General features: G+C 65.3%; 353 protein-coding genes, 1 tRNA gene, 1 other RNA gene and 64 pseudogenes (2 of these 419 running past the window's edge). 204 read left to right on the top strand and 215 right to left on the bottom strand.

The features are described from left to right. The 33 genes and pseudogenes from flgG to ACZK2V_RS10295 form a co-directional block, all read left to right on the top strand. On the top strand, positions 1 to 379 hold the end of the coding sequence (gene flgG / locus ACZK2V_RS10455; protein WP_005409571.1) for a flagellar basal-body rod protein FlgG. 407 nt of this gene lie to the left of the window's left edge; 379 of the gene's 786 nt are visible here — the last part of the coding sequence; the start codon falls outside the window, past its left edge; the stop codon is at positions 377 to 379. A 22-nt stretch (positions 380 to 401) separates the two neighbouring features. After that, the gene (gene flgH, locus ACZK2V_RS10450; RefSeq protein ID WP_010485899.1) at positions 402 to 1,094 is read left to right on the top strand and encodes a flagellar basal body L-ring protein FlgH; all 693 of its coding nucleotides are present in this window, start codon (positions 402 to 404) and stop codon (positions 1,092 to 1,094) included. Between the two features lie 2 nt (positions 1,095 to 1,096). Continuing rightward, positions 1,097 to 2,232 (top strand): annotated as a pseudogene (locus ACZK2V_RS10445) (flagellar basal body P-ring protein FlgI). Position 2,233: 1 nt separating this feature from the next. Next, positions 2,234 to 3,433 carry a flagellar assembly peptidoglycan hydrolase FlgJ gene (gene flgJ / locus ACZK2V_RS10440; RefSeq protein ID WP_486323242.1) on the top strand — a complete coding sequence of 400 codons (1,200 nt, stop codon included), beginning with the start codon at positions 2,234 to 2,236 and terminating at the stop codon, positions 3,431 to 3,433. 8 nt (positions 3,434 to 3,441) lie between these two features. Continuing rightward, positions 3,442 to 5,322, top strand: a complete 1,881-nt coding sequence (flgK, locus tag ACZK2V_RS10435; protein WP_486323241.1) for a flagellar hook-associated protein FlgK — start codon at positions 3,442 to 3,444, stop codon at positions 5,320 to 5,322. Then, entirely contained in the window at positions 5,319 to 6,527 is a 1,209-nt protein-coding gene (gene flgL, locus ACZK2V_RS10430) for a flagellar hook-associated protein FlgL (protein WP_486323240.1), read from the top strand. Before flgK ends, flgL begins: the two co-directional genes overlap by 4 nt. An 86-nt stretch (positions 6,528 to 6,613) precedes the next feature. Beyond that, positions 6,614 to 7,309 (top strand): annotated as a pseudogene (locus ACZK2V_RS10425) (flagellin N-terminal helical domain-containing protein); the annotation flags it as partial. Between the two features lie 249 nt (positions 7,310 to 7,558). Continuing rightward, complete coding sequence (locus ACZK2V_RS10420; RefSeq protein WP_428993308.1) at positions 7,559 to 8,200, top strand: flagellin; 642 nt, start codon at positions 7,559 to 7,561, stop codon at positions 8,198 to 8,200. A 221-nt stretch (positions 8,201 to 8,421) separates the two neighbouring features. After that, the gene (locus ACZK2V_RS10415) at positions 8,422 to 9,963 is read left to right on the top strand and encodes a flagellin N-terminal helical domain-containing protein (protein WP_125429333.1); all 1,542 of its coding nucleotides are present in this window, start codon (positions 8,422 to 8,424) and stop codon (positions 9,961 to 9,963) included. A gap of 183 nt (positions 9,964 to 10,146) precedes the next feature. Next, a complete protein-coding gene (gene fliD / locus ACZK2V_RS10410; protein WP_049421909.1) occupies positions 10,147 to 11,487 on the top strand; it encodes a flagellar filament capping protein FliD in 1,341 nt (446 codons plus the stop codon). Between the two features lie 125 nt (positions 11,488 to 11,612). Continuing rightward, the gene (gene fliS, locus ACZK2V_RS10405; protein ID WP_049398118.1) at positions 11,613 to 12,032 is read left to right on the top strand and encodes a flagellar export chaperone FliS; all 420 of its coding nucleotides are present in this window, start codon (positions 11,613 to 11,615) and stop codon (positions 12,030 to 12,032) included. Next, complete coding sequence (locus tag ACZK2V_RS10400; RefSeq protein WP_125429337.1) at positions 12,029 to 12,319, top strand: hypothetical protein; 291 nt, start codon at positions 12,029 to 12,031, stop codon at positions 12,317 to 12,319. Before fliS ends, ACZK2V_RS10400 begins: the two co-directional genes overlap by 4 nt. Beyond that, positions 12,316 to 12,894, top strand: coding sequence for a PilZ domain-containing protein (locus ACZK2V_RS10395; RefSeq protein ID WP_486323239.1), 579 nt, complete (start codon positions 12,316 to 12,318; stop codon positions 12,892 to 12,894). The genes ACZK2V_RS10400 and ACZK2V_RS10395 overlap by 4 nt, the downstream gene beginning before the upstream one ends. 91 nt (positions 12,895 to 12,985) lie before the next feature. Then, positions 12,986 to 13,618, top strand: a complete 633-nt coding sequence (locus ACZK2V_RS10390; protein ID WP_032970105.1) for a response regulator — start codon at positions 12,986 to 12,988, stop codon at positions 13,616 to 13,618. A 285-nt stretch (positions 13,619 to 13,903) separates the two neighbouring features. After that, positions 13,904 to 15,313, top strand: coding sequence for an RNA polymerase factor sigma-54 (gene rpoN, locus ACZK2V_RS10385; RefSeq protein WP_049398121.1), 1,410 nt, complete (start codon positions 13,904 to 13,906; stop codon positions 15,311 to 15,313). Positions 15,314 to 15,327: 14 nt separating this feature from the next. Further along, on the top strand, positions 15,328 to 15,705 hold the full coding sequence (locus tag ACZK2V_RS10380) for a response regulator (RefSeq protein ID WP_010485922.1): 378 nt from the start codon (positions 15,328 to 15,330) through the stop codon (positions 15,703 to 15,705). Beyond that, a complete protein-coding gene (locus ACZK2V_RS10375; RefSeq protein WP_132810057.1) occupies positions 15,702 to 17,207 on the top strand; it encodes a sigma-54 dependent transcriptional regulator in 1,506 nt (501 codons plus the stop codon). Before ACZK2V_RS10380 ends, ACZK2V_RS10375 begins: the two co-directional genes overlap by 4 nt. Positions 17,208 to 17,392: 185 nt before the next feature. Continuing rightward, a complete protein-coding gene (locus ACZK2V_RS10370; RefSeq protein ID WP_486323238.1) occupies positions 17,393 to 17,809 on the top strand; it encodes a hypothetical protein in 417 nt (138 codons plus the stop codon). Between the two features lie 462 nt (positions 17,810 to 18,271). Continuing rightward, positions 18,272 to 18,637 carry a flagellar hook-basal body complex protein FliE gene (gene fliE / locus ACZK2V_RS10365; RefSeq protein WP_005409552.1) on the top strand — a complete coding sequence of 122 codons (366 nt, stop codon included), beginning with the start codon at positions 18,272 to 18,274 and terminating at the stop codon, positions 18,635 to 18,637. 12 nt (positions 18,638 to 18,649) lie between these two features. Then, positions 18,650 to 20,295: pseudogene (fliF, locus tag ACZK2V_RS10360) on the top strand (flagellar basal-body MS-ring/collar protein FliF). A gap of 7 nt (positions 20,296 to 20,302) precedes the next feature. Next, positions 20,303 to 21,289: a flagellar motor switch protein FliG gene (gene fliG / locus ACZK2V_RS10355; RefSeq protein ID WP_024958226.1), complete on the top strand. Its 987-nt coding sequence runs from the start codon at positions 20,303 to 20,305 to the stop codon at positions 21,287 to 21,289. Beyond that, positions 21,286 to 21,927 (top strand): FliH/SctL family protein, encoded by a 642-nt coding sequence (locus ACZK2V_RS10350; protein WP_486323237.1) that lies wholly within the window; start codon positions 21,286 to 21,288, stop codon positions 21,925 to 21,927. The genes fliG and ACZK2V_RS10350 overlap by 4 nt, the downstream gene beginning before the upstream one ends. Beyond that, positions 21,924 to 23,307 (top strand): annotated as a pseudogene (locus ACZK2V_RS10345) (FliI/YscN family ATPase). The gene ACZK2V_RS10350 and the pseudogene ACZK2V_RS10345 overlap by 4 nt, the downstream one beginning before the upstream one ends. Before the next feature lie 3 nt (positions 23,308 to 23,310). Then, the gene (gene fliJ / locus ACZK2V_RS10340) at positions 23,311 to 23,778 is read left to right on the top strand and encodes a flagellar export protein FliJ (RefSeq protein ID WP_005416437.1); all 468 of its coding nucleotides are present in this window, start codon (positions 23,311 to 23,313) and stop codon (positions 23,776 to 23,778) included. Next, positions 23,778 to 24,912, top strand: a pseudogene (locus ACZK2V_RS10335) (flagellar hook-length control protein FliK). The gene fliJ and the pseudogene ACZK2V_RS10335 overlap by 1 nt, the downstream one beginning before the upstream one ends. 223 nt (positions 24,913 to 25,135) lie before the next feature. Beyond that, on the top strand, positions 25,136 to 25,651 hold the full coding sequence (locus ACZK2V_RS10330) for a flagellar basal body-associated FliL family protein (RefSeq protein ID WP_049421892.1): 516 nt from the start codon (positions 25,136 to 25,138) through the stop codon (positions 25,649 to 25,651). Positions 25,652 to 25,661: 10 nt separating this feature from the next. After that, the gene (fliM, locus tag ACZK2V_RS10325) at positions 25,662 to 26,666 is read left to right on the top strand and encodes a flagellar motor switch protein FliM (RefSeq protein WP_032129211.1); all 1,005 of its coding nucleotides are present in this window, start codon (positions 25,662 to 25,664) and stop codon (positions 26,664 to 26,666) included. Continuing rightward, entirely contained in the window at positions 26,663 to 26,998 is a 336-nt protein-coding gene (gene fliN, locus ACZK2V_RS10320; protein WP_012510967.1) for a flagellar motor switch protein FliN, read from the top strand. Before fliM ends, fliN begins: the two co-directional genes overlap by 4 nt. Next, positions 26,995 to 27,414: a flagellar biosynthetic protein FliO gene (fliO, locus tag ACZK2V_RS10315; protein ID WP_032129212.1), complete on the top strand. Its 420-nt coding sequence runs from the start codon at positions 26,995 to 26,997 to the stop codon at positions 27,412 to 27,414. The genes fliN and fliO overlap by 4 nt, the downstream gene beginning before the upstream one ends. 1 nt (position 27,415) lies before the next feature. Continuing rightward, complete coding sequence (gene fliP / locus ACZK2V_RS10310) at positions 27,416 to 28,195, top strand: flagellar type III secretion system pore protein FliP (protein WP_071229206.1); 780 nt, start codon at positions 27,416 to 27,418, stop codon at positions 28,193 to 28,195. An 82-nt stretch (positions 28,196 to 28,277) separates the two neighbouring features. After that, entirely contained in the window at positions 28,278 to 28,547 is a 270-nt protein-coding gene (locus ACZK2V_RS10305; protein ID WP_012510965.1) for a flagellar biosynthetic protein FliQ, read from the top strand. 13 nt (positions 28,548 to 28,560) lie between these two features. Next, positions 28,561 to 29,352, top strand: coding sequence for a flagellar biosynthetic protein FliR (gene fliR, locus ACZK2V_RS10300; RefSeq protein ID WP_012510964.1), 792 nt, complete (start codon positions 28,561 to 28,563; stop codon positions 29,350 to 29,352). Between the two features lie 164 nt (positions 29,353 to 29,516). Next, a complete protein-coding gene (locus ACZK2V_RS10295; RefSeq protein WP_486323236.1) occupies positions 29,517 to 31,649 on the top strand; it encodes a putative bifunctional diguanylate cyclase/phosphodiesterase in 2,133 nt (710 codons plus the stop codon). A gap of 45 nt (positions 31,650 to 31,694) precedes the next feature. On the opposite strand, the gene ACZK2V_RS10290 is transcribed toward ACZK2V_RS10295, so the two are convergent. Next, a complete protein-coding gene (locus ACZK2V_RS10290) occupies positions 31,695 to 32,120 on the bottom strand; it encodes a hypothetical protein (RefSeq protein WP_223224720.1) in 426 nt (141 codons plus the stop codon). Between the two features lie 206 nt (positions 32,121 to 32,326). Here ACZK2V_RS10290 and flhB point away from each other — a divergent pair, with 206 nt between their 5' ends. The 26 genes and pseudogenes from flhB to ACZK2V_RS10160 all read left to right on the top strand — a co-directional run bounded on the left by flhB (position 32,327) and on the right by ACZK2V_RS10160 (position 64,194). Continuing rightward, complete coding sequence (gene flhB / locus ACZK2V_RS10285; protein WP_107432403.1) at positions 32,327 to 33,457, top strand: flagellar biosynthesis protein FlhB; 1,131 nt, start codon at positions 32,327 to 32,329, stop codon at positions 33,455 to 33,457. A gap of 44 nt (positions 33,458 to 33,501) precedes the next feature. Further along, entirely contained in the window at positions 33,502 to 35,562 is a 2,061-nt protein-coding gene (gene flhA / locus ACZK2V_RS10280; protein ID WP_201119332.1) for a flagellar biosynthesis protein FlhA, read from the top strand. Between the two features lie 145 nt (positions 35,563 to 35,707). After that, a complete protein-coding gene (gene flhF, locus ACZK2V_RS10275) occupies positions 35,708 to 37,330 on the top strand; it encodes a flagellar biosynthesis protein FlhF (protein WP_486323235.1) in 1,623 nt (540 codons plus the stop codon). Then, a pseudogene (locus ACZK2V_RS10270) lies at positions 37,317 to 38,202 on the top strand (MinD/ParA family ATP-binding protein). The gene flhF and the pseudogene ACZK2V_RS10270 overlap by 14 nt, the downstream one beginning before the upstream one ends. Further along, a complete protein-coding gene (locus ACZK2V_RS10265; protein WP_049401180.1) occupies positions 38,199 to 38,942 on the top strand; it encodes an RNA polymerase sigma factor FliA in 744 nt (247 codons plus the stop codon). Before ACZK2V_RS10270 ends, ACZK2V_RS10265 begins: the two are co-directional and overlap by 4 nt. 57 nt (positions 38,943 to 38,999) lie before the next feature. Next, positions 39,000 to 39,392, top strand: a complete 393-nt coding sequence (gene cheY, locus ACZK2V_RS10260) for a chemotaxis response regulator CheY (protein ID WP_006365466.1) — start codon at positions 39,000 to 39,002, stop codon at positions 39,390 to 39,392. Continuing rightward, complete coding sequence (locus ACZK2V_RS10255; RefSeq protein WP_006442968.1) at positions 39,392 to 39,997, top strand: protein phosphatase CheZ; 606 nt, start codon at positions 39,392 to 39,394, stop codon at positions 39,995 to 39,997. Before cheY ends, ACZK2V_RS10255 begins: the two co-directional genes overlap by 1 nt. A gap of 2 nt (positions 39,998 to 39,999) precedes the next feature. Further along, the gene (locus ACZK2V_RS10250; protein ID WP_132810051.1) at positions 40,000 to 41,832 is read left to right on the top strand and encodes a chemotaxis protein CheA; all 1,833 of its coding nucleotides are present in this window, start codon (positions 40,000 to 40,002) and stop codon (positions 41,830 to 41,832) included. A gap of 101 nt (positions 41,833 to 41,933) precedes the next feature. Then, on the top strand, positions 41,934 to 42,674 hold the full coding sequence (locus ACZK2V_RS10245) for a flagellar motor protein (RefSeq protein ID WP_010482457.1): 741 nt from the start codon (positions 41,934 to 41,936) through the stop codon (positions 42,672 to 42,674). 1 nt (position 42,675) lies between these two features. Then, positions 42,676 to 43,690, top strand: a pseudogene (gene motD / locus ACZK2V_RS10240) (flagellar motor protein MotD). A 4-nt stretch (positions 43,691 to 43,694) separates the two neighbouring features. Beyond that, a complete protein-coding gene (locus ACZK2V_RS10235) occupies positions 43,695 to 44,477 on the top strand; it encodes a ParA family protein (RefSeq protein WP_005413243.1) in 783 nt (260 codons plus the stop codon). Further along, a complete protein-coding gene (locus ACZK2V_RS10230) occupies positions 44,474 to 45,676 on the top strand; it encodes a chemotaxis protein CheW (RefSeq protein ID WP_486323234.1) in 1,203 nt (400 codons plus the stop codon). Before ACZK2V_RS10235 ends, ACZK2V_RS10230 begins: the two co-directional genes overlap by 4 nt. 285 nt (positions 45,677 to 45,961) lie before the next feature. Then, positions 45,962 to 46,270, top strand: coding sequence for an STAS domain-containing protein (locus ACZK2V_RS10225; protein WP_014037092.1), 309 nt, complete (start codon positions 45,962 to 45,964; stop codon positions 46,268 to 46,270). After that, positions 46,267 to 46,632, top strand: a complete 366-nt coding sequence (locus ACZK2V_RS10220) for a response regulator (RefSeq protein WP_005409521.1) — start codon at positions 46,267 to 46,269, stop codon at positions 46,630 to 46,632. The genes ACZK2V_RS10225 and ACZK2V_RS10220 overlap by 4 nt, the downstream gene beginning before the upstream one ends. Positions 46,633 to 46,677: 45 nt before the next feature. Further along, complete coding sequence (locus ACZK2V_RS10215) at positions 46,678 to 48,666, top strand: chemotaxis protein CheA (protein WP_032129224.1); 1,989 nt, start codon at positions 46,678 to 46,680, stop codon at positions 48,664 to 48,666. A gap of 352 nt (positions 48,667 to 49,018) precedes the next feature. Beyond that, the gene (locus ACZK2V_RS10210; RefSeq protein ID WP_486323233.1) at positions 49,019 to 51,265 is read left to right on the top strand and encodes a methyl-accepting chemotaxis protein; all 2,247 of its coding nucleotides are present in this window, start codon (positions 49,019 to 49,021) and stop codon (positions 51,263 to 51,265) included. Positions 51,266 to 51,423: 158 nt separating this feature from the next. Beyond that, entirely contained in the window at positions 51,424 to 52,197 is a 774-nt protein-coding gene (locus tag ACZK2V_RS10205; protein ID WP_049401200.1) for a flagellar brake protein, read from the top strand. Positions 52,198 to 52,440: 243 nt separating this feature from the next. Next, positions 52,441 to 52,932 carry a chemotaxis protein CheW gene (locus tag ACZK2V_RS10200; protein WP_049401162.1) on the top strand — a complete coding sequence of 164 codons (492 nt, stop codon included), beginning with the start codon at positions 52,441 to 52,443 and terminating at the stop codon, positions 52,930 to 52,932. A 136-nt stretch (positions 52,933 to 53,068) separates the two neighbouring features. Next, positions 53,069 to 53,452 carry a hypothetical protein gene (locus ACZK2V_RS10195; protein WP_107432923.1) on the top strand — a complete coding sequence of 128 codons (384 nt, stop codon included), beginning with the start codon at positions 53,069 to 53,071 and terminating at the stop codon, positions 53,450 to 53,452. Between the two features lie 101 nt (positions 53,453 to 53,553). Continuing rightward, positions 53,554 to 55,932, top strand: a complete 2,379-nt coding sequence (locus ACZK2V_RS10190; protein WP_132810048.1) for a methyl-accepting chemotaxis protein — start codon at positions 53,554 to 53,556, stop codon at positions 55,930 to 55,932. 890 nt (positions 55,933 to 56,822) lie between these two features. Further along, positions 56,823 to 59,099, top strand: a complete 2,277-nt coding sequence (locus tag ACZK2V_RS10185; RefSeq protein WP_486323232.1) for a methyl-accepting chemotaxis protein — start codon at positions 56,823 to 56,825, stop codon at positions 59,097 to 59,099. A 37-nt stretch (positions 59,100 to 59,136) separates the two neighbouring features. Next, entirely contained in the window at positions 59,137 to 60,006 is an 870-nt protein-coding gene (locus ACZK2V_RS10180; protein ID WP_050509861.1) for a CheR family methyltransferase, read from the top strand. Continuing rightward, positions 60,003 to 60,599, top strand: coding sequence for a chemoreceptor glutamine deamidase CheD (gene cheD / locus ACZK2V_RS10175; protein WP_008264676.1), 597 nt, complete (start codon positions 60,003 to 60,005; stop codon positions 60,597 to 60,599). The genes ACZK2V_RS10180 and cheD overlap by 4 nt, the downstream gene beginning before the upstream one ends. Beyond that, positions 60,596 to 61,660 (top strand): annotated as a pseudogene (locus tag ACZK2V_RS10170) (protein-glutamate methylesterase/protein-glutamine glutaminase); the annotation flags it as partial. The gene cheD and the pseudogene ACZK2V_RS10170, both read left to right, overlap by 4 nt. A 423-nt stretch (positions 61,661 to 62,083) precedes the next feature. Next, positions 62,084 to 62,722: a hypothetical protein gene (locus ACZK2V_RS10165; RefSeq protein WP_071229331.1), complete on the top strand. Its 639-nt coding sequence runs from the start codon at positions 62,084 to 62,086 to the stop codon at positions 62,720 to 62,722. Next, entirely contained in the window at positions 62,719 to 64,194 is a 1,476-nt protein-coding gene (locus tag ACZK2V_RS10160; RefSeq protein WP_486323231.1) for an XVIPCD domain-containing protein, read from the top strand. Before ACZK2V_RS10165 ends, ACZK2V_RS10160 begins: the two co-directional genes overlap by 4 nt. A gap of 144 nt (positions 64,195 to 64,338) precedes the next feature. On the opposite strand, the pseudogene acnB reads toward ACZK2V_RS10160, so the two are convergent. The 3 genes and pseudogenes from acnB to ACZK2V_RS10145 all read right to left on the bottom strand — a co-directional run bounded on the left by acnB (position 64,339) and on the right by ACZK2V_RS10145 (position 67,599). Further along, positions 64,339 to 66,929 (bottom strand): annotated as a pseudogene (gene acnB, locus ACZK2V_RS10155) (bifunctional aconitate hydratase 2/2-methylisocitrate dehydratase). Between the two features lie 40 nt (positions 66,930 to 66,969). Further along, a complete protein-coding gene (locus ACZK2V_RS10150; RefSeq protein WP_008267153.1) occupies positions 66,970 to 67,368 on the bottom strand; it encodes a type II toxin-antitoxin system VapC family toxin in 399 nt (132 codons plus the stop codon). A gap of 6 nt (positions 67,369 to 67,374) precedes the next feature. Next, the gene (locus ACZK2V_RS10145) at positions 67,375 to 67,599 is read right to left on the bottom strand and encodes an AbrB/MazE/SpoVT family DNA-binding domain-containing protein (RefSeq protein ID WP_005409505.1); all 225 of its coding nucleotides are present in this window, start codon (positions 67,597 to 67,599) and stop codon (positions 67,375 to 67,377) included. A gap of 302 nt (positions 67,600 to 67,901) precedes the next feature. Between ACZK2V_RS10145 and acnA the strand changes: the two genes are divergently transcribed. Further along, the gene (gene acnA / locus ACZK2V_RS10140) at positions 67,902 to 70,655 is read left to right on the top strand and encodes an aconitate hydratase AcnA (protein WP_071229327.1); all 2,754 of its coding nucleotides are present in this window, start codon (positions 67,902 to 67,904) and stop codon (positions 70,653 to 70,655) included. A gap of 110 nt (positions 70,656 to 70,765) precedes the next feature. Here the strand turns inward: acnA and ACZK2V_RS10135 are convergent, their stop codons facing one another. After that, positions 70,766 to 72,316, bottom strand: coding sequence for a BCCT family transporter (locus tag ACZK2V_RS10135; RefSeq protein ID WP_032129837.1), 1,551 nt, complete (start codon positions 72,314 to 72,316; stop codon positions 70,766 to 70,768). Positions 72,317 to 72,486: 170 nt separating this feature from the next. Between ACZK2V_RS10135 and betI the strand changes: the two genes are divergently transcribed. From betI to rpfF, 5 genes and pseudogenes are all read left to right on the top strand, one after another. Further along, positions 72,487 to 73,077: a transcriptional regulator BetI gene (betI, locus tag ACZK2V_RS10130; RefSeq protein ID WP_005416394.1), complete on the top strand. Its 591-nt coding sequence runs from the start codon at positions 72,487 to 72,489 to the stop codon at positions 73,075 to 73,077. Between the two features lie 38 nt (positions 73,078 to 73,115). After that, on the top strand, positions 73,116 to 74,588 hold the full coding sequence (gene betB, locus ACZK2V_RS10125) for a betaine-aldehyde dehydrogenase (protein ID WP_486323230.1): 1,473 nt from the start codon (positions 73,116 to 73,118) through the stop codon (positions 74,586 to 74,588). A gap of 101 nt (positions 74,589 to 74,689) precedes the next feature. Continuing rightward, positions 74,690 to 76,371: pseudogene (gene betA / locus ACZK2V_RS10120) on the top strand (choline dehydrogenase). 222 nt (positions 76,372 to 76,593) lie between these two features. After that, the gene (locus ACZK2V_RS10115) at positions 76,594 to 78,270 is read left to right on the top strand and encodes a long-chain fatty acid--CoA ligase (RefSeq protein ID WP_032129834.1); all 1,677 of its coding nucleotides are present in this window, start codon (positions 76,594 to 76,596) and stop codon (positions 78,268 to 78,270) included. Between the two features lie 199 nt (positions 78,271 to 78,469). Beyond that, positions 78,470 to 79,339 (top strand): diffusible signal factor synthase RpfF, encoded by an 870-nt coding sequence (gene rpfF, locus ACZK2V_RS10110; protein ID WP_012480080.1) that lies wholly within the window; start codon positions 78,470 to 78,472, stop codon positions 79,337 to 79,339. Between the two features lie 12 nt (positions 79,340 to 79,351). On the opposite strand, the gene ACZK2V_RS10105 is transcribed toward rpfF, so the two are convergent. The 8 genes and pseudogenes from ACZK2V_RS10105 to ACZK2V_RS10070 form a co-directional block, all read right to left on the bottom strand. Continuing rightward, positions 79,352 to 82,075, bottom strand: coding sequence for a response regulator (locus ACZK2V_RS10105; protein ID WP_107432705.1), 2,724 nt, complete (start codon positions 82,073 to 82,075; stop codon positions 79,352 to 79,354). A 1-nt stretch (position 82,076) separates the two neighbouring features. Then, on the bottom strand, positions 82,077 to 83,216 hold the full coding sequence (rpfG, locus tag ACZK2V_RS10100; protein WP_006364528.1) for a cyclic di-GMP phosphodiesterase response regulator RpfG: 1,140 nt from the start codon (positions 83,214 to 83,216) through the stop codon (positions 82,077 to 82,079). 205 nt (positions 83,217 to 83,421) lie between these two features. Next, a complete protein-coding gene (lysS, locus tag ACZK2V_RS10095; RefSeq protein ID WP_486323319.1) occupies positions 83,422 to 84,918 on the bottom strand; it encodes a lysine--tRNA ligase in 1,497 nt (498 codons plus the stop codon). A 442-nt stretch (positions 84,919 to 85,360) separates the two neighbouring features. Then, the gene (locus ACZK2V_RS10090; protein WP_486323229.1) at positions 85,361 to 87,001 is read right to left on the bottom strand and encodes an acetolactate synthase large subunit; all 1,641 of its coding nucleotides are present in this window, start codon (positions 86,999 to 87,001) and stop codon (positions 85,361 to 85,363) included. A gap of 63 nt (positions 87,002 to 87,064) precedes the next feature. Next, on the bottom strand, positions 87,065 to 88,450 hold the full coding sequence (locus ACZK2V_RS10085; RefSeq protein ID WP_486323228.1) for an NAD-dependent succinate-semialdehyde dehydrogenase: 1,386 nt from the start codon (positions 88,448 to 88,450) through the stop codon (positions 87,065 to 87,067). Positions 88,451 to 89,137: 687 nt separating this feature from the next. Further along, positions 89,138 to 89,921: pseudogene (locus ACZK2V_RS10080) on the bottom strand (helix-turn-helix transcriptional regulator). Positions 89,922 to 90,073: 152 nt separating this feature from the next. Then, positions 90,074 to 91,199 (bottom strand): peptide chain release factor 2 gene (gene prfB, locus ACZK2V_RS10075; protein ID WP_097048047.1). Its coding sequence is split into 2 segments (ribosomal slippage): positions 90,074 to 91,123 and positions 91,125 to 91,199, totalling 1,125 coding nucleotides; the frame shifts between segments, so codons are not numbered across the junction. 70 nt (positions 91,200 to 91,269) lie between these two features. Further along, positions 91,270 to 92,154, bottom strand: a complete 885-nt coding sequence (locus ACZK2V_RS10070) for a LytTR family DNA-binding domain-containing protein (protein ID WP_422347502.1) — start codon at positions 92,152 to 92,154, stop codon at positions 91,270 to 91,272. Positions 92,155 to 92,307: 153 nt separating this feature from the next. Here ACZK2V_RS10070 and ACZK2V_RS10065 point away from each other — a divergent pair, with 153 nt between their 5' ends. From ACZK2V_RS10065 to ACZK2V_RS10055, 3 genes are all read left to right on the top strand, one after another. Next, complete coding sequence (locus tag ACZK2V_RS10065) at positions 92,308 to 93,513, top strand: acyltransferase family protein (RefSeq protein WP_197655772.1); 1,206 nt, start codon at positions 92,308 to 92,310, stop codon at positions 93,511 to 93,513. A 78-nt stretch (positions 93,514 to 93,591) separates the two neighbouring features. Then, on the top strand, positions 93,592 to 94,572 hold the full coding sequence (locus tag ACZK2V_RS10060) for a phosphatase PAP2 family protein (protein WP_486323227.1): 981 nt from the start codon (positions 93,592 to 93,594) through the stop codon (positions 94,570 to 94,572). A 127-nt stretch (positions 94,573 to 94,699) separates the two neighbouring features. Further along, on the top strand, positions 94,700 to 95,857 hold the full coding sequence (locus tag ACZK2V_RS10055; protein WP_107432699.1) for a hypothetical protein: 1,158 nt from the start codon (positions 94,700 to 94,702) through the stop codon (positions 95,855 to 95,857). A 91-nt stretch (positions 95,858 to 95,948) separates the two neighbouring features. On the opposite strand, the pseudogene ACZK2V_RS10050 reads toward ACZK2V_RS10055, so the two are convergent. Beyond that, positions 95,949 to 98,856 (bottom strand): annotated as a pseudogene (locus ACZK2V_RS10050) (VIT domain-containing protein). A gap of 130 nt (positions 98,857 to 98,986) precedes the next feature. On the opposite strand from ACZK2V_RS10050, the gene ACZK2V_RS10045 reads away from it, so the two are divergent. Beyond that, entirely contained in the window at positions 98,987 to 100,021 is a 1,035-nt protein-coding gene (locus ACZK2V_RS10045; protein ID WP_071229310.1) for a DUF1176 domain-containing protein, read from the top strand. 64 nt (positions 100,022 to 100,085) lie between these two features. Here the strand turns inward: ACZK2V_RS10045 and recJ are convergent, their stop codons facing one another. The 6 genes and pseudogenes from recJ to ACZK2V_RS10015 form a co-directional block, all read right to left on the bottom strand. After that, positions 100,086 to 101,843 carry a single-stranded-DNA-specific exonuclease RecJ gene (gene recJ, locus ACZK2V_RS10040; RefSeq protein ID WP_486323226.1) on the bottom strand — a complete coding sequence of 586 codons (1,758 nt, stop codon included), beginning with the start codon at positions 101,841 to 101,843 and terminating at the stop codon, positions 100,086 to 100,088. Positions 101,844 to 102,003: 160 nt separating this feature from the next. Next, positions 102,004 to 102,921, bottom strand: coding sequence for a phosphoglycerate mutase (locus ACZK2V_RS10035; RefSeq protein WP_486323225.1), 918 nt, complete (start codon positions 102,919 to 102,921; stop codon positions 102,004 to 102,006). A gap of 4 nt (positions 102,922 to 102,925) precedes the next feature. Then, positions 102,926 to 103,386 (bottom strand): annotated as a pseudogene (gene greA / locus ACZK2V_RS10030) (transcription elongation factor GreA). 8 nt (positions 103,387 to 103,394) lie between these two features. Further along, positions 103,395 to 106,636: pseudogene (gene carB / locus ACZK2V_RS10025) on the bottom strand (carbamoyl-phosphate synthase large subunit). A gap of 148 nt (positions 106,637 to 106,784) precedes the next feature. After that, entirely contained in the window at positions 106,785 to 107,912 is a 1,128-nt protein-coding gene (carA, locus tag ACZK2V_RS10020) for a glutamine-hydrolyzing carbamoyl-phosphate synthase small subunit (RefSeq protein WP_486323224.1), read from the bottom strand. 308 nt (positions 107,913 to 108,220) lie between these two features. Then, positions 108,221 to 108,901, bottom strand: coding sequence for a 4-hydroxy-tetrahydrodipicolinate reductase (locus ACZK2V_RS10015; protein WP_486323318.1), 681 nt, complete (start codon positions 108,899 to 108,901; stop codon positions 108,221 to 108,223). Between the two features lie 261 nt (positions 108,902 to 109,162). On the opposite strand from ACZK2V_RS10015, the gene ACZK2V_RS10010 reads away from it, so the two are divergent. Then, a complete protein-coding gene (locus tag ACZK2V_RS10010) occupies positions 109,163 to 109,624 on the top strand; it encodes a DUF4304 domain-containing protein (protein ID WP_486323223.1) in 462 nt (153 codons plus the stop codon). A 69-nt stretch (positions 109,625 to 109,693) separates the two neighbouring features. Here the strand turns inward: ACZK2V_RS10010 and ACZK2V_RS10005 are convergent, their stop codons facing one another. From ACZK2V_RS10005 to ACZK2V_RS09995, 3 genes and pseudogenes are all read right to left on the bottom strand, one after another. Continuing rightward, positions 109,694 to 109,948, bottom strand: a complete 255-nt coding sequence (locus ACZK2V_RS10005) for a DUF6587 family protein (RefSeq protein WP_486323222.1) — start codon at positions 109,946 to 109,948, stop codon at positions 109,694 to 109,696. After that, positions 109,948 to 111,811, bottom strand: a pseudogene (feoB, locus tag ACZK2V_RS10000) (ferrous iron transporter B). The gene ACZK2V_RS10005 and the pseudogene feoB overlap by 1 nt, the downstream one beginning before the upstream one ends. After that, the gene (locus tag ACZK2V_RS09995; RefSeq protein ID WP_032128790.1) at positions 111,808 to 112,062 is read right to left on the bottom strand and encodes a FeoA family protein; all 255 of its coding nucleotides are present in this window, start codon (positions 112,060 to 112,062) and stop codon (positions 111,808 to 111,810) included. The pseudogene feoB and the gene ACZK2V_RS09995 overlap by 4 nt, the downstream one beginning before the upstream one ends. Before the next feature lie 119 nt (positions 112,063 to 112,181). On the opposite strand from ACZK2V_RS09995, the pseudogene ACZK2V_RS09990 reads away from it, so the two are divergent. From ACZK2V_RS09990 to ACZK2V_RS09965, 6 genes and pseudogenes are all read left to right on the top strand, one after another. Beyond that, positions 112,182 to 112,949: pseudogene (locus ACZK2V_RS09990) on the top strand (enoyl-CoA hydratase-related protein); the annotation flags it as partial. A 21-nt stretch (positions 112,950 to 112,970) separates the two neighbouring features. After that, complete coding sequence (locus tag ACZK2V_RS09985; RefSeq protein ID WP_459002435.1) at positions 112,971 to 113,372, top strand: VOC family protein; 402 nt, start codon at positions 112,971 to 112,973, stop codon at positions 113,370 to 113,372. After that, positions 113,369 to 114,265, top strand: a complete 897-nt coding sequence (locus tag ACZK2V_RS09980; protein WP_459002433.1) for a hydroxymethylglutaryl-CoA lyase — start codon at positions 113,369 to 113,371, stop codon at positions 114,263 to 114,265. The genes ACZK2V_RS09985 and ACZK2V_RS09980 overlap by 4 nt, the downstream gene beginning before the upstream one ends. A 100-nt stretch (positions 114,266 to 114,365) precedes the next feature. Beyond that, a complete protein-coding gene (locus ACZK2V_RS09975) occupies positions 114,366 to 115,136 on the top strand; it encodes an SDR family oxidoreductase (RefSeq protein ID WP_132810025.1) in 771 nt (256 codons plus the stop codon). Between the two features lie 49 nt (positions 115,137 to 115,185). Beyond that, on the top strand, positions 115,186 to 115,752 hold the full coding sequence (yeiP, locus tag ACZK2V_RS09970) for an elongation factor P-like protein YeiP (RefSeq protein WP_005409468.1): 567 nt from the start codon (positions 115,186 to 115,188) through the stop codon (positions 115,750 to 115,752). Positions 115,753 to 115,988: 236 nt separating this feature from the next. Continuing rightward, positions 115,989 to 116,273, top strand: coding sequence for a hypothetical protein (locus ACZK2V_RS09965; RefSeq protein WP_486323221.1), 285 nt, complete (start codon positions 115,989 to 115,991; stop codon positions 116,271 to 116,273). A 47-nt stretch (positions 116,274 to 116,320) separates the two neighbouring features. Here ACZK2V_RS09965 and ACZK2V_RS09960 read toward each other — a convergent pair whose 3' ends face one another. The 4 genes and pseudogenes from ACZK2V_RS09960 to ACZK2V_RS09945 all read right to left on the bottom strand — a co-directional run bounded on the left by ACZK2V_RS09960 (position 116,321) and on the right by ACZK2V_RS09945 (position 121,811). Further along, complete coding sequence (locus tag ACZK2V_RS09960; protein WP_486323220.1) at positions 116,321 to 117,022, bottom strand: COG3650 family protein; 702 nt, start codon at positions 117,020 to 117,022, stop codon at positions 116,321 to 116,323. Positions 117,023 to 117,105: 83 nt separating this feature from the next. Beyond that, positions 117,106 to 117,498, bottom strand: a complete 393-nt coding sequence (locus tag ACZK2V_RS09955; protein ID WP_032128783.1) for a nuclear transport factor 2 family protein — start codon at positions 117,496 to 117,498, stop codon at positions 117,106 to 117,108. Further along, the gene (locus ACZK2V_RS09950) at positions 117,479 to 120,628 is read right to left on the bottom strand and encodes a multidrug efflux RND transporter permease subunit (protein WP_486323219.1); all 3,150 of its coding nucleotides are present in this window, start codon (positions 120,626 to 120,628) and stop codon (positions 117,479 to 117,481) included. The genes ACZK2V_RS09955 and ACZK2V_RS09950 overlap by 20 nt, the downstream gene beginning before the upstream one ends. 36 nt (positions 120,629 to 120,664) lie before the next feature. Continuing rightward, a pseudogene (locus ACZK2V_RS09945) lies at positions 120,665 to 121,811 on the bottom strand (efflux RND transporter periplasmic adaptor subunit). A 129-nt stretch (positions 121,812 to 121,940) separates the two neighbouring features. Between ACZK2V_RS09945 and ACZK2V_RS09940 the strand changes: the two are divergent. Together ACZK2V_RS09940 and ACZK2V_RS09935 are read left to right on the top strand one after the other, a co-directional pair. Continuing rightward, the gene (locus ACZK2V_RS09940; RefSeq protein ID WP_020424480.1) at positions 121,941 to 122,657 is read left to right on the top strand and encodes a response regulator; all 717 of its coding nucleotides are present in this window, start codon (positions 121,941 to 121,943) and stop codon (positions 122,655 to 122,657) included. Continuing rightward, a pseudogene (locus tag ACZK2V_RS09935) lies at positions 122,657 to 123,731 on the top strand (ATP-binding protein). Before ACZK2V_RS09940 ends, ACZK2V_RS09935 begins: the two are co-directional and overlap by 1 nt. Here ACZK2V_RS09935 and ACZK2V_RS09930 read toward each other — a convergent pair. The 3 genes and pseudogenes from ACZK2V_RS09930 to ACZK2V_RS09920 all read right to left on the bottom strand — a co-directional run bounded on the left by ACZK2V_RS09930 (position 123,709) and on the right by ACZK2V_RS09920 (position 127,292). Beyond that, positions 123,709 to 125,503, bottom strand: a pseudogene (locus tag ACZK2V_RS09930) (DUF7844 domain-containing protein). The pseudogenes ACZK2V_RS09935 and ACZK2V_RS09930 overlap by 23 nt on opposite strands. A 40-nt stretch (positions 125,504 to 125,543) precedes the next feature. Beyond that, on the bottom strand, positions 125,544 to 125,843 hold the full coding sequence (locus tag ACZK2V_RS09925; protein WP_014037036.1) for a DUF2388 domain-containing protein: 300 nt from the start codon (positions 125,841 to 125,843) through the stop codon (positions 125,544 to 125,546). Positions 125,844 to 125,905: 62 nt separating this feature from the next. Beyond that, a pseudogene (locus ACZK2V_RS09920) lies at positions 125,906 to 127,292 on the bottom strand (FAD-binding oxidoreductase). 169 nt (positions 127,293 to 127,461) lie between these two features. Here ACZK2V_RS09920 and serA point away from each other — a divergent pair. Further along, a pseudogene (serA, locus tag ACZK2V_RS09915) lies at positions 127,462 to 128,701 on the top strand (phosphoglycerate dehydrogenase). 78 nt (positions 128,702 to 128,779) lie between these two features. Here serA and ACZK2V_RS09910 read toward each other — a convergent pair. Then, complete coding sequence (locus ACZK2V_RS09910; protein WP_486323218.1) at positions 128,780 to 129,394, bottom strand: NUDIX hydrolase; 615 nt, start codon at positions 129,392 to 129,394, stop codon at positions 128,780 to 128,782. A 133-nt stretch (positions 129,395 to 129,527) separates the two neighbouring features. Here ACZK2V_RS09910 and ACZK2V_RS09905 point away from each other — a divergent pair, with 133 nt between their 5' ends. The 5 genes from ACZK2V_RS09905 to mtnC all read left to right on the top strand — a co-directional run bounded on the left by ACZK2V_RS09905 (position 129,528) and on the right by mtnC (position 135,049). Further along, positions 129,528 to 131,003: an amino acid permease gene (locus ACZK2V_RS09905; protein WP_049400146.1), complete on the top strand. Its 1,476-nt coding sequence runs from the start codon at positions 129,528 to 129,530 to the stop codon at positions 131,001 to 131,003. Positions 131,004 to 131,084: 81 nt separating this feature from the next. Then, complete coding sequence (locus ACZK2V_RS09900; protein WP_486323217.1) at positions 131,085 to 132,512, top strand: amino acid permease; 1,428 nt, start codon at positions 131,085 to 131,087, stop codon at positions 132,510 to 132,512. Positions 132,513 to 133,058: 546 nt separating this feature from the next. Continuing rightward, positions 133,059 to 133,700: a methylthioribulose 1-phosphate dehydratase gene (locus tag ACZK2V_RS09895; RefSeq protein WP_032130340.1), complete on the top strand. Its 642-nt coding sequence runs from the start codon at positions 133,059 to 133,061 to the stop codon at positions 133,698 to 133,700. A 92-nt stretch (positions 133,701 to 133,792) separates the two neighbouring features. Continuing rightward, positions 133,793 to 134,350, top strand: coding sequence for a 1,2-dihydroxy-3-keto-5-methylthiopentene dioxygenase (locus tag ACZK2V_RS09890; protein ID WP_014037028.1), 558 nt, complete (start codon positions 133,793 to 133,795; stop codon positions 134,348 to 134,350). Positions 134,351 to 134,353: 3 nt separating this feature from the next. Further along, positions 134,354 to 135,049: an acireductone synthase gene (gene mtnC / locus ACZK2V_RS09885; protein WP_049398495.1), complete on the top strand. Its 696-nt coding sequence runs from the start codon at positions 134,354 to 134,356 to the stop codon at positions 135,047 to 135,049. Between the two features lie 86 nt (positions 135,050 to 135,135). On the opposite strand, the gene ACZK2V_RS09880 is transcribed toward mtnC, so the two are convergent. From ACZK2V_RS09880 to ACZK2V_RS09855, 6 genes and pseudogenes are all read right to left on the bottom strand, one after another. Beyond that, a complete protein-coding gene (locus tag ACZK2V_RS09880) occupies positions 135,136 to 137,754 on the bottom strand; it encodes a beta-mannosidase (protein WP_486323216.1) in 2,619 nt (872 codons plus the stop codon). Positions 137,755 to 137,845: 91 nt separating this feature from the next. After that, a pseudogene (locus tag ACZK2V_RS09875) lies at positions 137,846 to 139,070 on the bottom strand (AGE family epimerase/isomerase). Beyond that, complete coding sequence (locus tag ACZK2V_RS09870) at positions 139,067 to 140,062, bottom strand: carbohydrate kinase family protein (RefSeq protein WP_032130344.1); 996 nt, start codon at positions 140,060 to 140,062, stop codon at positions 139,067 to 139,069. Before ACZK2V_RS09870 ends, ACZK2V_RS09875 begins: the two are co-directional and overlap by 4 nt. 7 nt (positions 140,063 to 140,069) lie before the next feature. Next, positions 140,070 to 141,326: an L-fucose:H+ symporter permease gene (gene fucP, locus ACZK2V_RS09865; protein ID WP_373695424.1), complete on the bottom strand. Its 1,257-nt coding sequence runs from the start codon at positions 141,324 to 141,326 to the stop codon at positions 140,070 to 140,072. A gap of 117 nt (positions 141,327 to 141,443) precedes the next feature. Then, on the bottom strand, positions 141,444 to 142,493 hold the full coding sequence (locus ACZK2V_RS09860) for a LacI family DNA-binding transcriptional regulator (protein WP_049424705.1): 1,050 nt from the start codon (positions 142,491 to 142,493) through the stop codon (positions 141,444 to 141,446). Between the two features lie 96 nt (positions 142,494 to 142,589). Then, entirely contained in the window at positions 142,590 to 145,055 is a 2,466-nt protein-coding gene (locus ACZK2V_RS09855) for a GH92 family glycosyl hydrolase (protein WP_486323215.1), read from the bottom strand. A 1,127-nt stretch (positions 145,056 to 146,182) separates the two neighbouring features. Here ACZK2V_RS09855 and ACZK2V_RS09850 point away from each other — a divergent pair. Next, entirely contained in the window at positions 146,183 to 149,260 is a 3,078-nt protein-coding gene (locus ACZK2V_RS09850) for a TonB-dependent receptor (RefSeq protein WP_486323214.1), read from the top strand. Positions 149,261 to 149,460: 200 nt separating this feature from the next. Continuing rightward, the gene (locus ACZK2V_RS09845; RefSeq protein WP_021204511.1) at positions 149,461 to 149,655 is read left to right on the top strand and encodes a heavy-metal-associated domain-containing protein; all 195 of its coding nucleotides are present in this window, start codon (positions 149,461 to 149,463) and stop codon (positions 149,653 to 149,655) included. 80 nt (positions 149,656 to 149,735) lie between these two features. Here ACZK2V_RS09845 and cueR read toward each other — a convergent pair whose 3' ends face one another. From cueR to hisS, 20 genes and pseudogenes are all read right to left on the bottom strand, one after another. Further along, the gene (gene cueR, locus ACZK2V_RS09840; protein ID WP_486323213.1) at positions 149,736 to 150,191 is read right to left on the bottom strand and encodes a Cu(I)-responsive transcriptional regulator; all 456 of its coding nucleotides are present in this window, start codon (positions 150,189 to 150,191) and stop codon (positions 149,736 to 149,738) included. Between the two features lie 11 nt (positions 150,192 to 150,202). Continuing rightward, positions 150,203 to 152,702 (bottom strand): annotated as a pseudogene (locus tag ACZK2V_RS09835) (heavy metal translocating P-type ATPase). A gap of 128 nt (positions 152,703 to 152,830) precedes the next feature. Then, positions 152,831 to 155,786: pseudogene (locus ACZK2V_RS09830) on the bottom strand (TonB-dependent receptor plug domain-containing protein). 282 nt (positions 155,787 to 156,068) lie between these two features. Continuing rightward, positions 156,069 to 156,626 carry a hypothetical protein gene (locus tag ACZK2V_RS09825; protein WP_486323212.1) on the bottom strand — a complete coding sequence of 186 codons (558 nt, stop codon included), beginning with the start codon at positions 156,624 to 156,626 and terminating at the stop codon, positions 156,069 to 156,071. 215 nt (positions 156,627 to 156,841) lie between these two features. Then, positions 156,842 to 157,573, bottom strand: coding sequence for a copper homeostasis protein CutC (locus ACZK2V_RS09820; protein ID WP_486323211.1), 732 nt, complete (start codon positions 157,571 to 157,573; stop codon positions 156,842 to 156,844). Beyond that, positions 157,570 to 158,568, bottom strand: a complete 999-nt coding sequence (locus ACZK2V_RS09815) for a glycosylasparaginase (protein WP_486323210.1) — start codon at positions 158,566 to 158,568, stop codon at positions 157,570 to 157,572. Before ACZK2V_RS09815 ends, ACZK2V_RS09820 begins: the two co-directional genes overlap by 4 nt. Before the next feature lie 51 nt (positions 158,569 to 158,619). Continuing rightward, a pseudogene (locus ACZK2V_RS09810) lies at positions 158,620 to 159,640 on the bottom strand (glucokinase). A gap of 84 nt (positions 159,641 to 159,724) precedes the next feature. Continuing rightward, positions 159,725 to 160,009, bottom strand: a complete 285-nt coding sequence (locus ACZK2V_RS09805) for a hypothetical protein (protein WP_005409434.1) — start codon at positions 160,007 to 160,009, stop codon at positions 159,725 to 159,727. Positions 160,010 to 160,044: 35 nt separating this feature from the next. Continuing rightward, positions 160,045 to 161,634 carry a calcineurin-like phosphoesterase C-terminal domain-containing protein gene (locus ACZK2V_RS09800; RefSeq protein WP_486323209.1) on the bottom strand — a complete coding sequence of 530 codons (1,590 nt, stop codon included), beginning with the start codon at positions 161,632 to 161,634 and terminating at the stop codon, positions 160,045 to 160,047. Between the two features lie 154 nt (positions 161,635 to 161,788). Next, on the bottom strand, positions 161,789 to 162,409 hold the full coding sequence (hisIE, locus tag ACZK2V_RS09795; protein WP_182267717.1) for a bifunctional phosphoribosyl-AMP cyclohydrolase/phosphoribosyl-ATP diphosphatase HisIE: 621 nt from the start codon (positions 162,407 to 162,409) through the stop codon (positions 161,789 to 161,791). Beyond that, the gene (gene hisF, locus ACZK2V_RS09790) at positions 162,399 to 163,175 is read right to left on the bottom strand and encodes an imidazole glycerol phosphate synthase subunit HisF (RefSeq protein WP_486323208.1); all 777 of its coding nucleotides are present in this window, start codon (positions 163,173 to 163,175) and stop codon (positions 162,399 to 162,401) included. Before hisF ends, hisIE begins: the two co-directional genes overlap by 11 nt. After that, positions 163,169 to 163,903 (bottom strand): 1-(5-phosphoribosyl)-5-[(5-phosphoribosylamino)methylideneamino]imidazole-4-carboxamide isomerase, encoded by a 735-nt coding sequence (hisA, locus tag ACZK2V_RS09785; RefSeq protein ID WP_486323207.1) that lies wholly within the window; start codon positions 163,901 to 163,903, stop codon positions 163,169 to 163,171. Before hisA ends, hisF begins: the two co-directional genes overlap by 7 nt. Continuing rightward, positions 163,900 to 164,502: an imidazole glycerol phosphate synthase subunit HisH gene (gene hisH / locus ACZK2V_RS09780; protein WP_008268504.1), complete on the bottom strand. Its 603-nt coding sequence runs from the start codon at positions 164,500 to 164,502 to the stop codon at positions 163,900 to 163,902. The genes hisA and hisH overlap by 4 nt, the downstream gene beginning before the upstream one ends. Continuing rightward, positions 164,499 to 165,570, bottom strand: a pseudogene (hisB, locus tag ACZK2V_RS09775) (bifunctional histidinol-phosphatase/imidazoleglycerol-phosphate dehydratase HisB). The gene hisH and the pseudogene hisB overlap by 4 nt, the downstream one beginning before the upstream one ends. After that, positions 165,567 to 166,659: pseudogene (hisC, locus tag ACZK2V_RS09770) on the bottom strand (histidinol-phosphate transaminase). Before hisC ends, hisB begins: the two co-directional pseudogenes overlap by 4 nt. Beyond that, positions 166,656 to 167,949: pseudogene (hisD, locus tag ACZK2V_RS09765) on the bottom strand (histidinol dehydrogenase). The pseudogenes hisC and hisD overlap by 4 nt, the downstream one beginning before the upstream one ends. Continuing rightward, positions 167,946 to 168,857, bottom strand: a complete 912-nt coding sequence (hisG, locus tag ACZK2V_RS09760) for an ATP phosphoribosyltransferase (protein ID WP_010482592.1) — start codon at positions 168,855 to 168,857, stop codon at positions 167,946 to 167,948. Before hisG ends, hisD begins: the two are co-directional and overlap by 4 nt. Positions 168,858 to 168,891: 34 nt before the next feature. Further along, positions 168,892 to 169,200 (bottom strand): YerC/YecD family TrpR-related protein, encoded by a 309-nt coding sequence (locus tag ACZK2V_RS09755; protein ID WP_088025802.1) that lies wholly within the window; start codon positions 169,198 to 169,200, stop codon positions 168,892 to 168,894. A gap of 409 nt (positions 169,201 to 169,609) precedes the next feature. Further along, positions 169,610 to 169,876 (bottom strand): hypothetical protein, encoded by a 267-nt coding sequence (locus ACZK2V_RS09750; RefSeq protein ID WP_486323206.1) that lies wholly within the window; start codon positions 169,874 to 169,876, stop codon positions 169,610 to 169,612. Between the two features lie 26 nt (positions 169,877 to 169,902). Next, complete coding sequence (gene hisS, locus ACZK2V_RS09745; RefSeq protein WP_049398516.1) at positions 169,903 to 171,300, bottom strand: histidine--tRNA ligase; 1,398 nt, start codon at positions 171,298 to 171,300, stop codon at positions 169,903 to 169,905. 127 nt (positions 171,301 to 171,427) lie between these two features. On the opposite strand from hisS, the gene ACZK2V_RS09740 reads away from it, so the two are divergent. Next, on the top strand, positions 171,428 to 172,180 hold the full coding sequence (locus tag ACZK2V_RS09740) for a Crp/Fnr family transcriptional regulator (RefSeq protein ID WP_043397202.1): 753 nt from the start codon (positions 171,428 to 171,430) through the stop codon (positions 172,178 to 172,180). A 101-nt stretch (positions 172,181 to 172,281) separates the two neighbouring features. On the opposite strand, the pseudogene thrC reads toward ACZK2V_RS09740, so the two are convergent. From thrC to thrA, 3 genes and pseudogenes are all read right to left on the bottom strand, one after another. After that, a pseudogene (gene thrC, locus ACZK2V_RS09735) lies at positions 172,282 to 173,564 on the bottom strand (threonine synthase). Positions 173,565 to 173,593: 29 nt separating this feature from the next. Then, positions 173,594 to 174,508: a homoserine kinase gene (locus ACZK2V_RS09730; RefSeq protein ID WP_164161438.1), complete on the bottom strand. Its 915-nt coding sequence runs from the start codon at positions 174,506 to 174,508 to the stop codon at positions 173,594 to 173,596. Beyond that, positions 174,505 to 177,007 (bottom strand): annotated as a pseudogene (gene thrA / locus ACZK2V_RS09725) (bifunctional aspartate kinase/homoserine dehydrogenase I). The gene ACZK2V_RS09730 and the pseudogene thrA overlap by 4 nt, the downstream one beginning before the upstream one ends. A gap of 27 nt (positions 177,008 to 177,034) precedes the next feature. On the opposite strand from thrA, the gene ACZK2V_RS09720 reads away from it, so the two are divergent. Next, positions 177,035 to 177,355: a hypothetical protein gene (locus tag ACZK2V_RS09720; protein WP_162489745.1), complete on the top strand. Its 321-nt coding sequence runs from the start codon at positions 177,035 to 177,037 to the stop codon at positions 177,353 to 177,355. A gap of 9 nt (positions 177,356 to 177,364) precedes the next feature. Here the strand turns inward: ACZK2V_RS09720 and ACZK2V_RS09715 are convergent, their stop codons facing one another. Together ACZK2V_RS09715 and ACZK2V_RS09710 are read right to left on the bottom strand one after the other, a co-directional pair. Further along, on the bottom strand, positions 177,365 to 178,315 hold the full coding sequence (locus ACZK2V_RS09715) for a DMT family transporter (protein ID WP_486323205.1): 951 nt from the start codon (positions 178,313 to 178,315) through the stop codon (positions 177,365 to 177,367). A 160-nt stretch (positions 178,316 to 178,475) separates the two neighbouring features. Further along, positions 178,476 to 179,172: pseudogene (locus ACZK2V_RS09710) on the bottom strand (helix-turn-helix domain-containing protein). Between the two features lie 81 nt (positions 179,173 to 179,253). Between ACZK2V_RS09710 and ACZK2V_RS09705 the strand changes: the two are divergent. After that, the gene (locus ACZK2V_RS09705; protein ID WP_486323204.1) at positions 179,254 to 180,033 is read left to right on the top strand and encodes a DUF6491 family protein; all 780 of its coding nucleotides are present in this window, start codon (positions 179,254 to 179,256) and stop codon (positions 180,031 to 180,033) included. Here the strand turns inward: ACZK2V_RS09705 and ACZK2V_RS09700 are convergent. The 3 genes and pseudogenes from ACZK2V_RS09700 to ACZK2V_RS09690 all read right to left on the bottom strand — a co-directional run bounded on the left by ACZK2V_RS09700 (position 180,030) and on the right by ACZK2V_RS09690 (position 181,996). Next, positions 180,030 to 181,081: pseudogene (locus ACZK2V_RS09700) on the bottom strand (linear amide C-N hydrolase). The gene ACZK2V_RS09705 and the pseudogene ACZK2V_RS09700 sit on opposite strands and share 4 nt — an antisense overlap. Before the next feature lie 67 nt (positions 181,082 to 181,148). After that, positions 181,149 to 181,562: a DUF6691 family protein gene (locus tag ACZK2V_RS09695; RefSeq protein WP_248860424.1), complete on the bottom strand. Its 414-nt coding sequence runs from the start codon at positions 181,560 to 181,562 to the stop codon at positions 181,149 to 181,151. Continuing rightward, a complete protein-coding gene (locus ACZK2V_RS09690) occupies positions 181,559 to 181,996 on the bottom strand; it encodes a YeeE/YedE family protein (RefSeq protein WP_071228892.1) in 438 nt (145 codons plus the stop codon). The genes ACZK2V_RS09695 and ACZK2V_RS09690 overlap by 4 nt, the downstream gene beginning before the upstream one ends. A gap of 86 nt (positions 181,997 to 182,082) precedes the next feature. Between ACZK2V_RS09690 and ACZK2V_RS09685 the strand changes: the two genes are divergently transcribed. Continuing rightward, the gene (locus tag ACZK2V_RS09685; protein ID WP_486323203.1) at positions 182,083 to 182,403 is read left to right on the top strand and encodes an ArsR/SmtB family transcription factor; all 321 of its coding nucleotides are present in this window, start codon (positions 182,083 to 182,085) and stop codon (positions 182,401 to 182,403) included. Positions 182,404 to 182,406: 3 nt separating this feature from the next. Here the strand turns inward: ACZK2V_RS09685 and ACZK2V_RS09680 are convergent, their stop codons facing one another. From ACZK2V_RS09680 to ACZK2V_RS09660, 5 genes and pseudogenes are all read right to left on the bottom strand, one after another. Beyond that, positions 182,407 to 182,835, bottom strand: a complete 429-nt coding sequence (locus tag ACZK2V_RS09680; RefSeq protein ID WP_486323202.1) for a BLUF domain-containing protein — start codon at positions 182,833 to 182,835, stop codon at positions 182,407 to 182,409. Between the two features lie 83 nt (positions 182,836 to 182,918). Beyond that, a complete protein-coding gene (locus ACZK2V_RS09675) occupies positions 182,919 to 184,052 on the bottom strand; it encodes a hybrid sensor histidine kinase/response regulator (protein ID WP_032127426.1) in 1,134 nt (377 codons plus the stop codon). Continuing rightward, positions 184,049 to 184,624 (bottom strand): chemotaxis protein CheB, encoded by a 576-nt coding sequence (locus ACZK2V_RS09670; RefSeq protein ID WP_032127501.1) that lies wholly within the window; start codon positions 184,622 to 184,624, stop codon positions 184,049 to 184,051. The genes ACZK2V_RS09675 and ACZK2V_RS09670 overlap by 4 nt, the downstream gene beginning before the upstream one ends. Continuing rightward, positions 184,624 to 185,448, bottom strand: a complete 825-nt coding sequence (locus tag ACZK2V_RS09665) for a CheR family methyltransferase (protein WP_032127427.1) — start codon at positions 185,446 to 185,448, stop codon at positions 184,624 to 184,626. The genes ACZK2V_RS09670 and ACZK2V_RS09665 overlap by 1 nt, the downstream gene beginning before the upstream one ends. Then, a pseudogene (locus tag ACZK2V_RS09660) lies at positions 185,445 to 188,554 on the bottom strand (response regulator). Before ACZK2V_RS09660 ends, ACZK2V_RS09665 begins: the two are co-directional and overlap by 4 nt. Before the next feature lie 151 nt (positions 188,555 to 188,705). Here ACZK2V_RS09660 and ACZK2V_RS09655 point away from each other — a divergent pair. Further along, on the top strand, positions 188,706 to 189,869 hold the full coding sequence (locus tag ACZK2V_RS09655; RefSeq protein WP_423162771.1) for a two-component system sensor histidine kinase NtrB: 1,164 nt from the start codon (positions 188,706 to 188,708) through the stop codon (positions 189,867 to 189,869). Continuing rightward, positions 189,859 to 190,218 (top strand): response regulator, encoded by a 360-nt coding sequence (locus ACZK2V_RS09650; protein ID WP_010482617.1) that lies wholly within the window; start codon positions 189,859 to 189,861, stop codon positions 190,216 to 190,218. The genes ACZK2V_RS09655 and ACZK2V_RS09650 overlap by 11 nt, the downstream gene beginning before the upstream one ends. Positions 190,219 to 190,249: 31 nt before the next feature. Here the strand turns inward: ACZK2V_RS09650 and ACZK2V_RS09645 are convergent, their stop codons facing one another. Further along, a complete protein-coding gene (locus ACZK2V_RS09645) occupies positions 190,250 to 190,816 on the bottom strand; it encodes a TetR/AcrR family transcriptional regulator (protein ID WP_071228897.1) in 567 nt (188 codons plus the stop codon). 171 nt (positions 190,817 to 190,987) lie between these two features. Between ACZK2V_RS09645 and ACZK2V_RS09640 the strand changes: the two genes are divergently transcribed. Beyond that, positions 190,988 to 191,818 (top strand): universal stress protein, encoded by an 831-nt coding sequence (locus tag ACZK2V_RS09640; protein ID WP_032127431.1) that lies wholly within the window; start codon positions 190,988 to 190,990, stop codon positions 191,816 to 191,818. Here the strand turns inward: ACZK2V_RS09640 and ACZK2V_RS09635 are convergent. Next, positions 191,766 to 192,659 carry a helix-turn-helix domain-containing protein gene (locus ACZK2V_RS09635; protein ID WP_049421337.1) on the bottom strand — a complete coding sequence of 298 codons (894 nt, stop codon included), beginning with the start codon at positions 192,657 to 192,659 and terminating at the stop codon, positions 191,766 to 191,768. The genes ACZK2V_RS09640 and ACZK2V_RS09635 overlap by 53 nt on opposite strands. 146 nt (positions 192,660 to 192,805) lie before the next feature. On the opposite strand from ACZK2V_RS09635, the gene ACZK2V_RS09630 reads away from it, so the two are divergent. Next, positions 192,806 to 193,363 carry a GNAT family N-acetyltransferase gene (locus ACZK2V_RS09630; protein WP_132809997.1) on the top strand — a complete coding sequence of 186 codons (558 nt, stop codon included), beginning with the start codon at positions 192,806 to 192,808 and terminating at the stop codon, positions 193,361 to 193,363. Between the two features lie 7 nt (positions 193,364 to 193,370). Here ACZK2V_RS09630 and ACZK2V_RS09625 read toward each other — a convergent pair whose 3' ends face one another. After that, a complete protein-coding gene (locus ACZK2V_RS09625; protein ID WP_486323201.1) occupies positions 193,371 to 193,835 on the bottom strand; it encodes a GNAT family N-acetyltransferase in 465 nt (154 codons plus the stop codon). A 117-nt stretch (positions 193,836 to 193,952) separates the two neighbouring features. Between ACZK2V_RS09625 and ACZK2V_RS09620 the strand changes: the two genes are divergently transcribed. Next, positions 193,953 to 194,843, top strand: coding sequence for a dihydrodipicolinate synthase family protein (locus tag ACZK2V_RS09620; protein WP_486323200.1), 891 nt, complete (start codon positions 193,953 to 193,955; stop codon positions 194,841 to 194,843). A gap of 36 nt (positions 194,844 to 194,879) precedes the next feature. Here ACZK2V_RS09620 and ACZK2V_RS09615 read toward each other — a convergent pair. Then, positions 194,880 to 194,956, bottom strand: a tRNA-Arg gene (locus ACZK2V_RS09615). A 109-nt stretch (positions 194,957 to 195,065) separates the two neighbouring features. Between ACZK2V_RS09615 and ACZK2V_RS09610 the strand changes: the two genes are divergently transcribed. From ACZK2V_RS09610 to ACZK2V_RS09580, 7 genes are all read left to right on the top strand, one after another. Next, positions 195,066 to 195,656, top strand: a complete 591-nt coding sequence (locus ACZK2V_RS09610; protein ID WP_486323199.1) for a phosphatase PAP2 family protein — start codon at positions 195,066 to 195,068, stop codon at positions 195,654 to 195,656. A gap of 109 nt (positions 195,657 to 195,765) precedes the next feature. Beyond that, complete coding sequence (locus ACZK2V_RS09605) at positions 195,766 to 196,068, top strand: hypothetical protein (protein ID WP_423174732.1); 303 nt, start codon at positions 195,766 to 195,768, stop codon at positions 196,066 to 196,068. 88 nt (positions 196,069 to 196,156) lie between these two features. Continuing rightward, the gene (locus ACZK2V_RS09600) at positions 196,157 to 197,263 is read left to right on the top strand and encodes a polysaccharide biosynthesis/export family protein (protein ID WP_486323198.1); all 1,107 of its coding nucleotides are present in this window, start codon (positions 196,157 to 196,159) and stop codon (positions 197,261 to 197,263) included. Between the two features lie 13 nt (positions 197,264 to 197,276). Continuing rightward, on the top strand, positions 197,277 to 197,969 hold the full coding sequence (locus tag ACZK2V_RS09595) for a YjbF family lipoprotein (protein WP_486323197.1): 693 nt from the start codon (positions 197,277 to 197,279) through the stop codon (positions 197,967 to 197,969). A gap of 104 nt (positions 197,970 to 198,073) precedes the next feature. Continuing rightward, positions 198,074 to 198,739, top strand: coding sequence for a capsule biosynthesis GfcC family protein (locus ACZK2V_RS09590; protein WP_486323196.1), 666 nt, complete (start codon positions 198,074 to 198,076; stop codon positions 198,737 to 198,739). Next, positions 198,739 to 200,856 (top strand): YjbH domain-containing protein, encoded by a 2,118-nt coding sequence (locus ACZK2V_RS09585; protein ID WP_486323195.1) that lies wholly within the window; start codon positions 198,739 to 198,741, stop codon positions 200,854 to 200,856. The genes ACZK2V_RS09590 and ACZK2V_RS09585 overlap by 1 nt, the downstream gene beginning before the upstream one ends. Positions 200,857 to 200,929: 73 nt before the next feature. Continuing rightward, complete coding sequence (locus tag ACZK2V_RS09580) at positions 200,930 to 202,126, top strand: glycosyltransferase family 4 protein (RefSeq protein ID WP_486323194.1); 1,197 nt, start codon at positions 200,930 to 200,932, stop codon at positions 202,124 to 202,126. Between the two features lie 470 nt (positions 202,127 to 202,596). On the opposite strand, the pseudogene ACZK2V_RS09575 reads toward ACZK2V_RS09580, so the two are convergent. The 11 genes and pseudogenes from ACZK2V_RS09575 to ACZK2V_RS09525 form a co-directional block, all read right to left on the bottom strand. Beyond that, positions 202,597 to 203,558 (bottom strand): annotated as a pseudogene (locus ACZK2V_RS09575) (IS5 family transposase). A gap of 32 nt (positions 203,559 to 203,590) precedes the next feature. Continuing rightward, positions 203,591 to 204,877, bottom strand: coding sequence for a colanic acid biosynthesis pyruvyl transferase WcaK (wcaK, locus tag ACZK2V_RS09570; RefSeq protein WP_486323193.1), 1,287 nt, complete (start codon positions 204,875 to 204,877; stop codon positions 203,591 to 203,593). Then, positions 204,877 to 205,530, bottom strand: coding sequence for a glycosyltransferase (locus ACZK2V_RS09565; protein ID WP_486323192.1), 654 nt, complete (start codon positions 205,528 to 205,530; stop codon positions 204,877 to 204,879). Before ACZK2V_RS09565 ends, wcaK begins: the two co-directional genes overlap by 1 nt. A 538-nt stretch (positions 205,531 to 206,068) precedes the next feature. Then, on the bottom strand, positions 206,069 to 206,872 hold the full coding sequence (locus tag ACZK2V_RS09560; protein WP_486323191.1) for a lipid II flippase MurJ: 804 nt from the start codon (positions 206,870 to 206,872) through the stop codon (positions 206,069 to 206,071). Further along, positions 206,797 to 207,546, bottom strand: coding sequence for a lipid II flippase MurJ (locus ACZK2V_RS09555; RefSeq protein ID WP_486323190.1), 750 nt, complete (start codon positions 207,544 to 207,546; stop codon positions 206,797 to 206,799). Before ACZK2V_RS09555 ends, ACZK2V_RS09560 begins: the two co-directional genes overlap by 76 nt. A gap of 41 nt (positions 207,547 to 207,587) precedes the next feature. Further along, the gene (locus ACZK2V_RS09550) at positions 207,588 to 208,760 is read right to left on the bottom strand and encodes a glycosyltransferase family 4 protein (RefSeq protein WP_486323189.1); all 1,173 of its coding nucleotides are present in this window, start codon (positions 208,758 to 208,760) and stop codon (positions 207,588 to 207,590) included. Continuing rightward, complete coding sequence (locus tag ACZK2V_RS09545) at positions 208,757 to 209,902, bottom strand: glycosyltransferase (RefSeq protein ID WP_486323188.1); 1,146 nt, start codon at positions 209,900 to 209,902, stop codon at positions 208,757 to 208,759. The genes ACZK2V_RS09550 and ACZK2V_RS09545 overlap by 4 nt, the downstream gene beginning before the upstream one ends. A 43-nt stretch (positions 209,903 to 209,945) precedes the next feature. Then, the gene (locus ACZK2V_RS09540; protein ID WP_486323187.1) at positions 209,946 to 211,175 is read right to left on the bottom strand and encodes a hypothetical protein; all 1,230 of its coding nucleotides are present in this window, start codon (positions 211,173 to 211,175) and stop codon (positions 209,946 to 209,948) included. Between the two features lie 170 nt (positions 211,176 to 211,345). Continuing rightward, a pseudogene (locus tag ACZK2V_RS09535) lies at positions 211,346 to 213,554 on the bottom strand (polysaccharide biosynthesis tyrosine autokinase). A gap of 54 nt (positions 213,555 to 213,608) precedes the next feature. Beyond that, positions 213,609 to 214,043, bottom strand: a complete 435-nt coding sequence (locus tag ACZK2V_RS09530; RefSeq protein WP_486323186.1) for a low molecular weight protein-tyrosine-phosphatase — start codon at positions 214,041 to 214,043, stop codon at positions 213,609 to 213,611. Positions 214,044 to 214,192: 149 nt separating this feature from the next. Next, positions 214,193 to 215,560: an undecaprenyl-phosphate glucose phosphotransferase gene (locus ACZK2V_RS09525; RefSeq protein ID WP_486323185.1), complete on the bottom strand. Its 1,368-nt coding sequence runs from the start codon at positions 215,558 to 215,560 to the stop codon at positions 214,193 to 214,195. A gap of 431 nt (positions 215,561 to 215,991) precedes the next feature. Here ACZK2V_RS09525 and galE point away from each other — a divergent pair, with 431 nt between their 5' ends. The 8 genes and pseudogenes from galE (at position 215,992) to ACZK2V_RS09485 (ending at position 223,984) form a co-directional block, all read left to right on the top strand. Continuing rightward, positions 215,992 to 217,029 carry a UDP-glucose 4-epimerase GalE gene (gene galE, locus ACZK2V_RS09520; protein WP_486323184.1) on the top strand — a complete coding sequence of 346 codons (1,038 nt, stop codon included), beginning with the start codon at positions 215,992 to 215,994 and terminating at the stop codon, positions 217,027 to 217,029. 158 nt (positions 217,030 to 217,187) lie between these two features. Beyond that, positions 217,188 to 218,720 (top strand): L-piperidine-6-carboxylate dehydrogenase, encoded by a 1,533-nt coding sequence (gene amaB / locus ACZK2V_RS09515; protein ID WP_486323183.1) that lies wholly within the window; start codon positions 217,188 to 217,190, stop codon positions 218,718 to 218,720. A 40-nt stretch (positions 218,721 to 218,760) separates the two neighbouring features. Continuing rightward, positions 218,761 to 219,570, top strand: coding sequence for an SDR family NAD(P)-dependent oxidoreductase (locus ACZK2V_RS09510; RefSeq protein WP_486323182.1), 810 nt, complete (start codon positions 218,761 to 218,763; stop codon positions 219,568 to 219,570). A gap of 301 nt (positions 219,571 to 219,871) precedes the next feature. Then, positions 219,872 to 220,156 (top strand): DUF4190 domain-containing protein, encoded by a 285-nt coding sequence (locus ACZK2V_RS09505; protein WP_010484694.1) that lies wholly within the window; start codon positions 219,872 to 219,874, stop codon positions 220,154 to 220,156. A gap of 5 nt (positions 220,157 to 220,161) precedes the next feature. Continuing rightward, a complete protein-coding gene (locus ACZK2V_RS09500; RefSeq protein WP_049398543.1) occupies positions 220,162 to 220,932 on the top strand; it encodes a class I SAM-dependent methyltransferase in 771 nt (256 codons plus the stop codon). Positions 220,933 to 220,940: 8 nt separating this feature from the next. Continuing rightward, positions 220,941 to 221,994: pseudogene (locus ACZK2V_RS09495) on the top strand (quinone-dependent dihydroorotate dehydrogenase). A gap of 8 nt (positions 221,995 to 222,002) precedes the next feature. Continuing rightward, entirely contained in the window at positions 222,003 to 223,064 is a 1,062-nt protein-coding gene (murB, locus tag ACZK2V_RS09490; protein WP_107431775.1) for a UDP-N-acetylmuramate dehydrogenase, read from the top strand. Between the two features lie 32 nt (positions 223,065 to 223,096). Beyond that, entirely contained in the window at positions 223,097 to 223,984 is an 888-nt protein-coding gene (locus ACZK2V_RS09485; RefSeq protein ID WP_032129732.1) for a DMT family transporter, read from the top strand. A gap of 141 nt (positions 223,985 to 224,125) precedes the next feature. On the opposite strand, the gene ACZK2V_RS09480 is transcribed toward ACZK2V_RS09485, so the two are convergent. The 3 genes and pseudogenes from ACZK2V_RS09480 to ACZK2V_RS09470 form a co-directional block, all read right to left on the bottom strand. Further along, positions 224,126 to 225,130, bottom strand: coding sequence for a phosphotransferase (locus ACZK2V_RS09480; protein WP_486323181.1), 1,005 nt, complete (start codon positions 225,128 to 225,130; stop codon positions 224,126 to 224,128). Between the two features lie 99 nt (positions 225,131 to 225,229). Beyond that, positions 225,230 to 226,262 (bottom strand): annotated as a pseudogene (locus tag ACZK2V_RS09475) (DUF418 domain-containing protein). Continuing rightward, complete coding sequence (locus ACZK2V_RS09470; protein WP_189719572.1) at positions 226,259 to 226,849, bottom strand: TetR/AcrR family transcriptional regulator; 591 nt, start codon at positions 226,847 to 226,849, stop codon at positions 226,259 to 226,261. Before ACZK2V_RS09470 ends, ACZK2V_RS09475 begins: the two are co-directional and overlap by 4 nt. 143 nt (positions 226,850 to 226,992) lie before the next feature. Between ACZK2V_RS09470 and ACZK2V_RS09465 the strand changes: the two genes are divergently transcribed. Next, complete coding sequence (locus tag ACZK2V_RS09465; RefSeq protein ID WP_164079689.1) at positions 226,993 to 227,418, top strand: DoxX family protein; 426 nt, start codon at positions 226,993 to 226,995, stop codon at positions 227,416 to 227,418. Here the strand turns inward: ACZK2V_RS09465 and ACZK2V_RS09460 are convergent. Beyond that, positions 227,391 to 228,194, bottom strand: a complete 804-nt coding sequence (locus ACZK2V_RS09460; protein ID WP_486323180.1) for an APH(3')-II family aminoglycoside O-phosphotransferase — start codon at positions 228,192 to 228,194, stop codon at positions 227,391 to 227,393. The two genes, ACZK2V_RS09465 and ACZK2V_RS09460, sit on opposite strands and share 28 nt — an antisense overlap. Positions 228,195 to 228,235: 41 nt before the next feature. Then, positions 228,236 to 228,672 (bottom strand): annotated as a pseudogene (locus tag ACZK2V_RS09455) (DUF2938 domain-containing protein). A 118-nt stretch (positions 228,673 to 228,790) separates the two neighbouring features. Here ACZK2V_RS09455 and ACZK2V_RS09450 point away from each other — a divergent pair. The 3 genes from ACZK2V_RS09450 to ACZK2V_RS09440 are packed head-to-tail and all read left to right on the top strand — an operon-like array spanning position 228,791 to position 230,944. Beyond that, entirely contained in the window at positions 228,791 to 229,456 is a 666-nt protein-coding gene (locus ACZK2V_RS09450; protein ID WP_032129739.1) for an ArsR/SmtB family transcription factor, read from the top strand. Positions 229,457 to 229,470: 14 nt separating this feature from the next. Beyond that, positions 229,471 to 230,199 carry a GNAT family N-acetyltransferase gene (locus ACZK2V_RS09445; RefSeq protein WP_486323179.1) on the top strand — a complete coding sequence of 243 codons (729 nt, stop codon included), beginning with the start codon at positions 229,471 to 229,473 and terminating at the stop codon, positions 230,197 to 230,199. A gap of 28 nt (positions 230,200 to 230,227) precedes the next feature. Next, positions 230,228 to 230,944, top strand: a complete 717-nt coding sequence (locus ACZK2V_RS09440) for an SDR family NAD(P)-dependent oxidoreductase (protein WP_486323178.1) — start codon at positions 230,228 to 230,230, stop codon at positions 230,942 to 230,944. Here the strand turns inward: ACZK2V_RS09440 and ACZK2V_RS09435 are convergent. Then, entirely contained in the window at positions 230,938 to 232,404 is a 1,467-nt protein-coding gene (locus ACZK2V_RS09435) for an MFS transporter (protein WP_486323177.1), read from the bottom strand. The genes ACZK2V_RS09440 and ACZK2V_RS09435 overlap by 7 nt on opposite strands. A 141-nt stretch (positions 232,405 to 232,545) precedes the next feature. On the opposite strand from ACZK2V_RS09435, the gene ACZK2V_RS09430 reads away from it, so the two are divergent. Both ACZK2V_RS09430 and ACZK2V_RS09425 read left to right on the top strand, forming a co-directional pair. Then, positions 232,546 to 233,472 (top strand): LysR substrate-binding domain-containing protein, encoded by a 927-nt coding sequence (locus ACZK2V_RS09430; RefSeq protein WP_486323176.1) that lies wholly within the window; start codon positions 232,546 to 232,548, stop codon positions 233,470 to 233,472. Between the two features lie 63 nt (positions 233,473 to 233,535). Beyond that, a complete protein-coding gene (locus tag ACZK2V_RS09425) occupies positions 233,536 to 235,482 on the top strand; it encodes an EAL domain-containing protein (RefSeq protein WP_486323175.1) in 1,947 nt (648 codons plus the stop codon). Here ACZK2V_RS09425 and ACZK2V_RS09420 read toward each other — a convergent pair. After that, positions 235,479 to 236,090 (bottom strand): TetR/AcrR family transcriptional regulator, encoded by a 612-nt coding sequence (locus ACZK2V_RS09420; protein ID WP_049398557.1) that lies wholly within the window; start codon positions 236,088 to 236,090, stop codon positions 235,479 to 235,481. The two genes, ACZK2V_RS09425 and ACZK2V_RS09420, sit on opposite strands and share 4 nt — an antisense overlap. Before the next feature lie 104 nt (positions 236,091 to 236,194). On the opposite strand from ACZK2V_RS09420, the gene ACZK2V_RS09415 reads away from it, so the two are divergent. Further along, positions 236,195 to 237,271, top strand: coding sequence for an MBL fold metallo-hydrolase (locus ACZK2V_RS09415; protein ID WP_486323174.1), 1,077 nt, complete (start codon positions 236,195 to 236,197; stop codon positions 237,269 to 237,271). An 80-nt stretch (positions 237,272 to 237,351) separates the two neighbouring features. Here the strand turns inward: ACZK2V_RS09415 and ACZK2V_RS09410 are convergent, their stop codons facing one another. Beyond that, complete coding sequence (locus tag ACZK2V_RS09410; protein ID WP_071228931.1) at positions 237,352 to 237,648, bottom strand: hypothetical protein; 297 nt, start codon at positions 237,646 to 237,648, stop codon at positions 237,352 to 237,354. Between the two features lie 198 nt (positions 237,649 to 237,846). On the opposite strand from ACZK2V_RS09410, the gene ACZK2V_RS09405 reads away from it, so the two are divergent. Continuing rightward, on the top strand, positions 237,847 to 240,966 hold the full coding sequence (locus tag ACZK2V_RS09405; protein ID WP_486323173.1) for a galactose-binding domain-containing protein: 3,120 nt from the start codon (positions 237,847 to 237,849) through the stop codon (positions 240,964 to 240,966). An 89-nt stretch (positions 240,967 to 241,055) separates the two neighbouring features. Here ACZK2V_RS09405 and ACZK2V_RS09400 read toward each other — a convergent pair. The 9 genes and pseudogenes from ACZK2V_RS09400 to ACZK2V_RS09360 all read right to left on the bottom strand — a co-directional run bounded on the left by ACZK2V_RS09400 (position 241,056) and on the right by ACZK2V_RS09360 (position 251,778). Next, a pseudogene (locus tag ACZK2V_RS09400) lies at positions 241,056 to 242,029 on the bottom strand (ABC transporter substrate-binding protein). 16 nt (positions 242,030 to 242,045) lie between these two features. Further along, positions 242,046 to 243,791 carry an amino acid ABC transporter permease/ATP-binding protein gene (locus ACZK2V_RS09395; RefSeq protein ID WP_486323172.1) on the bottom strand — a complete coding sequence of 582 codons (1,746 nt, stop codon included), beginning with the start codon at positions 243,789 to 243,791 and terminating at the stop codon, positions 242,046 to 242,048. Beyond that, a complete protein-coding gene (locus ACZK2V_RS09390) occupies positions 243,788 to 244,339 on the bottom strand; it encodes a GNAT family N-acetyltransferase (protein WP_486323171.1) in 552 nt (183 codons plus the stop codon). The genes ACZK2V_RS09395 and ACZK2V_RS09390 overlap by 4 nt, the downstream gene beginning before the upstream one ends. Next, positions 244,336 to 245,554 (bottom strand): annotated as a pseudogene (locus tag ACZK2V_RS09385) (M20 aminoacylase family protein). The gene ACZK2V_RS09390 and the pseudogene ACZK2V_RS09385 overlap by 4 nt, the downstream one beginning before the upstream one ends. 4 nt (positions 245,555 to 245,558) lie before the next feature. Continuing rightward, positions 245,559 to 246,902: an LLM class flavin-dependent oxidoreductase gene (locus ACZK2V_RS09380; protein ID WP_049421303.1), complete on the bottom strand. Its 1,344-nt coding sequence runs from the start codon at positions 246,900 to 246,902 to the stop codon at positions 245,559 to 245,561. Further along, positions 246,899 to 247,897, bottom strand: coding sequence for an MsnO8 family LLM class oxidoreductase (locus tag ACZK2V_RS09375; RefSeq protein ID WP_486323170.1), 999 nt, complete (start codon positions 247,895 to 247,897; stop codon positions 246,899 to 246,901). Before ACZK2V_RS09375 ends, ACZK2V_RS09380 begins: the two co-directional genes overlap by 4 nt. A 14-nt stretch (positions 247,898 to 247,911) precedes the next feature. Continuing rightward, entirely contained in the window at positions 247,912 to 248,289 is a 378-nt protein-coding gene (locus ACZK2V_RS09370; protein ID WP_219626372.1) for a DUF3088 family protein, read from the bottom strand. Positions 248,290 to 248,431: 142 nt separating this feature from the next. After that, positions 248,432 to 249,011, bottom strand: a pseudogene (msuE, locus tag ACZK2V_RS09365) (FMN reductase). Between the two features lie 190 nt (positions 249,012 to 249,201). Then, the gene (locus tag ACZK2V_RS09360; RefSeq protein ID WP_486323169.1) at positions 249,202 to 251,778 is read right to left on the bottom strand and encodes a TonB-dependent receptor plug domain-containing protein; all 2,577 of its coding nucleotides are present in this window, start codon (positions 251,776 to 251,778) and stop codon (positions 249,202 to 249,204) included. Positions 251,779 to 252,095: 317 nt separating this feature from the next. Here ACZK2V_RS09360 and ftrA point away from each other — a divergent pair, with 317 nt between their 5' ends. The 3 genes from ftrA to ACZK2V_RS09345 all read left to right on the top strand — a co-directional run bounded on the left by ftrA (position 252,096) and on the right by ACZK2V_RS09345 (position 254,462). Beyond that, entirely contained in the window at positions 252,096 to 253,097 is a 1,002-nt protein-coding gene (gene ftrA, locus ACZK2V_RS09355; RefSeq protein WP_486323168.1) for a transcriptional regulator FtrA, read from the top strand. Positions 253,098 to 253,219: 122 nt separating this feature from the next. Further along, the gene (locus ACZK2V_RS09350; RefSeq protein ID WP_486323167.1) at positions 253,220 to 254,305 is read left to right on the top strand and encodes a hypothetical protein; all 1,086 of its coding nucleotides are present in this window, start codon (positions 253,220 to 253,222) and stop codon (positions 254,303 to 254,305) included. Beyond that, on the top strand, positions 254,271 to 254,462 hold the full coding sequence (locus ACZK2V_RS09345; RefSeq protein WP_486323166.1) for a hypothetical protein: 192 nt from the start codon (positions 254,271 to 254,273) through the stop codon (positions 254,460 to 254,462). The genes ACZK2V_RS09350 and ACZK2V_RS09345 overlap by 35 nt, the downstream gene beginning before the upstream one ends. Before the next feature lie 43 nt (positions 254,463 to 254,505). Here the strand turns inward: ACZK2V_RS09345 and ACZK2V_RS09340 are convergent, their stop codons facing one another. After that, positions 254,506 to 256,275 carry an oleate hydratase gene (locus tag ACZK2V_RS09340; RefSeq protein ID WP_486323165.1) on the bottom strand — a complete coding sequence of 590 codons (1,770 nt, stop codon included), beginning with the start codon at positions 256,273 to 256,275 and terminating at the stop codon, positions 254,506 to 254,508. A 235-nt stretch (positions 256,276 to 256,510) separates the two neighbouring features. Next, the gene (locus tag ACZK2V_RS09335) at positions 256,511 to 256,939 is read right to left on the bottom strand and encodes an N-acetyltransferase family protein (protein ID WP_486323164.1); all 429 of its coding nucleotides are present in this window, start codon (positions 256,937 to 256,939) and stop codon (positions 256,511 to 256,513) included. A 166-nt stretch (positions 256,940 to 257,105) separates the two neighbouring features. Between ACZK2V_RS09335 and ACZK2V_RS09330 the strand changes: the two genes are divergently transcribed. The 3 genes from ACZK2V_RS09330 to ACZK2V_RS09320 are packed head-to-tail and all read left to right on the top strand — an operon-like array spanning position 257,106 to position 258,365. Beyond that, complete coding sequence (locus ACZK2V_RS09330) at positions 257,106 to 257,561, top strand: SRPBCC family protein (protein WP_049445797.1); 456 nt, start codon at positions 257,106 to 257,108, stop codon at positions 257,559 to 257,561. Between the two features lie 10 nt (positions 257,562 to 257,571). After that, complete coding sequence (locus tag ACZK2V_RS09325) at positions 257,572 to 257,904, top strand: ArsR/SmtB family transcription factor (protein ID WP_049445795.1); 333 nt, start codon at positions 257,572 to 257,574, stop codon at positions 257,902 to 257,904. 2 nt (positions 257,905 to 257,906) lie between these two features. Further along, the gene (locus tag ACZK2V_RS09320) at positions 257,907 to 258,365 is read left to right on the top strand and encodes an SRPBCC family protein (protein ID WP_486323163.1); all 459 of its coding nucleotides are present in this window, start codon (positions 257,907 to 257,909) and stop codon (positions 258,363 to 258,365) included. Positions 258,366 to 258,437: 72 nt separating this feature from the next. On the opposite strand, the gene ACZK2V_RS09315 is transcribed toward ACZK2V_RS09320, so the two are convergent. Then, complete coding sequence (locus tag ACZK2V_RS09315) at positions 258,438 to 259,220, bottom strand: 3-hydroxybutyrate dehydrogenase (RefSeq protein ID WP_486323162.1); 783 nt, start codon at positions 259,218 to 259,220, stop codon at positions 258,438 to 258,440. Between the two features lie 152 nt (positions 259,221 to 259,372). On the opposite strand from ACZK2V_RS09315, the gene ACZK2V_RS09310 reads away from it, so the two are divergent. Next, the gene (locus ACZK2V_RS09310) at positions 259,373 to 260,791 is read left to right on the top strand and encodes a M1 aminopeptidase family protein (protein ID WP_486323161.1); all 1,419 of its coding nucleotides are present in this window, start codon (positions 259,373 to 259,375) and stop codon (positions 260,789 to 260,791) included. A gap of 12 nt (positions 260,792 to 260,803) precedes the next feature. Here the strand turns inward: ACZK2V_RS09310 and ACZK2V_RS09305 are convergent, their stop codons facing one another. The 3 genes from ACZK2V_RS09305 to ACZK2V_RS09295 form a co-directional block, all read right to left on the bottom strand. After that, positions 260,804 to 261,304, bottom strand: a complete 501-nt coding sequence (locus ACZK2V_RS09305) for a hypothetical protein (RefSeq protein ID WP_486323160.1) — start codon at positions 261,302 to 261,304, stop codon at positions 260,804 to 260,806. 64 nt (positions 261,305 to 261,368) lie between these two features. After that, positions 261,369 to 262,100 (bottom strand): hypothetical protein, encoded by a 732-nt coding sequence (locus ACZK2V_RS09300; protein WP_486323159.1) that lies wholly within the window; start codon positions 262,098 to 262,100, stop codon positions 261,369 to 261,371. 98 nt (positions 262,101 to 262,198) lie between these two features. Next, on the bottom strand, positions 262,199 to 263,038 hold the full coding sequence (locus ACZK2V_RS09295) for a type 1 glutamine amidotransferase domain-containing protein (RefSeq protein WP_486323158.1): 840 nt from the start codon (positions 263,036 to 263,038) through the stop codon (positions 262,199 to 262,201). Between the two features lie 96 nt (positions 263,039 to 263,134). Between ACZK2V_RS09295 and ACZK2V_RS09290 the strand changes: the two are divergent. Both ACZK2V_RS09290 and ACZK2V_RS09285 read left to right on the top strand, forming a co-directional pair. Beyond that, positions 263,135 to 264,059, top strand: a pseudogene (locus ACZK2V_RS09290) (LysR family transcriptional regulator). Positions 264,060 to 264,603: 544 nt separating this feature from the next. Continuing rightward, a complete protein-coding gene (locus tag ACZK2V_RS09285; protein ID WP_486323157.1) occupies positions 264,604 to 264,960 on the top strand; it encodes a hypothetical protein in 357 nt (118 codons plus the stop codon). 335 nt (positions 264,961 to 265,295) lie between these two features. Here ACZK2V_RS09285 and ACZK2V_RS09280 read toward each other — a convergent pair whose 3' ends face one another. The 10 genes from ACZK2V_RS09280 to moeB all read right to left on the bottom strand — a co-directional run bounded on the left by ACZK2V_RS09280 (position 265,296) and on the right by moeB (position 281,378). Beyond that, positions 265,296 to 266,357 carry a hypothetical protein gene (locus ACZK2V_RS09280; protein WP_486323156.1) on the bottom strand — a complete coding sequence of 354 codons (1,062 nt, stop codon included), beginning with the start codon at positions 266,355 to 266,357 and terminating at the stop codon, positions 265,296 to 265,298. 55 nt (positions 266,358 to 266,412) lie between these two features. Next, positions 266,413 to 267,600 carry a GIY-YIG nuclease family protein gene (locus tag ACZK2V_RS09275; RefSeq protein ID WP_486323155.1) on the bottom strand — a complete coding sequence of 396 codons (1,188 nt, stop codon included), beginning with the start codon at positions 267,598 to 267,600 and terminating at the stop codon, positions 266,413 to 266,415. After that, positions 267,593 to 269,647: a DEAD/DEAH box helicase gene (locus ACZK2V_RS09270; protein ID WP_486323154.1), complete on the bottom strand. Its 2,055-nt coding sequence runs from the start codon at positions 269,645 to 269,647 to the stop codon at positions 267,593 to 267,595. Before ACZK2V_RS09270 ends, ACZK2V_RS09275 begins: the two co-directional genes overlap by 8 nt. Next, entirely contained in the window at positions 269,644 to 272,424 is a 2,781-nt protein-coding gene (locus ACZK2V_RS09265) for a class I SAM-dependent DNA methyltransferase (RefSeq protein ID WP_486323153.1), read from the bottom strand. The genes ACZK2V_RS09270 and ACZK2V_RS09265 overlap by 4 nt, the downstream gene beginning before the upstream one ends. 269 nt (positions 272,425 to 272,693) lie before the next feature. After that, positions 272,694 to 274,259: a glutamine-hydrolyzing GMP synthase gene (gene guaA / locus ACZK2V_RS09260; protein WP_486323152.1), complete on the bottom strand. Its 1,566-nt coding sequence runs from the start codon at positions 274,257 to 274,259 to the stop codon at positions 272,694 to 272,696. After that, positions 274,256 to 274,732 carry a hypothetical protein gene (locus ACZK2V_RS09255; protein ID WP_195763274.1) on the bottom strand — a complete coding sequence of 159 codons (477 nt, stop codon included), beginning with the start codon at positions 274,730 to 274,732 and terminating at the stop codon, positions 274,256 to 274,258. The genes guaA and ACZK2V_RS09255 overlap by 4 nt, the downstream gene beginning before the upstream one ends. 107 nt (positions 274,733 to 274,839) lie before the next feature. Next, positions 274,840 to 276,297, bottom strand: coding sequence for an IMP dehydrogenase (gene guaB, locus ACZK2V_RS09250; RefSeq protein ID WP_005409308.1), 1,458 nt, complete (start codon positions 276,295 to 276,297; stop codon positions 274,840 to 274,842). A gap of 323 nt (positions 276,298 to 276,620) precedes the next feature. After that, a complete protein-coding gene (gene folD / locus ACZK2V_RS09245) occupies positions 276,621 to 277,499 on the bottom strand; it encodes a bifunctional methylenetetrahydrofolate dehydrogenase/methenyltetrahydrofolate cyclohydrolase FolD (protein ID WP_005409307.1) in 879 nt (292 codons plus the stop codon). 166 nt (positions 277,500 to 277,665) lie between these two features. Then, positions 277,666 to 279,498 carry a monovalent cation:proton antiporter-2 (CPA2) family protein gene (locus ACZK2V_RS09240; protein ID WP_486323151.1) on the bottom strand — a complete coding sequence of 611 codons (1,833 nt, stop codon included), beginning with the start codon at positions 279,496 to 279,498 and terminating at the stop codon, positions 277,666 to 277,668. 743 nt (positions 279,499 to 280,241) lie between these two features. Further along, complete coding sequence (gene moeB / locus ACZK2V_RS09235; RefSeq protein WP_486323150.1) at positions 280,242 to 281,378, bottom strand: molybdopterin-synthase adenylyltransferase MoeB; 1,137 nt, start codon at positions 281,376 to 281,378, stop codon at positions 280,242 to 280,244. Positions 281,379 to 281,467: 89 nt separating this feature from the next. Here moeB and ACZK2V_RS09230 point away from each other — a divergent pair, with 89 nt between their 5' ends. The 3 genes from ACZK2V_RS09230 to ACZK2V_RS09220 all read left to right on the top strand — a co-directional run bounded on the left by ACZK2V_RS09230 (position 281,468) and on the right by ACZK2V_RS09220 (position 283,864). Continuing rightward, positions 281,468 to 282,283 (top strand): helix-turn-helix domain-containing protein, encoded by an 816-nt coding sequence (locus ACZK2V_RS09230; RefSeq protein WP_486323149.1) that lies wholly within the window; start codon positions 281,468 to 281,470, stop codon positions 282,281 to 282,283. 74 nt (positions 282,284 to 282,357) lie between these two features. Next, the gene (locus tag ACZK2V_RS09225; RefSeq protein WP_486323148.1) at positions 282,358 to 282,987 is read left to right on the top strand and encodes a LysE family translocator; all 630 of its coding nucleotides are present in this window, start codon (positions 282,358 to 282,360) and stop codon (positions 282,985 to 282,987) included. Positions 282,988 to 283,123: 136 nt separating this feature from the next. Continuing rightward, positions 283,124 to 283,864 (top strand): lysine transporter LysE, encoded by a 741-nt coding sequence (locus ACZK2V_RS09220; RefSeq protein ID WP_486323147.1) that lies wholly within the window; start codon positions 283,124 to 283,126, stop codon positions 283,862 to 283,864. A gap of 137 nt (positions 283,865 to 284,001) precedes the next feature. Here ACZK2V_RS09220 and der read toward each other — a convergent pair whose 3' ends face one another. The 7 genes from der to ndk all read right to left on the bottom strand — a co-directional run bounded on the left by der (position 284,002) and on the right by ndk (position 290,633). Beyond that, positions 284,002 to 285,399, bottom strand: a complete 1,398-nt coding sequence (gene der, locus ACZK2V_RS09215; RefSeq protein WP_032130495.1) for a ribosome biogenesis GTPase Der — start codon at positions 285,397 to 285,399, stop codon at positions 284,002 to 284,004. Positions 285,400 to 285,416: 17 nt separating this feature from the next. Then, positions 285,417 to 286,625: an outer membrane protein assembly factor BamB gene (bamB, locus tag ACZK2V_RS09210; RefSeq protein ID WP_032130494.1), complete on the bottom strand. Its 1,209-nt coding sequence runs from the start codon at positions 286,623 to 286,625 to the stop codon at positions 285,417 to 285,419. Then, on the bottom strand, positions 286,625 to 287,263 hold the full coding sequence (locus ACZK2V_RS09205; protein WP_049399466.1) for a YfgM family protein: 639 nt from the start codon (positions 287,261 to 287,263) through the stop codon (positions 286,625 to 286,627). The genes bamB and ACZK2V_RS09205 overlap by 1 nt, the downstream gene beginning before the upstream one ends. 65 nt (positions 287,264 to 287,328) lie before the next feature. Further along, a complete protein-coding gene (locus ACZK2V_RS09200; protein WP_032130492.1) occupies positions 287,329 to 288,201 on the bottom strand; it encodes a RodZ domain-containing protein in 873 nt (290 codons plus the stop codon). Positions 288,202 to 288,219: 18 nt separating this feature from the next. Then, positions 288,220 to 289,005 carry a type IV pilus biogenesis/stability protein PilW gene (gene pilW, locus ACZK2V_RS09195; RefSeq protein ID WP_032130491.1) on the bottom strand — a complete coding sequence of 262 codons (786 nt, stop codon included), beginning with the start codon at positions 289,003 to 289,005 and terminating at the stop codon, positions 288,220 to 288,222. Continuing rightward, entirely contained in the window at positions 288,992 to 290,197 is a 1,206-nt protein-coding gene (rlmN, locus tag ACZK2V_RS09190; protein ID WP_005409296.1) for a dual-specificity RNA methyltransferase RlmN, read from the bottom strand. The genes pilW and rlmN overlap by 14 nt, the downstream gene beginning before the upstream one ends. A 10-nt stretch (positions 290,198 to 290,207) precedes the next feature. Further along, a complete protein-coding gene (ndk, locus tag ACZK2V_RS09185; protein ID WP_008265389.1) occupies positions 290,208 to 290,633 on the bottom strand; it encodes a nucleoside-diphosphate kinase in 426 nt (141 codons plus the stop codon). 325 nt (positions 290,634 to 290,958) lie between these two features. Between ndk and ACZK2V_RS09180 the strand changes: the two genes are divergently transcribed. The 3 genes from ACZK2V_RS09180 (at position 290,959) to ACZK2V_RS09170 (ending at position 295,338) form a co-directional block, all read left to right on the top strand. Then, positions 290,959 to 291,612, top strand: a complete 654-nt coding sequence (locus ACZK2V_RS09180) for a TetR/AcrR family transcriptional regulator (RefSeq protein ID WP_032130490.1) — start codon at positions 290,959 to 290,961, stop codon at positions 291,610 to 291,612. Between the two features lie 39 nt (positions 291,613 to 291,651). Next, entirely contained in the window at positions 291,652 to 294,024 is a 2,373-nt protein-coding gene (locus ACZK2V_RS09175) for a 3-hydroxyacyl-CoA dehydrogenase/enoyl-CoA hydratase family protein (RefSeq protein ID WP_486323146.1), read from the top strand. Positions 294,025 to 294,129: 105 nt separating this feature from the next. Continuing rightward, positions 294,130 to 295,338, top strand: coding sequence for an acetyl-CoA C-acyltransferase (locus ACZK2V_RS09170; protein ID WP_049399460.1), 1,209 nt, complete (start codon positions 294,130 to 294,132; stop codon positions 295,336 to 295,338). Positions 295,339 to 295,772: 434 nt separating this feature from the next. Here the strand turns inward: ACZK2V_RS09170 and ACZK2V_RS09165 are convergent. The 9 genes from ACZK2V_RS09165 to cmk all read right to left on the bottom strand — a co-directional run bounded on the left by ACZK2V_RS09165 (position 295,773) and on the right by cmk (position 305,551). Then, positions 295,773 to 297,124 (bottom strand): IS3-like element ISStma2 family transposase gene (locus tag ACZK2V_RS09165; protein WP_486323145.1). Its coding sequence is split into 2 segments (ribosomal slippage): positions 295,773 to 296,677 and positions 296,677 to 297,124, totalling 1,353 coding nucleotides; the frame shifts between segments, so codons are not numbered across the junction. Between the two features lie 140 nt (positions 297,125 to 297,264). Continuing rightward, positions 297,265 to 298,143 carry a UTP--glucose-1-phosphate uridylyltransferase GalU gene (galU, locus tag ACZK2V_RS09160; protein ID WP_019336276.1) on the bottom strand — a complete coding sequence of 293 codons (879 nt, stop codon included), beginning with the start codon at positions 298,141 to 298,143 and terminating at the stop codon, positions 297,265 to 297,267. Beyond that, positions 298,140 to 300,053, bottom strand: a complete 1,914-nt coding sequence (locus ACZK2V_RS09155; RefSeq protein ID WP_032130079.1) for a polysaccharide biosynthesis protein — start codon at positions 300,051 to 300,053, stop codon at positions 298,140 to 298,142. Before ACZK2V_RS09155 ends, galU begins: the two co-directional genes overlap by 4 nt. A gap of 3 nt (positions 300,054 to 300,056) precedes the next feature. Then, positions 300,057 to 301,046, bottom strand: a complete 990-nt coding sequence (locus tag ACZK2V_RS09150; RefSeq protein ID WP_049399455.1) for an MraY family glycosyltransferase — start codon at positions 301,044 to 301,046, stop codon at positions 300,057 to 300,059. 3 nt (positions 301,047 to 301,049) lie between these two features. After that, positions 301,050 to 302,228 carry a lipopolysaccharide assembly protein LapB gene (gene lapB, locus ACZK2V_RS09145; RefSeq protein WP_486323144.1) on the bottom strand — a complete coding sequence of 393 codons (1,179 nt, stop codon included), beginning with the start codon at positions 302,226 to 302,228 and terminating at the stop codon, positions 301,050 to 301,052. A gap of 6 nt (positions 302,229 to 302,234) precedes the next feature. Continuing rightward, complete coding sequence (locus tag ACZK2V_RS09140) at positions 302,235 to 302,519, bottom strand: LapA family protein (protein ID WP_049423675.1); 285 nt, start codon at positions 302,517 to 302,519, stop codon at positions 302,235 to 302,237. Positions 302,520 to 302,596: 77 nt separating this feature from the next. After that, entirely contained in the window at positions 302,597 to 302,902 is a 306-nt protein-coding gene (locus ACZK2V_RS09135; RefSeq protein WP_005409286.1) for an integration host factor subunit beta, read from the bottom strand. Positions 302,903 to 302,989: 87 nt separating this feature from the next. Further along, a complete protein-coding gene (rpsA, locus tag ACZK2V_RS09130; protein WP_005416230.1) occupies positions 302,990 to 304,675 on the bottom strand; it encodes a 30S ribosomal protein S1 in 1,686 nt (561 codons plus the stop codon). 198 nt (positions 304,676 to 304,873) lie between these two features. Continuing rightward, a complete protein-coding gene (cmk, locus tag ACZK2V_RS09125) occupies positions 304,874 to 305,551 on the bottom strand; it encodes a (d)CMP kinase (RefSeq protein ID WP_032130077.1) in 678 nt (225 codons plus the stop codon). 197 nt (positions 305,552 to 305,748) lie between these two features. On the opposite strand from cmk, the gene ykgO reads away from it, so the two are divergent. The 6 genes and pseudogenes from ykgO to ACZK2V_RS09095 all read left to right on the top strand — a co-directional run bounded on the left by ykgO (position 305,749) and on the right by ACZK2V_RS09095 (position 310,245). Then, positions 305,749 to 305,874 carry a type B 50S ribosomal protein L36 gene (gene ykgO / locus ACZK2V_RS09120; RefSeq protein ID WP_005409283.1) on the top strand — a complete coding sequence of 42 codons (126 nt, stop codon included), beginning with the start codon at positions 305,749 to 305,751 and terminating at the stop codon, positions 305,872 to 305,874. Positions 305,875 to 306,050: 176 nt separating this feature from the next. Then, positions 306,051 to 306,350: a hypothetical protein gene (locus tag ACZK2V_RS09115; protein ID WP_227837998.1), complete on the top strand. Its 300-nt coding sequence runs from the start codon at positions 306,051 to 306,053 to the stop codon at positions 306,348 to 306,350. Between the two features lie 39 nt (positions 306,351 to 306,389). Then, the gene (locus tag ACZK2V_RS09110) at positions 306,390 to 307,427 is read left to right on the top strand and encodes an agmatine deiminase family protein (RefSeq protein ID WP_005413039.1); all 1,038 of its coding nucleotides are present in this window, start codon (positions 306,390 to 306,392) and stop codon (positions 307,425 to 307,427) included. Between the two features lie 162 nt (positions 307,428 to 307,589). Continuing rightward, positions 307,590 to 308,477: a carbon-nitrogen hydrolase gene (locus ACZK2V_RS09105; RefSeq protein ID WP_005409280.1), complete on the top strand. Its 888-nt coding sequence runs from the start codon at positions 307,590 to 307,592 to the stop codon at positions 308,475 to 308,477. Positions 308,478 to 308,491: 14 nt separating this feature from the next. Then, a pseudogene (locus ACZK2V_RS09100) lies at positions 308,492 to 309,020 on the top strand (N-acetyltransferase family protein). Positions 309,021 to 309,024: 4 nt separating this feature from the next. Then, positions 309,025 to 310,245, top strand: a complete 1,221-nt coding sequence (locus tag ACZK2V_RS09095) for a TraB/GumN family protein (RefSeq protein WP_107432021.1) — start codon at positions 309,025 to 309,027, stop codon at positions 310,243 to 310,245. Between the two features lie 185 nt (positions 310,246 to 310,430). Here ACZK2V_RS09095 and ACZK2V_RS09090 read toward each other — a convergent pair. The 4 genes and pseudogenes from ACZK2V_RS09090 to ACZK2V_RS09075 form a co-directional block, all read right to left on the bottom strand. Next, positions 310,431 to 311,665 (bottom strand): IS3 family transposase gene (locus ACZK2V_RS09090; protein WP_223224739.1). Its coding sequence is split into 2 segments (ribosomal slippage): positions 310,431 to 311,314 and positions 311,314 to 311,665, totalling 1,236 coding nucleotides; the frame shifts between segments, so codons are not numbered across the junction. A gap of 150 nt (positions 311,666 to 311,815) precedes the next feature. Further along, entirely contained in the window at positions 311,816 to 314,896 is a 3,081-nt protein-coding gene (locus ACZK2V_RS09085; RefSeq protein WP_049423679.1) for an efflux RND transporter permease subunit, read from the bottom strand. Next, positions 314,893 to 318,412, bottom strand: a pseudogene (locus ACZK2V_RS09080) (efflux RND transporter permease subunit). The gene ACZK2V_RS09085 and the pseudogene ACZK2V_RS09080 overlap by 4 nt, the downstream one beginning before the upstream one ends. Continuing rightward, positions 318,409 to 319,556: pseudogene (locus tag ACZK2V_RS09075) on the bottom strand (efflux RND transporter periplasmic adaptor subunit). The pseudogenes ACZK2V_RS09080 and ACZK2V_RS09075 overlap by 4 nt, the downstream one beginning before the upstream one ends. 206 nt (positions 319,557 to 319,762) lie before the next feature. Between ACZK2V_RS09075 and ACZK2V_RS09070 the strand changes: the two are divergent. Further along, positions 319,763 to 320,152 (top strand): c-type cytochrome, encoded by a 390-nt coding sequence (locus tag ACZK2V_RS09070; protein ID WP_005413034.1) that lies wholly within the window; start codon positions 319,763 to 319,765, stop codon positions 320,150 to 320,152. 9 nt (positions 320,153 to 320,161) lie between these two features. Then, positions 320,162 to 320,623, top strand: coding sequence for a c-type cytochrome (locus tag ACZK2V_RS09065; protein ID WP_006361215.1), 462 nt, complete (start codon positions 320,162 to 320,164; stop codon positions 320,621 to 320,623). A 287-nt stretch (positions 320,624 to 320,910) separates the two neighbouring features. Here the strand turns inward: ACZK2V_RS09065 and ACZK2V_RS09060 are convergent. Further along, positions 320,911 to 322,789: pseudogene (locus tag ACZK2V_RS09060) on the bottom strand (ATP-binding cassette domain-containing protein). Positions 322,790 to 323,117: 328 nt separating this feature from the next. Further along, positions 323,118 to 323,991 (bottom strand): annotated as a pseudogene (locus tag ACZK2V_RS09055) (LysR substrate-binding domain-containing protein). A 102-nt stretch (positions 323,992 to 324,093) separates the two neighbouring features. On the opposite strand from ACZK2V_RS09055, the gene ACZK2V_RS09050 reads away from it, so the two are divergent. After that, complete coding sequence (locus tag ACZK2V_RS09050; protein ID WP_201118797.1) at positions 324,094 to 325,173, top strand: YeiH family protein; 1,080 nt, start codon at positions 324,094 to 324,096, stop codon at positions 325,171 to 325,173. Between the two features lie 84 nt (positions 325,174 to 325,257). After that, positions 325,258 to 326,634, top strand: coding sequence for an ATP-dependent RNA helicase DbpA (gene dbpA, locus ACZK2V_RS09045; protein WP_164081474.1), 1,377 nt, complete (start codon positions 325,258 to 325,260; stop codon positions 326,632 to 326,634). 174 nt (positions 326,635 to 326,808) lie between these two features. Here dbpA and ACZK2V_RS09040 read toward each other — a convergent pair whose 3' ends face one another. The 3 genes and pseudogenes from ACZK2V_RS09040 to ACZK2V_RS09030 form a co-directional block, all read right to left on the bottom strand. After that, entirely contained in the window at positions 326,809 to 327,345 is a 537-nt protein-coding gene (locus ACZK2V_RS09040) for an adenine phosphoribosyltransferase (RefSeq protein WP_087803547.1), read from the bottom strand. A gap of 679 nt (positions 327,346 to 328,024) precedes the next feature. Next, positions 328,025 to 329,586: pseudogene (locus tag ACZK2V_RS09035) on the bottom strand (protein adenylyltransferase SelO). Positions 329,587 to 329,618: 32 nt separating this feature from the next. Beyond that, positions 329,619 to 330,308 carry a glutathione S-transferase gene (locus ACZK2V_RS09030; protein WP_201118794.1) on the bottom strand — a complete coding sequence of 230 codons (690 nt, stop codon included), beginning with the start codon at positions 330,306 to 330,308 and terminating at the stop codon, positions 329,619 to 329,621. A 388-nt stretch (positions 330,309 to 330,696) separates the two neighbouring features. On the opposite strand from ACZK2V_RS09030, the gene ACZK2V_RS09025 reads away from it, so the two are divergent. Then, the gene (locus ACZK2V_RS09025) at positions 330,697 to 331,602 is read left to right on the top strand and encodes an IS110 family transposase (RefSeq protein WP_486322547.1); all 906 of its coding nucleotides are present in this window, start codon (positions 330,697 to 330,699) and stop codon (positions 331,600 to 331,602) included. A 99-nt stretch (positions 331,603 to 331,701) separates the two neighbouring features. Here ACZK2V_RS09025 and ACZK2V_RS09020 read toward each other — a convergent pair whose 3' ends face one another. Further along, positions 331,702 to 331,911: a cold-shock protein gene (locus ACZK2V_RS09020; protein ID WP_004153307.1), complete on the bottom strand. Its 210-nt coding sequence runs from the start codon at positions 331,909 to 331,911 to the stop codon at positions 331,702 to 331,704. Positions 331,912 to 332,212: 301 nt separating this feature from the next. Here ACZK2V_RS09020 and ACZK2V_RS09015 point away from each other — a divergent pair, with 301 nt between their 5' ends. Then, positions 332,213 to 332,701, top strand: coding sequence for a YaiI/YqxD family protein (locus ACZK2V_RS09015; RefSeq protein WP_059034065.1), 489 nt, complete (start codon positions 332,213 to 332,215; stop codon positions 332,699 to 332,701). A 6-nt stretch (positions 332,702 to 332,707) separates the two neighbouring features. On the opposite strand, the gene ACZK2V_RS09010 is transcribed toward ACZK2V_RS09015, so the two are convergent. Next, positions 332,708 to 333,586 carry a pseudouridine synthase gene (locus ACZK2V_RS09010; protein WP_201118793.1) on the bottom strand — a complete coding sequence of 293 codons (879 nt, stop codon included), beginning with the start codon at positions 333,584 to 333,586 and terminating at the stop codon, positions 332,708 to 332,710. Positions 333,587 to 333,710: 124 nt separating this feature from the next. Between ACZK2V_RS09010 and ACZK2V_RS09005 the strand changes: the two genes are divergently transcribed. The 3 genes and pseudogenes from ACZK2V_RS09005 to ACZK2V_RS08995 all read left to right on the top strand — a co-directional run bounded on the left by ACZK2V_RS09005 (position 333,711) and on the right by ACZK2V_RS08995 (position 337,599). Then, positions 333,711 to 334,259, top strand: coding sequence for a YaeQ family protein (locus ACZK2V_RS09005; RefSeq protein ID WP_486323143.1), 549 nt, complete (start codon positions 333,711 to 333,713; stop codon positions 334,257 to 334,259). After that, complete coding sequence (locus ACZK2V_RS09000) at positions 334,256 to 335,440, top strand: BaiN/RdsA family NAD(P)/FAD-dependent oxidoreductase (RefSeq protein ID WP_180845369.1); 1,185 nt, start codon at positions 334,256 to 334,258, stop codon at positions 335,438 to 335,440. Before ACZK2V_RS09005 ends, ACZK2V_RS09000 begins: the two co-directional genes overlap by 4 nt. A 91-nt stretch (positions 335,441 to 335,531) precedes the next feature. Continuing rightward, positions 335,532 to 337,599: pseudogene (locus ACZK2V_RS08995) on the top strand (GGDEF/EAL domain-containing response regulator). A gap of 107 nt (positions 337,600 to 337,706) precedes the next feature. Here ACZK2V_RS08995 and fabV read toward each other — a convergent pair. From fabV to queA, 6 genes and pseudogenes are all read right to left on the bottom strand, one after another. Then, positions 337,707 to 338,966 (bottom strand): enoyl-ACP reductase FabV, encoded by a 1,260-nt coding sequence (gene fabV, locus ACZK2V_RS08990; RefSeq protein WP_201118792.1) that lies wholly within the window; start codon positions 338,964 to 338,966, stop codon positions 337,707 to 337,709. 653 nt (positions 338,967 to 339,619) lie between these two features. Continuing rightward, complete coding sequence (gene secF, locus ACZK2V_RS08985; protein ID WP_201118791.1) at positions 339,620 to 340,600, bottom strand: protein translocase subunit SecF; 981 nt, start codon at positions 340,598 to 340,600, stop codon at positions 339,620 to 339,622. A gap of 15 nt (positions 340,601 to 340,615) precedes the next feature. After that, the gene (gene secD, locus ACZK2V_RS08980; protein WP_049400105.1) at positions 340,616 to 342,472 is read right to left on the bottom strand and encodes a protein translocase subunit SecD; all 1,857 of its coding nucleotides are present in this window, start codon (positions 342,470 to 342,472) and stop codon (positions 340,616 to 340,618) included. A gap of 61 nt (positions 342,473 to 342,533) precedes the next feature. After that, entirely contained in the window at positions 342,534 to 342,878 is a 345-nt protein-coding gene (gene yajC, locus ACZK2V_RS08975; RefSeq protein WP_049425164.1) for a preprotein translocase subunit YajC, read from the bottom strand. A gap of 134 nt (positions 342,879 to 343,012) precedes the next feature. Beyond that, a pseudogene (tgt, locus tag ACZK2V_RS08970) lies at positions 343,013 to 344,141 on the bottom strand (tRNA guanosine(34) transglycosylase Tgt). 177 nt (positions 344,142 to 344,318) lie between these two features. Next, positions 344,319 to 345,347: pseudogene (gene queA / locus ACZK2V_RS08965) on the bottom strand (tRNA preQ1(34) S-adenosylmethionine ribosyltransferase-isomerase QueA). A 244-nt stretch (positions 345,348 to 345,591) separates the two neighbouring features. Between queA and ACZK2V_RS08960 the strand changes: the two are divergent. Beyond that, positions 345,592 to 347,088, top strand: a complete 1,497-nt coding sequence (locus tag ACZK2V_RS08960; protein ID WP_032128302.1) for an aminotransferase class III-fold pyridoxal phosphate-dependent enzyme — start codon at positions 345,592 to 345,594, stop codon at positions 347,086 to 347,088. 218 nt (positions 347,089 to 347,306) lie between these two features. Further along, positions 347,307 to 347,900 (top strand): LOG family protein, encoded by a 594-nt coding sequence (locus ACZK2V_RS08955; RefSeq protein ID WP_032128301.1) that lies wholly within the window; start codon positions 347,307 to 347,309, stop codon positions 347,898 to 347,900. A 19-nt stretch (positions 347,901 to 347,919) separates the two neighbouring features. Here ACZK2V_RS08955 and ACZK2V_RS08950 read toward each other — a convergent pair whose 3' ends face one another. Further along, positions 347,920 to 350,760, bottom strand: a complete 2,841-nt coding sequence (locus ACZK2V_RS08950) for a bifunctional diguanylate cyclase/phosphodiesterase (RefSeq protein WP_486323142.1) — start codon at positions 350,758 to 350,760, stop codon at positions 347,920 to 347,922. A 247-nt stretch (positions 350,761 to 351,007) separates the two neighbouring features. Between ACZK2V_RS08950 and ACZK2V_RS08945 the strand changes: the two genes are divergently transcribed. From ACZK2V_RS08945 to ACZK2V_RS08925, 5 genes and pseudogenes are all read left to right on the top strand, one after another. Then, on the top strand, positions 351,008 to 351,526 hold the full coding sequence (locus tag ACZK2V_RS08945; protein WP_229301232.1) for an RNA polymerase sigma factor: 519 nt from the start codon (positions 351,008 to 351,010) through the stop codon (positions 351,524 to 351,526). Then, positions 351,523 to 352,492: pseudogene (locus tag ACZK2V_RS08940) on the top strand (hypothetical protein). Before ACZK2V_RS08945 ends, ACZK2V_RS08940 begins: the two are co-directional and overlap by 4 nt. A 40-nt stretch (positions 352,493 to 352,532) precedes the next feature. Next, positions 352,533 to 353,129 carry an IMPACT family protein gene (locus tag ACZK2V_RS08935; protein WP_486323141.1) on the top strand — a complete coding sequence of 199 codons (597 nt, stop codon included), beginning with the start codon at positions 352,533 to 352,535 and terminating at the stop codon, positions 353,127 to 353,129. After that, positions 353,122 to 354,894, top strand: a complete 1,773-nt coding sequence (locus tag ACZK2V_RS08930; protein WP_049425150.1) for an ABC transporter transmembrane domain-containing protein — start codon at positions 353,122 to 353,124, stop codon at positions 354,892 to 354,894. Before ACZK2V_RS08935 ends, ACZK2V_RS08930 begins: the two co-directional genes overlap by 8 nt. Before the next feature lie 70 nt (positions 354,895 to 354,964). Next, the gene (locus ACZK2V_RS08925) at positions 354,965 to 355,159 is read left to right on the top strand and encodes a hypothetical protein (protein ID WP_005409247.1); all 195 of its coding nucleotides are present in this window, start codon (positions 354,965 to 354,967) and stop codon (positions 355,157 to 355,159) included. A gap of 268 nt (positions 355,160 to 355,427) precedes the next feature. On the opposite strand, the gene ACZK2V_RS08920 is transcribed toward ACZK2V_RS08925, so the two are convergent. From ACZK2V_RS08920 to ACZK2V_RS08910, 3 genes are all read right to left on the bottom strand, one after another. Further along, the gene (locus ACZK2V_RS08920) at positions 355,428 to 356,552 is read right to left on the bottom strand and encodes a prephenate dehydrogenase (protein WP_486323140.1); all 1,125 of its coding nucleotides are present in this window, start codon (positions 356,550 to 356,552) and stop codon (positions 355,428 to 355,430) included. Further along, positions 356,549 to 357,457 carry a pyridoxal kinase gene (pdxY, locus tag ACZK2V_RS08915; RefSeq protein ID WP_032128295.1) on the bottom strand — a complete coding sequence of 303 codons (909 nt, stop codon included), beginning with the start codon at positions 357,455 to 357,457 and terminating at the stop codon, positions 356,549 to 356,551. The genes ACZK2V_RS08920 and pdxY overlap by 4 nt, the downstream gene beginning before the upstream one ends. 564 nt (positions 357,458 to 358,021) lie before the next feature. After that, the gene (locus tag ACZK2V_RS08910) at positions 358,022 to 359,221 is read right to left on the bottom strand and encodes an MFS transporter (RefSeq protein ID WP_049424303.1); all 1,200 of its coding nucleotides are present in this window, start codon (positions 359,219 to 359,221) and stop codon (positions 358,022 to 358,024) included. 72 nt (positions 359,222 to 359,293) lie between these two features. Here ACZK2V_RS08910 and ACZK2V_RS08905 point away from each other — a divergent pair, with 72 nt between their 5' ends. Beyond that, positions 359,294 to 360,091: an AraC family transcriptional regulator gene (locus tag ACZK2V_RS08905; RefSeq protein ID WP_049424305.1), complete on the top strand. Its 798-nt coding sequence runs from the start codon at positions 359,294 to 359,296 to the stop codon at positions 360,089 to 360,091. Positions 360,092 to 360,190: 99 nt separating this feature from the next. Here ACZK2V_RS08905 and dnaJ read toward each other — a convergent pair whose 3' ends face one another. From dnaJ to hrcA, 4 genes are all read right to left on the bottom strand, one after another. Beyond that, positions 360,191 to 361,315, bottom strand: a complete 1,125-nt coding sequence (gene dnaJ, locus ACZK2V_RS08900; protein ID WP_049424307.1) for a molecular chaperone DnaJ — start codon at positions 361,313 to 361,315, stop codon at positions 360,191 to 360,193. A gap of 154 nt (positions 361,316 to 361,469) precedes the next feature. Then, the gene (gene dnaK / locus ACZK2V_RS08895) at positions 361,470 to 363,395 is read right to left on the bottom strand and encodes a molecular chaperone DnaK (RefSeq protein ID WP_486323139.1); all 1,926 of its coding nucleotides are present in this window, start codon (positions 363,393 to 363,395) and stop codon (positions 361,470 to 361,472) included. Between the two features lie 182 nt (positions 363,396 to 363,577). Further along, positions 363,578 to 364,093, bottom strand: coding sequence for a nucleotide exchange factor GrpE (grpE, locus tag ACZK2V_RS08890; protein WP_032128290.1), 516 nt, complete (start codon positions 364,091 to 364,093; stop codon positions 363,578 to 363,580). Positions 364,094 to 364,156: 63 nt separating this feature from the next. Next, a complete protein-coding gene (gene hrcA / locus ACZK2V_RS08885) occupies positions 364,157 to 365,221 on the bottom strand; it encodes a heat-inducible transcriptional repressor HrcA (protein ID WP_010484463.1) in 1,065 nt (354 codons plus the stop codon). A 116-nt stretch (positions 365,222 to 365,337) separates the two neighbouring features. Here hrcA and recN point away from each other — a divergent pair. Continuing rightward, positions 365,338 to 366,995 (top strand): annotated as a pseudogene (gene recN, locus ACZK2V_RS08880) (DNA repair protein RecN). Between the two features lie 121 nt (positions 366,996 to 367,116). Here recN and ACZK2V_RS08875 read toward each other — a convergent pair. Continuing rightward, positions 367,117 to 368,034, bottom strand: coding sequence for a LysR family transcriptional regulator (locus ACZK2V_RS08875; protein ID WP_049424313.1), 918 nt, complete (start codon positions 368,032 to 368,034; stop codon positions 367,117 to 367,119). Positions 368,035 to 368,131: 97 nt separating this feature from the next. On the opposite strand from ACZK2V_RS08875, the gene ACZK2V_RS08870 reads away from it, so the two are divergent. Next, positions 368,132 to 369,376 (top strand): SGNH/GDSL hydrolase family protein, encoded by a 1,245-nt coding sequence (locus ACZK2V_RS08870; RefSeq protein ID WP_049424316.1) that lies wholly within the window; start codon positions 368,132 to 368,134, stop codon positions 369,374 to 369,376. A gap of 58 nt (positions 369,377 to 369,434) precedes the next feature. Here ACZK2V_RS08870 and fur read toward each other — a convergent pair whose 3' ends face one another. Further along, complete coding sequence (fur, locus tag ACZK2V_RS08865) at positions 369,435 to 369,842, bottom strand: ferric iron uptake transcriptional regulator (RefSeq protein WP_005409235.1); 408 nt, start codon at positions 369,840 to 369,842, stop codon at positions 369,435 to 369,437. A gap of 103 nt (positions 369,843 to 369,945) precedes the next feature. Between fur and ACZK2V_RS08860 the strand changes: the two genes are divergently transcribed. Beyond that, positions 369,946 to 370,338 (top strand): outer membrane protein assembly factor BamE, encoded by a 393-nt coding sequence (locus ACZK2V_RS08860; RefSeq protein ID WP_010484453.1) that lies wholly within the window; start codon positions 369,946 to 369,948, stop codon positions 370,336 to 370,338. A gap of 37 nt (positions 370,339 to 370,375) precedes the next feature. Here the strand turns inward: ACZK2V_RS08860 and ACZK2V_RS08855 are convergent, their stop codons facing one another. After that, positions 370,376 to 370,633 carry an RnfH family protein gene (locus ACZK2V_RS08855; RefSeq protein WP_032128285.1) on the bottom strand — a complete coding sequence of 86 codons (258 nt, stop codon included), beginning with the start codon at positions 370,631 to 370,633 and terminating at the stop codon, positions 370,376 to 370,378. A 3-nt stretch (positions 370,634 to 370,636) separates the two neighbouring features. Continuing rightward, positions 370,637 to 371,062 (bottom strand): type II toxin-antitoxin system RatA family toxin, encoded by a 426-nt coding sequence (locus ACZK2V_RS08850; protein WP_486323138.1) that lies wholly within the window; start codon positions 371,060 to 371,062, stop codon positions 370,637 to 370,639. A gap of 57 nt (positions 371,063 to 371,119) precedes the next feature. Here ACZK2V_RS08850 and smpB point away from each other — a divergent pair, with 57 nt between their 5' ends. Next, positions 371,120 to 371,623 carry an SsrA-binding protein SmpB gene (gene smpB, locus ACZK2V_RS08845; RefSeq protein ID WP_010484447.1) on the top strand — a complete coding sequence of 168 codons (504 nt, stop codon included), beginning with the start codon at positions 371,120 to 371,122 and terminating at the stop codon, positions 371,621 to 371,623. A gap of 125 nt (positions 371,624 to 371,748) precedes the next feature. Here smpB and ACZK2V_RS08840 read toward each other — a convergent pair whose 3' ends face one another. The 3 genes from ACZK2V_RS08840 to ACZK2V_RS08830 all read right to left on the bottom strand — a co-directional run bounded on the left by ACZK2V_RS08840 (position 371,749) and on the right by ACZK2V_RS08830 (position 373,207). Next, a complete protein-coding gene (locus ACZK2V_RS08840) occupies positions 371,749 to 372,321 on the bottom strand; it encodes a hypothetical protein (protein ID WP_032128284.1) in 573 nt (190 codons plus the stop codon). A 141-nt stretch (positions 372,322 to 372,462) separates the two neighbouring features. After that, on the bottom strand, positions 372,463 to 372,894 hold the full coding sequence (locus ACZK2V_RS08835) for a GNAT family N-acetyltransferase (protein WP_049462621.1): 432 nt from the start codon (positions 372,892 to 372,894) through the stop codon (positions 372,463 to 372,465). An 85-nt stretch (positions 372,895 to 372,979) separates the two neighbouring features. Then, the gene (locus ACZK2V_RS08830) at positions 372,980 to 373,207 is read right to left on the bottom strand and encodes a hypothetical protein (protein WP_486323137.1); all 228 of its coding nucleotides are present in this window, start codon (positions 373,205 to 373,207) and stop codon (positions 372,980 to 372,982) included. Between the two features lie 197 nt (positions 373,208 to 373,404). On the opposite strand from ACZK2V_RS08830, the gene ssrA reads away from it, so the two are divergent. The 3 genes from ssrA (at position 373,405) to ACZK2V_RS08815 (ending at position 375,520) form a co-directional block, all read left to right on the top strand. Continuing rightward, positions 373,405 to 373,797, top strand: a transfer-messenger RNA (tmRNA) gene (gene ssrA / locus ACZK2V_RS08825). A gap of 300 nt (positions 373,798 to 374,097) precedes the next feature. Next, the gene (locus ACZK2V_RS08820) at positions 374,098 to 374,757 is read left to right on the top strand and encodes a hypothetical protein (protein WP_486323136.1); all 660 of its coding nucleotides are present in this window, start codon (positions 374,098 to 374,100) and stop codon (positions 374,755 to 374,757) included. After that, the gene (locus ACZK2V_RS08815; protein ID WP_486323135.1) at positions 374,723 to 375,520 is read left to right on the top strand and encodes a site-specific integrase; all 798 of its coding nucleotides are present in this window, start codon (positions 374,723 to 374,725) and stop codon (positions 375,518 to 375,520) included. Before ACZK2V_RS08820 ends, ACZK2V_RS08815 begins: the two co-directional genes overlap by 35 nt. Positions 375,521 to 376,006: 486 nt before the next feature. Here the strand turns inward: ACZK2V_RS08815 and ACZK2V_RS08810 are convergent, their stop codons facing one another. Further along, positions 376,007 to 377,578: a MobA/MobL family protein gene (locus ACZK2V_RS08810; RefSeq protein WP_486323134.1), complete on the bottom strand. Its 1,572-nt coding sequence runs from the start codon at positions 377,576 to 377,578 to the stop codon at positions 376,007 to 376,009. A gap of 403 nt (positions 377,579 to 377,981) precedes the next feature. Here ACZK2V_RS08810 and ACZK2V_RS08805 point away from each other — a divergent pair, with 403 nt between their 5' ends. Further along, the gene (locus ACZK2V_RS08805) at positions 377,982 to 378,467 is read left to right on the top strand and encodes a hypothetical protein (RefSeq protein ID WP_486323133.1); all 486 of its coding nucleotides are present in this window, start codon (positions 377,982 to 377,984) and stop codon (positions 378,465 to 378,467) included. Continuing rightward, positions 378,457 to 379,212, top strand: a complete 756-nt coding sequence (locus ACZK2V_RS08800; RefSeq protein WP_486323132.1) for a hypothetical protein — start codon at positions 378,457 to 378,459, stop codon at positions 379,210 to 379,212. The genes ACZK2V_RS08805 and ACZK2V_RS08800 overlap by 11 nt, the downstream gene beginning before the upstream one ends. Before the next feature lie 86 nt (positions 379,213 to 379,298). Here ACZK2V_RS08800 and ACZK2V_RS08795 read toward each other — a convergent pair whose 3' ends face one another. Beyond that, positions 379,299 to 379,451, bottom strand: coding sequence for a transposase (locus tag ACZK2V_RS08795; RefSeq protein WP_486323131.1), 153 nt, complete (start codon positions 379,449 to 379,451; stop codon positions 379,299 to 379,301). 87 nt (positions 379,452 to 379,538) lie between these two features. Between ACZK2V_RS08795 and ACZK2V_RS08790 the strand changes: the two genes are divergently transcribed. Then, positions 379,539 to 379,880 (top strand): hypothetical protein, encoded by a 342-nt coding sequence (locus ACZK2V_RS08790; RefSeq protein ID WP_486323130.1) that lies wholly within the window; start codon positions 379,539 to 379,541, stop codon positions 379,878 to 379,880. Positions 379,881 to 379,882: 2 nt separating this feature from the next. Here ACZK2V_RS08790 and ACZK2V_RS08785 read toward each other — a convergent pair whose 3' ends face one another. Further along, positions 379,883 to 380,182, bottom strand: a complete 300-nt coding sequence (locus ACZK2V_RS08785) for a hypothetical protein (protein WP_486323129.1) — start codon at positions 380,180 to 380,182, stop codon at positions 379,883 to 379,885. Positions 380,183 to 380,192: 10 nt separating this feature from the next. Continuing rightward, positions 380,193 to 380,651: a hypothetical protein gene (locus ACZK2V_RS08780; RefSeq protein WP_486323128.1), complete on the bottom strand. Its 459-nt coding sequence runs from the start codon at positions 380,649 to 380,651 to the stop codon at positions 380,193 to 380,195. On the opposite strand from ACZK2V_RS08780, the pseudogene ACZK2V_RS08775 reads away from it, so the two are divergent. The 3 genes and pseudogenes from ACZK2V_RS08775 to ACZK2V_RS08765 all read left to right on the top strand — a co-directional run. Continuing rightward, positions 380,632 to 380,925 (top strand): annotated as a pseudogene (locus ACZK2V_RS08775) (helix-turn-helix domain-containing protein); the annotation flags it as partial. The gene ACZK2V_RS08780 and the pseudogene ACZK2V_RS08775 sit on opposite strands and share 20 nt — an antisense overlap. Beyond that, complete coding sequence (locus tag ACZK2V_RS08770) at positions 380,926 to 381,105, top strand: helix-turn-helix domain-containing protein (protein WP_486323317.1); 180 nt, start codon at positions 380,926 to 380,928, stop codon at positions 381,103 to 381,105. Between the two features lie 110 nt (positions 381,106 to 381,215). Beyond that, a complete protein-coding gene (locus ACZK2V_RS08765) occupies positions 381,216 to 382,313 on the top strand; it encodes a hypothetical protein (protein ID WP_486323127.1) in 1,098 nt (365 codons plus the stop codon). Here the strand turns inward: ACZK2V_RS08765 and ACZK2V_RS08760 are convergent. The 6 genes from ACZK2V_RS08760 to ACZK2V_RS08735 form a co-directional block, all read right to left on the bottom strand. Next, positions 382,293 to 382,811 carry a PIN domain-containing protein gene (locus tag ACZK2V_RS08760; protein ID WP_486323126.1) on the bottom strand — a complete coding sequence of 173 codons (519 nt, stop codon included), beginning with the start codon at positions 382,809 to 382,811 and terminating at the stop codon, positions 382,293 to 382,295. The genes ACZK2V_RS08765 and ACZK2V_RS08760 overlap by 21 nt on opposite strands. Before the next feature lie 4 nt (positions 382,812 to 382,815). Beyond that, on the bottom strand, positions 382,816 to 383,943 hold the full coding sequence (locus ACZK2V_RS08755; protein WP_486323125.1) for an ImmA/IrrE family metallo-endopeptidase: 1,128 nt from the start codon (positions 383,941 to 383,943) through the stop codon (positions 382,816 to 382,818). Continuing rightward, positions 383,943 to 384,533 carry a hypothetical protein gene (locus tag ACZK2V_RS08750; RefSeq protein ID WP_486323124.1) on the bottom strand — a complete coding sequence of 197 codons (591 nt, stop codon included), beginning with the start codon at positions 384,531 to 384,533 and terminating at the stop codon, positions 383,943 to 383,945. The genes ACZK2V_RS08755 and ACZK2V_RS08750 overlap by 1 nt, the downstream gene beginning before the upstream one ends. Positions 384,534 to 384,771: 238 nt before the next feature. Further along, a complete protein-coding gene (locus ACZK2V_RS08745; RefSeq protein ID WP_486323123.1) occupies positions 384,772 to 385,146 on the bottom strand; it encodes a hypothetical protein in 375 nt (124 codons plus the stop codon). Positions 385,147 to 385,531: 385 nt separating this feature from the next. Next, positions 385,532 to 386,653, bottom strand: a complete 1,122-nt coding sequence (locus ACZK2V_RS08740) for a DUF4062 domain-containing protein (protein WP_486323122.1) — start codon at positions 386,651 to 386,653, stop codon at positions 385,532 to 385,534. 129 nt (positions 386,654 to 386,782) lie between these two features. Next, positions 386,783 to 387,172 carry an H-NS histone family protein gene (locus ACZK2V_RS08735; RefSeq protein WP_481467987.1) on the bottom strand — a complete coding sequence of 130 codons (390 nt, stop codon included), beginning with the start codon at positions 387,170 to 387,172 and terminating at the stop codon, positions 386,783 to 386,785. A 216-nt stretch (positions 387,173 to 387,388) separates the two neighbouring features. Here ACZK2V_RS08735 and ACZK2V_RS08730 point away from each other — a divergent pair, with 216 nt between their 5' ends. Next, positions 387,389 to 388,384 carry an ankyrin repeat domain-containing protein gene (locus ACZK2V_RS08730; protein ID WP_486323121.1) on the top strand — a complete coding sequence of 332 codons (996 nt, stop codon included), beginning with the start codon at positions 387,389 to 387,391 and terminating at the stop codon, positions 388,382 to 388,384. Positions 388,385 to 388,400: 16 nt separating this feature from the next. On the opposite strand, the gene ACZK2V_RS08725 is transcribed toward ACZK2V_RS08730, so the two are convergent. After that, positions 388,401 to 389,557, bottom strand: a protein-coding gene (locus tag ACZK2V_RS08725; protein ID WP_087944427.1) for an IS3-like element ISStma5 family transposase whose coding sequence is annotated in 2 segments (ribosomal slippage) — positions 388,401 to 389,317 and positions 389,317 to 389,557 — 1,158 coding nt in all. Because the reading frame shifts where the segments join, the coding sequence is not laid out codon by codon here. 488 nt (positions 389,558 to 390,045) lie between these two features. Between ACZK2V_RS08725 and ACZK2V_RS08720 the strand changes: the two genes are divergently transcribed. The 4 genes and pseudogenes from ACZK2V_RS08720 (at position 390,046) to ACZK2V_RS08705 (ending at position 393,276) form a co-directional block, all read left to right on the top strand. Next, positions 390,046 to 391,443, top strand: coding sequence for a site-specific integrase (locus ACZK2V_RS08720; RefSeq protein ID WP_486323120.1), 1,398 nt, complete (start codon positions 390,046 to 390,048; stop codon positions 391,441 to 391,443). A gap of 154 nt (positions 391,444 to 391,597) precedes the next feature. Next, positions 391,598 to 391,714, top strand: a pseudogene (locus ACZK2V_RS08715) (hypothetical protein); the annotation flags it as partial. 159 nt (positions 391,715 to 391,873) lie between these two features. Then, entirely contained in the window at positions 391,874 to 392,425 is a 552-nt protein-coding gene (locus tag ACZK2V_RS08710; protein WP_236509669.1) for a hypothetical protein, read from the top strand. 80 nt (positions 392,426 to 392,505) lie between these two features. Beyond that, positions 392,506 to 393,276 (top strand): NYN domain-containing protein, encoded by a 771-nt coding sequence (locus tag ACZK2V_RS08705; protein WP_236509671.1) that lies wholly within the window; start codon positions 392,506 to 392,508, stop codon positions 393,274 to 393,276. 149 nt (positions 393,277 to 393,425) lie between these two features. On the opposite strand, the gene ACZK2V_RS08700 is transcribed toward ACZK2V_RS08705, so the two are convergent. Continuing rightward, positions 393,426 to 394,013, bottom strand: coding sequence for a hypothetical protein (locus ACZK2V_RS08700; RefSeq protein WP_236509673.1), 588 nt, complete (start codon positions 394,011 to 394,013; stop codon positions 393,426 to 393,428). A 769-nt stretch (positions 394,014 to 394,782) separates the two neighbouring features. Between ACZK2V_RS08700 and ACZK2V_RS08695 the strand changes: the two genes are divergently transcribed. The 4 genes from ACZK2V_RS08695 to ACZK2V_RS08680 all read left to right on the top strand — a co-directional run bounded on the left by ACZK2V_RS08695 (position 394,783) and on the right by ACZK2V_RS08680 (position 400,364). Continuing rightward, positions 394,783 to 396,624: an ATP-dependent nuclease gene (locus ACZK2V_RS08695; RefSeq protein ID WP_486323119.1), complete on the top strand. Its 1,842-nt coding sequence runs from the start codon at positions 394,783 to 394,785 to the stop codon at positions 396,622 to 396,624. Further along, positions 396,621 to 398,330 carry a UvrD-helicase domain-containing protein gene (locus ACZK2V_RS08690; RefSeq protein WP_486323118.1) on the top strand — a complete coding sequence of 570 codons (1,710 nt, stop codon included), beginning with the start codon at positions 396,621 to 396,623 and terminating at the stop codon, positions 398,328 to 398,330. Before ACZK2V_RS08695 ends, ACZK2V_RS08690 begins: the two co-directional genes overlap by 4 nt. 530 nt (positions 398,331 to 398,860) lie before the next feature. Further along, complete coding sequence (locus tag ACZK2V_RS08685) at positions 398,861 to 399,478, top strand: hypothetical protein (RefSeq protein WP_486323117.1); 618 nt, start codon at positions 398,861 to 398,863, stop codon at positions 399,476 to 399,478. Then, positions 399,375 to 400,364, top strand: coding sequence for a S8 family serine peptidase (locus tag ACZK2V_RS08680; RefSeq protein ID WP_486323316.1), 990 nt, complete (start codon positions 399,375 to 399,377; stop codon positions 400,362 to 400,364). The genes ACZK2V_RS08685 and ACZK2V_RS08680 overlap by 104 nt, the downstream gene beginning before the upstream one ends. A 48-nt stretch (positions 400,365 to 400,412) precedes the next feature. Here the strand turns inward: ACZK2V_RS08680 and ACZK2V_RS08675 are convergent, their stop codons facing one another. After that, positions 400,413 to 401,846 carry an MFS transporter gene (locus ACZK2V_RS08675; protein ID WP_486323116.1) on the bottom strand — a complete coding sequence of 478 codons (1,434 nt, stop codon included), beginning with the start codon at positions 401,844 to 401,846 and terminating at the stop codon, positions 400,413 to 400,415. 108 nt (positions 401,847 to 401,954) lie between these two features. On the opposite strand from ACZK2V_RS08675, the gene soxR reads away from it, so the two are divergent. Together soxR and ACZK2V_RS08665 are read left to right on the top strand one after the other, a co-directional pair. Beyond that, positions 401,955 to 402,425: a redox-sensitive transcriptional activator SoxR gene (gene soxR / locus ACZK2V_RS08670; RefSeq protein ID WP_154352304.1), complete on the top strand. Its 471-nt coding sequence runs from the start codon at positions 401,955 to 401,957 to the stop codon at positions 402,423 to 402,425. 91 nt (positions 402,426 to 402,516) lie between these two features. Next, positions 402,517 to 403,002: a hypothetical protein gene (locus ACZK2V_RS08665; RefSeq protein ID WP_049400322.1), complete on the top strand. Its 486-nt coding sequence runs from the start codon at positions 402,517 to 402,519 to the stop codon at positions 403,000 to 403,002. Positions 403,003 to 403,016: 14 nt separating this feature from the next. Here the strand turns inward: ACZK2V_RS08665 and ACZK2V_RS08660 are convergent, their stop codons facing one another. Further along, positions 403,017 to 403,481, bottom strand: coding sequence for a methyltransferase family protein (locus ACZK2V_RS08660; protein ID WP_486323115.1), 465 nt, complete (start codon positions 403,479 to 403,481; stop codon positions 403,017 to 403,019). A gap of 153 nt (positions 403,482 to 403,634) precedes the next feature. Here ACZK2V_RS08660 and ACZK2V_RS08655 point away from each other — a divergent pair. Next, positions 403,635 to 405,653: pseudogene (locus ACZK2V_RS08655) on the top strand (esterase/lipase family protein). Positions 405,654 to 405,727: 74 nt separating this feature from the next. On the opposite strand, the gene ACZK2V_RS08650 reads toward ACZK2V_RS08655, so the two are convergent. Next, on the bottom strand, positions 405,728 to 406,420 hold the full coding sequence (locus ACZK2V_RS08650) for an alpha/beta hydrolase (RefSeq protein ID WP_125895148.1): 693 nt from the start codon (positions 406,418 to 406,420) through the stop codon (positions 405,728 to 405,730). A 79-nt stretch (positions 406,421 to 406,499) separates the two neighbouring features. Between ACZK2V_RS08650 and ACZK2V_RS08645 the strand changes: the two genes are divergently transcribed. The 7 genes and pseudogenes from ACZK2V_RS08645 to ACZK2V_RS08615 all read left to right on the top strand — a co-directional run bounded on the left by ACZK2V_RS08645 (position 406,500) and on the right by ACZK2V_RS08615 (position 411,060). After that, positions 406,500 to 407,450: a helix-turn-helix domain-containing protein gene (locus ACZK2V_RS08645; RefSeq protein ID WP_486323315.1), complete on the top strand. Its 951-nt coding sequence runs from the start codon at positions 406,500 to 406,502 to the stop codon at positions 407,448 to 407,450. Positions 407,451 to 407,520: 70 nt separating this feature from the next. After that, positions 407,521 to 408,393, top strand: coding sequence for a glyoxalase III HchA (gene hchA, locus ACZK2V_RS08640; RefSeq protein ID WP_423163439.1), 873 nt, complete (start codon positions 407,521 to 407,523; stop codon positions 408,391 to 408,393). A 5-nt stretch (positions 408,394 to 408,398) separates the two neighbouring features. Beyond that, positions 408,399 to 409,101: pseudogene (locus ACZK2V_RS08635) on the top strand (PA1136 family autoinducer-binding transcriptional regulator). Positions 409,102 to 409,188: 87 nt separating this feature from the next. Beyond that, complete coding sequence (locus tag ACZK2V_RS08630) at positions 409,189 to 409,422, top strand: hypothetical protein (RefSeq protein ID WP_032128272.1); 234 nt, start codon at positions 409,189 to 409,191, stop codon at positions 409,420 to 409,422. A 135-nt stretch (positions 409,423 to 409,557) separates the two neighbouring features. Beyond that, positions 409,558 to 409,797, top strand: a complete 240-nt coding sequence (locus ACZK2V_RS08625) for a hypothetical protein (protein ID WP_329810771.1) — start codon at positions 409,558 to 409,560, stop codon at positions 409,795 to 409,797. Positions 409,798 to 409,821: 24 nt separating this feature from the next. Beyond that, positions 409,822 to 410,067, top strand: a complete 246-nt coding sequence (locus ACZK2V_RS08620) for a hypothetical protein (protein WP_121503703.1) — start codon at positions 409,822 to 409,824, stop codon at positions 410,065 to 410,067. Between the two features lie 138 nt (positions 410,068 to 410,205). Then, positions 410,206 to 411,060 carry an endonuclease/exonuclease/phosphatase family protein gene (locus ACZK2V_RS08615; protein ID WP_329810772.1) on the top strand — a complete coding sequence of 285 codons (855 nt, stop codon included), beginning with the start codon at positions 410,206 to 410,208 and terminating at the stop codon, positions 411,058 to 411,060. A gap of 19 nt (positions 411,061 to 411,079) precedes the next feature. Here the strand turns inward: ACZK2V_RS08615 and ACZK2V_RS08610 are convergent, their stop codons facing one another. Beyond that, positions 411,080 to 411,343 carry a hypothetical protein gene (locus ACZK2V_RS08610; protein ID WP_329810773.1) on the bottom strand — a complete coding sequence of 88 codons (264 nt, stop codon included), beginning with the start codon at positions 411,341 to 411,343 and terminating at the stop codon, positions 411,080 to 411,082. A 140-nt stretch (positions 411,344 to 411,483) separates the two neighbouring features. Here ACZK2V_RS08610 and ACZK2V_RS08605 point away from each other — a divergent pair, with 140 nt between their 5' ends. Next, positions 411,484 to 411,861 carry a VOC family protein gene (locus tag ACZK2V_RS08605; protein ID WP_049400330.1) on the top strand — a complete coding sequence of 126 codons (378 nt, stop codon included), beginning with the start codon at positions 411,484 to 411,486 and terminating at the stop codon, positions 411,859 to 411,861. A gap of 41 nt (positions 411,862 to 411,902) precedes the next feature. Here the strand turns inward: ACZK2V_RS08605 and ACZK2V_RS08600 are convergent, their stop codons facing one another. The 6 genes from ACZK2V_RS08600 to ACZK2V_RS08575 all read right to left on the bottom strand — a co-directional run bounded on the left by ACZK2V_RS08600 (position 411,903) and on the right by ACZK2V_RS08575 (position 419,730). Further along, the gene (locus ACZK2V_RS08600) at positions 411,903 to 413,324 is read right to left on the bottom strand and encodes an efflux transporter outer membrane subunit (protein ID WP_329810774.1); all 1,422 of its coding nucleotides are present in this window, start codon (positions 413,322 to 413,324) and stop codon (positions 411,903 to 411,905) included. Next, positions 413,318 to 414,055 carry an SDR family oxidoreductase gene (locus ACZK2V_RS08595; protein ID WP_012510730.1) on the bottom strand — a complete coding sequence of 246 codons (738 nt, stop codon included), beginning with the start codon at positions 414,053 to 414,055 and terminating at the stop codon, positions 413,318 to 413,320. The genes ACZK2V_RS08600 and ACZK2V_RS08595 overlap by 7 nt, the downstream gene beginning before the upstream one ends. A gap of 64 nt (positions 414,056 to 414,119) precedes the next feature. Next, entirely contained in the window at positions 414,120 to 417,290 is a 3,171-nt protein-coding gene (locus tag ACZK2V_RS08590) for an efflux RND transporter permease subunit (RefSeq protein ID WP_032128264.1), read from the bottom strand. 127 nt (positions 417,291 to 417,417) lie between these two features. Next, positions 417,418 to 418,644: an efflux RND transporter periplasmic adaptor subunit gene (locus ACZK2V_RS08585; protein WP_032128263.1), complete on the bottom strand. Its 1,227-nt coding sequence runs from the start codon at positions 418,642 to 418,644 to the stop codon at positions 417,418 to 417,420. A gap of 91 nt (positions 418,645 to 418,735) precedes the next feature. Then, positions 418,736 to 419,506 carry an SDR family NAD(P)-dependent oxidoreductase gene (locus ACZK2V_RS08580; protein ID WP_049423570.1) on the bottom strand — a complete coding sequence of 257 codons (771 nt, stop codon included), beginning with the start codon at positions 419,504 to 419,506 and terminating at the stop codon, positions 418,736 to 418,738. Next, entirely contained in the window at positions 419,503 to 419,730 is a 228-nt protein-coding gene (locus ACZK2V_RS08575) for a hypothetical protein (RefSeq protein WP_486323114.1), read from the bottom strand. Before ACZK2V_RS08575 ends, ACZK2V_RS08580 begins: the two co-directional genes overlap by 4 nt. Before the next feature lie 147 nt (positions 419,731 to 419,877). Here ACZK2V_RS08575 and ACZK2V_RS08570 point away from each other — a divergent pair, with 147 nt between their 5' ends. Further along, the gene (locus ACZK2V_RS08570) at positions 419,878 to 420,909 is read left to right on the top strand and encodes a LysR family transcriptional regulator (protein WP_005409107.1); all 1,032 of its coding nucleotides are present in this window, start codon (positions 419,878 to 419,880) and stop codon (positions 420,907 to 420,909) included. Positions 420,910 to 421,245: 336 nt separating this feature from the next. On the opposite strand, the gene ACZK2V_RS08565 is transcribed toward ACZK2V_RS08570, so the two are convergent. Both ACZK2V_RS08565 and ACZK2V_RS08560 read right to left on the bottom strand, forming a co-directional pair. Then, positions 421,246 to 421,941, bottom strand: coding sequence for a YiaD family glycine zipper/OmpA-like lipoprotein (locus ACZK2V_RS08565; RefSeq protein WP_008267948.1), 696 nt, complete (start codon positions 421,939 to 421,941; stop codon positions 421,246 to 421,248). Between the two features lie 139 nt (positions 421,942 to 422,080). Beyond that, a pseudogene (locus tag ACZK2V_RS08560) lies at positions 422,081 to 423,494 on the bottom strand (cryptochrome/photolyase family protein). Between the two features lie 109 nt (positions 423,495 to 423,603). Here ACZK2V_RS08560 and ACZK2V_RS08555 point away from each other — a divergent pair. Continuing rightward, complete coding sequence (locus ACZK2V_RS08555) at positions 423,604 to 424,188, top strand: hypothetical protein (RefSeq protein ID WP_486323113.1); 585 nt, start codon at positions 423,604 to 423,606, stop codon at positions 424,186 to 424,188. 19 nt (positions 424,189 to 424,207) lie between these two features. On the opposite strand, the gene ACZK2V_RS08550 is transcribed toward ACZK2V_RS08555, so the two are convergent. From ACZK2V_RS08550 to ACZK2V_RS08535, 4 genes and pseudogenes are all read right to left on the bottom strand, one after another. Next, positions 424,208 to 424,822: an inorganic diphosphatase gene (locus tag ACZK2V_RS08550; protein ID WP_486323112.1), complete on the bottom strand. Its 615-nt coding sequence runs from the start codon at positions 424,820 to 424,822 to the stop codon at positions 424,208 to 424,210. 10 nt (positions 424,823 to 424,832) lie between these two features. After that, positions 424,833 to 426,180: pseudogene (locus tag ACZK2V_RS08545) on the bottom strand (purple acid phosphatase family protein). 14 nt (positions 426,181 to 426,194) lie between these two features. Next, a pseudogene (locus ACZK2V_RS08540) lies at positions 426,195 to 427,306 on the bottom strand (phytase). Further along, on the bottom strand, positions 427,306 to 429,819 hold the full coding sequence (locus tag ACZK2V_RS08535; protein ID WP_486323314.1) for a TonB-dependent receptor: 2,514 nt from the start codon (positions 429,817 to 429,819) through the stop codon (positions 427,306 to 427,308). Before ACZK2V_RS08535 ends, ACZK2V_RS08540 begins: the two are co-directional and overlap by 1 nt. 215 nt (positions 429,820 to 430,034) lie before the next feature. Here ACZK2V_RS08535 and upp point away from each other — a divergent pair, with 215 nt between their 5' ends. Together upp and ACZK2V_RS08525 are read left to right on the top strand one after the other, a co-directional pair. Continuing rightward, positions 430,035 to 430,667, top strand: a complete 633-nt coding sequence (upp, locus tag ACZK2V_RS08530; RefSeq protein ID WP_005409099.1) for a uracil phosphoribosyltransferase — start codon at positions 430,035 to 430,037, stop codon at positions 430,665 to 430,667. Positions 430,668 to 430,813: 146 nt separating this feature from the next. Next, on the top strand, positions 430,814 to 431,107 hold the full coding sequence (locus ACZK2V_RS08525; RefSeq protein WP_032130275.1) for a PsiF family protein: 294 nt from the start codon (positions 430,814 to 430,816) through the stop codon (positions 431,105 to 431,107). 85 nt (positions 431,108 to 431,192) lie between these two features. Here ACZK2V_RS08525 and ACZK2V_RS08520 read toward each other — a convergent pair whose 3' ends face one another. The 6 genes and pseudogenes from ACZK2V_RS08520 to rsmD all read right to left on the bottom strand — a co-directional run bounded on the left by ACZK2V_RS08520 (position 431,193) and on the right by rsmD (position 436,006). Beyond that, on the bottom strand, positions 431,193 to 432,080 hold the full coding sequence (locus ACZK2V_RS08520; RefSeq protein ID WP_019338337.1) for an MBL fold metallo-hydrolase: 888 nt from the start codon (positions 432,078 to 432,080) through the stop codon (positions 431,193 to 431,195). A 120-nt stretch (positions 432,081 to 432,200) separates the two neighbouring features. Further along, positions 432,201 to 433,929, bottom strand: a pseudogene (gene ggt / locus ACZK2V_RS08515) (gamma-glutamyltransferase). Continuing rightward, on the bottom strand, positions 433,926 to 434,207 hold the full coding sequence (locus tag ACZK2V_RS08510) for a YfhL family 4Fe-4S dicluster ferredoxin (protein ID WP_004153175.1): 282 nt from the start codon (positions 434,205 to 434,207) through the stop codon (positions 433,926 to 433,928). Before ACZK2V_RS08510 ends, ggt begins: the two are co-directional and overlap by 4 nt. Before the next feature lie 132 nt (positions 434,208 to 434,339). Then, positions 434,340 to 434,831 (bottom strand): hypothetical protein, encoded by a 492-nt coding sequence (locus ACZK2V_RS08505; RefSeq protein ID WP_004153167.1) that lies wholly within the window; start codon positions 434,829 to 434,831, stop codon positions 434,340 to 434,342. A gap of 60 nt (positions 434,832 to 434,891) precedes the next feature. Next, entirely contained in the window at positions 434,892 to 435,401 is a 510-nt protein-coding gene (gene coaD, locus ACZK2V_RS08500) for a pantetheine-phosphate adenylyltransferase (RefSeq protein WP_032130277.1), read from the bottom strand. A gap of 26 nt (positions 435,402 to 435,427) precedes the next feature. Beyond that, the gene (gene rsmD, locus ACZK2V_RS08495; RefSeq protein WP_486323111.1) at positions 435,428 to 436,006 is read right to left on the bottom strand and encodes a 16S rRNA (guanine(966)-N(2))-methyltransferase RsmD; all 579 of its coding nucleotides are present in this window, start codon (positions 436,004 to 436,006) and stop codon (positions 435,428 to 435,430) included. A 664-nt stretch (positions 436,007 to 436,670) separates the two neighbouring features. Between rsmD and htpG the strand changes: the two genes are divergently transcribed. Beyond that, positions 436,671 to 438,560, top strand: coding sequence for a molecular chaperone HtpG (htpG, locus tag ACZK2V_RS08490; RefSeq protein ID WP_486323110.1), 1,890 nt, complete (start codon positions 436,671 to 436,673; stop codon positions 438,558 to 438,560). A gap of 207 nt (positions 438,561 to 438,767) precedes the next feature. Here htpG and ACZK2V_RS08485 read toward each other — a convergent pair whose 3' ends face one another. Next, on the bottom strand, positions 438,768 to 439,067 hold the full coding sequence (locus ACZK2V_RS08485; protein ID WP_201118746.1) for a hypothetical protein: 300 nt from the start codon (positions 439,065 to 439,067) through the stop codon (positions 438,768 to 438,770). Positions 439,068 to 439,196: 129 nt separating this feature from the next. On the opposite strand from ACZK2V_RS08485, the gene ftsY reads away from it, so the two are divergent. From ftsY to ACZK2V_RS08470, 3 genes are all read left to right on the top strand, one after another. Then, entirely contained in the window at positions 439,197 to 440,525 is a 1,329-nt protein-coding gene (gene ftsY, locus ACZK2V_RS08480) for a signal recognition particle-docking protein FtsY (RefSeq protein WP_486323109.1), read from the top strand. Between the two features lie 82 nt (positions 440,526 to 440,607). Then, on the top strand, positions 440,608 to 441,732 hold the full coding sequence (gene mutY / locus ACZK2V_RS08475) for an A/G-specific adenine glycosylase (RefSeq protein ID WP_423175361.1): 1,125 nt from the start codon (positions 440,608 to 440,610) through the stop codon (positions 441,730 to 441,732). Positions 441,733 to 441,737: 5 nt separating this feature from the next. Then, complete coding sequence (locus ACZK2V_RS08470) at positions 441,738 to 442,007, top strand: oxidative damage protection protein (RefSeq protein WP_049423664.1); 270 nt, start codon at positions 441,738 to 441,740, stop codon at positions 442,005 to 442,007. 74 nt (positions 442,008 to 442,081) lie between these two features. Here ACZK2V_RS08470 and ACZK2V_RS08465 read toward each other — a convergent pair whose 3' ends face one another. From ACZK2V_RS08465 to ACZK2V_RS08420, 10 genes are all read right to left on the bottom strand, one after another. After that, positions 442,082 to 442,531, bottom strand: a complete 450-nt coding sequence (locus tag ACZK2V_RS08465) for a DUF6491 family protein (protein ID WP_049423541.1) — start codon at positions 442,529 to 442,531, stop codon at positions 442,082 to 442,084. 204 nt (positions 442,532 to 442,735) lie between these two features. After that, complete coding sequence (gene lolD / locus ACZK2V_RS08460) at positions 442,736 to 443,449, bottom strand: lipoprotein-releasing ABC transporter ATP-binding protein LolD (protein ID WP_005409083.1); 714 nt, start codon at positions 443,447 to 443,449, stop codon at positions 442,736 to 442,738. Beyond that, positions 443,442 to 444,683 (bottom strand): lipoprotein-releasing ABC transporter permease subunit, encoded by a 1,242-nt coding sequence (locus ACZK2V_RS08455; RefSeq protein WP_049423538.1) that lies wholly within the window; start codon positions 444,681 to 444,683, stop codon positions 443,442 to 443,444. Before ACZK2V_RS08455 ends, lolD begins: the two co-directional genes overlap by 8 nt. A gap of 23 nt (positions 444,684 to 444,706) precedes the next feature. Continuing rightward, positions 444,707 to 445,156, bottom strand: coding sequence for a hypothetical protein (locus ACZK2V_RS08450; protein ID WP_032128867.1), 450 nt, complete (start codon positions 445,154 to 445,156; stop codon positions 444,707 to 444,709). Continuing rightward, complete coding sequence (locus ACZK2V_RS08445) at positions 445,107 to 445,355, bottom strand: FAD assembly factor SdhE (protein ID WP_005409080.1); 249 nt, start codon at positions 445,353 to 445,355, stop codon at positions 445,107 to 445,109. Before ACZK2V_RS08445 ends, ACZK2V_RS08450 begins: the two co-directional genes overlap by 50 nt. Before the next feature lie 98 nt (positions 445,356 to 445,453). Next, positions 445,454 to 446,239, bottom strand: a complete 786-nt coding sequence (locus ACZK2V_RS08440; RefSeq protein WP_005409079.1) for a succinate dehydrogenase iron-sulfur subunit — start codon at positions 446,237 to 446,239, stop codon at positions 445,454 to 445,456. Between the two features lie 66 nt (positions 446,240 to 446,305). Continuing rightward, a complete protein-coding gene (gene sdhA, locus ACZK2V_RS08435) occupies positions 446,306 to 448,096 on the bottom strand; it encodes a succinate dehydrogenase flavoprotein subunit (RefSeq protein ID WP_049423536.1) in 1,791 nt (596 codons plus the stop codon). Positions 448,097 to 448,127: 31 nt separating this feature from the next. After that, complete coding sequence (sdhD, locus tag ACZK2V_RS08430; protein WP_005409077.1) at positions 448,128 to 448,514, bottom strand: succinate dehydrogenase, hydrophobic membrane anchor protein; 387 nt, start codon at positions 448,512 to 448,514, stop codon at positions 448,128 to 448,130. Further along, positions 448,511 to 448,903 (bottom strand): succinate dehydrogenase, cytochrome b556 subunit, encoded by a 393-nt coding sequence (gene sdhC, locus ACZK2V_RS08425; protein ID WP_005409076.1) that lies wholly within the window; start codon positions 448,901 to 448,903, stop codon positions 448,511 to 448,513. The genes sdhD and sdhC overlap by 4 nt, the downstream gene beginning before the upstream one ends. Before the next feature lie 56 nt (positions 448,904 to 448,959). Beyond that, a complete protein-coding gene (locus ACZK2V_RS08420) occupies positions 448,960 to 449,130 on the bottom strand; it encodes a DUF1674 domain-containing protein (protein ID WP_005409075.1) in 171 nt (56 codons plus the stop codon). Between the two features lie 39 nt (positions 449,131 to 449,169). Here ACZK2V_RS08420 and ygfZ point away from each other — a divergent pair, with 39 nt between their 5' ends. Next, positions 449,170 to 450,045: a CAF17-like 4Fe-4S cluster assembly/insertion protein YgfZ gene (gene ygfZ, locus ACZK2V_RS08415; RefSeq protein ID WP_486323108.1), complete on the top strand. Its 876-nt coding sequence runs from the start codon at positions 449,170 to 449,172 to the stop codon at positions 450,043 to 450,045. Positions 450,046 to 450,206: 161 nt separating this feature from the next. Here ygfZ and ACZK2V_RS08410 read toward each other — a convergent pair. Continuing rightward, positions 450,207 to 451,277, bottom strand: a pseudogene (locus ACZK2V_RS08410) (ABC transporter ATP-binding protein); the annotation flags it as partial. A 352-nt stretch (positions 451,278 to 451,629) separates the two neighbouring features. Here ACZK2V_RS08410 and zwf point away from each other — a divergent pair. The 5 genes and pseudogenes from zwf to eda all read left to right on the top strand — a co-directional run bounded on the left by zwf (position 451,630) and on the right by eda (position 457,654). Further along, a pseudogene (gene zwf / locus ACZK2V_RS08405) lies at positions 451,630 to 453,064 on the top strand (glucose-6-phosphate dehydrogenase). Next, the gene (gene glk, locus ACZK2V_RS08400; RefSeq protein ID WP_049400948.1) at positions 453,061 to 454,068 is read left to right on the top strand and encodes a glucokinase; all 1,008 of its coding nucleotides are present in this window, start codon (positions 453,061 to 453,063) and stop codon (positions 454,066 to 454,068) included. The pseudogene zwf and the gene glk overlap by 4 nt, the downstream one beginning before the upstream one ends. Further along, positions 454,065 to 454,788, top strand: a pseudogene (gene pgl / locus ACZK2V_RS08395) (6-phosphogluconolactonase). The gene glk and the pseudogene pgl overlap by 4 nt, the downstream one beginning before the upstream one ends. 58 nt (positions 454,789 to 454,846) lie before the next feature. Further along, positions 454,847 to 456,763, top strand: coding sequence for a phosphogluconate dehydratase (gene edd, locus ACZK2V_RS08390; protein ID WP_049423525.1), 1,917 nt, complete (start codon positions 454,847 to 454,849; stop codon positions 456,761 to 456,763). Positions 456,764 to 456,994: 231 nt separating this feature from the next. Then, a complete protein-coding gene (eda, locus tag ACZK2V_RS08385; RefSeq protein WP_005409068.1) occupies positions 456,995 to 457,654 on the top strand; it encodes a bifunctional 4-hydroxy-2-oxoglutarate aldolase/2-dehydro-3-deoxy-phosphogluconate aldolase in 660 nt (219 codons plus the stop codon). A 334-nt stretch (positions 457,655 to 457,988) separates the two neighbouring features. Here the strand turns inward: eda and ACZK2V_RS08380 are convergent, their stop codons facing one another. From ACZK2V_RS08380 to ispG, 3 genes are all read right to left on the bottom strand, one after another. Continuing rightward, complete coding sequence (locus ACZK2V_RS08380) at positions 457,989 to 458,636, bottom strand: response regulator (RefSeq protein WP_004153112.1); 648 nt, start codon at positions 458,634 to 458,636, stop codon at positions 457,989 to 457,991. Between the two features lie 201 nt (positions 458,637 to 458,837). Beyond that, positions 458,838 to 459,587, bottom strand: coding sequence for a phosphatase PAP2 family protein (locus ACZK2V_RS08375; RefSeq protein WP_032128858.1), 750 nt, complete (start codon positions 459,585 to 459,587; stop codon positions 458,838 to 458,840). Then, a complete protein-coding gene (ispG, locus tag ACZK2V_RS08370) occupies positions 459,568 to 460,833 on the bottom strand; it encodes a flavodoxin-dependent (E)-4-hydroxy-3-methylbut-2-enyl-diphosphate synthase (RefSeq protein WP_049423521.1) in 1,266 nt (421 codons plus the stop codon). The genes ACZK2V_RS08375 and ispG overlap by 20 nt, the downstream gene beginning before the upstream one ends. 114 nt (positions 460,834 to 460,947) lie before the next feature. On the opposite strand from ispG, the gene ACZK2V_RS08365 reads away from it, so the two are divergent. After that, a protein-coding gene (locus ACZK2V_RS08365; protein WP_032128856.1) for an ATP-binding protein crosses the window boundary here: on the top strand, positions 460,948 to 461,373 show its start. 801 nt of this gene lie beyond the right edge of the window; the window shows 426 of its 1,227 coding nt (coding positions 1-426); it begins with the start codon at positions 460,948 to 460,950; the stop codon falls past the right edge of the window.

The following is a 461,373-nucleotide window of genomic DNA, read 5'->3' as shown; positions in this document are numbered from 1 at the left end:
GCAGCCGGGCATCCAGATTCCCGAAGGCGCGCAGTCGGTGACCATCGGCACCGATGGCACCATCAGCGTGAAGATGGCCGACGGCGCCGCCTCGGTGGAAGTCGGCGCACTGACCCTGACCGACTTCGTCAATCCCGCTGGCCTGCAGGCACGTGGCGAGAACCTGTTCCTGGAGACCACTGCGTCCGGCCCGGCACAGAACGGCAACCCCGGCCTCAACGGCCTCGGCACTGTGGTGCAGGGTGCCTTGGAAGGCAGCAACGTCAACGTGGTGGAAGAGCTGGTGTCGATGATCGAAACCCAGCGCGCCTACGAGATGAACGCCAAGGCGATCTCCACCACCGACTCGATGCTCGGTTATCTCAACAACAAGCTCTGACCGGCCAAACCGGGAAACCGCCATGTCGCCCATTTCCAACTTCGCCCGCACTGCTCTCGCCTGCGCCGTGGCCGCCCTGCTCGGTGGCTGCGTGATCGCGGGCGACGTGCGCCCCTACCCGACGATGGCACCGATCCAGCCGATCATGCCGCCGCAGGCACAGCCGACCGCCGGCGCGATCTACGCTGCCGGCCCGACCCTGCAGCTGTATTCGGACCGGCGCGCACGCGATGTTGGCGACCTGTTGACCATCACCCTGCTGGAAAACACCACCGCGCAGACCAGCGCCAACACGGCCACCAACAAGGAATCGAACCTGAGCCTGGGTACACCGTCCATTCTCGGTGCTCCGGTCACCCTCGGCGGCAAGGACATCCTGAGTGCCACGGCCAAGGGCGCGCGTGACTTCACCGGCAAGGGCAACAGCGCGCAGAGCAACCGCCTGCAGGGCAGCGTCACCGTCACCGTGGTCCAACGCCTGCCCAACGGCAACCTGGTGGTGCAGGGGCAGAAGAACCTGCGGCTCAACCAGGGCGATGAACTGGTGCAGGTGCAGGGCATCGTGCGCCCGGGCGACATCAGCCAGGACAACACCATTCCGTCCAGCCGCGTGGCCGAGGCCCGCATCGTCTACGGCGGCCGCGGTCCCGTCGCGCAGTCCAACGCGATGGGCTGGCTGAGCCGCTTCTTCAACTCCGGCCTGACGCCGTTCTGAGTATGGCCATGAAACTCTTCTCCTCTTCTTCCTGGCAGCGACGCATGGCGTCGTTCGTCGCGCTGATGCTGCTGGTCGTGGCTGCCCCGGCCAGCGCCGAGCGCATCAAGGACCTGGCCCAGGTCGGCGGCGTGCGCGGCAATGCGCTGGTGGGTTATGGCCTGGTGGTCGGCCTGGATGGCAGCGGCGACCGCACCAGCCAGGCACCCTTCACCGTGCAGAGCCTGAAGAACCTGCTCGGCGAACTGGGCGTCAACGTGCCGCCGAACGTCAACCCGCAACTGAAGAACGTGGCCGCCGTGGCGATCCACGCCGAACTGCCGCCGTTCGCCAAGCCGGGCCAGCCGATCGACATCACCGTGTCCTCGATCGGCAACGCGGTCTCGCTGCGGGGCGGTTCGCTGCTGATGGCGCCGCTGCGCGGTGCTGACGGCCAGATCTATGCCATCGCACAGGGCAACCTGATCGTCGGCGGCTTTGGTGCGCAGGGCAAGGATGGTTCCCGTGTCTCGGTGAACGTGCCCAGCGTCGGCCGCATTCCCAACGGTGCCACCGTTGAACGCGCCCTGCCCGACCCGCTGGCCAACGGCGGCGACATCACCCTGAACCTGCACAACAACGACTTCACCACGGTCTCGCGCATGGTTGCCGCGCTCAACAACGCCTTCGGCGAAGGTTCGGCGCGTGCGGTCGATGGCGTGACCGTGGCGGTCACCGCGCCGACCGACCCAGGCGCCGCATCGGACTGCTGGCACGCATCGAGAACCTCGAACTGACCCCCGGCAGCGCCCCGGCCAAGGTGGTGGTCAATTCGCGTACCGGCACCGTGGTCATCGGTCAGCAGGTGCGCGTGGGACCGGCTGCGATCTCGCATGGTTCGCTGACCGTGACCATCCAGGAAAACACCAACGTCAGCCAGCCCAATGCGCTGTCCGGCGGCCGCACCGTGGCCAGCCCGCAGTCGACCATCACCGCCACCAACGACGGCAGCCGCATGTTCAAGTTCAGCGGCGGCACCACCCTGGACGAGATCGTGCACGCGGTGAACGCCGTGGGCGCGGCACCGGGCGATCTCATCGCGATCCTGGAAGCCCTGAAGCAGGCCGGCGCACTGAGTGCCGAGCTCGAGGTGATCTGATATGCGTATCACTCCCGCATTCGATCTGCACCCGGCGCAACAGAACGATCCGGCCAAGATCGACAAGGTCGCGCGCCAGCTGGAAGGCCAGTTCGCACAGATGCTGGTCAAGAGCATGCGTGACGCCAGCTTCGGCGACTCGCTGTTCCCCGGCGAAAACAAGATGTTCCGCGAGATGTACGACCAGAAGATTGCCGAGGCGATGACCCGCGGCAAGGGCCTGGGCCTGTCGGGCATGATCAGCCGGCAGCTGTCCGGCCAGGCCGCCGACGGCCCGGCGCTGGATACCCGCGTGGACCCGGCCAAGGCCAGTCGTGCCTACCAGCTCAATGCACCGGCCAAGCCGGCACCGTCGCTGCCGCTGGAAGACGGCAGCCAGGCCGTGCGCCTGCTGCAGCAGATGGCCGCCGGTGCACAGCACGGTGCGCAGGCGGCGGTCGCACCGATGGAACAGGCCCTGGACCTGATCGCCGGCCGCGAGAGCAGCAGCATGCACCGCTCGTTGGGCACCGAGGATCCGTACATCGGCAGCCTGCAGGGCGAGGACTGGGCCGCCAACAGCGACCAGTGGTCGGCCACCGTCAGCAACCGCGGCACCGCGATCAGTCCGGCCGATGCGATGGCTACCCGCACCGCCGTCGCCCAGCTGGGCGAGCACACCCCGGAAGGCTTCGTTGCCAGCATCTGGCAGCACGCGCAGAGTGCAGCCAAGGAACTGGGCGTGGATGCCCGCGCCCTGGTCGCCCAGGCGGCGCTGGAAACCGGCTGGGGCAAGCGCCACATCAAGCATGCCGACGGCAGCACTTCGCACAACCTGTTCGGCATCAAGGCCAATGGCTGGAACGGCCAGCGCGCCGTGGCCGGCACCCACGAATATGTCGATGGCGTGCGCCGCAACGAGACCGCCAGCTTCCGCGCCTACAGTTCGCCGGCCGAGAGCTTCGCCGACTATGTGCGCCTGCTGAAGACCAGCCCGCGTTACCAGCAGGCCCTGCAGGCCGGCACCGACGTGCAGGGCTTCGCCCGCGGCCTGCAACGCGCCGGCTATGCCACCGATCCGCGTTACGCGGCCAAGATCGCCGCGATCGCCGGCGGCCCGACCATCGAGCGCGCCGTCAGCGCCGTCGCCGATGCCGGCTCGCGCCTTGGCCAGACCTTCGCCAGCACCGCAACCGCGGCGCTGGGTATCACTCGTCGTTGAGGAACCCCATGTCCAGCGTACTTTCCACCGGTACCGGTGCCCTGCTCGCCTTCCAGCGTGCGTTGGCGACCACCAGCCACAACGTCGCCAACATCAACACCCCTGGCTACAGCCGGCAGAAGGTCGACTTCGCCACGTCTGATCCGCAGAACTACGGCTTTGGGGACGTTGGCAGCGGCACCCGCATCACCGATATCCGCCGTGCTGCCGACCAGCTGGCCATCTCGCGCCTGCTCGACAGCAGCGGCGAGCTGGCACGCCTGAAGCAGCTTTCGGGCATGGCCGACCGGGTGAATGCCCTGTTCTCGGACCCGGCCACGAATGTCGCCGGCTCCTGGTCCAACTTCTTCGACGCCGTCAGTGGCCTTTCGTCCAACGCGGCCGGCACGGCCGACCGGCAGAGCCTGCTCGATGGCGGCAAGGCCCTGGCGAGCCGCTTCGTGCAGCTCAACACGCAGATGAACAACCTGAGCAGCGAGGTCAACAACGGGCTCATTGCCGGCGCCACGGAAGTCAATCGCCTGGCGCAGGAGATTGCGCAGATCAACGGCGCCATTGGCAGCAACGTGGCCAACGCGGCGCCGGACCTGCTCGACCGTCGCGACCAGCTGATCTCGCAGCTGATCGGTTACACCGGTGGCACTGCCGTCGTCCAGGATGGCGGCGTGATGAACGTCTATACCGCAGGCGGCAATGCGCTGGTGGTGGGCACGACCGCGTCCAAGGTCACTACGGTGACCGATCCATACCAGCCCGAACGCCTGCAACTGGCGCTGGAAACCCAGGGCAACACGATCACGCTCGACCCCAAGGCAGTGGGCGGAAAGATCGGCGGCATGCTCGAGTTCCGCGATACCGTGCTGACACCGGCCCAGGCCGAACTGGGCAAGCTCGCCGTCGGCCTCGCCGAGAGCTTCAACCAGGCGCACCACCAGGGCGTGGACCTGTACGGCAAGATGGGCGGCGACTTCTTCACCATCGGCAACCCACGCGTCACGCCCAACGCGAGCAATACCGGTACCGGCAGCCTCACTGCGACCTATGGTGACCTGTCCAAGCTGGAGGCACAGAACATCGTCCTCAAGTTCGACGGCACCCAGTGGCAGGCCACCCGCGCCGACACTGGCGCCACCGTTGCGTTGACCGGTACCGGCACGACCGCCGATCCGCTGGTGATCAATGGCGTCAAGCTGGTGGTCGGCGGCACCCCGGCCACCAACGACCGTTTCCTCCTGCAGCCGACCGCGGGCGTCGCCGGAAGCCTGGGAACCGCCATCACCGATCCCTCCCGCATCGCCGCAGCGGCAGCGGTCAAGGGTACGGCTGCACTGGCCAACACCGGCACCGGGAAGCTGACCGGAGTCACCGTCAGCGATGTATCCAATCCGAACCTGCGCGATCCTGCCGCAATCGTGTTCACGTCGGCGACCACCTACACCATCAACGGTGGGCCGCCGCAGACCTACACACCGGGCCAGACCATCAGCGCCAATGGCTGGAGCTTCGTGCTGGACGGTGCACCGAAGGTCGGCGACACCTTCAATATCAGCCCTACTCCGGCAGGCTCGTCGGACAACAGCAACGCGGCAAAGCTGGCCAAGGTCGAGGACGCCAAGGCGTTCAACGGCGGCACCGTCACCCTCAACGGTGCGCTGGGGGGGTTGACCACGCAGGTCGGCGCGGCGGCACGTTCGGCTGAGTACTCGCTGGACGCGCAGCAGGTCATCACAGACAAGGCGCAGGCAGCCCGCGACGAGATCTCCGGCGTCAACCTGGATGAGGAAGCAGCCGACATGCTGCGGTTGCAGCAGGCCTATCAGGCCGCCTCACAGCTGATCTCCACCGCCGACAACATGTTCCAGACCATCCTGGGAGCCGTCCGTCGATGAGCAGCCGAATTTCCACCGGGATGATGTTCAACCAGTCCGTGTCGCTGATGCTCGCCAAGCAGTCGAAAATCAGCCACCTCGAGCAGCAGATCGCGACTGGCAGCAAGATCACCTCCGCCAAGGACGACCCGGTCGCTGCAGGTACGGCCGTTGGCCTGGACCGTGTCGTGGCCGGGCTCGAGCAGCTCGGCAAGAACGCCAACAGCGTGCAGAACCGCCTGGGCCTGCAGGAAAACGCCTTGGCCCAGGTCAATGAGCTCATGTCGCGCGCCGTGGAGTTGAGTATCCAGGCCAACAGTCCGGTGCCCAAGGCCAGTGACCTCAAGGCTATCGTCAGCGAGCTGAAGACCATCCAGGAAAGCCTGCTGTCGCTGGCCAATTCCAGGGATGGCAGCGGACGCTACCTGTTCGGTGGCAGCAACGACGCTGACGCCCCGTTCCAGCGAAGCGGCGGCACCGTGACCTACAGCGGTGACCAGAACCAGCGGCAGGTGGAGGTGGCACCGGGCCAACTGGTCTCCGACGCCCTGCCCGGCAGCGAGATCTTCATGCGCATCCCCACCGGCGATGGCCGTGTGGATGCCAGCGCGGCCGCCGGCAACACCGGCAGTGGCCTGTTGACCTCAGTCAGCCGTGACGGCAGCGGCAGCTGGGCCGGCGGCACGCTCAATGTCCGCTTCACCGGCACTGCCGAAGGTGCCTATGAGGTGGTTGATGGCACCGGCACGGTGGTCGGCAGCGGAACCCACAAACCCGGCGAGGACATTGTCGTTGGCGGCGTGCGCATGCGCATCGAGGGCAAGCCAGCCGCCGGTGATCAGTTCAACGTCAGCGACGCGGGTAGCCGCGACATCTTCTCCACCCTGGACAAACTGGTCGCCGCACTGGAAACCGACCCGTCCACCGAAAGCCAGCGCACGGCGCTGCAGAACACGCTGCAGTCCAGCATCCGCGACCTCAACAGGGCCTCGGAAACGATGATCGACGCCCGCGCCAAGGGCGGCGCCCAGCTGGCCGCCATCGATATCGCGGCCAGCGCCCGCGAAGCCACTGCCGTCACCGTCAAGAGCACGCTCTCGACGATGCGCGACCTCGATTACGCCGATGCCATCGGCCAATACAAGCTGGAGACCGCCGCCCTTCAAGCCGCCCAGACGATCTTCAGCCAGATGCAGGCGATGTCCCTGTTCAACAAGATCCGCTAGTCCCTTTCCCCGTTCCATCCGTCTTCCAGCACGGCGCGTCCCGCGCCTTCCACACCGAAACAACCGAGCAACCACGGAGAAGCACCATGGCACAGATCATCAACACCAACACCATGTCGCTGAACGCTCAGCGCAACCTGTCCACCAGCAGCAGCTCGCTGGCCACCTCGATCCAGCGCCTGTCCTCGGGCATGCGCATCAACAGTGCCAAGGACGACGCCGCCGGTCTGGCGATCTCCGAGCGTTTCACCACCCAGATCCGTGGCATCAACCAGGCCGCACGCAACGCCAACGACGGCATCTCGCTGGCGCAGACCGCTGAAGGCGCACTGGGCGAAGTCGGCAACAATCTGCAGCGCATCCGCGAACTGGCCGTTCAGGCCCGCAGTGCAACCAACTCGGCCTCGGACCGCCAGGCGCTGAACGCCGAAGTGCAGCTGCTGAAGCAGGAAATCCAGCGCGTTGCGGAGCAGACCAACTTCAACGGCACCAGCCTGCTGGACGGCAGCTTCACCAACCAGGCCTTCCAGATCGGCGCCGACCAGGGCCAGACCATCAACATCTCGCAGATCACCAATGCGAATGTGCACATGCTGGGCAGCTGGACTACGGCTTCCCGCGCTGCCTCGCTGGTGGGCGCCACGCCTACCGGCGCAACCGCTGCGGCTGCCACGCCGGCCACTGTGGGCATCGGCACCATTACGGCCGGTACAGGTGGCACCTCCACCAGCACCCTGGCGACCACCTTCACCGCCAACAACGGCAAGTCGGTCAGCATCAACATCACCGGCACGGTCGACAATGCAAGCGTCACCACGGCCCTACAGGGAACGTTCGGCGCGGACGGCAAGAATGAAGTCGACGGCTTCACCCTGGACCTCGGCGGCAGCGCTACCGTCGCCGCGGCGGTTACGGCAGGCAGCCTGAAGGTTGTTCGTACCGACGGTTCCAACATCAATGTAACGGAGACGGCTACGGGTTACACCACGCCGGCCAGCCTGGGCTTCGACGCAGCGAGTACGGATGGCAAGGTGGCCGTCGCAAAGTATGACGCGATCACTGCCGACCAGTTCACCATCAACGGCCAGAGCATCGAAGTTGGCGCGGCCAAGGACGCAAGCGAGCGTGCCACCACGCTGGTCAATGCAATCAACGCGCAGACCCACAAGACCGGCGTCACTGCCTCCCTGATTGACGGCAAGCTGCAGCTGACCTCGCCGGACAAGGACTTCATCGTTGGCGGCACCCTTGCCGGTGGCTTGGCAGCAGCAACGGGTCTGACTACCGGCACCACCGACGCTGCTTCGGCAACGCCGATCGCCGGTGCGACCTCGTTCAAGCCCGGCGAGCCCGCGACCGGCTTCGCCGAACTGGATATCTCCAACCAGGCCAACGCCGACAACGCCATCCTCGCCATGGATGCGGCACTGCAGTCCGTCAATTCCGCCCGTGCCGACCTCGGTGCAATCCAGAACCGCTTCACCTCGACCATCGCCAATCTGAACACCAATTCGGAGAACCTGTCCGCCGCACGCAGCCGCATCCGCGACGTTGACTACGCCCAGGAAACCGCCGAACTGACCCGTGGCCAGATCCTGCAGCAGGCTGGCACGGCCATGCTGGCCCAGGCCAACCAGGTACCGCAGAACGTACTGCGCCTGCTGCAGTCGTAACACCTGCACCACTCGAGCTGGAGCCGGGCCCCGCCATGCAGATGGCGGGGCCTTTTCGTTTGACCAGAAAAAAAGGATCGAAACTCAGCTAAAGGCCGGAGGGGTAGTGCCGTTATTGATTTCAGCAGCGGTAGCACACCCCTTGGGGGGAAGCCAGCCACTGCCCCCCGAAACCGGTCAGGCTGCTCTGCCGGACACACTGCCTACAAGGAAACCGCACCATGGCACAAGTCATCAACACCAACACCATGTCGCTGAACGCCCAGCGCAACCTGGGCACCAGCGGCGCCAACCTGGCCACCACCATTCAGCGCCTGTCCTCGGGCATGCGCATCAACAGCGCCAAGGACGATGCCGCCGGCCTGGCGATCTCCGAGCGCTTCACCACCCAGATCCGCGGCGCCAACCAGGCCGCCCGCAACGCCAACGACGGTATCTCGCTGGCCCAGACCGCTGAAGGCGCCCTGGGTGAGATCGGCAACAACCTGCAGCGCGTCCGTGAACTGGCCGTGCAGTCGCGCAGCGCCACCAATTCCGATTCCGACCGTCAGGCCCTGAACGCTGAAGTCCAGCTGCTGAAGCAGGAAATCCAGCGCGTCGCCGAGCAGACCAACTTCAACGGCACCAACCTGCTGGACGGTACCTTCACCAACCAGGCCTTCCAGATCGGCGCCAACCAGGGCCAGACGATCAACATCTCGCAGGTCGCCAACGCCAATATCAGCAAGCTGGGCAGCTGGACCACCGCTACCACCAGCGCTTCGGTCGCTGGCGCGATCCCGGCTTCGGCAGCCACCGATGGCACCGCCAGCAGCACCCCGCTCGCCCTGACGGCCTTTGCTGACGGTACCGACAACACCGGCTCCGGCGGTACTTATGATATCGCCGCTTCCACTTTCACCATCGCCGGCCAGACCCTGAATGTTGGCGCCCAGACCGGCGCTGACGGCGATGCCGCAAAGACCAATCTGCGTACCGCCCTGGCTGCGCAGATCAATGGCAATGCCGAGCTGAAGGCTGCTGGCATCTCCATGAATGCCGCCACCGGCGCGATTGCGAATCTCGGTGAAGAAGCTACCCTCGCCTCCACGGCTCTGACCACGAGCGTCACCGTCGCTGAGGCAACCGCCCCGGCCTCGCCGGCCTTCGCTGCAATCGAAGCAGGCGGTCTGCAGATCAACGGCGTCGACATCACTGTGGGTTCGGCGAAGACCTCAGCGGACCGTTCCACCGCTCTGGCCAATGCCATCAACGCCAAGACCCACGAGACCGGCGTGACCGCTTCCCTGATCGAAGGCAAGCTGCAGCTGACTTCGAAGGACAAGGACTTCACCATCAAGTCGGATCTGTCCGCGGATGCACTGCTGAAGGCCACTGGCCTGGCGGCAGTCGACACGTCCAGCAGCACCGCAGCCGGCGTGGTCAAGTTCGACAAGGGCACTGCCACTGAAGGCTTTGCCGCTCTGGACATCTCCTCGGTCAACGGTGCCGACAACGCCATCCTGGCGATGGACGCAGCCCTGAACTCGATCAACTCCGCCCGCGCCGACCTGGGTGCGATCCAGAACCGCTTCACCTCGGTGGTTGCGAACCTGAACACCTCGTCGGAAAACATGTCGGCTGCCCGCAGCCGCATCCGCGACGTGGACTACGCTTCGGAAACCGCCGAGCTGACCCGCAACCAGATCCTGCAGCAGGCCGGTACCGCCATGCTTGCCCAGGCCAACCAGTCCAGCCAGAACGTGCTGAGCCTGCTGCGCTGATCCAGCGGTAGTACAAGGCAACAACGGGAAGGGGGCGCAAGCCCCCTTCTTCGTGCCCGGTGGCGGATTGGCATGGGCCTTGCAGAAGGCTGGAGAGCGTTTCCACGCTCAAGCTCGCCCCTCCCAGGCCGATAGCAGGTGCAGGACACCCGCCCGGCCCGTCCAAGAAAAAGGATTCCCCTCATGGCCATCGGCACGATTGGTTCCGGCCTCGACATTCCCAGCCTGGTTGCACAGCTGACCGCCAAGGAACGCGAGCCCCGGGAAAAGCAGATCAACTCGGCGGGTGTTGCCGCCAGCGCCAAGCTTTCGGCGCTTGGCACCATCAAAAGCGGAATGACAGGTCTGCAGAGCGCGCTGAAGACCCTGGTCAAGGGTGTGGCCACCCCCGGCCTGAAAGTCAGCACGCCAACCGAGTCGAACTTCACTGCGACCCTGGACACCAGCACGACCGCCGGCAAGGCCGCTGCGGGCAGCCACCAGGTGGAAGTCAAATCCCTGGCACAGAACCAGAAGCTCAGCTCCAAGGCGTATACAAAGGACGCCGTGGTTGGCGACGGAACGCTGACGATCGCATACGGCGACAAGTCCATCAGCGTGAACATCGAACCCGGCGCGACGATGGAGAAGATCGCAGCCGAGATCAATTCCGCCGCCGAGAGCAAGGGCGTCACCGCGGCCGTGGTGACCGCCGACGATGGCATGCACCTGGTATTGACCGCCGTTGATTCCGGCAGCAAGGGCGCGTTGAAGGTCAGCGCCAGTGGCGGCAATGGCGGACTCTCCGAGCTGGCCTATGACGGCACATCCGCATCGAAGATGACCGAGATGGTGCCCGCCAAGGATGCAGTGGTGGTGGTGGATGGTTTCACCCGCACCAGCAGCTCCAACACGATCACCGACCTGGTACCCGGTATCAGCCTCACCCTGACCAAGGCGAAGGAAGGCGAGACGCAGACGCTGACCGTCACTCCGGACAACAGCACGCTGAAGACCAATCTCACGGCCTTCATCACCGCCTACAACGGCATCCAGACCACGTTGAAGAATTCCAGCGCTTACAACGCTGAGACGCGCACGGCCTCGACCATGACCGGCGACGCCATGGTCCGTGGCCTGCAGCAGCAGCTGCGCGCCCAGCTGAGTGCCAACGTCAACGACCTCAAGGATCTGGGCATCACCATTGCCGCCGACGGCAGCATGAGCCTTGATGGCGCCAAGCTCGACACCGCGCTGGCGAAGAACCCGGAGGCCGCCACCAAGCTGTTCGGTGCAGAGGGCGCGCTGGGCAAGCCGATGACCGAACTGCTCAAGAGCAGCCTGGACGCGACCACCGGCACGATCACCCAGCGTACGGCGACCTTGAACAAGCAGATCAAGGCACTGGAAAAGCAGCTGGACGAGCTGGACAAGAACATGGAAAAGGTGGCCGACCGCTACACCAAGCAGTTCACCGCGATGGAAAAGATGGTCACGCAGATGCAATCGGCCGGCGGCTCGCTCATCCAGCAGCTCGGCAACTGATTTCCAGGCATTTTTCCGGCGCAGTCGGTACTCAAGTAGAGCCCCGGCTGCGCCGATAACCCGTTAGACCCGTGCCGAACCCCTCAACCCACGCGGATGGGCAGGCATTCCAGGAGACTTCCCCTATGTACGGTTCCAATCGGCAGTTCGCCGAGCAGTACCGAAAAGTCGGCGTGACCACCTCGGTCGTCGATGCCGATCCACACAAGTTGGTAGCGCTGCTGCTGGCCGGTGCCTGCGAGCGCATCCGCACCGCTGAAGCCTCTTTGCAGCAGAATGACCAGGCGCGCAAGGGCAAGGCCATCGGCGAAGCCTGCGCCATCGTCGGCCACCTCAACGGCTCGCTCGATCACGAAGCCGGCGGCGAGATTGCCGGCAATCTGTCGGCACTGTACGACTTCGTCATCATGCGCCTGACCGAGGGCAACCTGCACAACGATCCAACCGCACTGAAGGAAGCCCTGGGCTTGATGGTGGAGATCGATTCGGCCTGGAACGCGATTCCGGCAGACCAGCGCCAGGTCACCAAAGCGGTGGCGCCATGAACCTTCAAACTATGCACGACGCCCTTGATACGCTGGAAACCAGCCTCCAAGGCGAGGACCACGACACCAGCGAACGCCTGATGGCCGAACACCTGGAAGCCGTGGCTGCCCTGTCGTTGGTTGTCGAGCGCCCCAGTGATGCCGCCATCCTCGCGTTGCGTGACCACCAGCAACGCGTACTGGCGCGCATGATCTCCCTCCGCGATGAAGCCGCAGCTCACCTGAAGCACACCGGCCGCTCCCTTCGCGCGGCGCATGCCTACCTGCAGGCAGAATCACTCGCATGACCCAACTGCCGACCACGTCGCTGCACCACCCCGCCGAAAGCGAGCTGTTCGACGAAACGCTCAGCTGCGAGCTGGCCTTGCCGGCCGAGTTCCAGGCAGGCAGCGCCGCCGGTCGCACCAGCAGTGCCGAAGGTCTGCTGCGCAGCCTGGCCCTGGTCGAGGACAGCCGCGTTGACGAGCACGACGACCGCAATGAGTCCAGCCTGCAGTTGCAGCGGCTGGAAGCCAAGGTGGATCTGGCGATGGTGCTGCTCGGCCGCCTGGTACGCCAGCAGGGCCAGGAACTGACGCTGCGCCCCGTGCGCTGGTCACGCCGCGGCATCCGCCTGCAGCTGGCGCCGCGCAGCGGCGCCAGCCCTGGTCAGGCCGGCCTGGTGCGTCTGCAGCCCAGCGACTGGCTGCCTGACCATATCGACCTGCCCGTGGAAGTGATCGCCGAAGCGGCGGACGGTGGCGGTGGTCATTACCTGTGGCTGCGTTTCCAGCGTCTTGGCGATGGCCTGGAGATGGCAATGGAGCGGCATCTGTTCCGCCTGCATCGCCGCCAGGTGGCCGAAGCACGCCGCGCCCGCTGAAACCTGCCACCATGACGCCGGATGGACAACCCTTGGCGCGCCCGTTCAGCTAAGTTAAGGTGGACTCCCCTCACGGACCTCCAACGTGCCTGTGCGAGTTCTCATCGTCGACGATCACACCCTGGTCCGCGCCGGCCTGGCGCGGCTGCTGCAGGGGTTTGCCGACGTGCAGCTCGTCGCCGAGGCCAGCAATGCCGAGCAGGCACTGCAGCTGGCCCTGCAGCACGCCCCGGACGTGATTCTGATGGACCTGTCACTGCCCGGCCGCACCGGCCTGGAAGCCCTCAGCGACATCCGCCTGCGCGCCCCCGGCACGCGGGTGGTGATGATGACCATGCACGACGACGCCGCCCACGTGCGCGATGCACTCGATCGCGGTGCGGTCGGGTTCCTGGTCAAGGATGCCGCACCGCAGGAGCTTGAACTGGCGCTGCGTGCCGCGCACGCCGGCCAGGTGTTCCTGAGCCCGCAGATCTCCGCCAAGATGCTGGCACCGATGCTCGGTCGCGAGAAACCCACCGGCATCGCCGCACTGTCGCCGCGCCAGCGCGAGATCCTGCGCCGCATCGGCAAGGGTGAGAGCAACAAGGAAATCGCCGCCGACCTCGGCATCAGCGTCAAGACGGTGGAAACCCACCGCGCACGCATGATGGAGTCGCTGGGCTGTCGCCGCGCCAACGATCTGCTGCTGCTGGCCGCGCGCCACCAGCACGAGCTGGAGTGATCCTCTGCGAAGGAGGCCAGATCCGCACTGACGACGAATTCCCGTCACCCCGACACGCCCTGACAGGAATCCGTACACGGCGCAGCCCGATCAATCCGGGACCCACACCGGAAATCAGCAACTTAGCGGCGATCATCGTCAACATTCCGCGACAATGTAGGGAATACCCCTACACCCTGTCAGGACATTCACGAAGCCCCTCAGGAACCCCCTGATTCCGCCCCCGCCGGATCAAAAGCAAGATGCGTTCCACAAGGCGCCGGGGAGCGGTGCCGGGGAACCACGATGAAGGCTGCACTCTCGGCCCAGCTGGGCCAACAACTTCACCTCACCCCGCAGTTGCTGCAGTCGATCCGGCTGCTGCAGCTTGATGGACTGCACCTGGAACAGGAAATCCAGCGCCTGCTGGACTCCAACCCGCTGCTGGAGATCGAAGAGGCTGAAGCACCCACCGCCGAAGCCACCGAGGCCGGCGCCACCACGCTGGAAACCGCTGCGTTCGACGAACTGCCGGAGTCTTCCATGTGGGACGTGGCCGGCGCCAGCTGGCAGGACGGCGACGACGACCGCATGGCGCGCATCGCCGCCGGCGAATCGAGCGACCCGCAGCTGCGCGTGCTGCAGCGCCTGTCGCTGGACATGGATGACCGCGAGCTGGCCGTGGCCGCCTTCTGGCTGGACCATTGCGATGAGGCAGGCTACCTGCAGGCACCGCTGGACCAGCTGCAGCTGCTGGCCAGCGCCCAGTTCGACATCGCCGCCGACGGCGTGGAAGCCATCCGTCAGCAGCTGCTGCATGGCGAGCCGGCCGGCATGGCCGCTCAGGACCTGCGCGAAGGCCTGCAGGCACAGCTGCGCAGTCTGCACGGCGTAGTCCCCGCCCGCCACCTGGCGGCACGCATTCTCGATGGCGCGCTCGACGCGCTGGCCGCGCACGACTACCCCGCCCTCGCCCGCCTGCACGACGCCGAGATCGACGACGTGCGCGAAGCCGTGCGCCTGATCCTCTCGCTGCAGCCGCGCCCGGGTGACAGCCTGCTGCCCGAACGCAATGCCGTGGTGGTGCCGGACGTGGTCGCCTGGCACGCCGACGACCAGTGGAAGGTGGCGCTGAATCCGGCGACCAGCCGCCGCGTCTCGATCAACAGCCAGTACGAACAGGCCCTGGCCGAGACCAGCGAGGCCGCACCGGCGCTGCGCGAAATGCTGCAGGAAGCGCGCTGGTTCAGCCGCGGCCTGTCGATGCGCTACGACACCCTGCTGCGCACCGCGCGGGTGATCGTCGAGCGCCAGGCCGCGTTCCTGGTGCGTGGCGAGGAGGCCATGGCGCCGCTGACCCTGAAGGAAGTGGCCGAGGAAATCGGCATGCACGAGTCCACCGTCTCGCGCATCACCACCGGCAAGTTCCTGCAGACCCCGCGCGGCACCTTCGAACTGAAGCACTTCTTCGCCGTGCGCCTGGAAGGCGCCAGCGTCTCCGGCCAGGCCGTGAAGGCCATGGTCCGCCGCCTGATCGACGCCGAACCGGCCGGCCGGCCGCTGGCCGACGAGGCCATCGCCGGCCTGCTGTCGCGCCAGGGGGTGAACATTGCCCGCCGAACCGTCGCAAAATACCGAGAACAACTGGACATCGCCCCGGCCCGTGAACGGCGCCGGCTGGGCGCCAGGCAACCGCAGCTGGCCCGGGTGGGCTGAAAAGGATGTTGGACATGAACAAGCTCACGGTCCTGCTGGTCGATGACCACGAGGGCTTCATCAACGCGGCGATGCGCCATTTCCGCAAGATCGACTGGCTGCAGATCGTCGGCAGCGCCGGCAACGGCCTGGAAGCGATCGAACGCTCGGAAACGCTGCGCCCGCAGGTGGTGCTGATGGACCTGGCCATGCCGGAAATGGGCGGCCTGCAGGCCACCCGCCTGATCAAGTCGCAGGACGATGCACCGTACATCGTGATCGCCAGCCACTTCGACGACGCCGAGCACCGCGAACACGCGCTGCGCGCTGGCGCCGACAATTTTGTCAGCAAGCTGTCCTACATCCAGGAAGTCATGCCGATCCTGGAAGGCCTCAGGGAGGATCGATCGTGAGCGAATCGCGCATCCTGGTGCTGGACAACGACGCCGTGCGCGCAGAGCGCACCGTTGCCCTGCTGGAATTCATGGATTTCAACCCGCGCTGGGTTTCCGACGCGGCCGACTTCGACCTGGGCCGTCAGCGCCAGAACGACTGGATGGCCGTGATCGTCGGCAGCCTGGACGACACCGCTGCCAGCACCGCGCTGTACAACTGGCTGGGCGGCAGCAGCCTGCCGCCGCCGGTACTGCTGGCCGACGGTGATGCCGCAGCCTTTGCCCATCAGCACGGCCTGCACGAAGCCAACATCTGGCCGCTGGAAACGCCGCTGCGCCATGCGCAGATGGAAGCCCTGCTGCGCCGCGCCAGCCTCAAGCGCCTGGATGCCGAGCACCAGGCCGGCGCCGCGCAGGACCAGGGCCCGACCGGCAACGGCCCGGCGGTGACCGAACTGCGCACCATGATCGAACAGGTGGCCGCATTCGACACCACCGTGCTGGTGCTGGGCGAATCCGGTACCGGCAAGGAAGTGGTGTCGCGCGCGATCCACCAGCGCTCGCCGCGCCGCGACGGCCCGTTCGTGGCGATCAACTGCGGTGCCATTCCGGCCGACCTGCTGGAAAGCGAACTGTTCGGCCACGAAAAGGGTGCCTTCACCGGCGCACTGACCGCGCGCAAGGGCCGTTTCGAAATGGCCGAAGGCGGTACCCTGCTGCTCGACGAAATCGGCGACATGAGCCTGCCGATGCAGGTGAAGCTGCTGCGCGTGCTGCAGGAACGCAGTTTCGAGCGTGTCGGTGGCAACCAGACCATCCGCTGCAACGTACGCGTTGTGGCCGCGACCCACCGCGACCTGGAAACCCGTATTGCCGAAGGCAAGTTCCGCGAGGACCTGTTCTACCGCCTCAACGTGTTCCCGATCGACGTGCCCGCCCTGCGCGAGCGTCGCGAAGACCTGCCGGCGCTGGTGGAAACCATCGCCGCACAGCTGGCGCGCACCGGCCGTGGCGAAGTGCGCTTCACACCGGAAGCGCTGCAGGCACTGGCCGGCTACGAGTGGCCCGGCAACGTGCGCGAACTGACCAACCTGGTCGAGCGCCTGGCGGTGCTGCACCCGGGCGGCTCGGTGCGCGTGCAGGACCTGCCGGCCCGCTACCGTGGCGACGCTGCACTGGCAGCGGTGGCCGCACCGGCACCGGTACAGCCGACGGCCAGCGAAGAACGCCTGGACCTGCGCAGCTTCTCGTTCCACACCCCAGGCGGCGGCAGCCAACCGGCGCTGGAGCACGGCATTGCCGTCAATCGCGCCGCAGCACCGGCGGCGCTGCCCGATGAAGGCATGGACCTGCGCAACCACATGGCCAACATCGAACTGGGCCTGATCAACGAAGCACTGGAACGCACCCAGGGCGTCGTCGCCCACGCCGCCCAGCTGCTCGGCCTGCGCCGCACCACCCTGGTGGAAAAGCTGCGCAAGTACGGCATCGAACGTGAGCAGGCTGAACTGGCCGGCTGAAGCTCGCAACCAGCATGAAGGGGGCACGAACGCCTGGGCTAGCCCAGGCGTTGGTGTTTCCAGTACCAGGGGTCAGATCCCTTTCCTGCGGGAAGAGATCTGACCCCATTGCATTTGCACGTTTTCCTAAAGACATCACCGCCGCAGTGCGGAGCATGGCAAGGACATCCCAAGGAGCTCCGACCATGCATCGCCTCACCCTGCTCGCCGCCTTGCTCTGCCCGCCCCTGGCCAGCGCCGCCGACTGCACCCTGCCCACCACACTGGACCAGTGCCAGTTCACCAACCTCAGCGACCCGCTGTACGCACCGGACAACCCCAATGCCGGACGCATGGTGCAGGTCAGCTTTACCGGCAGCCAGTACGTGCTGGACATCCTCGGCACCGACCTCCGCATCGGCGGCAGCTACCGCTACCAGCGCCTGGCCCCGCATATCGCGGAAATCCAGATGACCGAAGCCCACCCGGCCGGCCCTACCCACTACACCCTGCTGCTGACCTGCCAGACCGACCACCAGGGCCGTTTCACCTACACCCAGCACGACGGCCCCATCGCACCCCGCCAGCGCCAGAATTCCGGCCGCTGGACCCTGCAGCCATAGGCCAGAAAACCGACGCCGGTTAAATGGCGCCTCGCCGACACCTCGTCCACACATGACCATGGGGTCAGAGCCCGTTGCGCAGCAACGGGATCCGAGGTCGACACCCACCAAGAGCAGCCCATGCAATTCCGACAGATCGCGGGAAACTGTCGAAGGCGGGGTGGGTCCGGTTGCGGGGGCGTGAGCCGCATGGATGCGGCGACCGAGCTTACATGGACGTACTTGCAGCGCCCCCCGTAACCGGACCCACCCCGCCAACCATCAGTAGCCCCGCTTTTGCTGTTGCTTCGGCCGTTGCCGCTGAGGTTGCCGGCCAGCGGCCGGCACTACCGCGGGCAGCGGGGTGCAACCCCGCACGCACATCCAACCTCCTCACTTCACTGAATCGAAAACCGGTTTCGGCACGGCACTTGCACCTGCTCCAGCAGACAACCCCATCCCCTGTTTCTGGAACCGTTGCAGATGTCCCACTCCGTCACGTCGATCCTTTCGCAGATCCGCTCCTATCAGACCCAGATGGGACAGCCGGCGCTCAACCCGCTGGGCGAAACGCCGCGCAGCAACGCCCTGCCGGGCACGGTGCTGGATGCACCGCAGGCCCAGCCGGCCAGCTTCACCGAAACCCTGCGTGGTGCGATTGCCGGCGTCAACGACGCGCAACAGAAATCCGGCGCCCTGGCAAAAGCCTTCGAAATGGGCGACCCCAGCGCCGACCTCGCCAAGGTCATGGTCGCCTCGCAGCAGTCCCAGATCGCCTTCCGCGCCACCGTGGAAGTCCGCAACCGTCTCGTCCAGGCCTACCAGGACGTGATGAACATGCCGCTGTAAGGATAGAACCGCATGGCCCTGTCGCTCTCCAAGGAATCCCTGAACGCCGAAAAGGCGGGCCAGTGGTTCGATCGGCTGCAAAGCCTGCAGATCACCCGTCGGCTCGGACTGATGGCGATGATCGCCGTGGCCGTAGCGGCCGGGCTGTTCGTGTTCTTCTGGTCGCAGAAGCCCGGCATGGTCCCGCTGTATACCGGCCTGGACCAGAAGGCCACCGCTGAAGCGACCGACCTGCTGCGCGCCGCGCAGATCCCGTTCGCGCTCGACCCGGCCACCGGTGGCATCACCGTGCCGGAAAAGAACCTGCACGACGCCCGCCTGAAGCTGGCCGGCTCCGGCCTGACCGACAGCGGCAAGCTCGGCTTCGAGCTGATGGAACGCGACCCGGGCTTCGGCGTCAGCCAGTTCGTGGAAAGCGCCGCTACCAGCATGCGTTGGAAACCGAGCTGTCGCGCACCATCAACACGCTGCGCCCGGTGCGCGATTCGCGCGTGCACCTGGCCATTCCCAAGCCCAGCGCCTTCACCCGGCAGCGTGACGTGGCCAGCGCCTCGGTCACCCTGGAACTGCGTGGCGGCCAGCAGCTGGAACGCAGCCAGGTCGACGCCATCGTGCACATGGTCGCGGCCAGCATTCCGGACCTCGCTCCGGAACGGGTGACGGTGGTCGACCAGAGCGGGCGCATGCTCAGCATCACCGACCCGAACAGCGAAGCGGCAGTCAATGCGGCCCAGTTCGAGCAGGTCCGCCGCCAGGAAACCTCGTTCAACCAGCGCATCCGCGAGCTGCTGGAGCCGATGACCGGTCCTGGCCGCGTCAATCCGGAAGTGAGCGTGGACATGGACTTCTCGGTAACCGAGGAAGCCCGCGAGCTCTACAACGGTGAACCGCAGAAGCTGCGCAGCGAGCAGATGAGCGAGAACACCACCAGCACCCCGGGCCCGCAGGGCGTGCCGGGCGCGACCAGCAACAGCCCGCCGGGCCAGCAGGCCGCACCGGCCACTGCGCAGGCCCCGACCGAAAGCAGCAAGAACGCGACCCGCAACTACGAGCTGGACCGCACCCTGCAGCACACCCGTCAGCCGGCCGGCCGCATCAAGCGCGTCTCGGTGGCGGTGCTGGTGGACAACGTCCCGCGCGCCGGTGCCAACGGCAAGATGAGCCCGCAGCCGCTGTCGGCCGCCGAACTGACCCGCGTCGAGGCGCTGGTCAAGCAAGCCGTCGGCTTCAACGCCGAGCGTGGCGACACCGTGTCGGTGATGAACGCCCCGTTCGTGCGTGACACCACGCCGGTCGAAGGCCCGGCATGGTGGGAGCTGCCGTGGGTGCACGACGCCGGTCGCATGCTGCTGGGTGCCGTAGTGGTGCTGGCATTGCTGTTCGGTGTGCTGCGCCCTGCACTGCGCGCGATCACCGGCCAGAACAAGAAGAACGACGAACAGGCACTGGAGCCGCATACCGCGGACGTGCAGCTGGTCGATGACGATGGCATGCCACTGCCGGCGCTGGGCGCCGACCGGGCCAGCCTGGGCGGGCCGGATGCATTGGCCCTGCCGGTGGATTCATATGAGGAACGACTGCGGATGGCGCGTGAAGCCGTGAAGACCGACTCCAAGCGCGTGGCCCAGGTGGTCAAGGGCTGGGTGGCCAATGACTGAGGCCGCACTGACTGGCGTGCAGCGCGCCGCCGTACTGCTGCTTTCGCTGGGTGAGCTGGATGCGGCCGAAGTGCTGCGTCACATGGAACCCAAGGAAGTGCAGAAAATCGGCATCGCCATGGCCACCATGACCGACATCACCCGCGAACAGGTGGAACGGGTGATGGACCAGTTCGGCCAGGAGCTGGGCTCGAAGACCTCGCTGGGCGTGGGCTCGGACGATTACATCCGCAACATGCTGGTGCAGGCACTGGGCAGCGAGAAGGCGGGCAACCTGATCGACCGCATCCTGCTCGGCCGCAACACCACCGGCCTGGACGCGCTGAAGTGGATGGACCCGCGTGCTGTGGCCGACCTGGTGCGCAACGAGCACCCGCAGATCATCGCCATCGTGATGGCGCACCTGGAAACCGACCAGGCCGCCGACGCGCTGAAGCTGCTGCCCGACCGTACCCGCGTGGACGTGCTGCTGCGCATCGCCACCCTCGACGGCATTCCGCCGAACGCACTCAATGAACTCAACGAGATCATGGAGCGCCAGTTCGCCGGCAACCAGAACCTGAAGTCGTCCAACATCGGCGGCGTGCAGTGCGCGGCCAACATCCTGAACTTCATGGACAGCGGCCAGGACCAGGCGATCCTGGGCGAGATCGCCCGCATCGATGCGCCGTTGAGCAACCGCATCCAGGACCTGATGTTCGTGTTCGACGACCTGGTCGACCTCGACGACCGCGAGATGCAGCTGGTGCTGCGCGAAGTGAGCGGCGAGCGCCTGGGCCTGGCCCTGCGCGGTGCCGACATCAAGGTGCGCGACAAGATCACCCGCAACATGTCGCAGCGCGCGGCCGAAATCCTGCTGGAAGACATGGAAGCCCGCGGCCCGGTGCGTCTGTCCGACGTGGAAGGCGCACAGCGCGAGATCCTGGCCATCGTCAAGCGCATGGCCGATGAAGGCACCGTCACCATCGGTGGCAGCGCGGAGGCCATGCTGTGAGCAACGTCGTGCGCTGGCTTGCCCCGGACCTGCTGGCCCAGCCCGAACCGGTGCTGGATCAGGCGGATGCGTTCGAACTCACCGAGCCGGACCCGGAACACGAGCCGGAGCCGCCGCTGCAGCTGCCGACCCTGGAGGAAATCCAGGCCATCCAGGACAGCGCAGAGAAGGAAGGCTTCCAGCACGGCCATGCCGAAGGTTACGGCCAGGGCCAGGCGGAGGTGCGTCGCCTCGCCGCGCAGATCGAAGGCATCCTCGACAACTTCAGCCGACCGCTGGTGCGGCTGGAGAACGAAGTGGTCGGCGCACTGGGCGAGCTGGCGGTACGCATCGCCGGTGCGCTGGTCGGCCGCGCCTATGAAGCCGACCCGGCACTGCTGGCACAGCTGGTCGGTGAGGCCATCGACGCGGTGGGTGGCAGCACCCGCGAGGTCGAAGTGCGCCTGCACCCGGACGACATCGCCGCCCTCGCCCCGCTGTTGAGCCTGCCGCCACAACAGCGCCTGGTGCCAGACACCAGCCTCAGCCGCGGCGATCTTCGCGTGCACGCCGAAGCCGTGCGCATCGACGGCACCCTGGAAGCCCGCCTGCGCGGCGCGCTGGACGCGGTGATCCGCCAGACCGGAGCCAGTGCATGAACCCCGATCAGCAGCCGACGCCGCCACCGGCCGACTGGGCCATTGCCCGCAACCTGCGCCTGGCCCGTCGCCTCGATGGCCTGCGTGTGGATACCGCCCATGGCCGCGGCCTGATCCGCGAGGGCGTGCTGCGCCGCGCGGTCGGGCTCACCCTGGAAGCGGTCGGCTGCGAGGCGCCGCTCGGCGCCAGCTGCAAGGTGGAAGTGGTTGATGGTGGCTGGGTCGATGCCGAAGTGGTGGGCTTCGCCGGCGAGCGCACCTACCTGATGCCCAGCGCCGAACTGCACGGCCTTCTGCCCAATGCCCGGGTGGTGCCGTCCGCGCGCCGTGGCGGCGTGGAAGTGGGCGAAGGCCTGCTCGGCCGCGTCATCGACAGCGACGGCGTGCCGCTGGATGGCAAGGGCCCGATCCGCGCCGAGGGCCATGTCGGCATGGCCGGCGTGTCGATCAATCCGCTGGCGCGTGAACCGATCACCCAGCCGCTGGACGTGGGCGTGCGCGCGATCAACGCGCTGCTGCCGATCGGCCGCGGCCAGCGTGTCGGCCTGTTCGCCGGTTCCGGCGTCGGCAAGTCAACGCTGCTGGGCATGATGACCCGCTATACCGCCGCCGACGTGATCGTGGTCGGCCTGATCGGTGAACGTGGCCGCGAAGTACGCGACTTCGTCGAGACCACGCTGGGCGAAGAAGGCCTGCGCCGCGCCGTGGTGGTCGCCAGCCCCGCCGACCGTCCGCCGCTGGCGCGCCTGCACGGCGCCTACCGTGCCACCGCCATCGCCGAGTGGTTCCGCGACCAGGGCCTGAACGTGCTGCTGCTGATGGATTCGCTGACCCGCTTCGCCCAGGCGCAGCGCGAGATCGGCCTGTCGGTGGGCGAACCGCCCACCACCCGCGGCTACCCGCCGTCGGTGTTCGCCAAGCTGCCGGCGCTGGTCGAGCGTGCCGGCAATGGTGCCAAGGGCCGTGGCTCGATCACTGCGTTCTACACGGTGCTGACCGAAGGCGACGATCCGCAGGATCCAATCGCCGATGCAGCGCGCGATCCTCGACGGCCACATCCTGCTGTCGCGGCGCGTGGCCGACAGTGGCCTGTACCCGGCCATCGACGTTGAATCGTCGGTCAGCCGCGTGGTCACGGAAATCGCCGACGAGCCGTGGCGCCTGCGCATCCGCAAGCTGAAGCGGCTGGTCTCGGCCTATTCGGCCAACCGCGACCTGATCGCCATCGGTGCCTACCAGCGCGGCAACGACGCGGCCACCGACGAAGCCCTGGAACGCTGGCCGGAAATCATGGAGTTCCTCGGCCAGGACGTCGCCAAGGCCGCAGATCTCCCGCACAGCCAGGCGGCACTGCAGCGCCTGGTGGAACAAGAGAGTTAAGCCATGAACCAGTCCAAGCGCATCGATCCCCTGCTCAAGCGGGCCCAGGAACACGAGGACGCAGTCGCCCGCGATCTGGCCGAACGCCAGCGCGTGCTCGATACCCATCTATCGCGACTGGACGAACTGCGCCGCTATGCCGAGGAATATGCGAACGCGCAGATGGCAGCGACCAGCCCGGCGCAGCTGCTGAACCGGCGCGCCTTCCTCGACCGTCTCGACAGTGCGGTGGAGCAGCAGCAGGCCACGGTCAACGGCAACCGCGAAAAAGTGGAAGCCGAGCGCGCCCGCCTGATCCTGGCCAGCCGTGACAAAGCTGTGCTGGAACAGCTGGCCGCCAGCTACCGCGCACAGGAAAAGGTGGTGACGGACCGCCGCGACCAGCGCGAGATGGACGACATTGGCGCGCGTCGCGCCCGCCTGGTACAGGCCGAAGATCAGGACGGCGCCGAGCAGGGAGGCCGCTCGTGATGCCCGCGCCATTGGCCAGCAGCGCCAACGCGCAGCCACAGCATTCCGGCAGCAGCGCCCCCCGCGCACCACGCGGTGATGGCAACAAGGGGTTCAGCCAACTGCTGCAGGGTGGCTCGCCGGCTGCCGATGCACCCTCGAAACCCTCGAACTCGCCCATGCCGTCCACGCAGGGACCGGCATCGGACAGTACTGGCCAGGCCGGCGCCGAGCGCAGGCCGGACAGCGCTGCCGCCCCCGAAGAGACCGCCGCCACGGTGCCCACATCACCGGCCAAGCCGGTTGCCGAAAAGGACACCCCGGCCGCGACCGAGGAAGCCCCGTGGCCGCCACTCGGCCTGGCTGGGCTGGTGCTGGCGGTACCGGCGCCTGCCGATCCTGCCGCCGCTCTGCCAGCAATGGCTGCAACGGCTACCGACGCAGACGGCAACGCACTACCCGCCCCCGCCGCACTACCGGCCGCCGCAGCCCTGCCATCCACAGCGGCGGCTGCCACATCGTCCACCACCAGCAGCGGCACCGACCAGACAGCCACATTGCCGTTGCCTGAACTGGTGCTGCCCGGCAAGCGCAACGAGCGTGGCGAAGGCAGCGACGCACCCCTCATCGGCGACCGTGCCGCAGCGCCGCTGCTGCATGCGCCGGGCAACGCGGCTGTGCAGGATCTGAAAGCCGCACTCGCTACCGGCAACGCCATCTTCAATGGCGAGCCGACTCCGAAGCCGGTGCTCGGTGACGATGGTTTCGACCAGGCCGTCGGCGCGCCTTGGCTGGCTGGCCGACCAGAAGATCGGCCACGCCCACATCCGGTTGAGTCCGGACGACATGGGCCCGGTCGACGTGCGCCTGCAGTTGAACGGCGACAAGGTGCATGCCAGCTTCAGCAGCCCACACGTGGATGTGCGCCAGGCACTGGAAAGCAGCCTGCCGCGCCTGCGCGAACTCCTCGGCGAGCAGGGCTTCCAGCTGGCTCATGCTGATGTTGGTCATCAGGCGCCCGGTGGTGACGGCAATGCGTCAGGCCAGGCCAGTGGCGGCGGCATCGCGGGTGACGGAGAACCGTCGCCGGGCGAGGCCAGCGTGTCGTCCGCGCAGTTGATCCGCCAGCGCGGGTTGCTGGACGCATACGCCTGACAAGCGTGCCAACCAAGGTTGGCACCCACCAGAGCGGGACGGTTGGCACCCACCAGGGCACCGGGGCAATAGAGCAGCAGCTCCAAGTATCGCGTTGGTGGGTGCGGAGCGTGCTCCGCACGGCCCCACCGGCACCCCGACGGAATTCCGTCGCACCCCTCTGCCCCGGCTCCGGCACACCCCTTGCATATCCCGGTGAAGCAACCCTCAGGAGCTTCACCCCGTGGCCGCAGCCGCTGACAAAACCAAGAAGACCGCCGAGAAGGACAAGGCCGCCAAGCCGCGCAGTCCGATCCTAATCACCGCACTGGTGGCCGTGCTCGCCGCCGCTGCCGCCGGTGGCGGCGTCTGGTTCTTCACCCAGTCCAAGCACGAAGAGAAGACCGCGCAGGCCCCGAAGAAGGCCAGTACTCCGGCACCGGCGCAGTACTTCGCGCTGGACCCGGCCTTCGTGGTCAATCTCAACGGCCCGGTCGACGGCCCGCGCTACCTGCAGCTGGAAGTGCAGCTGATGACCCGCGATCCCGCCGCACTGGAAGCGATCAAGACGCATGCGCCAGCCATTCGCGCACGCCTGCTGATGCTGTTCTCGCAGGTCAGCCCCGACCAGATCGCCGACATCGCCGGAAAGCAGAAGCTGCAGGCCGCTTCGCTGGCCGAAGTGCAGAAAGTGCTCAAGGCCGAGACCGGCAGCAACGGCGCCGACGATCTGCTGTTCACCAGCTTCGTGACCCAGTAAGGGCCCACCGATGAATGATCTGCTGTCCCAGGACGAGATCGATGCCCTGCTCCACGGCGTGGACAGTGGCGCGGTCGAGACCGATGCGGAACCGCCGTCAGGCGAAGCACGTTCGTACGACTTCGCCAGCCAGGACCGCATCATCCGCGGTCGCATGCCGACCCTGGAAATGGTCCATGAGCGCTTCGCGCGCCTGTGGCGGATCGGCCTGTTCAACCTGATCCGCCGTTCGGCCGAACTGTCGGTGCGCGGCATCGAGCTGATCAAGTTCAACGACTACATGCACTCGCTGTATGTGCCGACCAACCTGAACCTGATCCGCTTCAAGCCGCTGCGCGGTACCGGCCTGATCGTGTTCGAACCGACCCTGGTGTTCGCCATCGTCGACAACTTCTTTGGCGGCGACGGGCGCTACCCCACCCGCATCGAAGGCCGCGAGTTCACCGCCACCGAAATGCGGGTGATCCACCTGCTGCTGAAGCAGACCTTCGCCGACCTGCGCGAGGCCTGGGCACCGGTGATGGACGTCGACTTCGAATACATCAACTCGGAGATCAACCCGCACTTCGCCAACATCGTGACGCCGCGCGAGTACGTGGTGGTGTGCCGGCTGCACGTCGAGCTCGACGGCGGTGGCGGCGACATCCATGTGACCCTGCCGTATTCGATGCTGGAACCGATCCGCGAGCTGCTCGACGCTGGCATCCAGAGCGACCGCAATGATCGCGACGAAAGCTGGGGCCAGACCCTGCGCGAACAGCTCAACATCGCCGAGGTGACCCTGTCCAGCGTACTGGCCAGCAAGCGCATGACGCTGCGTGACCTGACCCAGCTGAAGGTCGGCGACATCCTGCCGATCGAGCTCAGCCCGCAGGTGCCGCTGTGCGTGGAGAACATCCCGGTATTCACCGGCGAGTTCGGCATCGCCAATGGCATGAACGCCGTGAAGATCACCGCTACCCATCCGCCGGGCACCCGCCCGCGCGCACCCGTCATCCAGGAAGACCCGCAATGAACGATATCGACGCCCTCGAACCGACCCCGGCCCAGTTCGGCACCCTGCAGGCCGAAGAAGGGGCCGGCGCCGACCTCAACCTGGACGTGATCCTCGACGTGCCGGTGACCCTGTCGCTGGAAGTCGGTCGTGCCCGCCTGCCGATCCGCAACCTGCTGCAGCTCAACCAGGGCTCGGTGGTGGAACTGGAACGCGGCGCTGGCGAATCGCTGGATGTGTTCGTCAACGGCACCCTGATCGCCCACGGCGAGGTGGTGGTGATCAACGACCGCTTCGGCGTTCGCCTGACCGACGTGGTCAGCCCGAGCGAGCGGATCCGGAGACTGCGTTGAGCCTGCTGGCCTCCACCCTGCTGGCGGTCGGCAAGACCGCCGCTCCGGTCGGCCCGCAGATCGGCCAGCACGCAGCCGCCGCACCGAGCCTGTTCGGCGCGGTGCTGGCGCTGCTGGCAGTGCTGGCGCTGGTCATCGGCCTCGGCTGGCTGCTCAAGCGCCTGCCCGGCAGCGGCTTCCGCCCGGCCGACGGCATGAAGGTGGTGGCCAGCCTGAGTGTCGGTGCCAAGGAGCGCGTGGTGGTGGTCGAGGTCAACGGCCAGCAGCTGCTGCTGGGCGTCACCGCCGGCGGCATCAACACCCTGCACACCCTGCCCGAACCGCTGCCGCCGCCCGCGCCGGTGCGCGTGCCGGACTTCAAGAACCTGCCGAATTTCGCCCAGCTGCTGCAGCAGCGGCTGCGCAAGGACCCCTGACATGCGTGTCACCCGTACTCGTCTTGCCACCCTGATGCCGTGGCTGCTGATGCTCGCCCTGTGCCTGTTGCCGGCACTGGCCTTCGCCGCCTCCGGTGCCCCGACCACGCCGCTGCCGGACATCAATGTCGGCAAGATCGGCGGTGCACCGGTCAGCCTGCCGCTGCAGACCCTGCTGCTGATGACCGCGATCACCCTGATCCCGTCCATGCTGCTGGTGCTGACCTCGTTCACCCGCATCATCATCGTGCTGGGCCTGCTGCGCCAGGCACTGGGCACCGGGCAGACGCCGTCCAACCAGGTGCTGCTGGGCCTGGCCCTGTTCCTCACCGCAATGATCATGCTGCCGACCTGGGACAAGGCCTGGAGCACCGGCATGGCGCCCTACCTCAACGGCGAGATCGACTTCCAGACCGCCTGGACGCTGACCACCACGCCGCTGCGCGGCTTCATGCTGGCGCAGATCCGCGAGACCGACCTGATGACCTTTGCCGGCATCGCCGGGCATGGCACCTACGCCAGCCCCGATGCGATCCCGTTCCCGGTTCTGGTCGCCTCGTTCGTCACCAGCGAGCTGAAGACCGCCTTCGAAATCGGCTTCCTGATCTTCATCCCGTTCGTGATCATCGACCTGGTGGTGGCCAGCGTGCTGATGTCGATGGGCATGATGATGCTGTCGCCGATGCTGGTGTCGGCACCGTTCAAGATCCTGCTGTTCGTGCTGGTGGATGGCTGGGTGCTGACCGTCGGTACCTTGGCGGCGAGCTTCAATCCGGCGTGATCGAGAGGCAGTCGAGCATGGCTCGACTCTACAGAAGCACAGTCGAGCATGGCTCGACGCTACATGAGCAGATGGAACCCGAATGACTCCCGAACTTGCCCTGACCGAACTGCGTGGCGGCCTGATCACCGTGTTGTGGGTGGCCGGCCCGCTGCTGCTCACCGTGCTGGTGGTCGGTGTGGTGGTGGGCGTGGTGCAGGCCGCGACCCAGCTCAATGAGCCGACCATCGCCTTCGTCGCCAAGGCGGCGGCGCTGACCGCGGTGCTGTTCGCGCTGGGCAGCCTGCTGATCGGCCACCTGGTGGAGTTCACCACGCTGCTGTTCCAGCGCATTCCACACCTGATCGGCTAGGACACGCGCTTCGATGGACGCCGCCACCCAGATGGCTGCCGACGGCCTGCAGGCCTTCGGCATGATCGGCACCGTGCTGTGGACCATGCTGCGCATCGGCGCAGTGGCCATGGCCATGCCGATGGTCGGTACCCGTGCCGTTCCCGCGCGGGTGCGCGTGGTGCTGGCTGGCACCCTGGCCATCGCACTGGCGCCGCTGCTGCCGCCGGTACCGGACTGGACCGGTTTCGATGCCGCCACGGTCCTTACCATCGCCCGTGAACTGGCCATCGGCGTATCCATCGGCTTCCTGCTTCGGCTGGTGTTCGAGGCCGGCGCGATGGCCGGCGAACTGATCGCCCAGGGCACCGGCCTGGCCTTCGCGCAGATGAGTGACCCACTGCGTGGCGGCACCTCCGGCGTGATCGGGCAGTGGTTCTATCTGCTGTTCGGCCTGCTGTTCTTCACCGCCAACGGGCACCTGGCGCTGATCTCGCTGGTGGTGGACAGCTACCGGGCGCTGCCGATCGGCGCCCCGCTGCCGGACCCGCACGCCTTCTTCAGCATCGCCCCAACCTTCCTGCTGACCGTACTGCGCGGCGCATTGACCCTGGCGATCCCGCTGACTGTGGCAATGCTGGCGGTGAACCTGGCGTTCGGCGTCCTGGCCCGTGCGGCGCCGGCGCTGAACCCGATCCAGCTCGGCCTGCCAGTGTCGCTGCTGCTGGGCCTGTTCCTGCTGGCGCTGCTGGCCGGGGAAATGGGTCCGCCGGTACAGCGCCTGTTCGATGCCGCCTTCCAGGCTGCGGACACGGTCACACACTGACCGGATCATCACGTTTTACTGCTTGCCCTTCCCCCGGGTCTGCGCGTTAGAGTGAATACGCGGCAACCGGGGGGATGCCGCACGTGGCCGGCGCCATGCGTCGGCCTGCCTCATGCATGCCCCACCGTGGTTTCCGTCGACAGGCAGGTCCGGGAGACTGACGAATGCTGGTAGGCACGTACAACCCGTGGCTGGTGGCGATCTCGCTGCTGGTGGCCGTGATGGCTTCGTACACCGCGCTGGCGATGGCCGGGCGCACGGTCACTGCACCCGGCAAGGGCGCGGCGTGGTGGTGGCGCCTTGGTGGTGGCTTCGCCATGGGCCTGGGCATCTGGTCGATGCACTTCATCGGCATGCTCGCCTTCGACCTGCCCATTCCGCTCGGCTACGACCTGCCGATCACCCTGCTTTCCCTCGCATTGGCGATCGCCTCATCGGTGTTCGCGCTATGGCTGGTTTCGCTGCGTACCCTGCCCCACCCGCGGTTGGCCGGTGGCGCGCTGCTGATGGGCACCGGCATTGCCGGCATGCATTACGTTGGCATGGCCGCAATGCGCATGCAGCCGGGCATCGACTACGACCCGGGCTGGCTGCTTTTTTCGCTGATGGTGGCGGTGGCCGCCTCGTGGACGGCGCTGTACGTGGCGTTCCGCCTGCGCGGGCAGCGCACCCGTGTCGGCGACCGGCTCGCGGCTGCCGGCCTGCTCGGGCTGGCCATCGTCGGCATGCACTACACCGGCATGGCCGCCGCACGCTTTCCGGAAGGCAGCATCTGCGGCGCAGCCGTGGGCGATGGGCTGCAGAGCGAATGGCTGGCCATGCTGGTGGTGATGCTCACCGTGGCGATCCTGGCCGTGGTGCTGGTGGTCTCCTGGCTGGATCAGCGGGTGGAGGCGCAGCTGCTGCGCCTGCGCAATTCCCTGTTGAGTACCTCACTGACCGACGCACAGCAGGAACTGACCCAGGCCGCACTGCACGACCCGCTTACCCGCCTGCCCAACCGCCTGCTGCTGCAGCGTCGCATCGTGCAGGCGCTGGCCGAGGCCGAACAGGGCGGCAGCCGCTTCGCGGTGATGTTCATGGACCTGGATGGCTTCAAGCAGGTCAACGATGCCTACGGCCACCAGGCCGGCGATGCACTGTTGGTTGCGGTGGCCGAACGCACGCGCCAGCTGCTTCGGCCCAACGACATGCTGGCCCGTCTGGGCGGTGACGAATTCGTGCTGGTGGTGCGCATCGAGCACGACGAGGACCTGCCGACGCTGGCCCGGCGCATCCTGCAGGCGGTCGGCAGCGGGCCGTTGCTGGCCGACAACGAACTGCAGGTCACCGCCAGCATCGGCGTGGCGATCTGTCCGGACCACGCTGCCAGCGAGCGGCAGCTGATGGCCTTTGCCGATGCTGCGATGTACCAGGCCAAGGAATCCGGACGCAACGCCTTCGTGCTGTTCGCCGACTGGATGAATGACAGCGCCGAACAACAGTTCCGGCTGCTGGCCGACCTGCGCCGGGCCATCGGCAGCGAGCAGCTGTTCCTGCACTACCAGCCGAAGATCCAGGTAGCCACGCAGAAGGTGGCCGGTGCCGAAGCGCTGATCCGCTGGCGCCATCCGGAGCATGGCCTGATCCCGCCGGACCGCTTCATCCGGCTGGCCGAACGCAGCGGTGCGATCAATGAGATCGGGCGCTGGGCGCTGGACCAGGCCTGCCAGCAGCTGCGCCGCTGGCACGATGCCGGCCACGAGGGCTGGTCGATGTCGGTGAACCTGTCGCCGGTGCAGTTCAGTTCGCCGCACCTGCTGCAGGATGTGCGTGAAGTGATCGAACGCTACGACATTGCCCCACGCCACCTGGTGCTGGAGATCACCGAAAGCACGGTGATGCGCGATACCGATACCAGCCTGCGCCTGCTGCAGGCGCTCTCGGCACTGGGCGTGGGCATCTCCATCGATGACTTCGGCACCGGCTATTCCAGCCTGCTGTACCTGAAGCGGCTGCCGGCCACCGAAATCAAGATCGACCACGCCTTCGTGCGCGATCTGGAGCACAGCGCCGAGGACGTGGTGATCGTCTCGGCGATCGTGGCGCTGGGCCACGCGCTGGACATGGACATCGTGGCCGAAGGCGTGGAAACCGCCGCGCAGCGCGCCTACCTGGAGCGGCTGGGCTGCGATTACCTGCAGGGCTACCTGCTCGGCCGCCCGGTCGATGCGGCGCGCTTCATGCAGCTGCATGACCTGCCCCGGCCTCGGGTGGAACTGGCCAATGGCTTCAAAGCACCCGAAGGTGGGGGTTAATGAACCCACACGGCCGCGCGCCTGGGCAAGCCCGGCGTGGGCAAATCACTCCAGCGTGACCGGGTAGGGAGGAGTGAGCCTCGAGTTGTCGGAGACCGCAAAAGCGACTGACTGCAACCGCTGGCAAAGTGTTGAAAGCAGGGCCATGAACTCAGCATTGGCTGCCTCAGACCATGCTCGACCGAATCTAAGAGTAAGGTGTATAGAGCTCACCGGATCTCCATTCAGAGCGGACTCGAGCGAGTAGCGCTCACCATCCGAGAACGCACCTTGGACACATCCGGGGAACACCAACTCCAAGGATGCGATTATGGCCTGGGGACATCCAATATCCTGCACAGCCTCAACATTGGACAGGTCTTTTTCACCGAGGTCCTCCAGCTTCAAAACGACAATGTCAAAGCTCATTGCTGCGATATCCCATCCTGCAATCCATTCAGCATCGCCCTTCTCTTCTGCGTGTGCTGCCATCATGCCTCATGTAGCTGCTAGCTGCCCCCTGTACAGCAGCAGTTGAACGATCTTCCCCGCCCGCTAAATGCGATAGCGCGGCAGCGCATACAGCACTGCGAACGCCAGAATGAGCAGGAGCAGACACACAGTGCTGCCGCTCGCGACTGACGGCTAGCGGCACGGTTCTTGCACGCACCCCGGCATCCCCTGCCGCAGTGCCCGTGATGTCCGAGAACGAATCCGCCGGCGAAAAGACCGAACAACCTACCGAAAAACGCCTGCGCGACGCCCGTGAACAGGGCAACCTGCCGCGCTCGCGCGAGCTCGGCACGGCCGCCGTGTTCGGCGCCGGCGTACTGGCGGTGATGGCCATGAGCGGCTCGATCGGCCGCGGTGCAAGCGCCTGGATGAAGCATGCACTCAGCCCGGAACAGAGCCTGCGGCAGAACCCGAAGGAACTGTTCGGCCACTTCGGCGACCTGCTGCTGCAGTTCATGCTGGTGATCGCGCCGCTGGTGCTGGTCTGCCTGCTGGCCAGCTTCGTCGCCCCGCTGGTGATGGGCGGCCTGCGCTGGTCGCAGAAGGCGATGATGCCCGACTTCAACCGCATGAACCCGATGAGCGGGCTCAAGCGCCTGTATGGCCCGGAAGCCATCGCCGAGTTCACCAAGTCGTTGTTGCGCGTGGCTTTTGTCGGCGTTGCCGCCGGGCTGGTGGTGTGGACCGGCTTCGACACCCTGCGCGGGCTGATCCACCACCCGCTGGAGACCGCCATCACCGACGGCCTCGGCTTCACCCTGCGCCTGCTGCTGGCCACCGCCGGCGCCATGCTGGTGCTGGCCGCCATCGATGCGCCCTACCAGCGCTGGAACTGGATGCGCAAGCTGAAGATGACGCGTGAAGAGCTGCGCCGGGAAATGAAGGAAAGCGAGGGCAGTCCCGAGGTCAAGGGCCGCATCCGCCAGTTGCAGCAGCAGATGGCCAACCGCCGGATGATGGAGGCGGTGCCCACTGCCGACGTGGTGGTGGTCAACCCCACCCACTACGCGGTGGCCCTGAAGTACGAAGGCGGCGCCATGAACGCCCCCAAAGTGGTCGCCCTGGGTGTGGACGAGACCGCGCTGCGCATCCGTGAAGTGGCCGACGGCAACAAGGTCGCTATTGTCTCCGCCCCGCCTTTGGCACGCGCCTTGTATCGGGAAGGCCAACTCGGAAAGGAAATCCCCGTGAGACTGTATTCGGCCGTCGCCCAGGTCCTGTCCTACGTCTACCAGCTGCGCGCCTGGCGCACTGGCCCGATGCCGGACGCCCCGCACATCCAGGTGGATGAATTCGGCAAGGGAGGCCGCCCGTGAGCGCCCAGCCCTCCACCGGTTTCAACACCCGCCGCGCGCTGGAAATGATCCGCCAGGGCCTTGGCGCACCGCTGATCGTGCTGGCCCTGCTGGCCATGGTCGTGGTGCCGCTGGCCGCACCGGTGCTCGATGCCCTGTTCACCTTCAACATCGCCATCTCGCTGATGGTGCTGCTGGCGGTGGTCTACGTGAAGCGCCCGCTGGACTTCACGATCTTCCCGATCGTGCTGCTGATCACCACCATGCTGCGGCTGGCGCTGAACGTCGCCTCCACCCGCGTCATCCTGCTGAACGGCCAGAACGGCCATGACGCCGCGGGCAAGGTCATTGCCGCCTTCGGCGAGTTCGTGATCGGCGGCAACTACGCGGTCGGCATCGTGGTGTTCGCGATCCTGACCATCATCAACTTCGTGGTCATCACCAAGGGCGCCGGCCGCGTCTCGGAAGTGACCGCGCGCTTCATCCTCGACGCGATGCCCGGCAAGCAGATGGCGATCGACGCCGACCTCAACGCCGGTTTGCTGACGCGTGAAGAAGCCAAGCTGCGCCGCGAGGAAGTCCGCGAGGAAGCCGATTTCTACGGCGCGATGGACGGTGCCAGCAAGTTCATCCGTGGTGATGCCATTGCCGGCATCCTGATCCTGTTCATCAACATGCTCGGCGGCCTGGCCGTAGGCGTGCTGCAGCATGGCATGCCGTTCGGCGATGCCGCTGCCACCTACACCCTGCTGTCGATTGGTGATGGCCTGGTGGCGCAGCTGCCGGCGCTGCTGGTCTCCAGCGCCGTGGCCATGCTGGTCACCCGCGCCTCGCGTTCGCAGGACATGGCCCAGGCCATGACCGGCCAGGTGTTCGGCCAGTACCGCGCGCTGGCGATCACCGCCGGCATCATTGGCGTGGTCGGCCTCGTGCCGGGCATGCCCAACGTCGCTTTCCTGACGCTGTCCGCGATCCTCGGCTTCATCGCCTGGAAGGTCTACCGCAAGGGCAAGGCCGCGGCCACCGATCCGGCAGCCGCAGGCAATGACGCTGCCGCGCTCAACGCACTCGGCCGCCCGGCCGCGCCGGCTCCGACTGCCGAACTGAGCTGGGACGAACTGCGCCCGGTCGATCCGCTGGGCCTGGAGGTCGGCTACCGGCTGATTCCGCTGGTGGACAGCAACCAGGGCGGCGAACTGATGGCACGCATCAAGGGCGTGCGCCGCAAGTTGACCCAGGACGTCGGTTTCCTGATCCCGTCGGTGCACATCCGCGACAACCTGGAACTGCCGGCCAACGGCTACCGCGTGCTGGTGCACGGCGTACCGGTGGCCACCGCCGAGATCCACCCCGACCGCGAACTGGCGCTGGACCCGGGCAGCGCCCTCGGCGCACTGGAAGGCATCGCCGGCAAGGACCCCGCGTTCGGCCTGGACGCGACCTGGATCCAACCGCACCAGCGTGCCCAGGCTGAAACGCTGGGCTATACCGTGGTCGATCCAGCCACCGTGGTGGCCACCCATCTGTCGCACCTGATCCGCGAACACGCGCCCGAGCTGCTCGGCCACGAGGAAGTGCAGCACCTGCTGGCCAACCTGGCCAAGAGCGCACCCAAGCTCGTCGAAGATCTGACGCCGAAGGCGCTGCCGCTGTCGGCGGTGGTGCGCGTGTTGCAGAACCTGCTGATCGAGCGCATTCCGATCCGCCAGCTGCGCAAGATCGCCGAAGCACTGGTCGAACACGCTCCGAACAGCCAGGACCCGGCCGTGCTGACTGCCGCCGTGCGCACCGCACTGGGTCGTTTCATCGTGCAGGAGATCGCCGGAATGTCGGCGGAGCTGCCGGTGTTCACGCTCAACCCACAATTGGAACGTGTCTTGCAGGAGTCCACGCAGGGCAACGGCGCCGCGCTGGAACCCGGACTCGCTGAGCGACTGCACCAGAGCCTGGCCGAATGCGTCAGCAAGCAGGAAGCCCGCAACGAGCCCGCGGTCGTGCTGGTACCTGGCCCGGTGCGTGCCGCGCTGGCCCGCCTGGTCCGCCACAGCGTTCCGTCGCTGTCGGTCCTGGCCTACAGCGAGGTGCCGGAGGACAAGCGCCTGAAGCTGGTCGGAACGATCAGCTGACGCCGCCCTCCGATGCGCCAGAAAACAGACACCACTTTCGAACCAACGCAACAGACAGATACCAAGGGGAACCCGCACCGTGCAGACCACCGACCACCCGAGTTCTCCGACCGCCACCCCGCCGTCTTCGTCCCGTGACCACAGCATGAAAATCAAACGATTCGTCGCCGCCGACATGCGCTCGGCCATGAACCTGGTGCGCAAGGAACATGGTCCTGACGCCGTGATCCTGTCCAACCGCCGGATCGAGGAAGGCATCGAGATCGTCGCCGCCGCCAACTACGACGAGAGCGCCGTGCAGCGTGCACTGGAAGCCTCGCGTCGTGACATCGCTCCGCCGCCGGCGCCGAAGCCGCGCACCGCCGCCGACGCGGTGATCGCCGCGGTCACCCGCCGCCGCAGCAATACCCCGGCACCGGAACCGGTCGCCGCAACCACCTCGGCCGTGGCTGCCCTCGCCCGCGCTGCGGTCGGCGCCACCGGCCGCACCCTGGACAGCGCCGACGAGATCGTGCCGACCCGCGGCAGCACCGGCTTCGCCGCCACCCTGGCACGCGCCGCCGTCAACGAACCGGCGCTGCCGGATCAGATCTTCGCTCCGTTCGCCGAAGCCATCGTCGCACCGGCGCCCAGCACCGCCGCACCGGCCAACCGCGCCCGCTTCCAGATCGACCCGCCGCACGAGACGCATCACGAAAGCGCGGCGTCGGCCGTGCAGCCGCCGCCGCTGCCGACCGCTGCCGTGACCGAAGCGCAACCCGGGATCGTCGCCAGCGAACCGGCACCGGTCGAAGCCAGCGACGAAACCGGCGCTGCCCCCGTGCTGGCCCCAGCCCCGGCACTGACCCTGGTGGCCCAGGACGACGCCGAGATCCGCCAGCTGCGCCAGGAAGTGGCCGGCATGCGCCATGTGATCGAGCGCGAGATGAACCGCTTCACCGACGAGCGCCTGCGCGGCTGCCCGGTGCGCGCCACCGCGCTGGACCTGATGGACGAGTATGGCTTCGATGCCGGCCTGGCCCGCGACGTGGCCATGCAGATCCCGCTGGAGACCGAGGCCCATCGAGGCCGCGGCCTGATGCTGGGGCTGATTTCGCGCAAGCTGCCGATCGCCCCGGTCGACCCGCTGGAAGAAGGCGGTGTGATCGCACTGGTCGGCCCGACCGGCGCCGGCAAGACCACCACCATCGCCAAGCTGGCCTCGCGCTTCGCCGAGAAGCACGCGCCGCGTGACGTGGCCCTGGTCACCACCGACACCACCCGCATCGGTGCCCGCGAGCAGCTGTACGGCTACGGCCGCCAGCTCGGCATCGCGGTGCACGAGGCCAACAGCGGCACCGATCTGGACCAGCTGCTGGAACGCCTGAAGGACTACAAGCTGGTGCTGATCGACACCGCCGGCCTGGGCCCGCGCGACCGCGCCCTGGCCGCCCAGCTGCAGTGGCTGCGTGCCGCCTGCCAGGTCCGCACCCTGCTGGTGCTGCCGGCCAACACCAGCTTCGGCGACATGGACGAGGTGGTCCGCCGCTTCGGCGCCGCCAACCTGCAGGGCCTGGTACTGAGCAAGCTGGACGAGACCGGCCGCTTCGGCAACGCCCTGTCGGTGGCCGTGGATCATGCCCTGCCGATCACCTGGGTGACCGATGGCCAGGACGTCCCGGAGGACCTGCACCGGGCCAGTGCAGCCAATCTTGTACTTCGCCTTGAAGATTTGCGCCGCGCGGCCGATATGCCCTGCAACCCGGAGTTGAACCATGCCGTCGCGTGAGTACGCCAAGCTGACCAAGACCTTCCCGCTGTCGGCCACCCGCAGCGAGCCGCTCGGCCCTGTGCGCACCATTGCAGTCACTGGCGGCAAGGGCGGCGTGGGCAAGACGAATGTGTCGGCCAACCTGGCCGTGGCACTGGCTGGCATGGGCAAGCGCACGCTGCTGCTGGACGCCGACCTCGGCCTGGCCAACATCGACGTGATCCTGGGGCTGAACCCCACCTTTACGCTGGCCGACCTGGTCGCCGGCCGCTGCACGCTGGATGACGTCATCGTCGAAGGCCCCAACGGCGTGCTGGTGGTCCCGGCCGCATCCGGCCGCCGCCACATGGCCGAGCTGGCCCCGGCCGAGCACGTTGGCCTGGTCAACGTGTTCTCCGAACTGGAGCGCGAGCTGGACATCATGGTGGTGGACACTGCCGCGGGCATCACCGATGGCGTGCTGACCTTCTGCCAGGCCGCACAGGACACCGTGGTGGTGGTCTGTGACGAGCCGGCCTCGATCACCGACGCCTACGCACTGATCAAGGTGCTGTCGCGCGAGCGCGGCGTGGACCGCATCCAGGTGGTGGCCAACATGGTGCGCGACCCGAACGAGGGCCGCGTGCTGTACGAAAAGCTGACCCGCGTCTGCGAGAAGTTCCTTGCCGATGTCTCGCTGAACTACCTGGGCTGCGTGCCGCAGGATGACTGGCTGCGCCTGTCGGTGCAGCGCCAGCAGCCGGTGGTGAAGGCCTATCCGTCCAGCCCGGCGGCGCTGGCGATCACCGAGATCGCGCGCCGTACCGCGCTGGCAGGCGCCGACCGAACCGCGTGGCGGCGTCGAGTTCTTCCTCGAACGCATCCTCAAGCAGCGTGGGGTGACGGCATGAAAGGCGCAGCCCAGTACAGGGAAGTGCAGCGCTCGGCGGCGAACGAAGTCATCGCCCAGCATTCGGACCTGGTGCGGCGCATCGCCCACCACCTGGCCGCGCGCCTGCCGGCCAGTGTCGAGGTCGACGACCTGATCCAGGCCGGCATGATGGGACTGATCGAAGCCTCGCGCAGCTATGACGCCGACCAGGGTGCTTCTTTTGAGACCTACGCCTCGATCCGCATCCGTGGTTCGATGATCGACGAGATCCGCCGTGGTGACTGGGTCCCGCGCTCGGTGCACCGGCGTGCACGTGATGCCGCCGCCACCATCCGCCGCCTGGAACAGAGCAGTGGCCGTGCCGCCAGCGCCACTGAAGTGGCCGCCGCGATGGAGATGCCGCTGCCCGAGTACCTGCGGCTGATGGAAGACGCTGCACGTGGCCAGGTGCTGAGCCTGGAATCGCGCATCGAGGACCAGGGCGAGCTGGACACCGTCGCCCAGGGCGGGCCGACCCCGCAGCAGGTACTGGAGCGCGGCGAGTTCGGTCGCGAGCTGGGCAAGGCCATCGGCCACCTGCCCGAGCGCGAACAACTGGTGCTCTCGCTGTACTACGAGCAGGAACTGAACCTGAAGGAGATCGGCGCGGTGCTCGGCGTGAGCGAGTCGCGGGTCTGCCAGATCCACGGCCAGGCGGTACTGCGCCTGCGTGGCCGGCTGAAGCTGTTCGAGGCTGCCGACGCAGGCCTCGAAGAATGAACATCCCCGAGGCGGCTGCCCCCGGTCGTCCGGAATGAACAACAAAGGAATTCTGCTTTGAACAAGAACATGCGCATCCTGATCGTCGACGACTTCTCGACCATGCGTCGAATCGTCAAGAACCTGCTGGGCGATCTGGGCTTCACCAATACCGCCGAAGCCGAGGACGGGCATGCCGCGCTGTCGCTGCTGCAGAGCCAGCCGTTCGATTTCGTGGTCACCGACTGGAACATGCCGGTGATGACCGGCATCGAGCTGCTCAAGGCGATCCGTGCCGATGCCAAGCTGAAGACCCTGCCGGTGCTGATGGTCACGGCAGAAGCCAAGCGCGAGCAGATCATCGAAGCCGCCCAGAGCGGTGTGAACGGCTACATCATCAAGCCGTTCACCGCGCAGACGCTGGAAGAGAAGCTCGGCAAGATCTTCGAACGCCTGGCGGCCAGCGCCTGATGGATACCACGGTCGACAAGAACGCCCTCGCCCTGCGCCTGCAGGAGGCCCTGGACGCGCTCGAATCCGGTGACGAGGCCGCCTGGCGGCAGCGCATCGACGGGCTGGTCGCGCTGCGCACGCAGCCGATGATGAGCGGCCTCTCGCGGCTGGCCCGCGAGCTGGGACAGGCGCTGGGCGAACTGCCGACCGTGCCGAGCGAAGCCGGCGAACTGGACGACGCCTGCGCGCGACTGGACCACGTGGTGGCGATGACCGAACAGGCCACGCACCGCACCCTGGACCTGGCCGAGGAATGCCGCAGCCTGACCGAACAGCTGCGCGCTGAAGGCCTGCAGCCGGGCCAGGACGCGCAGCTCGAGCGCATCCGCCACAACCTGACCGAGATCGCCCTGACCCAGAGCTACCAGGACCTGACCGGGCAGATCATCCGTCGCGTGGTCGGCATCGTCCGCCGCGTGCACGAAGGCTTCGGCGCGCTCGGCCTGCCGCCGGAACAGCATCGCACCGACCCGGAACTGGCCGGGCCGGCACTGAAGGGACTGGACCGCCACGCGGTCTCGCAGAACGACGCCGACGACCTGTTGTCGGATCTGGGGCTGTAAGCATGAGCGCGGTATCCGACGACATCACTGCCGATTTCATCATCGAGGCGCAGGAGATCCTGGATCGCCTCGGCGAACAGCTGGTGTCGCTGGAGCAGGCACCGCAGGACAGCGACCAGCTCAACGCGGTGTTCCGCGGCTACCACACGCTCAAGGGCGGCGCCGGCTTCCTCGGCGTCACCGCCATGGTAGAGCTGTGCCATGCCGCTGAAGAGGCGCTGGGCGCCGCACGTGCCGGCCAGGCCGTGCTGCAGGCCCACCACTTCGACGCGGCCCAGCAATCGCTGGACTACCTGCAGTCGATGCTGGACGCGGTTTCCTCCGGCACCGAGCCGGGCTATGCGCCGCCGGACCTGATCGCACAGTTCGACGTGCACGGCGGTGCCGTGGCTGCACCCGCCGCCGCAGCAGCACCCACCGCGGGTGGCAGCGACCTGATCACCGACGACGAATTCGAGGCGCTGCTCGACCAGCTGCATGGTGGCAACGCGCCGACCGCGGTCGCGCCAGCGAAGAAGGCCGACGACGGACTGATCAGCGAAGACGAGTTCGAAGCCCTGCTCGACCAGCTGCACGGTGGCGCCGCACCGGGCACCAAGCCTGCGGCCGTGGTGGCACCGGCACCGATCGCAGCGCCGCGCCCGGTCGCCGCACCGGCACCGGTGGCGAAGCCGGCCGCCAAGCCGCTGGCCGAGGCCGAACATACCGTGCGCGTGGACACCAAGCGCCTGGACGCGATCGTCAACCTGATCGGCGAACTGGTGCTGTCACGCAATCGGCTCAAGACCCTGCGTGCACGCCTGCGCGATGAAGAGCTGGACCGCGCCGTGTCCACGCTGGATATCGCCACCGCCCGCCTGCAGTCGGCAGTGATGCGCACCCGCATGCAGCCGGTGGGCAAGGTGTTCTCGCGCTTCCCCAAGGTTGCCCGCGACGTCGCCCGCTCGCTGAAGAAGGAAGTGGACCTGGAACTGATCGGCGCGGAGACCGAGCTCGACCGCAACCTGGTCGAAGCGCTGGCCGACCCGCTGGTGCACCTGGTCCGCAACGCCATCGACCATGGCGTGGAAATGCCCGACCTGCGCGAGGCACAGGGCAAGCCACGGATGGGCCATGTGCGCCTGTCCGCACAGCAGGAAGGCGACTACGTCAGCATCGAAGTGCAGGACGATGGCGCCGGCATCGACCCGGAAAAGCTGCGTGCCAAGGCGCGCGAGAAGGGCCTGATCGATCCGGAAGCCGCCGCGCGCCTGAGCAGCGAGGAGTGCCTGCACCTGGTGTTCCTGCCCGGCTTCTCGACCAAGCAGCAGGTCACCGACATCTCCGGTCGTGGCGTCGGCATGGACGTGGTGCAGTCACGCATCCGCGAACTGAGCGGCCAGATCCAGATCCAGTCGGAGCTGGGCCGTGGCAGCCGCTTCCTGATCCGCGTGCCGCTGACCCTGGCGATCCTGCCGACCCTGCTGGTGCAGGCCGGCGAGGACGTCTATGCGCTGCCGCTGGCCCGCGTGATGGAAGTGCTGCACGCGCCGCGCACCTCGCTGGGCTGGTTCGATGGCCGTGCCGTGCTCGACCGCCGCTCGCACACGCTGCCGCTGGTCGATCTGCGCCAGTGGCTGGATGTGACACCGGCCGCCTCGCCCCTGCTGACCATCGTGGTGCTGCAGGCTGGCGAAGCGCGCTTCGGGCTGGTCGTGGACCAGGTACGCGGGCGTGAGGAAGTGGTCATCAAGCCGCTGCCGAAAGCGCTGCGCGGCCTGCGCGGTTATGCCGGTGCAACCTTGATCGGCGATGGTCGCATGGCGCTGATCCTGGACGTGGACGGGCTGCGATGAACCCCGCCGGGCCATGCCCGGCGCCCCGAAAACTGTGACTACCGTCTGTACGCGATCTACCGGTGTCTCAAGTCCCATTCATACACGCCGATACCGGAACCATGGATAGACTCAGCCTCATTGGACTCTTTCTCGCCCTGGCCTCGCTGGTCGGCGGCAGCATCCTCAAGGGCGCCGGCCTGGCGTCGTTGTGGTCGCCTGCGGCGTTCGTGATCGTCATCGTCGGCACCGTCGCCGCGATCCTGCTGCACACCTCGCCGGCGGTGTTCAAGCATGCCTTCAAGATCGTGCGCTGGGTCGTGCGCCCGCCGCACAGCGATCGCCGCGAACTGATCCAGCAGATCGTCGAGTGGAGCAACATCGCCCGCCGCCAGGGCCTGCTGGGCCTGGAATCGCAGGTGGAAGCACAGCAGGACCCGTTCCTGCGCAAGGGCCTGCAGCTGCTGGTGGACGGCGTCGAACCCGAATCGATGCGGCACATGCTGGAAATCGAACTGGGCAGCCAGGAACACCAGGACCAGGCCGGGGCCAAGGTCTTCGAAGCGATGGGCATCTATGCACCGACGCTGGGCATCATCGGTGCCGTGCTTGGCCTGATCGCGGTGATGAAGAACCTGGCCGACCCGAGCAAGCTCGGTCATGGCATCGCCGCAGCGTTCACCGCCACCATCTACGGCATCGCTTCGGCCAACCTGCTGTTCCTGCCGGTGGCCGCCAAGCTCAAGAGTGTGATCTCGCACAACACCCGCGACCGCGAAATGGTCATTGAAGGCCTGATCTCGATCGCCCAGGGCGAAAACCCGCGCAACATCGAAACCAACCTCTCCGGCTTCCTGCACTGACATGGCCCGCCGCAAGCACCACGAAGAGCACGCCAACCACGAAGCATGGGCGATCCCCTATGCCGACCTGATGACGCTGCTGCTCGCCTTCTTCGTGGTCATGTACGCGATTTCCTCGGTGAACGAAGGCAAGTACCGGATCATGGCCGACGCGCTGACCGATGCCTTCGGGGGCGCGCCGCGCACGATCAATCCGGTACAGGTCGGCAACAAGCAGGTGCAGGGTGGCGGCTGGGACAGCCCCTCGGTGATCAAGTCCGGCACCAAGATCGGGCCCTCGGCGCCTGCGCCGTCGCACGACCCGACCCTGCTGCCGTCGATGACCTCGCAGATGCGCATGCCTGTTTCGGTGCACAACCAGGAGCAGATCGCGCGCCGAGCGCCAGCTCAACAGCATCGCCGACCGCCTGACCGCCGCGCTCGCGCCGCTGATCGACCGCGGCATGATCAGCGTGCGCCGCACCGAGCTGTGGATCGAAGTCGAGATCAACAGCGACATCCTGTTCCCCACCGGCTCGGCGGCGCTGGACGTGCATGCGCGGCAGACCCTGGCCAGCCTGGCCGAGGTCCTGCGCGACGTGCCCAACAGCGTGCGCGTGGAAGGCCACACCGACAACGTACCGATCGCCACCGCCACCTTCCCGTCGAACTGGGAACTGTCGGCCGGGCGCGCGGCCAGCGTGGTGCACCTGTTCGCCGACCAGGGCGTGCAGCCGTCGCGGCTGGCGATGGTCGGCTACGGCCAGTTCCGCCCGCGCGAAGAGAACGACAGCGCACAGGGCCGCAACCGCAACCGCCGGGTGATGGTCATCATCCTGGCCGACACCTCGCACTCGGTGGACCCACTCGGCCAGCGCCTGAACGCAGCCACCGGCGCCACCCGGAACACCGATACCGAACAAGCCGCGGCAACTCCGGCTACCGCCCCCACCTCCCCCATCGCACCGGTGAAGTTGCCGCCGGTGCCGGCTGGCAGCCGCGTCGGCGCCGCCGTTCCCCCGGCAATGAAGGAGTAATCCGATGCGCATCTGGGCAGTCGCCAACCAGAAGGGCGGAGTCGGCAAGACCACCACCACCCTCGCCCTCGGCCGCGGACTGGCCGCACTTGGCCATCGCGTGCTGCTGATCGACCTCGATCCGCATGCCTCGCTCAGCCGCGCGTTCGGCGTACCGGTGGACCCGCCGCCGGCTGGCGTGCTGGAGCTGTTCGGCGCCCCGCCCGCCGATCTTTCCAGCCTGTGCCATGCCAGCAGCATCCATGGCCTGGACTATGTCTGCGCGCAGTCGGCGCTGGCCACGCTGGAGCGACGCAGCGCCAACCAGCCCGGCCTTGGCCTGGCACTGCAGAATGCGCTTGCGCGCCACCAGGGCCAGCACGACTACATCCTGCTGGACTGCGCCCCCACCCTCGGCCTGTTGATGATCAATGCGCTGGCCGCAGCCGACCGGCTGATCATCCCCACCCAGGCCGAGCCGCTGGCCCTGCATGGCCTGGATGGCATGGTCCGCACCGGCGAGATGGTCGAACGCTCGCGCCGCCGCCCGCTGCCGATCTCGATCCTGCCGACCCTGTTCGACCGCCGCACCCGCGCCGGCAACGAGTCGCTGCGCACGATGCAGGATCGTCACGGCACCCGTGTGTGGGAAGACGCGATTCCGATCGACACCCGCATCAGCAACGCCGCCGGCCTGACCCTGCCGAGCGTTGGTGAGGATTACCCGGGCCGCGGCCTGGCCGCCTATCGCCGCGCGCTGAACTGGATCCTCGGCGAGGATGCCCGTGCCCTGGAGCAGGCCGCATGAACAGCACCGGTGTACTGGACGACTACCTGGACGAACTGCTGGGCGAAGCGATCGCCGTGGCACCACCGGCTGCACCGCCGCCGGCGAGCGACGAAGCGTGCCCAGCAATTGCAGCCGACGCCGAACGCGAGCCGACCTGGGATGACCTGCCGGCCGAGGTGATCTACGAAACCGAGACCGTCGCCGCTGCGCCTGCCGTCGACAACGCCGCACTCGAAGCCGCCTTCGACGCGGCCGCAACGGCTGAGCGCGAACCCACCTGGGACGATCTGCCCGCCGAAGTGATCTACGAAACGGAGACTGTTGCTGCTGCCGCGGCAGAGGACGACGCAGCACTGGAGGCCGCCTTCGAGGCCGCTGCAATGCCTGTCGCCGCCCCCGAGCGCGAACCGACCTGGGATGACCTGCATGACGAGGTGATCCACGAGACGGCCCCTGCTCCCGCCACCGCCAAGTCCGGCCCGGAACCTACATGGGACGACCTGCCGGACGAAGTGATCTACGAGACCGATCCGGCCGACAGCCATCGACTCGCCCACACCGACAGCCCCGGTCTGGAGGCCGCGTTCGAGGCCGCTGCCGGCGGCGAGGACGTTCCTGCGCCACCAGCGGCCGTGGTCGCAGCACCCGCTCCAGTTGCACGCACCGATGCCGCGCCGCCACCGCGCGTGGCCGTGGACGCGCCAGCAGGCAACCGCCCGAGCAGCTGGCAGGAGCTGCAGGCACAAGCACATCGGCCCGCCAGCAGCCCGCATCCACAGAACCGACGCGCCGGCGAGCGCACCTCGCGCTGGCTGCGCCTGCGCTGCGGCACCCAGGCCTATGCACTGGAACTGCTGAAGGTGCAGGAAGTGGTGCTGCCGGTGCCGCTGCTGCCGTTGCGCGGCACTGCGCCGGCCATGCTGGGCATCATGAACCTGCGTGGCCAGGTGGTACCGGTGATGGACCTCGGCCTGCACCTGGGCGCCGCGGCCGCCGAAGACGACTCACAGACCCGCATCGTGGTGCTGGAGGAAGACGGCGAGACCATCGGCCTGCGCGTGTCGGCAGTGGAAGATGTCGCCAACCTCACCGACTCGCAGATCGAGCCGCCCGATACCGCGCGCATCTGCCAGATCTCCAACGACCTGTTCCGTGGCGTCGCCCGGGTCAGCCAGCGCCCGATGATCCTGCTGGATGCCACCCGGCTGTTGAGTTGAACGAAAAAAGGGGACGGAGGGGATTAAGTCGCAATCGACCAGGCTCTCCCGCAGCCACCCTCGGCAACGGCGACCACGCAGTGGGGACGTAAGGTGTTGATCCAACGGATCAACGCCTTGCGTCCCCGACAGGCACCGCATCGGCGCAAAGCGCCGAGCCAGTTGCGACTTAATCCCCTCCGTCCCCTTTTCAACAGCGACCGCATCGACGCACCGCGTCGATTCCCCTAAAGAACCCCGCCGGGGTGCCGTTATGGATCACGGAACCGTTTGTCCGGAGCAACGATGAGCACTGTCGAACTGGGTGGGGATCTCGGCATCGAGAGCACCACCGAGCTCAAGAACCGCCTCGCCCCGCTGGTGGCGCAGGCAGGCGAGCTGACCCTGGATGCCAGCCAGGTCGCCCGCATCCACACGGCCGCCGTGCAGGTGCTGTGTGCGTTCGTGCAGGCCCGCCGCGAGGCAGGCCTCGGCACCGGCTTCCACGGTTGCACCGCAACCTTCCGTGACGCCGCGCGCCTGCTGGGCGTCACCCAGGCCCTGGGCCTGGACGTAACCCATGACAACCTGAAATCTGTGGAGAACGCTGCATGAGCGCACGTATCTTGGTGGTGGACGATTCGGCGTCAATGCGCCAGATGGTGTCCTTCGCCCTCACCTCGGCCGGTTTTGCCGTCGAAGAAGCTGAAGACGGCGCGGTCGCGCTCGGTCGCGCCAAGGGCCAGCGCTTCAATGCGGTGGTCACCGACGTCAACATGCCGAACATGGACGGCATCGCGCTGATCCGCGAACTGCGCCAGCTGCCGGACTACAAGTTCACGCCGCTGCTGATGCTGACCACCGAATCGGCCGCCGACAAGAAGTCCGAAGGCAAGGCCGCCGGCGCCACCGGCTGGCTGGTCAAGCCGTTCAATCCGGAACAGCTGGTCGCCACCGTGCAGAAAGTGCTGGGCTGATCGCCCGTCACCGCTCCCCTTCTTCGCTTCCGGACCACCACTGCCATGAGCATGGACCTGCAACGCTTCCACGCCACCTTCTTCGAGGAGAGCCGCGAAGGCCTCGACGCGATGGAGGCTGGCCTGCTGGCCCTGGAATCGGGGCAGCAGGACGCGGAGATCATCAATTCGGTGTTCCGCGCCGCCCACTCGATCAAGGGCGGCGCCGGCACCTTCGGCTTCGACGCGATCGCCGGCCTGACCCATGTGCTGGAGACGCTGCTCGATGAGCTGCGCGCCGGCAAGCGGGCACTGGAAGGCCACGCCGTCGACGCCATGCTGTCCTCGGTGGACGTGCTGCGCGCCCTGCTGCGCGAAGCCGAACACGGCCAGGCCGCCGATCCCGCCGCAGTTGCTGCGGTGAAGGCGCGCCTTGAGGCGGTTCTTTCCGGCGAGGCCGCAGCGAGCGCCCCCGCGGCCGCCGCAGCCAAGGTGGACGATACGCCGGAAGCCTGGCAGATCGGCTTCACCCCGGCGCCATCGCTGTTCATGAGCGGCAACGACCCGCTGCGCATCATCCGCGAACTTGAGCACCTGGGTTCGCTGCAGGTCGCCGCGCGCATGGAACGCCTGCCCGGCTTCGCCCAGCTCGACCCGCTCGAGGCCCACCTGGCGTGGGACCTGGGTCTGGTCGGCAAGGTGCCGCGCAGCAAGATCGAAGACACCTTCGCCTGGGTGCTGGACGACTGCGAACTGGACATCCGTCCGGCTGCGCCGCCGAGCCTGGCCACCGAGGCACCTGCCACACCCGCCCCTTCCACACCGGCTGCCGTTGTACCGGCGGCACCCGCCGCCGCTGCCAGCAGCGCTGGCGGCCAGGAAGCCGAAACCTCGATCCGGGTCAGCGTCGACAAGGTCGATGCACTGATCAACCTGGTCGGCGAACTGGTCATCACCCAGGCCATGCTCAAGCAGGTCTCGCACGCGCTGGACCCGGTCCACGCCGAGAGCCTGTTCGCCGGCCTGGACCAGCTTGAACGCAACACCCGCGACCTGCAGGAAGCGGTGATCGGCGTGCGCATGCTGCCGGTCGATGCGGTGTTCCGCCGCTTCCCGCGCCTGGTCCGCGACCTGTCCAGCCGCCTCGGCAAGCAGGTCCGCCTGCGCACCGTCGGCGAAGGCACCGAACTGGACAAGGGCCTGATCGAAAAGATCGCCGATCCGCTGGTGCACCTGGTGCGCAACTCGATCGACCACGGTCTGGAAATGCCCGACGTACGTCGCGGTGCGGGCAAGGACGAGACCGGCACGATCACCCTGGCAGCCTCGCATCAGGGCGGCCATATCGTCATCGAAGTCAGCGACGACGGCCGCGGCCTGGACCGCGCCAAGATCCTGGCCAAGGCCACCGAACGCGGCCTGGCGGTGCCGGACAACCCGACCGATTCGCAGGTCTGGGACCTGATTTTCCAGCCGGGTTTCTCCACCGCCGATGCAGTCACCGACCTGTCCGGCCGTGGCGTCGGCATGGACGTGGTCCGCCGCAACATCCAGGCGCTGGGGGGCGAGGTCCAGATCGAAAGCAGCCTCGGCGCTGGCACCCGCACGCTGATCCGGCTGCCGCTGACCCTGGCCATCCTCGACGGCATGACCGTGGCGGTGGCCGGTGAAACCCTGATCCTGCCGCTGGCTTATGTGCTTGAGGCCCTGCAGCCGCAGGCCGAGGACATCCGCAGCATGGCCGGCGAAGGCCGCGTGCTGCGCGTGCGTGGCGAGTATCTGCCGATCCTGTCGCTGAGCGAGTACTACGGCTACGGCAACCGCGCACCGGGCAGCGAATCGCTGGTGGTGGTGGTTGAAGGTGATGGCCAGAAGATTGCGCTGGAAGTGGACGAGCTGGTCGGTCAGCAGCAGGTGGTGGTGAAGAACATCGAGAACAACTACCGCCGCATCGGCGGGGTATCCGGTGCCACCATCCTTGGCGATGGCCGCGTGGCCCTGATCGTCGACATCGGCGGTCTGGTGCGTTCGCTGCGGATGCCGCAGGCCGCCTGATCCACGTTGAATGCGTGCACTGAGCCGCCGCCCTTCGGGGCGGCGGTTTTCGTTTGCGCGCACGGCCACGATCTGACCGCGCTCGCTTCGCCAGGCATACCGTGAACTCCGTCTGCACGAAGGTTTCGGGCGCAACCTTGCCGTTCAAGCGAAAGCCCTGTCATGGCACCACTTTTGCGACGTCATCCCTACGCAACCGAATGTGATCTGCGTCCATAAAGTCCATCCGAACTGCGCCGCTATTTCGCTTTGACGGCCGTCACCGAACCCCCACCGGGCACCACCGTTCGCTCTGCAACCACCCCCAGCCGACGCAACGACGCCGGCGCCCTGCCCACCTGGAGCACCCTGCATGAAGTGGTTCCACGATCTGCCCATCGCCCGCAAGCTGGCCGTGGGGTTCACCCTCACCACCTTGATGACCGTCGTACTGGGCGCTTTCGCTCTGGTCCGCCTGTCCGAGGCCAACGCGCAGTTGAGCGCGATGGCCTCCAACGATATTCCGTCCGTGCAGTACCTCGGCGAAGTGCGCTCGCAGCTGGGTGAGTTCCGCACCTATGAGCTGGCCCAGCTGAGCATGCTGGACCAGCCCGAGAAGGTGGCCGACTACAACAAGCGCATGGACGACACCGCCGCCGTCGTGCGCGAACAGCTGGCCGCGTACGCCAAGCTGCCGGCCGGCGCCAAGGAGCGCGAGCTCTACCGCGCCGTGCAGGCCGACGTCGATGGCTACTTCGCAGCCAATGCCAAGCTGCGCGAAGCGGCCACCGCCGGCGATGGCGTCGTCGCACGGCAGATCTCCGACGACCAGTCGCGCCCGCTGCGCCGCAAAGCCTTTGAAGACCTCAAGGCACTGGGCGCGTACAGCAGCTCGCTGATGCAGGACAAGATCAACAACGCCAACGCCACCCACCGCAACAGCATGCTGGCGATCATTGCCGTCGTAGTATTGCTGGTTGTGGTCGCCGCAACCCTGGCGGTGGTCATCTCGCGCGCCGTCACCGGCCCGCTCGGCAAGGCCCTGCACGCGATCCAGGCCGTTGCCCGTGGCGATCTCAGCGTCAGCACCCAAGCCACCAGCAAGGACGAAGCCGGCAAGATGCTGGCCGCCACCACCGAAATGACCGCGATGCTGCGCCGCTTCTCCGAGCAGACCCAGTTGATGGCGCAGATGCACGCCGGTCCGGACATCAGCCATCGCATTCCGGAAGACTTCCCGGGCGTCTACGGGCAGCTGGCCAGCGGCATCAACACGGTCATCTTCGAACATCTCGACGCGATCCGCGATGCCATCGACGTGCTCAACCAGTACGCCACCGGCAACCTCACCCCGGACGCACGCCGCCTGCCGGGCAGCCGCGCGATCCTGCACGAGTCGATGGATGCGGCCAAGGCCAGCCTGCTGGCCATCAACACGCAGATCCAGCAGCTGGCCTCGGCGGCTGCCGGCGACTTCAGCCAGCGCGGTGATGCGCAGCGTTTCGATCACGATTTCCGCGTGATGATCGAGCAGCTCAACAGCATGATGCAGGTGGCCGACGGCAACCTCGGCCAGCTCTCGCAGCTGCTGCAGTCGATCGCCGCCGGCGACCTGACCGCGCGCATGGACGGCCAGTTCAACGGCGTGTTCGCACGCATGCGGGACGACGCCAACACCACCGTCACCCAGCTGACCCAGATCGTCGGCCAGATCCAGGCCAGCGCGTCCAGCATCACCCTCGCCGCTGGCGAGATCGCGTCGGGCAACAGCGATCTGTCGCGCCGCACCGAGCAGCAGGCCGCCAATCTGGAAGAAACCGCCGCGTCGATGGAGGAACTGACCTCCACCGTGCGCCAGAACGCCGAGCACGCCCGCCAGGCCAACCAGCTCGCCATCGGCGCACATGGCGTCGCCTCGCAGGGCGGTCAAGTGGTCGGCCAGGTGGTCACGACCATGTCGGCCATCGAAGCCTCGTCGAAGAAGATCGCCGAGATCATCTCGGTCATCGACGGAATCGCCTTCCAGACCAACATCCTGGCGTTGAATGCTGCAGTGGAAGCTGCCCGCGCAGGTGAACAGGGCCGTGGCTTCGCCGTGGTCGCCAGCGAAGTGCGCACCCTCGCCCAGCGCTCGGCCGCTGCCGCCAAGGAGATCAAGGGCCTGATTGATGATTCGGTCGGCAAGGTCGCCGAAGGCTCCAGCCTGGTGCACCAGGCCGGCAGCACCATGGGCGAGATCGTCGCCTCGGTGCAGCGCGTCACCGACATCATGGCCGAGATTTCCGCCGCCTCGCAGGAGCAGTCGGCCGGCATCGAGCAGGTCAACCAGACCGTGGTGCAGATGGACGAGACCACCCAGCAGAATGCTGCGCTGGTGGAAGAAGCCACCGCTGCCGCACGTGCAATGGAAGACCAGGCCGTGCAGCTGGGTGAAGCCGTGGCCCGCTTCCGGCTGGCATCACAGGGCACGACGGCCATCCCGGCACGCCCACTGGCGGCACCGGTACCGCGCCAGGTCGCAGCCGCCGCACCGACCGCAAAGCCGGTCCCGGCGCGTACGCTGCGCACGGCGACGGCCCAGCCGGCGCTGGCCGCAGACGGCGACTGGCAGGAGTTCTGATGTACCCGGGGTCGGATCCCTTTCCTTCGGGAAAGGGATCCGACCCCTGACGCATGGAAAGTGATGCAATTCTCACTTCATAATCGGGCACAGTGGCCGATATCCCCATCGAGCCTCGCGCCAACGCGTGCTGGCGCCCGCCCCTGACCGTAGATTCCATGTCCGACGGCAACGACACTGCAGTGCATGATGTCCACGCGGCTGATGCCGCTGACGAACGTTTCCTGGTCCGTAATCCGCGCCAGCTGCGGCAGCTGCTGCGATCGTTGATCGACCAGCGATCACTGATCAATGCGCATATCGACGGCCGCGACCGCTCGTTCCCGACCGCGCTGCTTGAACTCGACGAGGACGACGACACCCTGCTGCTCGATGGCAGCCCGCAGGAGGCGTCCAACCGCGCCGCCGAACAGGCCGACCATCTGCTGTGCTTTGCCCAGCTCGAACGCGTGCTGGTGCGGTTCCGCCTGCAGGCACTGCAGCGTGTGGACAACGACGGCCACGTCGCCTTCCGTGCCCCTCTGCCGATTGAACTGGTCCATCTGCAACGACGTGAGATGTACCGGCTGGAGACCCCAGTCACCGATTCGCCCCAGCTGCTGATCCCCGCCGGCGAGAGCCGTGCCGAAGCGCTGTCGATGCGGGTGGTGGACATCAGCGGCGGCGGCCTGGCGGTGGCCGTACCTACCGACTGCGCGGTGTTCAGCCTGCAGAAGCGCTATCCGGCGATGCTGTCTTTGCCCGACGGCCCCGACCTGGAGATCGAGCTGGTCGTCTGCAACCTGCTGCCGCAGCGCCAACCCAATGGCATCGAGATCAAGCGCGTGGGCATGCGCTTCGACATCCTGCCGCGTGGCGCCGACAGTGCCATCCAGCGCTACATCTTCCGCATCGACCGCCAGCGCAAGGCGCGCCGCAACGGCGAGCTGTAAGGCCCCCCGACCGGCAGTGCTGGCCGCTGGCCGGCAATGGCCGTATCCACATTGTTGCCAGGTTGCCGGCCAGCGGCCGGCACTACCGCTTCCCGTGTAGATCCACGCCATGCGTGGATGCCCCCATCTTCCCCGGTAGATCCACTCCATGCGTGGATGCCTTCCGCCGGCACCTAAAGTCCCCCGACGAGGGGCCGATATCGAGCCTGACACCGGGACTTCCGGCAGAACCAGGACCCCTCGATGAACGACAAGACCAGCTCCGCCGCCAGCGCCGGTGGCGAATTCCTCAGCTTCACCCTCGGTGCCGAGCACTACGGCGTGGACATCCTCAAGGTCCAGGAAATCCGCGGCTATGACGCGGTGACCCGGGTCCCGGATGCACCGGACTACATCAAGGGCGTGATCAACCTGCGCGGCACCATCGTCCCGGTGATCGACCTGCGCCTGAAGCTGCGCCTGGACGATGCCCGCTACGACGCCTTCACCGTGATGATCGTGCTGAACGTCGACGACCGCGTGGTCGGCATCGTCGTCGACAGCGTCTCGGACGTGATCCCGCTGTCGGCCGAGCAGATCCGCCCGACCCCGGAATTCGGCGCCGCCGTCGATACCCGCTTCATCTCCGGCATCGGCACGCAGGACGACCGCATGCTGATCCTGCTCGACATCGAGACCCTGCTGGACAGCGCCGACATGGGCCAGGCCAGCGTCGTTGAAGACGCCGCTGCCTGATCGAACGGACCTGCTTCACGTTCTGGTCACAAACCCCTTCAGTTCCCTCCGGCAGTGCCGATAGGGGGACAGAAGCCGGTCGCGCAGGAGCGCGCAGGACCGGAACGACCATCACCATCCCCGGAGATACACCTCGATGAAGTCCCTGTTTGCGTTCGTTTCGGCCGCTGTCCTGGCCACCACTGCTTCCGCCGCGTTCGCCCAGTCGGCCGACATGATCCCGCCGGAACTGGCACCGCGCTCGGTCGGCAAGGACGGCATGGTCTGCGGCAAGGTCGAGAAGGCCCGCTACGCAGAAGGTTCCGAAGGCCAGCCGACCTTCCTGTACATGGGCGGCGCCTTCCCGCGCCACACCTTCTCGGCCCGCATCGCTGGCGAGAACCGCGGCAAGTTCTCCTTCCCGCTGGAAACCCTGGAAGGCAAGACCGTCTGCGTGATCGGCAAGATCCAGCGCGACGCCTCGCGCGCGGAAATCGAAGTCAGCTCGCCGGCCGGCCTGAAGCTGGCCAACATCAAGTAATCCGCTGTCCGTCGAACCACGCCGGACCTGGTGCCGGCGTGGTTTCTGCTGCAACCGGGCCCGATGCCCGGGCGCGTCTGCCTTAGGAGCTCGCAACGCCCATGCCGTGGATCAACAACCTGAAACTGATGCCGAAGCTGCTGCTGACCTTCGGTGTCCTCCTGCTGGTGATGCTGCTGCAGGGTATCGTCGCCTATCGCGGCCTGCACTCGCTGAACAACGTCACCACCGAGCTGGCGGGTTCTCGCATGGAGAGCATCCGCATGGCCGGCGAGATGCGCGGCATGCTGGGTGAATACCGCAACGCCGCCTACCAGCAGCTGATCCGCGCCAGTGACGACGTCAAGGCTGATGCACGCAAGCAGACCGTCGAGCTGCGTACCAGCATGGACAAGTCGATCAAGGACTATCCGAAGCTGGTCGACAACGCACAGCAGAAGAAGCTGTTCGACACCTTCGCCAAGGAGTGGAAGGATGCCCTGGCCTCCTATGACAGCGTCACCGAGATGCTGGAACTGGACCTGCCGGACGACGCCATCGATACCTTCGTCGGCGAGACCCGCACCAAGCACCGCAAGGCCGCGTCGGCGCTGGAAGCGCTGATCGCCGAAGACAACCGCCTCGCCCGCGCCTCGCGCGAAGAGGCCGAATCCACCTACTCCGCCTCGGCCGTGCTGACCGTGATCGCCCTGCTGGGCGGCGCCGCACTCGGCCTGGTGCTGGTCTGGCTGTTTGCCCGTGCCCTGGTCGGCAGCGTGCGCGGCGCCGTCTCGGTTGCCAACGATGTGGCCGGCGGCAAGCTCGATGGCCACATCGACGTCAGCCGCCAGGACGAAGTGGGCGAACTGATGCAGGCGATGCAGCGCATGCAGCGCGACCTGCGCGAGCGCACCGAAACCGACCAGGCCGTCGCCCGCGAGAACCTGCGCATCCGCACCGCGCTGGACTACAGCTCCACCGGCGTGTACCTGACCGACACCAGCAATACCATCGTCTACACCAATCGCGCCCTGCAGCAGACCCTGAGCCAGTACCAGGACGACGTGCGCCGCGACCTGCCGGACTTCGACGCGCAGGCCTCGCTGATCGGCAAGCCGGTCACCGTGCTGGAGCATCGCGGCGAGATGGACCAGACCCTGCTGGGCAACCTGAAGGCACACGGCGTCGCCCGTCGCCCGATGCAGTACGGCGATGCCCAGTTCGCCCAGGTGGTTTCCACCATCCGCAATGAAGGCGGCGACACCGTCGGCTACGTGGTGGAATGGCGCGACCGCACCCAGGAAGCGCAGGTGGAAGCCGAAGTGGCCCGCGTGATCGCCCAGGCCGCTGCCGGCGACCTGTCCGGCCGCATCGATGCCACCGACAAGGAAGGCTTCTTCCTGCAGCTGGCCCAGCAGATCAACGGCCTGCTGGATGCCAACGCCGGCAGCATCGAACAGATCTCCGGCCTGCTTGCCGCACTGTCGCAGGGTGACCTGACCGTGCGCATGCACGGTGACTACCAGGGCGTGTTCGCCCGTATGCGAGACGACGCCAACGCGACCGCCGCGCAGCTGAGCGAGATCGTCACCCGCATCAAGCAGTCCAGCCGCGCGATCAGCTCGGCCGCCGGCGAGATCGCCTCGGGCAACAGTGACCTGTCGCGCCGCACCGAGCAGCAGGCTGCCAACCTGGAAGAAACCGCCGCCTCGATGGAGGAGCTGACCTCCACCGTGCGCCAGAACGCCGAACATGCCCGCCAGGCCAACCAGCTCGCCATCGGCGCGCATGGCGTCGCCTCGCAGGGCGGTGAAGTGGTCGGCCAGGTGGTCACCACCATGTCGGCCATCGAAGCCTCGTCGAAGAAGATCGCCGAGATCATCTCGGTCATCGACGGCATCGCCTTCCAGACCAACATCCTGGCGCTGAATGCCGCGGTGGAAGCCGCACGCGCCGGCGAACAGGGCCGTGGCTTCGCCGTGGTCGCCAGCGAAGTGCGTACCCTCGCCCAGCGCTCGGCAGCGGCAGCCAAGGAGATCAAGGGCCTGATCGACGACTCCGTCGGCAAGGTCAACGACGGCTCTGCGCTGGTGCACAAGGCCGGCGCGACCATGGGCGAGATTGTCGCCTCGGTGCAGCGCGTGACCGACATCATGGCCGAGATCTCCGCGGCTTCGCAGGAACAGAGTGCTGGCATCGAGCAGGTCAACCAGACCGTGGTGCAGATGGACGAAACCACCCAGCAGAACGCCGCGCTGGTGGAAGAAGCCACCGCCGCCGCACGCGCAATGGAAGAACAGGCCGGTCACCTCAGCGAGGCCGTGTCGATCTTCGTGGTGGATGAAGCCGAGACCGTGGTTGCCCCACGCATCGCCGCTGCCCCGGCCCCGCGTGCTGCCGCACCGGCCGCACCGGCCCCGGTCGCCTCGCCGGCCCGCCGCATCGCCGGTGGTCGCCCCATGGCCACCGAACTGGCCGACGGAGACTGGCAGGAGTTCTGATGCCTGCCTGACCTGACGTACGAGAACGCCCTGGCCCTGCGCTGGGGCGTTTTTGTTTACGGGGTATCTGGATATCCAGCCAACGGCGAAGCCCCTCGGGGTGGTCGCGGTAGGCGCGTGGCTACTGAGGGTTGGCCGGGAGGGTGGGCTGCGCAGGGGCCGCTGCAAGTACGTCCATGTAAGCTCGGTCGCCGCTTGCTCGTGCGCGCAGTCCTGCACGCACGGCAAGGCCAGGGTTGGGCGTCCTGCCCAACCCGCCCGAGGCATGCCTCGGGCCCATGCGGCTCACGCCCCTGCGCAGCCCACCCTCCCGGCCACGGACAGTTTCCGTGCGCGTCCACCCCGGATTGAAGAAAGAAGAGCAAGAGCAAGAGCAACAGCACCGCTTCCGGGTTCAGATTCGCTTTCCGCAGGAAAACGGATCTGCCCCCTCTTCCCAGTTGGAAACCCAACGCTCTTGCCGTCCGTCACAGGAATGCCGAGAGGGCTGGGTCGGGGTGGGCTGGCGGGACCGTTGGCGCCATGGATGGCGCCATCGAGCCCCCAAGGGTGAGGGCGCTTTGCTTGCGAAGCACTGCTTCGCAAGCGCCCGAACGCCCAGCCGCCAGCGGCTGGGCCGGACCGCGGAGCGGGGTTTACGGCGTGTCCCGCCAGCCCACCCCGACCCAGCCTCCCACTGAAAATTCAGAGCCGACCAACCGCTGTTGCTGTTGCTGTTGCTTCAAAAGCCTGCCGCAGGCAGCGCCGCAGCCGCCGCTGCAAGGAAACCTGAATACGTTCGGACACCGCACCTCAATCCCCCGCCCGCGCGGCCGATAACGGGGTTGTCACCGCTTGTCCCGCTGTGACCGGCACGGCGCCGCCCGCCCGCTTCGACCTGGTCCTGCTCGATGAATCTCATGCATCGCTGGCAACACTACTTCAGCAACCTCTCCGTCCGGCGCAAGCTCAACCTGCTGACGCTGCTCATCGCGCTTGGCGTGATCGCGCTCTCGGTGATCGCCGCCCGCATGCAGTACCTCGACCTGACCGAGACCCGCAAGACTGCGCTGAAGACCCAGGTCGAACTCAGCTACGGCATCCTCCAGCACTACCATCGCCTGGCCGGTACCGGCGAGCTCAGCGAGGACGCTGCCAAGGCCGCCGCCCTGCAGGCGCTGGAAGTGATGCGCGCCGATAACGATGCCTACTACTTCAACATCTACGACACCGGCTACCGCCTGCTGATGCACCCGTTCCGCAAGGACCTGGTCGGCAAGGACATGAAGGACTTCCGCACCGACGACGGCGTGCGCATCTACTACGACCAGGTGGAAGCAGCCAAGGCCGGTGGCGGCTTCGTCAACTACCGCTGGGCCAAGCCCGGCAGCAAGGGCGAGGTCGAGAAGGTGGCTTACGCCGGCCTGTTCGCGCCCTGGAACTGGGTGGTCAGCAGTGGCGTCTACATGGACGACGTGCAGAAGCAGGCACTGGTGTTCACCGCCATCATGGCCGTCTCCGGTGGCGTGCTGGTACTGATCGTGCTGGCCCTGAGCTGGCTCATCGGCAACCGCATCGCCGTACCGCTGAAGCAGGCAACGGCCGTCGCCGAGGGTATCGCCCGCGGCAGGCTGGACAGCCACATCGGCCCGCAGCCGCATGACGAGACCGGCCGCCTGCTGGACGCCATGTCGGGCATGCAGCAGCAGCTGCACGCGGTGATCAGCGGCCAGCGCGAGATGGCGCGTCGCCACGACGGCGGCGAACTGAGCTACCGCATCGATGCCAGCGCCTTCCCCGGCGAGTACGGGCTGATGGTGCAGGAAACCAATGCTCTGGTCGGCGGCCACGTGCAGACCCTGCACGATGTGCTGGACGTGGTGCAGCAGTACGCGGTGGGCGATCTGAGCCGCGACGTCGCGCGCTACCCCGGCGAGAAGGCCGCGATGACCACCACCGTCGACACGGTCAAGGCCAACCTCGGCCGCATCAACGCCGAGATCAAGCAGCTGGCCAGTGCCGCCGCCGCAGGCGACTTCAGCCGCCGTGGCGACGCGCAGCGCTTCGATCACGATTTCCGCCTGATGCTGGAAAACCTCAACGCGATGATGGCGGTCAGCGATGACAACCTCGGCAAGCTCTCGCAGCTGCTGTCGGCCATCGCCGAAGGCGACCTGACCGCGCGCATGCACGGCGACTACCAGGGCGTGTTCGCATGCATGCGGGACGACGCCAACACCACCGTCACCCAGCTGACCCAGATCGTCGGCCAGATCCAGGCCAGCGCGTCCAGCATCACCCTCGCCGCTGGCGAGATCGCGTCGGGCAACAGCGATCTATCGCGCCGTACCGAGCAGCAGGCCGCCAATCTGGAAGAAACCGCCGCGTCGATGGAGGAACTGACCTCCACCGTGCGCCAGAACGCCGAGCACGCCCGCCAGGCCAATCAGCTGGCGATCGGCGCGCAGGGTGTTGCTTCTCAAGGCGGCAGCGTGGTCGGCCAGGTGGTCAACACCATGTCGGCCATCGAAGCCTCGTCGAAGAAGATCGCCGAGATCATCTCGGTCATCGACGGCATCGCCTTCCAGACCAACATCCTGGCGCTGAACGCCGCAGTGGAAGCCGCACGTGCCGGCGAACAGGGCCGTGGCTTCGCCGTGGTCGCCAGCGAAGTGCGTACCCTCGCCCAGCGCTCGGCCGCCGCGGCCAAGGAGATCAAGGGCCTGATCGATGATTCGGTCGGCAAGGTCGCCGAAGGCTCCAGCCTGGTGCACCAGGCCGGCAGCACCATGGGCGAGATCGTCGCCTCGGTGCAGCGCGTGACCGACATCATGGCCGAGATCTCCGCGGCTTCGCAGGAGCAGTCGGCTGGCATCGAGCAGGTCAACCAGACCGTGGTGCAGATGGACGAAACCACCCAGCAGAATGCTGCGCTGGTGGAAGAAGCCACCGCCGCCGCACGTGCGATGGAAGAACAGGCTGGCCAGCTGGCCGACGCCGTGGCGATCTTCCGCCTGGACAACCAGGTCTCGGCCGCGATGAAGGCAGTGGCCGCGCGTGTCGAGCCGGTGCATGTTGCCGCCGCCGTGGCGCGTCCGCGGCCGGCTCCGACGCCAGCACCGGTTCGCCGCACCGGCAGCAACGCCAGCACCTTCGTCGCCAGCGACAGCGACTGGCAGGAATTCTGAGACCCACCCGCGGCGGCTTCGGCCGCCGCCTCTGCCGATGGACACGTCCCCCGTGCAAAGTCCTACTCCCATCGTCACCGGCCCGCGCGAATTCGAGTTCGCCGACCGTGATTTCCGCCGCGTCTGCGACCTGATCTACCAGCGCGTGGGCATTGCCCTTGCCCCGGCAAAGCGCGATATGGTCTATGGCCGCCTGTCGCGCCGCCTGCGCACGCTGGGCATGCGCAGCTTCCAGCAGTATCTGGACCATCTGGAGCAGGAAGACGGTGACGAGTGGCAGGCGTTCACCAACGCGCTGACCACCAACCTGACCTCATTCTTCCGCGAGCCGCACCACTTCGACAAGCTGCGCGAGGAGCTGCAGCAGCGCTCCAGCCGCACACCGTTGCTGCTGTGGTCGTGCGCCGCCTCCACCGGCGAAGAGCCTTACTCGATGGCGATCACCGCCTGCGAAGCCTTCGGCACCCTGAAGCCACCGGTACGCATCATCGCCACCGACGTCGATACCCAGGTGCTGGCCACCGCCGGCCGTGGCGTCTACAACATCGACCGCGTCACCAGCCTCGATCCGGATCTGCGCCGCCGCTACTTCCAGCGCGGCAGCGGCCCCAACGAGGGCCAGTGCCGCGTGCTGCCGGCGCTGCGCGAGCTGATCGAGTTCCGCCCATTGAACCTGCTTGCCCCGCGCTACGACGTCGGCGGCCCGTTCGACGCACTGTTCTGCCGCAACGTGATGATCTACTTCGACAAGCCGACCCAGCGCGCGATCCTCGGCCGGCTGGTACAGCACCTGTCCGACGATGGCCTGCTCTACACCGGCCACTCGGAGAACTACCTGCACGCCGCCGACCTGATCCAGCCCTGCGGGCGCACTCTGTACCGCCGTGCGGCAAAGGCCGGCGCATGAACGCATCGCTGCGCACCGATGATGTGATGCGTTACCAGGACGCGCGCTTCAAGACCATTGCGGCCAAGCTGCTGCCGACCCAGTACCTGGTGGTCGATGACACCACTGCGCTGACCACCACGCTGGGCTCCTGCGTGGCGGCCTGCCTGCGCGACCCGGTGCTGAAGATCGGCGGCATGAACCATTTCCTGTTGCCCGAGGGCAACGCCGGCGATGGCGCGCCCGCGCGTTACGGCAGCTACGCGATGGAACTGCTGATCAACGACATGCTCAAGCGCGGCGCGCACCGCAAACGCATCGAGGCCAAGGTGTTCGGTGGCGCCAACGTCCTCAAGGGCTTCACCAGCAACCCGGTCGGCACGCGCAACGCCGAGTTCGTGCGCCAGTACCTGCAGGCCGAGCACATCCCGATCATTGCCGAGGATCTGTGCGGCATCCATCCGCGCAAGATCTGGTTCTTCGCCGATACCGGCCGCGTGGTGGTGCAGCGCCTGCCGCATGCCCATGAGGCCGAAGTGGCCGCGACCGAATCGGCGGTGCGTGCACGCCTGTCCAAGGCCCCGGTCACCGGCGGCGTGGAGCTGTTCGAATGACCCTGACCGGCAACGCCCCCTGCCGGGTCCTGATCGTCGACGACTCCGCCGTGGTGCGCCAGATGCTCACGGAAATCCTGTCCAGCGATCCGTCCATCGATGTGGTCGGCACCGCCGCCGACCCGCTGCTGGCGCGCGAGAAGATCAAGCGCCTGGCCCCGGATGTAATCACCCTGGACGTGGAAATGCCGCGCATGGATGGGCTGGCGTTCCTGGAAAACCTGATGCGCCTGCACCCGCTGCCGGTGGTGATGATCTCCTCGCTGACCGAACGCGGCGCCGACACCACGCTGCAGGCGCTGGCGTTGGGTGCGGTGGATTTCGTGTCCAAGCCAAAGCTGGACGTGGCGCGCGGCCTGCAGGCCTACGCCGACGAGATCATCGCCAAGGTCAAGATGGCGGCGCGCTCGCGCGTCCGCCCGCTGGTGCGCGCCGCCGCACCGAAACTCCTGCTGGACGCCGCGCCTGCGATGCGCCCCGCTGCTCCGCAGTTCCGTACCACCGACCGCCTGATCGCGATCGGCTCGTCGGCCGGTGGCACCGAGGCCCTGCGTGTAGTGCTGGAAGGCATGCCCGCCGACGGCCCGGCCGTGGTGATGACCCAGCATCTGCCGGCCAGCTTCAGCAGCGCCTTCGCCGAACGCCTGGACCGGCACTCGGCAATGGCCGTACGCGAGGCCAGCGACGGCGAAGCGGTGCTGCCCGGCCACGCCTACCTGCCACCGGGTGGCAAGCACCTGCGCATCATCCGCGACGGTGCACGCTGGCGCTGCCGGGTCGACGACGGCCCGGCAGTGAACCGGCACAAGCCCGCGGTGGACGTGCTGTTCCGCTCGGTCGCGCAGAACGCCGGCGGCAACGCCATCGGCGCCATTCTCACCGGCATGGGCGATGACGGCGCCCGTGGCCTGCTGGAGATGCGCCAGGCCGGCGCCCCGACGCTGGTGCAGGACGAGGCCACCAGTGTGGTCTGGGGCATGCCCGGTGCCGCGTTCAAGCTCGGCGCTGCCGAAGAGCAGGTGCCGCTGGAGCGGATTGCCGAGCGGTTGCTGGCCCTCGCCCGCGGCTGCCAGGCCCCTGCAGAGCCGAGCCCACGCTCGGCTCTGCACCCTGCTGGACACCTCCAAGAGACGTCAGGCGCAATTGCCGATCCGCCGGCAGCACCTTCGACCATTGATGTTTCAACGGCGCTGCTCGAGGCTGGACCCTGCCGCAAGCCATGCGCGCCAAACGGGAGGCCCGCAGGACACCGACTTGGAGCGCGGCTGGAGCGGGTCGTATAGTCAGGTATCGCACAGCAATGGAACGCCGATGAACGTTACCCCGCAAGGCCGCGCTGCTCGGGTACGCAGGGAGGGAGGTCCGGGTAACGGGCAATACCCACTGCGCAACCTGTCGCATTTGCCCGGATGGGGCGCCGTCGTTCGTGATGAGACCGCATGTTCCAGGGATCAAGGAAAATCCTGCAGCGACATGGACCGCTCATGCTGAAAGTTCTCCCGACCCTTGCTCACGTTTGGTTGATCGCCTCGATCACAATGGCCGTTCCGGGCTGCAACAAGGAACGCTCATACCCGGTCTATCGCGAGAATCCGGCGCCAAAGGATGCGCTGCCGATTGTGATTCGGGTCCATGATGCACCCGTGGATGTCCCCGTTCCTTCGGTCTTCGTCACGTATGAGATAGACCCACTCTGTCTCCCTCCGGTCAACAATTGGGAGGGGGTGCAGTACGAGCCGAACCAGCACAAGGTTGAGCTTCAGGCACAGCGCCTCAGTGCCACTGAATTCAGCAGTGTTGTATTCAACGATGGCATGGAAGTTGCCGACTATTACGGTCGCGGCCCGTGCACTTGGACACCCGTGCTCGTGGAAGCTTCATTCGCCTTCATCATCGATGATCGCCCTATCCAAGCAACCGCATGGACTTCATTCACAAAGCTTGAAACCGAGAAACTCGCTACTACCTACGTACATCGCGCCTTACGCCCCATGACTTCAGGGGGATCGCCAGAGTGGACGCCTACCGAGCCTTCGACTTGGTACGAGAAGATGCCTCAAGATAAGCGAAAGGATTACTTCCCAATCGAAATCTCCACACGGACTGAAGGAACAGCCCAATGAATCCTGGAGCAAATGCAGCCCTCTCAGATCATGTCTATAAGGATCCGCTCCCTGCGCCCAAGGCCATTGTTACCATTGCCGGGACGGAATATCGTGTATTGGCCAGCCTAAACTCCGCCACCGGCTACCAAGGCGTCATTTACCATAATCTCGAATCCAAAGAAGTAATCGTCACCCATCGCGGTACCGAGTTTGATCGCCAGCCTCTGATTGACGGCGGCATCGACGCTGCGATGGTCACCGCAAGAGTCAACGCACAACTCGGTGATGCCCTCGCACTGACCAAGCAGGCGATCGATCTGGCTAAAGAGAATGGGTATGGTCCGGTGTACGTCACCGGCCACTCGCTGGGCGGCGCGCTCGCCCAGATCACTGCACACCACTACAACCTCCCCGGCGACGCATTCAATCCTTACGGTGCTGCCGGGCTGGCGTATCGCCTTCCTGAGGGCCAGCCGGCCAACGCGGCGCCCTTCACCAACCATGTGATGGCAGGCGACCTGGTCAGTGCGGGCGGTCCTCATTACGGCAAGGTCGAGATGTATGCGCAGCCCAGGGAACTGGAGGTCCTGCGCAACGCCGAGCACGGCCAGCGCATCGCCTCGCTTGGAACACCTGGGATGAAAAGCGGCCATGTCATGTCCGCCGCGGTGGCGGTCCAGTTGGGCGACTCCCATCGATTGGTTCATTTCCTTGATCGCGTGACCGACAAGGGCCCGGTGCAGTCTGTACTGGACAATCCCCAGGCCCGGATCACAGATCCTGAAGACCTGCGCCGGATTGTCGACTACCGCAGTGATGTTCATCAGTTGCGCGCAGGCGCGACCGTGCTGGTCGGCGGCGGACCTGGCCTGCTGCGCGACGGGGTCAATTACCTGCGCGGTATTGAGGAAGCCGGTGCATATGCCCGCCGCGAGGCTGAAGCGGAGCAGCGGGCCCAGAATGCGCTCAGGCCGGGGGAGCAACTGACCCAGGATGCAACCGACAAGGGCTCGCCCTCTCTCGGCAATCCCGGCTTCTCTCCCAGGAGTCCATTGCAGGAGAGCATTGAGTCAACCTTGGACAAGGCAGGCTTGGATCCCAGGAAGGAAGGCCATCCAGACCATGTGCTCTACCAGCAGATCCGCGATGGTGTATCCGCCCTGGATGCCAGGCACGGGCGCAGCTTCGATGAAACCAGTGAGCGCATGACGGCCAGCCTGCTTGCGACGGCCAAGAGCAGCGGCCTCGAACGCGTTGATCATGTGGTCCTGGGCAGTCCACCCAGCGATGACTCGGGCCCTCGCCTGTTCGTTGTGCAGGGAGCACCGGGCAATCCGGCACACCTGCGGGCGTCGGTTCCGATCAGCGAGGCAATCAATACGCCGGTAGAGCAGTCGATCGCCAAGGCCGAACAGATTGCGCAGGCACAGCAGGTCGGTCAGCAAGACCACGCCCAGGAGCAGACCCGAACCGCGATGCGCATGGGCTAGGCCACCTGGCCGGGCACAATAAAAACCCGGCTTTCACCAGAGGTTCTTCGTTTCAACGGGTTGTCGGCCAGCGGCCGGCACTACCATGCGTCATCCGCTCACAAAAAAACCCCCGGCGCGAGCCGGGGTTTTTCAGTTACCGCATCAGGCGGCGACCGTCTTGGCCACGTCCTGGTATTCCTCGATCTGGTCGAAGTTCATGTAGCGGTAGATCTCCGCACCATTGGCGTTGATCACGCCGATGTCCGCCATGTACTCGTCCTTGGTCGGGATGCGGCCCAGACGCGAGCAGATCGCCGCCAGTTCCGCCGAACCCAGGTACACGTTGGTGTTGCGGCCCAGGCGGTTCGGGAAGTTGCGGGTCGAGGTCGACATCGCGGTGGAGCCTTCGCGGATCTGCGCCTGGTTGCCCATGCACAGCGAGCAGCCCGGCATTTCCATGCGTGCACCGGTGGCGCCGAAGGTGCCGTACACGCCTTCCTTGGTCAGCTCCGAGGCATCCATCTTGGTCGGCGGGGCCACCCACAGGCGGGTCGGCAGGTCACGCTTGCCTTCCAGCAGCTTGGCAGCGGCGCGGAAGTGACCGATGTTGGTCATGCACGAACCGATGAACACTTCGTCGATCTTGGCGCCGGCCACTTCGGACAGGGTCTTCACGTCGTCCGGGTCGTTCGGGCAGGCCACGATCGGCTCGTGGATGTCGGCCAGGTCGATCTCGATGACGGCAGCGTATTCGGCATCGGCATCCGGCTCCAGCAGCTCCGGGTTGGCCAGCCACGCTTCCATCTTCTCGATACGGCGCTGCAGCGAACGCGGATCCTGGTAACCCTCGGCAATCATCCACTTCAGCAGGGTGATGTTGCTGTTGAGGTACTCGATGATCGGCTCCTTGTTCAGGCGCACCGAGCAACCGGCCGCCGAACGCTCGGCCGAGGCGTCGGACAGTTCGAACGCCTGCTCGACCTTCAGTTCCGGCAGGCCTTCGATTTCCAGGATGCGACCGGAGAAGATGTTCTTCTTGCCAGCCTTGGCCACGGTCAGCAGGCCCGACTTGATCGCGTACAGCGGGATCGCGTTGACCAGGTCACGCAGGGTCACGCCCGGCTGCATCTTGCCCTTGAAGCGCACCAGCACCGACTCCGGCATGTCCAGCGGCATCACGCCGGTGGCAGCGGCGAAGGCGACCAGGCCCGAACCGGCCGGGAACGAAATGCCCACCGGGAAACGGGTGTGCGAGTCACCACCGGTACCGACGGTGTCCGGCAACAGCATGCGGTTGAGCCAGCTGTGGATCACGCCGTCGCCCGGACGCAGCGAGACGCCGCCACGGGTGGAGATGAACTCTGGCAGAGTGTGGTGGGTCTTCACGTCCACCGGCTTCGGGTAAGCGGCGGTGTGGCAGAACGACTGCATCACCAGATCGGCCGAGAAGCCCAGGCAGGCCAGGTCCTTCAGCTCGTCGCGGGTCATCGGTCCGGTGGTGTCCTGCGAGCCGACCGAGGTCATCTTCGGTTCGCAGTAGGTGCCCGGGCGCATGCCCTGGCCTTCCGGCAGGCCACAGGCGCGGCCAACCATCTTCTGCGCCAGCGAGAAGCCCTTGCCGGTATCGACCGGCTGCACCGGCAGGCGGAACAGATCGGTCGGGGCCAGGCCCAGCGCTTCGCGCGCCTTGCCGGTCAGGCCTCGGCCGATGATCAGCGGAATGCGGCCACCGGCGCGCACTTCGTCGAACAGCACTTCGGACTTGACCTGGAACTCGGCGATCACTTCACCGTTCTTCAGCGCCTTGCCTTCGTACGGACGCAGCTCGACCACATCGCCGTGCTCCATCTTCGACACGTCCAGCTCGATCGGCAGTGCACCGGCATCTTCCATGGTGTTGTAGAAGATCGGGGCGATCTTCGAACCCAGGCAGACGCCACCGGCGCGCTTGTTCGGGATGAACGGAATGTCATCGCCGGTCCACCACAGCACGCTGTTGGTGGCCGACTTGCGCGAGGAACCGGTGCCGACCACGTCGCCAACGTAGGCGACCAGGTGACCCTTGTCCTTCAGCGACAGGATCTGCTGGATCGGGCCGCGCTTGCCGTCTTCTTCCGGGGTGAACGGCGCGTCGTCGCGCTTGTTCTTCAGCATCGCCAGGGCGTGCATCGGGATGTCCGGGCGGGTGGTCGCGTCCGGTGCCGGCGACAGGTCGTCGGTGTTGGTTTCGCCCGGCACCTTGAACACGGTGACGGTCAGGCTCTGCGGCACTTCCGGGTTGCTGGTGAACCACTCGGCGTCGGCCCAGCTCTGCAGCACGGCCTGGGCGTTGGCGTTGCCGGCCTTGGCCTTTTCCTGCACATCGTGGAAGGCATCAAATACCAGCAGAGTCTTCTTCAGACCGTTGGCGGCGATGGTGCCGACGCTGGCGTCGTCCAGCAGCTGCACCAGAGGGGCAACGTTGTAACCGCCGAGCATGGTGCCCAGCAGTTCGGTGGCGCTCCACGGCTGATCAGGGGGTTCTGCTCGCTGCCCAGGGCGATCGCCGCCAGGTACGAGGCCTTGACCTTGGCCGCGTCATCGACGCCGGCCGGCACGCGGTGGGTCAGCAGGTCGAGCAGGAACTCGGCCTCGCCCTGCGGCGGGTTCTTCAGCAGTTCGATGACATCGGCCGTCTGCTGCGCGCTCAGCGGCAGCGGCGGGATGCCAAGCGCAGCGCGCTCGGCGACGTGGTGGCGGTAGGCTTCCAACATGACAACTCCCGGGTAATGCGTAGGTTGAAAAAAAGTGGGCTCAGGCTTGCGGCACGATCAGCTTCAGGCCCTTGAAGTAGTCGCGGTAAAACGTGTCGTTCCAGGTGATCAGGCCATCGCACTGCAGCAGTGCGTGGGCGCCGACCATGAATTCGTCCAGGCTGCGGCGGCTGCCGCTGCGCTGGCGGTGGCGGCGGTGCATCTCGCCGGCGCGCAGCGCCGACTTGGCTTCCATCGGGTTGAAGTGCACGCCCATTTCTTCCAGCGCTTCGAGCACCTCGGCACCGCCACGCAGCGATGCGCAGACTTCGGCCAGGGTCGCGCCGCAGACCACCACGCGGCCACCGACCAGGCTCTGCCTGAGGATGGCTTCCACGGCATCGGCCTGCGGGCCATTGCTGAGCAGCTCGACCAGCACCGGAGAGTCGACGGCGATCATCACGGCTTATTCCTCGTCACGCACCGCACGTACCGCTGCGTCGGACGATTCGAAACCGTCCAGCGCGAACTTGCCGCGCGCCCGTGAAATGGCATCGTCAACACTCTTGCGCAGGATGATGCGGCTGCCGTCCAGCTCGACCTTCAGCAGCGTGCCCTTGGTCAGGCCGAGGGCATCACGCACCGCCTTGGGCAGGGTGATCTGTCCGCGTTCTGCAACAGTGGCTTCCATCGGTAGGCCCTCCAGAGTATGCACAAATTATACATACTTCCCCGGGCATACTTCCACCCTGAACAGGACCGGCACCCCGCCAGCCCTTGCCTCGCAAAGGATCGGCCACAAACGTGACATACGCCATACACCTTCCCCTGTAGTCTGGAACCGATGCCGCAGGCCGGAACCCGGCCCGGGTGAATCCATTCAGTTTCGGGTTCATACTGGAACCACCGGGGCCGTCAGGCCTGCGGCGACCGCAAGCAGGTCCGCCCATGCGCGGGCCACTGCAAGCCATCCGCAAGAAGGAGTTACCCCGCATGAGCGATTCGTTCTCCACCCGTAGCCAGCTGAACGTCGGCGGCAAGACCTACGACTACTTCAGCCTGCCCACGCTGGGCCAGCGCTTCGATATCTCCCACCTGCCCTACTCGATGAAGATCCTGCTGGAGAACCTGCTCCGGCACGAGGACGGCGGCATCACCGTCGGCAAGGACCACATCGAAGCCGTGGCCCGCTGGAACCCGGCGGCCGAGCCGGACACCGAAATCGCCTTCATGCCGGCGCGCGTGGTCCTGCAGGACTTCACCGGCGTGCCCTGCGTGGTCGACCTCGCCGCGATGCGCGACGCGGTGGTCAAGCTCGGCGGCTCGCCTGAGCAGATCAACCCGCAGATTCCCTCCGAACTGGTCATCGACCACTCGGTGCAGGTCGATGTGTTCGGCAAGCCGGACGCACTGGACCTCAACGGCAAGATCGAATTCCAGCGCAACCAGGAACGCTACGGCTTCCTGCGCTGGGGCCAGAAGGCCTTCGATAACTTCAAGGTAGTGCCGCCGAACACCGGCATCGTCCACCAGGTGAACCTGGAGAACCTGGCCCGCGTGGTGATGACCGCGGACAAGGACGGCAAGGCGGTCGCCTACCCTGATACCGTGTTCGGTACCGACAGCCACACCACCATGATCAACGGCATCGGCGTGCTGGGCTGGGGCGTGGGCGGCATCGAAGCGGAGGCGGCCATGCTCGGCCAGCCGTCGTCGATGCTGATCCCGCAGGTGGTCGGCTTCAAGCTGACCGGCAAGCTGCCCGAGGGCGCCACCGCCACCGACCTGGTGCTGACCGTCACCCAGATGCTGCGCAAGCTGGGCGTGGTCGGCAAGTTCGTCGAGTTCTACGGTGACGGCCTGCAGCACCTGCCGCTGGCCGACCGTGCCACCATCGGCAACATGGCGCCGGAATACGGCGCCACCTGCGGCATCTTCCCGATCGACGCCGAGTCGCTGAACTACCTGCGCCTGTCCGGCCGCAGCGAAGAGCAGATCGATCTGGTCGAAGCCTATGCCAAGGCGCAGGGCCTGTGGCACGAACCGGGCAGCCCGCACGCGCAGTACAGCACCACGCTGGAACTGGACATGGGCACGGTGAAGCCGTCGCTGGCCGGCCCGAAGCGCCCGCAGGACCGCGTGCTGCTGGAAGACGTGCAGAAGAACTACCGCGAAGCCCTGGTCGGCATGACCGCCAACCGTGACAAGCGCAGCGACGACGTCTCGTCGTTCGTCAATGAAGGCGGCGGTGCCGCAGTCGGCAACGAGCAGCTGGCCAAGGGCTTCGCCGATATCGAGATCGAGAACCGCAAGGTGCGGCTGAAGGACGGTGCGGTGGTCATCGCCGCCATCACCTCGTGCACCAACACCTCCAACCCGGCGGTGATGATCGGCGCCGGCCTGCTGGCCCGCAATGCGGCCGCCAAGGGCCTGAACCGCCAGCCGTGGGTCAAGACCTCGCTCGGGCCGGGTTCGCGTGTGGTCACCGACTACCTGGAAAAGGCCGGTGTACTGAAGGAGCTGGAGAAGATCGGCTTCTACGTGGTCGGCTACGGCTGCACCACCTGCATCGGCAACTCCGGCCCGCTGCCGACCGAAGTCAGCGCCGGCATCGCCACCGGCGACCTGGTCGTCACCTCGGTACTGTCCGGCAACCGCAACTTCGAGGGCCGCGTGCACCCCGAAGTGAAGATGAACTACCTGGCCAGCCCGCCGCTGGTGGTGGCCTATGCCATCGCCGGCACCACCGACATCGACCTGACCACCCAGCCGCTGGGCACCGGCAGCGATGGCCAGCCGGTGTTCCTGCGCGACATCTGGCCGAGCAACAAGGAAATCGGCGACGTCATCGCCGCCACCATCGGCCCGGAGATGTTCAAGCAGAACTACGCCGATGTGTTCAAGGGTGATACCCGCTGGAACACCATCGCTTCTCCGGACGGCAACCTGTACGAGTGGAGCGATGCCTCTACCTACATCAAGAACCCGCCGTACTTCGATGGCATGACCATGCAGACCGGCAGCATCGACGATGTGCACGGTGCACGCGTGATGGGCCTGTTCGGTGATTCGATCACCACCGACCACATCTCCCCGGCCGGCAACATCAAGAAGGACTCGCCGGCAGGCCGCTTCCTGCAGGAACGCGGCGTGCAGCCGGCCGACTTCAACAGCTACGGCAGCCGCCGCGGCAACGATGACGTGATGGTCCGCGGCACGTTCGCCAACATCCGCATCAAGAACCTGATGTTCGGTGGCGAGGAAGGCGGCAACACCCTGTACTACCCGGCCGGCGGCGGCCAGCCGGAGAAGCTGGCGATCTACGATGCAGCCATGAAGTACAAGGCTGACAAGGTGCCGCTGGTGGTGTTGGCCGGCAAGGAATACGGCACCGGCTCGTCGCGTGACTGGGCGGCCAAGGGCACCCTGCTGCTGGGGGTGAAGGCGGTCGTGGCCGAGAGCTTCGAGCGCATCCACCGCTCCAACCTGGTCGGCATGGGCGTGCTGCCGCTGCAGTTCCGCAACGGCGAGAACGCACAGAGCCTGGGCCTGGACGGTTCGGAAGTGATCGACATCACCGGCCTGCAGGACGGTGCCAGCAAGCGCGCTACGGTCACCGCGACCAAGGCCGACGGCACCAAGAAGACCTTCGAAGTCTCGGTGATGCTGCTGACCCCGAAGGAAGTCGAGTACTTCCGCCATGGTGGCCTGCTGCAGTACGTGCTGCGCCAGTTGGCAGCCAAGTAACTGGTAGCGCCGGGCCATGCCCGGCGGATCCCGGAAGCAAACGCAAAGGGCCGGATCCTCACAGATCCGGCCCTTTGCTTTGGCGTTCGCCGGGCATGGCCCGGCGCTACCTACCGCCGCGGGGCGTCCGGGTCGGTGCGCAGGGCCTTCAGCAGGCCCCACATGTAGAACGCCAGGGTGAACGAGAACGGCAGGCCGCACAGCACCACCGCGGTCTGCATCGCACTGAAGTTGCCGGCCAGCAGCAGGCCGACGCTGGCCACGGTGATGCCGGCCGCCCAGAACACGCGCAGCCAGATCGGCGCGTCGTGGCCATCCTCCACGCCGTCGTCAACGCGACGGGTGCACAGGTTGGCGATCATCAGCGTGCCCGAATCGACCGGAGTCAGGAACAGCACGAAGCCGATGACCACTGCGGCGCCGGCCACGTACGGCGCGGCGGGCAGGTACTCCAGCAGCTTGAACAGCGTCATCGCCGCATCATGCTGGGCCACGTCCCCCAGGATCGCCTGGCCGTGGTTGAGCACCAGGTCGATGGCGGTGTTGCCGAAGATCGACAGCCAGGCCAGGGTGAAGCCGAGCGGGATCAGCAGCACGCCCATGATCACTTCGCGGATGGTGCGACCACGCGAGATGCGCGCCACGAAAAGACCGACGAACGGCGCCCAGGCGATCCACCACGCCCAGTAGAACAGCGTCCACGAGCCCATCCACTCACGGCCCTTCGGGTCGTTGAGGTACATGTCGAAGCTCTTGCGCACGAATGCGCCGAGATAATCGCCGGTGTTCTGGATCAGACCATCGAACAGGTGCAGGGTCGGGCCGGTGACCAGCACGAACAGCAGCAGGCCGCACAGCAGGCGCACGTTGAGGTTGGAGAGCCAGGCAATGCCCTTCTCCACACCCGCCACCACGCCGATGGTGGCCACCACCATCATCACCAGCACGATTGCCACCAGCACCTGCGGCGTATCCGGAATGTGGAACAGGTAGACCAGGCCGGACTGCACCACCAGCGCGCCGATGCCGAGGTTGGTCACCATCGAGATCAGCGTGGCAAGGATGCCGAAGCCATCGACCATGTCGCCGATGCGGCCATGGATGCGCTCACCGAAGATCGGGTACAGCGCCGAGCGCAGCGCCAGCGGCAGGTCGCGGCGGTAGGCGAAATAGCCCAGCGCCACGCCGACCAGCGCATACAGCGCCCAGCCGTGCAGGCCCCAGTGCAGGAAGGTCAGCACCATCGCCTCGCGGCCGGCGGCCACGGTCCCGCCGGGCTGCCCGGGCGGATTGAGGAAGTGGTCCAGCGGCTCGTAGGCGCCGTAGTACAGCAGCGCGATGCCGATGCCGGCCGAGAACAGCATCGACACCCAGGCCACGTAACCGAACGCCGGTGATTCCTCGTTGTGGCCCAGGCGGATGCGGCCATACGGTGAGAACGCCAGCCACAGCACGAAGCCCAGGCACAGCACGATCAGCAGCATGTACCACCAGCCGAACGCCGCCGAGACTTCGGCCTGCGCCCACTGCAGCCAGTGCTCGCTGCTTTCGGGATAAAGAACGGTGAGCAGCCCGAGGATGCCGATCGACACCGAAGAGCTGAAGAAGACAAAACGGTTCAAGCGCAGGGGCGAACGCTTGGGATGAGCCAGGGAAGACATGGGGTCGTCTCATCAAGTCCGAGGGGGCACATGGGCGGGGCCGGACCGGTAAACCGGGCCCATGGCGTGGGGCGCGAGCGCATCCTAGGGTTTATTGATTGAACGTTCAATCAATAAAAAGCATAATGGCGGGCAGCCCGATCCTTCGGGTCGCAATCCGTGGAGAGACAATGCCGAAGAAAGGCGTGGAACCGGTACGGCGCGAGCAGCTGATCCGGGCCACTTTCCAGACCATCGACGAGATCGGCATGGCCGATGCGACCGTCGCCACCATCGCGAAGAAAGCAGGGCTGTCCAGCGGCATCGTCGCCCACTACTTCGGCGACAAGGACGGCCTGCTCAATGCTGCAATGCGGCAGATCCTGCGTGAACTGAAGGACGCGGTCGCCCGCTACCGTGCCGACGCTGGCGATGACCCGCGCGAGCAGCTGCGCGCCATCGTCGACGGCAACTTCGACGACAGCCAGATCAACGGCACCGCGATGCGCGTCTGGCTGACCTTCTGGGCCGCCAGCATGCACCAGCCGGAACTGGCCCGGCTGCAGCGCGCCAACGACCAGCGCCTGTTCTCCAACCTGTGCCACCAGTTCAACCGCCTGCTGCCCCACCCGCAGGCCCGCCTGGCCGCCCGTGGCCTGGCCGCGATGATCGACGGCCTGTGGCTGCGCGGCAGCCTGGTCGGCGGCCAGTTCAACGCCGAGAAGTCCCGGCGCATTGCTTACGGCTACATCGACTTCCAGTTGCAGGCTGTCGCGCTATAAGCGCTTCAGCACCCGCCCCCTTCCAAGGAGTACGCCCCATGACCACCCTGCCCGTCCAACAGCTCTACATCCACGGCCAGCGCGTCGATGCCACCAGCGGCAAGACCTTCAAGACCGTGAACCCGGCCACCGGTGGCGTGATCGCTGAAGTGCAGGTCGCCAGCCAGGCCGACGTCGAACGCGCCGTGCAGAGCGCGGCCGAAGGCCAGAAGGTGTGGGCGGCGATGACTGCCATGGAGCGTTCGCGCATCCTGCGCCGCGCCGTCGAGATCCTGCGCGAGCGCAACGACGAACTGGCCCACCTGGAAACCCTGGACACCGGCAAGGCACTGGCCGAAACCACCACCGTGGACATCGTCACCGGTGCCGACGTGGTCGAGTACTACGCCGGCCTGGCCACCGCCATCGAAGGCATCCAGCTGCCGCTGCGCGAATCGAGCTTCTTCTACACCCGCCGCGAGCCGCTGGGCGTGGTCGCCGGCATCGGCGCCTGGAACTACCCGATCCAGATCGCCATGTGGAAGTCGGCCCCGGCCCTGGCCGCCGGCAATGCGATGGTGTTCAAGCCGTCCGAAGTGACCCCGCTGACCGCGATCCGCCTGGCCGAGATCTACACCGAAGCCGGTGTGCCGGCCGGCGTGTTCAACGTCGTGCAGGGCCCGGGCCGCGAGATCGGCCAGTGGCTGACCGAGCACCCGGTGATCGAGAAGATCTCCTTCACCGGCGGCGTCGCCACCGGCAAGAAGGTCATGGCCAGCGCCGCATCCTCGTCGCTGAAGGAAGTGACCATGGAGCTGGGCGGCAAGTCGCCGCTGGTGATCTGCGATGACGCCGACCTCGACCGCGCCGCCGACATCGCGGTGATGGCCAACTTCTTCAGCTCCGGCCAGGTCTGCACCAACGGCACCCGCGTGTTCGTGCCGCGCAGCATGCTGGCCGCGTTCGAAGCCGCCGTGGTCGAGCGCGTCAAGCGCATCCGCATCGGCGACCCGATGGCCGCCGAGACCAACTTCGGTCCGCTGACCAGCTTCCCGCACATGGAAAACGTGCTGCGCTACATCGAAAGCGGCAAGGCCGAAGGCGCTCGCCTGCTGACCGGCGGCGGCCGTGCCACCGAAGGCGCGCTGGCCAATGGCGCCTACGTGCTGCCGACCGTGTTCTCCGACTGCCGCGATGACATGACCATCGTCAAGGAAGAGATCTTCGGGCCGGTGATGAGCATCCTTGCCTACGACGACGAAGACGAAGTGGTGCGTCGTGCCAACGACACCACCTTCGGCCTCGCCGCCGGCGTGGTCAGCAAGGACATCAGCCGCGCCCATCGCATCATCCACCGCCTGGAAGCCGGCATCTGCTGGATCAACACCTGGGGCGAATCGCCGGCCGAAATGCCGGTCGGCGGCTACAAGGAATCCGGCGTCGGCCGTGAGAACGGCATTTCCACCCTCGGCCACTACACCCGCATCAAGTCTGTGCAGGTGGAACTGGGCGACTACGCCAGCGTGTTCTGATCGGCGCGCCGCGAGCGCGCACCTTCGTCCGGCCACTGCGCCGATCCGACATTCCGCCGGGACGCCTGCACGCAGCGCGCCCCGGCCTGCAGGAGACACCCATGAGCACCCATAACGAGTACGACTACATCATCATCGGCGCCGGTTCGGCCGGCAACGTGCTGGCCACCCGCCTCACCGAAGATGCCGATGTCAGCGTGCTGCTGCTGGAAGCCGGTGGCCCGGACTACCGGCTCGACTTCCGTACCCAGATGCCGGCGGCACTGGCCTTCCCGCTGCAGGGCAAGCGCTACAACTGGGCGTACAAGACCGATCCCGAGCCCTTCATGAACAACCGCCGCATGGACTGCGGCCGTGGCAAGGGGCTGGGTGGCTCGTCGCTGATCAACGGCATGTGCTACATCCGCGGCAACGCGATGGACTACGACAACTGGGCCAGCATGCCCGGCCTGGAAGACTGGACCTACCTGGACTGCCTGCCGTACTTCCGCAAGGCCGAAACCCGTGACATCGGCCCCAACGACTACCACGGTGGCGAAGGTCCGCTGCGGGTGACCACGCCGAAGGCCGGCAACAACGAGCTGTTCGCCGCGATGGTCGAGGCCGGCGTGCAGGCCGGCTACCCGCGCACCGACGACCTCAACGGCTACCAGCAGGAAGGCTTCGGCCCGATGGACCGCACGGTGACCCCGAAGGGCCGTCGTTCCAGCACCGCCCGCGGCTACCTGGACCTGGCCAAGCCGCGCCCGAACCTGACCATCGTCACCCACGCGCTGACCGACCGCATCCTGTTCTCGGGCAAGCGTGCGGTGGGCGTGCAGTGGCTGCACAACGACCAGCCGCAGCGTGCCACCGCCCGCCGCGAAGTGCTGCTGTGTGGCGGCGCCATCGCCTCGCCGCAGATCCTGCAGCGCTCGGGCGTCGGCCCGGCCGACCTGCTGCGCAGCCTGGACATCGACCTGGTGCACCACCTGCCGGGCGTCGGCGCCAACCTGCAGGATCACCTGGAGATGTACCTGCAGTACGAGTGCAAGAAGCCCGTCTCGCTGGCGCCGGCACTGAAGCTGTACAACCAGCCGGCCATCGGTGCCGAGTGGCTGTTCCTGGGCACCGGCATCGGCGCCAGCAACCAGTTCGAGGCCGGTGGCTTCATCCGCAGCGACGCCGAATTCGACTGGCCGAACCTGCAGTATCACTTCCTGCCGGTGGCGATCAATTACAACGGCTCCAACCCGATCAAGGCACACAGCTTCCAGATGCACGTCGGTTCGATGCGCTCGCCCAGCCGCGGCCGCATCCACGTGCGTTCGAAGGATCCGCGCGAACATCCGAGCATCCTGTTCAACTACATGTCGCACGACCAGGACTGGCGCGAGTTCCGCGCGGCGATCCGCATCACCCGCGAGATCTTCGCGCAGCCGGCACTGGCACCGTACAGCGGCCGCGAGATCTCCCCCGGCAGGCGCTGCAGACCGATGCGCAGATCGATGCGTTCGTGCGCGAGCATGCCGAGACCGCCTACCACCCGTCGTGCTCGAACAAGATGGGCCATGCCGATGACCCGATGGCGGTGGTCGACGGCCAAGGTCGCGTGCACGGCCTGGAAGGCCTGCGCATCGTCGATGCCTCGATCATGCCGCAGGTGGTGACCGGCAACCTCAACGCACCGACCATCATGATGGCCGAGAAGCTGGCCGACGTGATCCGTGGCCGCACCCCGCTGGCCCGCAGCACCGCGCCGTACTACAAGGCCAACGGCGCACCGGTACGCAAGCAGGGCTGACGCAAGCGCCCCGCTTGGGGCCACGGTAGTGCCGGCCGCTGGCCGGCATCCACCGGAATCCCGATCGAGCGCAGATGCCGGCCAGCGGCCGGCATTACCAAGCAAAGAGGCCCTTCGGGGCCTCTTCGCGTTTTCCCTACGGCGGGGTATGCTGCAATGAACGGCCATTGTGGATACGCTCAGGGCCGTAACCTAAAACATCACGATTCCTGGAGGGGGAATATGAGTCTGGATCGTCCCTGGCTGCAGAGCTATCCGAAAGGCGTTCCCGCCGAAATCGACGTCAACGAATTCCATTCGGTCGCCTCGGTCTTCGACGCTTCCGTCGCGAAATTCCGCGACCGTCCCGCCTACTCCAGCTTCGGCAAGGTCCTTACCTATGGTGAGACGGACGCGCTGGTCACCCAGTTCGCCGCCTACCTGCTGGGTGAGCTCAAGCTCAAGAAGGGTGACCGCGTCGCCCTGATGATGCCCAACTGCCTGCAGTACCCGGTGGCCACCTTCGGCGTGCTGCGCGCCGGCCTGACCGTGGTCAACGTCAACCCGCTGTACACCGCGCGCGAACTCAAGCACCAGCTGGTTGATGCCGGCGTCAGCGCCCTGGTGGTGGTCGACAACTTCGGCGACACCGTCGAACAGGTCATCGCCGATACGCCGGTCAAGCACGTGGTCACCACCGGCCTGGGCGACCTGCTCGGCGCCAAGGGCGCGATCGTCAACTTCGTGCTGAAGTACATCAAGAAGATGGTGCCCAACTACCACATCAAGGGCGCCGTCCGCTTCAAGCAGGCGCTCAAGCTGGGCAGCCGCCACGCGCTTCCGCCGGTCGAGATCGACCACGACGACATTGCCTTCCTGCAGTACACCGGTGGGACCACCGGCGTGGCCAAGGGTGCGATGCTGACCAACCGCAACCTGATCGCCAACATGCAGCAGGCGTCGGCGTGGCTGTCCACCTCGGGCATCGAGCCGGGCAAGGAAGTGATCATCACTGCCCTGCCGCTGTACCACATCTTCGCGTTGACCGCGAACGGGCTGGTCTTCATGAAGTTCGGTGGCTGCAACCACCTGATCACCAACCCACGCGACATGAAGGGCTTCGTCAAGGAGCTCAAGGGCACCCGCTTCACTGCCATCACCGGCGTCAACACGCTGTTCAACGGCCTGCTCAACACCCCGGGCTTCGACGAGATCGACTTCTCTTCGGTCAAGTTCACCCTGGGCGGCGGCATGGCGGTGCAACGTGCCGTGGCCGAACGCTGGAAGAAGGTCACCGGCGTGACCCTGGTCGAAGCCTATGGCCTGACCGAGACCTCGCCCGCGGCCTGCATCAATCCGCTCACCCTGCCCGAGTACAACGGTGCCATCGGCCTGCCGATCCCGTCCACCGATGCCTGCATCAAAGACGACAACGGCAACATCCTGGCGCTGGGCGAAGTGGGCGAGCTGTGCATCAAGGGCCCGCAGGTAATGAAGGGCTACTGGCAGCGTCCGGAAGAAACCGCCACCGCCATCGATGCGGACGGCTGGCTGCACACCGGCGACATGGCGAAGATGGACGAACAGGGCTTCTTCTACATCGTCGACCGCAAGAAGGACATGATCCTGGTGTCCGGCTTCAACGTGTACCCGAATGAGGTCGAAGACGTCATCGCGATGATGCCGGGCGTGCTGGAAGTCGCCGCCGTCGGTGTCCCGGACGAAAAGTCCGGCGAAGTGGTCAAGGTCGTGATCGTGAAGAAGGACCCGAACCTGACCGCGGAAATGGTCAAGGAACATGCGCGGGCAAACCTGACCGGTTACAAGCACCCCAGAATCGTAGAATTCCGAAAGGAGCTGCCGAAGACCAACGTCGGCAAGATTCTCCGTCGCGAGCTGCGTGATACGCCCGCCCAGTAAGGGTTTCCGGGCAACGGGAGAGTGCAGGGACCCCGCCGGAGACGGCGGGGTCTTTTTATTGCCGGAACATGGCCGGCCCGGCGCTTGCGGGCGGTTCACGACGGGTGCATAGAATCAGTCGCCGCCGCACGTTCAGCCCGCCCCCTCACTCCTCTCCGTCCGCTCTGCGGTTGGCCGGACGGTCACACGGAGAACTCCCATGTCCGCAGTACGCCCCATCATCACCCGTCCCTCGCAGCACCCTACCCTGCGTATCACCGAAGAACCCGAGCGGGATGTCTACTGGATCCACATGCACGCCAACCTGGTCAACCAGCCGGGCCGGCCGTGCTTCGCCTCGCGCCTGGTCGATGACATCGTCGACTACCAGCGCGAACTGGGCGATCGCCTCAGCGCCTCGCACGCTCTGTCACCCCATGTCGTTCTTGCCTCGGACAGCGACGTGTTCAACCTGGGTGGCGATCTCGAACTGTTCTGCCGCCTGATCCGCGAGGGCGACCGTGCCCGCCTGCTCGACTATGCCCAACGCTGCGTGCGCGGCGTGCATGCCTTCCATGCCGGCCTGGGCACCCGTGCCCACAGCATCGCCCTGGTCCAGGGCAATGCACTGGGTGGCGGCTTCGAGGCCGCACTGAGCTGCCACACCATCGTCGCCGAGGAAGGCGTGCTGATGGGCCTGCCCGAGGTGCTGTTCGACCTGTTCCCGGGCATGGGCGCCTACTCCTTCCTGTGCCAGCGGATCAGCCCGCGCCTGGCCGAGAAGATCATGCTGGAAGGCAACCTCTACACCGCCAGCCAGCTGAAGGAGATGGGCCTGGTCGACATCGTGGTGCCGGTGGGCGAAGGCGTTGCCGCGGTCGAACAGGTGATCAAGGAAAGCCGGCGCATTCCGCACGCGTGGGCGGCGATGCGTGAGGTCAACGAGATCGCCACCATGGTGCCGCTGCATGAAATGATGCGGATCACCGAGATCTGGGTGGACACCGCCATGCAGCTCGGCGAGAAGTCCCTGCGCACCATGGATCGGCTGGTACGGGCGCAGGCCCGGCGCAATGGCGACCCGGCCTGACCGTCTGGCGGGTCAGGACGGGCTGCGCTCGCTGTCGTCGCGGTGCGATGCTCCCGCACTACGGGCAGCCAACGCATTCCTGCCGTTGCGCAGGGCAGTCGCCAGGCTGCCGAGGCGGGCGTTCCATTCACCCTTCAGCTGCCAGTCCGCCATGCGCATGATTTCGCCACTGGATGCGGCAACCTGGACAAGCCCCAGGTTGCTCGCCACACCGCGCAGCGCGTGTGCGTGCTCGCGGAAATCCTCCCAGGCCTGGTGCTCGCCGCAGCCCTGCAGCTGGCCCATGCTCGCGTCGACGTCCGCCAGGCACTGGTCGATGAACTTGCGTTCGAAGCCATCGCCCATGCCCAGCGACGCCAGCTCGTCCAGCACCGCGGTATCGAGCACGCCATCGCCAACCGGCAATGCCGGCACCGACTGGATGCCGGACTCGGCGCGGGTATTGGCGGCGACATCGGCCAGCACTTCCAGCAGACGGGTGGCCACCACGGGCTTGGCAAGGAAGGCGCGGGCACCGGCCTGCTCGCAACGCAGGATGGACTCGGGGGTGACGTCTGCGCTCAGCACCATGACCGGAACGTAAGGCATGCCACTGGCCTGCATCACCCGCAACTGCTTGAGCAGGTCCAGTCCGCTCATGCCGGGCATGTGCAGATCGACGATCGCTGCGTCGTAACTGGCCTGCTCCAACGCGTCGAGCACTTCGGCGCCGCCATTGACGCAGGTGACCTTGTGGCCGGCCTTCTCCAGCAACCGCTGCAGCACCATGCGGTTGGCCTCGTGGTCGTCGGCGACCAGAACCCGCAGGCTCCGCACCCGTGCACGATGGCGCAGGAAGGGGTTGGAAAACGCGATGACATTGCCGGCTTCAGCCACCTCGGACGGAACCGCCGGGGCTGATGAGGTGTCTGCGACGTCCAGCGTGATCTCGACCCAGAACACGCTGCCACGCGGGCTGTTCGGCGCATAGCCGACCTGCCCGCCCATCGACTCGACCAGGCCCTTGGCAATGGCGGTGCCCAGACCGGTGCCTTCATGGCGCCGGGCCAGGCCGACATCGCCCTGCTCGAAGGCATTGAACAGGCGTCCGCGCAACGCCACCGGCACGCCGATGCCGGTATCGACGATCTCGAATCGCAGGCGCATCCGCTCGCTGCCCAGCGCATCGGGGCTGGACACGCGCAGATGCACGTAGCCGCTGTCGGTGAACTTGACCGCGTTACCCATCAGATTGAGCAGGATCTGCTGCAGATGACCGGCATCACCCAGCAGGCGCGGCGGCACGTTGTCATCCACCTGCACGCGATAGTCCAGCGATTTGGAGCGGGTCTGCGGGGTCAGGATCAGGTTGATCGCCTGCAGCACGTCGGCCAGCGCGAACTCGTGCCACTCCACGCGCACCTTGCCGGCTTCGATCGCGGAGATGTCCAGCACCTCTTCCACCAGCGCCAACAGGCTGCGGGTCGAGGCCTGGATGGTGTTCAGGCACTCGCGCTGTTCGTCGTCCAGGCGGGTGGTGGCCAGCACTTCGGTCATGCCGGCCAGCCCGTTCAACGGCGTGCGGAACTCATGGCTCATGTTGGCCAGGAAACGGCTCTTGGCTTCGTTGGCCTGGCGCGCCTCTGCCACCGCCCGGGTCAAGGCATGCAGCAGCGAATCGAAGTACAGCGGAATCGCGCCCAGGCCCAGCAGCAGGCCCCAGCCCAGATAGTCGTGGCCGCGCCAGTACGGCGACAGCATCACCGTGCACAGGAAGGCCAGGCAGCCCATGGCCGTGGCCACGCGCAGGTAGGTGCTGCCGTAGCGCATGCCGTTGCCGATCGTGACCCACAGCATCACCGCATACAGCGGTGCCGCCGGCTCACCCTGGATGGTCATGATCCAGGCCATGCAGGTGTAGTCGGTCAGCATGCCGATCACCCGGCGCACATGCGACACACCCGGATTGACCAGGATCGCGGTCAGCAGGCCGGCGGAAATGGTCAGCTCGAAGGCGAGGATCAGCCACGTCGCAGTAAGTGCCTCACCGCCGCCGCTCAGCGAGCGCCAGCCTAGATAGCTGATGAACAGCGCCGTGATGATGATGCGGATCAGGTTCTGCGCGTGCTCGCTGTCCTCGCGCCCGGACAGGCGTTGCTTGAAGCGTGCCAGCAGCGAGCGCTTGTCGGAGCCAGCGGCGGGAGTCGTATCCATGGTCGGATGTCGCATCCTTCGGCGCAGCAGGGAAGAGCAGCACAACGGTACTGCCAGCAACCCCAACCACAGGGAAATGGCCAGCCCCAGGTTGGCCTGCCAGTAAGGGGTCAACAGCACGGTGGTGCCGAAACTGACCATCGCCAGCACGATGGCAGCGGCCAGGTAACGCGGCCCGAAGCGCAGGCCGTTGCCCACCGTGACCCACATCACCACCGCATACACCCACGCCAGCGGCTCACCCATCTGGATCATGCCGACCGCGATCAGGCCGTAATCGGCCAGCATTCCGGCCACCCGCCGCGGATCGGAGCGCTCCGGCTTCCACAGCAGCCAACCGAACAGCAGCAGCGAAAGTCCCAATCCGGTCAGTACCGTCGCCAGCACGCCCTGGTACTGCTCCAGACGGTGCAGGCGCGCACCGGACAGCAGCACATAGACCAGGATCAGCGAGATCAGCACCACCCGCACGATCGCCTGGCCATGTTCCGAATCCGGACGCTGCGCCAGCCGACGCCTCACGCGTGCGAACAGGTCCTGCATGTCACCCACCCGGTCGCGTCGATGCCGTCGAGTGCTGGGCGCAGATATCCATCAACTGCTGGTGGCCGCGCATCAGCGCATCCACGCAGCGTGGATCGAACAGGCGGCCACGCTGGGCATACAGATAGGCCAGTGTGGCTTCCATGGTCCATGCTTCCTTGTACGGACGGGGTGAGATGAGTGCGTCGAAGACGTCGGCCACGGCGACGATGCGCGCTTCCAGCGGAATCGCCTCACCGACCAGCCCATCCGGGTAGCCGCTGCCGTCGTAACGTTCGTGGTGGCGCAGCGCGATCAATGCGCCGACCTGGATGAAGCGGTTCTGGCTGCCACTGAGCAGCTCATGGCCGATGCGTGGGTGCCGGCGCATGATCGCCAGCTCCTCGTCGTTGAGCTTGCCCTGCTTGAGCAGCACTGCATCGGGAATGGCGATCTTGCCCATGTCATGCAGCGGCGCGGCCATCTCGATCAGGCGCACGTCGTCTTCGGGCAGGCCCAGCTGCTCGGCGATCAGCCCTGCCACGCGCGCCATGCGTTCGAGGTAGGCACTGGTGCCGGCATCACGGAACTCGATCGCCCGCGCCAACCGCGACAGTGTCTCGCGCTCGCGTTCCTCGACCTCGTGCATGCTGGCCAGCAAGCGCTGCTCCAGCGACAACGCGCGTTGCTTCACGTTCTCGGTCTGCTGGCGCAGCTGCAACAGGTTGTAGCAGCGCGCGCGCAGTTCGCGCGGACGGATGGGCTTGACCAGGAAGTCGATGACCCCCGCTTCCAGCGCCGCCTGACGGATCGGCTCGTCGCCGACCACGGTGATCAGGATCACGGGAATGTCGCGATGCTTGGGCAGGCGACGGAAACGGCGGGCGAACTCCAGCCCGTCCATTTCCGGCATGCGGTAATCGAGCAGCAGCAGGTCGACCGGATGCGCCTCGCACCAGGCCAATGCGGTCAGCGGATCACCGAAGTCATACACGCTCAGTTCCGGCGCGATATCTTCGATGACGTGACGCAGCATCGTCCGGGCGGACGTCTGGTCGTCAACAATGACGATGTTCAACGCGTACTCTGCCTGGTTTCTCGACCATGCTGGATCATCAGCAGGCGAGGATACCCTGCCGCTGCGAACGCTCGCACCCTGCATCGGCCTGACTCCCGTGTCATGCGTCCCGGTTCATGATCGTCATCACATTGTGAAGCGGACTCTCCACAATGCGCACTCCCCCTGGCGCCGATCAAGCCACAACAGACGTCAAGGTAGTGCATTAACGATACGCCGAGTGCGGGAGGCGTCAATCGCGCCGTCTCATTTCGCGACGGCGCGCACAAACAGGAGTCAAAAAGACGACTTACTGCTCCGGACGCATGTACGGGAACAGCAGCACGTCACGGATCGAGCTGCTGCCAGTCAGCAGCATCACCAGGCGATCGACGCCGATGCCGAGGCCGCCGGTCGGTGCCATGCCGTACTCCAGCGCACGGATGTAGTCGGCGTCGTAGTGCATGGCCTCGTCGTCGCCACCTTCCTTCGCGGCTACCTGGGCCTGGAAACGCTGGGCCTGGTCTTCCGGGTCGTTCAGCTCGGAGAAGCCATTGGCCAGCTCCTTGCCGTTGACGAACAGCTCGAAGCGGTCGGTGTAGCCCGGATCGTTGTCGTTGGCACGGGCCAGCGGCGAGACCTCCACCGGATGGTCGGTGATGAAGGTCGGCTGGATCAGGGTGTGCTCGACCGTGGCCTCGAAGATCTCCAGCAGCAGCTTGCCCCAACCGTAGGACGGCTTGACGCGGATCTTCAAGCGCTCGCAATGGCGCAGCAGCGCCTCGCGGTCGGTGCAGTCGGCAGCAGAGATTTCCGGGTTGTGGTGGCGCACAGCCTCGTCCATGCGCCAGCGGCGGAACGCCGGGCCCAGGTCGATCTTCGCGCCGTCCCACTCCACTTCGGTGGAACCGTTGACGGTCGTGGCCACGTCACGGATCACACCTTCGGTCAGGTCCATGATCTCGTTGTACGTGGCATAGGCCTCGTACAGCTCCATCATGGTGAATTCCGGGTTGTGGCGGGTGCTGACGCCTTCATTGCGGAAGTTGCGGTTGATCTCGTACACGCGCTCCAGGCCACCCACGGTCAGGCGCTTGAGGTACAGCTCCGGCGCCACGCGCAGGTACAGGTCCAGGTCCAGCGCATTGTGGTGGGTGGTGAACGGCTTGGCCGCCGCGCCGCCGGGGATGTAATGCATCATCGGCGTTTCGACTTCGAGGAAGTCGCGGTTGTCCAGCCACGCGCGCATGGCGCGGATGATCTTCGAGCGCTTGATGAACACCGCGCGCGACTCCGGGGTCACGATCAGGTCGACATAGCGCTGGCGGTAGCGCTGCTCGACGTCGGCCAGGCCATGCCACTTGTCCGGCAGCGGGCGCAGCGACTTGGTCAGCAGGCGGATCGATTCGGCCTTGACCGACAGCTCGCCGGTCTTGGTACGGGTCAGGCCGCCTTCGACGGCGATGATGTCGCCCACGTCCCAGCCCTTGAAGGCGGTGTAGGCATCGCCCAGCACCGTGCCCTGCAGGAACAGCTGGATGCGACCGGACTCGTCCTGGATCTGCGCGAAACTGGCCTTGCCCATGATGCGCTTGGCCATCAGGCGGCCCGCCATCTTCACCTGGCGGCCGTTGCCTTCCAGGGCCTCAGCGGTCCACTGCTCGGCGTGGGCGAATTCTTCCTGCAGGCGGCCGGCGAAGTCCTCGCGACGGAAATCGTTCGGGTACGCGATGCCCTGCCCACGCAGCGTTTTGAGTTTCTCGCGGCGCTCGGCGATCAACTTGTTTTCGTCAACGGGGGGGGGTATCGGTAGCTTCGCTCATGGATCTGCGGGAATCGTGTAGTGAGGGGGGATGTTGCGCCCGGCACAGCCGGTTGCCCAGCATACCAAAACCGCCCCGCCCCAGCCCTGGGCCGGGCCCCGGCCCGCTGCCCGGTTGCCGCCAACCTTGGTTGGCGGTCCGCGTGTCGACCAAGGTCGACACCTACCAGGCCCACTGCCCGCCGCTCTGGTAGCCGCCAACCTTGGTTGGCGGTCCGCGTGTCGACCAAGGTCGACACCTACCAGGCCCACTGCCCGCCGCCTGGTAGCCGCCAACCTTGGTTGGCGCTCCATCGTGTCGACCAAGGTCGACACCTACCAGGTCCGCTGCCCGCCGCTCTGGTAGCCGCCAACCTTGGTTGGCGGTCCGCGTGTCGACCAAGGTCGACACCTACCGGATTCCGGGGAACCGATGCCCCGGTAGGCGTCAACCGTTCCCGGGGAACGCCTGCCGCAGCTCGTCCACCAGCACCCGCTGGTTCTCCGAGTAGTCGATCGGCACCGATACCAGGTGCACCCCACCCTCGTTGAACGCCGCCTCCAGCGTCGGGATGAACTGCTCGATGGCCGTCACCTCATGCCCCTTGCAGCCATAGGCTTCCGCATACTTCACGAAATCCGGGTTACTGAACGTCATGCCGTAGTCGGTGAAGCCATCCACCGCCTGCTTCCAGCGGATCATCCCGTAGGCGCCATCGTTGAGGATCAGCACCACCAGGTTCAGGCCCAGCCGTCGCGCGGTCTCCAGCTCCTGGCTGTTCATCATGAAACCGCCATCGCCGCACACCGCCAACACCCTCCGCTGCGGGTACAGGATCGAGGCCATGATCGCCGACGGCAGGCCCGCGCCCATCGTCGCCAGCGCGTTGTCCAGCAGCAGCGTATTGGCCACCTGGGTGCGGTAATTGCGCGCAAACCAGATCTTGTACATCCCGTTGTCCAGCGCCACGATGCCGTCCGGCGGCATCACCTGGCGCACGTCGTGCACCAGCCGCTGCGGGGTGAATCCAGCTTCCTCGGCTCGGTCAGCCAAGTGTTCCAGAATGGTCGCGCGCAGCGGCAGCAGCGCGTCGGCGTTCGGCACTGCACCTTCGATACGGTCGGCCAGCTGGGTTAGCGAACGGCCGATATCGCCGATCACTTCCACCTGCGGGAAGTACACCTGCTCCACCGCCGCCTGCGAATAGCCGATATGGATCACGGTCGGCCCACCCGGGCGCATCACGAACGGCGGCTTCTCGGTGACCTCGTGGCCGATCGTCACGATCACGTCGGCCTGGTCGATCGCCATGTGCACGTAGTCGCGCTCGGTCAGCGCGGCGGTGCCCATGTACAGGCCCGAACCACCGGCCACCGCACCCTTGCCCATCTGCGTGGTGAAGAACGGAATGCCGGCACGCAGCACGAACGCCGACAACGCTTCGCTGGACTGCGGCCGCGACGCCGCCGAGGCGATCATCAGCAGCGGGCGCTTGGCGTTGCGGATGATCTCCGCCGCGCGGTCCAGTGCTTCCGGACTGGCAATGGGACGATCCACCGCGTGCGGCGGAATCAGCACCACTTCCCCGACCTCATCGGCCGCGATGTCTTCGGGCAGCTCCAGCAGCACCGGGCCCGGGCGCTCTTCCAGCGCGGTACGGAATGCCTCGCGGACGATGGTCGGAATGGTGCGCGCCGAGACAATCTGCCGCGCCTGCTTGGTCAGCGGCTTCATGGTGCTGACGATGTCGACGATCTGGAAACGCGCCTGCTTGCTGGCGACGATGCCCTTTTGGCCGGTGATCATGATCACCGGCCACGCGCCAAGCAGCGCGTAGGCGGCACCGGTGGTGAAGTTGAGCGCGCCCGGTCCGAGCGTGGCCAGGCACACGCCCGGCTTGCCGGTCAGGCGGCCATAGGTGGCCGCCATGAACACGGCCGCCTGTTCGTGGCGGGTGATGACCAGCTCGATGCTGGAATGGCGCAGCGACTCGACCACGTCGAGATTCTCTTCGCCGGGAATACCGAAAATACGCTCGACGCCTTCGTTCTCAAGCGCGGCGACGAGCAGATCTGAACCCTTGGACATTGGAATGCCGTCCTTTTCGCTGGACTGATGATGGATCGTTGCAGGAAGGATGGAAGCTGCGCGTCAACGCTTGTCGAACCACACCGTCTGCGCGTTGACGAATTCGCGGATGCCGAAGTGCGAGAGCTCACGGCCGAAGCCGCTCTTCTTCACGCCACCGATCGGCACGCGCGGGTCAGAGGCGGAGAAACCGTTGACGAACACGCCGCCGGTCTGCAGCCGGCGCGCCAGCTGCATGGCCCGCGCGCGGTCGCCGGTCCACAGGTTGCCGCTGAGGCCGAACTCGCTCTGGTTGGCCAGTTCCACCGCATGGTCGGCATCGCGGGCGCGGCTGATCGAGGCAACCGGACCGAAGGTCTCGGTATCGAAAGCCTGCATGCCCGGCTCCACGTCCGCCAGCACGGTGGGGGCATAGAACGCGCCTGGGCGATCCAGCTGATGGCCGCCGACCAGCAGCTTCGCGCCCGCGTCCACCGAGGCCCGTACCTGCGCGTCCAGCTGTTCCAGCAGGTCCTGGCGTGCCATCGGGCCGATACGGTTGCCGGCTTCACGGCCGTCGCCGATGGTCAGCGCCTGCACCTTCTGGCAGAACTGCGCCACGAAGCGGTCGTACACCGCGTCTTCAACGATGATGCGCTTGCCGGCGATGCAGACCTGCCCGGTGTTCTGGAAGCGTGAGGCCACCGCCGCTTCGACGGCAGCGTCCAGATCGGCGTCGGCCAGCACGATGAACGGGTCCGAGCCGCCCAGTTCCAGCACCACCTTTTTCAGCGCCTGCCCGGCCTGGGCGGCAATGCTGCGGCCGGCGGCCACGCTGCCGGTCAGGGTGACGGCGGCGATGCGGTCATCGGCGATCGCACGGCTGGTGCCCTCGCGGCTGATGTTGGCGGCGATGAAGGTGCCTTCCGGCAGGCCTGCGTCGCGCCAGGCGGCGTCAAGCAGCTGCGCGGTACCGACGATGTTCTCGGCCGGCTTTAGCAGGAAGCCGTTGCCGCCCATCAGGATCGGTACCGCCGCGCGCATCACCTGCCAGTACGGGAAGTTCCACGGCATGATGCCCAGCACCACGCCCAGCGGCAGGTAGGACACGTAAGCCTTGTCGTCGGGCACCTGGGTCGGTTCGTCGCGCAGGAACTGCGCACCGTGGTCGGCGTACCAGTCGCACAGCACGGCACACTTCTCGATCTCGGCCAGCGATTCGGCCTGGACCTTGCCCATTTCGGCGGTGGCCAGCGCAGCCAGCTTGTCGCGGTCACGGCGCAGTACGCCCGCCATCGCGCGCAACACCTGCGCTCGCTGTTCAAGGCTCTTGGCGCTCCAGGCCGCGAAGCCAACCTGGCCGCGATCCAGGATTGTTTCCAGTTCGGCGTCGGTGGCGAAGGGATGGCTGGCGATCTGCTGGCCGGTGGCCGGATCGCGGGAAATGGCGGTGCTGGGGGCAGCGGACATGCAGGTCTCCTGGTGTCTCGACAACGGGCGGCGGCCCGTCTCCTGCACAGGAATGTGGACCCGATCGACGGGCACAACAAGGCGTCTGCTTATCCTGTGACCTGCACTTACCTGCCTGAATGGGTTGGGTTGTCCTGGCAGGGCTGCGCCCTGCACCCGCAGAGGCTTCAAACCGAGGCAACGGCAACAGCGTGCATTCCGCGGGATGGCGGGGTGGGTCCGGTTGCGGGGGACGGCGCAAGTACGTCCATGTAGCCTCGGTCGCGCCATCCATGGCGCTCACGCCCCCGCAACCGGACCCACCCCGCCTTCGACAGTTTTCCGCGATCTGTCGGAGCGGATCCAACTTCAGATGAATTTCGATATCTGACAGATGTGTCGACCAAGGTCGACACCTACCAACAGCCGCCGGAATCTGTCAGAGGCGGGGCGGTGTCGGAGTGCGGGGTGTCAGCCGCATGGGCCCGAGGCATGCCTCGGGCGGGTTGGGCAGGACGCCCAACCCGGGTCTTGCCGTGTGCGCAGGACTGCGCACACGAGCAAGCGGCTGCCAAGCCTACACGGACGTACTTGCGGCGTCCCCGCACTCCGACACCGCCCCGCCAAGCCACGGATAGCTCGCTGTTGCTGTTGCCGTTGCTTCGGCTTGAAGCAGGTGCAGGGCTGCAAGCCCTGCCGAACAACCCCCTACCTACGCGGCAGGTAGGTAACCAGTGACAGGTCGTGCCGGCTCTCCGGCACCAGCGCCACGTACTGCAGGTCCAGCAACCCGCGCGTGGGGTGGTTCAGCTTCTTCGCGCCTTCGTCGAACCGGCGCACGTCGTGCTCCGGCCACCACTGGCGGAACTCCTCGCTGTGCGCGGCGATGTCCTCGGCCAGCGCCAGGAACAGGGCCCTTGTCCGGCGCCTGCGCCATCGCCGCGCGGAAGCCTGCCAGCAGGCCGCGGGTCATTTCTTCCCAGTTGAGGATCAGCGTGCGGTACGGCGGGTACAGGAACATCAGCCGCAGCGTATTGCGCTCGTGCGGCGCCAGCTGGCTGTAGTCCACGAACAGATCGGCGATGGCCGGGTTCCAGGCCAGGATGTCGTAACGGGTATTGCGCACGTAGGCCGGGATCGGCTGCATGGCTTCGACCAGCTGGCGCAGGCCATCGGTCACTGTCTCGTCGGGAGATTCCAGTGGCACACCGTAGCCGGACAGCGCGAACGCATAGGCACGCTCGTCGTCGCTCATGCGCAGTACCTGCGCCAGGCGTTCAAGGACCTCCGGCGAAGCGCGCACTTCGCGGCCCTGTTCGATCCAGGTGTACCAGCTGACGCTGACCCCGATCGCCAGTGCGACTTCCTCCCGCTTCAGGCCCGGGGTACGCCGGCGCCCGGCCGGGAGGCCGAGCGTGGCGGGGTCGACACGGGCACGGCAGGCCTTGAGGAAGCCGCCAAGTTCCTTGCGTTCACTTTCGCTGCGCATCATCGGCCCGTCCTACCCTTTGTAGCGTCGAGCCATGCTCGACGCGTCCGCCAGCTCGCGAAAAACAGCCGAGCATGGCTCGGCTCTACACAAAAACGGTTCAACCACCCTCGGCGTTGAGCGCGAGGGTGACGATCTCCGCGCAGGCACGTCGATCAGGCATCGACACGCTTGGAGCCCACGGCCAGGCCGGCCTTCAGGCTGGCTTCGACGAACTCGTCCAGGTCGCCGTCGAGCACCTTCTGCGTATCCGAACGCTCGATGCCGGTGCGCAGGTCCTTGATACGGCTCTGGTCGAGCACGTAATTGCGGATCTGGCTGCCCCAGCCGATGTCGGACTTGGTGGCTTCCACGGCGTCCTTTTCGGCGTTGCGCTTTTGGATCTCCAGCTCGTACAGCTTGGCGGCCAGCATCTTCATCGCGTTGTCGCGGTTCTGGTGCTGGCTGCGGCCGGTCTGGCAGGCCACGACGATGTTGGTCGGGATGTGGGTAATACGCACCGCCGACTCGGTCTTGTTCACGTGCTGGCCACCGGCACCGGACGAACGGTACACGTCGGTACGCAGGTCGGCCGGGTTGATGGTGATGTCGATGTTGTCATCGATTTCCGGCGACACGAACACCGAGGTGAAGCTGGTGTGGCGGCGGTTGTCCGAGTCGAACGGCGACTTGCGCACCAGGCGGTGCACGCCGGTCTCGGTCTTCAGCCAGCCGTAGGCATAGTCGCCTTCCACGCGCAGCGTAGCCGACTTGATGCCGGCGACGTCGCCACCGGAGACTTCCATCAGCTCGGTCTTCCAGCCGCGCGATTCACACCAGCGCAGGTACATGCGCAGCAGGATCTCGGCCCAGTCCTGGGCTTCGGTGCCGCCGGCACCGGCCTGGATGTCGACGAACGCGGCAGCATTGTCCATCTCGCCGGAGAACATGCGCTGGAACTCCAGCTTCTCCACGTGCGACTGGTGCTTGTCCAGGTCGGCGACCACGGCCAGCGCGGTGTCCTCGTCCTGTTCGGACTCTGCCAGCTCAAGCAGCTCGGTGGCATCAGCCAGGCCGTCCAGCACCGAGGCGATGCCGCCCACGGTCTTTTCCAGGCTGGAACGCTCGCGGCCCAGGTTCTGGGCGTATTCGGCGTTGTTCCAGACGTCGGGGCTTTCCAGCTCCCGCGTTACTTCTTCAAGACGCTCTTTCTTGGCGTCGTAGTCAAAGATACCCCCGAAGCGACAGCACGCGATCGGTCAGATCGGTGATGCGCTGGCGGACAGGATTCAGTTCGATCATGTCGGCGGTTATGCATTCAAAAGATGACTGGTAATGATACCGCAGGCCGGGGATGCCCGGAATGAGGGCCTCACCCTGCCCCCAGCGCCTGCCGCAGCAGCGGTAGCTGGCGCCGGCTGCAGGGCACCTTCGCCCCGTCGGCCATGTGCAGCAGGGCCTCGCCGCCGTCCAGCGGCTCGATCGAGCGCAGCTGGCCCCGATGGATCAGCCAGCTGCGGTGCGGACGCAGGAACTCGCCCGGATCCAGCCGCTGTTCCAGTACCGCCATGGTGATCCGCAGCGGGTAGTCGTGGCCGCGTACCCGCAGGTTCACGTAGTTCCCCGCCGCCTGGGCGTACTCCACGTCGGCGGTGGCGACCAGGAACTCCTTGCCCAGCTTGCGCACCAGGAAGTGCTGGGGGCGCTCGACCGGTTCCACCGGCGGGCCGACATCGGGCGATGCCAGCAGGTGCGCCTCGCCCTGGCGCTGACGGCCGAACCAGGCCACCGCGTGCACTGCAATCACCAGCAGGCTGTAGGTCTGCACATCCTTGAAGAACTCGTAGAACCACTGCGCTGGCCAGTCACCGTAGGTGTAGCGCTGGCCGATGAACGTGAAGGCCATCTTGCGCAGCAGCACCATGGCACTGACATGCAGCAGCCACCAGGCAACACCACCCAGCACGTAGAAGCCGATCCGGCGCCGCCAGGTATCTGCATGCAACGGCCAGCGACGAGCGGCGGCGTGCAGAAGCGCCAACAGGCCCAGGCTGGCCAGCGCACTGCTGAACTCCTCGATCGAGACAGTCCCTGCGGAAAAGGGCTGCGCGTCGCGCAACGCCCGCATCCACTGCGCCAGCACATTGCCTGCGGCGGTGCCCAGGAACAGCAACGACCAGAATGCGACGGCAAGCCCGGGGCGACGCGTTCGTTCTGCAACTGGGGCGGTCAGCGCCGCCGAATCTCCATTCTCCATGCCTCCATTGTTGCCCATCCGGCTCCATGCGCATCAGCCATTGGTCCCAGCCATCCCACCACTGGCCCCTGAACGTCCGCCATCGCGCCCCATCCACTGGCATCCGGGCCTTGGCTGGCAGAGCGTGCAGCTTCCTCCCGAAGCCCGCCGCTCATGCACCGTCGCCACGACTTGGACACCCTGCGCATCGCCGCCTTCGCCCTGCTGATCCTCTACCACGCCGCCATGGCCTACGTGGCCGGCTGGGACTTTCACCTCAAGAGCACCTACACCTCCGAATGGCTGCAGTGGCCGATGATCGCGCTGAATCGATGGCGCATGCCGCTGCTGTTCGCCATCAGCGGTATCGCGCTGGGCCTGTCCCTGCCCGACCGGGGCCGGTTGCAGCACACCCTCCGCCGTGGCTGGCGCCTGCTTCTGCCATTGCTGTTCGGCATCGTCGCCGTCGTGTCCCTGCAGGCCTACTACGAAGCGCTGGACAAGGGCGACGTGGCACCGGGGCTGGCCCGGTTCCTGTGGCGCTACTGGCAGTTCCAGCCGTGGCCGGGCGCGCATTTCAGTGGTGCCGCCTACGGCTTCACCTGGAACCACCTGTGGTATCTGGCCTACCTGCTGCCTTACACCGTACTGGCGGTGGTACTGGCCAGCCTGCTGCGTCCACTGCGCAAGCTGCTGCCAGGCTGGCAGCCGAGCGACCGCCTGCTGGGCGCCTCACTGCTGGTAGTGCCAGTGGCCTGGCTGGCCTGGTCCCTGCTGGTACTGATGCCGCGTTGGCCACCCACCCACGCCCTGCTGGACGACGTTTATGTACATGCCGAGTCGCTGCCGCTGTTCCTCGGCGGCTTCCTGGCGGCGCGCTGGCAGCGCGGCTGGGATCTGCTGGTGCGCGGGCGCCGCGTGACCCTGGCCCTGGCGGTGCTGGGGCTCTGCCTGGAGCTGGGCATCCGCGCACTGGCCCGCCTGCCCCATGTGGGCGATCTGGATGCATGGGTGCTGGCACTGCCGTGGGCCCAGACCGAACGCGTCGGCCGCGCGTTGTATACGTGGTGCATGCTGCTGACCCTGTTCGGCTGGGCGCGAGTGCTGCTGTTCCGCCCGTGGCCAGGCCTGGGCTATTGCCGGGAAGCGGTGTTCAGCTGGTACAGCCTGCACCAGACCGTGCTGATCGTCTTGTTGTACGCGCTGCGACCGTTGCAGCTTGGCCCGTGGCTGGAGCCTGCCTTGCTGGTGGCCGGCACGGTCGGCGGCTGCCTGCTGATCCACGAACTGCTGATCCGCCGCGTGCGCTGGCTGCGTCCGCTCTTCGGCCTGCGCGCCGCATCGTCATCGCTGCTCGTGGCACGTGTTGCGCCGGTGTAGAGCCGAGTCCACACTCGGCTGCTTTGGCGCGGTTCTGTTGAGCTGCGCCTGATTACCAACGGATGATGAGGACAACGGATGTTCCAGACCCACTGGCACCTGTGGCTGCAGCAGACTCTCGACAGCGGCTGGATGCTGGCGCTGATGCAGTTCATCAGCCTGCTCGGCTATGAAATGGCCTATACCGCGCTGATCCTGGTATGTGCATTCGGGGCACGCCTTCGCGCTGGCCTCTGCGTGATGCTGGCGGTGCTGCTGATGGCCTGTGCCACGCATGCAATCAAACAGGGCGCCGCCCTGCCCCGCCCGTCGGATGTGGATGCGCGCGTACTGGATGAAGGGGTGCCGTCGCACCCCTTCGTGGTCAACGGCGGCGGACAATCGTTCTGGTCACTGCCCGATGCGCAGTCCACCGCCATGCTGCGCGCGCAGCCCGACGCCGACTATGGCTTCAACAGTGGCCATGTGGGCGTGGCCACCGCTGCCTGCGTCGGCCTGCTGCTGGCCTTCGGCATTCGCCGACGCTGGCTGCGCTGGACGTTGGCGCTGGGCTGGCCGCTGCTGATGGCGCTGTCACGGATGTACCTGGGCCGGCATTTCCTGGCCGACGTGCTGGGCGGATGGCTGATCGGCATCGGCGTGGCTCTGTTGGCATGGCAGCTGATGCCAGGGATGCGCTCAAGCAGGCAATGGCAACTGCCGGTCCTGTTGGGGCTTGGCGTGCTGCTGGCATGGGCGGCGGCGACCACCCGCTTCGTTCCAGTTGGTGAAGCCGGGCGACTGCTCGCGCTGGGCCTGCTGGTGGCGTGGATGCAATGGCGCGGCTGGCCGGTGGATCCGAAGAACATCGTGCAGCGGGGGTTGCGCGTGCTGGCTGTGGTGGTGATCTATCTACTGGCACGGCCGTTGATCGATCTGTTCGCCGCGGCCATTCCGCTGCCTGATGTACCGGCGACCGAAGTGCTGTGGCAGACCGTTGGCACGCTGTTGATCCTCGGTGGCGGTGTGGCACTGGCGCGGTGGATGCAGTGGATTCCGCATGGGGTCTCCAAGGTCTGAGACTAACCCTACCTGTTGGTTACCTTCACGGCATTTGCAACTATTCGCATTGGATGTTCCCAAGAACCTTGCGATTCTCCCTGGTCGCCTTCCAGACGGAAGTGGACCTTTGCCCTGGAGACCTGCAATGGATCAATCCGACATCAATATGCTGGCCGCCTTCATTGAATCAGAGGAGGCTGCGCTTGCTGAAGAACGTCAGGGCGACTTCTATCCGAGTTATCACTATCAACTCGCGGCACTCGCACCAAGGGCTGGTAACGGCCTGCCCCAGGATATGCTGCAACGCTTCTACTTCCATTGGCTGCGAGTGGGAGACTGGAAGGTCGCAGGACTTCCGCAGAGAGACTTTCCCATCCTTGTTGCCGCGTACCAGGAGCTCACGAAGCTCCCTGTGGGCTACGACACACGCCAGCCAGGCCTCAGCCTCCCGCATCTCTTCTGCTTCGGCTTCAATGAACATGGCGAGCTGCCAAGCGGTGTGGTTACCAATGCCGCGGATCTGAAACAGCGCACGCGTCTGGTGGAGCACTGCAGGAAGTACCAGTCGTTCCAGGCCCAGCGAGAGAAGGTCGATAAATTTCTGCCATATCGCCCATTTGCGCGAACCATTCTCGAGACAGCTCGGTTCCTGCAACACGATATCAAGGGTATGGGTCGAATCCTCTATTGGGGCATGGCGCTCATTGCACTGCTCGATGAGGACACACGCATCCAGATGACAAACGACCTGATAGCCAGGAACTGGCCCGAAGACAGGGAACGCGGCCATGTGCTCTCCCTGCTTCATCACACCGCCGAGGCGACCCGGCCCCATTGCGCAGCGGACGCCGAGTTCGACGTTCTCTGCGAACATCTGGCGCAGCTGCACGACACCCGGATCATGACGGGCGACGCAGTCCAGTTGGCGCAGCGGGAGGGCTGGCACGTTGACAACATCCGTGATTGGAATGCCAGCATCACCCTCTATCACGGAGGTGAGTACAGCAGCGAGCCGGGGCATCCCCGGATCAGACTTGATCTCAACAGCTGGCCTGATACCCCTTGGTCAATCAATCTGAGCGTCGGCAATGGCTCCTACGTCGCCTACCGGGACGAACCCACCAGCAATGATTTCCAATTGCCGCCAATCATCGGCGCCACGCTTGATCATTTCCCTGAATGGGTCAAGCAGATAAACGCACGACTAGGAATCAATCTGGTTCCAGGCACTGGCTCAGCTGCATCTGCCTACAAGAATCGTACGTTGGCTAGGCAACTCGACGCATGGATGCGCGGGAAATAGCAGCAGGATTGCGTCGTATAGAGCCGAGCATGGGCTCGGCTCTACCTTGAGGCAGTCGAGCAAGCTCGACTCTACAAAAGCCCGGGATCGATCATTTCACATCGAACTCGCCAACCAGCACAGTCTCGGCACGATCCTTCAGCCGCATCGTAACCATCTGGTCCTTCTGCTTCGGCGTGCCCCAGTGCGTGGTCAGGCGCAGCATCAGGGTCGTCGCACCGGTCACCAGCTGCTGGCGGCTGCCGAAGTAGTTGGCCTCCACCTTGTACTTGCCGGGCTTGGCGTTGCGCAGCGAGAACTGCTCGGGACCATAGCCACCAGTGAAGTCCTGCGACATCTGCCCACCCTGATAGGTCAGGCGGTTGCCGTAGTACGCGCGCTCGCCGTTCGGGTCGGTCACCCACAGGTCCATGTCGCTGTTGTCGGCATCCCACGACAGCACCACGCGCAGGTCCAGCGGCATCGCCTGCAGCAGGCGCGGGTCGATGCTGCGGGTATCCAGCCGTGGCGTGCTGCGTGCCACCAGGTTGTTCAGCTCATCCAGCGCGATCAGGGCGATGCCGTCGAAGCGGTTGTCCCACGGCCGCACCACCACCTGGTACAGCGGCGCCAACGCCTGCTGCGGCTTGCCCGCAGCCGCCAGTGCCAGGCCAAGATCGCGGAAGCTCTGCGGTTCTTCCTGGCCCATCGCCAGCACCTGCTCGAACACCGGAACCGCCAGTGCCGGCGCATCCGCCTGCATCAACCGGTAGCCGAGCACGCGCAGCAGGTGGCGGTTGTCCAGGTCCATCTCGGCCAGGTTCGACAGCACGCGCAGTGCAAGTTCGCGCTGGCCCTGCTCCAGCATCAGATCGGCCACATCGAGGAAGAACGCGCTGCTGTCGGCATGTGCATCGCGCTCGGCCAGATAGCGGTCGTACAGTTGCGACGCCGGGCCCTGGCGCAAGCGCCGGGCGACGGCCGAATCCGGCTGCCACGCCGCCAGCTGGATACCGAGCTCGCCATCGTTGGCGGCAGCGGGTGTGGCGACAAGGCTGCCGGTGACCGTGATCAGATCCAGTGCCTTGTTGGATGCAGACGCCGAGCGACGTGCACGCGCTGCTGGCTTCCATGCGTTGCTCCGCTGCCGCCATCGGCGCGGGGGCAGGCGGAGCGGCAGGTGCGGGCGCGGCGAGCATCGCAACTGGCGCCGATTCCATCGCATAGTCCGCGGAGGCCACTTCCAATGCCCCGCCTTTCAACTGTGGAGGCGCTCCCTTCGGCCAGCTTCGGTTCCACCACTGCTGGCGCTCCTTCCAGCGTGCCGCCACTTCATCCAGACGCTGGCGATCAGCAGCGCCGCGATCTCTTACCTGCACTGCGAACCTGGCGTCGTACTCGGCGCGCAGCGTGCCCGAAGGGCGGATCGCATAGCGCAGGTAGTCCTCCAACGTCTCCAGCACGATCAGTGAGGTGTCCGGGCCGACCAGGCCAAACTGCTGCGACAGGCGCTGCATCGCCTCGCGGTTGCCACGGCGGTCGGCGGCCAGCTGCTGCAGGCGCGCCTGCGCCCACAAGCCGGCCAGCAGCTCACCGTCTTCACTCTTCTGCGTGGCGGGCAGCGCCTGCCATTCGCCGCCACCCACGCGCACCCGCATCGGCACACCGTCGGCCGCCAGTCGTGCATGCAGCCACAACCAGCCATGGGCTTCACTGCGACGATCGATCACCACGTCCTGCACGCCGCGCCCCGCATCGACCTGCACATCCAACGGCGACGACAGCAGCTCGCGCGCCGCCGCATCGACATCCTTGCCCAGCGCAACGAAGCGGCCGCCATGCGCTTCGCTCCAACCACGCAGTCGCACGGCATCGGTGCGCGCACCGGCGCTGCTGATCGCAAACAGGCGCTGGTCCGGCGCCATCGCCGGCAGCTGTTCCGGCCCATAGGTCAGCAGGCCATCGCTGACCAGCAGGTATTCCTTCACCCTCTGCTCTGGTTGCCACTGCGCCAGCGCGCTGGCACCGTCCGGGCGTACGGCCTGCAGTGCCGCACGCAGCTCACTCCAGTTACCGGCGCGGATACGGAATCGACGCACCGACTCGGCGCGATCCCGCAGCACGGTCAAGGCCACGGTGCCGTCACCCATCGCAGCGAAGTAGCGATCCAGCAGGGCAAGCTCACGCGAGCGATCGCGCTGTCCCGCCGAACCGGAGCCGTCCCACAGCAGGCCGATCTCGCTGGGCAACGTGCGCGGCGTGCTGCTGGCCGCCACCGGCAGCTGTGCCAACAGGTAGTGCCCGTCCTGCCAGGGCGCCACCTGGACCTGCGCCTGACGTGCTGCCGGCAGGTTCCACTGCAGCTGCTGCGGCAACTGCGCGCCCTTGCCCTGCCACAGCAGCTGGCCCCCGCTGATGCGGAAGGGCGCCGTACCCGCGGCCGTCGCGCCCGGGGCCTGCAGCTTCAGTTCAACCGAGGCTGCACCGGCGGCGAACTGCAGCGGCAGCGTCCACTGCCAGCCGTGGCCGTCGAAGGCCAACGGCTCACGCATCACCAGCTGCACGCGCCGACTGCCGCCGGCCGGCAGCGGGTAGATGCGCAGGCGGAACTGGTTGCCAGCGGTCTGTTCCAGCAGGCCCGGATCAACGCCACGGCGGGCAATCTCCTCGAACACCTGGCGGCCGCGGTCCTTCGGTACCGGCACCGCCTCGCGCAACTCGCCGTTGATATCAAGCGCGAAGCCGGAGATCTGCTGGCCATCGGCCAACGGGAACTGCAGCTCACCCTCCAGCACGCGCCGGTTCGGGTTATGGAATTCCAGGGTGATCCGGGTCTGAGCGATGCCGGCCTGCACCTCGCCCTCGATGCGGGCGTGTCGTAATTGAACCGGCTGCTCAGCCGCCGGCACGATCAGCAGCGGCGTGGCGGCCTGCGGCCGGGAGATCGGCGGCGACTGTGCGCCAGCGGGCCAGGCCGCAAGGGCCAGCAACAACACGGTGCAGCAACGGGCGAAGACCATGACCGGGCTCCAGTGGGATCGTGGACCTTTGAACGCACCAGCAACCGTAATGGGGTTGGCGCCTGTGCTCGCATCGACACACGCCCCTCCAACCAGCACCATGGAAGTCCTCGCCACACAGGGATGCACCATGCGCCCGTTGATTGCCTTGATCCTGCTGGTCCTGGCCGGCGCCGCCGCCGCTGGCAGCGTGAAAGGGGTGCGCTTCGCCCACTACGACTGGATGCTGGCCTGCGACAACACCCGTACCTGCCGCGCCGCCGGCTACCAGGACGATGTCGGCGGCAACTTGCCGGTGTCGGTGCTGCTGACTCGCAAGGGCGGACCCGGCCAGCCGGTCAGCGCCGAACTGATGCTGGGCCAGTACAACGAGGTCAAGCTGCCGACACAGCTGTCGCTGCAGATCAACGGCAAGGATCTGGGCGTGCTGTCGTTGACCGCAGACACGGCGACACTGTCTACAGCGCAGACCAAGGCACTCCTGGCCTCGCTGGCGCGCAGCAGCCGCATCGTGGCGGTCGGCAACGATGGCCAGCGCTGGACGCTGTCCGATCGTGGCGCCTCGGCGGTGCTTCTGAAGATGGACGAATTTCAGGGCCGGCTGGAGACTCCCGGCGCGCTGATGCGCAAGGGGTCGCGCGCCGAAGCCTCAGTTCCTCCCGCACTTCCGGTGCCTACGCTGGTTCTGGCGCCATTGGTGGCGGCACGAGCCACCGATGCCGCACTGGAACACTCACCCGCACTGCGCGCGGCGCTGGCCGCGGCCAACCCGGGCGGCGACTGCGTCGCACTGACACCCGAAGGCCTGCCGATGGTGGACGGCCCGCAGGAGCTGCGCGTGTCCCGGCTGGGGAGGACTTCCCTGCTGGTGTCTACGCTCTGCTGGCGTGGCGCCTACAACGAAGGCATCGGTTACTGGGTAGTGAACGATGCACCGCCCTTCAAGGCCACACTGGTGACCGCATCGGGCGGCGATGACGATGGTCGGGTAATCAGTTCGGCGCACAAAGGCCGCGGCTTGGGCGATTGCTGGTCCACCGCGAGTTGGGGCTGGGACGGGCGCCGCTTTGTGCAGACCGATGAATCCACCTCCGGCCTGTGCCGGCTGGTCGCGGCTGGGGGTGCATGGCACATGCCGACGCTGGTGACCGAGGTGACGCCCTGAGCTTGGCCAGTTGATTGGATCCACGCATAGCGCGCCGCCCACGGCCCCGCTCGCGAAGCGGCGCTCAAACCGGCAGGCAGTGCTCCACGATCAGCTGGATGGCGCTGCCGCCACGGTAGTCATCGCAGGCCAGCCGGTAGGCCAGGTGGACGTGACGTGATGGCGCGTTGCCGTGCCAGCCGCCGAAATGGATCGCGTTGATCGTGCCGGGTACGCCCGGCAGGCGCAGTTCCAGCTTGAGGTGGCGTTCCTTCAGCACGCGCCAGTTGGCCACTTCGAAGTGGCCGTCGAACAGCGGCTCGGGGAAGCCCTGGCCCCACGGGCCGGCCAGGCGCAGCGCATCGGCATGGCGATGATCGAGTTCGTCGGCGGCCAGTTCGCCGTCGCTCAACACCTGCTGTTGGAGCGCCGCCGGGTCGAGCATCTCCAGCACCACACCGACGAACGCGGCCTTGAAGTCATCGACGTGATCCAGCCGCATGCTCAGTCCAGCCGCCATGGCATGCCCACCGAAGCGTTCGATCAGGCCCGGATGCCGCGCATCGACCAGTGCCAGTGCGTCACGGATGTGCAGGCCGGGAATCGAGCGCGCCGAGCCACGCAGCGTGTCGGCGCCCGGTTCGGCCGGGGCGAAGGCGATCACCGGGCGATGCAGGCGATCCTTCATCTTCGACGCGACCAGGCCGACCACGCCCGGATGCCAATCGGCATCGAACAGGCAGGCGGCCACCGGACGCTGGCCGGCCATGTCCAGCACCACGCGGGTCAACGCCTGCTCGGCGTCGTCAGTCATCGACTGCTGCACGGCGCGCCGTTCCGAATTGATCTGCTCCAGCGTCTGCGCGATCTCGCGCGCCTGGCGCGGGTCTTCGGTCAGCAGCAGCGCGATGCCCAGCGCCATGTCTTCCAGCCGGCCCGCCGCGTTCAGGCGCGGGCCGAGTGCGAAGCCGATATCGGTGGCGGTCAGTCGCGCGGCATCACGGCCACTGGCTTCGATCAGCGCACGCAGGCCGACACAGCCCTGCCCTGCGCGTAGACGGCGTAGGCCCGCACTGACCAGCGCACGGTTGTTCGGATCCAGTGCCACCAGGTCGGCAACGGTGCCGACCGCCACCAGGTCCAGCAGCGCGGTCAGGTCCGGCCCCTTGCCATCGGCAAAGACGCCGGCCTCGCGCATCTGCCGGCGCAGCGCCATCAGCACGTAGAAGATCACGCCGACGCCGGCCAGCGATTTGCTGGGGAAGGCATCGCCATCCAGATTCGGATCAACGATCACGTCTGCCGGCGGCAACTGCGGGCCCGGCAGATGGTGGTCGGTGACCAGCACCCGCCAGCCACGCGCCTTGGCCGCGATGACACCCGCGTGGCACGCAATGCCGTGGTCGACCGTGACCAGCAGATCCGGCTGCAGCTCGGCCAACTCCTCCACCAGTGAAGGTGACAGGCCATAGCCGTGCACCATGCGGTTCGGCACCGCGTGGAAGACATGCTGCGCGCCGAGCATGCGCAGGCCACGCACACCGACCGCACAGGCGGTAGCACCATCGCAGTCGAAATCGCCGACCACCAGGATGCGCTTGTCGTTGGCGATGGCCTCGACCAGCAGTCCCACCGCATCATCGATGCCGGTCAGCAGCTCGGGCGCATGCAGGCTGCCCAGCTTCGGCAGCGCCAGTTCGGGTGTGCCTGCGCCACGACTGGCGTAAAGCCGCGCCAGCAGCGGCAGCGTGCCCTCCGGCCAGCTGCCGGGCACGACCGCATCGCGGCGGCGGATCATCGGCGTATCAGAGGTGGGCTGCACGGCATCGGCGGCAAGGGACATCGGCATCGCCGGTTACGAAAGACAGAGGGATGATACCGCGCGTGGGAGAGGCTGGCGGGATTGCGCCCGGCTCCTGCGGTAGTGCCGGCCGCTGGCCGGCAACCCCGGCAAACGTCCAGGGTCAGAACCGTTTTCCGATGGAAAACGGATCCGACCCCGCTCAATCGTGAAGCTGCCGCGGCTTTTTCCAGAACTGCCAGCGCTGGCCACGATCCAACTGGAACTGCAGGCCATCCTCGAAATCCAGCACCAGCCGCTGCAGCTCGCCACGCTTCAGCGCAGCCAGCAGCGGACGGATCGCATCATTGCCGAGCTGCTGCAGGGAGCGCAGCTGGCGCAGATCGACCAGTGCATCCACCGCCTGCTCGCCATCCACGGCCACGCCCGCCGCCAGAGCCAGGCCCTGCAGCAGGGCATCACGACTGCGCACCTGCGCATGCGCCGTGCTGACCGACACTGGCATCACGCCACCGCCCCAGAACCACAGCGAATTGATCGGCTGTTGTCCCTGCGCGGCGCGCTGCTGGTTCCAGGAATGGTTGTGCAGCAGCACCTGCGCTTCGGTCATGAGCGCCCGCCAGCGGCGACCGCCCTCGCCTTCCGGCAGGTGCGAGAACAGGTCATCGCCCAGCACCTCGTCCGGACTGTCGAAGTCCGGCAGGGCCAGGTCGATCGGAAGCCGCAGGTACCAGCGCGAAGGGTCCGGTGCGTCGAGCACGAACCCGGCATCGGCGAACAACGGCTGCAGCACCGGCAGCAGGGCCAGGCTGTCGGCCAGCGTCGGCCGCAGTGTTTCGCCATAGGCCATCATCCGCGCACCGTGCATGTCCGGCACCATGCAGGCCGGATCGGCACGCAGCCAGCTCGCGCCGGCAGCATCGCCGGCGTCACGCTGGCGGCTCAGTGCGGCCACCGGCCAGTGCGGCGCGGCGACCGTGAAATGGCGCTGCAGCTGTGCCCGCTCGCCGGCTTCAAACTGCGAGGCGTTGGCGCGGCCCAGGGCACGCGCCACGTCATCAGGCAGCGCAGCCGCGGCAAAGCGGCTGCGTGCCGGCAACAGCAGGGTCGCCGTTGCCACCGGGTCAGTCCACGTAGCTGACGCTGACGATCTCGTACTCGCGCTGGCCGGCCGGGGCGTCGATCACGATCGAATCGCCTTCCAGCTTGCCGATCATCGCGCGCCACCGGCGAGGAGATGGCGATCAGGCCCAGCTTGATGTCCGCTTCCAGGTCACCGACGATCTGGTACTTCTTCTCTTCGTCGGTTTCCACGTCGGCCAGCGTCACGCTGGCGCCGAACACCACCTTGGAGCCGGCATTGAGCTTGCTCACGTCGATGATCTCGGCGTGCGACAGCTCGCCTTCCAGCTGCTTGATGCGGCCTTCGATGAAGCCCTGTTCCTCGCGCGGCGTGGTACTCGGCATTTTCCTTCAGGTCGCCATGCTCACGCGCTTCGGCGATGGCCGCAATGACCTTCGGGCGCTTGACCGACTTCAGGTGATCCAGCTCGTCGCGCAGCTTCTGCGCGCCCTTCATCGTGATGGGGGCTCTCATGCATTCAACTCCTTGTGCAGCTCCTGCAGCGACCAGACGGGGCCGGTGCCGCGGAATTCCAGTGAATCCACCAGCGCCTTGGCGCCAGCAATGGTGGTCGAGTAGGTGACGCGATGCTGCAGCGCCTCGCGACGGATCGAGAACGAGTCGTTGATCGCCGAACGACCTTCGGTCGTGTTGACGATGTAGACGATCTCGCCGTTCTTGATCGAGTCGACGATGTGCGGACGGCCTTCGACCACCTTGTTGATGATCTCGCAGTCCATGCCGTGCTGCTGCAGCCACGCGGCGGTGCCACGGGTGGCGACCAGGCTGTAGCCACGCGCCAGCAGCGCCTTGGCCACCGGCAGCACGCGCTTCTTGTCCGGATCGCGGACCGAGACGAAGGCCTTGCCGACCGGCGGTGCCTTGATGCCACCGGCTTCCTGCGCACGCGCGAAGGCAGCGTTGAAGGTGCGGCCGACGCCCATCACCTCACCGGTGGAGCGCATCTCCGGCCCGAGGATCGGGTCGACGCCCTGGAACTTGGCGAACGGGAAGATCGCCTCCTTCACCGAGTAGTAGTCCGGCACGATTTCCTTGGTCGCGCCCTGCTCGGCCAGGGTCTTGCCGGCCATGCAGCGGGCGGCGATCTTGGCCAGCGGCATGCCGGTGGCCTTGGACACGAACGGCACGGTGCGCGAGGCACGCGGGTTCACTTCCAGCAGGTAGATGGTGTCGGCACCTTCATCGCTGGTCTGGATCGCGAACTGGGTGTTCATCAGGCCGACCACGTTCAGGGCCTTGGCCAGTTCCACCACCTGGCGACGCAGCTCGGCCTGGGTTTCAGCCGACAGCGAGTACGGCGGCAGCGAGCACGAAGAATCGCCCGAGTGCACGCCGGCTTCTTCGATGTGCTCCATCACGCCGCCGATCAGGACGTTGCCCTGGGCATCGGCAATGATGTCGACGTCGCACTCCACGGCGTTGTCGAGGAAGCGGTCCAGCAGCACCGGCGAATCGTTGGACACCTTCACCGCGTCGCGCACGTAGCGGGCCAGGTCGGCTTCGCCGTAGACGATCTCCATCGCACGGCCGCCCAGCACGTAGCTCGGGCGCACCACCAGCGGGTAGCCGATCTCGCGGGCCAGCAGCAGGGCTTCCTGGTCGTTGCGGGCGATGCGGTTCGGCGGCTGCTTCAGGCCCAGCTTGTCGACCAGCTGCTGGAAGCGCTCACGGTCTTCGGCCAGGTCGATGGAGTCCGGGCTGGTGCCGATCACCGGCACGCCGTTGGCTTCCAGGCGCGCGCCAGCTTCAGCGGGGTCTGGCCGCCGTACTGCACGATCACGCCCTTCGGCTGTTCCAGTTCGACGATTTCCAGCACGTCTTCCAGGGTCAGCGGCTCGAAGTACAGGCGGTCGGAGGTGTCATAGTCGGTCGACACGGTTTCCGGGTTGCAGTTGACCATGATGGTTTCATAGCCATCCTCGCGCAGCGCCAGTGCCGCGTGCACGCAGCAGTAGTCGAACTCGATGCCCTGGCCGATGCGGTTCGGGCCACCGCCCAGGATCATGATCTTGTCGCGGTTGCTCGGCGCGGCCTCGCACTCGTCCTCGTAGGTCGAGTACAGGTAGGCGGTGCCGGTGGAGAACTCACCGGCGCAGGAATCGACGCGCTTGTAGACCGGGCGCACCTTGTGCGCACGACGCAGCGCGCGGATGGCGGCTTCGTTGGTACCAGTCAGCTGCGCCAGGCGTGCGTCGGAGAAACCGGCGCGCTTCAGCTTGCGCAGGCGTGCAGCGTCCAGCGCGTCGATGCCACCAGCAGCGACTTCAGCCTCGGCAGCGATGATTTCCTCGATCTGGTCCAGGAACCAGTGATCGATGAACGACAGTGCGTAGATCTCTTCCACGCTCATGCCGGCACGGAACGCATCGGCGACGAAGAACAGGCGCTCCGGGCCCGGGGCCTTCAGCTCGCGGCGCAGGGTCTGCAGGTCTTCTTCGTTGCTCAGGTCCAGGCCGGTCGGGTCGAAGCCGACCTTGCCGGTTTCCAGGCCACGCAGCGCCTTCTGCACCGACTCCTGGAAGGTACGGCCCATTGCCATCACCTCGCCCACCGACTTCATCTGGGTGGTCAGGCGGGCATCGGCGGCCGGGAACTTCTCGAAGGCGAAACGCGGGATCTTGGTGACGACGTAGTCGATCGACGGCTCGAACGAGGCCGGGGTCAGGCCACCGGTGATTTCGTTCTTCAGTTCGTCCAGGGTGTAACCCACGGCCAGCTTGGCGGCGACCTTGGCGATCGGGAAGCCGGTGGCCTTGGAGGCCAGCGCCGAGGAACGCGACACGCGCGGGTTCATCTCGATGACGACCACGCGGCCGGTCTTCGGGTTGATGCCGAACTGCACGTTCGAGCCACCGGTATCGACGCCGATCTTGCGCAGCACGGCGATGGAGGCATCGCGCAGGCGCTGGTATTCCTTGTCGGTCAGGGTCTGCGCCGGCGCCACGGTGATCGAGTCACCGGTGTGCACGCCCATCGGGTCCAGGTTCTCGATCGAGCAGACGATGATGCAGTTGTCCGCGGTATCGCGGACCACTTCCATCTCGAACTCCTTCCAGCCCAGCACCGACTCTTCCACCAGCACTTCGGTGGTCGGCGACAGTTCCAGGCCGCGGCTGACGATCTCGACCAGCTCTTCGCGGTTGTAGGCGATGCCGCCACCGCTGCCGCCCAGGGTGAAGCTGGGGCGGATGATGGTCGGGTAGCCGACGCGGGTCTGGATTTCCAGCGCTTCGTCCAGGGTATGGGCGACGGCGGCGGTCGGGCATTCCAGGCCGATCTCACCCATGGCGACGCGGAACAGCTCGCGGTCTTCGGCCATGCGGATCGCTTCGCGTTTGGCGCCGATCAGCTCGACGTTGTACTTCTCCAGCACGCCGTTGTCGGCCAGGTCCAGCGCGCAGTTCAACGCGGTCTGGCCACCCATGGTCGGCAGCAGCGCATCGGGCTTTTCCTTGGCGATGATCTTCTCGACCGTCTGCCAGTTGATCGGCTCGATGTAGACGGCGTCGGCCATCTCCGGGTCCGTCATGATCGTGGCCGGGTTGCTGTTGACCAGCACCACGCGGTAACCCTCGTCACGCAGGGCCTTGCAGGCCTGGGCGCCGGAGTAGTCGAACTCGCAGGCCTGGCCGATGACGATCGGGCCAGCACCGATGATGAGGATGGTCTTGAGGTCAGTGCGCTTGGGCATTTTCTTCTCTAAGTCAGTACAGCGTGACAAGGGGGGTGATCGCACGCTGTCGATCAGGAATCTTGATCCGCAGCGCCGCGCCAGCGGCAGCAGCGTTGCGGGGTTTACGGTCCATCGCGACGCCACCGGGGGGGCGGCGGCGTACTGATCACGCCTTGGCCTGCTCCATCAGCACCACGAAGCGGTCGAACAGCGGACCGACATCGGTCGGGCCCGGCGACGCTTCCGGGTGGCCCTGGAACGAGAACGCCGGCACGTCGGTGCGGGCGACACCCTGGTTGGTGCCATCGAACAGCGAGCGGTGGGTCACGCGCAGGGTCGCCGGCAGGGTCGCTTCATCGATCGCGAAGCCGTGGTTCTGCGAGGTGATCATCACCCGGCCGCTGTCCAGGTCCTGCACCGGGTGGTTGGCACCGTGGTGGCCGTGGCCCATCTTCATGGTCTGCGCGCCCGAGGCCAGGCCCAGCAGCTGGTGGCCCAGGCAGATGCCGAAGGTTGGGATTTTCACGTCGATGAAGGTCTTGATCGCTTCGATGGCGTAGTCGCACGGTTCCGGGTCACCCGGGCCATTGGACAGGAACACGCCATCCGGCTTCAGCGCCAGCACTTCGGCGGCCGGGGTCTGTGCCGGCACCACGGTCACTTCGCAGCCACGCTCGGCCAGCATGCGCAGGATGTTGGTCTTCACGCCGAAATCGTAGGCCACGACCTTGTACTTGGCCGGCACGTTGACGAAGGCGTTGGCATCCAGGTCCAGCTGGCCCTCGGTCCAGGTGTAGGTCTTCTCGGTAGTGACGACCTTGGCCAGATCCATGCCCTTCAGCCCCGGGAACTTGCGGGCGGCTTCCAGTGCCTTTTCCACGTCGATGTCACCGGCCATCAGCGCACCGTTCTGCGCGCCCTTCTCGCGCAGGATGCGGGTCAGCTTGCGGGTGTCGATGCCGGCGATGGCGACCACGCCACGCTGGATCAGCCAGTCCTGCAGCGACACCTGGCTGCGCCAGTTGCTGGGACGGCGGGGAACATCGCGCACGATCAGGCCGGCCGACCACACCTTGGACGCTTCATTGTCCTGGTCGGTCATGCCGGTGTTACCGATATGCGGATAGGTCAGCGTGACCATCTGCCGGGCGTAGGACGGGTCGGTCAGCACTTCCTGGTAGCCGGTCATGGCGGTGTTGAACACCACCTCACCGACGGACAGGCCGGGCGCGCCTACGGATTCGCCCTCGAATACGGTGCCGTCTTCGAGGACGAGGATTGCGGCTTGGGTCACGGGAATCTCACTTTGGCTACCGAGGGGGCTGCCGAAGTCACGCCTGCGCTTCACGGAAATCCGGTTGCAAAAAAGCGCGGACGTGCGGTCTGGGACCGGTCCGGCTTTCGTGATTCGGCGAGTGCGAATTGTAGCGCTGCCGGGGCGCTCGCGCCAGCGGTTATCGCACTTCATGAACAGGCGATTGCGCATTCATTTCAATCCGGCGGCGTATGCGGGCCGCCATGACCCTGGTAGACGCCAACCTTGGTTGGCGCTTCCCGGAAAGCCTGCCAACCAAGGTTGGCATCTACCATCGGCCTGGACCGTTACCGGGGGCCGTCCAGCAGGTCCCGCACCCGGTAGCTACCCGGGGCGCGGCCCTGCAGCTGGCGGGCGGCAAACAGGGCGCCGCGGGCGAAGATGTCGCGGTTGGTGGCCCGGTGCACCAGCTCCATGCGCTCACCCAGTCCTGTGAACTGCACCAGATGCTCGCCGACGATGTCACCGGCACGCAGGCTGGCGTAATGCGGCTCCGCCCCACCCCGCTGCGCGGCCGCGCCCAGGGTCAGCGCGGTACCCGACGGCGCGTCCTTCTTCTGCGTGTGGTGCGATTCGACGATGTCGCAGTCCCAGCCGGCCAGCGCCTGCGCCGCGCGCTCGACCAGCTCGTCCAGTACCGCCACGCCCAGGCTGAAATTCGACGCCCAGACCAGCGGGATGGACGCCGCCGCGGCCTCCAGCGCCTGCCGCTGTGTGCTGGAGATGCCAGTAGTGCCCGAGACCAGGCCCGCACCCCGCTCCACGCACAGCGCCAGCATCGGGTCGAAGCCCTCCGGCAGGCTGAAGTCGATCGCCACATCGAACACCGGCGCGCCAGGCAGTTCGCTGGCGCCGAAGAACGGCACGCCGTCGACCACGCGCTGGGTCGGCGCGCGGCCGGTTACCGCAGCCACGATCTGCAGGGTTTCGGGATGTTCGGCGGCCAGCCGCAGCAGGGCCTGGCCCATGCGCCCGGAGGCACCGTGAATGAGCAATCGCAGGGGAGTCTGGTTCATGCCTGCAGGCTAGCGGCAGCACGCCTGCTCCGGCAAGCGCCATCACTGTGACGCTGCATGCCCTTTGCTTGAGGACGCTCATTCCTCGCGACGTACGGTGTCGCCTGCGCGCACCTGTCAGCCTATTCGACTCCGGCGGTGACGGGTTTGCCACTGGACGCGGCAACGCTCCCCTTCAAGTCTGTGGCCCTCCCTTCAGCCGGGGCAACACCCATGAAATCCTCGACCGTCTTCAGCAAGTGCGCCAGGAAGACCGGCTTTGCCGGCACGTCGACGACCCGTTACCGCTTGCTGGATGCCGCCCTGCTTGTCGTCAATCACCAACGCGCCAGCGAAAGCCGAGGCTTCTATGTGAATGCCGGGCTCTACTTTCCAGAGCTGCTCGAGTACCCCCTGGCGCCTGACGATCTTGAAACGGCTTTCCGGTACCGCTCCAGCATCCCCACGCCCCATGTCGACTGGCGGATCGAAGAAACGCCGGGCCTGCGCCGGACCTTCATCCAGCAGGACCTGGACGATCTGCTGGAGGCGGGTAATCGCGACGCGTTCAAAGGCCTGCTGCTCGATGCCCTTGCCGACGTGGCGGGCTTCGCGGCAACGCATGGAAACCGGGAATCGGTGCGGCGGTTGAATCAGGACGGAAGCTTCCGCGCGATCATCCGCAGAGAGGTCTAGTAGATCCACGCCATGCGTGGATGGACTCCAGGAGTGTGCGAACCAAGGTTCGCACCTACCAGGACACATTCAGTGCTGTTTGGGCGGCGTCGGCCCGCAGCTGTCGCAACCGCCACAGGCACCACCGCCTCCGCTAGCCGGCGGTGCGATCTTCCGCCCCAGCGCCCGCAGCCACGCGGCGCGGCCCGGCTTCAGCAGGGCCAGCGCCAGCGCCCCGCGCAGCTTGCGCACGGTGCCGGGGAACTGCTTCTTCAACACCACCCAGGCACTGACCAGTACGGCCACCGCGATGATCAGGTACTGGATCAGCAGGCCGGTATCCATCAGCCGCCTCCCAGCGCCCTGGTCACCTGGTAGGTGATCAGCGCCGCCACGTAGGCCGCAGCAAACAGGTAGAACGCCGAGAAGGCCATCGTCTTCCACGAATTGGTCTCGCGCTTGATGGTGGCCAGCGTCGAGATGCACATCGGGGCGTAGATGTACCAGACCAGCAGCGACAGCGCGGTGGCCAGCGACCAGCCGTCGCTGATCAGCGGGGTCAGCGCCTGGCTGGCGGCATCGTCATCGGCTGCGGACAGCGCGTACACGGTCGCCAGCGAGGACACCGCCACTTCGCGCGCGGCCAGGCCCGGAATCAGCGCGATGCAGATCTGCCAGTTGAAGCCCAGCGGCGCGAAGAACGCCGCCATCGCATGGCCGATCTGGCCGGCGTAGCTGTAATCGATCGCGGGCATGGTGGCCCCCGCCGGCGCTGCCGGGAACGACAACAGCACCCACAGCAGGATGGTCAGCGCCAGGATGATGCCGCCGACACGCTTGAGGAAGATCATGCCCCGCTCGTACAGGCCGACCGCCAGGTCGCGCACGTGCGGCAGCCGGTATGACGGCAGCTCCAGCATCAGCGGGTGCTCGCTCTTGTCGCGGCGCCACTTCTTCATGATCCACGACATCGCCAGCGCACTGAGGATGCCCGCCGCATACAGGCCGAACAGCACCAGGCCCTGCTGGTTGAACACGCCCCACACCGTCTTCTGCGGGATGAACGCGCCAATCAGCAGCGCATACACCGGCAGGCGCGCCGAGCAGGTCATCAGCGGCGCGACCAGGATCGTGGCCAGGCGGTCACGCGGGTCCTGGATGCTGCGCGTGGACATGATGCCCGGCACCGCGCAGGCGAAGCTGGACAGCAGCGGGATGAACGAGCGGCCGGACAGGCCGGCGGCGGCCATCATGCGGTCGAGCAGGAACGCCGCACGCGGCAGGTAGCCGGATTCCTCCAGCACCAGGATGAAGAAGAACAGGATCAGGATCTGCGGCAGGAACACCACCACGCCCCCCACACCGGCGATGATGCCGTCAGTCAGCAGGCTGGCCAACGGGCCTTCCGGCAGCACGCTGCCAACGAAGGCACCAAGCCAGGCGAAACCGGCCTCGATGCCATCCATCAACGGTGTCGCCCAGGCATACACCGCCTGGAAGATCAGGAACATCACCACGGCCAGGCTGACCAGGCCGAACACCGGGTGCAGCAGCCAGCGGTCCAGCGCGTCGTCGATCTTCGCGGTCCGCGCCGGCATGCGCACGGCCACCGACAGGATCTGGCGCACCTTGGCGTGGTAGTCGATGCCACCTTCCGGGCCGGGCACCGGTGCATCCAGGTGCGGCACCATCGCATCGAGGCGCTCGACCAGAGCCTTGGCCCCCTGCTTGCGCACCGCCACGGTCTCCACCACCGGCACGCCCAGCTCGCGCTCCAGCGCGGCCACGTCCACCTGGATGCCGCGGCGCTGGGCCGCATCGACCATGTTCAGCGCAACCACCATCGGCTTGCCCAGCTCGCGCAGTTCCAGCGCGAAGCGCAGGTGCAGGCGCAGGTTGGTGGCGTCGATCACGCACAGCAGCACATCCGGTGCAGCCTCGCCCGGGTAGAAGCCCCGGCACAGGTCACGGGTGATCGCCTCGTCCAGGCTGGCCGGGTGCAGGCTGTAGGCACCGGGCAGGTCGAGTACGGCGAACTCGCGACCGGACGGCGCGCAGGCGGCCTTCCTTGCGCTCGACGGTGACGCCGGTGTAGTTGGCAACCTTCTGCCGGCTGCCGGTCAGCTGGTTGAACAGCGCGGTCTTGCCACTGTTGGGGTTACCGACCAGCGCAATGCGCAGGGGCGCGGTAGAAGTTGCAGCGGTCATGCGCGACGCTCCTGGCGGTTGGCGTCGACCACGACGCGCTTGGCTTCACTGATACGCAGCGCAAACCGGGTGAACCCGACCTGCACCAGCAGCGGCTCGCCACCGACCGGGCCCTTGGCCACCAGGCGCACTTCCTCGCCCTTCACGAAACCCAGCTCGCGCAGGCGACGGGCGATGGCATCGTTGGCATGGAGGTCCTGCACGGACTCGACCACGGCCGAGGCGTGCAGCGGCAGTTCGGACAGCGTCATCTAGCGTGTTCTCTGCTGGATGTAAATGGTTCTCGATTCTAACATTCCCGCGTCGCGTCATGGCCCATGACCAATGGCCCGCTATGATCCATACAGGTATGGAGTGACCCTGGAATCCCATGAACGATGCTTTGCAGATCGAGCGCAGCGGCGCCGTCCTCACCCTCTGGCTGAACCGGCCGGAGCTGCACAACGCCTTTGACGCCGGGCTGATCGCCCGGCTGACCGCCGCACTGGAAGCCGCCGGCCGCGATGATTCGGTCCGGGCCGTGGTGGTCGCCGGCCACGGCGCCTCCTTCTCGGCCGGTGCCGACATGCAGTGGATGCGCGGCATGGCGGCCGCCAGCGAGGCCGACAATCGCGAGGACTCGCTGGCCCTGGCGCGGCTGATGCGCACCCTGGACGAGCTGCCCAAGCCGACCCTGGCCCGGGTCCACGGCGCGGCCTTCGGTGGCGGCGTCGGCCTGGTTGCCTGCTGCGACATCGCCATCGCCAGCACCTCGGCCCGCTTCGGCCTGACCGAAAGCCGCCTCGGCCTGCTGCCGGCGGTGATCTCGCCCTACGTGATCGAGGCCATCGGCCCGCGCCAGGCGCGGCGCTGGTTCGCCACCGGCGAGCACTTCGACGCCGATACCGCACTGCGCATCGGCCTGGTCCACCAGCTGGTCGAGCCCGAGCGCCTGGATGAGGCGCTGGAGCGGCAGCTGGCCCTGCTCGACAAGGCCGGCCCGATCGCCTCGTCCACCGCCAAGCAGCTGGTCCGGCAGGTCCGCGACAGCCATGACCGCGACGCGCTGGATCGGGATAATGCCGCCCTGATCGCGCGCCTGCGGGTGTCCGCCGAGGGCCAGGAAGGCCTGGGCGCCTTCCTCGACAAGCGCGCCCCACTGGGTCACGGAAGCCTGAACATGCTCGATCATCTTGGTTTGACCAGCGCCGACCTGGCGCGCAGCAGGACCTTCTTCCTGCAGGCACTGGCGCCGCTGCAGATCGGTGTGGTGATGGAAGTGACTGCCGAACAGACCGGCGCGCACGACCACATCGGCTTCGGCAGCGACGGCAAGCCGTTCTTCTGGCTCGGTAGTGGCGGCACCGCCAGCCACGGCGTGCACGTGGCCTTCGCCTGCGCCAGCCGCGACCAGGTGGACGCCTTCCATGCCGCCGCCGTCGCCGCCGGTGGCCGCGACAACGGCGCGCCGGGCCTGCGCCCGTGGTACCACCCCGACTACTACGGCGCCTTCGTGCTCGACCCGGACGGCAACAACATCGAGGCGGTCTGCCATCGCCCCGTCAGCGAGGTGGCCGCATGAGCGACTACGTCCGCATCGTCGAGGTCGGCCCGCGTGACGGCCTGCAGAACGAAAAGCAGTCGGTGGCCACCGCCGACAAGATCGAACTGATCAACCGCCTGTCGGCCACCGGCCTGCGCAGCATCGAGGCGACCAGCTTCGTCAGCCCGAAGTGGATCCCGCAGTTGGCCGACGCCGCCGAGGTCTACACCGGCATCCAGCGCCGGCCCGGCATCCACTACCCGGTGCTGGTGCCGAACGAACAGGGCTACGACCGCGCCCGTGCGGTGGGCGTGGAGGAAGTGGCGGTGTTCACCGCCGCTTCGGAGGCGTTCAACCGCACCAACACCAATGCCGGCATCGACGAATCGCTGGCCCGGTTCGAGCCGATCCTGCGCCGCGCCGCCGCCGATGGCGTGCGCGTGCGCGGTTACGTGTCCACCGTACTCGGCTGCCCTTACCAGGGCGAGGTGCCACTGGCCGACGTGGTGCGGGTGGCGCGTGCCCTGCATCAGATGGGCTGTTACGAAATCTCGCTGGGCGACACCATCGGCGTCGGCACCCCGCGCAAGGCCCGGGCAATGCTGCAGGCGGTCGCCGCCGAGATTCCGATGGCGGCACTGGCCGTGCACTTCCACGACACCTATGGCCAGGCCATCGCCAACATCGCCACCTGCCTGGAAGAAGGCGTGCGCGTGGTCGACAGTGCGGTGTCCGGTGCCGGTGGCTGCCCGTATGCCAAGGGCGCCAGCGGCAACGTCGCCAGCGAGGACGTGGTCTACCTGCTGCAGGGCCTGGGCCTGGACAGCGGCGTGGACCTGCCGGCACTGGCCGAAACCGGCCGCTGGCTGGCCGGCCTGCTCGGACGCGCCACCGCCAGCCGCACCGGCCAGGCGCTGGCCGCCGCCGGCTGACCGCCGCACTGCGCCGCACTGCAGCGGCGGCGCAGTGCACAACAGCGGCGGTCGCGGCTTCCGTTAGAATCGGCGGTTCTCGAACCTGCAGGACCGTGCAATGCAGCTGTCTTCCGTACGTGCCGTGATCACCGGCGGCGTCTCCGGCCTCGGCCTGGCCGTGGCCCAGCACCTCGTCGCCCAGGGCGGCAAGGTGGCCCTGTTCGACCTCAACGACGACAAGGGTGCTGCTGCCGTTGCCGGGCTGGGTGCCGACAAGGCCCGCTACTTCAACGTCAACGTCAGTGATGAAGCGGCCGTCTCGGCAGCCATCGACCAGGCCCACGAGTTCCTCGGTGGCCTGAACGTGGCGATGAACTGCGCCGGCATCCTCGGCGCCGGCCGCGTGCTGGGCAAGGAAGGCCCGATGCCGCTGGCCGGCTTCCAGGGCACGGTGATGGTCAACCTGGTCGGTAGCTTCAACGTTGCAAAGGCCGCGGCCAACCGCATGCAGCACAACGAAGCCGGCACCGACGGCGAGCGCGGCGTGATCATCAATACCGCCAGCATCGCCGCCTACGAAGGCCAGATCGGCCAGGCCGCGTACGCCGCCAGCAAGGGCGGCGTGGTGTCGATGACGCTGCCGATGGCGCGCGAACTGTCGCGCTTCGGCATCCGCGTCAACACCATCGCCCCGGGCGTGTTCTGGACGCCGATGGTCGATGGCATGCCCGAGGCGGTGCAGCAGTCGCTGGCCGCGTCGATCCCGTTCCCGTCGCGCCTGGGCAAGCCGGAAGACTTCGCCAGCCTGGTCGGCTTCATCCTCGGCAACACCTACCTCAATGGCGAGACCATCCGCCTGGACGGCGCTACCCGCCTCGCTCCGAAGTGATTCCCCCCGGGCGCCGGGACGGCGCCCTCCCCCAACGACCTAGATCACCATGAAAGCCAACGACATCAAGAAGGGCAACGTCGTCGAGTACAACAACGGCGTGTACCAGATCCGCGACATCGAGCGCAGCTCGCCGCAGGGTCGCGGCGGCAACGTCCGCTTCCGCTTCATCATGTACAGCGTGCCGGGCGGCAACAAGCTCGATGCCAGCTTCGATGCCGACGACAACCTGGTCGAGGTCGAACTGCTGCGCCGCCAGTCCACCTATTCGTACAAGGACGGCGATGCGTTCGTGTTCCTCGATGACGAGGACTACACCCCGTACACCCTGGACGCGGACGTGATCGGCGACGACGCCGGCTACATCACCGACGGCCTGACCGGCATCTACGTGCAGGTGATCGACGAGCAGCCGGTGGCGATCCAGCTGCCGGCCTCGGTGGTGCTGGAAGTGATTGAAACCCCGCCGGAACTGAAGGGCGGCACCGCCACCAAGCGCCCGAAGCCGGCCAAGCTCAACACCGGCATCGAAATCATGGTGCCGGAGTACATCGTCAACGGCGAGCGCGTGCTGGTGAACACCGCCACCGGCGAATTCGCGGGCCGTGCCGACTAAGCGCCTTGCGCTGATCGGTTGTCTGTCCCTGCTTGCGGCGTGCTCGCCGCAGGCAGCGGACAATGCTGCCGACGCCACGCCAGCCGAACCGGCCGTGACCGCCGCACCAGCGGTGGAGGCACCGGCCGCCGTGGAGGCCATCGCCGAAGCGGAGCCCGCTACCGAGCAGCCCTCGGGCGAAGAGGACCTGGACAAGGTACGTGCAGCCGCAGGCTGTCCGGTCCCGGAGGATGTGTATGACGTCGACGACGTGCGCATCTACTGCGCGATGCCGGCCGACGTGCAGGCCTTCCTCGCGCGAGAACACCTGCCAGCATTTCGCCGGCGAAGAGCCGTACGACGACGAGCGTCGCCGTGAACTGAAAGAGGCCAGCGCCAAATACTGCGAAGGCCGCGAGAAGAACTTCACCGATCTGGTCGCGCGCTATAGCGGTGACTGTGCGATCCGCGCAGCGCTGATCGGAATCAACAGCCGCTATGACCTGGACTTCGATCTCGACCTGAAGCCCTGCGAGGGCTGACCCCTCGATGATGCAGAGCCGAGCGTGGGCTCGGCTCTACAGATGCCTTACGGCTGTTTCGCGCCGAAGTTGCCGCAGCCGTGGTACTGGCGGGTGCCGATGGTCAGGTTCACCTTGGCTTCGAACGCCTCGCCGCTCATGTCGTCCTGGCAGGTGGTGCGCTGGAAGCTGAGCTTCACATCGGTGCCATCAGAGGCCTTGCCACTCCAGCCGTCAGCGCCTTCGGTGGGCTTGGCCACATCGAAGCGGCGCTCGCCATAGTCGACTTCCACCTGCAGGCCCGGCGCATCGCCGTCAACGACTGCAAGCCAGCCGGGTTCATTGCCGGTGGCACGGAACGCGGCATTGCCGGCGCTGCCATCGCCTTCGGTGGCTTCGACCGCATGGCACTCGCGATCGGCCTCGCCCTTCAGGCTCAACAGGCCGTCATCGCTGCCCTTGGTCCAGAAGCTGTTGCCCTGGCCATCGCCATACTTCGCGCCCGACGCCGCACGCTCGGAGGTCATGGCGAAGGTACGTTCGCCGATCACTACCGTCGCCGCATCCTCGCCATTGAAGGTCGCGCGCACGTTCAGATCACCACACCGGTACATGGTCTCGCTGCCGGTACCGGCGCCGGTGCTGGCAGCCGGTTCGGGCGCGGCCGGCGGCGCGGCATCAGTGCCGCCCGCAGCGGGTGGCTGTGCCGGCTGGCACGCGGCCAGGACCAACCCGAGGGAGGCTGCCAACAGACTGGGGACTACACGCATGGCTCGACTCCTTGTCGACACTACAGAGATCTTCGACCCTACCACCTGCCGGTGAGCGGGGCCTGAAAGCGGCCTGACCGCGCTCATGCGGCCAGTACCGCCATCGACAGCAGCTGCGCGCCGCTGTCGCCGGAACTGCAGGTCCAGACCCGCAGCAGGCGCAGTTTCAGCTCGCGCTCCTGGCCCTGCCCGCGCACCGACAAGCGCACGTCACTGGACAACAATGCCAGGCGTCCGCACAGCAGCGTTTCCACCGCGTACGATTGCAGGCTGCTCACCCGCAGGTTCCCGGCCAGCCAGTCGCCCAGCCAGGGCAGATCGAGCATGCGCCCGCCCTGCCCATCCATCATGAACAAGGCCGGCGATACCAGCGCGGTCAGCGCATCGTGGTCGTCATCCAGCAATGCCTGCCGCAGGCGCTGTTCCAGCGCTGCCAGCTGCCGCTCATGCAGGTCTTCAACGATGTCCCGTTCCATCCACGGATCCTTCCGGCATCGGCCGGCGCCTGCGCAGGCGTTGCGCGATCCACTGCCGCGCGCCCTGCACTACTACATAGAAGACCGGCACGAAGAACACCGCCAGCACGGTCGCACTGACCATGCCGCCGAACACGCCGGTTCCGATCGCCTGCTGGGTTTCCTTCGATGCGCCCTGCGCCAGCATCAGCGGCACCACGCCCAGCGCGAACGCCAGCGAGGTCATCACGATCGGCCGCAGGCGCAGCCGTGCCGCCTCCAGCGCCGCTTCGACCAGGCCACGGCCCTGTTGCTGCAGCTGGCGTGCGAACTCGACGATGAGGATCGCGTTCTTCGCCGACAGCCCGATCACCGTGATCATGCCGACCTTGAAGAACACGTCGTTGGGCATGCCGCGCAACAACACGGCCGCGACCGCTCCGAGCAGGCCCAAGGGCACCACCAGCATCACCGCCAGCGGAATCGACCAGCTCTCGTACAGCGCCGCCAGCACCAGGAACACCACCAGCATCGACAGCAGCAAAAGCCACGGCGCCTGCGCACCGGATTCGCGCTCCTGCAGCGACTGGCTGGTCCATTGCAGGGCGAAGCCAGACGGCAGCTTCTCCGCCAACCGCTCCATCTCCGCCATCGCCTGACCGGTCGACACCCCGGAGGCCGGGGCGCCGGACAGGTTCAGCGCCGGGAAGCCGAGGTAGCGCTGCAGCTGCAGCGGCGCCTCAGTCCAGTGCGGGGTCACCAGTTCGGACAACGCCACCATGCCGCCCTCGCTGTTGCGCACGTACAGCTTCAGCACGTCCTCCAGTTCCATGCGGTGCGGCGCGTCGGCCTGCAGGATCACCTGCTGCAACCGGCCCTTGTTGGGGAAGTCATTGACGTACTGCGAGCCCATCGCCGCCGACAGCGTGCTGCTGATGTCACCGAAACCCACGCCCATCGCCTCGGCCTTGGCGCGGTCGATGTCCAGCCGCACGCTGGTGCCTGCAGGCAGGCCATCGGCATGCACCTCGGACAGCAGCGGGCTGGCCTCGGCCAGCTTCAGCAGCTGCTGCAGGGCCGCGCGTAGTTCGGCCTGGCTCTGCCCGGTACGCGCCTGCAGGGCGAGCGAGAACCCGGACGAACGGCCCAGGCTGTCGATCGCCGGCGGCATCACGCTCATCACCTCGCCCTCGGCAATCGTGGCCATCGCCTTCTGCGCGGCCTCCACCTCGCCGGCCGCGGTGGAGCCTGCACGCTCGCTCCAGTCCTTGAGCATGGTGTAGGTCAGCGCCGCGCTCGGGCCGGAGCCGGAGAAGCTGTAGCCGAGGATCGACTGGTTGGAGCCGATGCCCGGACGCGAGGCCACGTGCCGCTCGTAGGCTTCGACCACGGCCAGCGTGCGCTCGGCGGTGGCTTCGGCCGGCAGCTGGATCGAAGTCATGAAATAGCCCTGGTCTTCTTCCGGCAGGAATGCGCCCGGCAACCAGTGCAGGCCCAGCAGCAGCGCCACCACCAGTGCGGCGAACACGCCCATCACCCGCCCACTGCGCTGCAGCACCGAGGCCACGCCACGCTGGTAGCGCCCGGTCATCTTCTCGAAGCCACGATTGAAGGCACCGAACAGCCCGCCACGACCATGGTGTCCATGGGTATTCGGGCGCAGCAGGGTCGCGCACAGCGCCGGCGTCAGGCTCAATGCCAGCAGCGCCGAGAACAGGATCGACACCGCCATCGCCACGGTGAACTGGCGGTAGATCGCGCCCACCGAGCCGCTGGCCAACGCCATCGGAATGAACACGGCGGTCAGCACCAGGGTGATGCCGATCACCGCACCGGTCAGCTCGCGCATCGCCTTGATGGTGGCCTCGCGCGGCGGCAGTCCTTCCTCGGCCATGATCCGTTCCACGCCCTCGACCACCACGATGGCGTCGTCGACGATGATGCCGATCGCCAGCACCATGCCGAACATGGTCAGCACGTTGATCGAGAAGCCCAGTGCCAGCATCACCGCGAAGGTGCCGAGCAGCGCGATCGGTGCGACCAGCGCCGGAATCAGCGTGTAGCGCCAGTTCTGCAGGAACAGGTACATCACCGCGAACACCAGCAACATGGCCTCCAGCAGCGTCTGCACCACCTTCTGGATCGAGATCTTCACGAACGGTGCGGTATCGAACGGAATGCTCGACTCCACGCCGCGCGGCAGCAGCGGCGCCAGTTCGGCCATGCGCTCACGGACCGCCGACGCGGTGCGCACTGCGTTCGCGCCAGGACGCAACTGCACCCCGGCGGCGGTCGCTGGGTGGCCATCCTCACGGGTGCCCCACGCATAGCTCTGCGCGCCCAGTTCGACGCGGGCGACATCGCCCAGCACCACCCGTGAACCGTCTGCCCCGGCGCGCAGCACGATGGCTGCGAACTGCTCCGGCGTGGACAGCTGCCCATCGGCGCTGAGCGGCACGGTGATGCGCTGGCCCGGAACACCCGGCGAATCACCGATGCGTCCCGGCGAGATCTCCAGGTTCTGCTGCTCGATGGCGGTGGCCACATCACCCATGGTCAGGCCGTAGCCGGTCAACCGGGTCGGGTCCAGCCAAACGCGCATCGCCTGCTCGGCACCGAACAGCTGCACGCGGCCGACGCCATCGATGCGGCGCAGCTCTTCGATGATGTTGCGCGCCATGAAATCGCCCAGCGCCGCTTCGCTGACGCTGGCATCCGGCGAACGCAGGCCGACCAGCATCAGGAAGCCGGAATCGGCGGCCTCCACGAACAGGCCGTTCTGGCGCACGCTGCGCGGCAGGCGCGGCTCGATCGCCTTGATCCGGTTCTGCACGTCCACCTGCGCCAGCTCCGGGTTGGTACCGGGCTTGAAGGTCGCAGTGATCGAGGCTTCGCCGGAGGTGTCCACCGACGATTCGAAGTACAGCAGGTGCTTGACGCTGGACAGCTCGCGCTCGATCAGCCCGACCACCGCATCATTCAGCGTCTGCGGGCTGGCACCCGGGTAGCTGGCATAGATGCTGACACTGGGCGGCGCGACCGCCGGATAGCGCTCCACGGCCAAGCGCGGAATCGCCAGTACGCCGGCCAGGATGATGAAGATCGCCAGCACCCAGGCGAACACCGGGCGATCGATGAAGAAACGTGCCATGTTGGATTTTCCTGGATGGGCTGGCCCGGGAAAGGCTCAGCCCTTGCTGCCGGCCTGCACCGCGCCGGCGCTGGCGACCGGCACCTGCCAGTCGCGCGCATCGACCACCACGCCTTCCTGCAGGCGTTCCTGGCCCTCGACCACCACCTTTTCGCCCGCCTTCAGACCGGTGCGCACCAGCCACTGGCGATCAACGCTGCCGTCGACTTCCAGCGTGCGGATCACCGCCTTGCCATCGCCACCGATCACCCAGGCATAGGCCTGGCCACCGGCGCTGCGCAGCACGGCCTGCTGCGGCACGGTCAGCGCACTGGCCGGTGCACCCCGCGGCACTTTCGCGCGCACATACATGCCGGGCAGCAGCTGGCGCTGCGGGTTGTCGACCAGGATGCGGAGAATCACATCACCGGTACGCGCATCGACGTTGATGCCGGAGAACAGCATCTGGCCACGCTCGGACAGCGGCTTGCCGGCGGCACCGATGATCGTCACCGGCAGCTCGCCACCACCGGCAGCACTGCGCTGCAGCGATTCCAGCTGGGCCGCCGGCTGGCGCACATCGACGTAGACCTGGTCGATCTGCTGTACCACCGCCATCGGCTCGGCATCGGCCACGCCGACCAGTGCGCCTTCGGTCACCAGCGCCTGATCGATGCGGCCGGCAATCGGCGCGCTGACCGTGGCATAGCGCAGGTCGAGCTGGCGACGGGCCAGGATCGCGCGCTTCATTCACCGCGGCACGGGCCTGTTCGTACTCGGCACTGGCATCGTCGCGATGCTGCTGGCTGACGGCCTGTGCCGCGGCCAGTGCATGCAGGCGCTGCGACTGCACGCGACTGCGGCCCAGGGCGGCCTCACTGCGCTGCAGCGCGGCCAGTGCCGAATCGACATCGGCACGGAAGGCCGCCGGATCGATCTGGAACAGGGCCTGGCCGGCGTCTACTTCCGCGCCCTGGTCAAACAGCCGGCGCTGCACGATGCCACCCACCTGCGCTCGGATCTGCGCGGTGCGCACGGCGGCCACGCGGCCAGGCAGTTCGTCGTCACGCTGCACCACCTGCGGGCCAACGGTAACCACGCTCACGCGGGGTGCGGCTTCGGGCGTGGCTTCGGGGGTGGAGCAGGCCGTCATGGCCAGGGCGAGGGCCGCGATCAACGCGACCGGAGTCCTGAAGGTTCTCATTGCTGTGCACAATGCCGCGCGGGCGGCTGATAGGTTCTGAAGAACCCAGTGTGCGTGGCGATGATGGGGTTTCGATGGAGGAACTGTGGAGATACGATGGAGGCAAGCACCTTAAGGCCCCGCCCCTGCATGCATGCCGCCCCTGCCCTCGCCGCCCTCGTCCTGATCGTCGAGGATGAGGCCGAGATCGCCGACATTCTTACCGCCTATCTGGAACGCGAAGGACTGCGTACGCTGCGCGCCGCCGACGGCCACAGCGCACTGGACCTGCATCGCAGCGCCCGCCCCGACCTGGTCCTGCTCGACGTGCAGCTGCCGCGGCTGGATGGCTGGAGCGTGCTGACCCAGCTGCGCCAGCGCGGCGAGACGCCGGTGATCATGCTGACCGCACTGGACCAGGACCTGGACAAGCTGACCGCACTGCGCATGGGCGCTGATGACTACGTGGTCAAACCATTCAATCCGGCCGAAGTGGCGGCGCGCGTGCGCGCCGTGCTGCGCCGTACGTTGCGCGCCTCGCGCGTGGACGCCCCGACCGCGCTGCGGGCGGGCCCGCTGCTGATCGACTCGGCCACCCACGCCGTACACGTGGAAGGCGAAGGCTACAGCCACGAAGTGCTGCTCACGCTCACCGAGTTCAAGCTGCTGCACTGCATGGCGCTGGCGCCGACCCGCATCTTCAGCCGCAGTGAACTGATGCACGAATGCCTGCCGGAAAGCGAGGCGCTGGAGCGCACGGTCGACAGCCATGTCAGCAAGCTGCGCCGCAAGCTGGATGAAGTGGGCATGGTCAATGTGCCGGCCAGCGTGCGTGGCGTCGGCTACCGGTTGATGGCCGACCGCTGATGGCCCGCCTGCGCCGCTCCGGGCTCAGCCGCCACATCATCGTCTCGATGTCGCTGATGGTGATCGGCGTCATCGTGATGATGATCCTGTCATCGTGGCTGCTGTATGCGGTGCTGGTCGAATTCTTCCCCGGCACTACCGAGGAACCGGAAAGCTGGCTGCCGACCGGCCCTGAACTGGCATGGATGGTCGGCGTGATCCTGACCGGCCTGGCGCTGGCCATCGCCGCCTCGTTCCGTCTTGCCCATCGCATCCTGTCGCCGTTGAATTCGCTGGTGGACAGCGTGCGCGCTCGCGGGCGGCGACCTCGGTGCCCGTGCCAGCGTCGAGGAAAACTCGCCGGGCGAAGTGGCCACCTTGGTCGAGGACTTCAATGCCATGGCGCGGCGGCTGCAGCACGTGGAGAGCGAGCGTGCGATGTGGCATGCAGCCATCGCCCATGAACTGCGGACTCCGGTGACGATCCTGCGCGGCCGCCTGCAGGGCCTGGCCGAGGGCGTCTTCCAGCCGGACGAATCACAGTTCCGCAGCCTGCTCGCCCAGGTCGAGGGCCTGTCACGACTGATCGAGGATCTGCGCGTGCTGAGCCTGTCCGACAATGCGCGGCTGGACGTGCGCCGCGCACGTACCGACGTGGTGGCCGAAGTGCATTCGGTGATGACCCTGGTCGATCCCCAGTTCCGCGCCGCCGGCTTCGTGCTGGAGCTGGAAACCAGCCGCGAAGAACACAACGCGCACTGCGACCCGACCCGCCTGCGCCAGGCGCTGCTGGCGCTGCTGGAGAACGCGCGCCGCTATGCCAGCCCGGGCAAGGTGCGGATTGCCGTGCATGACACACCGGGCCATGTGCAGGTAGCGATCGAGGATGAGGGCCCGGGCATCGACCCTGAGCTGCACGCCGACATCTTCTCTCCGTTCATGCGTGCCGACGGTTCGCGTTCGCGCCAGGGTGGCGGTAGCGGGCTCGGCCTGGCGGTGGTCAAGGCCATCGCCGACGCGCACGGCGGCCGCGTCTACTGCACGGCGGGCAACGCTGGTGGCAGCCGTTTCGTTATCGAGCTGCCGCGCCAATAGCCGGCGTGGCTGCCTGTTCCCGCAGGCGGGCACCGAGCGCAGCGAGGTTGGCGTCGATCGCATCCATTTCGTTGCGCTGCTTCTCCGGCAGCTGCTGACGCAGCTGTACGCGCAGCGCCTGCCAGGCCGGCACCGCCTGTGCGCTGGCGGTGGCAACCGCTTCGGCCAGCACCGCCTGCTCATCGGCCAGCGGCAACCCGTAGCCGCCGCCCGCCAGCAGCGTACCCGGGCGCAGCCATTGCCCACCCTGCTCCAGCAACTGGCGCAGGCCCCGGGTTTCGGCACTGTCCGGTGCGGCCAGCAGGCGCCGTTTCAGCACATCGCGCGCGCAGCTCGGCGCGGCGTTGCGCAGCCTGTTCCAGCAGCAGCAGGCCGGCGCTTGCGCGCAGGTCGCCCTTCAGCAACCACGGTGCCCGTTGCTGTGCAGGCAGCTTCAACCAGCCGCGTACGTCGCGTGCGGGCAATGCCAGCTGGGCTGCCGCCACGCCGAACAACTGCTGGTAGTGATCGCGTGCCGAGGCGAAGTAGTAACCCTGCGCCTGTGCTGCATTGCGGTCCGTGAGTACCTGCTCGTCCAGCACATGCAGCTGCGACAGCCGACGCTTCAAACCACGCGGACTCAGCTGGGCCAGCCCGGCCTTGCCCAGCCGCGGCACACCCGCCTGCAGCAGCTTGGCGGTTTCCACCGCGCAGTTGTTGCTGACGAAGTAATAGCGCCCGTCATAGCTCCAGTGCACCTGCGCAGTGCGCTCGAGCAGGCTGGCGATCTCGCCGGGCGACAACTGCAACGGCAGCGACTGCAACCCGCGCAGCTCGACCTTGGTGTACTCGTCCACTACCTGCTGCAGCGGCAGCACGAACAGTCGCGACGGGTAGCCACCGGTAAGGCCACGCCAGTTGGAAATCTGCACGTCACCAACGAAGGCACGGAACGAAAGCACACGGTGGTATTCCAGGTCCAGGCGACAATCCTGCCCAGGTGCGCGCCCCGGCTTGCAGATCACCAGCCGCAGCATGCTGTGGCCCCAGCGACTCATCGGCTGCGCGCTGCCTTCGGCAAACAGGTAATCCACCGCGTAGACGCGCGCCGGATCGAGGTGCAGCAGCGATGCAGCGCCTTCTTCCGATTCGGCCTGGAGCAAGGGCAGCGTCGTAGCGCACTGCGGCTGTGGCAGCGACGGCGGGGTTCCGAAATGGGCCTGGTACCACTGCGCCAGTGCCGGGCGCCGGCAGGCAAACTCGCTGTCGAGCACGAAATGCTCGGCGTTCACTGCCAGGTACTCGGCCGGATCTTTCAGTTCATACGCATCGGGACTACGGTCTCGGAAGTCATTGCCGCCACGGCCGAGATGCCAGGGCTTGCGCTGCCATCCGGCCAGATCACGCCAGCGCATACTGCGCGACCAGTTCGCCGCCGTACGGTCGGCAACATGGGTCAGTTCGTGTACCAGCGCGCTGCGTCGCGCACGCCGGGCGCCGGGCATGCCGTCATCCAGCAGATCGCGGCGCAACGTGATGCGGTCGCCGAAAGCGCGGCCGTGCACCTTGGCAGGAAGGTCGTCATTCCAGCGCACCTGCACCTGAGCCGGCAAAGCGCGCAGCAGACCCTCCGGCAGCAGTGACTGTACGTCGGTCAGTGTCTGCGTCGCCACCTGCTGCTGTGCAGGGCTCAGCCCCGCAGGATCGAGCTGCAGGCGATCAGCCGCGTGCGCGACATGAGCGATCAGCAGTAGAGCCACGCCGTGCGTGGCTGCGTTCCTTGCAGTTGTCATGGCGTTGCCGGCCAGCGGCCGGCACTACCCGAAGGCGGGATCAACGCGCCAGCAGCGCGCGGGCCAGTTCCAGGTCGCTCTGCTGCTGTGCGGCAGTGCTCTGCTCACGCAGGTGGACAAGCGCCGCCTGCAGGCGAGCGCCACGGATCTGGCCGTCGCTGGCGACGAACGCAGCGGCATCGTCGCGTGCAGCCAGCACCACCTTGTCGTCACCCGAGCTGCTGCCCGAGGAACCGGAGGACGCACCGGTGGCCGAGCCGGCCGAGGTGCCGGCGAAGCTGGAAGCGAAGCCGGCCAGCGGCAGGGACAGCAGGGCAAGCAGCAGAAGCGGACGGGTCATCGGTTCGAAGCCGGTTGTTAGGAAGCGTGGAGCGTAACGGGTGCGTGAAGGATTTGCCCGACTCAAACGTCGAACAGCTTGCCGGGATTCAGCCGCGCTTGGGGATCGAACGCGCGTTTGACCGCCTTCATCAGGGCGATCTCGGCCGGGCCGCGGGTGCTGTCCAGGTAGCCCTTCTTGACCAGACCGATGCCGTGCTCGGCCGAGATGCTGCCGTCGAAGCGGGCCAGCACCTGCGCCAGCAGCTTGGTTACGTGCTCGCATTGCGCCACGAAATCAGCGTCACTGGTGTCGTCCGGCTTGAGCACGTTGATGTGCAGATTGCCGTCGCCGATGTGGCCGAACCACACCACATCGAAATGCGGGTAGGCCTGCCCGATCAGCGCCTGGGTCTCGGCCAGGAACGCCGGCATCGACGAGATCCGCACCGAAACATCGTTCTTGTAGGGCTTGTAACGGGCAAGCGACTCAGTGATGCCTTCGCGCAGGCGCCACAGCTGCGCGGCCTGCGCGTCGCTGGCACTGATCACGCCATCGCTGACCCAGCCATTGCCCATGCAGTCCTCGAACGCGGCCATCGCAGCCGCTTCCTGGGCCTCGTCGCCGGCCGCGAACTCGGTCACCACGTAATACGGGTGCACTTCGTCGAACGGCGCCTGCGCGCCATGCGCCAGCACGTGCTCCAGCGCCCGGTCGGTGAAGAATTCGAAGGCCTGCAGCTGCAGGCGCGCGGAACGCGGCGAATACCTGCATCAGCACCTCGAAGCTGGGTACGGCCAGCAGCATCACATTGCTGGCCGGCGGCGGATCGGTCAATTTCACCGTGGCTTCGACGATCACGCCCAGCGTGCCTTCCGAGCCGATCAGCAGCTGGCGGAAGTCGTAGCCGCTGGAGTTCTTGATCAGGCCCTTGTTGAGCTCCAGCAACTCGCCATCAGCCGTGACCACTTTCAGCCCGGCGATCCACTCGCGGGTGTTGCCGTAGCGGATCACGCGGATGCCACCGGCATTGGTAGCGATGTTGCCGCCGATCGAGCAGGACCCGCGCGCGGCGAAATCCACCGGGTAGATCAGGCCGTGATCCAGCGCGGCGTTGTGCACGGCCTCCAGCGGCATGCCGGCCTGCACCACCAGGGTGCGATCGACCGCGTCGTAGGCCAGTGCCTTGTTCATCCGTTCCAGGCTGAGCACCAGCTCGCCGTTGGCGGCCACCGCGCCACCCGAGAGGCCGGTGCGGCCACCGGACGGCACCACGGCCACGCCCTCGCCTGCGCTCCAGCGCATCACCGCCTGCACTTCCTCGACCGTGGCCGGCAGTGCGATCGCCAGCGGCGCCGGCGTCCAGCGCCGGGTCCAGTCGCGCCCGTAATGCTCCAGGTCGGACGGATCGGTCTTCAGCTTCAGGCCGGGGCAGGCTTGTTGCAGCGAGGCAATGCGGGAATCGGTCATGACGGTCCAGCGCGGTGCATGAAGAACGGGCAAGCGTGCCAGCGGCACGCGCCAGCGTCCAGCCCCGCAGCCGTGCAGATAGCTACGGATGCAACCAATTGCGCACTGCATCATGGTCGCTGCGATCTGGCATAGTGGTCAGCCCCTGTCCCACTGGCCGTGTCGCCCCATGTCGCCGAAGAAGACCTCGTTCCCGAAGCAGGATATCCGCGTGCTGTTGCTGGAGGGGGTCAGCCAGACCGCCGTGGAGGTATTCAGCGCCGCCGGCTACAGCCAGATCGAAGCGCACACCAAGGCGCTGCCCGAGGACGAACTGAAGGCGCGCATCGCCGAGGCGCACATCGTCGGCATCCGTTCGCGCACCCAGCTCAGCGCCGAAGTGCTGGCCGAGGCCAAGCGCCTGATCGCGGTGGGCTGCTTCTGCATCGGCACCAACCAGGTCGACCTGGACGCGGCCGAGCTGGCCGGCATCCCGGTGTTCAACGCGCCGTACTCCAACACCCGCAGCGTGGCCGAACTGGTGATCGCCGAGGCGATCATGCTGACCCGTGGCATTCCGCAGAAGAACGCTGAATGCCATCGCGGCGGCTGGTCGAAGTCGGCCAGCGGCAGCCATGAAGTGCGCGGCAAGACGCTGGGCATCATCGGTTACGGCCACATCGGCACCCAGGTCGGCGTGCTGGCCGAATCGCTGGGCATGCAGGTGATCTTCCACGACGTGGAAACCAAGCTGGCACTGGGCAATGCCCGTGCGGCGGCCAGCCTGGACGACCTGCTGGCGCGCCGACATCGTCACCCTGCACGTGCCGGAGACCCCGTCCACGCAGTGGATGATCGGCAGCACCGAGCTGGCGAAGATGCGCAAGGGCGCGCACCTGATCAACGCCGCACGCGGTACCGTGGTCGACATCGATGCGCTGGACGCGGCACTGGCCAGCGGCCACGTCGGCGGCGCCGCGCTGGACGTGTTCCCGGTCGAACCGAAGGGCAATGGCGATATCTTCGAATCGCCGCTGACCCGCCACGACAACGTGATCCTGACCCCGCACGTGGGCGGCAGCACGCTGGAGGCGCAGGACAACATCGGCGTTGAAGTGGCCGCCAAGCTGGTGCGCTACAGCGACAACGGCAGCACCCTGTCGGCGGTCAATTTCCCGGAAGTGACCCTGCCCGAGCACGCCGACAGCCTGCGCCTGCTGCACATCCACCAGAACGTGCCGGGCGTGCTGTCCAAGGTCAACGAGATCTTCTCGCGCCACAACGTCAACATCGACGGCCAGTTCCTGCGCACCGACCCGAAGGTGGGCTACGTGGTGATCGACATCACCGCCAGCGAGGAACAGGCCGCCGCCGTGCGCGACGAGCTGGCCGCGATTCCGGGCACGCTGCGCACGCGCATCCTGTACTGAAAAAAGGGGACGGAGGGGATTAAGTCGTTTGCGGCACATGCGGCGTAAACGACTTAATCCCCTCCGTCCCCTTTTTCTTCAGCGCGTCAGCCACCGGCGCGCCATGCGCTGCATGGATTCGTCCGATTCCGGATCGGCGGCGACCTCGGTCACCGGCCGCCAGGCCAGGTCGAGTGACTCCTCGCTGAGCACGAAGGCTTCGCCGCCCAGCGCGCGGATCACGAAACGCACGTCGTAGTGCCAGTGTCCCGGCACGTCCTTGCGCTCGGGAATCCAATGCTTGTCCAGATCGAAGATGGTCGGGTCTTCCAGCACCAGGCCGCTCAGGCCCGATTCTTCTTCGGCCTCCTTCAGCGCCACCTGGGCCAGGTCACGATCGCCGTCGGCGTGGCCGCCCAGCTGCAGCCAGCGCTGCAGCTTGCGGTGATGGGTCAGCAGCAGGCGCTGGCCGTCGGCACTGACCAGCCAGCAGCTGGCGGTGAAGTGGCCGGCCAGCCGCTCGCGCCGGAACGGATCTTCCGGATCGTCCAACAATGTGCCGAATTCGGCAGCCAATGCGTCGTGGGCGGGCTCGCGGCGGGCATAGTCCCGCAGCAGACCACGCAGGCGATCGTCAAGCACGGCAAGGGTTTCGGCGGTCTGGCTCATGAATGGGCGGCGTTTGGAAAAATACTGCTCATTATCGCCGTTCATTGTTGCGATTGCGCTTGTGCGTTGGCTTCAGCTTTGGCTAAGGTACAGCGGGCCGTTCGCGCGGCCTTCACCATTCCAGGGTTGCCGGCAACGTATCGGCGGCCCACCCAATCCGATCACTAGGAAGTACTGCATGCTGAAAGCTCTGTTGAGGGTCAAGCCGGTTGAACCGGCCGGGCACGTCGATGCCGGCGAACCCATCGAAGGCAGCCTGGACGGCGAAGCCACGTTGAAACGGACCCTCACGGCTAAACACCTCATCCTGCTTGGCGTGGGTGCGGTGATCGGCGCTGGTATCTTCGTGCTGACCGGCCAGGCCGCGGCCAACCATGCCGGCCCGGCGGTGATGCTTTCGTTCGTGCTGGCCGGTTTCGCCTGTGCCCTGGCGGGCCTGTGCTACGCCGAGTTCGCGGCGATGATGCCGGTCTCCGGCAGTGCCTACTCGTACTCCTACGCCACCCTGGGCGAAGGCATGGCCTGGTTCATCGGCTGGTGCCTGGTGCTGGAGTACCTGTTCGCCTCGGCCTCGGTCGCGGTGGGCTGGTCGGCATACCTGATCAGCTTCATCACCACCACGCTGCACATGCCGTTCCCGGATGCGCTCAGCGCAGCCCCGATCGCCTGGACCGGCAGCGAGTTCATCGCCTCGGGCAAGCTGTTCAACCTGCCGGCAGTACTGATCGTGGCGGCGGTGTCCGGCCTGCTGTACGTGGGCGTGACCCAGTCGGCCTTCGTCAACGCGATCATCGTGGCGATCAAGGTCACCGTCATCTGCCTGTTCATCGGCATCGGCGCGGCCCACATCGACCCGGCCAACTGGCAGCCGTTCATCCCGGAAAACACCGGCGTGGCGGGTGAGTTCGGCTGGAGCGGCGTGTTCCGTGCGGCCACCATCGTGTTCTTCGCCTACATCGGCTTCGATGCGGTCTCCACCGCCGCCGGCGAAACCAAGGACCCGCAGCGCAACATGCCGATCGGCCTGCTCGGCTCGCTGGCGGTGTGCACCATCGTCTACATCATCGTCTGTGCGGTGCTGACCGGCATGATGCCGTACCACCTGCTGGGCACCGACAAGCCGGTGGCCACCGCGCTGGAACCCTACCCGACCCTGTCCTGGCTGAAGACCCTGGTCGAGATCGGCGCCATCGCCGGCCTGTCCTCGGTGGTGCTGGTGATGATGATGGGCCAGACCCGCATCGCCTACACCATCTCCCGCGACGGCCTGCTGCCGAAGTTCTTCGGCAGGGTCCACGCCCGCTTCCGCACCCCGTACGTCGCCACCATCGTGGTCGGCGTGATCGCCGCGGCACTGGCCGGCCTGGTACCGCTGAACGTGCTGGGCGAACTGGTCTCGATGGGCACCCTGCTGGCCTTCGCCACGGTCTGCATCGGCGTGCTGGTGCTGCGCTATACCAAGCCGGACATCCACCGCCCGTTCCGCGTGCCGGCGGTGTGGATCATCTGCCCGCTCGGCGCAGCCACCTGCCTGTTCCTGTTCTGGCAGGCGTTCGTGGTGCACTGGCACCTGTTCGTTGGCTGGACGCTGCTCGGCCTCCTGATCTACCTGGGCTACGGCATCCGCAACAGCAAGCTGGCCAAGTCGCCCTGATCCGCCTACGGGCCGGCCTCGCGCCGGCCCGTCCGTTTTCCCGCGCGCCGGTCATGGCGCGCTTCGACAAGACCACCACACATGTTCAAGCAACTGTGGGCCACCAAGCACCCGCATGCCGCCCATGAAGACGCCAACGGCCTGAGCCTGCGCCGCCACCTCGGCCCCTGGGGGCTGACTGCCCTGGGTATCGGCGCGGTGATCGGCGGCGGCATCTTCGTCATCACCGGCCAGGCCGCCGCCAACCACGCCGGCCCGGCCATCATGCTGTCCTTCATACTGGCCGCCATCTGCTGCGCCTTCTGCGCGCTGGCCTACGCCGAATTCGCCTCGATGGTGCCGGTTTCCGGCAGCGCCTACACCTATACCTACGCCACCTTCGGCGAGCTCTCCGCCTGGTTCATCGGCTGGATGCTGGTGCTCGAATACGGCGTCTCCGCCTCCGCGGTCGCGGTCAGCTGGACCGGCTATTTCCTCAGCCTGCTCAGCCAGTTCGACATCCATCTACCGGCGGCGCTGGTCAGCGCGCCACTCGACGCGCAGCTGCGCCCGACCGGCGCGATCGCCAACCTGCCCGCCGCCGCACTGGTGCTGCTGCTGACCTGGCTGTGCTACGTCGGCATCAGCAAGTCCTCGGCGATGAACATGGCGATGGTCGTGCTCAAGACCGGCCTGATCGTGCTGGTCATCGTGGTCGGCTGGAAGTACGTGGACACCAGCAACTGGACCCCGTTCATTCCGGCCAACGAAGGCCCCGGCAAGTACGGCATGGAAGGCGTGCTGCGCGGTGCGGCGATGGTGTTCTTCGCCTACATTGGCTTCGAGGCGGTGTCGGTGGCGGCGCAGGAGTCGAAGAACCCGCAGCGCGACATGCCGTTCGGCATGATGCTGTCGCTGGTGATCTGCACCGTGCTGTACATCGCCATGGCCGCAGTGATGACCGGCCTGGTGCCGTTCCAGCTGCTGGGCACCGATGAGCCGGTGGTGACCGCCGTGGCGGCGCATCCGCAGCTGGGCTGGCTGCGCTGGGTGGTCGAGGTCGGCGCGCTGGTCGGCCTGTCTTCGGTGGTGCTGGTGATGATCATCGGCCAGCCGCGCATCTTCATGATCATGGGCCGCGACGGCCTGCTGCCGCCGGTGTTCACCAAGATCCACCCGAAGTACCGTACCCCGCACATCAACACGGTGATCACCGGTATCGGCATCGCGCTGCTGGCGGCGCTGTTCCCGCTGGACATCCTCGGCGAGCTGACCTCGATGGGCACGCTGATCGCGTTCGCTGCCGTGTGCGCCGGCGTGCTGATCCTGCGCCGCACCCAGCCGGACCTGCCACGGCCGTTCCGCATGCCGATGGCGTGGCTGATCTGCAGCCTGGGCGTACTGAGCTGCCTTGCCCTGCTGTCGGCGATGACGATGCACAACTGGATGCTGATGGGGGTGTGGACGTTCGTCGGCTTCGTGATCTATTTCTGCTACGGGTTCAGGCACAGCCGCCTGCGGGGTAAGTAAAGGGATTGCAGGGCCTGCGGCCCTGCACCCGCCTTTGAAGCCGGAGCAACGACAAGAGCTGGGCTGAGGGTTTGGCGGGGAGGGGGGAGATTGCGGGGGACGCTGCAAGTACATCCCTGTAAGCTCGGTCGCCGCATCCATGCGGCTCACGCCCCCGCAACCTCCCCCCTCCCCGCCTCCGACAGTCTCCTGGCACGTCCGGTAGATCCACGCCATGCGTGGATGGAGCGTTCTCATGAACGAATATTCCGGAATCAATGATTCTGTAGAGCGGAGCCATGCTCCGCTCCGAGCAAGCGCAGCGAAGCGACCCGCTTTTCGCTTTTCCTTCTTCACTCCGTGGCTGGCCGTACGCCGGAACCTGCCAGAGGCGGGGCGGGTGGGCCGTGCAGGGGCGTTGGCGCCATGGATGGCGCCATCGAGCTTACATGGACGTACTTGCAGCGTCCCCTGCACGGCCCGCCCGCCACGCCCCGTCCATGAACCGCTCTACACGACCCGCCACGAGGGGCTCAGCCGTTGGCCGAATCCAGTAAAATCGCCGGCATGAACGCCCCCACCTTCCCGTACGACACCGCGCGCCTGAGCGAACTGGCCCAGCTGCTGATCGACAACGTCCGCGAACTGGCCCACGCCGGCTGGACCCCGGCCACCAGCAGCAACTTCTCCCACCGCCTGGACGACCGCCACGCCGCGATCACCGTCTCCGGCAAGGACAAGGGCCGCCTGATCGAGGACGACATCATGGTGGTGGACTTCGACGGCCTGGCCGTCGGCCGCCCGCTGCGCCCGTCCGCCGAAACCCTGCTGCACACCCAGCTGTATCGCCGCTTCCCGGAAATCGGCTGCGTGCTGCACACCCACTCGCCGGTGCAGACCGTCGCCTCGCGCCTGTACGCGCCGCAGGGCCACATCCGCCTGGAAGGCTACGAGCTGCTGAAGGCCTTCGCCGGCAACAGCACCCACGAGATGGCCATCGACGTGCCGGTGTTCGCCAACACCCAGGACATGAACGTGCTTTCGAAGCAGGTCGATGACCTGCTCGACCGTCAGAACCTGTGGGGCTACCTGATCGACGGCCACGGCCTGTATGCCTGGGGCCGCGACATGGCCGAGGCACGCCGCCACCTGGAAGCGTTCGAGTTCCTGTTCCACTGCGAGCTGGAACTGCGCAAGCTGCGCGGCTGAACCCGCACGCAGGTGCAGATGCCGATCCGGAATCTGCACCTCGTGCCCACCCTGCTACCCTGTCTTCCCCCCGAGACGTTCAAGCTGCCGCCATGAGCCGACTGCGCATCTACGACGACACCCGCCCCGAATCGCCGCTGCTGGATACCCAGGACGGCGCGGTCATCGCTGCCGAACTGCAGAAGATCGGCGTCACCTTCGAGCGCTGGCAGGCCACCGCACCGGTCGCACCGGGCGCCAGCCAGGATGAAGTATTCGCCGCTTACCGCGCCGACATCGACCGCCTGGTTGCCGAGCGCGGCTTCAAGAGCGTGGACGTGGCCTCGATCGCCCCGGACAACCCGAACCGCGCCGAGCTGCGCAGGAAGTTCCTCGACGAACACTTCCACAAGGAAGACGAGGTGCGCTTCTTCGTGGCAGGCTCCGGCCTGTTCACCCTGCACGTGGGTGACAAGGTCTATGAGATCGAGTGCGTGAAGGACGACCTGATCGCCGTACCCGATGGCACCACCCACTGGTTCGACATGGGCGATGAGCCCAGCTTCGTGGCGATCCGCTTCTTCACCGAGCCGGATGGCTGGGTCGGTCACTTCACCGGCACCGACATCGCGCAGAAATTCCCCCGTTACGTACCTACCCAGGCATCCTGATCCATGCAGCCCCGCGTCATCCTGACCGATATCGAAGGCACCACCAGCAGCATCTCGTTCGTCAAGAACGTGCTGTTCCCCTATGCCCGCAAGGCGCTGCCCGCGTTCGTCGCCGAGCACGGCCAGCAGCCGGAAGTCCGCCGTTGGCTGGATGCGGTGGCCACCGAGATCGGCGGCGCCTGCCAGGACAGCCTGGTAGCCGAGACGCTGCAGGGCTGGATCGACCAGGACCGCAAGCACACCGCGCTGAAGGCGCTGCAGGGCCTGATCTGGGACGAAGGCTACCGCCGCGGCGACTACACCGCGCACTTCTACCCGGAAGTGGCGCCGGTGCTGAAGGGCTGGCACGCCTCCGGCCTGCCGCTGTACGTGTACTCCTCCGGCTCGGTGCCGGCGCAGAAGCTGTTCTTCGGCTTCAGCGATGCCGGTGACCTCAGCCCGCTGGTATCGGGCTGGTTCGACACCGAAGTCGGCGGCAAGCGTGAGGCCGACAGCTACCGCCGCATCGTGCAGGCCATTGGCGTGCCGGCCGGCGAGATCCTGTTCCTGTCCGATGTGGTGGAAGAGCTGGATGCTGCCCGCGAAGCCGGCCTGCAGACCCGCCTGATTGATCGCCTGGATGACTACCCGCTGCCGCGCACCGGCCAGGCCGTCAACGGTCACCAGCGCGTCGAGAATTTCCAGCAGATCCAGCTGTAAGCAAGAAAAAGGGGACGGAGGGGATTAAGTCGTTTGGGGCCCATGTGTGCCACAAACGACTTAATCCCCTCCGTCCCCTTTTTTGCTCAACGATCGTTGAGGGTTTTTACCTTCAGCGCTTCGCGCAGCGTCGTCAGATCCACCGGGCCGCGTACTGCGATGTCGCGGGTTTCGCCCGGCAGCAGATCCAGCAGGTTGTCTTCCACCTGCACGTCCAATGCACCGAAGTCGATCCACACCGAACGCATGTAGGCCGCGCTTTCCAATCGCAGACGGTAGTGGTCGCCTTCAATGGACAGGCTGGCCTTGAGCTTCTGCCGCGGCAGGATCTGATCCTTGGCCTCGACGAAGCCGACCACCTGGCGGGCACTCACCACCCCGTTCTGCAGCAGTTCGAACACGGCCACCGTGCGCTTTGGATCGGCACCGGCCAGCAATTCGGCGTCGCGGAAATCACCGATCGAGGTGACACCGGCGGCAGCCAGCGACACCGCTTCCTCGCGGCGGCGAAGCACCTTGCCGTCTACATCCATCACCCGCAACCGCCAGCGTGCATCCAGCGCGGCACCGTCGTTGATCAGGCGCACCCGCGTACTGCCCTCGTCGCGCAACGCCGCCACCGCCACCGGCGCGAAGAAACGCCGCGCGGCGAAGTGCAGCGCCTTCCAGCGACCGAAGTAGTCCACGCTGGACCATGAAGCACCTGGCCAGACGTCGTTGAGCTGCCAGTACAGCGAGCCCATCGTGTACGGCCGCGAGGCGCGATGATGCAGCGCCGCCAGTGCGATGCCATCGGCCTGCATCACCTGGCTGAGGTAGACGAAGTCCTCGAAGTCCTTCGGCGTGCCGTAGCCCAGTTCGATGTAGTGCAGCAGGCGGCTGTTGCCCTCGCCGGCCATGAATTTCTGGTGCGCGCGGATCACCGGGCTGTCGATGCGCTGCTCGGCGCGGGTGGCGATCTGGTCCACCGTCGCCACCGACGGCCACGCCTGCAGCCCGTACTCGGACATGAAGCGCGGGGTCTCACGCAGGTAGGCCTGCACCGGCAGCGCTGGATTGCCCCAGACCTGCCAGTAGTGCTTGTCGCCGCGGGTGGAATCGTTGGCCTTCTCATCCAGATCATTGCTGGGCGAGCTGGACCAGTACGGCACGCCCAACCCCTCCTCGCCCACTACCTGGCGCAGGTCATTGCCGAACAGGTCGACATAGCCCTGCCAGACCTTCGCCGCAAATGCCGGGTCGGCCGCCTTCAGGTCGCGGCCGTGGCCCCAGTCCTTCCAGGCGGTTTCTTCCTCGTTGTTGCCACACCACAGCACGATGCTGGGGTGATGGCGCAGCCGGCGCACGTTGTCGCGCGCCTCGGCCACCACGCTTGCCCGGAAGGCCGGATCGTAGCCCGGCTGCATGCCGCCGCCGAACATGAAGTCCTGCCAGACCAGCAGGCCCAGCTCATCAGCGATGTCAAAGAACGCATCGTCCTCGTAGTAGCCGCCGCCCCAGTTGCGCAGCATGTTCATGTTGGCGTCGCGCGCGGCGGTCAGCACCTGACGCAGGCGTGCGGCATCGACGCGTGCGGGGAAGGCGTCGAACGGAATGACGTTGGCGCCCTTGGCAAAGATCTCCACACCATTGATGACGAAGGCGAAGCCCTGCCCTCCCTTGCCGTCTTCCTCGCGGCGCAGTTCGACCGTGCGCAGGCCGATGCGCTGCTCGCGCGCCAGCGTTGCATCGCCGCCACCATCCAGGCGAGCCTGCACGGTATAGCGATCCTGAGCACCATGGCCCACCGGCCACCAGCGCCGCGGCGTGGCCAACTCAACCGGCAGCTCAACCGTATTCTGGCCCGGCTTCAGCAACACCGTGCGTTGCACCTGGGCCACGTTGCGGCCTTCCGGATCCTGCACATCCACAGTGACCATCACAGAACCGGCAGCGCTGCCCTGCTCCACCTGCAGCAGCACTGCCAGCTTCGCCTGCTCCGCGCTCAATGCATCGGTGCGCACCGCCAGATCTGTCAGCCGGTGCGCATCCCAGGCCTGCAGATCGACGCCGCGCCAGACCCCGGCAGTGACATAGCGCGGGCCCCAATCCCAGCCGAAGTGATAGGCCGGTTTGCGCGCGAAGTTGCCGACCATCGCCTCCTTCGGCTCATCGCCATAGGGCGACGGGTAATTGCCAGCGATCTTGTGCGGCATCGCCTGTACGCTCGGCAGCAGCGTGCGGATCGGTGAGCGGAACACGATCTGCAGTTCGTTGCCGCTCGCGCGCAGGCGCCCGTCCACACGTGCATGCCATGTGCGGTGCGCGTTGTCCGCGCGCAGCAGCGGCTTGCCGTTGAGGCTGACCTCGGCGTAGGTATCCAGCCCGTCGAAACGCAGCTCGGCATTCGGCTTGGCCAGCGTCGTGGCGTCCACGTCGAAACGGGCACGGTATTCCCAGTCAGCCAGGCCGATCCACTGCAGCTCGGCCTCGGGTGCACCGACGTACGGATCGCGGATCAGCCCATGCGCCAGCAGGTCGGTGTGCACGCTGCCCGGCACCTTCGCCGCACGCCATTGCTGCAGGCCTGGACGCGCGGCGCCCTGCGCGTCGCCGGGCAGCATGCGGAATTCCCACTGCGCCTGCAGCGGGGCTGCGGCCACCGGGAAGGAGATGGCTGCAGTCAGCAGCAGGAGCAGACGGACAACGAGGGAAATGCGATGCACGTGGCGCTCCTGTTTTTCCGCCGGGCGTGACCCGGCGCTACCGATTTCGGATTGCCAGGCATGGCCTGGCACTACTGCATTCGAACGATCTTCAACGCACGACGTTCAACACTTCGTAGCACGCGCCCATGGTGTGGTAATCCACCTTGCCGGCCGGGCTCTTCTCGTCGCTGTACTTGCGGTTGTCGGCATCGAGGATGCGGAACCAGGCACCGTACTGGTGATCGACGAAGTGCTCCCACGAGTAGGCCCAGATGCGCTCGTACCACTGCCAGTAGCGGTCGTCGCCGGTGCGCTTGGCCATCAGTGCGGCGGTGGCCAGCGTTTCGGCCTGCACCCAGAAGTACTTGTCGTCGTCGCAGACGAAGCTGTCGCCGCCGATCGGGGCGCCGTCCATGCCGGGCTGCCGGCGCGATTCCGGTGCGAAGCCGTAGTACAGGCCACCGCGGGTGTCGTCCCAACTGCGTGCGACGGCGACGTCGAACAGATGCTGCGCGGTCGGCACCAGCCAGTCGGCCTGCACGTGGCGATCGAGGATCAGCAGCAGTTTGGCCCACTCGGTCTGATGCCCCGGCTGGAAGCCCCACGGGCGGAACAGGTGCTTGGGATCGTCCAGGTTGTAGTCCCAGTCGATTTCCCAGTTCACATCGTAATGTTCCCAGACCAGGCCACCGGCCTTGGCGGCCTGGCGGCGGGTCATGTTGTCGGCCAGCTGCAGCGCGCTCGACATAGCGCTGCTCGCCACTGGCCTCGAACGCGGCCAGCATCGCTTCGCACATGTGCATGTTGGCATTCTGGCCGCGGTAGCCGGTGAAGTTCCACTGGCCATCGGCTTCGTCTTTATACAGGCCATGCTGCGGCTCCCAGAAGCGTGCTTCCAGCAGCTGCCAGGTCTCGTCCATCCAGTCGCGGGCCTGCTCGATGCCGGCCTTCAGTGCGCAGCTGTAGGCCAGCAGCACGAAGGCCACACCGTAGCAGTGGTTCATGTCGTCCTCGACCTTGCCGTCGCGCAGGGTCCAGGCATAGCCGCCGGTGGCCGGGTTGCGGTGCACCTCGCGCAGGTAGCGCACGCCGTGCTCGACGGCCTCGCGGTACTCGGCGTTGCCGAATTCGCGGTAGGCCATCGCATAGTTGAAGACGAAGCGGGTGCTGCTCACCAGGTGGCGGTGGCTGGCATCGTAGATGCTGCCGTCATCACGGAAGTAGTGGAAGAAACCGCCGTCCGGATCGATGCAGCGCGGGTGGTAGAACGCCATCGTGTCGGCGATATGCGCGCGCAGGAACGCGGGCGAACGGAAATCGGGCGAGGTGCTCATGCGGTAATGTCCTGGGCCTGCAGCAGCTGCTGCACTTCATCGAGCGAGGGCATCGCGGCGAACGCGCCCTTGCGGGTAACAGCCAGCGCACCCACGGCGGCACCGAAGCGCAGCGTGGCGGTGATCGCCTCCGGGTCCTGGCAGAACGCGGCAAAGCCTGCGCCCGCCCCACCACGCTCCAGCAGGCCGACCAGCACGCCACCGACGAAGGCATCGCCGGCGGCCGTGGTATCGACGGTGGCCACGCGGAAGCTGGTGACCGTGCCGTGGTTGTCGCGCGTGTACCAGTGCAGCGTGGCCGCACCATCGGTAACGATGACCCAGCGCGCCTGCGCGGCCAGAAGGCGCTTGAGCACCACTGACTCGCCATCGGCACCCAGCGGTGCCGCCAGGTAATCCAGCTCCTCGCGCGACAGCTTGACCAGGTCGGCGCGCTCCAGCGCCTGCCACAGGCGCGGCGTCGGATCTTCGTTGGCTGGCCACAGAGCCGGGCGCAGGTTGAGGTCCAGGCTGACCACCGCACCGGCGGCACGGGCGCGCTCCATGCCGGCGAAGGTCGCCTCGGCGATGGCCGGCTCGGTCAGGCTGTTGGAACAGACGTGGAAGCACTGCGCGCTGTCGAGGCACTCCGCCTGGAAGTCACTGTCACGGAACAGCAGGTCAGCCGCCGGCGGGCGATAGAAACTGAAGCTGCGCTCGCCACTGGCATCCAGCGCGACGAAGGCCAGCGCAGTCTTGGCGGCGTCGGTGCGCACGATGTAATCCGTACCCACGCCGTGCTCGACCAGACTGTCGGCCAGGAAGTCACCGAACATGTCGCGGCCAAGCATGCCGACGAACTGGGTCTTCGCCCCCAGCCGCGCAGCCGCCACCGCGACGTTGGCCGGCGCACCGCCGGCGTACTGCAGGAACGCGCGCGGGGTATCGGCCGAGGCCGGCGGCTGCGCTAGTAGATCGATCAAAATTTCGCCGAAGCAGACAATGGCACCCATTTCCGACTCAGCCTCCCTGCGTTGCGGAAGCCGGCGGGCGCGAACCCACCAGGCCGTAGAAGATGATGTAGACGTAGCAGACCACCGGCAGCACGAAGCTGAGGTGCAGACCGATGCGGTCGGCCAGCATGCCCTGCAGCAGTGGGATGATCGCGCCGCCGACAATGGCCATGATCAACAGGCTGGACGCCTTGTTGGTCAGCGGGCCCAGGCGTTCGATGGCCAGCGAGAAGATGGTCGGGAACATGATGGAATTGAACAGACCGGTCGCCACGATGCCGTACAGCGCGACCTTGCCACCCGACGCCAGCGTGACGCCCAGCAGCACCACATTGGCCACTGCGAATCCGGCCAGCAGGCCGCGCGGCGAGTACTTGGCCAGCAACCACGCACCTGCAAAGCGACCAACCATGGCGCAGCCCCAGTAGGCCGACACATAGTGCGTGGCCTGCTGTTCAGTCATGCCGCCGATCTCCGGCAGTGCCAGGTAGTTCACCATCAGGCTGCCGATGGACACCTCAGCACCGACGTAGAAGAAAATAGCCAGCACGCCGAAAAGTACGTGCGGATGCTTGAGTGCATCCAGCAGCGTGTGGTGGCCGCTGTCGGCCTGCTCGGTGGTCTCGGTCAGGCTGGGCAGGCGGAACAGGTAGACGAACACTGCCAGCAGCACCAGTGCGATGGCCAGGCCCACGTACGGGCCCTGCACCGACTGCGCTTCGGCGGTACGGTAGGCAATCTGTTCGGCCACGGGCAGCGCGTTGATCTCGTCGCCGCTCTTCACTGCGGTGCTCAGAATCAGGAAACCACCAAACAGCGGCGCCAGCGTGGTACCCAACGAGTTGAGTGCCTGCGCCAGGGTCAGACGGCTCGATGCGGTCTGTTCCGGGCCCAGCAGCGCAACGTAGGGATTGGCTGCCACCTGCAGCACGGTAATGCCGGTAGCAAGTACGAACAGCGAACCAAGGAACGCTTCATAGGTGCGCAATGCGGCCGACGGCCAGAAGCCCAGCGCGCCCACGCCGGCGATCAGCAGGCCGGCGATGATGCCCTTCTTGTAGCCCAGGTGGGCCACCAGCCGACCGGCCGGCACCGACATCAGGAAGTACGCGCCGAAGAAGGTGAACTGCACCAGCATCGCGCGGGTGTAATTCAGTTCGAACACCGCCTTCAGGTGCGGAATCAGCACGTCGTTGAGGCTGGTCAGGAAGCCCCACATGAAGAATATGGTGGTGGCAACCGCCAGAGCAGCACGGACATTCATGACCGGCGCCTGGCTGCTGGAGGTACCCGATGGACGGGGCGTTGCGGAGATCGGCATGCGGTACGCGCCTCGATGCGCGGAAGGTCGTTGTTGCGTGGAAGGGGTGTAGGAAGGAAATCAGTTCGGTCGTGCGGCACTGCTTTCGCGGATGCGCAGCTGCACGGGCGCGACCGTGCGCCGTGGCGGCGCGTCCGGCTCGTCCAGTCGTTGCAGCAGCAACGCGGCAGCTTGCCGGCCCCGCTCGCGCGGGTCGGCGGTGAGCGTGGTCAACGGCGGCACCGCGACAGATGCCTCGGAAATATCATCGAATCCGGTAACGGCAAAGTCACCGCCCGGACGGATGCCACGCGAGTTCAAGCCCAGCATCAGGCCCAGCGCGACGGTGTCGTTGTAGCAGACCGCTGCACTCGGGCGATGACCGTCGGCAAACAGCTCATCGGTGCGCGCCGCGGCTTCCAGGCGGTTCGGTGCCGACTCGATCATCCAGCCTGGCGGCAGCGACAGACCGGCCTCGGCCAGCGCCTGCTGGAAACCGGCACGGCGCTGGTGGCACGAGCTCGATGCAGCGTGGCCGCCAAAGAAGGCAATCTGGCGATGGCCGCGCTCGATCAGGTGGCGCGTGGCCAGATAGGCGCCGTGCTGGTTGTCCAGGGTCAGGAAATCCCAGTCGGCCCCGTCCAGCTCGCGGTTGAACAGCAGCACGTTGGCGTTGGCACCCAGCGCCTGCCGCAGCAGCGCGGTGTCGCTACCCTCGGCCGGCGACAGGATCAGGCCGGCCGGTGTGTGCTCCATCAACGTGGACAGCACTGCCTGCTGACGCTCCGGCGATTCGCCGGTGCTGCCGAGCAGGGTCACGTAACCGCGTCCGCCCAGCGCCTCATCCACGCCGGACGCGAATTCGGCGAAGAACGGGTTGGACAGATCGTTGATTACCAGCGCGATGCTCGACGAGGTGCGACGGCGCAGGTTGGCCGCGGCGCGGTTGTAGACATAGCGCTGGCGGCGCAGCTCGGCCTCGACCTTGGCGCGGGTATCGACGTTGACCAGCGGGCTGCCGCGCAGCACCAGCGACACGGTTGCCCGTGACACGCCGATGGCACGTGCGATGTCGGTCACCGTCACCGCCTTGCCGGCGCGCTTGCTGGGACTGCTGCCGTTGTCGTTCATCGTCTTCCCGGACTCCGCTGGATGCTCAAGCCTAATGGATCAGGGCCCTGTCGTGCCGTGCCGTTCGCTGGGTCACCGCGAACGGCACAGTCCGTCTCAGCGCAGCTGGCTCCCCGGTGCCGCACACCAGGACACCGGCAGGTCCTTCGCCGCCGTGCCCCAGCCCTGCTCCGGCGCCTTCGCATCGAGCGCGAACTGCAGGCGCGGGCCCTGCTGCAGCTGGTTCCAATCCAGCCACACCGGCGCATGCGCCTGGCCATCGACCTTCACACCCTGCACGTACTGCAGGCGGCGGCCATCGGCACCCGGCGCGTCGATGCGCAGGGTGCGGCCATTGCCCATGTCCACTTCCACCTTGCTGAAACGCGGGGTGTGCAGCAGGAACTGGCCGCTGCCGGGCACCGCCGGATACACGCCGATGGCACTGAACAGGTACCAGGCCGACATCGTGCCGAGGTCATCATTGCCGGTCACGCCATTCGGGGCATTGGTGAACAACTGCTGCGCGGCACGCACCACGGCGGCGGTCTTCCACGGCTGGCCGATCAGCGTGTACAGCCACGGCGAGTGCAGGTCCGGCTCGTTGTTCGGGTTGTAGCGGAACTGGTTGTAGTAGCTGTACGGCCCGACCACCCACTCCTTGCGGGCTGCATTGAGCGGGTCGGCCTGCAGCGCGTCCATCGCGAAGAACGCATCCAGGCGGCGGCCAGCCTGTTCGCGGCCATCCATCGCTTCGACCAGGCCCGGCACGTCCTGCTGCGCCAGCCACTGATACTGCCACGCCGTCCCCTCATGGAAACCATGGTGCGAGCGCGGGCTGTAATGGCCATCGGCCGGCGTGTACCACTGGCCGTCCTCGGTACGCGGGCGTGGGAAACCGGTGAAGCCGGTCTCGGCGTCGCGCACCTGCGGGTCCCACAGCTTGCGCCAGTTGCGGCCGCGCTCACGCAGTGTCGCCGCGTCCTGCGCGTGGCCCAGGCCATCGGCCATCTGCGAGAGCGCACAGTCGGCCAGCGCGTATTCCAACGTGGCCGAACCGCCGTGGTGCGGATCGACGTCCATGCCCTTGGATGGGAATGCGCGGTCGTAGACCACGTAGCCCTTGTCCAGGTAGGTCGGGTTGCCGGAACGGCCGGCCATCCGCGAGTTCAGCGGAGGAGTACCGAACGCGTTGCGGCGCAGCGCATCCCACGCCTGCGATTCACGGCCCTTGAGCGCACCGAAGCGCCACAGGTCGACCATGAACGGCGTAACCGGATCGCCGGTCATGATGTTGGTCTCGAAATTGGCATAGCCCCAACGCGGCAGCCAGCCGCCCTGCTCGTCGATCGCCAGCAGCGTGCGGCCGATGTCACGCGCCACGTCCGGGCGGGTCAGCGCCAGCCACTGGTTCTGCGCGCGGTAGGTATCCCACAGCGAGAAGTACTCGTAATAGGTCCAGCCATCGGCGCGGTGGATACCATCGTCATAGCCGCGATAACGGCCGTCGGCGTCGTTGCCGGTCATCGGCTGCAGCAGCGCGTGGTAGGCCGCACTGTAGAACACGGTGCGGTCATCGGCCGTACCGCCCTGCACACGCACCCGACCCAGCTGCTCGCGCCACGCCTGCTGGGACAGTGTGCGCATGCGGTCGAAACCGAGCAGCGCCCCACCCTGCATGCCGTCCGCGCGCAGATTGATGCGCGCGCCTTCGGCGTCCACATGCGAGATCGCGCTGACCGCCGTCACCGACTGGCCCTTGGCCAGGTCGAAGCTGAGCCAGGCGCCGTTCGGCTTCTGCTCGCCTTCCATGCTGTGGCGCGCACCCGGCAGGCCACCGCCTTCGCCCCAGGTACCGTGTGCCTTGAACGGGCGGTCGAACTCGATGCGGAACCAGGTGGTGTACTGATGGCCACCACAGAAACTCTTGGTGACCAGCTTGCCTTCCACCACGCGGTCGCCGACCACATCAACCACGCTGCCGATCACCGAGTGGCGCTCGTTCGCCTGGCCGACATTGACCAGCACGTGGCCATCGCCACTGCGCTGCCTGAAGGTGTAGCGCTCGGCCGCGGCACGCGTACGCGCGGTGGTCTCGGCATCGATGCCGCCGTAGCTGGTCAGCCGCACCTTGTAATAGCCCGCCTGGCCGATCTCGCCGTCATGCGTGTACGACGCGGCATAGGCCTTGTGGTCAAACTTCTTCGCGTTGCCGGTATCGAAATCGCCGCCGGGACCGATCGAACCGGTCACCGGCAGCACCGACACCTGGCCACCCTGCTCCCAGCAACCTGCGCCGGAGATGAAGGAGTGGCCGAAACCGCGGATCTTCTCGTCGTCGTAGCGCCAGCCCGAATAGTGGCTGCCGATCGGGCTGACCTGGATCAGGCCGAACGGTGCCGACGCGCCCGGGAACGTGTTGCCGTCGTCCTTGCTGCCGATGAAGGTGTTGACCTCGCGCTCCAGCGCAGCCGGCGCGGCCTGCAGCAGCACCGGCACTGACGACAGTGCGAGCAGGCAGGCCAGGCGCAGCAGCGGGCGCGAGGACACTGGGACGGCGGGAGCGGACGGCACTGGACGCATGTCGGGTTCCTGTAGTCGATGAGGCGGAGGCAGACGGCCGGGGCCGTCCGGCACCGTTCCGCTGAGCCCCGCCATGACTGGCAGAAAGCTCCCCCTGGAATGACGCCCGACCCACCAGACCGCGGATTTAGATCGATTCAAGTAGAGCATGCAGGTTCAGCCGAATGCATTCTGCGGCGCAGCATGAGAGGGGTATTCGGCAGGGCTGCGCCCTGCACCTGCTCCAAGCCAAGGCAAGGCAACAGCCGGAGCAACAGCAACAGCTGACTATCCGTGGGTAGGCGGGGTGGGTCCGGTTGCGGGGGACGCTGCAAGTACGTCCATGTAAGCTCGGTCGCCGCATCCATGCGGCTCACGCCCCCGCAACCGGACCCACCCCGCCTTCGACAGTTTCTCGCGATCTGCAGTAGATCCACGCCATGCGTCGATCAATCGCTGACAGATGACGAAATCAATCGGGATCAGATCCGTTTTCCAACGGAAAACGGATCTGATCCCATGACCCCGCGTGATTCCAGGACCTATCCAACCGTCACCAGGAAACTGTCGGGGGTGGGGCGATGTGGGCTGGCAGGACCGTTGGCGCCATGGATGGCGCCATCGAGCCCCCATGGGTGAGGGCGCTTTGCTTGCGAAGCACTGCTTCGCAAGCGCCCGAACGCCCAGCCGCCAGCGGCTGGGCCGGACCCCGGAGGGGGGTTTACGGCGTGTCCTGCCAGCCCACACCGCCCCGCCAAACCAACAGAAAACCCGAGCCGCTTTGGCTTTGGCCGTTGCTTTGGCTTCAAGCAGGTGCAGGGCGCAGCCCTGCCGCCCCACCCTCCCCTGCGCACGAAAACGATTTCACTGATTTCAGCAAACCGTCATGCCTTCGCCACGCCAGTACCATATTGCGGAGCAGCATGCGCCCGCGGGCGACCCATGCTAAAAAACGCCCGCCCATCGCTTAGATCGATCCAAGAACGACACTGCGATGGCCGGGAGTTGGGGGAGCAGCAACAGGACGTACCAGGCCACGCGCACGGTGCTACTGCCACTGCATGGCAATAGCGACAATGTCACTTCAAATTAGATCGATTCAAGTTGTCCGTGCCACGTCACCGGATCAATCCAGGAGAGAGGGAGAGATGGGAATGAAGCATTCAACACGTACGCATGGCCAGGACGCACTGGCGCTGGCCATCGCGCTGGCCTTGGCCGCCGCCGTCATTCCGGCTCGCGCCGCCGCGCAGCAGGCCGCTTCCACCGGCTCGCAGGAAGCCACCAACCTGGACAGCGTCCAGGTCACCGGCTACCGCTACGCCATTGAAAAGAGCCTTGAGCAGAAGCGCGACGCCAACGCCGTGGTCGAAGTGATCACCGCCGAAGACGTCGGCAAGTTCCCCGACAAGAACGTGGCCGACGCACTGCAGCGCGTGCCCGGCGTGGTCATCACCCGCAGTGGCGGCGAAGGCAAGAGTGTCAGCGTGCGTGGCCTGGCACCCGACCTGACCCTGACCCAGTTGAACGGCAACTACGTGGCCACGTCGGAAACCAACGACGAAGCCACCCGTTCGTTCAACTACACCCTGTTGCCGTCGAACATGCTGTCCAGCGCCGAGCTGTTCAAGTCGCCGGAAGCACGCATCGATGAAGGCGGCATCGGCGGCACGGTCATCCTGCACACCCGTCGCCCGCTGGACATGGAATCCAACTCGGGCTTCGTCACGCTCGAGGGCACCTCCTCCGATACCCACCACGATATCGACCCGCAGGCGTCGGCCCTGTATTCGTGGCACAGCAAGGACGAGCGTTTCGGCGTGCTGATCGGCGTGACGCAGCAGAAGCGCACCACCCGCACCATGGAAGCCAGCACCGAGGACTACCAGTGGTATGGCGCCGGCAAGGCGCGCGATGCCTATGGCAACGTGCAGGCGCAGGATGGTATCCACTACTGGTGGGGCAAGTCCGGCTTCAACAACCAGACCGGCGGCAACTACAGCGACTTCTTCATGCCGACGTCGGTCAACTTCGCGGTGAAGGAAGAGAAGCGCGAACGCAAGGGCGGCCAGCTGACCTTCCAGTTCAAGCCGGTCGACAACGTTACGATGACGGCCAACTACTTCCGCTTCGAGCTGCAGGGTGACTACACCCAGAACATGCTGAAGATTCCGGAATGGAGCATGGCCCGCTTCAACGGCGATGGAAACTGGGCCGGCGGCCGCCTGCTCAACGGCCTGGATTTCGATCCCAGCGGCAACACCGTTACCGGCGCCCAGTTCGAAAAGCTGGCTGGAAAGACCTACTACTGCAGCGAAGACCAGGCCAAGGCCGCTGGCCTCAAGCCCGGCGGCTGGGGCCCGGACGACTGCACGGTTCCGACGCCGCAGCTGACCGGTGGCTACAGCAAGGAAAAGGCACTCTCGCAGACCGCTGACCTGACCATCGACTGGGACATCAGCCCGCTGTGGAAAGCCTCGTTCACCGGCGGCCGTACCTGGTCCGAAGGTGGTCCGTCGATGAACTTCCGGATGTCGGCCAAGCCGCGCCGCAAGGTCGGCAACGATTACCTGTCGGGCAACCTGTACAGCGCCTGGGACCTGACCGGTACGCCGTCGGCCACCTTCTCGCCCGACCTGCAGCAGCAGCTGATGAACGGCATCGCCGAAGTCGACACCGGCTCGACCGATTCGTCGTGGAAGCGCACCGAGGTCAAGCAGAACTACTTCCAGGCTGACGTCACCAAGCTGTTCGAATCGGGCTGGCTGGACTCGATCCAGTTCGGCGCCAAGTACCGTGACGGCAAGGTCCATCGCAATACCGGCAACACCTACTGGGTGTGCCCGGGTCGCGACCCGGCCGACTATGACAACAGCCGCTACCAGAGTGGCTGCGATCCGACTGCGGGCGACGCGCAGCCGGGCTTCTTCCTGTCCAATCCGATCAGCAACATCGCGGGCGGCTTCAATGCCAACGTGTTCCCGGGCATCAACTACCCGGCCTACATCGATTACCTGAACAAGACCTACGGTGGTTCACACAACCGCACCGAAGAAGACTTCGTCTACAACGTCAACGAGAAGATCTACTCGGGCTACTTCCAGGCCAACTTCCGCACCGAACGCGTGCGCGGCAATGTCGGCGTGCGCGTGGTGCGTACCAAGCAGTTCGCGCAGTCCTCCGACTCGATCGAGAAGTTCAACGACTACTTCCTGGACAACGCGTCCGGCGCACCGATGGCGTGCACCGATCCGGCCGCTGCGGCCTACCCGACCTACAGCTGCGAGAGCGGCTTCGTGCGCCTGCCGCACGATCTGGCGCAGAGCAAGACCTACAGCCTGATCGGCGTGGATCGCACCTACACTGACGTACTGCCGAGTTTCAATATCGCCTGGGACATCACCGACACGCTGGTGCTGCGTGGTGCCGCATCGAAGGTGATCGCCCGCCCTGGCTACACCGACATCGCAGCACCGGGCGCACTGAGCTACTACAGCGAGGAGTACGTCAATGATCGCCGCGTTGCCGGTGGCGCATCGACCGCAGGCTGGGTCGGCCAGGGCAGCAACAAGCAGCTGGAACCGTTCAAGGCCACCCAGTTCGACCTGGGCCTGGAGTGGTACTTCCAGCCGGGCGCGGTCGCCGGCGTCGGCCTGTTCCGCAAGAACGTGGACAACTTCACCCTGCCGGTGGTGCGCGACACGCCGATGGTCATCAACGGTGAAGCGGTGAACGTGCAGCGCTACCAGACCCAGGCCAATGGCCGCGATGGTGTCTCGCAGGGCGTCGAGCTGTATGGCCAGTACACCTTCGATTTCGGCTTCGGTGTGCAGGCCAACTACACCTACAACGACACCAACCTGGCCTCGATTGTTCTGGACGGGCAGGAAATCGGCTCCTCGCCGCTGGTCGGCAGCGCCAAGAACCAGGCCAACGTGACGGTGTTCTACGAGAACGATAAGTTCCTCGCGCGCGCCTCGTTCAACCGTCGCGGCCAGGTGGTCGGTGGGCTCAACAATGGCCTCACCGTCTACACCGAGCCGTATGACCAGCTGGATCTGAACGTGGCCTACAACCTGACCCCGGACTGGACCCTGACCGCCTCGGTGATCAATGCCACCAAGTCCGAGCAGCGCGTGCACCTGGGCAGCGACACCAAGGCACGCCTGATCTCCAATACCTACGCAGGCCGCCAGCTGTACTTCGGCGCTACCTGGAAGTTCTAAGGCAACACCGGGTTGCCCGGGCCTGCTCCGGTGCAACCCACGCCCCGCCCTGGCGGGGACGTTCCTCCACGGCAGCCACGCTGGTACAGGTGGCTGCCGTTTTCATTGGTGCTTTGTCTTCGGTTCAGCCCTGCGCTTGACCCTGCCAATGTTGGAAGGTGCACACTGGCGCCACCCCAAGAGCACCGAAGGAGCTACAGATGGAATTCCACGTGGAAGGCATGACCTGCGGCGGCTGCGCACGCAGCGTGACCAAGGCGATCGAGCTGGTCGATCCGCAGGCCAGCGTGCAGGCAGATCCGGCCAGCCGTCGCGTGCAGGTGCAGACCTCGGCCAGCGAAGCGCAGATCGTGGCGGCACTGACCGATGCAGGCTTCCCGCCGCGCACGGCCTGATCCCCTAGCCTGCGCCTGCAACGAAAAACCCGCCCGGTGCAGCTGCACCGGGCGGGTTTTTTCATGTATGCAACGCCAGGTCAGTGCTTGTCCGTGCGGCGCCGTACTGCACCGGTCTTCGCGGTCTCCGGCGGTGCCAGGGTCTCTTCGTCCTCGCCCAGCCGCTGCAGAATCGGGCATTCCGGGCGCTCATCGCCCGCACAGCAGCTGATCAACGACTTCAGCGTGTCGGCCATCTGCCGCATGCTTTCGATACGCTGCTCCAGGTCGGCGATGTGCTGTTCGGCAAGATGCTTGACGTCGGCACTGTGCCGCGAGGTGTCGTTCCACAGGCCGAGCAGATCGGTGATCTCGGCCACCTGGAAGCCAAGATCGCGCGCCCGCCGAATGAAGCGCAGGCGGTGGATGTCCGCCTGCGAATATGCCCGGTAGCCGGACTCGGTGCGATCGGCCGCAGGAATCAGGCCGATCTGTTCGTAGTAGCGGATCATCTTCGCCGAAACGCTGGACGCCTTGGCGGCTTCACCGATGTTCATGCGGTTCTCCTTCAGTGGCTCGCAGCGGGGGCATCCGCCATCGGCGGCTGGAAGCGGCGCAGGCGCAGTGCGTTGCCCAGCACGAACACGCTGGACAGTGCCATCGCACCGGCGGCGAACACCGGCGACAGCAGCACGCCCCATACCGGGTACAGCACGCCGGCCGCCACCGGAATCAATGCGGTGTTGTAGGCGAAGGCCCAGAACAGGTTCTGCCGGATGTTGCCCAGCGTTGCCTTCGAAAGCGCGATGGCATTCGGCACGCCCTGCAGGTTGCCCGACATCAGCACCACATCGGCCGACTCCACCGCGATATCGGTGCCGGTGCCGATGGCCAGGCCGACATCGGCCTCGGCCAGCGCCGGCGCATCGTTGATGCCGTCACCAACGAAGGCGACATGGCCGTGCGTGGCCTTCAAGCGACGCACCGCTTCGACCTTGCCTTCCGGCAGCACCTCGGCAACGACTTCATCGATACCCAGCTGGCGTGCGATCGCCTGCGCGGTGCCGGCATTGTCGCCGGTGATCATCGCCACCTTCAGGCCAAGCTGGTGCAGCGCCGTGATCGCGGCCGGCGTGCTCGGCTTGATCGGATCGGATACTGCGATGATCGCTGCCAGGCGTCCATCGATGGCCGCGTACAACGGCGACTTCCCCTGCGCGCCGAGTTCGGCCGCCAGCGCTGCAAACGCGGTGATATCCACGCCAAGATCGCGCATGAAACGATCGGCGCCGACCTCCACACGCGCACCCTCCACGCTGGCGCGTACGCCCATGCCGGTGACCGACTCGAAATCAATCATCGACGGCAGCGCGAGGCCCTGCTCGGTGGCTGCATCGACAATGGCGCGGGCGATCGGATGCTCCGAACGTGATTCCACGGTGGCGACGGCGGCCAGCACTGTGGCGCGATCAAAGCCGTCGGCGATCTCCAGGTCGGTCAGGCGCGGGCGGCCTTCGGTCAGCGTGCCGGTCTTGTCCACCGCCACCACCTGCGCGTCCTTCAGCAACTGCAGTGCTTCACCCTTGCGGAACAGCACGCCCATTTCGGCGCCACGGCCGGTACCGACCATGATCGACGTCGGCGTGGCCAGACCCATTGCACACGGGCAGGCGATGATCAGTACCGCCACCGCATTGACCAGCGCGAAGCTCAGCGCCGGCGATGGGCCGAAGATCAACCAGACCGCGAAGGTCGCCAGTGCGGCCAGCATCACCGCCGGCACGAACCACAGGGTGACCTTGTCGACCACCGCCTGGATCGGCAGCTTCGAGCCCTGTGCCTGTTCGACCATGCGGATGATCTGCGCCAGCATGGTCTGCGCGCCCACCGCCGTGGCACGCACGGTCAATGCACCTTTCTGGTTGACCGTGCCGCCGACCACGCTGCTGCCCGGCTGCTTCTCGACCGGAATCGGTTCGCCACTGATCATCGACTCGTCGATGTAGCTGCGCCCCTCGATCACCTCGCCATCGACCGGCACGCGCTCGCCCGGGCGCACTTCCACCACATCGCCGCTCAGAACCTCGTTGACCGGGATCTCGATCGTGCGGCCGTCACGGATCACATGCGCGACCTTGGCCTGCAGGTTGACCAGGCGCTTGATCGCCTCCGAGGTACGGCCCTTCGCGCGCTTCAAGAGGAAGCGGCCGAGCAGGATCAGCGCGACGATCACCGCCGCTGCTTCGTAGTAGACGTTCACCGTGCCCGGCGGCAGCAACCGCGGTGCAAAGGTCGCCACCACCGAGTAACCGAACGCTGCGGCGGTACCCACCGCCACCAGCGAGTTCATGTCCGGCGCCAGCCGCAGCAGTGCCGGGAAACCCTTCTGGTAGAAACGGCGGCCGGGAATGGCCAGCACCAGCAGGGTCAGTACGAACTGCAGGTACCAGCTGGTCTGCATGCCGAGGGTGGCCATCACCCATTCGTGCATGCCGGGAATCAGGTGCGAACCCATTTCCAGCACGAACACCGGAAGTGCAAGTGCGGTGGCCACGATCAGGTCGCGTTTCAGTTCGGCGCGCTCGGCATCCTTCTTTTCCGCCGCTTCGTCATCGGACTGAACGCCCGCTTCGATGGCATGGGCGGCATAACCGACCTTGTCGATGGCCGCTATCAGCGCGTCTACGCCCGCAACGCCGCGCACGGTCGCACGCTCCGTGGCCAGGTTGACGCTGGCCTGGCTGACGCCCGGTACCGCCAGCAGCGCGCTCGACGCGGCCGACGCAGGAGGCACAGGTCATGCCTTCCACTGCCAGCTCGATGGTGCCGGCCGGCACGTCATAACCCACCCGCTCCACCGCCTGGATCAGCGCGGCGCGATCGACCGGACCGGACGCGCGGATATCCGCACGTTCGGTGGCCAGATTGACCGAAACACTGCCGACGCCCTCGACCTTGGACAGCGCCGCTTCGACACGACCGACGCAGCTGGCGCAGGTCATGCCCTCGATGGGCAGGCTGATGGTGGACGGGCTTGCGGGGACTGCAGTGGCGCGGGGCGTGCTCATGATCGGATTCCCGGGGTTCCTTCTGGATGCGGACAGGCTAAACCTTGCCATCGTGGGAAGGTCAAATCCAGCCACCCCGTCCAGCCGGTAGCGCCGGGCCATGCCCGGCGTACCGCCCGCCGTCCACCTCAGAAGGTGAACACGTATTCCAGCGCGAACTCGCGGCCAACCGCGCCGAGCAGGCGGGTCGGGGCGAAATCGTAGTCCAGCTTGTACGGGTCCTTGTGGTTCCAGCTGGCCGAGTTGAACGCGTTGTTGACGTAGACATTGACCTTGGCGTGCTCGGTCACCTGGTAGCCCACGTTGAAGTTCCAGGTGATGAACGGCCCGACCCGCCCGTAGTAGCGCGCCGTCTGCTGGCCGGCGTTGGGATTCGGGTTGGGCGAGCCATCCGGACGCGTGGCCGGTTCCAGGCAGTTGAGCGACGGGCTGTCGCTGGGCACGTAACCATCGGCGAATGGCAGGCAGCCGCCAGGATTGTTCAGGCGATCGGTGCCCCAGTGGTAGCGCACGCCCGGCACCGAACCGATGCGATCGGCATAGACATTGGCATTCCAGTTGCCACGCTGCCAGGCCAGGCTCGCGCGCAGCTTGCTGCGCAGGTCGCGGTCACGACGCTCCGGGTTCGGATCGTTGGCGTAACGCTGTTCCTTGGTCGAGATCTGGTTGGTGTAGTTCAGGCCGAGCTGGAAGCTGCCCCACTGCGCGGTTTCCAGGCGATAGCGCGCGGTCAGGTCGATGCCGCGCACTTCGCGGCTGGCCAGGTTGAACGGGCCACGTTCAATCGATACCAGGCGGCCGTTGCTGTCACGGTTCACGCGGGCCAGGATGCCAGCGCAATACTCGCCACCGGCCGGATTGGCCCACGGCGTACCGTCCATGTTCTTGCCGGTCAGGCAGCCCGCTTCGCTGGCCAGCACCTCGTCGGCGCCAACGTCGACGATCATGTCTTCCAGCTTGATTGCCCAGTAGTCGGCACTGACCGACAGATTGGGCATCACGTCCCAGACGAAACCGACCGTCCACGAATCACCGGTCTCCGAGCGCAGCAGCGGCGTGCCACGCCGGTTCACGTCGAACGTGTACCAGACATCGGTATTGCCCACGCCACAGTTGTTGACCAGGTACGCACCGCTCTGGATGCAGCGCAGGCGGTCATAGGTCTGCACTTCGGAGCTGCTCGGCTGGCCCAGCAGGTAGTGCATGTCCGGCGCATGGAAGCTGGTGGCATAGGAGCCACGCACCAGCAGCGACTCCACCGGGCGCCATTCCAGGCCGACATTCCAGGTGGTCTCCTTCTGGCTGCCGATGTCCAGCGCTTCGCCGCTGTTGTCAGCCTTGTAGCTGCCATAGCGGTCATAGCGCGGCCGCAGTGGCGGTCACGCTTTCCAGCAGCGGGATCTTGAACTCGACGCCAGCCGAATAGCGGGTGCGCTCGCCGCCACCGCGATCGACGTTCTGCAGGTCGAAATCGATGCCGGCGCGCGGATCCGGACTGAGGTGATAGCCCTGCTGCGCGACTTCGGCCACCGCCGCGAACGAGATCGGGCCGGCCCAGCCCTGGAACAGCTCGCCGGTGATGTCCGCCGACGCCTGGTTGACCCATGAGGACGCACGGTTCTTCGCCACGGTGCCCATCTGCCAGTACTGATCCGGCGTCAGCGGGTTCCACCAGCGCGATTCGTTCAACGCATAGATCGCCTCGCCGTCGGCGGTAGTGCCCAGCTTCGGGCCGAGGAAATAGTCGTACGACTTCTGCTTGTCGACCACGTTCTGCCGTTCTTCCACGCGGTAATAGGAACGCCCCACCGTGGCGCTCCAGTCGAAGCGATCGGCCAGGCGTCCACGCAGGCCCGCACTCCAGTCCCAGGACAGTTCGCGGTTGGTGTTACGCAGCGTATCCAGGCCGCCCACCTCGTTCGGGGTGAACTGGCGCACGCCGAGGATCGGGCGGTTGCGGTTGGCATCCCAGTAGTAGCCGTTGTCATCGTCGATCAGCGACACGCCGGGCGGATTGGTGCCCCAGATCGCTTCGGAGCGGTACACCGCCAGGTTGGTCCAAGCCTGCAGGTCATTGCTGAAATCGAAGGTGGCATACAGGTTGCCGGACACGTTCTCGGCACCGCCGGTGAGCAGCCAGTTGGCGTAGTCGGCGCTCATGCCGCACAGGCGGCCGGTGTTGCTGATGGTGTTGGCGGCGTAGTTGTAGACCAGGCGATCGGCGGTGTAGTACTCGCCATCGAACTTCTCGCAGGTGCCGGTGGGCGGCGCCAGGCGCTGGCCGGTGGTGGGATCGATCAGCGCCAGGCCGGCGGTGGGACGGAAGCCGACCTTGCGTTGTTCCATGTTCCAGGACGGGTACGGCGCATCGTCGGCATCGTCCATCTGCGGGCGGTCACGTCCGAACAGCGGATCGCGCTTGGTGTACTGCAGCGCGTAGGTCACGCTCCAGTTGTCGCCGGTCTTGCCGCCGGCCCAGGACAGATCCCAGGTATCGCGGCCGCCTTCGGTGGAGGTACCACCGCGCACGCGTACTTCGTCGCCGTCATAGTTGGTCTTCAGGATGACGTTGACCACGCCGGCGATCGCATCCGAGCCATAGATGGCCGAGGCGCCACCGGTCAGCACTTCGATGCGCTCCACCGCGGCAGCGGGAATGTTGCCGTAGTTGGAGAAGTTGGTTTCGCCACCGTAGGGCAGCGGGTAGTCGGCCACGCGGCGGCCGTTGACCAGCAGCAGCGAGCGGTTCGGGCCCATCCCGCGCAGGTTCAGGCCGCTGGCATTGGGCGTGTGCGAACCCCACTGCGAGGCCGCCTCGACGGTACCGGTGGCTTCAGTGAGCGTCTTCAGTGCGTCGTAAACGCTGACGAAGCCTTCCTTCTGGATCTGTGCGGCGGTGATCACGTTGACCGGCGCTGGGCCTTCAACGCTGGCGCGCTTGATGCGCGAACCGGTGACGGTGACCGCGTCGAGATCCTTGGTGGACGAACTGGCGGCCTCCTGCGCGCTGGCCGCCAGGGGCAACAGGGCCAGGACCAAGGCCTGGGACAGCAGGTGACGACGCTTGCGGACGATCTGAGCCATGGGTGGTTGCTCTTCGAAAGTGTGGACGCACGGACGGGTGGTGGCGCGGCACTACGGCTGATCCGGGCACCTGGATCGGTTCAAGACCGTCCCGACACCCTCCCCTGTGGATCGATCCAAACTAAAGCACAGCTGAACCACGCCCGGCATGCGGCGACGCAGCAACACGTGGCGTAATGCCGTTATCGGCTGCAGGTATCCAAAACAATCAAAGGGTTGCGAAACATCGCTGAGAAGACGGCGCACACGTCAATGACACGATCGCGACAATCGTGCGCGGAACTATTTTGTCCGCCCCCAGCGGCTTCTCTCGTCCGATTGAGCCGGGACAAAACGACCATTGCGGAGTGCATAGTCGCTTGAGCCCTTTCCGTCGGACCCGGCACCCCACCACGTGATGGTGAACCCGTCGTGCTGCCAGACCACCGAGGAAAAGTCGGACTCACTTTCGGGACTTCCCGAGTTCTGGCTGGCCAGGGACACGGTCTCAAGGCAACTACTGATCAGTATCCTGCCCCGCTCGACAGGCTTGGGCGGGATCAATTCGTAGACGTAGAGTTCGATCTCGCGCCCCGCGCCACAACGGCCCATCGGATTATCGGCGTTTGAATCGAATACCTGATACAGCGCGCGAAAGCGCTTTCCCCCAACTTCATGCATGCGCCTGTCGACGAATGCGCCCCGAGCGGCTGGCGCCAGTTTCACGCCGGGCATAGGCAGGATCTCTCGACCTTCCTCGCCATTGGCTTCGTGCCACTGCCACACGGATGCCGAAACCTCTTCGGCGCCACTCGCACTGAGCGCAAGCAAACAGGAGAGCAGCGGAAGCAGTTGAAACATCTGGGCGCTCGCGGTCGAAGGATGGTCGGCCACACTGTCCGGACTGATACCGTGCTCCGCCATATGCAGACGCAGATGACGTTTACTTTCCGTGACTTGCCGCTTCGACCCCGGCAATCACATGTGCCTGAAGCGTCATCTGATCCAGCGCCCCATCCATCGCGAACAGTGGGGTCGGAGCCCTTCTGCGAAGGGATCCGACCCGGGACTTGCGATCAGGCGTCCAGCGCCTGCCGCAGCGCGGCTACGGTGGCGGTTGCGGTCTGGCTCCAGTCCGGGTCCAGCCCTCGCAAAGCCGGGTTCTGGAACTGCATGGCCGAGCGCCGCAGCCCCTTGGCCGAGGCGTGCAGTTCGGTGCAGCCGGTCTGCCTTGCCACGGTAGCGATGTTGCCCGGTGCCAATCCGGCACCAGCCATCACCGTAATGCGGCCTGCTGCCTGGGTAACGAGGCCCGCCAGCACATCGGCACCCGCCTCGGCACTGACCTGACCGCCCGAGGTCAGCACGCGCTGGCAACCCAGCCCGATCACCTGCTCCAGCACCGCCGGCAAATCGCGGGCGGCATCGAAGGCACGGTGGAAGGTCACCTGCAACGGCCCGGCAGCCTGCACCAGCTCGCGGCACAGCGCCACGTCGATCCCGCCCTGCACATCCAGCGCACCGATCACCACGCCATCGCAGCCCAGCGCGCGGCACTGCGCGATGTCACGCAGCATCAGTTCGGCTTCCAGCCCGTCGTAGTGGAAGTCGCCCGGGCGCGGCCGCACCAGCACGAACAGCGGAATCGACAGGCGTTCGCGGGCGATCGCAATGCTGGCGAACGACGGCGTGGTGCCGCCCTCGGCCAGGTTGTCGAACAGCTCGATGCGGTCGGCACCGCCGGCCTGCGCGGCCAGCGCCGATGCCAGCGAATTGCTGGCGATCTCCAGGGTGAGCCGCGTGCTCACGTCTGGGTGCTCGTGTAGATCGATGGCGAGTCGCGCAGGTCATCCTGGCGCTGCCCATCGCAGACCGCGTAGACAAAGCCGCGATGCAGCGCGTAAGCGCCGACCTCGCCCTGCTTGTTCATGGCCAGGAAGCAGACCTGCAGTGTCTTGCTCGCTTCCGGGCGCTTGCGCACCACGCGATCGATCGCTTCGCGGCAGGCCTGCGCCGGCGAGCGGCCCTGCCGCATCAACTCGACTACCAGGAACGAGGCGGCGTTGCGGATCATCTCCTCACCCACGCCCGAAGCAGTGGCCGCGCCCACGTCGTTGTCGACGTACAGGCCGGCACCGATGATCAGGCTGTCGCCGACGCGACCGTGCAGTTTCCAGGCCATGCCGCTGGTGGTGCAGGCACCGGCCAGATGGCCCTTGGCATCCAGCGCCAGCATGCCGATGGTGTCGTGGTTGTCGCTGTTGCCGGGAATACCGCGGCGCTCGGCATTGATCTGCGGCTGGTACTTCTCGGTCTTCAGCCACTCGCGCCAGGCCGCTTCGGCCTGCGGCGTGAGCAGCTGCTGGCGTTCGAAGCCCTGCTGCACCGCGAACTGCTGTGCACCCTCGCCCACCAGCAGCACGTGCGGACTGTTCTCCATCACTTTGCGGGCCACTGACACCGGATGCAGGATGTCGACCAGCGCGGCCACCGCACCACAGCGGCCATCACCATCCATGATGCTGGCATCCAGGCTCAGTACGCCGTCGCGATCCGGGTTGCCGCAATGGCCGACAGTGGGGTTGCACAGCTCGCTCTCGGCCCAGCGCGCACCCGCTTCAACCGCATCCAGCGCGCTGCCGCCCTGCGCCAGCACTTTCCATGCAGCCTGGTTGGCCGGTACGCCGAAGTCCCAGGTGGAGACCACCTTGGCTCCCCCCTGCGTGCGAGCATGCACGCCCGGCAATGCTGCCATGCCTGCAGCCAGTGCTCCGGCCTGCAGGAACTGCCTGCGATCCACCATCTTCCCCTCCCAGTCTGCAATGCATGGCCGGCCCGATGCCGGCCCTGCCGATCAGTCGTGCATGGGCTGCCGTGCGGCGTGCCAGACCGCAGCGCCCAGCACCCCCAGCTGGCCATGCTCCACGCGCCATACCGGCACCTGGCGCAGCACCTCGGTCAACACGCCCTTGTTGAGGAAGCGCTCACGGAAGCGGCCATCGGCCAGGAAATCCTGCACATGCGCGGAAATGCCCCCGGCCAGGTAAACCGAGCGCGCCGACGGCGATCGCCGCGTCGCCGGCCAGGCTGCCCAGCCAGGCACAGAAGACCTGCAGCGTTTCCACCGCCAGTGCATCCTCGCCGCTGCGCGCCGCGCCGATCAGCGCCTCGGTACTGGTCCACACCGGGGTGACACCGCGCAGTTCGCACAGGCACGGATACAGGTTCATCAGGCCGCTGCCGGAAAGCACTCGCTCGTTGTCCACGTGCGGCCAGCGCTGCAGCAGTTTGCCCAGCACCTGCAGTTCCAGCGCGTTGCCGGCGCCGAGCGCGGCATGGCCGATCTCGCTGGCCAGCACCGCGCGCTCGCCATCGGCGAAACGCAGCGCGGCACCCAGGCCGGTACCGGCACCCAGCACCAGCGCCGGGAAGGCCTGCGCCGGATCGGCGTCGCCATTCAGTGGGACCAGGGTTTCCGGCTGCAGGTACGGGATGGCCAGCGCCACCGCTTCGAAATCATTGATCAGCTGCAGTTCGCGCAGGCCGGACTGTTCGCGCGTGGTCGACAGCGAGACTGTCCACGGCAGGTTCGAGTTGATCAGCACATCGCCATCGAGCAGGCCGGCGATGGCGACCACCGCGGTCTGCACCGGCTGGCCAAGGCATGCGGTGAAATCGGCCAGGATCGCGGCCAGGCTGGGATGCTCGGCGCAGGCATAGGTGCGATGGCTGCCCAGCCGCGGCGCCTGACCGGGTTGGGTCTCAGCCAAGGCCAGGCGGGCGAAGGTGCCGCCGACATCGGCAACGACCAGATGGCGCGGACGACCGCCGCGGGCGGAGTCGGAGGAAACCGGGGACGCTGCTGCGATGGTCACGCTGGCCTGCTTGGATCGATTGAATCGCCCCGATTCTCAGGCATCGGGGCGGCTTTGCCTAGCGCGCCGATGGTTCAGGTTGGCCTACATGCCTTCCTGTTCGGCCACCTGCACGCCATCCACCAGCACGCGCAGGCGCTGGGGGCGGAAGCCGGCGAACAACAGCGGCCGGGTGCGCTCGACCAGTACTTCGTGGCCGGCGATGTGACGCAGCCACGACTGTACCAGCGAGAACGAGAAGTGGGTGCCCGGATGCAGCGGGTGCTGCACCCAGACCTTCTCGGTGGCGCTCTGCAGCAGCATCGCGCCGGTGAACCAGTGGCGGCTGAGGGTCACCGGCGTGGTGCCGGCCATGAAGCGGATATCCATGCGGGGTCCTTTCGCTGGAGCGCTGGTGCGCGGTGTCAGGGCTGGGCAGTCTGCAGGCTGTAGCTGGTGGTGGCGGTGAACACTGCACCATCAGGCTGGGTGGAGCGTACTTCGACCTTGTGGCTGCCTGTTGCCAGGTCGGTCGGCAGCGCGCCCCGCCACAGGTGCGGCGACGCAGTGGCCTCCGGCGAACGGTCGTAGCCGCGCAGGCTGTTGGCCAGATCATCGGCCACGTTCTCCACCATCAGGCGCGGATCGGGCTGGCTGACCTGCTTCATCGGCTGCCAGGCGCCGCCATCGACGCGGTACTCGACCACGCTGGCGTCCTCACCCATGTAGACGTTGGCGTAGACACCCCACGCCGGATAGGCGCCCTGGCGCAGCACCTTGGGTGCATGCAGGCCGATCTGCTCGCTGGCCGGCTGGCCGGCCACGCGGTACTGCAGCTTGTAGCTGCCGTTGCCGGCCACGTCGAGCAGCGCATAACCCTTCGGTGTGCCATCGCTCATGGTGCTGTCCGGCACGCCGGCGGCATTCTTCACGCCCGACCAGAACGCACCGCAGTTGGCACCGACGTTGTATTCGTGCAGCGGCTTGTCGCCGTTCCAGCCCTCGGCCTTGCCGTGGTAGACGTGCTGCTGGGTGTGGCTGTGGCCGCTGAGCACCAGCACGTTGCGGAAGTCCTTCAGCAGATCGAACAGGCGCTGGCGGTCGGCGTGGCGGAAAGTCTCGCGCCCCGGCGCCGCGTCGAACAGCGGGATGTGCATGCCCAGCACCAGCAGGCGGTCCTTGTGCAGGCCCTTCAGGTAGCTGGCGAGGAAAGCGAACTGGTCTTCGCGCAGGCCGCCGATGTACTTCGGCTTCGCCTTGGGGTCGTACACCACGTCGTCCAGGAACACGAAGCTGGCGCCGCCCTCTTCCACCGCGTAGGTGTCCGGGCCGTAGATGTTGCGCCAGCTGTCCAGCGAGTGTTCGTCGCTGACCGCATCGAAGTCGAGGTCGTGGTTGCCCGGCACGTGGAACCACGGCACGCCAAGCGCGGTGGTGACCTTGTTGATCGCCGGGTACAGGGTCAGGTCGTCGTTGACGATGTCACCCAGGGTGGTGCCCATGCGCGCCCTGGTCTGGCCAACCAGCGGCGCCACGATCGACTGCTGGTAGTAGCCGATGTCCTTCAGGCTGGCGGTCTGCGAATCGGTGAACACCAGCATCTGGAAACCACGGCGGCTGTCATGGCGATCCGACTGCAGGGCGAAATCCCAGTTGCGGGTGACGTCGCTGGTCGCGGCGATGCCACCGTACTTCAGTGCCGGTGAACCGTTTGGGCGGTAGTGGCGCCAGAACGAAGGCAGGCCATCGGCCGCCTTCGGGAACGAATACGCATCGGGCTTGATCACGAACACGGTCTGGCCGTCGCGCACTGGCAGGCTGTAGCTGCCATCGGCGGCGGTCTTGACGATGGCCTCGCCGTTGGAGACCTGCACCCCGGCCAGGCCCGGATCGGTCGCACCGCGCCCGGGTTTGCCGTCACGCTCCAGATAGACCTTGCCGCTGACCACGGTATCCGCGGCCCAGGCCGGCGAGGTCAGCAACAGGCAGCACAGCCAGGCGGCAGGCAGTTTCATGGGCGGTCCGGGAAAGAAAGACCGCCTATTGTAGATTCCGTTGATGACATCGCGCACGCTGTGGCGCATTGCCGGTAGTGCCGGCCGCTGGCCGGCAACCAGCCGATGCCCGACGATCATGAGGTTGCCGGCCAGCGGCCGGCACTACCGCTCTTCAACGGTGGCGCTTTTCCAGCACCGCCCGCGCATCATCCAGCGACAACCCGCGCGCACGCAGCAGCACCAGCAGGTGATACAGCAGGTCCGAGGCCTCGCCCAGCAACGCCTCGTCATCCTGCGCCACGGCGGCCAATGCGGTCTCCACGCCCTCCTCGCCCACCTTCTGCGCGATGCGGCGGATGCCGCCCTCGAACAGGCTGGTGGTGTAGCTGCCTGGCGGGCGCTGTACCTCACGCATCGCCACCAGCTGGCCCAGCCCGCCCAGGAAATCCTTCGGTGCCCCGTCGAAACAGCTCTCGGCACCGGTGTGGCAGGTTGGCCCGGCCGGGCGTGCAATCACCAGCAGGGTGTCGGCATCACAGTCGACGCTGATCGACTGCACCACCAGCACGTTGCCGGACTGCTCGCCCTTGGTCCACAACCGCTGCTTGCTGCGGCTGAAGAAGGTCATGTGGCCGATGGCCAGCGTGGCAGCCAGCGATTCGGCGCTGACATAGCCCAGCATCAGCACCTGCAGGGTGTCGGCATCCTGCACCACCGCCGGCAACAGGCCTTCGCCCTTGCCCCAGTCCAGCGCCTGCAGCGCATCCAGTGACGGCTTCACTTCAATAGACATCCCGCACCTCGATCTGCTGCCCGCGCAGGTAGCGCTTCAATTCTGGAATGGCAATGGCGCCGCTGTGGAACACACTGGCCGCCAACGCGCCGTCAACGTCGGCCTGGTCGAAAGCCTCGGCAAAGTGCTCCATCGCACCGGCACCGCCGGAGGCGATCAGCGGCACCTGGCACAGGGCCCGCGCCTGCTGCAGCTGCACGACATCGTAGCCACGGCGTACGCCATCGCTGTCCATGCAGTTCAGCACGATCTCGCCAGCGCCACGTCGTTGTGCTTCGACGATCCAGTCCAGCGTGCGCAGCGGCACCGCCTGGGTCCTGTCCGGGTCGCCACTGAAGCGGCGCACCCGCCACTGGCCATCCGCCTCGCGAACCGAATCGACACCGACCACCACGCATTGCACGCCAAACTCGTCTGCCAACTCGGTGATCAGCTCCGGGCGGCCCAGCGCAGGCGAGTTGATCGACACCTTGTCGGCACCGGCGAACAGCACGCGGCGCGCGGTTTCCACGCTGTCGATGCCACCGGCCACGCAGAACGGAATATCGATCAGGCGTGCGATGCGCTCGATCCAGGCGACGTCGACTGAACGCGCCTCGGGGCTGGCGCCGATGTCATAGAACACCAGCTCGTCCGCCCCCTGGTCGCGATAGCGCTGCGCCAACTCGGCGATGTCGCCCATGTCGACGTGGTCGCGGAAGCGCACGCCCTTGACCACGCGGCCATCGCGCACGTCCAGGCAGGGAATGATGCGGCGGCTCAGCATGCCAGCGCCTCCGTCAGGTCCATGCGCTGCTCCAGCAGCGCCTTGCCGAGGATCGCACCGCCGCAACCTGCGGCACGGGCTTCTGTCACATCGGCCACGTCACGGATACCGCCGGAGGCCTGCACGGCCACGCCCGGCAGCAGCGCCGACAGGTGCTGGTAGAGGCTGATGTTGGGCCCGGCCAGCATGCCGTCGCGGGCGATGTCGGTACACAGCAGGTGGCGCATGCCGGCACGCGCATAGCGCTGGGCCAGATCATCCAGGGTCACGCCGGCGTTCTCGGTCCAGCCGTGCACCGGCAACTGCCATTGGCCCTGGGCATCCTGGCGGGCATCCAGCGCGATGGTGATGCGCTCGGCGCCGAACTCCTCCAGCCAGCCGACCACTTCGTCGGGGCGGCGTACTGCCAGCGAACCCACCACCACGCGGCCGGCGCCGGCATCGAGGATGCGCGCCACGTCGTCGCGTCCGCGCACGCCACCGCCGGTCTGCACCTGCAGCGGCGTCTGCGCACGGATCGACGCCAGCAGCGGCGCAAGGGTGTAGCCACCGGCACGCGCAGCGTCCAGGTCGACCAGATGCATCCACTGCGCGCCCTGCGCAGCGAATGCCTGTGCACGCGGTAGCGGATCGTCGCCATACGAGGTTTCCTGCGCGTAGTCACCCTGGCGCAGCCGCACCACGCGGCCGTCGCGGATATCCAGCGCGGGGTAGACGATGAAACTCATGCAGCAGTGCCCTCGAGGAAGTTGCGCAGCATCAGCGAACCGGTCTCGCCGGAGCGCTCGGGGTGGAACTGTGCGCCGTAGTAACGCCCCTGCTCCACCACGGCAGTGAACAGGCCACCGTGGTCGCAGGCAGCGACGGTGTGGGTATTGAGCGGCGCCGCATAGCTGTGCACGAAGTAGGCGCTGGCGCGCTCCGGCACGCCTTGCAGCAGCAGCGATTCGCGCAGCGGGAGCAGGCGGTTCCAGCCCATGTGCGGCACGCGGATGCCACAGGCCGGCACCAGCTTGCGCACCACGCCCGGAATCAATCCCAGTGTCTCGACGCCGGCCTCCTCGGACCGCTCGAACAGCAGCTGCATGCCGAGGCAGATGCCCATCAGCGGCACCTCCAGTCGCTGCAGCGGTTCCACCAGGCCCTGCGCATGCAGGCGCTGCATGCCGGGACCGGCGGCGCCGACGCCGGGCAGGATCACCCGCTGCGCACCGACCAGACCGTCCGCATCGCGCACCAGCCGCACCGTCGCGCCCAGGCGCTCCAATGCGTAGCGCACCGAGCCCAGGTTGGCACCGCCGGCGTCGATCAGCGCAACGTCGCTCACAGCGCCCCCTTGGTGCTCGGCAGTGCCGTGCCCTGGCGGGCCAATGCCGGGCGCAGCGCGCGCCAGTGCCTTGAAGCAGGCCTCGACCTTGTGGTGGTCGTTGTCGCCGCGCACCTGCAGGTTGAGGTTCAGGCCGCTGGCGTCGCACAGCGAACGGAAGAAGTGCGGCACCAGCTCGGTCGGCATATCGCCCACGCGCTCACGCTTGAACTCGCCCTCGAACACGAAATAGGGGCGGCCGCTGAAATCCAGCGCAGCGCTGGCCAGGGTCTCGTCCATCGGCAGGGTGAAGCCGTAGCGGCCGATGCCGCGCTTGTCGCCCAGCGCCTCGCGCAGGGCCTGACCCAGCGCCAGCCCGGTGTCCTCGATGGTGTGGTGCTCGTCGATGTGCAGGTCGCCCTCGGCCTGAATGTCCAGCGCGAAGCCACCATGCTTGCCGATCTGTTCCAGCATGTGGTCGAAGAACGGCAGTCCGGTGGAAATGTGCGCGTCGCCGGCACGATCCAGGTCCAGTTCGACACGGATCTTCGTTTCCTTGGTATTGCGCTGGACCACGGCGGTGCGCGGCGCATCGGCCAGCGCGTGGGCGATGCCCGGCCAGTCCCACTCGCCACCGAACTGTTCGGTGCGCAGCTGGAAGCCACGGATGTTGAGGTTGTCGGCGAACTGCAGGTCGGTGATGCGGTCACCAACCATGCCCGAGCGCGCCCAGTCGATGCTGCGGTCCTGCAGGTAGCCTGTCATCAAGCCGATGCCCGGCTTGCGGGTCGGCGCCTTGTCCTGCGGCCAGCTGCAGTCGATCAGCACGTCACGGAAGGTGATGCCCTGGCTTTCGAAGATCTGCAGCATCAGGTCGTTGGGGCCATCGAAGCTGGCGCGCGGGTAGCTGTCGCTGCCAAGGCCATCCTGATTGGTGACGATCACGAACTGGTAGCCGGCATCGCGCAGCTTCAGCAGCGCCGGGATCACCTGCGGCACGAAGCGCAGCTTCTCGTAGGCGTCGATCTGGAAATCGGACGGCTCCTCGATGAGGGTGCCGTCGCGGTCGATGAACAGGATCGGTGTCATGCTGCGGCCCTCCGCGCCGACAGGGCCGCAAGCACGCGGTCATTCTCTTCGGGACTGCCGATACTGATGCGCAGTGCATCACCCAGCTGCGGCGCGGCGCGCTGGTCGCGCACCACCACACCGGCATCCAGCAAGGTGTCGAACGCTGCCTGCGCATCAGCGAAGCGGACCAGCAGGTAGTTGCCGGACGAGCGGTACACGCGACGAACGCCAGGCAGGCCCGGCAGCGCAGCGAACAGGCGTTCGCGCTCGGCAATGACCGTGGCCACGCGCTCGGCGGTACGTGCCAGTGCGGCCGGCTGCAGCGCCTGCACGGCCAGCTCGGCGCACGGGGTCGGCACCGGGTACGGCGCCTGGCAGCGCCGCAGTACGGCAATCAGTTCCGGCGCGGCGATCAGGGTGCCGATGCGCGCGGCCGCAAGTGCGTGCGCCTTCGACAACGTGCGCAGCACTGCCAGATTGGCGTGCGTGGCCAGCAACGTGGTCGCCGACGGGCGCTGCGCGTACTCGACATAAGCCTCGTCCACCACCACCAGCGCTTGCCCGCGCAATGCAACCGCCACGCGTTCGACCTCGTCCAGGGCGATGTCACTGCCAGCCGGGTTTGACGGTGCGCACAGGAACACCAGCGTGGCATTGCGTGCCCTGGCGGTGTCGATCACAGCATCCAGATCAGCGCGCAGGCCGTCTTCGGCATCCACCAGCGGCACTTCAATCAGTGCGGCGCCCTGCAAGCGCGCAGACCGCGTACATGCCAAACACCGGCGGCGTGACCAGCACGCCATCGCGGCCCGGCACGCACAGGGCACGCACCAGCAGATCAATGGCTTCGTCGCTGCCACGGCCGATCAGCAGCTGCGGCGGCGTCACGCCGTACAGCGCCGCCAGGCCCTCACGCAACGCCAGCGGCTGCGGTTCCGGATAGCGCCGGCTGTTGCCCGCCGCATCAGCCGGATTGGCCCAGGCCGACTCGTTGGCGTTCAACCAGACCTCGCCCTGCACCGCCGCGCTGCGCGCCGAGCTGTAGCCGTCGAAGGCCTGCAGATCCGGGCGCACCAGCGCCAGCACTTCATCAATGGCGGCGCTCATGCGGCGGCCTCCATACGCAGGGCCACTGCACGCTCGTGCGCATCCAGCCCTTCGGCGCTGGCGATGACGCGTGCGCAGCCGCCGATTGCCGCCAAGCCGGCAGCGCTGGCGCTCTGCACGCTGATCAGGTTCTGGAAGCTGGCCACGCTGACACCGCTGTAGGCGCGCGGCACCCGCAGTGGGCAGCACGTGATTGGTGCCGCTGCAGTAGTCGCCCAGCGCTTCGGGGGTGTAATCGCCCAGAAACACCGAGCCGGCCGCCTGCACCTGGCCCAGCCAGTCGCGCGGTTCGCGCAAGGCCAGGATCAGGTGCTCGGGCGCATAGCGGTTGCTGATCGCGAAGGCCTCGTCCAGCGAATCGACCTGGATCAGCCGCGACGCCGACAACGCCTGTCGCGCGATCTGCTGGCGCGGCAGCAGGGCCACCTGGCGCTCCACCTCTGCCTCGACCGCCGCCAGCATCGCGGCATCGTCGGTCAGCAGCAGCACCTGCGAATCCGGGCCGTGCTCGGCCTGCGACAGCAGGTCGGCGGCGACGAACGCCGGATTGGCGCCAGCATCGGCAATCACCAGCACTTCGGAGGGACCGGCCGGCATGTCGATGGCGGCCGCGCCATCCTGTGCGACCTGCTGCTTGGCTTCGGTGACGAAACTGTTGCCGGGCCCAAACAGCTTGTCACAAGCCGGAATGCTGGCCGTGCCATAGGCCATCGCGGCGATCGCCTGCGCACCACCCAGCTTGAACACGCGCTGCACGCCGGTCAGGCGCGCGGCTACCAGCACCGCCGGATCGGCGCTGCCATCGGCGCGCGGCGGCGTGCACAGCACCACCTGCGGGCAGCCGGCCAGCTGCGCCGGAACGCCCAGCATCAACGCGGTGGACGGCAACGGCGCGCTGCCCGCCGGCACATACAGGCCCACCCGGCCGATCGGACGCAACATGCGTTCGCAGACCACGCCCGGCGCGGTTTCAACTGCATAGCCTTTGCCCATGCCAGCGGCGTGGAAGCGCGCGATGCGCTCGGCGGCTTCGACCATCGCCTGGCGCAGTTCGGCGGGCACGGCCGCTTCGGCAGCGGCGAATTCGGCTTCGGAAACTTCAAACGAGGCCAGCTCGACACGGTCGAAACGTGCAGTAATCGCACGCAATGCGTCGTCGCCCTGCGCGCGCACCTGCGCGATCAGCGCGGCCACGGCATCGCGGGTCTGCTGCGCCACGGTCTGCACCGGGCGGGTCAATGCCGCGCTGCGCGTGGCCTCATCAAGTCGGGACCAGATCAGACGGTTCATGCCAGCGACCGCTCCACGCTCAGTACCATCAGGCCCTGCGCACCTGCGCGCTCGAGTTCCTCCATGCGCTGCCAGCTCAACGGCCCGGGGCACATGGTCTGCAGGCGCAGCGCGCCGCCATCGGCCGGCAACCGCACCAGCGGCTCGGCATCGGCCAGCAGCTGTGCCAGCGCGTCGACGCGGTCCTCGCTGGCACGGAACATCAGCAGCTTGCGGTCCTGGCGCTGCACCACGCCGTCGAGGCGGCGCAGCAGCATCGCGCGCAGCGATGCACGTGCATCATCCGGCACGCGCACCGCGCCGGCCAGCACCGCCTCGCTGTCGAGCAGGTTGTGCACCGGGGTCAGCTGATTGGCGCGCAGGGTGGCGCCGCTGGACACCAGATCGCAGATCAGGTCGGCGGTGCCCAGGCGCGGGGCGATTTCCACCGAACCGGACAGCTCGACCACCTGTGCGTCCACGCCCTGCTCGGCCAGCCACTGCTTGAGGATGGCCGGGTAGCTGGTGGCGATGCGGGTGCCGGCCAGCTGCGCCGGACCCTGCCACTGCCATTCCTCGGGCACCGCCAGCATCAGCCGGCACTGGCCGAAGCCCAGCCCGCGCAACGCCTGGTAGGCATCCGGCAGACCGATCTGGCGCCGCGCGGCGGCCTGTTCGTCCAGCTCATTGCGGCCGACGATGCCGAGATCGCAGACGCCGTCGGCGATCAGGCCGGGGATGTCGTCGTCGCGCACCAGCAGCAGGTCCACCGGCAGCGATTCGCCGTAGCAGAACAGCTTGTCGCGGCTCTCGCGCCAGCTCAGGCCGCAGGCGCTGAGCAGGTTGCGCGCGGGTTCGGCCAGCCGGCCACTCTTCTGGATGGCGATACGCAGCCGGTCTCGTGCCGGCGCTGCCTGGGTTGCACTCATGGGGGATGTCTCGAAGTTCGGAACGGGGCGCGGATCAGCGCGAGGCAAGGCGGTCGATGGCGGCGGCATAGCCTCGATGGCCATGCTCGAGCGTGCGTGCCACCCGTCCGGTGGTGGTCACGCTGACGCCGGTGCGCTCGTGAATCTCGCGGTACGGCACGCCCTGCTGCAGCAGCGGCACCACCTTCCAGCGGTCAGCCATGGCTTCCAGCTCGGCCGGGGTGCACAGATCACGCAGGAAGGCTTCGACCTGTTCCGGTTCGCGCAGGGCGGCAAAGGCTTGGGCCAGGGCTTCCAGGTCGGCCTTCGGGTCTTTGGCGGCAATCTCGGGGCGGGCTTTCACGGGGTCGTTTCCATGCATCAATGTAATAGCGCGTTAGTACATTAGCGCATTCTTGCGCAGTGCGTCAAATCGAGGATTGAGGGGGCGGCAGGGCTGCTGCCCTGCACCCGCCAAGAGCCAGAGCAAAAGCAAATGCTGATTTGCTGAGCGTTGGCGGGGAGGGTCCGGTGGCAGGGGACGCCGTTAACCCATCCATGGGGGCTTGGTCGCGGCATCCATGCCGCTCACACCCCTGCCACCGGACCCTCCCCGCCTTCGACAGTTGGCCGCGATCTGCTGGATCTCGCTGGGAAACTGATCGGAACCGGCTTTTGTAGAGTCGAGCCGTGCTCGACTGCTGTTTTCCACAAACGCAAAACGCCCACCGAAGGGCGGGCGTTCTACTTTTAAATCAACCACCTGGCCCGACTCAGGGCATACAGCGCACCTCCGCCTGCAGCGCCCCGCGCCGCAGGCATTCGCCGAACAGGCTGCCCTGCCGGCTCGGCCGGGACTGGATGTTCTCCAACGCCCCCGCACCTGCCGTGCACTTCTGCGAGGCCAAAGCCTGCAGGTCACTCTCCAGCTGCGCTCTGTCGATCACATGGCAACGATCAACCTGCAGCCGGTACTGGTCCAGACCGATCCGCGTGCTGTGCAGCGCCGGGTCGCTCTGGCAGCCCGCCAGCAGGAGCACGCTCAGCACTCCTGCGGCGGCAGGCTTCACACCATCGCCTTGGACTGCTCCAGCTCCACCAGCAGGGTGCTGGCCAGCTCGTCGCGGGAGACTTCGAACTGCTGTTCGCGCAGCAGGTCCTTCACTGCCACCACGCCGCGCGCCAGTTCATCCTCACCCGCCAACACCACGAAGCGGATGCCAGCCTTGGCCGCGTACTGGAACTGCTTGCCGATCTTCTTCGGCTCCATCTGCACTTCGGTGTTGATGCCACCGGCGCGCAGGCGGCGGGCAATGTCCAGCGACTGCGGCATGCCCTGCTCGTCCATCAGCGCCACCAGCGCCTGCACGCTGCTGGCTTCGATGCCGTCGATCAGGCCGGCCTCGCGCAGCTGCCAGAACAGGCGCGACAGGCCGATGGAGATACCCACACCCGGCAGCTTGGACTTGCTGTAGTGGCTGGCCAGGTCTTCGTAACGGCCGCCCGAGCAGATCGAGCCGATCTGCGGGTGGTCGGTCAGCGTGGTCTCGTAGACGGTGCCGGTGTAGTAGTCCAGGCCGCGCGCAATGGAGAAGTTCAGGCAATACGCGGTTTCCGGCACGCCCAGCGCCTGCACCAGCTGCAGCACTTCGCGCAGTTCGGCCACGCCGGCACGCAGGGTTTCCGACGATTGCGCCGCCGCTTCCAACGTCGCCAGCTGTGCCAGCGCATCGGCATGACCCTGCGAACGCACGGCCACGAACGCCAGGATCTTCTCGACCTGTTCTGCCGGGATGTTGAAGCCCTCGCCCACCAGCGTCTCGCGCACATAATCGGCGCCGCGCTTGTCCAGCTTGTCCACTTCGCGCAGCACCGCCAGCTGGCGCTCACCCTCGGCCACACCCAGGCTTTCAAAGAAGCCGCGCATCAGCTTGCGGTTGTTCAGCTGGATACTGAAGTCACCGATGCGCAGTTCCGAGAACACCGCATGGATGACCGCCAGCACTTCAGCGTCGTAACGCACGCTCAGGCTGTCCTTGCCGATCACGTCGATGTCGCACTGGTAGAACTCGCGGAAACGGCCGCGCTGGGCGCGCTCGCCGCGGTAGACGCGCTGCATCTGGTAACGGCGGAACGGGAAGGTCAGTTCGTGTTCGTGCTCGGCCACGTAGCGCGCCAGCGGCACGGTCAGGTCGAAGCGCAGCGCCATTTCCGGCAGCGAGCGATCGCCCGACTCGGCCGCGTTCGCCAGCGCCCCGGTGGACTGCACGAAGTACACCTGGCGCTCGGTCTCGCCACCGGACTTGGTCAGCAGCACGTCGGACAGCTCGAACACCGGCGTCTCCACCGGCAGGAACCCGAAGCGCTCGTAGTTGCGGCGGATGACGTCCAGCATGCGCTGGAACGCAATCTGCTCGCGCGGCAGCAGTTCAAGGGTGCCGGGCGGGGTACGGGGCTTGATCACGGGCGGAACTCCTGCTGGAACGGGACGTGGGAGGGGGCGACATTCTAGCGCCCCCGCCACGGGCAGGGTCGAACGGCCGCTTGAAGTATCATAAGGCCCTCCCCGCCCGCGATACGCCCCCCGCAACATGTCACGGCCTTCCGGCGCTCCGCCCGCCACCAACGATCCCGCCTCGCCGTCCTGCGCCACGCTGGACTGCCTGCACTGCTCGGTTCGCCACCTTGCGGTGTGCTCGGCGCTGTCGCCCGATGAAGTGCAGGCGCTGGAGCAGGTCACCGTCTCGCAGCAGGTCAGCATGGGCAGCACGCTGGCCCGCACCGGTGAAGAGCGCGACCATGTCTATACATTGACCGGCGGCGCACTGCGCCTGGTGCGCACCCTGGCCGACGGCCGCCGCCAGATCAACGGCTTCGTGCTGCCCGGCGACTACCTGGGCCTGAGCGGCAGCGACCACCATCGCTACGACATCGAGGCCATCGCCGACAGCCGCGTCTGCCGCGTCGCGCTGCCACAGATGAAGGCACTGCGCAGCCGTTTCCCGCACCTGGAGCGCAAGCTGCTGCAGCGTGCCTGCCAGGAACTGGATGCCGCGCAGGATGCCGCGCTGGCACTGGCGCGCCTGCAGCCGGCCGAGAAGCTGGCTGATTTCCTGCTGCGCCTGGCCGCGCGCGAGGCCAAGCTGGGCGGCGACGGCCTGCGCGTATCGCTGCCGATGGGCCGCGGCGATATCGCCGACCATCTGGGCCTGACCATGGAAACGGTCAGCCGTACCTTCACCAAGCTGCGCCAGCAGGGGTTGATCGCCCTGCCCCACCTGAACGTGGTGGAGATCCTCGACGAGGATGGGCTGCGCACGCTGGCCGGTGAAGGGTTGATCTGACCGCATCGCGGTCCGTGGGGTTGCCGGCCAGCGGCCGGCACTACCAGATAACGCAGCACGGGTAGTGCCGGCCGCTGGCCGGCAACCGCGTCCCTCTCCGCTCAGCGCAGCAGTACCTCACGCAACGCCGCGTAATCGGCCGCCAATGGCTCGGCGTGCGCCGGCCGCTGCAGCAACGCATCCAGCGCAGGCGGCACCGCCACCGTTTCGCCGATCAGCGGCTCGACCACGGCCTCGAACTTGGCCGGATGCGCCGTGGCCACCACCGCCCAGTCGCCCTTGGCACCGCGTGCACGCAGGTCCTGCAGCACCTTCACCGCCGTCGCCGTGTGCGGACAGAACAGCTCGCTGCGGCTGGCATGCGCTGCCGCAATCGTCGCGCGGATGGTCACGTCATCCACCGCGAACGCACGGAACGCAGCACGCAGTTCCGCGTCGTCGCCGTGGTAGAGCCAGCGCAGTCGCTCGAAGTTGCTCGGCGCACCCACGTCCATTGCATTGGCCACCGTCGCCACACTGGCCTGCGGCTGGTAGTCGCCGCCATTGAAGTACGCCGGCAGCACCGCATTGGCATTGGTGGCCAGCACGATCTGACCGATCGGCACGCCCAGCGCGCGCCAGCACGGCCGCCATCGCATTGCCCAGATTGCCGGTCGGCACCACCAGGTTGAGCCGGCGACGATGCGCCGCGTAGTGGCTCAACGCCGCATGCGCGTAATAGCTCATCTGCGGCAGCAGTCGGCCCAGGCTGATGCTGTTGGCCGAGCTCAACGGCACCTGCGCCTGCAGTTCGCGGTCAGCCAGTGCCTGCTTGACCATCGCCTGGCAATCGTCGAACGCACCCGCCACACGCAGGGCCTGGATGTTGTCGCCGAAACAACCGAGCTGATGCGCCTGGCGCGGAGATACGCGGCCATCCGGATACAGCACCACCACGCGCACGCCCGGCTGGCGATGGAAGGCCGCTGCAACGGCGGCACCGGTATCGCCGGACGTGGCCACGACAATGGTCAGGTCACGGTCCTTGCCGGCCTGCAGCCGCGAAAGCGTACCGGCCAGGAAGCGCGCCGATGTCCTTGAACGCCGCCGTCGGCCCATGGAACAGCTCCAGCACGTGGTCGCCATCGCCGAGCGCACGCAGCGGCACCGGGAAGTCGAACGCTTCGCAGCAGATCGCCGGAAGCGCGGTCTCAAGTGCGTCGCCAGCAAAGAACGGTGCCAGCAGATCGGCGGCGGTATCGGCCAGGGTCGGCCCGGCCTGCAGTTCGCGGACGGCCGGCAGAAGCGCGGGGACATACAGCCCGCCATCGGGCGCCAATCCGGCGGCGATCGCCGCGCTGAGGCCAACGGCCGGAGACTGGCCGCGGGTCGAAACAAATTGCATGGATTGGGTATCCAGTAAAGGGGAAGGATTCAGCACAAGCGAGCTCCCGGTGCATCCAGCGGTGACACCCAGGCATCGCTGTCGAAACCTGCGGCTGCAAATGCGGCCTGCACCGATGTGGCGGCGGCAAGTGCCTGGTCGGCATCCTCGAACCAGGCAAACACGCTCGGTCCGGCACCGGAGATGCCTGCGCCCATTGCATGGGCCGACAGCGCCGCATCACGGGCAGCTTCGAAGCCGGCAATCAATCCGGCCCGGCGCGGCTCCACCAGCACGTCGCGCAATCCCGCGCGCACCAGTGCGGCATCGCTGCGATGGCAACCACTGAGCACCAGTGCGAGGTTCGCGCTCTGTGCCACGAACTCGCCCAGCGCATAGCTGCCCTGCAGGGCCTGGCGGGCACGGCGCGTTTCCAGCACCGCGTGCGGATGCACCAGCAGGCTGTGCCAGCTGGCCGGCACCGGGATCGGCAACAGGCGATCAGCCGTACACAACGCCAGGCCACCCAGCAGCAGCGGGCCGACGTTGTCACCGTGACGGCCACCACTGGCCACTGCCTCGCCATCCAGCGCAAACGGGTACAGCGCCTCACGCGGCAGCGGCACATCCAGCAGCGCGTTGGCGGCAACCAACGCAGCAACGCATGACGCTGCAGAACCGCCCATGCCGGAACCGAACGGAATGCCCTTGTCGATTTCCACCGCGAAACCGAAGTCCAGGCCCAGCCCTGCGCGCAGCGACATCAAGGCTGCACCTGCGGTGTTCCCGGCCGCATCCAGTGGCAACTCAATGGCACTGCCACGGATCGCCTCGATGCGCACCAGCGGCTCATCGATGCGGCGCACGCTCACGGTATCGCCAATGCCGGCAATGGCATGGCCGAGAATGTCGAAGCCCACCGCCACGTTGGCCACCGAGGCAGGCGCGAACGCACGTGCGATCACAGGCGCGCTCCTTCACCGGCCGCGACCCGCAGCAGGTCGGCGAACACACCGGCCGCGGTGACTTCCGGGCCGGCGCCCGGACCCTGCACCACCAACGGGTTGTCGCAGTAGCGACGGGTGCGGAACTGCACCACGTTGTCGGTCAGCCGCAGGTTGGCGAAGGCGTGATCGGCCGGCAGCTCCTGCAGACCGACCGAGGCGCCATCGGCACCCAGCTGTGCCACATAGCGCAGCACCGCCCCCCGCGCCCGCGCGTCCTGCAGGCGCTGCAGCAGGCTGGCATCAGACTCACCCAGCCGCGCCATGAACTCATCCACGCTGCCATCGCGCAGCAGCGCCGGCACAAGGCTTTCTACCTGTACCTGATCCAGGCTGAGCGCGTGGCCGGCTTCGCGGGCGAGGATCACCAGCTTGCGCGCCACATCCACACCCGAAAGATCATCGCGCGGGTCCGGCTCGGTGTAGCCCATCGACCGCGCCTGCGCGACCAGCTGCGAGAACGGCTGGCTGCCATCGAAGCGGTTGAACAGCCAGGCCAGCGTGCCGGAGAAGATGCCTTCAATCGCCAGCACCTCGTCACCGGTATCGACCAGATCACGCAGCGTGGTGATCACCGGCAGGCCCGCGCCGACCGTGGCCTCGTAGCGGAAGCGTGCACCACTGGCCGCCGCCGCGGCGCGGATGCGCTGGTAGCGCGGCAGCGGCCCGGCGCCGGCCTGCTTGTTGGGGGTGACCACGTGGATGCCGGCCGCCAGCCATCCCTCATAGCGCTCGGCCACCTCGGCACTGCCACTGCAGTCGATCACCACCGCATGCGGCAGGTGCGCGGCCAGCAGGTGTTCGGTGAAACGATCCAGATCGCTGGACTCGCCCGCTTCCTGCAAGGCCTCCCGCCAGTCGGCGTGCAGGCCATCCACTTCCAGGCGCATGCGCGAACGCGAGGCCAGCGCGCGCAGGCGCAGATCCACATTGGCCTTGGCCAGCAGCTGCGGGCGTGCGGCAAGCAACTGGTCCAGCAGTGCGGCACCGACGTTGCCCGGCCCGATCACACCGACCGCAAACGTCTGCGGCGACAGCCAGAAGCCGGCATGCGCGGCGCGCAAGGCGCGGGTGGCATCGGCACTGTCCACCGCCACTGAAATGTTGCGCTCGGACGAGCCCTGCGCGATCGCCAGGATGTTCACCTGCGCACGGCCCAGCGCCTCGAACAGGCGCGCCGCCACGCCGGGCTGGCCGGCCATGCCGTCACCGACCGCGGCCAGCACGCTAACGCCCTCACTGACCTGCACGCTCTGCACCTGGCCCACCGACAGCTCATGCGCGAACGCATGCAGCAGCGCCTCGCGGCCACGCGCGGCTTCGGCGGCACGCACCACGCAGCAGATCGAATGTTCCGACGAACCCTGCGAGATCATCACCACCGATACCTGCGCCTGGCGCAGGGCGGCAAACACGCGCTCGGCGGTACCGGGCACACCGATCAGCCCGGTGCCTTCCAGGTTCAGCAGGGCCAACCCGGGGCTCAGGGTCAGGCCCTTCACCGGCCCGCGCGGCGAGCGCTCGGCGCTGATGCGCGTCCCCGGATGCGCCGGCTGGAAGGTATTGCGGATGAAGATCGGCAGGCCGAGGCGGATCGCCGGCGACATCGTCTGCGGGTGCACCACCTTGGCGCCGAAATAAGCCAGCTCGCAGGCCTCGTCGTAGCTCAGCGACTCCAGCTGCACCGCCTCGGGCACCAGCCGCGGGTCGGCCGACAGCACGCCGTCGACATCGGTCCAGATGTGCAGTTCATCGGCGTTGAACAGCGCGGCGAAGATCGCGCCGGAGTAATCGCTGCCGTTGCGGCCGAGCGTGGTGATGCGGTCATGACGGTCACGGGCGACGAAGCCAGTGGCGACCAGGCGTGGCTGCGGATGCTGCAGGCGCCACTTGGCGAGGCGGTCGGCGCTGGCTTCCCAGTCGACATCGACACCCAGTTCGCCATGCCCCACCACCAGCACGTCGCGCGCATCGAGCACTGCACAGTCTGCGCCCAGCGCCTGCAGGTGCGTGCCGAGCAACTGCGCGGAGAACACTTCGCCCAGGCCCTGCACGCGGTCGAGTACTTCGCGTGGCAGCTCGCCGATCACCGCCAACGCTGCCAGCACGTCGGCCAGTTGATCGAAGCGGGCGTCGATCCATTCGACGGTCTCGCCCACCTGCTCGCCCAGCAGCGCCACAGCGGCGCCACGATGGCGCGCGCAGCGCATGCCAGGCCTCGCGCCAGCCTTCGTCCCCCTTGGCTGCCAGCTGGGCCAGATCGATCAGTGCGTCGGTGACGCCCTTCATCGCCGAGACGACAGTGACCTGCAGCGATTCGGGGCGGGCCAGCAGCAGGCCGGCAACATGGCGGTAGCGTTCGGCATCGGCCACCGAGGTGCCGCCGAACTTGTGCACGACGATGGACGGTGCAGCCAGATCGGCCGGGGCAACGGGATGAGCGGGGGCGTGGGAAGACATGCAGACCTCGGTAGGAGGCCCCGTCGCATGCAGGTGTCGAGTTTCCCCGCCACCTGTATGGTGCGGGGCCGTGGTTTTCGGGAGTTACACGAAGACGACGGGCCGCACCAGGGCAGTGGTGACGGTGGTGGTGGTAATGGTGGTGGTGGCGACCGGCGCAGTCGAACGGCCCGCAGTAGCGGGGGCGATCAGGCTGGCGTGGGCGGCATCAAGAACCATGACGCACAGAAAACACCGTGCGCCGGGCCGCTGTCAAGTGCTGCGGTGCAAAAAGTCGTTGCCGCGATCATCGGCCAACGTGCCGGCATTTGGTTGCATCTGAGACAAAGCGGCCATCAGTATGCTTGACGGCCGCATTCAGCCGGCATGTTCGGCGATCGCGCGGGGCGTGCGATGCGCATGCGCGCACAGCATCACGCCGGCCACCAGGAACACGATCGCCAGCGCTTCGAGCAGGGAGGGCCAGCGCTGCTGCCAGGCGAATGCGTAGAGCAACGCGAACAGGGTCTCGAACACGATCATCTGGCCGGTCAGGGTCAGCGGCAGCAGGCGGCTGGCACGGTTCCAGAACGCATTGCCAAGGATCGAGGCGACCACCGCCACACCTGCGCTGATCGCCCAGAAACCACTCCACTGCGCCGCCGTGTGCCCGCCGGTGTGGCCGATGAAGGCCATCGGCACCAGCAGTAGAGCCAGGCCGCCGGTGGTGACGCCAGTCAGCAGCGACCAGTCGTGGCTGGACAGATCCGGTCGGCGCGCCAGCCAGCGGCTGTTGCCGATCGAGTACAACGCCCACGAGAACAGCGCGCCGAACGCGCACAGCAGGCCGATCAGGCGCTGCCGCCACGGTGTCGCGAGGTGCTCAGACATCACTGCTTCCCAGCCAACCAGTGCCACGCCCAGCACGCACAGGCCCAGTGCCGGCAGCAGCTGCTTCAGCGGCACCGCGCCCTGCTCGCGCACACCGACCAGGGTCACTACCACCGGAATCAGGCCGACGATCAAGGACGCCGCCGCACCGCCGGCCCACTGCACCGCCGTCGCCAGCAGCAGGAAGTACACCAGGTTCCCGGCCAGGCTCAGCCACAACAGGCCGATCCACTCGGCGCGGCCCAGCCGTGGTGCCAGCCGCTTCCAGCGCGGCAGCAGCAGGGCTACAGCGATCAGACCGTAGACCAGATAGCGGCCGGCCGACAGTTGCAGGGCATTGAACGACTGCAGCACGGCGGGCGCGAGGAAGACCACGCCCCACAGCGCGCCGGCGGCAACGCCATTGGCGATGCCCAGGGCCATCGGGTTGTTGCGCATTCGGGTTCTTCGGGGGGAGAGAACAGGCCGCGCAGTGTAAGCGCTGGCCGCTGGGCGCTCTTGACCGAGGCTACTGCCCTCCCGCCTTTGTAGCGTCGAGCCATGCTCGACTGCCGTTCGCGAGGTGGCCGGTGCAGAAGCCGTCGAGCATGGCTCGACGCTACAGTCCGGCGTTCCTGCGCCACGCGGCGGGGGTCTGCCCACACTCACGGCGCAGCGCGCGGGTCAGTGCGCTCTGCTCGGAATAGCCTGCGGCCAGCGCGATATCACTGATCGGCGCCGTGCTGGTGCGCAGCTGGTGCTTGGCCCAGCGCAACCGGCATGTACTGAACCATGCCTGCGGGCTGAGCCCGAACTCACGCTGGAACAGCGCGTGCAACCGGCTCTCGCTGACCCCGACAGACGCGGCCATGCGCGCCACCGGCCACGCCTGGCCCGGATCGGCCTGCACTGCCGCACACAGTCCCTGCATGCGCGCCACTGCCGGCCGGTGCAAATACCTGCAGCAGCTGCGGCAGCAGGGCCGGCATCGGCTGCCCGTCCTGCACGCCCGCCAGGCGTTGTCGCAGCGCATGCGGCAGGTGCAGCCAGCGCTGCCGGCACAGATGCTCCTGCGTGCCGTCATCAAGCACGCCGGGAGGACAATCGACGATCACGAAACCGTTCGGACCATCGGCCATCTGGTCATGCGCTTCGCCGGCCGCAACGAAAACCCCCTGCAGCAGGTCGAGGCGACCACCGCGGCCTTCCATCTCGAAGTGCAGTTCGCCCTGCAGCGGCAGCACCCACTGCGCGTAGTCATGGCGGTCCAGGCCGGTGGCCTGGCCGTAGTGCCGCAGATGGAAGATGGCGCCCATCCGCGCAGTGTGCGCGTGTAGCAACGGCCGTGCAAACCGCTGCTATAGTCGAGCCGTCATCCAACGCAGGGAGTGCAGGACATGGCCCATCGGCAGGTGTCACTGGTGCTCGCCAGCAGCCTCGGCCTGGCGCTTGCAGCTTCGGTCTCCGCACAGGAGCGTACGCCCCCGGCCCCGCACTGCATGGACGCGGTCGGCGTGCAGGAAGTGGAGCAGGCATCACCGCGCTCGATCGCACTGCGCGCCGCCTCCGGACAGGCCTATCGCATCGACTTCAGCGAGGATTGCCCCGGCGTCCGCGGTGCTACCTCGCTGAAGCTGGAAGCACCTGCCGGCTGGGCCTGTGGTCGCCCCAGCGAACGCGTCGTGGTCGACGGCCGCCGCTGCGCCGTCAGTGCGGTCACCCCGCTGCAGGATCGCGACTACGCCAGCGTCGCCCGCGACAGCGACCGCCTGCGCACGGCCACCCTGCCCGCCGTGACCATCCGCGAGCGCAAGGAAATCCGCCGCAGCTTCGGCGGCTCACCGTCGTACTGCTTTGCCACCCGCAACGTCCGCGCGTGGTCGTCCGACCCGCAGGGCATGCTGGTGGAGACCAATCCTCGCCGCAATGGCGGCCACCGCTACTACCGGGTCGAACTCGGCAGCCACTGCCGCCAGCTCGACCGAGCGCCGCAGCTGAGCTTCCACTCGGGCCTGCAGAACGGCCTGATCTGTGGCAATCCCGGCGATCGGATCATGACTGCCGAGTTCGAGACAGACGATCTGCGCGGTGAAAGCATCGCCCCGCTGCCGCAGTACACCCGCGGCAGCTGCGCGATCCAGGCGGTCTACCCGGCCTCCAACCAGGCATCGAACTAACCGTCGACGCCCAGGAAGGTGAACGGTGCGCTGGGCACGAACTGGCCCAGTGCATCGCCGGCAAAGGTATTGCGCTGGTCCTTGCCAAGATCGAGCTTGAGCACCTGGCCGCCGAAATCGACCTTGTTCAGATCGACCCAGAAGGTGTTCGGGGTCAACGCCGACTCGAAGAAGTACAGCCGCCGCTTGTGATCAGCCACCGTGCGCCAGCGCGTGGATGAGATGTTCGGCTCACCCGGCGTGGTGATGCCATACGGCACCGACGCATTGCGGATCACGCTGAACACACTGGCCAGCGCCTCCACCGGGTCTTCGGCCTTGGGAATGGCGTTGATGTAGAACGAGGCGCCGCGAAACGATCGGCGGAGCGGTTGGTGCCCGGCAGCATCACCGTGCCACCGATCTGCTGCCAGTAACTGTTGAGGGCCAGCTGCTGCTCGAAGATCGGCGAGTTGGTCATCACCTGATAGCGGCGGTCATGGTGAATCACCTGGCGACCGCCGATGTACTCGACGATGGCGCTGTCGCCGGTGGCATCGGACAGCGACAGGTGCAGCGTCGCCTGGCGGTCTTCGCCCGGCACCTTGTCGGTGACGATCGAGTACGGCTCACGCTTGAGCGCCGCGACCGCCTCGTCCACGGTGGCGAAATTGTCCAGCACATACTGCGCCCACAGCGAGATCGCCAGTCCCGGCTTGTTGCCACGCTGCTGCGGATACTCCGATTCCACCAGCCACAGCAGGTTGGCCACCAGCCCCTTCTCGTTCATGCCATCGGTGGTCGACACGTCGTAGCCGGTGGCCACCACGCTGCCGTAGCGCGCAGTCCAGGCCAGCGATTTCGGACCGGCCAGGCCGGTGCGTGCGATGCCACGCGGCAACACGTAGAGGTTGGTCGCCACATCGACCTTCCAGTCCATCGAGCGCGCGGTGATCACATCGCCGTTGTCGCCCCGATACACCGCACGCGTGCAGGCCAGTGCCGGCGTGATCGCAGATGCCAGCGCCATGGCCAGCATTGCCTTTCCCTTCCACTTCATCCGTGCCATGTCGTTACGCTCCTTTCCCCGTGGTCCGTCGATCTGACCCGATCCATGGTGACACAGGGGTGAAGCCTCAGCGCACGAAGCGATCGTGCAGCCAGAAGCCCACCACCATGGCAGGCACGAACCACAGCGCTTCACGCGATGCGACAGCCAGCCCGGCGATGGCCGGTCCGGGGCAGTAACCAGCCCATCCCCAGCCGATACCGAACAGTGCAGCACCCAGCAGCAGGCGAGCATCGACATCACGCGCACTGGGTAGCTGGAAGCGCAGCGCGAACCACGGCTGCGCGCGTCGCAGTACCCAGCGCTGCCCGACGGCACTGACCAGCAGTGCCGAGCCCAGCACCCACATCAACGTCGGATCAAAATCACCGGCCACATCGAGGAAGCCGAGCACGCGACGCGCGTCGGTCATCCCCGAGAGCGCCAGTCCCGCGCCAAACAGCGCACCCGCCACCGCGGCGGCCATGACCGCGCGACTCATGCCAGGCCTCCGCCGTGACGGACCAGGAAGGTGGTCAGCATCGCGCAGGCCATGAACACCAGCACTGCCAGCAGCGAGCGCTTCGAGCCGCGGGCCATGCCACAGACGCCATGACCACTGGTACAACCACTGCCCAGGCGCGTGCCGAAGCCCACCAGCAGGCCGGCGCCGATCAACTGCCAGGCGGGCAAGGCATTGCGTAGCAGCACGCGTGGCGAGGCTTCGGGCAGCGACTGCCACCATAGCGCCATCCCCGCTGCTGCGAGCAGCCCCAGCAGGAATGCCCAGCGCCAGCCGCGCTCACCTTTCGCTGCACGCAGGCTGCCCGCAGCGATCCCGCTGATACCCGCCACGCGCCCGACAGTGGCGAGCAGCAACACCGCGGCGGCGCCGATCAGCGCACCGCCAGCCACCGCAGTCCATGGCAGGTTCATGCCCTGCCCTCTTTTGCGCCGCTCATGGGATTGCCCTTTGATTTAGATTTATCTAAATTAGACACTTCTAAACAAAAAGGTCAACCATGGCCCGCACCCCGCTCGACAGCGCCGCCATGGCCGAACACGCCGCCGAGGCTGCAACGCTGCTTAAGAGCCTGGCCCATCCTGCGCGGCTGCGCGTGCTGTGCCGCCTGGTCGAAGGTGAGGCACCGGTGCCGGAACTGCAGGCACTGACCGGACTCAGCGCATCAGCGCTGTCACAGCATCTGGCGGTGCTGCGCCAACTGGCTATCGTCGCGACGCGTCGCGAAGCGCAGGCCATCCACTACCGCGTGCTGGAAGGACCTGCACTGGGCGTGCTGCGGGCGCTGCATGCCGCCTACTGCGGCAGTGCCTCGCGCTGAATCTCAACCGGCATTCAGCGCCGGCTGCACCACCTGGTCGAGCAGGTCCACCGGCGTGGGGGCCGATCGGTCGCCCTGCAGGGAACGGGTGAACCCCGACCAGTCGCTGGAAGACAGCTGGCGCAGCAGCGTTGCATCCACCGGCAACGCGCGCATCGACCAGTACGGAAACTGACGCTGGCCCAGGCGGCCGCGCGCCAGCTCGATGATGTCGACATGGCTGCCGGCCTGCAGGATGCGCTCGTACACCGAATCGATACCGTCCGGCGGCCCCTCGATGTACTGCAGGAATCGCCCGCCGTCATGCAGCAGCACACCGGTCACGCCCGCCATCTTGTTGAAGCGGGCGGCATCGTCGACCAGCGCCTGCAACCGTTCAGCGGAAAGATCCGGCAACGCCTGGCTGACGTAGGCGATGGCACGCAGTGGCATGGTGCTTCCTTGACAAGATGTACACCCACGGTAGCAGTTGCGGACGAGTCCGTCTCAGTGCCCGTGGATGTTTCCTGAAGAATTCAGTTTGCCGCTGCAGGCAGCCCTTCTGCGCGTCTCGGCAGCAGGGCTTCGAACACCACCTGCCCGGCCTCGTTGCGCGCTGCGATGCGCCCTCCGTGCGCGCGCACGAACTGATCGACGATATACAGGCCCAGCCCCAGGCCCTTGCTCTGGTGGAAGCTGGCCTTGAACGGTTCGAACAGCCGCGGCAGCAGCGCGTCGTCGATCCGGCCGGCATTGCTGACCCGCAGCAGCACGCTGCGCGGATCGCGCCCGTCCACCTCCACCCTCGCCTCGCTGCCGTGGGTGAGCGCGTTGCCGACCAGATTGGCGGCAACCTGGCCGAGACGGTCCAGATCGCCCTGCAGCCGCGTATCGCCGTGCATGTCCAGATGGATCCGGTCCGCGCCATGCGCGCTGCCCGCTTCGGCCACCACCGCGCGGGTCACGTCGGCCAGATCGCAGGCACTGGCCTGCAGGCGCAGGCCGCCGCTGCGGATCCGTGAGAAGTCCAGCAGCTGTTCGACCATGCGTGCCATGCGCAGGGTGCTGGCCTCCAGGTACTGCAGGGTCTGCTGCGCGCCCGCATTGTCCTGCGGGATCTCCATCGCCAGCTTGTCACTGCACAGCAGGATCGCCGACAGCGGCGTGCGCAGGTCGTGGGTCAGCACCGCCGCCATTGTTTCGTTGAGCTTGAGCGCGCGTTCCAGCGCCTCGTTGCGCGCCTTCAGCAGCTGCCGCTGCTGGTACAGCTCGATGAAGACGTTGACCTTGCTCAGGATCACCTGCGGCGCTACCGGCTTGTGCAGGAAATCGACCGCACCGCTCTCGTAGCCCTTGAACACGCGCAGGGGATCATCCGGGGAGGCGGTCAGGAAGATGATCGGCACGTCGCGGCTGCGATGCGAACCGCGCATCAGTTCGGCCAGGGTGAAGCCATCGATCTCCGGCATGTGCACGTCCAGCAGGGCCAGTGCCACCTCGTGCTCGAGCAGCAGCTCCAGCGCCTGCGCGCCGGAGCCGGCCAGCAGCAGATTCACGCCCTCGCGCTGCAGCAGCGCCTGCATGGCCACCAGGTTCTGCGGTACGTCATCGACGATCAGCAGGTTGACCGGGGACTGCGACTGCGCAGGGTCCGGTGGCAGCAGGTTCATGCAAACAACTCCTTCAGGCGACGACACATCAGTTCAAGGGGCAGCACGGCATCGGCGCCGGCGTACTGCAGGGCGGAGGCCGGCATCATCGACGCTTCGGCTTCCTCGGGACATTGCAGCCAGGCACGGCCACCGGCACGGCGCACGGCGGCAACGCCCTCGCTTCCATCACTGCTGGCACCGGTCAGCAGCAGGGCCAATACCCGCCTGCCGAACACCGCAGCAGCGGAGTCGAACAGCGGATCGATGGCCGGACGGGAGAACAGCACCGGCGCATCCACCGACAACGCCACTGCCCCCTCGTCCTCCACCAGCAGGTGGTAATCCGGCGGCGCGAACGTCACCGTGCCCAGCTGCAACGGCTGCTTGTCTTCGGCTTCGCGCACCGGCAGCGCGCAGTACGGCGCCAGCACCTCGGCGATGCGGCTGGTGCGGTCACGCGGCAGGTGCAGCACGGCCAGTACCGGCACCTGCAGCGTCGCCGGCAGCGCACCGAGTACCGCCTGCAGGGCCGCCACGCCACCGGCAGACGCGCCGATCACCAGCACGGCAGGACGCGCCGGCAGCGCCATCAGGCCACCTTCCGGTACAGGCGGTGCTCGCGCGAACAGACCTCGAAGGCGTCATGGTGGCATCCGAACTGCAGCGATTCCTTGCTGCCAAGACCGAGGAAGCCCCGGTGCACCAGCGCCTCACGGAACAGACCGACAGCGCGGTCCTGCAGGTCGCGGTTGAAATAGATCAGCACGTTGCGGCACGACACCAGGTGCACTTCGGAGAACACGGTATCGGTGGCGAGGCTGTGGTCGGCGAACACCACGTTGCGACGCAACTGGCGGTCGAACACCGCGCCGTCGTAGGCCGTGGCGTAGTAGTCGGACAGCGACGCCGTGCCACCGGCAGCCAGGTAGTTGCGGCTGAACTGGGCCATCCGGTCGATGCCATACGCGCCCGCCTCGGCGGTGGCCAGCGCGGCCGGATTGATGTCGGTGGCATAGACGATGCTGCGATCAAGCAGGCCTTCCTCATGCAGGAGGATCGCCAGCGACCACACTTCCTCACCGGTGCTGCAACCGGCCACCCACAGCTTCACCGAGGGATAGGTGCGCAGTACCGGCACCACCTGCTCGCGCAGTTCACGGAAGTACGCGGGATCACGGAACATCTCCGAGACCTGCACGGTGAAGAACTGCATGGCCTGGGCGAACAGCTCCGGCTCGTGCAGCAGCCGGTACTGCAGGTCGACCAGCCGTTCGCACTCATAGCGCTGCATCGCCTGGCGCATGCGCCGGCGCAGCGACGACACCGCATAGCTGCGGAAATCGTAGTGGTAACGCTGGTACAGCGCCTCCAGCAGGACCTTCAGTTCCAGGTCGAACAACGCCTGTTCGTTCATTGCCGCGAGCACCAGACCCGGCACAGCGAGACCAGCTTGTCGACGTCGATGGGCTTGGCGATGTAGTCGTTGGCACCGGCCTGCAGGCAACGCTCGCGGTCATCGGGCATGGCCTTGGCGGTCAGCGCGATGATCGGCAGGTCCTGCAGGTGACGTTGCGCGCGGATCTCGCGCATCGCGGCCAGGCCGTCCTTCTCCGGCATCATGATGTCCATCAGCACCAGGTCGACCTCGCGCTCAGCCAGGCGATCCACCGCTTCCTGGCCGTTGCGCGCGATCTCCAGCGTCACGCCCAGCGGCTCAAGCACGCTGGACAGCGCGAAGATGTTGCGCACGTCATCCTCGGCCAGCAAAACAGTACGGCCATCGAGCACGGTGTCGCGACGGCGGGCCTCGCGCAGCAGGCGCTGCTGGTCGGTGGGCAGGCTGGCTTCCACGCTGTGCAGGAACAGGGTGACCTCATCCAGCAGGCGTTCGGGCGAACGCGCGCCCTTGATGATGATGCTCTTCGAATAGCGGCGCAGGCGCTGCTCTTCCTCGCGGCCGAGCGCGCGACCGGTATAGACGATCACCGGCGGGAAGCCGACATCATCATTGCCGGCCATGTGCTCGAGCAGGTCGTAGCCGCTGCCGTCGGGCAGCGACAGGTCCATCACCATGCAGTCGAAGGTAACCGTGCTGAGCTGCTCCAGCGCGCCGGCCAGCGTTCCCACTGCAACGATCTGCAGCTGATCACGGCCCAGCAACAGTTCCAGGTTGTGGCGCAGCTCGCTGTCGTCCTCGACGATCAGCAGGCGCCGCACGTCGCGCTGGCTGGTCTGTTCCAGCTGTTCGATGGCCGTCACCAGCCGCTCGCGCGTGGTCGGCTTGATCGCGAAACCAATCGCACCCAGCTCGCGCGCCACCTGGCTGCGGTCCATCGCCGAAACCACGTGCACCGGGATATGCCGGGTATCGGGGTTGCGCTTCAGGCGCTCCAGCACGCTCAGGCCGGACACGTCCGGCAGGCCGATATCGAGCAGGATGCCGTTGGGGCGCAGTTCGCTGGCCAGGGTCAGTGCCTCTTCGGCAGTCCCGGCCACCACGCAGTCGAAGTCCAGTTCATGGGCCAGGGCCACCAGCGCTTCGGCGAAGGTGGCGTCGTCCTCGACGGCCAGGATCAAGCGGCCGGCGCGTTGGCGACGGCCGCGGTCATCGGCCACGCTGGCGGTGACGGGCGCCACGGATGCAACGGTCGGTGCGACAGCGGTGCGCGCAGCGATCGGCGGCGCAGGCTGCGGCGCAGGCGCTATTGAGGCGGCGGCAGGCACTTCGCCCGGTTCCGAAACCGGCGCGCCCTGCAACGGCAGTTCCAGGATGAAGCAGCTGCCGCGACCCGGTTCACTGTCGACCTGGATGCTGCCACCCATGCGCTCGGCCAGATCGCGCGAGATCGACAGGCCCAGGCCGGTGCCACCGTAGCGGCGGCGGGTGCTGCCATCGGCCTGGCGGAAGGCTTCGAAGATGACCTGCAGCTGCTCGCGGGCAATGCCGATACCGCTGTCGCAGACCTCGAAACGGATGCGTCCTTGACCGCCCGCACGCACGTGCAGGCTGACCTTGCCATGCTCGGTGAACTTCACCGCATTGGCCAGCAGGTTCTTCAGGATCTGCTGCAGGCGCTGGCTGTCGACCACCAGCTGGCTCGGCGCCAGCGCATCGGCCTCGATCTGCAGGGCCAGGCCCTTCTGCCGCACCATCGGCTCGAAGGTCTCGCGCAGGCGCTGCAGCACGCTGTCGGTCACCACCACTTCATCGGCCAGCTCGACGTGGCCGGCCTCGATGCGCGACAGGTCCAGGATGTCGTTGATCAGCGCCAGCAGATCGTTGTTGGACGACAGGATCGCACGCGCATACTTCACCTGTTCCTCGGTGAGCGTGCCGTCCTTGTTGTCGGCCAGCAGCTTGGCCAGGATCAGCGAGCTGTTCAGCGGCGTGCGCAGCTCGTGCGACATGTTGGCCAGGAACTCGGACTTGTAGCGCGATGTCGCGGCCAGTTCGTTGCTGTTGCGCACCAGCTGGCTCTGCGCGACCAGCAGTGCCTGCTTCTGCGCCTCCAGCTCGTGGGTGCGCTCTTCCAGCTGGACGTTGCTCTGCTCCAGCTCGGCCTGCTGTTCTTCCAGATGGCTCTGCGACTGCAGCAGGCTGCGGCTCTGTTCTTCCAGTTCCTCATTGGCCACGCGCAGCTCTTCCTGCTGGGCCTGCAGCTCCTCGCCCTGGCGCTGCGATTCCTCCAGCAGCACCACCAATTGCGCCGCAACAGCGAGGCACGCAGCGCCATGCCGATGGTCTCGGCACAGCGCTCCAGCAGCTCGATATCGAGTCGATCCTGTTCGCCGGCGCGGGTGCGTCCCAGTTCAATGATGCCCACCACCGCACCATCGCTGCTGATCGGCGCCAGGATGCGCTCGCGCACCGGCAACCGCCCCAGGCTGGTCTGCAGCTCAAGCACCGCATCATCCCCCCCATGCAGGTGGCGGATGCGTTCGTCGCGTGCCACCTGCCCGGCCACGCCCTCCTGCAATGCCAGCGACGCCGGCATACCGGACGGCAACGCCAGGCCGCCGGTCAGCTGCAGTCGCCCGCCTTCCAGGCGGTAGACGGCGGCGACGTCGGCCTGCAGCTTGGCCCCCAGGCTGGTTGCCGCCGCCTCGGCGATCTGCTCCGGACCCAGGTCACCGCGCAGGCTCATCGCCACCGCGTTCTCGGCCTCCTGCAGCCACAGCGCGCGCATCGCTTCGCGCCGCGCCTGGATGGCGCGGGAGACGATCAGCGCGATCATCAGGAACGCACACCCGCCAATGCTGCGGTTGACGAACGAGAACGCCGAGTTGGAGCTGGCCGGGGCAACGTTGTAGCCGATGATCAACAGGATGCAGGCGACGACGGCCACGATGAACGGCGCGCGTGCACTGCGCTGGAACAGCGTGACGCCGACAGCGAGGAAGTACGCCAGCCAGACGGCGTAGCCCAGCGGAACCACCAGTTCCAACGCAATGGTCGCTGCCAGCAGTACGGCGGAGGTCATCCAGATCCAGCGGTCACGCGTAGTCGCACCAGGACGCATGCAGGTCGGTTCCAGAGCACAAAGGGTGGGTGATGGTACTCCGTGTCGTATTCAGCCGCACAGGACCATTGGCACGTGCCGCGCCTGCACGCACTCTTCACACTGCACTGCCTAGCTTCACGTCCCTCCCAGGGGTAATGCTCATTTCCACGTGGACGCAGCTGCTTCTACGACGTCCGTGCTGACGGACCCTTCCCGCCAACTGCGACTGCTGATCGACAGCGTGCGCGACCATGCGCTGTACCTGCTTGATCCTGATGGCATCGTCTGCAGCTGGAACCCGGGCGCGGAGCGCATCAAGGGCTATTCAGCCGGTGAAGTGGTCGGCACGCACTTTGGCCGTTTCTATCTGGCTGCCGATCGCGAAGCCGGGGAACCGCAGCGCCTGCTCCGCCTCGCAGCGCAGCACGGTCACGTCGCCAGTGAAGGCTGGCGGGTGCGCCGCGATGGCTCGTCTTTCCGTGCCAGCGTGGTCATCGAGCCGGTCGTCGAAGCAGGCGAGCTGCTCGGCTTCGTCAAGATCACCCGCGACATCACCGAGCAGTGGCAGGCACAGCGGCTGCTGCGTGATGCCCAGCGTGCGCTGCGCAATACCCAACAGTTCGAGACCGTCGGCCGCCTCAGCCGCGGGCTGTCGCACGAGTTCAACAATCTGTTGACCACCATCGGCAACGCCCTGGACCTGCTGTCCCTGCGCGTGAACGGTGACGATGCACGCGCCGCCGAGCTGCTTGATGCGGCGCAGACCGCGACCGATCGTGGTGCGCTGCTGACCCGCCAGCTGCTGGCCTTCAGCACCGGCCAGACCCTGATCCGCGAACCACTGGATATCAATGCGCTGATACGGCAGTGGCTGCCGGACCTGCAACGCGCCTGCCCGCCCACGGTGGTGCTGGATGCCCAGCTGGCGCCCGGCCTGCCTGCGATCAACACCGATGCGCTGCAGCTGCAGACGGCGCTGGCCAATCTGGTCGCCAATGCCGCGGATGCTACCCTTGAAGGCGGCCGCATCCTGATCGGCACTGCGCTGGAACATCGCCTCGATCCGGATGCGGACTCCACGCTGCAACGTGGCTATGTCACCCTCAGCGTCTGCGATGAGGGCCACGGGATGGCGGCCGACATCGCCGAACGGGCGACCGAGCCGTTCTTCACCACCAAGGACATCGGCAAAGGCAGCGGCCTGGGCCTGAGCCAGGTGTTCGGATTCACTACCCAGAGCGGCGGCTTCGTCGACGTGTCCACCACGCCCGGTGTCGGCACCACGGTCAGCCTGCTGCTCCCCGCAATGGAGGACCCTGCCGATGACCGATGACCCGATCCGCGTATTGATGGTGGAAGACCAGACCGATCTGCGTGAAATGATCGGCCTGGCCCTGCGCGACCTCGGCATCGACGTGGCCACGACCGCCGATGCGCATGAGGCCGCCGCCCTGCTGAAGGGCGAAGCGCGTTTCGACGTGGTGTTCAGTGACGTCAGCATGCCCAACGGCATGTCCGGCATCGAACTGAGCGAGCATGTGGCGCGCGAACAGCCGCAGGCGCGGATGATCCTGTCGTCCGGTTATGCGCGCTCGCAGCTGCCGCCCCTGCCGGAACAGGTGGAATTCCTGCCCAAGCCGTACCGCCTGCGCCAGCTGGTGCAGTTGTTGAAGCAGGCGTAATCCACGGTGCCCCGGCAGCAGGGCCCTGCGGTCAACCCGTCATCGCCCCCCGCTGGAACGAAGCCAGCAGCGTAGAGGCTGCCGCTGCCGGCGCCAGCCGACCGCGCGCCAGTGACCAGGTGATGCCGTAGAAGCAGGTCCAGTAGAAGTCCGCGAGCCACACTGCGGTGAAACCAACATTGAACTCTCCGGCCGCCTGACCACGCAGGAAGAAGGCCTCGAAGCGCTCACCGATCGGCGCCCAGCGCTCCGGCAGCAGATGCAGGTCACCCTGGCGCTGCTGCTCTTCCATCATCCGCGCGAACAGCAGCGTTACCAGCTCCCAGTCCGCCAGCAGCGTGGCGGTGACCTGCTCCAGCACGTGGCGCGCATCACCGCCCTCATCGAACCAGACCGCCGCCGCTTCCACGCGCTCGAAGCCGGCCGCGAACAGTGCCTCGTCGATCGCCTCCCGGGTGGGCGCAAACCGGTACAGAGTCGCGCGGCTGATACCGGCCCCGCGCGCGAGTTCGCTGAGAGTGCAGCGTGGATGGCTGACCAGGGTGGCCGCCAGCGCGTGGGGCAGGTCGCGGCGGGTGCGTGCTGCAGCAGGTCGCATGAAAGCGCTGATGTGTGGGTTCGCCCTCACGCTAGCATGAATCACCAATTAATAAACTGAATCAAAGATGATTCATTCGGATCACCGATGCGCTAAAACAGGGATGCGTCCGGTGCACCCGGGTCGGTGCACGGCAGGGAACGCGTCACAGGCATCGAAGGAGACAACGCCATGCTGCATCCACTACGCGATATCGCTGTGCTGTTCGACGCCAGCGACACCGGGGACCGCGTTCTCAACATCGCCGCCCATCTGGCGCAGGCACAGCAGGCCCATCTGGTCGCGGTCTCCACCGCCCAGCATCCCACCGACATCGCCAACGGTTTCGCACGCGGTGCCGGCATTGCCGCCGCACTCGACCACGAGGCGCGCGCGGATGCCGCCTGCACCGCGCAGCTGATGCAGAACCTGCGTGCCGTGTCCGAGCCGCTGCAGATCAGCACCGAACTGCGCATCGTCTCGGACTATCTGGGCGGCGCCGACCTGGCCCTGCAGTCGCTGTACTGCGACCTGATCATCGCCGGCTATCCACGTACTCCCGGCGCCCCTTCTGGCTGGCACCCGCTGGGAACGCTGCGCCAGACCGGCGTGCCGATGCTGCTGGTACCACCGCATTGGCATGGCGACCAGGTCGGCCATCGCATCGTGGTGGCCTGGAATGCCAGCAAGCAGGCACGCCGTGCGGTAGCCGATGCGCTGCCGTTGCTCGCACGTGCAAAAGCGGTGCACCTGCTGATGGTCGACACGCCCAAGGCCGAGGCCACACCTGGCGCCGAGATGGCCCAGCACCTGGCGCGGCACGGCGTCGAAGTAGAGATCCAGGCGATCAGTTCAAGCCAGGGCGGCGTTGCCGCGACCATCCGCCAGCACGTGCTCGATGCCGACGCCGACCTGCTGGTGCTGGGCCCCTACAGCCGCAGCCGGGTGGTCGAGCGTGTGCTCGGCGGGGTCACCGAGGATCTGCTGGCCGAAGTACCGGCGCCCTTGTTCGTGTCGCACTAGTACCGCCCTGCCCTGCCCGGCGATAGCCGGTCAGCGACTGCCCGGTGTGCCGCCGGAAGTAGCGGCACAGGTAGGACGCATCCTCGAAGCACAGTCGCTCGGCGATGCGACCGATCGGCAATTCGCTGTAGGTCAGCAGCGCCTTGATTTCCAGCACCACCTGGCGATCAATCAACGCCTTAGGCGTTTCGTCGAAGCACTCGCGGGTCAGCTGCGAAAGATAGAACGGGGTGATGCACAGCGCGTCGGCATAGGACTGCACGTCGCGCTGGCGCGTGCTCCGCTCACCGACCAGTTCCCAGAAGTTCCAGGCCAAGCGCTCGCGTCGGCTGACCTGCGCCACGGCCACACTGCGCGCCGGCAACAGCGTTGCGAATTTGAGGAAGAACGTCTGCAGCAGGTTGCGCAGCATCACGTGACGATAGCGGCCGCCATTGTGCTGCGCATCCATCAACTGCTGCAGCCAGCCCTGCAGCAGCGGCACGTCCAGCGGCGACGGAACGCAGTGGGGCTGATCGTGCAGGAACTTGAACAGTGCATTGGGAAGCACATAGGCCACCTCCGATGCCAGCGCCTTGGGCATCAGGCAGACCACCGCCAGAAAGCCGCGTGAGCGCTGCCGCAGCAGCGCCAGCGTGTCCTCTGCCAGCACCAGCACATCGTGCCGCTGCACCGCTACCTCGCGGAAGTTCAGTGCAAAGCGCGCACGCCCCGATACGCATACCAGTACCGCCAGATAAGCGTGGCCGAACGACAACGGGACGCCCTGCCCTTCGGCCAGCGTACTGACCTCCAGGCGCATGGATTCGTCCTGGTCCAGGAGCTGGGGTACGCGATCCATCGGCCGATCCGGCTGTATTCCGGGCCCCAGCATACCCGGGCTCGACCACCCGTTGTGAAAAGTACCGAAATCATCAAGGTCCCGCTCTGGGCTGATCGCGCCTGGCGACCTAGCCTGTGCACTCTCTTTGTTCCCGTGGAATTGACATGCAGCTGCACACCGAACGCTTGATCCTTCGCCCCTGGCGCGACACCGACGCTGCCGATCTGTACGAGTACGCCCGCGACCCGCGCGTGGGCCCCATCGCCGGCTGGCCGGTACACACCAGCGTTGAGGAAAGTACCGAAATCATCCGCACCGTCTTCAACCGGCCAGAGGTCTACGCACTGCAGAGCCGCGAGGACGGCCATGCGATCGGCTGTGTCGGCATCCTGATCGGCACCGACAGCAACTTCGAGATCAGCGATCGAGAGGGTGAGATCGCCTACTGGATCGGCGTTCCGTACTGGGGCCGCGGACTGGTGCCCGAAGCGGTGCGCGAAGTGATGCGGCACGCCTTCATGCAGCTGGAACTGGACGCACTGTGGTGCGGCTACTTCGCTGACAACCTGCAATCGCTCAGCGCACAGAGCAAATGCGGTTTCCAGCATCACCATACCGAAGTGAACAAGTTCAACAGCTTCCTCGGCGACTACCGCACAGAGCACATCAGCCGCATCACCCGCGAGCAATGGTTTGCCCTGCAGGCCACCTTGCCAGCATGAGCGAAGTTCAGGCCGACGTGCGCTGCATGAACAGAAGTTCCGGCGTCGAGGACGCGTCAACCTGCTGGAAGCCGAGGTCGCGATACAGGGCCACGGCAGCTGCGTTGTCACGATAGACGCGCAACGTGAGGCGCTGCACACCGGCTTCGCGCATGGCCTGTGCACTCAAGGCCTGCATGAGCACCCGGCCAAGGCCGCGCCCGCGTGCCAGCGGGGAAACAATGATGCGGCCCAGGTGCGCGGTACCGGCTTCGGTCATCCAGTACTGGCCAAAGCCCAGGCACTGGCCCTGCTCGTCAAGCAGCGCCCAGCCCGGCCGCAGCCCGAGTTCGAGCACCTGCGCGAACCGTTCCTGCGGCAAGGGAAACGGCACGCCGGGGCCCGCCCAGCGCTGGGTGGCCTCGGCGGAATCAAGCCAATCGGCAATGGTGGCGTAGTGGGAAGGCTGGACGGCGCAAAGGCTTGGTTTCATGACCCGCATGGTGCGTCATTCGTGGCGGTTAGACACGCTGCATGGCGACACTTGAGTTTTGTCATAGGACAATAAAAAATTCCAGGTGTCCAGCCCATTCCCCCTTCGGGAGATCCCATGTTCAAAGGCCTCAGCGCGTTTCCACTGACCCCGCTCTCTGAAGCCGGCATCGACTTTCGTGCGTTTGCCGGACTGGTCGAGCGCCTGGCCGATTCCGATGTTGATTCGATGGGCGTGCTTGGCTCCACTGGCAGCTACGCCTATCTGGAGAAGCACGAGCGCAAGCGCGTGCTGCGCGAAGCACTCGCGCACGCCGGGGGTGTTCCGGTGATCGCCGGCATCGGTGCATTGCGTACCCGCGATGTGCTGGAACTGGCCCTGGACGCCGAGGATGCAGGTGCTGCAGGCCTGCTGCTCGCCCCCGTGTCTTACCAGCCCCTGAAGGACCATGAGGTGCAAGCACTGTTTGAGACCATTTGTACGGCGGTGCGTACACCGATCTGCGTCTACGACAATCCAGGCACCACGCACTTCCGCTTCTCCGATGCCTTGCATGGCCGGATCGCCGCGCTGCCCAACATCGCTTCGATCAAGATTCCGCGCCTCGCTGATGATCCGGCCGAGGCGGCCGCCCGCGTTGCTGCACTCCGTGCATGCGTTCCCGCACATGTGACGCTGGGCGTCAGTGGTGACGCCTCGGCGGTGCGAGGGCTGCTGGCGGGGTGTGACGGCTGGTATTCGGTGACCGCCGGACTGTTCCCCGAGGTTGCGCTGCAGATCATGCGGGCCGTGGGTAGTGACGATGAAGAGGGTGCTATTGCCCTGTCTGCCCGGCTGGCGCCGCTGTGGTCCCTGTACGACCGGTTCGGCGGGATTCGCGTCATGGCCTGCGCGGCGGCACTGCTGGGACTGTGCTGCGAGGACTGCCTGCCGTTGCCGTTGCAGGGGCTGCGGGACGGTGAGCGCGAGGAGGTGGAGGCGGTGCTGGGTGGGCTGGGATTGTTGTAGAGCCCCGGAGTACGGCTGCCATGCGCCTGCGGAAGATGGTGACCCCGGCCCGATTCGAACGGGCGACCTTCCCCTTAGGAGGGGGACGCTCTATCCAGCTGAGCTACGGGGCCATTGGCAGCGGGAAAGGATACCTCGTCTGGCTGAATGGACCAAGCGCGGGGCGTTCTGCAGGGCACTCGGAGTAGATATGCTGGCCCGCCGCAACCCGTTGTGAACTGGATGTCCGACGTCTGGCGAACCCTCTCCGCCCTCGGCGACAGCCGCTGGCTGCTGCCGATGGCCCTGGTGCTACTGATCACCCTGCCCCGTGCAGACGCACGCCTGAAATGGCGATGGCTGCTGGCCATCGCCGTCACCGCCGGCGTTACGCTTGCCTCAAAGGTGGCCTTCATGGGCTGGGGGATTGGCATCAAGAGCGTGCACTTCACCGGTTTCTCCGGGCATGCCGCGATGTCCAGTGTCGTCTATCCGGTCGTTGGTGTACTGCTTGCCGGCCCCGGCAAGCGCGCACGGGCGATCGGCCTGGTAATCGGCGCGCTGTTGGCCACCGCCATTGCCTGGTCACGAATCCCGCTGCATGCCCATAGCCTTTCGGAAGTCATTGCCGGACTGGCTCTTGGGCTGAGCTGCAGCACTTGGGCACTGCACGCCGCATCACCCGTCGGTCGTGCCCCTGCGATGGCTATTGTCGCTGCCGTGCTCGCGGGAATGGTCCTGCCCCTCGCCTTGCCGGACGTCCACACGCACCAACTCGTCATTGCACTAGCAAAGCTCATCTCCGGCAGGGCTGAGATCTTCCAACACTTCTGAGAATCGCCAGGGCGACCCCACATTTCCTTCACGTTCCTTGACAGGGCAAATGAATAGCAGCCAACATAGCGGTGGAAAAATTTCCCTCACGGAGTAGGAGACCCCGTAGATGAAGAAGATGATTGCCGCTCTGGCCCTGCTGGGCCTGTCCTCGCCGGTGTTCGCTCAGGAAGCTCCTGTCGCCGCCGAAACCAGCGCTGAAGTTGCTGGCGCTGAAGCTGCTGGCGCTGCCGCCACCGGCACCCTGACCACCGTCGCTACCGTGGGCCTGGGTATCGCCGCTGCCGGCGTGCTGTACAGCGTTGCTGCGGACAGCAGCAAGGATGACGCGGGCAACAACAATGGTGGCGGCACCACCAACCCGCCGACCGGCACCACGGGCACCACCGGCACGACCGGCACCACCCGCTGATCGACACGCCGACGTTGCCCCCCGCCCTCGCCGGGCGTCAGTTCGGCGAGGGTTTTTTCATGCCCGATCGGGCCAGGAACAGATTTCGATGGACTGCAAGCGATTCGTAGCCACAATGACGGTGGCACTCACCCTGACCGGCTGCATGTGGGCGCCAGGCCAGCATCTTCGCTCGAGCACCTTCGCTCGCGATGATCAGCCCATCGGCAACGACCAGATCGAACTGATTCCGATCACGCCCAAGCTGATCGCCATGGAGCGTGCCACCCGCGATGTCGCGGCGCTGCCCGCTGCCCTGACCCAGTATCAGCCGGGCCCCTACCGCATCGGTGCCGGCGACATCCTCTACATCACCGTATGGGATCATCCCGAACTGACGGTACCCGCTGGCCCCCAACAGCAATTGAATGCTGCCGGCCGCCCCGTCCAATCGGATGGAACACTGTTCTATCCCTACATCGGCAAGATCACCGCGTCGGGCAAGACACCTGCAGAGCTGCGTGAAGAGCTGACATCCAAGCTCGCCCGCTACATCGAGGCGCCACAGGTGGATGTGTCACTGCTGACGTACGCAAGCCAACGCGTGTGGGTTACTGGCGCCTCGCGCCAGCCCGCCACCGTTGCGCTCACGGTCGTGCCCTTGACGTTGGGCGATGCCATCAGCCAAGCGGGCCTGGACCCGACGCAAGCGGACCTCTCCGGCGTACGCCTCACCCGCAACGGCACTACCTATACCATCGACCTGGATCGACTGGGCCGCAACGGCGGCGGCGACACCAATGTGTTCCTGGCTGCCGGCGATCATATCTACGTGCCTTACCTGGATCACAAGGAAGTGTTCGTGGTGGGTGAAGTCAATCAACCCGGTGCACTGAACTTCAAGACCGGCGAGATTTCCCTGAGCCAGGCACTTGGCCGAGCGCGCGGCCTGTTGCAGACCACCTCCAACGGCAACGCTGTCTACGTGATCCGCGGCTCGAATGACCTGCAGAGCACTCCGTCGCAGGTGTTCCACCTGGAAGCGAAGTCACCCGCTGCATTTGCCGTGGCCAGCCAGTTCGACCTGCAGCCTGGTGATGTCGTGTTTGTCGGTGCCGCCGGCGTGACCCGCTGGAGCCGGTTCGTGAACCAGCTGCTACCCTTCACCGCCATCATCAGCAACGCTGCCAGCGCGCGCAACGATCTGGACAAGTAACGTGGTCTCTACCGTGAGCAGGATCGCTCAGGCTGCCACCCGACGTGCAAACCGCCAGCGCCCCGTGGCGCTGGCCTTGCTTGTACTCATCACCGCAACCAGTTGCGGCGTTGTGGGCAAGACCAGCGTCAAGTCGGTCCAGATGGCGCTGCAGGGCAAGCCCAACGTGGAACCCACGGCCACCGAGGTGGGCGCCAATCGATTCCCGCAGATCAAGGTCACCGGTCCAGCGGGTGGCGCCGTTCTGGTGCTTGGCAACATCGACTCCGGGCGCCAGGCTTGGTACAGCTCCGAGCGAAGCATCGTCTTCCTCAGGGATGGCATCGTCGTCGGAACCCATGGCAGCAGCCCGGAACTTGAGGACATGACGCTCGAAGGGGATTCCCCCTTCCACGCGCTGCATCGGATAGCGGATGGCACGACCGTGCAGCGCCATTACGACGTCATGCCTTATTACCGGTATGGAATGAGCGTCACCGGCACCCTGACCACCCTGGGCAAGAAGAAGGTCCATATCCTGGAGAGCGAGCGCGAGCTGTTGCACGTGCGGGAGCGACTTCAGGGCGACGGCTGGAAGCGCGACAACCACTACTGGGTCGATCCTGCCAACGGGTTCATCTGGAAGAGCATCCAGGCCATCGCACCCGACACCAGCCTTGAAGTTGTCCAGCTCAAGCCCTACTCGCAGGACCTGCAGAACCGATGACACTGCGACCGATCATCCTTGGGCTGGCACTGGCGCTGGCCTCACATGCGCATGCCTCATCGCCGATCAACGTCGAAGCGGCCGGTCATGTTCGCAATCCCGGCATGCACACGCTTCCCGCCGAGGCCCGCCTCAGCGCAGCCGCACTTGCTGCAGCGCCGGAAGAAGAAGCCTATATGCTGGGCGCCGCCCTTCTTCGGCAACGTGCACTGACGCCACAGACCCGCCTCAAAGCGGGCCTGCTCTTCGATCTTGAAACACTCGCCTCCCAGCAGGATGCTCCGGAGCTTGCCGACGCGGCCGCACAGCTGGCGCGCGAGCTCGGTGACCTGCCAGTGACCGGGCGCGAACCGCAGCTCCTTGATCCGCGCCGCCTGGAAGCCAGTGCAGCGGAAAATCGACCCGCGCTGGCCGGCGACCGCGTCGTCTATCCCGGCCGACCCGAAACCGTGCAGGTTGTTGGCGCGGTCGTACAGCCGTGCAAGCTACAGCATCAAGCCACACTTGACGCACGAAGCTACCGCAACGCGTGTGCCTTGCTGCCAGTGGCGAGCCCTGATGATCTCTACGTCATCCAACCCGACGGCAAGGTGCAGCAGCTCGGCGTGGCGCTGTGGAACCGGAGCGCTCCAGTGCGCTTGGCACCAGGCGCCGTGATCTACGTACCATTGAGCGCTGCGAAGATCCGCACTATTGCTCCCGATGTCAACGAGGATGCCGTGCGCTTCCTTGCCACCCAGGTGCTGGATGCACCCGGAGTTTCATACTGATGCGCCATCGCTCCATCCCACTGGCACGCGCCAGTGTTGCCCTTCTCAGCCTGAGCGTCAGCGCTGTATTGCACGCACAAACAGCCCCCGCCCCCACCGCCAGCGATTGGGGCGGCGTTGGTCTGCTGCAGACCCCCACCGCACGCATGGCCGACGACGGCGAGGTGAGCTTCACCGCAAGCCATACCTCGCCCTACAGCCGCTACAACGTGGTGATGCAGCCCCTGCCATGGGTTGAAGGCGCATTCCGCTATGTATCGGTAGCGAACCGACGCTATGGCCCGGAATGGCTGAGCGGCAAGCAGAACTACAAGGACAAGTCGATCGACCTCAAGGTCAGGCTGTGGCAGGAAAGCCGATGGGCCCCCGAGGTGTCCGCAGGCTTCCGCGATATCGGTGGTACCGGCCTGTTCTCCAGCGAGTACCTGGTTGCAAGCAAGCGGTTCGGACCGATCGATGCAAGCCTTGGTCTTGCCACCGGCTACATCGGTAATCGAGGCGATTTCTCGAACCCGCTTCGGGTAATCAGCGACCGCTTTGAAGAGCGCCCACGCGCGCAGGGCACCGGCAACTTCAACAGCAAGGGCATGTTCCGCGGTCCCGTCGGCATCTTCGGTGGCATCGCCTACCAGACACCCTGGGAACCCCTGCAGCTGAAGCTTGAGTACGACGGCAACGACTACAAGCGCGAACCACAGAACAACAATCAGGCTCAAAAGAGCCCGATCAACCTTGGCGCAAGCTATGCCGTGAATCCCAACGTGCAACTGCATCTTGGCTGGGAACGGGGCGACACAGCCATGTTCGGCATTACCCTGCGCGGCAATGTGGCGCGGGCGAAGTCCACGCCCAAGCTGCTGGATCCGCCTCCGATTGCGCGAGCATCCGCGGCACCCTCGGCGCAGTCAATGGATGACATCGACTGGCCCGCCTTGAGCCGGACCCTGGAAGAGAACGCCGGCCTCCGTGTCACGGGCATCAGCCGACGTGGATCGGAAGTCATCGTCAGCGGTGAACAGCGTCGGTTCTACTACCCCGCGCAGGGTGTTGGCCGTGCGGCGCGCATCCTGGATTCCGAACTGCCATCCGATACCACCTGGTTCACAATCCAGAACACTCGCCTCGGCATCCCTGTCGTGGAGAGCAGCATTGAGCGCAGCGCCTTCAACCGCTACCTCGACAATCGCATCCCACTAAGCGAGCTGGCGGGCCACATCGAACAGGCAGCGCCTGCGCAGCAGCGCCGCGAGAGCCTGTACACAGCGCCGCTTCAGCGATTTGACGGCGCGTTCAATATTGGATACCAGCAGCAGCTGGGTGGACCGGATGGCTTCTTCCTGTTCCAGGTCGCAGGCACCTACTCGGCCAACTTCCACTTCACGCGGAACACTTGGCTCAGCGGAACGCTCAGCTACAACGCGTACAACAACTACGACCGCTTCCGCTACGACGCGCCAAGCACCCTGCCCCGGGTCCGCACGAACATCCGTAGGTACCTGACTACGGAAGACCTGACCCTGACCAACCTCCAGTTCACCAGCAATCATCAGCTGGGCAAGGACCTGTATGGCTCGGCATACGCCGGCCTGTTCGAGGCCATGTACGGCGGTGTGGGCGGAGAGATCCTCTACCGCCCCCTCAACGAGCGCTGGGCCTTAGGTGCCGAGCTGAACTGGGTGAAGCAGCGCGATTTCGACCAGCGCTTCAGCTTCCGCGACTACAGCACCACCACCGGCCACGCCAGCTTCTATTATCAGTGGGGCGATGAGCACAAGATCACCAGCATGATCAGCGCCGGCCGCTACCTGGCGAAGGACTGGGGCGCCACGATCTCGGTTGCGCGCGCCTTCGACAATGGCGTCAACATGGGCGCATACGCCACCAAGACCGATGTTTCGTCCAAGGACTTTGGCGAAGGCAGTTTCGATAAAGGCATCTTCATTTCGATTCCCTTCGACTTCCTGCTGCCTCGCTCGACGGCGCGCGCAACGTTTGCATGGAATCCGCTATATCGAGATGGTGGCGCGCGATTGAGTCGAAGCTATTCGCTCTACCAGTTGACGTCGGAGAGGGACCCGGACTTCTTCTTCGACAATCTCGAAAACATCGCAAAGTAAGCCCATGGAAATCGAGCCATCTCGATTCCACCCAATCGAACAGGCAACATCGAAGTCTGCAAGGAAGAACAACATGCGTGTAGCAATCATCCACGACTGGCTTACAGTCAATGCAGGTGCCGAGAAGGTACTGAAGCAGATGCTACTGCTGTACCCCCAGGCGGAGATATTCACTCTGGTGGACTTCCTCCCTGAGGAAGATCGCTCTTTACTTGGCAGGCACAAGGTTCACACCAGTTTCATCCAGAAACTGCCACGTGCACGCAAGAGCTACCGGAGTTACCTTCCGCTCATGCCACTTGCCATCGAGCAGTTTGATCTCAGCGGCTTCGACCTTGTTCTATCCAGCAGCTACGCCGTAGCCAAAGGCGTACTCACTGGCCCAGATCAAGTGCATGTTTGCTACTGCCACTCCCCGATTCGCTATGCTTGGGACCTTCAACCGCAGTATCTGCGCGAATCCGGCATGGAGCGCGGCCTGAAGAGCATCGTCGCACGGGCCATACTCTCCTACATCCGCATATGGGATATTCGAACCGCCAATGGCGTGGACCACTTCATCGCCAACTCGACCTTCATCGCTCGTCGCATACGCAAAGTCTACGGACGAGAATCAGTTGTGATTCCGCCGCCGGTCGACATCCCTGAAGCATTGCCCGCCGTTGCCCGCAAGGATTACTACGTCACTGCCTCACGGCTGGTGCCGTACAAGCGAATCGATCTGATCATCGAGGCATTCAATCGCATGCCTGATCGAAAGTTGGTTGTGATTGGCAGCGGCCCAATGCTGGAGCAGATGAGGCGGTTGGCAAAGCCGAATGTCAGCGTTCTCGGGTATCAGCCTCAGGAAGTGCTTGAGAAGCACCTGGCGGAGGCTCGCGCGTTCGTCTTTGCCGCTGAAGAGGACTTTGGAATTGCCCCAGTAGAGGCGCAAGCTTTCGGCACGCCAGTTATCGCCTACGGGAAAGGCGGCATCTTGGATAGCGTGGCCGAGAAAATAACGGGCGTTTTCTTTGATACGCAATCTGTGGACAGCATAAGGGCTGCCATCGACAAGTTTGAAGCTGACAACATGCGATGGGACAACACAGCCATATCTAGTCACGCAAAGAAATTTAGTCCCAGGTCGTTCCGCGACCGTCTAAGAGGGGAAATCCAGCGTACCCTAGAGGCTAAAAATGAACGCCCTGCATCTAATCCAAGCCATCTTAGCGCCCCCTCTGATAAGCAGACTTTCACACCAAATTCTGCGGGACAAGCTGACGCTTAGTTGCGCCATACTTACTAATGCATTACTGCAGAGCCTTCACACTGGACGTACACCTAGGATAGAGCACACCTCAAGTTAGAAGAGCCATGATAGAAAATTCCGCCCACCCCAATTAAAGCGAACACAGGATAATTTTTCTTATTTTGATAGCTAGCTTATTTCGTTATCGGGATAGGCGCGAACCTATAACGATCGCAGCAAGACTCTCAGGCCAGTACTGAAAAACGCATCAGTTCGCCAATACTCGCCGACGCGACGAAAACTGGCCCGCCCTCAACTGGCCGAAGTCTGGGAACGCCCAAATATCATGGCTCTCTAAGGATCGTCTGATCAATTCGCCTCGCCATCTTGATTCAAGGCATCCCAGAGCGATGGATCCACACTTCTATTATCTGGGCGGCTTCAACCGACCTTGGGGACGCTTCCAGCGCCCATCTGCGCGTCCAGCTTTGCGCCGGACGCACCAGCCCCTACGCCGGCATCAACTGCCGACGCACCATCCACAGATTGGATAGCGCAAACAGCGTGAGTACCTGTGCTGTGTTCTTGGCCAGGCCGCGATAGCGGACCTTGGCGTAGCCGAACTGCCGCTTGATCACCCGGAACGGATGCCCGACTTTGGCACGGATGCTGGTCTTGCATGTCTCCCAGCGTTCTACTTGCCTGCGTTCACGCGCGTTGCCGATGGCTCTCACCCTGGATCGCTTTGCGGCGATCAGGAACGCCGCTTTGCAGGCTTCCAGTTCCCGCCGCTTGTCCGCACCGGTATAGCCACTGTCACCGAACATACAGCTCTCCTTTCCATGCAGCAACTCATGCGTCATCGTGACATCACCCACGTTGGCGGCGGTGCAGGTGGCGTGGTGGACCAGGCCGGAGAACCCGTCCACGCCGATGTGCGCCTTCATTCCGAAGTACCACTGGTTGCCTTTGCGGGTCTGGTGCATCTGCGGATCGCGATTCTTCCCGGCATTCTTTGTCGAACTGGGCGCATTGATGATGGTCGCGTCGACAATCGTCCCTGCACGCAGGCACTGGCCCTTACGGGCGAGGTGGGCATTGAACGATTCGAGCATCTGCGCGCCCAGCCCATGCTTTTCGAGCAACCGCCGGAAGTTGAGGATCGTTGTTTCGTCAGGCACCGTGTCCAAACCGCCAAGCCCGGCGAAGCGACGCATGACCGGTGTGTCATACAACGCCTCTTCCATCGCAGGGTCGCTCAACGCATACCACTGCTGAAGCAGGTGCACGCGGAGCATGGTGGCCAAGGGGTACGGCTGACGGCCACGACGCCCGGCCACCGAATAGTGCGGCTCGATCAACGCCAACAGCGCCTTCCAGGGAACAACCTGCTCCATCTCATCCAGAAACACCTCGCGGCGCGTGCGCTTGCGCTGCCCAAGGCCCTCGGCATCTCCGACGTCAGTTGCATGATCTTCACCACGACGGAGCCTCAATTGTCGCTCAGGGTGAGGCCGATTTGTTCAGACAATCCCTAACACTGCCCAACTCGGCCGAGTCACTCTCCATCTCTTCGGCGAGTATCGAACGAATAGTATTCCGGGCAAACTCCCGCTCCCTCTTCACGGCATCAGAGACTCGGGACTCGATCGAAGGGCCGCTTAGCAACGCGACGATGTGTGAGGTTAGCCGCCCCTGAATAAGATCCTGCAATGAGGCTGAAAGCTCTGGAAGACCAAGTTGCTCCATGATGCCAGCTGACTTGTGCTCATAGTTGATAGCTATCGCGGGAGTATCGAAGTTCATGGATATAATCGCACTGTGCAGACGAGTCCCCACAGTGAGCGTGCATTCAGAAAGCACTAGACCAAGCTCAGAGTCATTGATCTCATCCATCAAAACCCCAAACCCTTCAGGATTACCCAAGCGACGCTTGATGCGCAAAGCGACAATCCGATCATCCTTACTGTAATTCTCAAGCGGAGTGCACGTAGAAACAGCGAGGACAGAGTAGCCCAAGTCCATAATACTGCTTATGCACTCTGCAAATGCCAGTTCGTACTGTTCCTGAGAGACACCGAGCCGCCTATCGAAGGGGGCCAGACTCCGAAACGTAAATGCCACAACCTTCTTCTTCCCAGAAGCACTGGCAGTGACGGGAACAAGCCAAGCAGTATCGCCGGTGAACGCTACATCCTTCTGGGCAAGACCTACGTCTTCAAGATACTGCGCACTCACGCGCTCGCGCAGCGCCAGAGCACTCAATCGCTTGAATACGGTGCTTGCAATATATCGATACAGCATGCCTGAGAAAGGCCCCACGCTGTGTCCAATTGCGTAGACTCGCCTCCCTGCAAGGAGCGCGCAAGCAGCAGCGTCATACTGCGCAACCCCATACAAATCGACAAAAAATGATCCGCCGACCTGTATCACAAAGGAATAATCGGAGTATTTTTCTATAACACCCTTGTGAAATTTGGGAATAGGAACGGCAAACCTCCACCACTTTCTGGCGACATGCCAGGAAAGAACAAGCGGCACCATTCGCCGAGCCAGCTTTGAAATCGGTCCATTGCGTCCACCAGGAAGTTGATCGTAGTAGCGATGAGGCTCATCGACGATAAAAGGCCTTCCAAGCAGGTATTCTGAGCTAACCTGATGCCTAGATGTGACGTCTATACTGACTTCTGAGAAATCTCGCTCAAGAAACGAAATCAGTCCATTAAGTATGGCGGCATCGCCACGGTTGGCACATGCGTGATTTCCAACAATCAGAATTCTCGTCGCCATCAACTGACCTCCGTGCCACTGCCGACCACGCTATGGAATCGCTCCATCATCCTGTCCATTCGCACCTCGTAAGTATGCTGCCTGGCCACATCTTCAACTTTGCGCTCAAAATCAGAGTTTAGCCTCTCCGTTAAACAACCCTCTATCGCGCGAACGAAACTAACAGGATCAGCCGAAAACCTCACCACATCAGAATACTCAGACAGCGCTTCCAGCGGCGTACTAACTACCGGAAGCCCTGCCGACAAGTACTCGAAGAATTTCATTGGGAACATACCCGCTGTGTATTCATTAATCGCACATGGCAACATTGCGACATCCATCCCTTTCATGTACGCCGGCAGTTCGCGATAGGGCTTAGGTCCTATTAGGTGAACGTTAGGCAGCCCCTTGAGTGCGGAGACATCTGTCCAAGGATCGCCCTCACCAACTTTTCCAATAAGAACGAATGACCAGTCAGGCTGCAAGCGTGCCACCTCTGCAACCAGTCCAAAGTCCATTTTGTACCCACTAATGGCTCCAACGAATCCAATGACTGGCCGCCCAACTCCCTTAATATCTGGGGGAACAATCGTACTAGCTAGCCGCGCACGAGAGAAATGATCGTAGTCAGCCACATTGGAAAAATAGTATGTATTCCTATTCTCGATCAATCGCGACCGCTCCAGTGAACGTGACGTGACAAAAACAACGTCCGAGGAGCGAACCAATTCCAGCTCTCTCCTCTCAATCTCACCAACGGGCATCCCAGGTTGAGCTTTCACTTCATCCACACAATGGTATACCACCGATGAAAAGGTGGATAAATCAAAAAAACTGGTCGTCAGGGGGCTATATGTCCAGAATATTGCACGAGAAACACTAATATCCCTGATCGCAGACCAGAAGCAAAGCCCAATCCTCAGCGAAACTCTGTTAATCAAACGAACAACTGGGTTCCCGTGAAAGGGCAAAACTACTGGAGACCAAACCCATAAGTTGGTAGAGACATTCCTCGGGGGGCGGACACCCTTCCACGCACGAAACAGAATTCTTTTGAGGTCGGCTTTCGAAGCACTTGGACGACGAAGGCCAAGAGACTCTATGTAAAGAACCCGGTGCCCACGAGATGCCAACTGACTCGCAACATGTTGCTTATTGGTCCAGAAAGGATTATCCCAGTCGGCGGTAGACAAGATGATTACGTCACGATTAGACATTGCGAACCCGTCCCAAAGAACTCACGAAGAACACCATATCCCGGCGAAGACGCGGAATGACAAAGAAGAATGCAAGCCAGAACAAAGCAGACGCGACCAGAGACCCAACGCCACCTAACACTGTCGGCCAGAACGAGGCAAAGTTCATCACAAGGAGGTAAATAATCCCTCCCAGCAAAAGAGGGAGAACTCTCGACCATACCAGGCCATTGATTCTCAGCGCTTTTGCAGAAAGAACAAAAAGCACCAACGCATATGCACTACTCGAGAGACCCAAAGCCTCGGCACCAAGAAGCTGAAAGAGTAAGACGTTAAGTATCAAATTTACCAAGATCGCAGCCCCCATGTAGATGAAGACTTCCCTATTGCGGAGTCGCGAACTTAGGACCTTAACGAGGAAATATGCGCCAATCTGCGCCCACAACCCCCAAGACAGACCTCGGAGAATCTCGTGGGTCACGGCCGTCGATGACTTGTCAAAGCTACCATGTTCAAAAACGAGCGTAACGAATAGCTTACTCTGACTAACAAAATAGAAGGCTGTTGGGATAGCCAGAAGAAAGAGCGGTGGCAGTATCTTCCGTAGCACAGCCAGGACCTCGTCCTCCTTCATGACACTCATCGCCGACAGACTAGCGAGCCCAAGCGGCATTGCAACTAAAAGCACACCCGTATCTGTCACCAACTTCGCATATCCAAGAGCGGCGACTGCACCCTCATCTACCAGAGATGCGACCATTCGCTCGACGACAGCATTGCCTTGAAGGAGAAGAGGTAGCGCGAGTAGTGGACGCATGGCTGCCCAAAATTGTGCGCATACGAGCGACGTGTCCTTTCCGCGTGAAAAATGCGAAAGAGGTGCATATCGCTTGCGATAACATACCCCCCCCCCCCAAAAATGCAGTAGAAGAAGTACGCTCCGGTAAACCCCCAAGCTATGAAGGAAGGATTATCGAGCCACCATGCGATCAGAATTCCAGTGACCATGCCAACATTCTGGATGGTCGCCCGGGTCGATGCCATAGAGAAATTTCCATTACCCATTGCAAGGTAAGAGAGAAGATTTCCAACAACGTAGAACGGCACGCCAAACGCCATCACACTCAGCATGGAGTGGGCTACTCGCTTGGCCTCATCCGAGAAGCCAGGAAAAACCAGTGACACCCACGTCGCTCCATATGTAATTAGAGCCAAGGCAATGCATGCAGAACAAAGGAGCATGAGCAGCAGAACGCTCCAAAACAGAAGCGACGCCCTTCCCTCGGACTCCGCTTTTAAACGCGTGTAAACTGGCAGAAAGGCAGATGCCAGAGCATTCGCCGTGAAGAAGTCTACGGGTATTAGAGTAGAGGACTGCGCCGCCCTCGCGGCGGAAGCGACCACGCCCGTCCCATACAAGCCCGCAAGCAAAAGCTCACGCACCACTCCGGACAATTTACCCAAAATTGAGCCAAAGACAAGCTTGAACACCGCCCTAATCATTTTACTGCCGCCTGAATTATCAGAGATTGCTAATCAGCTCTAGCTGCCTGAAAAAGAGTCATCGCATTAACGTAAGCACGAACAGAATAGTCCAAGGTAAACTCGGTGGGCAGCAATGAAGCCCGGCCGCGAGGCGACTCGATGGAAAGCATCAAGTTCGCGACTTCCTCTTCAATTACTGGGTTCACGCCAGTCACCCAAGGGCTCACTCTTTGTCTCTTCACAACATGATCTGACACAATGCAGGGAAGCCCGGACGCTAAAGCCTCAAGTATGTTCATCGGCAGCCCCTCGACTCGAGTAGTAGTAAAAACCATCAGATCGGAACACCCGAGGTATTCCGATATTGAGCTTCGAGGTACCGCGCCAGCGAAATGGACTACAGACTCAACCCCCAACATATTTGACAGTACCTTCAAACTCGACATCTCCGGACCATCACCCACGATGAGGTAGCGCAAGCGATTATCAACTCTCCATGCACGGGCAAATGCGCGCAGAGCTAGATACACACCCTTCTGTGAGTCCAATCGGCAAGCTGTAACGATGACCTTTACGTCTGCAGCTGAAAACAGGTTGGACCTCATCCTGTTCCGTTCCCGCGCATCCATTGCAAAGTCAGCCTCATTGATTCCATTGTCTATTTGAAGAATCCTCATCGCCCGTCGACCCAGCGACAGCGGGAGCCGATCAAAATCCCGCATGACGGCCGCTCCAATTGGAACAATCACGTCATACTGCGGATAGGTGATCATATTCTTGACGATCCCGATTAGATTTTTAATAGACTTAATGAAATTTATAGGGCGCCTAGTTTGCCATTTGGATATGAACTCACCCAAGGACGTCCCATGCGCCTGCATTAAATAGACTGCTCGTAGACGCCGTCGGTGAATCAACAGCGGGGCTGCGCCCGCGCTAACCCCGAATATGACATCATAGGAAGCAAGGAAGGACAGGCTGCAGTACTTGCGCACAGATTGCTGCCACTGTCGACCATATCGGCGCCAGTCGACTCCTTTGAGGCAGATGACGTTGACTCCATTCTCGGCAAATACTTCATCCCGACCCGGTACATCTGCAGTAATCAGTGTAACGTCATGCCCTATCTCGGCCATCTTGCAAGCCAAGTCCCATGCCACAGCTTGCATACCCCCAATTGAATGGTGAGGCAGAACGCGACTAGCCATGAGAATCTTCACGTTAGCGACTCGTAGAATCGTGAAAGAAGTTCAGACTGTTTACGAACATCAAATTTGGACTCCACCGCCCTGCGAGCATTGAGCGCAAAATTCAGCCGCTCCTGTCTCGATGAGAGCATCTGACCGATTGCTGACGAGAGCGCGACCACTTCACGCTCGGGAACAAGAATTCCACCTACGCCCGGCGCCACTAGTTCAGGAATACCAGCATGGAACGTAGAGACAATGGGAAGGCCGACTGAAGCAGCCTCCATTAGCACGACAGGCAATCCCTCAGTATCTCCACTTGGAGCAGTAACACTTGGCTGGCAAATGAGGAGCGCGTCCCGCATAAGCCGCCTCACTTCTTCGTGCTCCACGGCACCCAAGAATGAGACCCTTCTCTCCAAACCTAGCTTTGCGACTAACTGTTGCAAGGTGCCTAGCAAAGGACCAGTACCCGCGATCTTCAAGTCAACGTCCGGAAAATCGGAACGTAGAATCGAAAATGCGTTAATTAAGTCCGCACAACCCTTTTTCTCAACCAAACGCCCGACGTGAAGGATGTAGGGCTTCTCCTGGCTTTCTGACTTCCTAAAGTCAAACCTATGCACATCGACGCCGATGTAGTGAGTAATGCATCTCTCCCGCGGAAACCCCATTTCTACAACACGACTCCTAATGTGGTCGGATACACACAGGAACATATCAGCCTTCTTGGCCAGCCCTCCCCGGAAAAGAAGGTAGTTTATCCACGAGGGCTTTCCTGATCGCAGGAGGTTTAATCTAGTTGTAGTCGCGTCGAATCCATGAAAAGTTGTGACCAAAGGCAGAGCCATTTTTCGAGCAAGCGGCATAGCGTAAACACCCTCTACGCCGAAGTGCGCATGGACAAGCTCTGCTCCACTTTCTCTTATCGCGCGTTCGTAGCATCCAGGGGTCCGAAGAGCCACTTGAATTATCTGTGACGCGCGGCTTCTCGCAAGCGCCCCATGCTCCCAACTTGCATAGGACTCCCTAGAGCCGCCCGAAGAAGCCCTTGATCTCCCAACGTAGAACGGAGACCAACCGGGGATGGCACCTGCCTGCTCAGTTATGAAGGTCTCTGAGTGTTTGAATAGCTCATGCCGAAATACAGCAAAACGTCGATTACCCTCAAACATCAATTCCCCGACAATTCACGAGATTCCATCTAGCCTAGCGCCTTCAGCGTCGCATACTCAACGTTATAGCAACTTCCTTTGTGCCAAATCCGTAACAACCCACCAGCGCACCAAGAAACAAGGAGCTCATAGACGCCTCGAATGAAACCTGGGTTGTTCCGTAGATAGCTATAAATATTAGTAGCGCGCCGTCCCGAACAGAAGCCGCCGTAGCGAATCTAGACAGCAGCGACCTGTAAATACTTTTCCAGAGCAAGATAATGAATGCAGCACCAAGCACACCACCACAACCAACGGCGTACAAGTACATATTATCGACAAAGCTGTATCTAAATTCATCACCACCCAACTGCATGGCTGCACCAAGCCCACCGATTCCAAGCCCAAAAACGCCGGGCCAATTGGTGACGACGTGTGCCACGACCGCAGGCCAAACCACGAAAATTCGAGTCTGAAGTGTTACAAGCCCGTCTATCAGAAGCAGATCAAGCCTACCATTCAAATATCCATAAAGAGGCAATGCGACACCCAGAGCACCACTCATGAGCGCACCACACGCCACCGAGACTCGAACAAAGCGATACTCGAAAAGCAGAACACTTGCGGCCAGCAAGAAGGCGACAGCAGCCGTCTTCATGGTGGTCATATAAATTGCTGCAAACGACAATATCGCTAATGCGCAGCGCGGCACCACACCCTCCAGTGAACCTAGAAGAACGAGTGAAGATATTGCTATGACCAGCGACAGATCAATGGATGATGACGAAATACCCGCTAACCTGCGCACCCCGTTGTCACTCCAAGCCCGACCCAGCGAAGAAGAATAGTCCCCATAGTCAATCATCATGCTCTCCCATGGAAACGAGGTGAGATAATTAACCCCCTCGAAGAACATGGAAATCAGCAGCACGCACCATAAATATTTATTTACACCTGGACTTAGCACAATCCTCGGATAGATAAATGCAAACCAGAACGGAAGCATTACCCAGAGACCCATTGCAACTTGAGCCAAACTTTGAAAAACCAATGTGTACGCGCACCAGAATAAAGCGACACACGCCACAATTATCTGTCGCCAAGTAACTCTTGAATAGAATAACGGAATCAATCCTGCCATAAGCAAGACAATTTTTGGGACCAAGTGCAGATACGGAAAACCAGCCAAGACCCCCACGTACTTTAGCAGACCCGCTGCGGCGGTCCCCGCTATGAAGACCACCACAACTTGATCGAATACATTGAGCCTGGTTGGCAAACTATATTTCCCCATCGTTGACTCAGAGCCCAAGATTCCCATTTCTATCGAATTCCACGAAAGAAGAGCGCCCGACGGACCTTTCGGGCCACAAATGCACCTCCAACGCGCAATACACTCCAATCACGGCCCCTGGCCAAAGCTAAACTATTCGCATATCGATTTATCCTGCAGCCGCAACTCGATTAATTGGAAGACTTGTACTCATAGTAACCATAGCTGTAGTAACCAGTTGCTCGGCGCTGTACTGCATTGAAGACCGCACCGCGCAGCCGCACGTTGTTCTGCTCAAAGCGACGCTTCGCAAGTGCGAGCTCTTTTACCTGATTTAGGCCGAAGCGCGCCACCATCAAGCTGGTGCCGGCATGATGAGCAATAATTGCTGCATCTGTTACCGCGAGAATCGGCGGCGTATCAACGATCACCAAATCGTACTGCCCCGACACGGTTTCAAGCAGTTCCGTAAAATTGGAGTGCATCAGCAATTCAGACGGGTTAGGCGGCACGTCACCACGGGTTATGTAGCTCAAGCTCTCAATACCGGGAAGGGTTCGAATAACCGTGGAGAGATCAGCCTTGCCCACGAGATGATCGGACAGCCCAGGAGACTGAACTCCTCCGAAAGCCTTGTGCAGCGTTCCTTTCCGCATATCAGCATCAATAATTAGTACGCGCTGACCAGCTTGTGCTATCACTGCGGCAAGATTTGACGACACAAATGTCTTGCCCGCATTTGGGCTAGCACCAGAAATTAGAACGATATTGTTTTTTGCCTCAAGTCGGGCGAAATGCAGGCTAGTGCGGAGACTTCGAACTGCCTCGATCGCGAGGTCAGCAGGATCCTTGACTGCCAAGATATGCAACTTTCCGTCAGCGCGGAACTTGCCACGAACTGAGTCGCTCTGCTGCTGCGCACTCACAGGAATGGAGGCATAGACGGGCAGGCCAAGCTCTTCAATCTGCGCCGGATCCTCCACGCCACGATTGAGCATCTGCTTCAGCAGGACCAGTGCGATCGAAAGAAACGCACCAAGAACAGCGCCGATGAGCGCGATGAGCGCTTTGCGCGGGCGAACCGGGGTGGTTGAGTCAACCTCTGCCGCGTCGACAATACGCACATTACCGACGGTACCCGCGCGCCACATCAAGCTGCTGCGCTTGGTTGAGCATGCCGGTATACATTTCATTGCTGACCTGCAGGTCACGGGTCAAACGCAGCAGTTCCTGCTGCGCTTCAGGCAACTGCTTCACCTGACCCTGGAAGCCGCTCTTGCGGCCCTCCAGCTCACCGATCTGTCGCATCAACGCCTGGTAGGCCGGATGATCGCGCGTGAACTTGCGATCCATTTCCGCCTGCTGGAGGCGAAGCTGCTGGATGCTGGTTTCGACGGCCACCTCCTGATCCAGAAGACCCTTTGTCTGCAGGCTCAGATCAACCGAGTTGGCGCGAGTCTGGTATGCAGACAAAGCCTTTTGCGCTGCGTCCACCTGGTTGCGCACATTAGGCAGCTGCTCCTTCACGAAGGTCAGCTGTGCCGAAGCCTCTGCGGAGTTTCGCTCAACATTCTGGCGAACATATGCCTGCGCCACCTGCTGCAGAAAACGCTGCGCCAGCTCGGCATCGGCATTCTCATAGGCGAGCGTGAGAATGCCGGACTCCTTGCCGGACTCGCTTACTGCAACTTTTTTCTGCAGCTCGCCAACCACCGTGAGATGACGCTGACGCGTCACTTCAAAGCGCATGCCCGGATGTGCGCGTATCTCGGCGACCTGCATCACAACCCCCTTCCCGGAGGCCACCTTGCCAACCTGCCCCTTCAGCAGCTGATTGCCGGAATCATCCATGAGCTTATAGGAGCCCTTCTCACCTGCAATCAGGGTCAGGGGCTTAGCAACCAGATGACGCGGAACATCGAGCTGGAACACGTCAAGCTTCTCACCGCCCCAACCAAACCTGGACATCCCGAACCGCAGGGCAGCCAGCTCCTCTGGGTCCGCACGTTCAGACTTCCGGGCAAAATAGCCACCAATCAACGGAAAACGATTCGGCTCAACCTCGACATCCAGCTTCAACGCATCAACAGCACTACCCACTACCGCGCGAGAAGTAATCAATGCGATTTCGGTGGTTGCCTCGGCAGCACCACCACCCATGCCGAGGGACTGGCTGATATCGGAAAGACCCGGAATGCTCGGCACCTTCGACTCCACCTGCACGATGGCGTCAGCACGATAGATCGGCGTTGCCAGCAGGGCGTAGGCCACCGCAACGGCGAAGAACGCTCCAGTGATGCCCGCAATCCACCATTTATGGTCAATCAACGTGCCAAGCAGCTGCCGCAGGTCGATCTCATCAGTATCGTCCTGTGCCAGATTACGGGTGTCAGTGGTCATCAGTAGGCACTCTTCAATTAGTTACGGGCCGGAGACAGTAAGATGGCAACTGCACTACAAGTGCCGCGCCCAACTCTCAACACCCTCAGCCATCAGCTTGTAAACATGCTCGAACGCCGGCCGCTGCTGGCGGTACGGGTCAGGAATCTCCTGCTCGTGCTGCCACTTGCCCAGCAGGAATGTCTTGCCCGAGGCCTGCGGGGCGATTTCGGCAATGCGGAGCACATGCTTCCGCTCCATGGTCAGCACCAGATCGGCCGCTCCCAGGATGGCGTCGTCGATCTGCCGGGCGCGGTGCGCCAGCCCATCCATGCCCTGCTCCACCAGCAGTTCCTGCGCCGTGGCATCAATGCCATGACCAACCAGAGCCCCTAGGCCTGCGGAGGAAATCTGGATGCCCTTGCCAGCCACAGCCTGCCTCAGCATGACTTCAGCCGAAGGACTCCGGCAGATGTTGCCGACACATACGAATAGAACGTTCTTGAACACTGACTTCGATCCTGTGGCAATCCATGCAGCGCCACGGCCCCAAAGCGAGGCGGCGGCAGCCACACAGGATACCTTACGATGACGTTACACGCGATGAAATGGCCAGCAAATTCATGGCATTACGCCGCACTTCCCCGACCAGCGAGGCGTCAATAAGCCGACTTCTGGCCCAACACCTTGAATGCCGTCATCACGATGATCCGCACATCCAGCGTCGGACTCCAGCGCCGGATGTAATCGATGTCGTACTGGACACGCTTCTTCATCGAGCGAAGCTCCGGCGTCTCGCCACGCAACCCATGCACCTGCGCCCAGCCGGTGATACCCGGCTTGACGTAGTGGCGGTGCATGTAGCGCTCGATCACCCGTTCATAGTGGTCATTGTGCTGGATCGCGTGCGGCCGCGGCCCCACCACCGACATGTTCCCACCCAGAACATTGAAGAACTGCGGGAGCTCATCCAGGCTGCTGCGGCGCAGGAAGGCACCGAATCGGGTCACGCGAGGATCCCCCCGCGTCGCTTGAGTGATCTGCCCTGCGCCCTCCGCATGCACGCGCATGGAGCGGAACTTGAGCATCCAGAATTCCTTACCGCCCAACCCGTGGCGCTTCTGGCGGAACAACACCGGCCCCGGCGAACTCAGCTTCACGCCGATGGCCAATAAAGCAAACAACGGCGCCAACAAGATCACCGCCAGTCCCGCCACAATGATGTCCTCGATCCGCTTGAACAGGCGGAATCGATGGTCCGACAGGCCCTGGCGCACGCCAATCATCGGCACATCGCCGACCTGATGCACCCCAGGATTGAGCGCCCCCAGGCCAGTCGTGTCAGGAATCAGGCGCACCGGCACGGGAAAACGCTCGATCTGCTTGAGCATATCCTTGACTGCTGCCGCGTGCCCCATGGGCATTGACACCCATACCTGATCGAATTCACCCCTATGCTGATCCATGTACAGCGGAACCTCGGCTAACGCACCAAGCCTACGTGGCGCGTCTCCACCGCGCCGGGTCGCAATGTCACCGGTGCTCGCAAAGTAGCCAACAACTTCCTTGCCCAGTTCTGGCTTGCCGCGCAGAAGGCGATGCAACTTCAATGCCGGCGCGCGCAGCCCGACCAGCAGGATGCGCTCTCGATCCATCCCACGCGAGCGCAAGCGGTGCAACTGCACCCTCAGCAACACACGCAACAAGGCCATTGCAGCAAGCCCGAACGCATACCACCCTACCAGCCAACTGGATGGAACAGCGTCGGCCACCCCAACGATGACCACATAGATCGAGAACAGAGCAAAGGTGGACGACCAGGCCAGCAGCAGCAACCAGAGATCCGCCAGGAGGCCCCTAACACGCCAGTTGCGATAGACCGGCGCTACCGAAAAGCAGACGATGGCACTGAGGATCACCGCACCGAACACGATTCGCTGGGACGAATCCGGCGCGCCTGCGCCATAGAGCAGGATGTGAGAAAGCACCGCCATTCCTGGCAGCAGCAACAGATCACCCAGGCGCAACCCAAGCTCGAGGGCTGCTCGGGCCTCGACACGACGGCGGCCAGCGCGGGCCCGCTCCGCAGGAAGGTCTTCTACTGATCCATGTAGCAAAGCACTTCTCCAGTATCCGCTCGATACGACTCCGAAGGATTCGGCGTCACGTGCATGGGCTCCCCAGCCAGCACGCTGTTGTCCGGACAACGTCAATTAAATGTGGAGGAATTGTGAATGAAGCGAAGGGCAAAAGATAGGAACCTCAAGTCGGGAGAACCCCCACGGCTCCGTCGGAAAATCACCTAAGTGCTTATAGTTATTACGAATTACACATGTATCAAAATGCGTCAAAATGCGTCATTTTATGTCATAGCTGCCACTGATCGACTCCTATAGCGGGCGTCGAACTCATCAGCACTGCTAGACTCCCACGAATTTTTTCGCAACAAGGAAGATGCATGTCGCAAATCCTCATCTGCGGCGGCGCCGGCTACATCGGCAGCCACATGGCCCAGTACCTGGCCGAAGCCGGCCACGCCGTAACCGTGCTCGACAACCTGTCTACCGGCCACCGCGACGCGGTCTGTTGGGGCGAACTGCTGGAAGCCGACCTGCTGGATCCCGAAGCGCTCGAACGCGCTCTCCATGGTCGCCAGTTCGATGCCGTGATGCACTTCGCTGCCCGCTCGCTGGTCGGTGAGTCCGTTGCGGATCCTTATGCCTACTACGCGAACAACGTCACTGGCACACTGAACCTGCTGGCCGCCATGCGGCGCCACGACATCGATCGCATCGTGTTCTCCTCCACCGCTGCGGTATTCGGCAATCCACAGTCGGACGTGATCGATGAGGACCACCCCAAGGCGCCCATCAACCCCTACGGCGCCAGCAAGCTGATGGCAGAGCGGATCCTCGCTGACGCAGCCACAGCCTACGGCCTGCGTTCAACCTGCCTGCGCTACTTCAATGCCGCTGGCGCCCTGCCCAACCACGGCATCGGCGAGGCCCATGCCTGCGAAACCCACCTGATTCCCAATGTCCTGCGTGCCGCATTGGGCATCGGCAACGCCATGAAAGTGTTCGGCAATGACTACCCAACACCCGATGGCACCTGCGTGCGCGACTATGTACACGTGCAGGATCTGGCCCAAGCCCACGCGCTGGCACTTGAGTACATGGAGCACACGCCGGGTGCGCACGCCTTCAATCTGGGCAATGGGCAGGGTTTCTCCGTCCATGAGGTGATTGCAGCCGCGGCAGCGGTCAGCGGACGCGAAATTCCGTTTGAGATGGCGGAACGCCGTCCGGGCGATCCGGCCAGCCTGGTGGCGTCCTCTGCCCGCGCTCGCGAGTTCCTGGGTTGGCAGCCGCGCTGGACCGAGCTGGCACCGATCATCACCAGTGCCTGGCAGTGGCATCGCAATCCTCCCGCTTGGTCGCCACAACCAGCCACCCCGGGACCCGCGCGCGCGATGGACGAAGCCCTGCCTGCCTGAACAGGCACCCCGAATAGGGATGGCCTATCGGTGCGGTCCCACCCCGCACCGCACCAAAGCCCAGCAACCTCCCTCTGCTACCATCGGCGGTTCTGTTCATCGCGTCCCCCACCTGCCCGCGATGGCGCCAAACAACGTAACGAAACACAGGAGTCTGCATGTCTTCCGAGCTGCTCAAGTCCCTTGGCCTGGACGCGATCAACGCTGGCACGTACCTGGGCAACGGGGAGTGGTCGAGCGCGACCAGCGGTGAGCTGATCACCCCGGTCAACCCGACCACCGGCGAGCCGATCGCGCAGGTCCGCGCGACCACCGAGGCCGAGTACGAGACCGTCGTCGCCCGCGCCCAGGAAGCTTTCAAGGTCTGGCGCACCACGCCGGCACCGCGCCGCGGTGAAGCCGTGCGCCTGTGCGGTGAAGCGCTGCGCAAGCACAAGGACGCGCTGGGTTCGCTGGTCGCCCTGGAAATGGGCAAGAGCAAGCCGGAAGGCGATGGCGAAGTGCAGGAGATGATCGACATCGCCGATTTCGCCGTGGGCCAGAGCCGCATGCTGTACGGCTACACCATGCATTCCGAGCGCCCCGGCCACCGCATGTACGAGCAGTACCACCCGCTGGGCCTGGTCGGCATCATCTCGGCCTTCAACTTCCCGGTCGCGGTGTGGAGCTGGAACTCGTTCCTGGCCGCCATCTGCGGCGACGTGTGCATCTGGAAGCCGTCCAACAAGACGCCGCTGACCGCCATCGCCTCGCTGAAGATCTGCAACGACGCCCTGCGCGAAGCCGACTTCCCGGACATCTTCTTCCTGATCAACGATGCCGGCACCGCGCTGTCGGAAAAGATGGTCGATGACCGCCGCGTGCCGCTGATCAGCTTCACCGGCTCGACCCAGGTCGGCCGCACCGTCAACGAAAAGGTCGCGCGCCGCCTCGGCCGCTGCCTGCTGGAGCTGGGTGGCAACAACGCCATCATCCTGGACGAAACCGCCGACCTGAAGCTGGCCGTGCCGGGCATCGTGTTCGGCGCGGTCGGTACCGCCGGCCAGCGCTGCACCACCACCCGCCGCCTGATCGTGCACCGCTCGATCTATGCCGACGTGCTGGCCACGCTGGTCAAGGCCTATAAGCAGGTGGAAGGCAAGATCGGCGACCCGACCGATGCCGCCAACCTGATGGGCCCGCTGAACAGCGATGGCGCCGTGCAGCAGTTCCTCGATGCCATCGCCCAGGCCAAGGCGGCCGGCGGCACCATCGAAACCGGCGGCACCCGCATCGACCGCGCTGGCAACTTCGTGCTGCCGGCGATCGTCTCGGGCCTGAATAACAGCGACGCCGTGGTCCAGCATGAGACCTTCGCGCCGATCCTGTACGTGATGCCGTACGACACCATCGACGAAGCCATCGACATGCAGAACGGCGTGCCGCAGGGCCTGTCGTCCTCGATCTTCACCCAGAGCCTGAAGACCGCCGAGAAGTTCCTGTCGGCGGCCGGCAGCGACTGCGGCATCGCCAACATCAACATCGGCACGTCCGGTGCGGAGATCGGCGGTGCCTTCGGTGGCGAGAAGGACACCGGCGGTGGCCGCGAGTCCGGCTCGGATGCGTGGAAGGTCTACATGCGTCGCCAGACCAACACCATCAACTACTCGGATTCGCTGCCGCTGGCGCAGGGCATCAAGTTCGACCTGTAACGCTATCTGTAGTGCCGAGCCATGCTCGGCAGGATGCGCCATGAACACCGCAGGAAATGCAGCCGAGCATGGCTCGGCTCTTCAGGCTGGCAAGCCGGTGATTGATTTCACCGGCCGCCGCGTGCTGATCGCCGGCGGCAGCAAGGGCATTGGCCGTGAAATGGCGCTGGCGTTTGCCGGCGCTGGTGCGCAGGTCTCGGTCTGCGCCCGCGGCCAGGCGGGCCTGGATGCCCTGCGTGCCGATGCACGGGCGCAGGGCTTCGAACTGCACACGTTTTCCGCCGATCTGGCCGACCCAGGCCAGATCCAGGCCTGGCTGCAGGCCGCCGCCGATGCACTCGGTGGCATCGATGTGCTGGTCAACAACGCCACCGGCTATGGCATGGCCGACGACGAGGATGGCTGGGCGGCCAGCCTGCAGATCGATCTGATGGCCGCCGTTAGGGCCTCGCGCCTGGCCCTGCCTTGGCTGCGCGCGTCCAGTGACGCCTGCATTCTCAATCTCTCTTCGATCGCCGCGCAGCAGCCGCGCCCCGGTGGCGCACCCTACGCCGCCGCCAAGGCCGCGCTGTCGCACTACACCACCTCGCAGGCGCTCGCGCTGGCCAAGGAACGGATCCGAGTCAATGCAATCGCGCCGGGCTCGATCGAGTTCGATGACGGCCTCTGGGACCGCCGCCGCACCGAAGACCCGGCGCTGTACCACGGCACGCTGGCGAAGATTCCGTTCGGTCGCTTCGGCCACCCGCGTGAGATCGCCGATGCCGCCCTGTTCCTGTGCTCGCCGCTGTCGCGCTGGATCACCGGCCATGTGCTCAACGTGGATGGTGGCCAGGTGTTGATGGGCTGACACCGGCACTCCGGTAGCTGCCTACCTTGGTTGGCATGCCTTTCGTCGACCAAGGGCGACGCCTACCACGGCTGGAATGCCTTTCGTCGACCAAGGTCGACGCCTACCACGGCTGGAATGCCTTTCGTCGACCAAGGTCGACGCCTACCACGGCTGGCATGCGGTTCGTCGACCAAGGTCGACGCCTGCCTGGCTGGAATGCCCTTCGTCTACCAAGGTCGACGCCTGCCATCGCATCCGCCGGGCATGGGATTGCCCGGGCAGAGGCACTATCATGTGCACACTGCCAAGGAGGACCCCGATGAGCGTGGCACCCCGACAGACAAGCGCCCTGGCCGTGGTCAGCCTGGTCATGGGCATCGCCAGCTGGACCGTCCTGCCCTTCGTGGCCAGCATCGTGGCCATCATCACCGGCCACATGGCCCGCGCCGAGATCCGCCGCCGCCCGCATGAACTGGAAGGCGATGGCCTGGCCGTCACCGGTCTGGTACTGGGCTGGGTGATGGTCGGCGCCGTGATCGCCGCCATCCTGGTCTTCATCCTGTTCTTCGGCGGCCTGGCTTGGCTCGCTGCGATGTCGAACTGACTGCCATGACCGCCTCCGACAGCACTGAACGCTTCAGCAGCCGCGTCGCCGATTACGTCCGCTACCGGCCCGATTACCCACCCGCGCTGCTGGAATGGCTGCACGGCCCGATGGGCGTCAGCCGCGAGGCGCTGGTCGCCGACATCGGCGCCGGTACCGGTATTTCCAGCCGCCAGTTCCTGGCCAGCGGCCATCCGGTAGTCGCGGTTGAGCCCAATGCCGCCATGCGGGGCGCGGCCGAGCAATGGCTGGCACCGCAGTACCCGCAGTTCCGCGCGGTCGACGGCCGCGCCGAGGCCACCACACTGGACGACGCCAGCATCGATCTGGTCAGTGTCGCGCAGGCCTTCCACTGGTTCGACACCGTGGCGGTGCGCGCCGAGTGGCAGCGCATCCTGCGCCCGGGTGGCCTGGCACTGATCTACTGGAATTCGCGCCTGCTCGATGCCAGTCCGTTCCTGGTCGGCTACGAACAGTTGCTGCTGGATTACGGCACCGACTACTCCGCCGTGGCCGAGCGCTACCAGGACGATGCCACGATGCAGGCCTGGTTCGGCCCCGGCCTGCGCGGCATGGTCGAGCTGCCGAACGTGCAGCACCTGGACTTCGACGCCCTGCGCGGGCGCCTGCTGTCCTCCTCCTATGCCCCGCAAGCCGGTCATCCGCGTCACGCGCCGATGATCGACGCTCTGCAGGACCTGTTCGCCGCCCACGCGGTCGACGGCCAGGTCGCTTTTGAATATCGAACCCGAGCCTTCCTCGGCACGCTGGACTGAACCGACGCATGTATTCGCTTGCCCGCCCCTTCCTGTTCTCGCTCGACGCCGAGCGCGCCCACGGCCTTGGCCTGTCCGCACTGGACCTGGCCTATCGCACCGGCACCACGCCGCTGCTGGCCGCACGCATCGCGCCGATGCCCAGCACGGTGTTCGGGCTGACCTTCCCCAATCCGGTCGGCCTGGCCGCCGGCCTGGACAAGAATGGCGAGCACATTGATGCGCTGTTCGCGCTGGGTTTCGGCTTCGTCGAAATCGGCACCATCACGCCGCGCCCGCAGGCCGGCAATCCGCAGCCGCGCCTGTTCCGCCTGCCGGAACACAACGCGATCATCAACCGCATGGGCTTCAACAATGCGGGCGTGGACGCGCTGGTGCGCAACGTCGAGCGCGCGCAACCGCCGCGGCCTGCTCGGCATCAACATCGGCAAGAACAAGGACACCCCGAACGAACAGGCCGTGGACGATTACATCGTCTGCCTGGACAAGGTGTACCCGCTGGCCGACTACATCACCGTCAACATCTCCTCGCCCAACACCGCCGGCCTGCGTGAACTGCAGGAAGAAACCGCGCTGCGCCAGCTGGTCAGCCAGTTGCGCGACCGCCAGGAAGATCTCGCGGCCCGCCACGGTCGCCGCGTGCCGATGCTGGTCAAGGTGGCGCCCGACCTGAGCGAGCGCGACATCGATGCCGCTGCCCGCGTGCTGGGCGAACTGCAGGTGGACGGCGTGATCGCCACCAACACCACCATCGACCACAGCAAGGTGGCCGGCGACCCGCTGGCCAACGAGGCCGGCGGCCTGTCCGGCGCGCCGGTGCTGGAGCAGTCCACCCTGGTACTGCGCCGCCTGCGTTCGCGGCTGCCCGAGTCGGTGCCGTTGATCGGGGTCGGCGGCATCCTGTCCGGTGCCGACGCCGTGGCCAAGATGGCTGCTGGTGCGGCGCTGGTGCAGTGCTACAGCGGCCTGATCTTCCGTGGCCCGGCGCTGGTCTCCGAATGCGTGGAGGCGATCCGTCGCCGCCGCGAAGCGCCGAGCCGCGGCGCGGTGGCCCCACTGTGAGCACACCCATGGATACCGTCGACGGCAACGCCCCGCTGCGCTGGACGCTCACCCGCAATGCGCCGCTGCAGGCCCTGAACACCTTCCATGTGCAGGCCAGCGCCGCTCAGCTGTTGGAACTGCACGATCCCACGCTGCTGCCGGAAGTGCTGGCATTGCCCGAAGTGGCCAGCGGCCCGCTGCTGGTGCTGGGTGCCGGCAGCAATGTGCTGATCGCCGAGGACCTGCCGGGCACCGTGCTGGTGTTCGGCAACCGTGACATCAGCTTCCTCGAGCATCGCGCCGACCATGCCGTGATCCGCGCCGGTGCCGGTGTGCCGTGGCACGGCCTGGTGATGTGGTCGCTGCAGGAAGGCCTGTCCGGCCTGGAAAACCTGGCCCTGATTCCCGGCACCGCCGGTGCCGCGCCGATCCAGAACATCGGCGCCTACGGCGCGCAGGTCGGCGAGTTCATCCAGGCCGTCGAAGCCTGGGACTGCCAGGAGCAGGCCTGGGTGCGGCTGGACAACGAACAGTGTGGCTTCGCCTACCGCGACAGCGTGTTCAAGCAGCAGATGGACCGCTACCTGATCACCGCCATCGAACTGAAGCTGCCACTGCTGCATGACCTGCGCATGGACTACGCCGGCATCCGCGAGGAACTGCAGGCGCAGGGTGTGGAATTGCCCAGTGCGGTGGACGTGGCCAATGCGGTGATCGCGATCCGCCGCCGCAAGCTGCCCGACCCGGATGTACTGGGCAACGCCGGCAGCTTCTTCAAGAACCCGGTGCTGCCGCTGGAACAGGTCGACGTACTGCTGCAGCACTTCCCCGAGCTGCCAGTGTTCCCGTCCGACCAGGACGGCAAGCGCAAGGTCTCGGCGGCATGGATGATCGAGTCCTGCGGCTGGAAGGGCTTCCGCGAAGGTGATGCTGGCGTGGCGCCGAGCCACGCACTGGTGCTGGTCAACCACGGCAACGCCACCGGCGCTGAACTGCTGGCGCTGGCGCGACGCATCTCTGCTTCCGTGCTGGAGAAGTTCGGCGTGCCGATCGAACCGGAGCCCCGCCTGCTCGGCGCACAGTGGTGAACACCCCCGCCCTCTCCCCCAGCGCCACCCCGATGCGGGCGGCGCTGCTGATGCTCGGCAGCACGATGGCATTCGGCCTGATGGCGGTGGCGATCCGCTATGCCACGCGCTACGTGCCCACCCAGGAAGTGGCGTTCTTCCGCAATGCCTTCGGCCTGCTGGCGTTGCTGCCGATGCTGCTGCGGCCAGGCCACGCGCCGCTGAAGACCCAACAGCTGCCGCGCTACTTCGTGCGCAGTGCGATCGGCCTGGGTTCGATGCTGTGCGCCTTCTGGGCATTGGGCCATCTGCCGTTGGCGCAGGCGGTCTCGCTCTCGTACTCCACGCCGCTGTTCGTCACCATCGCCGCCGTGCTGTGGCTGGGCGAGACCGTGCGCGTGCGCCGCTGGGCCGCCGTCGTCGTCGGCTTCATCGGTGTACTGGTGATCGTGCGTCCCGGTACCGCGGGCTTCACTGCGGGCAGTCTGGTCGCGGTGGCCGCCGCCGTGCTCAGCTCGCTGGTGGCGATCCAGATCAAGCAGCTGACCCGCATCGACAGCGCCGACACCGTAGTGCTCTACACCTACGTGTTCTGGGTGCCATTGTCGTTGGTGCCGGCCGTGTTCGTGTGGGTCTGGCCCACCGGCATGGCGTGGCTGTGGCTGCTGGCCACCGGCGTGCTGGGCACCATCGGCCAGCTGCTGTGGACGCGTGCGCTGCGCCTGGGTGAAGTCTCCGCACTGACCCCGATCAGCTTCCTGCAACTGCCACTGGTGACGCTGTTCGGCTGGCTGCTGTTCAACGAAACGGTGGACCGCTGGACCATCATCGGTGCCGGCATCATCCTCGCCGCCAACGCGTACATCGCCCATCGCGAGGCCGTGCTGTCGCGCCGCGCCGCAAGCGCAGCGGCCTCGGCGGCAGCCAAGCCCGCCGAGTAGATCCGCGCCATGCACGGATGATTCCTGTCCGCCCGATCAACGATGGCGGCACAAAGAGCTGCCGAGCGTAACTGTAGAGTCGAGCCATGCTCGACTCATCGCGCGAAGCGCGACGGTTCACCCATGGCAGGTGACGTGCATTTACAACGCGCGATACACCCGCTCCGCCGCATCGAACACATTGCCCGGTGCGAACTGCTCGCCCAGGTAATGTAGCGACTGTCGGCGCAGTTGCGGCGAACGCTCCTCGCCATCGCTGCCCAGCAGCACCTGCTGGAACTCGATCAGATCCTGCAGGATGCGCCAGTGCCGGTACCAGGCGATCCAGCGCGGGTCGCCGCGGTCGCTGCCGTAGCCGTCCTCGAAGCCCAGCGGATTCTCGCGCCCCCAGCGCCCGCCAACCGCCGCACCGATGAACATCAGGTCGCGCTCGCGCGGTGCCAGCGACAGGCCATCCCAATCGATCAGGTGCAGGCCCCCGTCATTGCCCATCAGCAGGTTGCCGGCATGCAGATCGGTGTGGCACAGGTGCAGGTCTACCGGCACGTACTGCAAGGCCGCGAGCAGTTCCCGTGCCTGTGAATGCAGCGCCGCGATGCGCGCATGCTGCTGGTCCCATACCGAAACGAATGCGCGGCCCAGCCCGTCCTTCGCGGCCGCCAGGCCCTCGCCGGCCAACCACTGCCCGACGGTCTCCAGCGCTGCGGTTTCCAGCCGCACGATCGGCAGCGCCTGCTGCAGTTCCGCCGGCAGCTGCGCGCCGTGCAGGCGCCGCAGCACCTCACCCAGCCGTTTCCACTGGGTGCGGCTCAACGCTGCCTCGAACCCGGACTGGCCTTCCACATAAGGGAACAGGGTGAACTGCAATCCCCAACGCTGTACCGACGCACCACCGGTCAGTGCCGGCCACGGCGCGACGATCTCATCGATACCCAACGTGCCGCGCATCCAGTGCAGGCTGTCCCACACCGATGGGTCGACCTGGTAGGTGCGGCATTTCAACCACCACTGCCCGTGCCGCGCATCGACGCGATACACGCTGGCATTGGCGTCGGCGCCCACCGGGCGTGGCACCACGGCGGTCGGGGTGATGCCATAGGATTGTTGCAGGACTTCGCCGAGATGCTGCGCCGAAGCGAATGACATGGATGCAAGCGGAAAGTGTTACCTGCCGCCACTATCGCAGATGCGCTCGCCACGACACAGACATGTCCGTCACAACATCACCTCGGCACGACCAAAGAACTAGCCTGCAATACGGCGCATCACCGCCTCCAGCGGACCGCGCGCGAACTGCCATGACCACAGCCACGCCGCAGCGGTCGCCAGCATCAGGAACAGCAGCGCCCACAGCAGCACCGACGCAAGCGAGGCACTGCCATCAAGCAGGCCCAGGCTTTCCAGCGTGCCCATGCCCAGCAGGATGTGACCCACATACAGGGTCAGGGTCATGCGCCCGGCCGCGGTGAACGGCTCCAGCCAGTCGCCCGGGCGTACACGCGTCAGCCACAGGCAGGCGGCGATGACACTGCAGGCCGCGCCCGCACCAGTAAGCACGTAGGCGGGTCCCGGCGGCATCGGCTGCGTTCCCAGCCACGCCTGCCAGAGCGTTCCCTGTGCGAGCTGCTGCACGCCATGTCCAGCCGCGATCAGCAACAGGCCCAGCACCAGCAATGCATGCTGCACCCGAGGCTGCGACAACTGAAGGCGCGCCAGCAGCATGCCCAGCAGGAAGAAGCACAGCCACGGCATCAACGGGTGGAAGCCATTGAACAGCAGGTTGCGGGCCGCGCCCGGCCATTGCCACAGACCGGCGTATTCCAGCGTCTGCCAGTTCCATCCCTGGCTGTAATCCCAATGCAGCAACGCCCAGAACGAACAAGCCGCCAGGCCCACGATGCTGGCCAGCAACACCCGCGGCGAGGCACGCAGCCACACCACCGCCAGCGCGAAATACACCGCGTAGTAGTGCAGGATATCGGCCGGGAACAGGGTCAGGTTGAGCAGGCCCAGCACCATCAGGAACAGCGCGCCTCCAGGTCTGCAGGCTGGCCGGCCACCACCCTTGCCGCTGCGTGGCCAACACCAGGCCCAAGCCAGCCAGCGTAACGAACGTCGCCGAAGCCTTGCCTTCCAGAAGGTGGAAGAAGCCTGCCAACCATCCTGTGCCTTCTGCAGGCACGGCCATCGCCAGGCGGAAATTGACCAGCACCATGCCGGCCAGTGCCAGGTAGCGGGCCAGATCCAGGCCATGCAACCGCCGGTCCACGCCACTCATGCACGCGCCCCCAGCAGCAGCGCCAACAGGCCAAGGTCCAACGGCGCGCCATCTGGATCGCCCACTCCACCAAGGCCCCGGCGCAGCGCATCGCTTTCGATGGCATCCAGCAACACCTGTGCCTGCAGTGTTGGGGCCAGCGCGGGGCGCCGCCGCTCGCGCTGTGCAACGTGCTGCAGGGCATCGGCCAGAACCTGCTGCAGTTGCCTGCGGTTGGCCGCGAAGGCCTCGGCCACGGCAGGGTTGCGTGCACTCTCGGCCAGCACCTCCACCGCAAGCGTTGCCCATTCCGGCTGCCCGCACAGCGCGTGGAAGTCCTGCAGGAAGGCCATCACCTGTGCCCGGTCGCCGTCGGCGCCCGCCAGGCGCTGCAGCATCGGGGCCAGCTCCTCGCTCTCGGCCACCGCTACCGCAAGGATGATCGCCTCCTTGCCCGGGAAGTGGTTGTAGAGATTGCCCAGGCTGACGCCAGCCGCCTGCGCGATGTCACGCATGCTGGTCTGGTGGAATCCCTTCACGAGGAAGCACTGCAGGGCGGCCTGCAGGATCTGCGCGATGCGTTGCTCGTTGCGGTCGGCTCGGTTCATGGCGTAAATAGTGAACGAACGTTCGTCCAATTAGAAGCTGGCGATCCGGCCAACGCCGGGCTCCGTTCAGCCAGCCTTGACCTCAACTGCGGTTGAGGCCCGATGCTGCGCGGCCTGTCCCACGCTCAACCCGGAGTTCCTGCATGCCACGGATGATCACCACCCTGCTCGACAGCCGCGTGCTGTGGTTCCTCGCGCGGCTGTTGCTGGCCGTGGTGTTCCTGTCCTCGGGCCTGGCCAAGCTGCTGGCGTGGGACAACAGCGTGGCCGAAATGCAGTCGGCCGGGCTGCAACCGCCTGTGCTGTTCAACATCGCCAGCGCCGTGGTGCTGCTGGGCGGCGCACTGTGCCTGCTGCTCGATCGCCTGCTCTGGCTGGGCAGCGGCGCGCTGGCGGTGTTCATGCTGCTGACCATCGTCATCGTGCATACCTTCTGGAACAAGCACGGCGCCGAACAGCAGCTGGCCCTGTTCTTCGCGCTGGAACACCTGAGCGTGGTCGGTGGCCTGATCTGCGCGGCCATCGCCAGCCATGCGCGGGCTCAGAAGAACTCGTCGAGCAACCGGTAGAACGCCAGCCGGCGCTCGTCGGCCACCGCGCCGTAGCGTTGGAACAACGGCGCGACCCAACGCGTGTCGCCGAAGTTGTGGACCAGGCTGCGCGCGGCCAGCGCCAGATCCTGGTAGCGGTCGGCCACACCCAGCCGGCCACAGTCGATGAAACCACTGAAGCGACCCTGGACCGCCATCAGGTTCGGCAGGCAGGCGTCTCCATGGCTGACCACCAGGTCTTCATGGTCGGGCTGGATGCTGCACAGTTCGGCGAAGACCTGCTGCGGACTCTGGCCCAGGCGTTCGTCATCGAAATCATCGGCATCCACCAGGCCCGCTTCAATGCGGGCCTGCGCGACCTGCACGCGCGACGCCAGTCGCTGGTCGAACGGACAGGCTGCCACCGGCAACGCATGCAGCCCGCGTAGCGCGTCGGCCAGCAGCTCCACCAGCTGCTGTGGCGCGAGCTCCGGCAACGAGGCCAGGTCGTGGCCAGGCAGCGCGCTCATCAGCAACCAGCGCCGGCCCGCCTCTTCGGCAGTGGCAATCACCGTTGGCACCGGTTGTCCCTGTGCCTGCAGCCAACGCAGGCGTGCGATCTCATCGCCCAGCTCACTGAAGGCGTCGATCACTTCCGACTTCAGGAAGGCATCGGCCTGGCCCGGCCGATGCACGCGGGCAACATCCGCACGCGACACACCGATCGATTGCCGCTCGATGCGCGCATCGGCCAACGCCTCCTGCCAAGCCCACGGCAGCGGCATGTCATCAGTGATGGATTCGGGTGCTTCCATGCCAAGGTGTTCCTGTTGCCGGTGACCCCACGGATTCTCGCTCATCCTGCATGGACCGCAGCCAACAACAACGCGGAAAGGTACATGCCCAGGCCGAACACACTGTGCGCCACCAGGCTGCGCAGGCGCGCCTTGCCCGGCGCCGGGGTCTTTGAAGCGGCAATGCCCGCGCCCATGCCCGGCTGCAGGATGAGGAACGGTGCGGCGACGCTGAGGATGCCGAAGGCCAGCGCCGGCCACAGTGTCGGCGCCTGCACCCAACCGTTCCCCACCGCGGCCAGCAGCAACGCGGCGAAGACCACACCGATCACGTAATGCGCGGTCCAACCCAGCGCTCGCCACTGACCGCTGCCGAGCGGCCGATGCCATCGTGGCGGAAGCGCCCGCGCGGCAGATGCCCCAGCCAGCGGCCCACCGTCGCGAAATCCAACGAGGGAATGCCGAGCAGCCGCCGCTGCACCAGCGCCCACAGGTCCATCACTGCGGTCGCTCCCACGCCGACCACCACCGAATCCATCACGAATGTCGCCAGGCCAGCCATATCGCGCACCTTCAATTATTTGCTTGAATGATAGAGCGATGCTAGCGTGCGCCGCATGAACGCTGCAACAGAGCCACCGCTCTCACCGCTGGAAGCCTTGGCCGAGATCGCCCGCACGCTCGGCCATGCCCATCGCCTGGCCCTGCTGGAGCACATCGCCCAGGGCGAGCGCGCCGTGGAGCGCCTGGCCGAACTGACCGGGCTGTCGGTGGCCAATACCTCCCAGCATCTGCAGCAGCTGCGCCGTGCCGGCCTGGTTCAGACCCGACGCGATGGCAAGCGCATCCTCTACCGCAGTGGTGAGGGTCCGCTGGGCAACCTGCTGGCCGCGCTGCGCGACTATGCCGACCACCAGCGCAGCGAGATGCACGGCGTGATCCACGACAGCCTGCAGCGCCGCGATGCTCTGGAAGGCCTGACTGTCGAGCAGTTGCTGGAACAACGCAGCAGCGTGGTGCTGCTGGATGTGCGGCCGCGTGAGGAATTCGATCTGGGCCACTTGCCCGGCGCGCTGAACATTCCCGTTACGGAACTGCGTGCACGGATGGACGAACTGCCGCGTGCCGTCCACATTGTCGCGTACTGCCGCGGTCCCTACTGCGTGCTGTCCAACGATGCGGTGGCGATGCTGCGCGAGGCCGGACTGACCGCGCAGCGGCTCGCCGCCGGTTACCCCGAATGGAAGGCCGCCGGCCTGCAGGTGGACCTGCCCCGGCACTGAGCGAGACACCGGTCATGGATGATGTGTTTGCCCCGTTGATCGATGCGACCTGGCGCAGCGTGTTCTCCGGGCAGCGCATGCTGCAGGATGATCCGCTGCTGCAGTTGGCGTGCAGCGATGATTTCGATGAGGGCGAGGACGGCATGCTGCTGCAGCCGGTCACGGGCCCCGCGCGCGCACTGCTGCGCCCGGCCCTGGCCGCTCGCCTGCAACTGCATGCGCAGCCGCACTGGACGCTCCCGCAGCTGCAACTGCGCCTGCAGCAGCTCGGCCAGCGCACGCATGGTGCGGATCGTGTCTTCTACTTCCCTGCCGCAGAACTTGCAGCCCTGGCCGAGCGCCCTGCACCGCCACATATCCGCCGTCTTGGCCCGACCGACGCAGCCGCGTTCGACGGGTTCCAGGCCAGCGCGAGCGAGGAGGATCTGGATGCCGCCTGGGTCGAGCTGGACCACTGGCAGGTGTTCGGCGCCTTCGATGGCGAGCGGCTGGTTGCCGCGGGAAGCATGTACCCGTGGAGCCTGGATCCGGCCCTGGCCGACATGGGCGTGCTGACCCTTCCCGAAGCCCGCGGTCGCGGGCACGCGCGCCAGCTGGTACGCGCCATGGCCGTGTCCGCACAGACGGCCGGGCTGCAGCCGCAGTACCGTTGCCAGCTCGACAACACCGCCTCGATCATTACCGCCGAACGCAGCGGCCTGCGTGCGTTCGCCGATTGGGACACCGTTCTGGCGGCCGACTGAGGCCGCCGCAGTACAACAAGGAAGCAACATGAAATTGATGGTCATCGGCGCCAGCAGGGGCCTCGGTCGGGCGTTCGTGGAAGGCCTGTGCAGTGCAGGCGACACCGTCATCGGCGTTTCACGCAACCGACCGCGCGATATTGAATGCCCCGAGGGCGTCACCCTGCAGTGGATCGAAGCCGATCTGTCCCAGCCGACCGTGGCTGCCGACCACATCGCAGCACAGGCACCTGCCGATCTGGATGTGCTGATCCACAACCTGGGCATCTGGGAACAGACCGCCTTCAGCGACGAGTACGCCTTCCTCGACGAAACCGATGCCGCACTCATCCAACTCGTCGACGTCAACATCACCGCCACCCTGGTGCTGCTGCAGCGCCTGCTGCCGCGGGTGCTGGGCGCGCCACGCCCGCAGCTGGTGCTGACCGGCTCGACCTCGGCACTGCCACGCAGCGGCCGCCCGGAAGTGGCGTTCGGCGCATCCAAGTTCGCGCTCAACGGCATCGCCGATGCACTGCGCGAGGGCTTCCGCGATCGCCGCCTGGCGGTGACCAGCCTGCAGCTGGGCTACCTCAACACCGACGATGCACTGTCGGTGCCGGTGGCGGAGGCCGCAGCGCGCGGCGACGGCGAGCTGGTGCCGGTGCACGACGTCGTTGCGGTGGTGCGCGCGTTGCTGCAGCTGTCACCGTCCGGCTTCGTGCGCGAACTGGTGCTGCCGGCCATCGCCGACCCGCGCTACTGACCGCGCCTGCACAGGCCAGGCTCGACCTCTTCGCGCAACAGGTACCCGAGCACGATGGCGGTCAGCACGGTCGCCATCGCCAGGACAAACAGCTGGCCACGGACGGACTCCATGTATGCCTGGGCCAGCGCCGTTCTCGAAACGCCGGGCAATGCCTCCACCGCTCCGCCAAGGTCGCCCATGGACAGCCTGTGCACGGCGGCACGGGCCACGACGCTGGCCTCAAGCGCCATACTCCCGCCAATGCGGGATGAGAGCATGATGCCGACAAGCGCGAGGGCAATGGAATCGCCTGCCAGTCGCATTGCGTTGAAGATGCCCGCGGCCATGCCTGCCTGCTCTTTGCCAACCACGCTGACCGCCAGGCCATCCATGATCCCCCAAGGCAGACCGATGCCGATCCCGATGACCAGCATCGGCATCCAGCGCACCGAAGGTAGCTGGAACACCTGGGCCAGCCATGCCAGCCCAAGCGCGCCGATCAACAGGCCCGCACAGCAGAGCGTCCGCGCCGGAATCCAGCGCAGCAGGTAACCGGCAACCAGGGGCACAACCAGCAAGGGTGCAGACAGTGCTGCCATCGCCAGTCCAGCCTCGGTGGGCCGCAGTCCTTCAACACCGATGAACCCCGCCGGCAGCACCACCAGAAGGACGACATACGAGAACGCAGGCGCAGCGGCGAGAATCTGCACGCCGACAAAGCGCCGGTTGCGGAACAGCCCGAGATCCAGCAGCGGTGTTCGATGGGAGCGCTCGACGGCAATGAACGCGGCCAGCAACACCATCGAGAGCGCCAGCAGTACCAGCGTCTGCGGATGCAACAGGCCGCGTTCCGGCAGCACGATCATGGCGTAGGTGAGAGACCCCAGCGCCAGCATGAAGGTGACGGCGCCCAGCCAATCCAGGCGTGGCGAACCGGTGCTCTTCGATTCGACGGATGACAGGGCGACCAACGGTACGGTCAGGGCGGCCAGCAACGCAGGCAGGAAGAACACCCATTCCCAGCCCAGCGCATCGATCAATCCGCCTGCCAGCAGCGGACCGCCTGCAGCTCCTGCACCAAAGGTGGTGCCGATCAGGCTGAACACCCTGGCCCGCGCCTGGCCGTCGAACACCTGCGCCAGCGACGCCATCGCACCGGCAAACGCAGCCGACGCCGCCATCCCCTGAAGCAGTCGCAGTGCATTGATCCACGCCACATCGGGCATCAAGGGGATCAGGCCGGTGACGAGCGCAAACGACGCCCCGCCCAGAAGCCAGATCCGGCGCCTGCCATGCAGATCGGCCAGCCCACCGGCCACCAGCGTGGTGCAGCCGTAGGTCAACAGATAAGCGTTGATGATCCAGGACAACGCCGCAGGCGAACCGCCCAGCGCGTCCCGGATGGCGGGAATGCCAACGGCGGGGCTGGCAATGCTCAACGGAATGGTGAGCGCGGTCAGACAGCCCGCCAGCACCACTCCAAAGCGTGATGATCCGGCCGTCTCAGCAGAAGCAACTGACATGTCGATGAAACTCCAGCGTGGCCAGGCGCCACCCCATTGATGCTATCGACGACGCTATCGCCTAAGAATCCATCGTTGTGTCCGTGCTTTAATGACATGAACGTCATCAATGGCCATGTCATGGACAGCTTTGCCGGTCTCAGCCTCTTCGTTCTGGTCGCCGAGGCACGCAGCTTCGCGGCCGCAGCACGACAGCGTGGCATCACCCCTTCGGCGGCAAGCAAGACCATTGCCCGGCTGGAAGAGCGCCTGGCCGCCCGCCTGCTGAATCGCAATACCCGCAGCGTCAGCCTGACTGCCGAAGGCGAGCAGTTCCTTGAACGCTGCCGTCGCATCATGACCGAGGTCGCCGCAGCGGAGCGCGAGCTGACCGACGCCCAGGCCGCGCCCAGCGGTCGCCTGAAGGTCAGTCTTCCACTCGCCAGCGGACTGATGCTGCCGGTGCTATCGGCCTTTGCGCACCGCTTTCCCGCCATCGAACTCGACCTGCACTTCAGCGACCGTCTTGTCGATGTCATCGAGGAGGGCTTCGACGCCGTTGTCCGCACGGGCAACCCCGCCGACTCCAGGCTGCACGGCCGCAACCTCGGCAGTGCCCGCCTGCTCTGTGTGGGCGCCCCTGCGTACTTCGCCAAGCGCGGCACGCCACAGCACCCGGATGATCTGAGCGGCCACGCATGCCTCCTCCATCGCTTTCCCGGCACCGGCCTGATCGAACGTTGGCCGCTGCCCACGCATGAGGGAGGCACTGAGCCACGGCTGACTGCCGCAATGACCGCCAATCATCTTGAGACGATCCTGCACATGGCCATTGATGGCCATGGCATTGCGTGCCTGCCCGACTTCGCCACGCGTGATGCGCTGGACCGCGGTGAACTCGTCAGCGTCCTGGACCCATGGAGCACCGAGCGCAGCACCTTCTGGGCCCTCTGGCCAAGCCATCGTCATCAGCAGCCGCGTGTACGCGCATTTGTCGATTTCATGGCCGAACACCTCCTGCCCGAACCCAGCCAGTGCAATTGAACCTGCGCCCTGCTGCGACTACGCTGCTCGTCACTGGCCGTCGGTCACAGGCGGGAACCTGCTATGGATGCGCTTTCACGGGTCTCGGCCCAGGTCCTGGACAGCGCCCTGCCCAGCCTGCCGCTGTACCTGCTGCAGGCCACGGCGGTGATCGGCATGATCGGCGTGCTGCTGATCGCCACCCGCCGCGCCGGCCATGCCATTGAAGGCCGTCGCCTGTATGTCGGCGTGGCGCTGGGCCTGATCTACCTGTTCAATTCCTGGTTCGTGGCCCGTTACACCCAGGGTGTGGTCAAGCTGCACCTCGGCTTCGACATCCTGCTGGTCAGTGGCCTGCTGGGCGGTTGGCGCGGCGGCCTGACCTGCCTGGCCGCCAGCCTGCTGGCGCGCTACCAGTTTGCCGGCACCCAGTATTTCCTGCCGGCCGGCCTCGAGGCCACGCTGCAGATGCTGGCCGGCGTCTGGCTGCGCAGGCGCCTGCACCCGCGCATGCTCAATGAGCTCTCGCTGCGCGTGATCCTGCAGGCCTGGGGCGTGCGTATCGCCGTCACTGCGTTGGGCCTGGCACTGGGCGTCGCAATCATCGGCGCCAATCAGCTGCCCGTGGAGGAGTTGGCAATCCAGCGCCTGCTGGCACTGCCACTATCGCTGCTGATGCTCGGCGCGGTGTTCGCGCTGGTCTACAACGATGCGCAGATCGATGCACAGCGTCAGCGCGAACAGGCCTGGCTGCGCATCGATCCGATCAGTGGCCTGCCCAACATGCGTGCACTTGGCGAACGCCTGCAGCATTACTGGCGCGACAACGACGGCATCGGCAAGGCCTGCCTGATCGTGGCCGAGATGGGCAACCTGCGCGATCTGCGCCTGCGCTACGGGCCGCTGCAGGACAACGGCCTGTGGCAGCGCGACAGCACCGACGAGGTGCATCGGCTGCTGCCCTCGCTGCCAGCCGGGCAGCTGGAGATCTACCAGTTCGGCGATGCCGCGCTGGCGATCCTGGTGCGCGACCTGGCCTTGTTCGAACTGCGCACGCAGCCGCAGATCACCGAGCTGGCCAGCAACCTGGCCGATCGGGTCGGCCGCGATTGGCCCGGCTTCCGGCCGCTGTTCCGCTGTGCGGTGGTCGAACTGAAGCCCCCCTCCGATGCCGACGAAGGACATCTTCCGTTCCGCGCGATCACCGTGGCGCTGAGTGCGATCGAATCCGGCGTCGTGTTCTTCGACGATCCGATCCAGCGCGACAGCGAGATCGACGCCCTGATCGAAGTCGCCCTCGAACGCTGGTTGCAGCAGGGAGATGCGCCCCTGTGCTACCAGCCCAAGCATCGCCTCCAGGATCGCCAGCTGGTCGGCGCCGAAGCACTGCTGCGCATGCGCGACGGCGAGGGCCGGCTGATCGCGCCGATGCGGGTGATCTCGCTGCTGCGCCGGCAGGGGCGGTTGGCTGAACTGGAATGGGCCACGCTGCAATCGGCCATCCACTTCCTGCAGCAGTGCCGACGCGATGGCTCGCAGCTGAAGATCGCCGTGAACGTTTCGGCCGAGTCACTGCGCCTGCCCGACTTCGGCCTGCGCCTGCAGGAATTGCTGGCACTGCACGATGTGCCCGGCGTGATGCTGCGCCTGGAGATCGTCGAATGGACCGAGATCGTCGAACGCGACGTGGTCGATGCCAACATCGCACAGCTGCTGGCGGCGGAGGTCACGCTGTCACTGGATGATTTCGGTGCCGGCTATTCAACCCTGATCCTGCTCTCGCAGCTGGCCATTGCCGAGGTCAAGATCGAGCAGGCGTTGATTGCCACGCTGTCCGACGCCAAGTCGCAGTCGATCGTTCGCTTCATCGTCGAAGTCGCGCACCGCTGCGGCGCGATCGTAGTGGCCGAGGGTACCGAAACCCTCGCGCAGGAACAGCAACTGCGCGCACTGGGCGTGGATGTCGGCCAGGGCTATCTGTACTCGGCGGCGCTGCCGGCCGACGAGTTCCGCCGCTTCGCCGCCAGCTAGACCGCGTAGTAACCCAGGAACATCGCCACCGCCGATTCGGCCACGCGTGCCCGCTCCTGTTCGTTCAACGGCGCCTGCCCCATCGTCACCTGCGGCCAGAATGCAAAGCTCTTCACCAGCCCGTGCAGCTGGTGGCCGGCGAACTCCGGATCGACCTGGCGCAGCCGGCCATCGGCGATTGCCGCACGGATCCACGCACTCTCACCGCTTTCCTTCTCGCCCATGCGGCAGACGATGGCCTGCGCACGTTCCGGCGAATGGATGATCTCGGCCATTGCCACCCGTGCCAGGTCGATGAAGTTGGCATCGCTGAGCAGTTCCAGCTTCTGCCCCAGCAGCTGCATCAGCTGCGCCTGCAGCGGCTGATCGGCGCGGTACGGCAGTGCGTCGCTGGCCACGCTGCGCTCCCACAGCTCCTCCAGGATCATCGAGAACAACGCTTCCTTGCTCGGGAAGTGGTTGTAGACGGTGCGCTTGGAGACCCCCGCCACCTCGGCGATGCGGTCCATGCTGGTCGCCTCGTAGCCCGATGCCCGGAACTCCTCCACCGCCGCACGCACGATGGCTTCGCGTTTGCGGTCGGTCAGGCGTTGCGGGGCACGGGACATGGCGGAAACCGGATAGCTGAACGGACGCCACCATTTTACACCCGGCAGTGTACTTTTGAAAAACACGAAACTACACTGTGCAGTGTACCCAGCGGACGTCACCCATGAAGCGCCTGCTCCTTGTCCTTTTGCTTGGAATCCTCGCCGTGACCGCCTACACCTTCTGCAAGTCCTGGTCCCTCCCCGACTTCCCCGATTCGCCGCAGTACCGCGACGGCAAGTTCCGCAATGCCCTGCCGCGTCCGGCGATGGGCCTGCGCGATGGCGCGGAGATCTGGTGGACGTTCCTGTTCAACAAGCCCAAGGGCACCGTGCCCGCCCACCCCATTCCGGTGCTGCCGCTGGACCGTGCAACCCTGGACGCCGCGCCTGATCGCAGCCTGTTCCGGCTCGGGCATTCCACGATCCTGCTGAAGCTGCGCGGCCAGTACTGGCTGACCGATCCGGTGTTCTCCGAGCGCGCTTCGCCGGTACAGTGGCTGGGCCCGGCGCGCTTCCACGCACCGCCGATCAGCATCGACGAACTGCCGCCGATCGCCGGCGTGATCCTCTCGCACAACCATTACGACCACCTGGACCATGCCGCAGTGATGCAGCTGGCCGGCAAGACCGCGCGCTTCATCGCACCGCTGGGTGTGGGCGACCAGCTGATTGCGTGGGGCGTGGACGCCAGCAAGGTCGAACAGCTGGACTGGTGGCAATCGACCGAGGCCAGTGGCCTGCGCCTGATCGCCACCCCGGGCCAGCATTTCTCCGGCCGCGGGCTGGGCGACAGTGATCGCAGCCTGTGGGCGTCATGGGTGATCCAGGACGGCGACTTCCGCATCTTCTTCAGCGGCGACACCGGCTACTTCGACGGCTTCAAGGCCATCGGTGAGAAGTACGGCCCGTTCGACCTGACCATGATCGAAACCGGTGCCTACGACCCGCGCTGGGCCTTCGTGCACATGCAGCCCGAGCAGACCCTGCAGGCGCACCTGGACCTGCGCGGCAAGTGGCTGCTGCCGATCCACAACGGCACCTTCGATCTGGCGCTGCACGCCTGGCAGCAACCGTTCGAGCGCATCACTGCATTGGCTGACGCAAAGAACGTGCCGGTGGCCACGCCGATGATGGGCGAAGCACTGGACATGCAGGCGCCGCAGGCGGGTACACGCTGGTGGGAGACGGTGGAGCTGTAATGGGGGATGCCGCTTGACCTGCCGGAAGCCATGTAGAGCCGAGCCATGCTCGGCTGCTTCTGAGAAGTGCGCCGTGGACGTCAAACAAGCTCAGCTTTGGAGTCACCGCAATTGGAGACGCCGCCAGCATTGCTGACATCGACATGCACGGTTATCAATTCGGCTTCCGGTACCGCATTCTGGACCTGCACGCATGCGGCACGCGCGACATCGTCTGCGGCTGTGCCTTCTCGCTGGAATCGCAACGCCAACACGCCCGGCGAACCACTGCCCAGCAGCGCATCGTCGCACCCCACCTCTGCAAGACCTCGCTCAAATGCACTGAGATCTTTTCCGGTATCAGGCACTCGGTACATCAGCGTGAAACTGAACTCCATCATCAATCCATTTCAGATCGGTGGTCGTTGCCAATCAGCATAGGGGCAAGCCTGCAGCCGTCCAGAGCCACATCCGTCAGCGCTCCCGCGATGGCAGCGCCAGCGCCCGGCGGCGCTGCAGTGCGTCATGTAACCGATTACATCCCTTGCTAGCGTAGCGCTCGCCCGATTCCGGTCGAACCTGCGAGGCTGTCCGTAATGACGTTGCGCGCCGAACGCTCCAAGGTCTCCCGCCCACCTGCCCCATGGCGACCCGCCGCCACTCTGATGCTCGCCGTCCTGGCATCCTCCGCGCAGGCACAGACATTGCCACCACGCAGCCAATGGCAGGCCAGCGCCTCCTCGCAGCAGGTACCGGCGATGGCGATCAGCCATCTGATCGACGGCGACCCCAAGACCGTCACCGGCGGCGCCTTCAGTCCGGGCCACTGGTTCCAGATCGATCTGGGTGCACCGACGCTACTGGCGGGCGCACGGATCACCTGGGATGTCTCCAATCCAGAGGGCTATTCACTGCAGACCTCGCTGGACGGCACACAGTGGCAGACCGCGTACACCATGGCCGATTCGCTGGGCGACGTGGAAACGCTGTACTTCGCGCCACGCCAGGCGCGCTACCTGCGGTTGGCCAGCCCACAGCGCACCTCCGATTGGGGCGTGTCGATCTTCGAGATGGAGCCGCTGGACAGCACGCTCAGCGCACGCATCAGCGGTGTCGATGCAGCGCAGGCGGCGGCGCTCTGGCAAGGCGGTGGCACCGTCGCGGTTCCAGCCGGAAAAGGTGGATCCCATACGTTCGAGATCATGCTGCCTCGCGCCCAGTCCACGGCCGGTCTCGCGGTCGACTGGGCCGATGGCGGGCGCGGCGCCGCCCGCTTGCAGGCGCAGGACGCACAGGGCCGATGGCAGGACCTCGCACACGATGCACAGGCGGCCAGCCATCGGCAGAGTTGGCTGGCTGCTGACACGGCACAACCTCTACGTGCATTCCGCCTGGCCGTGGACGGCACTGCCCCGCAGATCGCACGCCTGCGCCTGCTTGGCCCGAAAGCCGTGATGACGCCGATGAAGCGCTACCAGATTGCCGCCAGCGGTGCGCAACGTGCGTTGTTCCCCGCCTCGCTGCAGATGCAGCAGACCTACTGGACCGCAGTTGGCGTGCACGCAGGGCGGCAGAAATCCATCTTCGACGAATACGGCAACCTGGAAGCGTTCAAGGGCGCACCGCTGGTGCAGCCGATCTGGCGCAATGCCGATGGCAGCGCAGCCGGTGCCGCCGGGCAGAAGGTGCAGCACGCACTGCGCGACGGCTGGAAGCCAATGCCCTCCGCCACCTGGTCACCGCAACCCGGGCTGGAGCTGCGCAGTGAGGTGTTCGCCATCGAGCGCGATGGCCAGCCGGTGACCTTCCTCCGCCATCGACTGCACAACACCGGCACCACGGCGATCGACGGCACGCTCAGCCTGGTCGTCCGCCCCATGCAGATGAATCCGCCGTGGCAGAACGGCGGACTGTCGCCGATCCGCGAGGTGCGCATCGACGGACAGGCGGTGCGCATCAATGGCCGCTCGCTGCTGCACTCGCTCACGCCGGTGGCTGCGTCCGGCGTGGCGCCGTTCGGGAAGGACGGCACAACGGAGATCACCGCGGACATCGCTGCCGGCGAACTGCCTTCCTCGCAGCAGGCACGTGACGAGCAAGGACTGGCCGCAGCCGCATTGAGCTACCGGATCCGCCTCGCGCCCGGTGCCAGCGATGCGGTGGTCGTGGCGTTCCCACTCGGTACCGCCGCTGCCGATGCCAATGGCGTGCTGCCCGAGGCGCCTGCGCTTGACCTGTCCACGCTGCCCCGTGATGCCAATGCGGCGTTCGAGACGCTGGCCACGCAGGCGTCCGCAGATTGGCAGGCGCGGCTGGGCCAGGTTGGCCTGCGCCTGCCCGATCCCTCGCTGGTCGACATGCTGCGCGCGCAGGCTGCCTACATGCTGATCAACCAGACCGGCCCGGCCATGCAGCCCGGCCCGCGCAACTACAACCGCTCCTTCATCCGCGATGGCATGGCCACCTCGGCGGTGCTGCTGCGTATGGGCGAAGCCAAGGTCGCGCGCGACTACCTGGCGTGGTACAGCCAGCACGGCGTGCACGGCAGCGGACTGGTCTCGCCGATCCTCAACGACGATGGCAGCGTCAACACCGGCTTTGGTTCGGACATCGAGTACGACAGCCAGGGCCAGTATGTGGCACTGGTCGCCGATGTCGCCCGCCTCGATGGCGGTGCGGAGTCGGTGCGCGCGTACCTGCCGAAAGTGAAGGCGGCGCTGCGCTTCCTGCAGCAGTTGCGCGAGCGCACGCTCGTAGCGGGTTACATGGCTGACCAGCCAGCGCCGGAGCGCTTCGCGGGCATTCTTGCGCCGTCGATCAGCCATGAGGGCTACCCTTCGCCCACCCACAGCTATTGGGATGACTACTGGGGACTGAAGGGCTGGCACGACGGCGCGTGGCTGGCAGAGGCACTTGGCGACCATGAAACCGCCCGTTGGGCGCGCGAACAGTACAAGCTGCTGTACGACGCACTGCATGCCTCGATCCGGGCGACGATGGCGTGGAAGGGCATCGACTTCATTCCGTCCTCGGCGGATCTGGGCGATGGTGATCCCACCGGCGTATCGATCGCGCTGGATCCCACCGGCGCGCAGAGCGTGCTACCGGCAGAGGCGCTGCGAACCACCTTCGCCCGCTATCTGGACGATGTGCGCAAGCGCAACCAGCCAGGCGCGCTATACGCCTATACGCCCTACGAAATCCGCAACGTGCTGAGCTATGTGCATCTTGGTCAGCCGGACGTGGCTGACGAGCTGTTGCAGGGCCTGCTTCATGATCGACGCCCGCTTGAATGGCAGGTGCTGGCCGAAGTGGTGCATTCGCGGCTGCGCTTCCCGCGCTACCTCGGCGACATGCCGCATACCTGGATCGGTGCCGAATACGGCCGCACGCTGTTCGGCATGTTGATGCGCGAGGACGATGACGCGTTGTCATTGCTGCCGGGCACGCCGCCGTCTTGGGTGGCCGGGGATGGGTTGGCGGTGGAACGCCTGCCGACCGCGTATGGCACGCTGCAGATGCAGGCGCGGCAGCGCGACGGGCTGCTGACGGTCACGCTGGGCAAGGGCTTGCGCAGCGGGACGGCGGTGAAGGTCTGGTGGCCGGCGCGCACGATGCCGAAGACGGTGCGTGTGGATGGACGCGAGGTTACCGCGTTCGATGCGGAAGGCGTGCGCGTGGCGAAGCCGTTCAAGACGCTGGAGGCGCGTTGGTAGAGTCGAGCTTGCTCGACTGCATTTCGCCGATCACCATGCGCCAGTCGAGCAAGCTCGACTCTACAGGGGCGCGCCGGCCATGCCCGGCGTCAGAGCGTCGGCAGCCCCGGCGGGTTGGTCTGCGACTGCGGCACGGCCTCCTCGGCCACATTCCATCGCTTCAGCGCCTGCGCATAGGTGCCACTGCCGATCTGGGTGTTCAGCGCCTGCGTCACCGCATCAGCCAGGCCGCTGCCCTTGCGCGTGGTCACCGAGATCGCTGCGGCGTTCGGCCAGCCCCCGGGAACAGGCCCACACGCCGCACCTTGCCATCGCGCGCCGAATAGGCGCCGGTGGCGTTGGGCTCGAACGAGACATCGGCGCGCCCGGTGATCACTGCCAGCCGCCCAACCACGGCGTCATCGAAGTACTGGTACTCCACCGGCTTCAAGCCAGCGGCGATGTTCTGCTGGTCCCACTGCCGCAGGATCTGGTCCTGGTTGGTGCTGGCACCGACCACCACCTTCAGCCCGGCAACGTCGGCCGGCTTTTCGATCTTCTGGATCGGCCCATCAGTGCGCGTGTAAATTCCCAGCAGATCGTAACGGTAGCTGGAGAAATCGAACTTCTTCTTGCGCTCTTCGGTCACCGTCACGTTCGACAGCACCGCATCGTACTTGCCTGATTCCAGACCCAGCGGCCAGTCGGCCCACGCCACCGGCACGATCACCAGCTTCAGGCCCAGCCCATCGGCAATCAGCCGCGCGATGTCCGGCTCGATGCCGACCACGTCCTTGCTGTCGGTACCATAGTCGGCCAGCGGCAGCTGCCCCGGATGGGTGGCCACGGTGAACGTACCAGGCGTGACAAAGCGATAGTCGACCGGGATCAACGCCTGCGCCTTCGGATCGAGCGTGCCCTTCAGGATGGCGGTGTTCGCACCCACCAGGCTGGTTGCGGCCACGGTGCCGGCATCCGGTGCCTGACGCACGCGCGAATAGACGATGCCGGCAATGCCAATGACCAGCACGCCGACGATCAACAGGGTGCTGCGCGAGGGGCGACGCGGTGCTGCAGGGCTCATGGTGTTCCTTTCGCAGTTACAGGGTCTTGGCCAGGAAATCGGCGGTGCGTTGCTGGCGCGGACGTTCGAACAGCGCCTCGGGCGTGCCCTGCTCGATCACCCGCCCCTGGTCCATCATCACCACGTGGTCGGCCACGCGGCGGGCGAAGCTCAGTTCGTGGGTGACAATCACCAGCGTGGTGCCGGAGCTTGCCAGCTCCTCGATCACGCTGAGCACTTCGGCCACCAGCTCCGGGTCCAGTGCCGAGGTCGGTTCGTCGAACAGCAGCACCTTCGGTTGCAGGGCCAGCGCACGAGCAATCGCGATGCGCTGCTGCTGGCCGCCGGACAGCTGGCGCGGGAAGGCATCGGCCTTGTCGGCCAGGCCGACCCGTTCCAGCAGCGTGCGCGCCTGCTGCGCGGCCTGCGCACGCGGCACGCCGCGCACCGCGATCGGTGCCTCGATGATGTTCTCCAGCGCAGTCAGGTGCGGGAACAGGTTGAAGGCCTGGAACACCATGCCCACTTCCGCACGACGGCGGCGGATCTCACGTTCGGGCAGCTCGTACAGGGTGTCGCCATCGCGGCGGTAGCCGATCAGCTGCCCGCCGACGGTCACGTAACCGCTGTCGGCACGTTCCAGGTGGTTGATCAGCCGCAGCAACGTGGACTTGCCAGCGCCGGACGGGCCAATCAGCACGGTCACGCTGCCAGCGCGCAGGTCCAGGTTCACGTCTTCCAGCACCGGCTGGTCGCCGAACACCTTGCCTACGCCATGCAGCGACACCGATGCCCCCTCGCCCGCTTCAACCTGCGCGGCGATGCGCGGGCGATTGACCACGCGCGGTGCAGCCTCACCTGTGGCGCGCGTCGGTGACGAGACACGCGATACCGAACGCTCGCGCTGCAGCTGGCCGCGCGCAAAGCGCTGCTCCACGCGCCGCTGCAGCAGCGACAGCACGGTCAGGATCACCAGGTACCAGACCGTGGCCACCATCAGCAGCGGCACTACTTCCAGGTTGCGCCGGTAAATCACCTGCACGGTGTAGAACAGCTCCGGCAGCGCCAGCACGTAGACCACCGAGGTGCTCTTGGCCAGTCCGATCACATCGTTGAACGCGGCCGGCAGGATCGAACGCATCGCCTGCGGCAGGATGATGCGGCGCACCTGGCGACCGCGCGGCAGGCCAAGCGCGGCCGCAGCCTCGTACTGGCCGTGGTCGACCGAAAGAATGCCGCCACGGATCACCTCGGCCGAGAACGCGGCCTGGTTCAAGGTGAGACCCAGCACTGCGGCGGTGAACACACCGATCAGCTGCGTGGTCGGGTACGAGAACAGGCTGATACCGGTGAAGGGAACCCCCAGTTCGATGGTGCTGTACAGGTAACCCAGGTTGTTCAGCAGCAGCAACAGGACCAGCAGCGGGATCGAACGGAACAGCCACACATAGCCCCACGACACCGCCGACAGCAGCGGTGAACCAGAGACGCGGGCCAGCGCAAGCAGCGTGCCCAGCGCGAAGCCGAGGCCGGTGCCGAGCGCGGTCAGCAGCAGCGTGCGGCCCAGGCCTTCCAGCACCGGACGTGCGAAGAACCACTCCGCAAAGGTGCCCCAGCCCCAACGCGGATTGCCCAACACTGATTGCAGCCCGATCAGGATCAGCGCCAATGCCAGAAGGGTTCCGACCACCTGCAGCGGATGCCGGGCCGGCACGATCTTCAACGCCGGGGTGGGCGCCGGGCGTGTGGCAATGCCATCCAGCGCGGTCGAAGGCGTGCTCATGCGTGGGCTCCGTGCAGCACGGTCTGTGATGGCACGACGGCTGGCGCCGATACGCCCAAGTGCTTCTCGAACGGCAAGTGGGCGATGGATTCCGGATCGGCCTCCAGATCGAACAGCGCGGTGTAGCCGTGGTTGAGGTACAGGCCGACGGCTTCAGGCTGGCGGAAGCCGGTGGTCAGGAACACCCGTCGGTAACCCTGGCGCGCCGCCTGGTCCTCCAGTTCCTGCAGTACACGCCGCGCGATGCCCTGGCGGCGCAGGCCCGGCAGCGTCCAGATGCGCTTGAACTCGGCGGTGTCCGGATCGCGGTGCGGCATGAAGGCACCGCCGGAGATCGCCACACCATCGCGCAGCAGCAGCACGAACGCACCAACCGGTGCCGCGAACGCCTGTGCCGGGTAGCGCTGCAGTTCCTCGCGGGCGCTGCCGCCGATGCGTCGACGCACGTCGGCGTAGCGGCCGTCGTACTCCTGCTCCAGGCCATCGAACAGCGGCCGCGCCAGTGGATCATCCACCGAGGTGTAGAGGAAGCGTTCGTTGCTGCTCATGCCACGTCCTTCACCAGATAGTCTTCAGCCAGCCGCGCCCACAGGCTGGCAGCGGGCGCGATGGCGGCGTCGTTGAACACATAGCGCGGGCTGTGCAGCGGTGCGCTGTCGCCGTTGCCGACGAACACGAAACTGCCCGGCCGCGCCTGCAGCAGGAAGGCGAAATCCTCGCTGGCCGTGCGTGGCGCGAACTCCGGCACCAGCTGCTCGCTGCCGAAGCCCTGCACGGCCACGTCGCGGATGTAGGCGGTCTGCTGCGGGTGGTTGATCACGCTCGGGAAGCCACGCGGGAACTCGATCTCCGCGCGCGCCGAACGCGGCGGCGGTTTGCTCGGCGACCTCGGTAACACGGCGCCGCAGGGTGTCACGTACCTCGGGCAGGTAGGCGCGCACGGTCAGCTTCAGCTCGACCACGTCTGGAATCACATTGGCGGCCTGCCCGCCGTGGATCGAACCAACGGTGACCACGCCCATCTGCCGCGGATCCACATTGCGCCAGACAACGCTCTGCAGCGCCGTGACGATATGCGCCGCCGCCAGGATCGGGTCGACACTGCCCTGAGGCTCGGCGCCATGACCGCCCTTGCCGATCACCTTCAGCCGCGCCCAGTCCACCGACGCCATCGCCGGGCCATCGACGAAGCCGAAGTGGCCGACAGGCACGCCCGGCCAGTTGTGCAGGCCGTAGATCGCATCCACCGGGAAGCGTTCGAACAGGCCGTCGGCGATCATCTTCGAGGCCCCCGAACCCGTTTCCTCGGCCGGCTGGAACACCAGCTGCAGGGTGCCGTCGATGCGGCCGTGATGGGCCAGGTAGTGCGCCGCAGACAGCAGGATGGCGGTATGCCCATCGTGGCCGCAGGCATGCATCAACCCTTCGTTCTGGCTGGCGTATGCCAGCCCGGAGTCCTCGTGGATCGGCAGTGCATCGATGTCGGCACGCAGCCCAAGGCGACGGCTGCCCTGCCCGCGCTGCAGCGTACCGACCACGCCGGTGCCGCCGAGGCCGGTGGTGACCTCATAGCCCCACTGCTGCAGCAGCTCGGCCACGCGTGCGCTGGTGCGGTGTTCCTCGAAGGCCAGCTCCGGGTGCCGATGCAGGTCATGGCGGATCGCGATGGCCGCCTCGGCGCGTGCCGCGATTTCCGGCAGCACGCCAGTCGTTGGGGAATTCCGCCGGGCATGGCCCGGTGCTGCCGCGCTTTCTCCGCTCATCGCCTTACCCCACCTTCCGCGCCGGTTCGGCGTCGGTCGAATGGCGGCTGGCCTTGTACGGCAGGCCCAGATGCGCTCGCAGCGTCTGCCCTTCCAGCTCACGCTGGTGGTAGCCGCGCGCCTGCAGGATCGGCAGCACCTGGGTCACGAAATCGTCCAGGCCTTCGCGCTGTGCAGCGAAACCAAGGATGAAGCCATCGCTCGCGCCGGCATCGAACCAACGGATCAGCTCGTCGGCCACATGTTCCGGCGTACCGATGAAATTCGGTCGTGGGCTGACCGCTTCCAACGCCACCTGGCGCAGGCTCAGGCCCTTCTCACGCGCATCCTGCTTGATGCGGTCGGTGGTGGAACGGAACGAGTTGCTGCCGATGTCACCCAGCTCCGGGAACGGCGCGTCCGGATCATACTGGCTGAAATCGTGGTGGTCGAAGAAGCGGCCGAGATAGGCCAGCGCATCCTCCAGCGTGGCCAGTGCGGCGATCGCCTGGTACTTGGCTTCAGCCTCCTCCGCGGTGCGGCCGACGATGGGGCCGATGCCCGGGAAGATCTTCACGTCATTGCCGCTGCGGCCGTGGGCGATCGCCGAGTTCTTCACCTTCTGGGTGAACGCGCGGGTCTCCTCCAGCGATGGCGAATGGGTGAACACCGCGTCGGCGTACTTGCCGGCCAGCGCGATACCATCGTCGGACGACCCGGCCTGGAAGATCACCGGCTGGCCCTGTGGCGAACGCTGGATGTTGAGCGGCCCTTCCACCTGGAAGAAGCGGCCCTTGTGGTCGAGGCGGCGGAACTTGTCCGGCGCGAAGAACGTGCCGCTGTCGCGCTCACGCACGAAGGCATCGTCGTCCCAGGAATCCCACAGCCCTTGCACTACGTCCAGGTACTCGTCGGCGATCTGGTAGCGCAGCGCGTGCTCCGGGTGCGGGCGACCGTAGTTGCGCCCCGAACCTTCCAGCGGTGAGGTCACCACGTTCCAACCCGCACGGCCGCCGCTGAGCAGGTCCAGCGAAGCAAACTGGCGGGCCACGGTGAACGGGTCGCTGTAGGACGTCGACAGCGTGCCCGCCAGGCCGATCTTCTTCGTTGCCGTGGCCAGCGCCGACAGCAGCGAGATCGGCTCGAAGCGGTTGAGGAAATGCGGGATCGACTTCTCGTTGATGTACAGGCCGTCGGCTACGAAGCCGAAGGCGATGCCGTTGTCCTCGGCGGTACGCGCGATGTCGATGTAGAACTGCAGGTTGACGCTGGCATCGGCCGGATTGGAGGGATGCTTCCAGGCATGCATGTGGCTGCCAGGACCCTGCAGCATGATGCCGAACGGAATGTGGCGCGGGGTCGTGCTCATGGGAATCGCTCCTGCAGGTCAGGCCACCGCCGGCGCGGCGCGGGCGACAGCAGTTCAAGGGATGTCAGGCGTGCGTCGAGGTCAGCCACCGGCGCATCGAGGATGAACTCGCCCACGCCGAAGCGCCGGTGCAGCGCATCCAGTTCGTCACGCACGTGCTGCGCATCACCGGACAACACGCTCGGGCGTGTCTCCTCGATGCGGAAGTCAGCCACGCCCACCTGCCGCGCGTACTCGGCAGCCGCCTCGGGACTGGGCAGATTCACCGTCTGGCCGGGGCCGAGGTGCAGCTTGTAGACGCGCAGCGCGCCGATATGACGCGCTGCGGCTTCGGCAGTTGGTGCGGCGAAGGCCACCGTGGCCAGCAGCGGCGGCTGCGTAGAAACGGTGCGGTAGGCATCGAACGCGGCCTCGATATGCTTCGGGTCACCATCGAAGTGCGCGGCATAGACGAAGCGCCAGCCCAGCTCGGCCGCCTGCTTTGCGCTCTGCGGGCTGGCGCCGAGCAGGAAGCGCTCCGGTGCCTGCTGCGGAACCGGCCGTGCCAGCGCCTCGGTGTCCGCCCCGGACAGATAGCCTTCCAGGTCGCGCAGTTGCTGATCGAAGTCGGCGAACGCCGGGCGCCCGGCCGCCAGCGCGGCAGTCGAGGCCGGCAGGCCACCCGGGGCCTTGCCCACGCCCAGATCGACGCGCCCTGGCGCCAACGCCGCCAGCAGGTTGAAGTTCTCCGCCACTTTATAGGGCGCGTAGTGGCGCAGCATCACCCCACCACTGCCGATGCGGATGCGCCGGGTCTGCGCCAGCACCCACGCAGCCAGCACTTCCGGCGCCGGGCTGGCCAGCGTTGGTGCAGCGTGGTGTTCGGCAAACCAGTAGCGGTGGTAGCCCAGCTGCTCGGCGCGCTGCGCCAGCTGCAGGCTGTTGCGCAGCGCCTGCTCCGGCGAGGCACCTTCGGCCACCGGGCTCTTGTCCAGCACGCTGATCTGATAGCTCATGGTCGCGTCCTCGCTCAGGGGTGAGCCACGGGAATGCCGAGCAAGCCGTTCAACGCGGCCAGGATCGGCTCGGCACCGGAGATGTACTGGCGGTCCTGGTGCGCGCCACTGGCCAGTTCGCTGCGCACGCCCTGCGGCAGCACCAGCTTCGGCAGCGACTGGTCCTGCTCGCCGATCTCGGCAATCACCTCACGGCGCGGCCGTGCGAAGCCGATGCGACGCACGTCCAGCTGCGCGTCCAGGCCGTCGATGCTCGACAGCGCGCCTTCCAGCAGCAGGCTGTGCCGGCAGAAGAAGCGCTGGCCGGGAATCTGGCCGTCCTCGAACTCACGGTCGAGCAGGAACAGGATGGGTTTGCTTGCTGCGTCGAAAGTCACAGGGGTCGTCCTCATCGGGGCCGGCAATGCGATGCCGCTTCGATATCGATGCTAGAGATGCCAGCAGCCACAGCAGCGACGGCTGGCGACAATCGGCGGTCAGATCCGGCCACGCAGATGCGGCGTAGCCATAAGCAAAGCGCTGCCGGTTATGGCGTCAGGCGATACGTCGCAGCGGCGCCGGAGCAGTCAGCGGCTGCGCGGCCAGATGGCCGGCTGCACGCTCGGCCGCCAGCGCGATGCGTGCCTGCAGGGCTGCACTGCTGATGTGCTCGCCTTCGAAATCGGCAGGCGTGGCATACACCCCGATCGGCAGCGTGTGCGCCTGCAGGAAACTGAACAACGGCCGCAGCTGGTGATCGATCACCAGCGCATGGCGCTCGCTGCCGCCGGTCGCTGCCAGCAGTACCGGCACATCCACCAGCGCCTCCAGCCCGATGAAGTCGACCAGGTGCTTGAACAACCCGGGATAAGAGCCGCGATAGACCGGCGCTGCGACCACCAGCAGCTCCGCCGCCTCGATGGTCTGCAGTGCCTGTTCCACCGCCGGCTCCGCCTCGCCGCGCGACAGCGACTGGCCCAGCGCGCGCGATCGGCGCCAGCTCCACCAGGTCCACGCTGGCGTGCACCCGCTGCTGCAGCGACACCAGCAGATGCCGCGCCAGCAACAACGTGCGCGACGTCGCCGAGCTGGTCGGTGACCCCACCAACGCAACCACCTTCAATGCAGAAGACATGAACTGCTCCCATGTAGAGCCGAGCCATGCTCGGCTACCCTTCGCTTTTGTAGAGTCGAGCCATGCTCGACTGCCCTTCGCTTTTGTAGAGTCGAGCCATGCTCGACTGCCCTTCGCTTTTGTAGAGTCGAGCCATGCTCGACTGCCCTTCGCTTTTGTAGAGTCGAGCCATGCTCGGCTGCTTCCCACCTCAGAACCGGTAACTGACCCGGCCAAACCAATACGCACCCACATTGCTCAGCACATCGCCGCTGTCCCACGTGGTCTCGATACTCGCCACATCGGTGGCACTGCGCGCGTACTCCGGCACCTTGCGGGTGCGCTTGTCGAACACGTTGTTGATGCCCAGCGCCGCACTCCAGCCCGCGCCCAGCTCCACGCCACCGGACAGGTTGGTCACCAGCACCGGCGGCTGCCTGTACTCCACGCCGTTGTTCAGGCGCTTGATGGGGCCGTAGTAGGTGAAGTCCAGATTCGAGCGCCAGCGCCCGTTCTGCCAGCCCAGCCCCGCCACCTGCGTATAGCTGGGCGTGCGGAAGCGCAGCGCGTACTCGCTGGATCTGGTCAGCAGGTTGATGTTCGGCAGCCCCTGCAGCGCCGCCGGAATGCCGCTGACCTTCTGGATGGTGGTGCGGCCGACGTTGGCGGCGTAGCTCCAGCGCAGCTTGCCCCACGCGGTTTCCTGGTTCGCTTCCAGGGTCAGCTCCACGCCGCGCGTACGGGTATTGCCCACGTTGGTGAAGTAGCTGGCGTAGAACGCATCACCCGGCAGGATGCTGATGCCGGCTGAACCCAGCAGTGCGTCGATGGTGTTCTTCTGCGCCGCGCTCAGCACCGTGCCGCTGTTGTCGGTGACGCGCGCCGGATCCTGCGCGTTGTAGCCGATCTGGCTGGACTGGCCGAGCTGGCCGCGGATGTCGATCTGATAGGCATCCACCGCCAGATGGAACGCCGGGCTCGGGTCCCAGGTCACGCCCAGGCTGTAGTTGGTGGCCTTTTCCGGCTTCAGCGGCGTGGCACCCAACGCAATCGCCGCCGGCGAAGACACCTGCGCCACCAGCGTGGTGCCGCATGGGCAGCTGCCGGTGGCCTGGTAGTACTGCGCGCCCAGGCTGGGCGCATGGAAGCCATTGCTGACCGTGGCGCGTACACCCAGCGCGTCGGTGAAGTCGAAGCGCGTGGTCAGGCGGCCGGTGGAGACACTGCCGAAGTCGGAGTGGTCTTCCCAGCGCGCGGCCGCATCCAGGTACCAGCGCGAGGTGATGTTGGTGGCCGCACCCACGTACACCGCCTTGCTGTTACGGGTGGCTTTCACCGCGTCCGCAGTGGAATAGCCGACGAAGGCTGCAGCGCCGAAGCCGGTATACGACTCCCACTGCCCTGCGCCGCGCTCGTACTGCTCGTGCTGATACTCGGCGCCCGCGCTCACCTCCAGCGGCGAAGCAAATGCCGCCACCTCGAAGCCACGGCGCAGGTCCAGGTTGGCGATGCCCTGCTGGTAGTCCAGCTTGCCGTCATAGAAATCAGTGGGTGAACCGGGATACGGCAGCGAGTAGTTCACCGAGTTACGCGTATAGGTGCGCACGGTGCTGCGGTTGCCGGTCAGGCTGGCGTCGTAGTCCCAACCCGCGATCTGGCCTTTTACACCGGCCGTACCGGTGTACTGCTTCTCCTTGGTTTCCAGCACCGGCAGGAAGCCATCCGGAAACACGCTCAGCACGCCGGGCGCCTTGTAGGTAGTGAAGATGGTCGCCGGCAGACGGAAATTCTGGATCGCCTGTGCAGTGCGATCGCTGGCCGTAGCATCGGCGTAGAACTGCGCGCTCTCGCCCAGGCCATGGCCCACGTTCACCGCGAAGGCCTTCAACGCATACGACGGCGAGCTGAGGATGGTATTGGCTTCGGCATTGCGGCTGGCCTCGGCCGGATTCGGCGTGGCACCTGCTGGCAAACGATTGTTCGGCCGCAGCGCCACCAGATTGCCGCTGCCATCCACTGCCGGATAGCTCAGGTAGCCGTCGATGTAGCGACGGGTACGGATCGCATGATGCTGGCGGGTGGTCTCGCCGGACAGGTTGATGAAGCCATCCTCGCCCCACGGCAGGCCGACGTTGGCGCGCACGCTGGTTCGCGAACCATCACCATCGGTGCTCTGCCCGCTCTCCACCGACACATCACCACCGTGCGCCTGCGACTTCAGGATCACGTTGACCACGCCGGTGATCGCGTCCGAGCCGTAGATGGCGGAGGCACCATCACGCAGCACTTCCACATGGTCGATGGCCGAGACCGGAATCAACGCCAGGTCCGCCCACGCATGTCCGGGGAAGCCGCCCCCATTGGCACCGCTCACATAGGCACTGGCATTGCGGCGCTTGCCGTTGACCAGCACCAGCGTGTAGCCCGGCGACAGATTGCGCAGCTGGTAGCCGCGGATCAGGCTTTCCTGGTCGCTCTGGTAGCCGCCGATCTGGCTCAGCGACGGCAGGCTGCGCTGCAGCGCTTCCAGCAGGTTGCCCTGACCGGTGGCGGCGAGGTCTTCAGCGGAAATCACATCGATGGGCGTGGAGCTGTTCTTCACCGTGCGCGTGCTGGTGCGAGAGCCGGTGACCACCACCGCATCCAGCGTGGAGGCTGCCACGTTGGCAGTGGCTGCAGTGGTGGCAGGGTCCGCATCTGCTTCCGCCGCATGGCTGGGCGAAGCAGCGAGGACGGCGGCGATCAGGACGGCAAGAGTGCTCAAGGCTGGGGCGTAGGCGGCAGGCATGGGGGCTCGTGGGGGTGGGCCGGAAACACGCTTCCATTCAAGGGCCTGTTCACCCACCGCGACAGGCGGGATCGCGTCACCCAGCCGTAACATCCGGCCACCCACATGACCGCTGGTAATGACGTTAGGCGGCCTGAACACACGGGGTCGGATCCCTTTCCAAAGGAAAGGGCTCTGACCCCAGGCACGCATCCCTCCACGGGGTCAGAGCCCTTCCTGCGGAAGGGATCCGACCCCGGCCTCCATATGCCCGCCCGGCATCACCTCATGCCCGCGCACCACTCAGCGCCACGCACCGCCACCCGTAGCATCAAGCCATGCCCAACCCACCCGCCGATCCCACCGCGCCGCTCGTCGCCATCGTTGCCTGCCACGGCCAGGGGCTGTTCGAGTTCGGCTGTGCGGTGGGCCTGTTCGCGCCGATACGGCCTGAACTGGGCGTGGCCTGGTACCGCACCCAGCTGTGCGCGGGCGAACCCGGAGCGCTGCGCATGCTCGGCAGCACCCAGGTGCAGCTGCCCTACGATCTAAGGAGCGTCGATGACGCCGACATCATCGTCATCCCCGGTTGGCGCGAACCCAGCGAACGTCCTCCGCAGGCCCTGCTCGATGCACTCATCCGTGCCCACGCACGTGGCGCACGCATCGCCTCGATCTGCTCCGGTGCGTTCGTGCTGGCCTGGGCCGGGCTGCTCGATGGCCGCCAGGCCACCACGCACTGGCGCCTCACCGAAGCGCTGGCACGCCAGTTCCCACGCATCGACGTGCGCGAGGATGTGCTGTATGTGGACACCGGCAGCATCATCACTTCGGCCGGCTCGGCCACCGGCATGGACATGATGCTGCACATGGTGCGCAAGGATTACGGTGCCCGCGTGGCCAACCTGGTGGCCGAGCGGCTGGTGCTGGCGCCGTGGCGTGATGCCGGGCGCAGCCAGCGTGTCAGCCGGGCCATCCCCCATGGCGAGCCCACGCGCCTGGCGAAGCTGATGGAATGGATGCGCCGCAACCTGCGCGAGCCACATTCGCTAGGCAGCCTCGCCGAGCAGGCCGCACTCAGCCAGCGCACCCTGCAGCGGCAGTTCCTGGAAGCGACAGGGCTGTCACCGATCGACTGGCTGATCCGCGAGCGCGTGGCCCTCGCCCGTGAGCTGCTGGAAACCACCGACCGGCCGCTGCAATGGATCGCCGAGGAGGTGGGTTTTGGTTCGCAGGAATCGTTCCGCCGCCACTTCCGTGGCCAGGTCGATGCCAGCCCCACCGAGTACCGCAGCCAGCACCGCAGCGGCATCGGTGCGGACCGCCTGGTCGGCTGCTGAGCCCCGGGTAATGCCGGCCTCTGGCCGGCACGCAAGGCCCCCGCCCTCTTCTTCGACGACTTTCCACGCCATCACCACCACTGCACTATAGAGGCATGCCCCGCACTGCCGACGGACCGGTGATGACCGACAGCCCCTACAGGACCTACCGCGTCGGAATCGGCGTATCGCTGCTGTTGGCGGCACTGATCGCCACGCTCTCGTTGATTGCCGTGGCCAGCCCCAACCTGGGTTGGGGCGTCGTGGCGCTGGCCACCATCGCGATCTGGGTCGGCCTCCCGCTGCTGCTGGTCCTGCTGCTGGTGTGGCTGCGCTACATGGTGCGACAGCGCGGGCAGGTGCCGGGCCGCATACACGTGCTGATGTTCGTGCCAACCGCCGCCGCCATGCTCATCATTCCACTGTGGCACTTCCTGCAAGGCAGTGTGGACAGCCTGGCCGGCGGCTCACGCGCATCCATCGCCGAGCTGCACGTCAACCTAAGCGGGCAACCCCTTTGGCTGGACACCTCGCCGTATGCATCCACCGGTTCTGGCGCTGGCCCGGACCTGCCCATGCAGGGCGAAACGCCCCAGCGCTTCCTGGCCTTCCACCGCTACCCCAACCCGCAGTCCGATGCAGACAGGGGGTTCCCATATGAAGATGCGCGCCTGAAGCCCTCCGTCGACCACTACCGCTACGCCACACCGTCTGGAGATCGCGCCGTCACCGATGTGCCGCTGGTCCGTCGGCCGTACCCCGACCTTGCGTCATTCAATGCGGCCTGGCGACGCGCGGGTACACCCGAGCTCGTGCATATCTACTACCACTACAGCGATCACGTAGAGGTCGCGCCCGCGCTCGCACGCTTCAGTGGCTTCACCACCGATGATCTGGAGCGCAGCCGCTTCGAAGGCCTGGCGCTGTTCAAGATCCACAACTACGGCAGTGCGCCCATCCTGCGGATGGAAATCAATGGCCTCACACTGGACATCGGCGACGGGGCCATCGCGAACATCCCGGAAGCGCCCCGGGATTGCACGGCCTACGGCTACCCGGTCAGCCCCGCGCTGTTGCCGCTCAACCAACCCCTGCAGGTGCGCTGGCAAACTGCAGACGCGCCGACGCGGTGGCACAGCGCGCGTGCAGGTGCCGGCATTCCGGCAGCCGCAGCTGCTGCAGGGGCAATCCACATTGCAGCGCGTCCTGCTGTACATGCTGCCCGATGACGCGCTGGCCGCCGAACGCTACGCCGAGGTCTTTGACGGCGATTCGCGGCGCGGCATCAAGGCCACTGGCCTGCCAGCCAGCGCTGCCACCTACGCGGTGTGTGGCAGCGCGAGGGCGACCTATGGCGAAGGAGCGGGTAACGTGCTGGCAGACTGATCCGCGGTGTTGCCGGCGCGTTCCCCTCCACGCTGACGCGCGCTCAGTCCTCCTGCACCAGCTTGAACTCGCGCAGCAGGCCACCGATCTGGGTCTTGTCCAGCTTGTTCATCAGCAGGTTGAGCAGGAACGCAGGCCCGGGAATATCCAGCTCCTTGCCATCGCGCAGGCGACCGGTCGCCGCCAACAGCGAGCGCACGTCATAGGTGGAATTGAACACCTCGGGCACACCGCGTTCGATACCTAACAGCGTGTACACCGCTTCCATCGGTGTGCGCACCGAATACTCGGTGGTGAAGATGCAGTCGCGCTGCTTCGATTCGGCGAACTGGCCGATGAAGGCGAAGTTCACCGCGCCCTCCGGCACCACGTCCGGGCGATCACCGGCCTGGCGTGGCATGAAGAACGCGGTGATGTACGGCATCATCACCGGCACCGTCTTCGCGCCGGTCGCGGCCAATTCGTCGATCTCCTCCACCGGCACGCCCAGGTGAAACAGCCACTCGCGGGTGATCTCTTCGCCGGTGCAGTCCTGCATCGGCTTCTTAACGTAGTCGCCGGGCGTATCCACGAACAGCGAATACACCCAGACCACGATCTGATCCTTGGGCTGGTTCTTGAAATGCGGCTGGCGGTTCACCGTCCAGCTCATCAACCAGCGCGAATCGCGCACACTGACGATGCCGCCGGTCACCACCTTGCCACTGAACGGGTCGCGCTTGGCGATCTTCTGGATGTAAGCAGGAATGCGTGCATCCAGCGTGGTCACCGTCGCCGATTCCCACTTGGTCTGCGGGATATGCGCGCCGAACACGTCCGGGTGGCCAAAGGCCTCGTCCTTCGCGGCAATGCGTCGCCACAGGTCCCAGGCAGGCGCCGGTCCCTCATTCAATCGCGCAGCCGTCTGGTGATCGCCATTGTCCGAGTTCTCGGTCAACGAACCGATCGTCATGAACACAAGGTCATCCGCGCTCAGATCCACGCCACCGGCTACACCGTCACGCGTCCAGTGGATGCGCGTGGCCTGCTTGCGGCCGGCCGCCAGATCGAAGTCGACGTCGGTCACCTCGGTGGCGTACTGGAACACCACGCCGTGGTCCTGCAGCCACTTCACCAGCGGCAGCACCAGCGATTCGTACTGGTTGTACTTGGTGAACTTCAGCGCCGAGAAATCCGGAAGCCCGCCAATGTGGTGAATGAAGCGATGCAGGTACAGCTTCATCTCCAGCGCCGAATGCCACTCCTCGAACGCGAACATGGTGCGCCAGTACAGCCAGAAGTTGCTGTCCAGGAAATCACGGCCCAGCACCTCGTCGATGCGCTTGTTCTCCATCTCCTGCCGGGTGGCCAGGAACAGCGCGATGATGTCCTTCTGCGCCTGCTCGGTCAGGGTGAACAGGCCGTCGGTGTGTGCATCTTCGCCGCGATTTATCGTGGCCCGCTGCAGCGAATAGTTCGGATCATCCTTGTTCAACCAGTAGAACTCGTCCAGCACACTGGCATCTTCAATCTCCAGCGACGGAATCGAGCGGAACAGGTCCCACAGGCACTCGAAATGGTCTTCCATCTCGCGGCCGCCGCGGATCACGAAGCCCTTCTCCGGCACCTTCAGGCCATCCAGCGCGCCGCCGGGAATCTGCTGCTGCTCGAGAATGGTGATGCGCTCACCGGCCATGCGGCCGTCGCGCACCAGGAACGCGGCGCCGGCCAGCGAGGCCAGGCCCGAACCGACGAACCATGCGCGCTTGCCGTCGATACCGGCGGGCTTGCGCGGGCGCGCAAAGGCTTCGTAGTTGCCACTGCTGTAGTACATGCGCTGCTCCTTCCTGGAGGGGGTCATCAGGAACCCGCGGTGGAATGACACAGCCATTCCATGCAGGTCATGGCCCTACTCTAGCGCCGAACCGATGCACCGTTTCCTGCACGCACACTGCGACCGAATGACGCAGCCACTTCAGAGCTGTCGCCCCAGCAGCATGCCCGGCCAGCCGTCCACGTTGAAAGGCGCGATGCACGTATAGCCGCAGGACTCATAGAAGCGCACCAGATCACCGTTGCCACCGCCGTAACAGTCCACGCGCAGATGGTCGAGCCCGGCAGCGCGCCTGCTCATCCGCAAAGGCCATCAGGCGGCGTCCGATGCCACGCACGCGCACGTCACGCGATGCCACCAGTACCCGCACATACAGTTCCGGGCCGGTGGGCGCAGGCACATAGGGCATCGACTCGCCCAGCGCCAGGAACGCGCGCACCACGCCGTGCTCGTTCTGCGCCACCCATGCACCCGGCAGCGCGCACGCATCGGTCACCTGGGTGATCCGGCGCGGCATCGTGGACCATGGCTCACTGCCCCATTGCTGCAGGTTCCCGATCGACACGAACCACTCGATTACCTCATCGAACAGCGCCAGCACTGCAGGAGCATCCGCCTCGCTGGCGCGGCGGATGTTCAAGATGTCCTTTCCAGCTTCAGTCATGCATGCACTCCCTGACGTTCCGTAGATCCAGTAGTGCCAGGCCATGCCTGGCAGGTGCCCAGTGTATTGATCCAGTCCACCGTCCACCGGATTTGACATGCAGGTATTTACCTGCATATAGTTCAATCAAGGGCGGCGCCTGCCGGCCCATCGCGAGGAACCTGCAATGGTCGATATCGCACACAGGGTCGGCATCAAGGCCCCTGCAAGCCAGGTGTACCAGGCGCTGGCCACCCCCGAAGGCGTCGCCGCCTGGTGGGCCGAAGACACCCAGGGCGACCGCGAGGTCGGCGGCACGGTCAAGGCGCGCTTCACGAACAACGGCCAGGAAATCGGCGCGATGGAAATGAAGCTGGAACAACTCATTCCAGGCGAGCTCGTGCTCTGGCGGTTCCTCGCCGGTCCCGCCGAATGGATCGGCACCCACGCGCGCTTCGTGCTGAAGCAGGAGGGCGACTATTGCATCGTCCTGTTCACCCACGAGGGCTGGAAAGAGCGCGTCGAGTTCACCTCCCACTGCAGCACCAAGTGGGCGGTGTTCCTGATGAGCCTGAAGGCCCTGCTGGAAACCGGCAAGGGCCAGCCCAATCCACACGACGTCAGGATCGACAACTGGAACTGAAGACATCCCCATGGCGGTAGACAACGTGCGCGACGCAGACAAGGTCTTCAAGGCACTGGCCGATCCCACGCGCCGGACGCTGCTGGACCTGCTCTGCGAGCACAACGGCCAGACCCTGGGCCAACTGTGCGACCACCTGGACATGGCCCGGCAATCGGTCACCCAGCACCTGGGCCTGCTGGAAGACGCCAACCTGATCAGCACCGTGCGCCGTGGCCGCGAGAAGCTGCACTTCATCAACCCGGTGCCGCTGCATGAAGTCTACGAGCGCTGGGTACGCAAGTTCGAGCAGCAGCGCCTGAGCCTGCTGCATGACCTGAAACGAGAACTGGAAGGAGAATGACGATGTCCGCAGAGTCCACCCGCTTCATCCACGTGATCTACATCGCTTCCACCCCGCAGAAGGTGTTCGAGGCGATCACCCGCCCCGAAATCGCCAGCCGCTACTGGGGCCACGAAAACGTCTCGGACTGGAAACCCGGCTCGCGCTGGCAGCATGTGCGCGCCAACGAAACGCGCTCGGTCGAACTGGTGGGCGAAGTGGTGGAAAGCACCCCTCCCTCGCGGCTGGTCATCACCTGGGCCGCCGCCTCGCAGGCGGAGAACCCGGACGCCTACAGCCGCGTCACCTTCGACATTGCGCCCTACCAGGACATGGTGCGGCTGACCGTCACCCACGACGAACTGGAACCCGGCAGCGGCATGGATACCGGCATCCGCCAGGGCTGGCCGATCGTGCTGTCGAGCCTGAAGTCGTTGTTGGAGACCGGCAAGGGATTGGATGTGTTTGCCAAGCCGCAGTAAACGGCTGCGCCGGGACGACGCCGCAGGCGCCTTGGCCGCTGCGGCGTCGGCAACGCGGCCGATGCCGGTCCGCTAGCGGGCCGTCCAACCCCCATCCACCGGCAACGCCGTGCCGGTGATCTGCGCCGCCGCGTCCGAAGCCAGGAACACCACCACCTCGCCCAGCTGCTCGGGCGTCACGAACTGCAACGACGGCTGTTTTTCAGCCAGCAGCGCACGCGCAGCGGTCTCCTGATCCGTGCCTTCGCGCTCGGCCAACGCGGTGATCTGCTGCTCGACCAGCGCCGTCCGCACCCACCCCGGGCAGATCGCATTGGCGGTGATGCCGGTGCCCGCGTTCTCCAGCGCTGTCACCTTGGTGAACCCCACCACGCCGTGCTTGGCCGCCACGTAGGCCGACTTGTTCACCGAGCCCACCAGCCCGTGCACGGATGCGATGTTGATGATGCGGCCGGCGCCCTGCTGCTTCATATGGGGCAAGGCTGCCGCCGTTGCATGGAACACCGCCGACAGATTCAGCGCGATGATCGCATCCCACTTCTCTATGGGGAATTCCTCGATCGACGCGGTGTGCTGGATGCCTGCGTTATTCACCAGGATGTCGATGCGCCCCATCGTCGCAACGGCGTGGGCGATCATTCCGCGCACCGCCTCGCCACGGGACAGGTCGGCACCGTCATGCGCCACGCGAACACCGAACTCGGTTTCCAGGTTGGTACGGATGCGTTCAATCTCCGCTGCATCGCCGAAGCCATTCAGCACGATGTCCGCGCCTTGTCGCGCCAGCGCCGTGGCGATACCAAGACCGATACCGCTGGTGGAGCCGGTAACCACCGCAACCTTTCCAGAGAACATGGGTGAGCTTCCATCGGGCACAGGCAGCCAGTGTAGTCCTCTGGATCCACCGCACGCTTGGATCAGTAGATCCACGCCATGCGTGGATGCTGCCCCTCGGCAAAAATCCACATCCCCCCTATATTCACCCCAATCCACCCATGGATGGCCCGATGAACCCCTGCAAGGCCCTGCTGCCCGCCGTTGTTGCCGCACTGCTCGTCCCCGCCACCAGCCTGGCCGCGCTGCCGGCACAAACGGCCACACCGCTCACCACCGGCAGCGTGCGCCTGGATATCACCAGTGGCCGCGTCGAAGGCAACGTCTGCGTATCCAGCCGACCTGCCGAATCGATGGGCTCGTTCGTGCTCAACGCGGGCCTGAATGTCGCGCGGGTGACCGATGGCGATGGCGCGCCGCTGGATTTCGAAGGATGGTACGCCCCCGGTGTGGATGGCGAGGCACGCGTGTACACCGTGGCCAAACCACCCGCCACGCTCTGCGTGCAGTATGTGGGCGCCTTCCCGGTCTACGCCCGGCACGATGCCCCGACCGACTTCAAAGGCCTGATGGCCTTCAACGGCGACAGCGCCCGTTTCACCGAACAGTCCGCGTGGCTGCCGCAGGCGTTCGATCCCAAGGCCCGCGTGCGCAGCAGCGAAAGCCGCTACGACCTGCGGGTGGATTGCAGCGGCTGCCGCTTCCTGTATTTCAACGGCAGCCCAGCCATCGAAGGCGCGCAGGGCCGATTCCGCAGCGAAAACGCGCGGCCGATCCTGCTGTTCGGCGGCAGCGGCCCGATCACCCGCACCGCGCAGGTCACGATCCTAAACGAGACCCTGCCAACGGCCAAGGTCGATGCATTGTCCAGCACGGTGCAGAAGATAGCCGACGTGCACAGCCGCTACATGGGCGTGCCGCTGGCTGACCGCCCCACCTTCCTGCGCATGGTCACGCTCAACCAGATCGAGCGCGACCGCGAGGGCAGCGAGTGGGGCTTTGCCACCTGGCCGACCATCGCCATGAGCGGCAGCATCGGCAACGTGGCCGATTCACTGCTGGCCGGTGGCGAGAAGGCCGAGCGGCGCGTGCAGTACATCGCACACGAAATGAGCCATTACTACTTCGGCACGCTGAACCGTCCGCAGGGTCCCTACTTCTGGGTGCTGCTGGAATCCAGCGCCGAGTTCCTGTCGATCAAGGCGCTGCGCGAGATCAGTGGCGATGCCTCGGCGGATCGCTACATCGCGCGACTGCAATCAGCCATCGATAAGCAGGAGAAGCCGCTGCCCGCGTTCGATGCCATTGACGGCAACTCGGACTTGGGCGAACTGTATCGCTATGGCTACGGCCCCTTGCTGTTGCTCTCGCTGGAAAAGCAGGTGGGTGAGGCGAAGATGCAGGCCTTCATGCGCGAGCTACTGGCCGCGCCTTCGCCGAAGAACTGGGCGGAGCTGCAAGGCATTGCGATGAAGGCCGGCATCGATGCCAAGGCCTGGGAGCATTGGCGGGCAAGCTGTGTGGCCGGCGGCACGCCAAGCTGTAGATCCACGCCACGCGTGGATTCACTCCCTCAACGCCCGCACATCTGAATCATCCAGCACTCAGAAGAACAGACTCGCTCGCTCAACGGTCGCGAGCGGATTAGCCTTCCGCACCACCTCCAGAAAGAGCAGAAAGTCGCGGTTGAACAGCGAAAGGTTGTTAGTGAACGTCACGCACTTTCTACCCGATGCTCTGCTGAAGCATACCTGCCAGACATAGCGCGCATAGATGACGTCGGACGTTCGAGTGACTGAGGTGATCTGCGAGAGCGGAACTGCCGTGGGCACCGGGCCCCGCCGCAGGTAAAAGAATTCTGTGTCAAAGAAGTAGTGCTCCCGATCCTCTTTGCCATCCACCATCACCAGGGTCATGGACGTGCCGGAAATCCGGCGAGGTGGATTCAAATGCAGCCCTGATCCCAAGGCAGAACGGGCTCTCAGCGTCCTTCGCCGCTGAATGAACCAGATCGTCAGCAACGGAAGTGCCGCGAGGACAATGAAGCCTGCGGTCTTCAAAACAACCTCCAATGTGCTTGGCACACAGATCTCCAGGATGAACATTCAGGCACTAATGACGCCTGGGTAGATCCACGCCATGCGTGGATGGCTCTCCCTCAACGCCCTATCACTTCCAATGATCCGGCCCCAGGAACGGCAGGCTCAACACAAACACCGGAACCGCCACAGGTATCAACGCTGCGCCCAGCACCTTCCCGGCCGCTGTCCCAACACCTGGCTTGTCCTCCCTCTCAGGCAGGATCCGCTGCGCCCGCGCACTGATCGGCTGTACCAGCTTCCCCTTCTCCGCCAGCGCAGCGGCGTCCGGCAACTTCACCCGCTCGCCATCGCCCTCGAACAGCGCGCTGTAATAGCTGCCGCCCTTCTTTGAAAGATTGCAGGCCCGATCAAACGCCAGCGCATAACGGCTCCGATCCTGCGGCAGGTAGTAGCGCGCACGCTCATCCACATACTTCGCCTCGCGCGGGAGCACCTCAATCCGCTCCAGCTTGAACTGCACGGCCTGTTCCGGCGTCACCTGTTCCGGTCGCAGCAGCAGCGCATAGCTGCCGTGCACCTTGGCCTTGTTGGCCGGGTCGCGCCAGTCCTCATGGAAGTACATCTGCGCGCAGGCCACCGCCTCGCGTAGCGGGCTGTCCATCAGCGCGCGGTACTCGCGGAACGGTGCAGCATTGAAGCGCATCGGTTCTTCAAAGCGCGGCAGCAGGTACAGCTGGCCATCGTCGGCCACGAACGCACCCGTGATCTCGCGGCTTGAAGCATGCTCCTCCGGACCACTGGCACAGCCAGACAGCAGGCCAAGGCACAGGGCGGAGAGAATGAAAAGAGACGTTCGCATGTCGTGTTCGAGGGCTTCCCTGGGAAAACGGCCCCGCCCGGAAGGACGAGGCCAGTCCGCCATGGTGCCACGGCACCGCATGCGATGCAGAGCCCGCCCTACTTCAACCGCTCCACCAACCGCTGCCCCACCTCCAGCGCTGAAGCCGGGTTCTGCCCGGTAATCAGCTCGCGGTCCACCACCACATGCCCGGTCCACGGCGTGGCATTGCTGCTGAACTTCGCACCCGCCCGCTGCAACGCCGTCTGCGGGTAGAACTTCATCTCACCGCCACCCAGCAGCGGCTTGGCCTGCTCTTCTTCCTGGTTGCTGATCACCGTCATCTGGTAGCCGCTGTAGATCCACTTCGGCGTGGCCGGCGTCGCACCCGCCTCCAGCTGTGCCACGAAACCCGCAGCATCCGGCAGCGTGGACAGCAGCGCGATCGGCCCGTGGCAGACCAGCGCGGTGGTCTTGTTGCGCTGGTGGAAGTCGGCCAGCAGCCGGCCCAGCGCCGGGCTCTTCAGCAGGTCCTGCATCGGTGCGTGCCCACCAGGAACATAGACCGCATCGAAGCTCGCGTAGCCCTGCTGCTCCACGCGCGCCAGGCTCACCACCGGAGACGCCGTCGGCGAGGTCAACGCCAGCTTCTCCAGCAGGTCCTTGTGCAGCGTCAGCTGCGCGGCATCGTTGCCGAAGTACGCAGGCGTCACCGAGGACGCATCCACCGTCGGCGCCCGCCCCTGCGGCGTGGCGAAGGTCACCTCGTGGCCCGCGTCCAGCAGCAGCTTGACCGGCTGCATCAACTCGTTGAGATAGAAGCCGGTGGACAGCACCTTGCCGTCCTTCAGGTCCAGGTGGTTTTCGTCGGACAGCACCACCAGCACGTTGGCGGCATGCGCGCCGCTGGCGGCCAGGGTCAGTGCCAGCGCAGCGGCCAGCCGGGTCATCAGGTTCATGGGGAGCTCCTATTGGGGAATGGTCGCCACTTTATTCATCGCCCCAGCGGCGATAAATTGGCCCCATCGCAAAACATCTGTTCCCCGGAGAGCCAAATGAGCCGCAAGTTCGACTACCTGGGCGACGTGGAGGTGTTCCTGGCGGTGGTCGAGCACGGCTCGTTCACGGCGGGCGCGGTGGCGCTGTCCACTACACCGTCGGTACTGAGCCGCGCGGTCACCCGCCTGGAAGCGCGGCTGGGCCGGCAGCTGCTGCAGCGGACCACCCGCCGCGTGGGCCTGACCGACGCCGGGCGGCTCTATCTGGAACAGGTGCGCACCGCCTTCGGCCTGCTGGACGACGCCGAGCGCGACGTACTGGCCCAAGACGGTGCGCTGGCCGGCCGCGTGCGCCTGAGTGTGCCCACCACCTATGGCCACTACCGGCTGCCGCCCGTGCTGGCGCGCTTTGCGCAGCACTACCCGCAGGTGCAGGTGGAACTGAACATCACCAACCGCAACGTGGACCTGGTGGCCGAAGGCTTCGACCTGGCCATCCGCCTGGGCCAGCTGCCGGACAGCGGGCTGGTAGGGCGGAAGCTGGAGGACGCGCCTTTGGTGCTGGTGGCTGCGCCGGACTACCTGGAGCGCCGCGGCACGCCGCAGACGCTGGACGACCTGCAGCAGCATCTGTGCCTGCCCTTCGTGATGCCGCGTACCGGGCGGCTGGCGCCGTGGATATTCCGCGATGGCGGGCGCGACGTGGACTGGCTGCCGCGCTCGTCCATCGAGACCTCCGACGATGTGCTGGGCGTGGTGTCGCTGGCCGAACAGGGCATCGGCATCTGCCAGAGCTATGCGTTCATCGTGCGTGAGCGGTTGCAGCGGGGGCAGTTGGTGGAAGTGCTGCCACAGCTGCGGGGGGAGGTCTCGGCCATTCTCGGTGATCTATGCGCCGCATCGACGGCAGTCGGCGGCGGCGCGGGCAATGATTGAGTTGCTGGTGGGGAATGCAAGCACGGCTGAGGACGGCGCTGGTTGAGGCTGCGCGGTTCGCTGGCGTTGTCGGGATTGAACCGATTTTCGGGGTGTGCGGTCGGTCGGGTGCCGCTGCCTGCCGAAGCGGACTAAGAACTGTTACAAAGAAGGCCGTCGCGCTATTCGCTTGTGGCATGGGCGATTGCGCAACTTTTTTTCGCTATCAGCAGAGCAGCTGCGCGAATGCGTCTGCTGGCGTCGCGTGCTGCACGATTGGCGCGTGCGACAATAGTTCCTCGCTCTCGGATTCAACAATTCGTTCGCGAATTTCTATTGGCATTCGAAGCGGCTACGTAAACACCATGGCGCGCCACCGACAACGGGTGGCAGCGGGCGTCCAAACCCGAGACAGATAGTTGTTTACGCTTGCCCGTCGGCACCGTCCTTAACCGGTGCCGACGGGCAATCCGTCGGCCTTTATGGCGGGCGGTGCGTGGGGGTCTTCGGACCCGCCGGTTATTGACAACTGTCTGTCCCGGTTTGGAACCCGCACCGTCCGCCACCTCTTCGCGGTGGCGCTGTTAAGCACAGCCACGGAAGCCGACGCCATGAACGAATCCGACACCTTCTCTTCGTACACCGTTGTTGAGCCCATCAACGACGACACTCCCCTGCCCGACCTGAACTCCCTGCTCGGCATCCTCAAGCGCATTCGCGCAGGTGAGGGAGCCGACGGGCTGCCCTGGCCGGAGAACGATGTATCACCCGGCCGCCGCGTAAGCCTGGCGAAGAGCGAACGCGCGATGGTGGGCGCGCTGACGGTGCTGGAGGTGCTGCACGCGGCAGACCGCTGCCGGGTGGCAGCGGACCCGGAGCGGCATTTGGATGAGGGGGTTGTGGATGGGCTGTTTCTGGCTTGCCGCGGGTTGGTTGAGTGGGCCTGTCGGGAAGTTCGGCCAGAGTAAGCAACCCGACGCTAGGCAGACAGCGGAGTTGGCTTTACCACCTGAGCCTTCACCTTTGCGCCAATTCTCACGCCCGGCATCGACCGAGACGCCGGGCCACGTTGCCAACTCGTCATCTGTGAGACCCGCAAGAATCTGTGGCAGGTTCATAGTTCGGTGCGGAAGGGTCGGTAGGTCCACCTGCAGACGGTCGCTCATGAAACAGACGCGGGCTATTTGTCCTGGTGAAGCTTCGTCCTACTCTTTCTCTCTGGCGTTTATTTCAGCCAGCGACCAATGGAAATCAAGCGAGCAGCGGCCTTAACGAAAAAGAAAATGAAGAACACGCAACAAGGCTATCTACCTCGCCCCCGCGGGCGCGCCTGCCATGCCTCCTCGATCAATTCTGGAGTAACAGCTTCTCTAATTACGCGCAGTGCGTTATCAGAATACCTTGGATGTTTCTGAGACCCAAATTCAAACACCATGACGTTGGCTTGATCATCGTCAATACGCAGGAAATCGCGGATAGCCTTTGCCTTACTGATCGTCAACCCCAGCTTTTCGGCCAACGCACTCGGACTCCAGTGGTATTTTTTCTGGAGATCCACGTCACGAATGGCCGCCGCACCTTCTGGATCATCGCCCGACACGAAGCGAACCGCCGGAGCATCTGCAGCTCGAGTGAACCGGACGCGAATCGTCGGCCCATCCCCTTCAATGTTCGTTGCCAGGGTCATCAACCGTGGGAACACCTGCTCCACGGGAGTGTCGTCTTTTATCGCCTCTTCAATTCGATCCAAGTCCCTCTTGGAAACTGCAACTTCTTCACTTACGTGGGCCTCCATCGCCAAGAGCGCAGTGATGCGGCCTCTAGCCTCGTCTCTCGCCCTTCGGCCCGGCGCAAGTAGCTCTCGAATTTGCAAGTACTCCCGATTGACCAGCATTAAGAAATCAGGCAACGGCTGCGTAGACAGAGGCAAAACCCGAACCGGGAGATTATCCGCCAACGTGTCTTGAAAATGCTCGATCAAAATCTCATCCAGCACAGTTATCAACGCCCTCGCGTTGATGTACAAAGCGTCTTCGGGAACAACGATCATCCAGTGTTGGGCTTGATCACGCATTGCGTCGATGACGCGAATGGCTCCGGCTTGTGTGGCACTCATCCACCCTTTGGACTGAGCGATGTTCAAAGCCTTCTCGATCCCGATGGAGGTTCCCTTCTCTTTGTCGAAGACGTCCTGCCCTTTCTGAACCAACAATGCCTTGGCCAACATCTCACTGGCGTGCTGGAGCATAAGCAGGACGCTTTCCGGCCTCCCATCGTCATCGTGGTTATTGAAAGCTTCTAACCCACGCTTCAAAGAGGCTATGGACTTCGCTTTCAGGGTCTTTGCTTCCCTTTTGAGCTTCACGCCCCCTCCAATCTTTGGCCAGCTTCAGATACACGGTGCGGCGAAGCGATTCCATCTACGTCACTTTCACCAGCTTTGCGGCGCTAGGATCGTAAACGTAGCTGGTGATGCTGCCATCCTTGATGCGCGCGACGGCCTCGTCGATCACAAACAGCGGAACGAGAAACCACTCTTCGGGCTGCACGGGGTGGCCAAAGCGGTCGTTGATGGTGATGCTCAATCGCGCGGGCGCGAACAGCCTGTGGAACAGGTTCTCCATCCGGGTGCGATTGATGCCTGCGAGCTTGTAGGTCGCCACCACTTCGACCTTCGCCAGCAGGTACGTGGAGTCGTGTTCGGCGTTGGCAATGCGCGTCTCCACCCTGCCCCCGGTCACTCCCATCTTGTGGATGATGTCGCGGTGTTGCGCGACATAGGGATGATCAGAGAGAGAGCGCAAGACGTAGATGGTGCCGCTTTCGACATCATCAGCCTCAAGCTCACCGCCGAAAGAGAGTTGCCCGCTCTCGGGCGAGGCCAGCCGCCGCGCGCCGGGATCGTTGTAGAAAGCGCGCTGGAGCGAACGCAGCAGCAGATTGCTTTCGGTCCCGTTGGAGAAAATGAGGCGCAGGCGGCGGTCCACCTCCCCGGCGGTGGTTTTCAACGGCTCGCCGAACTCGGCGACGTAGAGAGTAAGGCCATCGAGAACGAAAAAGTCCCCGGCTTCAATCGCACGGCGGCCCGCTTCGATGGGCTGGGACTGGCGAATACCGGTTTTGACTTCCGCTTGCACACGCTCAAACAAGGGCCGGAAGGTCTCGAAGTCCTCACAGGGCTTGCGATCCGCGATCTCCTCGGCGGCGCGCTTTTCGGCGCTGGTACGGACATGGCGCAAGACCGTGATGTCGTCCGCGCGGGCAACATCCCCGAGTTCGGCAGCCAGGTCGTCGACGTCGATAGTTTCGTCCGCCGAAGCGGCAACAGTCGATGCCCCGGCAAGCAAGCCCTGATGGTCTAGCGGCCCAAGCAAGGCGCGGCAATCCGGGAGCGCGCGTAGACGGTCGAGCCGCACGGCATATAGGCGCTCGAATATGTCGCGGTCTTCGCCATGCTGCGGAGCACACCCGTGCTGCTCTGTGAAGCGTTGGATTTCCTCGAAGCCAGCAATGACACGCTCCTCGCTGGCTGGGCGGCCACTTTTCTTCTCAAGCGGAGCAAACTCGACCAGCTCTGCCGCCAGGTCGTCAAGATCGGAGTTACTCATAACGTCCCTCCGCTTTGAAACGCATGAAGGCGGCAGCGCCTTCCGCCATGCGTCGCTCCCAGGCATCCTGGGAATCGAGCGCCGGAATGCGACCGCGCTCCTTCTTGAACTGAACAGCCCGAACGGCCATCTCTTTCGCCTCGTCTGGCGTCAGGCAAGTGCGCTTGGCCGAGATGGCCGCCGCGACCTGCTTCAAGCTGTCCTCGCTCATGGACTTTGCAAGGATGGCGTAGGCTTCCCCAAAGGGGTTGATGCGGTCGACAAGGTCGATATCCAACTCGCGCACGTCCATCGCGAAGCGGCGCACGCCGTCGATCAGGGCAGTGTTGGGCGACCCATCGCTCTCGCCTTCGGTGACAAGCCGCTTGGCCTGCTGCGTGAGGTTGAGGGCGGCGATGGCGTGCTGGCGCACGGCCTCCTGATCTTCAGAATCCAGCTCGGGATACTTGTCCTTGATGATCTTGCCCATGCGAACCTGCGTCAGCTCCTCGGGCACCAGCTCCTCATCGAACAGACCGCGCTCGATGGTGGGCTTGTCCTGCACGAAGGCCGCGATGACTTCGTTCAGGTCTTCCTGGCAGATTCGCGCTGCTTCCTTGCTCTTGGGCTCGGCGAGGCCCTTGATCTCGATCTGGTACGAGCCTGTCTGCTCATTGACACCGACATTACAGCGGTCAGAGTCGTAGCCGCCCTCGCCGTAGTTATAACCCGGCGTCGGGCCACTGTCAGGATTCTTGGGCTTGAACTCGAAGCGCGGAGCGAGAACCTGCTCCATCAACAAGCTTGCCGCGATGGCCTTTAACGTATCGTTGACGGCCTCGGTGACAGCTTCCTCAGCAGCGTCCGGCTCGGCGATCAGGTTGGTGAACCTTGCGCGGGTCTTACCAGGCGCGTCGCGGGTTGCACGACCGATGATCTGAACGATCTCGGTCAGGCTGGCGCGGTAGCCCACGGTTAGGGCGTGTTCGCACCAAATCCAGTCGAAGCCCTCCTTCGCCATGCCCAGCGCGATGATGATGTCCACATGGTTCCGGTTGTTCTTCTGCGCCGGGTCCTTGAGCGCGGCGGATACACGGTCACGCTTGACAGCATCATCATCGACAAGATCGGCGATGCGTAGCACGCGGCCATCGGGGCGCTTGACGAGCTGGAAGCCGGTGGCGGCGTCGATGCCCCGCCACTCACCCAGCGCCTCGATGATGTGTTCCACCTCGCGCATCTTGTCCTTCGTGCTCTCGCGCGAATTGACGTTGGGAATGTGGATGATGGTCTTCTCGCCGGGGTCGATGACGTTGAGGATGTCATCGACATAAGGACCGCTGTAAAAGAAGTAGCCGATATCGAGTTGCTTGAGGTATTCGTAGCCGTTGAGCTGCTCGTAGTACGTGTAGGTGACAGTATCGAATTTCGACTCGTCCTGCGGTGCCAGTACGGCCTCGGCGTCGCCCCGGAAATAGGAACCGGTCATGGCGACGATATGCGTCTTGCCACGCGCGAAGAATTGTCCCAGGTGCAAGCCGAGCTTGTTGTCCGGGTTGGCTGAAACGTGGTGGAACTCATCGACCGCGATCAGTCGGTCATCGAACGCCTCCACGCCGTAGGCATCGACCGCGAAGCGGAAGGTCGCATGGGTGCAGACCAGCACCTTGTCGTCGCCTTCAAGGAATGCGCCCAGCGACTTGACCTTCCCGCCGTTGTCGTTGCCTGGCGCGTTGCACAGGTTCCACTTGGGTTGGACCTGCCAGTCGGACCAGAAGCCGTACTTCGACAGCGGTTCGTCATTGAAGCTGGCACCGATGGACTTCTCCGGCACGACGATGATGGACTGCTTCAAGCCTTGATTCTTGAGCTTGTCGAGTGCCACGAACATCAGCGCACGGCTCTTGCCCGACGCGGGCGGCGACTTGATGAGCAGGTATTGCTCGCCCCGCTTCTCGTATGCCCTCTCCTGCATGGGCCGCATCCCAAGCGCATTGGCCTTGGTCGATGCGCCGTTCCGGGCGTAGGTGACGGAAACGGACGGTACGGACTTGATCATGTCGCTCATGCGTTGGCTCCCGCTTTGCGCTTCTTGCCCGGTGCAGCCGAAGCGGTCATCTTGGTATAGAGGTCAAACAGCTTTTCCAGCCGCTCGGTGTCGTTCTTGAAGCGACGACCGATGTAGATGCGCTCCAGCACTTCGTCGTTGCGATCATGGGCGGCGCGCAGGTCGACGGGCATTTTCTTGGGGTCGTACAAGTCCGCGATGGTCGCGGGAAAATGACGCTCGCGCGCCAATAGGATGTCCTCCGCGCAGCGGGTGAGGTCAGCCTTCATTTTTTCAGTGAGTGTGGGAACCGGGAAGGTATTCCAGCCGAGGGTGTTGGAGTAGCGAAAGTCCGTTTTCATTTTTCCGCAGACGGTGGCGATCCAGACCAAGTGCAGGCGGCTGGCGATAAGCGCTAGATTCCAGAGAGGCGAATCGTAGAGGGCAAATGCGAGATCAGTGATAATGGAACCCGGTGGCAACAGACCAACGGGTAGGAACTCGCGAGATTCCGACGAAACCTTTGGAACAATGGTTACAATCTCGCTACCAGTCTGCTTTACTTCCTCAAAGCGATGCGGCCAAGCCGCGCCTCTCTTTGTCGCTTGCTTCGGACTTTTATTGCGAGCCTCAACTACGCGACCTAATCGAGCAGCAATCTCTGGCAATGCCTTAGCGCGTGAGCAATCCGCGTCTCCTATCCAAAGACAATGGCGCACCTCACCACGGATATACTCGCTTGCGCCATAGACTTTTCTAATAAAATCGGCAGCTTGCGGCTGACGACCAATAAGTTCATGCTTTTCATCCGCACTCAAGAAGAGATTACCGCCCTCTACGGGTTTTCCACCCGCATCCATTGTGCCGCGAGCATCAAGCGGATCGCTCATCTTATCGACGATGACATCCGGCCCAGATACGAGATAAGCATTGATATAATCAGCTTCTCTCACCATAGCCGAACCATCCTCGGCCAGCGAGAAAATCTTCCCATTTTTACCCGGCTGTGCGGATATGCCGACGACAGCTACCGTTACTCCCGCGTTGTGCGCAGCGAGGTTGGTCCACTTGAAACTAGTATGTGCGAAAACAATGTGGCTACCCGTTTGAAAAATGGCGGGCCACAGAATTGGAACTTGCTGACCTTGACAAATAGAATTGGTAGAAACGAAGGCCGCAGTCGTAGGCGTATGTGTACCGTAGTCCGCAGCTTTCATGAACCAGCCCGCCACATAGTCCAGCGACTTCCAATTCTTTGCCCGCTTGCCGAAGATGGCCTGCAGTTCTGCTTTCTGCTGATCACTCTGCCAAGTGGAACCAAGATACGGAGGATTCCCACAGATATACGTCTCTCCGCCCTCGTTCTGGAAGTCAATCTCAGCTTGATCGAGCGGCGTCGCAAACAGGTTGTCCGCTTGAAGCTTCACGCCCGTCCCGGTTGGAGGACAGACGCTCAACCAATCAAGCTGTAGCGCATTGCCGCAGGTAATCCAATTTTCGTTTCGCAAGGGCAAGAACTCGGCCAGCGCCAGCTTGTGTCCGCGATAGAGCACGTCGCACTGGTACTCAGCGATGACCAACGCGAGGCGCGCAATTTCCGCTGGGAAGTCGCGCAACTCGATGCCGCGGAAATTTGTCAGCGGGATTTCCGAGGCGCGATCTGGCTCACCGCGCCGCACATTGATCTCTGCCTCGATGGCGCGCATTTCCTTGTAGGCGATAACCAGGAAATTTCCTGAGCCACAGGCTGGGTCGAAGACCCTGATCCTGGCGATGCGCTTGCGCAGATTGAGCAGACTGCGCGGGTTGTCGCCCGCATCAATCAGCTTTGCCCGTAGGTCCTCGAGGAAGAGCGGGCTTAGCACCTTAAGAATGTTGGGCACGCTGGTGTAGTGCATGCCCAGTTCGCCACGCTCCTCATCGTCGGCAACCGCCTGGATCATCGAGCCGAATATATCGGGGTTGATTTTTGTCCAATCCAACCCGCCGACGTGCAATAGAAAGGACCGGGCGATCTTGCTGAAACTTGGCACGTCGTCGCTGCCGGAAAACAGACGCCCGTTGACATAGGGGAAATTCTCGGCCCAGCGAGGAATCCTTACGTCGGCCCGTTCCTCGCGCTTGGTGCTCATCGTTCTGAATAGCGTGGCGATGACCTTGTGCGTGTTGGAAGAGTCCCTAGCACTCATCTGCGCGACGGTATCGGTGAAGCGGCCCTTGCCGACAAAGATGCCGGTGTCCTCGGCAAAGAAGCAGAAGATCAGCCGCGCCATGAGCTTGTTCATGTCGTGGCGGCGCTCCGCAGTGCCCCATTCAGGGTTGTCTTTCAGCAGCTCGACGTACAGACGGTTCAGGCGGCTGGTGGCCCGGATATCGAACGCGTTTTCGCTGATCTGGCGGACGGTGCTGATCCCCGCCAGGGGCAGAAAGAAGCCGAAGTGATCAGGGAAGTCCTTGAAGGCGCAGGCGACGGTCTCGCCGCTGGTCAGGTCTTCGGCCTCGAAGTCCGCGCCGTCCGTGGCGAGGATGAATTTCGCCTTGGCCTTGGCAGTCGCCGGGCTGGCCTTGAGAGCGACCAGCGTCTGCGCCACCCGCCCAGCGTCGCAGGTCAGAATGTGAATGTTGCTGGTCTGCAAGACACCGCCGAGGTCGGACTTGTTCGACGCCCCCGCGCGCAGGCGCTTGATGGTCGTCGCCTTGTTGCCGAAGGCTTCAAGGAACAAATAGGGAAACTCTGCGGGGTCAAAGGGCCGCTCCGCGAGATCTGTAATGGCCTGTTCGATTTCTACTGCGTTCATGGGCGTGCAGCCTTCCCTCTCGGCTTGGCCGCCAGGTTGCTGTCATTCTTTGGAGCGCTCATGTCTTGTCCTGCGTTTTCTGGGCTGTCGGCAACTTCTCATGACATAGAAGCATCCAATTCCATTCATCATGCCATGAAGAAACGGCACTTAGCGATGCCAATTGTTGGCCGGCGGTGCGCCGAGCGCAATTGTAAAAAAAGCCCGCAATGGCGCGGGCTTAGGTGAACCTTCACGCCACTAGTAAACAGTCAGCGCCAAATGTTCTATTACTCCCACTCAATCGTAGCCGGCGGCTTCCCCGAGATGTCATAAACAACCCGCGACACCCCCCGCAACTCATTGATGATCCGGTTGCTCACCGTCCCCAGGAACTCATACGGCAGATGCGCCCAATGCGCGGTCATGAAGTCGATCGTCTCAACCGCACGCAGCGCAATCACCCACTCATAAGCGCGCGCATCACCCACCACGCCCACCGACTTCACCGGCAGGAACACGGCAAACGCCTGGCTGGTCTTGTCGTATAGGTCGGCCTTGCGCAGCTCATCAATGAAGATGGCATCGGCCTTGGCCAGCAGCTCGGCGTATTCGCGCTTCACTTCACCCAGGATACGCACGCCCAGGCCCGGGCCCGGGAACGGATGGCGGTAGACCATGGTGCGCGGCAGGCCCAGCTCAACGCCCAGGCGGCGCACTTCGTCCTTGAACAGCTCGCGCAGCGGCTCCACCAGGCCCAGCTTCATGTGCTCCGGCAGGCCGCCCACGTTGTGGTGGCTCTTGATCACATGCGCCTTGCCGGTCTTGCTGCCGGCCGACTCGATCACGTCCGGGTAGATGGTGCCCTGCGCCAGCCACTTGGCGTTCTTCAGCTTGTTCGACTCTTCGTCGAAGATCTCAACGAACAGGTTGCCGATGATCTTGCGCTTGGCTTCCGGGTCGCTCACGCCTTCCAGCGCGCTGAAGTAGCGGTCGGCGGCATTTACGCGCACGACCTTCACGCCCATGTGTTCGGCAAACATCGCCATCACCTGGTCGCCTTCCTGCCAGCGCAGCAGGCCGGTGTCCACGAACACGCAGGTCAGCTTCTCGCCGATGGCCTTGTGCAGCAGCGCAGCCACGACGGACGAATCGACGCCGCCGGACAGGCCCAGGATCACTTCGTCATCGCCCACTTGATCTCTTACGCGGGCGATCTGGTCGTCGATGATGTTGGCGGCGGTCCACAGGGTCTGGCAACCGCACACATCCACCACGAAGCGGCGCAGCAGCGCCTGGCCCTGCAGGGTGTGGGTCACTTCCGGGTGGAACTGCACGCCGTACCAGCGCTTTTCTTCGTTGGCCATGGCGGCCACCGGAATGCGGTCGGTGGTGGCGGTGATGGTGAAGCCCGGCGGTGCAATGGAGACGTGGTCGCCGTGGCTCATCCAGACATTCAGCTTCGGCTCGCCGCCGTGGTCGCTCAGGCCCTTGAACAGTGCATCGGGGTTGATGACGTTCACTTCGGCGTGGCCGAATTCGCGCTGGTCAGCGGCTTCGGTGGCACCACCCAGCTGCGCGGCCAGGGTCTGCATGCCGTAGCAGATGCCGAAGATCGGCAGGCCGCTGTCGAACACTTCCTGCGGCGCGGCCGGGGCGCCCGGCAGCGTGGTCGATTCCGGGCCACCGGACAGGATGATGCCCTTGGCGCCGAAGCCGGCGATCTCGGCCGGGTTGTGGTCCCACGCCCAGATTTCGCAGTAGACGCCCAGCTCGCGGATGCGGCGGGCGATCAGCTGCGTGTACTGCGCGCCGAAATCGAGGATGAGGATCTTGTCGTTATGGATGTTGGTCATGGTGCCGTTCCAGTGGTGTTTTTCGCAGCGCCCGGCGCTTCAAGGCTCTGCGTCAGCGTGGCGATGAACGCCTCGCGTTGTTGAATATGTGAGGTGTCTTCCTCGTCCCAGCGCAGCATCAGCAGGCCGTGCGGTGCGTTGGGGTTGGAGCGGTCGGCGCGCGGCAGCTCGGCGATTTCCTGCACTTCGGTGCCGGGCACGATGCGCCGTTGCAGCGCCGCCATCGAGACGCCCGAATCCGCAGCGCCCCAGGACGCCCAGCGCACGCTCATCCGTGCGGGCTCCAGCGCGCCCAGTACCGGCGTCAGCACCGGATCATCCGGCCCGTGCAGCAGCTCGGTAATGCATTGCAGCGTGACCTGCAGCGGGCGCTCGCCAGTACCTTTCAGCAGCCAGCGCTGCTCGCCAGCGGCCTGCACCTGCCAGCCCTTCGGCAGCGAGAACGCGTTCTGGCACGCCTGCACGTCCTGCAATTGCGAAACCGCCGCGCCCGGAGACCCGGAGCGCGGCGGCGGTTCGGACAACGAACAGCCTGCCATCAGCAGGCTGCCCGTAATCGCAAGAGCAGTTCGCAAGCGCATCAGGCGCGGTAGTTCGGCGGCTCTTTGGTGATGGTCACGTCGTGGACGTGGCTCTCACGCTGGCCGGCGCCGCTGATCTTCACGAACTTGGGCTTGCTGCGCATGTCTTCGATGGTGGCGCAGCCCACGTAGCCCATGGTGGCGCGCAGGCCGCCCATCAGCTGGTGGATGATGCCGCCCACCGGGCCGCGGTACGGCACGCGGCCTTCGATGCCTTCCGGCACCAGCTTGTCGGCGGTGGCGGCGTCCTGGAAGTAGCGGTCCTTCGACCCCTTCTCCATGGCAGCCAGCGAACCCATGCCGCGGTAGCTCTTGTACGAACGGCCCTGGTACAGCTCGGTCTCGCCCGGCGATTCCTCGGTACCGGCCAGCAGGCCGCCGACCATGATGGTCGAGGCACCGGCGGCCAGCGCCTTGCCGATGTCGCCCGAGTAGCGGATGCCACCGTCGGCGATCAGCGGGATGCGGTCCTGCAGCGCTTCGGCCACCAGGTCGATGGCGGTAACCTGCGGCACGCCGACACCGGCAACGACGCGGGTGGTGCAGATCGAGCCCGGGCCGATGCCGACCTTGACTGCGTCCGCGCCGCTGTCCAGCAGCGCCAGTGCGGCTTCGCCGGTGCAGATGTTGCCACCGATGACCTGCACGTTCGGGAAGTTCTTCTTGACCCAGCTGACGCGGTCCAGCACGCCCTGCGAGTGGCCGTGCGCGGTATCGACCACGATCACGTCCACGCCGGCGGCGACCAGCGCTTCCACGCGGCGATCGGTATCGCCCCCCACGCCGACGGCAGCGCCGACCAGCAGGCGGGTCGACAGATCCTTGGCAGCGTTGGGGAAGTCGGTGTTCTTCTGGATGTCCTTGACGGTGATCAGGCCACGCAGTTCGAACGAATCATTGACCACCAGCACCTTTTCGATGCGGTTGCGGTGCAGCAGCTGCAGCACTTCGTCAGACGCGGCGCCTTCCTTGACCGTGATCAGGCGATCCTTCTTGGTCATGATGTGGCGGACCGGATCGTCCAGCTCGGTCTCGAAGCGCATGTCGCGGTGGGTCACGATGCCGGCCAGCAGGCCGTCGCTGCCCACCACCGGCACGCCGGAGATGTTGTGCGCCTGGGTCAGCGCCAGCACGTCGCGGATGGTGGTTTCCGGGCCGACGGTGATCGGGTCGCGGATGACGCCGGCCTCGAACTTCTTGACCTTGGCCACTTCCGCGGCCTGCTGTTCCAGGCTGAGATTCTTGTGGATGATGCCCATGCCGCCGAGCTGGGCCATGGCGATGGCCAGGCGGGCTTCGGTGACGGTGTCCATGGCTGCGGACAGGATCGGAAGCTTCAGCTTCAGGTCGCGAGTCAACCGCGTTTCGAGGTTGACGTCCTTGGGCAGGATGGTCGAGTGGGCGGGGACGAGCGAGACGTCGTCGTAAGTGAGTGCTTCAGCCTGGATGCGCAGCATCGGCATACCCGAGATGTGGGGAAGCGCGACATTTTACCCTGTTTCTGGAGCCAAGAACAGCATTTTTGGTGGCCAGAACTGGAACTCCGCGCGACACAGTGTCGCACCCGCTCACCTGTAGAGCCGAGCCCATGCTCGGCTGCTCTCCGGCCGGACCGCGATAAGCCGAGCATGGGCTCGGCTCTACAGGAGGCCCGGGGCGTCGCGCGGGCGGTGATCCATTCAGGGGCCGCACCAAAGCAGGTAGTGCCGGCCGCTGGCCGGCAACCTCATGAACCTTCGGACGGCTTACCGGGTTGCCGGCCAGCAGCCGGCACTACCATTCAGCTCAGCGCTTCCGCCGCTTCCAGGGTGTTCTGCATCAACGTGGCCACGGTCATCGGGCCCACGCCACCCGGCACCGGGGTGATCCAGCTCGCCCGCTGGGCTGCCGCCTCAAACCCAACATCGCCCACCAGGCGGCCGTCATCCAACCGGTTGATACCCACGTCGATCACCACCGCGCCCGGCTTCACCCATTCGCCCGGCACGATGCCCGGGCGGCCCACCGCCACCACCAGAATGTCGGCGTTGCGCACGGCCTGTTCCAGCACGTCCTTGGGGGTGAACTTGTGGCAGCTGGTCACGGTGCAGCCGGCAATCAGCAGCTCCAGGCCCATCGGGCGGCCAACGTGGTTGCTCACACCCACGATGGTGGCGTTGCGGCCGCGCACCGGCTGGTCGGTGTGGCCCAGCAGCGTGGTGATGCCACGCGGGGTGCACGGGCGCAGGCCGAACTCGCGCAGGGCCAAGTGACCGACGTTTTCCGGGTGGAAACCGTCCACGTCCTTGCGCGGGTCGATGCGCTGGATCAGCCGGCGCGCGTCGGGGATGCCCGGCAGCGGCAGCTGGATCAGGATGCCGTTGATCTTCGGATCGGCGTTGAGCTGGTCGATCAGGTCGAGCAGCTCGGCTTCGGTGGTACCGGCCGGCAGATCGTAGTCATGCGCTTCGATGCCGACCTTCTCGGCGGCACGGCGCTTGTTGCGCACGTACACGGTCGAGGCCGGGTCGCCACCGACCAGCACCACGGCCAGGCCCGGGCGGCTGCCGCCAGCGGCCACGCGGGCGTCGACGCGCACCTTCAGGCTGTCGAGCAGGTCCTCGGCGATACGGCGGCCATCAAGGATGCGGGCAGGAAGCTGGGAGGCGGAATCGGTCATCGGGAGCGGGCGTGGGGCGGCGGGGACGCTATTGTCCCCGATTCAGGCCCCCTCGCCCACCGCCACGCGTCGACACCGCGCACCGGTAGTGCCGGCCGCTGGCCGGCAACCTCATGACGTCGGAACGTTCCCGTATCTGCCGGCCAGCGGCCGGCACTACCGGGGGCTACTCTTCCTCTTCCGGCACATCCTGCGGGTTCAGCGTCTTGCTCTCCCGCTTCGGTGCGGTAAACGGCGTCGGCGTCGGTACGCCCTGCGGGCTGTTGCCGTAGATCATCCGGGCGCCGGCATTCAATCCACCGCCGGCAATCTCAAGCTCGAAGCGCTCGGCATCGCGGCGACGGATCTGCTCGGCAATCTCGATCGCGTCGTCCTCATCCGCCCCCAGCTCCACCAGCGCAGCCTGACCAAACAACACGGCCGATTCAAACGTCTCGCGAATCTGGAAATCGACACCGGCATGGATCAGCCGCAGCGAATGCTCGCGGTCGAACGAGCGCACCATCAACTTGGCCTGCGGGAATTCATGCGCCACCAGTTCCACGATGCGGTCGGCGGCCTCGGCCTTGTCCACGCACACCGCAATCGCACGCGCGGTGGCCGCGCCTGAGGCATGCAGCACGTCAAGACGCGTGCCATCGCCGTAGTAGATCTTGAAACCGAAGCGCGCGGCGCTCTGGATCATCTCCACATCGTTGTCGATGATGGTCACGTCCACGTCGCGCGCCAGCAGCGACTGGCTCGCGACCTGGCCGAAGCGGCCGAAGCCGATCAGCAGCACGCTGCCGGACAGGCCGTCGGCCTCGTCCACACCGTCCATGTTCACCGTCGGCTTCGGTGCGATGCGCTTGTAGACCAGTACCACCAGCGGGGTCAGCGCCATCGACAGCACCACCACGGCGGTGAAGTTGGCATTGATCTCCAGGTCGATCACGCCGGCCGACGCAGCGGCGGAGAACAACACGAAGGCGAACTCGCCACCCTGCGCCATCAGCACGCCACGGTCCAGCGCCTGCGCGTGGTCGCTGCCCATGATGCGCGCCACCACGTAGATGCACAGCGCCTTGGCTGCCATCAGCGCCAGCACCAGGCCGAGGATCAGCTGCCAGTTACCGGCCACCACGCCCAGGTCCAGCGCCATGCCGACGCTGAGGAAGAACAGGCCGAGCAGGATGCCGCGGAACGGTTCGATGTCCGCCTCGATCTGGTGACGGAAGGTCGACTCGCTCAACAGCACGCCGGCCAGGAACGCGCCCATCGCCATCGACAGGCCGGACAGCTGCATCAGCAGCGCCGCACCCAGCACCACCAGCAGCGCGGCGGCAGTCATCACCTCGCGCGCCTTCGACTCGGCCAGCACGCGGAACAGCGGGTTGAGCAGGAAGCGGCCGACCAGCACCAGGCCGACGATGGCGCCGACACCGATCGCCACCGACAGCCAGCGCGAACCTTCGCCATCGGCACTGCCCGCACTCGGACCCATCCACGCCACCAGCGCCAGCAGCGGCACAATCAGCAGGTCTTCAAACAGCAGGATGGAGACGATCTTCTGCCCCGACGGCAGCGCGATGTCACCGCGCTCGGCCAGCAGCTGCATCACCACCGCGGTGGAGGTCAGCACGAAGCCGGTGGCACCGATGAAGGCCACCTGCCATGGCAGGCCGAACAGCTTGGCGATGCTGGTCAGCACCACCGCACAGGTAACGATCTGCAGCGTGCCCAGCCCGAAGATTTCCTTGCGCAGGCTCCACAGGTGCGAGGGCCGCATCTCCAGGCCGATCACGAACAGGAACATCACCACGCCGAGCTCGGCGGTATGCAGGATCGCCTGCGGATCTGAGAACCAGCCCAGCCCGAACGGTCCGATCGCCAGGCCAGCGGCGAAGTAGCCCAGCACCGAGCCCAGGCCGGCCCGGCGGAACAGGGGCACCATCACCACCGCCGCGCCCAACAGGGCCACGACCTTGACCAGCTCGCTGGTCGCTGCTTCTACCGCCATGCGGTGTTTTCCCCAAGATCCAGAATCGGCTTCAACAATAGAGCAATGCCGATGACGGCAATAGCACGCATGTTGCGCCGGATTGTCTTGGAGGTGGAACGATGCCGGGAGCGACCCCCAGCATCATCCCGAAACCATGCATGCGCGTCGATGGGTGCCAACCATGCATGCGCATCGGCGGGCGCCAACCATGCACCCGCTTCGGTAGGTGCCAACCTTGGTTGGCACAAGAGCGCCGACCAAGGTCGGCATCTACCAATCCACTCCCCGGCCAGCCTCACCCGCCCCGGCAAAACGCGGCGTAATCGATATACCCCGGGAACGGCACGCCCGGCGCGCACACCGGGCAATGCGGGTCCGGCCGGATGCGGGATCCTGAAACCATGCGCCGCTTCGGTAGCTGACAACCATGCGCCCGCTTCGGTAGGCGCCAACCATGCACCCGCTTCGGTAGGTGCCAACCTTGGTTGGCACGAGAGCGCCGACCAAGGTCGGCATCTACCAAGGCATTCCCCGGCCAGCCTCACCCACCCCGGCAAAACGCGGCGTAATCGATATACCCCGGGAACGGCACGCCCGGCGCGCACACCGGGCAATGCGGGTCCGGCTGGATGCGGGATTCCGAAACCATGCATGCGCATCGGCGGGCGCCAACCCTGCACCCGCTTCGGTAGGTGCCAACCTTGGTTGGCACAAGAGCGCCGACCAAGGTCGGCATCTACCAAGGCATTCCCCGGCCGGGTTCACCCGCCCCGGCAAAACGCGGCGTAATCGATATACCCCGGGAACGGCACGCCCGGCGCACACACCGGGCAATGCGGGTCCGGCCGGATGCCGGTCTCGCGGAAGCGCATGCCCAGCGCATCAAAGCGCAGCAGCCGCCCCACCAGCGGCTCGCCGATGCCCAGCAACAGCTTCAGCACCTCGGTGGCCTGCAGCACACCGGCCAATCCCGGCAGCACACCCAGCACACCGGCCTCGGAACAGTTCGGCGCGAACTCCGGCGGCGGCGGCTCCGGGAACAGACAGCGGTAGCACGGCGCCACGCCACGCTGGCGGCCAGCGTCAAACACGCTTACCTGGCCATCAAAGCGCTCGATGGCGGCATACACCAGCGGCTTGGCGTGCTTGATGCAGGCGTCGTTGAGCAGGTAACGCAGCGGGAAGTTGTCCGACCCGTCCAGCACCACATCCACGCTGTCCAGCAGCGCATCCACATTCTCGGACGTGACCCGCTCCGGCACCGCCTCGACCTCGATCGACGGGTTCAGCGCCAGCAATCGCTCGCGCGCGGAATCGACCTTGAGCTGGCCGACGCTGGCTTCGGTATGCACGATCTGCCGGTGCAGGTTGCTGCGCTCCACGCGGTCATGGTCGGCGAAGCGCAGGTGCCCTACCCCCGCGGCGGCCAGATAGAAGCCAGCCGGCGCGCCCAGGCCACCGGCACCCAGCACCAGCACCCGCGACTGCTGTAGCCGGCGCTGGCCGGCCTCACCCACCTGGGGCAGCAGCAGGTGGCGCGAATAGCGGTCGTAGAAATCGCGGTCGGCGGCGCTGGCCAGCGGCTGCACCAGCGGCAGCGATTGCTCGCGCCAGGCCACGGTGCCGCCCGTCACGGAAGCGACGTGGGTGTAGCCGGCCTCCTGCAGAAACTGCGCGGCATCTGCCGAGCGCTTGCCGCTCTGGCAGATCAGCAGGATCTCCTGGTCGTGCCGCGGCAGATGCGCGGCCGGGTCGGCCTGCAGCTCGCCCTTGGACACGCCGCGCGCGCCCTCGGCCATCCCGCCGGCCCGTTCGTGCGCTTCGCGCACATCGATCAGCACCGCGCCGTGGGCCAGGCGCTCGCGTGCCTGCGCGGGGGAAAGCTCTTGGATGCTCATGGCCGCATTATCGCGCAGACACCCTCGACGCGCCTTGCCCCGAACATGGCACCATGCGGGCGTTGCTCCCTGCATCCCGGAACCGCTGCATGCGCTCTGCCACCGAATTCTGGCGTGACCCGCGCATGCCCTTCGTCGAAAGCCGACGGGCGTGCGACAGCCGCGCCTGCCATCGCCCGCACAGCCATGACACTTTCTCGATCGGCGCCGTGGACGCTGGCAACAGCGTGTTCACCGGCGCGGCGGAAGGACCGCGCCTGCTGCAACCCGGCAATCTGGTCGGCGTACCCGCAGGCCGCGTGCATGCCTGCAACCCCCTGCCCGGCCAGGTCTGGAGCTACCAGATGCTGCACCTGGATGCGCGCTGGATGGCCGAAGTCCGCGCCGAGTATGACGGCCTGCCCGGACCCGACTGGCAGCAGGAACCCATCCGGATTTCCCACCATCGCCCGCGCTACCAGCAGTACTGCCAGCTCAACGAGACGCTGTTCTCCGACGATCCGGTCAGCGTCAAGGAAGCGGCCCTGATCGCGTTCGTCGGCGATCTGGATGAACACGATGGGGTAGCCGTCGCCGGTCCGCCTGAAGACGCCGCACTACAGCAGCGGGTGCAGCCGGTGATGGACGCTCTGCGCCAGCGGCTCGAACACACTCCGGCCCTGCAGGAGCTCGCATCGCTGGCAGGCATGAGCCGCTACCAGCTTATCCGCGCCTTCCGACGTGCCACGGGCCTGACCCCACACGCCTGGCAGATCGACCAGCGCATCCAGGAGGCTCGCCGACGGTTGTGCGAAGGCCAGGCACTGGCCGTGGTCGCGCATGCACTGGGCTTTGCCGACCAGAGTCATTTCCAGCGGGTCTTCAAGGCCCACGCCGGTGCGACCCCGGGCCAGTACCGGCGCTGAGCCTGCAATAACGTTCAATACCATCGCGCGGCACATCCCCAGACTGGCGCCCCAGCCAGCCGCCGCCGGACCCGATGGAACAGTTCCTGATCATCGCCACCGTTCATTTTTTCGCCCTGCTCTCACCCGGTCCCGATTTCTTCCTCGTTGCACGCACCGCGATCACCTCTGGCTGGCGCACCGCCAGTGGCGCCTGCGCAGGCATCGCCGTTGGCAACGGCGTCTTCATCGTGGCCGCTTTCACCGGAATTGCCATGCTGCGCGCAGGCAGCGCAGGGTTCATTGCGGTGCAGTTGGCGGGCTGCGGCTTCCTGCTGTACCTCGGCACGCTGTTCCTGCGCCATGCGGGCTCGACGACGCTGCAGGCACCTGCCGCGGAATCGCGCGCGGGCGATACGCACGGGTGGTGGAAGGCGGCAGGACTGGGCGCCCTGTCTGCGCTGCTGAACCCGAAGAATGCGCTGTTCTATGCAACGTTGGCGGCAATGCTCAACGGCCCGCAGGCCAACGCCGCAACGAAATTCTTCTATGGCGCGTGGATGTTCGGCATCGTCCTGCTTTGGGATCTGCTGGTCGCCGCGCTGGTCGGCCACCCGTGGGTACTGCGTCGGTTCGCACGCACCCTGCCCTGGCTGGAGCGGGCCGCAGGGCTTCTGATGATCGCACTGGCGCTATGGATCGTCGTGTCGCTGTGGGCCGGCTGATGCCGGCGATTCGCGCCTGTCGCAATGGCGTTCAATACCGCGCGTTCACACCCGCCCACACTCTGCACTTTCTATAGGTCAGTGGCAGGTTTACGTGCAGCAGTTCTTCATCGTCGCGGTGCTGTACGGATTCGCCATGCTCCTGCCTGCTTCGCATCACGCGAAGATCCTGCGCACCGCGATGGGCGCGGGCGGGCACGCCGCCATGGCCGCGTCGTTCGGTATCGCCATCGGTACGGGCGTCATCTGTGCGACGGCTTTCGTTGCAGCGGGCATGCTGGGAAACCGCGGCCTGTGGACGCTGGCGATGCAGTGCGCGGGCTGCCTCCTGCTGCTGCGCCTGGCGGGCATGTGCCTGCGCGACGCCGGCTTGACCCCGTTCTCTCCGCTTTCCCTGCAGATGCCCTTGGGCCTGCGCGCCCGCTCCCGTTGGCCGCACGCCGAGGCTGGATGCCTGTTGGCGCTCGCCAGCACCAGCAACTGGATGCTGCAGTTCGCGTTGGCTGCCCTGCTTACCGGCCTCGTTGCCGACACTGGCACCAAGGCCGCTTACGTGGCCGGCCTGAGCGGCGTCGCGCTGTCGCTCGGCCTGCTGATGGCATGGCTCGGCAGCCATCTGCGCTGGGCACGGAGGTATTGCCGACTCCTTCCGTGGCTGGAGCATGCCGCAGGCCTGGTGACCGGGGCGGTGTCGGTGGCGTACCTGGCAGGTGCACTGGGTACGACCCTGGTCTGGGCAAGCATCACGGGGCAGGTGCAGCTGCCGGAATCGATCCCCGCCACAAGCGAGGTGCAACCGGCTTCAACATCGCGGCGCGGCCGAGGCATCCCATGCGCGTTGCCGCATTGCCGCGCTCGTCGCAGCAATCCGCCCTGATCGAGATCTGTAGATACACGGTAGTGCCGGCCGCTGGCCGGCAACCTCGTGAACACGCCAGGCATCGTCGGGTTGCCGGCCAGCGGCCGGCACTACCACAAACGAAAAAGGCGGCCCTGCGGCCGCCTTTCTCTACATCACTTGCCCTTGACGTGCTTCATCAAGCGCCGCTTGGCCTTGACCTGCCGCTCGGTGAGGACGTTCTTCTTGCCCTCGTACGGGTTGGCACCCTCGCGGAAGATGAAGCTCACCGGGGTGCCGATCAGCTTGAAGCGCTTGCGGAAGAAGTTCTCCAGGTAGCGCTTGTACGATTCCTGCAGTTCCTTCAGGCGCGTGCCGTGCACGATGAAGGTCGGCGGGTTTGCCCCGGCCGGGTGCACGTAACGCAGCTTGGAGACGTGGCCGCGGATGGTCGGCGGCGGATTGGTCTCGTACGCCACTTCCAGCGCCTTGTTCACTTCGCTGGTGGTGAAGGTCTTGTTCGCCGATTCGTGCGCGCGGTGCACCGCACGGAACAGCTCACGCAGGCCTGAGCCATGCTTGGCCGAGATGCGCACCGACTCGGCCCACGGCACGAAGCCCAGCTTCAGCGACAGCATGGTTTCCGCCTGCTCGCGCTGGTACTCGGTCAGGCCATCCCACTTGTTGATGGCGATCACCAGCGCACGGCCGGCGTCGAGCACGGCACCGAGCACGGTGGCGTCCTGGTCGGTCACGCCTTCGGTGGCGTCCAGCATCAGCACGGCCACCTGGCACTGCTCGATCGACTGCATGGTCTTGACCACCGAGAACTTCTCGACGACCTCGTCCACGCGCGAACGACGGCGCAGCCCGGCGGTATCGATCAGGCGGTATTCACGGCCGTCACGCTCCAGGTCCACGGCGATCGAGTCGCGGGTGGTGCCCGGCACGTCGGAGGCGATCATGCGCTCCTCGCCGAGGATGCGGTTGACCAGGGTCGACTTGCCCACGTTCGGGCGGCCGACGAAGGCGATGCGGATGCGGTTCGGATCGTTGTCCAGCTCTTCGCCGCTGCCTTCTTCCGGCAGGCGCTGGACCACTTCGTCCAGCAGGTCGTCCAGACCCTGGCGATGCGCGGCCGACACGGTCAGCATCTCGCCGAAGCCGTAGCGGGCGAACTCCGAACGCACGGTGTCCTCGTCGGTGCCGTCGATCTTGTTGATCAGCAGCAGCGTCGGGCGCGACAGCTTGCGCAGCCAGGCCAGGATCTCGTCGTCCATCGCCGACGTTCCCTCACGGGCATCGACCACGAACAGGATCAGGTCGGCTTCCGCCGCAGCGGCACGGGCCTGGCGGGTGGTAGCCCCTGCCAGACCCTCTTCCTCTTCCGCGATACCGCCGGTGTCGACGACGAGGAAATGATTGTCCTCGTCCAGACGGCAGACACCGTAGTTGCGGTCGCGGGTGACGCCGGGCTGGTCATGGACCAGCGCGTCACGGGTGCGCGTAAGCGCATTGAAAATAGTCGACTTGCCGACATTCGGCCGTCCAACCAGGGCGACCAAAGGCAGCATCGCGATTACTCCAATTTTTAATTTGCCAACCGGAAGGCGGTCAGCTTGCCATCAACGTTCTGCACCAGCAGCACCCCGTCTACGACGATTGGCTGGGCCAGCAGGGCGTCACCGCCGCTCTTTGCCCGTGCCGCCATCGCACCATCGGAGGTCTGCAGCCAGTGCACGTATCCCTTGTAGTCGCCGACCACGACGTAGTCGCCGTGCAGTGCCGGGCCGGTCAGCGAGCGACGGGCCAGTGCGGTCTGCGACCACATCGCCGCGCCGCTGGCCTTGTCCAGGCCGAACACGCCGCCCTTGTTGTCGGTGACGAACACATTGCCAGACGAGACCGCCACGCCACCGGCACCGCCATGGTCGCGCGCCCACAGCGGGCGACCGGTCGGGCCTTCAATGGCCATCGTCTGGTTCTTGAAGCTGCTCACGAACAGGGTGTTGCCATCCAGCACCGGCGCACCGTCGACATCGGCCATGCGCTCCAGCTCGGTACGGCCTTCACCGTTGCCCACATTCTGTTCCCACAGGGTGCGGCCATCCTGCTGGGCCAAGGCGGCAACCGCGCCCTCGTCCTTGCCGATGAACAGCACGCCCGGGCCGGTCACCACCGGCGCGTTGCCACGCACGGTCAGCGCCGGCAGCTCGCTCGGGTTGAACCACTTCTGGGTGCCGTTGCCGGCATCGAACGCGGTGATGCGGCCGTCATTGCTGCGCACGTAGACCGCGCCCTGGGCGATGGCCGGCGCGGCGATGACTTCACCCGGAACACGGGCGCGCCACTTCTCGCTGCCGTCGTTGATGTCTAGGGCGATGACCTGGCCATCGAGCGTGCCGATCACGACCAGGTTCTCACCGACCCCCGGGCCGCCGGACAGGCGCAGCTTGGCCTTCTTCTTTTCCTTCTTCGGCTCCCAGGTCCAGACCTTCTTGCCGGTCTGCAGGTCGATGGCGTGCACGCCACCGGTGAGTGCCGCAGCGAACACGTGGCCGTTGGCCACGGCCGGGCCCTGGCGCACGCCGATGCGGCGCTCGCCCTTGCCGAGGTTGACCGACCAGGCCTTGTTGACCTTCACGGTCGGCTCGAACTTGACCAGCTCAGCCGGTTCCTGTGCCTTCTTCGCGGCCGCGTCCTTGCCGGCGAACCAGCCCTTCACGGTGCTGCAGCCGGTCAGGGCCATGCCCATCAGGAGCACGGTGGCGACGCGGGTGATCATGACCTTCTGACTCATCAAACCGACTCCGCAGGGGCGGCAACGGTGCCGCCGGCGTCCATAACCTTGGTTTCCAGCAGGCGCCGCTGCGGCGCTGCCACGTCCAGCGACTTCAGCGCTTTCTCGTACTGTGCACGGGCGTCGTCACGCTTGCCCTGCGCCATCAGCGCGTCGCCATGGATTTCCAGGCTGCTGCTGTCGGTGGCGCTGCCCAGCAGCTTGATCGCCTCGTCACTCTTGCCGGTGGCCACCAGCAGGCGGGCCACACGCTGGTCGACCACGCGCTGCAGGTCACCTTCGACCTTCACGCCGCGCAGGGTGGCCAGGGCTTCTTCGTTCTTGCCGGCGTCGACCTGGGCCTTGGCCAGCTGCAGCGCCGCGAGGTCGCCGTAGATGCTGGACGGGCCGGCTTCGAGCGCCTTGACCGCCTTGGAGGCGTCGTCGAGCTTGTTCTGCTGCAGGCCAACGAGCGCCTTCTGGTACTCGACATTGGCCGAGGCCAGCTTGCCGCCCTGATCCTTCTGGTACCACTGCCAACCGGCAATGGCACCGATGGCGATCACTACGCCACCGAGGATGCTGGCGCCATTCTTCCGCAGCCAGCTGCGGACGCGTTCACTTTGTTCGTGCTCGTCGAGCAGATCGTCGATCGCCATGCGTACTCTCGCCCCGCCCATCGGGAGGGACCATTGGGATTAATCGAAGGTGGTGAAACCGCGCCTCAGTGCGAAACCGGGACTACGGAGCCTTCAGAGGATACCTGAAAGCGTGCCACGTTGGCTCGCTGGTAGGGGGTCAGATCGACGATAGCGCCGTTCTGCTGAACCTGGACCGCCGAGGCGTTGCCCAGGGTCACCCGGGTCACCTGACCCGGCGTGAAGCTGCGGCTCTCGCCGGACTTGATCAGCGCCTTCTCGACGGTAGCGCCGTCCGGGCCGCCGATATCGACCCAGCTGTCGCCGCTGAACTGCATGTCCAGCGTGTTGGCGGCAGCCGCTGGTGCCGGGGCTGAACGCGGCACCGGGGCCAGCGAGGCTACGTACGGGGTGGCGGCCGGTTTGCTGGCCGGGGCGCTCGCCACGTCAGCCACGGCGGCCGGCTCGACGCCGGCGGCAGACGGGGTCACCGGCACAGCGGCCGGGATCGCGTCCAGCGAAGCGGTGTTCGGCGACGGCGTCGCACTGCCATCAAAATGACCACGGGTGGCGAACCACACCGGCACCGCCAGCACCGCGGTGATACCGACATACAGCACGCGACGGCCGAGATTCTCGGCAATGCGGCGCGCACGCGGGGTGTGGGTATGGCTGACCAGGGTGGGTGGAACCACCGGGCCGACCTGGGCCTGCTCCAGCAGCTGGCTCACATCCACGTCCAGCAGGCGCGCGTAGCTGCGCAGCTGGCCGCGCACGAACACCGGCGCCCCCAGCTTCTGCCATTGTTCCTCTTCCAGCGACTTGACCACCTGGACCGGCATGCGCAGGCGCGAGCCGACATCTTCGAGGGTCAGTCCGGCCGCCTCGCGGGCCTGGCGCAGGCGGCTGCCGCAGCCGGCCGCAGTCTCGAGAGCGCTCACAGTCTGGTCATCAATCACAATGCATCAACCCTGGAGTTAGGAGCCCGCTTCCTGCGGAAATTCCTGTCGAATGCGCTGAAGATAGCGGTCAGATGCCGCCCGATCACCCAGCCGCGCTTCGATTTGAGACGCAAGTTGTAACACGGAACGCGTTGCGGGTGCAGCCGCAATCCTACGTTCGGCGAAGGCCCGGGCCTCCATGAAGCGGCCCTGGCGGAAGCTGAGCTGGGCCATCGCCTCCAGCGCGACCGGGTTTCCCGGCAGCGTTGCCAGCGCCGCACGCAGGTCGCGCTCGGCACGTTCGAACTGGCCGGCGTCCAGCGCACAGCCCCCGGCATTGGCCTGGGACTCGGCCGGCGTGGCGTAGCCCGGCGCCTGCAGCGCACGATCGAACCAGACCAGCGACTCGGCCGGCCGGCCCTGCTGGCACAGCCACGCGCCGTAATTGTTGAGGATGTCCCCGCGCTGCGGCGCCTGCTCGGCAGCCCTGCGGAAGCTCTCGCCAGCCTGCTGGGTCCGGCCACGGCGCTCGTCGATGCCGGCCAGCAGCACCAGCGCATCGGGCGACTCGGGGGCCAGCTTCAGCGCCTCGCGCGCCTTGCGTTCGGCCGCATCGAGGTTACCTACCTGCATGTCGCGGGCGGCCAGGGCCAGCAGGTCCTGCAGGCGCACCTGGCGCCGCACGCTGTCCGGATCACGGACCGAGTAGACCGGCGCCTCGCTGGGGCCCAGCTTGGCCTTGGGATGGGATTTGCAGCCGCCGACCGCAACGGCCAGCATGCCTGCGAACAGAACCAGCCAGAGGCGGTCAGGCCGCGGCATCGCTCCCCTTCCCCGCCTGCAGCGTCTTGTTGAACTCCGCCTGGCGGCGGGTGCGGTCCATCACCTGGCCCTTGAGCTGGCCACAGGCGGCGTCGATGTCGTCGCCACGGGTGCGGCGGACCATGGTCAGCACGTTGCTGTCGAGTAGAATCTTCTGGAAGGCACGGATGTGCGCTTCTTCCGAACGCTCGTAGCGGGTACCCGGGAACGGGTTGAACGGAATCAGGTTGACCTTGCCCGAATCCTTGGCCTGCACCGCGTTGTCGAACTGGCGCATCAGGCGGGCCAGCTCGCGGGCATGCTCGGGCTTGTCGTTGATGCCCTTCATCAGGGTGTATTCGAAGGTGACCGATTCGCGGCGCTTGTTGGCGCGCAGGTAGCGTGCGCACGAGGCCATCAGCTCGGCGATCGGATACTTCTTGTTGAGCGGCACCAGGGTCTCGCGCAGCGCGTCGTTCGGCGCATGCAGCGACACCGCCAGCGACACGTCGCTTTCGGCAGACAGGCGGTCGATCTGCGGCACCAGGCCGGAGGTCGACAGGGTCACGCGCTTGTTGGCCAGGCCGTAGCCCAGGTCGTCGCGCATCACACTCATGGCGCGCACGACGTTGTCGAAATTCATCAGCGGCTCGCCCATGCCCATCATCACCACGTTGGTGAGGCGGCGCATCTGGTGCGGCACGTTGCCCAGGTGGCGTGCGGCAACCCACACCTGGCCGATGATCTCGGCGGTGGTCAGGTTGCGGTTGAAGCCCTGGGTGGCGGTGGAGCAGAACGTGCAGTTCAGGCCGCAACCGACCTGCGAGGACACGCACAGCGTGCCGCGGGTCTTGTCCGGGATGTACACGGTCTCGATGGCGTTCTTGCCATCCACGCCCATCGCCAGCAGCCACTTGTGGGTGCCGTCGGCGGAGGGCTTGTCGAACACGATGTTCGGAACCAGCACCTCGGCATGGGCCTGCAGCTTGGCGCGCAGGACCTTGCCGAGGTCGGTCATTTCATCGAAGTCGGTGACGTAGCGATGGTGGATCCACTTCATCACCTGATGGGCACGGAACTTCTTCTCGCCGAGAACCTCGACGAAGAACTTCTCCAGGCCCGCGCGATCGAGGTCGAGCAGGTTCTGCTTGCCAGCCGTGGGTGCCGACTTCGGCAGCGGCTGGATGGCGGGGGACTGTACGACCTCGTTCACGGCATTACTCTCAGCGCGAAACGACTTCGGTGGCGGCGAAGAAGTAGGCGATTTCAATCGCGGCATTCTCGACCGAGTCCGAGCCGTGGGCGGCGTTGGCATCGATGGATTCGGCGAAGTCGGCGCGGATGGTGCCCGCAGCGGCTTCCTTCGGGTTGGTGGCGCCCAGCAGGTCGCGGTGGGCCAGGACGGCGTTCTCGCCTTCCAGGGCCTGGATCATCACCGGGCCGGAGATCATGAACTCGACCAGCGCGTTGAAGAACGGACGCTCGCGGTGCACGGCGTAGAAGCCTTCGGCTTCACGGCGCGACAGCTGCTTGTACTTGGCGGCCACGACCTTCAGGCCGGCCTTCTCGAAGCGGGCGTAGATTTCGCCGATGACGTTCTTGGCAACGGCGTCCGGCTTGATGATCGAAAGGGTGCGCTCCAGCGCCATGGGATGTCTCCAATGGAATCGGGCCGCTGATGGCCCGAAGGGTAACATGAAAAAAACCCGCGTCGGGACGCGGGCTTAGCCTGATAAACGTAGGCGAATTGTAAAAGATAAAGCGGCAGGGTGGTAGTGCCGGCCGCTGGCCGGCAGGCTGGCGCCCCACGGGCTGCCTGCGGTTGCCGGCCAGCGGCCGGCACTACCCTTTGCGCCCATTCACCCACCTGAGTGAAATCTGACCGGTCCGGGCATTTTTGCTGCACTGCAAAATGCCATACGCTACCGTCTGGTCCTAGTATCAAACAATCGTTTGATTAAGGTCCGCCCGCCGATGGCCAAACCCGCCCACTTCTCGACCAAGGACCGGATCCTCGGCGCGGCCGAGGAGCTGTTCGCACAGCACGGCTTCGCCGGCACTTCGCTGCGCCAGGTGACCAGCCAGGCCGACGTCAACATCGCCGCGGTCAACTACCACTTCGGCTCCAAGGAAAACCTGGTCAACGAGGTGTTCCGCCGCCGCATGGACGAGATGACCGGCGCGCGCCTGTCGCAGCTTGAGCGCGCCCGCAGCGAACACCCCGGGCAGCTGCGCCCGGTGCTGGCCGCCTTCGTCGAGCCGGCACTGGCGCTGGCCCAGGACCGCCAGAACGGCGGCGCCTTCGTGCGCGTGATCGCCCGCGCCTACGCCGAGAAGAACGACAACCTGCGCAAGTTCCTGTCCGACCACTACGGTCACGTGCTGCGTGCGTTCGGCAAGGCGATCGCCGAATGCGCGCCTGACCTGAGCAAGGAAGAGCTGTACTGGCGCCTGGACTTCCTGGCCGGCTCGCTCACCTATGCCATGGCCGACTTCGGGCTGATCAAGCGTCCCGCCGGTGTCACCGAAGCGGCGCATCGTGCCCATGCCGCCCACGAACTGATCCATTTCGCCGAAGCCGGGTTCCGCGCCGCCGCTCGCGCCAGCGCCCTGCCCGCTTCCCCTTGATTCCACCCAGTAACTGCTGACCAACAAAGGCCCTACACCATGTCCAATTCCCTGCTAGTCCGCCGCGCCGCCGTGCTGGGTGCCGGCGTCATGGGTGCCCAGATCGCTGCCCACCTCACCAACGCTGGCGTCGACACCGTGCTGTTCGACCTGCCCGCCAAGGAGGGTCCGGCTGACGGCATCGTGCTGAAGGCGATCGCCAACCTGGGCAAGCTGAGCCCGGCGCCGCTGGCCAGCAAGTCGCTGGCCGAAGCCATCACCCCGGCCAACTATGAGTCGGGCCTGGAGCAGCTGAAGGACTGCGACCTGATCATCGAGGCCATCGCCGAGCGCATGGACTGGAAGCAGGACCTTTACAAGAAGATCGCGCCGTTCGTGGCCGACCACGCCGTACTGGCCTCCAACACCTCGGGCCTGGGCATCAACAAGCTGGCCGACGTTCTGCCCGAGCAGCTGCGCCATCGCTTCTGCGGCGTGCATTTCTTCAACCCGCCGCGCTACATGCACCTGGCCGAGCTGATCCCGGCCACCACCACCGACGCCGCCGTGCTGGAAGGCCTGGAAGAATTCCTGGTCACCACTTTGGGCAAGGGCGTGGTGTACGCCAAGGACACCCCGAACTTCATCGGCAACCGCATCGGCGTGTTCTCGATCCTGTCCACCATCCACCACACCCAGCAGTTCGGCCTGGGCTTCGATGAAGTGGACGGCCTGACCGGCCCGCTGGTCGGCCGCCCGAAGTCGGCCACCTACCGCACCTCCGACGTGGTCGGCCTGGACACCATGGCCCACGTCATCAAGACCATGGGCGACACCCTGCCCAACGACCCGTGGCATGAATTCTTCAAGTCGCCGAAGTGGCTGGACGCGCTGATCGCCAAGGGCGCGCTGGGCCAGAAGACCGGCGCCGGCATCTTCCGCAAGGTCGGCAAGGACATTGTGGTGCTGGACCTGGAGAAGCAGGACTACCGCGCCGCTGATCGCACCGCCGCACCGGAAGTGGTCGAGATCCTGAAGATCAAGAACCCGGCCGAGAAATTCGCCAAGCTGCGCGAAAGCCAGCACCCGCAGGCGCAGTTCCTGTGGGCGACCTTCCGCGACCTGTTCCACTACAGCGCCTACCATCTGGCCGACATCGCCGAGACCGCGCGCGACGTCGACCTGGCCATCCGCTGGGGCTACGGCTGGTCGCTGGGCCCGTTCGAAACCTGGCAGGCCGCCGGCTGGAAGCAGGTGGCACAGTGGATTGCTGATGACATCGTCGCCGGCAAGAGCATGAGCAACGCCCCGCTGCCGGATTGGGTCTTCGATGGCCGCGATGGCGTGCACGCCGCCGAGGGCAGCTACAGCCCGTCGCGCAACGCCAAGCTGCCGCGCTCGTCGCTGCCGGTGTATCAGCGCCAGCGCTTCCCCGATCCGCTGCTGGGCGAGAAGTTCGCGCCGGGCGAGACCGTGTTCGAGAACGACGGCCTGCGCATGTGGCACGACGGTGATGGCATCGCCGTGGTCAGCTTCAAGACCAAGATGAACACCGTGTCCGACCAGGTGCTGGACGGCCTGCAGGAATGTGTCAGCCGCGCCGAGAAGGACTTCCAGGGCCTGGTGATCTGGCAGCAGAAGGAACCCTTCTCCGCCGGTGCCGACCTGGCCGGTGCATTGGGCCTGCTGCAGGCCGGCAAGGTCGACCAGTTCGAAGAGATGGTCGCCAACTTCCAGCGCACCAGCCAGCGCATCAAGTACTCGCTGGTGCCGGTGGTGGCTGCCGTGCGTGGCCTGGCGCTGGGTGGTGGTTGCGAATTCCAGATGCACAGCGCCAAGACCGTGGCCTTCCTGGAAAGCTACATCGGCCTGGTCGAGGCCGGCGTCGGCCTGCTGCCGGCCGGTGGTGGCCTGAAGGAACTGGCTGTGCGCGCCTCGCAGGCCGCAGGCCCGGGCGGTGACGTGTTCGCCGAACTGAAGAAGACCTTCGAAACCGTGGCGATGGCCAAGGTGTCCAACTCGGCGGTCAACGCCAAGGAACTGGGCCTGCTGCGCAGCACCGACAAGGTGGTGTTCAACAGCTACGAGGCCCTGCACATCGCCAAGGCCAGCGCGCGCGCCCTGGCCGAAGCGGGCTACCGTCCGCCGCTGCCGGCACGCCGCATCCAGGTCGCCGGTGACGTGGGTATCGCCACCTTCAAGATGATGCTGGTCAACATGCTGGAAGGCCGTTTCATCAGCCCGTACGACTACGAGATCGCCGAGCGCATCGCCACCGTGCTGTGCGGTGGCAAGGTCGACCGCGGCACCCTGGTGGACGAAGAGTGGCTGCTGACCCTGGAGCGCAAGCACTTCGTCGAACTGGCCCAGCAGGAAAAGACCCAGGCCCGCATCGCGCACATGCTCAAGACCGGCAAGCCGCTGCGTAATTGATCGCCCCTCCCTGCTTTCGGTGGGTGCCGACCGTTGGTCGGCACTCCCTGATGTGGCAGTCGAGCATGGCTCGACTCTACAAAACCTATTCGAGAGATCACTGCAATGACCAAGCAAATCCAGGACGCCTACATCGTCGCCGCCACCCGTACCCCGGTTGGCAAGGCGCCCAAGGGCATGTTCCGCAACACCCGCCCCGACGACATGCTTGCGCACGTGCTGCGCAGCGTCGTCGCCCAGGCCCCGGGCGTGGACGTCAACCGCATCGATGACGCGATCATCGGCTGCGCCATGCCGGAAGCCGAGCAGGGCATGAACGTGGCGCGCATCGGCGTGCTGCTGGCCGGCCTGCCGAACACCATCGCCGCACAGACCGTGAACCGCTTCTGCTCCTCCGGCCTGCAGGCCGTGGCGCAGGCCGCCGACGCGATCCGCCTGGGCAATGCCGACCTGATGCTGGCCGGCGGCACCGAATCGATGTCGATGGTGCCGATGATGGGCAACAAGATCGCCATGGCGCCGAGCGTGTTCGACAACGACCACGTCGCCATCGCCTACGGCATGGGCATCACCGCCGAGAAGGTCGCCGAAGAGTGGAAGGTCTCGCGCGAAGACCAGGACGCCTTCGCCCTCGCCTCGCACCAGAAAGCCATGGCCGCGATCCAGAACGGCGAGTTCAAGGACGAGATCAGCCCGTACGAGATCGTCTCGCACCTGCCGGACCTGGCCGATGGCCAGCGCATCATCACCCGCAACAAGATCGCCGACACCGACGAAGGCCCGCGCCCGGATTCCTCGGCCGAAGGCCTGGCCAAGCTGCGCCCGGTGTTCCGCAACGGCCAGTTCGGCGGCACCGTCACTGCTGGCAACTCGTCGCAGATGAGCGACGGCGCCGGTGCCGTGCTGCTGGCCTCGGAACAGGCGATCAAGGACTACGGCCTGACCCCTCTGGCCCGTTTCGTCAGCTTCTCGGTAGCCGGCGTGCGCCCGGAAGTGATGGGCATCGGCCCGATTGCCGCGATCCCGAAGGCACTGAAGCAGGCGGGCCTGACCCAGGACCAGCTGGACTGGATTGAACTGAACGAAGCGTTTGCCGCGCAGTCGCTGGCGGTGATCCGCGATTGCGGCCTGGACCCGAACAAGGTCAACCCGCTGGGTGGCGCGATTGCCCTGGGCCATCCGCTCGGTGCGACCGGCGCGATCCGTACCGCAACCCTGCTGCACGGCCTGCGCCGTCGCCAGCAGAAGTACGGCATGGTGACGATGTGCATCGGCACCGGCATGGGCGCAGCGGGTATTTTCGAGGCGCTGTAAGGTTCAAGGCGTTGCCGGCGGGATGTCGGTCTGCTGCGGGGCCCGGGTGGGTGAGACTGCCCGGGACACGCCGTGAACCCGTCCTTGGGGGCTTGGCAGCGGCATCCATGCCGCTGACAGTCCCGGCCAGCCTCACCCACCCGCGCCATCCATCATTCCGCGCGGCGGAGGGGTGAGCAAAGGCAGGGGCAAAGGCAGGGGGCAGAGCCCTTTGCAGCGCAAAGGGATCTGACACCGACTCGACGCTCGCGGAAACAGAAAAGGCAGCCATCGGCTGCCTTTCTGCTTTTGCTCTTGCCTTTGATTCCGCCCTTCCCGTCCGCGCCCGCAGGAAACATGACAGGCGGGGCGGGTGGGCCTTTGCAGGACCGTTCGCCGCATGGATGCGGCGACCGAGCCCCCATGGTGAAGTGACCCCCGAGACTTGGACGGGGTCAGGCGGCCGATTGGGCCTGCTCCCGGTACTTTATCGGGCTCAGACCTTTCAGTTTCAGTTTGATGCGTTCTTCGTTGTAGTACTGGATGTATTCCACCAGCCCAGCCTCCAGACTCTCGAGGCTGTCAAAGCTGTTCAGGTAGAAGAATTCCGACTTCAGCGTTCCAAAGAAGCTCTCCATCGCCGCGTTGTCCAGGCAGTTGCCGCGCCGGGACATGCTTTGCTTCAACGAGTGCTTTTCCAGCATATGCCGGTAGTTTTCATGCTGGTACTGCCAGCCCTGGTCGGAGTGGATCATCGGGCGCTCATCCGGGGAAAGCTTCTTGATGGCCTCCTCCAGCATTTGGCCCACCAGATCAAATACGGGCCGACGCTTGATCTGATAAGCCACGATTTCACCGTTGTAGAGGTCCATGATCGGCGACAGGTACAGCTTCATGCCCTGCACCTTGAACTCGGTCACGTCAGTCACCCACTTCTGGTTGGGCCGCTCGGCATGGAACTGGCGATTGAGGTCATTGCCAACCACAACGTTGGCCGCCCCCTTGAAGGCCTGGTAGCGCTTCACACGCACCCGCGATTTCAGCCCCATCTCCCCCATCAGGCGCTGAACCCGCTTGTGATTGGTCTGATGACCCTGATTGGCTAATTCCAGCGTCACCGTGCGATAGCCATAGCGCCCTTGGCTTTGATCGTAGATTGCACGGATGCGCTCGCACAGGGCTGCCTCATCCTGATCCGGATGGGCCAGGACATGGTTCTGGTAATAGAACGTACTGCGTGACAGCTCAGCTGCTTCGAGCAGAAGCGACAGCGTATGAACCTGCCTCAATCCTTGGACGGCTTGCGCTTTGCGTCCTGCGCCGCCTGCTCTTCCCGGATCAAGGCATCGAGTTTTTTTAGGTAGTCGGTCTCCGCACGCAGATAGGCGACTTCCTTGAGCAGCTCATCGCGGCTCATATCCTCAGGTGGCTTGGACGAACGGGTCTTTTTCATCGGCTTTCGGGGCGGCGGCGGAGGGGGTGCCAACGCTTGGGCACCGCCTTGAGCATACAGGCGCCGCCATCGTCCCACCGCGCCGGCATCGCCAATTTGAAAGTAGGTGGTGGCCTCCCGCCCGGACAGGCCGTCCTGGCTCATCTTCTCCAGGACAGCCAGCTTGAACGGGAGGTCATAGGACCGGGCCTGGCGATGAAATCCCCGCCAACCATGCAGCCGATAGGTCGCCACCCAGCGCCTGACCGTGGAGAACTCCAGGCCGTGGCGACGGGCAATGGCTTTGACCGATGTGGAGGTCTTGCAGGCCTCTTTGGCGACCTGCAGTTTGAAACGCGCGTCGTATTTGTTCATGTATCCCTCGGGGTTGGATCTGGTGTCCAACTCCCGGGGGTCACTTCATGGACGGGTTTACGGCGTGTCCTGCAAAGGCCCCCCCCGTCCCGCCCATCACGTATCAATCAAGGCGCAGCACGGAGCGCTTGATAGAACCCTTACTCCGCCAACATCGCCGTCAGTTTCTCCCGCGCCGGGCCAGCCAGCTTCGGGTTGTCCAGCGCGAAGCGGATCGTCGCCTCCACCAGCCCCAGGTGCGTGCCGCAGTCGAAGCGGGTGCCCTCGAAGCGGTAGGCATCGACCTCTTCGGTCTTCAGCAGCTGCGCGATCGCATCGGTCAGCTGGATCTCGCCACCGGCGCCACTGCCGGTCTGTTCCAGCAACTCGAAAATCTTCGGGCTCAGCACGTAGCGACCGACCACGGCCAGGTCGCTCGGTGCATCCTCCGGCTTCGGCTTCTCCACGATCTGCGAAATGCGACCCTTGCGGCCGTCGAACGCATCAGTGGCAACGATGCCGTAGCTGGCAGTCTTGTCGTGCGGCACGTCTTCAACGGCGATCACGCTGGCACCACTGGCCTCGTTGAGGTCTGCCATCTGCTTCAGTGCGCCGTCGCCGCGGTTCCAGATCAGGTCGTCCGGCAGCAGCACCGCGAACGGCTCGTCACCGATCACGGCCTTGGCGCACAGCACCGCATGGCCCAGGCCCAGTGCTTCGGCCTGGGTCACGAAGATCGCGCGCACGCCATTGGGCAGCACATGGCGGATCATCTCCAGCTGCTCCTGCTTGCCGGCGCGCTCGAGCTTCTGCTCCAGTTCGTAGGCCTTGTCGAAGTAGTCGGCCACGGCATGCTTGTAGCGGTTGGTGATGAACACCAGCGTGTCGCAGCCTGCTTCGATCGCTTCATCGACCGCGTACTGGATCAGCGGACGATCAATGATCGGCAACATTTCCTTCGGAACCGTCTTGGTTGCCGGCAAAAAGCGCGTCCCGAGCCCTGCCACTGGAAAAACTGCCTTGCGAATTCGCTTGCTCATTGGTGCCTGTTGGCCTCACGTGCCGGAAAGGGCACGACTTTAGCGGATGAAATGTAAGCATCCTGTTCGATGGGAGAGAACTCCGGCATCGTCGCGAACAGGATCTCCTGGATGCTGGTCGTGTCGTAACCAGCCACGGCATCGCGCAGGCGCGGGACATTGCCCAGCACCAGGTCACGCGAGAACGTACGTACACCGGCCTCGAGAATCTTCGGGTGCGCGGTGGAACGGTAGTCCTCGTCCGAATAGAACAGCGTCTCGTGCAGCTTCTCGCCCGGACGCAGCCCGGTGTAGATGATCGGAATGTCCTTGTACGGCTGCTTGCCGGCCAGGCGGATCATCTGCTCGGCCAGCACGCGGATCGGCACCGGCTCGCCCATGTCGAGCGTATAGATCGCACCATGCGATGCCGAAGCGGCCGCCTGCAGGATCAGCTGGCAGGCCTCCGGGATGGTCATGAAGTAGCGACTGACTTCCGGGTCGGTGACGGTCACCGGACCGCCACGCAGGATCTGTTCGCGGAACAGCGGCACCACGCTGCCGGCCGAGGCCAGCACGTTGCCGAAGCGCACCGTAACAAAACGGGTATGCGTGGACTTCTGGTCCAGGCTCTGGCAGATCATCTCCGCATAGCGCTTGCTGGCGCCCAGTGCATTGACCGGGTCGACCGCCTTGTCGGTGGAGATGAACACGAAATGCTCAACGCGCGCTTCCAGACAGGCGCGGGCCACGTTCTCGGTGGCCAGGATGTTGTTGCGCACCGCTTCGCGCAGCTGCCGCTCCAGCACCGGCACGTGCTTGTAGGCAGCCGCGTGGAAGGCGGTGTCGACCGGATGCAGCGACAGGGCGTGGCGGATCACCGCCGGGTCACCGCAGTCGCCCAGCACCGCTTCGATCTCGACATCGGGGAAGCTGCGCCGCAGCTCGCCTTCGATGGTCAGCAGCAGCAGTTCGCTGATCTCGAGCAGGATGATGCGGCCGGCACCATGCCGTGCGCACTGGCGGCAGAGCTCGGAGCCGATCGAGCCACCGGCGCCGGTGACCATCACCGTACGCCCGCCCAGCCAGCCACGGATCAGGTTCCAGTCCGGCATGATCGGCTTGCGGCCCAGCAGATCCTCGATCGCCACTTCCTTCAGCTGCCCCGGCAGCGACTGGCCCTGCAGGATGTCGCTGAGCTTGGGCACGGTGCGGAACGGCACACCGGTGCTTTCACAGATGGCGACGATCCGCTGCATGCCCGCCGCGTCCAGTGACGGAATGGCGATCACCAGCAGCTTGGCCGCCGTCTCCCGGACCACTGTCGGCGCATCGTCCAGGGTGCCGAGGATCGGCAGGCCCTGCAGCTTGGCGCCGCGCAGGTGCGGCGCGTCGTCCAGCAGGCCGACCGGCTCGAAATTACCGGAACGGCGCAGGTCACGGACCAGGGTCTCGGCGGCCTGGCCGGCACCCAGGATCAGCACGCGGCGCGCGGACGAGTCCGACTGCAGTGCCTGATAGTCCTTCCAGGCCCGGTACAGCAGGCGCGGCGCGCCCAGCAGCGCCGACAGCGCGAACGGATAGATCACCAGCACCGACATCGGCACGCCGTCGAAGCGCTTCCACATCAGCACCAGCACGATGGCGACCATGCCGATGAAGCTGGCCTTGAAGATGTTCAGCAGGTCGCTGACGCTGGCGAACCGCCACAGGCCCCGATAGAGGCCCACGCGCCAGAACACCATGCCCTGCAGCAGCAGCACCAGCGTGGTGTCAACGTTCCAGAGAGGGAGCTCGGGGGCGTTGGCCAGGATCGAATACCGCCCCGCGTGGAGCAGCTGCCAGCATGCCCAGACCATGAACAGGTCGTGGCAGACGATGGCCGAACGCGGCATCAGGCCGAGGATTCTGTCCCGCCAGGGTGAAGCCATAAGTCAGGTATTTCCTTTTGGGTGGCGCAATCCATTGCGCAGGAGGAGCCAGAGGACGCTCAGCGCAATGAACCACGCGATCGCCACGGCAGCCTCCCACCTCGGCTGCAAATTGGAGCAGACATTAAGCACTGTAATACTGAACAGGCCCAAAGCAAAGTACATCCCTGTTACCTGGGCGTGACTGGCTCCTGCCTGCACCGCGCGCTGGTAGACGTGCTGGGTATGGGGTTCCATCCAGCGTTGTCCGGAAATGATGCGCGCCAGCAGTGTGAAGCCCGCGTCCACAAGGAACGGCGATGCCGACACCAGCAGCAGGATCCAGTGGATGTCGGTCTTGACGCTGGCCAGTGCCAGCACTGCCGCCACCGCGTAGCCCAGCGCGCCACTTCCGACATCGCCCATAAAGATCCGGGCCCGCGGGAAGTTGAACGGCAGGAAGCCCAGGCAGGCCAGGCCCAACGCGACCGCCGCCAGCGAGTACGGCCAGGGCAGCAGCGGCGCCAGCCCCAGCGCGACCACGATGGCCTGGCTGGCCGCGATGCCGTTGATCCCATCCATGAAATTCCAGATGTTGATCAGCGAGGCGGTGAACAGCAGGACCAGTACGGCCAGCAGCCAGCTGCCACCGTGGACCTTGACCAGCGCGGCCAGCAGCGCGGCGGCGATGAAGTGCACCATCAGGCGGCGCATGGCCGGCAGCGGCCGGTGGTCGTCCCACCAGCCGATACCCGCCACCAGCGCCAGGCCAAGGCTGGCGACCAGCAGGCTCGGACGCGCTTCGGGCCAGGCCCACATGGCAACACCGGCGGTCACCAGCAGGCTGATGACAATGGCGATGCCGCCGCCGCGGGGTGTCGCCACGCTATGGCTGCGGCGCTCGCCCGGCTGGTCAAACAGTTGCCGGCGCAGCGCGTAACCCCGCGCCGCCCAGGTCAGTGCCGCACTCAGCAGGGCCAGGCCCAGCAGCGCGCCCATCACGAGCCACGGCATGGATCAGAGCACCGCGTAGTTCAGCAGCGGCTTGACCGTACCCCACTCCTTGCAGCTCGGGCACTGCCAGTGGTGGGTGCGCGCACCGAAACCACAACGGGTGCAGCGATAGGCCGGATTGCGCACCAGCAACTGGTCGGTGATGTGCTTGAGGTCGTGCAGGGTCGCCGTGGAATCGGCGCCTTCAGCCAGGGTCAGGTCGATCAGCGCGGACTCGCCACGCACCGACGGGCGATCCTTGAGCTGGCGGCCCAGGTAGGCACGGGCTGGCGCCACGCCCTCCTGCTCTTCCATCAGGCGGGTCAGCGCCAGCACCGGGGCGATGCCGCGGTAGTGCTCGGTCATCTCCGACAGGAAGGCGCGTGCGCCTGCCAGATCGCCGACCTTGCGGTAGTTCTGCATCAGCGCCGGCAGCAGCTCCGGCAAGTACTCCGGATCGTTGCGCGCGGCACGCTCGAAGGCGCGCACGGCCGCTTCCGGATTGCCAGCATCGGTTTCCAGGCGGCCTTCAATGATGCCGGCACGCACCGACATCGCATCGGCCTGGTAAGCCCGGGCAATCGCTGCCCTCGCCTCTTCCAGCTTGCCAGCACCGCGGAAGCGTTCGGCCAGTTCGCACTCGAACTGCCCGATCAGCTTGCCCATCGGCTCGCCGGTGACGTCCTCGAAACGGGTCGCGTTGTCGATCGCCTTTTCCCAATCGCGCTCGGCCTGGTAGATACCGATCAGGTGCTTGAGTGCCTGCGGAGCACGCTGATCCAGCTGGGCCAGTTCGGTGAACACGGTCTCGGCGCGGTCCAGCAGGCCGGACTTCATGTAGTCCTCGCCCAGTGCCAGCAGCGCCTGCACGCGTTGCGCATCGTTGAGGTCGTGGCGGTTGACCAGGCCCTGGTGCAGGCGGATGGCGCGGTCGACTTCGCCGCGGCGGCGGAACAGGTGGCCCAGCGCGACCTGGGTCTCGAAGGTTTCCTTGTCCAGCTCGGCGATGTGCAGGAACAGCTCGATGGCCTTGTCCGGCTGCTCGTTGAGCAGGTAGTTCAGGCCGCGGAAGTAGGTGCTGGACAGGCGGCTGACCTGGCTGTCACCGTGGCGTTGACCACCACGCCGTCCGATCACCCACCCGGCCAGTGCGGCCAGCGGAACGAACAGGAAGAACCAGAACCACTCGGTGACGAAATCCATCTTCGATCAGCGTCCATCAAAAGATTGGGGGGAAGCAACCGGTGCCGGCGTGGCGACAGCGGACTTGTTGGCGCGGCGCAACTGGCTGTAGAGCGGAATGACCACGCTCACCAGCACAAGGCCAGCGCCGACGATGACACCGATCAGCAATGCGGCAATGATTGCCACGCCGACCGAGGTCTTCAGTTGGGTGAAAACAAGGTTGATGGTCATCTCGTCCATGTTCATGGCACCGATGATCAACCCAAGAATGAGTACCGCCAGCAGGACCAGCAGACGAAAAACCTTCATGCGACAGCTCCAGTGGCAGGAGTCCGTAGCTTATCCGACTCGCGGCTGGATTCGCACGCGGTGGCGCGACGGGAGGCTCAGGCCGGATCGGCGTCCAGCGGCAGCACACTGCTGACCCGCTCGCGCAGTTCCTTGCCCGGCTTGAAATGGGGGACGTGCTTGCCCGGCAGGGCAACCGATTCGCCGGTCTTCGGGTTGCGCCCCAGGCGCGGCGGACGATAGTGCAGCGAGAAGCTGCCAAAACCACGGATTTCGATGCGATCCCCGGCGGACAGCGATCCGCCCATCATTTCCAGCAACGACTTCACCGCCAGATCGACATCATCGGCCTTCAGGTGCGCCTGGCGGCGCGCAAGGATTTCGATCAGTTCGGATTTGGTCATTACCGGCTCACATCAGGGGCATCTCAGCCTGAAACGGCCCGGGCAATGCCCGGGCCGTCCAGGAAACAACGAACAGCGTAAGGCCGATTACTCGGACTTGTTGCCGTTCAGCTGTGCACGCAGCAGCGCGCCCAGCTGGGTGGTGCCGCTGGAAGCCGAAGAGGACTGGTATTCCTCCAGCACTTCGCGCATTTCAGCGTCGTCCTTGGCCTTGATCGACAGCTGCAGGGTACGGCCCTTGCGGTCCATGCCCACGAACTTGGCTTCGACCTTGTCGCCGACCTTCAGATGCTGGGTGGCGTCGTCAACGCGCTCGTTGGCGATGTCGCGTGCCGAGACGTAACCTTCGATGCCGTCAGCCAGCTCGATGATCGCGCCCTTGGCGTCGACTTCCTTCACCACGCCTTCGACCTTGGAGCCCTTCGGATTGGCAGCCATGTACTGGCCGAACGGATCCTGCTCCAGCTGCTTCACGCCCAGGGAGATGCGCTCGCGCTCCGGATCGACAGCCAGGACGACGGCGTCCAGGGTATCGCCCTTCTTGAAGTTGCGAACGACGTCTTCGCCGGTGGTGTTCCAGCTGATGTCGGACAGGTGGACCAGGCCGTCGATGCCGCCGTCCAGGCCGATGAAGATGCCGAAGTCGGTGATCGACTTGATCTGGCCCGACACCTTGTCACCCTTCTTGTGGGTGGCAGCGAAGGTTTCCCACGGATTGGCGGCAACCTGCTTCATGCCCAGCGAGATACGGCGACGCTCTTCATCGACGTCCAGCACCATCACTTCGACTTCATCACCAACCTGGACAACCTTGGACGGGTTGACGTTCTTGTTGGTCCAATCCATCTCGGAGACGTGCACCAGGCCTTCGACGCCCGGCTCGATCTCAACGAACGCACCGTAATCGGTGACGTTGGAGACCTTGCCGAAGACGCGGCTGTTGGCCGGGTAACGACGGCCGATGTTGTCCCACGGATCCTCGCCCAGCTGCTTCAGGCCCAGCGAAACGCGGTTGCGCTCGCGGTCGAACTTCAGCACGCGGACGTCCAGCTCGTCGCCGACGTTCACGACTTCCGACGGGTGACGCACGCGCTTCCACGCCATGTCGGTGATGTGCAGCAGGCCGTCGATACCGCCCAGGTCCACGAACGCGCCGTAATCGGTCAGGTTCTTGACGACACCCTTCAGGATCGCGCCTTCCTGCAGCTTGTCCATCAGCTGCTCGCGCTCTTCCGAGTGCTCGCTTTCGACGACAGCGCGGCGCGAGACCACGACGTTGTTACGCTTGCGGTCCAGCTTGATGAGCTTGAACTCGAGTTCCTTGCCTTCCAGGTAGGCCGGATCGCGCACCGGGCGCACATCGACCAGGGAACCCGGCAGGAAGGCGCGGACATCCTTGATGTCCACGGTGAAACCACCCTTGACCTTGCCGCTGATGCGACCGGTGATGGTTTCGTTCTTTTCCAACGCTTCTTCCAGCTCGTCCCACACCATCGCGCGCTTGGCTTTCTCGCGCGACAGGACGGTTTCGCCGAAGCCGTTCTCGATCGAGTCGAGGGCGACCTTGACGATGTCGCCTTCGGCGACGTCGATTTCGCCAGCGTCGTTACGGAACTGTTCGATCGGCACGATGCCTTCGGACTTCAGGCCAGCGTTGATCACCACGACGTCGCCGCGGACTTCAACAACGGTACCGCTGACGATGGCGCCCGGCTTCAGCTTGGCCAGATTGGCCTGGCTGGCTTCAAACAGTTCGGCAAATGATTCGGTCATTAGATTTACTCTGTTGGACACATGGGTCGGTGGCGTCCCCTTCAGGGGAATGGCGACCGCCCGCCTGTTGGTCGACCCCGGAAACGCAGGTCGTGTGTAGTAGGAAAACCGCCACGCATCATTGCGCGACGGAGCTGGTACAGCACTGCTATGCGCGACCACCACCGATGCTGCTGGCAGTGCTCCCGCGCGAACGGATCAGGCAGCCGGAACCGGAAGCAGATCCATCACTCTGGCAACGACATCTGCGATGCCGATGCCTGTGGTGTCGATGAGGACAGCATCGTCTGCCGGCTTCAGGGGCGCCACGGTACGCTGAGCATCACGGGCGTCGCGGGCCATGATCTCGCGCAGGAGGTCATCAAAGTTAACAGAAACCCCCTTGTCTTTCAACTGCTTATGCCGGCGCTCGGCGCGCTCCTCGGCACTGGCGGTCAGGAAGACCTTGTAGGAGGCGTCCGGGAAGATCACCGTGCCCATGTCGCGGCCATCGGCGACCAGGCCGGGCAGCTCCCTGAATGCGCGCTGGCGCTCCTTCAGGGCAGCCCGGACCTCGGGAATGGCGGCGATGGCCGAGGCCAGCGCGCCGGTGGTCTCCAGGCGCAGCTCGTCGGTGGCATCGGTCCCGTTCACCATGACCCGCATGGCTTCACCCTGCTCGACAAACTGAACGTGGGTATCAAAGGTGCAGCGGACCAGCGCCGAGGCGTCGGAGGTGTCGATGTCTGCCCAGCTCGCGGCCACGCCCACTGCCCGGTACAGCGCGCCCGAATCCAGGTAATGCCAGCCCATCCGGCGCGCGATGATGCGGCTGATGGTACCCTTGCCAGCCCCTGAAGGGCCGTCGATGGTCAGGACGGGAGCGAGTGGATTCATGGGGTTCCCAGAGCGTGTGAAGGGGTCATTCTAGCCCCTGTCAGACGCCCCCAATGGGATCTTTTGTGCAACCACTTGAAACCACGAGGAAAAGCCCGGTAGAATGGCGGGCTTGAACGAGCGTCAACTGCCGATTGTCTTTCGCATATCGCGGCCACGCTCCACCCGAACAACTACTGTTTACGCCGAGGTATGCCATGAAAGTCCTGTCCTCCCTGAAGTCGGCGAAGGCCCGTCACCGTGACTGCAAGGTCGTGCGTCGTCGTGGCAAGATCTTCGTCATCTGCAAGTCGAACCCGCGTTTCAAGGCGCGTCAGCGCTAAGCCCAACAGCCTTCGCGGCTGCGGCTGGCCCTACGCGGGGCCGACCCGATGCAAAAAGCCGCCTTCGGGCGGTTTTTTGTTTATGCGGCTTTTTCCTGCCGTTTTTGCTGTAATCGCCTTTCTTGACCACTGGGGAGTAGATCGAGATGAAGCGTTACCTGTCCGCCTTGGCCGTGATGGCCACCCTGGCCGCCGCCACGCCGGCGCTGGCCGATACCCTGCTTGTCGACCGTGCCCGCGAGAAGCCGGCCGGTGCCCTGCCCGTGCGCGGCCAGAGCATGCAGCAGGTACAGGCGCAGTTCGGCGCGCCGAGCGAGCAGCTGCAGCCGCGTGGCGGGCAGAAGCGGCAATGGCCGACCATCAACCGCTGGGTGTACCCGCAGTTCACTGTCTACTTCGAGAAGCAGAAGGTGATCGACGTGGTGGCCAACCAGGCGGACCCGAACGAAATCGGCCCGAAACCGCCGATCCGTTGATCCCTTTACCCGCCGTGGGCGGGCCTGTGTAGCGAGACCATGAACCAGACCCTTCGTTTTCCTGCCGAGTGGGAAGCCCAGAGCGGCGTCCTGATTGCCTGGCCCACCGCCGACACCGACTGGGCCGACCGCCTGGGCCAGGTGGAAGAGACCTACATCGCGCTGGTCGCGGCCATCACCCGCTTCCAGCCGGTGCTGATCTGCGTGGCCGACGACGATGTGGAGACCTATGCCGAGATGCGGCTGCGCTCCAACCGCATCGACATGGACAAGGTCCACTTCACCACGGCGGCCTACGACGATACCTGGTTGCGCGACTCCGGCCCGATCACCCTGCGCCGTGCCGACGGCGGCTTCCAGCTGCTGGATTTCCGCTTCACCGGCTGGGGCGGCAAGTTCGACGCCACCCTGGATGACCAGCTGGTGGGCGTGCTCGACCAGGCCGGCGTGTTCAACGACGCACCGGTGCGCAGCATTCCGTTCGCGCTGGAAGGCGGCGGCATCGAAACCGATGGCGAAGGCACCCTGCTGACCACCTGGAAGTGCCTGCACGAGCGCCACCCGGACCGCGACCGCGCCAGCCTGAGCGCCGACCTGGCCGACTGGCTGCAGCAGGACCGCGTGCTGTGGCTGGACCACGGCTACCTGGAAGGCGACGACACCGACGCGCACATCGATACCCTCGCCCGCTTCGCCTCGGCTGACAGCATCGTCTACCAGGCCTGCGACGACGAGAGCGACTCGCACTACGCCGAACTGCAGGCCATGGGCAATGAGCTGGCCGCGCTGCGTACCAAGGATGGCCAGCCGTACCGCCTGTTCCCGCTGCCGTGGGCACAGCCGGTGATCGACGAAGGCCGTCGCCTGGCTGCCTCGTACGCCAACTACCTGATCGTCAACGGCGCGGTGCTGATGCCGGCCTATGGCGATCCGGCCGATGACCTGGCCCGCGACGTGCTGGCACAGGCACACCCGGGTCGCGAGATCGTGCAGGTGCCCTGCCGCTCGCTGATCTGGCAGAACGGCAGCCTGCACTGCATCACCATGCAGCTGCCGGAAGGGTTGTTGAAGGCCTGAGGATGGGTAGTGCCGGCCACTGGCCGGCAACCATGCAATGCCTGATGGATTGACGGGGTTGCCGGCCAGCGGCCGGCACTACCAGCACCCATTCAGCGCGCGACACGCCGTCGCCGCCCATCCGCGCTAACATGCAGGTTTTCCCCCGCAGGAACGCCCCGCATGAACTCGCGCAGCCCCCTTACCGTCGCCCTGATCCAGGAGCGCAACCACGGTGATGCCGCCGCCAACCTGGCGGTGATCGAAGCACGCGTGGCCGAGGCGGCTGCGCAGGGTGCCAAGCTGGTGCTGCTGCAGGAACTCCATAACGGTCCGTACTTCTGCCAGCACGAATCGGTGGACGAGTTCGACCTGGCCGAGCCGATCCCGGGCCCGAGCACCGAGCGCCTGGGCGCGCTGGCGAAGAAGCATGGCGTGGTGCTGGTCGGCTCGCTGTTCGAGCGCCGTGCTGCCGGCCTGTACCACAACACCGCCGTGGTGTTCGAGAAGGACGGTACGCTGCTCGGCAAGTACCGCAAGATGCATATCCCGGACGATCCGGGCTTCTACGAGAAGTTCTACTTCACCCCGGGCGACATCGGTTTCAAGCCGATCGATACCTCGGTGGGTCGCCTCGGCGTGCTGGTGTGCTGGGACCAGTGGTACCCGGAAGCGGCACGCCTGATGGCGCTGGCCGGCGCCGAGCTGCTGCTGTACCCGACCGCGATCGGCTGGGACCCGGACGACGTGCAGGACGAGAAAACCCGCCAGCGCGACGCCTGGGTGCTGAGTCACCGCGGCCACGCTGTGGCCAACGGCCTGCCGGTGCTGAGCTGCAACCGCGTCGGCCACGAGGCATCGCCACTGGGCGCGTCGGGCATCCAGTTCTGGGGCAACAGCCACGTGCTCGGCCCGCAGGGCGAATTCCTGGCCGAAGCCGGCACTGACGCCACCGTGCTGCTGTGCGATGTCGACCTGCAGCGCAGCGAGCACGTGCGCCGTATCTGGCCGTTCCTGCGCGATCGCCGCATCGACGCGTACGGTGACCTGCTCAAGCGCTACATCGACTGAGCCGGAGCCCGCGCATGGCCGTCCTCATCCGTGATGCCGGCCCGGCCGACATCGCCGCGATCACCGCGATCTACGCGGTGGAAGTGACCGACTTCGTCAACACCTACGAGTACGACATCCCCGACGCGACCGAGATGCTGCGCCGTATGCGCGACATCATCGATCGCGGCTTCCCCTACCTGGTCGCCGAGATCGACGGCCAGGTGGCCGGCTATGCCTACGCCAACACCTACCGCACCCGTGTTGCCTACCAGTGGACCGTGGAGAACTCGGTCTACGTCGATGCCGCGTTCCAGGGCCAGGGCGTGGGCACCGGCCTGCTCCAGGCCTTGATCGATGCCTGCGTGGCGCGTGGTTACCGGCAGATGGTGGCCGTGATCGGCGAACCGACCAACGCCGCGTCGATCAAGCTGCACGAACGCTTCGGCTTCGAGCTGGTGGGCGTGTTCCGTGGCCTTGGCCGCAAGCACGGCCGCTGGCTGGATACCGTGCAGATGCAGCGCGCTCGGCGATGGCGCCGACACCGCACCTTCCAATGAATGAACCCATGACCGAAACCCTTCCCGAAACCGGCGACGACCTGTTCGCCGGCCAGCCGGTGCGCGTCGTTGAACGCGACGGCGTGCGTTATACCCTGCTGGGCACTGCCCACGTCTCCCGCGCCAGCGTCGAGGCGGTGGAAAAAGCCATCGACAGCGGCCGCTTCGATGCCGTTGCCGTTGAACTGGACCCACAGCGCCTGCAGGCGCTGAGCGATCCGGACACGCTGGCCAAGCTCGATCTGGTCGAAGTGATCCGCAAGGGCCGCGTGGCCCTGTTCGCCGCCAACCTGGCCCTGTCCGCGTACCAGCGCCGCCTGGCCGAACAGCTTGACATCGAGCCGGGCGCCGAACTGAAGCGCGCGGTGGAACTGGCGCGCGAGCGCAACCTGCCGGTACACCTGATCGACCGTGAAGTCGGCCTGACCTTCCGCCGTGCCTCGCAACGGCTGGGCTTCTTCGGCAAGCTGAAGCTGGTCGCCGGGCTGGGCGCCGGTCTGTTCTCATCCGAGGAAGTGGGCGAGAACGAGATCGAGAAGCTCAAGCAGGGCGACATGCTGGAGTCGAGCTTCGGCGAGTTCGCCAGCGAGAGCCCGGCGCTGTACGAGACCATCATCGGCGAGCGCGACCGCTACATGGCCACGCGCCTGCGCGAAGAACACGATCCGCAGCAGCGTGAGGTGCTGGCAGTGGTCGGTGCCGGTCACCTTGCCGGGCTGGCCCGCTACCTGGAAACCGACACCGAAGCACCGGCACCGCTGCGCGCCGAGCTGGAAGCGGTGCCGAAGAAGCGCAACATTCCGTGGTTCACGCTGGGCATCCTGGCCATCGTAGCGACCGGCATCGGCGTAGGTTTCTACCGCGGTGGTCTGGGCGTGGGCACCGAACTGCTGGCGACCTGGGCGATGTATACCGGCGGCCTCGCCGGCCTGGGCTGCCTGCTGGCCGGCGGCCATCCGCTGAGCATCCTCACCGCGATCGCGGTGGCGCCGTTCAAGCCGTTCCGCCTGAGCATCCCGACCGGCGCATTCTCGGCCCTGGTGGAAGCGCGCCTGCGCAAGCCGGCGTATGAGGACTTCCTGAAGCTGCGCGACGATGCGCAGAGCCTGAAGGGCTGGTATCGCAACCGGGTCACGCGCGTGGTGCTGACCTTCATGCTGACCAACATCGGCAGCATGCTGGGCCTGTGGCTGACCACGTTCAAGGTGTGGGGCAAGGTCGCCGGTTGATTGCAACGCCCCGCCGGGCATGGCCCGGCGCTACCGGCCGCACGGCGTCTGTGCGCGCGACCGGCAGGTGCCAACCTTGGTTGGCACGCTTTACGCCGACCGTAAAGATCGGCCGAGCATGCTCTGCGCAGAACTGACTCGTCCTGCCATAGGTTGACACCGATGGGTGGATGGTCCGGCCGCCGTCAGGCGGCCAAAGACGCCCGATGCATCGCATCGGGCGTCTGCATTTTAAGGGACAGGTGGGGGCGCTCAGCGTTGTAGATGTCTACGGCCTCAGCCACCATCTGGCGGGCTTGCCCCAGGTCCCGTGGGCGATGAAGCAGGAACTCGCACTTGAGGATCCCGTTGACTCGCTCTGCCAGAGCGTTCTGATAGCAGTCGTAGCCGTCGGTCATCGAGCAGGTCAGGCCGTGCCGCGCATGGATCTTCTGGTAGTAATCCGAGCAGTACTGGATTCCACGATCAGAGTGATGGATCAGCTTCTGCGGTGTCTTTCTCCCTTTCAGCGCCATCTCCAGCGCCTGAGCTACCTGCTCTGTCTGTAGCGTTTCATGCACGCTCCAGCCCACGATCTTGCGCGACCAGGCATCGGTGACCAGGCTCAGATACACGAACTTCCCCTGCGTCGGCAGATAGGTGATGTCCGCCACCCACACCTGCTCGCTACCGGTTGGTATTACGCATCCTTGGCCAGGTTTGAGCAGATTCGGATGCCTGCGAAAGCGATGATGGCTGTCGGTAGTCTTGTGATAAGCCCGACGTTTCGGTACCAGCAGGCGCGCTTCCCGAAGTACGTCAAACAACCGGTCACGTCCCATGGTGATTCCCGCCGCCTGCAGCTTCGGTCCGATCAAATGGTGCAACTTGCGCGTCCCGATCCGTGGCTGCCGCACGCGGCAATCGCTCACCAGCGCCAGTGCTTTGGTCTCGCTGGCGCGTCGTCGTTGATGCCGGCACCCCGCTTGATAGAACGCCTGTCGACTGATGCCGAAATGGCGGCAAGCCCTTGCCACGCTTACGCCTTTGAGGCGCCCTTGCGTGAGGACTTGCCTGAAGGCTTTTTTACGATGCGCACCCCGTAATCCTCTTTGAGGACATCCACGATGGCTTCGAAAAGCTGTGCTTTCTCGTTGGCCTCCCGCAACTGGACCTGCAGGGCCTTGATCTGTTGTTCCGGCGTCAGCGGCGTGGCCGGTCCACTTTTGGGAGAAGTCGTCATGGGGGCAGATGATGCACCACCTGACCAATCCTGCCGACCATGGCGGCGAAGCCACTTCAGAACCGTGCTGCTACCTTGGATACCGTATCGCTCCTGAGCCTTCTTATAGGTCAGTTCTCCACGCTCGACCTGATCGACCACGGACAACTTGAAGGCCAGCGAGTAATCCCGCTGACTGCGCCTGATTGTTGATTTCATTGAACATTCCTTTTCCAGAGGGAAAAGGTGTCAACCCAATTCAGGACGGGTCAAACATCAAAAAAAAAGGGGGAGGCCGCCCCACTACGACCGGCCTCCCCCACACCACAACACGTTGGCGCGCATTACGGTCGAGCAAAAGCTCGACCACTACACCGGGGTACCCGGCACGATCTCCAGACCGCGGGCGCGGCGGATCAGTCGCGTGACCGCACTGCGCAGGTCATCCAGCACTGCATAGATCGTCGGCAGGAACAGCAGGCTGACCACGGTCGAGAACGCCAGGCCGCCGGCAATCGCGCGCGCCATCGGCGCGTACTCCGGGCCGTTGCCGAACATCTGCGTACTGGTCAGCGAGATCGGCACCATCGCCAGGATCGCCGTGCCCATGGTCATCATGATCGGGCGCAATCGCTCGCGTGAGCCCTCCACCAGCGCCTGGGTGCGTCCCATGCCGCCGCGCCGCAGGTTGTTGATGTGCTCGATCATCACGATGCCGTTGTTCACCACCACACCCATCAGCACCAGGATGCCGATGAAGGACATGATCCCGAACGAGGTACCGGTGATCCAGAACAGCCAGAACACGCCGAAGATCGAGAACAGCACGCCACTCATGATCGCCGCCGGGAACAGCAGCGACTCGAACACCGCCGCCATCACCACGTAGATCATCACCAGCGCGATCAGCAGGTTGAACACCATCTGCTGCATCGCTTCGTCGTCGTTGCCGTAATCGCCGCCATCGAAGGTGAAGCCATAGCCGGCCGGGAAGTTCATCGGCTTGAGCACCGACTCCATCGCCTTGCGGCCATCCGGCGCGGTGACCTTCTCGGCCAGGTTGGCCTTGATGGTCAGCGTGGTCTGGCGGTTGGTGCGTCCGATCTGGGTGGCGGACGAACCAACGTCGACGGTGACCAGGCTCAGCAGTGGCACGCTGCGGCCATCGCCGGTGCGCACGCTGAAACCGGCCAGGTCTTCCGGGCTGCTCTGCTCGGCACCGGCGAAGCGCACCCATACCGGCACTTCGTTGTCGCCGCGGCGGAACTCGCGCATCGGTGCACCGCGCAGGGCCAGGCCGACGAAGCTGGCTACCTGCTCGGCATTGAAGCCGAATGCGGCGGCGCGCTCGCGGTCGACGCGCACCTTCAGCTCGCCGCCTTTTTCGCCGTTGTCGATGCGCACATCGCGCAGCTCGGCACGCTGGGCCAGCAGCGGCACCACTTCCTGGCCGATCTCCTGCAGCATCGAACTGGAGTCGCCGACCAGCTGCACCTGCACGCCCTGGTTGCCGCCACCGCCGCCATCACCGCCCTGGTTGCCGACGAAGTAGTCGGTGCGGGCCGACTTCGGCAGGCCTTTGCGCAGTTCTTCCTGCAGCGCCTTGATGTCCTTGGCGTACTTCTCGTCCAGGGTGACCACGGTGGAGCTCCCTTCCTGCTCGCTGTACCAGGAATACACCTGCTTGACGTGCAGGCGCTCGCGGTTGGCGTCGATCCAGTTCTCCACACGCGCCACTTCCTCGGACATCTGCCGGTAGGTGTAGGCGCCCTTCCACATGTAGCCGATGAAGATGTCCTTGCCGCCGTCGCCACCGAACATGTCGACCTTGGTCAGCTTCATCGGCACCAGGCTGACCAGCACCACCAGCACGATGCCCAGCAGGCTCCAGCCACGATGGCGCAGCGACCAGTCCAGCAGTGTCGCGTAGCGCCGCTGCAGGCGCGCGATCACGCCGGTCTGCGAGTGCACCAGCTTCGGCGTGGCCATGCGCGCGGACAGCATCGGGATCAGGCTGACCGCGACCAGCCACGAGGCCAGCAGCGAGACCGAGATGGTGATCGCGATCTGCGCCATGAAGATGCTGATGTTGTTGGTCTCGCCGAACAGGTTCGGCACGAACACGATGCAGTGGCACAGCGTACCGGCACTGAGCGCGATGGCCACGTTGCGGGTGCCAATGATCGAGGCCAGGCGCGGCTGTCCGGGCATGCGCTCGCGCTCCTGGTAGATGCTCTCCACCACCACCACGGCGTTGTCGACCAGCATGCCCACCGCCAGCAGCAGGCCCATCATGGTCAGGATGTTCAGCGTCACCCCGACGAAGTACATGAAGCCCAGGGTGATGGTGAAGCAGATCGGAATGGCCAGGGTCACCATCAGCGTGGACGGCCAATGGCGCAGGAAGAAGAACAGCACCGTGATCGACAGGATCAGGCCGACCGCACCGGCCTCGGCCAGTTCCAGCAGCGAGGAGGTCACCGCCTTGCCCTGGTTGTCGATCACCTTGATCTGCACGTCGCGCATCGACGCTTCGGCACGGATCGATTCAACCTCGGCCAGTGCCGCGCGCGACACCTCCACCAGATTGGCACTGCGCTCCTTGAAGATGTCCAGGCCGACCGCCGGGTTGCCGTCCAGGCGGCGCCCGTAGTTCATCCGCGCCGGCTTCAGGCGCACATCAGCGATATCGCCCAGGCGCAGGCCCTTGGCGTTGATCACCAGATCGCGCATTTCCTGCAGGTCGGTGATCTCACCCACCGGCTGCACGCGCACGCGCTGGCCGTTGTCGTCGATCTGCCCGGCCGAGATCGAGAAATTCAGCGTGCGCAGGCGCTCGCTCAGTTCATTGATGCTCAAGCCGTGCGCGTTGAGGCGGTTCGGATCAATGGCGATTTCCACCTCGTTCGGCGGCGCACCGGTGATGTCGACACGGGCCACGCCGGGGATGCGCTCGATGCGCCGCTTGAACTCGCGGTCGAGCATGTCGTACGCGGTGGTCAGGTCGGTGGTGCTGGCCAGGCGCACCTTCAGCACCGGCTGGTCGCTGCTGGACCACTTGAACACGTTGTAGCGCTGCAGGTCGTCGGGCAGGTCGCTGCGGATCGCGTCGATGCGCTCGCGTGCATCGGAGGCGGCGATGGCGATGTCGCGGTCCCAGTCGCTGAACTCGATGAAGATCAGCGCCGCTTCGGAGGTGGCCGACGAGCGCATGCGCTTGATGCCGGTCATCGTCGCCAGCGACTCCTCGACCGGACGGATGATGGTCCGTTCCACTTCCTCCGGGGTGGAGCCGGTGTACGGAATCTGCACGAACAGGAACGGCGCGGAGATGTCCGGCAGCGCTTCCAGCGGCAACCGGAACGAAGCGATCAGGCCGATCACCACCAGCGACACGAAACACATGATGGTGGTGACCGGGCGGCGGATGGAGAACTCGGCCACACTCATGCCGGTTCCTCCGTACCCGCCGCACTGCCCACTGCACCCGGCTCGATCTCACCGGCATGCTTGCGGCCACGTTCGCGGTAATACGCATCGCCACGACGGTCCATCAGGTCGTACACCACCGGGATCACCAGCAGGGTCAGCAGGGTCGACACCAGCAGGCCGCCGATCACGGTGATCGCCATTGGCGCGCACTTCAGCGCCCTCACCCATCGCCACCGCCAACGGCAGGAAGCCGAACAGCGTGCACAGCGTGGTCATGATGATCGGCCGCAGGCGCGAGCGCGCACCTTCCACCAGCGCCTCGTGCTTGGCCACGCCAGCCTCGCGCAGCTGGTTGACCTTGTCGATCAGGATGATCGCGTTCTTGGTGACCAGGCCGACCAGCAGGATCAGGCCGATGAACACCACCACCGAGATGGGCTTGCCGGTCAGCATCAGCGCCAGGATCGCACCGACCAGCGCCAGCGGGATGGTGAACAGGATCACGAACGGGTGCAGCAGCGATTCGAACTGCGAGGCCATCACCAGGTAGACCAGGAAGATCGCCAAGCCGAAGGCGAAGATCAACGACTTCGCCGCCTGCGCCAGCTCCTCGCCCTGGCCACCGATGTGCAGGCCGACGCCCGCACCCAGCGGCTGCTCGGCGACCATCTGCTGCACCTCGCGCATGGCCGCGCCAAGATCGATGTCGCGCAGGTTGGCCGACACCACCGCCACCCGCGTCTGGTCGGCACGGTGGATCTCACTGGGGCCAGTGGTGGCGACCACTTCGGCCACCGCGTCCAGCGTGACCGGACGGGTGCTGCCGGGGTTGACGATCAGCCGGCGGATGCTCTCCACGCTGGCGCGGTCGCCCTCCTGCGCACGCACCAGCACGTCGATCTTGCGGTCACGGAAGCTGTAGCGGGTGGCGACATCGCCGCGCACCTTCTTCACCACCACGTCGGCGATCTGGCGCGTGGTCAGGCCCAGCGCACCGGCACGCTCCTGGTCGAAGCGGATCTGGATTTCCGGGAAGCCCTCTTCCACCGTCGACTTCACATCGGCGTAGTGCGCATTGCCGCGCAGCATCGCCGCCAGGCGCTGGCCGGCCACTTCCAGCGTGGCCATGTCCTGCCCGCGCAGCTCGATTTCCAGCGGCGTGGAGAAGCTGAACAGCGCCGGCCGCGCGAAGTCGACCTGTGCCCCCGGATGCTGGCCCATGGTGTCACGCAGGCGCTCGGTGATCTCGGCCTCGGTGCGTGCATTGCCACCGCCTTCCATCACCACGGTCAGCTTGCCGATGTTCTCGCCGCTCTCGGTGGGGCTGGCATCCAGGCGGGTGCCGCTGCCGCTGACACCGTACAGCGACGCCACGCCCTCGCCCTTGCCGTGTGCCAGCTGCAGCTCGCGTACCAGTGCATCAGTCTGCTTCAGCGGCGTGCCGGCCGGCAGCTTCACCGTCATTTCGAAACGATCCTGCGCCAGCTGCGGGATCAGATCGGCACCGAGCATCGGCACCAGCGCCATCGTCGCCACGAAGATGATCGAGGCAACACCCAGCACCTTGCCCGGATGCGCCAGTGCGCTCGGCAGCAGGCGCAGGTAGCCACGCTCGGCGCCGGCGTAGGGCTTCATCGCCAGATCGCTGGCCTTGCGCATCACCGGGCCGACCACCGCCACCACGCCACGCCACGCCCGCACGACCAGCCAGGCCAGCGCGTAGAAGCTCCAGCGCGCGGTCGCCACGGCGCCACGACGGCCCAGCGCAACCGGCTTCTGCCAGCGGTTCTGCGGTTGCCACGGTTCGTTCGGCGCTTCTTCCGGGAACGCCAGCGGCGGCCGTCCCTTCAGCGAGCTGAGCATCGGGATCAGGGTCATCGACACCAGCAGCGAGATCGCGATGGCGATCGCCACGGTCAACGCCTGGTCGCGGAACAGCTGGCCAGCGATGCCATCGACGAACACCAGCGGCAGGAACACCGCGATGGTGGTCAGGGTGGAGGCGACCACCGCCATGCTCACTTCGCGGGTACCGGCGATGGCCGCCTGCAGGATGCCCAGGCCACGCTCGCGGGCCTTGGCGATGCTCTCCAGCACCACGATCGAGTCATCCACCACCAGGCCGGTGGCCAGTGCCAGACCGCCCAGCGACATCACGTTCAAGCTCAGGCCGAGCTGGCCCATGAAGAAGAACGTGGCGATGATCGAGACCGGCAGCGACAGGCTGATCACGAACGTGCTCCAGCCATCACGCAGGAACAGGAAGATGATCAGGATCGCCAGCAGGCCGCCGATCACTGCATCCTTCTTGACGTCGGCGATGGCGTGCTCGATGAAGCGCGACTGGTCCTCGATGGTGGTCATCTCGACGTCGGACGGGAACGTGCCCTTGATCTGCTCCAGGCGCTTGCGCAGCGCTTCGGCGGTGGACACGGTATTGGCGTCGCCTTCCTTGTAGATCGCCAGTTCGACCGATTCCTTGCCGCCCAGGCGGATCACCGCTTTGCGTTCCTTGTAGCCCTGACGCACGGTGGCCACGTCCTTCAGGCGCACCGGCACACCGTTGGCGACCACGCTGGAACCACCGCCGGACGATGCGCTCTGCGCCGCCGATGCCGCCGCGATGGCTGCCGCCGAACCGGTCGACGCGGCGATGTTGAACATCTGCTGCAACGCCGAGTCGGCCGCGCTACCGTTCGACGCCTGGGTGGTGACCAGCAGGTTGCGGATCTCCTCCAGATCGGCGAACTGGTTGACGGTACGCACCAGGAAGCGCTGCGAACCCTCCTCCAGGCGGCCGCCGGAGATGTTGATGTTCTCGTCCTTCAGGCGCTTGATGACGGTGTCGATCGGCAGGTTCAGCCGGGCCAGCTTCTGCTGGTCGATGTCGACCTGGATCTCGTCCTCGAGGCCGCCACCGACCTTGACCGCCGCCACGCCGCTGACCGGCTCCAGCTTCTTCTTCAGGTCTTCATCGGCATAGCGGCGCAGGCCGGTCAGCTCACGGACCGCATCGGCATCGCTGGTCGGCGCCACCTTGTTCGACAGCACCAGGCGCATGATCGGTTCGGTGGACGGATTGAAGCGCAGCAGCACCGGGGCCTTGGCCTCCAGTGGCAGGTTCAGCGCTTCCATCTTGTCGCGCACCTCCAGGCTGGCCTGGTCCATGTTGGTGCCCCAGGCGAACTCCAGCACCACATCGCTCTGGCCGGTGCGCGAGACCGACTTCAGCTTGCGCAGGTTCTTGACCACGCCGACCGCTTCTTCAACCGGCTGGGTGATCAGGGTTTCGATTTCGGTCGGCGCCGAACCGGTGTACTCGGTGCGCACGGTCAGCGTCGGGTAGCTCAGGTCGGGCAGCAGGTTGACCTTGAGGTTGCCCAGCGCGATCAGGCCGAACAGCAACAGGGTGACCGTGCACATGGCGATGGTCACGCGGCGGCGGGTGGCGAATTCCACCAGACCGCCGCGCATGCTGGCGGCGGCGCCGTCGCTCGCCGGCGAGGCACCGTGGTCGTGGCCCGGGGCGGTCATTGCGTGCTCCCGGCCTTGTCTGCCGGCTTGGCGGCCGCTGCGACCGTCTTCGCCTTTGCCTTCGGATCAGCGATCACCTGCACTGCGGTGCCGTCGCGCAGGGCGACCTTGCCGGCGGTGACCACCTGATCACCGGCCGCCAGGCCATCACGGATCTCCACCCACGGGCCCTCGGCGTAACCCAGCTTGACCGGAACGCGTGCGACCTTGCCTTCGCGCACCCGGAACACCGCCGGCTCACCATCGTCGAGCAGCGCCAGGCGCGGCACCACCAGCGCATCCGCACGCTGGTCGTAATCGATGCGGATGCGACCGAACATGCCGGGCTGCAACGCGTGCGCGGCGCCATCGAAGGCACTGACCACGCGAAACGTACCGCTGCCCGAATCCACCACCGGTGCGATGCGATCGACCGTACCGGTGAAGCTCTGCCCCGGCAGCGCATCGGCAGCCAGCGTCACCGGCTGGCCGGCGCGCAGGGTGGCCAGCTCGCGCTCGGGCACGTTGAGGGTGGCTTCCAGCCGCGAGTTGTCGACGATGCGGAAGATCGGCGTGTTGATCTGCACGAAGTTGCCGGTCTTGATCGAGCGCGAGGCGATCACGCCGGAGATCGGCGCCACGACGGTGGTGTAGGACAGCTCCAGCGTGGCCAGGCGATACTGCGCGCGGACGTTTTCCAGGTCGTAGCGCAGCTGGTCGACGTCGGCGGCGCTGACCATCTGCTGGCCCACCAGTTTCTGCGCGCTGGTAGTTGTTTTCCAGCTTGCGCATCTGCGCTTCGCTCTGTGCCACGGCCAGGCGCGCGGTCCGGGTCCAGACGCACCAGCGGCTGGCCAGCGCTGACCCGCTGGCCTTCCTCGACCAGCACCGCCAGCGCCACGCCGGAAGTCTTGGCCACCACCTGCGACTCGGCGCGTGGTTCCAGCGCAGCGGTACCGGTGTAGCTGGCCGCGACAGCACGGTGGCTGGCCACGGCCACTTCGACCGGGACCGCATCGACCTTCTTCTCCTCCTTGGTCTCGGCGGCCTTGGCTTCGGAATTGGGCCCTGCGGCGCAACCGCCCAGCAGCAGGGAGGTGGAGATCAGCAGTGCGGCAGCGCAGATTCCGCTGCGACGGCCGGACAGGAAGGTTGGGTGCGACATCGTCAGATCCCTGGAGGATGCGTGGACAGGTGTGGTAGCAAAGTAATGCACCACTTCACGGCAACACCATATCCCAAAGGTCATGGTGTCTTCGTGCCACTGGTCGGCCCGCCCCCCATTTCAGCTAGATGAAACCTGGGGCTATACTCGGGGCGTTCCGTACCCCACGCCGGAACGACCAGACCCGAATCCCCGGAAACGACACCATGCGCCCGCAGCCGCTCGCCGCTTGTCTCGCTCTGGCCGTCCTCCTGCCCCTTGGGGCCGCCGCACAGCCCGCTCCTGCTCCTGCCACACCTGCCCCGGCGCCGGCTCCCGCCGCTGCCCCGGCGCCTGCCGCCCCCACCGGCAACTTCGACAATGGCCGTGTCCTGGCCTATACCTGCCAGGGGTGCCATGGCATCACCGGCTACAAGAACGCCTACCCCAGTTACCGGGTGCCGAAGATCGGCGGCCAGACCCAGCAGTACCTGGCCCAGGCCCTGACCGAGTACCGCCAGGGCAAGCGCAGGCATCCGACGATGCAGGCGCAGTCGATGAGTTTCAGCGAACAGGAGATCGCCGATCTCTCTGTTTACCTGTCCACCGTCAAGTAAGGCCCGCCCATGTCGAAAGCCGCGCATCCGATGCGTCACGCCATCGCCCTGTCCGTTGCCCTGCTGCTGGCCGCCTGTTCACAGTCGCAGGTGGAAAACAGCGAGAAATCCGCCGCCGACCCCGGCCATGCCAGCGGCGAACACGGCTCTTCATCCTCCGCCGGCCTGCCGCCGGGCCGCGAGGCCGCCGGTGAAGCCCGCGCCAAGGTGAAGAGCAAGGCCACCAACCAGAGCTGCATCGACTGCCACGGCGCCGACGGCAACGCGCCGATCGATGCGACCTACCCGAAGCTGGGTGGGCAGTACGGTGACTACCTGGCGCATGCGCTGCAGGCCTACCGTGCCGGTGACCGCCAGCATGCGCTGATGACGCCACAGGCGAAGGACCTGAGCGATCAGGACATCGCCGATCTGGCGGCGTATTTCGGCAGCCGGCCGAGCCAGCTGCGGGATCTGCACGGGGTCAAATGACCACGCTGCGCGGATCATGACTGCTGCAATCTGAGGCGTTCATGGGCGTTACTTTTCTTTGCGCGCAAAGAAAAGTAACCAAAAGAAGCGCTCCGCCGTCCGCGAGCCGATGCTGCGCACCGGTACCCTGCGCTCCTCGGCCCACCGAGGGACGGCGCGGGAACTCGCTACGCTCACACACCCGCGCCTCTTCGCCCTCGCCGGACCTGCGGTGCTCGGCTCGCTTCAAGGCGGAATCAGATCAAAAGCCACAGCCGCCCGCCGGGCGAGACGGCCGTGGCAGACGCTCAGCCTTCCAGCTCTTCCCAGCGCGCGTACGCGGCATCCAGCTCGGCCTGCACCTTGGCCAGCTGCTGGGTGTGCGCGGTTACTTCGGCACTGCTGCGGGTGTAGAACGACGGGTCGTTCATCGCCGAGGTCAGCCCTTCGACGTCGCCTTCCAGCTTCTCGATGGTCTTCGGCAGCTGCTCCAGTTCGCGCGCTTCCTTGTAGGCCAGCTTGCGCTTGGGCGCGGCCGGCGTAGCGGCCGCTGCAGCAGGTGCAACTGCGGCTGGCTTGGCTGCCGGGGCTGCGGCAGGCGCAGCCACGCTGGCCGCATAGCGCTGCCAGTCGCTGTAGCCGCCGACGTACTCGCCGATCACGCCGTCGCCTTCCATCACCAGCGTGGAGGTCACCACGTTGTCGATGAAGTCACGGTCGTGGCTGACCAGCAGCAGCGTGCCGGTGTACTCGCCCAGCAGCTCTTCCAGCAGCTCCAGGGTTTCCACGTCCAGGTCGTTGGTCGGTTCGTCCATCACCAGCAGGTTGGACGGCTGCGCGAACAGCTTGGCCAGCAGCAGCCGGTTGCGCTCGCCACCGGACAGGCGGGTGATCGGCGCGCGCGCGCTCGGGGGTGAACATGAAGTCCTGCAGGTAGGCATGCACGTGCTTGCGCTTGCCGTTGAACTCGAGGAAATCGCGGCCTTCGGCCACGTTCTCGATCGCGCTCCAGTCTTCGCGCAGCACCGCGCGGTACTGGTCGAAATACGCGATCTGAAGGTTGGTACCGGCGTTGACCTCACCCTTGGCCGGCTGCAGTTCGCCCAGCAGCAGCTTCAGCAGCGTGGTCTTGCCGCTGCCGTTGGGACCGATCAGGCCGATGCGGTCGCCACGCAGGATGGTGGTGGTGAAATCGCGGACCATGGTGCGCTCGCCGAAGGCGAACGAAATGTCCTTGACGTCGATGACCTTCTTGCCGGAGCTGACGCCCTGCGCGGCTTCCATCTTGACGTTGCCACTGAGGTCGCGGCGCTGCGAGCGTTCGGTGCGCATCGCCTTCAGGCGACGTACGCGGCCTTCATCGCGGGTACGGCGCGCCTTGATGCCCTGGCGGATCCAGACTTCTTCCTGCGCCAGCAGCTTGTCGAAGCGGGCGTTTTCCTGCGCCTGCGCATTGAGGCGTTCCTCGCGACGGCGCTCGTAGTTGGCCCAGTCGCCCGGCCAGCTGGTGACCTGGCCGCGGTCGATCTCGACGATGCGGGTGGCCAGCGCACGCAGGAAACGACGGTCATGGGTGACGAACACCACGCTGCCGCTCCAGCCCTTCAGGAACGCTTCCAGCCAGTCGATGGCTTCGATGTCCAGGTGGTTGGTCGGTTCGTCCAGCAGCAGCACGTCGGGGCTGGACACCAGCGCGCGGGCCAGCAGCACGCGACGCTTCATGCCACCGGACAAGCGGCCGAACTCGGCCTCGCCGTCCAGGTCGAGCTTGGTCAGGGTTTCGCTGACGCGCTGGTCCAGGCCCCAGCCGTTGGCGGCGTCGATCTTGGCCTGCACGTTGCCGAGCGCTTCGCCATCGAACACCTCGGCATGGCTGAGGTGGTGGAATTCGGCCAGCCACTGGCCCAGTTCGCCGAGGCCATCGGCGACGACGTCGAACACCGAGCCGGCGGCGCCATGCGGCACTTCCTGCTCCAGGCGGGTGACACGCACGCCCTGCTGCACGCGGACTTCGCCATCATCGGGCTTGTGGTCGCCGGACAGCAGCTTGAGCAGGGTGGATTTGCCGGCGCCGTTGCGGCCGATCAGGGCGATGCGTTCGCCCGGCTCGATCGACAGTTCGGCCTTTTCCAGCAACAACGGGCCGCCGACGCTGAAGTCGACGTTCTGTAGGGTAATCAGAGGCATCCGGCCATTGTACCGGTTGGGGGCGTCGGCCGGGCTGCACCCGGCACCCGCAGAGGCAACGTCAACGGCCGAAGCAACAGCCATAGCCGGTTTCCTGTGGGATGGCGGGGTGGGTCCGGTTGCGGGGGACGCTGCAAGTACGTCCATGTAAGCTCGGTCGCGCCATCCATGGCGCTCACGCCCCCGCAACCGGACCCACCCCACCTTCGACAGTTTCCCGCTGCTGTTGGTGGGTGCCGACCGTTGGTCGGCACGGGGTCGGATCCCGTTGCTGCGCAACGGGCTCTGACCCCTTCGTGGAGTTCGCGCTGTGGAAGATGGATCCCGGCTACTGCACCTCCCCCAACAACGCCTGCAACCCCGGCAACCATTGCTTGCCGGGGTGGCGTACCAGCCACAGGGTGCGCTGCAGGGCGGGCAACGGGGTCTCAAGCACGCGCAGGCGGCCGAGGGCCAGTGGTTCTTCCAGCGCATGACGAGAAAGACAGGCCAGACCCAGTCCGGCGATGGCGGCCTGCTTGATCGCTTCGGTATTGCCCAGCTGCAGGGTCTGCGCGAAACCGCGCAGGTGCGGCAACAAGGCCTGCTCCACCGCTTCGCGGGTACCCGAGCCTGGTTCGCGCAGCAGCCAGCGTGCGCGGCGCAGTTCGTCCAGCGACCAGCGCGGGGACATCGGTGGAAGCGACGATCACCAGCGGGTCCTGCTGCCAGGCGGTGACCTGCAGGCCGCGCTCGTGGCACGGGCCTTCGATCAGGCCGGCGTCCACATCCAGGCGCTGCACGGCAGCAACCACGCCGGCACTGTTGTCGATGCGCAGGTCGACCTCGGCCTGCGGCGCCTGCCGCAGCAGTTCGGCAATGCGCGGCGGTAGCAGGTAATTGCCGATGGTGGTGCTGGCGGCCAGCACCAGCCGCAGTGGTGCGCCCTGCGACGGGTCACCGCCGGCGGCCAGCTGCCGCTCTAGATCGGCGGCATTGACCAGCAAGGTACGCGCCGGCTCCAGCAGCGCGCGGCCGTGCCCGTTCAGCGCCAGGCGGCGGCCGATACGGTCGAACAGCGGCGTGCCGAAGTGCGCTTCCAGCTCCTGCAGGGCGGCGCTGCTGGCCGACTGCGAAAGCGCAATGGCCTGACCGGCAGCGGTGGTGCTGCCATGGTCGGCGATGGCGACAAAGACCTGCAGCTGGCGCAAGGTCAGGCGCATGGCACTTACCTTCTTGATGGGTAGGTTTCACCCATATTATTCGTTTTACAGGTCATCGTCTGGAGCGCACGCTTGCCACGTCACCCCAGCCCCGCCCCTGCCATGAACGCCCCCGCTCTCTCCTCCTGGTCCCTGCCCGCCCTGCGCCAACGCTGGCAGCCGCGCCTGCCCGGCCTTCTGCTGGTGGGCCTGATCGCGGCGGCGTCGCTGTACCTGGCCGAGCTGCCCTGGCTGCAGGCGCACGGCCTGAGTGCGCTGACCGTGGCCATCGTCGCCGGCATCGTGGTCGGCAACACCCTCTACCCGCGGCTCGCGCCGAGCAGCGCGGCCGGCGTCGGTTTCTCCAAGCACTGGCTGCTGCGCGCCGGCATCGTGCTCTACGGCCTGCGCCTGACCTTCCAGGACATCGGCCATGTCGGCGTCACCGGCGTGCTGATGGACGTGCTGGTGGTCGCCAGCACCTTCGGACTGGCCTGCTGGCTGGGCATGCGGGTGTTCAAGATGGAACGCGAGGCAGCGATGCTGATCGGTGCCGGCAGCGCGATCTGCGGCGCGGCGGCGGTGATGGCCGCCGAACCAGTGGTGCGCGGCCGTGCTGCGCAGGTCACGGTAGCGGTGTCGACGGTGGTGGTGTTCGGCACGCTGGCGATGTTCCTGTATCCCGCCCTGTATGCGCTGGTGCAGTCGCACGGCTGGCTGGCGATGGACGCGCAGCAGTACGGCCTGTTCACCGGTGCGACGGTGCATGAAGTAGCACAGGTGGTGGCGGCTGGCCGCGCGGTCAACGAAGCGGCGGCCGATACCGCAGTGATCACCAAGATGGTGCGGGTGATGCTGCTGGCACCGTTCCTGGTGGCGCTGTCGCTATGGCTGGCGCGTAGCGGCAAGGCCAGCGCCGATGGCAGCAAAGCGCGCATCGTGGTGCCGTGGTTCGCTTTTGGTTTCGTGGCGGTGGCCGGGTTCAACTCGCTGCATCTGCTGCCGGCCGGCCTGCAGGCGGGGCTGGTGCAGCTGGATACCGTGCTGCTGGCGATGGCGATGGCCGCGCTGGGCCTGACCACCCACGTTTCGGCGCTGCGCCAGGCCGGCATGAAGCCGCTGCTGCTGGCGCTGATCCTGTTTGCCTGGCTGCTGTTCGGCGGGCTGGCGATCCACCAGGGTGTGCTGGCGGTGCTGGGCTGAGCAGGAGCGTGCCGACCAAGGTCGGCACCCACATGGATGAAGGCCCCAGGACGGGGCCGGCCGCGCGGACGGGTACAATGCGCCATGACTGACTTCTCGACCCTGCCGCTGAGCCCGGCCCTGCAGCCCGGCCTGGACGCCCTCGGCTACACCACCCTCACCCCCGTGCAGGCGCAGAGCCTGCCGGCCATCCTGGATGGCCGCGATGTGATCGCACAGGCGCCGACCGGCAGCGGCAAGACCGCCGCCTTCGGCCTGGGCCTGCTGCAGGCCATCGACCCCAGCCTGATCCGCGTGCAGGCGCTGGTGCTGTGCCCGACCCGCGAACTGGCCGATCAGGTCGGCAAGCAGATCCGCAAGCTGGCCACCGGCATCCCCAACCTGAAGCTGCTGCTGCTGGTGGGTGGCGTGCCGCTGGGCCCGCAGCTGGCATCGCTGGAAGGCCACGACCCGCACGTGGTGGTCGGCACTCCTGGCCGTGTGCAGGAGCTTGCACGCAAACGCGCGCTGAATCTTGGCGCGGTGCGCACGCTGGTGCTGGACGAAGCCGACCGCATGCTCGACATGGGCTTCGAGGAGCCGATCCGCGAGATCGCCGGCCGCACCCACAAGGATCGCCAGAGCCTGCTGTTCTCGGCCACCTTCCCCGACAGCATCCGCACCATGGCGCGTGACCTGCTGCGCGACGCGGTGGAAGTGACCGTGGAAGGCGCCGACCAGGCCCCAGCCATCCGCCACCTGTTCTGCGAGGTGGAACCGGCACATCGCCAGAAGGCACTGGCCGGCCTGCTGCTGAAGTACACGCCGGAATCGGCGGTGGTGTTCTGCAACACCCGCAAGGACGTGGACGAAGTGGCCAACTCGCTGCAGCAGTTCGGCTTCTCCGCGCTGGCCCTGCATGGCGACATGGAACAGCGCGACCGCGAGGAAGTGCTGTTGCTGCTGGCCAACCGCAGCTGCAACGTACTGGTGGCCAGCGATGTGGCCGCACGCGGCCTGGACGTGGAAGAGCTGGCGGCGGTGATCAACTACGAGCTGCCGACCGACGTGGAGAGCTATCAGCACCGCGTGGGCCGTACTGGCCGTGCCGGTGCCAGCGGCCTGGCGATCAGCCTGGTGGCCGGCCGCGAGAAGACCCGCGCCGAAGCCATCGAAGCGCAGATGGGTCAGCCGCTGGACTGGCAGAAGACGCCGCTGGCGACTGCGCGCCCGGCCGAGCTGCCGCAGGCCGCGATGCGCACGCTGCGGATCGACGGCGGCAAGACGGACAAGCTGCGCCCGGGCGACATCCTCGGCGCACTGACCGGCGACGCCGGGCTGTCGAGCAAGTTCATCGGCAAGATTGCGATCTTCCCGACCCGCTCCTATGTGGCGATCGCGCGTGAGCAGGCCAACAAGGCCGTGGCCAAGCTGGAAGCCGGCAAGATCAAGGGCCGACGTTTCCGCGTGCGGATGATGTGATTGAAGCAGCGTTGCCAACCTCGGTTGGCAACGACCTGACCTGGTAGCGGCCAACCTTGGTTGGCCCATCCGTGGCGCCAGTCGCGAAAGGCGCTGCCAACCAAGGTTGGCAACTACCGGCTCCAGGCCATTCGCGCTGGTAGATGCCAACCTTGGTTGGCACCCACCCTTCGATCAGAACACCAGTTCGGTGTGCAGCGGCAGATCCGATTCCCAACGGGCGCGACCACCGAGACCGTCGAGTTCGACCAGTACACCGGCGCCGACCACGTCAACGCCCAGGCGGCGCACCAGCGACAGCGCGGCGACCAGCGTGCCGCCAGTGGCCAGCACGTCATCGATGATCGCCACGCGGGCGCCAGCCGGCAGCGCATCGGCGTGCACTTCGATGCAGTCGCTGCGGTATTCCAGCGTGTATTCCTCGCGCAGCACCTGGCCCGGCAGCTTGCCCGGCTTGCGCACCGGCACGAAGCCCACCCCCAGTTCCAGCGCCATCGCGGCGCCGAGGATGAAGCCACGCGATTCGATGCCGATCACCGCGTCCAGCTTCTGGTCGCGCCAACGGTCGGCCATCGCGGTGATGGCGCCGCGGAAGTCCTCGCCGTGGGCGAGCAGCGGCATGATGTCCTTGAAGAGGATGCCGGGCTTGGGGAAGTCGGCGATGTCGCGCAGGCGGGAGGCCCACTGCGGAGCGACGATGGCGTCGGTCATGTCACGTTGGCTATCTGATGGCGGCATAGGGTACCTGTTCCGGGCGTCGCCTGCCTGTTGAGGGGTATTCGGCCGGGCTTCGCCCGGCACCTGCAGAGGCCAGATCAAACGCCAGAGCAAAAGCGGATTCCGTGGTTTGGCGGGGCGGTGTCGGAGTGCGGGGGACGCCGCAAGTACGTCCCTGTAGGCTTGGCAGCCGCTTGCTCGTGTGCGCTGTCCTGCGCAAATGGCAAGACCGGGGTTGGGCGTCCTCCCCAACCCGCCCGAGGCATGCCTCGGGCCCATGCGGCTCACGCCCCCGCAACCGGGCCCACCCCGCCTTCGACAAATTTCTGCGATCTGTCGGGCATTGCTTTCTGTAGATCCACGCCATGCGTGGATGAATCTTCATCGAAATCCAATATTTCGAAAATTGAACGAAGAGCATCCACGCATGGCGTGGATCTACCGTGTCGACCAAGGTCGACACCTACCAACAGCCGCCGGAATCTGTCAGAGGTGGGGCGGTGTCGGAGTGCGGGGTGTCAGCCGCATGGATGCGGCTGCCAAGCCTACAGGGACGTACTTGCGGCGTCCCCGCACTCCGACACCACCCCGCCAAACCACGGAAGCCAGCTTTTGCTCTGGCTGTTGCCCTGGCCTCTGCAGGTGCAGGGCGCAGCCCTGCCGAAACCCACCCTCAGGAACTGCAGGACAGCATCGAGCAGCCGGCGCGGTTGTCTGCCCACGCCGGGCGCTTGCCGGCGAAATGCTCCAGCCCGGCACGCTCGGTGTACGGATCACGCAGCACGTCCTGCAACGCATGAACACCGCCGAGGTCGCCCTGTTCGGCGCGGTCGATGGCTTCCTGCGCCAGCCAGTTGCGCAGCACATACAGCGGATTGGCCGCGGCCATCTTCGCCGTGCGTTCGCTGGCCGACAACGGATCGGCCTGCAACCGTGCCGCGTAGTCCTGCAGCCACTGCTGCAACGGTGCCTGCACCGCCTGCTGGCGCGCCTCGTCGTAGTACACCGCGTCCAGCAGCGCCGCATCCGGTGCCGCCGGATCGAGGCGCATCAGCGCGCCAGGCCAGGGTCATGTCCATGGCACCGTCCTGCATCAGCTGCTGCCAGCGCAGGTAAAGCTGCAGATCGTCATCGTCGGCAGCGGCCAGGCCCAGCTTGGCTGCGGCATCGCGACGGGTGCAGGCCACGAAGGTGGACTGGTAGGCCGCCAGACCGGCCTGCAGCGGCGCCACATCGGCGAACAACGGCGACAACGCCTGGGCCAATCGGCTCAGATTCCAGTACGCCACCTGCGGCTGGGTACCGAAGCGATACCGCCGGCCCTGTGCGTCGGTGGTGTTCGGCGTCCAGTCCGGATCGAAATCCTCGACCCAGCCGTAAGGGCCGTAATCGAGTGTGAGGCCGAGCACGGACAGATTGTCGGTGTTCATCACGCCATGCACGAAACCGACACGCATCCAGTGCGCGATCATCTCGGCGGTGCGCACCGCGATCCGCGCGAACCAGTCGCCGTACAGCGTCTCGCTCTCTCCTTCCAGCTCGGGGAAATCACGGGCGATGCACGCGTCGACCAGCTGCCGCAACAATGCAGTTTCGCCGCGTGACGCTGGCAGTTCGAATGAACCAAAGCGCAGGAACGAGGGCGATACCCGGCACACGATGGCGCCGGGCTCGGCACGCGGATGACCGTCGTAGAACATGTCGCGTACCACGTCTTCGCCGGTGCCGACCAGCGACAGCGCGCGTGGTCGGTACGCCCAGGTGATGCATCGCTTCGCTGCACAGGAATTCACGGATGGATGAGCGCAGCACTGCGCGGCCATCAGCACCCCGCGAATACGGCGTGGGACCGGCACCCTTCAGCTGCAGTTCCCAATGACGGCCATCCGGTGCGACCAGTTCGCCCAGCGAGATCGCGCGGCCGTCGCCGAGCTGGCCCGCCCAGTGGCCGAACTGATGGCCACCGTAATTGGCCGCCCACGGCTGCATGCCGGCGTACAGCGCATTGCCGCCGAACACCTGCGCGAAGCCTTCGCTTTCGACTTCAGCGGTATCGAAGCCAAGCATCGCGACGACGTCCGGCGCCCAAGCCAGCAGCGTGGGCGCCGCCACTGGAGTCGGCATCACCGGCGACCAGGCCGCGCCCAGCACTTCGCGGCGGCGCGGGCCGGATTCGGGGTCGCCCGGCAGGGTATGCAGCAGGCGATTGTCGAAACGGGGGCTGTCGGTATCCATGGTGCTGAAGATGGGGGCGACGGCCGCCCTCCTCAATTGCCGCTGAGCGCCTGCAGGTGGCCGCCGTGGGCCTCGGCACGCTGGTAGGCCGGGCGCTCACCGATACGCTTGAGGAAGCCACGCAGCGCCGGCTTGTCGTCGAGGCCGCCACCCCGTGCGGCCGCAGCCTGGATCGGGAAGCTCATCTGGATGTCGGCTGCGCTGAAGCGTTCGCCGGCGAACCACGGGCTTTCAGCCAGGCGGCGCTCCATCCAGTCCAGGTGCAGGCGCCGCTGCGGACCGATGAAGCCGCGCTCGGCCTTGTCGGCGATGCTGCGTGCGATCGGGCGCGCGAAGAACGGCATCGGTGCGCTGCGGATGCGACCGATCACCAGGGTCAGCAGCAGCGGCGGCATCGCCGAGCCTTCGGCGTAGTGCAGCCAGTAGCGGTAGGCGATGCGCTCGGCACCATCGGCAGGCGTCGGCGACGGCGACAGCTGGCGCTGGGTGTCGTAGCGGTCGGCAAGGTAGTCGAGGATCGACCCGGACTCCGCCAGCACCAGTTCGCCATCCTGCAGCACCGGCGACTTGCCGAGTGGATGCACGTTGCGCAGTTCGGGCGGTGCCAGCAGCGTCTTCGGATCGCGGGGATAACGGCGCAGTTCGTAGTCCAGCCCCAGCTCCTCCAGCATCCACAGCACACGCAGGGAACGGGAGTTTTCCAGATGGTGGACTATGCGCATGGACGGTTCCGCGATGGGAGGATGCATCTGATCTTAGCCCGCCCAGCTGCATGTCTTTTGTAGAGTCGAGCTTGCTCGACTGCTTTCCAGAGACAGTCGAGCAAGCTTGTATGTTCCTCCCGGCTCCTACGAGGTATGTAGGAGCCAGGGTGGAGGGACCGTCAAGCATGCATCTGCGGATACTAGCCGACAGACGAGTCGAGCGATCCCCATCCCGCACACGAACGTCGATAAAGGATCGTACGGCCCCCAAAGGGGATCGTCGATGTAGGCAAGCTAACGTCGGTGCGGTACCACCCCAGCCCCTTAAAGATAGCTGGGAGCCGTACAAATGTCTGATTCTCTCGATATTGGCGTGGACGTGGACTCCAAGGAGTTCGTACCGGCAGTGGCCGACCGCAAGGCCGGCGACAGGATCGCCAACACCCGGGCCGGCATAGCCCAGTGGCTCAACACCTTGCCCCAGCGATGCCGGATTGGCATGGAGGCGACGGGGCGGTACTACGAGTTGTTGGCTCGGATGGCTGGCCAGGCAGGCCACGTTGTCTATGTGATCAATCCACGTCTGATCAAGCACTACGGCCGGGCGACGGGCTCGCGTGGCAAGACGGACGCCATGGACGCCGAAGCGATCGCCCGGTACGTGAAGAAGGAGAACGATCGCCTGCGTGAATACGTACCGCGTACCGACGAGCAGCAACAGATGCACGATTTGCTGCGCAAGCGGCAGACGCTGGTAAAGACACGCGCGCGGCTGGAGCAATCCTTCGGGGTAAGCAAAAGTGCCCCCGGGGAGCTGTCAGATCTGTTCTGCGCTCTGGCTGGGACGCTGTCCGAGCTGGAAAGCGAACTGCAGCGCTTGGGTCGCGATGGAGAGCATGGCACGCTCTACAAGCGCCTGTTGACCATCCCTGGTATCGGCCCCGCTGTCGCCGCTCACCTGATTTACTACATGACGCGCTGGCCGTTGGCCAACGCCAACGCGTGGATCGCCTGCACGGGCCTGGATCCCCGGCCCAACGAGTCTGGCGGCAGAACGGGACGGCGTCGGCTGTCCAAACAGGGCGCGCCAGTGCTGCGCCAGATGCTCTACATGGCCGCAATGGGGCTCAAGCGGTGTCGCCAGGGGCAACCGCTCTACGACGAGCTGTCAAAACGCGGTCACCCCAGCACCGCCGTCTTCAACATCCTGGCCAGAAAGCTGGCCAGGATCGCCTGGGGTGTCTTCAAAAGCGGCCGGGACTTCGATCCGGCCATGCTGAAGGTGGGTCAAGCCTGCTTCCAGCAGGCTTGACCACGAACATAGGATCTCGACTCTACAAAACAGCGGGCAATAAAAAACGCCGGAAGCTTTCGCTTCCGGCGTTCTGGCTACCAAACGGTAGCAGACGGATTAGACCGCCTGCACCTGGTCAGCCTGCATACCCTTCTGACCCTGGACGGCGATGAAGGTAACCTTCTGGCCTTCCTGCAGGGTCTTGAAGCCGGTGCCCTGGATGGCACGGAAGTGCACAAACAGGTCCGGGCCGCTTTCCGGGGTGATGAAGCCGAAGCCCTTGGCGTCGTTGAACCACTTGACGGTGCCGGTCTGACGATCAGACATTTGACTAACTCCTGAAACACATGTTGAAAAAATCGCAGCCACCGGGTATCGGGGCCGAGACTGAGTTGCAGGCGTTGGTAAAGCGGATCGATGAGCGGATCGTGAGATCAACTGCACCAGGCCACGATTCACGGTGACCCTAGCAAACACAGTGGGACGAACGATACGCGTGTTTTCTGCAAAAAGCGATAGCCCGGACGTTCATCGGCTGGCCCCGCCCGCTAGACGTGACAAGGGCTGGCAGCCGATCGAGGCTAACCCCGAGTCCCCATTCAGGATTTTCCTACCCTACACTGGGTAAATGACTGAAGCTGAAACCCAAGCTGAACCCGCCCTCCCCCGCATCTGGGTGGACGCGGACGCCTGCCCCACTGTCATCCGCGACATCCTGTTCCGGGCCGCTGAACGGGTCGGGATCGAACTGACCCTGGTTGCCAACCAGTGGATCCGCACCCCGCCCTCACGCTGGCTGCGTTCGATCCAGGTGCCCCAGGGCCTGGACGTGGCCGACAGCGCCATCGTCGAACGGGTCGCTGCCGGAGACCTGGTCGTCACCCAGGACATCCCGCTGGCCGCGCTGGTGCTGGAGAAGAAGGCCGTGGCGCTGAACCCGCGCGGCCAGCTGTACACGCCGAACAACATGGCCGAGCGGCTGTCGATGCGCAATTTCATGGAAGAACTGCGCGGCGCCGGGGTCCAGACCGGCGGCCCGCCGCCGCTGGGCCCGCGCGACCGGCAGCTGTTCGCCGCCGAGCTGGATCGCTGGCTGGCGCGGCGCCCGGCCCGCTGACCCGCGCTAGCCGCCCTGCTCCCTTCGGCGCAGGCGCCGCTGGCTGCTGAACCGCCGCGGTTCCCCGGTCAGCGGATCATCGAAGGCCAGCACCTGTGCCAGCAGCTGCAGTGCAGGCTCGGCGCTGCCCTCCGACCGCGACTGCAGCTGCGGGTAAAGGTCGTCGCCCTCGATGGGGGCGCCCAGCATCGCCATATGCACGCGCAGCTGGTGCTTGCGGCCGGTTTCCGGCCGCAACCGGTAGCGCCAGACCGGCCCCTCGGCCTCGATCAGCTCGATCCGGCTGCGGGCATTGGGCTCGCCCGGCACTTCGGCCATGCGGAAGAACGGCTCCCCCGGCACCAGACGACTGTCCCGCTGCAGCGGAAACTCCAGCCCCGGCAGCGCCGGTGCCAGCGCCTCGTAGGTCTTCCCGATGCGCCGCTCGCGGAACAGCCGCTGGTAGGCATCACGCGTGCCTGCCTGGGTGGAAAACAGCACCAGGCCGGCGGTCAACCGGTCCAAGCGGTGCAGCGGCACCAGCTCGGTGTTGCCGGTGCGGGCGACCAGGCGCGACAGCAGGGTTTCCCGTACATACCCACCGGCCGGCGTCACCGGCAGGAAGTGCGGCTTGTCGGCCACCAGCAGGTGCGCATCCAGATGCAGGATGGTCTCGGCGAAGGGAATCACCGGCTCGTCGGCCACCTCGCGGAAGTACTGGATTTCCAGCCCCACCTGCCAAGGCATGTCCGGCGCCAGTGCCCTGCCCTGCGCATCCTGCACGCGGCCTCGGGCGAAGCGGTCCTGCCATTGCGCACGGTCGATGCGCGGGAAACGCGCGCACAGGCCATCGAGCAGGCTGGACCAGTGGCCGGGTGGCAGCTGCAGGCGGCTGGGCAAGGTCATGGCGTCCACTCCGGCCACGGGAAAGAGCGCAAGAGTGCCACCGTTGACGCTGCGCAGACAGTCCGGCAACGGACACCCCTGGAGCAAACCTCTATCATTGTCGTCTTTAGTCCACGGACCCCCCATGGCCCTCACCGCCACCATCCGCAAGGCCGAACTGCAGATCAGCGACATGGATCGCGGCTACTACGCGACCCACAACCTGACCCTGGCCCAGCACCCGTCCGAGACCGACGATCGCCTGATGGTGCGCCTGCTCGCCTTCGCGCTGAACGCCGGCGACCGCCTGGAATTCGGCCGCGGCCTGAGCACCGATGACGAGCCGGATCTGTGGGAACACGACTACACCGGCGACATCCTGCGGTGGATCGACCTGGGCCATCCGGACGAATCGCGCATCCGCAAGGCCAGCAATCGCAGCCGCCAGGTGCAGGTGATCAACTACGGCGGCAACGCCTCGGAGATCTGGTGGGGCAAGCAGAGCAAGGGCCTGGCACGCTTCGACAATCTCTCGGTGGTTGATCTGGACGGTGAATTCGTCGAGCGCTGGGGCCAGCAGATCCAGCGCGCCATGCGCTGGAGCGTGCTGATCCAGGACGGTGAAGTGCAGCTGCTCAACGACCAGATCCAGCTCGACGTGATCCCGAACTGGCGCAAGCGCGCCAAGGCATGAGCACGATCCGTTGCGACGTAGTGGTCATCGGCGCCGGTGCGGCCGGGCTGATGACCGCGATCACGGCTGGCCAGCGCGGCCGCCAGGTGCAGGTGATCGACCATGCCAACAAGGTTGGCAAGAAGATCCTGATGTCCGGCGGTGGCCGCTGCAACTTCACCAACACCGGCACCACCCCGGCCAACTTCCTGTCGGCCAACCCGCACTTCTGCAAGTCGGCACTGGCGCGCTACACGCCCTGGCACTTCATCGAGCTGGTCAGCAAGCACGGCATCGCGTATCACGAAAAAGAGCTGGGCCAGTTGTTCTGCGATGTCTCGTCCAAGCAGATCGTGAAGATGCTGGTGGACGAATGCCAGGCGGCAGGCGTGCAGGTGCGTACCGAGTGCAGCGTGCAGCGCATCGAGCATGGCAGCGATGGATTCCGCGTGCACACCACGCAGGGCCTGTTCCATTGCGCCTCGCTGGTGGTGGCCACCGGCGGCCTCTCCATTCCCAGCATGGGCGCCAGCGGCTTCGGCTATGAAGTGGCCCGACAGTTCGGCCACCAGGTGCTGCCGACCCGCGCCGGGCTGGTGCCGCTGACGCTCAGCGGCAAGCACCAGGAACGGCTGGCCGATCTCAGCGGCGTCGCTCTGCCCATCGAGGCGCGCTGCAACGGAAAGAGCTTCCAGAATTTCATGCTGCTGACCCATCGCGGCGTGAGTGGCCCGGCGATCCTGCAGATCTCCTCGTTCTGGCAACCCGGCGACGCGCTGGAGCTGGACCTGCTGCCCGGCCAGGATGCCGGCGAGTGGTTGCGCCAGATGAAGCGCGAGCGGCCTGCCGCCGAGCTGCGCACGGTGCTGGGCGAGGTACTGCCGAAGCGGCTGGCACAGCGGTTGTGCGAACACTGGCTGCCCGACCGGCCCGTGCGCCAGCTGGACGAGCCGGTGCTGCGCCAGGCCGCACAGCTGCTGGGCGCGTTCCCGCTGGTGGCCAGTGGCACTGAGGGCTACCGCACCGCCGAGGTCACCCTGGGCGGCGTGGATACCGCCGAGGTCTCGTCCTCGACGATGGAATCCAAGCGCGTGCCCGGCCTGCATTTCGTCGGCGAGGTGCTGGATGTGACCGGCTGGCTGGGCGGCTACAACTTCCAGTGGGCCTGGGCCAGCGGCCACGCAGCCGGTGGCGTGGTGTGAACCGCATCGCCGTTCAATGCGTGCAAGGGGTGCGCGCATGGACGGTTCGCCGCGCATCGTGTATCTAGATTTGCAGATTGGGGAGCAGTGCATGCAGAACGCGAACGACATCACCATCCGCCTGCTGATCGTCGATGACAGCGGCGAGAATGCCGAAGCCATCGTCAGCACGCTGCGCAACAGCGGCATCGCGGTACGCCCGTGGCGTCCGCAGGATGCAGCCGAGCTGGCCCAGGTGCTGGCCAGCCAGGCCATCGACCTGGTGCTGGCTTCGCCCTCCCAGGGCATCCCGCTGCCACTGGTGGCCCAGCATATTGCTGCCAGCGGCAAGGATATTCCGCTGGTGCTGCTGGCCGAGCGCATCGACGAAGACGAACTGGTGCAGGCCAGCAGCCACGGCATCCGCGCCCTCGCCCTGCGCCAACGTCCGGAGCATCTGCTCGCCGTGGTCCGCGACCAGTGGGTGGACCTGCAGGCGCGTCGCGGCCTGCGCCGCATCGAAGCACAGATGCGCGAAACCGAGCGCCGCTGCGATGCGTTGATCGCCTCCTCGCGCGACCCCATCGCCTACGTGCATGAAGGCATGCACATCCGCGCCAACGATGCCTATCTGGAGATGTTCGGTTACGAGCATTTCGACGACATCGAAGGCATCTCGCTGCTGGACATGGTCGCCGCCCAGCACGTGGAGGGCTTCAAGCAGCTGCTGAAGGGGCTGAGCCGTGGCGAGGCGCCGCCGCCGCAGTACCAGCTCGACGCGCGCCACGAGGATGGCAGCGCGTTCCCGGCGACGATGGAGTTTGCCGCTGCCACCTACGAAGGCGAATCCTGCCTGCAGGTGGTGCTCCGCCGCCGCATGGAATTCGACCCCGAGCTGGCACGTGAGGTCGAGGACCTGCGCCAGCGCGACCAGGTCACCGGCCTGCTCAATCGCCCGACCTTCATGCTGCAGCTGGAAAGCGCGGTGGCCCAGGCCGGGCGCAGCGAAGGCCAGTTCGGCCTGCTGCTGATCGAGCCGGACCACTACGCGCGCCTGCTGCCGGACATTGGCCTGGCCTCGGCCGACACCCTGATCGGCGCGCTCGCCGCGCTGCTGGCCGAAGTCGTTGGCGAAGACGCGCAGCTGGCCCGCTTCGGCGAACACAATTTCGCCGTGCTGCAGGCCGGGCCGTACGCGCAGACCGTGGCACTTGCCGAGCGCATCCGCGAAGCCTACGCCGCGCACGTCTTCAGCATCGGCGCGCTCGGCCACGGTAACGGTCAGCATCGGTGGCGTGCAGGTGGGCGAGAAGATCGCCAGTATCGGCCAGGTGCTGGCACGCGCCAGCGAATGCACGCAGGCCGCCGCAGAACTGGGCAACACCTGCCGCATCTTCGACCCGGCCGCCGCCGACCGCGTGGAGGAAGAACGCGTGCTGCGCTGGGTCGCCCGTATCCGTGAAGCGCTGGCCGGTGACGGCTTCCAGCTGCACTACCAGCCGGTGCTGAACCTGCAGGGCGAGTCGCTGGAGCTGTATGAGGCCTACCTGCGCCTGGAGCACAATGGCGAACTGCTGAGCCCGACCGCGTTCCTCGGTATCGCGGAGGAGCACGGCCTGCTGGCCGACATCAACCGCTGGGTGGTGTCACGGGCCATCGCGGTGCTGGGCCAGCGTGCACGCGAAGGCAATGCCACGCAGATGCTGGTGAAAGTGACGCCGGAATCCTTCGACGACCCGCAGATGATCGCTACCCTGCGCCGCGAGCTGCAGGCTCAGGGTGTACCCGGCGAACGGCTGTGGCTGCATGCGCCGGAAGCGAAGGTGTTCACTCACCTGCGCAGTGCACAGCAGTTCCTTGCCGAAGTAGCACCGCTGGGCTGCCGCATCGGCCTGGAGCAGTTCGGTTCGGGGCTGGATTCGTTCCAGCTGCTGGCCCACTTCCAGCCGCAGTTCCTCAAGCTGGACCGCGGCTTCACCAGTGACCTGGCGGCCACCCGCGAGAACATCGACCGCATCAGCCAGATCACCGCGCGCGCGCAGGAAGCCGGCATCCGCACCATCGCCGAATTCGTCAGCGATGCCAATTCGATGACGTTGCTGTTCAGTGCCGGCGTGGACTACGTGCAGGGCGACTTCGTTGGCCCGGCGTTGCCGGAGATGGGTTTCGAGTTCGGGTGACCGAGGTAGTGCCGGCCGCTGGCCGGCAGCCTCAGGTACCCGGGGTTGCCGGCCAGCGGCCGGCACCACCCAAAGAGAAGGCCGGCTTTCGCCGGCCTCTTCGTTGATCAGGTCATGTCGACCAGGTTTTCGATCTTCACGTCCGGATTGACGTCGGCCTCGTAGTTGACACCCTCCACGCCAAAACCGAACAGGCGCAGGAAATCGGCCTTGTAGCCGGCCAGATCGCTGATCTCGTACAGGTTCTCGTTGGTCACCTGCGGCCACAGCGCGACCACCTTGCCCTGCACGTCCGCGGCCATTTCCTTGTAATCGGCACGCAGGCGGCCTTCGTCATCGACCAGCGCGACGGTGTGGCCATCGCCATCGACCAGGTCGTGGCGCAGACGATCGACCGCCACGCCATCGGCCTTGCCGCCGTAGAGGATGTCGTACAGCACGTCGAGCTGTTCGATGCAGCCTTCGTGCGTGCCCTTTTCCTTCATCACCTTGAACAGCAGCGACAGGTACAGCGGCATGGTCGGAATGGCCGAGCTGGCCTGGGTGACCACGGCCTTCAGCACCGACACGCGCGCGTCGCCACCGATCCTGGCCAGCTTCTCGCGCAGGCCCAGCACCTTGTTGTCCAGGTCCTTCTTGGCCGCACCGATCGAGCCATTCCAGTAGATCGCCTGGGTGATCTCTTCGCCCACGTAGGTGAAGGCGGTGGTGGTGCAGCCATTGGCCAGCACGCCGGCGTCAGCCAGCGCATCGATCCACATCTGCCAGTCCTCGCCGCCCATCACCGCGACGGTGCCAGCGATTTCTTCCGGGGTGGCCGGCTGCAGATGGGTCTCGGTCAGCACTTCCTTGTCGGTATCCAGGCCACGCAGGGTGATCGGCTCGCCGATCGGCTTCAGCGTGGAGCTGATGATCTCTCCGGTTTTCGGGTGCTTGCGGCGCGGCGCGGCAAGGCTATAGACGACCTGGTCGACCTGGCCGAGATCGGCCTTGATCATCTCGATGGTCCTGGCCTTCACTTCATCGGAGAAGGCATCGCCGTTGATGCTCTTCGCGTACAGGCCAGCTTCGTCGGCGTACTTGTGGAACGCGGCCGAGTTGTACCAGCCCGCGGTGCCCGGCTTGGTTTCACTACCCGGGCGTTCGAAGAAGATGCCCAGGGTGGCGGCGCCACTGCCGAAGGCGGCAGTGATGCGCGCCGCCAGGCCGTAGCCGGTGGAGGCGCCGATCACCAGCACGCGCTTGGGACCATTCTGGATCGGCGGACGTGCGCGGATGTAGTCGATCTGCTGCTTGACCGCGGCTTCGCAGCCGGTCGGGTGGGTGGTGACGCAGATGAAGCCGCGGACGCGCGGTTTGATGACCATGGATACCTCGGGTTGGCAGATGCGGCGCACGGGGCGCTCAGCAGGAATACGGGCGCGCCTGCGGCGCGCGAACCGCAGGATCGTAGTGCGCGGGGGAAGATTGCACAACCGACGGCGGCGTAGGGTGGGGTTTGTTCTGCAGGGTTGCACCCTGCACCCGCAGAGGCCGGAGCAACGGCCGGAACCGGAGCAACTTCAAAAGCTGGGTTCCTGTGGGTTGGCGGGGTGGGTCCGGTTGCGGGGGACGCCGTAAATCCGTCGATGGAGGCTTGGCCGCGGCATCCATGCCGCGGACACCCCCGCAACCGGACCCACCCCGCCTTCGACAGCTTCCCGCGATCTGTTGGACATGTCGCCGCTGCTGTTGGTGGGTGCCGACCGTTGGTCGGCACGGTTGAATTCACTCGATATCTGACAGATGTGTCGACCAAGGTCGACACCTACCAACAGCCGCGCGGAACCGGTCTGGGGCAGAGCCCCCTGAGTCAGGGGGCGGCCGCGAAGCGGCGGGGGTCTGGGAGCTGGTAAGTGGGGCCCACGGTTCGCGCAGCGAAGCGTGGGAGCGACAGCGCGCATGCGATGACGCGTACCAGCCCTGCCAACAAAAAACCCCGCTTGCGCGGGGTTCTCTGTGTGTTGCGTGCAGCGGGTGCTTACGGGCGACGGGCCAGGGCCTCGATGTCCTTCGCCTTCGGCAGCAGGTCCTGCTTGCTGACGCGCAGGAAACCGATCGTCAGCATCGGCACCGCCACCAGGATCGAGGACAGCACCACGATCACCGCGCCGATCATGTGCGTCTCGGCCAGGCCTTCCATCGAGCTGCCGCCGTACATGTACAGGGCCAGCGCCGACAGGAAGAACATCACCGCGGTGATCACCGTACGCGACAGCGTCTGGTTGATCGAACGGTTCAGCACTTCCATCGAGTCCACGCGCAGGCTGCGGAAGTTCTCGCGGACGCGGTCGAAGACCACGATCAGATCGTTGATCGCAAAGCCCATCACCGACAGCAGGCCGGCCAGCACGGTCAGGTCGAACTCACGGCCCAGCAGGGACACGTAAGCAACCGTCACGATCAGATCGAACATCGCCACGATGCTGGCGGTGACCGCGAACTTCCATTCGAAGCGCACCGCGATGTAGATCAGGAAGCCGGCCAGCATGAAGATGGTGGCGTACAGGCCATTCATCGCCAGGTCCTTGCCGATCTGCGGGCCCACGAACTCGTTGCGGAGCACGGTGGCCTGGTTGTCGGCGGTGGACAGGGCCTTCACCACGGCGGCGGCGGTGGCCTTGTCCTCGTGCGCGGCGTCACCGGTACCGGCAGCGTGCTCACCGTGCGGGGCCAGGCGGATCAGCAGATCGGTGTTGCCACCGACGCTCTGCACCTGGGCACCCTCAAAGCCGCTCTGCTCGAGCTTGGTGCGGACCTGCTCGACGTCCACGGCCTTGTCGAAGCGGGCTTCGATCAGGGTGCCGCCGGTGAAGTCCAGGGCGTAGTTGAAGCCCTTGACGCCGATGATGGCGACCGAGGCCAGGAACACGATGACCGTGACGACCATCGCGACATGGCGCCAGCGCATGAAGTCGATCTTGGTGTCGTTCGGGAGGATGTGCAGCGGAAACAGTTTCATGTGCGTGTCGTCCCGTCAGATGGCCACGTTCTGGAGCTTCTTGCGGCGGCCGTAGATCAGCGTCGCCAGCGCACGCGACACGGTGATCGCGGTGAACATGGAGGCGAAAATACCGATGATCATGGTCAGCGCGAAGCCCTTCAGCGGACCGGTACCGAATGCGAACAGCGCCACACCGACGATCAGGCCGGTCAGGTTGGCGTCGAGGATGGTGCCGGAAGCACGCTCGTAACCGGTCACGATCGCGGTCTTGCCCGGCACGCCGGCACGCAGCTCTTCACGGATACGCTCGTTGATCAGCACGTTGGCGTCCACCGACAGGCCGACCGACAACGCCAGACCGGCGAAGCCCGGCAGGGTCATGGTCGCGCCGAACAGCGACATCACCGCCACCACGATCAGCAGGTTGAACAGCATCGCGATCGAGGTGATCACGCCGAACATGCGGTAGTAGACGCTGAAGAACACCAGGGTGAACAGGAATGCGAACACCACCGCGCGCATACCGTTCTTGACGTTCTCGGCACCCAGGCTCGGGCCAACCACGCGCTCTTCGACGAAGTCCATCGGCGCGGCCAGCGAGCCGGACTTCAGCAGCTTGGCCAGGTCCTCGGCTTCCTTCTTCTGCAGGCCGGTGGTCTGGAAGTTCTTGCCGAACACGCCGTTGATGTTGGCCACCGAGATGACTTCCTCGTTGACCTTGAAGCCACGCACTTCCTGGCCGTCAACGACGGTCACGGTCGGCACGCGCTCGGTATAGACCACCGCCATCGGCTTGTTCACGTTGGCGCTGGTGAAGTCGAACATGCGCTGGCCGCCGACATTGTTCAGCGTCACGCTGACCGCCGGAGAGCCGCTGTTCGAATCGGTCACCGCCTGCGCGCCGACCATCTGGTCACCGGTGACGATCACGCGCTTGTTCAGCAGGACCGGACCACCGCCATCACGACGCTGGTAGACCTTCGCTTCCGGCGGAATGCGCCCGGAGTTGATGGCGTCCTGTGCATTGCCGTCAACCACGGCCCGGTATTCCAGGGTAGCGGTGGCGCCGATCATGCGCTTGGCTTCGGCGGTGTCCTGCACGCCCGGCAGCTGCACCACCACGCGGTCAGCACCCTGGCGCTGGATGATCGGCTCGGCCACGCCGAGCTGGTTCACGCGGTTGCGCAGGGTGTTGATGTTCTGCTCGATGGCGCCGTTGGCGATCTGGGTGATCTCGGTTTCCGGCACGGTCACCGTGATGCGATTACCACTGACGTCGTAGCCGAGGGTCGGCTGCGCCTTCACCAGGGCAGTGCGGGCACGCTGCGCGGCGTCGTCACCGGCGGACGGGCTCAGGTTCGCCACGATGCTGTTGTCAGCGCGGCGTTCCACCGACTGGTACGGGATGCGGGCGTCGCGCAGCGTGCTGCGCACGTCTTCTGTGTAGGCGTCCAGGCGCTTGTCCAGGGCGGCCTTCTGGTCGACCTGCAGCACGAAGTGCACGCCACCCTGAAGGTCCAGGCCCAGCACCATCGGGCGACCGCCGAGGTTGGCCAGCCAGTCCGGCACGGTCGAGGCCAGGTTCAGGGCCACGGTGTACTTTTCGCCGACCGTGTCACGCAGGGCGTCGCTGGCAGCGGACTGCGCCTTCAGGTCCGGCAGGCGGACGATCAGGCTTTCCCCTTCCTTCTCGGCACCGACAGTGGCGACACCGGCCTTCTTCAGGTCGGCCAGCACACGGTCACGCAGCGCATCGTCGATCTGGCCGCCACGGTTGGCGGTGATCTGGAGGGCCGGGTCCTTCTGGTAGATGTTGGGCAGCGCGTACAGCGCGCTGAGCGCCAGTACGATCAGGATGACGACGTACTTCCAGCGTGGAAATTCGAGCATTGCTTGGGTCCCGCGCGGCGCCATCCCCGGCGCCGCGGTTGTGCATCGGAAAGGGAGTGGCTTACTGGGCCGACTTCAGGGTACCGGCCGGCAGCACGTTGCCGACAGCGCCCTTCTGCACGCGGATGCGCACGTTCTCGGCCACTTCAATGGTGATGAAGTTGTCGCCGATGTCGGTGACGATGCCGGCGATGCCGCCGTTGGTCAGCACTTCGTCGCCACGCTTGATCTTCTCCAGCATGGCCTTGTGCTCCTTCTGCCGCTTCATCTGCGGGCGGATCATCAGGAAGTACATGATGGCGATCAGGATGACCGGGAACAGCAGCGTGGTCAGGCCCATGCCCTGCGGTTGGCCGCCGGCGGCCTGGGCGTGGGCGGCGGGAATCAGGAAGGCAAGCAGGTTCATCGTTGGTCCTTTGGTTGGGCGGCGCTTCGGCCCTTTCACGGGCACGAGGTGTCGACCGCGGATCTGGGTCAGCCTTGAAGTATGCCACGGCCCCGGGCGTTCGTCCTTGGGCCGTTTGGCAGGGGGTGTTCGGGTTACAAGGGCGGTGCTGCCGCCCCGCGTGCCGCGTAGAAAGACTCACGGAAGGCCAGGAAGGTTCCCGCCTCGATGGCCGCACGGATGTCGGCCATGAGCTTTTCGTAATAGAACAGGTTGTGCAGGGTGCCCAGCATCGGCGCCAGCATCTCGTTGCAGCGGTCCAGGTGGCGCAGGTACGAACGCGTGTAACCGCCGGTGCAGGCCACGCAGCCGCAGCCGGGCTCGATCGGATCCATGTCGCGCGCGTACTGGGAATTACGGATGCGGACGGTGCCGAACGAGGTGAAATAGTGGCCGTTGCGCGCGTTGCGGGTGGGCATCACGCAGTCGAACATGTCCACGCCACGTGCGACACCCTCGACCAGGTCCTCCGGCCGGCCCACGCCCATCAGGTAGCGCGGGCGGTCGCCCGGCAGTTCCGGGTCCAGGTGGTCGAGCATGGCGTTGCGCTCGTGCTCCGGCTCGCCCACGGCCAGGCCGCCGATGGCGTAACCGTCGAAGCCGATCGCCTGCAGGGCCTCGGCGGAGCGGCTGCGCAGGTCAGTATGCACGCCACCCTGGACGATGCCGAACAGGGCCGCGTCGTTGCCGAGCTCGTCATGCGCGTTGCGGCTGCGCTGGGCCCAGCGCAGGCTCAGCTCCATCGAGCGGCGCGCCACATCCTCGGTAGCCGGGTACGGGGTGCACTCGTCGAAGATCATCACCACGTCCGAATCGAGCACTTTCTGGATCTTCATGCTCTCTTCCGGGCCCAAGAACACACGGGCACCGTCGGTGGGCGAGGCGAAGGTCACGCCCTGCTCGGTGATCTTGCGGCGGTGGGCCAGCGAGAACACCTGGAAGCCACCGGAGTCGGTCAGGATCGGGCCATCCCAGCGGCAGAAGCCGTGCAGTCCGCCGTGGTCGGCGATGATGTCCAGGCCCGGGCGCAGGTAGAGGTGGAAGGTGTTGCCGAGGATGATCTCGGCGCCCAGCGCGCACCTGGTCCGGCAGGATGCCCTTGACCGAGCCATAGGTCCCCACCGGCATGAAGGCCGGCGTTTCCACCGTGCCACGCGGGAAGGTCAGGCGGCCACGGCGGGCACGGCCGTCGCGGGTCTGGAGCTGGAACTGCAATCGGGACATGGAGCGGTCATTCGGGCAAATAGTCGCCCATTGTCTCCCAAAACCGGGTCGACCGCCCATTCAGGCCTGAACGGCACGGCAGTAGAGCCACGCCATGCGTGGCTTTCCTGGCCTCCAGGCACATGCAAGTGCGCACCAACGGTGCGCACCCACCACAAGCAGGCAGAGGTCAGCGCCCTACCCCGCCTGCGGGAACAACAGCATTGCGTCGCCGTAACTGAAGAAACGGTAGCGCTGCGCGATCGCGTGCTGGTAGGCCTCGAATACGCGCGCCTTGCCGGCGAACGCGGAAATCATCATCAGCAGCGTGCTTTCCGGCAGGTGGAAGTTGGTCACCATCGCGTCGACGCTGCGGATGCGGTAGCCGGGGGTGATGAAGATCTGCGTTTCACCCGCGAACGGCAGCAGTTCGCCATCGCGCATCGCGCTTTCCAGCGCCGCACCACGGTGGTGCCGACGCCGATCACCCGGCCGCCGGCGGCACGCGTGCGCCGTACCTGCTGCACCAGTTCCGCGCCGACGTTCAGCCACTCGCGGTGCATCACGTGGTCCTTCAGGTCATCGGCACGCACCGGCTGGAAGGTGCCCGCACCCACGTGCAGGGTGACGTGGCCAAAGTCCACACCCTTGTCCTTCAGCGCGGCCAGCAGCGGTTCGTCGAAATGCAGGCCGGCGGTCGGTGCCGCCACCGCGCCCACTTCACGCGCGAACACGGTCTGGTAGCGCTCGCGGTCATCCACACCCGGCTCGCGCTGGATATAGGGCGGCAGCGGCAGGCGGCCGGCATGCAGCAGCCACTGTTCCAGCGATTCCGGCACATGGAACTGCAACACGTAGAACTCGCCATCGCGGCCCAGCACCTCGGCTTCGCCACCGGCATCCAGCGCGATGCGGCTGCCGGCCTTGGGCGACTTGCTGGCGCCCACCTGCGCGGGCCTGCTGGCCACCCAGCAGGCGCTCGATCAGAATCTCCACGCGGCCGCCACTGGCCTTCTGCCCGAAAAGGCGCGCCGGGATCACCCGGGTGTCGTTGAACACCAGCAGGTCGCCGGGCTGCAGCAGCGACGGCAGGTCGCGCACCTGCAGGTCGGTGAAGGCATCGGGCGCCGGAGGCACCAGCAGCAGGCGGCTTGCGGAACGTTCGGCCAGGGGCGCCTGCGCGATCAGTTCAGCCGGCAGGTCGTAGTTGAAATCGGACTTCTTCAAGGCAGTAGGCGGCAACAGGTCGACAATGGCGCGCATTGTACGTCCAGCGTCTGCGAGCCGGCGTGCTTCGCGGCGAACGTCGCGCAAAATGCTGCTATGCAGCAGGTTTCTGCGGGGTTATCGCGCAAAAAAACAAGTGCTAGCATCGACTCGGAAGTCCGCTGCACGAGCCCCTGCCCAGCGCGCGATGACGCGCGTTTTGCTTTTGAAGACCCGTGCGACCCATTGTTTCAGGAGATCTGCAATGAGCTTCATCGAACGCCTCGCCCCCCTGCGCAACCAGCCCGGCACCCGCCTCACCTCCGGCCTGGACGACGCCACCCTGACCGCCCTGTCCGCCAACCACCCGCAGCTGATCGCCGCGGTGGACGCCGCCGCCGAGGAATTCGCGCGCGTGCAGGCCGACCTGGGGCCGCTGCTGGCGCAGGACGAACAGGCGCAGATCGACGCGATGCAGGACGGTTTCGTCAATTTCTATGCCGATGACGCGGTGACCCCGTATGTGGCACTGGCTGCACGCGGCCCGTGGGTGGTCACCCTGAAGGGCGCCGTGCTGTACGACGCCGGCGGCTACGGCATGCTCGGCTTCGGGCACACCCCGGACGCCGTGCTGGAGGCGATGGCCCGCCCGCAGGTGATGGCCAACATCATGACCCCCAGCCTGTCGCAGCAGCGCTTCATCACCGCCCTGCGCGCCGAGATCGGCCACCGCCGTGGCGGCTGCCCGTTCGCCCGTTTCATGTGCCTGAATTCCGGTTCCGAGGCGGTCGGCCTGGCCGCGCGCATCGCCGACGTCAACGCCAAGCTGCAGACCGATCCGGGCGCACGCCACGCCGGTGCTGCGATCAAGCGCGTGGTGGTCAAGGGCAGCTTCCATGGCCGCACCGACCGCCCTGCCCTCTATTCGGACTCCAGCCGCAAGAGCTACATGCAGCACCTGGCCAGCTACCGTGGCGAGGATTCGGTGATCACCGTGGCACCGTACGACGAAGCCGGCCTGCGCAAGGTGTTCGAGGATGCCGCGCGCAACCAGTGGTTCATCGAGGCGGTGTTCCTGGAACCGGTGATGGGCGAAGGCGACCCGGGCCGCTCGGTGCCGCCGTCGTTCTATGCCGTTGCCCGCGAACTGACCCGTGCCCATGGCAGCCTGCTGCTGCTCGACTCGATCCAGGCCGGCCTGCGTGCGCATGGCGTGCTCTCGGTGGTCGATTACCCGGGCTTCGAAGGCCTGGACCCGCCGGACATGGAGACCTACTCCAAGGCACTCAACGCCGCGCAGTACCCGCTGTCGGTGCTGGCGGTGACCGAGCATGCCGCGCAGCTGTACCGCAAGGGCATCTATGGCAACACGATGACCAGCAACCCGCGTGCGCTGGACGTGGCCTGCGCCACCCTGGCCCAGCTGACCCCGCAGGTGCGCGCCAACATCGCCGAGCGTGGTGCCGAGGCCGTGCGCAAGCTTGAACAGCTGAAGAACGAGCTGGGCGGACTGATCACCAAGGTGCAGGGCACCGGCCTGCTGTTCTCCTGCGAACTGGCGCCGCAGTTCAAGTGCTACGGCGCCAACTCCACCGAGGAATGGCTGCGCCAGCACGGCATCAACGTGATTCACGGTGGCGAGAACTCGCTGCGCTTCACTCCGCACTTCGGCATGGACAGCGAAGAGCTGGACCTGCTGGTGGGGATGGTCGGCCGCGCGCTGCGTGAAGGCCCGCGCCGCGAGCAGGCAGCGGCGGCGTAAGCCCCGTTCTTTGTAGAGTCGAGCTTGCTCGACTGCACTTCGTTCAGGCGCCGCGATAGTCGAGCAAGCTCGACTCTACTGAACGAAGGGCAGCCGAGCGCGGCTCGGCTCTACAGACGGCAACCGCGAAGGTCCATACTCCATAGACACCCCGTCCCTGACCGCCCTGCGGTCGGCGACGGGGCGTTTTCGTTTCCGGCCAAGAGACAGGAAGATCCATGAAATCGATCTGTGTGTACTGTGGTTCCAACGCTGGCAGCAAGCCGGCCTATACAGAACGCGCCCTGGCCCTGGGCGACCGCATCGCCCGCGACGGGATGCGCCTGGTGTACGGCGGCGGCAATGTCGGCCTGATGGGAACCGTGGCCAATGCCGTGCTCGCCGCCGGCGGCGAAGTGACCGGCGTGATCCCGCGCCAGCTGGCCGACTGGGAAGTGGCCCACCGCGGCCTGACCGAACTGGAAATTGTCGGTTCGATGCATGAGCGCAAGTCGCGCATGTTCGACCTCGCCGATGGCTTCGTCACGCTGCCCGGCGGCTTCGGCACCATGGAAGAGATCTTCGAGATGCTGACCTGGCGTCAGCTTGGCATCGGCAACAAGCCGTGCGCCTTCCTCGACGTGGAAGGTTTCTACGCCCCGCTGATCGGCATGATCGACCGCATGGTGGAAGAGCGCTTCCTGCACCCGGACCAGCGCCAGGACCTGTGGTACGGCTCGGATATCGAAGAGATGCTGGAGTGGATGAAGAACTACAAGCCAGCGCAGGCCTCGAAGTGGATCGACGAAAAGCGTCGCGCCGCCCTGCGCTGATGCTTTCCTGCGCGGCGGCTCAGACCGCCGCGCAGCTCCACGGTGCGGGCCGCCCCAGCAGATAGCCCTGGCCGTAGTCGCAACCCAGTTCGCGCAGGGTCTGCCGCTGCGCCTCGGTTTCGATGCCCTCACCGATGGTCTCGATGCCCAGCGTACGCGCCAACGACAGCACGCCCTCGACCAGCGCCCGCGTGCTCTGCACTTCCGGCCCATGCAGGCCGGCGATGAAGCTCTGGTCGATCTTCAGCGTACTGATCGGGAAACGGTGCAGGTAGGACAGCGCCGAGAAGCCGGTACCGAAATCGTCCAGCTGCACCTGGATGCCGCGCTCGCGCAGGCCCTGCAGGATGCGCAGCGTGTGCGGACCATCGTCCAGCAGCGCCACCTCGGTGATCTCCAGGCGCAGCCGACGCGGATCGGCACCACATGCATCCAGCAGGCCGAACAGGCGGCCGCTGAACCCGGCGGAGCGGAAATGGCGCGGTGATACGTTCACCGAGACGTAGCTCTGCCCGCCCTCGGCCAGGCCGGCAATCACCTGTTCGTAGATCAACCAGTCGACCTGCTCGATCAGGCCGCTTTCCTCGCCCAGCTCCAGGAACGCCCCCGGCAGCAGCAGGCCGCGGCGCTCATGCTGCCAGCGCAGCAGCGCTTCGTGGCCCACCACCTCGCCATCGGACAGGCGCACGATCGGCTGGTAGAACGGCACGAAATCGCGGTTGTTGATCGCACGACGCAGGTCGGCTTCCAGATCGAGGCTGCGCATGGCCTGCTCGCGCATGTCTTCGTCGAAGATCGCACAGCGGTCATGGCCCTGCGCCTTGGCCCGGTACATTGCCGCGTCGGCATCACGCAGCAGCTCTTCGCCGGTGCGGTAGCGGGGGTTCCACAAGGCGATGCCCAGGCTGCCGGACGGGAACAGTTCGCGCCCGGCGATCCACATCGATTCCTGCAATGCCAGCAGCAGGCGCTGGCCAAAGTCCAAGGCCTGCGCCAGGCCCTGCGGGCATTGCAGCAGCACCGCGAATTCGTCGCCACCCAGCCGGGCCACCACGTCCTCGGTGCCGGCCATCGACACGATGCGCTTGGCCACTTCCACCAGCATGCGGTCGCCGGCGGCATGGCCGATGCTGTCGTTGACCAGCTTGAAGCGGTCCAGATCGAGGAACAGCACGGCGAACACCGGGCCGCCCTCACGCTTGGCCAGGGCCAGCGCATCCTGCAGGCGGTCCAGCAGATGCAGGCGGTTGGGCAGGCCGGTCAGCGCATCGTGCATGGCCTGGTGGGTCAGGCGCTGTTCGGCACGCAGGCGCTCGCCGATCTGGCCGAGCAGCTTTTCGTTGACCTCGGCCAGTTCGCGCGTGCGCTCCTCCACGCGCTTCTCCAGCTCGGCATGCGCCGAGCGCAGCCGTTGCTGGTCGCGCTGACGGGCCAGGCCGGTACCGATGTTCTGCGCGACGAAGGTCAGCAGGCGCTGGTCATGCACGCTGAAAATGCTGTTCTCGCTGTAGCTCTGCACCACGATCGCGCCGACCACTTCGTCGTCGCGCAGCAGCGGTACGCCCAGCCAGCAGTGCGAACGCGCACCGGATTCACGCACTTCGCCACTGGCCAGCAGCGCGTCGATCTGCGCACGTGATGCCAACAGTGGCCGCCGGTTGCGCACGACGTACTCGGTCAGGCCCCGGCTGAACGGTCGCGGCGCGCGGCTGGCGTTGTGCTCGTCCACCGAATAGACGAAGTCCAGGCCGTTGCCGGCCGGGTTGACCAGGGCGATGTAGAAATTGCGAGCGTCGAGCAGGCGCCCGACCACCCCATGCACCTGTCCGTAGAACTGCGCCAGGCTGTCGGCCGACATCGCCATCTCGGCGATGTTGTACAGGGCGGTCTGCAGCTGTTCGGCGCGTCGACGCTCGGCCACCTCGTCCTGCAGGCTGTGATTGGCGCGCTGCAGTTCCTGGGTGCGCCGCGCCACCTGCTGCTCCAGCCGCACCTGCGCCTGGCGCCGGTCCATCGCGGTCTGCACGTGCTGCGCAACGAAGCCCAGCAATGCGCGCTCGGCCTCGCCATAGCGGGCCGCCTGCTCATAGCTCTGGACCACGATGGCACCGCATACGCGGCCATCGCGCAGCATCGGCACCCCCAGCCAATCCAGGCTTTCGGGCCCGCGTTGCGGGTCGTGCTCCTGCTCCATCACCTGCGCCAGCAGTTCGCGCGAGGGACCACTGAGCGGCTTGCCATGACGCAGCAACGCCACGGTCAGGCTGCGCGGCATCTCGTTGGCGTCATGGCTCTGCGTGGGATCGGCGACGAAATCATCGACCTGATCGGCGAAGTACAGGAAACGGATCTGGTCGCGCACATCGTCGTATTCCACGATGTAGCAGTTCTCGGCATACATCAGCGTGCCCAGCACACCATGCACGTGGCGCAGCATCTCGGGCATTTCCAGGTCGGCACCGGCCAGATCTGCAATCTGGAACAAGGCCTGCTGCAACCGCTCGGCCTCTTCCAGCGCCTTGATCTGGCCGGCCTGGCGGCCGCGCTGCAGCGCCAGCTCCATCGCCTGCCGGGCAACCCCCCACCATGCCGGCGAAGGCACCGCGCCTTCCACCGACAACAGCAGGCGCGCCCCATCATGTTCCCAGCCATGCTGGCCGTCGCCCACGCCTGGCGCTGCCGCATCACCTCCGGCAGCCGCCCTCGGCCAGGCCCCCTGGCCACGGCCAAGCTGCGGGTCATCCCAGCCGACGCGGACCACAGCCGTTTCCGGCAGAAGCGCATGCAACGCGCGCACCAGCGCCGTGCTCAGCACGGCCTCGTGTGGTGGCTCTTCCGCCCGTTCAGCATGCGTGGACAAATGACATTCTCTTGGCGCCGTCAGTGCGTCGCCTCCCCTGAGCCGCCGAGCATAGCGCGCCACCCGGGGGGCAATGGAAGCCCGTAAACCCCGAATCGTGCGCCCGTACGTTTTTCCTGCTGACCGTAGCCCCTTCCGAGCCATGACCCTCGCCCTGCCCGCCCTCGCCACCGGCTATGCGCCATCGCCTGCAGGCCTTACCCTGTACGCCGTGGAAGCCAGCGCACTGCCAACCGATGAAGCCTTGATGCTGGCCTGGGCCGGTGGCGACCTGCGTGCGTTTGAAAGCCTGTATGCGCGCCATCGCAAGCGCCTGTTCGGCTTCCTGCTGCGGCAACTGCGCGACAACGCGCTGGCCGAGGAGATCTTCCAGGACGTCTGGCAGCGGGTGATCAGCGCCCGTGCGGGGTGGCAACCGGACGCGGCGTTCAGCACCTGGCTGTTCCGCATCGCCCACAACCGCCTGAACGACCATTGGCGCGCCGCCCGCCACCGGCCGGCTGCCCCGGCCGATGCCGACCTGCGCCTGGCCGCGATCGAGGATGGACAGACCCCGGAAGGCGAGCTTTCCGAATTCGAACAACGTCGCCGCATCCAGCTGGCGATGGAACAACTGCCGCCGGAGCAGCGCGAAGTGCTGCAACTGCGGCTGGATCAGGAACTGAGCCTGGAGGAGATCGGCCAGATCACCGGCGTAGGCCGGGAAACCGTGAAATCGCGGCTGCGCTATGCGATGGACAAGCTGCGTGCGGGATTGAACGCATGAACCGAGACGAACCGCTGACGCCGGAAGAACGCGAGCTGGCCCGGCTGCTCGGCCGTCGCGCCGAACAGGCACCGCCCGCCGCACTGGACGCCGCCATCCTGGCCGCGGCCCGCGCTGCCGTGGACGCTCCGGCTGCCGATGCGATCGCCTCTCCCGAAGCACCACGTACGCAGCGCACACGCCCGCGTTGGCCGGCGGTGTTCGGCATCGCCGCTTCGATGGTGTTCGCCATCGGCATCGCCTGGCAGCTGCGTCCGGAACCGCCACCGGTTCCGGCGGGTGAGGCCGCTGTTGCGGCGGCACCGGCTGCGGCAGAAGACGTCGCGGCTGCCGATCAGGCCGCTGAGCGCAGTGCAGCCGACAGCGCGGTGGCGACTGCGGAACCGGCCGCTGCGCCCGCAGCACCCGAGGCAGCCCCGGTTGCCGCCCCGGCACCGGCCATCGCGCGCAAGCAAGCCTGCGCCGGCCGAGACCGCTGAAGCGCCGGCCCAGGCTGCACGATCGATGGCTGCGGATGCGGCCGCCGATACCTCCTTTGCAGCCCTGCCGCCCGCTCCGGCCGCAGCGCCGGCAGCAGCCCCGCCTGCGCCTCCGGCTCCCACCGCCTACTCGGCACCCGCGCCGCTGATGGCGCGCTCGGCAGGCACGCCAGAGTCCAACAGCGTGCAGGCCGAACAGGCCCCGGCATTGGACCGGGTAGAAATCACCTCGATGAAGCGCGAGGCTCCCAGCCGTTCCGCACCTGGCATCATGCGCCGCGGCAGCGATGCGGGCCTGAGCGCGGACGCCGTGCAGGCCGAGGTGGACGCTGACGCACGACTGCCGCGCCGGCAGTGGCTGCAGAAGATCCGTACACGACGCGACGACGGCCAGCGCGATCTGGCCCGTGCCAGCCTGGAGCGCTACATGCAGCAGTACCCGGAAGCACGCCTGCCGCGCGACCTGCGCCCGCTGCTGGACGACTGAAGCGGACGGGAATACCCGGCAACCCCGTAGAATGGCGGGAATGCTCGATACTCTCGCCCAGCCGGTCAGCCACACGCTGGAAGTCAAACACAGCCGTTTCATCGCCCATGCCGCGCCGATCGATGGCGCCGCAGCGGCCATGGCGTTCCTGCAGCTGGTTGCGGTGGCCGATGCCACCCACAACTGCTGGGCCTACCGGCATGGGCAGGACTATCGCTCCAGCGACGATGGTGAGCCGGCCGGCACGGCGGGACGTCCGATCCTGGCGGCGATCGACGGCCAGGGTTTCGACCGGGTGATGGTGGTAGTGACGCGCTGGTTCGGCGGTATCAAGCTCGGTGCCGGTGGCCTTGTGCGCGCCTACGGCGGCGCCGCCGCCGAGTGCCTGCGCACCGCCCCGCGCCTGCCGCTGGTGGCGATGGCCCGGCTGCAGCTGCTGGCCGGCTTCGAGGACCTGGGTACCCTGCATGCCACCCTGCCCGCCTTCGGTGCCGAAAAGCGCGATGAACAGTTCGATGCCAATGGCGTGTGCCTGCGGATCGAATTGCCTGCCGATCAGGTCGACGCATTGAAAATCCGCCTGCGCGACGCCACCCGTGACCGTATCCGCATAGAAGACGACGACCAGGATGACTGACAAGGACGACGCCCCCGCTTCGACCCCGCCGCTGCGGCGCCTCGGCAGCCTGCGCACGCTGTGGCCGTTCGTGCGCCGCCACAGCGGCCTGTTCACCGCCTGGCTGCTGGCCCTGGCGGTGTCTTCTGCAGCCACGCTGAGCCTGCCTCCGGCGGTGAAGCAGATGATCGATCACGGTTTCAGCAGCGGCGGCCAGATCAACCGTGCCTTCGCCCTGCTGATGCTGGTGGCGGTCGTCATGGCGTTGGGCACGGCCGCGCGCTTCTACTTCGTATCGTTGCTGGGTGAAAAGGTCGTGGCCGACCTGCGCAGCCAGCTGTATGCCCACCTGATCCAGCTGGGCGCCGGCTTCCACGACCGCAGCCGCAGCGGAGAGCTGGTCTCGCGCCTGACCGCGGACACCGAACTGCTGCGCAGCGTGGTCGGCTCGACCATGTCCGTAGCATTGCGCAGCACGGTCACCGTCATCGGCAGCCTGGCAATGCTGTTCGTCACCAGCCCACGGCTGGCCGCATGGTCGCTGCTCGGCATTCCGCTGGCGGTGCTGCCAATCATCATCGGCGCGCGCAAGCTGCGCACGGTCGCACGCAACAGCCAGGACCGCATCGCCGATGCCAACAGCCTGGCCAGTGAAACCCTGGGTGCGGTACGCACGGTGCAGGCACATGCACGCGAGCCGTATGAGCGCGGGCGCTTCGACAAGGCACTCGGTGATGCCATCGGCGCCGCCCGTCGCCGCATCGGCGCACAGTCGCTGGTCACCGCCAGCGCCATCCTGCTGGTGTTCGGCGCCATCGTCGGTGTGTTGTGGCTGGGCGCGCACGACGTCATCGACGGCCGCCTCAGCGCCGGTACGCTGGGTCAGTTCGTGCTGTATGCATTGATCGGTGGCGGTTCGGTGGGTGCACTGGCCGAAGTATGGAACGAGCTGCAGCGCGCGGCCGGCGGCATGGGCCGCATCGGCGAACTGCTGCAGGAAGACATCGAGATCCGCGCGCCGGCACAGCCGCGCGCGCTGCCGCAGCCGCTGCATGGCGAGATCCGGTTCGACGACGTGGTGTTCCACTATCCGCAGCGACCGGACCAGGCCGCACTGGACCACTTCAACCTGCACGTGCACCCCGGCGAGACCGTGGCGCTGGTGGGTCCGTCGGGGGCGGGCAAGAGCACGGTGCTTTCGATGCTGCTGCGCTTCCATGATCCAGCCAGCGGCCGCATCGACGTGGACGGCATCGACGTGCGCCAGGTCGACCCGGCCGAGCTGCGTGCGCAGCTGGCGCTGGTGCCGCAGCAGCCGACGCTGTTCGCTGCCAGTGCGCGCGACAACATCCGCTATGGCCGCCTGCAGGCCAGCGACGCCGAAGTCGAGGCTGCCGCGCGTGCCGCCGAGGCCGATGGCTTCCTGCGCGCGTTGCCGCAGGGCTATGACAGTGAGCTGGGCGAGCGCGGTGCCCGCCTGTCCGGTGGCCAGCAGCAGCGTGTGGCGATTGCCCGTGCGCTGCTGAAGGATGCGCCGATCCTGCTGCTGGACGAAGCGACCAGCGCGCTGGACGCGCAGAGCGAGCACAGCGTGCAGCAAGCGCTGGAGCGGCTGATGGCGGGCCGCACCACACTGGTCATTGCCCACCGCCTGGCCACCGTGCTCAAGGCCGACCGCATCGTGGTGATGGACCAGGGCCGCATCGTCGCCGAGGGCACGCACGCACAGCTGCTGGCAGAAGGTGGACTGTACGCTGAACTTGCGCGCCTGCAGTTCATCGATTGATGACGTCCGGCTAACATCGGCGCGGCCAAGCTGGCCGCGCAACAACCGCATCCGCTGAAGGAGGTGCACGATGTCGTTCCGTCAGTTCCCCGCCGTCGACAGCAACGGCGAAAGCCACATCATCATCGAGTTCAAGCCCGAGGCGAATGGCAGCGGGCATCACTCTGAAGCCACGCCACGCTACGAACTGGATGACGGGCGGCCGCTGGTGCGCGATGGCCGCGAGTTCACCACCAGTGGCGGCGAGCTGCGGCTGACGATCTGAGGTTCGCCGGGCATGGCCCCGGCGCGCTACCCGATTTCGTATCGCCCCGCTCTGGCGGGTGTCGACCTTGGTCGACACGCTTTTTTGCCTCTGGTAGGTGTCGACCTTGGTCGATACGCCCTTTGCCCCAGGCGGTCGAGCATGGCTCGACTCTACAAAAGGCGTGATCATTTTTTGGCCAGGCATCTTGACAGCCTTGGCTGGCAAGGCCTGAGCAAGGTTATCCACACGTTTGCTCAGGAACCATCCACACCGCCTGTGGATGAATTCAGCCCAGTACCCGCCCGATGCCGCTGGCGTCCACGTCGGCTGCTGCCCGGGTAATCGCCGCCGCATCGCTGCCGGCCACGAACCCGATGCGGAAATGCACTTCGCCGCCAGGCGTGCGCGAGGAATGGATCGAAGCCAGGCTGATGCGATGCTGCTCGAACACGTTCAGCAGCTCACGCAGCGAGCCGGGCCGGTCCTCCGGCAGGTGCACCGACAACGCATTACGCTCGGTCAGGTCGGCCAGCAGATAACCCACGCGTTCAAAGGTGTAGTTGCCGTCCGCCAGCGCCTGCTCGCCGAAGGCACTGCGGTTGGCCAACAGCAGCTGCTCGCGGAATTCACCACGCGCACGGTCGTCGCCCTGCCCGACCTGCGCCTGCAGGGCCTGCAGCTGGCCGACCAGCCGCTCCAGCATCGGCGCCACGTACGGGTTACCGAACTGGATGTCTTCGTAGATCGCCGGGTTGAGCGACAGGATGCGCGAGATGATCGCGGTATCCAGCTCGAACGACGCCGAGCGGTACGGCATCATCGCGGCCAGATCACCCAGCTGCGGCTGGTACTGGCGCAGCACGCCGGCCTGGGCCAGGTGGGTGGCATGCACCATCGCCTGTACCAGCGCCATCATCTGGTCGTGATGCTGCGGCGTGGCCCGCACGCACTCGGCCTGCAGCGCCGTGCACAGCGTATCGACCCATGGCTGCCAGTGCAGCAGCCGCGCTTCGCAGACCACCATCACCCGGCCCTTCAGGGTCGGCGCCTTGGGTGGCGCGGTCATCGGGTGCAGGCCGACCACTTCGGCTTGAGAGGCCAGCATCGCCTGCACCGGCGCTTCCTTCACCGAGGTCACGTCCAGCCACAGCCGGTCCTGCTCACGGCCGGCCGACTGCCGCACGTACTCGGCAATCAGAGCCGGCGTATGCCGGATCGGTGCCGAGAACACCAGCACGTCGGCCTGCGCCAGCAGCTGTTCCGGCGTATGCGAGTCCGGATCGGCCGGATCGTGGCCGATCACCTGCAGCTGCATGTGCTGCTGGAAGAAGCGGGTCAGCCAGCGCCCATAGGCACCGGCGCTGCCAATGATGCCGACCGTGCGCGGCGTGCGTTCGAGCAAGCCGCTCATGCCACGCGTTCGGCGCGGAAGCGCGTGCCTTCGGCCAGTGCGGCAGGCGCCGCCGCGATCACGTCGAACTCTTCGAAGCCATTGTCCAGAGTCGCCTCCAGCGCCGCATGGGTACCGGCAATCGCACGCGAAATCGCCTGCTGCATCGATTCACCTCGCAACAGGAACGACACCACCAGCGACATCAGCACGTCACCGGTGCCGGCCACGTCCACCGGCAGCAGCGGCGAAGTCCAGCGCCAGGTTTCCTCGCGACCGACCGCCAGGGTCACCAGCTCACCCGGGTTACCGCCCACGCTGTGCGCGATCACCCAGTGCGGGCCACGGTCCAGCAGCGTGCGCGCGGCGGCGATGGCATCGGCCTCGGCCAGTGCCGGCATACCGGTCAGACGATTCAGTTCGAAGGCGTTCGGGGTCACCAGCCAGGCATGCGGCAGCAATCGCTCGGCGAAGATCGCTTCCAGGCCCGGCTCCACGTAGGGGCCGGTGTGGGTGTCACCAATCACCGGATCCAGGCAGTAACGCAGCTGCGGACAGACCGGCAGGATGTTGTCCAGCCAGTCGGCGAAGGCGGCACCGTTGGCGGTGCTGCCGAAGTAGCCGGACACCAGCATCTTCGCCCGCTGCGGCAGGCCGCGCTCGTGGGTGCCCAGCAGCAGGTCGGCGAACCAGTCGGCGGGCAGCACGCGACCGCGTGTGGTGTCGTAGAACGGCGCGTTGCTCAGCAACACGGTCGGGATCTCCGCCACGCGCACGCCGAGTGCGCGCATCGGCGGTACGGCGGCGCTGTTGCCGGCGTGGCCGTAGACAAGTTGCGACTGGACCGAGATGACATCGATCGGCGACGGACCATCGGGCCGCTGGCGGCGGCCGTGGACCAGGTGGTTATCAAGGGATTCGCTCATGGCCGCATTCTACGCCCAAGGGGGTTTTCGGCAGGGCTTGCAGCCCTGCACCTGCTCAATGCAACGGCAACCGCAACGGCCGAAGCCAAAGCGGCATTCCGTGGGGTGGCGGGGCGGTGTCGGAGTGCGGGGACGCCGCAAGTACGTCCTTGCAGGCTTGGCAGCGGCATCCATGCCGCTGACACCCCGCAATCCGACACCGCCCCACCTTCGACAGGTTCACGCGGCTGTTGGTAACTGCGCCTGTTGTTCCGCGCGGCTGTTGGTAGGTGTCGACCTTGGTCGACACGGATGAATTCGTTCGATATCTGACAGATGTGTCGACCAAGGTCGACAGCTACCAGAGCAGTAAGCCGTTCCGACAGATCGCGGAAAACTGTCGAAGGCGGGGTGGGTCCGGTTGCGGGGGCGTGAGCGCCATGGATGGCGCGACCGAGCCTACAAGGACGTATTCACGGCGTCCCCCGCAACCGGACCCACCCCGCCAATCCGTGGAGATCGCGCTTCGGCTGTTGCCGTTGCCTCTGCAGGTGCAGGGCTGCAAGCCCTGCAGACCCAAACCCCTCAGTGAGCAGCAGGCCGCGACGGTGGCAGCCACGCCGCCACGACGCCCAGCAGCGGCAGGAACGCGGTCAACTGGTAGACGTATTCAATGCTGGTCTTGTCCGCCAGCAGGCCGAGCACGGCAGCACCCAGTCCGCCCATGCCGAAGGCGAAACCAAAGAACAGGCCGGACACCATGCCGATGCGGTGCGGCATCATCTCCTGCGCGTACACCACGATCGCCGAGAACGCCGACGACAGCACGAAGCCGATCAGCACCGCCAGCACGGTCGTCCACAGCAGATCAGCATGCGGCAGCAACAGCGCAAACGGGGCCACGCCCAGGATCGAGGTCCAGATGATCGGCTTGCGGCCGATGCGGTCACCCAGCGGGCCACCAAGGAAGCCGCCGGCGGCGGACGCCACCAGGAACGCGAACAGATGCAGCTGGGCCTGCGCCACCGGAATGCCGAAGTGGTGGATCAGGTAGAAGGTGAAGTAGCTGCCGATGCTGGCCATGTAGAAGTACTTGCTGAAGATCAGCACCAGCAGGATCGCCAGTACCTTGGCCACGGTGCGCGGCGGATGCCGCGGCGCCATCGGAGCCGTGCTGACCGGTCGAGGCGTGCCCAGATGCAACGCGTACCAGCGACCGACATAGGTCAGCAATGCGATGCCGATCAGGGCAGCGCCGGCAAACCACGATGCGGCGTGCTGGCCATACGGCACGATCACCGCGGCGGCAATCAGCGGGCCCAGCGCGGTTCCGAAATTGCCCCCCACCTGAAACACCGACTGCGCGAAACCATGACGACCGCCCGAGGCCAGCCGCGCGATGCGCGAGGCTTCCGGATGGAAGATGGCCGAGCCAATGCCGACCATCGCCGCCGCCATCAGCACCACCGCGTAGTTCGGTGCGAAGCCGAGCAGCAGCATGCCGCACAGGGTCGAGGCCATGCCGATCGGCAGCGAGTACGGGGCTGGGCGACGGTCGGTGGCCATGCCGATCAACGGCTGGAAGATCGAGGCGGTGAGCTGGTAGGTCAGCGTGATCAGGCCGATCTGGGTGAAGCTGAGGTTGAAGCCGCCCTTGATCACCGGATAGATGGCCAGGATCAGCGACTGCATCATGTCGTTGACGACATGCGAGGTGGAAATGGCGGCCAGCACGCCGGGGGCCACCGGGCGTGAGGTCGTTGCGGGAGAAGCCAGGATCGACATGGACACAGTCAGGTTGGGGGCGAGCCACGCATGCTACGGTGGCCTCCCCCTCCCTTCTGCCGCGTTCGGGTCATGGCATATCGCAAAAAGGACACTCCCTGCCAGGTCCGCGAGACTGCGCCGTGGAACGAGGTTCCGGTGCACCGCCCGGTGACCTGCCGCGCCCGCCACTACAAACCGGGCACCCACATCGCGCCCCACCGGCATCGCCGTCACCAGCTGGTGTTCGCCATGTCCGGACTGATGGTGGTGCGTGCGGACGGCGGCCGCTGGGTGGTGCCCTCGACCCGCGCGATCTGGGTGCCGGCCGGCATGGCCCATGCGGTGGACTGCATCGCTGAGGTGCATATGCGCAGCCTGTACGTGGAACCGGATTTCGCGCCGCAGCTGCCGGATGAGGCGTTCGCGGTACAGGTAGCGCCGCTGCTGCGCGAGCTGCTGCTCGCCGCCAGCCTGATCGAGACCGCGCATGTGGATGACAGCCGCGACGGCCGCGTGGTGCGCCTGCTGCTGGACGAGCTGCACCGCATGGACGTGCTGCCGCTGCACCTGCCCTCGCCCTCCGACCCGCGCCTGCAGCGGATCTGCCAGCATATCCAGAAACATCCCGGCGACGACGCCACCCTGCAGGACTGGGCGCAGGCGCTGCAGGTGGACGTGAAAACCATCCAGCGTCATTTCGCCAGCGAACTGGGCATGACCTTCGGGCAGTGGCGGCAGCAGGCGCGGCTGTTGGCCGCGCTGGAGCGACTGGCGGTCGGCGACAAGGTCATCGATGTCGCGCTGGCGATGGGCTACGACAGCCCCAGCGCGTTCACCAGCATGTTCAAGCGGCAGCTGGGGCAGACGCCGGCGGCCTTCTTCCGATGATCCTTTGAACGGCATCCACGCATGGCGTGGAGCTACTACACCACAAACGACAACGCCGGGCATGGCCCGGCGCTGTCGTTCAACACATGCGTCGATGGATCAGGACGTCATCCGGTCCCAGAAGCCCTTCACGCCATCCATGAAGGTGGCGGACTTCGGCGAATGCTTGCGCGCTTCCTCGCCGACGAAGGTGGCCTCGAACTGCTCCAGCAGCTTGCGCTGTTCGTTGGTGAGGTTGACCGGGGTCTCCACCACCACACGGCAGTACAGGTCGCCTTCGCTGCGGCTGCGCACCGAACGCACGCCCTTGCCACGCAGGCGGAACAGCTTGCCGGTCTGGGTCTCGGCCGGAATGCGGATCTCCGCTTCGCCGCCCAGGGTGGCCACGCGCACGGTGTCACCCAGTGCCGCCTGCGAGATGCGGATCGGCACTTCGCAGTGCAGGTCGTCGCCATCGCGCTGGAAGATCGCATGCTCGCGCACGCGCACTTCCACGTAAAGGTCGCCCGGCGGCGTACCGGCCGGGCCGGCCTCGCCCTCGCCCTGCAGGCGGATGCGGTCGCCGGTATCAACGCCCGCCGGCACCTTCACCGACAGCACCTTGTCTTCCTCGACACGGCCATTGCCGTGGCAGGTCTTGCAGGGCTTGGCGATGATCTGGCCGCGGCCGCCGCAGTTGTGGCAGGCCTGCTGCATGGCGAAGATGCCGCGTTGGATGCGCACCTGGCCGCGGCCATGACACACATTGCAGGTCTCGACCTTGCCGTCTTCGGAGCCACTGCCATCGCAGTCGCCGCACTCGGCCAGGGTCGGGATCTCGATGCGGCGCTCGACGCCGCGCACGGCTTCTTCCAGGTCCAGCTCCATCACGTAGCCGATGTCGGCGCCACGACGGGCCTGGCGCGGACCACCGCCGCCACCGCCAAAGATGTTGCCGAAGATATCGCCGAAGATATCGTTCATGTCCGGGCCGCCCGGACCGCCTCCGCCCATGCCGTGCTCGAACGCGGCGTGGCCATGGCTGTCGTACATGCGGCGCTTGTTGCCGTCGGACAGCACTTCGTAGGCTTCCTTGCACTCCTTGAAGGAGGCTTCGGCCGCCGTATCACCCGGGTTGCGGTCCGGGTGGAACTTCATCGCGCAGCGACGGTAGGCCTTCTTCAGCTCTTCGTCGTTGGCGGTGCGGGCAACGCCCAGCACTTCGTAGTAATCGCGCTTGCTCATATCGTGAATCGGGTTCCGGAAAGTCGGGATTCGTCAAAGCGGAAGAGCGGAACCAGGTCCGCTCTTGCGTCGGGCGCCCCGACACGCCGGTGGGCGGTCAGGACCCTGATGCGACAACGGGACGCTGATGGCCAGCGTCCCGTGTCGGTCCGGATCAGGACTTCTTGTCGTCCTTGACTTCGGTGAACTCGGCGTCCACCACGTCATCCTGCGGCTTGCTCGCATTGCCAGCGTCGGCACCCGGGGCGGCACCGCCCTGGTCGGCCGAAGCGGCGGCAAACAGCGACTGGCCGGCTTCTTCCAGTGCCTTCGACTTGGCTTCGATCTGTGCCTTGTCGTCACCCTTCATCGCGGTTTCCAGGTCGGCCAGCGCCGCCTCGACCTTGCCGATGACATCGCCGCCGACCTTGCTGCCGTGCTCGGTGATGGCGCTGCGGGTGCCATGGATCAGGGCGTCGGCCTGGTTGCGGGCCTGCACCAGCTCCTGGAACTTCTTGTCTTCTTCGCGGTTGGCTTCCGCGTCGGCGACCATGCGCGCGATCTCTTCCTCGGACAGGCCCGAACCGGCCTTGATCTCGACCTTCTGTTCCTTGTTGGTCTTCTTGTCCTTGGCCGACACGTGCAGGATGCCGTTGGCGTCGATGTCGAAGGACACTTCCACCTGCGGCAGGCCGCGCGGGGCCGGCTCGATGCCGGACAGATCGAACTTGGCCAGCGACTTGTTGAAGCGGGCCTGTTCGCGCTCACCCTGCAGCACGTGCACGGTCACGGCCGACTGGTTGTCCTCGGCGGTGGAGAACACCTGCGAGGCCTTGGTCGGGATGGTGGTGTTCTTCTCGATGATCTTGGTGAACACGCCGCCCATGGTCTCGATGCCCAGCGACAGCGGGGTCACGTCCAGCAGCAGCACGTCCTTGACGTCGCCGCCCAGCACGCCGCCCTGGATCGCAGCACCCAGTGCCACGGCTTCGTCCGGGTTGACGTCCTTGCGCGGTTCCTTGCCGAAGAACTCGGTCACCGCCTGCTGCACCTTCGGCATGCGGGTCTGGCCACCGACCAGGATCACTTCGCTGATGTCGCTCGAACGCAGGCCGGCATCGTTCAGGGCGACGCGGCACGGCTCGATCGACTTCTTGATCAGGTCTTCCACCAGCGCTTCCAGCTTGGCGCGGGTCAGCTTGATGTTCAGGTGCTTCGGACCCGAGGCGTCAGCGGTGACGTACGGCAGGTTCACTTCGGTCTGCTGGGCGCTGGACAGCTCGATCTTGGCGCGCTCGGCGGCGTCCTTCAGGCGCTGCAGGGCCAGCGGATCCTTGCGCAGGTCGATGCCCTGGTCCTTGTTGAACTCTTCAACCAGGTACTCGATGACGCGGTTGTCGAAGTCTTCGCCGCCCAGGAAGGTGTCGCCGTTGGTGGCCAGCACTTCGAACTGCTTCTCGCCGTCGACGTTGGCGATCTCGATCACCGAGACGTCGAAGGTGCCGCCGCCCAGGTCGTACACCACGATCTTGCGATCCTTGTTGTCACCCTTGTCCAGGCCATAGGCCAGCGCAGCCGCAGTCGGCTCGTTGATGATGCGCTTGACGTCCAGGCCGGCAATGCGGCCGGCGTCCTTGGTCGCCTGGCGCTGGCTGTCGTTGAAGTAGGCCGGCACGGTGATGACCGCTTCGGTGACCTTCTCACCGAGGAAGTCCTCGGCGGTCTTCTTCATCTTTTCCAGCACCTTGGCCGAGATTTCCTGCGGGGCCATCTTCTTGCCGTCGCTGGTCGACACCCAGGCGTCGCCATTGTCATGGGCCAGGATGCCGTAGGGGACGTGGGCGATGTCCTTCTGCACTTCGGCGTCGGTGAACTTGCGGCCGATCAGGCGCTTCACCGCATAGAAGGTGTTCTTCGGGTTGGTCACGGCCTGGCGCTTGGCCGAGGCGCCGACCAGGACTTCGCCGTCCTTGGTGTAGGCGACGATCGACGGGGTGGTGCGATCGCCTTCCGAATTCTCGATGACGCGGGCCTTGCCGCCGTCCATGATCGCCACGCACGAGTTGGTGGTGCCGAGGTCGATACCAATGATCTTGCCCATGGGGGAGACTCCTGAGGATGCTTGTTGGGGTCAGTCCGGCCGCTCGGCCGGTGGATGAATACGATGTGGGGGAGGCTCGTGGAACATTCAAGCCACCTCCCGAACGCTGTGTTCAGCGCCTGGAAAACCTTGCCAGGCATGGCCTGGCACGACCGGGACCGGGCATGGCCCGGCCCGGCCGATCAATCGGCGGCCACCACCACCAGCGCCGGCCGCAGCAGGCGCTCGTTGAGCAGGTAGCCCTTCTGGAACACGGTCACCACGCTGCCCGGGGCGGCGCCCGGGGTCGGCACCTGGCTGATCGCCTGGTGGTGTTCCGGGTTGAACGGCTGGCCGATCGGGTCAAGCAGGACCAGGCCGTTGTCGGCAGCGACCTTCAGCAGCTGCTTGTAGGTCAGCTCCAGGCCTTCGCGCAGCGGATGCGGGTCGTCGCCGGCGGCCTTCAGGCCGGCATCCAGGCTGTCGAATACCGGCAGCAGCTCGCCAAGCAGCTTCTCGTTGGCGAACTTGCGGGCCTGCTCGATGTCACGGGCAACACGCTTGCGCTGGTTCTCGAGGTCGGCGCGCTCACGCAGCGCATCGGCCTTGATCTGCTCGACTTCGGCGCGCAGGCGCTCCACTTCGTCGTTGACGCCGGCGGCGGCGGCCGCATCGGCGGCAGTCTGCTGGGATTCGATATCTGGATGTTCGTGGTTCATGTCTGGGTCCCTGGCGGTCAATCTCCGCCTCCACCCACCCTAGTGTGGGCGGGATGCTGCGTTTCAAGCGTCGGATGTTCCGGGAGTGCGCCCGGCCGGTGAAAAGGCCGCGCCGAGCACATCGGCAGTGGCCTGGACCAGCGGAATCATGCGGTCGTAGGCCATCCGCTTGGGGCCGATCACGCCCAGCACGCCCAGTACCTGGCCATTGGCGGTGTACGGGGCGGTGACCAGCGAGACCCCCTGCAGCGGCATCATCCCGGTCTCCTCGCCAATGAAGATGCGCACCCCCGGGGCCTGGATGGTCCGCTCCAGCAGCTGCAGGATCTCGCGCTTGCTGGAGAACAGCTCGAACAGTTCGCGCAGGCGCTCCAGGTCGGACAGGTCCTGCACCCCCATCAGGCGGGTCTGGCCGGCCACCAGCATGTCGTCGGCGGCCGGCTGCAGGGCCTGCTCGGCCAGTTCGATGCTGTGCGCCAGCAGCTGCTCCAGCTCGGAACGGGCATCGCGCAGCTCCAACAGCAGGCGGGTGCGGATCTCGGCCATCGGCAGGCCGGCGAAATGCGCATTGAGGTAGTTGGCCACCTGCTCCAGCTGGCCCGGCGCGAACTCCTGCCGGGTCTCGATGACCCGGTTCTGCACCTCGTTGTCGGCAAACACCAGGATCGCCAGCACCCGGCGCCCGTCCAGCGCCACGAAGTCGATCTGGCGGAAGGCGAACTGCTCGCGTCGCGGCGCGCTGACCACGCCGACGAAGTGGCTCATCGCCGACAGCAGCTCCGAGGCGCTGCCGAGCAGGGCCTGGGTGCTGCCGCCGCCAGCCAGTTCCTGGCGCAACCGGGCCAGCTCGCCTTCGCCCGGCGGCTGCATCTGCAGCAGGCTGTCGACGAAGACCCGGTAGCCATGTGCGGTCGGGACGCGCCCGGCGGAGGTGTGCGGCGAGGCCAGCAGCCCCAGGTCTTCCAGGTCACCCAGAATGTTGCGGATGGTGGCCGGACTGACCTCCAGCCCGGCCACGCGCGCCAGCGTCTGCGAGCCGACCGGCTCGCCGTCCTGGATGTAACGCGCAATCAGCGTGCGCAGCAGATGGCGCGCACGCGGGGCAAGCTGGTCGGGAGAACCGTGCATGGAATCAACCTGTGAGACACGGACACTAGATAATGGCGGCGCATCACCTTGGCAAGTCATTGGACCTCCCTCGCCCGCGTGCTAGCGTTGCGCGGCTGCTGATACCCCCCTTACCCATGCTCAGACATCTTTCGATCAAGGATTTCGCCGTCGTCCGCGCCACCGAACTGGAGTTCGGGCCAGGCATGACCGTGGTTTCAGGTGAGACCGGCGCCGGCAAGTCGCTGATGGTCGACGCGCTGGGCTTCCTGTCCGGCCTGCGCGCCGACAGTGGCGTGGTCCGCCACGGCGCTGCGCGCCGAACTTTCCGCCGAGTTCGCGCTGGACCAGCTGCAGGCCGCGCGCCAGTGGCTGGCCGACAACGAGCTGGACGACGAGGAACAGTGCCAGCTGCGCCGCGTGATCCGCGCCGATGGCGGTTCGCGGGCGTGGATCAATGGCCGCCCGGTGACCCTGGCCCAGCTGGGCGACCTGGCCTCGCTGCTGGTGGAGATCCACGGCCAGCACGAACAGCAGGCCCTGCTGACGCGCCCGTCGCAGCTGGCCCTGCTGGATGCCTATGCCGGCAACGAGAACGAGCGCCGCCAGGTGCGCCGCGCCGCCGCGGCCTGGCAGGCCCTGGTCGATGAATCGCTGGCGCTGTCGCAACAGGGCGACGTCAGTGACCGGATCGGCTTCCTGGAACACCAGCTGCGCGAACTGGACCGCGAAGACCTGGAGCCGGAGTCGATCGTCGCACTCGGTGCCAGCCACCGCCGCCAGGCCCACGCCAGCGCGCTGCTGAGCGCCTGCCAGGCGGCCAGCAACCAGCTCAATGGCGACGATGGCAGTTCCGCGCTGGACCTGCTGCAGCAGGTGCGCCACGAGCTGTCGCGCCTGATCGAACACGACCCGCGCCTGGGCGAGGTGGACGGCCTGATCGAGAACGCCTCGATCCAGCTGCACGAAGCCCTGTCGCTGCTGGACCGCGTGCATGACGACCTCGACGCCGACCCGGAGCAGTTCGAGGAGAACGAGCGTCGCCTCGGCCGCCTGCACGACCTGGCCCGCAAGCACCGCGTGCCGATGGACGAGCTGGGCGCGCAGCGCGAGCGCATGCATGCCGAAGTGGAACAGTTGCGCGGCGCCGACGAACGCCTGCAGCGCCTGTCCGGCGAGATCGACAAAGCCGCCGCCGCCTGGCGCGTACAGGCCGAGGTGCTGACCGCCAGCCGTCGCAACGCCGCTGCCGAACTATCGGCCACCACCACCGGCATCATCGCCGAGCTGGGCATGGGCGGTGGCCAGTTCCTGATCGAACTGGAGCCGCAGGATTCCGGCAAGCCCGATCCACAGGGTGCTGAGCGCGTGGAGTTCCTGGTCGCCGCCAACGCCGGCCAGCCACCGCGCGCCCTGCGCAAGGTGGCCTCGGGCGGTGAACTGTCGCGCATTTCGCTGGCCATCGAAGTGGCCGCGCTGGACCTGGATGCGGTGCCGACCATGGTGTTCGACGAAGTCGACTCCGGCATCGGCGGCGCGGTGGCGGACATCGTCGGCCAGAAGCTGCGCGCCCTTGGCGAGAAGCGCCAGGTGCTGTGCGTGACCCACCTGCCGCAGGTCGCCTCCAAGGGCCACGCGCATTACCGGGTCAGCAAGGCGCCGGTGGAAGGCATGACCCAGAGCGCGGTGGAAAAGCTGGACAGCAAGGCGCGCGAGGAAGAGCTGGCGCGCATGCTGGGCGGCGTGGAAGTGAGCAAGGAAGCGCGCCGCCGCCCGCAAGCTGCTGCAGGTCTGAGGCCTGTTCGCGGTTTTCCACGCATGGCGTGGATCTACAACGCGCGAGGTAGTGCCGGCCGCTGGCCGGCAACCTCATGATCTTCGTTAACCTGTGTTGGGTTGCCGGCCAGCGGCCGGCACTACCCCCGTGGCCGCGCCAGATCCACCGTTTCCACCAGGAAATCGAGGAAGGCGCGCACTCGCAGCGGCAGGTAGCCACCCTGCCCCAGGAACACCGCATGGACCTCTTCCAGGTCACCGGGATTGGCCTCTTCCAGCACCGGCAGCAGGCGTCCGGCGGCGATGTCCTCCTGCACCTGGTAGGTCGCCAGCCGCGCCAGGCCCAACCCGCCCAGCACCAGCTGCCGCAGCGCGTTACCGTTGCTTGCGCGGGCATTGCCACTGGGCAGCACCATCCGCTCGCGTCCGTCCTGCAGCAGCGGCCAGCCCTGCATCGCACGCGCATGGCCGATGTCTAGACGGTTGTGCGACATCAGCTCCTCAGCGTTGCGCGGCAGTCCATGCCGCTGCGCGTAGGCTGGCGCGGCCACGATGATCATCCGCGTCGCACCGAGCCGTCGCGCCACCAGGCTGGAACTCTTCAGCGGGCCTGCCCGCACCGCCACGTCAGTGCGCTGCTCAAGCAGGTCGATCACCTCGTCGTTGAGGGTCAGGTCCACGCCCACCTGCGGGTTGCGTTCGAGGAACGCCGGCAGCAGCGGCAACAGGAAATGCTGGCCGAACGGCACGTTGGAATTGACCCGCAGGCGTCCGCGCGGCTCGGCATGGGCGCTGGCGCAGCGCTCGGCCTCCTCCAGGTCGGCCAGCACGCGCAGGCCGCGCTCGTAGAACGCGCAGCCTTCCGGGGTCAGCTGCAGCTGGCGGGTGGAACGCTGCAGCAGACGCGTACCCAGCCGCTGCTCCAGCCGTGCCACCAGCTTGCTGACTGCCGACGGCGTCATGTCCAGGGTACGGGCCGCGGCGGAGAAGCCACCGGTCTCGATCACCCGCACGAACACTTCCAGTTCGCCGGATCGGTTGATGTCGGGTCGCGCCATGGCGATGAATCCAGTTCACAGATGATTATCCATGCGCAGTCTAGTTCACAGATCGACGGAGAATCACCATGGCCCTCCCTCCTCCCGGGATTGCCCGATGAACCGCCTCAGCCAGCTCACCGCGACCGCCTTGATCGCCCTCTCCAGCGCAGCCAGTGCCGCCCCGGCCCCGCACTGGGTCGCCAGCTGGCAGGCAAGTCCGCAACCTGTCTGGGGCGCCGATTTCCTGTTCCCGACCCTGGTTCCGGCCACGCTGCAGGACCAGACCTTCCGCCAGACCGCGCGCATCAGCTTGGGCGGGCCCCGGCTGCGGGTGCGGCTGAGCAATGCCTACGGCACCCAGCCGCTGCGGATCGGGGCGGCCAGCGTGGCCGCACACGCGGGTGCCGCCCCGCAGCCGCTCAGCTTCGACGGCCAGCCCGGGGTGCTGATCGGCCCAGGTCAGGAACGGCTGAGCGATCCGCTGCCACTGGCCACGGATGACCGCCAGGCGTTGCAGATCAGTGTCTTTGTGCCGGAACCGACTCCCGTCAAGACGTTCCACTGGGAGGGTCGGCAGACCAGTTGGATTGCGCCCGGCGACCAGAGCCAGACCCAGGCTCTGAGCGGGGCCAGCAGCACCACTGCCCGCCTGTTCCTGGCTGGCATCGAGGTCGAGGCGGCGGCCAGCGCACGCAGCGTGGTGGTGATCGGCGACTCGATCACCGACGGTGCCACCGCCAGCCTCGACCAGGACCAGCGCTGGACCGACCATCTGGCGGCGCGTCTGGCACCGCGGGGCGTTGCCGTGGTCAACGCCGGTATTTCCGGGGGGCGGCTGCTGCGCGATGGCATGGGCGAATCCGCCTTGGCCCGCTTCCGGCGTGACGTGCTGGATCAACCAGGCGTGGTCAGCGTAGTCGTGCTGATCGGCATCAATGACATCAGCTGGCCCGGCACCGCCTTCGCCCGGAACCAGGCCCGGCCCACGCTGGCCGAACTGCAGGCGGGGTATCGCACCCTGGCCGAGCAGGCCCATCGGCGGGGTCTACGCATCCTCGGCGCCACCCTGACACCGTTCGCCGGCGCCCTGCCCGGCACGCCGCTGGACGACTACTACCAGCCGGAGAAGGAGGCACTGCGCCAACAGCTCAATGCCTGGCTGCGCAGCGACAGCCCGTTCGATGCGGTGATCGACCTGGATGCGGCGCTGCGCGACCCGGCCGATCCGTCACGGATGGCCGCCGCCTACGACTCCGGCGACCACCTGCATCCGGGCGATGCGGGTAACCGGGCCATGGCCGAGGCGGTGGATCTGGAGGTGTTGATGGGGCCCCTCACGCATGGCGTGGATCTGCCGTAAGCAACGAAAAACCCCGGGCAGGCCCGGGGTTTCGTCGCATCCAGCTGGCTGGAACGGCTTACTTGCGCTTCTTGCGCACGTACAGCACCAGCGAATGCTCTTCCAGCTCGTAGCCGTGGTCGGCCGCGATCTTGCGCTGCAGCTCCTCGATCTCGTGGCTTTCGAACTCGATGATCTTGCCGCTGTCCACGTCGACCATGTGGTCGTGGTGGCCGCCACGGTCCAGCTCGTAGACGGCCTGGCCGCCTTCGAAATTGTGCTTGAGCACGAGGCCGGCGGCCTCGAACTGGGTCAGCACCCGGTAGACCGTCGCCAGGCCGATCTCGTCGCCATGCTCGAGCAGCTGGCGGTAGATGTCTTCGGCGGTCATGTGGTGCTGGGCATTGCGCTGTTCAAGCAGCGCCAGGATCCGCATCCGTGGATGGGTCACCTTCAGGCCGACTTTTCGCAGGTCGTGGGTTTCCATAGGTCTCCGTTCATTGGCGATTTAGCGCCAGCTGCCTCGGATTGGGTCGCGGTGGCACGCCGGGAGTGTATCATCGGTTTGATTTCCCCAACCGCCAGTCCCGATGCGCAATCTCCTGTTGGTCGCCGCCGTCGCCCTGTCCACCACCGGGTGCGGCATCATCTACAAGCAACCCATCTATCAGGGCAACCTGATCCGGGAAGATGCCGTGGCCAAGCTGCAGGTCGGGCAGAGCAAGCAGCAGGTCACCGCGCTGCTGGGCACCCCGTCCATTCCGGACCCGTTCCACGCCCAGCGCTGGGACTACACCTCCAGCCAGCGCGTGAACCGCCTGGGCCGTACCGAGGTGAAGAACTTCACCGTGTTCTTCGACAATGACAACGTGACCCGCTGGGAAGGCGATTACTTCCCGGGTAACGACAAGGCCCTGGCCCAGCAGACCGTGCGCCAGTTCGGCCGCAATCTGCCGAAGGACAAGAAGAAGAAGGGTCGCTGACGCCCCCTGCCCGTCCTCGCGGACGGGCGACGAGGAATCAACCGCCGAGCGCGCGACGCCGGCGGTTGTCCTTGGGGTCGGCCTGCAACGGGCGTAGCAGCTCGATGCGGTCGCCATCCAGCAGCACCTGCTGCGGGCGCGCCAGCAGCCCATGCACGGCCGCCGCCGGGCAGTCGGCACTGCCTTCCAGCGCAGCAGCGGCAATGGCCTCGGCCACGGTCGCGCCCTCGTCCAGCTGCAACCGGCGCGAAAGCACCCGCTGCGGCCAGGCCAGCACCACCTCGACCTCGATCATCGCTCAGGCCTCGTCGGCAACGCGGATGAAGTCGTTGACCATGCGGTCGGCCAGGCTCTGGAAGCCCAACGCCAGCGCCGGACCGAGCAGGCGTGAACTGGGCTCGAACTCCAGGGTCAGGGTCACCTTGCAGGCATCCTCGGCCAGCACATGGAATTCCCAGCGGCCGTGCAGTTGCTTGAACGGACCGTCACGCAGCTGCATGTCGATGCTGTGCGGTCGCTGCAGGGTGTTTTCGGTCTGGAACCAGGTACTGAACGAGCCCAGGCCCAGGTCCAGGCGCGCGACCAGCCGGTCCTCGCCCTGCTCCAGGATCTGGGCAGCCGAGCACCAGCGGAAGCGGCGCGGATAAGCCTGGACATCGTTGACCAGGTCGAACATGCGTGCGGCCGAATGTTCGACCAGGGCGCTGCGGCGGATAGTTGGCATGAATACAGGACGTTTCGGCAATCGACCGGGCGGGCCCGAATCGGAGACAATACGGAAATGAGCAAGAACAGCGGCAAGGATAAAGCAAAGAGCGCGACGGCCAACAAAACCATCGCGTTGAACAAGCGTGCCCGCCACGAGTACCACATCGAAGACCGCTTCGAAGCCGGCCTGGCCCTGCAGGGCTGGGAGGTGAAATCGATCCGTGCTGGCCGCGGCAACATCGTCGACGCCTACGCCTACGTGAAGGATGGTGAGATCTTCCTGATCGGCGCGCAGATCACTCCGTTGATCCAGGCCTCGACCCATGTCGTGGCCAACGACCGGCGCGATCGCAAGCTGCTGCTGCACCGGAGCGAGATCGACAAGCTGGTCGGCAAGGTCGAGCGCGATGGCTACACGATCGTGCCCACCGCGATGTACTGGAGCAAGAACAAGATCAAGCTCGAAGTCGCGCTGGCCAAGGGCAAGCAGACCCACGACAAGCGCGATGCCGCCAAGGACCGCGACTGGGCGATCGAGAAGCAGCGCGTGATGCGTCGCGGCAACCGCGACGCGTAAGGCCGTTGCACATGATCATGTAGAGCCGAGCCATGCTCGGCTGCCTTGGCTTTCTGTAGAGCCGAGCCATGCTCGGCTTCGGTAAGAAAAGCAGTCGAGCATGGCCCGACTCTACAAAAGGCAGGTCACCCCGCCAGCATGCCCTGCCTGCGCATCCGCGGCGACAGCGCCGCGTGCATCACCGCCAGGTGCATCACTACCGCCAGCTCCGGTGCGTAACGGTCATCGCCCAAGCGCCACTGTTGGGCCAGGTTCGCGGCATCAGCCGGCAGCAACGCCAGCAACTGGGCGTCGTCCAGTGCATCGGCCGCGCCCTGCAGCTGGCGCGCCATCTGTCGCGACTGCCACACATGCACGCCGATGCTGAGACTGGCCAGCGACATCAGCACCACAGCCAGCCCGTGCTCGAACCACTGCGACAGCACTTCCGGCCCCCACAGCAGGGCGGCCAGCACTGCCAGGCCCGGCAGGCGCCACCCCAGCCAATGGATGCGGCCGCGCTGCGACCAGTGCACCACCACCGCGCTGGCGACCAGTGCCGCAGCTGCCGTGGCCGGCAACTCCGTCACCCAGGTGGCCGCCAGCAGCACCGCCAGCACCGCCCAGACCCAGCCCGGCGGCAACGCACGCCGCTGGTAGTCGGCACCGACCGGCCCGATCAGCTGCCGCAGGCTGCGTTGTTGGCTTGCATCGGTCACCCATGGTCTCCGTGTCTGTCCTGGCTCGGATGGTCATCGCCAGTGTGTCGCAAATTCGTGCCCACGAAGTTAGCAATCCGCTATGACAGACGCTCTACAACAAGTTGCGGATTGACAGGACGCGCGGCTCGCCCGCAGCGCTCACCCCGCCGACAGATCCTTGCTGAGGAACACCCTGCATGTGCCGACCGGATCGCATGGCACCCGGCCGAACACGACCCATCCATGCTTCACATAGAAGTCGGGCGCCTGGAAGCTGAGGGTGTACAGCACGCCGGAACGGCAACCGCGACGCCGCGCTTCATCCTCTGCGGCCTTCAGCACACGCGACCCCAGCCCGTTGCCGCGATGGGCCGCTGGCAGATGGAACAGATCCACGAACCACAGGCCCAGTGAGGTTCGCCCGGTAAGGCCCCCTACCACCTCGCCACTGGCCGGATCGGTGACCAGCACCGCCAGTGTGCGCCGATCGGCGTAACCCGCAGCGTCAACATTGAACTGATCCAAGCCAGTGCCAATCACCTCCAGCGCTTCGTCGCTGGGTTCATCTGTTACTGCAACGTCAAGCGTCATGGCGTCCTTCCACTGGCTCCACTTCAGGAATCTGGATGCTATCAAGCCTGATCGCACCTACGCCGGCCCGCTTCAGCGTTTGGCGCTATTGCGGCCCGTCTTGAGCACAGACCGATGCCACTGCCTTCAACAACAGATCGGCCTGCAGCCCTGATGCAGGACCTGTTGCCGGAAACGCCGCCGCGAGGGCCTTCGCCGCCCGATCTGCGTGTGGCTGGATGTACCAGGACGATTCAGCCGACAGCATGCCACCGCGCACCTCTTGCGCGATCCGATACTGTCCCCAGTTGCCGGGGCTGACGGAAATGGCCATGAGGCCCCCCGTGGAGTGGTACCGGAAATTCGAGCACGGTGTCCCAAGGGATCGCAACGTGCCAATCAGCTGGGAGACGGACGCTCACCCGCGTGACTGTTCAGGAAGATTGCCGTAAGATCCGTCTCGTTGGGCAGGGTCAGTGTCAGCTTTTATGACGGCATTGGCCCCAAAGCCTTGCAATGCTTGAAGAAGCCGGGGGTGCATTGGTTTCGACGGGGGTTGTGAAGTCGCCTGGCGCATGCCGAGGGGGTAGCTTTCCTCGTAAATCCAGCTGCAAAACTCTAGTTGCCAACGACGACAACTACGCTCCGGTCGCTCTCGCAGCCTAAAAACTGCGGTGCGTGACCTTCTGCCGACTTAGGCGGAGCCTCGAAACTGCTTGTGTCCATGCTCGCAGCGTAGAGTCATTATCATGGAATCGCGCTGGGCGGCTGCCTGTCAGTCCGGCACTAGAACACAACAGGCTGGTTCCCGGGTGCGCTTTGCACACCGTGCTGCTCGGGGATGAGATTCAACGGTGAGCTAAGCATGTAGTGCTGGGGATGGAGTGCCTTCGGACGGCGGTTCAATTCCGCCCACCTCCACCATCTGTAAGCAGTTCAGCTGTATCTTGCTGATTCTGTTGGGTTTTGGCAGGGCGCGATACCGAAAAACGATCTTTCCAAAAGGATCTTTTGAGGTATCGCCCCTTGCCTAAGCCCTATCTTCTACGCCGACCTAGCGGACTTCATGTCCGCTTTCTTGTTCCTGTAGACCTGCGCGAGGCTATCGGCTCACGCTTCTTGGTCCGCCGCCTTCCTCCGTCTGCTGTTGACCTTGCCCGCCTCGTCGCGGCCCGCATGGCTGTGGCACTCTCCGAAGCATTCGAGCGCTGGAGGGGTAGCCGCATGGATGACAAGGATAGAGAGGACCTGCTGAAAGTCGTCAGCGGCTCCATCAACCAGTGGACCGGAAACATCCAGCTGCCAAATGGGACTAAGCTCACCGGTCTGAACGTCAATGGGCGAGAAGATGCTCAAGCACTTCTGGAAACGATCAGAGGCTTGGCGTTGCCTGAACTCTCGGTTGTGGGACTGCCCAATGGACCCACCCGCGCACATTTCACGCTATCCGACCGCATCGCCCTGTATCTGGCGGACCTGAGGAACGCCAAGACCTCACCCGGCAATCTGCTGGATAGTGAGAACACGCTCATCATCTTCCAGGAAGTCGCAGGACCTGACCTGCTGATGTCGAAGGTAGGGGAAGCCCAAGTCAGAGCGTTTCTGACAGGACTCCATCACTGGCCAAGCAATGCCAGGAAGAAGAGTGACTACAAAGAGCTGACTGCACCACAGATCATCGCCAAGGTCAGGCAGCAGAGAGATAAGGGCATTGTTGTTTCTGGTCTCTCAGATCGGACCCTCGGAAAGCACCGAGACCGCCTTGCCAGCTTCTTTAATGCACAAGTGGCCAGCGGCATCATCGCGCTCGCCCTTGGACGGGATCAAAAGGCAGAACTCGGCACAATCCGTGGCTGCCCTGCCCCGCCGCCAGTTCACGATTGAAGAGATCAACAAGATCTTTGACCCTGAGAATTTCCTGCCTTGGGCCAAAGGACGGCCTGATCGCTACTGGGGCGTGCTGCTGGCCGCAGGCACCGGGGCGCGGGTCAACGAAGTTGGTCAGCTCTATGCGGAAGATGTTGCAGAAGTGAACGGCATCTGGGGGATCCACATCCGCGCCGTCCATCGCGACCAGAAGCTGAAGAACGCCAACTCGCTTCGCTTCATCCCACTACATCCCCGCCTCTTGGATGCTGGGATCCTCACCTATGCCCGCGATGTCATGGAGGCAGGCCATGAGCGCCTGTTTCCCCACCTGCCTTGGCATAAGAAGGCAGGCTACGGGGACGCCCTCGGAGATCAGTTCCGCGCCTATCTTGTTGGCTTGGGCATGATGCAGCCCGGCATGGGCTTCCACTCGTTCCGACATACTGCGAGCACCCGGCTTCTCTATGCGGGGGTGCTTAGCTCTATTGCCGCTGCCATTACGGGGCACAAGGCGCATATGCCCGGCGAGCTCGGAACCTACGTAGATGTGCCCACGCTCCAATCGCGCGCAGACGCGGTAGCGCTTCTCCCCGTTCCCGAAGGTCTGCCGGTCTATCAGACTGGAGAGGCAGCGCAGTCTCTCAGGCAAGCGCAACTCAGAGCGAAGCGGAGGGCGGTCAATGCAGCTGCACGTGAACGAAAAGCGGTCGCTCTTGCCAAAAGCGCGCACTCCACGACGCCAGCAACTCGCGTGAGGAAGCCATCGAAGGCGTCGTAGCGCCCGGGGGATCGCGGCGACAATGATTAGGCAACGCCATCAACCACTCTAGGCGCCCAAGATTCGGGGCCGAAGCCTTGCGATCAACGCAAATGGTGGTTTTATGAAAGCTCCCCCCACGTTAGGAGCTTCGTATGCCGTTAGAAAGAAAGCTGGCTATCGCTAGTCGAGTGCTATGCCCGTTGATTGCCCAAGACCGGACCCGAGACACGCAGGAGCGGATCGAGGACATCATCCATGCCCTCGAAATCGCCGACGAACTGATCAACCGATGCATGCACCCAAAGCCTCCTGCTGACGACCACACTCTGAAACCTGCCGTAAGGGTTAGAGAAGCCGTGGTGGAGCGCGATCAGGTGCAGCTCAGCGACATGATCTCAGAACGCCGTGGCACAGTGTCAAAGCCCACTCGCGGACCTACCTACCACTGAGTTTGCGAAACCAGAGGTGGCTGAAGCCCCGGCTCGCCGGGGCCCTCGCTGTCTATCAGTGCAGCCGCACTCCGGGCTCCTTGACCTGCTTCATCGCCAGTAGGACATCAGCTGGAGCGGACGCTGCAGGAGTGTCAGTGGGCGCGTCCTCCAACACCGGATATCTCCGAAGCAACACTTCACTCCAATTCTCCAGCTGTGAGAGGGACTCATCTGTCTGACGGTTGTAGTCTTTCTGGGCCTTGGGGCCAGTGGCTTCGTGAGCGCGTTGGTACTCCAGGCGCCCAAGTTCGAAAGCCCGAACCCGGCGCGCCCGACGCCGCGACCAGTCTGAGCGATTCAAGAGGCCCGGCCTTGGGTTTTGGCTTTCGAAGTTCTCCAAGGCAAATTCTGCCTGGGCCAATACGTGCTGGGCACGGTCTTCAGCCTTCAGCCTACGCTTGAAGCGTAGAGCGTCCCGCTTCAACTTCTTCAGTCTTACGAGCAACTCTTCCAAGTCGCCACGGAGCCTAGGCGCTGCGACATGAGCGGATATCAAGGTGGCACTGTTGCGCAGCAACCTGCGCGTAAATCTAAGCCGATCTCTCAACGCCTCAATCCACGCCTCGGCCCAAATTTCTAGTACAGCCTTCAACGCCTGCTTGGATGCGGTGGCCTGCAGCTGCCGCGCCCCGTCGTCGGCAACCGCCCCAACCGGCATGGCTTCCCTACCCCCGTTAACCAGACGAGTCGCTCCACCAGGTGACAGCATTGGTAGGATCAGGGGATGCGAAGCAACTTCGCGCGGGCCGACCGGCATGGCTTGATCGGATGCGGGCTCCATCAGCCTGCCCTCTCCTGCCATCTCGGCCACGGCGCGATCCCAAGCGGCGCTGTTGGCCTGGTGGATCCCGTCATTGCTCTGCTTAAGGACTGTATCGGCGCCTCGGCGATGAAGCGCCGTCGCGTCTTTGCCCATATGAAGTCCTGGAGCACGGGAAAGCTCCGCCGCTGTAAGCTCATCCCCTTGCTCTGCAGCCTCAGCGGCCTGATCTTTCAAGCTACGGTGATCGACACGGGCCGAGACACCTGCAGCAGCAAGATGGGCATTGATGGCTTCCCCTACCATCGCGCGAATCCATTCGACTTCCCCTCGGCCTGAAGGGCCGCCATCCAGCTCCCTGGTCTTATCCTTCAACCCGTCTGCGTCCATCCGCCTGGTCGTGGCTAGGATGTGGACGTGATAGTTGAGCCCGTCAGCGGTCTGCGGCTCATGGATGCTTGTCTGGACTGCGAACCTGTAACGCTGGACTAGACAGCGCGATATTTCAGCTGCCAGGTCTGAACGCTGCTCTTTGCTCAGTTCGTGCGGCAGCGCCACCTCGAACTCCCTAGCAACGGTTGCGTCCTTTCGGCGCTCCGAAGCCTCTGCCGCTGGCCAGAGCTGCCGAGGATCGAAAGCCCAGTCAGGCGCCTCATCCGGCGCTAGGCAGCGGGTTTCGACAACTCCCCCTCGCCTTCGGTAATCGTGCCGGAGACCGGTGCGATCATCGATGATGAGCAGCCCCGCCCTGTAGGCAGCGGCGGCGGTGGATGCGTGCCCTTGGGCACGGCTGAAGGTCTTTACTCTTGTGTGATAGATGGCCATCAATGCTCCTTGTTCTGGCCCCCGCACTTGCCTTTATGCCTACGATTTAGACTTTGGCAAGCGCTTTTTTAGGGGGTCAAGGGGCACAGCCTCTTGCGCACGCATTGCCCGAAGGGCAATGCCTAAGTGCGCTCTTGCTCCAATGACGCCCCGGCTGAGACGCTCTACAAATAGGCCAGTGCTATTATCCGCCGACGTTATGCCTGTTGTCTGATGAGTGATGATGAGCGCACGAGAGCATGGGACGTGGTCAGCCGTCCTAGAACAAATCGTTAGAGCAATATGGCTGCATCTAATGCCCGCCACCCAAAATGCTCAGGCAGCTCTTGCGGGTTGCACGCCCGCCGGGGGGGGAAAAAAAAAAAAGCCCCCATCAGAATCCCCCAACTCCCGAACGCGAGCTATGACTAAAACGGACAGCAATGAACGCATCACAATCACCTCGACCCCCACCCCTGCCCTTTCCGAAACGGCCGCAAAGAAATACGTAATCATCCTCCCCGAATTGGCCAGCCTAGGATCCGGCAGCCATGCATATGCATCCACGTCCATTTCTCTGAAGAAGTACGCTGAAACACAGGTAGAGATCGACTTCCTTACGCCAATGGATGACCTCTATGACCAACGATCTTCGGCCATCTATCTGCCACCGATACTGTTCGTTGCCCAAGCCTTAATCGATAACCAGGAACTCGTAAAGACGACGATTGACATCATCATCGCTTTCCTTCGAGACTCAGGAAAATCTGAAAGCGCACCCGTAGAGCTGTCCTGTTTGGTAGAAGAAAAAGAGGGGGCGCGAAGCGTCAAACTGGACTACAAAGGGCCTGTCGGCGGGCTATCCGCCATTGAAGCCGCCCTAAAAGAGGCAGTGCGTCGTGGAAAGTAAATTTTTTGGCTCACCTCCTTTCATCTCTCAGGGAGTTGTGGAAACGTGCCTTGACTACCTAGAATCGGCAGGCCAGCTAAACATCATCGTCCGCTCAAGCAAGCTCCAAGAAGCGAAGATTAAAGAGATAGATGAGTTCATCGCAGAACTTAAGGCGTTCAAACGTTGGGCCATTGATCAAGAGGTCGAGCAATTAGCCAACGAACTCTTTCACTTCCAGTGCTTCATCAGAAGTGTTCAATCCTCCTTAGAGACTTGGATCAACATCAAGAATAGTGAGCCGGAGAGCGCCTGGCACTCCCTCATGGATGCGAGTGAATACAAAGACATAGCCCTAAGGATCAATGATTACGAGGGAATCCGGAAACATGAAGCGCTACTTATAGACGCGCGGCGACTGCTCTTTCCTGAAAACATGACCTTCAACAGCCCCGCATTCCGCTCCACAATAGGCGACTGTTCAATCTGCGGCGCCCCATTCCAATCCTGCGATCACATTGAAGACTTTATATATTCAGGCAGGCTCTGCCGTAGGATCAATATTTCAATCATCGAAGCAAATCATTCTGCCATTGTGAAGAATCCACGCGATCCACGCTGCATCATGACCGAGCGTTCTGATGAGGACGGAAACATGATTAACATGCTCACACTGGAGCCAACTGGGGAAAAGCGGGAGAAGGGTCATAAGGCGATGCACCTGACGGGAATCTTGCTAGCAACCAAGCCGCTAGACTTTGACTAACGACCTAATTTAAGCAGGGATAAAATCCGAAGATCAAACTTAACTACCGCCAGGCTAATCGAAAGCTACTTGTTAGGGCATTTGACTTAAACAGTACGCAATGCGATCAACCAGTTGGTCAACGACTTGACCGAGATATCCAGATGCCTTGCTGCAACGGCAGGGCCATTGGACTCACCCAGCGCGACGACTTGCGACTTGAAGTCGTCCGTATAGCGACGGCTGGTGAGGCGTGACATGAAGAACCTCCAAGTGCGATCAAATCATCGCTTCTTGGCGTCCGTTTCAGCAGGGCAGGATCACCTCGCCCCTCAGGACACTGAGGCATGAGCAGTACCTCAGGTGACCTGACCGCCACCTCAGCAGGTGGCAATCCCAATCGGCTCGAAAGCACCCAGGTGTTGGCGCTGCAATCAGAATATCGATTGGCGCTTGCTTCGAGCAAAGCGGCGGCGGAGCAGCCACGGCAGCCCCCAAAGCAGCAAGAGAGGCCAGAAGACGACCTGGCCGAAGAGCAACAGCCCGAAGACTGCCCCTTCAGCGGTAGTACCATCCTCAAACACTACGCTGCAAAGCCACCACAGGGCCGCGACCGTGATAAGCCAACGGACTACGTTGAAAAACCTCCACATCTGAACCTCCTAGCCAGTGCTTGGTGGCGGACTTGAATTCAGCGACGGTCTACAACAGTCCAAGTGCCATCGACCTTGTCGATGACGAAAGTGCCGACAAGCTGCTGTTGCTCAGTGCGTGTGCCCAGCTGATACCGCGCAGTTCCGGTGACACTGCACGCGTAACCCGGAACGTCCCCTCGCACACACTCGCCTACCTTCAACCGCTCAAACGTCATCGTCGTTCCCGTTGCCTCTTTGAAATACGCCGTCAGCGCCTTCTCAACGTCGCCAGTACCAGGACCACCCGAGCAGGCGGCCAGCAGCGCAGCAACGGAAACCATCCAAAGCTTCTTCATATGTGTCCCTTCAGTCGATGAGTAGGCAGTGGCTACCCGGATTCGTTGCAGTGCCAGGCAGGACTTCGCTGTCGATCACTGACCCGGCCTTATTGATGACGATCACGATCTGACTAGGCCGGGCGGATGAGTCTTCATCGCGCTCTCCCAGATAGGCCAAGGCAACGGCACCCCCGAAGTCGTAGACCTTGCCGAAGCCCACCACGCTATGCGCTTCGGCAGGCAGCAGCACCGGCTTGCCATCGAGCTTGATAGCGCGCTTGTAGTCCCGGCCTTCCACAGGTTCGATGCGGCCGATCCTGGTTCGGATGGGTCCAGTGGGCGTTGCGGAGCCATGACCCGTGGCCCAGACGAACTCGGAGACCTTGGGATGCCCTACCCCGCCCGCACTGAACTGGCCGCTCTGCAGCTGGCAAGACAGGCTGGGCGCAGCCTCGGCAGAAGAGGCAATGGTGAGAAGACCCAGCAACGCAAAGCACCTCATATCCATACGACTAGCTCCCCGGCGAATATTTGCGTTGAACGCAAATGACCAGCTAAGCTTAGATGGGCACACTTCCGGGAGTCAACGTCTTTGTTGTTCTCGGATGCCCGCCCCTCAACCTACGCCTACTGTTCTTGGCCAACGCCTTCGCGCCGCCCGTGTGGCTAAGGGGTGGACGCAGGCGCAGCTTGGGGAATTGCTTTTGGGCGTGGACGACCCGAACACGGTGGCTCCCCGCATCAGCCGTTACGAACGAGGCATGCACAAGCCCGATCTGGCGACCATTGAGAAGTTGGCGGAACTGCTGGATCTTCCAGCGGCCTACTTCCTTGCTGCTTCGGACACAATGGCTGAAGCCATCCTGATGCTATCTCAGCTTGATGCCAGGAAGCAGAAGGAAGCACTTGTGCTAATCAAGAGATTGATAGACGCCTCATAGCAGCCGCAACCAGCGACACCGATTCCGGAAGTAGCTTCAACGATTACCACGCTACAGATGCACCGTTAGACCTTCACCTGCGATGGGCATGAAGCCCAGGGAGTGATCGTATGACCTGCGAGATAGTGAACGTCGGAAAGAGGCGAGACGGGGGAAGCCGTTATTGGTGCGTATTCCATCATGCAAACGCAACCGCAAAGTATGGCGTGGCTGCAGAAGAGTGCGTTGCCGCACGTGACGAACCCATTTCGGAGAGTGAGTCCCTCGATCTAGAGGTTGACCGTTACGAGGGAGGGATAGCTCTTTGGGGGTCAGTGCCCGCGTCATACGACACCACCACCCTGCCCACCGACAGAGGCATCCATGTCCACGCCAGGCGCTTGGGCCGAGACTCAGTCAAGGACATCGACAAAACCTATCGAAGGCTGAGGATTCCATTTACGACAGACCTACTGTCCTCGGATTGGTTTGTAGTCGATGAGATCGACGCAATCAACTACATGGTGTCTGGGGTCTTCGGCTTCGGAACCATCAGTGTCAAATGCAGCCACTGCGGGTTCGCCCATCTCGACCGCGACTGGTTCGCAGTCCATCCTCACAAGAAGCATCAGTGCCATGGATGCGGAAGACAGTTCTCCGACTCGGAAATCGCAATAGGAAACCCGCTCTCACAGCTGCGGAGCCACCTTGAGCCGGGCACTCGATCCCAGATAGCTGCGCCGAGAACCATAAAGATACGCCAACAGGACTACCCAGGAGGGATACAAATCTGGGGATCAAATCCTGCCATCCTCTGGACCTCCACAGCTCCTGAAGAAACCGGAATCCATCTGCACGCGCTGAGCGAGGAAGGCCAAGAGTGGCCCAAGGTAGACGACACGTATGAGTCTGTCGAGATAGATGGCATCGAGCTTGATGCCGAACAAGTGCGCTACTACATGGCGCAAACGGCGCTGCCACACATCGAAGGACGAGTCGTGGCTCTGTCATGCCCCCAGTGCAAAGAGCCTCACTTCGATAAGGGGAAGTGGGCATATACGCCCCACATTGACCACGAATGCCATTTCTGCGGAGCGATCTTCCAGAATCCATCGCAGATCAAGAAGACGATATCGAACCCGTTTGTGGAGACACGAGCACGCCTTTCCAAGCATACGAATCGAATTCTTCGTGAAGACAAGCTAGGGTTACGCCCCGAAACCATCTAGCAGGGTCACTTCTTTGACGAAGAAGCCCACATCGATCTGTGGAAGATAACCACCGAGCTTGCGCATCTCTTCATAGGCGAGATGCGCAGCTTCAGTCGTGATTAGCCCTTGGCTACAGGCTCGTTGCATCAACCCCAAAGAGCCGGTCACCAGCGACTCATGCCCGAGCCGCTTGATAGCCGCCTTGCGGGCCCGACCGTCATCACAAGCGATCTGGCACTGGATCGCGGAGGCAATGAGGATGCACTCGGTCTCGCCATCACCGAGCCCCATTTCATTCTTCGCTGCCAGAAATGCCGAATATGGGACCAATCCGTCGTCGGCAAGGGTCAAAGATCCCTTGGCAAGCTCCAAGTCCAACACTTCAGAAGCGGATGAAGCCTCATCTTTCACCAAGCTTCCGACTTGAAACTGCACACCCTCGATACCTAAGATCGCATCAAAGACCTCGCCATTCACGAGGTTGATGACTGTCGAGGCGTCGAGAAGCACTATCACGCTGCTACTTCGAGTTAGCGGCGAACAGATAGGAGATGGGGACGTTCAAAAGCTCAGCGGCTTTACCGGCAGAGAGCTCCTCACGTTCTACAAGCTTCGCAGCAGACTCAAGTAGCCTGGGCGAAGTTGAAATCTGTATTTCCTCTCGCTCTCGAAGCCCCAGCTCTCTCGCCCTCTTTTCAGGATTTCCATGCTCGTCTGAGATCTTCTGATACAGCGCCCTAGCGCCTCTTGGCTCCAGCAACCCCAAGCCTTCGCAACGGCGCGCGGCAACCTCGAAGCTCACCCCGAAGAAGATTGCAGCAGTCAGTATCTCCACGTCCCCGAGCGGCCCCTTTGCTCGGTAGTGAGTGCGAACGGCATCAAGCACCTTCAAGAACCCTTTCCGGGGCATTAACAAAGAAGCGGCGAAGGCATCGGCAAAACGCTCTTCATTCCGATGCTCAAGCGAGCCAACCGTCTCTCTGTCTCCGCCTACCTCTTCGTCCAATCTTGCGAAGTCGATCTTTAGCAAGTCGTGGCGTGCTACGAGGTGTCCCACTTCATGAGCAAGAGTGAACAGCATCCGTGCCTTGAAGGTTCGAGGAGCAAGCAGGATCAGGGCGTGGCCTTCGACAATCGCCGAAACACCCTCGACCTTAGGATCCCTCCCATAGCAGACAAAGACCCCCAACTCCTCCAAGGTAGTTCCAAGACTAAGAAAAGGAACTTGGTCATCCAGCTGTGCGAACGCCCGTCTAAAAATGGCAGCAAAGTTCTCTGCGTTTTCGAGATCGGGAGCCAGGCCTCTGAACAGCTCCAGCCAATTGAGATTGGAAGGCAGAAGTCTTACTACTGAGAGTATGTCGTTTAGCTGATCACCAATGATGCTCAGAGATGAAGACATGCCCCTTGCACGCTGATCAATGGTCTGCCTCAGCAAGAGCTTGGAAGTGCTCTGATCCTCAGTTGATTCCGGCCGCCCAATCGAGCTCAGCGGAACACGGATTGCCTTTGATATTTTTCTTATTTCCGACAGCGATGCCTCATCACCCGAGACGATCTCGCTAACACGGGAAACGGGCAGGTTCGCCCGTCGGGCCACATCACTGACCGTGAGACTGCGATCTGCGATGTGCTGCGCAATATCCATTACTTCCTGGCTTCCCTCTTCAAGGCCTGGAGCTCTTCTCTCAGACGAATAGCTTGCTCTTCAGTCAACTTTCTCATGCGCCCGATCACTTGTTGGATTCGCGTAGAGCCTGGACGATCAAACAGACTAGCGAGGATGTCTACTGATCGCTCCCTGCCAAGCTGGATCTCCCGAGGCGTCTGAAGGATGACAGAGGTCCGACCAACCAGATAGTTCTGGATTCGCCTCTCAAACTTGTCGTGATGGTCTTCGGGGTGATGTCGTCCGTCTGCAGTCACAATGATGTTGCCTAGCCTCTGGCCGGACTCATCAAATCTGAGCCGGTTCTCAGGGAACTGATCGAACGCTGCGATCTGACTGGAAAGCTTGTCCTGGACCTCAAGCCCTCCAATCACATACTGCTGAACGTTCTTCCCCATACTGCCGCTTATCACGAAGATCTGATCGCCTAACTTCACCCTGCGGCGCAGGTCAGGCCGACAGGTTCCCATGGTCGATTTCGCTTTCTTGTCCAGTTGCAAGATCGGGTCTACTAGCGCTTTACCCATACCAGGGTCAGAACCAGGGGAAACGAATATATAACTCGACACGCCACACCTCCAATCCATGTGAAGACGAAGCCCAGAACCAGACCCGCCGTGGCGGACTGTTTTGCGATTTGTACCGCATGCCGAGCCACCTTACTAGTGCCCCTCCCCACCCCCGCAGCAGAGAATTGGTAGCAACCCTCGAACTTAGAACCTACAAGCGATGAAAGGGGGCTGCTCTATCCACTACATATAGTTCAGAGGCGCAGATAAGGAAAGATTAAGCATGGGGCGCGGCGGCTCATACCGTCGGATGCTCGTCGTTGGGGTCAGGGATCTGCTTAATGGTAAACCATACTTTTCGCACATGTTTGTAAACTTGATAGAGAATTGCCATTCCCCCGAGGGCCATATACAAAGCCTCGTCACCCTGGACTTGCTTGCCATATGTGCCCATTGCAAGCTTGTAGAAAATCTTTGAAACAATCCCAAAACTGGCGCCATCCACAACCAACAAGAGCACGGTCCCAGTAGCCAGCGTTACCCCATTCCGATTGGATATACAAACCATCACCAAGGACAGGAGCGCGCCCGCCAAGACAGGATAAAGCATCGCCATGCATGCAACCCCGATAATTTTCGAGAATGAACCGATGCGCCGATCAATTAGCGCCATTTAAAATTTTCATAAACCGAAATATTTTGCAAAATTAAATATTATTGCAAAAAAACCGACGACCGATAAGATCGCATGGAGGATCGCATCCTCTTTCGATGCAAGCGTGCTCCTATCGCGACCGCCCCCCACTTCGGTCTTACTATTTTTACGCCAGAATGACTCAGATTTAGCCCGCAGATTCATAACACCCCTTTTTCCTCAGTTAAAGCACTAGGAGGGGCAATGTCAAGCGCTGGCACGCCGCCACCTTGCTGCACAAACAGCCAGAACCATAACCGAAGCTGGAATGCTGCCTGGCTTGAGCTCACTGACGGCCTTCTCCGTAAACACTTGCGCTGCTATGACCATTGAGCCTATTCCTTCGTAGTTAGATCTAGCCTGATCAGTCTTGATTCCAGCGCCGCCTCAGCAAAACAACGAAGTCTTCGACCACACGGCGCGCATCCATCGACAGCACTTGCCTGACTTGGTGAGCGGGAGCCAGGAACACTGGTTCCTCATGCTCACCCTGTCGCCATGGGAACTGTCCCGAATTGGGGCTCGCATCATGCTCCGCCCTCGTGCGCCACGCACCGCCGCCATCCCCACTGAGCCTAACGGCTGGCACGATGTGGGTGATTCTCTCAGTCGGATCGATCCGCGAGAGCAGCCATGCCGCATATCCAACTGCGCTGGCCAGTTTGCTAGCTACGTCCTCTTCCAATACCACGGGGATCCCCATCCCGCGCGCGGGAGGCGGCACGGGAAGACTGATCAACAGATCACCGTTTGGCCAAAGGCGCACCGATGCCCCAGACCTGTGGCCGTCATCCTGATCCACAACGAGCGCCTCACCCTCCAACCGGGATCGGCTACCGGCCGCTCGATCAAAAATCAGGTGAGGACCAAAGAGTGCGCTCTGCTGCATCTCCGCAATCAGGGAAGGAGCCTCCATCTCTGCGGGTCGAAGGATGGCTGAGACGGGACCGCTGGCTATTGCCAGCTGAAGGGTATTCGCCCCATACCCCCGCTCAAGCGCAGGAAGGAGCCTAGTCGCCCTAGCCTTCAACTCTTCAGGATTCAGTGGCGCTACGGCATGCGCCAGCTCGTGCCGATGAATGGCGCGGGTCGCCTTGTCTTCCAGGTCTTCTGGGGAGGCAAATTCTTGGCGAAAAAGCCCACCCTCCCACCCTCCAACTTCATTGATCAAAGCAACTTGGCTGTCTTCTGGCTCAGCACCTGCCTGCAGGAAGACAAGTATCGGCTTCCGGTTTCGCGCTTCCAGAATTTCTTCGTGAGTGGCCGAAACCCCGCCCGCCTGAGGGACACCGTAGCGAGATCCCAAGACCAGGATCACAAGATCGGACTCTCGCACTCCGCCAAAGCAAGCGACCTGGGGTGAGCTTGGCCTAGCGCCGAAGTCCTCCGCCATGATGGGAGCGTGCCCCAGCCTCTCGACGGCACGCTTCACGGCGGCTCGTTCGGCTTCCATCCCGGAAATCAACGAACTAATGAAAACCTTCATCTCGACACCCCAGATACGACGGTTGAGCGCCAGCGTTAAGCCGGACCAAGAGCCAAGGCCCCATTAGACGATCAGGCGGTCTCCCAAGATGAGACAGCAGGGGCACAAGGCTGCCCCTGCTTGGATGAATCATCCAGGGAAAGCCGGGAACTTTTCGGCGGGGTGAGCCGCCTTCCAAGTCGTGTAAGCGGAAGTCCCTTCCCAGGCAGCGAACGCACGAGGAGTTCTGCCTCGGCCGCTCCAGGTTTCGCCCGTGTGTGGGAGCCAATACTTGGGCGCGACTTCCTTCTTCACACCTCCCGCCTTCTTGGGCACATCCGCCGCCAGCATGCTGACGATCTCGGCGCGCTGCTTCGCAGAGAAGCTCTTACCGTATTGCGAAACGAGGTTGGCAACCTCCGCGAAGGCATCAGCGGCTTGTTCCTGGAGAAGCTGAACTTCCTGCTCCTCAAGCTTGCGCAGCTCTTCAGCAAGCTTGGCTTTAGCGGAGGCAATGGAATCGAGTGACGGCTTGGTCATTCTTAAAAAACCCGAGATAAGTGCGATGAGATGAAACAATGGCCTATGGCGATATTAGGAAACGCCAGTAGCACCATGCCCTATACGCTATCGCCTCCCGCAGCCGGGCACAAGCCAGTTGCCCCCCCTCTTTTCACAGAGCAGAAGCGAAGAGGGACAACATCTCCGTTTGACAAGCTAGCGCCCAGCCTTAGCCTTTGCGGCGGAGCGTATGAATTGAAAACATTGAACGAGCTAAGCACAGCGGTACAAACAGGCGACATCTCAATGGTTCTGTCACTAATTGAGATGTCAAACATACCATCAGAGTTCGCCTGGGAAGCAGTTTCCTATGCCATCTCATCGGAACGCGGACACGTTATAGACTCGCTCCTTCCCAAGCTAGTTCCAAGGAAGACACCCTACCCTTTGGCTTTCGCTGCCAAGAGAGGCATGGCTTCAGTCGTGAAAAAGCTCATACCCCTATCCGATCCGGCTCCCGCAGGCGAGCAATCTCTAGTGCTCGCTAATGCCGCGAGAAGCGGCAGCGTTGAAACTGTGTTAGCTCTGTTACCGGTGACCGATCCACTGGCCGACGACTCAAAGGCGCTAGAGGAGGCCGCAAAGGCAGGGCATGTTGAGGTTGTCCGCCTTCTTATTCCTGTCAGCGATCCTAAGGCACGCGAAAGCAGCGCACTGAGCGCAGCAGCGCGGGGCGGCCATGCGCGGATAGTCAAGCTGCTGCTACCGGTATCCTCATCCATCATCTGTGCGACTCAAGTCTTCCCGGCCGTGGCGGCACTTGGGCATATACCCGTTCTAAAGGTCCTCCTAAAAGCGAGGCTGCCAGATGCAGGCGACACCTACACCCTTGGCTTGGATCTAGCCGCCAGGAACGGGCATGCATCAGTAGTTGACCTGCTTATCCCAGCAATCGAGCGCGCGGGACGGCCCAGGGGATGTGGTTCGAACGCGATATGTGAAGCAGCCAAAGCGGGACACACTGACGTGGTCAAGCGGCTGATCTCGTTCGTCTCGCGGGCTGATTGCGCTGCTGCAATGGCGGTCGCATTTACCGAAGGAAAGGACGCCGTTCTTGTCGCGCTTCTTCCACATGCTGACGCAATGGAGGCGGAGTCCCACATCTACGGCGTGGAAAGCAAAGCAGCCTTTAGGCGAGAGCTAGATCGGATAGCAGCTGAAGTGCAGTGCAGTGCAGTGCAGTGCACTTGATATGACTACCCGGGTTCTACCCCGAAATCACGGACGGTTGTAAAAGGGCTGAGAACTTCTGGTCTTGCCTGGCGACCCTTCGTCGCATCCTCGGGTTGTGGAACCGCTCGATGTATTCGAACACATCCGCCCTCGCGGCATCGAGCGTTGGGTAGGTCATGCGGTAGACCCGCTCGCGCTTGAGCAGGCCGAAGAAGCCTTCGCACGCGGCGTTGTCACCGCAGTGGCCCACCGCGCTCATCGAGCACACCAAGCCGTTGGCCGCCAGGTAACGCTGGTAGTCGCCGCTTCGGAACTGGCTGCCACGGTCGGAGTGCAGGATCAGTGGATGGCTGCCTTGGCGCTGCCAGACCGCCATCTGCACGGCCCTGATCACCATCTGACGATCCTGACGATGATGCATTGACCACCCCACCACCCGCTGGTCAAACAGGTCCAGCACGATGCACAGATACAGCTTGCCTTGCCGGGTCTTGAGCTCGGTGATGTCGGTGACCCACCTGGTCTCCGGCTCCAACGCGGTGAAGTCCCGCTCCAGCAGGTTGCGCACACCCGGCGGCGTCAGCGCCGGCTTGCCGCGCTGGCCTCGCCGCTTCGGTCGCGGCCAACCCTGCAGGCCATCGGTCGCCATCAGACGCGCCACCCGGTTCAGGCTCGCCGTCTCGCCTTCCTCGGCAAGGTCTTCATGCATCCGGCCGGCGCCCAATGTGCCCCGGCTGTCCTCATGCAACTCACGGATCCGGCCGAGCAAGCGCTGGTTGTCGCGCTCCCGGGCACTGGGCAAGCGCTTACTCCAGTCGTAGTAACCGCTGGCCGAGACCCGCAGGCAACGACACATCAGTCGCACTGGAAACTCATCGCGGCAACGTTCGATCACCTGATACCTCAGGATGATCCCTTGGCAAAGAACGTCGCCGCTTCTCGCAAAAAATCCCGCTCCTTCTTCACCCGGGCCAGCTCGCGCTTGAGCCGCGCCAGTTCCTCGTCCCGGGGCGTCCCGGTGCCACCGAAGGCCACCTGGCCCCGGCTCTGGGCCTCCCGCTTCCAGCGGGTCAGCAATGCATCCCGGATCCCCAGCTCCCGGGCCACCTGGGCACAGCTGACGCCCGGCTGGCTGGCCTGCTCAACCGCACCGCGCTTGAACTCGGTGCTGAACTTCCTTCGCTTCGACATGAACACTCCTCATGGCCTTGATCGGCCTTCTCGTAAGTGTCCGTGAAAACGGGGGTGAACCCCCCCCAGGGCAATCAGTAAAGAAATTAAGAGAAGCCAGAGACTCTGATCCCCAATCCCAGAGAGGAAGGGGCGATTAGCATTTCCTCGAAGAGGATCCAAGCCTGGCAACAGGAATGATCTGGAAGATATTTTTGAGAGCACAATCACAATTTCGAAATGCCTATTCTGTAAGAAAGCACGCTTAGGCGTAAGCATTCTCAAAATCGTACAGTACAGAAATGACTGCAAGATAGAAGCGGTCACCAAAGGCAAACCCTTGCGCCACAGCGCTTGGCAACGCACACCCCACTAATCTCCTCTAAAAGTTTTCGCGCTAATTCCAACGTTCCGGCGAATGCCTAAGCAACGCGGCAACCCTCTAGATCTCGTTTGACGAATCATCGCTAGGCCTTAGCACTGCTCCCATCATCTACGGAGACAGCGCAATGCCAAAAACAGTAAAGAACTTCCTTCAAGACTTCCCTTTCAATCCCGACGCCGATGACACGCTGCAACTTAAGGGCATCAGGATCGGGTGCTTCCGGATTGATGAACTGGTCATCACCGGACGCGAAGCGGCCATCCATGCGCAAGAGATCCTCAACGCGGCTATGGAGCGCTCTCGACGCTCTCGCATCAATGCCGCAGGCACGCGCTACCTTGAGCCCCTATCCGCAGGCCACCCCGCCCGGCTTCTTTCCGTAGAGATCAAGGACTATCTGGGAGATAGAGAGCGCCGCTGCCTCGCACAAGAGACCATCGACTCCACAGCCCGAACCCTGCGGCTTCTCCAGATGACCTGCGGCGACATCCCAGTCTCGCGCATTGACCACCCTCACATCTACCGACTCTGGGATCTCATGCGCTGGTCACCCCCAGGCCTCTTCTCTGACCCCGCCTATCGAGGGATCAGCTATGACGAAGCCATTGCCTGCGGCAAGGAGCTAGATGTTCCTCAGCTTGCCCCTGCAACGCTCGAACGTCATCGACGCTTCCTGGTCTCCTTCTTCAATCAGCTGGTCAAGACGAAAGCCATTGAAGCGTCCCCCATGGCCGCGTTCGCGGAGATCAAGAAAGACCTGGTCACCGATCCCAACAAGCCTGAGCGCCTCTTTGATGAGGAAGACCTAAGGCGTATCTTCGACCCAAAGACCTTCATTCCTTGGGCAAGCAAGTATCCCCACCGATGGTGGCTTCCTATGATCGGTCTGTATACGGGCGCACGCATCAACGAGGTCGCTCAGCTGAAGGTGGCCGACATCGTCCAGGAGAGCGATGTCTGGTGTATCCGCATCCAGAAGACCGTAGACCCTGACCTAGCGCACCGGACCCGGCTCAGGAGTCGGCAAAGCCTAAAGGGCAAGGCATCTATCCGCACCATCCCTATCCCCAAGCCGCTGCTTGACGCAGGCTTCCTGGACTTCATGGATGACATCAGGGACTGTGGCCACCCTCGCCTCTTCCCACACCTATCCGCTGGCGTGAACCGTAAGACCGGTGAGACCAATGCTCGCTACAGCCTGGCTGCGCTTAGCCAGTTCAGCCGCTACATGAAGGACCTCGGCTTCCCCAGAGGCGTCGGGTTCCATGCCTTCAGACACACCATCGCCACAGAGCTCCACCATCAGAACGTCCCTGACGAAGATATTGCTCTGATAACGGGCCACTCCGTCAGCAAGCGCGTGCCGGTGCTTCACGAGGCCTACTTCCACAAGAAGCCCGTCGTAATGCGGAGGAAGCAGATAGAGACCTTGGAGAAATACAGGCCTGCCGTGGTGCTTCCAGTCTATGCCAAGGGGCAATTCAAGCGATGCTTGAAGGACAAAAAGAGGTTCTATCCTTAAGCATCGAAGCAGAATCAGCCCAGCCGGGAGGTAGTCCAGCCTCCACGCTGACTAGCCTTGCTACATGGGATACATTCGAGGCCTGTGGGCAAGGCTAGGACGCCGCCGAACCATGCCCCTGACATTTCTGGTCCCAGAAGGAGCTGGTAGCTAAATGGATTCAACTCGATTGCGGGCACCTGTTACCCATCGTTTCAAGCCAGTCGGCGCCTGCATCTATTGTGGTGCTACACAAGGGCGCTTGACCGAAGAGCACATCGTGCCGAAAGGCCTTGGTGGAACTCTCGTACTGCCAGATTCAAGTTGCGATCCGTGTGCAAAGCTTACGTCCCAGTTAGAAATGAGAGTGCTTCGCGGATTTTTGGATCGCGGCCGACAATCTTTGGGAATAAAGGGTCGAAAATCTCATCGACGGCCCGCCACGGAATCGATGAAACAGACCTTCATACGCGCCGACAATTCCTTGGTTGAGCACGATGTCCCTTGGGATCAAAGCGTCAAAGTCATGCACCTCCCCGTCCTTCCTCTGCCCGGTTTCCTCGACCCAAAATTTCCGCCCGATCCTTCTGCAGAGGGCATAGAGGTTTCCGCCATGGATACGCTGACCATGGGACTTGGCGAGGGGGAGACAGTTCGCGAGCATACCTCTGTCGGCATCCAGTTTCAGGACAGGATGGACATCTGGTCATTCGTCCAGATGCTGGCCAAGATTGCACACGGCTACCAGGTCGCGGTGCACGGCGCTTTTCCTATTGAGCAAAGCCCACTGGTGCCCATCATTCTTGGCAAGCGATGGGATGCGCGAAACTGGATTGGTTGCACAGAGCAGGATCCGCTTCCATCTGATCGTCAGTGCTTGCACCTTCTCCAAGACGTTCCATTGACGGGCGGTGATGGCTCCAGCGCTTCGATGATCCGCATCAAGCTGTTCGCCGACTATCCGAGCCCGACCTACGCTTTAGCGGCCAGACTTCAAGCCTGAAACGAGAGCGTTGCCTTCCGACCAATAGGCGCTGCGCCTGGACTTCGAACTAGACCAGCGTAAAGACATAGGACACCTTCATGGCTCAACCGCAGGATTCGACCGTCGCAGTAATGATTGACTGCGACAACGTTGCTCCCGAGATCGTGGATTTCGCGCTACTCATGGCCGCACAGGCCGGGCGCGTAACGCTTCGGAGGGGCTATGGCAATCGCACTACCTTAGGCAACTCTTGGCAAGAGGCCCTGGTTCGCCAGGCATTCACCCCATGCCTTCAGTTCCAATACGCAGCGAAGAAGAACACCTCCGATATCGCCCTGGCTCTAGATGCACTGGAGGCGCTATTCGATCAGCGCGCAGACATCTTCTGCTTGGTGACCAGCGACTCCGACTTCGCCTACCTCTGCAGGAAGCTCCGAGAGCGCGGCGCCACCGTTTTGATCGTCGGCGAAGCAAAGACCCCCGACGCTTTGCGCAATGCCTGTGATCAGTTCTTCGAGTGGTCCGCCCAAGAAGCCTCATCGCCAGAGCCGTCTGATCTTCAGGACCCGCCGCATCCTGCTGACCACAGTAACGAAGCCAAGACCACCGGCAGCGCACCGCTCCCGAAGCGTCGCCCTCGGTTCGTCATCGAGGCTGTCTCACTGCTTGCCGGTAGCACGCCAGAGGGCAAGGTAAGCCTCAACTCCTTAGGCTCATACCTGAAGCGAGCAGATTCCGGCTTCTCGCCTGGCATCTATGGACATTCCGGTCTTCTCAACATGGTGAAGACCTACGATCTCCTGTCACTCAAGCAGGAAGAGAATGGGCAGTGGTCGGTGAGCCTGGCACCTAAGCCAGAGACAGCCTGACGCAGATCATCATTGCCGTTTAGCGTATTGCACCCCAAAAGGCCCCGCCTCGGCGGGGCTCAGATCCCAGCAGTCGTCTGGAAAATCCACAGTTGTACATTCGACTGCCAAGAGCTTCACTCTGAATTAGGTCAACTGGCGACGAACAATCATATGAGCAGCTTCTCTATTCGAGAAATGACATTACTTTTCGGTGGCTTCACGCCAATCGGATGAACTTTTATATCACCGGTCTTTATATCGACCTCATACAATCTACTTTTCTTAGCGCCACCAAAATTCCAATGACTTCCGGGAGTTGCGCTGGGCTCCAAAAAATAGGTTACGGGCCCGATTGATCCGCGAGGAGTCCACACATCCAAGCAGGACAGCAAAATTGCGGGCAGGAACTCAGGGGTGATTCCTACAAGATCCCAAACGTTCTTTTGTTTAGCAACGTCACACGCTGTCTCAAGTTCAAGCCACCCCAAACCCTTCGCCAGACCACGCATCTCCATATAGACGCCCAACAAATTTTCTCGCGCATAGTCGCGCGAAGCGTGCGATGCTCCAGGACTCATCGGGGCATTTAACAAGTACGAAGTCGGAGGATTCGATAGAATCGTAGGGCAACTTGAATTCATCTGGTGGGAAAAATAGCAATCCACCTGTAGTGAGTGCTCACCTTTAACCAACAAATCTTCATTACAGATCAAACATCTCGGCGTGTTACCACGGTGACGAGCCAGCCAGTCCAAGATGCTAACCGCTCTACGCCCAGCGTCAGAAGAATCGTACGCATACTTGAGTCCCATACCCGTCCACACCAGCGACCTCAGGAATCATGATCTTCTCATTTCATGCAAAGAATTCCAATCATCATTTCGTAGTGGCTGTGTATCTCAGTATTAACCGGTCCAGCGACCACGGGTATCCCGCCCTCTCGGTGTCAACCCGGGCCTTTCGCGTCCATCCGGGCAATGACCTGACACGCCTTGAGCTGCGCAGCGAAAACAACATTGTTACCAAATCAGGGCGCCGAACTCCGAAACCCTTCTCCGCCCACACCCGCACGCCGTGTGCAGATTGATTACCCTTGCCGCAGGCTTTTCCGATCATAGCTGCAAACGAACTTGCGAATGCCAAATCAGCAGCAGTTGTACGCCACCAACGCCATACATCTTGTCTAGACCTGAATTCCAATGGCAGGGGCTCCGAGCCATCATCGTCAGCAAAACCGATCCTCCAAACTATGTCCTGAATCTCCTCGTCGTAAGGTGCTGCGCGTTCGACCTTAAGACCAAGGCCCAAGAGATAGTTGATAAGCACGGCGTCAGCGGAATGGCATTTGGAGGTCATGTTGAAAATCTAGCCGCAAAATCAAGGGCGTCAAGCAGTCAACGGAAGCCGAGAGTTCAGCCGTAACACAAGGTAATTCTAGGGCCAAGCCCTTGATAGCGCAGGGGTTGGCGCTCCTCACCACTTATGCATTAAGCTGCTGCCATCACGGAATGAGGCGGGCCACCCATGCGCGTTCGACGCTTAGAGCTTCGTAATTTTCGCGGAATCTCCGAAGGCCGGGTTGATTTCAACGGCCACACCCTACTAGTCGGGGGCAACAATGTTGGCAAATCAACTGTCTGCGAAGCACTAGACCTCGTCATGGGGCCGGAGCGCCTGTTTCGTCGGCCAATAATCGATGAGCATGACTTCTTCCAAGGCCGCTATCTGGACGAAGGAGGTGCGTCGATTGATATTAGGATCGAAGTTATACTCCTCGATCTCTCAGAAGAGGCCTTGCGGCGTTTCGGCGGGCATCTTCGACGGTGGAATGACGAGGACAAGTCATTTATCGATGAAGGCGGCGCGGCGCTTAACGACGCTGATGCTCCCAATGTCGTGTGGGCATTGCCATTAGTTTTCATGGGTCGCTACGACAGAAGCGATGATGACTTCGTCGGGAACACGTTCTTTCTCCACCCAGAGCCAGAGCCCACCGAAGACCCTGATGAAGAACCTGAACTGGGCGCCGGCCTCACGCGCTTCACACGGGAGCATAAACGGCTTTGCGGCTTCGTTTTTCTGCGAACAATCCGTACCGGATCTCGTGCCTTAAGTCTTCAGAGAGGTTCGCTTCTGGACATCGTCCTTAAGTTGAGCGGTGATGGGGCGCCGCAGATGTGGCAGGACACATTGACTAGACTCCAAGCATTAGACCCAGCCGTTGGAGACATTGAGCAGTTACGAGAGATTCGGGACAAAATTCGCTCCCGGATGGGCAGATTTGTGAACCTGCCGCCGGGAGACGAAGCAACCGCATTCTTCGCTTCTGACCTGACAAGAGAGCACCTAAGAGAAGTAGTGCGACTCTTTGTGGCAACTGAGCCTGGCTCTCACCTCGTCCCATTCAATCGCCTTGGCACCGGATCGGTCAACCTGCTTGTGTTCGCGCTGCTCACCTTCATCGCAGAACTAAAGGATCGGCACTCCGTCATCTTTGCAATGGAAGAGCCCGAAATTGCGCTTCCCCCTCATACTCAAAGGCGAGTCACACGCTTCGTGCTATCTGAGATGGGACAGACCATTGTCACATCTCACTCTCCCTATGTGATTGAGCGATTTGAGCCAGCTCAAATCGTCATGCTGAGCCGCAATGGCGATGGCAGCCTATCTGGGCAGCCTGTCGATGCGGATGACCTTAAGCCTAAAACCTATCGGACGAATAGTCGGCAGTTCGCCGAAGCTATTCTCAGTCGTGCCGTCTTGGTGGTAGAGGGATCAACAGAAGCATCGTTGCTTCCCGTTGCGTCTCAGATCATGGAACAGACGCTTGGGGCTGACGCGTATTCACACCTCGATTTAGACGGGGTCAGCATCTTCAATGCTGATGGAGATGGGGCGGTACCGCGATTCGGCCCAGTGTTCGCTTCGTTAGGAAAGCTCTCATTCGGTTTCTTTGATAAGCCGAACAACCCACTCACCAATGATGCGAAGACCAAGCTGGAGAGTTATTCTACTTTCTGGGAAGCGCCAGAAAAAGGGATTGAGAATGTTCTCCTAGCGGAATCTCCTATCGAGGTGGTAAAGCGCTTCATGGCCCAAGCGTCGCAGCGAGAGGATTTCCCGGATATTGCCCCCTACAATCCAGAGGCCTCGCAGGCCGATATTCTTGAACTAGCGCGAAAGGTTCTGAAGGCAAGAAAGGGCGAAGCTTTTGGCTATGCCGCCATGCTGATTGCCCAATGCGAGCACGCAGATGAGTTGCCTCAGACGGTCCGGGGCATACTTCAGTCGATTCATGATTCACTCAAGGGCATCCCCGAGGTGGGAGAGCCCCCAGCACAACTCGCTCCAGGTGAAGATGCTTGATTCGCATTGATCTATGTGAGAAGAGAATGGGCATCCTTGCCCAAGACGGCCATTTGCTCGTGGAGGGTGGCCCTGGCTCTGGAAAGACGACCATTGCGCTGCTCAAAGCTAAAGCGCGCACGAAAACGCTTCGACCCGGCCAACGAATTCTCTTCCTTAGCTTTTCTCGCGCTGCCATCCGCCAAGTCCTTCTACGGTGTAGAGAACTCCTCACCTCTGAGGAACGGTCCTTCATTGAGGTTCAGACCTACCACGCATTCTGCATGTGGGTTCTGCGCTCCCACGGACGTCTTCTGCATGGGCATCCACTGCATTGGCTGTATCCGAGGGAAGAGCGCCTCAGAAAGTCGAATTTTGAGGGCAATTGGTTAGAGGAAAGCCATCGCCTCGCACAAGATGAGGGTATCTACAGCTTTGACCTATTCGCAAGCGGAGCAGCGAGCTTACTGGAAGGATCTCAAGCTGTCCGCGAACTCATATCAGATCGATATCCGATGATAGTGGTGGATGAGTTCCAAGATACGGACGAAGATCAATGGCGATTAGTCCAACAGTTTAGTCACGCCAGTGACATTTTTTGCTTGGCTGACCCGGATCAGCGAATATTTGACTACCGCGCAAATGTGGACCCTAGACGTGTGAAATTGCTGATCGAACGATTGGCACCAACTATATTCGACTTGGGCGGGGACAATCATCGCAGCCCCAATTCCGGGATCCTAGGGTTTGCTGACGCGATTCTCCACAATCGGGCTCCGCTACCTCAAAGTCGAGACGTAAAGTTACATCACTACCGGCCTAACACATTTCAAACCTCCGTGCATGCTGCGGTGATGTGGACATTTAGCGAGCTCCGAAGACGTGATGTGGTTAGCCCAACTGTCGCAGTACTGGCTCGAAGCAACGCGTTGGTCGCCGAGTTGTCGGAGATTATTTCTCATCCTCACACCTATAATGGGCAAGAGCTCTCACCACTGACTCACAGTGTGGTCTGGGATGCGGAATTGTCCGCGGCTGCTGCGCTTGTAGTAGCCTCAATTCTGGAATGGCCATGCTCACCTGACGCTAGCGGCTTGAATCGCACACTAATGGCGGTTTCGAACTATTACAAATTGAAGCATGCAGAAGAGCAGACGCAGACTTCTTGGAGAAAAGCAGGGCAGTTTGCCGAGGCCGCTGCCAAGGTTACGCAAGGCCAATCGCCCAGAATCCTGGCGGGGCGGCAGTTGGAACAGAGCTATAGAGGCCCGTTGATTTTGAAGGGGGACCCAGTCGGAGATTGGAAGCTCGCACGCGCGGTTATCAGCGGCATTGATGCACTTTCTGACATTTCAAGGGATGTTCGGCTTATTCCATTGTTCCGAGCATCCGCCACTCTTGGAGGTAGCTTGGCGGAGCGCTGGCTCAATCAGGGAAGTTACCTGGGCGTATCACGGCTTGTACGGCGCGCACTCGATCAAGACAAACTTTCCGCAGCGGAGCGGGACCCGCAGGGGTGCATGCTAATGAATATTCATAAAGCCAAAGGCAAGGAATTTGATGGGGTCGTGTTGGTCGAAGGCGCCTTCAAGGGCGCATTTCTGGATGAACGGACGGAACAAGAGCCATTCGAGCGAAGCCGACGGCTCCTGCGTGTAGGCATAACACGCGCCAGAAGTCTTGTGACCTTGGTGCGCCCCCATCAATCTCGGCCGCTGGTTGACTAGGCTACCAGCGTTGGTGGAGATGGCAAAAGACGCTGACCTAGCAGTCGTTACAGCGTGCAATTGAACTAGATGCACGATAGTCTTCAGTATCGTTTGCGGTATCTCGCCACGGCTCTTTCAGGTCTCCTTTACCTTTTAATATCAGTTGGTTGCATTGGGTTTGAGACCTCTCCGCCCACCTCCACCAACGAACGGTTCGTCAAGGACCGGAGAAGCCCGGAAATTCCACCAGCGTGGGTTTCCGGGCTTTTTTATTGGCTGCTCTACGCCGCTGCGAAGTTCGACGCCCCGGCGCAATCGCGGTCCGATGCCGTCAAGCAATGTCGGCAATCGCCATCTTCTCTCGCTTTCGACATCACTAAACCACTTCAGAAATTTCCCCCCCTCTCCTTGGGGGGGATGTGTCCGCGAAGCCGTTCGTCCTTGGTCGCCATCAAAAGGAGACCACGGGACACCTGCACCCTTCACATCCAAGCCGAGCCCGAAGGGCACGGCCTGTTCGACACATCTTCCACAAAGGAACTGTATCCATGCGTACGTCGCTTCGGGTTTCCCTTGCCAGTGCCATCACCCTGGTCCTGGCCAGCGCCCCCGCCTTCGCCCAACCCACCGAACGGGTATGGACGCGAGGCATGGCCAGCAACGAGCAGTACAGCAGTTTCATCGTCAAGTACCGGGACGGCAGCAGCAAGCGCGTCTCCGCCACCACCGCGCAGGATGCGCTGAAGAAGCGCCTCGGCGTCCAGCAGCGCAGCAAGCGTTCGATCGGCAACGCACCGCCAGCAGCCGCGTCCGTAACCCATCAACGCCGCATGGGCGGCGGGGCCGACGTGGTCACCACGGACAAGCCACTGGACCTCCCGGAAGCGCAGATCCTGATGCAGCGCATCGCCGACGATCCGGACGTCGAGTATGTGCAGCCGAACTACATGATGAGCGCATTCGCCACACCGAACGACCCACGCTACGGCGAGCAGTGGCACTACAGCAATCCGACCAGTGGCGCGCCTGCCCGGCGCGTGGGATCGCTCCACTGGCCAGGGCGTGGTGGTGGCTGTGGTCGATTCGGGCTACCTCAACAACAACGACCTGCAGGCCAACCTGCTGCCGGGCTACGACATGATCTCGTCGACCCGTCCGTTCAGTGATTGGCAGTGCATCATCGGCGGAATGAATCCCGGCTGTGGCGGATCCGACGATGGCGATGGACGCGACGCCGATGCCTTCGATGCCTCGGGCATCGCACACGGCACCCACGTCGCCGGAACGGTCGCTGCGGTGACCAACAACCAGATCGGAGTGGCCGGCGTGGCCTACAACGCGAAGGTCGTGCCGGTGCGCGTACTCGGCAACCAGGGCAATGGCGGTTCCGCCGACATCATCGACGGCATGCTCTGGAGTGCCGGCATCAACGTGCCCAACGTCCCGGCCAATGCGAACCCGGCCGAAGTCGTCAATCTCAGCCTGGGCGGCCGCCGTGCCTGCTCGCCGGCCGAGCAGGATGCAATCGACGACATCACCGCGCAGGGCACGATCGTGGTGGTCGCCGCCGGCAACAGCAATCTGGATGTGTCCGAGTTCGCCCCGGCGAACTGCAAGGGCGTGATCGCGGTGGCTGCCAACGATCAGGGCGGGCGACGCGCGTTCTACTCCAACTATGGCGCAGGCATCCATATCGCCGCACCCGGTGGTGAAACCTGGTCCTGCCGCGCGTCCGTCGGCGAGTTCCTGCCGCTGGCCACGCCGCCTAGCCAGGCCAACTGCGCCCCGACCCGTCAGCATCCGGCGCAGGGCATCCTGTCCACGGTGGGTAACAACGCCTTCGACTTCATGTCCGGCACTTCGATGGCGGCGCCTCACGTCGCTGGCATCGTCGCGCTGATGCAAGCGGTGGCGCCGGTGCCAAAGACCACCGACCAGGTCAAGGACATCCTGCGTCGCACTGCGCACCCGATCGCTGCAGCGAACTGCCCGGGTGGCTGCGGGCCAGGCATCATTGACGCGGCCGAAGCCGTGAAGGCAGCCAGCAACTGATGGCATGGCGCAGCGGCCCGGCAAGGTCGCTGCGCCCTCTTCCGTTGCTCAGTTCACGTCCGCCGGCAAGCGGCATCGCTTCACCAGCAGCATGCCCAGCATCGGCGCCAGCGCGAAGGTGGCAAACAGCCACCGGGCCGCATGGGCGGTTCCCTCGGCTCCACCCGGATCGATCAATCCCGCGGCATTGGCGACCATCCCGGCAAGCGCAGCCCCGGCCGCGGTGGCAAACAGCTGGACGGTGGTGATCGACGCACCGGCGCGCTCCTGTTCCTCCGGCGGTGCAGAGGTCAGAACGCGTGTCAGCAGGTGGGGCCAAGCCAGGCCCACGCCAATCCCGATGACGGCCAGCGCCACGCAGATCGGCATCATCTGCAACCACGTACCGCTGCCGGCAGCCGGCACCCACAGCACCAGCCCGATCATGCCCAGCCATCCCAGCGCCGGGCCGATCATCAACGCCCGGTCAACGCCGCGCCCGCTGAAGCCGGAGCCGACCAACGACCCGAGCGTCCAACCGGCCGCCATCAACGCCGCGAGATAGCCCGCAGCAAGCGGTGATTGCTGATGCAGCACCTGCAGGAACAGTGGCACGAAGACCTCGCCGCTGGTGATCATCACCACCAGCAGCGACATCAGCCCATACAACGCGGCCAGCCGCGAGTGGAGCCGGAGAGCGCCGGAAGGAAGCAGCGTCTGCTTCGCTCGGGACTCGATCCTCACCAGCACCACTGCGAGGAACACGGCCATCACGATGCCAACGAAATTGTTGACTGCGCTCGAGGATGTACTGCCAAGGGAGACGCTGATGACGGCCAGGGTCAGCAGCAGGATCTGCAGCCACGGGACCGAAGACCTGGCCGCAGCTGAAGACGATGCCTCCCTCTGCGGAAGGACGTTCGACGCCAGCAGCGCGAACAACACGGCAACCGCGGTGACCGACCAGAATGCGGCCCGCCATACGCCCCATTCGGCGAAGACGCCGCCCACCGCAGGTCCGATCAACGTCGCCACGCCCCACATCCCCGAAACCAGGGCCATCGCGCGGGGCCAGAGCGGCTCTTCGAACGCGAGCCGGATCATGGCGTAGGCCAGTGCGAACAGGAAGCCGCCGCCGACACCCTGCACCAGCCGCCCCACCAGCATCATCGGCATCGAGGTCGCGAGCGCGCAGATCACGGCACCGGCTGCGAAGATGAGCGTCGCCAGTGCATAGCTTCCACGAGGCCCGGCACGTTCAAGCAGCTTGATCGACAATGCCGACCCCAGGATGGACGCGACCACGAAGAGCGTGGTGTTCCATGCGTAGAGATCCAGGCCACCGATGTCCTCCACCACGGTTGGCAACATGGTGGTGGCGATGTAGACGTTGACCGCATGCAGTGCGACCCCGCCCGCCAGGGCAAGTGAGCGCACTGCATTGCGGCCGGACAGGAGATCGCCCCAGCGGGTGCCGGGGACGGCGATGCCTTGCTGTTCCATTTTCGTTCAAACCTATGATTCATGACCTGCAGCCCAGGGTTCACATGCAGGAAAAAGGGAACTGCCTTATAAAACCTCATGTATTGATGAGGTCAAGGAACCCCGGCCATGAAGATCGATGTCAGCGTTCCGCTTTCCGTGGGCGAAGTCGCGCGTCGCAGCGGGGTCAGCATTGCCACCGTCCACTTCTATGAAGCCAAGGGACTGATTCATGGTTGGCGCAACAACGGCAACCAGCGCCGCTACCGCCGCGACGTGCTGCGGCGCATTGCCGTGATCAAGGTCGCACAGCGGGCGGGCGTTCCCTTGGCCACGATCAAGATGGCGCTGGATGATCTTCCAGCCGAACGGGCGCCCAGTTCGAAGGACTGGGCAAGGCTGTCCAGCAACTGGCGCGACATGCTGAACGAGCGCATCCGCAGCCTGGTCCAGCTGCGCGACCAGCTCGACGGATGCATCGGCTGTGGTTGCCTGTCACTGAAGGACTGTCCGTTGCGAAACCCTGGCGACCAGTTGTCACAACGCGGCGACGGCGCCGTCTTGCTTGAATCGGACGACGGCAGCCGGAATGGGGCATGATCCATTGCTGCACGCGGCACTGACTGAAACATCGCAAAATGAAGCGGCATCCTCCCCGCGTTGCTGCCCACTACCTACAGAAGGACCTGCGATGAGAACCGTGATCATCACCTCTGCCCTGCTCCTGGCTGCTTTTGCCGCGACCCCGGCTGCGCACGCGGCTGCACCCGCCATCGCGCCGCCCGGCACCGCAACACTCGAAGCCCTGCTGGCCTGCAAGGCAGGCTCCACCTTCAGCGAAGCCGAGGCCATCGATGCCCTGCAGGCAGCCGGCCTGGCCAGGAAGCCTGGTGGCACGTTCGAGCCGGAAACCACGCCGGTCGCCCTGTTCGGCGGTACCGTCACCCATGCCGACGTGAATGTCGCCGAGGGCGAGAAGAGCATCTTCGTCTACTTGAACGGTGTCGACCCCAAGCGCCTGGCCAAGACCTGGTCGGTGACCACGGTCAACGAATACGCCAACACCGAAGCACCGTCCTACGTGAAGCGCATCGACAAGCACCACACCCTGCACGTGATTGCCGGTGATGATTACGAAGGCTATTCCGCTGCCGTGAAGTGCCAGATCACACCGTGACGGCCTGACCCGCGCTAGAGCCAGCGCCGTACGCGCTGGCGGAAGGCTGCGTATGCCTCCGGAAAGCGGGCCGACAGTGCCCGCTCTTCCGGCATGATCTGCCATCGGCTGATGTACAGCACGAACAGCGGCACGGCCAGTAGTGCGGTCAGATTCTGCAGGTACAGCATGGCACCTGCCAGGACAGTGGCCTGGCCCACCAGGTACATCGGGTTGCGCGTGTAGCGGTACACGCCGTGCGTGACCAGCACGCTCGACGTCGCTGGCCGCAGGGGGTTGACCGTGGTGCCCACGCGCCGGAAGGCCAGCTTCGGCAGCAGGTTCAATAACACGCCGAAGGCCATCACCAAACCCGCAAGCAACTCCGGCACGGGTAGCTGCAGCGCCCCGCCCGGCTGCCATCGGCTGCCCATGTAGCCGATGGCGGCGCACAACAGCATCACAAGAGGCGGAGGAACACGGGTCTCAAGCCATCGCATCGCAGCCCCGCATTCATCCTGTTCACCCCAGTGTCACACGGGAATGCCTGAATCGCCCGGTTGGCGGCATTTCCGCGCTCCAAACCGACCGCCCGGTATCTTCCGCTTTGACATGCCGACCGCTAGAGTGGCGCCACCGCGCAGGAGGATCGTATGGCAACCACGGGCTTGGGCTTCATCGGCCGCACGACCCTCATCATCACCGTGCTGCTCACCCTGGGCGGCTGCGCGACGTTGCGCCAGTTCGGGCCGTCGGTGCAGGTGGCCTCGGTCACCCCCGGCCAGTACATCGCCCTGAAACGCGGCGACATCCTGACCACCGGCAAGCTCAGTTCGGCCACCATGGAGACGCTGCGCGTCGCCGGCCTCGACGAAGGCGTCTGCGCCAAGCCAGGCCTGCCCTGCATCGAGGCCATGGAAGGCAGCATCGTGGTGCGCGAGGAGGACAAGCGCTCAAGCCTGGCCGAGCTGTGGCTGCAGTATGCGATGACCTTGCCCGCGCCCAAGCGGGAGTACTCCACGTCAGGCCGCGCCAAGAGCGCGATCACCGAACTGGATGCGGACTTCCAGCCGCGCCTGGACGCGTGGATGCAGGTCGCGCGCCAGGCCTATGCCTATCTGTTCTTCACCGAGCGCACTGCCAACCAGCGCGGCTTCGAAGATCGCCAGACCCAGGTGCGCGACTACTACAACCTGGCCGTGCAGGAAGCCTCGGTACAGCTGTACGACGCCTATGCCACGGGCCGCGTGCACGGCCAGGCCAGCCACTTCCAGCTGGGCCGCTGGACCTTCGTGCTGGCCCCTTCAGGCGAAGCATCACCGCTGGATACGCGTACCCCTACCGAACTGGTACCGGCGGCCTCGCTGTCGTTCACTGGCACGCTGCGCAGCGTGCATCGCCGCGATGGCTTCGGTGCCGAACTGGTGGCGGTGATGAACGATCCGGCTGGCAGCACGGCCACCCCGCCTTCGGCAGCGACGCCCGCCGCGCAGGCAAGCACCTCGGCCGCGCAGAGCTGGAGCGAGATGCCCTCCCCTTCGATGACGGTGCTGCTGCGCTTCTCCGGAAAGAACCTGTGGGAAGTGCTGCACGACGACGAGCCGGAACTGGAGATCCACGATCCCTACCAGGTCACCGAAGTCACCCTGCATGGGCAGCAGGTGCCATTGGCCGCGAACTTCACCGCAGGCTACGCACTGTGGCTGGCGCGCTCAATTTCAGCCACCAATCGCTGCGTTCGCTGTTCGGTGGCAAGGGCGGCATCGACACGCCGCATCTATACATGATGCAGCCCTACGACCCGAACCGCCGCGTGCTGCTGATGATCCATGGCCTGGCCAGCAGCCCGGAAGCCTGGGTCAACGTCGCCAACGAGCTGATGCGCGACGACGAGATCCGCCAGGACTTCCAGGTCTGGCAGTTCTACTACCCGACCAACATGCCCATCGCGATGAGCCACGATGCGATGCGCCACACGCTGGATGAGGTGTTCAAGCACTTCGACCCCAGCGGCAAGGCGCAGGCCTCTCATGACATGGTGCTGGTCGGGCACAGCATGGGTGGGGTGATCTCACGGCTGATGGTGTCTTCTTCCGGCGACCACCTGGTAGAGACCCTGCTGGCGACCGCACAGATGACGCCTGCGCAGCAGGAGCTGCTGCGCACCAAGGGCGCGCCGGTGCTGACCTTCCTGCCGGAACCGGAAGTATCGCGCGTGGTATTCATTGCCACGCCGCACCGCGGTACCGATGTGGCGAGCACCCGCCTCGGCCGCTGGATCGGCCGCCTGGTACGGCTGCCACTGACCGTCCTGGAGGACGTGGCCACCATCGCCAACGACGGCAAGATCGATCGCAACGACGGCAAGCACGGCTACCAGATGAACAGCATCCAGAACCTGGACAAGGACGATCCCTTCGTGCGCGCCGTGGCCGACCTGCCGATGGCACCGAAGGTGCGTTACCACTCGATCATCGCGCGCCAAGGCAGATGGTCCGCTGGAAAAGACCGACGACGGGCTGGTGCCCTACTGGAGCTCGCACCTTCCGCACGCGGATTCGGAGAAGGTGATCGTGTCCGGGCACAGCGTGCAGGAAGCCACGCCGGCCATCGTCGAACTGCGGCGGATCCTGCATGAAGACATGCAGGAGCACGACCGGCAGAACAAGTAACGCAAGCGTGGCGGCATCTCGGCAGCAGTGCTCTGGCGGGCCGGGACACCGCCACTGAGGCATGACCGGCGTACTCAGCCTTGTCCGTGGGCCGCAGCGTCGGTGATCAGTTCGGCCACCGCTACCGGCTGCGATGCCAACGAAGCATGACTGGCGTCCAGCGTAATGCTGGCACGTGGCTGCATGCGGGCCGCCATGCGCCGCTGGTTGTCAGGGTGGATCATGTGGTCAGCGCTGGAGACCTGGTACCAGCTCGGCTTGTGTCGCCACGCCGGGTCACTGACGGCATCACCGAACGTGCTCGCCATCGGCGCCTTCTGCGTGACCGCCATCACCCGCGCCTCGTCGGCCTGCAGGTCCTGGCAGAAACTCTCGTGAAATTTTCCGGGCTGCAGCCACAGATAGCCGTCGCTGTCCGGCGCCAGATTGGCCGCCGCCTGCGGCAGCTGTTGCTCGGTAATGCCACCGGGACTCTCACCCGCATCCGGCGCGAACGCGGCGATGAACACCAGGCCGGTCACGTTGGGTTCGTTTCCGGCTTCGGAGATCACCGCGCCACCATAGGAATGACCGACCAGCAGCACCGGCCCCGGGATCTGGCGGATCATGCGCCGGGTTCGCTCTGCGTCGTCGGCCAGCGACGTCAATGGCAGTTCCACGGCATGCAGGTCGTGGAAACCCCGGCGATCGAGCTCCAGGATCACCTTGGACCAATGCGCGGCGCCCCCCCAGAAACCATGAACCAGAACGATGCTTGGCTTGCTCATCTTGCAGAACTCCTCACTTGGATGGGATCGTTGCCCGACAGCCACCAGCGCTGCCTGAAGCCACCCGACCAGACTACGGATCGCCTCTGCCAGCGGCGATGCACGGACTCCTGAAAACCATGCCAAGGCTCCACACCACCGAATCGCTCCAGGCCGGATCCGATGCCTTGTTTGCGATCTTCCAGTCCTCGCGCATGCACGGCGGCGACATCACCCGCCACGTCGTGCAGCCCGATGGAACCCGCATCATTGCCGAGGGCGCGGCTGCTTCCATTTCATCGAACAGGGCACGGCACGTCTGCATGCGGATGCAGCGGTCGTGCCACTGCAGGCCGGCGAGCTGCTGTTGATGCCGCATGGCCGGACACATCGCATCGACTGTGCCGGCGAAGCTCTGCAGCCCGTCCATCTGACCACGGCATCCTTTGGATTTGACGGCCCAGGCAGCCAGTTGCTGCTTGATGCCCTGCCCGGCTGGCTGCATGTCCCCGGGGTGGACCGGATGCCAAACGGATTTCCCGCCAGCTCGGCCGATTGGGTGGCGGTTACCCTGGGCGCGATCCAGGTTGAAGCGGCCCGGCCCACCCTGGGCAGTGGGCTTATGCTGTCACGCCTGCTCGACCTGTTGTTTGTCTGGACGCTGCGCTACTGGCTGGGAACCTCCAGTCCACACAACTGCCAGCGTCTGCATGCGCTGGCCGACCCATTGATAGGGCGGGCACTGGCGTTGATGCAGGCACACCCCGCACAGGCATGGACGGTCGAGTCTCTGGCGGCAAGCCTGAATCAATCGCGCTCGAATTTCGCGCAGCGGTTCAGCCTGGCCACTGGCATGTCACCCATGCGCTATCTCGCTGGATCGCGGCTGCAACTGGCCGCAGAGCTGCTGCGCAGCGGAAACCGGCGGGTTTCTCAGATCGCCGGAGACGTCGGGTATCTCTCCGAACCGGCATTCAGTCGTGCTTTCCGCCGCGCCTTCGGTATGAGCCCGAATGCCTGGCGCCAACAGGTGGCAACGTCGCGCGAATGAGGGGAAAACCCTCATCGCCTGTACGCATCCGCCCTTCTATGCTGGCTCCACTACCCCACTGGAGGTCCGCATGAACACACAAGAGCCCAGCCGCCACCCCAGCCCCGATCCGGCCGAGCGCGACGCCTTCTTCCCGTCGCCGTACTCGCTGTCACAGTTCACATCGGCGAAGAGCGACCTGTCCGGCGCCGACTATCCCGACGCGCGCCGCGATGGCCGCTGGAAGGTGCTGATGATCGCTGCGGACGAACGCTATCTGCCCACCGCCAACGGCCACCTGTTCTCCACCGGCAACCATCCGGTGGAAACCCTGCTGCCGATGTACCACCTGGACAAGGCCGGCTTCGACATCGATGTGGCGACGCTGTCCGGCAACGCCGCCAAGTTCGAGTGGTGGGCATTCCCGCATGAGGACAAGGAGATCGGCGGACTGTACGACCGCTACGAAGCCCGCTTCCGCCAGCCACTGCCGTTGGAAGAGGTGGTGGCAGGCCTCGATGCCGCGTCGGACTATGCAGCCGTGTTCATTCCCGGTGGCCACGGCGCCCTCATCGGACTGCCGCAGAGTCGCGCGGTAAAGGCGGCTCTGCACTGGGCGATGGCCGAGCAACGTCACATCATCACCCTCTGCCACGGCCCGGCCGCATTGCTGGCCACAGGCGTTGACGAGGCCGACGGTGGTTCGCTGTTCCGCGGCTACCGCATCTGTGCCTTCCCCGATGCGATGGACCGGCAGACGCCGGAGATCGGCTACATGCCCGGGCAGCTGCCGTGGTTCTTCGGTGAGCGCCTGGCGCAGCAGGGCGTGCAGATCGTCAACGACGGCATCGATGGCAGCGTGCTGCAGGACCGCCTGTTGCTGACCGGCGACAGCCCGCTGGCCGGCAATGCGCTGGGCAAGCTGGCCGCGCGCACGCTGCTCGACGCATTGGCCGGGCGCTGACTGGCGTGAGCGATCTGGTGCAGGCGTTGCTGGAACTGGAACGCGCCCGCTCACTGAGTGCGGTGGGCGCGGTACTACGCGGCATCTCTGCACCGCTGGGCTACGACCGCGTGCTGGTGTTCGCCACCGGCACGGGGTTGGAACGCGGTACCCAGCGCGTGTACTGGATCGAGGGCGACTGGTTCGGCGACGGCAGCACTACCGACCTCGCGCGCTACCTGCACGCCTGTCCGGTCAATCGCCACGTTCTGGACAGTGACGCGCCGTTCTTCTGGAGCAAGCGCCAGGGCGTTCGCGGCGAACGCTATCAGGTGGTAAAGCAGCCACGTGGTGAAGGCCTGCACGGTCTGCAGGTGCCGGTGTTCGGCACCACAGGGCTGGAAGGCGCGATCAGTTTTGCCGGGACAGCGATCGATGCATCGGCCAGCGCGCGACTGCTGCTGGATGCTGCTGCAGCTGCAGCATTCCGTGCCGCACGCCGGCTTTCCGAGACGCCCACCGAGCTTTCCGGAAGTGCGTTGAGCACGCGCGAACGCGAGGTGCTGCGCTGGGTGGCCGCCGGCCGTCGCCAGGCGGAAATCGCGGCCACGCTGGGGCTTTCCGCCCGTACGGTGGAGAATCATCTGCGACGCGCGCCAGCGCCTGGGCGTGGCAACCACCGCGCAGGCGGTGCGTGCTGCCAGTCGGCGCGGCGAGATCGAGGACTGATCCGGGCAAGACACTTCCGGCGCTCTGGTTCGCGTGTTACACACGCCATGCGCATGTGCGCGATTGCAGAAAGCAAGGACGATGCTTATGAAACTGCAACTGGCCGCGATGGCCGCGTTGGTGATGGCAACGGCAACCCTGGCTCCGGTGGCGGACGCCAATGCCGGGGGACCGAAAGAAAATGTTTCGTGCGTGCCGGTGAAAGTGGACCACAACCGGGTCCACCAGCACTGCACGGAAACCTACACCGATGAGTTCGGCAACGTGTACGAAGCCGAGTACTGGATCGACGAGTACGGCAACCCTTACCTGCGCGACTGAGCCGGCAGGGGACTGCGCCGGGCCGCCCGCCGGGCCGGCGCGCATGCAGCAGCTGCCGCTCGGGTGCATGCTCTACCCGGGGGTAGTTGCACGACACCGCGCAGATGCGCGATTGCAGACACAAGGATGATGCCCATGAAACTGCACCTGGCCTCGATGGCCGCACTGGCCGTGGCCTTCGCTGGAATGATGTCGAGCGGCAACGCCAATGCCGGGGTTACCAGCCCACCCGGCAGCGTGACGCGCTGCGAACCATTTGAAGTGGAGCGCTACCGCATCCACCAGCATTGCGTCGTGACCATGCCCGATGCGGACGGCGAGATTTTCCTCACCGAGTACTGGATCGACGAATACGGCAACCCGTATCTGATGTAATCCTCATCGACAAGGAGTGTGGGAATGAGACTGCATAAAGGCGTATCGGTGTGTTCGCTTGCCACCGTGCTGGCCGTGCTGATGCTGGCCCCCGTCGCCACCACAACGGCTGCCGAGGTCATCGAGGTCCAGGAAGAGTGTGTGCCCTTCCGCATCGCTGGCAACGTGTTCCACCAGCGCTGCACGTCGTACGTGGTCTACGACGACGGCACCCGCGAAGTCACCAGTCATTACAACCGTGACGAGAACGGGATGATCTACGACCCCTGATCGCGCCCGCGCGATCCGCCGGGCGGGACCTTCACCGCCCGCCCGGCGTCTTCCATCCGCCCATCCCGGCATATCGCCGACCCCACCGTCCATGGCATGCTTCATGAAACCGTTTTCATGGAATGGAGGAATTCCACGATGTTGTCGCGTTTCCGTCGCCCTGCGCTGTGTGCGCTGCTGGCGCTTGCTCTGCCCGCCGTCGCCTGGGCTGCTGCGCCGGCGCCACTGAAAGTGATGTCGTTCAATGTCCGTACCCCGGCCGATACCGAACCGGGCAAGCGCTGGCCGGACCGTCGCGATGCCATGGTCAAGGTCATCCTCGATGCACACCCGGCCGTGATTGGCACGCAGGAGCTGGTGAAGGAACAGGCCGACTTCCTGTCCGGGCATCTGCCCGGCTACCGCTGGTTCGGTGAAGGCCGCCGCGGTGGCAGCGGCGATGAACACATGGGCGTGTTCTACGACAGCAAGGTGCTGGCCATCGAGGAATCCGGCAACTTCTGGTTATCCGATACGCCCGAAGTACCCGGCAGCATCACCTGGGGCAACCTGTACCCGCGCATGGTCACCTGGGCCCTGTTCCGGCGCCTGGATGATGGCCGCCGTTTCTACTTCATGAATACCCACCTTCCCTACCGCGACGAGGACGAACCGCGCCGGGTGAAGGGTGCCGAGCTGATCGGCAAGCACCTGCAAGCCCTGCCTGCCGACCTGCCGGTGGTCCTGACCGGTGACTTCAACAGCGAGCCCGGCGGTGACACCTACAAGGCGTTCACCCGCCTGCTGCAGGACACACGCACGCAGGTGAAGGCACCGCAGGGACCACGCCTGACCTTCCACGACTTCACCGGCAAGGCCACCGTGCAGCTGGACTGGGTGCTGGTGCGCGGCTTCCATGCCCGCAGTTTCCTCACCGATGACCGCCGCATCGACGGCGTGCTGCCGTCGGATCACTTCCCGCTGGTGGTCGAGCTGGACTGGCCGAAGCACTGAATCTCTGCGGCAGCCGTGGCTACCGCGGCGGCTGCCGCGACAACAGCCGGTACAACGCCTGGTGCTGGTTGCGCGCCTGGCAGATGCGGGCGCCGACAGCAAGGAACACGGCAACGCCGATCAGGCCCAGCCCCAGCATCGGATCAGGCAGTCGCAGGAAACCGATCGCAGCGGCCATCGTCGCCAGCACCAGCAGCACAACGACCGCCACCGAAAGGCCCGCGCCGGGTGGCCCCGGGTCGCCAAACAGCATGCGCTGGGTATCCCGCCTGTCATCACTCATCGTCTTTACTCCCTGGAATCTGCCCCACTAGTTACACGGCGGACACGGCTTCCGGCAGAGTCAGAAACGTCACGACTGTGACAACGTCCACAGCACACACCGCGCTACCCTGGCCTCGTTCCCGAACTGTGGAGAAAGGCATGGCACACCAGAGCCGCCTGGCCGGTTTCATCATCGATTGCGAGGGCATTCCCGCCGACGAAGGTGCCCGCTTCTGGTCCGCCGCGCTCGGCCTGCAGGCGCAGCCCGCCTATGCCGAAGACGGCGCCGAGTACGCCGACCTGCAGGGCGCGCCCGCAGGCCTGAACGTGGAGGTGCAACGCGTCAATCACCCTTCACGGGTGCACCTGGACATCGAGAGTGACGACATCGACGCCGAGGCCGACCGCCTGGAGAAGCTCGGCGCGCGCCGGATAGGCTTCATCAAACGCTGGTGGGTGATGGAAGCACCGACCGGCCATCGTTTCTGCATCGTGCGCATGCGCGAGCGCGAGATACCAGCCAATCACTGGCCCTGAAAGAAGAAAGGGACGGAAGCCGCTGCTTCCGCCCCCTGCGGTTACTGCACCTGCGCCACACTCGCCGGCTGCGGTGATTGACCCCAACCACCCAGCGCCTTGTACACCCCCACCACGCTGACGTTGACCTCGGACTCGGCCGCGGCCAACGCATCATCGGCTGCCAGCTGCGTACGCTGCGCATCCAGCAGGGTCAGGAAGTCCTCCGAGCCCTCGCGATAGCGGATCTGCGCCAGCGACTCGGCACGGCGTGCCGCCTGCGCCTGCTCGACCACGATCGCCAGCCGCGCCTGCTGCTTGGAATAGCGGGTCAGCGCGTTCTCGGTGTCTTCCAGTGCCAGCAGCACCGTCTGCTCATACTGTGCTGCCACGCCTTCGGCCTCGGCCTTGCTGGCACGCAGGCGTGCACGTACGGTGCCGAAATCGAAGGCCGCCCAGCTCAGCGACGGCGTCAGCGACCAGGCCTTGTTGTTGCCATTGACCAGGCCACTGGCATCGCCACCGAGGAAGCCGACGAATCCGGACAGCGACAGCCGCGGGAACAGATCCGCCGTGGCCACGCCCACCCGCGCGGTAGCGGCGGCAAGACGACGCTCGGCCACGCGCACGTCGGCGCGTTGGCGCAGCAGCTCGCGGGTATCGCCCAGCGGCAGCGCCTTGGCGAATGCCGGCACTTCGTGCGGCGCAAGCATGGCGGTCAGCGTTTCCGGACGCTGGCCCAGCAGAACCGCCAGGCGGTTGCGCGACTGCGTTTCGGCCACTTCCAGCAGCGGAATGTCGGCCTCGATCGCCTTCAGCCGGGCACGACTGCTCTGCACGTCCAGCTCGCTGCCGGCGCCCAGCTCCCAGCGTGCCTCGGTCAGCTTCTGCGTCTCGCGCAGATTGACCAGGGTGTGCTGGGCCACGGCGATGCGCTTCTGTGTGCCGCGCAGCTCGAAGTAGTTGCGTGCCACTTCGGCGGCGATCAGTACCTGTGCGTCGGCCAGGTTGGCCTGCTCGGCGTCGAGGTCGGCACGCGCGGCTTCTGCAGCACGGCGCTTGCGGCCGAACAGATCCAGCTCCCAGCCCGCATCGAAGCCGAGCTGGTAGCTTTCACTGAACACCCGCTGCCCACCCAGCTGCGGATCGGGTTGCTTGCGGCGATCGTAGCTGCCGCCCGCGGTAACGTGGGGCGCCTGGTCGAAGCGGCTTTCGACGAACACCGCGCGGGCCTGGCTGACGCGGGCCACGGCCACGCGCAGGTCCAGGTTGTCCGAAAGTGCGCCGTGAACCAGTTCTTCCAACACCGGATCATCGAACTGCGCCCACCAGCTCGCCACCGGCGAGGTGGTGCTGAACACCGGCTGCTGCGCCCCCTGCAGCACCACCGGTTCCTGCACCGGGGCCTTGTAGTTCGGGCCGACGCTGACACAGCCTGCCAGCACCAGACAGGAGACCGCCATCGCCAACGTACGGATCACCATGGCAGCACCTCGCCCAGGTAAGTGAAGCTGCCGTTCGGGCCTTCATGGCCGATCAGTGCCATCTGCACGCTGGAGCGCGCGCCTTCGCTGATCTCGATCTCGCCGTGTCCGCCGTTCATATCGGTTTTCACGTAACCCGGATGCACGGTATTGACCTTGATCTGGGTGCTGCGCAGTTCATGCGCCAGTGCCAGCGTCCAGCTGTTCACCGCTGCCTTGGAGGCGTTGTACGCGGGGATCTTGAAATCGTAGATGCCCGAGGTCGGATCAGCGTGCAGGGTCTGCGAGCCGAGCATGCTCGAAACGTTGACGATGCGCCCGGACTTGGCCTGCCTGACCAGTGGCAGGAAGGCCTGGGTCACCGCAACCAGTGCGTACACGTTGGTGTCGAAAGTGCGCTTCCAGGTATCCAGCGACTGTTCGGACGGCGCCTGCGCCGGGTTCTCGATCATGATGCCGGCGTTGTTGACCAGGATGTCCAGGCGCCCATGGCGCTGGCGTACCTGCTCGACCGCTTCGGCGATGCTGGCGGCATCGGTCACGTCCAGCTGGATGGCTTCCACCGGCAGGCCCTCGGCCTGCAGCTTCAGCGCCTGCTCTACGGCGGTCTCGCGCTTGCGGCCGGCCAGCAGCGTATGCACGCCGGCCTGGGCCAGCTGGCGCACGGTCTCGGCGCCGATGCCGCGGGTGGCGCCGGTGACCAGCGCGATCTTGTTCTGATGAGAGTTCATGGATTCTTGCCTCGTGAGGGGGAAGCCGCCGCCGGCCAGCGACCGGCGGCGACGGGGTTCCATGTCAGTGGTGGATGGTCGGCTCGCCGTGCTGCACCAGCTGGCCACCACCGTTGCGGGTGACGAACTTGCGCAGGGCCACGTAGAACACCGGGGTGAGGAACAGGCCGAACAGGGTCACGCCCAGCATGCCGGCGAACACGGTGATACCGGTCACCGAGCGCACCTCGGCACCTGCACCGTGCGACAGCACCAGCGGTACGGTGCCGGCGATGAACGCGATGGAGGTCATCACGATCGGGCGCAGGCGCAGGCGGCAGGCTTCCAGCGCAGCTTCAACGATACCCTTGCCGCCCATCTCCAGCTCTCTGGCAAATTCGACGATCAGGATCGCGTTCTTGCACGCCAGGCCCATCAGCACCACCAGGCCGACCTGCACGAACACGTTGTTGTCACCACCGGTCAGCCACACGCCGAACAGCGCGGACAGCAGGGTCATCGGCACGATCAGGATCACCGCCAGCGGCAGCGACCAGCTCTCGTACAGCGCGGCCAGCACCAGGAAGGCCAGCATGATCGCCACCGGGAACACGATGAAGGCGGCCTTGCCCTGGGTTGCCTGCTGGTAGCTCAGGTCGGTCCATTCGGTGGTCATGCCCACCGGCAGCACCTTGCCGGCGATCTCGGTCAGCTTGTTCATCGCCTCGGCCGAAGACAGCAGGCGCGGGTCAGCTTCACCGGCCAGATCCGCCGCCGGATAGCCATTGAAGCGCAGCACCGGGTCCGGGCCGAAGGTCTGCTTGATGGTGACCATCGATCCGATCGGCACCATCTCGCCGCGGTCATTGCGGGTACGCAGCTTGCCGATGTCCTCGACCGTTTCGCGGTACGGACCGTCCGCCTGCGCGATGACCTGCCAGGTACGGCCGAACTGGTTGAAGTCGTTGACGTAGGCCGAGCCGAGGTAGGTCTGCAGCGTGTCGAACAGTTCGGTGAGCTGCACGCCCTGTGCCTTGGCCTTGACGCGGTCGACCTCGGCATCCAGCTGCGGCACATTGGCCTGGTAGCTGGAAATCGGGAAGGCCATGCCCGGCGTCTGCGCAACGGTTCCCTGCATCGCCTGTACGGCATTCTGCAGCGCGCCGTAACCCAGGTTGCCACGGTCCTCGATGAACATCTGGTAGCCGTTGCCGTTGCCCAGGCCGAGGATCGGCGGCGGCATCATCGAGAAGGCGAAGCCTTCCTGCAGGCCGGCGATCTTCTGGTTGATCTCGGCGTTGATCTGCGCGGCGGTACGGCCATGACGCTCGGCGAACGGCTTGAGCGGAATGAACGCCACACCGGTGTTCGGCGTGTTGGTGAACTGCAGCGCGTTCAAACCCGGGAACGAGATGGTGTGGGCCACGCCATCGGTTTCCTGGGCGATCTTGGCGACCTTGCGCAGCATTTCATCGGTACGCGCGATCGACGAACCTTCCGGCAACTTCACACCCGCGATCAGGTACAGCTTGTCCTGGGTCGGGATGAAGCCCGGCGGCACCAGCTTGAAGATCACACCGGTACCGACCAGCAGGATCGCGTAGACCACGAACACCGCACCACGACGGCCGAGGATGCGAGCCACGCCACGCTCGTACTTCTCCGAACTGGACTTGAAGAAGCGGTTGAACGGACGGAACACCCAGCCGAACAGGCGGTCGATCAAGCGGCTCGGGCCGTCCTTCGGCGCACCATGGGCCTTCAGCAGGCGCGCAGCCAGGGCCGGCGACAGGGTCAGCGAGTTGATCGCCGAGATCACCGTGGAGATGGCGATGGTGACCGCGAACTGCTTGTAGAACTGGCCAGTGACACCCGACAGGAAGGCCATCGGCACGAACACGGCACACAGCACCAGCGCGATCGCGATGATCGGGCCGGACACCTCACGCATGGCCTGGTGGGCCGCGGCGGTGGGCGACAGGCCTTCCTCGATGTTGCGCTCGACGTTCTCCACCACCACGATCGCGTCATCGACCACGATGCCGATCGCCAGCACCAGGCCGAACAGGCTCAGCGTGTTGATCGAGAAGCCCAGCAGGTACAGCGCGGCGAAGGTACCGACCACCGACACCGGCACCGCGATCAGCGGAATGATCGACGCACGCCAGGTCTGCAGGAACAGGATCACCACCAGCACCACCAGCGCGATGGCTTCCAGCAGCGTGGAGACCACGGCCTTGATCGAGTCGCGCACGAAGATGGTGGTGTCATACACGGCTTCGTACTTCACGTCGGCCGGCATGGTCTTCTGCATCTCGTCCATCGTCGAGATGACCTGGTCACGGATCTCCAGTGCATTGGCACCCGGCGACTGGAAGATACCGATACCCACCGCGTTCTTGCCGTCCAGCTGCGAACGCAGGGTGTAGTCACCGGCACCCAGTTCCAGGCGGGCCACATCGGCCAGGCGCACGATCTCGCCATCAACACCGCTCTTGAGCACGATGTCGCCGAATTCCTTTTCAGTCTTCAAGCGGCCCTGGGCATTGATCAGGGTCAGGAACTGGCTGTTCGGCAGCGGTTCGGCGCCGAGCTGGCCGGCCGAGACCTGCACGTTCTGCTCACGCATGGCGCGCACTACGTCACTGGCGGTCAGGCCGCGCGAGGCGACCTTGTCCGGGTCCAGCCAGGCGCGCATGGCGTAGTCACCACCACCGAAGATCTGCGCGTCACCCACGCCCGGAATACGCGCCAGCGCATCCTTGACGTGCAGACGGGCGTAGTTGCGCAGGTACAGGGTGTCGTACTTGCCGTTCGGCGAGGTCAGGTGCACCACCATCAGGAAGGTCGGTGACTGCTTCTGCGTGGTCACGCCCTGCCGGCGCACGTCCTCGGGCAGGCGCGCCTGCGCCTGCGCCACGCGGTTCTGCACCTTCACCGCCGCCGCGTCCGGGTCGGTGCCCGGGCGGAAGGTGACGGTCATCTGCAGCACACCGTCCGAGCCGGCCACCGACTTCAGGTACATCATGCCTTCGACGCCGTTGATCGCCTCTTCAAGCGGGGTGGCGACGGTCTCGGCGATGACCTTGGGGTTGGCGCCCGGATACACCGTGCGCACGACCACCGACGGCGGTACCACTTCGGGGTACTCGCTGATCGGCAGGATCGGAATCGTGATCAGGCCTGCGGCGAAGATCACGATCGACAGCACCGCCGCGAAGATCGGCCTGTCGATGAAGAAACGGGAAAAGTCCATGGAGGAATTCCTGGGAAAGGCGTTCGGCGGGCAACAGCCTCCCCGCCCCTCGCCGAGATGACGAAGGCAGGGAAGGCTGCTGCTGGCGCCGGCAGCTAAGCGGGGACGCGGATCAGGAGACGGCGGATCAGTGGTTCAGCGCGGCGGTGGCATCGCGGCCCGGTGCCGGTGGCGCAGCCTGCGGCTGCATCGCCACGGCCTTGGCCTGCACGGGCATGCCCGGCATGAAGACCTTCTGCACGCCGTCGATGATCACCTTGTCGCCGGCCGCCAGGCCATGCTCGACAATACGCAGGCCGTCGGCGGTGCGGCCGAGCTGGATGTCGCGGCGCTGGGCCTTGCCATCCTTGTCGACCACGTACACGTACTTGCGATCCTGGTCGGTCAGAACAGCCTTCTCGTCGATCAGCAGGGCCTGGAACTGGCCGCTGCCGAGCAACTGCACGCGGGCGAACAGGCCCGGCGTGAACTGGCGATCGGCGTTGTCCAGCAGCGCGCGGACGCGGATGGTGCCGGTGCTGCGTGCCACCTGGTTGTCAAGGAAGTCGACCTTGCCCGAATGCGGGTAACCCTCTTCGCCGGACAGGCCGACCTTCACCGGCAGATCGCTGTCACGCTCGCTCGGGCGTTCACCCTTGCGTGCCATCTGTGCATAGCGAAGGAAAGTGCTTTCATCGGCATCGAAGTAGACGAACACGGTATCCAGCGAGACCAGCGTGGTCAGCACGCTGGCGCTGTCGCCGGCGGTGACCAGGTTGCCGGCGGTGACCATCGCGCGGCCGGCGCGGCCGTCGATCGGCGCACGCACCTTGGTGAACTCCAGGTTGAGGCGGGCCGCATCCAGCGCAGCCTGGGCCGCCTGTACGGCGGCACCGGACTGGTCAGCCGCAGCGCGACGCTGCTCGGCCGTCTCGGTGGAAATGGCCTGCTGCTCGGACAAACGCTTGGCACGCTCGGATTCACTGCGGGCCAGCGTGGCCTGGGTGCGGGCGCGGGCCAGTTCGGCAGCGGCGCGATCGTACTCGGCCTGGTAGCTGCGCGCGTCGATGGTGAAGAGCACTTCGCCCTTCTTCACTTCCTGGCCTTCGACGTAGTTGACCTTGTCGATGTAGCCGGACACGCGCGGGCGCAGTTCAACGCTCTGTACCGCTTCGACGCGGCCGCTGAACTCGTCCCACTGGCTGACCTGCTTGACCAGCACCGGTGCAGCACTGACCTGCGGCGGCGGCGGTGCACCGGCTTCTTCGGCGTGGCCGCCGCTGCAGGCCGCCAGCACGGCTGCGGCGAGGATCGACACGCCGACCATCGCGATGCGATGGCCGAAACGATGTGGGGTGGAATTGGGGGAAGTCATGGCATGCATCCGTACGGAGGGGTGGTACAGCTAGATGAGAACGTGTTGCAAAAACAGGCGGCGTATCCTGCGACCTCAACCATGGTCGAGGTCAAGCGACGCCTGCGGTATCGCGCCACAGGGGAGGAACGTCCAGGTGCAGCAGGCCGCGCGGCAGTTCGGCATCACTGCTGTCGCAGCGGACGATGGCGCGGTTGTCGCGGCAGCCGTCGAGCAGGGAGACCACGCGACGGCCGACCAGCAGTGAGCTGGGCCACTCGATGCAGGCATTGGCCGCGTTGGCCGGCGTACACACCGGGCTGCAGACTTCCAGCATCTGCGCGCGCACGCCCAATGCCTGGGCTTCCTGGTGCACCACCTGCGCGTACATACGCAGCGCCGCAGTGGTGATCGAGGTTTCGCCGTAGCCCGCCCATGGCTTGGCATTGGCCGGGCTGCCGATCATCACGTAGCGGCGCGCATGCACGTTGTCCTGCAGCAGCGGCAGCAGATGACGCACTGCGTGCACGTGCGGCATCAGATCGGCCTGCATCGCGCCCAGCAGTTCATCGCCGTTGCGGTCAGTCACCCGGCCGCGACGGTAAGGGCCGCCCATTGCGGCGATCACTGCCGCCAGCGGACGCGGGCGATGCGCGATGCGTTCGGCCAGTACGCGCGCCGAGCCGTCATCGCTGAGCGAACCCAGCAGCGTCTCCAGGCCCGGCTCATCGGCGAACTGCTCATGCAGCGCCGCCAGCCGGCCCGGGTCGCGACCGACCACCAGCACCGGGCTGCCGGCTTCCAGCAGTGCGCCAACCACGCCCTGGCCGACGGCACCGGTGCCGCCGAGGACCAGGACTTCGGGCGTCAGCATCCCATTCACGGGACATTTCCTCCCAAATCCGGGACAGTCCCGATTCGACGCAGCCGGTCGCCCTTGTGCGGGGCCAGGCGGATGGCACCGCCACGCTGCTGACGCATCGGCGCGGTAAACTCACGGAAGTCCTTGTGTACCAAGGAACTCGGGCGGACTTCAACGGTCATTGCCAGGTCCAGGGTGCTCTGGCCGGCGTTCCGGAGACGGGCAAGAATGTTGCGCAGGCTCATGGCGGACGGGCTCCAAATAACGAATGGCGCCACGATAGACCTCAAACCTTTACTTGATTAGTCCTGATTAAGGGGAATAATCATCCCGCTCCCGGTCCAATCGTTCTGTCACGATTGTCCCATCCCCGACGTCCAGGATCCCAGACCATGTCCCACGATCTCAACGAGACGCTGATCTTCGTCAAAGTGGTCGAACAAGGCAGTTTCATTGCCGCTGCCAAATCGCTCGGCCTGCCCAAGACCACGGTCAGCCGCAAAGTGCAGGAGCTGGAAACGCGCCTCGGTGCGCGCCTGCTGCACCGGACCACCCGCCGCCTCGGCCTGACCGAAGCGGGTTCGATCTACCACGAACATTGCCAGCGCATCGCGCGCGAGCTGGAAGAAGCCGAGAGCGCGGTGAGCCAGCTGCAGTCCGGTCCGCGCGGCTGGCTGCGCTTCACCGTGCCCTACTCGATCGGCATCACCTGGATTGCACCGCTGCTCGGCCAGTTCCATGCGCAGTACCCGGAGATCCGGCTGGACATGCATATGGGCAACGAGAAGCTGGACCTGATTGCAGGTGAGGCGGACCTGGCCCTGCGCGTGGGTGCCCTGCCCGATTCCAACCTGGTGGCACGCAAGCTGGGCAGCCTGCGCACGCAGGTGTTCGCCAGCCCGGCCTACATCGAACGCTATGGTGAGCCGCTGCACCCGGAAGAGCTGCAGTTCCATCGCATCCTGGCGATGCGAAAGCCGTACCACACCGGCAACTCGCCGCGCTTCACCTGGCAGCTGGGCGAGAACGGCGGCGAGCTGCGCGACTTCCCTGTTACCCCGCTGATGACCGCCAACGACATGTCTGCGTTGAATGGTGCATTGGTGTGCGGCGAAGGCCTGCTGCTGACCGGCGACGTGATGGCCAAGCCGTTCGTCGAGTCGGGCATGGTACGGCGCGTGCTGGCCGGCTGGACTGGCCCGGAAGTGGACTTCAACGCCGTGTTCGCCGGTGGCCGCCTGGTCTCGCCGAAGGTGCGTGCATTCGTCGACTTCCTGGTCGAGAAGCTCAACTTCGACGCCAATTACATGCTGGCGCAGTGCCCGGGCGCGAAGCTGGCGCAGCAGCAGAAGGAAAAGGAAGACGCGGCGCTGGAAAGCAGCGGCAAGCGGATCCTGGAGAAGGTGGCCGCTTCGGCCGCATGACCGGAAGCATCCACGCATGGCATGGATCTACCGGCATTCCGTAGAGTCGAGCTTGCTCGACTGCTCTTGCGCTTCAGTCGAGCAAGCTCGACTCTACGGGCGCTATCGGTGTGCCGAGCAACGCTCGGCACCCACAAAAATGCCGCCTGCAAGGGCGGCATTTTCGTTCCGGCTACGTGGCTTTCGGTAGATGCCGACCTTGGTCGGCGCCGTTTGGAGAAACCGCGACCGGGAGCGCTATCGGCGTGCCGAGCAAGCTCGGCACCTACAGAAAATGCCGCCTGCAAGGGCGGCATTTTCGTTCCGGCTACGCCGGAACAGCAGTAACGCTACGCGTTACTGCTTCAGGGGAATCACGCGGATCTCGACGCGGCGGTTCTTGGCGCGGCCGGCATCGGTGCTGTTGTCGGCAATCGGGTACGACTTGCCGGCGCCCAGGGTTTCGATGCGCACGCTCTGCACGCCCTGGCCGATCAGGTACTGCGCGACCGAGTCGGCACGTTCCTTCGACAGGCGGTTGTTGACCGCGTCACTGCCGATGCTGTCGGTGTGGCCGACCACTTCGATCATGGTCTGGTTGTAGTCACGCAGGGTGCCTGCCACGCCATTGAGCGAGCCGTAGAACTGCGGCTTCAGGGTCGCCTTGCCGAAGTCGAAGGTGATGCCGTCCGGCAGGTTCAGCATGATGTTGTCGCCCTGGCGCTGCACATCAATGCCGGTGTTGGCAGTGCGCTCGCGCAGTGCGCGTTCCTGGCGATCCTGGTACTGGCCTACCGCGGCGCCGCTGAGCGCGCCGATACCGGCGCCGATCAGCGCATGCTGACGACGCTCCGTGGCGCTGTCACCGGTCAGCAGGCCGGCGGCTACGCCGATGGCGGTGCCGATCAGCGCGTTGCGGCCGGTGCGGTTCTGCTGCTCGGTCGGGTTGCCGTACTGGTCACTCTGTACGTAGGAGCCGCCCGTGGCGCAGGCCGACAGGACGGCCGCACTCATCAGGGCCAGTGCGACGTTGCGGGTGGTGTTGCGGATCATGAGGTTCTCCTTGGTTTCCGGTCGGCCGGCGGCCTGCGGGCGCAAAGAGAATAAACAGCCCGATGCGATGCCGGAATGATGATCGGGCACACCGACAGGGCCGCGTTCAGCTAACTGACCAGATCGCTCAGGTCGCCCTTTACCCCGCCCCCGACTGGCGGTAAGCCGCCAATGCGGCGTCGCGGCCCGCGGCCAGGTCCACCAGCGGCGTGCGCGGATAGCCCGGGGCATGCGCAGCCAGCAGCAGCGGATGCTGCCAAGGCGCGAAGCGCGCCTTCACCGGCAGCGCGCCCAGTTCGGGCACCCAGCGGCTGATGTAGCGGGCCTGGGGGTCGAACTTCTCGGCCTGGGTCACGGGGTTGAACACGCGGAAGTAAGGTGCGGCATCGGCACCGGTCCCGGCCACCCACTGCCAGCCCATCGTGTTGTTGGCCAGGTCGGCATCGACCAGGGTGTCCCAGAACCAGCGCGCCATGCAGCCAGTGCGGGCGCAGGTGCTTGCACAGATAGCTGGCCACGATCATCCGCACCCGGTTGTGCATGTAACCGGTGTGCCACAGCTCGCGCAGGCCTGCATCGACGATCGGCACGCCGGTGTTGCCGCGCTGCCAGTCGTGCAGCTGCGCGGCACTCGGTGTGGCCCACGGGAAACGGTCAAAGCGCGGGTTGAGGTTGTCGGTCGGCGTCTTCGGGAAGTGATGCAGCAGGTGGTAGGCGAAGTCACGCCAGCCCAGTTGGCGAAGGTAGCCGTCGATGTCGGCGTCGGTACCGGCACTGCGCAGGCCTTCCAGCGCATGGGCAATGCGCCACGGTGCGATCTCGCCGAAATGCAGGTGCGGCGACATCCGCGAGGTGCCCACGCGATCTGGCAGGTCACGCTGCTCGCGGTAACCGCGCAGCGCACCGTCCTCGAACACGGACAGCGCCTCCAGCGCACCGGCTTCGCCTGGCTGCCAGTGCTCCCAGAAGCCGGTATCCCAGTCCAGCGTCGGTGCCAGCTGGAGATCATCCAATGCGAGGCTGTCGGCGGTGTGCGCCGCCAATGCCTTCGGCGCGGCCTGCAGGGCGGGCAGGCGCCAATGACTGAGCACGTTGCGCCAGTACGGAGTGAACACTTTGTACGGCTGGCCTTGCTGGGTGGCGATATCCCACGGCTCGAACAGCAGGCTGCCATTGCAGCTCTGCGCGTCGATGCCCTGCTCGCGCAACGTGCGCTTGATGGTGGCGTCGCGTGGCTGGGTGGCCGGTTCGTACCTGCGGTTCCAGTACACCGCCCCGGCGCCGGTCTGCTCGATCAGCAACTGCAGGGCCCGCAGGCTGTCACCACTGCGCAGCACCAGCGACGAACCGCGCACGCGCAGGTCGGCGTCCAACGCGGCCAGTGAACGGTGGCGCCACGCATCGGAGGCGGCACCCGGCACCCACTCACCCTCTTCGTGGGGCGCATGGATGTAGATCGGCACCACGTCGTGACCGGCATCCAGCGCGGCCTGCAGGGCCGGATTGTCCTGCAGCCGCAGATCATGGCGGAACCATACCAACGCTACCGACACAGGCACCGCCTTCGTTGTGGAAGGCGGACATGATAGCCAGCGGCGGTGAAGGCGTTGCACGCAGACGCCGTCTGCTAGGCTGCTGGGCCGCTCCTCGTTGGACCCCGCCATGGATGATCTGCACGCCTCATTCGCCCGCTTCAGGCTGATGCGGGCCCAGTACGAAGGTGACTGGCAGGGACCGTTCCCGTTACCACCGGTGCTGGCGCGATTCTACGCGCAGGTGGGACCGCTGGGTCATGAGATCAATGCGAAGATGGGCAACTCCGGCATCACCATTCCGGGCCTCCATGTCTGGATACCGCCGCTGCGACGCGTGTGGAGTCACCAGGCCGGCTATCGCTGGCATGGCATCAGCGGCGAGCCGATCGACAACTGGCCATCGAACTGGCTGGTGATTGCCGATCGCGGCGCCGATCCGTTCATCCTCGACATGGATGACGACCGTGTGCTGTTCAGTCACCACGGTGCGGGCCTGCTGGATGCCAGCGAGGTCACTACCGATGTACCGACCTTGATGGCGGCGTTGGCTGCTGCAGGCACGGTGTACCTCGATGCAGGCGATGACCTCTACAACGACGATGACGATGGCGGCATCCGCCCTGAACACCAGGAGGCAGCCGTACAGGCGGTGGCCCGGGTACTGGGCGACCGCCTGCAGGCCGAGTCGTTCATCGGGACGTTGCTGGACTGAATCCACGCATGGCGTGGATCTACTTCTCGAAACGCTGCATCGCTTCGCTGATCAGTACCCGCGCCTCGGCGGCGTTGCCCCAGCCATTGAGCTGCACCGGGTTGCGTCCCGCCGGCAGGTCCTTGTAAACCCGGAAGAACGCCTCGATGCGCTGACGCTCGACCTCCGGCAGATCCTTCAGGTCGCGGATGCTGGCGTAGGTCGGGTCGACCTTGTCGGTGGGCACGCCGATGATCTTCTCGTCGTGCTCGCCGCCATCGATCATCTTCAGGTAACCGATCGGCCGGAAGCGCACGATCACGCCCGGATGCAGCGGTTCACGGGTCAGCACCAGCGCGTCCAGCGGATCGTTGTCGCCGGCCAGAGTGCGCGGCATCGAGCCGTAGTTGGCCGGATAGGCGACCGGCATCGACTGGAAGCGGTCCACATGGACCAGGCCGTCTTCCTTGATCTCGTACTTGGTGATGCTGCCGGCCGGAATCTCCACCGCCAGATTCACCTCCTGTGGGGCCTGCTTCGGCTGGGCCACCAGGAACGGATGCAGCACGGTATCGGCAGCGGTCACCGCACTGGCCAGCAACAGCAGGGCGGCACCGATGGCGGCGAGCGGAAGGATGCGACGGGGCGTGGTCATATGCGTCTTCTCACTCCCAGCAGCGGTCGGCACGACCCTTGGCGGTCTGCGCGCGGGCAGTCGCGTGGCGTGATGCGACCTTCGGTCAGCTCCGTGCGCTGCTTGCCACCCTTGGCATCACGGCGCAGTTCGAAGGCATCGTAGAGACGGCCGGTCACCGTGCGTGCTTCATAGCGCAGGTGCTGCGGATCGATGTTCAACACCTGGAACAACTGGGTGTCCTCGGCCACCGGATCCATCGTCCTGCGGGCTTCGTCGGAAAGGCGGTACTGCTTCGGCCCGGCCACGGTCACCACGTACTGCGGCGTCGCAGCCTGCCCCTCGCCACGACGGCCATAGGTGTGATCGTGGCCCTGCAGCACCAGGTCGACGTTGTGGCGGCGTACGACCGGCAACAGCACGTCACGCAGCGCAGCGTTCTCGCGGCCTTCGCGGGGTGAGTAGAACGGCTGGTGCAGCAGCACAATGGTCCACGGCTGCCGGTTGCCGGCCAGCACCTTGTCCAGCCACTGCGCCTGTGCCTTGGCGGTGCCGAGGTCGAGTGCCGAGGTGCCATCGACCACCGCCACGCGTACACCCTGCGCATCGAACCAGTAGCTGGTCTGCTGCGCAGCGGTGGCGCCATTGCCCGGCAGCGCGAAGGTGACCGGCCAATGCTTGCCCAGCACGCGCCGCTCCTGCGGGGTGTCCTCGAATTCCTCGAAATACTCATGGTTGCCGATCGCCGGGGCCACCAGCGTTTCCTGCGCCAGCCAGCCGGTGGCAGCAAACCACTCGCCCCATTCGCTGTCATCCATGTTGTCGCCGCCGCTGACCAGGTCACCGGCGAACAGGCTCATGCGCGCCTGCGGTGCGGCCTTCTGCGCGGCGCGCACTACACGGCTGACATGGCTGACGTTCTTGTTCTGGGTATCACCGAAGTACAGCAGGGTCAGCGGCTGATCGGCCGCGGCCAGCGTGCGCAACTGGTTCCAGGCGCTCCAACTGCCGTTGCCCTGCACGCGGTAGACGTACTGGGTATCCGGCTGCAGGCCGCTGATGTCCGCGCGATGATGATGCGACAGCCCGTTCTCGGTCTGCAGCGCGCGGGTCGTTGCGCGCACCTGGCGGATGCCCTCGATGGCCGGCGAATCCCCGGCGAGGGCAATCTCGAGCAGCGGTGCCTGCACGCTGCCGTCAGTACGCCAGGCCACGGCGAAACCGTGGCTGGGATCCACCGCCGGCGAGGCGACGATGCGATCCGGCACCGGCGTCGCTGCGTAGTGGCGGCTGCCCGCTGGCACCTGGGTGTTGGGTTCGGCCGCTGCGAACGACAGCGACGGCAGTGCCAGCAGCAGGCCCAACGCCAGCGTGCGCATCACGCACTGCCGGCTCATGCGCCACACTCCAGCGGCAATGCCAACTGCTTGGCGATGCTCTCCCAGTCGAACGCCACCACGCCCTGGTCGTCATGCACTGCATACAGTGCGCCGTGCGGGAAGCGCGCACTGGGTTGCTGCATCATCCAGATGCCGTCGGTGTTGGCCACGGTATTCCCCTGGAACGCGCCCACCGGCTTCAGCGTGTGCCGGTCGAACAGATGGAACACGCTGCGCTGCTTGCCCTGTTCGGTGGTGATCCACCAGCCGTCCTTGCCGCAGGTACGCAGGGTCACACCTTCGGCCTGCGCCTTGAACACGTCGCGACCGAATGTGGTGCCGGTGAAGCGTCCAGCAAGGGTGTAGACCTTGAACTCGCTGGCGTAGCTTTCATCCTCTTCGGCGATCAGCAGGCGATCATTCTCCGGGTCGCCCCAGATCGACTCGACCACGCGCAGCGCACCGGCTTCGCTGGTGTCACCGATGCTGGCCACCAGCTTCGCCTCGACCTTCGCACCGTCGCGGGTCACGTGGTACTGGCGCACGCGCTTGTCCAGCTCGGCCAGCGGCGGCAGGATGTCACGCCCCTGCTCATCCTCGCCGTTGTCCCAGGAGTCGGTAACGTAGACGCTGTAGCCATCGGCACGGCGGTCGACCCACAGCCCGTACGGCTTGCGCAGGTCGTCCGCAGCGAACGTCGCCAGCGGCGCGAAGTCCGGCAGGCTCAGCACCTGCACGCGGTGATTGTCGCGCTCCACGATCCACAGCAGGTCGTCGATTACCGCGATGCCGTTTGGGCGGTCGAACTGCCCCGGTGCGGAGCCGCTGCTGCCGACGTCACGCAGGTGCTGGCCGGTGCTGCCGTCGTAGACCACCAGCTTGTCGGTGGCCTTGGCGGTGGCGATCAGCCACAGCGCGCCGTCCGGCGCGCCAGGCCGCCGGCGAGTCGATGTTGTCGGCCGGGGTCATCGGTGACAGGAAGGCTTCGGCGATGGTGGTCACCGTGCGCGCCCCCGGCTTTCGCTGCCGTAGGGGCCGCGGCCGGATCGTTGCCGGTCGCCGGCGTGCAGCCGGCGGCCAGGGTCGCCGCGAGCGCGACCGCCAGGACGGTGATGCCACGCCCCATCACAGTGCCACCTTCAGGCCCAGCGCATAGGTGCGGCCGTACTCTTCCATCTGCAGGGTGCGCGAGCGCGTGCCCTGGTACAGCTCCAGCGGCTTGTCCAGCAGGTTCTGCGCCTCAAAGTACATGCTCACGCGCGGGGTGAACTTGTAGTCCAGCGAGAAATCGAGCTGGGTGTTCGGCGCAACGTAGATGTCGAACGCCCGGCCCTTGCCGATGCTGTCCAGGTACTCGCTGCGGTATACCGCCGCCAGGCGTGTACTCACACCGTACTTTTCATAGCCGATGTGTGCGCTGTAGACATGCTTGGAGGCGCGCGGCAGTGTGAAGTCCTCGCCTGCACGGTCCTTGATGCCGGCATCGAATTTGGTATCCAGCCAGGTGCCACTGGCACCGACCAGCAGGCCATCCAGGCCGTCCGGCAGGAAGGCCAGCTGCTGCTGCCAGTTGAATTCCGCACCGCGCACGGTGGCCTTGCGGCCATTGATCGGCTGGGTCACGTCGAAGCCGCCATAAGCGGGATCATTGGTCCGCACCGTTTGCACGATGTAGCCATCGATCGACTTGTGGAACAGGCCAAGTGAAACGATACCGGTGCTGCCGATGTACTTCTCCACCGACAGGTCGATGTTCTTCGACTCGTACGGATCCAGTTCCGGATTACCCAGGCGCACTTCCTCGTCGCCGCGGCTGTAGCCCACGCGTGGCGAGACATCGCCGAAGGAAGGACGCGATACGGTCTTGTTGGCCGAGGCGCGCAGCACCCAGTCATCGGCCGCGTCGTAGCGCAGGTGCAGGCCCGGCAGCACGTTGGTGTAGCTGCTGTTGGCCACGCGCGGGGTAACCGTGAAGCTGCGCCCGTTGGCGGCCACGTCAACCTGGTTGCCGATCGCCTTGAACTGGGTATTCTCCACGCGCACACCGCCGATGATGCGCAGCGCGCCCACGTCCCAGGTACCCATGGCATAACTGGCGAAGATGTCTTCGCTGGCCACGTAGTCTTCTTCCAGCGACGTCATCGCGTTTGCACCGGCGTCCTGCGGGCGGGCGCTGTACTGGCCGCCATTGGCCGCCCAGAAGGCGCGCATCGCAGCCGAATCCATGCCGTCACCGAGGTTGCCGTGGCGGTGATCGGGCGAAGAGCTGCTCCAGCTCGACAGCGCCACCTTCGGGCCCACGCGCAGTTCGCGCTCGTCCACATTGACGTCGCGGTCGCGCCAGCGGCCCAGCAGGCCGAACTTGATGCTGCTGCTGTCGCCGTCGAAGCGTACGTTGACCTGCGCGCTGTGCTCTTTGTCGTTCACCTGCTTGGGCGAGAGCACGAAGCGGTCGAATGCGTAGTTGCTGTTGTCCAGCCACTGCGGGTTGTCGAAGCTGTAGCTGGGCAGGCGGCTGCTCTGGTCCAGGGTGCCGTTGAAGGCCTTGCCGTTGAGCTTGAAGCGCGCCTCCATCTCGTCGTTCACCCGCTCTTCGGTACGGGTGTAGCCGATCCGGTAATCGACCACTGCGTTGGTCAGCTTGTTCTCGCCACCGAGACTGGCCGCGAAGGTGTTTTCCTTCTTGGTGCGGTAGCGCATGCGCTTGTCGATGGAATCCTTCGGCATGCCGTCCAGCCGATACTGGTCGGTGCCGGTCTTGACCATCTTCGCGTCGTCGAAGTTGAAGATCACGCGCTGGCGGGTCTCCGCATCGTCGAACTGGCTGTACAGCGTGCGCAGGTAGTACTTGCTGTCTTCATTCGGGCGCCAGTCGAGGTTGAGGTTGGCACCGATGCGCTTGCGCTCGATCTCGTACTTGCGGTGCTGCAGGTTGATCGCGGTGACATCGCCGGGGACGGCATCGTCCTCGCCGTCATACTCCACTTCGGTGTTGTCCGACTCGAACCTGCGCTTCTGGTAGTTCACGCCCAGCGCCACGCCGAAGGTGCCGTTGAACACTTCGCTGTAGTTGAAGGCGGCCTTGGGGCTGGTCTCGCCGGACAACTGCTGGTGGCTGCCTTCGATCTTGCCACGCAGGCTGCGACCGTCGCGGTCGAAGGCCGAGGCCGATTCCACCAGCACGGCGCCGCCGATGGCATCACCGGGCATGTCCGGGGTCGGCGACTTGACCACGCGCAGGCGCTCGGTGGAGTCGGACGGGATCACGTCCAGCGGTGCGGCGCGGCTGGAATCCTCCGGCGTACCGATGGCGATGCCATCCACGCTGACGCTGTTGAGGTTGGCGTCCAGACCGCGGATGACCACGAAGCGCCCCTCGCCCTGGTCGCGGGTCACGCTGATGCCCGGCAGGCGCTGCAGCGACTCGGCCACGTTCTTGTCCGGGTACTGGCCCAGTGCATCGGAGGACACGGCGTCTTCGATCGCATCACTGCTGCGCTTGAGGTCAACCGCGCGGATCTGTGATTCGAGCTGGGCGCGCACTTCGATGCGGTCCAGGTCGACCGCATCAGCGGCCACGGCGCCGGTGGCGGCAACCGCCTGCTGCCCGGCCGCCTGCAGCGGGGCTGCAGCCCCCATCGCCAGGGTCAGCGTGATGGCAACGGCCAACGGAGTCTTGATATGCACTGGGAATCCCCATTCCTGTTAAGAATGGGTCTGCACGGTATGTCCGCAAGGTTGCATGGCCGTGACATGCGCCTGCACATTTCGAGTAACGCCGCTCCGGGCCAGGTTTGGGTTCGGCCCGCCGATCCGGCAAAATGGCGCCCTCTCTCCTTTTCCCCTTCCCGACCATGAAGATCGTCGAAGTGCGCCACCCGCTGGTGCAGCACAAGATCGGCCTGATGCGCAACGCTGCGCTCAGCACCAAGGATTTCCGCGAACTGGCCAACGAGCTGGGTACGCTGCTGGCCTACGAGGCCACCGCCGACCTGGACACCGAGCCGCACACCCTGCCCGGCTGGGCCGGCCCGGTCACCGTGCAGCGCATTGCGGGCGCCAAGATCACCGTGGTGCCGATCCTGCGCGCCGGCCTGGGCATGCTCAGCGGCGTGCTGTCGCTGATCCCGGCGGCCCGTGTCAGCGTGGTCGGCCTGCAGCGCGATGAGGAAACCCTGCAGCCGGTGCCCTACTTCGAGCGCCTGACCGGGCGCCTGGAAGAGCGCGACGCGCTGATCCTGGACCCGATGCTGGCCACCGGCGGCACCCTGATCGCCACCATCGACATGCTCAAGCGGGCCGGTGCCCGCCGCATCAAGGGCATCTTCCTGGTGGCCGCGCCGGAAGGCATCGAGGCGGTCAAGGCCGTGCACCCGGACGTGGAGATCTACACCGCGGCCATCGATGCCCAGCTCAACGACAAGGGCTACATCCTGCCGGGCCTGGGCGATGCCGGTGACCGCATCTTCGGTACCCGCGTCGGCTGATCGGACGATCCGGGGTCAGAGCCCTTTCGCCGCGAAAGGGGTCTGACCCCAACAGCGCAGGCCATCGCGGCCGCGTTGCGATTCTTCACGTGCTCTTGGCGCCGGGAAGCGAATGCTCCGCGCACCCGCCACCCTTGGAGCTCCCGATGAAAGCCTCTTTCCTGCTGGCCGCCGTCCTGCTGGTCGGCCTGCCCCTGGCTGCCAATGCCACCACTCCGCAGCAGCAGCGCATGGCCGAATGTTCGGCCAAGAACAAGGGGCTGAAGGGCGATGCCTACAAGACTGCACAGAGCTCCTGCCTCAGCGGCCACGCCGCCGACGCCAAGCCGGTCAATACGCAGCAGGAACGCATGCGCAAGTGCAACGCTGACGCGGGCGCCAAAAAGCTGGCCGGTGATGCGCGCAAGACCTTCATGAGCAGCTGCCTGAAGGCGTCGTAATGGTCGCATCCGGATAAAACGCCATCCACGCATGGCGTGGATCCACGGACATCAGTGAAAGGCCGGGCATTGCCCGGCCATGCCATTAGCCCAGGGCGCGTGCCTTCAGCTCACCCTGCTCGTGCAGGGTCACGAAACGCCCCTTGTCATCCCTGCCAAGCTGCGCCAATGCCACCTGCGGGTCGTGGGTGAAGAACAGCCGCACGTTGCGCGCCAGCTTGTCTTCCAGGAACTGCCGCTTCTCGTCGATCAGCAGCTCCGCATTGCGGTCATAGCCCATGGTGATCGGCACGTGTACCCATGAGCGGCCCGGGATCAGGTCGGCACAGAACACCACGCCACCATGCGCACTTTCGCCTGCATGCGCGTGACCGACGATCTCGGCCAGCATCAGCCCCGGTGTATGCCCGTCGCTGTAGCTGAAGCGTACGCTGCGGCCGAGCGCCTTCGAGTACTCCCCGTCCACCACTTCCAGCCGGCCACTGGCCTGCAGCAGGCCCGGCAGTTCCGGAATGAAGCTGGCGCGATCGCGCGGGTGTGGCTGCACGGCGCGCTGCCAATGCTGTGCGCCGACCACATAGGTTGCGTTGGGGAACAGCAGCTCGGGCTCACGCCCTTCGCTCCATGCCGCCAGCAGGCCACCGGCATGATCGAAGTGCAGGTGGCTGAGCACCACCACGTCGATATCCTCGTGCTCGAAGCCGGCTTCGCGCAGCGAATCGATCAGCACGTGCTGGCTTTCCTGCACACCGTAGCGCTCGCGCATGCGCGGATCGAAGAACGCGCCGATACCGGTTTCAAACAGCACCGTCTTGCCTTCCAGCGGGCTGGCAAGCAGCGCACGGCAGGCCAGCTCGATGCGATTGAGCTCGTCCGGTGCCGCCCATTTTTCCCACAACGCGCGCGGCGCGTTGCCGAACATCGCGCCGCCATCGAGGCGCTGCGAGTTTCCACGAATAGACCAGAGTTTCATGTGTCGATTATCGGCGCCGGCTCGTTAAATAATCGCTAGAAGGGAAACAGAAAACCCCGCCGGCAAAGGCGGGGTTTCGATAATCAGCCGGATTGCCGGCCAGCAGCCGGCACCACCGGATCAGTGTGCCGGCACCACCTGGGCACTGCCGACCGGATTGCGCGGGTCGCTGCCGCCAAACAGCTTGTTGGCCTTCCGGTCCCATTCCACGGTCTGCAGGTTGCCCCACACGTGGCTGGACCCGCGGCCCCCGGCGGCCACATTGCCCGGCAGGTCGATCTTGTGACCCATCGCCTGCAGCTGCTTCACCGTGGCCGCGTCGAATGCATCGTCCTCTGCTTCGATCAAGTCCGGCAGCCACTGGTGGTGGTAGCGCGGCAGCGCGGCAACCTGCTGCGCGTCCAGGCCGGCGTCGTAGCCGAGGATGCCCAGCAGCACCATGGTGATGATACGGCTGCCGCCCGGCGTGCCCAGTACCACCACCTTGTCGGCGTTCTCCATGAAGGTCGGCGTCATCGAGCTGAGCATGCGCTTGCCCGGCTTCGGCGCATTGGCCTCATAGCCCATCACGCCGAACGCATTGGGCGTGCCCGGCTTCAGCGCGAAGTCGTCCATCTCGTTGTTCAGCAGCACGCCGGTGCCCTTGGGAATCAGCCCCGAGCCGTACAGCAGGTTGACAGTCTGGGTGGCGCCGACGCGGTTGCCGTCGCGGTCGATGATCGAGAAGTGCGTGGTCTCGTCGTCTTCCAGCGGCGTCGGGTTGCCCGACAGCAGGTCGCTGGGCGTGGCCTTCTCCGGATGGATGGTCGCCCGCAGGCCCTGTGCATAGTCCTTGCTGGTCAGCACCTTCTGCGGGATCTGCACGAAGTCCGGATCGCCGAGGAAGAAGGTGCGGTCGCGGTAGGCGCGACGCATCGACTCCACCACCAGGTGGGTGCGGTGCGCCGGGTCCATCTTCTTGATATCCCAGCCTTCCAGGATCTGCAGCATGCTGGCCAGCGCGATGCCACCGGACGACGGTGGCGGCGCGGTGGTGATCTTCCAGCCGTTGTAGTTGAACACGATCGGCTCGCGCTGCTTCACGCGGTAACCGGCCAGCTCTTCAGCGGTCCACTTGCCGCCGGCCTGCTTCACACCGGCCAGCAACAGCGTTCCGGTCTGGCCCTTGTAGAAGCCATCGAAGCCACCTGCGGCCAGGCGCTCCAGCGTCTGTGCCAGCTCCGGCTGCTTGAACAGGTCACCGCTGGCAATCGGCTTGCCATTGCGCAGGTAGACCTCGCGCGTTCCGGGATAGCGCTCCATCACCTCACGGCGCGAGGCATAGCCCTTGGCCATGCGGTCGTACACCGGGAAGCCTTCGCGCGATGCGGATCGCCGGCTGCAGCGACGCCGACAGCGGCAGCTTGCCATGCTTGGCCGACAGCTCGACCAGCGCTGCAGGCAGGCCAGGGATACCGGCCGACCAGGCGCCATTGACCGAGCGGTCACGGTCGAGGTTGCCCTGCTTGTCGAGGAACGCCTGCGGGGTTGCTGCAGCCGGCGCGGTCTCGCGCGCGTCCAGCATCACGTCCTTGCCGGTGGCCGCATCGTGCAGCAGGAAGAAGCCACCACCGCCCAGGCCGGAACTGATCGGCTCGACCACCGCCAGCGTGGACGATACCGCCACCGCGGCATCGAAGGCGTTGCCGCCCTGCGCCAGGATGTCGATGCCCGCCTGGGTGGCCAGCGCATGGCCGCTGGCAATGGCCGCGCCATCGGGGCGCTCGGCACGGGCCGGGTTGTCGGCCCAGGCAATCGGGCTCAGCAGCAGGCCGAGCAGCAACAGGGGGCGGACGATCAGCGTCTTCATTCGGATGGGGGCTCCGCGTAGAGTTCGGGGTGATCGTGCTGCAGCTGGCGCAGCTTGGCCAGCAGCTGGTCTTCCGTTTCCACGATCTCCGGGTCCGGGTCGATGCACTCGACCGGGCAGACGACCACGCACTGTGGCTCGTCGAAATGACCCACGCATTCGGTGCAGCGCGCAGGGTCGATCACGTAGATGGTTTCACCCATCGCAATGGCCTGGTTCGGGCAGGCCGGCTCGCATACGTCGCAGTTGACGCAGAGCTCGTTGATTTTCAGCGACACGGCGATACTCCTCGCCCGCGCCCTGGGACAAAGGACCGGCCAGCGCGGGCGCGCGGGCCGGTCAGGTCATCAGCGGCGCCCTTGCAGGACGCCGCCCGGGCCATGCCGGAGCATGGCCGCCATGGCTCGGTATTACTTGGCTTCGACGAAAATGTACTCGGCACCGGTCGGCTGGATCGCAGCCTGTACGCGGGCGTTGTCGGCCGACTGGCCGATGAAGACGACGCGCACGCCCTTCATCGAATCCGGCGACACGTCCTTGAACACGGCCTGGATCATGTCAGCCATCTTGCCCGAGGCCGACGAACCGAAGGCCAGCATGTTGCCCGGCTGCACGCCACGGGCCACGGCCTGGGTCGCGCTCTCGGTCTGGCGCTCGTACTTGGCCTGGAAGTCCGGGTCCGATTCCGGCGAGAGGTAGTACAGGAACGGGCTGTTGGTGATGTTGCCCATGTTCTGGATCGCCACTTCCTGCAGGTACTTCTTCCAGCCTGCATCGTCGTCCTTGGACGGAGCGACCAGGGCCTGCTTGGCCTCGTCGACCGGAGCGGCCTCTTCCTTCTTGCAGGCGGTGAAGGCCAGGGCCAACGAAGCGATCAGCATCGCGCGCATGGTGGTGTTCATGGGTTTCCTCCCGGAATGGTGCGTGGTGTTGTACGTAATGGGGTGCGGGTACAGCGGGGCTTACGACTGTGCCGACTTCGCTTCGCGGACCTTGCGCAGGGCTTCGAGCACCGCGGCCGGCACGAAGCCGGACACGTCGCCACCCAGGCGCGCGATCTCGCGGACCAGCGAGGACGAAATGAAGCTGTGCTGCTCGGCCGGGGTCAGGAACAGGGTCTCGACCTCGGGGATCAGGTGCCGGTTCATGCTGGCCATCTGGAACTCGTACTCGAAGTCGGACACCGCGCGCAGGCCGCGCAGCAGCACCCCGCCCTGGACCGAACGTACGAAATGCGCCAGCAGGGTATCGAAGCCGATGACCTCGACGTTGCTGTGGTGGGCCAGCGCGCCACGCGCCAGCTGCACGCGCTGCTCCAGCGGCAGCGCCGGGCCCTTGGACGGGCTCTGCGCCACGCCGACCACGACCTTTTCGAACAGCGGCGCGGCACGGCTCACCAGGTCGATGTGACCGTTGGTGATCGGATCGAACGTGCCGGGGTAGACGGCAATGCGGCGGTTGGCCACGGTCATGGGCGGATGCAGATGTTCAGATGAGGTCAAAGTGTAGCAGTGGCGCGGCGGTACAGGGCAAAGCGCACCTCGCGGGTGCCACCCTCGCGGTGCAGCAGCCAGTCCGGCGGCAGCACCGGCACGTGGCCCGCCGGCGATTCCACGTACAGCCAGGCATCGGCGGCCAAGTGCCGCGGCAGCTGGGCCAGCACGTCCTGCCACAGGCCGTCGGCGAACGGCGGGTCGATGAAGACCAGATCGGCCTGCTGCGCCGGCGCGCCCTGCAGCCAGCGCAGGGCATCAGCCTGCACGACGCTGATCTGGTCGGAGGCCTGCAGCTTGGCCACGGCAGCGGTCAGATTGCGTCCCAGCTGCGCGTTGCGTTCGACCAGGGTGGCGTGTGCGGCACCGCGCGAGACCGCCTCCAGGCCCAGTGCGCCACTGCCGGCGAACAGGTCCAGCACGCGGGCCCCACCGAGCCTGGGCATCAGCCAGTTGAACAGGGTTTCGCGCACGCGGTCGCTGCTGGGCCGCAGCCCCGGCAGGGTCGGCACCGGCAGGCGGGTATTGCGCCAGCGCCCGCCGATGATGCGGACCTGGCCGTCATTGCCGCCACGGCCGCTCATCGGCGCCCCCGGCGGGAGGTATTCGAGAATTTCAGCATGAGCGGGATTGTAGTTCGGCCGGGCGACGCCCGGCACCCGGCACCCGCAGAAGCCACAGCAACGGCCGAAGCAACAGCAACAGCGGGCATTCCTTGGGATGGCGGGGTGGGTCCGGTCGAGGGGGACGCTGCAAGTACGTCCATGTAAGCTCGGTCGCCGCATCCATGCGGCTCACGCCCCCTCAACCGGACCCACCCCGCCTTCGACAGTTTTCTGCGATCTGTCGGAACTCTCTTGGAGTCAGATCCGTTTTCCTGCGAAAAACGGATCTGACTCCATTTGATGTATCGATATCTGACAGATGTGTCGACCAAGGTCGACACCTACCAACAGCCGCGTGAACCTGTCGAAGGCGGGGCGGTGTGGGTTGGCAGGACCGTTGGCGCCATGGATGGCGCCATCGAGCCCCCAGGGACGGGTTTACGGCGTGTCCTGCCAACCCACACCGCCCCGCCATCTCACGGAATGCCTGCTGTTGCTGTTGCTGTTGCTGTTGCTGTTGCTTCGGCCTCTGCGGGTGCAGGGCGCAGCCCTGCCAGAACAACCCCTTGATTTCGGGACAATCAGCCATACCCCTTGGCGAGGCCGCACGCGCTGGCGCGGCATTGCACACGGAGCCTTATCGATGACCGAGACCACCCAGACCGAAACCCTTGGCTTCCAGACCGAAGTCAAGCAGCTGCTGCAACTGATGATCCACTCGCTGTACTCCAGCAAGGAGATCTTCCTCCGCGAGCTGGTCTCCAACGCCGCCGACGCCGCCGACAAGCTGCGCTTCGAGGCCCTGACCCAGCCGGCCCTGCTGGAAGGCGACAGCGAGCTGCGCGTGCGCGTCAGCTTCGACCCCACCGCCCACACCATCACCATCGAAGACAACGGTATCGGCATGAGCCGCGCCGAAGCGATTGCCCACCTCGGCACGATCGCAAAGTCCGGCACCGGCGATTTCCTGCGCCAACTGTCCGGCGACCAGAAGAAGGATTCGCAGCTGATCGGCCAGTTCGGCGTCGGCTTCTACAGCGCCTTCATCGTCGCCGACGAAGTGGAAGTGACCTCGCGCCGCGCCGGCCTGGCTGCAGGCGAAGGCGTGCGCTGGACCTCGCGCGGCGAAGGCGATTTCGACGTCGCCACCATCGACAAGGCCGAGCGCGGCACCCGCATCGTGCTGCACCTGAAGGACGGCGAGCACGACTTCGCCGATGGTTGGCGCCTGCGCAGCATTCTCAAGAAGTATTCGGACCACATCGGCCTGCCGATCCAGATGCCCAAGGAGGGCGAAGACGGCGCTGCCGGCGAGTGGGAGACCGTCAACCGCGCCAGCGCGCTGTGGACCCGCCCGCGCACTGAGATCAGCGACGCCGAGTACACCGAGTTCTACAAGCACGTGGCACACGACCACAGCGATCCGCTGGCGTGGAGCCACAACAAGGTCGAGGGCAAGCTGGAGTACACCTCGCTGCTGTATGTGCCCGGCCGCGCACCGTTTGACCTGTATCACCGCGATGCACCCAAGGGCCTGAAGCTGTACGTGCAGCGCGTGTTCGTGATGGACCAGGCCGAGCAGTTCCTGCCGCTGTACCTGCGCTTCATCAAGGGTGTGGTCGACTCCAACGACCTGTCGCTGAACGTCTCGCGCGAGATCCTGCAGTCCGGCCCGGTCATCGATTCGATGAAGGCGGCGCTGACCAAGCGCTCGCTGGACATGCTGGAAAAGCTGGCCGCCGACAAGCCGGAGCAGTACGCCACGTTCTGGAAGGAATTCGGCCAGGTGCTGAAGGAAGGCCCGGCCGAGGACTACAACAACCGCGAGAAGGTGGCCGGCCTGCTGCGCTTCGCCTCCACCCGTGGCGACGGCGATGCGCAGAGCGTGTCGCTGGCCGACTACCTCGGCCGCATGACCGAAGGCCAGGACAAGATCTACTACCTGACCGGCGAGAGCTACAGCCAGGTGCGCAACAGCCCGCATCTGGAGGTGTTCCGCAAGAAGGGCGTGGAAGTGCTGCTGCTGACCGACCGCATCGACGAGTGGCTGATGGGCTACCTGACCGATTTCGACGGCAAGGGCTTCGTCGACATCGCCCGTGGTGACCTCGACCTGGGCGCGCTGGAAACCGAAGCGGACAAGCAGGAACAGGAAGCGGCGGCCAAGGACAAGCAGGGCCTGGTCGAGCGCCTGAAGACGGTGCTGGGCGATGACGTGGCCGAAGTGCGCGTCTCGCACCGCCTGACCGATTCGCCGGCGGTGCTGGCCATCGGCGAGCAGGACCTGGGCCTGCAGATGCGCCAGATCCTGGAGGCCAGCGGCCAGAAGGTACCGGACAGCAAGCCGGTGCTGGAGATCAACCCGGGCCACCCGCTGATCGCCAAGCTTGATGCCGAAGCCGATGGCGCGCGTTTCGACGACCTTGGCCGGGTGCTGTTCGACCAGGCTGCGCTGGCCGCCGGCGACAGCCTGAAGGACCCGGGTGCCTATGTGGCGCGCCTGAACAAGCTGCTGCTGGAGCTGTCGGTCTGATCGAGGCGGTGGTCGCCGGGCATGGCCTGGCGGTGCTCTGGTAGATGCCAAACTTGGGTGGCACTGCTGCCCAGGTAGAGGCCAACCTTGGTTGGCGCCCCAAAAGCGTGCCAACCAAGGTTGGCACCTACCAGGGCGGGTCGAGCGTGCCGACCAAGGTTGGCACCCACCAAGGGCGGCGGTTGGCACCTGCCAAAACGGTGTTGCTCAGGCGTCCCGATCCAGCAGCGAGCCCAGCATCTGGTCCTGGCGGCGGATCACCGCAGCATTGGCAGCGAAGGCCACGACCTCGGCTTTCGCGGCCAGCAGATCACCCAGCGGTGCGGCGGCATCGGCGCCGGTGGAAGTCATCGAGGCCTGCACCCCGCCCTGCTCCACTGGACTACGCTGCAGCTGCAGGCGCTGGGCATCCGGGGTCGCCAGGTTGACCACGTTGTGCGCGGCCACCTGCACGCCCTGCTGGGCCGCCTGCATCCCACTGAGAGCAATTCCCATCACGTTGTTCATGGCGGTCTCCGGGCCGCCGTGCGCAGCCCTCCGGACCGGTTAACGGCCGGCAGGCCGCGATGTTGAGTCCACATCGGCCCGACAGGCCCGAGTGGTAGCATATCCCCCTGATTTCAGCGCCTTTTGCCAATGCTCAGTTTTTTCCGCCGCAAGAAGCCCCAGGATGCCCCCGCAGCGGAGGCACCCAAGACCCAGCACTACTCGGCTGAAGAGCTGGCGGCGGCATTCCCGTCGGCCGCGCCGGTCGAGGACAAGGAGCCGGCGCCGGTAGCAGTACCGGCCGAGCCTGTACCGGTCGAGCCGCCCCCAGCAACCGCCGTTCCGGTCGCTGTCGAGCCCACCCCGGTTATTCCGGCCCCAGCCGCACCGGTTCCGGCAGCTCCTGCGCCGACGGCTCAGATCGACGTCGCCCCTATCGCGACTCCGGCCATCGAACCGGCCCCCGTACCGCTGCCTGAGCCCACCCCGGCACCGACACCGGCACCGGTCACCGACGACCTGCCTGCCGCCGCCTCGATCGACGCCGTTCCGGCGCCGGCTGGCAAGCCCGGCTGGCGCGAGCGCCTGCGCAACAGCGTCATCGCGCGCAGCTTTGGTGGCCTGTTCTCGCGCAACCCCAAGCTTGACGACGACCTGCTGGACGAGCTGGAAACCGCACTGATCACCGCCGACGTCGGCGTGGGCGCCACCACCGACCTGGTCGAGGGCCTGCGCAAGCGCATGAAATCGCGCGAATTCGCCGACGCCAATGCGCTGCTGGCCGCGCTGCGCGCCGAGCTGATCGCAATCCTGCAGCCGGTGGCCAAGCCGCTGTTGATCGACCGCAACGCCAAGCCCTTCGTGGTGCTCACCGTTGGCGTCAACGGCGTCGGCAAGACCACCACCATCGGCAAGCTGGCCAAGCGCTTCAAGGACGATGGCCACAGCCTGATGCTGGCCGCCGGTGACACCTTCCGCGCCGCCGCCGTGGCACAGCTGCAGGCCTGGGGCGAGCGCAACGGCGTGGCCGTGGTCGCGCAGGGGCAGAACGCCGATGCCGCTTCGGTGGCATTCGACGCGCTCCAGGCCGGCAAGGCCCGTGGCACCTCGGTGCTGATCGCCGACACCGCCGGCCGCCTGCATACCCAGTCCGGCCTGATGAACGAGCTGGGCAAGATCCGCCGCGTGCTCGGCAAGATCGACCCCACCGCCCCGCACGAAGTGCTGATGGTGATCGACGGCACCACTGGCCAGAACGCGCTGTCGCAGCTGCGCCAGTTCAATGCCGCAGTGAACGTGACCGGCCTGGTGGTGACCAAGCTGGACGGCACCGCCAAGGGCGGCGTGGTGTTCGCGCTGGCCCGCGAGTTCGGCATTCCGATCCGTTTCGCCGGCATCGGCGAGCGCCCGGAAGACCTGCGCGTGTTCGACCCGGAAGCCTTCGTCGACGCCCTGCTGCCCGAAGCGCTGGGCGTCTGATACACCGTGCAGCCACGCATGGCGTGGCTCTACTGCAATCCGGTAGAGCCGCCCCACGGGTGGCTGCCTCTCTGGAACACCGATGCCCCGCCAGCCGCACGCCAGCGCCGGAACCACGCAGACCGATGGCTTCGTTGCACACCTGCTGCATTGGTTCGACGACCACGGCCGCCACGACCTGCCCTGGCAGCACCCGCGCAGTCCCTACCGGGTCTGGCTGTCGGAAATCATGCTGCAGCAGACCCAGGTGGCCACGGTCATCCCGTATTTCCAGCGGTTCCTGCAGCACTTCCCGACCCTGCCCGACCTTGCCGCCGCCAGCAACGACGCGGTAATGGCGCAGTGGGCCGGGCTCGGCTACTACGCCCGCGCACGCAACCTGCATGCCGCTGCGAAGCGCTGCGTGGAACTGCACGACGGCGACCTGCCGCGTGATTTCGATGCATTGCATGCCCTGCCCGGCATCGGCCGCAGCACCGCCGGTGCGATCCTCAGCCAGGCCTGGAACGACCCGTTCGCGATCCTCGATGGCAACGTCAAGCGGGTGCTCAGCCGTTACCACGGCATCGATGGTTTCCCCGGGCTGCCGGCCATCGAGAAGCAGCTGTGGGCGATCGCCGAGGCGCATGTGGCGCAGGTGCCGGCCGGGCGCATGGCCGACTACACGCAGGCGCAGATGGACCTGGGCGCGACGGTGTGCAGCCGTGCCAAACCGGCCTGCGTGATCTGCCCGTTGCAGGATGACTGCGTGGCACGGCGCGAAGGCCGCACCGCTGAACTACCCACGCCCAAGCCCAGCAAGACCCTGCCCGAGCGCGAGGCCGTTGCGCTGCTGCTGCGCGACGCCCAGCAGCGTGTGCTGCTGCAGAAGCGGCCGGACACCGGCATCTGGGCGCAGTTGTGGACGCTGCCGCAGGCCGATGCCGGCAGCGTGCTGCAGGACTGGTTCGACGTGCACGTCGACGGCTCGCTGGAAGAGGCCGAAGAGCTGCCAGTGCTGCAGCACACCTTCAGCCACTACAAGCTGCATCTGCAGGTATTGTCGCGGCAGGTACACGGACTGCGCGTGGAAGAACCCACGCTGCGCTGGGTCGCCAGCGACGAACTGCACGCGCTGGGCCTGCCGGCACCGATCCGCAAACTGCTCGACGGCGCAACGATCAAGACGCCGAAACGAAATTCCAAGAAACCCCGCAACCACGAGTGAATGCCATGTCCCGAACCGTCTTCTGCCAGTACGAACAACGCGATGCCGAGGGCCTGGACTTCGTGCCCTACCCCGGCGAACTGGGCCAGCGCATCTTCAACAACATCGGCAAGCAGGCCTGGGCTGCGTGGCTGGCGCACCAGACCATGCTGATCAACGAGAACCGCCTGTCGCCGCGTACGCCGGAACATCGCGCGTTCCTTGAAGGCGAACTGGTCAAGTTCCTGTTCGAGAAGGACGCGCAAAAGCCGGCCGGCTTCACTCCGGAAGCCTGACGCACAGGTAGTGGCGGGTGCTGGCCGGCAACCTGGCATCTGCGCGATGCCGGCCAGCGGCCGGCACTACCGCGCTATTTCGTGCTTTCCTCGCGCTCCTGCACCTGCGCCTGGCGCAGCTCCTGCTCGGAGGCGCGCAGCGCCTTCACGTCCAGCTTGCGGATGCTGTCGATGAAGCACGGCATGCGCGGGCCACCGGCAGGGTCCCGCACCAGCACCTTGTCGAAGCGCGCCGAAACACGGTTCATCTGGCTGGTCAGGCCGATGGCGGTGGCATACGGCAGGTCCTGGCAGGGACCCCTCAATTCCAGCAGATAGGCCTCGCTGGGACGCGTCCACACCGCCAGCGCGTTGTCACCCAGTTCGGTCCAGCCGTTGAGGCTGCCGAAGAACTGCATGTCGTTCTGAGGCGCGCCGGCATGGGCACGGTACAGGTCAAGTTTCTCGGCAGAGCTGAGCCGGCCGGTGGTCGCGCAGGCGGCCAGCGCCAGGCAGAGTCCGGCCATCAGGATCGGGGTCTTCATGGCGATCTCCTCGGGGAACTGTCGCCATCATGCGCCTGCGCAGACAACGCCGGCGCGAAAGCCAGTACCCCATTCAGCAGCCGGTCGGCGGTCGCCCCAAGCAGGCCCAAGGCTCCGGATTCCGGTAGTCGCCAACCTTGGTTGGTGCTTGCCCTGCAAGAGCAGCCGACCAAGGTCGGCTTCCACCAAAGCGGGCCCAGCGCCTCAGACGTCGGCGTGGGCCAGCGCGTGCAGGCGCCCCTCGCGCAGCTCCAGCACCCGGTCCAGGCGCCGTGCCAGGCTGCGGTCGTGGGTCACCAACACCAGGCTGGTATGCCGCGCACGATTCAGTTCCAGCATCAGCTCGAACACCGTCGCCGCGGTGCGGTCATCGAGGTTGCCGGTCGGCTCGTCCCCGAGCACGCAGGCCGGATGATTGACCAGCGCACGCGCCACTGCGGCACGCTGGCGTTCGCCACCGGACAGTTCGCCGGGCTTGTGGTCCAGGCGATGGCCAAGGCCGACCGCTTCCAGCAGCGTGGTGGCCCGGCTGCTCGCCTCGGCCACTGCAGTACCGGCCAGCAGCACCGGCATCATCACGTTTTCCAGCGCGGTGAACTCAGGCAGCAGGTGGTGGAACTGGTAGACGAAGCCCAGCGCCTGGTTGCGCAGCAGGCCGCGCGCGGTATCGGACAGCGCTGACATGCGCTGGCCGGTCACATAGACCTCGCCGGCGGTCGGAATGTCCAGGCCACCCAGCAGGTGCAGCAGCGTACTCTTGCCGGCACCGGAAGCACCGATGATCGCCACCGTTTCGCCGGCGGTCACGGTCAGGTCCAGGCCATCGAACACCGGGGTCTGCATGCGCCCTTCGGCGTAGGTCTTGCCCAGTGCTTCGGCGCGGATCACTTCATCGCCGCGGTTGAAGACCTTATTCATAACGCAGGGCCTCCGCCGGCTGGGTGCGTGCTGCCCGCCAGGCGGGATACAGGGTGGCCAGGAAGCTCATCAGCAGCGCGACCACGGTGATCGCCACCACGTCGCCGGTCTGCATGTCGGTCGGCAGGCCGGTGATGTAGTACACATCCTCCGGCATCAGCTTGACGTTGAACACACTCTCGATGGCACCCAGGATGCGCTCCAGGTTGAGTGTGAGGGTGATGCCACCGAGCAGGCCGGCCAGCGTGCCGAAGATGCCGATCAGCGAGCCCTGCACCATGAACACCTGCATCACCCCGCCCGGGGTCAGGCCGAGCGTGCGCAGGATGGCGATGTCGGCCTGCTTGTCAGTGACCAGCATCACCTGCGAGGACACCAGGTTGAACGCGCCCATGGCGATGATCAGCGACAGCAGGATGCCCATCACCACCTTCTCCATGCGCAGCGAGTGGTAGAGGTTGGCGTTCTGCTGGGTCCAGTCACTCACGCGGTACGCACCACCGAGGTTCTGCGCGAGGTCCACGCCCACTTCCAGCGAGCGGTCCATGTCGTGCAGCTTCAGCCGCACGCCGGTGGCGCCATCGGAACGCAGCACGCGCTCCAGGTCCTTCATGTTGGCGAAGCCGACGCCGCGGTCGACCTCGTTGTAGCCGGCCTCGAAGATGCCGCTGACGGTGAAGCGTTTCATCCGTGGCACCGCACCGGCAGGCGTGCCCTGCACTTCGGCGAAGGTCACCAGCACCTGGTCGCCGACATCAACGCCCAGCCAGATCGCCAGTTCCTTGCCCAGAAGCAGGTTGAAGCTGCCCGGCGTGAGGCTGCCATAGCTGCCCTTGGTGACCTTCTTGTCGATCACCGATACCTTCGGCTCCAGCGCCGGATCGATGCCCTGGATGATCGCGCCCTGCACGCGCGGGCCGCTGATCATCGACTGGATCTCGATGTACGGCGCAGCACCGGCCACGCGCGGGTCCTTGCGGGCCACGTCGACCACGCGCATCCAGTCCGGCATCGGCTCGCCGTCGCGGCTGATGGTGGTGTGCGCGGTCATCTGCAGCAGGCGGCTGCGGATTTCCTTCTGGAAACCGCTCATCACGGCCAGGGTGGTGATCAGCACCGTGACGCCGAGCGCGATGCCCAGGATCGATGCCATCGAGATGAAGGAGATGAAGCCGTTGCGGCGCTTGGCGCGCAGGTAGCGCAGGCCAATGGCCACGGGAATGGGTTTGAACATGCAGGCACGCCGGTCAATTCAGCTTATGGTGCCATCGACCGGGGCCTACGGGAAACGCCACGTGCGGCCACGGCCAGTCGCAGTTCACGTCGCTGCCCGGAATCGAGCACATCCGGCCAGAACAGCAGGCGCCGGCGGCGCCGATCCTCACGCCAGAGCAACAACAGCCATGGGCCACGCACGACCAGCTGGGGTGCATCGGCGTCCTGCCCGGCCACCTGCAGCGGCTCGGGCGGTGCCGGCAGAAGCACCTGCACGCGCGGCCTGCGCTGTCGCCAGGCCAGTTCGGCCAACCCGATGACCCAGGCCAGCACCACCGCGGGCATCAGCAACCGTGAAGGCAGATCCGATGCGCGCAGCAGCCAGGGCGCAGCCAGCAGCACCGCCAACTGGGCGGCGGCCTGCAGCCGTGAGGGGCGCCACTCAAGGCTTGAGGGCGAGGATCTTCTGCATGAGGGGGATCGCGTGCGCATGCGGGCAGGCCTCGTAGCCCATGAACCAGCGCCACAACTTATCGTCCTCGCAGTCGAGCAGGAACAGGAAAACCTCGCGCTCTTCGGTCGGCGCAGTGCTCCATTCGTGGTCCAGGTAGCGACCGAACAGCTGGTCCAGCTCACGCATGCCGCGGCGGCAACGCCAGCGCAGCTTCTTCAGCAGAACGTCTTCTTCCATCATGTTTCTCCAGATACAGCAAAGCCACGCATGGCGTGGCTCTACTGGGGTGGCACAGCCACGCGTGGCGTGGCTCTACCGGGTACAGCCAGGCCTGATCAGGCGCGGCGTTCCATCATCAGCTTCTTGATCTCGGCGATCGCCAGCGCCGGGTTCAGGCCCTTCGGGCAGGTCCGGGCGCAGTTCATGATGGTGTGGCAGCGGTACAGCTTGAACGGATCTTCCAGATCGTCCAGGCGCGCACCGGTGTCCTCATCGCGCGAGTCGATGATCCAGCGGTAGGCCTGCAGCAGGATCGCCGGGCCCAGGTAACGCTCGCCGTTCCACCAGTAGCTCGGGCAGCTGGTCGAGCAGCAGGCGCACAGGATGCACTCGTACAGGCCGTCCAGCTTCTTGCGGTCTTCCGGCGACTGCAGGCGCTCACGATCCGGCGGTGCCGGAGTCTGGGTGCGGATCCACGGCTTGATCGAGGCGTACTGCGCGTAGAAGTGGGTCAGGTCCGGAACCAGATCCTTGACCACGTTCATGTGCGGCAACGGGTAGATCGGCACTTCCTTCTTGCCGCAGTCCGAGATGGCTCGGGTGCAGGCCAGGGTGTTGGTGCCGTCGATGTTCATCGCGCACGAACCACAGATACCTTCGCGGCAGGAGCGGCGGAAGGTCAGGGTCGGGTCGATCTCGTTCTTGATCTTGATCAGGGCGTCCAGGACCATCGGGCCACAGGCGTCCAGATCGACTTCATAGGTATCGGTGCGCGGGTTGCTGTCGTCGTCCGGACTCCAGCGGTAGATCTTGAAGGTGCGCACGTTCTTGCCGCCGTTCTTGACGGGGAAGTGCTTGCCCTTCGTGATCTTGGAATTCTTGGGGAGTGAAAACTCGGCCATGGCTGCTCTCGTTGGCTCAGGCGGCCCGCGCCCGTGGGCGCGGATTGCATGGTAGGCGGGGTCGGATCAGTACACGCGCGGCTTCGGCGGCACCACGGACACGTCGTCGGTCAACGTGTACATGTGCACCGGACGGTAGTCGAAGCTGCACTTGCCCTTCTCGTCGACGCTGACCAGGGTGTGCTTCTGCCAGTTGACGTCGTCGCGGTCCGGATAGTCCTCGTGCGCATGCGCGCCGCGGCTTTCCTTGCGCTGTTCGGCCGAGTTGATCGTCGCCACCGCGTTGAGCAGCAGGTTGTTCAGCTCGTAGGTCTCGATCAGGTCCGAGTTCCAGACCAGCGAACGGTCGGAGACCTTCACGTCCTGGAACGAGTCGAAGATCTTGTCCATCTTCTCGCAGCCTTCCTTCAGCGTCTGGCTGGTGCGGAAGACCGCCGCGTCGGCCTGCATGGTGCGCTGCATGCGATCGCGGATGACCGAGGTCGGGGTATCGCCGTTGGCGTGGCGCAGCTTGTCCAGCAGGCCCAGCGCCTTGTCGCAGGCATCGGCCGCCAGCGGCTTGTGCGACGCGCCCGGCTTGATGGTCTCGGCGCAACGGTTGGCCACTGCACGACCGAACACCACCAGGTCCAGCAGGGAGTTCGAGCCCAGGCGGTTGGCGCCGTGCACGGACACGCAGGCCGCTTCACCGATGGCGTACAGGCCCGGCACCACCGCATCCGGGTTGTCGCCGACCTTGCGCACGACTTCGCCGTGGTAGTTGGTCGGGATGCCACCCATGTTGTAGTGCACGGTCGGGATGACCGGGATCGGCTGCTTGTGCACGTCGACGCCGGCGAAGATGCGGGCGCTCTCGGCGATGCCCGGCAGCTTCTCGTCGATCACGCCCGGGCCGAGGTGGGTCAGGTCGAGCAGGATGTGGTCCTTGTGCTCGCCGACGCCGCGGCCTTCGCGGATCTCGATGGTCATCGAACGGCTGACCACGTCGCGCGAGGCCAGGTCCTTGTAGTGCGGTGCGTAGCGCTCCATGAAGCGCTCGCCGCTGCTGTTGCGCAGGATGCCACCTTCACCGCGGACACCCTCGGTGATCAGGCAGCCGGCACCGTAGATGCCAGTCGGATGGAACTGCACGAACTCCATGTCCTGCATGGCGATGCCGGCACGCATGGCCAGGCCGCCACCGTCGCCGGTGCAGGTGTGCGCCGAGGTGGCGCTGAAGTAGGCACGGCCGTAACCGCCGGTGGCCAGCACCACGCCCTGGGCGCGGAACAGGTGCAGGGTGCCGTCGGACATGTCCAGGGCCAGCACGCCGCGGCAGGCGCCTTCGTCATCGAAGATCAGGTCGAGTGCGAAGTACTCGATCATGAAGCGCGCGTCGTGCTTCAGCGACTGCTGGTACAGCGTGTGCAGCATCGCGTGGCCGGTACGGTCGGCCGCCGCGCAGGTACGCTGCGCCGCCGGGCCTTCGCCGTACTTGGTGGTCATGCCACCGAACGGACGCTGGTAGATCTTGCCTTCGGCGGTGCGCGAGAACGGCACGCCGTAGTGTTCGAGCTCGATGATGGCCGGGATGGCCTCACGGCACATGTATTCGATGGCGTCCTGGTCGCCCAGCCAGTCCGAACCCTTGATGGTGTCGAAGAAGTGGTAGCGCCAGTCGTCCTCGCCCATGTTGGCGAGTGCGGCCGAGATACCGCCCTGGGCGGCAACGGTGTGCGAACGGGTCGGGAAGACCTTGGTCAGGCACACGGTCTGCAGGCCCTTGGCGGCCAGGCCGAACGTGGCGCGCAGGCCGGCACCGCCGGCGCCGACCACGACCATGTCGTACTTGTGTTCGGTGATCTTGTAAGCGGACATCTAATCTGGATTCCTGTGTTGGTGCCTGGGCTCAGGCAACGCCGAGGGCGATGCGGCCCACCGCAAACACACTGACGATCATGCCGAGCACGGCGACGAACTTCACCGCGGTCTGCAGCACCAGAGCCAGCAGCGATTCGTGGATGTAGTCTTCCAGCACGACCTGCATGCCGAGCTGCGCGTGCCAGAACATGGCGATCAGCAGGCCGATCAGCGGCACCGCATTCCACGGCTTGGCCACGGCAGCGGCGGCAGTCGCGTAATCCGAGCCCAGCAGGCCCAGCACGAAGACCAGGAACCAGATGCCCAGCACCACCAGGGCGGCGGCGGTCAGGCGCTGGTGCACGAAGTGCTCGGTGCCGGTCTTGGCCGAACCGAGGCCGCGCACGTTCTTCAACGGGGTACGGAACTTGCTCACGCGGCACCTCCGAACATCACATAGGCCCACACCAGCAGGGTGATCACCAGGCTGCCGGTGACCGACAGCCAGCTGCTGCGGATGAAGGCGGGGATGCTGAAGCCGATGGCGAAGTCCTGCACCACATGGCGGATGCCATTGCACAGGTGATAGGCGAACGACCATGTCCACGCGAACAGGAACACGCGGCCATACCAGGCCCCGGCATGGCCGGTGAAGCAGTTCCAGGACTCGGGCCCCATCATCAGGGCCAGCAGGCCGGCAGCGATGATGAGGGCACCAACAGACAGAAAGACGCCAGTGGCTCGATGCAGGATCGAGGTGGCCATCTGAATCTGCCAGCGATACACCTGAAGGTGCGGGGAAAGTGGGCGTTGTCTGGTCGCCATTCGCTGGGCTCGTTGTCTCGGCTGGGCGGCACGCGGCCGCGTTGGCTCAATGCTGATCAGAAATCGATGCAGCGTCCGTTTTTCTCCCAATCGCCATACCGCACCGGATCAAGTCCGCCGCGGCCGCCGAATTCTTCTGCTTTTTCCTGTTCCACGGGCACGGGTGCCGCGGGGACCAGCGGGGCTTCAGATTCGTCGTCGGGAGTGGGGGTTGTTTGGCCTATCATGTTCGGTCTCGCAACGCACAAATTTTAGACCTCGTTCACGTGCCTGACAACCTGCCCCCTGCTTTCGTCGGATATCCGCGCCTGCCCGGCCACCAGCTGCTGAGCCTGCAGGGCCCGGATGCGGCTGTCTTTGCCCACGCCCAGTTCAGCAGCGATGTCACCGCCCTGCCCCTGCAGCACTGGCAGTGGAGCGCCTGGCTGAGCGCCAAGGGCCGCACCCTGGCGGTGTTCCAGCTGCTTCGGCTGGCCGACGACCACGTGATGCTGGTGCTGGCTGACGGCGATGCCGATGCGATTGCGTCGCAACTGCAGCGCTTCGTGTTCCGCCGCAAGGTGAAAGTGCTGGTGCGCAGCGATCTGGCCGTGGCCGGCGCCTTCACCGCGCCCGAGGCCGCCAGCGGCGCCGCGATCGCGCATGCTGCAGGTGACGGCTGGGAGCTGGACCTTGGCAGCGACGCCCTGCCGCGCACCCTGCGCATCGGCACGGCAGATGCCTTTGCCGCCGGCAGCGACACCGATGAGGCCGCTTTCGCCCTGGCCTGGCGCCAGGCCGACCTGCGCTACGGGTTGCCGCGGCTGGAGGAAAGCCAGCGCGAAGTGTGGACGCCACAGCAGCTGGGCCTGGACCGCCTGAACGGCTACAGCGTGAAGAAGGGCTGCTATCCCGGCCAGGAAATCGTCGCCCGCACCCACTTCCTCGGCAAAGCCAAGCGCGCGGTGCAGCTGCTGCATACCGCGGCACCGGCGCAGGCCGGCGATGGCGTGCAGCAGGATGGCGCAGCGCTGGGCACGATTGCCTGCGTGGCTGGTGACCTGGCGTTGGCGGTGCTCCCACTGGAGGCCGGCGACACCGAGCTGCAGGTAGGCGGCGCCGCCGCGCAGCGCGTGCCGCTGCTGCATGGCCTGGCGCGCTGAATCTGAAGGGCTCTCATCCACGTATGGCGTGGATCTAGTGACCGACCCGGTGGGTGCGGACCGTTGGTCCGCACGCCTGAAATGGTAGTGCCGGCCGCTGGCCGGCAACCATGCAGGGTTGAGGTTGCCGGCCAGCGGCCGGCACTACCCCTTACAGGCGCGCCGGTTTCCGGATTGAAGAAATGCAGGCCCTGCGGGTGGATCGCCACGCGGATCTGCTCGCCCACCGCCGGCAGCGACTGCGGCGCTACGCGCATGGTCAGCGCGTGCTGGCCACTGCTCAGGTTGACGAAGATCTCGTTACCGACCGGTTCGATGCCTTCAATGCGTGCGACGAACGCATGCGCATCGTCGGCGGCCGCCGGCTGCAGGTGTTCCGGACGCACGCCCACCGCGATCGGCTTCTGCAGCCAGGCCGGATCGATGGTGGCCTGGCCCAGCGGTGCACGCCACTCACCATCGACCACGGTCACGCCACCGGCATCGCCCTGCAGCGTACCGCGCAGCACGTTCATCGCCGGGCTGCCGAGGAAGCCGGCCACGAACAGGTTGGCGGGGCGATCGTACAGCGCCATCGGCGTATCGATCTGCTGGATGACGCCATCCTTCAGCACCACGATGCGCTGGCCCAGGGTCATCGCTTCGACCTGGTCGTGCGTCACGTAGATCATGGTGGTGCCCAGCTTGCGGTGCAGCTGCGCGATCTCGGTACGCACGCTGTGGCGCAGCTTGGCATCCAGGTTGGACAGCGGTTCGTCGAGCAGGAACACCGCCGGCTCGCGCACCAGCGCACGGCCCAGCGCGACACGCTGGCGCTGGCCACCGGACATCGCCTTGGGCAGCTTGTCCATCATCTCGGTCAGGCCCAGCGTCTGCGCCGCCTCGGCGATGCGCTTGTCGATGGTCGCCTTGTCGTGACCGCGCAGCTTCAGGCCAAAGGCCAGGTTCTCGGCCACGGTCATGTGCGGGTACAGCGCATAACTCTGGAACACCATCGCGATGTCGCGATCCTTCGGCGCCACGTCGTTGACCACGCGATCACCGATGGTCAGCGTGCCGCCGCTGATCTCTTCCAGACCAGCCACCATCCGCAGCAGGGTCGACTTGCCACAGCCGGATGGACCGACCAGCACCATCAGTTCGCCATCGGCGACTTCGAAGCTGGCGTCCTTCACCGCGACCTGGCCGTTGTCATAGACCTTGCGCACACCCTGCAACTGCACTTTTGCCATATCACCTATCCGGTCCGCCCGAAGCCGGGCTGTCTTTTGGGACTGCCTCGGCCCTCCCGATGGCAGTGATGATTGCGCGCCTGCCGCATGACGGCGAGCACTGCAATCGAATACAGTTGCCCATTCTGCCATGTAAACGTTTTCACGTGGCACTATCCGATGATCGGTGCGCACCGATCTGCGTCGGCGGTTGAACGAAGGTTCCGCCGAGGCAGTGGTTTCGAATGGAACCGTCTTCCGGCACCCCGGAAAACGCCCCTGACGAACCTCGGACAGGCAGTTGCGCGGATGTCCCCCGAACCCAGCCATGAAGCGATTGACAACGATGTCACCCGGATCTGAAACTCGAGCGATGCACGACACCCTCTTCCTGTTCGGTGCCACAGGTGATCTGGCCCAGCGCTACCTGTTCCCTTCGCTGCTTCGCCTGCTTGGCGACGGCCTGCTGCCGGAGGATTTCCGCATCCGCGCGCTGGCCCTGTCCAGGCATGACACCGAAGCCTTCCATGACATCCTGCGGCCGCGACTGCAACAGGCCATGCCGATGGCCACGCAGGAAGACATCGGCGCCCTGCTGCGCCGCATCGACTACCGTTCGGTGGACCTGCGCGACGTCGACTCGGTGGCCGCCGCGGTCGCCGACCTGGTGCACCGCAAGTGCGTCAGCTACCTGGCCATTCCGCCGGGCCTGTACATCTCCACCTGCGAAGGCCTGGCCAAGGGCGGCGCCCTCGCCGCACCGGCACGCCTGATGCTGGAAAAGCCGATCGGCAGCGACAGCGAGAGCGCCGAGGAAATCATCAGCACCATCGGCCAGTGGATCGATGAGGACCGCGTGTTCCGCCTCGACCATTACCTGGGCAAGGCAGCGGTGCAGAACCTGATCGCGCTGCGCTTCGGCAACACGCTGCTGGAAGCGGTGTGGAACCGCAACTACATCGAATCGGTGCACATCCTGGTGGCCGAAAGCGAAGGCGTGGATGGCCGCGATGCCTATTACGCCCGCTCCGGCGCGCTGCGCGACATGGTGCAGAGCCACATCCTCCAGCTGCTGTGCATGGTGGCGATGGAACCGCCGGCCTCGCTGGAAGCCGATCGCATCCGCGACGAGAAGGTCAAGGTGCTGCGCGCCCTGCGCCCGCTCGACGCCAGGCACGCCGCGCGTGACAGCATCCGTGGCCGCTACACCGCTGGCACCATCAATGGCCAGCCCGCGCAGGCCTACCAGCCGCCGGAAGGCAGCGACGTGGAGACCTTCGCCGGGGTCACCGCGCATATCGACAACTGGCGCTGGAGCGGCGTGCCGTTCCACCTGGTCACCGGCAAGCGCCTGCCCGAACGCACCACCCGCGTGGTGGTCACGCTGAAGCCGGTCACCCACTGGCTGTTCGAGCGCCCGCAGCGCGCAGGCCGCACCGAACCGCCTGGTGTTCCAGCTGCAGCCGCAGGAAAACATCGAACTGGGCCTGATGAGCAGCCTGGCCGGCCCGGAATGGGGCGCGCTGGAGCTGCATCCGCTGGAACTGGAACTGTCGGTGCCGACTGGCCTGCACCGCCGCATCGCCTACGAACGCCTGTTCCTGGATGCCTTCAACGGCAACCACACGCTGTTCGTGCGCGATGACGAAGTGCGCGCCGCCTGGGCGTGGATCGACAGCGTCGCCGACGCCTGGAAGGATGCCAAGCTGCCGCTGGAACCCTACCCCGCCGGCCAGTGGGGCCCGGCCAACGCGGGCGAGTTCCTGCCGCAGGGCGTGGACGCGCCGGACAGCGGAGCGTCGGCATGAGTGCCAGCTCGCAGCCGGTGCTGGTCGCCGACATCGGCGGTACCAACGCCCGCTTCGCCCTGGCCGACACCTCGCAGGACGCACCGCTGCAGAAGGACAGCATCCGCGAATACGCGGTAGCGGAGTTCCCGTCGCTGGGTGATGCCGCGCGCCACCATCTGGAACAGATCGGCGCCACGGCCAGCCGCGGCGTGTTCGCGGTGGCCGGTCGCGTCGACGGTGACGAAGCGCGCATCACCAACCACCCGTGGGTGATCTCGCGCAGCCGCACCGCCGCCATGCTCGGCTTCAACGAGCTGCACCTGATCAACGACTTCGCCGCACAGGCGATGGCGATTTCGCTGCTGCAGCCCGATGACGTGGTCCAGGTCGGCGGTGCCGCCTGGGTGCCGGGCAAACCCGGCCAGCCGCGCAACTACGCGGTGATCGGGCCGGGTACGGGCCTGGGTGTCGGTGGCCTGATCCTGCGCCACGGCCGCTGCTACCCGCTGGAAACCGAAGGCGGCCATGTCAGCTTCCCGCCGGGAACCCCGGAGGAGATCCGCATCCTGGAGATCCTGTCCGAACAGTTCGGCCGCGTCTCCAACGAGCGCCTGATCTGCGGCCCTGGCCTGGTCAACATCCATCGCGCCGTATGCGAGATGGCCGGCATCGATCCGGGCCAACTGCAGCCGGTGGACGTGACGGCCCGCGCCCTGCACGGTGACCCGCAGGCGATGCGCACCGTCGATGTGTTCTGCGCCGTGTTCGGCGCCATCGCAGGCGACCTGGTGCTGACCCAGGGCGCGTGGGACGGCGTGTTCCTGACCGGCGGGCTGACCCCGAAGATGCTCGATTCGCTGCAGCACTCCGGGTTCCGCCAGCGCTTCGAACACAAGGGCCGCTTCTCCTCGATCATGGCGCGGGTGCCCTCGTTGGCCGTGATGCACCCCCACGCCGGACTGCTGGGCGCCGCCGCCTATGCCGCCGACGCCGAACGTGACGCACCTGGAGTTGCCGCATGAGCCCCACCACCTTCCACGACGACCGCATGGAGTTCATCCAGCACGGCGATGCCGATGGCTGGATCGAGGCGGTGGCCGCCGAGATGGCGCAGACCCTCAACCACGACATCAACGAAGTGGGCCGCGCCCGCATCCTGTTGTCCGGCGGCACCACGCCGGCACCGGTGTACCAGGCGCTGGCCGAACTGGACGTGCACTGGGACCGCGTGGAAGTGAGCCTGGCCGATGAGCGCTGGCTGTCGCCGCAGGATCGCGACAGCAATGCCTGGCTGGTGCGCGAGAATCTGCTCAAGCGCGCCGAAGGTGCGCATTTCGATCCGCTGGTGCGCATCGGCAAGCCGCTTCCGGAATGCGTGTACACCGCCAACCTGCAGGCGCAGCACAGCCAACCGCCGAGCCTGGTGGCGCTGGGCATGGGCAACGACGGCCACACCGCCTCGCTGTTCCCCGGCTCGAAGGACCTGGCCCGTGCACTGGAAAGCACCCTGCCCTATGCCGCGCTGGACGCCACCGGCTGCCCGGGTGCCAACCAGTGGCCGCTGCGCATCACCCTGACCCCGCATGGCCTGCGCCAGTGCCGCCAGCGCCTGCTGCTGCTGCGCGGCAAGCAGAAGCTGCAGGTGCTGCGCCAGGCGCTGGACAGCAACGATGCCCAGCAGTACCCGATCCTCAATGCGATCAACCTGGACGGCGCGCCTGCGCGTCCACTGGGCTGATTGATGTTGGCGGCGGCACCGTGCCGCCGCTTGCCTCTCGCCACCACGAACGCCGGTAGCCAATGAGCCTCCATCCGCAACTGCAAGCCATCACTCAGCGTGTCATCCGCCGCAGCGCCGCCTCGCGTGCCGCCTACCTGGCCGCGATCGACGCCTCGCTGCGTGAAGGCCCGTTCCGCAGCCGCCTGAGCTGCGGCAACCTCGCCCACGGGTTCGCCGCCTGCGGCGGCACCGACAAGAGCCGCCTGCGCGGTGGCGTGACGCCGAACCTCGGCATCATCACCGCCTACAACGACATGTTGTCTGCGCACCAGCCGTTCGAGACCTATCCCGAGCAGATCCGCGAGATCGCCCGCGAGCTGGGCGCCACCGCACAGGTGGCCGGCGGCGTGCCGGCGATGTGCGACGGCGTCACCCAGGGCCGCGGCGGCATGGAACTGTCACTGTTCTCGCGCGATGTGATCGCGCAGGCCACCGCGATCGGGCTCAGCCACGATATGTTCGACACCACCGTCTACCTCGGTGTCTGCGACAAGATCGTGCCGGGCCTGCTGATCGGTGCGCTGGCCTTCGGCCATCTGCCGGCGGTGTTCGTGCCGGCCGGCCCGATGACCCCGGGCATTCCGAACAAGCAGAAGGCCGAAGTGCGCGAGCGCTATGCTGCCGGCGAAGCCACCCGCGAAGAACTGCTGGAAGCGGAGTCCGCGTCGTACCACGGCGCCGGCACCTGCACCTTCTACGGCACTGCCAATTCCAACCAGGTACTGCTGGAAGCGATGGGCGTGCAGCTGCCGGGCGCATCGTTCGTCAATCCAGGCACGCCGTTGCGCGACGCCCTGACCCGTGAAGCCACCGAGCGAGCGCTCGACATCACGGCACTCGGCGAGGACTTCCGCCCGTTGGGCCGGATCATCGACGAGCGCGCGATTATCAATGCGGTCATTGCGCTGATGGCGACCGGCGGCTCGACCAACCACACCATCCACTGGATCGCGGTGGCGCGTGCGGCCGGCATCGTGCTGACCTGGGACGACTTCGACGAGCTGTCACAGCTGATTCCGCTGCTGGCCCGCGTCTACCCGAACGGCGAAGCCGATGTAAACCGCTTCGCCGCAGCAGGCGGCCCGGCCTTCGTGTTCGGCGAACTGATCAAGGCCGGCCTGATGCACGGCGACCTGGTCAGCGTGGCGCGTGGCGGCATGGCCGACTACGCACGCGAACCGCAGCTGCGCGACGGCAAGCTGGTCTACCTGCCGGGTCTGGAACGCAGCGCCGACGAAGAGGTGGTGCGTGGCGTCGACAATCCGTTCGAGCACCAGGGTGGCCTGCGCCTGCTGCGCGGCAACCTGGGCAAATCGCTGATCAAGCTGTCGGCGGTGAAGCCGCAGTACCGCACGATCGAAGCACCGGCCGTGGTGGTCGATGCACCGCAGGTGTTGAACAAGCTGCATGCCGGCGGCCTGTTGCCCGAGCATTTCGTGGCGGTGGTGCGTTACCAGGGCCCGCGTGCGAACGGCATGCCGGAACTGCATTCGCTGGCGCCGCTGCTGGGCCTGCTGCAGAACCAGGGCCGGCGCGTGGCGCTGGTCACCGACGGCCGCCTGTCCGGCGCCTCGGGCAAGATCCCTGCGGCGATCCATGTGACGCCGGAAGCGGCGCGGGGTGGTCCGCTGGCCAAGGTTCGCGAGGGCGACATGATCCGCCTCGATGGCGAGGCCGGCACGCTGGAAGTGCTGGTGGACGCAGCCGAATGGGCTGCACGTCCGCTGGCGCCGAACACCGCGCCTGCCGCGCATGATCTGGGCCGCAACCTGTTCGCGATCAACCGTCGTGTGGTGGGTCCGGCTGATCAGGGCGCGATTTCGATTTCGTGCGGGCCGGCGGCGGCTGATGGTGGGCCGTGGGAGTACGACGCGGAGTATGAGCTGGGGCACGATGCCGCGGCGGCGGCGGCGCCGCATGAGGCGAAAGACGCCTGAGGGTTGAAGAGCGTTGCGGGTGTGCGTTGGCGGTGAGTGTCCTGGTTGAGGCGGCGGGTAGCCCCCACCAGGACACGCCGTAAACCCATCCATGGGGGCTCGGTCGCGCCATCCATGGCGCTCACGGTCCTGGTGGGGGCTACCCGCCGCCTCAGGACAGTTTCCCGGCGCCCTCGCGCCGCGAAGTGATCACTGAAAATCAAATTCGAAAGCAAAGGCAGAAGCAGAGCTATGGGTATCGAACAACATCAGGTGAAGGCGGCGGAGCTGTTGCGTGCGGCGGGCATCCTGCCGGTGGTGACGATTCATACGCTGGACCAGGCGCGGGCGGTCAGTGCGGCGCTGCTGGAAGGTGGCTTGCCGGCGATCGAGCTGACCCTGCGTACGCCAGTGGCGATGGAAGCATTGGCGATGCTCAAGCGCGAGCTGCCGGACGTGGTGGTGGGTGCCGGTACGGTGCTGACCGTGGAGCAGATGCAGCAGTCGATCGATGCGGGTGCGGATTTCCTGGTGACCCCGGGTACGCCGCCAGCACTGGCTGATGCACTGGCCGCCGCACCGCTGCCGGTGGTGCCGGGTGCGGCCACCCCGACCGAGCTGCTGTCGCTCTACGCCCGCGGCTTCCGCGTGTGCAAGCTGTTCCCGGCCACGGCTGTGGGTGGCCTGGCAATGATCAAGGGACTGGCCGGCCCGGTGGCGGACCTGAAGCTGTGCCCGACCGGCGGCATCACCGAGAACACCGCCGCCGAATACCTCGAGCAGAAGAACGTGGTCTGCATCGGTGGTTCGTGGATGGTGCCGGGCAACTGGATCGCCAACGGGGAATGGGACAAGGTGCGCGCCAGCGCCGCAGACGCCGCCAAGATCATCCAGCGCGTACGCGGCCACTGAGCCCGACAAAGGGGTAGAGCCGAGCCCACGCTCGGCTCCGGCATCATCAAGGGTCAGAGCCCTTTCCCACCGGGAAAGGGATCCGACCCCAGGCGACGAGCGCGCAAAGCGCGCGACCCGCTCCTGCTTTTCAATCTTCATTCCGCGGTGGCGGCGCACGGAAACTGTCCGTGGCCGGGCGGATGGGTTGTGCAGGGGCGTGAGCCGCATGGATGCGGCGACCGAGCTTACAAGGACGTACTTGCAGCGTCCCCTGCTCAACCCATCCGCCCGGCCAACCACCACAATCCAACCGCACCACCACCGCGAGGGGCTCAGCCGTTGGCCGAAACCCTTACAGCGGCCGTGCCGGATCCACCAGCCCGTACTGGCTGGCCATCCGCGCCAACGCGATGTTGTCGTGGATCCCCATCTTCTCGAACAACCGCGCCTTGTGCGTGTTCACCGTCTTCGCACTCAGGCTCAGCCGCCGCGCGATGTCTTCCTGGCGCAGGCCCTGGGTCAGCAGCAACGCCACCTCCAGCTCGCGCGGGGACAGGCTGTCGAACGGCGAACCGTTGCCTTCCACCGTCGACAGCGCCAGGTTCTGCGCGATGCTGGTGCCCAGGTAACGGCGGCCACCGGCCACGTCACGCACCGCGCGCAACAGCTCCTGCGCATCGCAGCCCTTGCCGATGTAACCGGCGGCGCCAGCCTCGAGCAGCCGCTTCGGCAGCGGGCCATCTTCCAGCACCGACACGATCACCACGCGGGTATTGCGGTGGCTGCGCACGATGCGCTCGGTCACTTCCATGCCGCTCACACCCGGCAGATGCAGGTCACACAGCACCACATCGGGCAGCAGCTGGCGGACTTCACGCAGCGCGTCTTCGCCGGTCTCGGCTTCGCCCACCACCTCGATGTCGGTTTCCCCCGACAGAATCATCTTCATCCCGGTGCGGACCAGCGCGTGGTCATCCACCAGGTAGACTCGAATCGTCATTCACGTACCTCTTCGAATGCGGCCATTGCAGGTCAAGCTAGGCAGGGTGCCGATACCCCTGCAAGCGCGTTCGGAATGCGACCCCGGCAATCTGCCTTGCGCATCACACTACCGCGCGTTGTGCTTGCCCCCTGTCTTGCAGAACCTGCTGCAACGAAACAACTGATCTATCACGTAGACGTCCCTCAAGGGCCATCCACGTCAATCCCCCTGTGATGATGCTTCGCTGGCCTTCGCTGGCGGCGAGCCGTGACGTCGCCATGGGTGCCGGCGACTGAACATGACCAGATAGCACCCTACCACCCAAACCAGCGCGGCACACCATCCGGCCAGGATATCGGAGGGGTAATGCACCCCCAGGTAGACCCGGGACACGCTGACCAGCAGGCTGAATGCCGGTGCCAGCAGCAGCACCGGCCAGCGCCAGCGGGTGTTCCAGGCCAGCAGCACCAGGGTCACTGCCAGGGTCATCGAGCCCATCGCATGGCCGCTGGGGAAGCTGAACGTCGATTCCGGCGCGATCGATTCCCACAGGCTGGGGCGCTGGCGCTGGAAGAAGTGCTTGCTGCCCATGTTCAGCAGCGCCGAGCCGACGAAGCTGACCGCCACGAAGGTCGCCTCGCGCCAACGCCGGTAGCCCAGCAGCACGCCGATGATCAGCACGTCGGCCGGGATCAGGAACCATTCGTAGCCCAGTCTGGAAATGAGCACGAAGAAGCGGTCCAGCAGCGGCGAATGCAGGCCATGCATCTGCCACAGCAGCGGCGCATCGAAATGGAACGATTCAAACTCGTGCACCTCGTCAGCCAGGGCGACGAAGCCGGCCAGCGGCAGCAGCACGCCACCGAACAGCAGGACCAAGCGCCAGGCATTGCGCGCCATCCAGTGGCGGAAGCCGGAGGCGGACTCCGGTGCAGCGAGGATCGCAGGCTTATCCGGCGCTTCGGACATACTTGTGTTCGACGTAATCGTCGATCAGGGCGACGAATTCCTGGGCGATGTTGTCGCCACGCAGGGTCACCTTCTTCTCGCCATCGACGAACACGGGCGCAGCCGGGGTTTCACCGGTGCCCGGCAGCGAGATGCCGATGTTGGCATGGCGCGACTCACCCGGCCCGTTGACGATGCAGCCCATCACCGCCAGGGTCATGTTCTCCGCACCCGGGTGGTGGATCTTCCACAGCGGCATCTTCTCGCGCACGTGGTTCTGTACCACCTTGGCCAGCTCCTGGAAGAACTCGGAGGTGGTGCGGCCGCAGCCCGGGCAGGCCGTGACCAGCGGCGTGAAGGCGCGCTGGCCGGTGGTCTGCAGCAGCTCCTGGGCGACGATCACTTCCTGCGTACGCGACTGGCCCGGTTCCGGGGTCAGCGAGATGCGGATGGTGTCACCGATGCCCTCCTGCAGCAGCACGCTCAGCGCCGCGGACGAGGCGACGATGCCCTTGCTGCCGATACCGGCCTCGGTCAGGCCCAGATGCAGGGCGAAATCCGAGCGCTGGGCCAGGTCGCGGTACACCGCGATCAGCTCCTGCACGCCACTGACCTTGGCCGACAGCACGATGCGGTCGCGCGGCAGGCCGAGCTCCACCGCCTGCTCTGCCGAATCCAGCGCCGAGCGGATCAGCGCCTCGCGCAGCACGCGGCCGGCGTCCCAGGGCTGCTCACGCAGGTTGTTCTCGTCCATCAGCCTTGCCGCCAGGGCCTGGTCCAGCGAGCCCCAGTTGGCACCGATGCGCACCGGCTTGTTGTAGCGGATCGCGAACTCGATCAGCTGGGCGAACTGCAGGTCCTTCTTCTTGCCGAAGCCGACATTGCCCGGGTTGATGCGGTACTTGGCCAGCGCTTCGGCACAGGCCGGTTCGGCGGTCAGCAGCTGATGGCCGTTGTAATGGAAGTCACCGATCAGCGGCACGTCGATGCCCATCATCGCCAGCTTGTCGACAATGCGCGGGATCGCCGCAGCCGCTTCCACGGTATTGACGGTCAGCCGCACCATTTCCGAACCCGCACGCCACAACTCGGCCACCTGCTTCACGCTGGAGGCCACGTCGGAGGTATCGGTGTTGGTCATCGACTGCACCACGACCGGCTTGCCTCCGCCTACGGTGACCCCGCCGATCTGGACGGCATGGGTCTGGCGGCGGGGCCAGGCAGTGGCATCGGAAGGGGGCGTCGGGCGGGTAACGGCGTCGTGCATGGGCGCATTCTACCGCCCGCCTCCGCATTCCGGGTGACTCGCATTCAGCCGGCGGCACGGCTGCGGCCGATTGTCGCAGGCACGGTCACGCGTGAACGCATACGATGAGCGTGAATGACCGGTCCCGACGCCCCGTTTCTCCGAACCCTGTGCAGCCTGCGCTGGCTTGCCGTAGGCGGCCAGGCCGCCACCATCCTGGTTGCCACCTGGGTGCTGGGCCTGCCGTTGCCGCAGCTGCCATTGTGGGCGGGCGTGGCCGTGCTGACCCTGTTCAACATCTACACCCAGCTGCGCCCGGAGGCGGCCGACACCGCGCCACTGACCGCATTCGGCCACATTCTGGTGGACGTGATCATCCTGACCTGGATGGTGGGCTGGAGTGGCGGCATGGCCAACCCGTTCAGTTCGCTGTTCCTGATCCTGATCGCGCTCGCCGCGTTCGCCCTGCCCCTGCGCTGGGCACTGGCGGTGGCGCTGGCCTGCCTGCTCGGCTACGCCGCCAGCGGCATCTTCGGCCAGTCGCTGCCGGATGGCTATTTC

The organism is Stenotrophomonas sp. 93052_Sma (genome assembly GCF_056481145.1).
The sequence above is the reverse complement of the archived record's forward strand: the minus strand, read 5'-3'. Positions and strand labels throughout refer to the sequence as shown.

Bases quoted from the DNA above. Each gene is read 5' to 3' on its own strand.
- flgH (WP_010485899.1), top strand. From the start codon at position 402: ATGTCGCCCATTTCCAACTTCGCCCGCACTGCTCTCGCCTGCGCCGTG.
- flgJ (WP_486323242.1), top strand. From the start codon at position 2,234: ATGCGTATCACTCCCGCATTCGATCTGCACCCGGCGCAACAGAACGAT.
- flgK (WP_486323241.1), top strand. From the start codon at position 3,442: ATGTCCAGCGTACTTTCCACCGGTACCGGTGCCCTGCTCGCCTTCCAG.
- flgL (WP_486323240.1), top strand. From the start codon at position 5,319: ATGAGCAGCCGAATTTCCACCGGGATGATGTTCAACCAGTCCGTGTCG.
- ACZK2V_RS10415 (WP_125429333.1), top strand. From the start codon at position 8,422: ATGGCACAAGTCATCAACACCAACACCATGTCGCTGAACGCCCAGCGC.
- fliD (WP_049421909.1), top strand. From the start codon at position 10,147: ATGGCCATCGGCACGATTGGTTCCGGCCTCGACATTCCCAGCCTGGTT.
- fliS (WP_049398118.1), top strand. From the start codon at position 11,613: ATGTACGGTTCCAATCGGCAGTTCGCCGAGCAGTACCGAAAAGTCGGC.
- ACZK2V_RS10400 (WP_125429337.1), top strand. From the start codon at position 12,029: ATGAACCTTCAAACTATGCACGACGCCCTTGATACGCTGGAAACCAGC.
- ACZK2V_RS10395 (WP_486323239.1), top strand. From the start codon at position 12,316: ATGACCCAACTGCCGACCACGTCGCTGCACCACCCCGCCGAAAGCGAG.
- rpoN (WP_049398121.1), top strand. From the start codon at position 13,904: ATGAAGGCTGCACTCTCGGCCCAGCTGGGCCAACAACTTCACCTCACC.
- ACZK2V_RS10380 (WP_010485922.1), top strand. From the start codon at position 15,328: ATGAACAAGCTCACGGTCCTGCTGGTCGATGACCACGAGGGCTTCATC.
- ACZK2V_RS10370 (WP_486323238.1), top strand. From the start codon at position 17,393: ATGCATCGCCTCACCCTGCTCGCCGCCTTGCTCTGCCCGCCCCTGGCC.
- fliE (WP_005409552.1), top strand. From the start codon at position 18,272: ATGTCCCACTCCGTCACGTCGATCCTTTCGCAGATCCGCTCCTATCAG.
- fliJ (WP_005416437.1), top strand. From the start codon at position 23,311: ATGAACCAGTCCAAGCGCATCGATCCCCTGCTCAAGCGGGCCCAGGAA.
- fliM (WP_032129211.1), top strand. From the start codon at position 25,662: ATGAATGATCTGCTGTCCCAGGACGAGATCGATGCCCTGCTCCACGGC.
- fliN (WP_012510967.1), top strand. From the start codon at position 26,663: ATGAACGATATCGACGCCCTCGAACCGACCCCGGCCCAGTTCGGCACC.
- fliP (WP_071229206.1), top strand. From the start codon at position 27,416: ATGCGTGTCACCCGTACTCGTCTTGCCACCCTGATGCCGTGGCTGCTG.
- ACZK2V_RS10305 (WP_012510965.1), top strand. From the start codon at position 28,278: ATGACTCCCGAACTTGCCCTGACCGAACTGCGTGGCGGCCTGATCACC.
- fliR (WP_012510964.1), top strand. From the start codon at position 28,561: ATGGACGCCGCCACCCAGATGGCTGCCGACGGCCTGCAGGCCTTCGGC.
- ACZK2V_RS10295 (WP_486323236.1), top strand. From the start codon at position 29,517: ATGCTGGTAGGCACGTACAACCCGTGGCTGGTGGCGATCTCGCTGCTG.
- ACZK2V_RS10290 (WP_223224720.1), bottom strand. From the start codon at position 32,120: ATGGCAGCACACGCAGAAGAGAAGGGCGATGCTGAATGGATTGCAGGA.
- flhB (WP_107432403.1), top strand. From the start codon at position 32,327: ATGTCCGAGAACGAATCCGCCGGCGAAAAGACCGAACAACCTACCGAA.
- flhA (WP_201119332.1), top strand. From the start codon at position 33,502: ATGATCCGCCAGGGCCTTGGCGCACCGCTGATCGTGCTGGCCCTGCTG.
- flhF (WP_486323235.1), top strand. From the start codon at position 35,708: ATGAAAATCAAACGATTCGTCGCCGCCGACATGCGCTCGGCCATGAAC.
- ACZK2V_RS10265 (WP_049401180.1), top strand. From the start codon at position 38,199: ATGAAAGGCGCAGCCCAGTACAGGGAAGTGCAGCGCTCGGCGGCGAAC.
- ACZK2V_RS10255 (WP_006442968.1), top strand. From the start codon at position 39,392: ATGGATACCACGGTCGACAAGAACGCCCTCGCCCTGCGCCTGCAGGAG.
- ACZK2V_RS10250 (WP_132810051.1), top strand. From the start codon at position 40,000: ATGAGCGCGGTATCCGACGACATCACTGCCGATTTCATCATCGAGGCG.
- ACZK2V_RS10245 (WP_010482457.1), top strand. From the start codon at position 41,934: ATGGATAGACTCAGCCTCATTGGACTCTTTCTCGCCCTGGCCTCGCTG.
- ACZK2V_RS10235 (WP_005413243.1), top strand. From the start codon at position 43,695: ATGCGCATCTGGGCAGTCGCCAACCAGAAGGGCGGAGTCGGCAAGACC.
- ACZK2V_RS10230 (WP_486323234.1), top strand. From the start codon at position 44,474: ATGAACAGCACCGGTGTACTGGACGACTACCTGGACGAACTGCTGGGC.
- ACZK2V_RS10225 (WP_014037092.1), top strand. From the start codon at position 45,962: ATGAGCACTGTCGAACTGGGTGGGGATCTCGGCATCGAGAGCACCACC.
- ACZK2V_RS10220 (WP_005409521.1), top strand. From the start codon at position 46,267: ATGAGCGCACGTATCTTGGTGGTGGACGATTCGGCGTCAATGCGCCAG.
- ACZK2V_RS10215 (WP_032129224.1), top strand. From the start codon at position 46,678: ATGAGCATGGACCTGCAACGCTTCCACGCCACCTTCTTCGAGGAGAGC.
- ACZK2V_RS10210 (WP_486323233.1), top strand. From the start codon at position 49,019: ATGAAGTGGTTCCACGATCTGCCCATCGCCCGCAAGCTGGCCGTGGGG.
- ACZK2V_RS10205 (WP_049401200.1), top strand. From the start codon at position 51,424: ATGTCCGACGGCAACGACACTGCAGTGCATGATGTCCACGCGGCTGAT.
- ACZK2V_RS10200 (WP_049401162.1), top strand. From the start codon at position 52,441: ATGAACGACAAGACCAGCTCCGCCGCCAGCGCCGGTGGCGAATTCCTC.
- ACZK2V_RS10195 (WP_107432923.1), top strand. From the start codon at position 53,069: ATGAAGTCCCTGTTTGCGTTCGTTTCGGCCGCTGTCCTGGCCACCACT.
- ACZK2V_RS10190 (WP_132810048.1), top strand. From the start codon at position 53,554: ATGCCGTGGATCAACAACCTGAAACTGATGCCGAAGCTGCTGCTGACC.
- ACZK2V_RS10185 (WP_486323232.1), top strand. From the start codon at position 56,823: ATGAATCTCATGCATCGCTGGCAACACTACTTCAGCAACCTCTCCGTC.
- ACZK2V_RS10180 (WP_050509861.1), top strand. From the start codon at position 59,137: ATGGACACGTCCCCCGTGCAAAGTCCTACTCCCATCGTCACCGGCCCG.
- cheD (WP_008264676.1), top strand. From the start codon at position 60,003: ATGAACGCATCGCTGCGCACCGATGATGTGATGCGTTACCAGGACGCG.
- ACZK2V_RS10165 (WP_071229331.1), top strand. From the start codon at position 62,084: ATGCTGAAAGTTCTCCCGACCCTTGCTCACGTTTGGTTGATCGCCTCG.
- ACZK2V_RS10160 (WP_486323231.1), top strand. From the start codon at position 62,719: ATGAATCCTGGAGCAAATGCAGCCCTCTCAGATCATGTCTATAAGGAT.
- ACZK2V_RS10150 (WP_008267153.1), bottom strand. From the start codon at position 67,368: ATGATCGCCGTCGACTCTCCGGTGCTGGTCGAGCTGCTCAGCAATGGC.
- ACZK2V_RS10145 (WP_005409505.1), bottom strand. From the start codon at position 67,599: ATGGAAGCCACTGTTGCAGAACGCGGACAGATCACCCTGCCCAAGGCG.
- acnA (WP_071229327.1), top strand. From the start codon at position 67,902: ATGAGCGATTCGTTCTCCACCCGTAGCCAGCTGAACGTCGGCGGCAAG.
- ACZK2V_RS10135 (WP_032129837.1), bottom strand. From the start codon at position 72,316: ATGTCTTCCCTGGCTCATCCCAAGCGTTCGCCCCTGCGCTTGAACCGT.
- betI (WP_005416394.1), top strand. From the start codon at position 72,487: ATGCCGAAGAAAGGCGTGGAACCGGTACGGCGCGAGCAGCTGATCCGG.
- betB (WP_486323230.1), top strand. From the start codon at position 73,116: ATGACCACCCTGCCCGTCCAACAGCTCTACATCCACGGCCAGCGCGTC.
- ACZK2V_RS10115 (WP_032129834.1), top strand. From the start codon at position 76,594: ATGAGTCTGGATCGTCCCTGGCTGCAGAGCTATCCGAAAGGCGTTCCC.
- rpfF (WP_012480080.1), top strand. From the start codon at position 78,470: ATGTCCGCAGTACGCCCCATCATCACCCGTCCCTCGCAGCACCCTACC.
- ACZK2V_RS10105 (WP_107432705.1), bottom strand. From the start codon at position 82,075: ATGCAGGACCTGTTCGCACGCGTGAGGCGTCGGCTGGCGCAGCGTCCG.
- rpfG (WP_006364528.1), bottom strand. From the start codon at position 83,216: ATGCAGGGTGCGAGCGTTCGCAGCGGCAGGGTATCCTCGCCTGCTGAT.
- ACZK2V_RS10090 (WP_486323229.1), bottom strand. From the start codon at position 87,001: ATGTCCAAGGGTTCAGATCTGCTCGTCGCCGCGCTTGAGAACGAAGGC.
- ACZK2V_RS10085 (WP_486323228.1), bottom strand. From the start codon at position 88,450: ATGTCCGCTGCCCCCAGCACCGCCATTTCCCGCGATCCGGCCACCGGC.
- ACZK2V_RS10070 (WP_422347502.1), bottom strand. From the start codon at position 92,154: ATGGAGAATGGAGATTCGGCGGCGCTGACCGCCCCAGTTGCAGAACGA.
- ACZK2V_RS10065 (WP_197655772.1), top strand. From the start codon at position 92,308: ATGCACCGTCGCCACGACTTGGACACCCTGCGCATCGCCGCCTTCGCC.
- ACZK2V_RS10060 (WP_486323227.1), top strand. From the start codon at position 93,592: ATGTTCCAGACCCACTGGCACCTGTGGCTGCAGCAGACTCTCGACAGC.
- ACZK2V_RS10055 (WP_107432699.1), top strand. From the start codon at position 94,700: ATGGATCAATCCGACATCAATATGCTGGCCGCCTTCATTGAATCAGAG.
- ACZK2V_RS10045 (WP_071229310.1), top strand. From the start codon at position 98,987: ATGCGCCCGTTGATTGCCTTGATCCTGCTGGTCCTGGCCGGCGCCGCC.
- recJ (WP_486323226.1), bottom strand. From the start codon at position 101,843: ATGTCCCTTGCCGCCGATGCCGTGCAGCCCACCTCTGATACGCCGATG.
- ACZK2V_RS10015 (WP_486323318.1), bottom strand. From the start codon at position 108,901: ATGGGCCAGGCCCTGCTGCGGCTGGCCGCCGAACATCCCGAAACCCTG.
- ACZK2V_RS10010 (WP_486323223.1), top strand. From the start codon at position 109,163: ATGAAATCCTCGACCGTCTTCAGCAAGTGCGCCAGGAAGACCGGCTTT.
- ACZK2V_RS10005 (WP_486323222.1), bottom strand. From the start codon at position 109,948: ATGGATACCGGCCTGCTGATCCAGTACCTGATCATCGCGGTGGCCGTA.
- ACZK2V_RS09995 (WP_032128790.1), bottom strand. From the start codon at position 112,062: ATGACGCTGTCCGAACTGCCGCTGCACGCCTCGGCCGTGGTCGAGTCC.
- ACZK2V_RS09985 (WP_459002435.1), top strand. From the start codon at position 112,971: ATGCTCGATCATCTTGGTTTGACCAGCGCCGACCTGGCGCGCAGCAGG.
- ACZK2V_RS09980 (WP_459002433.1), top strand. From the start codon at position 113,369: ATGAGCGACTACGTCCGCATCGTCGAGGTCGGCCCGCGTGACGGCCTG.
- ACZK2V_RS09975 (WP_132810025.1), top strand. From the start codon at position 114,366: ATGCAGCTGTCTTCCGTACGTGCCGTGATCACCGGCGGCGTCTCCGGC.
- yeiP (WP_005409468.1), top strand. From the start codon at position 115,186: ATGAAAGCCAACGACATCAAGAAGGGCAACGTCGTCGAGTACAACAAC.
- ACZK2V_RS09965 (WP_486323221.1), top strand. From the start codon at position 115,989: ATGACGTCGACGACGTGCGCATCTACTGCGCGATGCCGGCCGACGTGC.
- ACZK2V_RS09960 (WP_486323220.1), bottom strand. From the start codon at position 117,022: ATGCGTGTAGTCCCCAGTCTGTTGGCAGCCTCCCTCGGGTTGGTCCTG.
- ACZK2V_RS09955 (WP_032128783.1), bottom strand. From the start codon at position 117,498: ATGGAACGGGACATCGTTGAAGACCTGCATGAGCGGCAGCTGGCAGCG.
- ACZK2V_RS09950 (WP_486323219.1), bottom strand. From the start codon at position 120,628: ATGGCACGTTTCTTCATCGATCGCCCGGTGTTCGCCTGGGTGCTGGCG.
- ACZK2V_RS09940 (WP_020424480.1), top strand. From the start codon at position 121,941: ATGCATGCCGCCCCTGCCCTCGCCGCCCTCGTCCTGATCGTCGAGGAT.
- ACZK2V_RS09925 (WP_014037036.1), bottom strand. From the start codon at position 125,843: ATGACCCGTCCGCTTCTGCTGCTTGCCCTGCTGTCCCTGCCGCTGGCC.
- ACZK2V_RS09910 (WP_486323218.1), bottom strand. From the start codon at position 129,394: ATGAACGGCGATAATGAGCAGTATTTTTCCAAACGCCGCCCATTCATG.
- ACZK2V_RS09905 (WP_049400146.1), top strand. From the start codon at position 129,528: ATGCTGAAAGCTCTGTTGAGGGTCAAGCCGGTTGAACCGGCCGGGCAC.
- ACZK2V_RS09900 (WP_486323217.1), top strand. From the start codon at position 131,085: ATGTTCAAGCAACTGTGGGCCACCAAGCACCCGCATGCCGCCCATGAA.
- ACZK2V_RS09895 (WP_032130340.1), top strand. From the start codon at position 133,059: ATGAACGCCCCCACCTTCCCGTACGACACCGCGCGCCTGAGCGAACTG.
- ACZK2V_RS09890 (WP_014037028.1), top strand. From the start codon at position 133,793: ATGAGCCGACTGCGCATCTACGACGACACCCGCCCCGAATCGCCGCTG.
- mtnC (WP_049398495.1), top strand. From the start codon at position 134,354: ATGCAGCCCCGCGTCATCCTGACCGATATCGAAGGCACCACCAGCAGC.
- ACZK2V_RS09870 (WP_032130344.1), bottom strand. From the start codon at position 140,062: ATGGGTGCCATTGTCTGCTTCGGCGAAATTTTGATCGATCTACTAGCG.
- fucP (WP_373695424.1), bottom strand. From the start codon at position 141,326: ATGAATGTCCGTGCTGCTCTGGCGGTTGCCACCACCATATTCTTCATG.
- ACZK2V_RS09860 (WP_049424705.1), bottom strand. From the start codon at position 142,493: ATGAACGACAACGGCAGCAGTCCCAGCAAGCGCGCCGGCAAGGCGGTG.
- ACZK2V_RS09855 (WP_486323215.1), bottom strand. From the start codon at position 145,055: ATGCGTCCAGTGCCGTCCGCTCCCGCCGTCCCAGTGTCCTCGCGCCCG.
- ACZK2V_RS09850 (WP_486323214.1), top strand. From the start codon at position 146,183: ATGGGAATGAAGCATTCAACACGTACGCATGGCCAGGACGCACTGGCG.
- ACZK2V_RS09845 (WP_021204511.1), top strand. From the start codon at position 149,461: ATGGAATTCCACGTGGAAGGCATGACCTGCGGCGGCTGCGCACGCAGC.
- cueR (WP_486323213.1), bottom strand. From the start codon at position 150,191: ATGAACATCGGTGAAGCCGCCAAGGCGTCCAGCGTTTCGGCGAAGATG.
- ACZK2V_RS09825 (WP_486323212.1), bottom strand. From the start codon at position 156,626: ATGTTTCAACTGCTTCCGCTGCTCTCCTGTTTGCTTGCGCTCAGTGCG.
- ACZK2V_RS09815 (WP_486323210.1), bottom strand. From the start codon at position 158,568: ATGGTGGATCGCAGGCAGTTCCTGCAGGCCGGAGCACTGGCTGCAGGC.
- ACZK2V_RS09805 (WP_005409434.1), bottom strand. From the start codon at position 160,009: ATGGATATCCGCTTCATGGCCGGCACCACGCCGGTGACCCTCAGCCGC.
- ACZK2V_RS09800 (WP_486323209.1), bottom strand. From the start codon at position 161,634: ATGAAACTGCCTGCCGCCTGGCTGTGCTGCCTGTTGCTGACCTCGCCG.
- hisIE (WP_182267717.1), bottom strand. From the start codon at position 162,409: ATGTCTATTGAAGTGAAGCCGTCACTGGATGCGCTGCAGGCGCTGGAC.
- hisF (WP_486323208.1), bottom strand. From the start codon at position 163,175: ATGCTGAGCCGCCGCATCATTCCCTGCCTGGACGTGCGCGATGGCCGC.
- hisA (WP_486323207.1), bottom strand. From the start codon at position 163,903: ATGAGTTTCATCGTCTACCCCGCGCTGGATATCCGCGACGGCCGCGTG.
- hisG (WP_010482592.1), bottom strand. From the start codon at position 168,857: ATGAGTGCAACCCAGGCAGCGCCGGCACGAGACCGGCTGCGTATCGCC.
- ACZK2V_RS09740 (WP_043397202.1), top strand. From the start codon at position 171,428: ATGTCACGGCCTTCCGGCGCTCCGCCCGCCACCAACGATCCCGCCTCG.
- ACZK2V_RS09720 (WP_162489745.1), top strand. From the start codon at position 177,035: ATGCAGGTGTCGAGTTTCCCCGCCACCTGTATGGTGCGGGGCCGTGGT.
- ACZK2V_RS09715 (WP_486323205.1), bottom strand. From the start codon at position 178,315: ATGCGCAACAACCCGATGGCCCTGGGCATCGCCAATGGCGTTGCCGCC.
- ACZK2V_RS09705 (WP_486323204.1), top strand. From the start codon at position 179,254: ATGGCCCATCGGCAGGTGTCACTGGTGCTCGCCAGCAGCCTCGGCCTG.
- ACZK2V_RS09695 (WP_248860424.1), bottom strand. From the start codon at position 181,562: ATGAGTCGCGCGGTCATGGCCGCCGCGGTGGCGGGTGCGCTGTTTGGC.
- ACZK2V_RS09690 (WP_071228892.1), bottom strand. From the start codon at position 181,996: ATGAACCTGCCATGGACTGCGGTGGCTGGCGGTGCGCTGATCGGCGCC.
- ACZK2V_RS09685 (WP_486323203.1), top strand. From the start codon at position 182,083: ATGGCCCGCACCCCGCTCGACAGCGCCGCCATGGCCGAACACGCCGCC.
- ACZK2V_RS09680 (WP_486323202.1), bottom strand. From the start codon at position 182,835: ATGCCACTGCGTGCCATCGCCTACGTCAGCCAGGCGTTGCCGGATCTT.
- ACZK2V_RS09675 (WP_032127426.1), bottom strand. From the start codon at position 184,052: ATGAACCTGCTGCCACCGGACCCTGCGCAGTCGCAGTCCCCGGTCAAC.
- ACZK2V_RS09670 (WP_032127501.1), bottom strand. From the start codon at position 184,624: ATGGCGCTGCCGGCGCGTCCTGCCGTGCTGGTGATCGGCGCGTCTGCC.
- ACZK2V_RS09665 (WP_032127427.1), bottom strand. From the start codon at position 185,448: ATGAACGAACAGGCGTTGTTCGACCTGGAACTGAAGGTCCTGCTGGAG.
- ACZK2V_RS09650 (WP_010482617.1), top strand. From the start codon at position 189,859: ATGACCGATGACCCGATCCGCGTATTGATGGTGGAAGACCAGACCGAT.
- ACZK2V_RS09645 (WP_071228897.1), bottom strand. From the start codon at position 190,816: ATGCGACCTGCTGCAGCACGCACCCGCCGCGACCTGCCCCACGCGCTG.
- ACZK2V_RS09640 (WP_032127431.1), top strand. From the start codon at position 190,988: ATGCTGCATCCACTACGCGATATCGCTGTGCTGTTCGACGCCAGCGAC.
- ACZK2V_RS09635 (WP_049421337.1), bottom strand. From the start codon at position 192,659: ATGGATCGCGTACCCCAGCTCCTGGACCAGGACGAATCCATGCGCCTG.
- ACZK2V_RS09630 (WP_132809997.1), top strand. From the start codon at position 192,806: ATGCAGCTGCACACCGAACGCTTGATCCTTCGCCCCTGGCGCGACACC.
- ACZK2V_RS09625 (WP_486323201.1), bottom strand. From the start codon at position 193,835: ATGAAACCAAGCCTTTGCGCCGTCCAGCCTTCCCACTACGCCACCATT.
- ACZK2V_RS09620 (WP_486323200.1), top strand. From the start codon at position 193,953: ATGTTCAAAGGCCTCAGCGCGTTTCCACTGACCCCGCTCTCTGAAGCC.
- ACZK2V_RS09610 (WP_486323199.1), top strand. From the start codon at position 195,066: ATGTCCGACGTCTGGCGAACCCTCTCCGCCCTCGGCGACAGCCGCTGG.
- ACZK2V_RS09605 (WP_423174732.1), top strand. From the start codon at position 195,766: ATGAAGAAGATGATTGCCGCTCTGGCCCTGCTGGGCCTGTCCTCGCCG.
- ACZK2V_RS09600 (WP_486323198.1), top strand. From the start codon at position 196,157: ATGGACTGCAAGCGATTCGTAGCCACAATGACGGTGGCACTCACCCTG.
- ACZK2V_RS09590 (WP_486323196.1), top strand. From the start codon at position 198,074: ATGCACACGCTTCCCGCCGAGGCCCGCCTCAGCGCAGCCGCACTTGCT.
- ACZK2V_RS09585 (WP_486323195.1), top strand. From the start codon at position 198,739: ATGCGCCATCGCTCCATCCCACTGGCACGCGCCAGTGTTGCCCTTCTC.
- ACZK2V_RS09580 (WP_486323194.1), top strand. From the start codon at position 200,930: ATGCGTGTAGCAATCATCCACGACTGGCTTACAGTCAATGCAGGTGCC.
- wcaK (WP_486323193.1), bottom strand. From the start codon at position 204,877: ATGGCGACGAGAATTCTGATTGTTGGAAATCACGCATGTGCCAACCGT.
- ACZK2V_RS09560 (WP_486323191.1), bottom strand. From the start codon at position 206,872: ATGCGTCCACTACTCGCGCTACCTCTTCTCCTTCAAGGCAATGCTGTC.
- ACZK2V_RS09545 (WP_486323188.1), bottom strand. From the start codon at position 209,902: ATGTTTGAGGGTAATCGACGTTTTGCTGTATTTCGGCATGAGCTATTC.
- ACZK2V_RS09540 (WP_486323187.1), bottom strand. From the start codon at position 211,175: ATGGGGAAATATAGTTTGCCAACCAGGCTCAATGTATTCGATCAAGTT.
- galE (WP_486323184.1), top strand. From the start codon at position 215,992: ATGTCGCAAATCCTCATCTGCGGCGGCGCCGGCTACATCGGCAGCCAC.
- amaB (WP_486323183.1), top strand. From the start codon at position 217,188: ATGTCTTCCGAGCTGCTCAAGTCCCTTGGCCTGGACGCGATCAACGCT.
- ACZK2V_RS09510 (WP_486323182.1), top strand. From the start codon at position 218,761: ATGAACACCGCAGGAAATGCAGCCGAGCATGGCTCGGCTCTTCAGGCT.
- ACZK2V_RS09505 (WP_010484694.1), top strand. From the start codon at position 219,872: ATGAGCGTGGCACCCCGACAGACAAGCGCCCTGGCCGTGGTCAGCCTG.
- ACZK2V_RS09500 (WP_049398543.1), top strand. From the start codon at position 220,162: ATGACCGCCTCCGACAGCACTGAACGCTTCAGCAGCCGCGTCGCCGAT.
- murB (WP_107431775.1), top strand. From the start codon at position 222,003: ATGGATACCGTCGACGGCAACGCCCCGCTGCGCTGGACGCTCACCCGC.
- ACZK2V_RS09485 (WP_032129732.1), top strand. From the start codon at position 223,097: ATGCGGGCGGCGCTGCTGATGCTCGGCAGCACGATGGCATTCGGCCTG.
- ACZK2V_RS09480 (WP_486323181.1), bottom strand. From the start codon at position 225,130: ATGTCATTCGCTTCGGCGCAGCATCTCGGCGAAGTCCTGCAACAATCC.
- ACZK2V_RS09470 (WP_189719572.1), bottom strand. From the start codon at position 226,849: ATGAACCGAGCCGACCGCAACGAGCAACGCATCGCGCAGATCCTGCAG.
- ACZK2V_RS09465 (WP_164079689.1), top strand. From the start codon at position 226,993: ATGCCACGGATGATCACCACCCTGCTCGACAGCCGCGTGCTGTGGTTC.
- ACZK2V_RS09460 (WP_486323180.1), bottom strand. From the start codon at position 228,194: ATGGAAGCACCCGAATCCATCACTGATGACATGCCGCTGCCGTGGGCT.
- ACZK2V_RS09450 (WP_032129739.1), top strand. From the start codon at position 228,791: ATGAACGCTGCAACAGAGCCACCGCTCTCACCGCTGGAAGCCTTGGCC.
- ACZK2V_RS09445 (WP_486323179.1), top strand. From the start codon at position 229,471: ATGGATGATGTGTTTGCCCCGTTGATCGATGCGACCTGGCGCAGCGTG.
- ACZK2V_RS09440 (WP_486323178.1), top strand. From the start codon at position 230,228: ATGAAATTGATGGTCATCGGCGCCAGCAGGGGCCTCGGTCGGGCGTTC.
- ACZK2V_RS09430 (WP_486323176.1), top strand. From the start codon at position 232,546: ATGAACGTCATCAATGGCCATGTCATGGACAGCTTTGCCGGTCTCAGC.
- ACZK2V_RS09425 (WP_486323175.1), top strand. From the start codon at position 233,536: ATGGATGCGCTTTCACGGGTCTCGGCCCAGGTCCTGGACAGCGCCCTG.
- ACZK2V_RS09420 (WP_049398557.1), bottom strand. From the start codon at position 236,090: ATGTCCCGTGCCCCGCAACGCCTGACCGACCGCAAACGCGAAGCCATC.
- ACZK2V_RS09415 (WP_486323174.1), top strand. From the start codon at position 236,195: ATGAAGCGCCTGCTCCTTGTCCTTTTGCTTGGAATCCTCGCCGTGACC.
- ACZK2V_RS09410 (WP_071228931.1), bottom strand. From the start codon at position 237,648: ATGGAGTTCAGTTTCACGCTGATGTACCGAGTGCCTGATACCGGAAAA.
- ACZK2V_RS09405 (WP_486323173.1), top strand. From the start codon at position 237,847: ATGACGTTGCGCGCCGAACGCTCCAAGGTCTCCCGCCCACCTGCCCCA.
- ACZK2V_RS09395 (WP_486323172.1), bottom strand. From the start codon at position 243,791: ATGAGCACGCCTTCGACCGCGCTGGATGGCATTGCCACACGCCCGGCG.
- ACZK2V_RS09390 (WP_486323171.1), bottom strand. From the start codon at position 244,339: ATGAGCAGCAACGAACGCTTCCTCTACACCTCGGTGGATGATCCACTG.
- ACZK2V_RS09380 (WP_049421303.1), bottom strand. From the start codon at position 246,902: ATGAGCACGACCCCGCGCCACATTCCGTTCGGCATCATGCTGCAGGGT.
- ACZK2V_RS09375 (WP_486323170.1), bottom strand. From the start codon at position 247,897: ATGAGCTATCAGATCAGCGTGCTGGACAAGAGCCCGGTGGCCGAAGGT.
- ACZK2V_RS09370 (WP_219626372.1), bottom strand. From the start codon at position 248,289: ATGAGGACGACCCCTGTGACTTTCGACGCAGCAAGCAAACCCATCCTG.
- ACZK2V_RS09360 (WP_486323169.1), bottom strand. From the start codon at position 251,778: ATGCCTGCCGCCTACGCCCCAGCCTTGAGCACTCTTGCCGTCCTGATC.
- ftrA (WP_486323168.1), top strand. From the start codon at position 252,096: ATGCCCAACCCACCCGCCGATCCCACCGCGCCGCTCGTCGCCATCGTT.
- ACZK2V_RS09350 (WP_486323167.1), top strand. From the start codon at position 253,220: ATGACCGACAGCCCCTACAGGACCTACCGCGTCGGAATCGGCGTATCG.
- ACZK2V_RS09340 (WP_486323165.1), bottom strand. From the start codon at position 256,275: ATGTACTACAGCAGTGGCAACTACGAAGCCTTTGCGCGCCCGCGCAAG.
- ACZK2V_RS09335 (WP_486323164.1), bottom strand. From the start codon at position 256,939: ATGACTGAAGCTGGAAAGGACATCTTGAACATCCGCCGCGCCAGCGAG.
- ACZK2V_RS09330 (WP_049445797.1), top strand. From the start codon at position 257,106: ATGGTCGATATCGCACACAGGGTCGGCATCAAGGCCCCTGCAAGCCAG.
- ACZK2V_RS09325 (WP_049445795.1), top strand. From the start codon at position 257,572: ATGGCGGTAGACAACGTGCGCGACGCAGACAAGGTCTTCAAGGCACTG.
- ACZK2V_RS09320 (WP_486323163.1), top strand. From the start codon at position 257,907: ATGTCCGCAGAGTCCACCCGCTTCATCCACGTGATCTACATCGCTTCC.
- ACZK2V_RS09315 (WP_486323162.1), bottom strand. From the start codon at position 259,220: ATGTTCTCTGGAAAGGTTGCGGTGGTTACCGGCTCCACCAGCGGTATC.
- ACZK2V_RS09310 (WP_486323161.1), top strand. From the start codon at position 259,373: ATGAACCCCTGCAAGGCCCTGCTGCCCGCCGTTGTTGCCGCACTGCTC.
- ACZK2V_RS09305 (WP_486323160.1), bottom strand. From the start codon at position 261,304: ATGTTCATCCTGGAGATCTGTGTGCCAAGCACATTGGAGGTTGTTTTG.
- ACZK2V_RS09300 (WP_486323159.1), bottom strand. From the start codon at position 262,100: ATGCGAACGTCTCTTTTCATTCTCTCCGCCCTGTGCCTTGGCCTGCTG.
- ACZK2V_RS09295 (WP_486323158.1), bottom strand. From the start codon at position 263,038: ATGAACCTGATGACCCGGCTGGCCGCTGCGCTGGCACTGACCCTGGCC.
- ACZK2V_RS09285 (WP_486323157.1), top strand. From the start codon at position 264,604: ATGAACGAATCCGACACCTTCTCTTCGTACACCGTTGTTGAGCCCATC.
- ACZK2V_RS09275 (WP_486323155.1), bottom strand. From the start codon at position 267,600: ATGAGTAACTCCGATCTTGACGACCTGGCGGCAGAGCTGGTCGAGTTT.
- ACZK2V_RS09270 (WP_486323154.1), bottom strand. From the start codon at position 269,647: ATGAGCGACATGATCAAGTCCGTACCGTCCGTTTCCGTCACCTACGCC.
- ACZK2V_RS09265 (WP_486323153.1), bottom strand. From the start codon at position 272,424: ATGAACGCAGTAGAAATCGAACAGGCCATTACAGATCTCGCGGAGCGG.
- guaA (WP_486323152.1), bottom strand. From the start codon at position 274,259: ATGACCAACATCCATAACGACAAGATCCTCATCCTCGATTTCGGCGCG.
- guaB (WP_005409308.1), bottom strand. From the start codon at position 276,297: ATGCTGCGCATCCAGGCTGAAGCACTCACTTACGACGACGTCTCGCTC.
- folD (WP_005409307.1), bottom strand. From the start codon at position 277,499: ATGACCGATTCCGCCTCCCAGCTTCCTGCCCGCATCCTTGATGGCCGC.
- ACZK2V_RS09240 (WP_486323151.1), bottom strand. From the start codon at position 279,498: ATGGCGGTAGAAGCAGCGACCAGCGAGCTGGTCAAGGTCGTGGCCCTG.
- moeB (WP_486323150.1), bottom strand. From the start codon at position 281,378: ATGAGCATCCAAGAGCTTTCCCCCGCGCAGGCACGCGAGCGCCTGGCC.
- ACZK2V_RS09230 (WP_486323149.1), top strand. From the start codon at position 281,468: ATGCGCTCTGCCACCGAATTCTGGCGTGACCCGCGCATGCCCTTCGTC.
- ACZK2V_RS09225 (WP_486323148.1), top strand. From the start codon at position 282,358: ATGGAACAGTTCCTGATCATCGCCACCGTTCATTTTTTCGCCCTGCTC.
- ACZK2V_RS09220 (WP_486323147.1), top strand. From the start codon at position 283,124: ATGCTCCTGCCTGCTTCGCATCACGCGAAGATCCTGCGCACCGCGATG.
- der (WP_032130495.1), bottom strand. From the start codon at position 285,399: ATGCTGCCTTTGGTCGCCCTGGTTGGACGGCCGAATGTCGGCAAGTCG.
- bamB (WP_032130494.1), bottom strand. From the start codon at position 286,625: ATGAGTCAGAAGGTCATGATCACCCGCGTCGCCACCGTGCTCCTGATG.
- ACZK2V_RS09205 (WP_049399466.1), bottom strand. From the start codon at position 287,263: ATGGCGATCGACGATCTGCTCGACGAGCACGAACAAAGTGAACGCGTC.
- pilW (WP_032130491.1), bottom strand. From the start codon at position 289,005: ATGCCGCGGCCTGACCGCCTCTGGCTGGTTCTGTTCGCAGGCATGCTG.
- ndk (WP_008265389.1), bottom strand. From the start codon at position 290,633: ATGGCGCTGGAGCGCACCCTTTCGATCATCAAGCCGGACGCCGTTGCC.
- ACZK2V_RS09180 (WP_032130490.1), top strand. From the start codon at position 290,959: ATGGCCAAACCCGCCCACTTCTCGACCAAGGACCGGATCCTCGGCGCG.
- ACZK2V_RS09175 (WP_486323146.1), top strand. From the start codon at position 291,652: ATGTCCAATTCCCTGCTAGTCCGCCGCGCCGCCGTGCTGGGTGCCGGC.
- ACZK2V_RS09170 (WP_049399460.1), top strand. From the start codon at position 294,130: ATGACCAAGCAAATCCAGGACGCCTACATCGTCGCCGCCACCCGTACC.
- galU (WP_019336276.1), bottom strand. From the start codon at position 298,143: ATGAGCAAGCGAATTCGCAAGGCAGTTTTTCCAGTGGCAGGGCTCGGG.
- ACZK2V_RS09155 (WP_032130079.1), bottom strand. From the start codon at position 300,053: ATGGCTTCACCCTGGCGGGACAGAATCCTCGGCCTGATGCCGCGTTCG.
- ACZK2V_RS09150 (WP_049399455.1), bottom strand. From the start codon at position 301,046: ATGCCGTGGCTCGTGATGGGCGCGCTGCTGGGCCTGGCCCTGCTGAGT.
- lapB (WP_486323144.1), bottom strand. From the start codon at position 302,228: ATGGATTTCGTCACCGAGTGGTTCTGGTTCTTCCTGTTCGTTCCGCTG.
- ACZK2V_RS09140 (WP_049423675.1), bottom strand. From the start codon at position 302,519: ATGAAGGTTTTTCGTCTGCTGGTCCTGCTGGCGGTACTCATTCTTGGG.
- ACZK2V_RS09135 (WP_005409286.1), bottom strand. From the start codon at position 302,902: ATGACCAAATCCGAACTGATCGAAATCCTTGCGCGCCGCCAGGCGCAC.
- rpsA (WP_005416230.1), bottom strand. From the start codon at position 304,675: ATGACCGAATCATTTGCCGAACTGTTTGAAGCCAGCCAGGCCAATCTG.
- cmk (WP_032130077.1), bottom strand. From the start codon at position 305,551: ATGAATCCACTCGCTCCCGTCCTGACCATCGACGGCCCTTCAGGGGCT.
- ykgO (WP_005409283.1), top strand. From the start codon at position 305,749: ATGAAAGTCCTGTCCTCCCTGAAGTCGGCGAAGGCCCGTCACCGTGAC.
- ACZK2V_RS09115 (WP_227837998.1), top strand. From the start codon at position 306,051: ATGGCCACCCTGGCCGCCGCCACGCCGGCGCTGGCCGATACCCTGCTT.
- ACZK2V_RS09110 (WP_005413039.1), top strand. From the start codon at position 306,390: ATGAACCAGACCCTTCGTTTTCCTGCCGAGTGGGAAGCCCAGAGCGGC.
- ACZK2V_RS09105 (WP_005409280.1), top strand. From the start codon at position 307,590: ATGAACTCGCGCAGCCCCCTTACCGTCGCCCTGATCCAGGAGCGCAAC.
- ACZK2V_RS09095 (WP_107432021.1), top strand. From the start codon at position 309,025: ATGACCGAAACCCTTCCCGAAACCGGCGACGACCTGTTCGCCGGCCAG.
- ACZK2V_RS09085 (WP_049423679.1), bottom strand. From the start codon at position 314,896: ATGAGTGTGGCCGAGTTCTCCATCCGCCGCCCGGTCACCACCATCATG.
- ACZK2V_RS09070 (WP_005413034.1), top strand. From the start codon at position 319,763: ATGCGCCCGCAGCCGCTCGCCGCTTGTCTCGCTCTGGCCGTCCTCCTG.
- ACZK2V_RS09065 (WP_006361215.1), top strand. From the start codon at position 320,162: ATGTCGAAAGCCGCGCATCCGATGCGTCACGCCATCGCCCTGTCCGTT.
- ACZK2V_RS09050 (WP_201118797.1), top strand. From the start codon at position 324,094: ATGAACGCCCCCGCTCTCTCCTCCTGGTCCCTGCCCGCCCTGCGCCAA.
- dbpA (WP_164081474.1), top strand. From the start codon at position 325,258: ATGACTGACTTCTCGACCCTGCCGCTGAGCCCGGCCCTGCAGCCCGGC.
- ACZK2V_RS09040 (WP_087803547.1), bottom strand. From the start codon at position 327,345: ATGACCGACGCCATCGTCGCTCCGCAGTGGGCCTCCCGCCTGCGCGAC.
- ACZK2V_RS09030 (WP_201118794.1), bottom strand. From the start codon at position 330,308: ATGCGCATAGTCCACCATCTGGAAAACTCCCGTTCCCTGCGTGTGCTG.
- ACZK2V_RS09020 (WP_004153307.1), bottom strand. From the start codon at position 331,911: ATGTCTGATCGTCAGACCGGCACCGTCAAGTGGTTCAACGACGCCAAG.
- ACZK2V_RS09015 (WP_059034065.1), top strand. From the start codon at position 332,213: ATGACTGAAGCTGAAACCCAAGCTGAACCCGCCCTCCCCCGCATCTGG.
- ACZK2V_RS09010 (WP_201118793.1), bottom strand. From the start codon at position 333,586: ATGACCTTGCCCAGCCGCCTGCAGCTGCCACCCGGCCACTGGTCCAGC.
- ACZK2V_RS09005 (WP_486323143.1), top strand. From the start codon at position 333,711: ATGGCCCTCACCGCCACCATCCGCAAGGCCGAACTGCAGATCAGCGAC.
- ACZK2V_RS09000 (WP_180845369.1), top strand. From the start codon at position 334,256: ATGAGCACGATCCGTTGCGACGTAGTGGTCATCGGCGCCGGTGCGGCC.
- fabV (WP_201118792.1), bottom strand. From the start codon at position 338,966: ATGGTCATCAAACCGCGCGTCCGCGGCTTCATCTGCGTCACCACCCAC.
- secF (WP_201118791.1), bottom strand. From the start codon at position 340,600: ATGAAACTGTTTCCGCTGCACATCCTCCCGAACGACACCAAGATCGAC.
- secD (WP_049400105.1), bottom strand. From the start codon at position 342,472: ATGCTCGAATTTCCACGCTGGAAGTACGTCGTCATCCTGATCGTACTG.
- yajC (WP_049425164.1), bottom strand. From the start codon at position 342,878: ATGAACCTGCTTGCCTTCCTGATTCCCGCCGCCCACGCCCAGGCCGCC.
- ACZK2V_RS08960 (WP_032128302.1), top strand. From the start codon at position 345,592: ATGAGCTTCATCGAACGCCTCGCCCCCCTGCGCAACCAGCCCGGCACC.
- ACZK2V_RS08955 (WP_032128301.1), top strand. From the start codon at position 347,307: ATGAAATCGATCTGTGTGTACTGTGGTTCCAACGCTGGCAGCAAGCCG.
- ACZK2V_RS08945 (WP_229301232.1), top strand. From the start codon at position 351,008: ATGCTGGCCTGGGCCGGTGGCGACCTGCGTGCGTTTGAAAGCCTGTAT.
- ACZK2V_RS08935 (WP_486323141.1), top strand. From the start codon at position 352,533: ATGCTCGATACTCTCGCCCAGCCGGTCAGCCACACGCTGGAAGTCAAA.
- ACZK2V_RS08930 (WP_049425150.1), top strand. From the start codon at position 353,122: ATGACTGACAAGGACGACGCCCCCGCTTCGACCCCGCCGCTGCGGCGC.
- ACZK2V_RS08925 (WP_005409247.1), top strand. From the start codon at position 354,965: ATGTCGTTCCGTCAGTTCCCCGCCGTCGACAGCAACGGCGAAAGCCAC.
- ACZK2V_RS08920 (WP_486323140.1), bottom strand. From the start codon at position 356,552: ATGAGCGGCTTGCTCGAACGCACGCCGCGCACGGTCGGCATCATTGGC.
- pdxY (WP_032128295.1), bottom strand. From the start codon at position 357,457: ATGAGCGAATCCCTTGATAACCACCTGGTCCACGGCCGCCGCCAGCGG.
- ACZK2V_RS08910 (WP_049424303.1), bottom strand. From the start codon at position 359,221: ATGTCGATCCTGGCTTCTCCCGCAACGACCTCACGCCCGGTGGCCCCC.
- ACZK2V_RS08905 (WP_049424305.1), top strand. From the start codon at position 359,294: ATGGCATATCGCAAAAAGGACACTCCCTGCCAGGTCCGCGAGACTGCG.
- dnaJ (WP_049424307.1), bottom strand. From the start codon at position 361,315: ATGAGCAAGCGCGATTACTACGAAGTGCTGGGCGTTGCCCGCACCGCC.
- dnaK (WP_486323139.1), bottom strand. From the start codon at position 363,395: ATGGGCAAGATCATTGGTATCGACCTCGGCACCACCAACTCGTGCGTG.
- grpE (WP_032128290.1), bottom strand. From the start codon at position 364,093: ATGAACCACGAACATCCAGATATCGAATCCCAGCAGACTGCCGCCGAT.
- hrcA (WP_010484463.1), bottom strand. From the start codon at position 365,221: ATGCACGGTTCTCCCGACCAGCTTGCCCCGCGTGCGCGCCATCTGCTG.
- ACZK2V_RS08875 (WP_049424313.1), bottom strand. From the start codon at position 368,034: ATGGCGCGACCCGACATCAACCGATCCGGCGAACTGGAAGTGTTCGTG.
- ACZK2V_RS08870 (WP_049424316.1), top strand. From the start codon at position 368,132: ATGAACCGCCTCAGCCAGCTCACCGCGACCGCCTTGATCGCCCTCTCC.
- fur (WP_005409235.1), bottom strand. From the start codon at position 369,842: ATGGAAACCCACGACCTGCGAAAAGTCGGCCTGAAGGTGACCCATCCA.
- ACZK2V_RS08860 (WP_010484453.1), top strand. From the start codon at position 369,946: ATGCGCAATCTCCTGTTGGTCGCCGCCGTCGCCCTGTCCACCACCGGG.
- ACZK2V_RS08855 (WP_032128285.1), bottom strand. From the start codon at position 370,633: ATGATCGAGGTCGAGGTGGTGCTGGCCTGGCCGCAGCGGGTGCTTTCG.
- ACZK2V_RS08850 (WP_486323138.1), bottom strand. From the start codon at position 371,062: ATGCCAACTATCCGCCGCAGCGCCCTGGTCGAACATTCGGCCGCACGC.
- smpB (WP_010484447.1), top strand. From the start codon at position 371,120: ATGAGCAAGAACAGCGGCAAGGATAAAGCAAAGAGCGCGACGGCCAAC.
- ACZK2V_RS08835 (WP_049462621.1), bottom strand. From the start codon at position 372,894: ATGACGCTTGACGTTGCAGTAACAGATGAACCCAGCGACGAAGCGCTG.
- ACZK2V_RS08830 (WP_486323137.1), bottom strand. From the start codon at position 373,207: ATGGCCATTTCCGTCAGCCCCGGCAACTGGGGACAGTATCGGATCGCG.
- ACZK2V_RS08820 (WP_486323136.1), top strand. From the start codon at position 374,098: ATGGATGACAAGGATAGAGAGGACCTGCTGAAAGTCGTCAGCGGCTCC.
- ACZK2V_RS08810 (WP_486323134.1), bottom strand. From the start codon at position 377,578: ATGGCCATCTATCACACAAGAGTAAAGACCTTCAGCCGTGCCCAAGGG.
- ACZK2V_RS08805 (WP_486323133.1), top strand. From the start codon at position 377,982: ATGACTAAAACGGACAGCAATGAACGCATCACAATCACCTCGACCCCC.
- ACZK2V_RS08795 (WP_486323131.1), bottom strand. From the start codon at position 379,451: ATGTCACGCCTCACCAGCCGTCGCTATACGGACGACTTCAAGTCGCAA.
- ACZK2V_RS08790 (WP_486323130.1), top strand. From the start codon at position 379,539: ATGAGCAGTACCTCAGGTGACCTGACCGCCACCTCAGCAGGTGGCAAT.
- ACZK2V_RS08785 (WP_486323129.1), bottom strand. From the start codon at position 380,182: ATGAAGAAGCTTTGGATGGTTTCCGTTGCTGCGCTGCTGGCCGCCTGC.
- ACZK2V_RS08770 (WP_486323317.1), top strand. From the start codon at position 380,926: ATGCACAAGCCCGATCTGGCGACCATTGAGAAGTTGGCGGAACTGCTG.
- ACZK2V_RS08765 (WP_486323127.1), top strand. From the start codon at position 381,216: ATGACCTGCGAGATAGTGAACGTCGGAAAGAGGCGAGACGGGGGAAGC.
- ACZK2V_RS08755 (WP_486323125.1), bottom strand. From the start codon at position 383,943: ATGGATATTGCGCAGCACATCGCAGATCGCAGTCTCACGGTCAGTGAT.
- ACZK2V_RS08745 (WP_486323123.1), bottom strand. From the start codon at position 385,146: ATGGCGCTAATTGATCGGCGCATCGGTTCATTCTCGAAAATTATCGGG.
- ACZK2V_RS08740 (WP_486323122.1), bottom strand. From the start codon at position 386,653: ATGAAGGTTTTCATTAGTTCGTTGATTTCCGGGATGGAAGCCGAACGA.
- ACZK2V_RS08735 (WP_481467987.1), bottom strand. From the start codon at position 387,172: ATGACCAAGCCGTCACTCGATTCCATTGCCTCCGCTAAAGCCAAGCTT.
- ACZK2V_RS08720 (WP_486323120.1), top strand. From the start codon at position 390,046: ATGCCAAAAACAGTAAAGAACTTCCTTCAAGACTTCCCTTTCAATCCC.
- ACZK2V_RS08710 (WP_236509669.1), top strand. From the start codon at position 391,874: ATGAAACAGACCTTCATACGCGCCGACAATTCCTTGGTTGAGCACGAT.
- ACZK2V_RS08705 (WP_236509671.1), top strand. From the start codon at position 392,506: ATGGCTCAACCGCAGGATTCGACCGTCGCAGTAATGATTGACTGCGAC.
- ACZK2V_RS08695 (WP_486323119.1), top strand. From the start codon at position 394,783: ATGCGCGTTCGACGCTTAGAGCTTCGTAATTTTCGCGGAATCTCCGAA.
- ACZK2V_RS08685 (WP_486323117.1), top strand. From the start codon at position 398,861: ATGCGTACGTCGCTTCGGGTTTCCCTTGCCAGTGCCATCACCCTGGTC.
- ACZK2V_RS08675 (WP_486323116.1), bottom strand. From the start codon at position 401,846: ATGGAACAGCAAGGCATCGCCGTCCCCGGCACCCGCTGGGGCGATCTC.
- soxR (WP_154352304.1), top strand. From the start codon at position 401,955: ATGAAGATCGATGTCAGCGTTCCGCTTTCCGTGGGCGAAGTCGCGCGT.
- ACZK2V_RS08665 (WP_049400322.1), top strand. From the start codon at position 402,517: ATGAGAACCGTGATCATCACCTCTGCCCTGCTCCTGGCTGCTTTTGCC.
- ACZK2V_RS08660 (WP_486323115.1), bottom strand. From the start codon at position 403,481: ATGCGATGGCTTGAGACCCGTGTTCCTCCGCCTCTTGTGATGCTGTTG.
- ACZK2V_RS08650 (WP_125895148.1), bottom strand. From the start codon at position 406,420: ATGAGCAAGCCAAGCATCGTTCTGGTTCATGGTTTCTGGGGGGGCGCC.
- hchA (WP_423163439.1), top strand. From the start codon at position 407,521: ATGAACACACAAGAGCCCAGCCGCCACCCCAGCCCCGATCCGGCCGAG.
- ACZK2V_RS08630 (WP_032128272.1), top strand. From the start codon at position 409,189: ATGAAACTGCAACTGGCCGCGATGGCCGCGTTGGTGATGGCAACGGCA.
- ACZK2V_RS08625 (WP_329810771.1), top strand. From the start codon at position 409,558: ATGAAACTGCACCTGGCCTCGATGGCCGCACTGGCCGTGGCCTTCGCT.
- ACZK2V_RS08620 (WP_121503703.1), top strand. From the start codon at position 409,822: ATGAGACTGCATAAAGGCGTATCGGTGTGTTCGCTTGCCACCGTGCTG.
- ACZK2V_RS08615 (WP_329810772.1), top strand. From the start codon at position 410,206: ATGTTGTCGCGTTTCCGTCGCCCTGCGCTGTGTGCGCTGCTGGCGCTT.
- ACZK2V_RS08610 (WP_329810773.1), bottom strand. From the start codon at position 411,343: ATGAGTGATGACAGGCGGGATACCCAGCGCATGCTGTTTGGCGACCCG.
- ACZK2V_RS08605 (WP_049400330.1), top strand. From the start codon at position 411,484: ATGGCACACCAGAGCCGCCTGGCCGGTTTCATCATCGATTGCGAGGGC.
- ACZK2V_RS08600 (WP_329810774.1), bottom strand. From the start codon at position 413,324: ATGGTGATCCGTACGTTGGCGATGGCGGTCTCCTGTCTGGTGCTGGCA.
- ACZK2V_RS08595 (WP_012510730.1), bottom strand. From the start codon at position 414,055: ATGAACTCTCATCAGAACAAGATCGCGCTGGTCACCGGCGCCACCCGC.
- ACZK2V_RS08590 (WP_032128264.1), bottom strand. From the start codon at position 417,290: ATGGACTTTTCCCGTTTCTTCATCGACAGGCCGATCTTCGCGGCGGTG.
- ACZK2V_RS08585 (WP_032128263.1), bottom strand. From the start codon at position 418,644: ATGACTTCCCCCAATTCCACCCCACATCGTTTCGGCCATCGCATCGCG.
- ACZK2V_RS08575 (WP_486323114.1), bottom strand. From the start codon at position 419,730: ATGAGCCTGCGCAACATTCTTGCCCGTCTCCGGAACGCCGGCCAGAGC.
- ACZK2V_RS08570 (WP_005409107.1), top strand. From the start codon at position 419,878: ATGTCCCACGATCTCAACGAGACGCTGATCTTCGTCAAAGTGGTCGAA.
- ACZK2V_RS08565 (WP_008267948.1), bottom strand. From the start codon at position 421,941: ATGATCCGCAACACCACCCGCAACGTCGCACTGGCCCTGATGAGTGCG.
- ACZK2V_RS08555 (WP_486323113.1), top strand. From the start codon at position 423,604: ATGGATGATCTGCACGCCTCATTCGCCCGCTTCAGGCTGATGCGGGCC.
- ACZK2V_RS08550 (WP_486323112.1), bottom strand. From the start codon at position 424,822: ATGACCACGCCCCGTCGCATCCTTCCGCTCGCCGCCATCGGTGCCGCC.
- ACZK2V_RS08535 (WP_486323314.1), bottom strand. From the start codon at position 429,819: ATGGGGGCTGCAGCCCCGCTGCAGGCGGCCGGGCAGCAGGCGGTTGCC.
- upp (WP_005409099.1), top strand. From the start codon at position 430,035: ATGAAGATCGTCGAAGTGCGCCACCCGCTGGTGCAGCACAAGATCGGC.
- ACZK2V_RS08525 (WP_032130275.1), top strand. From the start codon at position 430,814: ATGAAAGCCTCTTTCCTGCTGGCCGCCGTCCTGCTGGTCGGCCTGCCC.
- ACZK2V_RS08520 (WP_019338337.1), bottom strand. From the start codon at position 432,080: ATGAAACTCTGGTCTATTCGTGGAAACTCGCAGCGCCTCGATGGCGGC.
- ACZK2V_RS08505 (WP_004153167.1), bottom strand. From the start codon at position 434,831: ATGAACACCACCATGCGCGCGATGCTGATCGCTTCGTTGGCCCTGGCC.
- coaD (WP_032130277.1), bottom strand. From the start codon at position 435,401: ATGACCGTGGCCAACCGCCGCATTGCCGTCTACCCCGGCACGTTCGAT.
- rsmD (WP_486323111.1), bottom strand. From the start codon at position 436,006: ATGAGCGGCCGTGGCGGCAATGACGGCCAGGTCCGCATCATCGGCGGG.
- htpG (WP_486323110.1), top strand. From the start codon at position 436,671: ATGACCGAGACCACCCAGACCGAAACCCTTGGCTTCCAGACCGAAGTC.
- ACZK2V_RS08485 (WP_201118746.1), bottom strand. From the start codon at position 439,067: ATGAACAACGTGATGGGAATTGCTCTCAGTGGGATGCAGGCGGCCCAG.
- ftsY (WP_486323109.1), top strand. From the start codon at position 439,197: ATGCTCAGTTTTTTCCGCCGCAAGAAGCCCCAGGATGCCCCCGCAGCG.
- mutY (WP_423175361.1), top strand. From the start codon at position 440,608: ATGCCCCGCCAGCCGCACGCCAGCGCCGGAACCACGCAGACCGATGGC.
- ACZK2V_RS08470 (WP_049423664.1), top strand. From the start codon at position 441,738: ATGTCCCGAACCGTCTTCTGCCAGTACGAACAACGCGATGCCGAGGGC.
- ACZK2V_RS08465 (WP_049423541.1), bottom strand. From the start codon at position 442,531: ATGAAGACCCCGATCCTGATGGCCGGACTCTGCCTGGCGCTGGCCGCC.
- lolD (WP_005409083.1), bottom strand. From the start codon at position 443,449: ATGAATAAGGTCTTCAACCGCGGCGATGAAGTGATCCGCGCCGAAGCA.
- ACZK2V_RS08455 (WP_049423538.1), bottom strand. From the start codon at position 444,683: ATGTTCAAACCCATTCCCGTGGCCATTGGCCTGCGCTACCTGCGCGCC.
- ACZK2V_RS08450 (WP_032128867.1), bottom strand. From the start codon at position 445,156: ATGCGCACGCGATCCCCCTCATGCAGAAGATCCTCGCCCTCAAGCCTT.
- ACZK2V_RS08445 (WP_005409080.1), bottom strand. From the start codon at position 445,355: ATGGAAGAAGACGTTCTGCTGAAGAAGCTGCGCTGGCGTTGCCGCCGC.
- ACZK2V_RS08440 (WP_005409079.1), bottom strand. From the start codon at position 446,239: ATGGCCGAGTTTTCACTCCCCAAGAATTCCAAGATCACGAAGGGCAAG.
- sdhA (WP_049423536.1), bottom strand. From the start codon at position 448,096: ATGTCCGCTTACAAGATCACCGAACACAAGTACGACATGGTCGTGGTC.
- sdhC (WP_005409076.1), bottom strand. From the start codon at position 448,903: ATGGCGACCAGACAACGCCCACTTTCCCCGCACCTTCAGGTGTATCGC.
- ACZK2V_RS08420 (WP_005409075.1), bottom strand. From the start codon at position 449,130: ATGATAGGCCAAACAACCCCCACTCCCGACGACGAATCTGAAGCCCCG.
- glk (WP_049400948.1), top strand. From the start codon at position 453,061: ATGAGTGCCAGCTCGCAGCCGGTGCTGGTCGCCGACATCGGCGGTACC.
- edd (WP_049423525.1), top strand. From the start codon at position 454,847: ATGAGCCTCCATCCGCAACTGCAAGCCATCACTCAGCGTGTCATCCGC.
- eda (WP_005409068.1), top strand. From the start codon at position 456,995: ATGGGTATCGAACAACATCAGGTGAAGGCGGCGGAGCTGTTGCGTGCG.
- ACZK2V_RS08380 (WP_004153112.1), bottom strand. From the start codon at position 458,636: ATGACGATTCGAGTCTACCTGGTGGATGACCACGCGCTGGTCCGCACC.
- ACZK2V_RS08375 (WP_032128858.1), bottom strand. From the start codon at position 459,587: ATGTCCGAAGCGCCGGATAAGCCTGCGATCCTCGCTGCACCGGAGTCC.
- ispG (WP_049423521.1), bottom strand. From the start codon at position 460,833: ATGCACGACGCCGTTACCCGCCCGACGCCCCCTTCCGATGCCACTGCC.